Source organism: Vibrio fluvialis, assembly GCF_900460245.1.
Lineage (GTDB): Bacteria > Pseudomonadota > Gammaproteobacteria > Enterobacterales > Vibrionaceae > Vibrio > Vibrio fluvialis.
The window spans coordinates 1151711-1613083 of the sequence record NZ_UHIP01000001.1 but is presented as its reverse complement, the minus strand read 5'-3'; the positions used below and the strand labels follow the sequence as shown (position 1 = coordinate 1613083).

General features: G+C 49.1%; 408 protein-coding genes, 8 pseudogenes, 3 riboswitches and 1 other annotated feature (2 of these 420 only partly in view). Of the genes and pseudogenes, 191 read left to right on the top strand and 225 right to left on the bottom strand.

What is annotated here, in order from left to right; genetic code table 11:
• The 11 genes from DYA43_RS07575 to DYA43_RS07525 all read left to right on the top strand — a co-directional run.
• Positions 1 to 163: the final stretch of a NapC/NirT family cytochrome c gene (locus DYA43_RS07575; protein WP_061056560.1), read on the top strand. It extends 929 nt beyond the left edge of the window; only the last 163 of its 1092 coding nucleotides appear in the window; its start codon lies beyond the left edge, outside the window; it ends in the stop codon at positions 161 to 163.
• Between the two features lie 19 nt (positions 164 to 182).
• Complete coding sequence (locus DYA43_RS07570) at positions 183 to 2630, top strand: molybdopterin guanine dinucleotide-containing S/N-oxide reductase (RefSeq protein ID WP_020327433.1); 2448 nt, start codon at positions 183 to 185, stop codon at positions 2628 to 2630.
• Between the two features lie 130 nt (positions 2631 to 2760).
• Positions 2761 to 3369 (top strand): HAD family hydrolase, encoded by a 609-nt coding sequence (locus DYA43_RS07565; RefSeq protein ID WP_061056559.1) that lies wholly within the window; start codon positions 2761 to 2763, stop codon positions 3367 to 3369.
• Positions 3370 to 3512: 143 nt separating this feature from the next.
• Positions 3513 to 5450, top strand: a complete 1938-nt coding sequence (locus tag DYA43_RS07560) for a sensor domain-containing diguanylate cyclase (protein WP_061056558.1) — start codon at positions 3513 to 3515, stop codon at positions 5448 to 5450.
• Between the two features lie 129 nt (positions 5451 to 5579).
• The gene (locus DYA43_RS07555) at positions 5580 to 6977 is read left to right on the top strand and encodes an esterase-like activity of phytase family protein (protein WP_061056557.1); all 1398 of its coding nucleotides are present in this window, start codon (positions 5580 to 5582) and stop codon (positions 6975 to 6977) included.
• A 164-nt stretch (positions 6978 to 7141) separates the two neighbouring features.
• Complete coding sequence (locus DYA43_RS07550; RefSeq protein ID WP_061056556.1) at positions 7142 to 8083, top strand: alpha/beta hydrolase; 942 nt, start codon at positions 7142 to 7144, stop codon at positions 8081 to 8083.
• A gap of 11 nt (positions 8084 to 8094) precedes the next feature.
• Positions 8095 to 8856 (top strand): GNAT family N-acetyltransferase, encoded by a 762-nt coding sequence (locus tag DYA43_RS07545; RefSeq protein WP_061056555.1) that lies wholly within the window; start codon positions 8095 to 8097, stop codon positions 8854 to 8856.
• 91 nt (positions 8857 to 8947) lie between these two features.
• Positions 8948 to 9598, top strand: coding sequence for a glutaredoxin 2 (gene grxB / locus DYA43_RS07540; RefSeq protein ID WP_061056554.1), 651 nt, complete (start codon positions 8948 to 8950; stop codon positions 9596 to 9598).
• A gap of 170 nt (positions 9599 to 9768) precedes the next feature.
• Positions 9769 to 9993, top strand: coding sequence for a hypothetical protein (locus DYA43_RS07535; RefSeq protein WP_020327425.1), 225 nt, complete (start codon positions 9769 to 9771; stop codon positions 9991 to 9993).
• Positions 9994 to 10179: 186 nt separating this feature from the next.
• Positions 10180 to 11199 carry an ABC transporter substrate-binding protein gene (locus DYA43_RS07530; protein ID WP_061056553.1) on the top strand — a complete coding sequence of 340 codons (1020 nt, stop codon included), beginning with the start codon at positions 10180 to 10182 and terminating at the stop codon, positions 11197 to 11199.
• Positions 11196 to 12533, top strand: coding sequence for a diguanylate cyclase domain-containing protein (locus DYA43_RS07525; RefSeq protein ID WP_061056552.1), 1338 nt, complete (start codon positions 11196 to 11198; stop codon positions 12531 to 12533). The genes DYA43_RS07530 and DYA43_RS07525 overlap by 4 nt, the downstream gene beginning before the upstream one ends.
• Here the strand turns inward: DYA43_RS07525 and DYA43_RS07520 are convergent, their stop codons facing one another.
• Positions 12534 to 13082, bottom strand: coding sequence for an MSHA operon transcriptional regulator (locus DYA43_RS07520; protein WP_020432965.1), 549 nt, complete (start codon positions 13080 to 13082; stop codon positions 12534 to 12536). It lies immediately after the preceding gene.
• A 413-nt stretch (positions 13083 to 13495) separates the two neighbouring features.
• Between DYA43_RS07520 and DYA43_RS07515 the strand changes: the two genes are divergently transcribed.
• Complete coding sequence (locus tag DYA43_RS07515; RefSeq protein WP_061056551.1) at positions 13496 to 14638, top strand: GGDEF domain-containing protein; 1143 nt, start codon at positions 13496 to 13498, stop codon at positions 14636 to 14638.
• A gap of 71 nt (positions 14639 to 14709) precedes the next feature.
• Here the strand turns inward: DYA43_RS07515 and DYA43_RS07510 are convergent, their stop codons facing one another.
• From DYA43_RS07510 to DYA43_RS07500, 3 genes are read right to left on the bottom strand one after another with little or no spacing between them, the layout of a single operon-like run.
• Positions 14710 to 17532, bottom strand: a complete 2823-nt coding sequence (locus DYA43_RS07510; protein ID WP_061056550.1) for an Hsp70 family protein — start codon at positions 17530 to 17532, stop codon at positions 14710 to 14712.
• Between the two features lie 55 nt (positions 17533 to 17587).
• Entirely contained in the window at positions 17588 to 19504 is a 1917-nt protein-coding gene (locus tag DYA43_RS07505; RefSeq protein WP_061056549.1) for an Hsp70 family protein, read from the bottom strand.
• Complete coding sequence (locus DYA43_RS07500) at positions 19504 to 20136, bottom strand: DUF2760 domain-containing protein (RefSeq protein ID WP_020327417.1); 633 nt, start codon at positions 20134 to 20136, stop codon at positions 19504 to 19506. Before DYA43_RS07500 ends, DYA43_RS07505 begins: the two co-directional genes overlap by 1 nt.
• 341 nt (positions 20137 to 20477) lie before the next feature.
• Here DYA43_RS07500 and DYA43_RS07495 point away from each other — a divergent pair, with 341 nt between their 5' ends.
• Both DYA43_RS07495 and DYA43_RS07490 read left to right on the top strand, forming a co-directional pair.
• The gene (locus tag DYA43_RS07495) at positions 20478 to 21995 is read left to right on the top strand and encodes a sensor domain-containing diguanylate cyclase (protein WP_061056548.1); all 1518 of its coding nucleotides are present in this window, start codon (positions 20478 to 20480) and stop codon (positions 21993 to 21995) included.
• An 84-nt stretch (positions 21996 to 22079) separates the two neighbouring features.
• Complete coding sequence (locus DYA43_RS07490) at positions 22080 to 22610, top strand: 3'-5' exonuclease (protein WP_061056547.1); 531 nt, start codon at positions 22080 to 22082, stop codon at positions 22608 to 22610.
• A 169-nt stretch (positions 22611 to 22779) separates the two neighbouring features.
• Here DYA43_RS07490 and DYA43_RS07485 read toward each other — a convergent pair whose 3' ends face one another.
• From DYA43_RS07485 to DYA43_RS07460, 6 genes are all read right to left on the bottom strand, one after another.
• Complete coding sequence (locus DYA43_RS07485) at positions 22780 to 23226, bottom strand: tellurite resistance TerB family protein (RefSeq protein ID WP_024373608.1); 447 nt, start codon at positions 23224 to 23226, stop codon at positions 22780 to 22782.
• A 74-nt stretch (positions 23227 to 23300) separates the two neighbouring features.
• Positions 23301 to 25229 carry an alkaline phosphatase D family protein gene (locus tag DYA43_RS07480; RefSeq protein WP_061056546.1) on the bottom strand — a complete coding sequence of 643 codons (1929 nt, stop codon included), beginning with the start codon at positions 25227 to 25229 and terminating at the stop codon, positions 23301 to 23303.
• 8 nt (positions 25230 to 25237) lie between these two features.
• The gene (locus DYA43_RS07475) at positions 25238 to 25591 is read right to left on the bottom strand and encodes a VC1380 family protein (protein WP_020432981.1); all 354 of its coding nucleotides are present in this window, start codon (positions 25589 to 25591) and stop codon (positions 25238 to 25240) included.
• Between the two features lie 175 nt (positions 25592 to 25766).
• Positions 25767 to 26339 (bottom strand): NapC/NirT family cytochrome c, encoded by a 573-nt coding sequence (locus tag DYA43_RS07470; protein ID WP_020432983.1) that lies wholly within the window; start codon positions 26337 to 26339, stop codon positions 25767 to 25769.
• Positions 26340 to 26392: 53 nt separating this feature from the next.
• On the bottom strand, positions 26393 to 27748 hold the full coding sequence (locus tag DYA43_RS07465; protein ID WP_020327409.1) for a multiheme c-type cytochrome: 1356 nt from the start codon (positions 27746 to 27748) through the stop codon (positions 26393 to 26395).
• Positions 27749 to 28174: 426 nt separating this feature from the next.
• Positions 28175 to 28762, bottom strand: a complete 588-nt coding sequence (locus tag DYA43_RS07460) for an FMN-dependent NADH-azoreductase (protein WP_020327408.1) — start codon at positions 28760 to 28762, stop codon at positions 28175 to 28177.
• A 184-nt stretch (positions 28763 to 28946) separates the two neighbouring features.
• Between DYA43_RS07460 and hrpA the strand changes: the two genes are divergently transcribed.
• Positions 28947 to 32870: an ATP-dependent RNA helicase HrpA gene (hrpA, locus tag DYA43_RS07455; protein ID WP_061056545.1), complete on the top strand. Its 3924-nt coding sequence runs from the start codon at positions 28947 to 28949 to the stop codon at positions 32868 to 32870.
• Between the two features lie 131 nt (positions 32871 to 33001).
• Positions 33002 to 33478, top strand: a complete 477-nt coding sequence (locus DYA43_RS07450) for an outer membrane beta-barrel protein (protein WP_020327406.1) — start codon at positions 33002 to 33004, stop codon at positions 33476 to 33478.
• 106 nt (positions 33479 to 33584) lie between these two features.
• Here the strand turns inward: DYA43_RS07450 and DYA43_RS07445 are convergent, their stop codons facing one another.
• Positions 33585 to 35069: a carboxypeptidase M32 gene (locus DYA43_RS07445; protein WP_061056544.1), complete on the bottom strand. Its 1485-nt coding sequence runs from the start codon at positions 35067 to 35069 to the stop codon at positions 33585 to 33587.
• Positions 35070 to 35382: 313 nt separating this feature from the next.
• On the opposite strand from DYA43_RS07445, the gene hcp-2 reads away from it, so the two are divergent.
• From hcp-2 to DYA43_RS07415, 6 genes are all read left to right on the top strand, one after another.
• On the top strand, positions 35383 to 35901 hold the full coding sequence (hcp-2, locus tag DYA43_RS07440; protein ID WP_020331126.1) for a type VI secretion system effector Hcp-2: 519 nt from the start codon (positions 35383 to 35385) through the stop codon (positions 35899 to 35901).
• A gap of 151 nt (positions 35902 to 36052) precedes the next feature.
• Entirely contained in the window at positions 36053 to 38104 is a 2052-nt protein-coding gene (locus DYA43_RS07435) for a type VI secretion system Vgr family protein (RefSeq protein ID WP_061056543.1), read from the top strand.
• The gene (locus tag DYA43_RS07430) at positions 38101 to 38895 is read left to right on the top strand and encodes a DUF4123 domain-containing protein (protein WP_061056542.1); all 795 of its coding nucleotides are present in this window, start codon (positions 38101 to 38103) and stop codon (positions 38893 to 38895) included. The genes DYA43_RS07435 and DYA43_RS07430 overlap by 4 nt, the downstream gene beginning before the upstream one ends.
• The gene (locus DYA43_RS07425) at positions 38892 to 41009 is read left to right on the top strand and encodes a phospholipase effector Tle1 domain-containing protein (protein WP_020331123.1); all 2118 of its coding nucleotides are present in this window, start codon (positions 38892 to 38894) and stop codon (positions 41007 to 41009) included. Before DYA43_RS07430 ends, DYA43_RS07425 begins: the two co-directional genes overlap by 4 nt.
• A complete protein-coding gene (locus DYA43_RS07420; RefSeq protein ID WP_062789254.1) occupies positions 40987 to 41769 on the top strand; it encodes a DUF2931 family protein in 783 nt (260 codons plus the stop codon). The genes DYA43_RS07425 and DYA43_RS07420 overlap by 23 nt, the downstream gene beginning before the upstream one ends.
• Positions 41770 to 41889: 120 nt before the next feature.
• The gene (locus DYA43_RS07415; protein WP_020331121.1) at positions 41890 to 42528 is read left to right on the top strand and encodes a LysE family translocator; all 639 of its coding nucleotides are present in this window, start codon (positions 41890 to 41892) and stop codon (positions 42526 to 42528) included.
• Between the two features lie 29 nt (positions 42529 to 42557).
• Here the strand turns inward: DYA43_RS07415 and DYA43_RS07410 are convergent, their stop codons facing one another.
• A complete protein-coding gene (locus DYA43_RS07410; protein WP_061056541.1) occupies positions 42558 to 43943 on the bottom strand; it encodes an alanine/glycine:cation symporter family protein in 1386 nt (461 codons plus the stop codon).
• Positions 43944 to 44034: 91 nt separating this feature from the next.
• Positions 44035 to 44139: riboswitch (glycine riboswitch) on the bottom strand.
• 307 nt (positions 44140 to 44446) lie between these two features.
• Between DYA43_RS07410 and DYA43_RS22950 the strand changes: the two genes are divergently transcribed.
• The 3 genes from DYA43_RS22950 (at position 44447) to msrB (ending at position 45925) form a co-directional block, all read left to right on the top strand.
• Positions 44447 to 44605, top strand: coding sequence for a hypothetical protein (locus DYA43_RS22950; RefSeq protein ID WP_020331119.1), 159 nt, complete (start codon positions 44447 to 44449; stop codon positions 44603 to 44605).
• A gap of 20 nt (positions 44606 to 44625) precedes the next feature.
• On the top strand, positions 44626 to 45357 hold the full coding sequence (locus tag DYA43_RS07405) for a hypothetical protein (RefSeq protein WP_061056540.1): 732 nt from the start codon (positions 44626 to 44628) through the stop codon (positions 45355 to 45357).
• Between the two features lie 121 nt (positions 45358 to 45478).
• Positions 45479 to 45925, top strand: coding sequence for a peptide-methionine (R)-S-oxide reductase MsrB (gene msrB, locus DYA43_RS07400; RefSeq protein ID WP_061056539.1), 447 nt, complete (start codon positions 45479 to 45481; stop codon positions 45923 to 45925).
• Between the two features lie 67 nt (positions 45926 to 45992).
• Here the strand turns inward: msrB and DYA43_RS07395 are convergent, their stop codons facing one another.
• The gene (locus tag DYA43_RS07395; RefSeq protein WP_020331114.1) at positions 45993 to 46475 is read right to left on the bottom strand and encodes a YajQ family cyclic di-GMP-binding protein; all 483 of its coding nucleotides are present in this window, start codon (positions 46473 to 46475) and stop codon (positions 45993 to 45995) included.
• Positions 46476 to 46494: 19 nt separating this feature from the next.
• Positions 46495 to 47553 carry a 3-deoxy-7-phosphoheptulonate synthase gene (locus DYA43_RS07390; protein ID WP_020331113.1) on the bottom strand — a complete coding sequence of 353 codons (1059 nt, stop codon included), beginning with the start codon at positions 47551 to 47553 and terminating at the stop codon, positions 46495 to 46497.
• A gap of 205 nt (positions 47554 to 47758) precedes the next feature.
• Between DYA43_RS07390 and DYA43_RS07385 the strand changes: the two genes are divergently transcribed.
• Complete coding sequence (locus tag DYA43_RS07385) at positions 47759 to 48646, top strand: putative PEP-binding protein (RefSeq protein WP_061056538.1); 888 nt, start codon at positions 47759 to 47761, stop codon at positions 48644 to 48646.
• A 122-nt stretch (positions 48647 to 48768) separates the two neighbouring features.
• Complete coding sequence (locus tag DYA43_RS07380; protein WP_020331111.1) at positions 48769 to 49248, top strand: PaaI family thioesterase; 480 nt, start codon at positions 48769 to 48771, stop codon at positions 49246 to 49248.
• On the opposite strand, the gene DYA43_RS07375 is transcribed toward DYA43_RS07380, so the two are convergent.
• Complete coding sequence (locus DYA43_RS07375) at positions 49245 to 50594, bottom strand: hypothetical protein (protein WP_024374830.1); 1350 nt, start codon at positions 50592 to 50594, stop codon at positions 49245 to 49247. The genes DYA43_RS07380 and DYA43_RS07375 overlap by 4 nt on opposite strands.
• A gap of 102 nt (positions 50595 to 50696) precedes the next feature.
• Here DYA43_RS07375 and DYA43_RS07370 point away from each other — a divergent pair, with 102 nt between their 5' ends.
• Complete coding sequence (locus tag DYA43_RS07370; RefSeq protein ID WP_032080168.1) at positions 50697 to 51533, top strand: CvfB family protein; 837 nt, start codon at positions 50697 to 50699, stop codon at positions 51531 to 51533.
• Between the two features lie 165 nt (positions 51534 to 51698).
• Here the strand turns inward: DYA43_RS07370 and rsmF are convergent, their stop codons facing one another.
• The 4 genes from rsmF to DYA43_RS07350 all read right to left on the bottom strand — a co-directional run bounded on the left by rsmF (position 51699) and on the right by DYA43_RS07350 (position 58966).
• Positions 51699 to 53123, bottom strand: a complete 1425-nt coding sequence (gene rsmF, locus DYA43_RS07365; RefSeq protein ID WP_024374267.1) for a 16S rRNA (cytosine(1407)-C(5))-methyltransferase RsmF — start codon at positions 53121 to 53123, stop codon at positions 51699 to 51701.
• A 121-nt stretch (positions 53124 to 53244) separates the two neighbouring features.
• Positions 53245 to 55881 (bottom strand): MlaD family protein, encoded by a 2637-nt coding sequence (locus DYA43_RS07360; protein WP_061056537.1) that lies wholly within the window; start codon positions 55879 to 55881, stop codon positions 53245 to 53247.
• The gene (locus DYA43_RS07355; RefSeq protein ID WP_020432238.1) at positions 55874 to 57130 is read right to left on the bottom strand and encodes a paraquat-inducible protein A; all 1257 of its coding nucleotides are present in this window, start codon (positions 57128 to 57130) and stop codon (positions 55874 to 55876) included. The genes DYA43_RS07360 and DYA43_RS07355 overlap by 8 nt, the downstream gene beginning before the upstream one ends.
• A gap of 39 nt (positions 57131 to 57169) precedes the next feature.
• Complete coding sequence (locus tag DYA43_RS07350) at positions 57170 to 58966, bottom strand: ABC transporter ATP-binding protein (protein WP_061056536.1); 1797 nt, start codon at positions 58964 to 58966, stop codon at positions 57170 to 57172.
• 88 nt (positions 58967 to 59054) lie between these two features.
• Here DYA43_RS07350 and msrC point away from each other — a divergent pair, with 88 nt between their 5' ends.
• The 3 genes from msrC (at position 59055) to prc (ending at position 62276) form a co-directional block, all read left to right on the top strand.
• Positions 59055 to 59528, top strand: a complete 474-nt coding sequence (msrC, locus tag DYA43_RS07345) for a free L-methionine (R)-S-oxide reductase MsrC (RefSeq protein ID WP_020331104.1) — start codon at positions 59055 to 59057, stop codon at positions 59526 to 59528.
• 100 nt (positions 59529 to 59628) lie between these two features.
• Positions 59629 to 60258: an RNA chaperone ProQ gene (gene proQ / locus DYA43_RS07340; protein ID WP_020331103.1), complete on the top strand. Its 630-nt coding sequence runs from the start codon at positions 59629 to 59631 to the stop codon at positions 60256 to 60258.
• Positions 60259 to 60275: 17 nt separating this feature from the next.
• A complete protein-coding gene (prc, locus tag DYA43_RS07335; RefSeq protein WP_020331102.1) occupies positions 60276 to 62276 on the top strand; it encodes a carboxy terminal-processing peptidase in 2001 nt (666 codons plus the stop codon).
• 56 nt (positions 62277 to 62332) lie between these two features.
• Here prc and DYA43_RS07330 read toward each other — a convergent pair whose 3' ends face one another.
• Entirely contained in the window at positions 62333 to 63163 is an 831-nt protein-coding gene (locus DYA43_RS07330; protein WP_020331101.1) for an HDOD domain-containing protein, read from the bottom strand.
• Positions 63164 to 63444: 281 nt separating this feature from the next.
• On the opposite strand from DYA43_RS07330, the gene DYA43_RS07325 reads away from it, so the two are divergent.
• The 11 genes from DYA43_RS07325 to rmf all read left to right on the top strand — a co-directional run bounded on the left by DYA43_RS07325 (position 63445) and on the right by rmf (position 80856).
• The gene (locus DYA43_RS07325; RefSeq protein ID WP_020331100.1) at positions 63445 to 64119 is read left to right on the top strand and encodes a hypothetical protein; all 675 of its coding nucleotides are present in this window, start codon (positions 63445 to 63447) and stop codon (positions 64117 to 64119) included.
• Between the two features lie 216 nt (positions 64120 to 64335).
• The gene (gene pepN, locus DYA43_RS07320; RefSeq protein ID WP_061056535.1) at positions 64336 to 66942 is read left to right on the top strand and encodes an aminopeptidase N; all 2607 of its coding nucleotides are present in this window, start codon (positions 64336 to 64338) and stop codon (positions 66940 to 66942) included.
• 41 nt (positions 66943 to 66983) lie between these two features.
• Positions 66984 to 67202: a DUF2835 domain-containing protein gene (locus tag DYA43_RS07315; RefSeq protein WP_075988588.1), complete on the top strand. Its 219-nt coding sequence runs from the start codon at positions 66984 to 66986 to the stop codon at positions 67200 to 67202.
• A 187-nt stretch (positions 67203 to 67389) separates the two neighbouring features.
• Positions 67390 to 72231, top strand: coding sequence for an NAD-glutamate dehydrogenase (locus DYA43_RS07310; protein WP_061056534.1), 4842 nt, complete (start codon positions 67390 to 67392; stop codon positions 72229 to 72231).
• A 73-nt stretch (positions 72232 to 72304) separates the two neighbouring features.
• Positions 72305 to 73315 (top strand): quinone-dependent dihydroorotate dehydrogenase, encoded by a 1011-nt coding sequence (pyrD, locus tag DYA43_RS07305; protein WP_061056533.1) that lies wholly within the window; start codon positions 72305 to 72307, stop codon positions 73313 to 73315.
• Positions 73316 to 73503: 188 nt separating this feature from the next.
• Positions 73504 to 74046, top strand: a complete 543-nt coding sequence (locus tag DYA43_RS07300) for a cell division protein ZapC (protein ID WP_020432254.1) — start codon at positions 73504 to 73506, stop codon at positions 74044 to 74046.
• 471 nt (positions 74047 to 74517) lie between these two features.
• Positions 74518 to 76641, top strand: coding sequence for a bifunctional 23S rRNA (guanine(2069)-N(7))-methyltransferase RlmK/23S rRNA (guanine(2445)-N(2))-methyltransferase RlmL (gene rlmKL / locus DYA43_RS07295; protein WP_061056532.1), 2124 nt, complete (start codon positions 74518 to 74520; stop codon positions 76639 to 76641).
• Between the two features lie 12 nt (positions 76642 to 76653).
• Positions 76654 to 76896 (top strand): glutaredoxin family protein, encoded by a 243-nt coding sequence (locus DYA43_RS07290; RefSeq protein ID WP_075988585.1) that lies wholly within the window; start codon positions 76654 to 76656, stop codon positions 76894 to 76896.
• A complete protein-coding gene (locus DYA43_RS07285; protein WP_061056531.1) occupies positions 76874 to 78790 on the top strand; it encodes an ABC transporter ATP-binding protein in 1917 nt (638 codons plus the stop codon). The genes DYA43_RS07290 and DYA43_RS07285 overlap by 23 nt, the downstream gene beginning before the upstream one ends.
• Positions 78790 to 80517 carry a DUF3466 family protein gene (locus tag DYA43_RS07280; protein WP_081094766.1) on the top strand — a complete coding sequence of 576 codons (1728 nt, stop codon included), beginning with the start codon at positions 78790 to 78792 and terminating at the stop codon, positions 80515 to 80517. Before DYA43_RS07285 ends, DYA43_RS07280 begins: the two co-directional genes overlap by 1 nt.
• 165 nt (positions 80518 to 80682) lie before the next feature.
• Positions 80683 to 80856 carry a ribosome modulation factor gene (gene rmf / locus DYA43_RS07275; RefSeq protein WP_020331091.1) on the top strand — a complete coding sequence of 58 codons (174 nt, stop codon included), beginning with the start codon at positions 80683 to 80685 and terminating at the stop codon, positions 80854 to 80856.
• Between the two features lie 132 nt (positions 80857 to 80988).
• Here the strand turns inward: rmf and fabA are convergent, their stop codons facing one another.
• Entirely contained in the window at positions 80989 to 81507 is a 519-nt protein-coding gene (gene fabA, locus DYA43_RS07270) for a bifunctional 3-hydroxydecanoyl-ACP dehydratase/trans-2-decenoyl-ACP isomerase (RefSeq protein ID WP_061056530.1), read from the bottom strand.
• 71 nt (positions 81508 to 81578) lie between these two features.
• The gene (locus tag DYA43_RS07265; protein ID WP_061056529.1) at positions 81579 to 83222 is read right to left on the bottom strand and encodes a S16 family serine protease; all 1644 of its coding nucleotides are present in this window, start codon (positions 83220 to 83222) and stop codon (positions 81579 to 81581) included.
• A gap of 166 nt (positions 83223 to 83388) precedes the next feature.
• On the opposite strand from DYA43_RS07265, the gene matP reads away from it, so the two are divergent.
• From matP to DYA43_RS23050, 4 genes are all read left to right on the top strand, one after another.
• Positions 83389 to 83838, top strand: a complete 450-nt coding sequence (gene matP / locus DYA43_RS07260) for a macrodomain Ter protein MatP (RefSeq protein ID WP_020331088.1) — start codon at positions 83389 to 83391, stop codon at positions 83836 to 83838.
• A gap of 11 nt (positions 83839 to 83849) precedes the next feature.
• The gene (locus DYA43_RS07255; protein WP_061056528.1) at positions 83850 to 84167 is read left to right on the top strand and encodes a DUF3634 family protein; all 318 of its coding nucleotides are present in this window, start codon (positions 83850 to 83852) and stop codon (positions 84165 to 84167) included.
• A 122-nt stretch (positions 84168 to 84289) separates the two neighbouring features.
• Complete coding sequence (locus DYA43_RS07250; RefSeq protein ID WP_047456815.1) at positions 84290 to 84619, top strand: hypothetical protein; 330 nt, start codon at positions 84290 to 84292, stop codon at positions 84617 to 84619.
• Between the two features lie 115 nt (positions 84620 to 84734).
• Positions 84735 to 85109, top strand: coding sequence for a phage protein (locus DYA43_RS23050; RefSeq protein ID WP_061057220.1), 375 nt, complete (start codon positions 84735 to 84737; stop codon positions 85107 to 85109).
• Between the two features lie 30 nt (positions 85110 to 85139).
• Here DYA43_RS23050 and DYA43_RS07240 read toward each other — a convergent pair whose 3' ends face one another.
• From DYA43_RS07240 to DYA43_RS07175, 14 genes and pseudogenes are all read right to left on the bottom strand, one after another.
• On the bottom strand, positions 85140 to 85514 hold the full coding sequence (locus DYA43_RS07240) for a type II toxin-antitoxin system YafO family toxin (protein ID WP_061056527.1): 375 nt from the start codon (positions 85512 to 85514) through the stop codon (positions 85140 to 85142).
• Positions 85511 to 86005, bottom strand: coding sequence for a hypothetical protein (locus tag DYA43_RS07235; protein WP_061056526.1), 495 nt, complete (start codon positions 86003 to 86005; stop codon positions 85511 to 85513). Before DYA43_RS07235 ends, DYA43_RS07240 begins: the two co-directional genes overlap by 4 nt.
• A gap of 175 nt (positions 86006 to 86180) precedes the next feature.
• The gene (locus tag DYA43_RS07230; RefSeq protein WP_061056525.1) at positions 86181 to 86735 is read right to left on the bottom strand and encodes a hypothetical protein; all 555 of its coding nucleotides are present in this window, start codon (positions 86733 to 86735) and stop codon (positions 86181 to 86183) included.
• Between the two features lie 711 nt (positions 86736 to 87446).
• Positions 87447 to 87686, bottom strand: a complete 240-nt coding sequence (locus tag DYA43_RS07225) for a hypothetical protein (protein WP_061056524.1) — start codon at positions 87684 to 87686, stop codon at positions 87447 to 87449.
• Positions 87687 to 87821: 135 nt separating this feature from the next.
• Complete coding sequence (locus DYA43_RS07220; RefSeq protein WP_061056523.1) at positions 87822 to 89192, bottom strand: zonular occludens toxin domain-containing protein; 1371 nt, start codon at positions 89190 to 89192, stop codon at positions 87822 to 87824.
• A 5-nt stretch (positions 89193 to 89197) separates the two neighbouring features.
• Complete coding sequence (locus DYA43_RS07215; protein ID WP_061056522.1) at positions 89198 to 89539, bottom strand: DUF2523 family protein; 342 nt, start codon at positions 89537 to 89539, stop codon at positions 89198 to 89200.
• 8 nt (positions 89540 to 89547) lie between these two features.
• On the bottom strand, positions 89548 to 90996 hold the full coding sequence (locus tag DYA43_RS07210) for a hypothetical protein (protein ID WP_061056521.1): 1449 nt from the start codon (positions 90994 to 90996) through the stop codon (positions 89548 to 89550).
• A 131-nt stretch (positions 90997 to 91127) separates the two neighbouring features.
• Positions 91128 to 91343: a hypothetical protein gene (locus DYA43_RS07205; RefSeq protein ID WP_055453529.1), complete on the bottom strand. Its 216-nt coding sequence runs from the start codon at positions 91341 to 91343 to the stop codon at positions 91128 to 91130.
• A 28-nt stretch (positions 91344 to 91371) separates the two neighbouring features.
• A complete protein-coding gene (locus DYA43_RS07200; protein WP_081035198.1) occupies positions 91372 to 91599 on the bottom strand; it encodes a hypothetical protein in 228 nt (75 codons plus the stop codon).
• Positions 91600 to 91608: 9 nt separating this feature from the next.
• Complete coding sequence (locus DYA43_RS07195; RefSeq protein WP_055453530.1) at positions 91609 to 91947, bottom strand: DUF1293 domain-containing protein; 339 nt, start codon at positions 91945 to 91947, stop codon at positions 91609 to 91611.
• Positions 91920 to 93036, bottom strand: a pseudogene (locus tag DYA43_RS07190) (replication initiation factor domain-containing protein). Before DYA43_RS07190 ends, DYA43_RS07195 begins: the two are co-directional and overlap by 28 nt.
• Positions 93026 to 93226 (bottom strand): hypothetical protein, encoded by a 201-nt coding sequence (locus DYA43_RS07185; protein ID WP_055453532.1) that lies wholly within the window; start codon positions 93224 to 93226, stop codon positions 93026 to 93028. The pseudogene DYA43_RS07190 and the gene DYA43_RS07185 overlap by 11 nt, the downstream one beginning before the upstream one ends.
• Positions 93227 to 93228: 2 nt before the next feature.
• Complete coding sequence (locus DYA43_RS07180) at positions 93229 to 93486, bottom strand: hypothetical protein (RefSeq protein ID WP_061056520.1); 258 nt, start codon at positions 93484 to 93486, stop codon at positions 93229 to 93231.
• Positions 93487 to 93489: 3 nt separating this feature from the next.
• Positions 93490 to 94047 carry a 3'-5' exonuclease gene (locus DYA43_RS07175; protein ID WP_411912266.1) on the bottom strand — a complete coding sequence of 186 codons (558 nt, stop codon included), beginning with the start codon at positions 94045 to 94047 and terminating at the stop codon, positions 93490 to 93492.
• Positions 94048 to 94233: 186 nt separating this feature from the next.
• Here DYA43_RS07175 and DYA43_RS07170 point away from each other — a divergent pair, with 186 nt between their 5' ends.
• Positions 94234 to 94602, top strand: a complete 369-nt coding sequence (locus DYA43_RS07170) for a DUF3693 domain-containing protein (RefSeq protein WP_061056518.1) — start codon at positions 94234 to 94236, stop codon at positions 94600 to 94602.
• 169 nt (positions 94603 to 94771) lie between these two features.
• Here DYA43_RS07170 and DYA43_RS07165 read toward each other — a convergent pair.
• The 4 genes and pseudogenes from DYA43_RS07165 to DYA43_RS07150 form a co-directional block, all read right to left on the bottom strand.
• A pseudogene (locus DYA43_RS07165) lies at positions 94772 to 95584 on the bottom strand (Nramp family divalent metal transporter); the annotation flags it as partial.
• 23 nt (positions 95585 to 95607) lie between these two features.
• Positions 95608 to 97338 carry an ATP-binding protein gene (locus DYA43_RS07160; protein ID WP_061057219.1) on the bottom strand — a complete coding sequence of 577 codons (1731 nt, stop codon included), beginning with the start codon at positions 97336 to 97338 and terminating at the stop codon, positions 95608 to 95610.
• 7 nt (positions 97339 to 97345) lie between these two features.
• Positions 97346 to 98533 (bottom strand): FIST signal transduction protein, encoded by a 1188-nt coding sequence (locus tag DYA43_RS07155; protein WP_081094765.1) that lies wholly within the window; start codon positions 98531 to 98533, stop codon positions 97346 to 97348.
• Between the two features lie 108 nt (positions 98534 to 98641).
• Complete coding sequence (locus DYA43_RS07150; RefSeq protein WP_020331079.1) at positions 98642 to 98998, bottom strand: hypothetical protein; 357 nt, start codon at positions 98996 to 98998, stop codon at positions 98642 to 98644.
• Positions 98999 to 99257: 259 nt separating this feature from the next.
• On the opposite strand from DYA43_RS07150, the gene ccoN reads away from it, so the two are divergent.
• From ccoN to ttcA, 11 genes are all read left to right on the top strand, one after another.
• Positions 99258 to 100685 carry a cytochrome-c oxidase, cbb3-type subunit I gene (gene ccoN / locus DYA43_RS07145; protein ID WP_020331078.1) on the top strand — a complete coding sequence of 476 codons (1428 nt, stop codon included), beginning with the start codon at positions 99258 to 99260 and terminating at the stop codon, positions 100683 to 100685.
• A gap of 13 nt (positions 100686 to 100698) precedes the next feature.
• On the top strand, positions 100699 to 101319 hold the full coding sequence (gene ccoO, locus DYA43_RS07140) for a cytochrome-c oxidase, cbb3-type subunit II (protein WP_020331077.1): 621 nt from the start codon (positions 100699 to 100701) through the stop codon (positions 101317 to 101319).
• Positions 101320 to 101330: 11 nt separating this feature from the next.
• Positions 101331 to 101504, top strand: coding sequence for a CcoQ/FixQ family Cbb3-type cytochrome c oxidase assembly chaperone (locus tag DYA43_RS07135; RefSeq protein ID WP_020331076.1), 174 nt, complete (start codon positions 101331 to 101333; stop codon positions 101502 to 101504).
• Positions 101504 to 102481, top strand: a complete 978-nt coding sequence (gene ccoP, locus DYA43_RS07130) for a cytochrome-c oxidase, cbb3-type subunit III (protein WP_020331075.1) — start codon at positions 101504 to 101506, stop codon at positions 102479 to 102481. The genes DYA43_RS07135 and ccoP overlap by 1 nt, the downstream gene beginning before the upstream one ends.
• Positions 102482 to 102565: 84 nt before the next feature.
• The gene (locus tag DYA43_RS07125) at positions 102566 to 103048 is read left to right on the top strand and encodes a FixH family protein (protein WP_024374810.1); all 483 of its coding nucleotides are present in this window, start codon (positions 102566 to 102568) and stop codon (positions 103046 to 103048) included.
• Positions 103049 to 103052: 4 nt separating this feature from the next.
• Positions 103053 to 105425, top strand: coding sequence for a heavy metal translocating P-type ATPase (locus DYA43_RS07120; protein WP_061056517.1), 2373 nt, complete (start codon positions 103053 to 103055; stop codon positions 105423 to 105425).
• Positions 105426 to 105599, top strand: coding sequence for a cbb3-type cytochrome oxidase assembly protein CcoS (gene ccoS / locus DYA43_RS07115; RefSeq protein ID WP_020331072.1), 174 nt, complete (start codon positions 105426 to 105428; stop codon positions 105597 to 105599).
• The gene (locus DYA43_RS07110) at positions 105596 to 106270 is read left to right on the top strand and encodes a sulfite exporter TauE/SafE family protein (RefSeq protein WP_020331071.1); all 675 of its coding nucleotides are present in this window, start codon (positions 105596 to 105598) and stop codon (positions 106268 to 106270) included. Before ccoS ends, DYA43_RS07110 begins: the two co-directional genes overlap by 4 nt.
• Positions 106271 to 106360: 90 nt before the next feature.
• Entirely contained in the window at positions 106361 to 107113 is a 753-nt protein-coding gene (gene fnr, locus DYA43_RS07105; RefSeq protein WP_020331070.1) for a fumarate/nitrate reduction transcriptional regulator Fnr, read from the top strand.
• A 130-nt stretch (positions 107114 to 107243) separates the two neighbouring features.
• The gene (gene uspE, locus DYA43_RS07100) at positions 107244 to 108191 is read left to right on the top strand and encodes a universal stress protein UspE (RefSeq protein ID WP_061056516.1); all 948 of its coding nucleotides are present in this window, start codon (positions 107244 to 107246) and stop codon (positions 108189 to 108191) included.
• 131 nt (positions 108192 to 108322) lie between these two features.
• Positions 108323 to 109255 (top strand): tRNA 2-thiocytidine(32) synthetase TtcA, encoded by a 933-nt coding sequence (ttcA, locus tag DYA43_RS07095; RefSeq protein WP_020331068.1) that lies wholly within the window; start codon positions 108323 to 108325, stop codon positions 109253 to 109255.
• A gap of 51 nt (positions 109256 to 109306) precedes the next feature.
• Here ttcA and DYA43_RS07090 read toward each other — a convergent pair whose 3' ends face one another.
• The 3 genes from DYA43_RS07090 to DYA43_RS07080 are packed head-to-tail and all read right to left on the bottom strand — an operon-like array spanning position 109307 to position 111556.
• The gene (locus DYA43_RS07090) at positions 109307 to 109969 is read right to left on the bottom strand and encodes a DUF2987 domain-containing protein (protein WP_061056515.1); all 663 of its coding nucleotides are present in this window, start codon (positions 109967 to 109969) and stop codon (positions 109307 to 109309) included.
• Between the two features lie 2 nt (positions 109970 to 109971).
• Positions 109972 to 110760, bottom strand: coding sequence for a glucosaminidase domain-containing protein (locus DYA43_RS07085; protein WP_020432323.1), 789 nt, complete (start codon positions 110758 to 110760; stop codon positions 109972 to 109974).
• Entirely contained in the window at positions 110753 to 111556 is an 804-nt protein-coding gene (locus DYA43_RS07080; RefSeq protein ID WP_020331065.1) for a hypothetical protein, read from the bottom strand. The genes DYA43_RS07085 and DYA43_RS07080 overlap by 8 nt, the downstream gene beginning before the upstream one ends.
• 326 nt (positions 111557 to 111882) lie before the next feature.
• Between DYA43_RS07080 and potA the strand changes: the two genes are divergently transcribed.
• From potA to DYA43_RS07055, 5 genes are all read left to right on the top strand, one after another.
• Positions 111883 to 113019 (top strand): spermidine/putrescine ABC transporter ATP-binding protein PotA, encoded by a 1137-nt coding sequence (potA, locus tag DYA43_RS07075; RefSeq protein ID WP_020331064.1) that lies wholly within the window; start codon positions 111883 to 111885, stop codon positions 113017 to 113019.
• Positions 113003 to 113860, top strand: coding sequence for a spermidine/putrescine ABC transporter permease PotB (gene potB / locus DYA43_RS07070; protein WP_024374473.1), 858 nt, complete (start codon positions 113003 to 113005; stop codon positions 113858 to 113860). The genes potA and potB overlap by 17 nt, the downstream gene beginning before the upstream one ends.
• Entirely contained in the window at positions 113860 to 114630 is a 771-nt protein-coding gene (gene potC / locus DYA43_RS07065) for a spermidine/putrescine ABC transporter permease PotC (RefSeq protein WP_020331062.1), read from the top strand. The genes potB and potC overlap by 1 nt, the downstream gene beginning before the upstream one ends.
• A 99-nt stretch (positions 114631 to 114729) precedes the next feature.
• Positions 114730 to 115761 carry an extracellular solute-binding protein gene (locus DYA43_RS07060; RefSeq protein ID WP_024374474.1) on the top strand — a complete coding sequence of 344 codons (1032 nt, stop codon included), beginning with the start codon at positions 114730 to 114732 and terminating at the stop codon, positions 115759 to 115761.
• A 124-nt stretch (positions 115762 to 115885) separates the two neighbouring features.
• Positions 115886 to 116926: an extracellular solute-binding protein gene (locus tag DYA43_RS07055; protein ID WP_020432330.1), complete on the top strand. Its 1041-nt coding sequence runs from the start codon at positions 115886 to 115888 to the stop codon at positions 116924 to 116926.
• 42 nt (positions 116927 to 116968) lie between these two features.
• Here the strand turns inward: DYA43_RS07055 and cobB are convergent, their stop codons facing one another.
• The 11 genes from cobB to DYA43_RS07000 form a co-directional block, all read right to left on the bottom strand.
• A complete protein-coding gene (gene cobB / locus DYA43_RS07050) occupies positions 116969 to 117706 on the bottom strand; it encodes a Sir2 family NAD+-dependent deacetylase (RefSeq protein ID WP_024374475.1) in 738 nt (245 codons plus the stop codon).
• A gap of 169 nt (positions 117707 to 117875) precedes the next feature.
• On the bottom strand, positions 117876 to 119096 hold the full coding sequence (locus DYA43_RS07045; protein WP_020431034.1) for an ammonium transporter: 1221 nt from the start codon (positions 119094 to 119096) through the stop codon (positions 117876 to 117878).
• A gap of 314 nt (positions 119097 to 119410) precedes the next feature.
• Entirely contained in the window at positions 119411 to 119833 is a 423-nt protein-coding gene (locus DYA43_RS07040) for a hypothetical protein (RefSeq protein ID WP_061056514.1), read from the bottom strand.
• Positions 119820 to 120884 carry a formate dehydrogenase subunit gamma gene (locus DYA43_RS07035; RefSeq protein ID WP_061057217.1) on the bottom strand — a complete coding sequence of 355 codons (1065 nt, stop codon included), beginning with the start codon at positions 120882 to 120884 and terminating at the stop codon, positions 119820 to 119822. The genes DYA43_RS07040 and DYA43_RS07035 overlap by 14 nt, the downstream gene beginning before the upstream one ends.
• 6 nt (positions 120885 to 120890) lie before the next feature.
• Positions 120891 to 121499: a formate dehydrogenase FDH3 subunit beta gene (gene fdh3B, locus DYA43_RS07030; protein ID WP_004725926.1), complete on the bottom strand. Its 609-nt coding sequence runs from the start codon at positions 121497 to 121499 to the stop codon at positions 120891 to 120893.
• A gap of 11 nt (positions 121500 to 121510) precedes the next feature.
• Positions 121511 to 124366: a formate dehydrogenase subunit alpha gene (locus DYA43_RS07025; protein ID WP_020331055.1), complete on the bottom strand. Its 2856-nt coding sequence runs from the start codon at positions 124364 to 124366 to the stop codon at positions 121511 to 121513.
• A 10-nt stretch (positions 124367 to 124376) separates the two neighbouring features.
• Positions 124377 to 124574 (bottom strand): twin-arginine translocation signal domain-containing protein, encoded by a 198-nt coding sequence (locus DYA43_RS07020; protein WP_032081416.1) that lies wholly within the window; start codon positions 124572 to 124574, stop codon positions 124377 to 124379.
• Positions 124575 to 124649: 75 nt separating this feature from the next.
• Entirely contained in the window at positions 124650 to 125294 is a 645-nt protein-coding gene (locus DYA43_RS07015) for a TorD/DmsD family molecular chaperone (RefSeq protein WP_020331053.1), read from the bottom strand.
• A 10-nt stretch (positions 125295 to 125304) separates the two neighbouring features.
• Positions 125305 to 126966: a 4Fe-4S binding protein gene (locus DYA43_RS07010; RefSeq protein ID WP_061056513.1), complete on the bottom strand. Its 1662-nt coding sequence runs from the start codon at positions 126964 to 126966 to the stop codon at positions 125305 to 125307.
• Positions 126967 to 127165: 199 nt separating this feature from the next.
• Positions 127166 to 127693, bottom strand: a complete 528-nt coding sequence (locus DYA43_RS07005) for a DUF3306 domain-containing protein (protein ID WP_061056512.1) — start codon at positions 127691 to 127693, stop codon at positions 127166 to 127168.
• Entirely contained in the window at positions 127683 to 128144 is a 462-nt protein-coding gene (locus DYA43_RS07000) for a DUF3305 domain-containing protein (protein WP_061056511.1), read from the bottom strand. Before DYA43_RS07000 ends, DYA43_RS07005 begins: the two co-directional genes overlap by 11 nt.
• A 270-nt stretch (positions 128145 to 128414) precedes the next feature.
• Between DYA43_RS07000 and DYA43_RS06995 the strand changes: the two genes are divergently transcribed.
• The 3 genes from DYA43_RS06995 (at position 128415) to DYA43_RS06985 (ending at position 132645) form a co-directional block, all read left to right on the top strand.
• Positions 128415 to 129254 (top strand): formate dehydrogenase accessory sulfurtransferase FdhD, encoded by an 840-nt coding sequence (locus tag DYA43_RS06995; protein ID WP_020331049.1) that lies wholly within the window; start codon positions 128415 to 128417, stop codon positions 129252 to 129254.
• A 143-nt stretch (positions 129255 to 129397) separates the two neighbouring features.
• The gene (locus DYA43_RS06990; protein WP_061056510.1) at positions 129398 to 131746 is read left to right on the top strand and encodes an AAA family ATPase; all 2349 of its coding nucleotides are present in this window, start codon (positions 129398 to 129400) and stop codon (positions 131744 to 131746) included.
• Positions 131746 to 132645, top strand: a complete 900-nt coding sequence (locus DYA43_RS06985; protein WP_061056509.1) for a mechanosensitive ion channel family protein — start codon at positions 131746 to 131748, stop codon at positions 132643 to 132645. The genes DYA43_RS06990 and DYA43_RS06985 overlap by 1 nt, the downstream gene beginning before the upstream one ends.
• A 40-nt stretch (positions 132646 to 132685) precedes the next feature.
• Here DYA43_RS06985 and DYA43_RS06980 read toward each other — a convergent pair whose 3' ends face one another.
• Entirely contained in the window at positions 132686 to 134728 is a 2043-nt protein-coding gene (locus DYA43_RS06980; RefSeq protein ID WP_104408507.1) for a sensor histidine kinase, read from the bottom strand.
• Positions 134706 to 136157 carry a sigma-54-dependent transcriptional regulator gene (locus tag DYA43_RS06975; protein WP_047456836.1) on the bottom strand — a complete coding sequence of 484 codons (1452 nt, stop codon included), beginning with the start codon at positions 136155 to 136157 and terminating at the stop codon, positions 134706 to 134708. Before DYA43_RS06975 ends, DYA43_RS06980 begins: the two co-directional genes overlap by 23 nt.
• A gap of 259 nt (positions 136158 to 136416) precedes the next feature.
• On the opposite strand from DYA43_RS06975, the gene DYA43_RS06970 reads away from it, so the two are divergent.
• Genes DYA43_RS06970 through DYA43_RS06945 form a run of 6 tightly spaced genes read left to right on the top strand, consistent with a single transcriptional unit; the run spans position 136417 to position 141316 of the window.
• Positions 136417 to 137232 (top strand): ABC transporter substrate-binding protein, encoded by an 816-nt coding sequence (locus tag DYA43_RS06970; RefSeq protein WP_055452508.1) that lies wholly within the window; start codon positions 136417 to 136419, stop codon positions 137230 to 137232.
• Between the two features lie 9 nt (positions 137233 to 137241).
• A complete protein-coding gene (locus DYA43_RS06965) occupies positions 137242 to 137940 on the top strand; it encodes an ABC transporter permease (RefSeq protein WP_020331043.1) in 699 nt (232 codons plus the stop codon).
• Positions 137941 to 137949: 9 nt separating this feature from the next.
• Positions 137950 to 138660, top strand: coding sequence for an energy-coupling factor ABC transporter ATP-binding protein (locus DYA43_RS06960; protein ID WP_061056508.1), 711 nt, complete (start codon positions 137950 to 137952; stop codon positions 138658 to 138660).
• The gene (gene mobA, locus DYA43_RS06955; protein ID WP_061056507.1) at positions 138638 to 139225 is read left to right on the top strand and encodes a molybdenum cofactor guanylyltransferase MobA; all 588 of its coding nucleotides are present in this window, start codon (positions 138638 to 138640) and stop codon (positions 139223 to 139225) included. The genes DYA43_RS06960 and mobA overlap by 23 nt, the downstream gene beginning before the upstream one ends.
• Positions 139222 to 141018, top strand: a complete 1797-nt coding sequence (locus DYA43_RS06950) for a bifunctional molybdopterin-guanine dinucleotide biosynthesis adaptor protein MobB/molybdopterin molybdotransferase MoeA (RefSeq protein ID WP_061056506.1) — start codon at positions 139222 to 139224, stop codon at positions 141016 to 141018. Before mobA ends, DYA43_RS06950 begins: the two co-directional genes overlap by 4 nt.
• Before the next feature lie 28 nt (positions 141019 to 141046).
• Positions 141047 to 141316, top strand: a complete 270-nt coding sequence (locus tag DYA43_RS06945; RefSeq protein ID WP_020331039.1) for a DUF2960 family protein — start codon at positions 141047 to 141049, stop codon at positions 141314 to 141316.
• Positions 141317 to 141354: 38 nt separating this feature from the next.
• On the opposite strand, the gene nagK is transcribed toward DYA43_RS06945, so the two are convergent.
• Together nagK and DYA43_RS06935 are read right to left on the bottom strand one after the other, a co-directional pair.
• Complete coding sequence (gene nagK / locus DYA43_RS06940; protein WP_020331038.1) at positions 141355 to 142266, bottom strand: N-acetylglucosamine kinase; 912 nt, start codon at positions 142264 to 142266, stop codon at positions 141355 to 141357.
• Positions 142267 to 142427: 161 nt separating this feature from the next.
• Positions 142428 to 143165, bottom strand: coding sequence for a tRNA-uridine aminocarboxypropyltransferase (locus DYA43_RS06935; protein ID WP_061056505.1), 738 nt, complete (start codon positions 143163 to 143165; stop codon positions 142428 to 142430).
• A 119-nt stretch (positions 143166 to 143284) separates the two neighbouring features.
• Between DYA43_RS06935 and DYA43_RS06930 the strand changes: the two genes are divergently transcribed.
• Positions 143285 to 144076, top strand: a complete 792-nt coding sequence (locus DYA43_RS06930; RefSeq protein WP_061057215.1) for a sterol desaturase family protein — start codon at positions 143285 to 143287, stop codon at positions 144074 to 144076.
• Here the strand turns inward: DYA43_RS06930 and DYA43_RS06925 are convergent.
• Positions 144073 to 146106 (bottom strand): methyl-accepting chemotaxis protein, encoded by a 2034-nt coding sequence (locus DYA43_RS06925; protein WP_172465281.1) that lies wholly within the window; start codon positions 146104 to 146106, stop codon positions 144073 to 144075. The two genes, DYA43_RS06930 and DYA43_RS06925, sit on opposite strands and share 4 nt — an antisense overlap.
• A gap of 98 nt (positions 146107 to 146204) precedes the next feature.
• Here DYA43_RS06925 and DYA43_RS06920 point away from each other — a divergent pair, with 98 nt between their 5' ends.
• On the top strand, positions 146205 to 146726 hold the full coding sequence (locus DYA43_RS06920) for an NlpC/P60 family protein (protein ID WP_061056503.1): 522 nt from the start codon (positions 146205 to 146207) through the stop codon (positions 146724 to 146726).
• On the opposite strand, the gene DYA43_RS06915 is transcribed toward DYA43_RS06920, so the two are convergent.
• Positions 146723 to 147064, bottom strand: a complete 342-nt coding sequence (locus DYA43_RS06915) for a DUF3802 family protein (protein ID WP_020331033.1) — start codon at positions 147062 to 147064, stop codon at positions 146723 to 146725. The genes DYA43_RS06920 and DYA43_RS06915 overlap by 4 nt on opposite strands.
• A 396-nt stretch (positions 147065 to 147460) precedes the next feature.
• Here DYA43_RS06915 and DYA43_RS06910 point away from each other — a divergent pair, with 396 nt between their 5' ends.
• On the top strand, positions 147461 to 148327 hold the full coding sequence (locus DYA43_RS06910; RefSeq protein WP_020331032.1) for a fructosamine kinase family protein: 867 nt from the start codon (positions 147461 to 147463) through the stop codon (positions 148325 to 148327).
• A 166-nt stretch (positions 148328 to 148493) separates the two neighbouring features.
• A complete protein-coding gene (locus DYA43_RS06905) occupies positions 148494 to 148697 on the top strand; it encodes a CPXCG motif-containing cysteine-rich protein (protein WP_020331031.1) in 204 nt (67 codons plus the stop codon).
• A 28-nt stretch (positions 148698 to 148725) separates the two neighbouring features.
• On the opposite strand, the gene DYA43_RS06900 is transcribed toward DYA43_RS06905, so the two are convergent.
• Positions 148726 to 149337, bottom strand: coding sequence for a riboflavin synthase (locus tag DYA43_RS06900; RefSeq protein WP_061056502.1), 612 nt, complete (start codon positions 149335 to 149337; stop codon positions 148726 to 148728).
• 114 nt (positions 149338 to 149451) lie between these two features.
• Here DYA43_RS06900 and DYA43_RS06895 point away from each other — a divergent pair, with 114 nt between their 5' ends.
• Positions 149452 to 150822 carry an MATE family efflux transporter gene (locus DYA43_RS06895; RefSeq protein WP_024374072.1) on the top strand — a complete coding sequence of 457 codons (1371 nt, stop codon included), beginning with the start codon at positions 149452 to 149454 and terminating at the stop codon, positions 150820 to 150822.
• Positions 150823 to 150893: 71 nt separating this feature from the next.
• Positions 150894 to 151889: a DUF3080 domain-containing protein gene (locus DYA43_RS06890; RefSeq protein ID WP_061056501.1), complete on the top strand. Its 996-nt coding sequence runs from the start codon at positions 150894 to 150896 to the stop codon at positions 151887 to 151889.
• Here the strand turns inward: DYA43_RS06890 and DYA43_RS06885 are convergent.
• The 9 genes from DYA43_RS06885 to DYA43_RS06845 form a co-directional block, all read right to left on the bottom strand.
• Complete coding sequence (locus tag DYA43_RS06885) at positions 151883 to 152731, bottom strand: DNA ligase (protein ID WP_020331027.1); 849 nt, start codon at positions 152729 to 152731, stop codon at positions 151883 to 151885. The genes DYA43_RS06890 and DYA43_RS06885 overlap by 7 nt on opposite strands.
• 243 nt (positions 152732 to 152974) lie before the next feature.
• Complete coding sequence (locus DYA43_RS06880) at positions 152975 to 153811, bottom strand: patatin-like phospholipase family protein (protein WP_020331026.1); 837 nt, start codon at positions 153809 to 153811, stop codon at positions 152975 to 152977.
• A gap of 103 nt (positions 153812 to 153914) precedes the next feature.
• Positions 153915 to 154682, bottom strand: a complete 768-nt coding sequence (locus DYA43_RS06875; protein ID WP_104408483.1) for a siderophore ferric iron reductase — start codon at positions 154680 to 154682, stop codon at positions 153915 to 153917.
• A 195-nt stretch (positions 154683 to 154877) separates the two neighbouring features.
• On the bottom strand, positions 154878 to 156053 hold the full coding sequence (locus DYA43_RS06870; protein ID WP_172465291.1) for a tetratricopeptide repeat protein: 1176 nt from the start codon (positions 156051 to 156053) through the stop codon (positions 154878 to 154880).
• Entirely contained in the window at positions 156053 to 156673 is a 621-nt protein-coding gene (locus tag DYA43_RS06865) for an energy transducer TonB (RefSeq protein ID WP_020331022.1), read from the bottom strand. Before DYA43_RS06865 ends, DYA43_RS06870 begins: the two co-directional genes overlap by 1 nt.
• Complete coding sequence (locus DYA43_RS06860; protein WP_020331021.1) at positions 156673 to 157077, bottom strand: ExbD/TolR family protein; 405 nt, start codon at positions 157075 to 157077, stop codon at positions 156673 to 156675. The genes DYA43_RS06865 and DYA43_RS06860 overlap by 1 nt, the downstream gene beginning before the upstream one ends.
• Positions 157074 to 157619, bottom strand: a complete 546-nt coding sequence (locus DYA43_RS06855; protein WP_020331020.1) for a MotA/TolQ/ExbB proton channel family protein — start codon at positions 157617 to 157619, stop codon at positions 157074 to 157076. Before DYA43_RS06855 ends, DYA43_RS06860 begins: the two co-directional genes overlap by 4 nt.
• 9 nt (positions 157620 to 157628) lie before the next feature.
• Positions 157629 to 158996, bottom strand: a complete 1368-nt coding sequence (locus DYA43_RS06850; protein ID WP_061057213.1) for a MotA/TolQ/ExbB proton channel family protein — start codon at positions 158994 to 158996, stop codon at positions 157629 to 157631.
• Positions 158996 to 159763: a DUF3450 domain-containing protein gene (locus DYA43_RS06845; RefSeq protein WP_172465290.1), complete on the bottom strand. Its 768-nt coding sequence runs from the start codon at positions 159761 to 159763 to the stop codon at positions 158996 to 158998. The genes DYA43_RS06850 and DYA43_RS06845 overlap by 1 nt, the downstream gene beginning before the upstream one ends.
• A gap of 175 nt (positions 159764 to 159938) precedes the next feature.
• Between DYA43_RS06845 and DYA43_RS06840 the strand changes: the two genes are divergently transcribed.
• On the top strand, positions 159939 to 160466 hold the full coding sequence (locus DYA43_RS06840; protein WP_061056499.1) for a lipocalin family protein: 528 nt from the start codon (positions 159939 to 159941) through the stop codon (positions 160464 to 160466).
• Here DYA43_RS06840 and DYA43_RS06835 read toward each other — a convergent pair.
• Positions 160431 to 161216, bottom strand: a complete 786-nt coding sequence (locus DYA43_RS06835) for an MBL fold metallo-hydrolase (RefSeq protein ID WP_061056498.1) — start codon at positions 161214 to 161216, stop codon at positions 160431 to 160433. The genes DYA43_RS06840 and DYA43_RS06835 overlap by 36 nt on opposite strands.
• A gap of 113 nt (positions 161217 to 161329) precedes the next feature.
• Positions 161330 to 162283, bottom strand: a complete 954-nt coding sequence (locus tag DYA43_RS06830) for a lactate/malate family dehydrogenase (protein WP_032081390.1) — start codon at positions 162281 to 162283, stop codon at positions 161330 to 161332.
• Positions 162284 to 162605: 322 nt separating this feature from the next.
• Here DYA43_RS06830 and DYA43_RS06825 point away from each other — a divergent pair, with 322 nt between their 5' ends.
• The 6 genes from DYA43_RS06825 to DYA43_RS06800 all read left to right on the top strand — a co-directional run bounded on the left by DYA43_RS06825 (position 162606) and on the right by DYA43_RS06800 (position 168446).
• Entirely contained in the window at positions 162606 to 163898 is a 1293-nt protein-coding gene (locus DYA43_RS06825; RefSeq protein ID WP_061056497.1) for an extracellular solute-binding protein, read from the top strand.
• Between the two features lie 146 nt (positions 163899 to 164044).
• Entirely contained in the window at positions 164045 to 164926 is an 882-nt protein-coding gene (locus DYA43_RS06820; protein ID WP_061056496.1) for an ABC transporter permease subunit, read from the top strand.
• Between the two features lie 25 nt (positions 164927 to 164951).
• Complete coding sequence (ugpE, locus tag DYA43_RS06815) at positions 164952 to 165794, top strand: sn-glycerol-3-phosphate ABC transporter permease UgpE (protein WP_020331012.1); 843 nt, start codon at positions 164952 to 164954, stop codon at positions 165792 to 165794.
• A gap of 7 nt (positions 165795 to 165801) precedes the next feature.
• Positions 165802 to 166941: a sn-glycerol-3-phosphate ABC transporter ATP-binding protein UgpC gene (ugpC, locus tag DYA43_RS06810; protein WP_061056495.1), complete on the top strand. Its 1140-nt coding sequence runs from the start codon at positions 165802 to 165804 to the stop codon at positions 166939 to 166941.
• Between the two features lie 8 nt (positions 166942 to 166949).
• On the top strand, positions 166950 to 167708 hold the full coding sequence (locus DYA43_RS06805) for a DeoR/GlpR family DNA-binding transcription regulator (RefSeq protein WP_020331010.1): 759 nt from the start codon (positions 166950 to 166952) through the stop codon (positions 167706 to 167708).
• A gap of 30 nt (positions 167709 to 167738) precedes the next feature.
• On the top strand, positions 167739 to 168446 hold the full coding sequence (locus DYA43_RS06800) for a glycerophosphoryl diester phosphodiesterase (RefSeq protein WP_020331008.1): 708 nt from the start codon (positions 167739 to 167741) through the stop codon (positions 168444 to 168446).
• Between the two features lie 72 nt (positions 168447 to 168518).
• Here the strand turns inward: DYA43_RS06800 and DYA43_RS06795 are convergent, their stop codons facing one another.
• Entirely contained in the window at positions 168519 to 169007 is a 489-nt protein-coding gene (locus tag DYA43_RS06795) for a NanQ anomerase/TabA/YiaL family protein (protein WP_061056494.1), read from the bottom strand.
• Between the two features lie 192 nt (positions 169008 to 169199).
• Here DYA43_RS06795 and DYA43_RS06790 point away from each other — a divergent pair, with 192 nt between their 5' ends.
• Positions 169200 to 170030: a CPBP family intramembrane glutamic endopeptidase gene (locus DYA43_RS06790; RefSeq protein ID WP_061056493.1), complete on the top strand. Its 831-nt coding sequence runs from the start codon at positions 169200 to 169202 to the stop codon at positions 170028 to 170030.
• Positions 170031 to 170068: 38 nt separating this feature from the next.
• Here DYA43_RS06790 and DYA43_RS06785 read toward each other — a convergent pair whose 3' ends face one another.
• The 6 genes from DYA43_RS06785 to hppD all read right to left on the bottom strand — a co-directional run bounded on the left by DYA43_RS06785 (position 170069) and on the right by hppD (position 175629).
• Positions 170069 to 170635, bottom strand: coding sequence for a DedA family protein (locus tag DYA43_RS06785; RefSeq protein ID WP_020331005.1), 567 nt, complete (start codon positions 170633 to 170635; stop codon positions 170069 to 170071).
• Positions 170636 to 170683: 48 nt separating this feature from the next.
• The gene (locus DYA43_RS06780) at positions 170684 to 171598 is read right to left on the bottom strand and encodes a glucosamine inositolphosphorylceramide transferase family protein (RefSeq protein WP_061057212.1); all 915 of its coding nucleotides are present in this window, start codon (positions 171596 to 171598) and stop codon (positions 170684 to 170686) included.
• 141 nt (positions 171599 to 171739) lie between these two features.
• A complete protein-coding gene (gene maiA / locus DYA43_RS06775) occupies positions 171740 to 172387 on the bottom strand; it encodes a maleylacetoacetate isomerase (protein ID WP_020331003.1) in 648 nt (215 codons plus the stop codon).
• Complete coding sequence (locus DYA43_RS06770; RefSeq protein WP_061056492.1) at positions 172380 to 173417, bottom strand: fumarylacetoacetate hydrolase family protein; 1038 nt, start codon at positions 173415 to 173417, stop codon at positions 172380 to 172382. Before DYA43_RS06770 ends, maiA begins: the two co-directional genes overlap by 8 nt.
• A 9-nt stretch (positions 173418 to 173426) precedes the next feature.
• Positions 173427 to 174563, bottom strand: coding sequence for a homogentisate 1,2-dioxygenase (locus DYA43_RS06765; RefSeq protein ID WP_061056491.1), 1137 nt, complete (start codon positions 174561 to 174563; stop codon positions 173427 to 173429).
• A complete protein-coding gene (gene hppD / locus DYA43_RS06760; protein WP_061056490.1) occupies positions 174556 to 175629 on the bottom strand; it encodes a 4-hydroxyphenylpyruvate dioxygenase in 1074 nt (357 codons plus the stop codon). Before hppD ends, DYA43_RS06765 begins: the two co-directional genes overlap by 8 nt.
• Before the next feature lie 525 nt (positions 175630 to 176154).
• Here hppD and DYA43_RS06755 point away from each other — a divergent pair.
• Together DYA43_RS06755 and DYA43_RS06750 are read left to right on the top strand one after the other, a co-directional pair.
• Complete coding sequence (locus DYA43_RS06755; RefSeq protein WP_225869444.1) at positions 176155 to 177639, top strand: EAL domain-containing protein; 1485 nt, start codon at positions 176155 to 176157, stop codon at positions 177637 to 177639.
• Positions 177640 to 177760: 121 nt separating this feature from the next.
• Complete coding sequence (locus DYA43_RS06750; protein WP_061056488.1) at positions 177761 to 178867, top strand: M20/M25/M40 family metallo-hydrolase; 1107 nt, start codon at positions 177761 to 177763, stop codon at positions 178865 to 178867.
• Between the two features lie 68 nt (positions 178868 to 178935).
• Here the strand turns inward: DYA43_RS06750 and DYA43_RS06745 are convergent, their stop codons facing one another.
• The 13 genes and pseudogenes from DYA43_RS06745 to DYA43_RS06685 all read right to left on the bottom strand — a co-directional run bounded on the left by DYA43_RS06745 (position 178936) and on the right by DYA43_RS06685 (position 194895).
• Positions 178936 to 180378, bottom strand: a complete 1443-nt coding sequence (locus tag DYA43_RS06745) for a bifunctional NUDIX hydrolase/phosphatase PAP2 family protein (protein WP_020431110.1) — start codon at positions 180376 to 180378, stop codon at positions 178936 to 178938.
• A gap of 34 nt (positions 180379 to 180412) precedes the next feature.
• Complete coding sequence (locus tag DYA43_RS06740; protein WP_020330996.1) at positions 180413 to 180895, bottom strand: GNAT family N-acetyltransferase; 483 nt, start codon at positions 180893 to 180895, stop codon at positions 180413 to 180415.
• Between the two features lie 164 nt (positions 180896 to 181059).
• A complete protein-coding gene (locus DYA43_RS06735) occupies positions 181060 to 182577 on the bottom strand; it encodes a DHA2 family efflux MFS transporter permease subunit (protein WP_020330995.1) in 1518 nt (505 codons plus the stop codon).
• 15 nt (positions 182578 to 182592) lie between these two features.
• Complete coding sequence (locus tag DYA43_RS06730) at positions 182593 to 183654, bottom strand: HlyD family secretion protein (RefSeq protein WP_020330994.1); 1062 nt, start codon at positions 183652 to 183654, stop codon at positions 182593 to 182595.
• A 25-nt stretch (positions 183655 to 183679) separates the two neighbouring features.
• Positions 183680 to 184099: a MarR family winged helix-turn-helix transcriptional regulator gene (locus tag DYA43_RS06725; RefSeq protein ID WP_061056487.1), complete on the bottom strand. Its 420-nt coding sequence runs from the start codon at positions 184097 to 184099 to the stop codon at positions 183680 to 183682.
• 302 nt (positions 184100 to 184401) lie between these two features.
• Positions 184402 to 186291 (bottom strand): annotated as a pseudogene (locus tag DYA43_RS06720) (propionyl-CoA synthetase); the annotation flags it as partial.
• Positions 186292 to 186304: 13 nt separating this feature from the next.
• Positions 186305 to 187501: a 2-methylaconitate cis-trans isomerase PrpF gene (gene prpF / locus DYA43_RS06715; protein ID WP_104408506.1), complete on the bottom strand. Its 1197-nt coding sequence runs from the start codon at positions 187499 to 187501 to the stop codon at positions 186305 to 186307.
• A gap of 56 nt (positions 187502 to 187557) precedes the next feature.
• Positions 187558 to 190155: a Fe/S-dependent 2-methylisocitrate dehydratase AcnD gene (gene acnD / locus DYA43_RS06710; RefSeq protein ID WP_061057211.1), complete on the bottom strand. Its 2598-nt coding sequence runs from the start codon at positions 190153 to 190155 to the stop codon at positions 187558 to 187560.
• 166 nt (positions 190156 to 190321) lie between these two features.
• Complete coding sequence (gene prpC, locus DYA43_RS06705) at positions 190322 to 191467, bottom strand: bifunctional 2-methylcitrate synthase/citrate synthase (protein ID WP_061056485.1); 1146 nt, start codon at positions 191465 to 191467, stop codon at positions 190322 to 190324.
• 212 nt (positions 191468 to 191679) lie between these two features.
• Positions 191680 to 192576, bottom strand: coding sequence for a methylisocitrate lyase (gene prpB, locus DYA43_RS06700; RefSeq protein ID WP_020330984.1), 897 nt, complete (start codon positions 192574 to 192576; stop codon positions 191680 to 191682).
• A 10-nt stretch (positions 192577 to 192586) separates the two neighbouring features.
• The gene (locus tag DYA43_RS06695) at positions 192587 to 193285 is read right to left on the bottom strand and encodes a GntR family transcriptional regulator (RefSeq protein ID WP_024374025.1); all 699 of its coding nucleotides are present in this window, start codon (positions 193283 to 193285) and stop codon (positions 192587 to 192589) included.
• Positions 193286 to 193449: 164 nt separating this feature from the next.
• Entirely contained in the window at positions 193450 to 194286 is an 837-nt protein-coding gene (locus DYA43_RS06690; RefSeq protein ID WP_061056484.1) for a helix-turn-helix transcriptional regulator, read from the bottom strand.
• A gap of 3 nt (positions 194287 to 194289) precedes the next feature.
• Positions 194290 to 194895: a LysE family translocator gene (locus DYA43_RS06685; RefSeq protein ID WP_061056483.1), complete on the bottom strand. Its 606-nt coding sequence runs from the start codon at positions 194893 to 194895 to the stop codon at positions 194290 to 194292.
• Between the two features lie 276 nt (positions 194896 to 195171).
• Between DYA43_RS06685 and DYA43_RS06680 the strand changes: the two genes are divergently transcribed.
• The 4 genes from DYA43_RS06680 to DYA43_RS06665 all read left to right on the top strand — a co-directional run bounded on the left by DYA43_RS06680 (position 195172) and on the right by DYA43_RS06665 (position 198966).
• Positions 195172 to 196143: a tripartite tricarboxylate transporter substrate binding protein gene (locus DYA43_RS06680; protein WP_020330979.1), complete on the top strand. Its 972-nt coding sequence runs from the start codon at positions 195172 to 195174 to the stop codon at positions 196141 to 196143.
• Between the two features lie 208 nt (positions 196144 to 196351).
• Complete coding sequence (locus DYA43_RS06675; RefSeq protein WP_020330978.1) at positions 196352 to 196849, top strand: tripartite tricarboxylate transporter TctB family protein; 498 nt, start codon at positions 196352 to 196354, stop codon at positions 196847 to 196849.
• A gap of 9 nt (positions 196850 to 196858) precedes the next feature.
• The gene (locus tag DYA43_RS06670; RefSeq protein WP_024374020.1) at positions 196859 to 198406 is read left to right on the top strand and encodes a tripartite tricarboxylate transporter permease; all 1548 of its coding nucleotides are present in this window, start codon (positions 196859 to 196861) and stop codon (positions 198404 to 198406) included.
• Between the two features lie 248 nt (positions 198407 to 198654).
• Positions 198655 to 198966: a DOPA 4,5-dioxygenase family protein gene (locus DYA43_RS06665; RefSeq protein ID WP_020330977.1), complete on the top strand. Its 312-nt coding sequence runs from the start codon at positions 198655 to 198657 to the stop codon at positions 198964 to 198966.
• Between the two features lie 314 nt (positions 198967 to 199280).
• On the opposite strand, the gene mglC is transcribed toward DYA43_RS06665, so the two are convergent.
• The 4 genes from mglC to lacZ all read right to left on the bottom strand — a co-directional run bounded on the left by mglC (position 199281) and on the right by lacZ (position 206346).
• Complete coding sequence (gene mglC / locus DYA43_RS06660; RefSeq protein WP_020330976.1) at positions 199281 to 200288, bottom strand: galactose/methyl galactoside ABC transporter permease MglC; 1008 nt, start codon at positions 200286 to 200288, stop codon at positions 199281 to 199283.
• A gap of 10 nt (positions 200289 to 200298) precedes the next feature.
• Positions 200299 to 201807, bottom strand: a complete 1509-nt coding sequence (mglA, locus tag DYA43_RS06655) for a galactose/methyl galactoside ABC transporter ATP-binding protein MglA (protein WP_020330975.1) — start codon at positions 201805 to 201807, stop codon at positions 200299 to 200301.
• A gap of 111 nt (positions 201808 to 201918) precedes the next feature.
• The gene (gene mglB / locus DYA43_RS06650; protein ID WP_020330974.1) at positions 201919 to 202893 is read right to left on the bottom strand and encodes a galactose/glucose ABC transporter substrate-binding protein MglB; all 975 of its coding nucleotides are present in this window, start codon (positions 202891 to 202893) and stop codon (positions 201919 to 201921) included.
• Between the two features lie 360 nt (positions 202894 to 203253).
• Positions 203254 to 206346, bottom strand: a complete 3093-nt coding sequence (lacZ, locus tag DYA43_RS06645) for a beta-galactosidase, LacZ type (protein ID WP_061056482.1) — start codon at positions 206344 to 206346, stop codon at positions 203254 to 203256.
• A 291-nt stretch (positions 206347 to 206637) separates the two neighbouring features.
• Between lacZ and DYA43_RS06640 the strand changes: the two genes are divergently transcribed.
• The 5 genes from DYA43_RS06640 to DYA43_RS06620 all read left to right on the top strand — a co-directional run bounded on the left by DYA43_RS06640 (position 206638) and on the right by DYA43_RS06620 (position 209494).
• Positions 206638 to 207126 carry a NifB/NifX family molybdenum-iron cluster-binding protein gene (locus tag DYA43_RS06640; RefSeq protein ID WP_020330972.1) on the top strand — a complete coding sequence of 163 codons (489 nt, stop codon included), beginning with the start codon at positions 206638 to 206640 and terminating at the stop codon, positions 207124 to 207126.
• Positions 207127 to 207135: 9 nt separating this feature from the next.
• Positions 207136 to 207339: a (Na+)-NQR maturation NqrM gene (nqrM, locus tag DYA43_RS06635; protein WP_020330971.1), complete on the top strand. Its 204-nt coding sequence runs from the start codon at positions 207136 to 207138 to the stop codon at positions 207337 to 207339.
• Positions 207340 to 207488: 149 nt separating this feature from the next.
• Complete coding sequence (nfsB, locus tag DYA43_RS06630) at positions 207489 to 208145, top strand: oxygen-insensitive NAD(P)H nitroreductase (protein ID WP_061056481.1); 657 nt, start codon at positions 207489 to 207491, stop codon at positions 208143 to 208145.
• Positions 208145 to 208441: a putative quinol monooxygenase gene (locus DYA43_RS06625; protein ID WP_020330969.1), complete on the top strand. Its 297-nt coding sequence runs from the start codon at positions 208145 to 208147 to the stop codon at positions 208439 to 208441. The genes nfsB and DYA43_RS06625 overlap by 1 nt, the downstream gene beginning before the upstream one ends.
• 111 nt (positions 208442 to 208552) lie before the next feature.
• Positions 208553 to 209494: a LysR family transcriptional regulator gene (locus DYA43_RS06620; RefSeq protein ID WP_172465280.1), complete on the top strand. Its 942-nt coding sequence runs from the start codon at positions 208553 to 208555 to the stop codon at positions 209492 to 209494.
• A 9-nt stretch (positions 209495 to 209503) separates the two neighbouring features.
• Here the strand turns inward: DYA43_RS06620 and DYA43_RS06615 are convergent, their stop codons facing one another.
• Genes DYA43_RS06615 through DYA43_RS06605 form a run of 3 tightly spaced genes read right to left on the bottom strand, consistent with a single transcriptional unit; the run spans position 209504 to position 212721 of the window.
• On the bottom strand, positions 209504 to 209977 hold the full coding sequence (locus DYA43_RS06615) for a response regulator (protein WP_061056479.1): 474 nt from the start codon (positions 209975 to 209977) through the stop codon (positions 209504 to 209506).
• Positions 209964 to 211298, bottom strand: coding sequence for an ATP-binding protein (locus DYA43_RS06610; RefSeq protein WP_061056478.1), 1335 nt, complete (start codon positions 211296 to 211298; stop codon positions 209964 to 209966). Before DYA43_RS06610 ends, DYA43_RS06615 begins: the two co-directional genes overlap by 14 nt.
• A gap of 4 nt (positions 211299 to 211302) precedes the next feature.
• The gene (locus DYA43_RS06605) at positions 211303 to 212721 is read right to left on the bottom strand and encodes an SLC13 family permease (RefSeq protein WP_061057210.1); all 1419 of its coding nucleotides are present in this window, start codon (positions 212719 to 212721) and stop codon (positions 211303 to 211305) included.
• 278 nt (positions 212722 to 212999) lie between these two features.
• Between DYA43_RS06605 and DYA43_RS06600 the strand changes: the two genes are divergently transcribed.
• Complete coding sequence (locus DYA43_RS06600) at positions 213000 to 213878, top strand: EamA family transporter (protein ID WP_061056477.1); 879 nt, start codon at positions 213000 to 213002, stop codon at positions 213876 to 213878.
• Positions 213879 to 213928: 50 nt separating this feature from the next.
• Here DYA43_RS06600 and DYA43_RS06595 read toward each other — a convergent pair whose 3' ends face one another.
• The 8 genes from DYA43_RS06595 to DYA43_RS06560 all read right to left on the bottom strand — a co-directional run bounded on the left by DYA43_RS06595 (position 213929) and on the right by DYA43_RS06560 (position 221655).
• The gene (locus DYA43_RS06595) at positions 213929 to 214405 is read right to left on the bottom strand and encodes a DUF2947 domain-containing protein (protein WP_020431137.1); all 477 of its coding nucleotides are present in this window, start codon (positions 214403 to 214405) and stop codon (positions 213929 to 213931) included.
• 10 nt (positions 214406 to 214415) lie between these two features.
• The gene (locus DYA43_RS06590; protein ID WP_061056476.1) at positions 214416 to 215006 is read right to left on the bottom strand and encodes an HD domain-containing protein; all 591 of its coding nucleotides are present in this window, start codon (positions 215004 to 215006) and stop codon (positions 214416 to 214418) included.
• 1 nt (position 215007) lies between these two features.
• Positions 215008 to 215583, bottom strand: coding sequence for a ribosomal protein S5-alanine N-acetyltransferase (rimJ, locus tag DYA43_RS06585; protein WP_061056475.1), 576 nt, complete (start codon positions 215581 to 215583; stop codon positions 215008 to 215010).
• The gene (gene tyrR, locus DYA43_RS06580; RefSeq protein WP_020330959.1) at positions 215583 to 217127 is read right to left on the bottom strand and encodes a transcriptional regulator TyrR; all 1545 of its coding nucleotides are present in this window, start codon (positions 217125 to 217127) and stop codon (positions 215583 to 215585) included. Before tyrR ends, rimJ begins: the two co-directional genes overlap by 1 nt.
• Before the next feature lie 102 nt (positions 217128 to 217229).
• Complete coding sequence (locus DYA43_RS06575) at positions 217230 to 218252, bottom strand: YcjF family protein (protein ID WP_061056474.1); 1023 nt, start codon at positions 218250 to 218252, stop codon at positions 217230 to 217232.
• Entirely contained in the window at positions 218249 to 219628 is a 1380-nt protein-coding gene (locus tag DYA43_RS06570) for a YcjX family GTP-binding protein (RefSeq protein ID WP_061056473.1), read from the bottom strand. The genes DYA43_RS06575 and DYA43_RS06570 overlap by 4 nt, the downstream gene beginning before the upstream one ends.
• A 183-nt stretch (positions 219629 to 219811) precedes the next feature.
• Positions 219812 to 219997, bottom strand: coding sequence for a hypothetical protein (locus tag DYA43_RS06565; RefSeq protein WP_020330955.1), 186 nt, complete (start codon positions 219995 to 219997; stop codon positions 219812 to 219814).
• 140 nt (positions 219998 to 220137) lie between these two features.
• Entirely contained in the window at positions 220138 to 221655 is a 1518-nt protein-coding gene (locus DYA43_RS06560; RefSeq protein ID WP_061056472.1) for a fumarate hydratase, read from the bottom strand.
• Between the two features lie 198 nt (positions 221656 to 221853).
• Between DYA43_RS06560 and pabB the strand changes: the two genes are divergently transcribed.
• Complete coding sequence (gene pabB, locus DYA43_RS06555) at positions 221854 to 223221, top strand: aminodeoxychorismate synthase component 1 (protein WP_061056471.1); 1368 nt, start codon at positions 221854 to 221856, stop codon at positions 223219 to 223221.
• On the opposite strand, the pseudogene DYA43_RS06550 reads toward pabB, so the two are convergent.
• Both DYA43_RS06550 and DYA43_RS06545 read right to left on the bottom strand, forming a co-directional pair.
• Positions 223218 to 224924: pseudogene (locus tag DYA43_RS06550) on the bottom strand (ATP-binding protein). The gene pabB and the pseudogene DYA43_RS06550 sit on opposite strands and share 4 nt — an antisense overlap.
• Before the next feature lie 8 nt (positions 224925 to 224932).
• Entirely contained in the window at positions 224933 to 225475 is a 543-nt protein-coding gene (locus DYA43_RS06545; RefSeq protein WP_061056470.1) for a heme NO-binding domain-containing protein, read from the bottom strand.
• A gap of 84 nt (positions 225476 to 225559) precedes the next feature.
• On the opposite strand from DYA43_RS06545, the gene DYA43_RS06540 reads away from it, so the two are divergent.
• The 6 genes from DYA43_RS06540 (at position 225560) to DYA43_RS06515 (ending at position 233861) form a co-directional block, all read left to right on the top strand.
• Positions 225560 to 226165, top strand: a complete 606-nt coding sequence (locus DYA43_RS06540; protein WP_020330950.1) for a CoA pyrophosphatase — start codon at positions 225560 to 225562, stop codon at positions 226163 to 226165.
• Positions 226166 to 226462: 297 nt separating this feature from the next.
• A complete protein-coding gene (locus DYA43_RS06535; protein WP_020330949.1) occupies positions 226463 to 227716 on the top strand; it encodes an aromatic amino acid transport family protein in 1254 nt (417 codons plus the stop codon).
• Between the two features lie 94 nt (positions 227717 to 227810).
• Positions 227811 to 229172, top strand: a complete 1362-nt coding sequence (locus tag DYA43_RS06530; RefSeq protein ID WP_061056469.1) for an L-serine ammonia-lyase — start codon at positions 227811 to 227813, stop codon at positions 229170 to 229172.
• A 166-nt stretch (positions 229173 to 229338) separates the two neighbouring features.
• On the top strand, positions 229339 to 230526 hold the full coding sequence (locus DYA43_RS06525) for an efflux RND transporter periplasmic adaptor subunit (protein ID WP_061056468.1): 1188 nt from the start codon (positions 229339 to 229341) through the stop codon (positions 230524 to 230526).
• Positions 230526 to 232484 (top strand): MacB family efflux pump subunit, encoded by a 1959-nt coding sequence (locus DYA43_RS06520; RefSeq protein WP_020431158.1) that lies wholly within the window; start codon positions 230526 to 230528, stop codon positions 232482 to 232484. The genes DYA43_RS06525 and DYA43_RS06520 overlap by 1 nt, the downstream gene beginning before the upstream one ends.
• A 6-nt stretch (positions 232485 to 232490) precedes the next feature.
• On the top strand, positions 232491 to 233861 hold the full coding sequence (locus DYA43_RS06515; RefSeq protein ID WP_061056467.1) for an efflux transporter outer membrane subunit: 1371 nt from the start codon (positions 232491 to 232493) through the stop codon (positions 233859 to 233861).
• Positions 233862 to 233919: 58 nt separating this feature from the next.
• Here the strand turns inward: DYA43_RS06515 and queD are convergent, their stop codons facing one another.
• On the bottom strand, positions 233920 to 234285 hold the full coding sequence (gene queD / locus DYA43_RS06510; RefSeq protein WP_020330944.1) for a 6-carboxytetrahydropterin synthase QueD: 366 nt from the start codon (positions 234283 to 234285) through the stop codon (positions 233920 to 233922).
• Positions 234286 to 234568: 283 nt separating this feature from the next.
• Here queD and DYA43_RS06505 point away from each other — a divergent pair, with 283 nt between their 5' ends.
• On the top strand, positions 234569 to 236182 hold the full coding sequence (locus tag DYA43_RS06505) for a methyl-accepting chemotaxis protein (RefSeq protein WP_024374376.1): 1614 nt from the start codon (positions 234569 to 234571) through the stop codon (positions 236180 to 236182).
• 164 nt (positions 236183 to 236346) lie between these two features.
• Positions 236347 to 237747 carry an asparagine--tRNA ligase gene (gene asnS / locus DYA43_RS06500; protein WP_061056466.1) on the top strand — a complete coding sequence of 467 codons (1401 nt, stop codon included), beginning with the start codon at positions 236347 to 236349 and terminating at the stop codon, positions 237745 to 237747.
• 57 nt (positions 237748 to 237804) lie between these two features.
• On the opposite strand, the gene DYA43_RS06495 is transcribed toward asnS, so the two are convergent.
• Positions 237805 to 238017: a hypothetical protein gene (locus DYA43_RS06495; RefSeq protein WP_020330941.1), complete on the bottom strand. Its 213-nt coding sequence runs from the start codon at positions 238015 to 238017 to the stop codon at positions 237805 to 237807.
• Between the two features lie 242 nt (positions 238018 to 238259).
• Between DYA43_RS06495 and DYA43_RS06490 the strand changes: the two genes are divergently transcribed.
• Positions 238260 to 238493: a hypothetical protein gene (locus tag DYA43_RS06490; protein ID WP_020330940.1), complete on the top strand. Its 234-nt coding sequence runs from the start codon at positions 238260 to 238262 to the stop codon at positions 238491 to 238493.
• Between the two features lie 503 nt (positions 238494 to 238996).
• The gene (locus DYA43_RS06485) at positions 238997 to 240187 is read left to right on the top strand and encodes an amino acid aminotransferase (protein WP_020431167.1); all 1191 of its coding nucleotides are present in this window, start codon (positions 238997 to 238999) and stop codon (positions 240185 to 240187) included.
• Between the two features lie 42 nt (positions 240188 to 240229).
• Here DYA43_RS06485 and DYA43_RS06480 read toward each other — a convergent pair whose 3' ends face one another.
• Positions 240230 to 240847, bottom strand: coding sequence for an Ail and OmpX (locus tag DYA43_RS06480; protein WP_047457464.1), 618 nt, complete (start codon positions 240845 to 240847; stop codon positions 240230 to 240232).
• Between the two features lie 178 nt (positions 240848 to 241025).
• Here DYA43_RS06480 and DYA43_RS06475 point away from each other — a divergent pair, with 178 nt between their 5' ends.
• Together DYA43_RS06475 and DYA43_RS06470 are read left to right on the top strand one after the other, a co-directional pair.
• On the top strand, positions 241026 to 242915 hold the full coding sequence (locus DYA43_RS06475; RefSeq protein ID WP_020431171.1) for a DUF294 nucleotidyltransferase-like domain-containing protein: 1890 nt from the start codon (positions 241026 to 241028) through the stop codon (positions 242913 to 242915).
• Between the two features lie 8 nt (positions 242916 to 242923).
• A complete protein-coding gene (locus DYA43_RS06470; protein WP_020330400.1) occupies positions 242924 to 243640 on the top strand; it encodes a 3'-5' exonuclease in 717 nt (238 codons plus the stop codon).
• Positions 243641 to 243710: 70 nt separating this feature from the next.
• Here DYA43_RS06470 and DYA43_RS06465 read toward each other — a convergent pair whose 3' ends face one another.
• Together DYA43_RS06465 and DYA43_RS06460 are read right to left on the bottom strand one after the other, a co-directional pair.
• The gene (locus DYA43_RS06465; RefSeq protein WP_061056465.1) at positions 243711 to 245594 is read right to left on the bottom strand and encodes a methyl-accepting chemotaxis protein; all 1884 of its coding nucleotides are present in this window, start codon (positions 245592 to 245594) and stop codon (positions 243711 to 243713) included.
• A gap of 204 nt (positions 245595 to 245798) precedes the next feature.
• Positions 245799 to 247376: a BCCT family transporter gene (locus tag DYA43_RS06460; RefSeq protein ID WP_020330398.1), complete on the bottom strand. Its 1578-nt coding sequence runs from the start codon at positions 247374 to 247376 to the stop codon at positions 245799 to 245801.
• Between the two features lie 380 nt (positions 247377 to 247756).
• Here DYA43_RS06460 and DYA43_RS06455 point away from each other — a divergent pair, with 380 nt between their 5' ends.
• On the top strand, positions 247757 to 248233 hold the full coding sequence (locus tag DYA43_RS06455; protein ID WP_020330397.1) for a MarR family winged helix-turn-helix transcriptional regulator: 477 nt from the start codon (positions 247757 to 247759) through the stop codon (positions 248231 to 248233).
• Between the two features lie 97 nt (positions 248234 to 248330).
• Here the strand turns inward: DYA43_RS06455 and DYA43_RS06450 are convergent, their stop codons facing one another.
• From DYA43_RS06450 to DYA43_RS06425, 6 genes are all read right to left on the bottom strand, one after another.
• A complete protein-coding gene (locus DYA43_RS06450; RefSeq protein WP_020330396.1) occupies positions 248331 to 248969 on the bottom strand; it encodes a response regulator in 639 nt (212 codons plus the stop codon).
• The gene (locus DYA43_RS06445) at positions 248953 to 250320 is read right to left on the bottom strand and encodes a cache domain-containing protein (protein ID WP_020431176.1); all 1368 of its coding nucleotides are present in this window, start codon (positions 250318 to 250320) and stop codon (positions 248953 to 248955) included. The genes DYA43_RS06450 and DYA43_RS06445 overlap by 17 nt, the downstream gene beginning before the upstream one ends.
• A gap of 105 nt (positions 250321 to 250425) precedes the next feature.
• Positions 250426 to 251709: a TRAP transporter large permease gene (locus DYA43_RS06440; protein WP_061056464.1), complete on the bottom strand. Its 1284-nt coding sequence runs from the start codon at positions 251707 to 251709 to the stop codon at positions 250426 to 250428.
• Between the two features lie 12 nt (positions 251710 to 251721).
• A complete protein-coding gene (locus tag DYA43_RS06435; RefSeq protein WP_020330393.1) occupies positions 251722 to 252261 on the bottom strand; it encodes a TRAP transporter small permease subunit in 540 nt (179 codons plus the stop codon).
• 114 nt (positions 252262 to 252375) lie between these two features.
• Positions 252376 to 253464 carry a TRAP transporter substrate-binding protein gene (locus tag DYA43_RS06430; RefSeq protein WP_020330391.1) on the bottom strand — a complete coding sequence of 363 codons (1089 nt, stop codon included), beginning with the start codon at positions 253462 to 253464 and terminating at the stop codon, positions 252376 to 252378.
• 372 nt (positions 253465 to 253836) lie between these two features.
• Positions 253837 to 254226, bottom strand: a complete 390-nt coding sequence (locus tag DYA43_RS06425; protein ID WP_020330390.1) for a hypothetical protein — start codon at positions 254224 to 254226, stop codon at positions 253837 to 253839.
• Positions 254227 to 254447: 221 nt separating this feature from the next.
• Here DYA43_RS06425 and DYA43_RS06420 point away from each other — a divergent pair, with 221 nt between their 5' ends.
• Positions 254448 to 255125 (top strand): DUF2982 domain-containing protein, encoded by a 678-nt coding sequence (locus tag DYA43_RS06420; protein WP_020428550.1) that lies wholly within the window; start codon positions 254448 to 254450, stop codon positions 255123 to 255125.
• On the opposite strand, the gene DYA43_RS06415 is transcribed toward DYA43_RS06420, so the two are convergent.
• From DYA43_RS06415 to gyrA, 10 genes are all read right to left on the bottom strand, one after another.
• Positions 255119 to 255775 (bottom strand): MBL fold metallo-hydrolase, encoded by a 657-nt coding sequence (locus DYA43_RS06415; protein ID WP_020428552.1) that lies wholly within the window; start codon positions 255773 to 255775, stop codon positions 255119 to 255121. The genes DYA43_RS06420 and DYA43_RS06415 overlap by 7 nt on opposite strands.
• Positions 255776 to 255838: 63 nt before the next feature.
• Positions 255839 to 256387, bottom strand: coding sequence for a peptidoglycan L,D-endopeptidase MepK (gene mepK / locus DYA43_RS06410; protein ID WP_020428554.1), 549 nt, complete (start codon positions 256385 to 256387; stop codon positions 255839 to 255841).
• Positions 256388 to 256567: 180 nt separating this feature from the next.
• A complete protein-coding gene (locus tag DYA43_RS06405; protein WP_061056463.1) occupies positions 256568 to 258121 on the bottom strand; it encodes a L,D-transpeptidase family protein in 1554 nt (517 codons plus the stop codon).
• 112 nt (positions 258122 to 258233) lie between these two features.
• Positions 258234 to 259310, bottom strand: coding sequence for a DUF1513 domain-containing protein (locus DYA43_RS06400; protein WP_061056462.1), 1077 nt, complete (start codon positions 259308 to 259310; stop codon positions 258234 to 258236).
• Entirely contained in the window at positions 259300 to 260325 is a 1026-nt protein-coding gene (locus DYA43_RS06395; protein ID WP_020330383.1) for an imelysin family protein, read from the bottom strand. Before DYA43_RS06395 ends, DYA43_RS06400 begins: the two co-directional genes overlap by 11 nt.
• Positions 260326 to 260333: 8 nt before the next feature.
• Positions 260334 to 261716, bottom strand: coding sequence for a di-heme oxidoreductase family protein (locus DYA43_RS06390; protein WP_061056461.1), 1383 nt, complete (start codon positions 261714 to 261716; stop codon positions 260334 to 260336).
• A gap of 123 nt (positions 261717 to 261839) precedes the next feature.
• Positions 261840 to 263099 (bottom strand): imelysin family protein, encoded by a 1260-nt coding sequence (locus tag DYA43_RS06385; protein ID WP_020428561.1) that lies wholly within the window; start codon positions 263097 to 263099, stop codon positions 261840 to 261842.
• A 155-nt stretch (positions 263100 to 263254) separates the two neighbouring features.
• Positions 263255 to 263902, bottom strand: coding sequence for a GTP cyclohydrolase II (locus tag DYA43_RS06380; protein WP_020330380.1), 648 nt, complete (start codon positions 263900 to 263902; stop codon positions 263255 to 263257).
• A gap of 172 nt (positions 263903 to 264074) precedes the next feature.
• The gene (locus DYA43_RS06375) at positions 264075 to 264254 is read right to left on the bottom strand and encodes a hypothetical protein (RefSeq protein WP_020330379.1); all 180 of its coding nucleotides are present in this window, start codon (positions 264252 to 264254) and stop codon (positions 264075 to 264077) included.
• A gap of 509 nt (positions 264255 to 264763) precedes the next feature.
• Positions 264764 to 267478, bottom strand: a complete 2715-nt coding sequence (gene gyrA / locus DYA43_RS06370) for a DNA topoisomerase (ATP-hydrolyzing) subunit A (protein ID WP_061056460.1) — start codon at positions 267476 to 267478, stop codon at positions 264764 to 264766.
• A 353-nt stretch (positions 267479 to 267831) separates the two neighbouring features.
• On the opposite strand from gyrA, the gene ubiG reads away from it, so the two are divergent.
• The 4 genes from ubiG to yfaE all read left to right on the top strand — a co-directional run bounded on the left by ubiG (position 267832) and on the right by yfaE (position 272755).
• Positions 267832 to 268539, top strand: a complete 708-nt coding sequence (gene ubiG / locus DYA43_RS06365) for a bifunctional 2-polyprenyl-6-hydroxyphenol methylase/3-demethylubiquinol 3-O-methyltransferase UbiG (protein WP_061056459.1) — start codon at positions 267832 to 267834, stop codon at positions 268537 to 268539.
• Between the two features lie 449 nt (positions 268540 to 268988).
• Positions 268989 to 271271, top strand: a complete 2283-nt coding sequence (nrdA, locus tag DYA43_RS06360) for a class 1a ribonucleoside-diphosphate reductase subunit alpha (protein WP_020428565.1) — start codon at positions 268989 to 268991, stop codon at positions 271269 to 271271.
• A gap of 72 nt (positions 271272 to 271343) precedes the next feature.
• Complete coding sequence (nrdB, locus tag DYA43_RS06355) at positions 271344 to 272477, top strand: class Ia ribonucleoside-diphosphate reductase subunit beta (protein ID WP_020330373.1); 1134 nt, start codon at positions 271344 to 271346, stop codon at positions 272475 to 272477.
• A complete protein-coding gene (yfaE, locus tag DYA43_RS06350) occupies positions 272477 to 272755 on the top strand; it encodes a class I ribonucleotide reductase maintenance protein YfaE (protein ID WP_020330372.1) in 279 nt (92 codons plus the stop codon). Before nrdB ends, yfaE begins: the two co-directional genes overlap by 1 nt.
• A gap of 68 nt (positions 272756 to 272823) precedes the next feature.
• Here yfaE and DYA43_RS06345 read toward each other — a convergent pair whose 3' ends face one another.
• Both DYA43_RS06345 and DYA43_RS06340 read right to left on the bottom strand, forming a co-directional pair.
• Positions 272824 to 273072: a hypothetical protein gene (locus DYA43_RS06345; RefSeq protein ID WP_020428572.1), complete on the bottom strand. Its 249-nt coding sequence runs from the start codon at positions 273070 to 273072 to the stop codon at positions 272824 to 272826.
• 243 nt (positions 273073 to 273315) lie between these two features.
• The gene (locus DYA43_RS06340; protein WP_020428573.1) at positions 273316 to 274557 is read right to left on the bottom strand and encodes a CinA family nicotinamide mononucleotide deamidase-related protein; all 1242 of its coding nucleotides are present in this window, start codon (positions 274555 to 274557) and stop codon (positions 273316 to 273318) included.
• A 140-nt stretch (positions 274558 to 274697) separates the two neighbouring features.
• Between DYA43_RS06340 and DYA43_RS06335 the strand changes: the two genes are divergently transcribed.
• Positions 274698 to 275633 carry a DUF3943 domain-containing protein gene (locus DYA43_RS06335; RefSeq protein WP_206769356.1) on the top strand — a complete coding sequence of 312 codons (936 nt, stop codon included), beginning with the start codon at positions 274698 to 274700 and terminating at the stop codon, positions 275631 to 275633.
• Between the two features lie 47 nt (positions 275634 to 275680).
• Here the strand turns inward: DYA43_RS06335 and gnd are convergent, their stop codons facing one another.
• The 5 genes from gnd to DYA43_RS06310 all read right to left on the bottom strand — a co-directional run bounded on the left by gnd (position 275681) and on the right by DYA43_RS06310 (position 280685).
• A complete protein-coding gene (gene gnd, locus DYA43_RS06330; protein ID WP_061056457.1) occupies positions 275681 to 277168 on the bottom strand; it encodes an NADP-dependent phosphogluconate dehydrogenase in 1488 nt (495 codons plus the stop codon).
• Positions 277165 to 277671, bottom strand: a complete 507-nt coding sequence (locus DYA43_RS06325) for a gluconokinase (protein ID WP_020428580.1) — start codon at positions 277669 to 277671, stop codon at positions 277165 to 277167. The genes gnd and DYA43_RS06325 overlap by 4 nt, the downstream gene beginning before the upstream one ends.
• Positions 277672 to 277736: 65 nt before the next feature.
• On the bottom strand, positions 277737 to 279053 hold the full coding sequence (locus DYA43_RS06320) for a TRAP transporter large permease (RefSeq protein WP_020428583.1): 1317 nt from the start codon (positions 279051 to 279053) through the stop codon (positions 277737 to 277739).
• On the bottom strand, positions 279046 to 279603 hold the full coding sequence (locus DYA43_RS06315; RefSeq protein ID WP_020330362.1) for a TRAP transporter small permease subunit: 558 nt from the start codon (positions 279601 to 279603) through the stop codon (positions 279046 to 279048). Before DYA43_RS06315 ends, DYA43_RS06320 begins: the two co-directional genes overlap by 8 nt.
• 65 nt (positions 279604 to 279668) lie before the next feature.
• Positions 279669 to 280685, bottom strand: a complete 1017-nt coding sequence (locus DYA43_RS06310) for a TRAP transporter substrate-binding protein (protein WP_020330361.1) — start codon at positions 280683 to 280685, stop codon at positions 279669 to 279671.
• A 332-nt stretch (positions 280686 to 281017) separates the two neighbouring features.
• Between DYA43_RS06310 and DYA43_RS06305 the strand changes: the two genes are divergently transcribed.
• The gene (locus tag DYA43_RS06305; protein ID WP_020330360.1) at positions 281018 to 281530 is read left to right on the top strand and encodes a glycine cleavage system transcriptional repressor; all 513 of its coding nucleotides are present in this window, start codon (positions 281018 to 281020) and stop codon (positions 281528 to 281530) included.
• Positions 281531 to 281762: 232 nt separating this feature from the next.
• Positions 281763 to 283370, top strand: coding sequence for a methyl-accepting chemotaxis protein (locus DYA43_RS06300; protein WP_061056456.1), 1608 nt, complete (start codon positions 281763 to 281765; stop codon positions 283368 to 283370).
• Between the two features lie 59 nt (positions 283371 to 283429).
• On the opposite strand, the gene nspC is transcribed toward DYA43_RS06300, so the two are convergent.
• From nspC to DYA43_RS06275, 4 genes are all read right to left on the bottom strand, one after another.
• Positions 283430 to 284563, bottom strand: a complete 1134-nt coding sequence (gene nspC, locus DYA43_RS06295) for a carboxynorspermidine decarboxylase (protein WP_061056455.1) — start codon at positions 284561 to 284563, stop codon at positions 283430 to 283432.
• Positions 284564 to 284696: 133 nt separating this feature from the next.
• Positions 284697 to 285941: a carboxynorspermidine synthase gene (locus tag DYA43_RS06290; protein WP_020428588.1), complete on the bottom strand. Its 1245-nt coding sequence runs from the start codon at positions 285939 to 285941 to the stop codon at positions 284697 to 284699.
• A gap of 15 nt (positions 285942 to 285956) precedes the next feature.
• Complete coding sequence (locus tag DYA43_RS06285; protein ID WP_020428589.1) at positions 285957 to 288842, bottom strand: pyridoxal phosphate-dependent class III aminotransferase; 2886 nt, start codon at positions 288840 to 288842, stop codon at positions 285957 to 285959.
• 552 nt (positions 288843 to 289394) lie between these two features.
• Complete coding sequence (locus DYA43_RS06275; protein ID WP_061056454.1) at positions 289395 to 293294, bottom strand: cadherin repeat domain-containing protein; 3900 nt, start codon at positions 293292 to 293294, stop codon at positions 289395 to 289397.
• Positions 293295 to 293654: 360 nt separating this feature from the next.
• Here DYA43_RS06275 and DYA43_RS06270 point away from each other — a divergent pair, with 360 nt between their 5' ends.
• Together DYA43_RS06270 and DYA43_RS06265 are read left to right on the top strand one after the other, a co-directional pair.
• Positions 293655 to 294932 (top strand): TolC family outer membrane protein, encoded by a 1278-nt coding sequence (locus tag DYA43_RS06270; protein WP_020330348.1) that lies wholly within the window; start codon positions 293655 to 293657, stop codon positions 294930 to 294932.
• Positions 294933 to 294975: 43 nt separating this feature from the next.
• Positions 294976 to 295545: an OmpA family protein gene (locus DYA43_RS06265; protein ID WP_020428591.1), complete on the top strand. Its 570-nt coding sequence runs from the start codon at positions 294976 to 294978 to the stop codon at positions 295543 to 295545.
• Positions 295546 to 295611: 66 nt separating this feature from the next.
• Here DYA43_RS06265 and nhaA read toward each other — a convergent pair whose 3' ends face one another.
• The 5 genes from nhaA to DYA43_RS06240 form a co-directional block, all read right to left on the bottom strand.
• Entirely contained in the window at positions 295612 to 296760 is a 1149-nt protein-coding gene (nhaA, locus tag DYA43_RS06260) for a Na+/H+ antiporter NhaA (protein WP_061056453.1), read from the bottom strand.
• A gap of 263 nt (positions 296761 to 297023) precedes the next feature.
• Positions 297024 to 298154 (bottom strand): lipocalin-like domain-containing protein, encoded by a 1131-nt coding sequence (locus tag DYA43_RS06255; RefSeq protein WP_055453658.1) that lies wholly within the window; start codon positions 298152 to 298154, stop codon positions 297024 to 297026.
• Complete coding sequence (locus DYA43_RS06250) at positions 298154 to 300607, bottom strand: ABC transporter permease (protein WP_062789260.1); 2454 nt, start codon at positions 300605 to 300607, stop codon at positions 298154 to 298156. Before DYA43_RS06250 ends, DYA43_RS06255 begins: the two co-directional genes overlap by 1 nt.
• On the bottom strand, positions 300588 to 301259 hold the full coding sequence (locus DYA43_RS06245; RefSeq protein ID WP_020330341.1) for an ABC transporter ATP-binding protein: 672 nt from the start codon (positions 301257 to 301259) through the stop codon (positions 300588 to 300590). The genes DYA43_RS06250 and DYA43_RS06245 overlap by 20 nt, the downstream gene beginning before the upstream one ends.
• Before the next feature lie 123 nt (positions 301260 to 301382).
• Positions 301383 to 302759, bottom strand: a complete 1377-nt coding sequence (locus tag DYA43_RS06240; protein ID WP_047457626.1) for an MATE family efflux transporter — start codon at positions 302757 to 302759, stop codon at positions 301383 to 301385.
• A gap of 100 nt (positions 302760 to 302859) precedes the next feature.
• On the opposite strand from DYA43_RS06240, the gene DYA43_RS06235 reads away from it, so the two are divergent.
• Entirely contained in the window at positions 302860 to 304296 is a 1437-nt protein-coding gene (locus DYA43_RS06235; protein ID WP_061056452.1) for a DUF2867 domain-containing protein, read from the top strand.
• Positions 304297 to 304334: 38 nt separating this feature from the next.
• On the opposite strand, the gene DYA43_RS06230 is transcribed toward DYA43_RS06235, so the two are convergent.
• The 3 genes from DYA43_RS06230 to rsuA form a co-directional block, all read right to left on the bottom strand.
• Positions 304335 to 304994 carry a DUF2913 family protein gene (locus DYA43_RS06230; RefSeq protein ID WP_061056451.1) on the bottom strand — a complete coding sequence of 220 codons (660 nt, stop codon included), beginning with the start codon at positions 304992 to 304994 and terminating at the stop codon, positions 304335 to 304337.
• Positions 304994 to 306202, bottom strand: a complete 1209-nt coding sequence (locus tag DYA43_RS06225; protein WP_020330337.1) for a Bcr/CflA family multidrug efflux MFS transporter — start codon at positions 306200 to 306202, stop codon at positions 304994 to 304996. The genes DYA43_RS06230 and DYA43_RS06225 overlap by 1 nt, the downstream gene beginning before the upstream one ends.
• 164 nt (positions 306203 to 306366) lie before the next feature.
• Entirely contained in the window at positions 306367 to 307068 is a 702-nt protein-coding gene (gene rsuA, locus DYA43_RS06220; RefSeq protein WP_061056450.1) for a 16S rRNA pseudouridine(516) synthase RsuA, read from the bottom strand.
• A gap of 86 nt (positions 307069 to 307154) precedes the next feature.
• Here rsuA and radD point away from each other — a divergent pair, with 86 nt between their 5' ends.
• The 5 genes from radD (at position 307155) to rplY (ending at position 311933) form a co-directional block, all read left to right on the top strand.
• Positions 307155 to 308891, top strand: a complete 1737-nt coding sequence (gene radD, locus DYA43_RS06215) for a DNA repair helicase RadD (protein WP_055453661.1) — start codon at positions 307155 to 307157, stop codon at positions 308889 to 308891.
• Between the two features lie 80 nt (positions 308892 to 308971).
• Positions 308972 to 309361 carry a PepSY domain-containing protein gene (locus tag DYA43_RS06210; RefSeq protein WP_020330334.1) on the top strand — a complete coding sequence of 130 codons (390 nt, stop codon included), beginning with the start codon at positions 308972 to 308974 and terminating at the stop codon, positions 309359 to 309361.
• Between the two features lie 9 nt (positions 309362 to 309370).
• Positions 309371 to 310030, top strand: a complete 660-nt coding sequence (locus DYA43_RS06205; RefSeq protein WP_020330333.1) for a response regulator transcription factor — start codon at positions 309371 to 309373, stop codon at positions 310028 to 310030.
• Complete coding sequence (locus DYA43_RS06200; protein ID WP_061056449.1) at positions 310020 to 311366, top strand: ATP-binding protein; 1347 nt, start codon at positions 310020 to 310022, stop codon at positions 311364 to 311366. Before DYA43_RS06205 ends, DYA43_RS06200 begins: the two co-directional genes overlap by 11 nt.
• A 288-nt stretch (positions 311367 to 311654) precedes the next feature.
• Positions 311655 to 311933 carry a 50S ribosomal protein L25 gene (gene rplY / locus DYA43_RS06195; protein WP_004725590.1) on the top strand — a complete coding sequence of 93 codons (279 nt, stop codon included), beginning with the start codon at positions 311655 to 311657 and terminating at the stop codon, positions 311931 to 311933.
• 142 nt (positions 311934 to 312075) lie between these two features.
• On the opposite strand, the gene DYA43_RS06190 is transcribed toward rplY, so the two are convergent.
• From DYA43_RS06190 to DYA43_RS06150, 9 genes are all read right to left on the bottom strand, one after another.
• Positions 312076 to 313062 (bottom strand): HAD family hydrolase, encoded by a 987-nt coding sequence (locus DYA43_RS06190; protein WP_061056448.1) that lies wholly within the window; start codon positions 313060 to 313062, stop codon positions 312076 to 312078.
• A gap of 42 nt (positions 313063 to 313104) precedes the next feature.
• Complete coding sequence (locus tag DYA43_RS06185; protein ID WP_061056447.1) at positions 313105 to 314352, bottom strand: BatD family protein; 1248 nt, start codon at positions 314350 to 314352, stop codon at positions 313105 to 313107.
• Positions 314349 to 316040, bottom strand: a complete 1692-nt coding sequence (locus tag DYA43_RS06180; RefSeq protein ID WP_061056446.1) for a vWA domain-containing protein — start codon at positions 316038 to 316040, stop codon at positions 314349 to 314351. Before DYA43_RS06180 ends, DYA43_RS06185 begins: the two co-directional genes overlap by 4 nt.
• Positions 316033 to 317040 (bottom strand): VWA domain-containing protein, encoded by a 1008-nt coding sequence (locus DYA43_RS06175; RefSeq protein WP_061056445.1) that lies wholly within the window; start codon positions 317038 to 317040, stop codon positions 316033 to 316035. The genes DYA43_RS06180 and DYA43_RS06175 overlap by 8 nt, the downstream gene beginning before the upstream one ends.
• Positions 317037 to 317525, bottom strand: coding sequence for a DUF4381 domain-containing protein (locus tag DYA43_RS06170; RefSeq protein WP_061056444.1), 489 nt, complete (start codon positions 317523 to 317525; stop codon positions 317037 to 317039). The genes DYA43_RS06175 and DYA43_RS06170 overlap by 4 nt, the downstream gene beginning before the upstream one ends.
• Positions 317522 to 318472 carry a DUF58 domain-containing protein gene (locus DYA43_RS06165; RefSeq protein ID WP_061056443.1) on the bottom strand — a complete coding sequence of 317 codons (951 nt, stop codon included), beginning with the start codon at positions 318470 to 318472 and terminating at the stop codon, positions 317522 to 317524. Before DYA43_RS06165 ends, DYA43_RS06170 begins: the two co-directional genes overlap by 4 nt.
• 5 nt (positions 318473 to 318477) lie before the next feature.
• A complete protein-coding gene (locus DYA43_RS06160) occupies positions 318478 to 319479 on the bottom strand; it encodes an AAA family ATPase (protein ID WP_081094763.1) in 1002 nt (333 codons plus the stop codon).
• A complete protein-coding gene (locus DYA43_RS06155; protein WP_061056442.1) occupies positions 319466 to 320770 on the bottom strand; it encodes an anaerobic sulfatase maturase in 1305 nt (434 codons plus the stop codon). Before DYA43_RS06155 ends, DYA43_RS06160 begins: the two co-directional genes overlap by 14 nt.
• A 69-nt stretch (positions 320771 to 320839) precedes the next feature.
• Positions 320840 to 322357 (bottom strand): arylsulfatase, encoded by a 1518-nt coding sequence (locus DYA43_RS06150; RefSeq protein ID WP_061056441.1) that lies wholly within the window; start codon positions 322355 to 322357, stop codon positions 320840 to 320842.
• Positions 322358 to 322534: 177 nt separating this feature from the next.
• Between DYA43_RS06150 and DYA43_RS06145 the strand changes: the two genes are divergently transcribed.
• The 7 genes from DYA43_RS06145 (at position 322535) to DYA43_RS06115 (ending at position 331011) form a co-directional block, all read left to right on the top strand.
• Positions 322535 to 323398, top strand: a complete 864-nt coding sequence (locus DYA43_RS06145) for a LysR family transcriptional regulator (RefSeq protein WP_061056440.1) — start codon at positions 322535 to 322537, stop codon at positions 323396 to 323398.
• 206 nt (positions 323399 to 323604) lie between these two features.
• Positions 323605 to 325254 (top strand): BCCT family transporter, encoded by a 1650-nt coding sequence (locus tag DYA43_RS06140; protein ID WP_061056439.1) that lies wholly within the window; start codon positions 323605 to 323607, stop codon positions 325252 to 325254.
• A 96-nt stretch (positions 325255 to 325350) separates the two neighbouring features.
• On the top strand, positions 325351 to 325683 hold the full coding sequence (locus DYA43_RS06135; protein ID WP_020330330.1) for a hypothetical protein: 333 nt from the start codon (positions 325351 to 325353) through the stop codon (positions 325681 to 325683).
• Between the two features lie 358 nt (positions 325684 to 326041).
• On the top strand, positions 326042 to 326254 hold the full coding sequence (cspE, locus tag DYA43_RS06130) for a transcription antiterminator/RNA stability regulator CspE (RefSeq protein WP_020330329.1): 213 nt from the start codon (positions 326042 to 326044) through the stop codon (positions 326252 to 326254).
• Positions 326255 to 327816: 1562 nt separating this feature from the next.
• A complete protein-coding gene (locus DYA43_RS06125) occupies positions 327817 to 328122 on the top strand; it encodes a hypothetical protein (RefSeq protein ID WP_044362199.1) in 306 nt (101 codons plus the stop codon).
• A gap of 196 nt (positions 328123 to 328318) precedes the next feature.
• A complete protein-coding gene (locus DYA43_RS06120; protein ID WP_061056438.1) occupies positions 328319 to 329449 on the top strand; it encodes a 5-methyltetrahydropteroyltriglutamate--homocysteine S-methyltransferase in 1131 nt (376 codons plus the stop codon).
• A 503-nt stretch (positions 329450 to 329952) separates the two neighbouring features.
• The gene (locus DYA43_RS06115) at positions 329953 to 331011 is read left to right on the top strand and encodes a sensor domain-containing diguanylate cyclase (RefSeq protein ID WP_061056437.1); all 1059 of its coding nucleotides are present in this window, start codon (positions 329953 to 329955) and stop codon (positions 331009 to 331011) included.
• Positions 331012 to 331082: 71 nt separating this feature from the next.
• Here the strand turns inward: DYA43_RS06115 and DYA43_RS06110 are convergent, their stop codons facing one another.
• Positions 331083 to 331385 carry a YdhR family protein gene (locus DYA43_RS06110; RefSeq protein WP_020330322.1) on the bottom strand — a complete coding sequence of 101 codons (303 nt, stop codon included), beginning with the start codon at positions 331383 to 331385 and terminating at the stop codon, positions 331083 to 331085.
• A gap of 189 nt (positions 331386 to 331574) precedes the next feature.
• A complete protein-coding gene (locus DYA43_RS06105; RefSeq protein WP_020330321.1) occupies positions 331575 to 332435 on the bottom strand; it encodes a DMT family transporter in 861 nt (286 codons plus the stop codon).
• 363 nt (positions 332436 to 332798) lie between these two features.
• On the opposite strand from DYA43_RS06105, the gene DYA43_RS06100 reads away from it, so the two are divergent.
• The 5 genes from DYA43_RS06100 to DYA43_RS06080 all read left to right on the top strand — a co-directional run bounded on the left by DYA43_RS06100 (position 332799) and on the right by DYA43_RS06080 (position 337736).
• Positions 332799 to 334055: an SLC5/6 family protein gene (locus tag DYA43_RS06100; protein WP_061057208.1), complete on the top strand. Its 1257-nt coding sequence runs from the start codon at positions 332799 to 332801 to the stop codon at positions 334053 to 334055.
• Between the two features lie 253 nt (positions 334056 to 334308).
• Entirely contained in the window at positions 334309 to 335253 is a 945-nt protein-coding gene (locus tag DYA43_RS06095) for an HlyD family secretion protein (protein ID WP_061056436.1), read from the top strand.
• Positions 335254 to 335261: 8 nt separating this feature from the next.
• Complete coding sequence (locus DYA43_RS06090) at positions 335262 to 336188, top strand: ABC transporter ATP-binding protein (RefSeq protein ID WP_020330318.1); 927 nt, start codon at positions 335262 to 335264, stop codon at positions 336186 to 336188.
• A complete protein-coding gene (locus DYA43_RS06085; protein ID WP_020330317.1) occupies positions 336185 to 337282 on the top strand; it encodes an ABC transporter permease in 1098 nt (365 codons plus the stop codon). The genes DYA43_RS06090 and DYA43_RS06085 overlap by 4 nt, the downstream gene beginning before the upstream one ends.
• A gap of 235 nt (positions 337283 to 337517) precedes the next feature.
• Entirely contained in the window at positions 337518 to 337736 is a 219-nt protein-coding gene (locus DYA43_RS06080; protein ID WP_020428625.1) for a hypothetical protein, read from the top strand.
• A gap of 53 nt (positions 337737 to 337789) precedes the next feature.
• Here the strand turns inward: DYA43_RS06080 and DYA43_RS06075 are convergent, their stop codons facing one another.
• Complete coding sequence (locus DYA43_RS06075; protein ID WP_038156396.1) at positions 337790 to 338038, bottom strand: DUF1289 domain-containing protein; 249 nt, start codon at positions 338036 to 338038, stop codon at positions 337790 to 337792.
• 157 nt (positions 338039 to 338195) lie between these two features.
• Between DYA43_RS06075 and DYA43_RS06070 the strand changes: the two genes are divergently transcribed.
• The 6 genes from DYA43_RS06070 (at position 338196) to DYA43_RS06045 (ending at position 343826) form a co-directional block, all read left to right on the top strand.
• Positions 338196 to 338639, top strand: a complete 444-nt coding sequence (locus DYA43_RS06070) for an META domain-containing protein (RefSeq protein WP_025715407.1) — start codon at positions 338196 to 338198, stop codon at positions 338637 to 338639.
• Positions 338640 to 338817: 178 nt separating this feature from the next.
• Positions 338818 to 339963: an ABC transporter substrate-binding protein gene (locus DYA43_RS06065; protein WP_024374340.1), complete on the top strand. Its 1146-nt coding sequence runs from the start codon at positions 338818 to 338820 to the stop codon at positions 339961 to 339963.
• Between the two features lie 15 nt (positions 339964 to 339978).
• Positions 339979 to 341679: an ABC transporter permease gene (locus tag DYA43_RS06060; protein ID WP_047457574.1), complete on the top strand. Its 1701-nt coding sequence runs from the start codon at positions 339979 to 339981 to the stop codon at positions 341677 to 341679.
• Complete coding sequence (locus tag DYA43_RS06055) at positions 341645 to 342292, top strand: ATP-binding cassette domain-containing protein (protein ID WP_020330307.1); 648 nt, start codon at positions 341645 to 341647, stop codon at positions 342290 to 342292. Before DYA43_RS06060 ends, DYA43_RS06055 begins: the two co-directional genes overlap by 35 nt.
• Entirely contained in the window at positions 342285 to 342902 is a 618-nt protein-coding gene (locus DYA43_RS06050) for a CDP-alcohol phosphatidyltransferase family protein (RefSeq protein WP_020330306.1), read from the top strand. The genes DYA43_RS06055 and DYA43_RS06050 overlap by 8 nt, the downstream gene beginning before the upstream one ends.
• A gap of 30 nt (positions 342903 to 342932) precedes the next feature.
• Positions 342933 to 343826, top strand: a complete 894-nt coding sequence (locus tag DYA43_RS06045) for a dihydrodipicolinate synthase family protein (protein WP_061056435.1) — start codon at positions 342933 to 342935, stop codon at positions 343824 to 343826.
• A gap of 73 nt (positions 343827 to 343899) precedes the next feature.
• Here DYA43_RS06045 and DYA43_RS06040 read toward each other — a convergent pair whose 3' ends face one another.
• A complete protein-coding gene (locus tag DYA43_RS06040) occupies positions 343900 to 344832 on the bottom strand; it encodes a class I SAM-dependent methyltransferase (RefSeq protein ID WP_061056434.1) in 933 nt (310 codons plus the stop codon).
• Between the two features lie 8 nt (positions 344833 to 344840).
• Positions 344841 to 345536: a TIGR01621 family pseudouridine synthase gene (locus DYA43_RS06035; RefSeq protein WP_024374346.1), complete on the bottom strand. Its 696-nt coding sequence runs from the start codon at positions 345534 to 345536 to the stop codon at positions 344841 to 344843.
• Between the two features lie 190 nt (positions 345537 to 345726).
• Here DYA43_RS06035 and DYA43_RS06030 point away from each other — a divergent pair, with 190 nt between their 5' ends.
• Positions 345727 to 347019: an efflux RND transporter periplasmic adaptor subunit gene (locus DYA43_RS06030; RefSeq protein ID WP_024374347.1), complete on the top strand. Its 1293-nt coding sequence runs from the start codon at positions 345727 to 345729 to the stop codon at positions 347017 to 347019.
• Entirely contained in the window at positions 347016 to 350099 is a 3084-nt protein-coding gene (locus tag DYA43_RS06025) for an efflux RND transporter permease subunit (RefSeq protein ID WP_061056433.1), read from the top strand. The genes DYA43_RS06030 and DYA43_RS06025 overlap by 4 nt, the downstream gene beginning before the upstream one ends.
• A 54-nt stretch (positions 350100 to 350153) precedes the next feature.
• On the opposite strand, the gene DYA43_RS06020 is transcribed toward DYA43_RS06025, so the two are convergent.
• Together DYA43_RS06020 and DYA43_RS06015 are read right to left on the bottom strand one after the other, a co-directional pair.
• Complete coding sequence (locus tag DYA43_RS06020; RefSeq protein ID WP_061056432.1) at positions 350154 to 351536, bottom strand: class II fumarate hydratase; 1383 nt, start codon at positions 351534 to 351536, stop codon at positions 350154 to 350156.
• A gap of 166 nt (positions 351537 to 351702) precedes the next feature.
• The gene (locus tag DYA43_RS06015; protein WP_032079951.1) at positions 351703 to 353037 is read right to left on the bottom strand and encodes a sodium-dependent transporter; all 1335 of its coding nucleotides are present in this window, start codon (positions 353035 to 353037) and stop codon (positions 351703 to 351705) included.
• Between the two features lie 341 nt (positions 353038 to 353378).
• On the opposite strand from DYA43_RS06015, the gene cls reads away from it, so the two are divergent.
• Both cls and DYA43_RS06005 read left to right on the top strand, forming a co-directional pair.
• Entirely contained in the window at positions 353379 to 354833 is a 1455-nt protein-coding gene (gene cls, locus DYA43_RS06010) for a cardiolipin synthase (protein ID WP_061056431.1), read from the top strand.
• A gap of 82 nt (positions 354834 to 354915) precedes the next feature.
• A complete protein-coding gene (locus tag DYA43_RS06005; RefSeq protein ID WP_061056430.1) occupies positions 354916 to 356121 on the top strand; it encodes a cystathionine beta-lyase in 1206 nt (401 codons plus the stop codon).
• 71 nt (positions 356122 to 356192) lie between these two features.
• Here DYA43_RS06005 and DYA43_RS06000 read toward each other — a convergent pair whose 3' ends face one another.
• The 4 genes and pseudogenes from DYA43_RS06000 to DYA43_RS22915 form a co-directional block, all read right to left on the bottom strand.
• On the bottom strand, positions 356193 to 356936 hold the full coding sequence (locus tag DYA43_RS06000; protein WP_061056429.1) for a DsbA family protein: 744 nt from the start codon (positions 356934 to 356936) through the stop codon (positions 356193 to 356195).
• A 10-nt stretch (positions 356937 to 356946) separates the two neighbouring features.
• The gene (locus tag DYA43_RS05995; protein ID WP_075988472.1) at positions 356947 to 357432 is read right to left on the bottom strand and encodes a protein disulfide oxidoreductase; all 486 of its coding nucleotides are present in this window, start codon (positions 357430 to 357432) and stop codon (positions 356947 to 356949) included.
• Positions 357429 to 359530: pseudogene (locus DYA43_RS05990) on the bottom strand (protein-disulfide reductase DsbD family protein). Before DYA43_RS05990 ends, DYA43_RS05995 begins: the two are co-directional and overlap by 4 nt.
• A gap of 53 nt (positions 359531 to 359583) precedes the next feature.
• Positions 359584 to 359970: a hypothetical protein gene (locus DYA43_RS22915; RefSeq protein WP_020428648.1), complete on the bottom strand. Its 387-nt coding sequence runs from the start codon at positions 359968 to 359970 to the stop codon at positions 359584 to 359586.
• 174 nt (positions 359971 to 360144) lie between these two features.
• On the opposite strand from DYA43_RS22915, the gene DYA43_RS05980 reads away from it, so the two are divergent.
• Positions 360145 to 360492, top strand: a complete 348-nt coding sequence (locus tag DYA43_RS05980; protein WP_020330290.1) for a carboxymuconolactone decarboxylase family protein — start codon at positions 360145 to 360147, stop codon at positions 360490 to 360492.
• 31 nt (positions 360493 to 360523) lie between these two features.
• Here the strand turns inward: DYA43_RS05980 and DYA43_RS05975 are convergent, their stop codons facing one another.
• From DYA43_RS05975 to pspA, 7 genes are all read right to left on the bottom strand, one after another.
• Positions 360524 to 361084, bottom strand: a complete 561-nt coding sequence (locus DYA43_RS05975; RefSeq protein ID WP_020330289.1) for a DNA-3-methyladenine glycosylase I — start codon at positions 361082 to 361084, stop codon at positions 360524 to 360526.
• A gap of 60 nt (positions 361085 to 361144) precedes the next feature.
• Positions 361145 to 364249: an efflux RND transporter permease subunit gene (locus DYA43_RS05970; RefSeq protein WP_061056426.1), complete on the bottom strand. Its 3105-nt coding sequence runs from the start codon at positions 364247 to 364249 to the stop codon at positions 361145 to 361147.
• The gene (locus DYA43_RS05965; RefSeq protein ID WP_020428654.1) at positions 364242 to 365318 is read right to left on the bottom strand and encodes an efflux RND transporter periplasmic adaptor subunit; all 1077 of its coding nucleotides are present in this window, start codon (positions 365316 to 365318) and stop codon (positions 364242 to 364244) included. The genes DYA43_RS05970 and DYA43_RS05965 overlap by 8 nt, the downstream gene beginning before the upstream one ends.
• Before the next feature lies 1 nt (position 365319).
• Positions 365320 to 366360, bottom strand: coding sequence for an efflux RND transporter periplasmic adaptor subunit (locus tag DYA43_RS05960; RefSeq protein ID WP_061056425.1), 1041 nt, complete (start codon positions 366358 to 366360; stop codon positions 365320 to 365322).
• Between the two features lie 127 nt (positions 366361 to 366487).
• Positions 366488 to 366877, bottom strand: a complete 390-nt coding sequence (gene pspC / locus DYA43_RS05955; protein ID WP_020330282.1) for an envelope stress response membrane protein PspC — start codon at positions 366875 to 366877, stop codon at positions 366488 to 366490.
• Positions 366870 to 367103 (bottom strand): envelope stress response membrane protein PspB, encoded by a 234-nt coding sequence (pspB, locus tag DYA43_RS05950; protein WP_020330281.1) that lies wholly within the window; start codon positions 367101 to 367103, stop codon positions 366870 to 366872. Before pspB ends, pspC begins: the two co-directional genes overlap by 8 nt.
• A 32-nt stretch (positions 367104 to 367135) precedes the next feature.
• Positions 367136 to 367801 (bottom strand): phage shock protein PspA, encoded by a 666-nt coding sequence (gene pspA, locus DYA43_RS05945; RefSeq protein WP_024373996.1) that lies wholly within the window; start codon positions 367799 to 367801, stop codon positions 367136 to 367138.
• A gap of 255 nt (positions 367802 to 368056) precedes the next feature.
• Here pspA and pspF point away from each other — a divergent pair, with 255 nt between their 5' ends.
• From pspF to DYA43_RS05910, 7 genes are all read left to right on the top strand, one after another.
• Positions 368057 to 369055, top strand: a complete 999-nt coding sequence (gene pspF / locus DYA43_RS05940; protein ID WP_061056424.1) for a phage shock protein operon transcriptional activator — start codon at positions 368057 to 368059, stop codon at positions 369053 to 369055.
• A gap of 135 nt (positions 369056 to 369190) precedes the next feature.
• Positions 369191 to 370813 carry an ABC transporter substrate-binding protein SapA gene (gene sapA / locus DYA43_RS05935; protein ID WP_020330277.1) on the top strand — a complete coding sequence of 541 codons (1623 nt, stop codon included), beginning with the start codon at positions 369191 to 369193 and terminating at the stop codon, positions 370811 to 370813.
• On the top strand, positions 370813 to 371775 hold the full coding sequence (locus DYA43_RS05930; RefSeq protein ID WP_020330276.1) for an ABC transporter permease: 963 nt from the start codon (positions 370813 to 370815) through the stop codon (positions 371773 to 371775). Before sapA ends, DYA43_RS05930 begins: the two co-directional genes overlap by 1 nt.
• The gene (locus DYA43_RS05925) at positions 371762 to 372649 is read left to right on the top strand and encodes an ABC transporter permease subunit (protein ID WP_020428661.1); all 888 of its coding nucleotides are present in this window, start codon (positions 371762 to 371764) and stop codon (positions 372647 to 372649) included. Before DYA43_RS05930 ends, DYA43_RS05925 begins: the two co-directional genes overlap by 14 nt.
• Positions 372649 to 373641, top strand: a complete 993-nt coding sequence (locus DYA43_RS05920) for a peptide ABC transporter ATP-binding protein (RefSeq protein ID WP_020330273.1) — start codon at positions 372649 to 372651, stop codon at positions 373639 to 373641. Before DYA43_RS05925 ends, DYA43_RS05920 begins: the two co-directional genes overlap by 1 nt.
• Positions 373641 to 374429, top strand: a complete 789-nt coding sequence (locus tag DYA43_RS05915; protein WP_061056423.1) for a peptide ABC transporter ATP-binding protein — start codon at positions 373641 to 373643, stop codon at positions 374427 to 374429. Before DYA43_RS05920 ends, DYA43_RS05915 begins: the two co-directional genes overlap by 1 nt.
• Positions 374429 to 375196, top strand: coding sequence for a DUF2927 domain-containing protein (locus tag DYA43_RS05910; RefSeq protein ID WP_061056422.1), 768 nt, complete (start codon positions 374429 to 374431; stop codon positions 375194 to 375196). The genes DYA43_RS05915 and DYA43_RS05910 overlap by 1 nt, the downstream gene beginning before the upstream one ends.
• On the opposite strand, the gene DYA43_RS05905 is transcribed toward DYA43_RS05910, so the two are convergent.
• Positions 375197 to 375586 (bottom strand): DUF2750 domain-containing protein, encoded by a 390-nt coding sequence (locus DYA43_RS05905; protein ID WP_020428667.1) that lies wholly within the window; start codon positions 375584 to 375586, stop codon positions 375197 to 375199. It lies immediately after the preceding gene.
• A gap of 88 nt (positions 375587 to 375674) precedes the next feature.
• Positions 375675 to 376580 (bottom strand): manganese-dependent inorganic pyrophosphatase, encoded by a 906-nt coding sequence (locus tag DYA43_RS05900; RefSeq protein WP_061056421.1) that lies wholly within the window; start codon positions 376578 to 376580, stop codon positions 375675 to 375677.
• 183 nt (positions 376581 to 376763) lie between these two features.
• Here DYA43_RS05900 and DYA43_RS05895 point away from each other — a divergent pair, with 183 nt between their 5' ends.
• Positions 376764 to 377963, top strand: a complete 1200-nt coding sequence (locus DYA43_RS05895) for a putative manganese transporter (RefSeq protein ID WP_061057207.1) — start codon at positions 376764 to 376766, stop codon at positions 377961 to 377963.
• A gap of 25 nt (positions 377964 to 377988) precedes the next feature.
• On the opposite strand, the gene DYA43_RS05890 is transcribed toward DYA43_RS05895, so the two are convergent.
• Entirely contained in the window at positions 377989 to 379728 is a 1740-nt protein-coding gene (locus DYA43_RS05890; protein ID WP_061056420.1) for a glycoside hydrolase family 36 protein, read from the bottom strand.
• A gap of 303 nt (positions 379729 to 380031) precedes the next feature.
• On the opposite strand from DYA43_RS05890, the gene DYA43_RS05885 reads away from it, so the two are divergent.
• Entirely contained in the window at positions 380032 to 380706 is a 675-nt protein-coding gene (locus tag DYA43_RS05885; RefSeq protein ID WP_225869433.1) for a substrate-binding periplasmic protein, read from the top strand.
• Between the two features lie 14 nt (positions 380707 to 380720).
• Here the strand turns inward: DYA43_RS05885 and torA are convergent, their stop codons facing one another.
• The 3 genes from torA to torE are packed head-to-tail and all read right to left on the bottom strand — an operon-like array spanning position 380721 to position 384618.
• Positions 380721 to 383183, bottom strand: a complete 2463-nt coding sequence (gene torA, locus DYA43_RS05880; RefSeq protein ID WP_061056419.1) for a trimethylamine-N-oxide reductase TorA — start codon at positions 383181 to 383183, stop codon at positions 380721 to 380723.
• A gap of 24 nt (positions 383184 to 383207) precedes the next feature.
• The gene (gene torC / locus DYA43_RS05875; protein ID WP_020330261.1) at positions 383208 to 384392 is read right to left on the bottom strand and encodes a pentaheme c-type cytochrome TorC; all 1185 of its coding nucleotides are present in this window, start codon (positions 384390 to 384392) and stop codon (positions 383208 to 383210) included.
• A 49-nt stretch (positions 384393 to 384441) separates the two neighbouring features.
• Positions 384442 to 384618: a trimethylamine N-oxide reductase system protein TorE gene (torE, locus tag DYA43_RS05870; protein ID WP_020330260.1), complete on the bottom strand. Its 177-nt coding sequence runs from the start codon at positions 384616 to 384618 to the stop codon at positions 384442 to 384444.
• Between the two features lie 420 nt (positions 384619 to 385038).
• Between torE and DYA43_RS05865 the strand changes: the two genes are divergently transcribed.
• Positions 385039 to 385839: an ABC transporter permease gene (locus tag DYA43_RS05865; RefSeq protein WP_061056418.1), complete on the top strand. Its 801-nt coding sequence runs from the start codon at positions 385039 to 385041 to the stop codon at positions 385837 to 385839.
• Between the two features lie 212 nt (positions 385840 to 386051).
• On the opposite strand, the gene focA is transcribed toward DYA43_RS05865, so the two are convergent.
• The gene (gene focA / locus DYA43_RS05860) at positions 386052 to 386894 is read right to left on the bottom strand and encodes a formate transporter FocA (protein WP_020330258.1); all 843 of its coding nucleotides are present in this window, start codon (positions 386892 to 386894) and stop codon (positions 386052 to 386054) included.
• A gap of 410 nt (positions 386895 to 387304) precedes the next feature.
• On the opposite strand from focA, the gene DYA43_RS05855 reads away from it, so the two are divergent.
• Positions 387305 to 387538 (top strand): TIGR02647 family protein, encoded by a 234-nt coding sequence (locus DYA43_RS05855; protein WP_020330257.1) that lies wholly within the window; start codon positions 387305 to 387307, stop codon positions 387536 to 387538.
• Positions 387539 to 387572: 34 nt separating this feature from the next.
• Here the strand turns inward: DYA43_RS05855 and DYA43_RS05850 are convergent, their stop codons facing one another.
• Complete coding sequence (locus DYA43_RS05850) at positions 387573 to 388001, bottom strand: PACE efflux transporter (RefSeq protein ID WP_020330256.1); 429 nt, start codon at positions 387999 to 388001, stop codon at positions 387573 to 387575.
• 85 nt (positions 388002 to 388086) lie between these two features.
• Here DYA43_RS05850 and DYA43_RS05845 point away from each other — a divergent pair, with 85 nt between their 5' ends.
• From DYA43_RS05845 to DYA43_RS05835, 3 genes and pseudogenes are all read left to right on the top strand, one after another.
• Positions 388087 to 388977, top strand: coding sequence for a LysR family transcriptional regulator (locus DYA43_RS05845; RefSeq protein WP_061056417.1), 891 nt, complete (start codon positions 388087 to 388089; stop codon positions 388975 to 388977).
• On the top strand, positions 388974 to 389804 hold the full coding sequence (locus DYA43_RS05840; RefSeq protein ID WP_061056416.1) for an NAD(P)H-binding protein: 831 nt from the start codon (positions 388974 to 388976) through the stop codon (positions 389802 to 389804). Before DYA43_RS05845 ends, DYA43_RS05840 begins: the two co-directional genes overlap by 4 nt.
• Positions 389797 to 390429, top strand: a pseudogene (locus DYA43_RS05835) (YdcF family protein). The gene DYA43_RS05840 and the pseudogene DYA43_RS05835 overlap by 8 nt, the downstream one beginning before the upstream one ends.
• Positions 390430 to 390488: 59 nt before the next feature.
• Here the strand turns inward: DYA43_RS05835 and DYA43_RS05830 are convergent.
• Both DYA43_RS05830 and aspS read right to left on the bottom strand, forming a co-directional pair.
• Positions 390489 to 391067, bottom strand: a complete 579-nt coding sequence (locus DYA43_RS05830; RefSeq protein WP_020428687.1) for a thymidine kinase — start codon at positions 391065 to 391067, stop codon at positions 390489 to 390491.
• Between the two features lie 130 nt (positions 391068 to 391197).
• Complete coding sequence (aspS, locus tag DYA43_RS05825; protein ID WP_061056415.1) at positions 391198 to 392982, bottom strand: aspartate--tRNA ligase; 1785 nt, start codon at positions 392980 to 392982, stop codon at positions 391198 to 391200.
• Between the two features lie 324 nt (positions 392983 to 393306).
• Between aspS and DYA43_RS05820 the strand changes: the two genes are divergently transcribed.
• From DYA43_RS05820 to DYA43_RS05795, 7 genes and pseudogenes are all read left to right on the top strand, one after another.
• Positions 393307 to 394173: a DUF72 domain-containing protein gene (locus tag DYA43_RS05820; RefSeq protein WP_172465279.1), complete on the top strand. Its 867-nt coding sequence runs from the start codon at positions 393307 to 393309 to the stop codon at positions 394171 to 394173.
• A 151-nt stretch (positions 394174 to 394324) separates the two neighbouring features.
• Positions 394325 to 395053 (top strand): carboxy-S-adenosyl-L-methionine synthase CmoA, encoded by a 729-nt coding sequence (gene cmoA, locus DYA43_RS05815; RefSeq protein WP_020330249.1) that lies wholly within the window; start codon positions 394325 to 394327, stop codon positions 395051 to 395053.
• A gap of 93 nt (positions 395054 to 395146) precedes the next feature.
• Entirely contained in the window at positions 395147 to 396118 is a 972-nt protein-coding gene (gene cmoB / locus DYA43_RS05810; RefSeq protein ID WP_020330248.1) for a tRNA 5-methoxyuridine(34)/uridine 5-oxyacetic acid(34) synthase CmoB, read from the top strand.
• Between the two features lie 113 nt (positions 396119 to 396231).
• Positions 396232 to 396448, top strand: a pseudogene (locus DYA43_RS23315) (ATP-dependent Zn protease); the annotation flags it as partial.
• A gap of 86 nt (positions 396449 to 396534) precedes the next feature.
• A pseudogene (locus DYA43_RS23310) lies at positions 396535 to 396969 on the top strand (ATP-dependent zinc protease family protein); the annotation flags it as partial.
• A 16-nt stretch (positions 396970 to 396985) separates the two neighbouring features.
• Positions 396986 to 398494 carry an inactive transglutaminase family protein gene (locus DYA43_RS05800; RefSeq protein WP_020330245.1) on the top strand — a complete coding sequence of 503 codons (1509 nt, stop codon included), beginning with the start codon at positions 396986 to 396988 and terminating at the stop codon, positions 398492 to 398494.
• Position 398495: 1 nt separating this feature from the next.
• A complete protein-coding gene (locus DYA43_RS05795) occupies positions 398496 to 399461 on the top strand; it encodes an alpha-L-glutamate ligase-like protein (protein WP_061056413.1) in 966 nt (321 codons plus the stop codon).
• A gap of 51 nt (positions 399462 to 399512) precedes the next feature.
• Here the strand turns inward: DYA43_RS05795 and DYA43_RS23045 are convergent, their stop codons facing one another.
• The 5 genes from DYA43_RS23045 to cmoM all read right to left on the bottom strand — a co-directional run bounded on the left by DYA43_RS23045 (position 399513) and on the right by cmoM (position 407146).
• Positions 399513 to 399647 (bottom strand): hypothetical protein, encoded by a 135-nt coding sequence (locus tag DYA43_RS23045; protein ID WP_255283833.1) that lies wholly within the window; start codon positions 399645 to 399647, stop codon positions 399513 to 399515.
• Positions 399648 to 399839: 192 nt separating this feature from the next.
• A complete protein-coding gene (gene mukB / locus DYA43_RS05790) occupies positions 399840 to 404300 on the bottom strand; it encodes a chromosome partition protein MukB (RefSeq protein ID WP_061057205.1) in 4461 nt (1486 codons plus the stop codon).
• Positions 404301 to 404302: 2 nt separating this feature from the next.
• A complete protein-coding gene (gene mukE, locus DYA43_RS05785) occupies positions 404303 to 405034 on the bottom strand; it encodes a chromosome partition protein MukE (protein ID WP_020330241.1) in 732 nt (243 codons plus the stop codon).
• Positions 405015 to 406352, bottom strand: coding sequence for a chromosome partition protein MukF (mukF, locus tag DYA43_RS05780; RefSeq protein ID WP_020330240.1), 1338 nt, complete (start codon positions 406350 to 406352; stop codon positions 405015 to 405017). The genes mukE and mukF overlap by 20 nt, the downstream gene beginning before the upstream one ends.
• Before the next feature lie 11 nt (positions 406353 to 406363).
• Positions 406364 to 407146 (bottom strand): tRNA uridine 5-oxyacetic acid(34) methyltransferase CmoM, encoded by a 783-nt coding sequence (gene cmoM, locus DYA43_RS05775; RefSeq protein WP_061057204.1) that lies wholly within the window; start codon positions 407144 to 407146, stop codon positions 406364 to 406366.
• A 114-nt stretch (positions 407147 to 407260) separates the two neighbouring features.
• Between cmoM and elyC the strand changes: the two genes are divergently transcribed.
• Complete coding sequence (gene elyC / locus DYA43_RS05770; protein WP_024374256.1) at positions 407261 to 408070, top strand: envelope biogenesis factor ElyC; 810 nt, start codon at positions 407261 to 407263, stop codon at positions 408068 to 408070.
• A 65-nt stretch (positions 408071 to 408135) separates the two neighbouring features.
• Here the strand turns inward: elyC and torR are convergent, their stop codons facing one another.
• Positions 408136 to 408843: a two-component system response regulator TorR gene (gene torR / locus DYA43_RS05765; RefSeq protein ID WP_020330237.1), complete on the bottom strand. Its 708-nt coding sequence runs from the start codon at positions 408841 to 408843 to the stop codon at positions 408136 to 408138.
• A 222-nt stretch (positions 408844 to 409065) separates the two neighbouring features.
• Here torR and torD point away from each other — a divergent pair, with 222 nt between their 5' ends.
• From torD to DYA43_RS05740, 5 genes are all read left to right on the top strand, one after another.
• Entirely contained in the window at positions 409066 to 409713 is a 648-nt protein-coding gene (gene torD / locus DYA43_RS05760) for a molecular chaperone TorD (protein ID WP_020428710.1), read from the top strand.
• Positions 409714 to 409988: 275 nt separating this feature from the next.
• Positions 409989 to 410999, top strand: coding sequence for an HTH-type transcriptional repressor PurR (gene purR, locus DYA43_RS05755; protein WP_020330234.1), 1011 nt, complete (start codon positions 409989 to 409991; stop codon positions 410997 to 410999).
• A gap of 159 nt (positions 411000 to 411158) precedes the next feature.
• A riboswitch (cyclic di-GMP riboswitch) is annotated at positions 411159 to 411243 on the top strand.
• Positions 411244 to 411360: 117 nt separating this feature from the next.
• On the top strand, positions 411361 to 411951 hold the full coding sequence (locus tag DYA43_RS05750; protein WP_020330233.1) for a TfoX/Sxy family DNA transformation protein: 591 nt from the start codon (positions 411361 to 411363) through the stop codon (positions 411949 to 411951).
• A 127-nt stretch (positions 411952 to 412078) separates the two neighbouring features.
• Complete coding sequence (locus tag DYA43_RS05745) at positions 412079 to 412768, top strand: TVP38/TMEM64 family protein (RefSeq protein ID WP_020330232.1); 690 nt, start codon at positions 412079 to 412081, stop codon at positions 412766 to 412768.
• On the top strand, positions 412765 to 413088 hold the full coding sequence (locus tag DYA43_RS05740; RefSeq protein ID WP_020330231.1) for a putative signal transducing protein: 324 nt from the start codon (positions 412765 to 412767) through the stop codon (positions 413086 to 413088). The genes DYA43_RS05745 and DYA43_RS05740 overlap by 4 nt, the downstream gene beginning before the upstream one ends.
• Here the strand turns inward: DYA43_RS05740 and DYA43_RS05735 are convergent.
• From DYA43_RS05735 to topA, 5 genes are all read right to left on the bottom strand, one after another.
• The gene (locus DYA43_RS05735) at positions 413085 to 413885 is read right to left on the bottom strand and encodes an alpha/beta fold hydrolase (protein WP_020428713.1); all 801 of its coding nucleotides are present in this window, start codon (positions 413883 to 413885) and stop codon (positions 413085 to 413087) included. The two genes, DYA43_RS05740 and DYA43_RS05735, sit on opposite strands and share 4 nt — an antisense overlap.
• Positions 413886 to 414029: 144 nt before the next feature.
• Positions 414030 to 415484 carry a glycogen synthase GlgA gene (gene glgA, locus DYA43_RS05730; RefSeq protein WP_024374258.1) on the bottom strand — a complete coding sequence of 485 codons (1455 nt, stop codon included), beginning with the start codon at positions 415482 to 415484 and terminating at the stop codon, positions 414030 to 414032.
• Between the two features lies 1 nt (position 415485).
• Complete coding sequence (gene glgC / locus DYA43_RS05725; RefSeq protein ID WP_020428715.1) at positions 415486 to 416703, bottom strand: glucose-1-phosphate adenylyltransferase; 1218 nt, start codon at positions 416701 to 416703, stop codon at positions 415486 to 415488.
• 349 nt (positions 416704 to 417052) lie between these two features.
• On the bottom strand, positions 417053 to 418750 hold the full coding sequence (locus tag DYA43_RS05720) for a GGDEF domain-containing protein (protein WP_081094761.1): 1698 nt from the start codon (positions 418748 to 418750) through the stop codon (positions 417053 to 417055).
• A gap of 174 nt (positions 418751 to 418924) precedes the next feature.
• Positions 418925 to 421558: a type I DNA topoisomerase gene (topA, locus tag DYA43_RS05715; protein ID WP_020330226.1), complete on the bottom strand. Its 2634-nt coding sequence runs from the start codon at positions 421556 to 421558 to the stop codon at positions 418925 to 418927.
• 340 nt (positions 421559 to 421898) lie between these two features.
• On the opposite strand from topA, the gene DYA43_RS05710 reads away from it, so the two are divergent.
• Positions 421899 to 422147 carry a YciN family protein gene (locus DYA43_RS05710; protein WP_020330225.1) on the top strand — a complete coding sequence of 83 codons (249 nt, stop codon included), beginning with the start codon at positions 421899 to 421901 and terminating at the stop codon, positions 422145 to 422147.
• Between the two features lie 36 nt (positions 422148 to 422183).
• On the opposite strand, the gene aroA is transcribed toward DYA43_RS05710, so the two are convergent.
• Both aroA and DYA43_RS05700 read right to left on the bottom strand, forming a co-directional pair.
• Entirely contained in the window at positions 422184 to 423464 is a 1281-nt protein-coding gene (gene aroA, locus DYA43_RS05705) for a 3-phosphoshikimate 1-carboxyvinyltransferase (protein ID WP_020330223.1), read from the bottom strand.
• Positions 423465 to 423634: 170 nt separating this feature from the next.
• The gene (locus tag DYA43_RS05700; RefSeq protein WP_061056411.1) at positions 423635 to 424090 is read right to left on the bottom strand and encodes an outer membrane lipoprotein; all 456 of its coding nucleotides are present in this window, start codon (positions 424088 to 424090) and stop codon (positions 423635 to 423637) included.
• Positions 424091 to 424155: 65 nt separating this feature from the next.
• On the opposite strand from DYA43_RS05700, the gene aat reads away from it, so the two are divergent.
• The 3 genes from aat (at position 424156) to infA (ending at position 425888) form a co-directional block, all read left to right on the top strand.
• The gene (aat, locus tag DYA43_RS05695) at positions 424156 to 424884 is read left to right on the top strand and encodes a leucyl/phenylalanyl-tRNA--protein transferase (protein ID WP_061056410.1); all 729 of its coding nucleotides are present in this window, start codon (positions 424156 to 424158) and stop codon (positions 424882 to 424884) included.
• A gap of 2 nt (positions 424885 to 424886) precedes the next feature.
• A complete protein-coding gene (locus DYA43_RS05690; protein WP_024374702.1) occupies positions 424887 to 425588 on the top strand; it encodes an arginyltransferase in 702 nt (233 codons plus the stop codon).
• A gap of 81 nt (positions 425589 to 425669) precedes the next feature.
• Positions 425670 to 425888, top strand: coding sequence for a translation initiation factor IF-1 (infA, locus tag DYA43_RS05685; protein WP_006075347.1), 219 nt, complete (start codon positions 425670 to 425672; stop codon positions 425886 to 425888).
• A gap of 124 nt (positions 425889 to 426012) precedes the next feature.
• On the opposite strand, the gene clpA is transcribed toward infA, so the two are convergent.
• Complete coding sequence (clpA, locus tag DYA43_RS05680; protein WP_020330219.1) at positions 426013 to 428280, bottom strand: ATP-dependent Clp protease ATP-binding subunit ClpA; 2268 nt, start codon at positions 428278 to 428280, stop codon at positions 426013 to 426015.
• A gap of 40 nt (positions 428281 to 428320) precedes the next feature.
• Entirely contained in the window at positions 428321 to 428641 is a 321-nt protein-coding gene (gene clpS, locus DYA43_RS05675) for an ATP-dependent Clp protease adapter ClpS (protein ID WP_020330218.1), read from the bottom strand.
• A gap of 531 nt (positions 428642 to 429172) precedes the next feature.
• Between clpS and cspD the strand changes: the two genes are divergently transcribed.
• Positions 429173 to 429394, top strand: a complete 222-nt coding sequence (cspD, locus tag DYA43_RS05670; RefSeq protein ID WP_020330217.1) for a cold shock domain-containing protein CspD — start codon at positions 429173 to 429175, stop codon at positions 429392 to 429394.
• Positions 429395 to 429489: 95 nt separating this feature from the next.
• Here cspD and DYA43_RS05665 read toward each other — a convergent pair whose 3' ends face one another.
• Positions 429490 to 431718, bottom strand: a complete 2229-nt coding sequence (locus DYA43_RS05665; protein ID WP_061056409.1) for an NADP-dependent isocitrate dehydrogenase — start codon at positions 431716 to 431718, stop codon at positions 429490 to 429492.
• A gap of 308 nt (positions 431719 to 432026) precedes the next feature.
• Here DYA43_RS05665 and DYA43_RS05660 point away from each other — a divergent pair, with 308 nt between their 5' ends.
• A complete protein-coding gene (locus DYA43_RS05660; protein WP_207958706.1) occupies positions 432027 to 432719 on the top strand; it encodes a pseudouridine synthase in 693 nt (230 codons plus the stop codon).
• Positions 432720 to 432767: 48 nt separating this feature from the next.
• Here DYA43_RS05660 and hisIE read toward each other — a convergent pair whose 3' ends face one another.
• From hisIE to hisG, 8 genes are read right to left on the bottom strand one after another with little or no spacing between them, the layout of a single operon-like run.
• Entirely contained in the window at positions 432768 to 433397 is a 630-nt protein-coding gene (gene hisIE, locus DYA43_RS05655) for a bifunctional phosphoribosyl-AMP cyclohydrolase/phosphoribosyl-ATP diphosphatase HisIE (RefSeq protein ID WP_047458173.1), read from the bottom strand.
• Positions 433394 to 434167, bottom strand: a complete 774-nt coding sequence (hisF, locus tag DYA43_RS05650; protein ID WP_061056408.1) for an imidazole glycerol phosphate synthase subunit HisF — start codon at positions 434165 to 434167, stop codon at positions 433394 to 433396. The genes hisIE and hisF overlap by 4 nt, the downstream gene beginning before the upstream one ends.
• On the bottom strand, positions 434149 to 434886 hold the full coding sequence (gene hisA, locus DYA43_RS05645) for a 1-(5-phosphoribosyl)-5-[(5-phosphoribosylamino)methylideneamino]imidazole-4-carboxamide isomerase (RefSeq protein ID WP_061056407.1): 738 nt from the start codon (positions 434884 to 434886) through the stop codon (positions 434149 to 434151). Before hisA ends, hisF begins: the two co-directional genes overlap by 19 nt.
• Before the next feature lie 48 nt (positions 434887 to 434934).
• A complete protein-coding gene (gene hisH / locus DYA43_RS05640; protein WP_061056406.1) occupies positions 434935 to 435546 on the bottom strand; it encodes an imidazole glycerol phosphate synthase subunit HisH in 612 nt (203 codons plus the stop codon).
• Positions 435546 to 436619 (bottom strand): bifunctional histidinol-phosphatase/imidazoleglycerol-phosphate dehydratase HisB, encoded by a 1074-nt coding sequence (hisB, locus tag DYA43_RS05635; RefSeq protein ID WP_024374599.1) that lies wholly within the window; start codon positions 436617 to 436619, stop codon positions 435546 to 435548. Before hisB ends, hisH begins: the two co-directional genes overlap by 1 nt.
• Before the next feature lie 53 nt (positions 436620 to 436672).
• Positions 436673 to 437713, bottom strand: coding sequence for a histidinol-phosphate transaminase (gene hisC / locus DYA43_RS05630; protein WP_020330208.1), 1041 nt, complete (start codon positions 437711 to 437713; stop codon positions 436673 to 436675).
• Positions 437714 to 437718: 5 nt separating this feature from the next.
• Complete coding sequence (gene hisD / locus DYA43_RS05625; protein ID WP_061056405.1) at positions 437719 to 439011, bottom strand: histidinol dehydrogenase; 1293 nt, start codon at positions 439009 to 439011, stop codon at positions 437719 to 437721.
• 5 nt (positions 439012 to 439016) lie between these two features.
• Complete coding sequence (hisG, locus tag DYA43_RS05620) at positions 439017 to 439913, bottom strand: ATP phosphoribosyltransferase (RefSeq protein ID WP_020330206.1); 897 nt, start codon at positions 439911 to 439913, stop codon at positions 439017 to 439019.
• A gap of 54 nt (positions 439914 to 439967) precedes the next feature.
• Positions 439968 to 440104: a sequence feature (His leader region), on the bottom strand.
• Positions 440105 to 440477: 373 nt separating this feature from the next.
• Between hisG and DYA43_RS05615 the strand changes: the two genes are divergently transcribed.
• Positions 440478 to 441419 carry a sigma-54 interaction domain-containing protein gene (locus tag DYA43_RS05615; protein WP_038128219.1) on the top strand — a complete coding sequence of 314 codons (942 nt, stop codon included), beginning with the start codon at positions 440478 to 440480 and terminating at the stop codon, positions 441417 to 441419.
• A 42-nt stretch (positions 441420 to 441461) separates the two neighbouring features.
• Here DYA43_RS05615 and DYA43_RS05610 read toward each other — a convergent pair whose 3' ends face one another.
• A complete protein-coding gene (locus DYA43_RS05610; protein WP_020330204.1) occupies positions 441462 to 443063 on the bottom strand; it encodes a Na+/H+ antiporter NhaC family protein in 1602 nt (533 codons plus the stop codon).
• Positions 443064 to 443174: 111 nt separating this feature from the next.
• Positions 443175 to 443358: riboswitch (Lysine riboswitch) on the bottom strand.
• Between the two features lie 411 nt (positions 443359 to 443769).
• Here DYA43_RS05610 and DYA43_RS05605 point away from each other — a divergent pair.
• Positions 443770 to 444174 carry an H-NS family histone-like protein gene (locus DYA43_RS05605; protein WP_020330203.1) on the top strand — a complete coding sequence of 135 codons (405 nt, stop codon included), beginning with the start codon at positions 443770 to 443772 and terminating at the stop codon, positions 444172 to 444174.
• A gap of 299 nt (positions 444175 to 444473) precedes the next feature.
• On the opposite strand, the gene DYA43_RS05600 is transcribed toward DYA43_RS05605, so the two are convergent.
• Positions 444474 to 445778 carry an inosine/guanosine kinase gene (locus DYA43_RS05600; protein WP_020330202.1) on the bottom strand — a complete coding sequence of 435 codons (1305 nt, stop codon included), beginning with the start codon at positions 445776 to 445778 and terminating at the stop codon, positions 444474 to 444476.
• 371 nt (positions 445779 to 446149) lie between these two features.
• Between DYA43_RS05600 and mnmA the strand changes: the two genes are divergently transcribed.
• The 3 genes from mnmA (at position 446150) to purB (ending at position 449457) form a co-directional block, all read left to right on the top strand.
• Positions 446150 to 447268 carry a tRNA 2-thiouridine(34) synthase MnmA gene (gene mnmA / locus DYA43_RS05595; protein ID WP_020330200.1) on the top strand — a complete coding sequence of 373 codons (1119 nt, stop codon included), beginning with the start codon at positions 446150 to 446152 and terminating at the stop codon, positions 447266 to 447268.
• Between the two features lie 33 nt (positions 447269 to 447301).
• Positions 447302 to 447919 (top strand): high frequency lysogenization protein HflD, encoded by a 618-nt coding sequence (gene hflD / locus DYA43_RS05590; RefSeq protein WP_020330199.1) that lies wholly within the window; start codon positions 447302 to 447304, stop codon positions 447917 to 447919.
• 167 nt (positions 447920 to 448086) lie between these two features.
• The gene (gene purB / locus DYA43_RS05585) at positions 448087 to 449457 is read left to right on the top strand and encodes an adenylosuccinate lyase (protein WP_020330198.1); all 1371 of its coding nucleotides are present in this window, start codon (positions 448087 to 448089) and stop codon (positions 449455 to 449457) included.
• A gap of 94 nt (positions 449458 to 449551) precedes the next feature.
• On the opposite strand, the gene DYA43_RS05580 is transcribed toward purB, so the two are convergent.
• The 9 genes from DYA43_RS05580 to htpX form a co-directional block, all read right to left on the bottom strand.
• Positions 449552 to 450079: a DUF3833 domain-containing protein gene (locus DYA43_RS05580; protein WP_061056404.1), complete on the bottom strand. Its 528-nt coding sequence runs from the start codon at positions 450077 to 450079 to the stop codon at positions 449552 to 449554.
• Complete coding sequence (locus DYA43_RS05575) at positions 450076 to 450636, bottom strand: chalcone isomerase family protein (protein ID WP_061056403.1); 561 nt, start codon at positions 450634 to 450636, stop codon at positions 450076 to 450078. Before DYA43_RS05575 ends, DYA43_RS05580 begins: the two co-directional genes overlap by 4 nt.
• Entirely contained in the window at positions 450572 to 451111 is a 540-nt protein-coding gene (locus DYA43_RS05570; RefSeq protein WP_020428754.1) for a DUF2878 domain-containing protein, read from the bottom strand. Before DYA43_RS05570 ends, DYA43_RS05575 begins: the two co-directional genes overlap by 65 nt.
• Positions 451111 to 452355 (bottom strand): SAM-dependent methyltransferase, encoded by a 1245-nt coding sequence (locus DYA43_RS05565; protein ID WP_061056402.1) that lies wholly within the window; start codon positions 452353 to 452355, stop codon positions 451111 to 451113. Before DYA43_RS05565 ends, DYA43_RS05570 begins: the two co-directional genes overlap by 1 nt.
• Positions 452349 to 453146, bottom strand: a complete 798-nt coding sequence (locus DYA43_RS05560) for a DUF1365 domain-containing protein (protein ID WP_020330193.1) — start codon at positions 453144 to 453146, stop codon at positions 452349 to 452351. Before DYA43_RS05560 ends, DYA43_RS05565 begins: the two co-directional genes overlap by 7 nt.
• Positions 453143 to 454420, bottom strand: a complete 1278-nt coding sequence (locus DYA43_RS05555) for an NAD(P)/FAD-dependent oxidoreductase (protein ID WP_061056401.1) — start codon at positions 454418 to 454420, stop codon at positions 453143 to 453145. The genes DYA43_RS05560 and DYA43_RS05555 overlap by 4 nt, the downstream gene beginning before the upstream one ends.
• A complete protein-coding gene (locus DYA43_RS05550) occupies positions 454417 to 455157 on the bottom strand; it encodes an SDR family oxidoreductase (RefSeq protein WP_061056400.1) in 741 nt (246 codons plus the stop codon). The genes DYA43_RS05555 and DYA43_RS05550 overlap by 4 nt, the downstream gene beginning before the upstream one ends.
• Positions 455154 to 455573, bottom strand: coding sequence for a nuclear transport factor 2 family protein (locus DYA43_RS05545; protein ID WP_020330190.1), 420 nt, complete (start codon positions 455571 to 455573; stop codon positions 455154 to 455156). The genes DYA43_RS05550 and DYA43_RS05545 overlap by 4 nt, the downstream gene beginning before the upstream one ends.
• Before the next feature lie 236 nt (positions 455574 to 455809).
• Positions 455810 to 456673 carry a protease HtpX gene (htpX, locus tag DYA43_RS05540; protein ID WP_020330189.1) on the bottom strand — a complete coding sequence of 288 codons (864 nt, stop codon included), beginning with the start codon at positions 456671 to 456673 and terminating at the stop codon, positions 455810 to 455812.
• A gap of 270 nt (positions 456674 to 456943) precedes the next feature.
• On the opposite strand from htpX, the gene DYA43_RS22945 reads away from it, so the two are divergent.
• Positions 456944 to 457111: a hypothetical protein gene (locus tag DYA43_RS22945; RefSeq protein WP_020330188.1), complete on the top strand. Its 168-nt coding sequence runs from the start codon at positions 456944 to 456946 to the stop codon at positions 457109 to 457111.
• Positions 457112 to 457167: 56 nt separating this feature from the next.
• On the opposite strand, the gene bioD is transcribed toward DYA43_RS22945, so the two are convergent.
• Genes bioD through bioB form a run of 4 tightly spaced genes read right to left on the bottom strand, consistent with a single transcriptional unit; the run spans position 457168 to position 460849 of the window.
• The gene (gene bioD, locus DYA43_RS05535; protein WP_020330187.1) at positions 457168 to 457863 is read right to left on the bottom strand and encodes a dethiobiotin synthase; all 696 of its coding nucleotides are present in this window, start codon (positions 457861 to 457863) and stop codon (positions 457168 to 457170) included.
• Positions 457860 to 458663 carry a malonyl-ACP O-methyltransferase BioC gene (gene bioC / locus DYA43_RS05530; RefSeq protein WP_061056399.1) on the bottom strand — a complete coding sequence of 268 codons (804 nt, stop codon included), beginning with the start codon at positions 458661 to 458663 and terminating at the stop codon, positions 457860 to 457862. Before bioC ends, bioD begins: the two co-directional genes overlap by 4 nt.
• Positions 458656 to 459810: an 8-amino-7-oxononanoate synthase gene (gene bioF, locus DYA43_RS05525; protein WP_061056398.1), complete on the bottom strand. Its 1155-nt coding sequence runs from the start codon at positions 459808 to 459810 to the stop codon at positions 458656 to 458658. Before bioF ends, bioC begins: the two co-directional genes overlap by 8 nt.
• Positions 459797 to 460849 carry a biotin synthase BioB gene (gene bioB / locus DYA43_RS05520; RefSeq protein ID WP_061056397.1) on the bottom strand — a complete coding sequence of 351 codons (1053 nt, stop codon included), beginning with the start codon at positions 460847 to 460849 and terminating at the stop codon, positions 459797 to 459799. Before bioB ends, bioF begins: the two co-directional genes overlap by 14 nt.
• A gap of 209 nt (positions 460850 to 461058) precedes the next feature.
• Here bioB and bioA point away from each other — a divergent pair, with 209 nt between their 5' ends.
• A protein-coding gene (gene bioA / locus DYA43_RS05515; RefSeq protein WP_061056396.1) for an adenosylmethionine--8-amino-7-oxononanoate transaminase crosses the window boundary here: on the top strand, positions 461059 to 461373 show its start. Its footprint extends 975 nt past the window's final position; the window shows 315 of its 1290 coding nt (coding positions 1-315); it begins with the start codon at positions 461059 to 461061; its stop codon lies off the right edge, out of view.

Sequence of the window (461373 nt, the reverse complement as noted above, 5' to 3'; positions counted from 1 at the left end):
TTACTGTTCAACCTGTCACGCCAAGATTCCAAGCGAGCACTTTACGGTCAACGCATGGCCTGCGGTGGCAAAAAGCATGGGTGATCGTACATCCATCAGCAAAGAAGATTTAGAGATTCTGACTAAGTTCTTCCAATACAACGCAAAAGATGCCGCTCAATAACCAGTATAAGGATTCAGTGATGACCACTCTCACACGTCGAAGTTTTCTGAAAGGTGCAGGTATGACAGCGGGCGCGTTTGCCATTTCATCTGTTGCACCTATGCCTGTATTTGCCAACGAACGCAGTGGCTCAGCAGTGTTGACTGCTGGCCGCTGGGGCGCGATGTTGGTTGAAGTGAAAGATGGCAAAATCGTGTCATCGACCAATGCGCTGCCACAAACCGTGGAAAACAGCCTGCAAAGTTCTGCGCCGGATCAGGCGCATACTCAAGCACGCGTTAAATATCCGATGGTACGCAAAGGCTATCTGGCCAACCCATCTAAACCTCAGGGCACACGCGGAGACGATGAGTTCGTCCGTGTTAGTTGGGACCAAGCGTACAAGCTCATTCATGAACAGCATATGCGTATTCGTAAGCAGTACGGTGCCGAGTCCGTCTTTGCTGGCTCATATGGTTGGCGATCCAGTGGTATCCTGCACAAAGCGCAGACATTGCTGCAACGTTACATGAGCATGGCGGGCGGTTATTCCGGCCACCTTGGCGACTACTCAACCGGTGCAGCGCAAGTGATCATGCCACACGTGGTAGGGTCAATCGAAGTGTATGAACAGCAAACGACATACCCGATGATTATGGAGAATTCGGACGTCGTCGTACTGTGGGGTTTAAACCCACTGAACACGCTGAAAATTGCCTGGTCGAGTACCGATGGCGCGGGTCTGGAGTTCTTCCATCAACTGCAAAAGTCCAACAAAACCATCATTGCTGTCGACCCAATGCGCTCCGAAACCATCGAGTTTTTTGGTGACAAAGCACAGTGGATTGCACCGCATCCGGGAACGGACGTGGCGATGCTGCTGGGGGTCGCGCACTCGCTGGTAACAAAGAAACAGCACGATGTGGAATTTCTGAATAAGTACACATCAGGTTACGACAAATTTGAAGACTACCTGTTAGGTAAGTCGGACGGTGTCGAGAAAACTCCGCAATGGGCGGAAGGCATCTGTGGCGTACCCGCTAAACAGTTGGAACTGCTGGGGGATATTTTCAGTCAGAACCGCACGATGATCATGTCGGGCTGGGGAATTCAGCGTCAGCAGTATGGCGAACAGAAACACTGGATGCTGGTTACACTGGCCGCTATGTTGGGCCAGATTGGTTTACCGGGTGGCGGTTTTGGTTTCTCTTACCACTATTCCAACGGTGGTAACCCAACGCGCAATGCTGGCGTTTTACCGGCAATTTCTGCGGAGATTGCGGGAGCTTCTTCTGCGGGTAACGACTGGGCGGTCTCGGGCGCTGTTAATGCGTTCCCAGTGGCTCGTATTGTCGAAGCACTGGAAAATCCTGGTGGTAAATACCAACACAACGGTCATGAACGAGTCTTCCCTGATGTCAAAATGATCTGGTGGGCGGGCGGTGCAAACTTTACTCACCATCAGGACACCAACCGTCTGATCAAAGCGTGGCAAAAACCAGAACTGATTGTGATCTCTGAACCATACTGGACCGCCGCGGCAAAACACGCGGATGTGGTTCTGCCAATCACGACCTCGTTTGAACGCAACGACATGACCATGACCGGGGACTACAGTAACCAGCACTTGGTGCCGATGAAGCAGGTGATCGAACCACAGTTTGAAGCGCGCAACGACCTGGATGTGTTTGCGGATATGGCTGAGCTACTCAAACCAGGCGGTCGTGACGTCTATATGGATGGCAAAACCGAAATGGAATGGCTGGCGGGTTTCTACAAAGACGCTCAGAAAATTGGCCGAGCTAACCGCATTGCGATGCCAAACTTCAGCTACTTCTGGAAACAGAATCAACTGATTGAGATGAAGTGGAATGAAGAGAACGCGAAATTCGTGCGCTATAAAGATTTCCGTGAAGATCCGATTCTGAATCCATTGGGTACGCCAAGTGGCAAGATCGAAATTTACTCTAAAACCATTGAGAGTTTTGGTTATAAAGATTGTCCTCCGCATCCGACCTGGCTGCCGCCAACGGAGTGGGTGGGCAATGCCAAAGATGGTGAGTTGCAACTGATGACGTCGCACGCGGCCCATCGTCTGCACAGCCAGTTGAACTACGCCAAACTGCGTGAGCTGTATGCGATTGCCAACCGAGAGCCTATCTGGATTCATCCGGAAGATGCAAAAGCGCGTGGTATTGCCGATGGAGACTTGGTGCGAGCGTTTAACGATCGCGGCCAGGTTCTGGTGGGAGCCCTTATTACGGATGGCATCAAACAAGGTTCGGTGTGTATTCATGAAGGAGCGTGGCCAGATTTCGACAAACCACATGGCATCTGTAAAAACGGCGGCTGTAACGTATTGACCGCGGACATTCCGTCATCACGCTTGGCTAACGGTTGCGCGGGTAACTCGTCACTGGTCAAGATTGAAAAATGGCAGGGTGAAGCGCTTCCACTGACGGCGTTTACGCCACCAAAAGGCGCTTAGGCGTAAATATTGACGACTAAACCGCTCTTCGGAGCGGTTTTTTTATCGTTGAATTAGTATCAATGCGAGTCAGCTTTCAACACCTTGTCGTAAACCTGAGCTAGACTCGAACCATAATCAGGAGGCGTTTATGGCGATAAAAAATGTGGTGTTTGATATTGGTAATGTGATCGTTAAGTGGGCACCTGCGGAAATTTCCGCGCTCACTTTTGGGGAAACCGAGCAGGCAAAACAGCGCGCGAAGCTGCTGTTCCAAAGTGAGATTTGGCGTGATCTCAATAAAGGACACTACACAGAACAACAGGCACAGTTGCAGTTTCATACTACGCTGGGTATTGAACCCGCAGAACTGGAGACACTGTTTCACTACATCAAAGCCACTCAGCAACTGATCGACGGTACGCAAACGTTGATGGATGACTTGCTGAACGCGGGTTACACCCTTTATGCATTGACGGACAACGTCAATGAAATCGTCGCCCATCTGAAAGCAACCTATGATTTCTGGCCAAAGTTTTCTGGTGCCGTCGTGTCAAGTGAGTGTGGGTTACTCAAACCGGATCCGCGCATTTATCAACATCTGGCTCACAGCCAAAACATCTTGCCACATGAATCGGTATTTATGGATGACATGCCAGCCAATGTTCAGGGTGCGATCAATCAGGGGTTTCATTCGTTCCAGTTTGTGACGGCTCAGGAAGCACGTAATACCTTGGTTTCATTGGGTTTGAACTTCTGAGCTGGAATTTGTGATCGCTGGCAAAACTGAGCAACGGAGCGCTAATATTTTGTGATAAACATACACATATTGTGTGGTAATTGCCGGTTGCTCAACTACTATGAATAAAAATAACAATAAATTAGTGCGTTAGGGATCTTGTAGTGAAAGGAACGATCACTTTGTTGTTTGCATCGACGGGAGAGCTGTTATCTCATTCGGCGCAAACATTTCAGCACGTTACCCACTTAAATCAGCTGCTCCTGACCTCAACTGATGGAGAGGGGGAGCTGTCTTTCGCCGACATTCAGCACCATTTCCCATCCTCCGATGCTTTGCACATTACTACTGTGGTTAGCGGCACGCTCTACTCCGGGCAAATCTCCAGTATTCAGGATAAAACGGGTCAGCTTCAGTATCTTGTGCAGATTGAAGATGCGTCGCATCCGTCGATTCTGCATATCCAGCGTATGAAACAGATTCTCGATTGCGCTCAAATTGCGACTTGGGAATGGAATGTTCAAACCGGTGAAACCAAATTCAATGAGCGCTGGGCAGGTATTGTTGGTTACAACTTACAGGAGTTGGCGCCAACCGACATTAATACCTGGTTAAATTTGGCTCATCCCGACGATCTGGCGCTGTCTGAAGTGGCTCTTAACGCCCATTTTAATGGTGAGAAGCCGTACTACGAGTGCGAAGCTCGTATGCGACATAAAGATGGCCACTGGGTCTGGGTGCGCGATTACGGTCGCATTGTGTCCTGGGATCAAAGCGGCAATCCTGAATGGATGCTGGGCACGCACATCGACATTTCCGCTTATAAACATATTCAGGCACAGAACGAGTTACTCAGTAAAGATCTCAATATGATCATGGATTTATGCCCGACGGTGATCTACAAGATTTCGACTGACAAAGACCAACGTGTTCAGTTTATTACCCGCGGCGTTGAAGCGTTGCTGATGTACAAAGATGGGGACGTGATCAACCAGGTCAATTGGTGGCGTCGGCATATTCATCCTCAGGATTTGAGTGAATACGATGAGCGGGTGGCCAAATGGCGCGCGCAGGGTGAAAACGCCATTCTGGATTGCGAATACCGTTTTCGCCGCGCAGACGGTCAATATATCTGGCTGGCAGACCGGGCCAGAACGGTCACCTCTGAAGACGGGCGAAGTCAGTACTATGTCGGCTCGATTATCGACATCAGCGAACTGGTCTCGCTCAATAATCATCTTCAGTCATTAGCCAAAGTTTCACCGGCTGTTCTTTATCAGTTCGAGTATCTCGACGATGGTTCGTGCCGTTTCCCTTACGCCAGTCAGAAACTGAAGGATATTTTCGGCGTGTCACCGGAAGATGCGGCTCGGGATGCAGCGCCCGTGTTTGATGCCATTTATCCTGAAGACGTCAGCAAAGTGCGTCAGAGCATTGAACAAGCGGCTCAGACACTCGAAGAGTGGAAGTGTGAGTTTCGGGTCAAAGCTGGGGGGAAATTACGCTGGTTGTATGGTCACTCTATTCCGTCGCTGTCTAATGAAGGAAAGATGATTTGGTCAGGGCAATTGATCGATATCTCTGAGAAGAAAGAGCTGGAGCTGCGGTTGCAAAAAGAATCGACAACCGACCCACTGACGGGAGCCTACAACCGCCGCTATTTCTTACAGGAGTTGCATGAAGAACTGCTGCGCAGCAGCAGAGACAAGCAGGAGCTTTCAATTCTTGCTATCGATTTCGACTTCTTTAAGCAGATCAATGATCGCTTCGGCCATGATGCCGGTGACTACGTGCTGCAACAAATCAGCCAGAGCTTGCAGTCTCACTTGCGGGAATACGACACGCTCGCCCGCATGGGCGGAGAGGAGTTTACGGTGCTGTTGCCTCACACTGACTACCAGACGGCGTTTGCGATCGCGGATAAATTGCGTCGCCTGGTGGAAGTCCACAAAATGCACTATCAGCAACAAGATATCATGTTGACTGTCACAATTGGCGTTGCCTCCACTCAGAAGGGAAGGTGTAATCCGTTTGCACTGCTTAAACAGGCTGACCGCGCTCTCTATCAAGGCAAAGAAAACGGCAGAAACTGCGTTTGCTGAGCGTATTCACTCCATTCTTTTCCGCTTTTGTTTGTCATATCAAATTACCCAAAACGTCATAATCACGGCGTAGATTAGTTTCCCATCTCGGCATTGTTCTATTAAACAACCACTTGTATGGGGAATTTTATGAGTAAGGGAAAATACCTGCCCGCTGCATTACTGTTAAGCGTGTTGGTCGGTTCAGCGCAGGCTGCGCAAACAAGTTCGATAGGTAGCATTGATAAGCAGCAAGGGGCCAGCCTGCCTTATCAAGTGCTGCGTTCGGATCTGAAGGGCACCTCAGGTCACGCTATCGAGATTCGTAATGGCGGATACGGGTCGGATATGTGTGCACATCCGAGCAATCCGAATCAGTTTTATGCCATCACTGACCGTGGTCCGAATGCCGACTATCCTCATGGCAGTCTCGGTAAAGGCAAAATGTTCCCTGTGCCTGATTACACTCCGCGTATCGGCTTGTTTGAAGTGACCTCAAAGGGCACAGTGAAACAGTTGAAAACGATTCTGCTTAAACGTCCGGATGGCACTCCCATTACTGGTCTGCCTAACACCTCGGCGCTAGGCGGTACTGGTGAAACACCTTACGATGCCAGCGGCGATCCGATTGTGGTCAACAGCCAGCAGCCGTTTGAACAATCCAAGAACCCACTTAAACTCGACGATTATGGTCTGGACCCTGAAGGGTTGGTGGCGCTGCGCAATGGTACGTTTTGGGTCAGTGATGAATATGGCCCACACCTAGTGCATTTTGATCAGAATGGTGTCGAAATTGGCCGTATCAATGCCTTTACGCAAGACAGTCGTGATACCTGGCACTTGCCACAAGAATTTGCTCATCGCCGCGCGAACCGCGGTATGGAAGGCTTAGCGATTACGCCAGACGAAACCACGCTGGTGGGGATAATGCAGTCAACCATGATGAACCCGAACAAATCGACTAAAGATGGCGACGTGGTTCGCATCGTGACGGTGGATCTGAACGATGGCAACGTGCATCAGTATCTCTATCGTCAGGAGAAAAAGCAGAACTCAAACTCCGGGATCTCCGCTTTGTCTGCAAATGAGTTTGTGGTGATTGAACGTGACGGCGCATTTTTACGCGACAAACCGAAAGCGATGAAACACCTTTACCGTATTGATTTGCGTGGGGCGACGGACCTGGAAACGCTGCCATCGGCTGGCGATGTGCAGCAGGACGAAAAGCTAGGCCTGATGCTTGGCGGAAAGACCATTGAGCAAGTGGTGGTGGAACAGGGCTGGGATGCGCTTGACGCTTACGGTATTAAGCCCGTGCAGAAAACTCTGCTGGTGGATGTGGCCAAGCAGCTTCACTATCCTCATGACAAACTGGAAGGCTTGTGGGTGGTGAGTCCAACGCAAATCGCCGTGATCAATGACGATGATTTTGCAACCTGGTCCAGCGATGGCAAACTTGAGCAAAAATATCTCGATGCGGATCGCCGCCGTGTGGATGGTAATACCCTGTATGTGATCGATAATCTGGATCTGCGAGCGAAGCCATAAGGCCACGCCACTATTTTTGCGTAATCGACGGGCTATTCTGAATGGGGGCCCGTTTTTTACATCCAGCCTGAATTTCTCTGCAAAAAGTGTGATCTGTATATTTATACAGTTGTTCTCTATCTCATACAATGACCACCAAATTGAGACACAGAACAAGAGTTATCATGCCAACCTCACAACACAGCTCACCGTTTGAACCCACACTTGAAGCCGGCATAGCGGCTTTGGTGGATGAATTTGTTGCTCAGAAAGCGGAAGACTTGCCACTACCTTCGATTGCTCAGCGTCGCGAAGGCTATGAAGCAAGTGTGGCCCTTGCCGGAGAATCTCCTCAATCGGTCACGTTTGAGGAGCGGGCAATCGGTCATATTCGCTTGCGTATTTATCGTCGTGATCAGCGTTCAAACCAACCGATGGCGGTGTATTTTCATGGTGGATGTTTTGTGAGCGGAAGCTTTACAACGCATCATCAACAATTGGCCACGTTAGCCCAACTGAGCAATGCCATGGTGGTGGCGGTCAGTTATCGATTGGCACCGGAATTCCTCTATCCGACAGCTCACAATGATGCGTTCGATGCCACTCAGTGGATTTATGAAAACGCTCACGTATTGGGTGGTGACGCGTCGAACATTACCCTTATCGGTGACAGCGCAGGTGGCCATTTGGCTCTGGCGACCTGCTTGAGACTCAAACAGCAAGCAGAATGGCTTCCGAAACAGCAGATACTGATTTATCCAATGCTGGACCCGTTTGGCTGCTCTGAGAGCTATCAAATCTTTGGTGACGACTATGTAATCACGCGGCAAATGCTGCTCTCTGGTTTTGAACTCTACTCATCAGGAAAATTGCATCTACCCGAACTCAATCTGTTGCAAAGAGGTGATTTAGCAGGCCTACCTGTGACTCATATCCTGACTGCTGAGTGCGATCCTTTGCGCGACGAGGGGGAAAAGCTCTATGCTTTGCTGACCAAGCAGGGCGTTGAAGCGCATTGCCAGCGCTATCTGGGCGTCATCCACGGATTTTTCCAGCTAGCGGGTGTCAGCCAGGCAGCGAGACAATCTTTGCGCCACGTCGCGCTGCTTATCAAATCAACGGAATAAAGGGACTTTTCGTGAAAACACAGGAAGTGATGGCGCTATACAACCAATATGAGCGCAAAGAGTATGAAATCCCGGGGTGGGAGAAGTTTGCCACGACTCAGGTAGTGAAAGTGGTGTCGCCGGATATGGATGGCAGTTTTATTGCGTACTTTGAGCTGAGTGAAGAGCAGGCAAACATAGCTATTGATAAAGAAGTGGCATTTTTCACCCGGCTTGGCAAAAGCTTCGAGTGGAAAACTTACGATAGCGATCAGCCTGAGAATATCGGAGTGATGCTACTGCAGAAAGGGTTTGTTGCTGAAGAACCAGAGTCTTTCATGGCGCTCGATCTGGCAGGTTGTGAATTGCCGGAGCCCCAAATGTTGTGCGAGGAAGTAACCGATGAAGAGGGCATTCGTGATGCGATGCGGGTCAAACAGGAACTGCGCGGAGAAGCGTGCCAGGCTCAGTTGCTGCACCTGATTGAAACCAAACGACAAGATCCGGCTTCCATCAGAATTTATGTTGTGTATCAGGATGGTAAACCGGTCTCTTCTGCGTGGATCACGTTTAATGCTGACAGCCCGTTTGCCGGAATTTGGGGTGGAAGCACGTTGCCGGAGTATCGGGGGCGCGGCTGTTATCAGGCACTGCTCAAACAACGGATTCGGGACGCCAAGCTGGCTGGGAAACAATACTTGATTATTGATGCTTCAGCGATGAGCCGACCGATTGTCGAAAAATATGGATTTGAGCTGATCGCAACAACAACGCCTTATCTATTTCAAGTCTAATTATTGATTCTAATTATAAATCATAAGGTTAATTTGAGTTTTACCATTGACTTGCTAGACTGGAAACCATTCAACTGGCTAAGGATAGGTTATGAAACTGTTTGTTTTTCAACATTGCCCGTACTGCATTAAGGCGATGATGGTTGCCGCATATAAAAAGATCGATGTGGAATGGGTCTACCTGCAAAATCACGATGTCGACGCACGTATTGCAAAGGTGGGAGCCAATATGGTCCCGATTTTACAAAAGCCGGATGGCAGTTACATGGCTGAGAGTCTTGATATCGCTGCATACTTCGATGCGTTGGACGGACAACCAGGCTTAACCGTTGCCGAGTTTGGCGATGAGATCTCGGACTGGCAGCGTCAAATCGCCCCTTTTAACGGACCGTTAGTGCATCCCCGTTGGATGATGATCGACTTACCTGAGTTTCAATTGCCAGAGGCGAAAGCGTGGTACACCAAGAATAAATCGGCCATGATTGGAATGAGTTTTGAACAAGCTTACGCCAATACGACTGATTTTCTCGAACCGATGAATGTTTTGCTGAGCAAGCTAAATTGGTTGCGATTGCCTTCAGAGCGAAGCAACCAGCTCAGCTACGATGACGTGAATCTGTACCCGACGCTACGCAACCTGACGGTGGTGAAAGGTATTCAGTTTCCTGAACGAGTAAGGCAGTATCTGGATGAAATCACTGCGTTAACGACTATTCCACTGTATGACGAAGTCGCGGTATAGTGATCTAAGTAATTGTAGCAGCAGATATTTTATTTCGCCGCTTCTTTTTCCTCTGTCGTTGATCCTTCTCAAGATCCTTTAAAATACTGTTTGAGTATACAGTGTTTTTCTTGACTTCCTTTATCAGACAACTATGCTGTATGCATGAACAGTGGTAAAGGAGGTCTTCTATGTTGTGGGATACACTAGAACGCGTTAACCGCCTGCGCCAAGAGGCGATGTCTAACCCTGAGTTCGTTCAATCAGCAAGAGAGCATGAAGAGACGTTAAAGCATGTCGAACAAGAGTTCGAACCCAAACGCTATCGTAAATCTCATTCATCCAAACCCAAATCGCTGGCCGATATCTATAAACAGGCCGATTTCGGACACAATCCGTCAGATACTCAACACTAAAATTATGGAGCCCCATTCGGTATATGGGGCTTTTTTCGTTTTTAATTCAACAAGATGAATAATTTTCACCGCTTTAAGATCAATGATTTTAAGCACTTAGATGAATAGTTGTTTATTGTTGCATCCAGAGCAAAAATAACCAACTAAACTGCTATTTAGACAGATAACAACAACGGCAGGGTGTGGATGGGAAGCCAACAGAGAGGCTTTACTCGATTGGCAGTGGTGGGCGCAGTATTGATGCTCGCTGTTTTGGCGTCTGCGCTTTTTATCTGGCGCGGAAACGAAGCCCAGCCTGTCATCGGAGCCAAACCGATTCGCATTGCCGTATCACAAACTCCGCTTTCGTCTCCGTTCTTTATTGCATCAAAACTTAAATTCTTCCAGCAACAGGGACTCGATGTGACACTGGTGCCTTGCAGCGGTGGTGTCGCGTGCGCTGATTCATTATTTAATGGTTCAGTGGACTTCGCTACCGCGTCTGAATCTGTTGTGATGTTCAAGAGCTTTGAACGGCATGATTTCGTTCTGTTGGCCAGTTTTGTCAGTTCAGACAACGATCTGAAATTACTGACTTTGGATAATCGCAATATCAAAAGCATTGAAGACTTGGGTGGCAAGCGGGTCGGTGTGGTCAAAGCGAGTTCAAGCGAGTTCTATCTCGATTCCGTTTTGCTGGCGCATAACCTGAAAAATCTGAATCTGGAGAAAGTGTACCTTAGTCCTGATCAGCTTAATCAAGCCCTGTATGGCTTTAGTGTCGATGCTATCTCTGTTTGGGAACCTTGGGGATACCGCACAGAGATGACCTCTGCGTCAAAAGTCAAAAATCTCGGCATTCATGGCATCTACAATTTGTCGTTTAACCTGATGGCAATGAAAGAGCGTATTGATTCGAATGAAGGGGAGTCTATAAGAGTTCTGGAAGCGCTCAAGCAAGCCATTGCGTGGATGAATGCGAATCCGGAACAAGCCCGCCATTGGGTCGCCACTTCTCTGAATATTCGTGAACACCAGTTGGAATGGTCGTGGCAGGATTATGTGTTCAGGCTGTCTCTGGGTAATGCGTTGCTGTCCAATATTCAGCTTCAGGCACGTTGGGCGCTCGAAAATAAACTAGTAAAAGGTGAATTGCCTGACTATCGGCGCTACTTTGCCTCAGAGCCTCTGGAGCAGGTATTGCAAACGGAGGTCTCATTCAAGTGATTCACTCTGTTTCTCGTAAGCTCACATTACTGTTTGTCGCCACTTCAATGTTGGTGATTTTGATTGCCTATTCGTTGTGGAACTTGTCTCAGGAGCAGAAAAGTACCCAACGTGAATTAACGCAGATCATGCAGATTCAGCGTAGTGTAGACATGTTGCGCAGCCAGCTTTGGATTTTCCTCCAGTATGATGACGCAAATAGTCTAGAGCAGGTTTATATCGCGCAGCAAAACTTGTCGGCCAAACTGTCCAGTAAACCAGAATTTAAACCCATTATTCAGAACCTTGCCAGAATGAACGGTAGCCTGGCCGCGTTGCTGCGGCAAGAACGTATGCTGGGGTTGAACGATCACCGCAAGGTGTCCAGCGACTTTGTCGGAGCCAACGAGTTGCTGCACTCACGCTACAACATGTTGGTGCAAAATATGACGGAAGAGCTGCTGTACCTGCAGAAAATGGTGTTGGAAAAAAGTGCTGAGAGTCAGCGTTTGTCCCTGATGACCAGCGCTCTGCATCTGCTGTTTTTCTCGATTATTGTGGCGGCTATTGCGTTTATGATCCTGAAACGGGTGCGCTCAGGGTTCGCAACCATGAAACAAGGAATTGCCGAGTTGGCGCAAGGCGACCTCAATAGCCGCTTGTCCCTCCATCAGCAAGATTCTGAGTTCGTCGCATTGGCTCAATTTTTCAATCAGATGAAAGAGTCATTGCAAAGTTCCATCGTGACGAGAGAACAGCTGCAACAGGAAGTCTCACGACAAACAGCGAAGCTTGAGCAGCAAAAAGAACAATTGCGCTTCTTGTCAGAGAAAGATCCATTAACGGGAATGTTGAATCGACGTGCTTTTAAAGAACATCTGCATGATGCGATTGTTCACGCCAACCGTACAGAGGTGAAACTGGCGGTACTGTTTATCGACTTGGATAAATTCAAAGAGATCAACGATACCAAAGGCCACGATGCCGGGGATGAAGTGTTAATGAACTTTGCTGCTCGGTTGGAGCAGAATATTCGTGAATCCGATTTTTGTGGTCGCCTTGGCGGTGATGAATTCGTCGTCTGTCTTAATCTGATTAAGGATTTTGAAGGTATCGGCGCAAAAGCCGATCGGCTCATCGAGCGATTGAGTCAGCCAATATCCATTAGTGGAGAACCGATAGCGGTTGGCGTGAGTATCGGTATCAGCCTCTATCCTGACCAGAGCCAGGATATGGCGACGTTATTGAGCTTGGCTGACGAAGCGATGTACAAGGCCAAGCTCGAGGGGGGCAATCGTTTTTTTTGTCCACTTCTTCCGGCGAGCTGCAATAACGACAGCTCGCTGCTGGGCTAGTTAAAAGTCCGCTTTGCTGACGAAATAAGGGTTGTTGAACTTTTTCTCAGGCCCCAGCTCTGTCACAACTAAGCGATTCCACAGCACCTTATCAAATTCGCCCTTAGGAATAGACGGGTAGAGCGTTTCTTCTTCTTCGCGAGCCAGACGCAGAAACTCTTTCTTTTTGATCTGATTGTATTTCTTTACAACACGATTGTACTTGCGCATCCATTCTACTTTGAATGCGTGTAGGGCAGGTTCTGCTTTTTCCTGCGCTAAGCGCGAAAGATAGACACGTTTATACGCCACTTTACGATCCAGCATGGTCAATATAGTGGTCTGAATATAACTTCCATGATGGGTAATCGAAATCTCATCTTCCGAGAAGGGCGTTAAACACCATCCACGAGGCAAAAAGTCGGGCGTCTGATACTGTTTATTACGCACTAATAGCGCGTTGTGCAGAACGAGATCCGACGTTCCTCGAAATGTCGCCTGCCATTTGGCAATACGAATCTGAATGGAACCCGGCAAACGATAGATGTGCATGAATTTGTCTTGATTCATTGACTGCAATAACCCAACACGTGAATCTAAAATCTAGTTAAAAAATTAAAACGTTTTTAGCCCAAGTATTTTGAGCTAAGACAAAGCCGTTGTTTATTTTTCCCAGCACAGACGTTGCAGTCGTTATTTATATACTTTCGCTCTGTTGATGTTGCTGTCATCATTGTTATTAATAATTGAGCGAGGGCGCGTATTCTACACTTCCTTTATGGTTCAATGCGAGTCAGAATTGGATGATTTTTAATCCTAATGATTAACGTGTTGATAAGTAAAAGTTACGCACTTTGAGCAAGCCCTGAGTAGGGTGGAACTTAGTTGTCAACTCGCAGATGGATGCGGTATAACAACCAATAAAATGTAACAAAACAGATAAACGGGAGTGCACATCCCGTCATGAGTGGAATTTAAAGACCTTGCTGGATATTGATGTTCTAAAGTTTGCAACCATACTCAACAACATTATTTGTAGTTTGGTTGCCTGTATTTTCCTCTGGCTATTGAGAGGTAAACTGACTCACCACAAGGTTTCTGCAGCTGGTTGGTTTGCCGCTTATTTCTTGTTGTTTTCATTGGCATTTGTGACTACCACCATGCGAGGCTGGGTACCGATCGAAATTGTGGTATTGAGCAATAATTTCCTTTATCAAACCGTCACTTATATGCTGCTGTTTGGCGTCATCAGTTGGTTTCGACGTCCCATCACCAATAAATTAATGGCTTTCGCCGCTACGCATACTATTGCTTACACCTGCATTCAGCTTTGGTTATTACGTCAGTACCCAGAGCACTTTGATTGGCGGATTAATCTGGCGGCAGTCAGCTATTCTGCGGTGCATCTGACCAGTGCCTGGTATGCATTCCGCCATATGAAAAAGTCCAGCAGTGGTGAAAAGCTGCTGACCACCAGTTTATTACTGTCCAGCGTTTGTGTTTTCTTACCGATGTTTTTGTTCCACCAGTTCCAATCAGCGGTTTATTTCCTCAGTGGGGTGGTCGTGGGGCAAAACTTGCTGACGGTTGTGAGCCTGGGTGCGATGTTGTCGTTGTTCTTTTACGATGAAATTGAATGGCATTACCACCGTTCGATACATGACGAACTAACCGGCATTTTCAACCGCCGCCATTTTATGGAGCAGGCCGCGAACCGGCTCAACAATGCTAAAGAAGCCTACACGGTTGCGATCATCGACGTTGACCATTTTAAGCAGGTGAATGACACCTTTGGTCATGACGTAGGGGATCGCGCATTGACGGCGATAGCACAGTTGATGTTTCGTCATTTCAGACGTGATCTCGTTGCCCGTTATGGTGGTGAAGAGTTTGTCGTTCTGCTGGCCGGAAGTGTTGAAGAGACGCGCTTTAAGTTGGAGCGCTTTAATCACGAAGTGGCGAATCACGCTATGGAGATCAGTGGGCAACATGTCGACCTGACGGTCAGTATCGGTATGGCGTCAGTACAATCTGACCAACATCTTCAGCAGGCGCTCAAGCAGGCAGACGTTGCCTTGTATGATGCGAAAGGCAAAGGGCGGAATCGCCTGGTTTCGTTGGTGTGAATGACTCAGCTCGTGGCATATCGTGTCGACAGCAGAAAGAATAAGAGCCAGCATCGCTGGCTCTTTCGCGTTTAGTGCGGCAGAAGAGTCAGGCCGCTTGGCAGTGCGTCCCCAAACACGCGCTTAGATTCACTCTCGGTCAGCTCGGACACTTCGGCCACCAGAGTAATCCAAGATTCCGGCACTTTGCTCTGCTTGAGTTTGTCGAGAACTTGATCGCGCCAATCGTCGGAGATATCCAACGCGCGGTCACCGGTTTTACGGCAGATCATCACTGCGGCAAAAGCGATCATCGGTTCCTTCGCCCAGTTCTCCGCCAGCAGTTTCGGCAGCCACTGTTGAGCTTGTTCACGAGCAATCACATTATGCGCGCTACCGTAGAGTGGTGTGCGAGCCGCAAGACGACCCACGGCCCACCAGTGGGCCTGCTCAAACTGGTTGTGGTTAATGGCTTTACTGATGAACCAGCTGGTCAACAGTATTTTATCTTCCACTTCCAGATGTTCCAGCGAAGCGGCCAAACGCACCATGGCTTCGTAACCTTTGTCTTGGGCCTCTTTCGCGGATTTCGGGTTGCGTGACGCGCCCGGATGCAGATACTTGGCGATGTCCGCCAGAATCGCTTCTTGCTGTTCTTGGTTCAATCCTCCCGCCACACGGCGCCAGAATACCCACCAGTCAGTCCAGCTTTGATGATTCTGAAACTGGATCCCTTGTTGATAGAGGCTCCAGATCTGTTCAATGCGCCAAGAGTCTGTGGCATCACCGAAGCCCGGGCGTAGCGTATAGCCTGCTAAGCGCAACCAGTTTTTCTCGTGTTGTTCAGAGCGGCGGCGGCGTTTACGTCCCTGCGCGAAGCAATCAAACAGGCTACGCAGCGTGAAGAAATCCCACTCATCACGTTTGCCTAACAGTTTGTCGAGATCTTTACTCAGGGTTTTGACAGCGCCAGACTCGGCACTGGCTTTGTTGCCGCTGTAGGTTTTTATGATCAGCTCTTTCGCCTGTTCTAAGCGTGGATCGGCTTTGCTTTCAGTTGAATCAGCGCTACCTTGCGAGGGTGCATCGTGGCGGACTTCAAACTCCATCAACCAGCGTTTGTTTTCCTCTTCCACCGACACGCATTCTATTTTCAGTGTACCGACTTCCGTTAACTGGCAAGCGAGCAGAACTTCAACGCGCTGCTTTTGGTTGGCGTGCAACTGCACCGTGTCATCGCCTTGCAGTGTGGTGATGTATGGCGGCAACGGCTGAAACTTATCGGCATCAATGGCAACCAACACACCATTTTGTACCGCGATATTGTCAGCGAGCGAATCGTGCGTCGAAGTGAGCAGATTGAAGCGAACCGGCTCACCCAATGTGAGGGAGAAACGGCGACTGGTGAGGCGAATTTCCTGGCCTTCTTCTGTTCCTTTCGCCAGCAGACACAGTGCTTTGCCTATGCGATTTTTCTCCTGCAGATGCAGGAAATAGGAGCGGGCAGCGCCACCGCCAATTTTGAGCTGAGCCCCACGGCGTGCTTTGCCAAAGGCAACCGCGCCCAACGCCACCGACCAGTCCGGATGTGGGTTATCCAGTTGAGTGACCGCGTCACCGCGCCAGTGCCCTAACAAAGACAACATACGATCTGTGATGAGATCACTGTTGAATACACCGCCGTTCAACAAAATGCCGACAGGAATCGCAGGCTGGGTTGAATCTTCCGAGTGCAGTGCGGCGTGCGAGACTTGCTGGTGCTGAGTCAAAAACTCGGCCACGTGTTTACTCACGGCAGGGTCGGCCACATAAGGCAGGCCAAATTCAACTACGGCGCTTCGGCGTTTATCGGGCAATTGGCCGAAATCGGAAATCGGGAAAAAGCCATCCAAGGCGATTTGGTGGACTTCTTCTTTGCTGAGGCTAATACTTTTGGTGCCGCCCAGTAGCTTAGAGCCACTGCCTAGCATGGTGATCTTCACCGTCTCCGGGGCCTCGCCGGATAGCAGGCTTTCTTTTGCCTGACGAGTTTGCTGGATCAATTTGGTCAGGCCGGAAGCGGTCAGTTTTTTGCCCTGATTAAAGCGCGATTCCGCCAAGTGAGCCAATGCGAGGTCAAGGTTATCACCACCGAGCATCAAATGTTCGCCAACTCCGATGCGGTTCAGCGCCAGTTGATCGTTTTCGAACTTAGCCTCAATCAAGCTCAGGTCAGTGGTCCCGCCGCCGACATCACACACCAGAATCAACGGCAAGCTGGCCAGTTGTTCAGAAGCGCTCTCTTTGTGGCGGGCGTACCAGTCATAGCAGACTGCCTGTGGTTCTTCGAGTAACACAATCCGGTTCAAACCTGCAAGACGTGCCGCTTCCAGTGTGAGTTTTCGAGCCGTTTCGTCAAACGATGCCGGTACCGTCACGACCACGTCCTGATCTTCCAATCGGTTGCCAGGATGGCGGTGGTTCCATGCCTGACGGATGTGATTGAGATAACTGGCGCTGGCGATGACTGGCGAGACTTTCTCTACGTCGGCCGCACCTGCCCAAGGCAGAATCGGTTGTTCGCGATCGACGCCTTGGTGCGAGAGCCAGCTTTTGGCACTCGATACCTGACGGCCTTCCACTTTCGCGCCCAAATCACGCGCCCACTGTCCGACGATCACCTGTGGCAGGTCGCCTTCGACTGGTTGGTGTTCCCACGGTAAGGTCAGGTCGCTGTCGGCGATCTGTCCCGCCGCAGGATGGTAACGGAAAGAGGGCAGCAGCGGCTTACGAACCACTTCACCAGGACCAATCAGTTGGTCAATAGGAAACAGCTCAACCGGAGCGTTTTCGAGATCATCGTTAAGTTCACAGAATGCGACGACGGTGTTGGTCGTCCCTAAATCGATCCCGACCAGAAAGCGCGGTGTTGTCATAATAAACCTCGACTTCGCGGATAGAGGAACGGCACCCCGAAAGGTGCCGTTTTAATTAGTGATGGTGTTCCTGAGCAAGCTGCTCGTTGCTGCCTTCGCGCACATCAAATTCTACGTGCCATTTCTGACCGTTATCCGAGGCTATCGCTTCAAGATACAACGTGCCTAGTTCAGTAACACGTGACGCCAGAGTGACCGGCACCACTTCGCCTTCACGGCGACCTTCTGAGACTGGTAGCGTAACCTGAATTTCTGGCAGTTCTTCCAGCTCTTCTGGAGCCCAGTAATCAAGGTGTGTTCCGGCAACATCGTCACGACGAACTGTTGAACCAAAGAACTGGAAGTGCACTGGCTGGCCGATGATCAGGCCAAACTCCTGACTTGGGACATTGACGCTTGAGCCTTCTTCCATCCCAAACGGTGCCACACACAGGGCTTCCATTGGAGGAGCCATACCCGGAATCGCTGGCATTGCGCTTTCGATACCCACGTAGTAAGCCGACGCGATACCGCCGCGGATACGCACGCCTTGGCCACGACGAACGGATCCGTAGTAAGCCGCACCGCTGGCCACTGCCAGATCCAAATCCAGACCAGTCAGTCGTTTCGCAACCGGACTGTCTGAGTTGGTCAGCCATTGGTTAATCGTGGTGAACAGGCGATTCGCCAGCAGGTCAGATTTGAGTACGCCACCGTTAAACAAAATCGCGGTAGGCTTGATGAATTCGATGCTTGGTGCTGGCATACCCGGAATGCCAGCCATATTAAATGGTGCGGCTTCCGCTTGGCCTTGTGCATTGGCTTGTTTGGCCAAAAACGCGGCAATGTGACGGGTAATACCCGCATCTTGTGCATAAGGCAGACCCATTTGAGTCAGGGCACCACGCGGTTTTTGGACCGGATGCTCAGAGATGGTCACTTGTGGGAAGAAACCGTCTACCAGTGTTTGCTGAACTTCCTGCTTGGTCAGTTCCGTTTTCAGCGTTGCGCCCAGCAGTTTAGAGCCACGACTTGGCACCACGATCGGCACCGATTGCAGTTCCGAATCGCTCAGCAGCGCTTCTTTGGCGTCACGGCAAGCGTGAGTCATGGCTTGAACTTGCCAAGGTTGCAGCTCTTTGCCTTCCTGTGCCAGTTTCATCTTCAAACGGTACGCCAGCGCCAAATCCATGTTGTCGCCGCCCAGCAGAATGTGCTCGCCCACGGCAATGCGATTGAGCGTCAGGTTGCCGTCGTCTTCGGTGACTTCCACCAGAGACAAGTCAGTGGTACCACCGCCGATATCGACCACCAATACAATATCACCGACATTGACTTCGTTGCGCCATTCGTCGTTGCTGTTATCGATCCAGCTGTAAAGTGCCGCTTGAGGTTCTTCCAGCAGCGTCAGGTGAACAAAGCCCACATTACGTGCCGCTTCTGCCGTCAGATCGCGCGCAGCCGGGTCAAATGAAGCCGGAACCGTGATGGTGACTTCTTGTTCGGCCAGCGGATGCTGCGGGTGTGCGTGATTCCACGCATCTTTTAAATGTTCCAGATACAATTCGGTCGCGCGCAGGGGAGAGACTTTCTCAACATCTTCCGGGCTGCCTTGTGGCAGGAATGCGTCGCGGCGGTTCACGCCAGCATGGCACAGCCATGATTTTGCGCTGGCAATCAGACGAATCGGCGTTTTAGAACCCAGATTACGTGCAATCGCACCCACCAGCGCTTTGGGTTCGTCAGTCCAAGGCAGACGACGAGAACTGGTAGACATTTCATGTTCGTGCGGCTGATACAAGAAAGAGCCCAGTTGCATGCGATCTTCGACCGTGCCCGGCGCCGTCATTTGAGGAATCGCCATCACTTCAACACGTGCGTCTTCGGTTTGTGTATCGACATACGACAACACGCAGTGCGTGGTACCCAAGTCGATACCTACGCTGTATTTCGCTGTGGTTTCAGAAGTTGCTTGAGTGGTGTTGTGTTCCATTACAGCTCTACCTCAGCAGGGGCAATAATCGAAGCATCGTAGTTTTCCGCCAGTTTTGGCAGTGTCATTGATTCAGCTTTCCAGCCTTTGTGGATCAGTGTGCCGGTAAACGGTGCGTTGCCAGTAACGTTACCTGTCAGGCGAACTTCTTGTGGGTTGAAGCCTTCCGCGATAGTAATGCGAGACTCTTCGTCTTCGCTGCGAACCGGAGTCAGCGCCACATACTCTTTCAGTACTTTTTGGCCGCCAGCGTGGATAACGCGTGCCGCTGCGCCCACTTCTTCATCAGAGAAGCTAGTGACGTCTTCTTTCAGGAAGTCGATCAGGCGTGCTTCCTGTTGGAATAGGGAAAGTAGTTGCATCGCAGAGTCAGTAGAAGCCGTGGCCAGTTTGGATTCAACTTCCACCACTTTTTCGATCACTTTTTCGACTTCAACGATTTTTTCGACTTCGACGATCTTCTCGACGGGTTTTTCCACTTCGACGATTTTTTCAACCGGCTTCTCTACGACTTTCTCGATGATTTTCGACTTGCGTGATACCGCAAGGATCAGCAAAAGGACGCTGGATGCAGCTAAACCGGCATGAAGCATATCGAAGGTTGTTGGAATCAAATGTAAATCGAAGTTCATGATGAAATCTCTGTAGATGTAGGTAGGCAATGAACGGTTGTAAAATCCATTGCACAGAATAGTCAGAATTTAGCAAAAAATAAGGGCGGATATTACCATATTCAAGGCTCAAGGCTTGCAGAAAAGGCAGATTCTCACTTTCTAACTGGTTTGATAGCCGATCTTTTAAACAAAATGTCAGTGCTAACATAAATGAGCGCAGTTTATTACGCATCATGTGTCATCTGATAGTTAGAATTTTTATGTAATTTGAGTCATATCAATAGATTGTTAAATGGGTTGTTGACGTGCTAGAGAGTTAAAGGTAAACACAACCTATCTACCGTTAAGTTTCAGGCTTTATGACTAAAAAATTCAAAAATTTCCTGCCATTTAGCATTACTTTGCTCACTTTATTGTTTACCGTTGGTGTTGTCTCTGTGGCTTATCTGGTGCAGCAGCGTTATACCAAAACGATGTTTGAGAACTTGGCGGATCGACAGGTGCAATCACTGCAGCAGTTTGTGAACAGTGATATTCATTTCATCGGTTCAGGTGCCAATTTCTTTCACAGCGTCAGTCCGATGAATTGGAGTCGTTTTCGCATTTACGCCAGTGACGTTCTCTCTGGTTCAAAAAGTTTAATCGGTTTGCAGTGGTTACAGCGAATCGAAGTCCAAGATATACCAGCCTATGAAGCCAAGATGGCAAAACGTTATCCAGGCTTTACGATTTATACGGTGCTTGAAGGCGGTAAAATCGTATATGGTTATCAACTGAAAGGTGAGCCTATCTTTGCGGTGACCGATATTTTTCCCCGGACGCCAGTAAACATCGACCTGCTGGGCTTTTATTCATCACGTAAACGCTTTGAATTCGTGTTGGACTATATTTCAACCACTACCAATCCCAGTGTCTCTGACAAAATTCGGCTCCTTCAGGATGGCCGAGACTCGTCAACCCCCAAAGATGGATTACTGATTTATCATCCGGTGTTTGATCAGTATCGTCATCATTTACTGGGTGTGATGGTGGGTGTAATTCGTCTGTCGGTCTACTTTGATGAATTGGTTCTCAAAACGGCCGCAGAGCACCAGATGGCACTGCGTGTGGTCGATACTGGTTTTGATTCTGAAGATGATCCGGTGCTCTATCAGAGCAACAACTGGATTCACGGTGAAGGCCTTCAGGTGACTCGTAGAGTTGAATTGCCGAATCGCGAATGGTTGGTGGATTTTCGCCTCCCTCAGCCGTTGACTCAGAATGATAAATGGGTACTGATTGGGCTTGGTATTGGTGGCAGCATGATTGCGTTGCTGTTGGGTTTTGTGAGCCATTTGCTGATCCGTGAAAAAGAGACGCTCAATTCCAAATTGGAAGAACGGACCAAAGAGCTGCGTTTTATGGTAGAACACGACAGCTTGACGGGTATTTTCAACCGCCGCGCGTTTAACCGGATTCTCGATGTGTATGTGCGCGACCAGAAGCCATTTACTCTGGTCAGTTTTGACATTGACAACTTCAAATCGATTAACGACCGCTACAGCCATCTGGCCGGGGATCAGGTGCTGGTTGCTGTGACGAAAACCATCGAAACTCTGCTTGATCCGGAGGATATTTTTGTCCGCACTGGTGGTGATGAGTTTTCGATACTCTGTCATGTGACGGAGCCAGAGCAATTGAAGAGCTATCTGGAAACGATTCGGCGCACAGTGGAGTTAAGCCGCTTTGACACCGATTATCACCAGCTTTCGGTTTCGCTGAGTATCGGGGCGGCCATCAATGAAGGGTATTCCGAGCAGGAACTGTTGCAACGCGCCGACACTATGTTGTACGAAAGTAAAGCAAAAGGGCGAAATCAGGTCTCAATTGCTGACTAAATTGCCGATTGGGCGTCGAGTTTTTTCACAGAGTTGGGTAACATAGCGCGCTTTGAATTTTTCGACAGAGGACTGGATTTGGCAATGAACTATAACCGGGTCGTGTGCTTCGATTTGGAAATGTGCTGTTGGAATGAAAACGGAGTGGGCACCACAGGTGAGATCATTGAAGTGGGTCTGGCTGAGATTGATTTAACTGCAGGTGAAATCGTCAAGCGTGCTCAATATTACGTGAAACCAGAACAGGACGAAGTGTCGCTGTTTTGCGCCGAGTTAACGGGTATCACGCCGCGTAAGATTGAAAAGCAGGGCCGACCTTTGGCGGCTGTGATTCAATCGATGGTGAAAAATTTTGGCGGCTCACAGAAGATTTATGCATCTTGGGGACGCGATGATCTGATCCTGATTAACGAGTGTCGTGCTAAAGGTATCGACGTACCGTTTCAAGAGTTTGTTAATCTGGCCACACTTTACCGGATCCAGAATCGGCTGAAGGACAAGCGAATTGGCCATCGTGCCGCTCAGGAAGCGAAAGGCATTGAGTGGGAAGGGCGTCAGCACTCCGGCTATGTGGATGCTTATAATCTGGCCAGGCTCGCGTTGACGATGCTGTAACTGCTTGCTCAAAAAGCGGTAATCTTTCTGTCATGCAAGATCGTTAATCTTCTCCATCAGCAAATCGGGAAAATGATGCTAACAACGTCTTAGGCTAGACGGTATTAGAAATACGACCAATTAAAAAGCGCAGTGTTGACTGCGCTTTTTCTTTTTCCATCCAAAGCCGTTATTTACCGTCTGTAACCATCAGTTTGGCGCGAATAAACTGACTGTGATCGACATAGAGCAGCTCAGCGGCTTTGCGAATCACAGCATCTTCCAGTGGATCGATCTCGCCGTCGGCGTGCGCGACTTCCCACATCGCTTTGATAAGTTCAAAGCGGGTTTCCTGAGTCAGTTCACGCAGCTGTGAAGTAAAATCATACAGTGAAGCCGACTGGCGAATCTGTTCGTCCGCACTGTCGATAAGTACATTAGCTTCACTCTCGTCAAGACCGAGCAGACGCTGAAGCAGCGTGAGTTTCGCTTGCTGCTCTTTGTCATCAATCTGATGGTCGGCACCTGCCACTTCACTCAGTAAGCATGCAATGGCGAGGTTCGGGCTCTGCTTCTGTCGACTCAGATCCTGACCGTCGAGCAATTGTTTAAACAGTGAAGTAATCGCATTGAACATAAGTGATGCCTTTTCAAAAATCGTTGGTTTAAGTATAGATGGCGACGAGCGTTCCATTTCACAACCCAAATGGCCTAATCGTGAGTCTTTGAACGTTGCTGAGTCGGCGCAAAAGTAATACGTTGGCCATCACTGGTGAGGATTGCCACCGAACTCGGTTTGCCACTCTTATCTAGTTTGAGTTCTCCAATCGCTGCACAGTTCACTAATCGTTTGATTTTTTCTGAGCTCGGCGCGCGTTTGCGGATTTTTAACCGCTTGCGTTTGGTGAGCAAGTTCAAAGGAGAACGTGGGCTGTAGAGCAGGCGGTCCATGGTATCGCAGAATGAGAGCAGGGGTTCTGGAAACTGGTTTTTGATACCGCTACAGGTAATCTGGAAAATATTCGGGCTCGATTTTCTTGAGCGCAGTTGAATGTCGTAGGCGAACGAATAGTGCACATCGCCCGACAAAATTACATAGTTGGACGGCGTTTTGGTGTGAGTAAAAATACTCACCAGCGTGTTGGCACTGCCGGGGTGCGCCATCCAGTTTTCGGCGTCTATGATCAGCGGTTTGCCGAGCCATGTCATCATGCGTTGCAGCGCTTCAATGAATTTGACGCCGAACATCGGCGCTGCTGACACAATGATCACTTTATCTTCGTTCATCAACGCTTGCTGAAACTCCATCATCGCTTCCCAGTCCATCAGCCCTGAGGGTTTATTCATGCGTGATTCAGAGCGCCAGCGCCGCGTGCGGGTATCCAGCACCACCATCTTTGGTGAGGTGTCTGTAGTGTAGTGCCACTTTTCGAACGGGTAGAGGTGTGCAATCCACGCATCCTGAGTTGAGGGTTGCGGAGACCGACAATAAGCCTCTGCAAGTTGATGGAACGCGGTGTCGAAGTTGTCCGGCTCATTCCCCCAGCCTTGAAACAACCAGTAGCTGATCAGGGCGTTGCCGATGATGCGCTTGGAAAAAGCATTACTGTAGGCGGCTTGTTCCCAACCAACGGTGAGATTCCAGTCATCGGTGACATCGTGATCATCAAAGATCATATAGGTCGGCAGGTGGGCCATCAGCCGTTGAACCTGGCCCAACCCAGAAGCAAACTCGCGAATGTTCTTCAGCTCATTTTGCCATTCGGTGAGCTTGTCGGCCGGAATACGATGGGTTGCGTTTGCCAGTTGCAAGCTATCGCTGTCATCAAAGTGAATGTCCTGCCACAAGGCTGGCGACCACATCAGCAGATACATGGCAAAGAATTCCGCCAGTGAGATCAGATGGTTGTCATTGTCGGTAGAACTGAATATCGGCGTGGGTTTGCGCGGCAGCAGGCGATCAAAAAAGCGTTGTTCGCCGATGGAGTGCGGCAAAAGTTGGTCTCGGCCGTAAAAACAGTGCGCATGTTGGTACAAGGCCTCACTGTTGGCGACGGGCGATTGCTCAAAGGTTTCGGTATACAGCCCCAAACGTTCAATCACACTGTGAATCGCGTAAAGTGTTGGCCCGGCAACGTGGTCGGCGTAGATCTGATCGCCGCTCATCATCAAAAGGTCCGGACGTTCGTTGGCAGGCAAGCGTTCGATGTGCTCGTCGGCGGTCACCAATGCGTCTTTAGCAAAATGATGTGGATTGCGACACGAACCATGCAGTACATGATCGGCTTTGCCAGAAAGCCACAGCGAAAAACGAGTTTCTCCCTTGTAACGCAGGTCAGGATAAAGCTCACTTACCGCGCCATACTGGGTCACCAGTTCGTACTGATAAAGCGTTTCAAGTGTGAAATGGTGTTTAATCTGAACTTGGCATACCCAAGCGTGTTCGCCAATTTGGTAGCTTTGCGTGTCGGCAAATGGATGACTTACCAGCGGAGCAGTAGAATCGGGAGTGAATAACTCAAGCTGGCCTTGAGGTGCCTCTGAAGTGGCAAACCAGATCACCAGCTCGTTTGCAGAACTCTTTCGAACGATAGGTCCCGCCAGTAAAAAGGGCAGTGATGTGGTTTGATAATGCGTCAAAATGGCTCCTAGTTTTCCTCTTCCATAGAGCCCAGCATTTCGATGAATTCTGAACTGGTTCGCTCATGGGCAACTAACATCAGCGCTAATAATGCCTCAGCTTTGGCTCGGGTTGCGCAATCGTCTTGTAAAATGTGCATTACTTGTTCACGAATAAGCTCCACTTCGTGTTCGACAAAACCGCGACCTTCCTCTTCGCCTTCGCCCTCTTCAGGTGCGTTATCGAACTCGAGAAACAGCAGCTTATCGTCCAACTGGACATTGACCAGTTGTTCGGGAAGCCACACTTCGCCCATCACAACATCAGGGTCGCAATCATCGGGCAGAGAATTTAAAAGTGCTTTGAGTTCGGATGCTTTCACAGTTCAATCAGTCAAATCGGAGTATGTCTGTATTTTAGCGGCCAATTCGATTGAAAACTAAAGGTTATTTTTGTTGATTGCTCAATAAATGAGTGATCGAGCCAACATCGCGTGTTGTCGCAAAGAAAAGCCACCGTTCAGGTGGCTTGATAGAGAAGCTTTGTAATCCAGACAATTATTCAATGGTGATACGTTTGTGCGCGATGCCAGTATGGCAATCGATGCAGGTTTCGCCGCGCTTGGTCATTTGCTCGTGATTGAGCCGAGCGCGTTGCGGTTGTTTGCTCAGATCAAAGTTATCGCCGACATGACAATGACGGCAATTGGCCGAATCGTTGGCGACCATATCGTCCCACACCATTTGTGCCAGCCGTGGCCGGTGTTGCTCGAAGTTTTCCTTGGTAATGGTTCCGACCAACATGTGGTAGATATCGGCAGTGGCGACAATTTTCACTTTCATTTTGTCGATAAACTCGTGCGGCACGTGGCAGTCAGCGCAAGTGGCGTGAATAGTGTTTTCATCCACGTAGTGCGGCGAGGCTTGATACTCCTGCACGATAGTGTCCATGCTCAGGTGACAACTAAAGCAGAACGCGTTCTGATTCGATGCCACCATCACGCCCTGAAAGCTGGCGGCACCCGCCAATAACACGAACACACCAATCGGAATGCCAAGCAATAATGGCTTTTTCAGCCATTGCCAAAGCCGTTTAAGCCTCGACGTTTTAGCGGGGAATGTCTCTCCCATAATTCCTCCAGAGAGGTTCGGGCACGGCTTGTGCCCGAACCGTCGGCGCTGAGTTATTTGCTTTCGTCGAGGTAACGCGCTTTAAAGGCGTCCTGAGCTGCTTTGCGCGCACGTTTCACTTCTTCGGGTTCGTTGCCCGTGAACCAAGCGTGTTCAGGACGCGACAGAATATCGTCCAGCACGCTGCGTGCTCGTTTCGCACCTTCCACATTGCCTTTGTGTTCCGCTTTTTCAACCACCTCGAGATACTGAGGAACCATCTGACTGTAGAACCGTTCCGCGACTTCAAACAGGCCGTGCCACTGCACATAGTCCGGTGCCTGCATTGCGGCGCCGTGACGAGCGCGACGTCCTTCGTGGTGCCACAGATAGAACCAGGTCCATTCGATCTCTTCGTCAAAACCAGTTTCGGTCAGCATGCCTTCCTTCATCAATGTATCCATCAAGGCTTTGCCGGGTTTGGCAAACTTGTCGTTGTACAGATTTACCAGAGAGTCAAACTGCTGATAGAAGTTATCCACCATCGATTTGGTATGGCACGATTCACACACGTTCTGCATATCGGCGCGGCGATCTTGCCAAGACTTGGTCTCTTTACCCAACGCTTTGTCTTTGGCATCGATTTTTTCCGAGACGGCAGGGCGCAAGGTCCAGGAAATACGGTTGCCGACATCGTGTGTGACGGGCAATTCGCGGGTGGCTGACATATGACAAGTGGCGCAGGTTGGAGCGGAATCGTAGTCTTCACCGACAATCCATTTGGAAGAATCGAGATTCATGCGATCCACATGCGCAAAGAAGTTGATGCCGTGTTTGGACTCTTCGTAAATTTCTTTTTGGGGGTGATCCGGACCCAAGTGACATTTGCCGCACGCTTCAGGACGGCGCGCCTGAACCATTTCAAACTCGTGGCGTTGGTGACATGCAGAACAAGCACCGACAGAGCCGTCCGGATTGATTCGGCCGATCCCGGTATTTGGCCAGGTTGCAGGATCCAGATCACCGTTCTCCAGCACTTTGACTTCTGAGCCATGGCACTGCCAACAACCGTTGACCGCAGCCGGAGAGGCGCCGTTCAGCACGTTGGCGCCTTCCACCACCTCCGCGAGGAAGTTATCCAATGAGCCGATGATTTGCCCGGCTTTGGCGTGGTGACTGGCAGAGAATTCCTGTACTTCCTGAGTATGACAGTTGCCACAATCTTTGGGCGAAACAATCACCGCGATGTTGTAGCCTTCGTGTTTGATCGCATCCGGATCGTCCGGTGATGCCTGGTGACACTCATAGCACCCCACGTTGGCGCCGTAATGTTTGGAGCGCCCCCACTGGGCGTAAATTGACGGGTTTTCATCCTTATGACAGGCGGCGCAGGCCTTGCTCTCTTCACTGAGCTGCTCAAAAGGTTTCATCACCAAGGCTTTGGGTTGTGCAGAAAGGGGGAGGGACAGAGTGAGGGTAAACAAAGCCATTAACGCGCAAAGGAGCCACGCAGTTGGCCGTCTAGTCAACCGTTCGTTTTCCATAATGAACCTCGTTCACTGTTAGGAATGCAGGACATTGCTGCATAATTGTTGTGTATGACGACTGCTCTACTTCCGAAGTTAAGTGTATATATGCATGTAGTTCCCACAAAAAAGTTGTGGTTAAAATGTAACCTATATCCGTAAATTACCACTTAAGTAGTAGTCTGGATGGTGGAGGAGTTATTGTGAGGAAGCAAAAAAAAGCAGCTCTTTCAAGGAGCTGCTTTGGCTTAGGACTTTTATTTAGAGATAGTAAGAGAAACGATTCCTTCAGTTTCTCTTAATCAAAAGGATGCATCGCACCCTTGAGAATTACAGAGCGATCGCTTCTAGTTGAGATTTCGCAGACTCGATGCCTTTCGCTGCAGGCTCTTCGCCCATGTTCAGCGCTTCTGCGTACACGAACTCAACTTCAGTGATACCAACGAAACCCAGAATGGTTTTCAGGTAAGGTGTCACGTTATCTGTTGCTGAATCTTTGTGAATGCCACCGCGAGTGGTGATCACAACCGCTTTCTTACCTTCAATCAGGCCTTGTACGCCTGCTTCAGTGTATTTGAACGTTACGCCGGCACGAGCAATCAAATCGAACCAGTTTTTCAGCTGAGTCGGAATCGTGAAGTTGTACATTGGCGCTGCGATAACCAGAGTATCTGCTGCTTTCACTTCAGCGATCAGTTCGTCAGACAGAGCAACGACTTTTTGCTGCTCTTCAGACAGATCTTCCGTTGCGCGCAGTGCAGTGGCAACAGAGAAGTCCAGTACTGGCAGTGGCTCAGCAGCCAGGTCACGCACGTTCAGTTCGTCTTGGTTGAACTTGGTCAGATAAGCATCAAGCAGTTTGCTTGATTGAGAATAGTCACCCAGGATGCTTGATTTAAGAGCGAGTACACGAGACATGTTTTGTTCCTTAACTGTGGTTATCACGTTGATGGTGTCATCTTAGTGAGACCCCGCCCACAAGATAAGTAGGAAGATTTGCTGGACTCATTCAAAAAATTTGAATAAGCGCAAGTTCCTACGCGGCCTAAAGACTGTGATACAATCCGCGCAGTTTTGTTGAATGAAAAGAATAGGAAACGCTTTGACTCAGTCACAGCCCAATACAGAAAAGTCAGCGGTTGCGAAAGCGAACAGCGCGGAATCGCTGAAAAAGGCATTGAAACAGTGCCTGATTAAAGACCGCTTTCGTTTTAACAAGCGAATCACTGGCGCAAGCAAAATCAAAAATGAACAAGCGCGCCACGCTGTGTTTGACGAAATCGCGCTCGAGATTGCGCAGTCGATGATGACTGTTGAGCAGCGTATGGCTCAAAAAATCAAAATCGAATACCCGGAACTGCTGCCAGTCAGCCAAAAACGTGACGACATTGCTAAGGCGATTGAAGAGCATCAGGTGGTGATTGTCGCAGGTGAAACCGGCTCAGGTAAAACTACGCAGCTACCGAAAATCTGTGCCGAGCTTGGGCGCGGAAAATTTGGCCTGATTGGTCATACTCAGCCTCGTCGTCTGGCAGCGCGCTCGGTGGCCAACCGCATTGCGGAAGAGATGGAAACTGAGCTGGGTGGCTTTGTCGGCTATAAGGTACGTTTTAACGACCAGATTTCTGACCAGACTCAAATCAAACTGATGACCGACGGTATTCTGCTGGCGGAGATTCAGCACGACCGTTTTCTTAATCAGTACGACACCATCATTATCGATGAAGCGCACGAGCGCAGCCTTAACATCGACTTCATTCTGGGTTACCTGAAAGAACTGCTGCCGCGTCGTCCGGATCTGAAAATCATCATTACCTCTGCGACCATTGATCCAGAGCGCTTTTCTAACCATTTCAATGGCGCACCGATCATTGAAGTATCCGGTCGTACTTACCCGGTGGAGACTCGCTATCGTCCGCTTGCAGGCGAAGATGAAAGTGATCGCGACCAGCTGGAAGGCATTTTCGAAGCGGTTGATGAACTGTGCGATGAAGGTCTGGGCGATATTCTGATCTTCATGAACGGTGAGCGTGAAATCCGTGATACCGCGGACGCGCTGGCCAAACGAAAACTGCGTGACACGGAAATTGTGCCACTGTACGCCCGTTTGTCGGCGGGTGAGCAGAATAAGATCTTCCAGCCTCACTCGGGCCGACGCATTGTTCTGGCCACCAACGTAGCAGAAACGTCGCTGACCGTACCGGGCATTAAATACGTGATTGACCCGGGTACGGCGCGTATCAGCCGCTACAGCTACCGCACCAAGGTGCAGCGTTTGCCGATCGAACCGATTTCACAAGCAAGTGCCAACCAGCGTAAAGGTCGCTGTGGTCGTGTGGAAGAAGGCATCTGTATCCGCCTTTATTCCGAGGACGATTTTGTTTCTCGTCCGGAGTTTACCGATCCTGAGATTCTGCGGACCAACTTAGCGTCAGTTATCCTGCAAATGACTGCGCTGGGACTGGGCGACATTGAAGCATTCCCGTTTGTGGAAGCGCCGGATAAGCGCAACATTCAGGATGGCGTGCGCCTGCTTGAAGAGCTGGGCGCCATCAATGCTGATGCCAACGATCCGAAGAAACGTCTGACTGAAGTCGGCCGCAAACTGGCTCGCCTGCCAATTGACCCGCGTTTAGCGCGCATGGTTCTCGAAGCACCGCGTTTTGGCTGTCTGAAAGAAGTGATGGTGATTGCTTCGGGTTTGTCGATTCAGGATCCGCGTGAGCGCCCGAGCGACAAACAGCAATCTGCGGATGACAAACATCGCCGCTTCCACCACGAAGAGTCGGATTTCCTTACGCTGGTGAATTTGTGGGATTACCTCAAGCAGCAGCAAAAGGCATTGAGCAGCAACCATTTCCGCCGCCAGTGTAAGCAGGATTACCTAAACTATCTTCGTGTTCGCGAATGGCAGGATGTGTATTTCCAATTGCATCAGTCGATGCGCGAAATGGAATACAAACTGAACGATGAACCTGGTAGCTACGAAGGCGTGCACAGCGCGATTCTGGTTGGCCTGCTGTCGCACATTGGCGCGAAAGATCAAGAGAAAAACGAGTATCACGGTGCTCGCAACGCGCGCTTTAATATCTTCCCGGCATCAGGTCTGTTCAAGAAACAGCCGAAGTGGGTCATGGCGGCTGAACTGGTCGAAACCTCTAAGCTCTGGGCGCGCATGGTTGCTAAGATTCAACCGGAATGGATTGAACCGCTGGCTAAGCACCTTATCAAACGTAGCTACAGCGAACCGCATTGGTCGAAAAAACGTGCGGCAGTCATGGCGTATGAAAAAGTGATGCTGTACGGAGTGCCGATTGTTCCGAAACGTCTGGTGAATTATGGCAATATCGACGCGCCGCTCAGCCGTGAAATCTTTATCCGCAGCGCTCTGGTGGAAGGCGAATGGGAAACCAAACACGCTTTCTTCAAACAAAACCGTGCATTGCTGCAGGAAGTGGAAGAGCTTGAACATAAATCTCGTCGCCGCGATATTCTGGTCGACGATGAAGAGCTGTTCCAGTTTTACGATCAACGTGTCGGGACGGACGTGGTTTCAGGCCGTCATTTTGACAGTTGGTGGAAAGGGGCAAGTAAAGCAAATCCAGAGCTGCTTAACTTTGAAAAAGAGATGCTGTTTAAGGGCGACGCCAGCCACATCACGGATCTGGATTACCCGAACTTCTGGCATCAGAACGGTATTAAACTCAAGCTGAGCTACCAGTTTGAGCCGGGCGATGACAGTGACGGTGTCACCGTTCATATTCCGTTGCCAATCCTGAACCAGATTGAACCGCAAGGCTTTGACTGGCAGATCCCGGGCCTGCGTCATGAATTGGTGGTGAGCCTGATTAAGTCGCTGCCAAAAACGCTGCGCAAAAACTTTGTGCCAGCGCCAAATTACGCCGATGCCTTCCTCGCACGTGTTAAGCCAATGGAAGCGCCGCTATTGGATGCGCTCGAAAAAGAGCTGCGCCGGATGACAGGAGTGGAAGTATTGCGCGACGACTGGAAATGGGAACAAGTGCCTGACCATCTGAAAGTCACGTTCCGCGCCGTTGATCATCGCAATCGCAAGCTGAATGAAAATAAAGATCTGCACGAACTGAAAGAAGGTCTGAAAGAGAAAGTTCAGGAAACACTTTCGCAGGTCGCTGACGATGATATCGAGCAGAAAAACCTGCACACCTGGTCGTTTGGCGAACTGCCACGCGTCTATCAGCAAAAACGTGGTGGCTTTGAAGTCAAAGCGTTCCCTGCGCTGGTGGACAACAAAGATAGTGTAGAAATCAAACTGTTCGAAACCGAGCAGGAGCAGAATAATGCCATGCGTGAAGGCCAGCGCCGCTTAATTCTGCTCAACGTGCCGTCGCCTATTAAATATCTGCACAGTAACTTGCCGAACAAGTCCAAACTGGGTCTGTACTTCAACCCGTATGGCAAAGTGATGGATCTGATTGATGACTGCATTGCGTGTGGCATCGACAAACTGATCGAGCAGCATGGTGGTATGGCGTGGCAACCGGAAGCGTTTGAAGCGTTGAAAGAGTTTGTGCGCGCAGAACTGGGTGACACTGTGGTGGATATCGCCAAGCAAGTGGAAACCATTCTGACCACCGCTTATAACATCAACAAACGCCTGAAAGGGAAAATCGATTTCACCATGGCGTTTGCGCTCTCTGACATCAAAGCGCAAATTGAAGGGCTTATCTTCAAAGGATTCGCGACAGAGTGTGGCTGGAAACGTCTGCCGGACATTCTGCGTTACATGAAGGCCATAGAACGCCGCATGGAAAAACTGCCGATTGACCCGAACAAAGACCGTTTGCACATGTTGAAGATCGAGTCGGTGGCGAAAGACTATCAGGAACTGCTGAACAAGATCCCGAAAGGCATGGTCGTGCCGGAGAACGTGAAGGAGATCCGCTGGATGTTGGAAGAGCTGCGCGTGAGCTTCTTTGCTCAGCAGCTGGGTACGCCGTATCCGGTATCCGATAAGCGTGTGAAAAACGCCATCGATGCCTGTTAACCCTGGCCCGGGTTTCTGACGCTAACCCGGGTACAGTATTTGCATAGCTTATCAATATCACTATAATTTGGCGCAACATGGCAATGAATGGCCGCAGGGAGCATTGCCTCATAACGATGAGAAGGTTAATCATGAAAAAGACTTTACTGGCACTGGCTCTGATCGGTGTATCTTCAACAGCGCTGGCTGACTCTTGGATTTACGGTGGTGCGTCTGTTGGTCAGGCGGATTACAAAGGCGACACTAGCACTTCTTACACCATTCACGCTGGTACTGGTATTCTGCCATTCATCGGTGTTGAAGCAGGTTATACCGATTTTGGTGACTTCAAAGACAACGGTTCAGACATCTCTGCATCAACCGTTTACTTTGCACTGAAGCCAAGCATCGACTTTGGTCCTCTGCACGTCTATGCACGTGGTGGTCTGCACTCATGGAAAACGGAAGTAAACGGTAACAAAGATGACGACATCGATATCATGTACGGTGTTGGCGCTGAATACTTCATCATGGGCCCATTCTCTGTTGGCGCCAGCTACCACAAATACGAGCTGGACAAAGACAGCATCGATACGTTCAGCCTGAACGCAACGTTCCACTTCCTATAAGTCGACGTTAAAACTCAATGAAAAAACCAGCCTTTTGGCTGGTTTTTTATTTTCTATCCCTAAACACCTTCTGTGAAGGTGGTGATCGTTGTGGCCTAAGACAGATTTAAGCAATGTAACGTTGTACGAGGTGAGCTTTGAAATGCTTGGCGTTGAGCGTCTCACCTGTCGCTTGTTTAACGAGCTCGTCTGTTGTTAACAGACTGCCTTTGCTCCAAATGTTGCTTTGTAGCCAAGCGAAGATAGGAGACAGGTCGCCGCTGCGAATTGCCGCGTCCACATCAACACTCTGCTTCATGGTTGCCATAAACTGAGCGGCGTACATCGCACCCAAGGTGTAGCTTGGGAAGTAGCCGAAGCTGCCGTCTGTCCAATGAATGTCCTGCATACATCCGTTCTGATAGTTGCCTTTGGTGCTGAGGCCTAAAGACGCGCGCATTTTCTCGTCCCACAGTTCAGGCACATCGGTATGCTTGATCACGCCGTTCATCAGATCGCGCTCAATTTCATAACGCAGAATAACGTGTGCAGGGTAGGTTAGTTCATCGGCATCGACACGAATAAAGTCTTTCTTCACTCGTGTATACAGCTTTTGAATGTTGTCGATTTGAAACACTTTGTCATTGTGAGCGCCAAAGTGATCAGCAGCAAGACGCGCCAAGTGATCGATAAACGCCGGGCTGCGACCCAACTGCATTTCAAAGAACAGGGATTGTGATTCATGGATACCCATCGAACGCGCTTCACCTGCCGGAGTTCCTGCCAGATGTTTTGGCAATCCTTGCTCGTAACGAGCGTGACCCGTTTCATGCACGATACCCATCAGTGACTGCACAAATTCAGTTTCATTGTAGCGAGTGGTAATACGTACGTCGCTTGGCACGCCACCACAGAATGGATGGACACTTTCATCTAAACGACCATGGTCGAAATCGAATTGAAGCAGCTTCATGACATCAAGGCCGAGCGCTTTCTGATTCTGTGCTGGGTAGTAACCTTTAGGCTCTAACACCGCTTCAGAACGCTGTTTCTCAATCGCTTGATCGATCATCTCTGGTAGCCAGCTTTTTACGTCGCTGAACACGCGGTTCAGAGATTCAGTCGTCGTGCCGGGTTCATAGAGCTCCAGCATCGCATCGTAAGGCGTGGTGCCCGTCGCTTCAGCGCGGATTTGTGCTTCTTCTTGAGATAACTTCACCACTTCAGCCCAGTTCTTTTCAAAACCGGCCCAGTCGTTTGCTTTTCGCTGAGAGCGCCAAGCATGCTCACACTTTGAACCTGCCAATGATTTGGCTTCGACCAACGATTCAGGCAATACATTGGCTTGTTGCCAATGGCGTTTCATCTCGCGCAGGACAGCGGTTTGTTCGCTATTGAGACTTTCCGCTTCTGCTTCGGCAAACCAGTCACTGAGTTGCGGCTGTGTCATCAAACCATGAATATGAACAGAGAGCTCAGCCATCGCTTCTGAACGTGCCTGAGCGCCGCCCGTTGGCATCACCGCTGCTTGATCCCAGCCGCAGATGGCAGACAAATGATTGAAGTGAGAAACCTTTTTAGAGTGTTTAACTAATTTATCGAATACGCTCATGAGAATAGCCTTCCTTGACGAAAAATGAGAGAGAAGTGTACCAACGTGCTACAGATTAACAAGTGGCCTGAACCAGCGACGTGAACCTTGCCCGACAAGCAAGATCTTGCTTGTTCAAAGGCAGTTTGTTGCTCTAATGGCAAGGTTTTAAATATAACTAATTGATTTTAAATGAATGCCAAAGTGGCATCGACTTTGCTCCCTTACTCACTGAATTCGCGCTGAGCGCACTTACATCACGAACGTTTTATCGAATGGCAAAGGTTGTCTTAACCCGTTGCCTGATAAACAACCAGTTAGAAAGGAATGAGCAATGCCAACTCCATGTTATATCTCTATCGAAGGTCAAACTCAGGGTCTAATCACTGCAGGCGCTTGTACTGCGGATTCTATCGGCGATTCATTCGTTGAAGGTCACGAAGACGAGATGCTGGTTCAGCAGTTCGACCACATCGTTACTGTTCCGACTGACCCACAATCGGGCCAGCCTTCAGGTCAGCGTGTGCACAAACCATTCAAATTCACCGTGTCTCTGAACAAAGCTGTTCCTCTGCTGTACAACGCACTGGCATCAGGCGAGAAGATGACGACGGTTGAACTGAAATGGTACCGCACGTCTATCGAAGGCAAACAAGAAAACTTCTTCACCACCAAGCTGGAAAACGCGTCTATCGTGGATATCCAATGTGAAATGCCACACTGCCAAGATCCAGCAAAATCTGATTTCACTCAGAACCTGACCGTTTCGATGTCTTACCGCAAAATAACGTGGGATCACGTGAATGCGGGTACTTCAGGCTCAGACGATTGGCGTAAACCAATCGAAGCGTAATTTACGCTCGAGCTGTGTTGCCCGTCTATAGGCGGGCAACCTTGTGAACCTTAAGCACAAAGCATCCAACCCGCACCCTGGCATCCGCTTGGTTTCGGGTGTTTTGCGCTTAAGGTTTCACCATTTTTACTGAGTATGAAGGAATGGCAGGATGGCGACGTTAAAGTATCAGTTTCATGTGGAAGGTCTGGAGGACGACACGCTGGTGGTGCGTGGGTTCGACGGGCAAGAAACGCTTTCCAGCGAACGCATCAATGGGCAACCGTGCCACGGTTTTCGTTATGAACTGGAGCTCGCCAGTCGGCTTGCCAATTTAACGCCGGAGATGGTGGTGGATAAAGCCGCGGAGCTGACGCTCTATCGCGACGATATGCTGGTTCAGCGCGTGAACGGCATCGTGCGCCGCTTTACGCAGGGCGATACCGGCCATCACCACACCTTCTATTCACTCACGTTGGTGCCTGCTTTAGAGCGTTTGTCTCTGCGCCACAACAGCCGCATCTTCCAACTCAACACCGTGCCGGAAATCCTCTCCATTCTGTTGCAGGAAATGGGCATCAACGACTACGCCTTTGCGCTGACTCGCGACTGCGCGCAGCGTGAATTCTGCGTTCAGTACCGTGAAACCGACTTGGATTTTCTCCATCGTTTAGCTGCCGAAGAAGGGTTGGTGTACAGCTTCATTCATGAAGAAGGTAAACATACGCTGATATTCAGCGACGCCTCAGAGAGCCTGCCGAAACTCGGTGAGCCAATTCCGTACAACACGCTGGCGGGCGGTATGATTGAATCACCGTACATCTCGGCGCTGAGCGTGCACACCCAATCGGAGGTGAGCCAAACGGCGCTGCAAGACTACAGTTTTAAAAAGCCGACATACTCCTTTGCCCAGCAAGCGGTCGGGACAGAAATGGACTATCAGCAGCCAGATTACGAACATTTCGATGCGCCGGGGCGGTATAAAGACGATGTCAGCGGCAAAGCATTCAGCCAGATCCGCCTTGATTATTTGCGCCGCAACGCGCACACCGCAACGGGAAAAAGCAACCAACCGTTGCTGCGTCCGGGGGTGAAGTTTGACCTGCAAGAGCACCTCGACGACACCCTAAACCGAGATTGGTTGGTGGTGAGTGTCACCAGCCAAGGCACGCAGCCTCAGGCGCTAGAAGAAGCCGGAGGTAATGGCGCGACCACCTACGCGAACCAATTTTCGCTCATCCCAGCGCATCGCACTTGGCGCGCCACGCCGCAAACTAAACCTCAGGTCGATGGCCCGATGATCGCCACTGTCGTAGGCCCGCAAGGCGAAGAGATCTTCTGCGATGAACACGGCCGCGTAAAACTGCATTTCCCATGGGATCGCTATTCCAACGGTGATGAGCACAGCTCCTGCTGGGTGCGCGTCTCGCAAGGCTGGGCGGGCAGTCAATATGGCATGATCGCCATTCCGCGCATCGGTCATGAAGTGATTGTGTCGTTTCTCAATGGTGACCCGGACCAACCGATAGTCACCGGTCGTACCTATCATGCCACCAACACTGCGCCGTATACGCTGCCAGACAACAAAACCAAAACCGTGCTGCGCACCGAAACCCATCAGGGGCAGGGTTATAACGAACTCAGTTTTGACGACCAAGCAGGCAGTGAGCAAATTTACCTGCACGCACAGAAAGACTTTGACGGCCTGATTGAAAACGACCACACCAGCGTGATTAAGCACGATAAACACCTTACGGTGGAGAACGACCGCTTCAGTCAAATCAAAAACAATCAGCATCTGACGGTGGGTGGGGAAAGCCGTGAATCAGTGACCGGGAACCGAACTCTGATGGTTGAAGGCTCATTGCATGTGAAAACCGGCAGTGTTTGGGTGAATGAATCGGGTACTGAAGTCCATATTAAAGCGGGCCAAAAGGTCGTCATTGAAGCTGGCTCCGAAATCACCGTGAAAGCGGGCGGCAGCTTTGTGAAAGTCGACCCAGCAGGGGTTCATCTATCTGGTGCAGGCGTGAACCTGAACTCGGGCGGTAGCCCGGGCAGTGGCAGTGGTTTCAGTGGCCAAGCTGCCACACTACCGGGCAATTTGGACGATGCGCCGCCACTGGATGCTCCGAAAACGGTTTCTTACCAAGCTTTGTTGCAGGCAGAGGAAGCCAATGTGCCTGCAGTGAAACCTTGTCCACTAGCGGAGGGTAATTCATGATTTCTGAGTGGCTAGACACACAAAGCTTGCCCGTCTTTTGGCTTGCCAAAGCAGACCCTTTTAAACAGGCCGTAAGCGAAAATGGCGGTTTTTCGTTCGAGCATTCCACCCCACTTTTTCATGGGGATATGTTTGCTAATGCGATGCCATTGTCACCTTGGTTGGTGCCTGCCGATGATTCCTTGGCTGCGGTTTCTCAAGATACGTTGCAGCAGGGGTTGTTCTTCACATCGTCGGCAGATCTACGGGATCTCACTGACCATTTGCGTAGCTTGTTGACCGCAGGGTTGGATGGTGAAGAAGTAGTATTTCGCTTTTACGATCCGAAAGTGTTACTACCAATGCTCACGGTAATGGACGAGAGCGATCTCAACGCGCTATTCGGCAACATCAAGGAATTGACTACTTTTCATACCGAAACAGACCAATTGCAAACCTGGTCGTCAACCCGAGTGACGCCGTTCGAATTGCAACCAGCGCCTTGGTGGCGAATGAAAGAGGCACATCTTAAGCCACTGTACTCCACTCAAACTCATGCCGTTATTTTAGAAAAGCGATTCTGGGAAGTGTTGCCTGAATCGATGGAAGCGCTTGACCAACCCGTGGAGATCATCAAACAGACATTGGTACAGGCTCAATCGCAAGGATTTAACCCAGAACAAGGGGAACTGGCAGTGTTGAACATGCTGGTTCAACGTACTCCGGTGTCGATGGCGGAAGTATGCCTCGCTTTTCACTTATCTAATCCAGAACAAGAACAGTTATTGAATATTCAGGAGAAATTTGTATGAGCAGTACAGGAACCAACGCTTATTGCTTACCATGCCAACAGTTAACTCACTGGATTGAAATTCTTGTTCGAGATGAAAATAATCAACCATTCTCGGGGGTGACTGGTGTAGTGGTTGACTCCAATCAAGTTGAACATCCTGTCGAACTGAGTGATGCGCCCATTTTGATTGAGCAGCTACCGCCCGGCCCGGTACAACTGGTTTTAGACGCAGAGCCATGGATTCTCGAAGCTCAAGCAGAGACTCATCCGCGAAATAACACGGATAAACCGACCAAAGACTTTGCCGATGGTTATAGCGGTCACAATGGTGGCCCTGTGAAATATGCAGAAATCACCACTGGCGATCTCACGCTGTTACCCGAGAAAGTAACGCTGCCGCCTTACCACCAAAAAGGGCAAGGTGACGCAGTCAAATTGGTTGTTGATAAAACGTATGTTCTTCAGGTCAGAGCGTACAAGTTCATCACTTTGCGTGTCGGCATGTTCTTTGATGGCACTGCCAACAATACCTATGGTGCGAAATGGGGTAAGCAGGAACTGGAAAAATACTATTCCACTTGGAAGGCAAAATACGAAGCAGACTGCGACATTCTTTCCAGAAAAACCGGTTACCCCAAAAATGCTATACCAGAAGTACTGCTTTCTGATGACTGTTTTGCGTATCCTAAGAAAGATAACTTCTTTATTTCATTGTTTAAAAACGATGACGGGGAAATCGAAACCGTGGAAGGCAGTGCCACCAATGAGCTCACTAATGTTCAGAAGTTATATGATTTGTATGCATATAATACATATTTTAAAGAAATCAGGACGTTTTCTCATGCGCAATACGTAACAGGAATTGGAACAGGCAACAGCACAAATATATCTCCAGCGGATGAATCTCTGATTGGGCAAGGACTTGGAACAGGCAAGTATGGTGTAACGGCTAAAGTCTCCACAGGTATTGATCAACTTTCAAAAAGTATGGAAGACGTGGCTTCCGACATTCGTAGCCAAGCTGGTCCTGATATAGATGGAATTAGTAAGTTACAATTCGATGTTTTTGGTTTCAGCCGAGGGGCTGCTGCTGCTAGGCATTTCGTAAATGTCGTTTTGGATGGTAAACATGGAGAGTTTGCACCTGCTTTTTCAAAAGCATGTGATAAATCAGGGTTAGCATTGAAGTTTGGATTTGATTGGAACGAAAAAGATGAGCGCAAGGCAAGTTGTGAAATCAGCTTTGCTGGGCTATTTGATACTGTTGCTTCTGTTGTTGATCTTTTGTCGTTTGATTTCTCAACGCATACTGACAATGGTGATGTGCGACTCTGGCTCGATCCTGAGCGCGTAAGACGTGTCGTACACCTAACCGCTGACCCAACTATTGAATGCCGTGACAACTTTAGTTTGAATCATCTCAACTCGAGAGATGAACAACACTTTTATGAATTTGTGTTGCCAGGTGCACACTCAGATATTGGTGGTGGCTATCATTCGCGACAAAGTTTTATTCGAAGAGATTTTTTGCTCCCAATGTTTGAGAATAAGTTGGTAAAGAAAATCAGCAGATCTTTTTCTGGTGACTGGGAGAAAGATAGAGTTAAGAAATATATAAGTTCTAAGTTGATGGAATATAAGGAAAGAGATCTGTTAACCGGATGGAATGAGAGCGACTATTCTGAACCAGAATTTGAGGTAATAAATAGAGGAAATGACAAGGATAGTGGAACGGTAATTGGTCGTCTTTATATCAAACGCTTTGTTTCAGGTGATCTGTCTAGGCTTTATCTTCGCTTAATGTACGGATTGTCAGAATTTCATGGTGTTCCATTTAATGATAGGGATGGAAAGGTTTGGTCTGATTCAGTACGAAATGAGAACCAATATACAGTACAAGATATTGATGTGATTAGTTTCAGGATGTTGAATGACGAAATATTAGAATCTGCTAAATGTGGAGATTATGACTTTTTGTCCAAAAAACTGAGTGACAAAAAACTTAAAGATGCATTCATGAAAATGAACTTGTACCATCATTCATCGGGCGGCGATATTGGTATGGCACCTCTTTGGGATGAAAAACAGAATTGTTACAAACGGGCCAGTTATGAATGTGAAAAAGGGAAATAATTTGAATTATAAAAATATAATTACATCTGTACTATCACTTTTATTGATTGCTTGTGCTTCGGATGCTTCGCCAGTACCTGGAAAACAGTGGCAAGTTGGCGTTGTTATGCCTTCATTCTATCCAGTAAATGTCACTCAGGCTTATGGTGTGAATGAAGAAGAAGATTGGACTGTAATGCTGCATAATTTTACGCAGTTTATGACGAGAAGCGAATTAAGTAATGCGCGTGAAAAACTACCAGACTATGACGGATACGGACTACCGTTGCATTCAATAAGCATAGTACGACGCGACCAAATTGGTGGTACAACCCATTTACCAGACTACATTTATATTTATTGGGCATCTTTGGTAAATACTAAATTTTACGTAACAAAATATGAACTTGACGAGTCAGTTAAACGGCTGATGTCTATCAATCTTAGTTATACGCTTGAAAGTGGCTTTGTTATTCATGATTGTTTTCGTAAGGAATTAGTTTTTGGCTTACTGCCTAATGGAAATGCAAAAATTTGGCTCAAAGGATGTGATGAAATGATTTATGTTAAAGAGCTACCACCAGACAGAGTTCTTGAACATGATAGTAATGGGATGAGAGCTGATGACTATAAAAATAGTTCCTTATTGGCTGAGGTTAAAGAAAGAGCAGAGATCGAAGGCGTTTCTATTGACCCGATTCCATGGGACAAAGTGAACAAAGTTTATACTTTAGAAAAAGTAAAGACTTTAGATGAAGCTCTGAGTGCTAGCCATCAATAAAAAGCTACCGAAAACGCCCAGCCCACAGCTGGGCGTTTTCTTATCTGACGATAATCTGTTAGAGACACAAATCACACTTTACGGTATAAGTTAACCACTTGTGATTTTTCAGGGATTGATATGTACATACAGAACATTGAAGCGTTTCTTATCGCCATTACTATTCTCACTTTAACGCCCGGCCTTGATACTGCGCTGGTAATTCGCAACACCTCCCGAGCGGGGATGGTGGATGGCTGTGTGACTAGCCTTGGTATTTGTGCTGGCTTATTCGTGCACGCAACTTTTTCCGCGATTGGTATTTCTGCGATTCTGACTCAGTCGGCTGAGCTGTTCCACTTTATGAAAATGATTGGTGCGGCGTATCTGATTTGGCTGGGTATCTCTAGTTTACGTACCTTGTTGAAAACTGGGCAGGGTATGAATGTGGCGACTTTGTCTCATTCACAGCTCAGCGTTAAGCGTTCTCTGCGTGAAGGTTTCCTGTCTAATGTTCTTAACCCTAAAACTGCGGTCTTCTACCTCGCGTTTTTGCCACAGTTTATTAATCCTGAGCATTCTCCTTTAATGCAGTCTTTGCTCATGGCAGGAATTCATTTTGTGATCGCGATGGTTTGGCAATGTGGCCTTGCTGGCGCGCTAAGCTCAGCCAAGAATCTTTTGAAGAACGCATCTTTTATGCGTTGGATGGAAGGGACAACGGGCTTTGTTTTAGTCGCGCTGGGTTTAAAGCTGTTGCTCGAAAAAGAAACTGTTTAAGAAAAAAGCGCCCATTGGGCGCTTTTTTCTTATCTTGATTGCTGTGCATGGAACGCGGGTTGAACTTCCTTCACGGTATTAGCAAAGAACTGTTTAGTCTCTTCTACCACGATGTGACGCAGCGCTATCAGACCAATCAGGTTCGGAATTGCCATCAAACCATTCACAATATCCGCAATGACCCAGATCATATCCAGTTTCAGGAATGCACCTGAAGCAACCAGAACAATAAATACCAGTTTGTATGGCAATACGGCTTTAGTGCCGAACAGGAACACGATGCAACGTTCGCCGTAGTAGTTCCAGCCAAGAATGGTGGTAAAAGCAAAGAACATCAGGCCGATAGAGACTAGCATTGGACCAATTGTTTCTGCGTTCAGACCAACGGCAAAAGCATATGTTGTCATGGCCGCGCCGGAGAAATCACTTTGCCATGCGCCGGTCAGAATTAATGCCAGGCCAGTCATCGTGCAGATGATGATGGTATCGAAGAATGTACCTGTCATCGAGATCAGGCCTTGCTTCACACAAGAATCGGTTTTTGCTGCGGCGGCGGCCATTGGGGCGCTGCCGAGGCCAGACTCGTTGGAAAACACACCGCGTGCAATACCAGATTGGATCGCCAACATAATGCTCGCACCTAGGAAACCACCCGTCGCTGCAGAGGAACTAAAGGCGGAAGTCAGAACCAACTCCACTGCATTCATTAGTTGGTCAGCGTTTGTCACGATCACACTTAAACAAGCCACGATGTAGAACAGCGCCATAGCTGGTACCACTTTACCAGCAACTTTTGCAATTGACTGAATTCCGCCGATGGTGACGAAGGCAACCAGCAGTGTCAGTACGACAGCGGAGACTTCGCGAGAGACACCGAATGAAATCTCTGTCGCATCAATGATGGCGTTAACTTGTGGGAAGGTACCGATACCAAAGCAGGCAACACCCAGAGCGAAAACAGCAAACATGATAGCCAGCGCTTTAGATCCGACACCGTATTGCAGGTAGTACATCGGGCCGCCGACCATCTGGCCTTTATCATCGACTTTACGGTATTTCACCGCCAGCAGACATTCGGCGTATTTGGTTGCCATACCAAACAGCGCTGCCAGCCACATCCAGAAGAGCGCACCTGGACCTCCCAGTTTGATGGCGGTTGCCACGCCGACAATGTTGCCGGTACCGATCGTTGCCGATAGTGCGGTACACAGCGCCGCAAAGCTCGATACGTCACCTTGTTTGTCGGCAGATTTATCGCGGCTGAATACCATTTTCAGTGCTGTTGGCAGGTGACGGAATTGCAGCAGACCCAAACGAAAAGTGAAATACACGCCAGTGCCGACGAGCAGAATGAGTAGTGGTGGGCCCCAAACGAAGCTATCAATAGTTTGTAAAAATGAAAGAAGGTTGGTCATGTTTTCCCCTTAATAAACAACATCTAAGGAGAAGAGGGAAAGGGCGGATCAAACAGTAAATAGCCAAAAGCTATTTACAATACGGGTTACCTTTCACTCCTCTGTCCTTTTGCCTGAGAGTTTCACTCCGCTTAGTGGATAAGCAGAACTTGCTCCTTCGGCGACCGATTGAACGGTTCTCTCCAGAGGTTCCTCCAACTACAGTCCTCGCTAATTCTTCTTGGGGAAGAATAAAGCACCTGAAAGATTTACTTCTTCGGCGGGTATGTTTGCCTATTTTGTTAAAAATAGGTTAACAACCTCTCTCCTGCAGTCTTCAACGGAACAATTACCTGTATAATCAGGTAATTTGCTTTGCGATACTAACCAAAACAAAGTGTGATGTCATCTACAAAATCAATCGAAGTCAGAAATCTTCCCTAAGATGTGGAGGAATAAACTTTTCTCTGACCTTTCATACGGTATAAGTGGTATAAAATAGAGCGTTATAAAGGGAGCGAGCCATGATCAGACTGATAACCATTGGATTATTGATTGTGCTGGCATACTTTCTGATCCGTTATCGAACCAGTGAGAAAGTTCAGAAAGGTGTGGTGATGACTCTGGGGGCAGCGTTTGTGATTTACATTGTCTCTGTGGTCGTTGCTGAATTATTTCGCTGATGTTGATTTAGGAGTAAAACTTGAACCAGAAACAGTTAGACGATAACGAAGATGTAGTTGTCATTGAAGAGCGCGATAAGCGCAGTTATCTCTATATTGGTATCGCAGCCGTGTTGGGTTTGGCTCTTGGTGGCTTGATTGGCTCATCGGTCACCGCGTCGAAATGGGAAAAAGCCTATCAGACGTTGGAAACACAATATCAGCAATCGAAGAGTGATGATTCGGCTCAGCAGGCCGACGCTGAGCAGCAAACCATCGCTATGAACAGCGAGTGGGAAAATAAGCTTCAAGCAGCGCTTAATGAACAGACGGAACAACACAAAACCAACCTGAGTAAATTGGAAAAGCAGATCACTGAGCTGGAAAAAGTGAATGCGACGCTGGAGAGCGAGTTATCCGAACAGAAAGATGCGCTGGCAGAGGCTGATGCCAAGAATAGCAAGCTGAATCGTCAGGCTGATATGCAAGCGACCATGTTTGAGCGCTCTCGTGAACTATTCCAGAAAGAGCTGAAAATTAAGCAAGAGATGGAAGCGATGCAGAAGGAGCGTGATGCGCTGGTTCCTCAAGTCAAATCGCTTAAGAAAGAGTGTGATATCTATCTGGAAGGCAAATCTTGGGACGCTAAATCGGATGCTTGTGATAAACAAGATGAAGCGAACTCACGTATCAGTCAGCTGGACCAGATGATTCGGGTCCATCAGATGGATCTGGAACAGATAAAATCGTTGTCCGAAGAAATCGGCCTGTAAAAAGCAAAAATAGCTCATCGTTGATGAGCTATTTTTTTATAAGCGACGTAAGGCGGTGAAAGTTTTTGTCTCGTACTAAGGTCTAAGGCAGACAAGAGGCAATCAGTAAGAGAGGGCAGCTATGCTGAGTTGGAAAGACATTCTTGAATTTGCAAATCATGGGAATTTGCAACCAACGCGTCGCGTTGAAAAAACGGCGCAGGAGTGGCAAAAAGAACTGACCGAAGAGCAATATTACGTCACGCGTGAACACGGAACGGAACGACCATTTTCTTCAGAAATGTGCAGCTTGTTTGAGCCGGGCATTTATCAATGTGTGTGCTGTAAAACCGTGCTGTTTGATTCGAATACCAAGTACGATTCGCATACAGGCTGGCCTTCATTCTCTCAACCCGTGAAAAGCAACGCGATTTCGTATCATATCGACACTAAACTGGCGACGCCTAGAGTCGAGGTGCGCTGCAACAGTTGTGACGCACATCTTGGCCATGTCTTTCCTGATGGTCCACCACCAAGCGGGCTGCGTTATTGTGTTAACTCGATTGCGATAGACAAGCAGCGAGATTAATCGCATTCTTTCAAATGTAAAAAATCCAGCCCAAGGGCTGGATTTTCTTTACTTCGTGGCGATGTAATCAGTCGCGGAAGTTATTGTATTGGAATGGTTGTTCCAAGTCACTGTCACGTAGCAGAGCGATGACTGTTTGTAGATCATCGCGTTTTTTACCAGTTACACGCACTTTGTCGCCTTGAATCGACGCCTGAACTTTCAGCTTGGCATCTTTGATCATTTTCACGACTTTTTTCGCCAGATCGGTTTCGATACCCTGAACGAAAACGACATCTTTGTACCAGTTTTTACCTGAATGAACGGAAGCTTTCACGTCCATAGAACGAGGATCCACACCACGTTTCGCCAGGTTGTTCCGCAGAATGTCCATCAGCTGTTGCAGTTGGAAGTCACCTTCAGCAGCCAATTTTACTGTTTCTTCTTTCAGCTCGAAGCTGGCTTCTACGTTGCGAAAATCGAAACGAGTGGCCAACTCACGGTTGGAGTTATCAACCGCGTTACGGACTTCTACAACGTCGATTTCAGAAACAATATCAAAAGAAGGCATCTTAATGTTTTCCTTATGGTTAACTTGCGCGGCGTACTTTAATCGATTGAGCCAGCATATCAAGCATTGTTGCTGTATCTTCCCAACTCAGGCACGGATCGGTGATCGATTGACCATAAGTCAGGTTGTTCAGATCATGCATCGGCTGATTACCTTCAAGAATGAAGCTTTCTGCCATGACGCCCGCCACTTTGTGACTGCCAGATTCAATCTGCTGACAAATGTCTTTGGCGACATCCAATTGCTTGCGGTGTTGCTTTTCGCAGTTGGCGTGGCTGAAATCCACCACCAAACGCTCTGGAAGATCAAACTCTGCCAGTTTAGCACAGGCCGCATCAACCGACGCGGCATCAAAGTTTGGTCCGGTATCGCCGCCACGCAGAATGACGTGCCCGAATGGGTTTCCGCTGGTGCGGTACACCGTCATACGGCCATTTTTATCTGGTGAATAGAAGTAGTGTGAAGCTTTGGATGCGCGAATTGCATCAATGGCGATTTTAACATTGCCGTTGGTACCGTTTTTGAAACCAACCGGGCAAGAAAGCGCGGAGGCCATTTCGCGGTGAATCTGAGATTCGGTTGTTCGTGCACCAATTGCGCCCCAGGTGATCAGGTCAGCGATGTACTGACCCGTAATCATATCTAAAAATTCTGTCGCGGTAGCCAGACCAAGCTTGTTGATATCAAGCAGCAGTTGACGAGCTTTATTCAGGCCCGTTTCCAGTGCATAAGAACCGTCTAGGTTCGGGTCTGTGATCAGGCCTTTCCAGCCGACAACCGTACGTGGTTTTTCGAAGTAAGTACGCATAACGATAAACAGCTCGTTCGCGTATTGATCCTGAATGGCACTTAAGCGGCGCGCGTAATCCATCGCAGCGATGGTATCGTGTACAGAACATGGGCCGACGATCACCAACAGGCGGTCATCTTCTCCGGTCAGAATGCGCTCGATTTGACGTCGAGAGTTAGCAATACGTTCTGCAACTTCATCCGTGATGGGATGGGCGTGGCTAAGTTCTGCCGGTGTAGGCATTGGGCCCAATGCTTGGGTTCTTAATTCATCTGTTTTTAATGGCATAGGATAGCCTGTCCTTTTATTGCGAGGCCCTAAAGATAACGAATTTACCTACTAGAATAAACTGTTAAGCAAAAAAGGAATTTTTCGTAAAGTGTAAAGTGAAAATTTATGCAAAATAAATTCATAAATATTGATTTTTGGCTTGTTTTTCTGGAGTTCTCTCGGTATTTTCGACATAAACATCATAATGATAATCGGAGCAGTAATGAGTTTAGAACATAACGCCACCATTCATGAACAGTTGGCTCTCGGAAACACCTTGCCAAAGGCGATGGCACAAGCACCGAGTTCTTATTTGTTTGTCTCTCTTTCTGAGCTCATTGCGGAAAGTGTGTTTTATCATCCGGCTTTGGTGAGTGGCACAGACCAACTGTCAGAATTGGAAAAAAGTTCACTGGATGCCATGTTAGGTGGCATTCCGCTGGAGCAGCACTTTGTTGCAACCTTGGTTACGCAAATCGAACAGGCCATTGAACCGCATCATCAATCGGTTCGCGTGTGTTTGAGTTGTGCCGATAGTTACGGCTATCAGACTCTGCTGGGCGGCTCTCTGGAGGCTGATGAAGTCAACCCGGCAATGGGGTTGAGAGGGGTTTCGCGTTATGCTTCTGAGTCTTACGCTGCAGCATTTGCACTTGAGTGTGAAGTGATTAAACAACTTCGGTCGAAAGGGTTGGATATTGAAATTGTGGTGCCGTTTGTCCGCACACTGAGTGATGCAGCCACGATTATTGACCGGTTGGCAGTCCAGGGCTTACCGCGTGGCTTGAACGGCCTGAAGGTACTTTACGTTTGTAATGTGCCGTCCAGCGTTATGGTCGCGGATCGCCTGCTGCACTATTTCGACGGTGTTGTTTTAGATTGGGAATCGTTGGCGCAGTTTACGCTTGGCATCGACAAGCTGAACCCGTCGCTGGAATACCTCTACAACCCGGACAGCGAATCGATAACTCAACTGGCGGATATTGCGATTAAAGCTGCGCAACAAGCTAAGAAGCCGGTATTAGTGGTCACACAATCACTTGAACAGTACCCGAAACTGCAAAACTACTTATTGGAAAACGCTCAGGCGGAAGCCATCTTCAACTTCTGAAGTTAAGCAATGCAAAAGCCAGCCAATAAGAAGGCTGGCTTCTTGTTTTCTGTAACATCTCATTGACAATTCAAATGCGGTCTAGTCAACTGGTCTGACAACTATAAAATAAGGTCTGGCCTATGCTCTCCGCACTCACAAAAGCGAATTTTTACCTTAATTACTTTGGCTTAATGAAAGTTCCACTCATCTGGTATTGCCGGCCAAAACTCATCACGCTCAATGACCAATCGGTGGTGGTCCGTATACCGCTGAAGCGTCGTAACAAGAATCACCTCAATAGCATGTATTTTGGTGTTCTCGCGGTCGGTGCAGACGTTGCCGGTGGTTTTATGGCGATGCAGAAAGCGCAACAGCGTGGCGAGCGAGTCTCACTGGCATTCAAAGCGGTGAAAGGTGAATTTCTAAAACGTCCGGAAGCGGATGTGTATTTTCATTGTGATGAAGGTGAGGCCATCGATGCGATGCTCGATGAAACCATTCAAACCGGGGAGCGGGTAAACAAAGCGGTAAAAATTACCGCCACTTGCCCATCACTGCATGGTGATGAACCGATGGCGGAATTCTGGCTCACGCTGTCGCTGAAATGCTCGAAGCGTTAACTCAGGTCGATGGATTCGATATCCACGATCTTGCTTCGGTTTAGCACGATTTTCCAACGGTAATAGCGTGGTTTACTTTTGTGATTTTTCTCTTTAACGATCAGATTAATCAAGTGACGCTTTTCTACCGATTCGCGGCTGACTTGTCCGTTATTGAGCTGATAAATCCGGTTTGAGCCTTTATCCATCAAGCGGGTTAAAGTCCGAAGATCAATCAACATGCTTTCGCGAGTGGCTTCATAGCCACTCATAAATCGCGATGTGGTCATCTCGGTTTCTGAGCGGTAATGGAGAATCTGCTCTTCGCGCTGCACAACACGCTTCTTTCGAATGTTCTGAATGCTGTCGGGTAAATTGCTCAGGCTTTTATAATCCAACCATTCATCTTTCTGACCGACTTGCTTACCCGTACTGGGATCGAAATAGCGACGGCGCCACTTTGGTTTGCCCTTGCGGATCCAGCGCCACAACATGTCGCGCAGGTCATCTTTAAAAATTTCCCGCAATGCATAAATAAATGACATCGCGATGATGAAAGAAGCGGTGATCTCGCCCCAGTAGTCACGTGCGGAAATTGCCGTGATGGTCACCACCACCATGACCAAACCGGTCGCAATCCCTTTCACGGCCCGTTTCATATTTTTGCCGAGGGAGGTGATTTTCTCGTTGAGAATGATTGGGTGCTCAATCAGACGGCGCAGCAGACGCATTTTGTTGCTGAGTCTGGTGATGTCGTTATCGGCTTTATCTGAGTTATAGTGGTTCAAGGCACGATGTGCCTGTTCTTTTTCCACCAGCGTGATCAAGCGTTCTTTGATGGTTTTATATTCGTTATCGCGTGTGAGGTTCGACACCATCGAAAGGAACTTCTGCTCGGTGTACCACGAAAGGTAGTTGTCGATGTTGGCGTAGTAACGTTTAAGCGTTTCTTCATAAGGGATTGTTCTGCGCAGGCGCTTGAGAATATCCAAAGCCAACTCTATAACCGTATCCACTTCTTCAGAGGTGACGCTGTCACTCGTGTTGTTGAGCTGATTGACGGCCTTGTCGAGTGCAATAACGTATTGATAAGCAAACAAACTTAAGCTGACCCGGTATTGGGTAGAAGAGAGTCGGCCGCGCTGCGCCAGTCGGCTGTGCACCAGTGGCAACAGAATCTGGTCACTGTAATAGGAACGCTTTTGATGGATAGAACTGTAAAAAAACTCAGACTCTGATATCACTTCCGGTGTCAGTCCCAACTCCCCGGGGATAAACAGATACATATCAAGATCGAGCTTTTTACTGTCGGACATCTCCGACGAAATCTTTAGGGTGACGGCATCTTGCTTATCGACAGTGATCAACGAAAACTCCTGAAAAAATTGCTTAATTTTCTCTGTTGAATGGGGGAAAGCATAACAGAGATCACGTATAATCTCTGCAAATTTGATGTGAGACAGTTTTAAATGATTAACGTTGGTCAGATTAACAATCTAGAAGTCGTAAAAATTACCGATTTTGGTGTCTTCCTGGACGCCGGGGAGTTTGGTACGACGTTACTGCCAAAACGATTTGCACCAGAAGGTGTGGAACTGGGACACTTTGTTGATGTGTTCCTGTACTTTGATTCAGAAAACCAACTGGCGGCAACGACAGAAACGCCAATCGCCAAAGTGGGTGAATGGGGCCTGATGAAAATTGAAGGCGTTAACACCACGGGTGCTTTCGTCAACTGGGGAATCAAAGACAAAGATTTGCTTGTGCCTTACAGTGAACAACGTGCGCGTTTTGCTGCGGGTCAGAACATTCTGGTTTACGTGTACACCGATAAAGCGTCGGGCCGTATTGTGGGAACAACGAAGTTCAACAAACTGCTGGATAAAACGCCAGCGAAGTACGCGCAAAATGAACAGGTTGATTTGATCATCGCTGAACGCTCGGACCTTGGCTACAAAGCGATCATCAATGGCCAGCATTGGGGCATGATTTTCCCATCCGATGTATTTGGTAAGCTCTTCATCGGTAAGAAGCTGAAAGGTTACATCAAGAATATTCGTGAAGATGGCAAAATCGATCTGGCGCTGCAGAAAGTGGGCGTAGCGAAGATGGATGATCTGAGCGAGAAAATTCTGGAAACGTTGCAGAAGAAAGGTGGCTTCCTGCCACTGAGTGACAAATCGACTCCGGAAGCAATTTTCGCAACTTTCCGTACCAGTAAAGGCACGTTTAAGAAGACCATTGGCGGTCTGTTCAAACAGGGCAAAATCCTGATTGAAAAAGACGGCATTCGCCTGGCTGAATAATCCACAAAAAAAAAGGCCAGAAACGTAAGGCGTTTCGGGCCTAGGGGAATGGCTCCAAAGAGCCTGCGCTAATAGAACTGAGTCTGAGACTGCTTAACGTTAAGTGTAGTACAGACTCATTTTTTCGCGACAAGCAGCCAGCATTTCATGCTGGCGTTTAGCGGTTCAGAATAAGTTTTTATCTCTGACCAGTTCACGAGGCAGACCGTTTTTGACGCGATTGCCCACCCATTTCCCCAGTCCAATCACATCGTTACCATAACGAACAATTACTTCGCCTTGGCCACTTTGACCTTGTGGACGGACATCTCGTCCCATGTACCATTCGCGTGCATCTTCAACCGAAAGTTCAACGCAACGGGTTTCTTGCCCGGTAGCTAGCGCGGTCGCCACCTGATGCTGCCAGCGGTATCCTTTCTTGTGCGTTTCGGCGATTTTGATCCCCATTCGGGAAAAGCGCAGTTCGCCCAACATCGGTTCCAACGCATTAGGGAACAGCCACACATCGCCGTCTCGAAGCCAGATGCTGCTGTCAGCAGGTAGGGAGATACCCAGAGTGGTTTGCAGCTGTTTCTCCACATCGGCTTGGATCTTGTTGCTCGCTTTCTCGAACGGGAACTTGCCCAAACGTTTTTTGACTGGTGGAGCCGCAACGGCGGCAAGTTTACGCATACGTGCCACAAAGAAGCCTTCACAGTCATAAACCTGAGGGAAAATGTGCAGGAAACCTTCTTCAGTAATGGCTTTGTCGGCATCGGTGAACAGAGAGTCGAGGCGCTCAAAACTCACCGCATCGCCGTAGGTGTTTTTCAAGTGCCAGCACACTTGCTGGTTCTCTTCACAACTCAATGTACAGGTTGAATACACCAAGACACCGCCGACCTTCAGTGCCTGAAAAGCACTTTCAATCAAGTCTTTCTGCGTATCTGCAATCGATAATACAGACTCTTTGCTCCAGTTTTTCATGGCATCCGGATCCTTACGGATCGTGCCTTCGCCAGAGCAGGGCGCGTCAATCAATACGGCATCGAACTGTTCCGGTAACCATCCGCCGAAGACTCGGCCATCAAAATTACTCAGCGCTGCATTGCGAATACCACAGCGTTCGATGTTGGCATGCAGCACTTTTACGCGACTGGCTGAGAATTCGTTCGCGACCAGAACCCCCTGGTTGTGCATTAGCGCAGCCATCTGAGTAGTTTTGGACCCCGGTGCTGCCGCCATATCCAGTACTGAGTGGAAAGCGTCTGCTTCATCCATAAACAGTGCTGAAACTGGCATCATGGAACTGGCTTCCTGAATGTAGAACAGACCAGCCATGTGTTCGGCGGTGTTGCCAAGTGGCACTTCGCTTTCATCGGCTTCGATCCAGAATCCGGTTTCGCACCACGGCACAGGCTCCAATGCCCATCCTTTCTCACTGGCGCGTTGCTGAAACTCTTCCACACTGATTTTTAACGTGTTGACGCGAACACTTTTGCGCAGTGGTCGCTGGCAAGCTGCGATAAAATCTTCCATGTTGAGGGATGCCGGAAGGATATCAGCGATCGTAGTAAGAAATTCTTCTGGGAGAGAGATATTCGAATGCAAAATGGTGTCTCAGTCTTGGATTTTGGGGCGGAATTATATACCTATCATTGCCGTACTTGAAGTTACAGAGACGCTGGATATAAAAAGGCAGCCATCAGGCTGCCTTTTTTAGCTCATATCGTCAGGGCTTAGGAATGGCAGTTCGCCATTTTTTCCACTCTTCCTGAGGGGTCGGATAGAGGTAGAACGATTGACCCGCTTTGGCGGCAGCAGTCAGCTGTTTTTGCTCTGGGGTGGCAAAGGTAATCCCGCCGCGCACAATACTGTCTAGCGTGCCGGCTTTGACATTGGCACCACTCAGGCCGATAGAAACGTCTAAGCCGGAAGTATTCCAGAACAGGCTATTCTCACGCACCAGATAAGCGTACTTCGACTCAATTTCGATAGTGGAGATGACGCGATCCGCAAAGTTGCCCAGGCGAACATCCGTTACGCGGCCGACTTCGATGTCGCGGTAAAGTACAGGCGTACCCACATCAATTGAACCTCGGGTCTCGCTTTGCAGGCTAAAGGTGATGCCTTTTGCCTGATAGGGCATAGCAGACAGCGTAAACTGTTTGGTCGCTTTGCCGCTGCCCGGTTTCACTTCAATCGCCTTTGAAATCAGATTCTGCAAGTTGGAGACGCCTTTGAGTCCTACCTTCGCTTCCGCTAGCCAGAATACGGATCCCGCTTTAGTGATATAGGGCGCGTAGGTCGGTTGAATCCGGGCTTTGAAGCGCACTTGTGGTGAGGAAAAATCCGGCAGCACGTCGGTGATTTCGCCCACCTGAACACCGTTGTATTTGATTGGTGTTCCGATGGTAATGCCAGTATTGCCTTGGGCGACCAGCATGATCTCTTCACCATATTTTTGCGCTTGTTGATAATCCGGGTAGAGCTTCCATAGTTCACCCTGTTTGTTTTCGACGCCGTTGATGTTGTCGAACTCTATGCCGCCCTGAATCAGGGTTTGCAGGGGAGCAGCTTTGATACTGACGCCGGACAAAGATGCGTTCACTTCAACGCCGGATCGGCTCCAAAACACGGTTTGTGATGTAATCAAGTGCTTGTACTGATTCTCAATTTTTGCCTCAATCACAACACCGCTTTGTGTCAGCTTGAAGCTGGATACCGTGCCGACTTTAAGATTGCGGTACAACAACGGGCTGCCAGCGTTCACCGGGGGCAGTTCTGGCGCGAATAATTGCAGGGTTTGTGAACCAGACTGATTGTACTTGGCGATTTCAGCCAAAGATTGATTCTGATACAGGCGGTAAGATTGCTGCGTCTTCTCACTGCCTTCGCTGACAAAACTGATTGAGCCGGTTAACAACTGTTTGGCCGGTGGAATCGAAACGCTCAGGCCAGATTCTGTCAATGCAGCACTGGCGGAACCTGTCACGTAAAAACGGCTTTGCGATCGAACAAGCGAGGCGTACTGCTTGTCAATCAGCACATCAAATTCCACCTTATCAGCGGCAAGCTTCACGGCGGTTACCGAGCCGACGGCGACACCGCGATAGAGGATCTGTGCGTCTTTTTCCAAGCCAAATGAACTTTCAGCAATCAGTTTTAGCGCGACTGAGCGTGACTGCTCCTGGCTAAATTCAGCTTTGCGCACGGCGGTAAAATGACGCGCACGGTCGCCTTCGCCTGGCACCAGAGTAAGAAAATTGCCTTTCACCAAATTAGCGAGGTTTTCTACGCCAGTCAGCGATACTTTAGCTTCTTCGAGGACAAAATGGCTGCCTGAATTCAGCAAATCACTGAACGCAGGCTGAACTGCCGCTGATGCGACAATTTTGTCGTTGTTGAGTTGAAGGTTAGTGATTTGACCGATTTCAATTCCGCGATAAATGATCGGCGCACCTGACGGATTAATGTTGTTGTTATCCGGCAGATCAATTTTGACCGGAATACCGCGGCCTGCAGTTTTTAAATCGCGATAGAGCCGGAACTGGGTATTCTGTTCGACGGGTTCACCACCATCGGGGGAATCGACCGCAATTGAGCCACCAATCAGAGCGCTCAGGCTTTCCAGACGTACATCGATGCCATCAAAACCAACCGTGGTTCCAACGCCACTGACGTTCCAGAAGCGGCTTTCGCTGGTAATGATGTGGCGATATTCGTTCTTGATGGAGGCTTGAATGATGACGGATTTTGCACTTTCATCGAGCTGATAACTGTAGACTTCACCAATCGGGATTTTCTTGTAGACGATTTGAGAGCCGATAGAAATACCGCCGAGATCGCTGGCTTTCAGGGAAATGGTCAGCCCGCTGTTGGCCAGCAGATCCGAGGGTGCAGAGTCTAAAGCATGATATTCATCGGGATGATCACTTTGTCCATCAATGTTGCTGCCAGGTTGAATTGCGATGTAGTTACCTGACACCAGCGCATCAAGACCGGAAACTCCGGACAGACTGGCGGTCGGTTTGACCAGCCAGAATCGCGTATCGGCAGAGAGCAGGCGAGTAGCTTCGGGGTAGACATCGGCTTCCACATAGATGCTGTTAAGATCGGAGGAGAGTTTAATGTCTCTGACCATACCCACTTCCAGACCTTGATAGCGAATGGTGGTACGGCCCGCGACCAGGCCTTGCGCATCGGAGAAGTAGATCTGTATGCGATCGCCTGCGTCGTGAATGGCTTTAACCACCAGCCATCCGGCCAGAATCATGGTCAGAATCGGCAAAATCCATAACGGTGAAATGCCCTTATTACGCCTTACGTCCGGCGAGTAGGCTTTTTGTTTTGTTGGTTCGTTACTCATTATCAGACTCGTTCTTCGAAACGGCACCCGGATAGTTATCCCATATCAGACGAGGGTCGAGGCTTTCTGCGGCGAGCATCGTCAATACGACGACCATACCAAAAGCAACGGCGCCATACCCGGGCGTAAAATCAAGAATCTGGCCGCGATCGACCAAAGTCAGCATGATGGAGATGACAAACAGATCCATGACGGACCATTTGCCAATCCATTTAATCACATAAAAAATGAACATTCTCTGGCGGTGGTAAACCTGCCGCTTAAAGCGTATCGCCAGCAATAAATAGATGAGGCCGAGAATTTTCGCTACCGGGACGACAATACTGGCAACGAAAATAATAATAGCAATGCCGATCATGCCGCTGTTCACCAATGAGGCAACACCGGAAAAAATGGTGTCTTCCAAACGCTGGCCATTGGTGATCAGGATTGAAATCGGGATGATATTGGCGGGGAAAATGGCCACGCTGGCCGCTATCACATACGCCCAAGTACGTTCAATCGACTGTGGCTTGCGATGGTAAAGTTTGTGATGGCAACGAGTGCAACGAGCCCCTTCTTCCTGAGATAAATGGCAGTTATGGCAGTGAACCTGTTTATTGTGCGCGTCGTAATCACGCTCCGGTTTCCAAGCTTCCCAGTAGCGGCGCACGCTGATGCGGCTGATGAGCAGCACCGTAAACAGCTGCAACAGCACCAGGCTATACAGGGCTGGGCCGATAAACACATCGGAATAGTCTTTGAGTTTGAAACAAGAAACAGCCACGCTGACCAGGAACACATCCATCATCGCCCATGATTTGAGTTTCTGTATCAGGGTCAGCGAGTAACGAAGCCCGGTAAACCAACGATGGTGAAGCGATATATGGGCTACCACGACCGAACCACAGACGAGAAACGGCGCCAGCGTACTGCAGAAGAAAACCAATAAGGCGAGGGCGAAGTAACCTTCATTACTTAATGCGATGATGCCGGCAGGCAATGAGGCCGGGATCATAACACCGACCAGGCGAATACTGATGAAATCGAAAAACTGCGACGGAATAAACAGTAACAAACAAGTAATCGCAACGGCTAAGTTGCCGGATAACGAAGGGCTGCCGCCGCGGTACAGCTGAGTGCCGCAACGCGGACAATAAGCACTTTTCCCTCGTTCGACCGAGATGACATCAACGGGCAGCTCGCATCCCTGACACAAGCGAACAGAGCCGCTGTCAGTTAAATGTTGCTTTAACGCTTTGATTTTCATCGCAGCGTTTCCTTATTATACATGGTGACGTTGTCACCGTTATGCGTGCGATTGTATTGAACCATACAATGTTTGATACAAACCTTCTTGTTCAACCAGCTCTCCGTGAGTGCCGGATTGACTGACATGACCATCTTCCAGCACGTAAATCAAATCGGCTTGTTTTACTGCTGACAGACGATGCGCCACGATCAGTGTTGTTCTTCCGTGCAGAAACTCTGTTAACGCTTTATGTAATGCCGCTTCGGTGGCGGTGTCGAGCGCTGAGGTCGCTTCATCCAAAATCACAAATTTCGGATTGCTCAAAATCATACGCGCAATCGCTAAGCGTTGTCGCTGGCCGCCCGATAAACGAATGCCGTTGCGTCCGATCTGGGTGTCGAGGCCCAGATTCAGTTTAGTGATCACGTCCTGCATCTGCGCGATATCTAACGCACGCCACAATGACAGCTCGTCATAATCGCTTCCGAGGGTGAGATTATGCCTTAAAGTGTCATTGAAAAGTACAGGTTGTTGTAATACCACGGCTATCTGGCTTCGAATCACATCAAAGCTGATGTCATCGCAGGTCTCTCCGTTGTAGCGAATCTCTCCGGAATTTGCCCGGTATACGCCAATCAGCAATTGAATCAGGGTGGATTTGCCGCCGCCACTGGCACCCACTAATGCGACCTTTTTACCAGCCGGGATCTCAAGTGACAGATCATCTAACACTTTGTGTTCGCCGTCGTAAGAGAAGTTAACGTGCGAAATTGACACTTCCACTTCGCGATCATCGGTAAACGGATTGACCTTACTGGGCGGACGATGTTCTTCTTCTAGCTGAAGCAACTCGTTGATGCGGGTGAGGGCCGCTTTGGCGCTGTACCAGGAAAACTGAATGCCGAGCAGTTCCTGAACCGGACTGAGCATAAACCATAAGTATCCGAACACTGCGAATATCTGGCCAATAGTTAAGTCGCTGAAAACTACCATCAGCATCGCGACGGCGCGAAAGAGTTCAAAGCCCAGCAGAAATAATAAGAAGGACAGACGGCCAGCGGCCTCCGATTGCCAGGCATATTTGTCAGCGTGGTTGCGAACTTCGTCTGCATGCGAGGTCAGTTGGGCGAGAAATTCCCGCTCTTTGTTCGCCGCGCGCAACTGATAAATGCCATCCAGCGTTTCGACCAGACGATTTTGGAAACGTTCAAAGGCCTGATTCTCTCGTTTCTTGAGGTGTTTGACCTTGCTACCGAGCTTGCGAGAAAAATAAATCACAATCGGGTTGACCAGCAAAATAAACATACCTAACCGCCATTCGAGCCACAGCAAAACGATCGCGGTGCCAATGACGGTGAGGAAACTGATGAGGAACTTACTTAATGTCGTGCCGATGAATTGATCGATCGTCTCGATATCGGTAATTAAATGGGCGTTAATCCCGCCGCTTCCTCGGGTTTCATATTGCTTTATGCTGATGCGCCCCAATTTATCAATCATCTTGCTGCGCATTTGGAAAGTGATGGTTTTGGAAACCAGAGTAAACTGCCGGTTCTGCACGATATTGAGTAGTTGGCTGGCCGCACGCATCAGTACCACCAGCAGCAGGGTAAACATGATGTAACCGGTTGGCGTTTGCCAGTCGGATGGGAGCCACTTGTTCATGACCGCCAGACCTGTGCCTGGCTTATTGAGAAGAACCTCATCAACCATCAGTGGCATAAGTAGCGGGATGGGTACACTGATTAAAGTTGCAGCGATCGCAATCGCATTAGCGTACAACAACTTAGACTTATGTTTTTTAACTTGAGTTATGAGCCAAGAACGGCTAATAGTGTCACTGGTATACGTCATTATAATGAGAATGCATCCTATTTAACTTCTGGGTGCCATTGTACGTAGAACCTTTAGTGAAGTCGTTATTTTTCAATTGGAAGTTAATATGAAAATAGAACATTACCACCGCTTAACCAAGCAAGCTGTTGCGTTATTAGAGTCTGAACCGGATATGATCGCAAACTTGTCGAACTTAAGCGCACTGCTCAACATGGAGTTAGAAGACCTGAACTGGGTAGGTTTCTATCTGATGCGTGATGGTGAGTTGGTACTTGGTCCGTTCCAGGGTAAACCTGCGTGTGTGCGCATTCCTGTCGGACGTGGTGTATGTGGTACTGCGGTTGCCACCAATTCTGTTCAACGTGTTTATGACGTCCATGAGTTCGAAGGTCATATTGCCTGTGATGCGGCAAGTAACTCTGAGATCGTGATTCCGTTTTCTATCAACGGTGAAGTTGCAGGCGTGTTAGATATTGACAGCCCAAGTGTTGGCCGTTTTTCAGAAACTGACGAAGAAGGACTCACGTTTTTGATGACTGAAGTAGAAAAGCTGCTTAATTCACACGCGAACAAGGCATAAATTGGTCTTTGCCTGTGGTTTTTCGTAGTCAGGTCACTATAATACCGAACATATTTATACTTAATGCTTCGCGGACCAGCCGCATCAACCAGGAATCCTCATGGAAAACACTGAAAAGTTAAAAAACAGCAAAGAAGTGATTGCGTACATTGCTGAATGTTTCCCTAACTGCTTTACTTTAGAAGGTGAGGCTAAGCCTCTAAAAATTGGTATCTTTCAAGATCTTGCTGAGCGCCTAAGTGAAGACTCTAAAGTAAGCAAAACTCAACTTCGTGCAGCACTAAGACAGTACACTTCGTCTTGGCGTTACCTGCACGGTGTTAAAGCTGGTGCGGTTCGTGTCGATCTAGATGGTAATGCATGTGGTGTATTGGAAGAGCAACATGTAGAACACGCAAAAGCGGCGTTGGCAGAGAGCAAAGCTCGTGTAGACGCCCGTCGTAAAGAGCAAGGAAAAAAGGTGCGTGAAGACGCAAAAGCGAAGCCGAAGGCAGCGAAAAAGCCTCAAGCTCGCCGTCCTCAGCAAAAAGCGGCACCAAAAGCGGATAAAAAGCCTGTAGAAACACGTGCTCTGACAGCTGATGAACTGAATGTTGGCAAAGAAGTGAACGTGAACATGGGCAAAGGCAACATGGCTGCGACCATCGTTGAAATCAATAAGGAAGATGTGCGTGTTCAACTCGGCAACGGCCTGCAAATGGTTGTGAAAGCGGAGCACTTGCGCGCATAAAGGAGAAATTCCTACGCATGAAATGCCGTTCAAAATTATCTCTGATTGCTGCTAGCCTTTGGCTAGCAGCCTTTTCAGTTCAGGCTCTCGAAGCCAATATCCACAAAGAGGATCTTCCTCTTCTTTCCCCTGAAGTTCAGCATGAAACCGCGAGCAAACGCGTTACGTCTCGTTTTACTCGTTCTCATTACAAACATTTCAATCTCGACGATCAGTTTTCCCAAGCGATTTTTGAACGTTATATCGAAATGCTGGACTACAATCGCAACCTGTTTACTCAGGCTGACATCGATTCTTTCAAAGACTGGTCAGTTCAACTTGATGACCAACTCAAGGTAGGCAATAACCAAATCGCCTTTGATTTGTATAACCTGTCGATGGAAAAGCGTTTTGACCGTTTTCAATATGCGCTGTCTTTATTGGACCACGAAATCACCTTTGATACCGATGAATCGATTGAGCTTGACCGTTCAAAAGCGGCGTGGCCAAAAGATCAGGCTGAAGTCGATGAGTTGTGGCGTAAACGCGTTAAATACGACGCGCTGAACCTCAAGCTGGCGGGTAAAGAGTGGCCGGAAATCAAAGAAACGCTGGCGAAACGTTACAACAATGCGATTAAACGCCTAACTCAAACGCACAGTGAAGATGTATTCCAACTTTACATGAATGCGTTTGCACGTCAGATTGACCCGCACACCAGCTACTTATCACCTCGCAATGCCGAGCAGTTCCAGTCTGAGATGAATCTTTCACTGGAAGGTATTGGTGCTGTGCTGCAGATGACGGACGACTACACCGTAATTCGTTCACTGGTAGCCGGTGGTCCGGCTTCGAACAGCAAACAGTTGGGTGAGGGTGACCGCATTATCGGTGTGGGCCAAGACGGTGAAGATATTGTCGATGTCATTGGCTGGCGTTTGGACGATGTTGTACAGCTGATTAAGGGACCGAAAGGGACCAAAGTGAAGCTGCAGGTTCTGCCTGACGGCAAAGATGCAAAAAGTCACGTTGTCACAATTGTACGTGACAAGATTCGTCTGGAAGACCGCGCAGTTAAGTCAGAGATCATTGAAAAAGATGGCAAGAAAATCGGCGTGCTTGAAGTCCCGAGTTTCTATGTTGGTCTGTCTCAAGATACTGACAAGCTGATCACTGAGCTGAAAGCAAAGAATGTAGATGGCATCATCGTGGATCTGCGTAATAACGGTGGCGGCGCGCTGACAGAAGCAACAGCGTTATCTGGTCTGTTTATTACCAGTGGTCCGGTAGTTCAGGTTCGAGACAGCTACGGCCGAGTGAATGTGAACAGCGATACGGACGGCAAGGTGAGTTACAGCGGCCCGATGACCGTTCTGATCAACCGCTACAGTGCTTCAGCGTCTGAAATTTTTGCCGCAGCAATGCAAGATTATGGCCGTGCGATCATTTTGGGTGAAAACTCATTTGGTAAAGGTACGGTTCAACAACATCGCTCGTTAAATCATATTTACGATCTGTTTGATAAAGAGCTGGGTTACGTACAGTACACCATTCAAAAGTTCTACCGTATTGATGGCGGCAGTACTCAGAACAAAGGTGTCATTCCGGATATTGCTTTCCCGACAGCGGTTGATGCTGCTGAAACGGGTGAAAGTATGGAATCGAATGCGCTGCCTTGGGACAGTATCGATAAAGCGAAGTATGAAAAGCTGCATGATTTTCACAAGATGATCACGGCACTGAGTGCGGAACATCAGACGCGCATCGCTAAGGATATGGAGTTTAGCTTTATCCAGCAGGATATTGCGAAGTACAAAGCAGAGAAAGACGATAACTACCTGTCTTTAAATGAGAAAGTACGTAAAGCTCAGAGTGAGAAATCTGATCAGGAACGCTTAGATCGTATCAATACTCGTCAGAAAGCGATGGGCAAGAAAGAGTTTAAGACGTTGCAAGATGTGCCAAAAGATTACGAAGCACCAGATGCTTATCTGGATGAATCGGTCGCCATCATGGTGGACATGATCAAGCAATCGTAAGATGCAAATGATGAAAAGCGGGCTTTAAGCCCGCTTTTTTTGTCCGTTGAGTTTTATTAGACATGCACCATTTGCATCGCGATATCGCGGCCATTGCCGCGAATACGATCAATCGTTGCCGCGAAACTGGCCGATACTCTGAGTAGTCGTGAATCCGGATGTTCGGCAAGAAAGTTTGCTTTATCCAACTCTTGCTGAAACAAATCCCAACGTTCGTTGATGGATCGCGCAAAGTGCAGAATCGTTGCCAGTTTGGGTGATACCTCGGCCTCTCTCGGTTCGTTGAAATGTTCAATGGCATCGGCCATCTCTTCCGGAAATTTCCAACTGCGTGCAAGCCGTGCACCCAAGGTCGGAGAGGAGACATCCAATAACTCTTCCTGAACAGAGAAAGGCTCTTCTCCTAACTCAATTCTTTGATTAATAACCATGGCCTGTTCCGGAACCAGCGTATGAATCATCAGCTCGCCGATGTTGTGCAGAATGCCAGTGGTGAATACTTCGTTCGTGTCCATACCGACTTCCGCTGCAAGCTTGCTTGAAATCACCGATACTTCAAAGGTGTCTGTCCAATACTTTTCCATATCCAGTGTCGTGATATGCGGGAAAGCGCTCGACAGCACGGACGCTACGACCAGAGTTCTGACTGGCCCCGTTCCCACTCGAATCAAGGCATCATTGACGGTTGCAATGGTTTTGTTGCCGCCAAAATGTGCAGAGTTCGCCATACGTAACAAGCGAGCGCTGAGTACCTGATCCATTTCAATTTTATGGGCGAGTTGGTGAAAATCGACATCGTCCTGATTCACCATTTCAAGTAATTCGTGCAGCAGACTTTGAATGCGGGGAAGTTCGTTTAAACGAGAAATTAGTGCCACCTGACTCATGTTTGTTGTCTCCTTGAGGATTTGGTTTTCTGACTATAGTTCAGCCGTTCTCAATAAGACAAAATTGACGGTTACACTTTTTTAACAATAGTTCGGCCGTTATCTTTTGTTTAAAACGGAGAAGAAAACCAAGTTTTATATCCACTTAGATAGGCCCATTTATCAACAGAACGATCAGTAAAAAGTCGTTGAAAAGAATGGTTATTGTGATTTATATCAAATAATTTAGCGTTATGTGTACGGTCAGCCTAAGCTTAAAGAAAAAAGTGAGGGGAAGCGCGATGAAATGGGTAATGATGATTTTCGCTTGTCTGAGCTTGGTTTCCACCGGCCCAGCGTTTAGCGTAAATGATTCTGATAACAGAGATTTAACACAGTTTGACCAGCCTTTTTTATTGGGTGACTGGTATCTGATTAATCCTAATCCGGAAGAATCGCGGGAGAATTTTCTGGCGATTAAGCTCAACTTAGAGTCTGACTATACCTTTGCTATTGATATACAAAAGAAAGACTACAGTGTGGATCATTGGGAAGGTATGTACGCAGCCAACAATGACACCATTATTCTTGGGCTGAACTCCGACGAACCTCAGGTTTATGCCTATAAAGGCAATCATAATTTGTTGCATCTCAATGGCGTTACGTTCACTAAAGCTTTATCGAATGCGTTGGCAGGAATTTGGTCCAGTACGTCGCTGTCTGGTGATGATCTCTCTTCAGGAAACATTCAGAGTGTTGACCTGATTCTCCAACCCGATTTTGTGTTTCTGTTCCGGGCCAGTGGGAGCAATGGTATCGAAGCCATTCACCGTGGAGTCTATTACACAGAGGGGAATCATCTTGTACTGATGTATGAAGATGGTGAACAGGACACACGCTACACCCTAAATCAGGACCAGCTGACGTTGGAAGTGGAAGATGGCTCGATGTATGCGGTGATGGATCGTATCCGTTAACAGCAACGCCAGAAGTTTTCTGAACCACTGCCTAGTCGTTGATGATTAGAGAAATCTGTTATTCCGTTCTTACTCGCTAGCAAGATAACGAGGTATTTAATGCAAATACCTCGTTTTTTCTTTTCAGGGGTTGTTATTAGCGCCAACAAGCCTAAGATCTGTATCACCAAGTAATTGGGAATAGTCACATATCATTACGTCAAAAGGATTCCGACAATGGCTCAAACTCCACAGGCCAAGTATCGTAAAGATTATAAAGAGCCTTCACATACCATTTCCGACATTGAACTGACCTTCGATCTTCATGACACAGCGACAACAGTGACCGCTGTTTCTCAAGTTAAGCAGCAAGGTGACAGTACAACGTTAGTTTTGGATGGCGAAGGACTGGAATTAAAAGCGCTGCAAGTTAACGGCGCAGACTGGCAAGATTACACACTGTTGGAAGCGGGCATTGAGATTCGCGCATTACCGGCAGTTTTTGAACTCACCATCGTTACTTTAACCAATCCGGAAGCGAACACCGCGCTGGAAGGTTTGTACAAGTCGGGTGGTGCATTCTGTACTCAGTGTGAAGCAGAAGGCTTCCGCCGCATTACTTATTATCTCGACAGACCAGACGTGCTGGCGAAATACACCACCACAGTCATTGCTGATAAAGCACAATACCCATTCCTGCTCAGCAACGGCAACAAAGTTGAACAGGGCGAAGCGGAAAATGGTCGCCACTGGGTAAAATGGCAGGATCCACATCCAAAACCAGCGTATCTGTTTGCCTTAGTGGCTGGCGATTTTGATGTACTGCGCGACAAGTTTGTAACCCAATCCGGCCGCAATGTTGATCTGGAAATTTTTGTCGACAAAGGCAATCTGGATCGTGCGCATCACGCGATGGCGTCGCTGATCAATGCGATGAAGTGGGATGAAGAGCGTTTCGATCTGGAATACGACCTCGATATCTACATGGTTGTGGCGGTCGATTTCTTCAACATGGGCGCAATGGAAAATAAAGGTCTTAACATCTTTAACTCCAAGTATGTGCTGGCCAACGAGAAAACGGCGACCGATACCGATTATCTGGGTATCGAAGCGGTGATCGGACACGAATATTTCCACAACTGGACGGGTAACCGAGTAACCTGTCGTGATTGGTTCCAACTGAGCCTGAAAGAAGGTTTAACCGTATTCCGTGATCAGGAATTCTCATCGGATCTGGGTTCTCGCGCGGTAAACCGAATCAACAATGTACGCATTATTCGCGGTCCGCAGTTTGCGGAAGATGCGAGCCCGATGTCGCATCCGATCCGTCCGGATAAAGTGATCGAGATGAATAACTTCTACACCCTGACCGTTTACGAGAAAGGCAGTGAAGTGATTCGCATGATGCATACTTTGTTGGGTGAAGAGGGCTTCCAGAAGGGCATGAAGCTGTACTTCGAACGTCACGATGGCACGGCGGCGACGTGTGAAGATTTCGTTTCTGCAATGGAAGATGCGTCCGGCGTTTCACTGGAACAATTCCGTCTATGGTACAGTCAATCGGGCACACCAACGGTGAAAGTGAGCAGTGAGTACGATGCGTCAGCGAAAACTTATGCACTGACCATTGAACAACACACAGAGGCGACGCACGAGCAGAAAGAGAAACAGCCGTTGCACATCCCATTCGATGTCGAACTGTATACAAAGAGTGGTGAAATCATTCCGTTACAATGTCACGGTAAGGTGGTGGCGAATGTACTGGACGTGAAGGAAGCGAAACAAACGTTTGTGTTTGAAAATGTTCCTGAGCAACCAATTCCTTCACTGCTGCGTGAGTTCTCTGCGCCAGTTAAACTGGAATACGACTACAGTGATGAAGAGCTGACTTTCCTGATGGTGCATGCGACTAACGAGTTTGCCCGTTGGGATGCAGGACAGATGTTGCTGGCGAAATACATTCGCGCGAACGTCAACAACGTGCAGCAGGGCAAGTCCGTGGAATTGTCTGAAGCGGTAGTGGATGCATTCCGCGGTGTGTTGCTGAGCGATGTTCTGGAACCTGCGTTTGTGGCGGAGATGCTGTCGCTTCCAAGCCACAATGAAGTGTCGGGTTGGTACAAACGTGTCGACGTTGATGCAATTGCTCAAGTGCTGAAAGCGATCAAAGTGATTCTGGCAACGGAGCTGGAAGATGAGTTGAGCGCCACTTACCATACATTAAAGCAAGCAGAGTACACCATTGAACATGCGGCGATTGGACGTCGTGCACTGCGCAACACTTGTCTGGCCTATTTGGCTTACACTGAGCAAGGCAACGAGTTGGTGAAAACTCAGTATGCGCAAGCCAACAACATGACTGATACTATCGCGGCAATGTCTGCAGCGAACTCTGCTGGCCTGGTATGTCGTGAATCACTAATGGCGGATTACAGCGATAAGTGGAAACACGATGGTTTGGTTATGGATAAATGGTTTGTGCTGCAAGGTTCTAACCCAGCGGAAAATGCGTTGGAAGTGATCAAGCAGACAATGAATCATGAAGCGTTCAGCCTGAAAAACCCGAACCGTACGCGCAGCCTGATTGGTTCATTCTTGAGTGCGAACCCGGTTCGATTCCACGCGAAGAGTGGTGAAGGTTACCGTTTTGCCGGTGAGATTCTGCGTGAGATGAACAGCAGCAACCCGCAAGTCGCATCACGCTTGATTGATCCACTGCTAAAATTCCGTCTGTACGATGAAGAGCGTCAAGCTATGATCAAAGCAGAACTGGAAGGGTTGAAAGCGATGGATAATCTGGCTCGTGATCTGTACGAGAAAGTTACCAAAGCGCTCGAAGACTAACAAATGATGAGGTGGCACTTCGGTGCCACCATTTTCAAACGATGAACCGTTATTTCTTTTCTCTCAACATTTCTTATCAGGCATTTTTGTCACACTATTCTGGTGCCGCCAGCACGGTATTAGTGTTAACAGAATGTGGCCTGCGCCTCCAATTGCCGGCAGCAAAATTTCGGCCATTTCTTAGCCAAATTGGAGTAAAAGGTCGATTTCGCCTAACTACTGACCAAAACAATAAGTTCCTAAAGTTAGAAGTTCTGTGAGTTCGGTTTTTTGCAGTAATTTAAATAGGTACATTAGTCACATTCTCAGACATTTCACCTCCTACCAGCCGTAAAATCATTAACTTTTTGTCAATAAAGCTTTTACAATAGTCCTGCATTACCAAGTGTAAGTTCTTTGCTTACGCCATACCCTACAAAGCCATAATTCTAATCTCTGGAGTCGCCTATGACCGCGCGTGAAAGTTTAATGCCGGTTCTGCTTGAAAAAGTGTATCAGCTAATTCAAGACAAACTTGAGCTTGCTCATCAACCCCTAGTCACTCAACTCGCACAACACCTTTTTAGTAATGTTGCACAAGACGATCTGATCGAACGAAATGAATCCGACTTATACGGAGCGGTCGTCAGCCTGTGGCACCATATCAACGAGAAGAAACCGGAAGAGCGCTCAGTTCGAGTGTTTAACCCAACGGTGAGTAAACAAGGTTGGCAATCAACCCATACCATCGTCGAAATCGTTATCCCGGATAGTCCTTTCCTTGTTGACTCCATCAAAATGGCTCTGAGCCGTTTGGATCTGACTTCTCACCTGATGCTCAATGGCCCGACTCAAATCGCGCGAAACGCCGATGGCACAATTAAAAGCATCAACGACGGCGAAGGTCCGCTGCAGTCACTGTTCCATCTGGAAGTTGACCGCCTGAGCAGCAAAGAAGAGATGACCGCACTTAAGGATGAGTTGCTGGATATTTTGAATGATACCTCGCTGGTGGTTCAGGATTGGAAACCAATGGCGAGCAAGTTGGATCAAGTGATCGCGCAACTGGAAAAGCAAAAAGATCGTATTCCGGTAGAAGCGGATCGTTGCGAAGAAACGTTGAAGTTCTTGCGCTGGTTGGGTAACCACAACTTTACGTTCATGGGCTACAAAGAATTTGACCTGGTGAATGTCGAAGGCGATACCGAGCTGCGTCCAACAGAAGAATCGGGCCTTGGCCTGTTTTCCGATGCGAAACGTGTTCGTACGGTTAAGCTATCCCACTTCCCGGATTCTGCACGCCTGGAAGCGAAAAAACCGTTCCTGCTGATCCTGACAAAAGGCAATAAGCAGTCACGTATTCACCGTCCGGCATACACCGATTACATCGGCATTAAGAAGTTTGATGAAACAGGTAAGGTCATTGGTGAGCATCGCTTTACTGGCCTTTACACCTCGGCGGTGTACAACCAGGCAGTGGAAAGCATTCCACTGATCCGCGAGAAAGTTGAGCGTATTCTGGCAGCCAGCGGTTACCGTGTTGGCTCATACGCTTATAAAGCGCTGCATAATATTTTGGAAAACTACCCGCGTGATGAACTGCTTCAAGCGCGTGAAGAAGAGTTGCTGGAAGTCGGTATGGGCGTGGTACAAATGCAGGATCGTGATTTGATCCGTCTGTTTGTGCGCAAAGACCCGTTTGGTCGCTTCTTCAGCTGCATGGTGTATGTCACCAAAGAGCGTTACAACACCGAACTGCGCCGCCATACACAACGAATTCTGAAACACTACTTTGGCTGTCAGCAAGAAGTGGAGTTCACCACTTACTTCTCAGAAAGCCCACTTGCCAGAACGCATTACATTGTTCGTGTTGATAACAACAACATGAACGTCGATGTTAAGAAAATAGAGCAAAACCTAATGGAAGCATCAACAACTTGGGATGATCGCCTATCTGAAGCGATCGTGGCAAACTTTGGCGAGAGCAAAGGTCTACCGCTTTCTAAAGAGTATCTGCACGCATTCCCTCGTTCTTACAAAGAAGATGTGATGCCGGGTTCTGCGGTTTCTGATATCGAAAGCCTGGAAGCGCTGAACGAAAACAACAAGCTTGGCATGTTGTTCTACCGCCCACAGGAAGAGAAGAAAGATTCTAAAGCGGTTCGCTTGAAACTGTATCACCGCGATGAGCCTATCCATTTGTCGGATGTTATGCCGATGCTGGAAAACCTCGGCCTGCGCGTCATTGGTGAATCACCATACGAAGTAGTGAAATCTAACGGCCAGACATACTGGATCCTGGATTTCTCAATGCTGCATAAGAGCGACAAAGAAGTGGATCTTCGCGAAGCGCGCGATCGTTTCCAACAAGCGTTTGCCGCAATCTGGAATGGTGGTCTGGAGAATGACGGATTCAACCGTCTGGTACTGGGCGCATCTCTGACTGGTCGTGAAGTCTCTATTCTGCGTGCATATGCTCGTTACATGCGTCAGGTTGGTTTCCCATTCAGTCAGCAGTACATCGAAGAGACACTGAACCATTATCCTGATCTGGCGAAAGGGCTGGTGGAACTGTTTGTTCGTCGCTTTGATCCTAAATTCAAAGGCGCACAGAAAGGTCAGGCTGATCTAGTCGCGAAACTGACTGAGCAGTTGGATCATGTGGAAAGCCTGGATGACGATCGTATTCTGCGTCGTTACATGGAAATGATCGCAGCAACCCTGCGTACCAACTACTTCCAATTGGACGAAAACAAGCAACCTAAGCCTTGGCTGGCTCTGAAAATGAAGCCGAGCGAGATTCCGGATATTCCAGCACCAGTGCCTGCGTTTGAGATCTTTGTGTACGCACCGGATATCGAAGGTGTGCACCTGCGTGGTGGTAAAGTTGCACGTGGTGGTTTGCGTTGGTCGGATCGTCAGGAAGACTTCCGTACAGAGATTTTAGGTCTGGTTAAAGCGCAACAAGTGAAAAACACCGTTATCGTACCTGTGGGTGCGAAAGGTGGCTTTGTGTGCAAGAAACAGTACATGTTTACAACGCGCGATGAGATCTTTGCCGAAGGCCAACGTTGTTACAAACGCTTTATCCGTGCGCTGCTGGATGTGACTGACAACATCATTGAAGGTGAACTGATCGCACCGAAAAGCGTCGTTCGTCACGATGAAGATGATCCGTACTTGGTTGTTGCAGCGGATAAAGGTACAGCAACGTTCTCGGATCTGGCTAACTCGGTTTCTGCTGAATACAACTTCTGGTTGGGGGATGCGTTTGCATCAGGCGGTTCAAACGGCTACGACCACAAAGCGATGGGTATCACGGCGAAAGGTGGTTGGGAATCAGTGAAGCGTCACTTCCGTGAAATCGGTATTGACTGCCAAACCACAGATTTCACCGCGATTGGTATCGGTGATATGGCTGGTGACGTATTTGGTAACGGTATGCTGCTGTCGAAACACATTCGTCTGCAGGCCGCATTTAACCACCTGCACATCTTTATTGACCCGACACCAGATGCAGCAAGCGGTTGGGAAGAGCGTAACCGTCTGTTCAATCTGCCTCGTTCAAGCTGGGAAGATTACAACGCGAAACTGATTTCTAAAGGCGGCGGCATCTTCTCTCGTAAGTCGAAGTCGATCACTTTGAGCCCTGAGATCCAGAAGATGCTTGGCACGAAGAAGACATCTGCAGCGCCAAACGATCTGATTAAAATGATCCTGAAAATGGAAGTGGATCTGCTTTGGAACGGCGGTATCGGTACTTATGTGAAATCGTCGGCTGAAACCCATACTGACGTTGGTGACCGTGCAAACGATGCGTTACGTATTGATGGCCGTGAGTTGAACGCTAAGATTGTCGGTGAAGGCGGTAACTTAGGTATGACTCAGCTAGGTCGTGTGGAATACGCACTGACTGGTGGCCGAGTCAACACCGACTTCGTCGATAACGTGGGTGGCGTAGACTGTTCGGACAACGAAGTGAACATCAAGATCTTCCTGAATGGCCTGGTTGCAAATGGTGATATGACCATTAAACAACGCAACCTTATCCTGGAATCGATGGAAGACGAAGTCGGCGAAATCGTTATTGAAGACGCTTACACCCAGTCTGAGTCGATTTCTGTAACCGAGCAACAAGGTGTTGATGTGGTGAAAGAGCAGATTCGCTTTATCCACCACATGGAAAAAGCAGGTCACCTGGATCGTGCACTGGAGTATATCCCAGATGACGAAACGCTGCTGGAACGCGAAAAACAAGGCATGGGTCTGACTCGTCCTGAACTGGCTGTTCTGGTTGCCTACGGCAAGATGGTGCTGAAAGAAGAGTTGGCGTGTGATGACATCGCAAATGATGAATTCCATGCGACTCAACTGGTGAAATACTTCCCGTCTGAGTTACGTTGTAACTTCTCAGATCAAATGAAGAATCACCCTCTGCGTAAAGAAATCATCGCAACAGCGCTTGCAAATCAGATGGTTAACGAAATGGGCTGTAACTTCGTGACTCGTCTGCAAGAAGAAACGGGCGCAAACCCAGTGGATATCGTTAATGCCTATGCAGCAGCTCGCGAGATCTACGGTTTGGGCGCAGTTCTGGAACAAGTTCGCACGCACGACAACAAAGCTACCGCGAACGCACAATATGACGTCATGTTCCATGTGCGCCGTACGCTGCGTCGTCTGTCTCGTTGGTTCCTGCGCAACCGTCCGGGTAAACAGTCAGTGCAAACGTTGATCGATTGCTACCAGTCAGATGTGAAAGCGATAGCGAAAGAGCTGGATCAACTGTTGGTTTCTGATGAAGTCGCAGAACACAAAGCCATGGCTCAAGTATGGACCGAGCAGGGTATCGATGCTGAACTGGCCAACTATGTTGCTCGTTTGTCTAGCTTGTACTCAGTACTGGATATTTCTACAGTATCTCGTGAAAAAGGCAAAACCGTTGAACAAACAGCGAAGCTGTACTTCAACTTGGGCGACCGTTTGTCACTGCACTGGTTCCTGAAACAGATCAATGGCCAGGCTGTGGATAACAACTGGCAAGCTCTGGCCCGTGCGGCATTCCGTGAAGATCTGGATTGGCAGCAACGCCAGCTGACTGCGCAAGTGCTTAACTGTGCATGTGAGCCAGAAAAACTGGACGTCATGAAAGCGCTGGAAGAGTGGATCGAAAACAACGAAACCTCTCTGCATCGTTGGGAAAACATTCTGAACGAGTTCAAAGTTGGTACGGTTCATGAGTTCGCGAAGTTCTCAGTTGCCATGCGGGAATTGATGCTCCTCAACTTAAACTGCCAGGCGGCGGAATAAGCATTGAATTGTTAGACAAATACGTCAATAATAACGCCCCGTTTATTCGGGGCTTTTTTCTTTCGGAGGCACAATGCTTTACCGCTTAGCCAGAGCTGGCTTTTTTCAACTGGATGCTGAAAAGGCGCATGAACTCGCCATTCAAAACTTCAAACGTTTCACTGGTACTCCTCTCGATCTCTTCTATCGTCAACACCTTCCAAACCGTCCTGTAGAATGCATGGGACTCACATTCAAAAACCCTGTTGGTTTGGCCGCTGGTCTGGACAAAAATGGTGAATGTATCGATGCGTTTGGCGCAATGGGTTTTGGCTTCGTAGAAGTAGGGACGGTGACTCCTCGTCCACAACCGGGCAATGACAAACCGCGTCTTTTCCGTCTTATCCCAGCAGAAGGTATTATCAACCGCATGGGATTCAACAATGAAGGTGTTGATCACCTGATTGAGAATGTTAAGAAGGCGAACTACGACGGTATCATCGGGATTAACATCGGTAAGAACAAAGATACACCGATTGAAAAAGGTGCGGATGATTACCTGATTTGTATGGATAAGGTATATCCATATGCCGGTTACATTGCGGTGAATATTTCATCACCAAACACCCCAGGGCTGAGAACGCTGCAATACGGTGAGGCACTGGATGAGCTTCTGGCTGCGCTGAAAGAAAGACAAGCGGAACTGACTGAAAAACATAACAAGTATGTACCGTTGGCTCTGAAGATCGCACCGGATCTTAGCGATGATGAGATCAAACAGATCTGCCAGTCACTACTGAAGAATAAGATTGATGGTGTTATCGCAACGAACACCACACTGGATCGCTCTTTGGTGGAAGGTATGAAAAATGCCAACGAAGCGGGTGGGCTGAGTGGTCGTCCGTTACAATCTCGCAGTACTGAAGTGATCAAGTGTCTGTATCAGGAGCTGGGTGATGAGATCCCAATCATTGGTGTCGGTGGTATTGACTCTTATGTTGCGGCGAAAGAGAAACTGATGGCTGGCGCGAAGTTAGTACAGGTATACAGCGGTTTTATCTACCACGGTCCGAAACTGGTCAGTGATATCGTCAAAAATCTATAAATGATCGCAATATATTGAGTTTCATGATCATTTAGAAAAAGTGACAAGGTGACAAACAGAGGGAATGAGATAATCATTTCCTCTTTTTTTTTGATTTTCCGTTCTTAGAATTACAGATATTCGTTGGCAAAGGTAATTTAAGCGTTTTACCTAATCGTTTGATAATAAGTAAATTGAGAGTCGGAACAATGCTTAAACCAAGTGACAAATGGAGTTGGTACTACTCAGATAGCGAAGGCTATTTGATGCTAGACCTGGGCGAGGAGATGGTGTTTCGCACGAATCTCAGCCGCAACCTTTTAGTCGATTGCGCCTTTTCTGACAATCACTTCACTGTTGACGATGCGTCTGACTACCAAACCTACAAAGAACGAATCAGCTGCCTGGATATGAGTGAGCCGCGCAGAGTTGAGCTGGCGCTGTATTGTGTAGCGGCAAAACGCTTTCACAAACCAGTTCAGCCCAAGAGTTGGTTCTTTGATTATCAGGGCGGGGATGTCGCTCCGGAAGAGGGTGACATTGTCAGTCTCGTGAATAGTTTCAACCAAGGATACTTTATTGTGCTTGAAGTGGGCGATAACGCTAGCTTGTGCGCTTTGGTTGATCTCGAGGCATTTGTGCTGAATGGATCTAAGTCACTCGATTTTGGTCAGGTGATTAAGGTGATGCATGATCGCATGGCCAACGCTAATCATATTCTGGTATCAGAGCCAATGGCTTTGGTCGGTTAATCTTTTCCCTAAGTTATTTTCGTTCCTTTTTTCATTTCCCATCGGCGTAAGCCGATTTTTTTTGCCTTCAATCTAGGTCCAAGTTCTCATCTTCGATGGAATAGTGGCGTCTTACGTCTGAGATTTAATCAACAATCGAATATTTTTTAGCGCAAAAGTGACAGGCTTTCTGGTGCTTGTTGCGTATCTTTCCACCTATTTATTCCCGTTTTACGTCATTTGTAACTAATTTACAGTGTAAAAGTTAATCTGGTATAGTCCAGAATTGAGGTGAATAAATACTCACTTCGTCTCTGGGGGCTGTAAATAGGTGAGGTGATTCGGAAACTCTCACTGAGGAAGCTCGTCAGTTACGTCTGTTGGACTAATCGCCATTTGTAGGGATTTTTAGTGAAATGATTCGTTTAGATTTAGGAATGGTCCGCATTGTCAGTTATAATCTGAGGCCATTTTTACCAGTCAAAGAACACTATGAATCAGTATCTAGCGGTTACCTCAAACGGTCTTGAGAACCTATTAGTCGAAGAATTAACAAATTTAGGGATTGTCGATGCCAAGCCTGTACAGGCAGGGGTGAAATTTAAAGCAACCAACGAGCAGATTTACCGTTGTTGCTTGTGGAGCCGCCTTGCTTCTCGATTCGTACGTGTGGTTGCCGAGTTTAACTGTCAGAACGACATGGATTTGTACCTGTCAGCGACAGCCATCAATTGGGTAAATCATTTCCACAGTACTAAAAAGTTTGTGGTCGACTTTAATGGTACCAACCGCGAAATTCGCAATAGCCAATATGGCGCAATGAAAGTTAAAGATGCGGTAGTGGACTGTTTTGAAAAGAAAAATCTACCACGCCCGTCGATCAGTAAAGATCATCCAGATCTTCGTATCCATGTGCGTCTACACAATGACAAAGCACTTCTAGGCATCGATATGGTTGGTGGTGGCCTACACATGCGCGGCTATCGCCCAGAGTCGGGCAAAGCGCCACTGCGTGAAACACTGGCTGCTGCGATTGTTATGCGCAGTGGTTGGAATGAGTCTAAATCTCTGCTCGATCCAATGTGTGGCTCCGGTACGCTATTGATTGAAGCTGCCATGATGGCGGCTAATATTGCCCCTGGTTTGAAGCGCGAGAAGTGGGGCTTCCAAGCGCTGGAAGACTTCGATGAAGAGCTGTGGGCGACCATTAAATCTGAGGCGAATGTACAGGCCAGAAGAGGCGCCAAAAAAGTTGACGCTAAGTTTTATGGCTTTGACAACGATTCTCGAGTGGTTCAGGTTGCTAAAGATAACGCGCGTCGTGCTGGTGTAAGTGATTTGATTGAGTTCACAGTCGGTGATGCAGCAAAACTGGTGCGTCCTACAGGCTTTGAGAACGGCGTGATCATCTGTAACCCGCCATACGGTGAGCGTTTAGGTACGCATCCTGGTCTCATCGCGCTATACACCGCTTTTGGCGCCCAGTTGAAGGCGCAGTTTGGTGGTTGCCAAGCTTCTATCTTCTCCAGCTCTGATGAGCTGCTTGCGTGTTTACGCATGCGTGCTGAAAAGCAGTTCAAATTGAACAACGGTGCGTTACCGTGTCACCAAAAGAACTACAGTATTGCCGTTCGAGCAGAATCGGAGCTAGCAGGAGACCGCCAGGAATCGTTAGTTGCTCCTGATTTCTCTAACCGTCTTAAGAAAAACATGGGCAAGATCGGTAAATGGGCTAAACGCGAAGGATTGGATTGTTACCGCATTTATGATGCCGATTTACCGGAATACAATGTTGCCATCGACATTTATCTCGATCATCTGGTAATTCAGGAATATGCAGCTCCGAAAAGTATTCCTGAAGAGACGGCAAAACGCCGCCTGACTGACATCATTCGTGCTGCAATTCAGGTGACGGGTGTTGATGCTAACAAAGTCGTGCTGAAAGTTCGTGAGAAGAAGAAAGGGGCCTCTCAATATCAGAAGCTTGGCCAACAATCAGAAACCATGTATGCCCAAGAATACGGTGTAAAACTGATTGTTAACCTTTTTGATTATCTTGATACCGGCCTGTTTTTAGATCACAAGTTGACTCGTCGCCGCTTGGGCCAAATGGCGAAAGGCCAGGATTTCCTGAACTTGTTTGCTTACACAGGTTCTGCCACCGTGCACGCAGCTTGTGGCGGTGCAAAATCGACGACTACCGTGGATATGTCTAAAACCTATCTGGATTGGGCAAAAGAGAATATGGCACTCAATGCTCAGGTGGGTCGTCAGCACCAGTACGTGCAAGCAGACTGTCTTCAGTGGCTAGAGAAGGCGACTGGTCAGTATGATTTGATCTTTATTGACCCACCGACGTTCTCGAATTCAAAGCGCATGGAACAGTCTTTTGATGTTCAGCGCGACCATATCCAGTTGATGACGAACCTGAAGCGTATTTTGCGTCCAGAGGGCACGATTGTGTTCTCAAATAACAAACGTCACTTCAAGATGGATATGGATCAGATGGAGGCGCTGGGTCTTCAGGCTCAGAATATTTCATCTCAGACACTGCCTCTCGATTTCGAGCGTAACAAACACATTCACAACTGCTGGATCGTGACGCACAAAAACTAATAGGGCACGGATGTGATAACTCTCTACAGCACGGAAGGCTGTCATTTATGTGAAATGGCCTATGACTTGCTTAAACAAGTTAAATTAGTTCAACAGGTTAACGTCGTCGACATTGCGTTCGACGACCAACTGTTTTCTCGTTACGGGGTCACAATCCCTGTACTTTCCTATCAGAACTCTGAACTGAATTGGCCTTTTGATATCAACGAATTAACTCAATGGTTAGAAAATAATGGCATTAATTACCATCCATAACGGGTTACTGGCATTTGGTGATCACCCATTGCTGGACCATGCAGATTTTGCGCTGCAGGAAAATGAACGCGTCTGTCTTGTTGGCCGCAATGGCGCGGGCAAATCGACATTGATGAAAGTGCTGGCGGGTGAAACCATCATGGACGATGGCAAAATGCAGGTTATGCAGGATGTTGTCGTTTCGCGCCTGGAGCAGGACCCGCCTCGCGATCAGGAAGGTAACGTTTACGACTATGTCGCTGGTGGCCTAAAAGAAGTCGGTCAGCAACTGAAGATCTATCAGGATCTGTTGGATCTGGTGGCGGTAGAGCCGACAGAAGCCAATATAAAGCGTTTATCTGCGATTCAAGAACAACTTGAGCATGCTGGCGCGTGGCGTTTCGAAGACAGAATCAAGAATGTTCTGAGTGCTCTGAAGCTTGATGGCCATACGAAACTGACGGATTTATCAGGTGGCTGGCAGCGTAAAGCGGCTCTGGCGCGCGCCTTGGTCTGTGATCCGGACGTATTGCTGCTGGATGAACCAACCAACCACCTGGACGTTACGACCATTGAGTGGCTGGAAGGTTTTCTGAAAGATTTCCGTGGTTCTATCATCTTTATTTCCCACGACCGTGCCTTTATCAAATCAATGGCGACGCGTATTGTTGATTTGGATCGCGGCAAGCTGAACTCGTTCCCGGGCAACTACGATAAATATCTGGTCGAGAAAGAGGAGCAGCTTCGCGTTGAAGACATGCAGAATGCCGAGTTTGATAAGAAACTGGCTCAGGAAGAGGTTTGGATCCGTCAGGGAATCAAAGCTCGACGTACTCGCAATGAAGGCCGCGTACGAGCGCTTAAAAAGCTGCGTGAAGAGCGTAGCGAGCGTCGTGAAGTGCAAGGTAAAGTGAATCTGCAAATCGATGACGCGGCTCGTTCAGGCAAGATCGTCTTTGAGGCGGAGAATCTGCAGTATTCCATCGATGGTAAATCTATTGTTAAAGATTTCAGCTTTAACATCATGCGTGGCGATCGTATCGCGCTGGTTGGCCCTAACGGCTGTGGTAAGAGTACATTGCTGAAACTGCTGCTTGGTGAGCTTCAACCGGATTCGGGCCGTCTGCATTGCGGAACCAAACTGGAAGTGGCGTACTTTGACCAGTATCGTGAAATGCTGGATCCGGAAAAATCGGTCATTGATAACCTGGCAGATGGTAAGCAAGAGGTTACGATTGGAGGTCGTCAGCGTCATGCGCTGAGTTACCTGCAGGATTTCCTTTTTGCTCCCAAACGTGCTCGTACGCCAGTTAAGGCTCTGTCTGGTGGTGAGAAAAACCGTCTGCTTTTAGCGCGTATTTTCCTGAAATCGAACAACCTATTGGTGCTCGATGAACCAACTAACGATTTAGATATCGAAACCTTGGAACTTTTGGAAGATTTGCTTGCCAATTACCAAGGCACGTTATTGTTGGTAAGCCACGACCGTGAGTTTGTTGATAATACCGTAACATCGAGTTGGATATTTGAAGGCGACGGTGTCATTGAAGAGTTTGTTGGAGGCTATCACGATGCCCAGCAACAGCGTCAGCAGGTTCTGCAGTCCCGTAATGCCGAAAAAGTAGTCAAAGCAGAGAAAGTGGTTGAGGAATCTCCCAAAACCGCGTCTTCTAAGGCTAAGTCTAAGAAGTTATCTTATAAACTTCAGCGCGAGCTGGAAACTCTGCCTGTCAAACTCGAAGAATTAGAAGCTGAGATTGAAGCTCTGCAGGAACAGGTGAATAGCCCGGACTTTTTTGGTCAGCCTGTAGAAGCAACACAACCCATTTTAGACAAGTTAGCTGCAACAGAGCAGGAGCTTGAAATTGCATTCGAGCGCTGGGAAGAGCTTGAAGCAATGCAACAGGAAAGTTAATGAAACCAATGAGTAGTAACACTTTTAAACTGACCTTTATTACCGCCGCGATCTTATCGTCGACTTCCGCGTCAGCAGCTTTATATCAGGTGGTGGAAGTTACCCCAGCAACGACAAGCAGTTATGTAAGCGCATATGGTGTAGCGATTCAACCAGGCACTGCTACTGATGGTAGCAGTGATTTGTCAAAAGGTTGTTTTGATTCTGGTGCGACCAACTGTAGTGAAGATGATTTTACGCTCGCTGGTGAGACCCGGCTAAAAGAAACGAATGCAGGTGAGGCTGTAGATGGTTTGAGTTTTCGTGAAGAAGCGCCTTTCGGAATGGATAACGCCTTCATCTATATTCAGGATTCGGATGATTTCGAAAATTATTGTGATGCTCAGTTACTTTATGCCACATGTGAGACGTGGGCTTCGATACGTTGGAATCTTTGGAGTAATGAGATCTCAGGTGTTTCGACTACCAACTCAATTGCCTTCACTGGCTCTTCGACTACTGGTTCTTCTGTAGACGAAAGTTACAACGTGGTAGTAAACAGTCTCGATGATTCAGGTGATCCGATTGGTATAAAACTGGCTCAAGGTGATGTTTCTAGTTATCGCCGTAATACTGTAGATGCTTTAGCGGATAACATTACAACTAGCAGCTATCTGCAATCTCGTGCTTGGAAAACGGATGGTACTTATACCGTAGGTAGTGTCTCTACTTCTGTATCGAATACGAATGGTACCTATTATTCATCAAAAGCGGCAATGTGGAGCAGTGATGGTTTAGTTCAGGTGGCATGGCCGAGCAATACACAAGTTTACAACAATAGTACTATTGCTCAGGGCAGCTTCCGTGATTTTGTCATCGATGATGATGCCGATGAGACCATTTATGCTGTGGGCTACAATAGTTTTTATAGCAATCGTAACTATATGGAAGCCAGCATATCTAAGGTTGCTAAAGCTGATTTTGCTACGCCGTCTAACTGGAGTACGGTAGGGGTAACCAATGCAAAAGTTTATTCGGATGGCGGAACCAGTGGTGATCACATCTATTCAAACACTCGTTTAACATCGGTTAACAGTAACTTAATTGCAATCGGCGAAGCAAAACGTCAAGGTGGCGCTCCATCAAACGGTGCAGCAGCAAACCGTTTGTTTGTCGTTTCAGATGTTTCGGCTTCTTCACCATCTGCCACATTCCTGTCTGGTGGTATTTTCTTTGATGGCGCTGGTGGTAAAGCCGGTGCGATTAACAACTACAACGAAATCGTCGGTCAGATTGATGCCGAATCGACACGTGAAGCGAGTGGTAAGCCTCGCCGTAAACGTGGTTTCATCTATCCATACAACGGCACTGGGACCGATTCTGATCGCCGAGAGGTGTTTAATAATCAAGGTTGGTGGTTGGATAATCTGACGAACGGTGGCACTTACTCAAGCCACAACAACCAATACCGTATCATTGATGCAACGGACATCAATGACGCTGGTGTGATTTCTGCGACTGCGCTCAAGTGTGATGGTGGATACGATACAACTGCGTACAATGCAACGTGTGGTAATGGCAACCAAGATGAAACGACTGTTGCGGTTAAGTTGGTTCCTATACCAGGGGCGAGTAGTGACGATATTTCATCGCGAGGCACAGATGAAACCGCAGCTGAACGAAAAGGTGCTGGCGTAGGCTTATGGATGCTTGCTGTACTAGGTTTTCTAGGGTTCCGTAGAAAATAGCAAATTTTTGTCAAACGAAGCACAAGTTCACAGATCTGGACTTGTGCTTTTTTTTGCCTTGATGAAGGTGGTTTTTTGAGCAATTCTTAATGGTGTGGTAATAAAAATGCCACGCCATTTTAATAGTTGTAAGTTAGACACAAGCTACTGTATGAGGACTTCACTATGAAGAGACAAAAGCGTGATCGCCTGGAAAGAGCACAATCTCAGGGATACAAAGCTGGCCTGAATGGTCGATCGCAAGAAGAGTGTCCCTATCAGCAAATGGAAGCTCGTTCCTTCTGGCTAGGTGGTTGGCGTGAAGCGAGAGAAGACAAACAGACTGGTCTCTATAAATAACCTCCACATACAACACAGGATCTAAGCCCCGAAAGGGGCTTTTTATATAGACACACACCCTGACGCACTATAACTAAATGTTGCACTAATAAAAAGCCGCTCAACTGAGCGGCTAGATTCAATCGCAGCGTTTTAGAATGCTGAAGTGTCTTGGAAAAGGCCAACTTTCAGATCTTTAGCAACGTAGATTTCTTTTCCATCCACCAGTACGCGGCCATCAGCAAGACCCATAACCAGTTTACGGTTCACAACACGTTTCATATGAATTTCGTAAGTGACTTTTTTGGCTGTTGGCAGAATTTGCCCTGTGAATTTTACTTCACCAACGCCCAGAGCGCGGCCTTTACCTTTACCGCCAACCCAGCCAAGGAAGAAACCAACCAGCTGCCACATGGCATCCAAACCAAGACAACCAGGCATGACTGGGTCACCAGGGAAGTGACAATCGAAGAACCATAGATCCGGAGTGATATCTAGTTCAGCAAGGATAAGTCCTTTACCGAATTCACCCTCAGTTTCAGACATCTTAGTCACTCGGTCCATCATCAGCATGTTTGGTGCTGGTAGTTGAGGGTAACCAGGGCCAAAAAGTTTGCCACGGCTAGAAGCTAAAAGATCTTCACGGTTATAAGAGTCGCGTTTGTTCTGCATTATCAATTACTCCAATTTTTGATAGGGTGCATGTTAGTGAACACGTGTACGCCAAACAACTCCGATCAGTACTAGACAAACCAGTTTTTGACGCGTTCCACAAATCCTTGTGGCTGAACGTGTTTTTCAAAGTTTTCAATTCTTTCTGCGATCCGGCTGATCACGCTATCTTCATCATCACCACGGAACGGCTTGTTCATGAGCACCGGTACAGCTTCATCAACATTGGATACTGGCCAGATGTTGAATTCACCATTTTTAATACTTTCGACGACAGATTTATGAAGCGCAAGGTGTTTAAGGTTACTTTTTGGCAAAATCACACCTTGTTCCCCTGTAAAACCTTGATGTTGGCAAACACGGTAGAAGCCTTCAATTTTTTCATTCAGTCCTCCTACGGCCTGAACACGGCCAAATTGATCAACAGCGCCAGTTACCGCAATTTGCTGATCAATAGGGTACTCGGACAGAGCACTGACTAAAGAACACAGTTCAGCTAACGATGCGCTGTCACCATCGACTTCGCTATACGACTGTTCGAACACAACGGATGCTGAAAAAGGAAGTGGTACGTCAAGGTTCAGGGCGCTGCTTACAAACGCTTGCATAATCATCATACCCTTGGCGTGTAAGTTGCCGCCCAGTTCAACTTTTCGCTCAACATCTGAGATGTCGCCATCACCAAAGTGGATAACACACGAAATACGTGCAGGTTCGCCGTAAGAAACAGGGTGTCCAGCAATATCAATGACTGTCAGGCCGTTTACCTGTCCTATCTGTTCACCTTGAGTTTCAATGATTACTTGACCGTCAAGAATGTCATCGAGCGCTCTTTCAGGCAGATAAGACTCACGATAATAACGTTGGTTAAGCGCTAGCTCGACATGGTCTTCCTCAATGCGCTGTCCACTGCTGATGAGTGATGCTTCTTCGAGTAAAGCGCGTAGCCACATGACACACAACGGAGCGTAGTGCTGATCTTCTGTATAACGTGCTCCGGCAGTCATCACGGCTTCGATGGCATTCTGACTAAGATCCGGCAGCTGGTATCGATTAGCGATCCATCGTAAATAGCCAAGATAGGTTGTAATCGTTTCTGGCTCAATCTTGATATCCATTTCGAGTTCACTGAACAAACAAAGTCCTGCGTGTATATCGGCATCAAGGAAGTCCACATCACCCAATTGATTTCTATCGCCAACCACCACTAACTTAATGTTATAGCGCTTGTTTAATGGTGTTTGGATTGGTGACTTAGGGTCACAGTTGAGTGGCGAAACGGGATCACCAAGAATGGCTGATTTCAGCATTGGCCAAGTGGCAGGGTTGGCCAGTAAAAGGTTCGCTGAAACAATAAGATAACCATTATTTGCTTGGTCCAGTAATCCGCTTGTCTCATTGACGACTTGGCCATTTTCGGCTTTAACCTGGCCAAAAATAGTCACCATATTCAATGTTTCAGTGACGACAACCGGAGCCGTTGTGACGAGGCTATCCATTTGTTCCTTTATCAGAGAGCGATAAATGGAATTGTCTGGAGCATTAATCAACAGAACACGACTAAATCCATTGATGTGTATGAATCTTTCAATCGCTTGTGAAAGCCTAGTTTGAGTACCAAACAGAGAAACAGGAGGCAGGCTAGGGTATTGAGAAAACTCAGCATTGAATTGATCATACTGGGGCGTGACTAAACGCCAGATATCTTGTGTCATTGAATCATCGAAATGGTGAAAAGGACGTAAATTATATAGAAAAACCTAAAGCGCGAATAGCTTTGATATTTGGGATGATCTTAGTCTTGTTTTTAACGGATTGAATTGAAAACAAAGCACGATTTGGGTTACGCTGTCACCCTAATTTTTAACAGGTTTGCCAGACATGAAATATCAACAACTCGAAAACTTGGAATGCGGTTGGAAGTGGCAGTACTTAATCAAAAAATGGAAAGATGGCGAAGCGATCACCAATCATATTGATCGCAGTGAAGCCGATAACGCTGTCCGTGAGCTAAAATCCATTGAACATGAGCCGACATTGGTACTTGAATGGATTGAGCAGCACATGGCACCTGAGCTGGAAAATAAGCTCAAACAGGCAATCCGCGCCAAGCGAAAGCGCCATTTTAATGCTGAACAGCTTCATACACGTAAGAAGTCGATTGATCTTGACTATCGGGTTTGGGAAAAATTGTCTGTGCGAGCCAATGAACTCGGATGTACGCTATCTGATGCCATTGAATATCTCTTGAGTGAGGCATCTCGCAGCGAGAAAGCGAGTCGAACGGTTTCAAGTTTGAAAGAAGATTTGAGTAAATTGCTGTCTGATTAGGAGTTAGCAAGATGCTGTATGTGATTTTGATTGCTGCAATCGTCATTTTCTGGTTGGTTGCGGTCGACAGGCCTGTTCTGAGAGTTAAGTTTAAAGACGGAGCAGTAACCGATGCAAAAGGGCATTTCCCGCCATCGTTTAAGCACAATGTGGCTGAAATTGGTGAACATGCACCGTTTGATGGCGAGCTTAAAGTCTATCATCGAAGAAGTGGCATAAAGTTGGTGTTCTCGAATCAGGTACCGAAAAAAGTACAGCAAAGAATTCGAAATGTCTTCCCACATCAAGGTTTCAAGACGAATGGCGATAAAACCAAAAAGAGTCGCTGAATATAGGTTTCTGTATACATCGAATTTTCAGTAGTGCGTTAAGTGTTACGGAACAAAGAAACTTCAGACTGAAACGGTTGAATGCTCAATGTAGTATTCAGCCGTTTTTTATGGAGCGACAAATGAAAGTAAAGTTACTAACCGCGCTGATCGTATTGAATTCCCAGTTTGCATTTGCTGATGATTCGGAAACTAACGCTGTAGCCAGACAAATAAAATCTCAAATAATCAAAGTGCTTTCCAAGCAGAACATCGATACAAAGGGTTTTTGTGATGTATTTATCGAGATGAAACACAACAACGACAAGCAAACACAGATAGTCAAAGTCTCAACATTAGGCGATGGTCAGTTGTGCATGCGAATCAAGAAAGTGATCAAGACTGGAACAAAGTACAAGTATCAAATACCAGAGCGATTTATAAGAATCCACATCAATGCAGACGATCTTTAGGTCAGATCCCCGATGTTATTTGGAGCTATACCTTAGTGCGCATTATGTCCGATTATGTTGAATCAAGTTTCATATAACCTTCATATAGAGCCTTTGGATTACCAAAGGTTGTATGATTCACTATCGGAAAATGACAAAGAACTACATATTTCGTAAGTTTGAATGCGAGTTGAGCAAGGAAGAAACCGCAAAACTATGTTTTAAATCTGTGAGGACGGTCACGGGGTGGGATTGTGGAAAAGAGATACCACCAGAGTGCAGAAGATTAATGAGAATGGCTAAGTGTAGGGAATTTAGCCACCTCACTAACTGGGAAAATTTCCGCATGGTTAGAGATAAGCTTGAGCTTCCAACAGGGCAATGTGTTACACCTCAAGAAATTCTAACGGGTATAGCACTGTTATCAATCCAGTCCGAACTAGAAATAAAAATAAGTACAAAACTACTTAAAATCGCAAGAGCGCTAAGCAGACTAAAACAAAGAAGTTAAACGGTAGTAAAAAGCAGCCTATCGGCTGCTTTAAAAGGTGTCTCTGAATTTATCAGCTATAGCAATATAAGATTTTACAAGGTCAATATTATTTGATTGCTTATGCGCATCTGGGCTTAATACGTCGATAAGTAGATACATATTAGAATCATATAAACCTTTGGCATATATCAACCAGTCGTCAGAGGTTCTATGATACTGAAAAGTATGTCGATTAAAATCACCTAGATGTAAATGGAACAAGCCAGCAAATAGTGCATCCTTTGGCCTATTTAGCGGTGCGTCCCGCCCAAAAGAGGTCGGCAATTTTTTATCAATAACATATTTTTTAAAGTCATCAACTAACTGTTCGTTACCGGGTGTAGTCCAATCAATACCTTCTGATAGAAAAACTCTAGCTGTCATGCTTCCTTCCAACCCGGTACAGTCATAAAAACCTCTGTTTTGCCTTTCAGCGAATTGATATGAGTTAAGCTAGGAGAGACGGTTTCTTGATCACGCATTTGCCGTTCTAAATCTTTCAGAATTTGAGCTCTTTCTATAACCCGAGCAATGCTTCGTCTAAAGTCTTCCGGAAAGCCTGATTCTCTATCAAGAACCAAAGGTCTCAGCATCTCAACAAGCTGTTCAAATTCTTCAAATTCTTCAAGTTGTGACTCTGTCAAAACAGACAGCTCGGTATCTATCACGCTGTCAATTTTATCGTTCAAGATTTGTTCTGACGCACCAAGAATCAGACTAAGACCGTTAACCATTTGGGTAAAGCCTTGGTTTAGCCGAGTCATGGAATGCTGTTCAGAATCACTATGAAACAAGAAACGAACAGCCGAGACGATACCAGCCAAGGGGCTAATAACATCAGGCATACCTTTGCCTTTCATAGTTTGAGATTGCATACGGCCTCACTGTAAAACTTAAAATGTCAATATGACTTTTTAGACAGTATACATTATAAATATGTGCAGAAGTAAGATATAACGTAAGTCGCTTAGAGTGGAGATGTGGCTTCCAAAACGCACCACAAAAAAAGCAGCTATTTCAGCTGCTTAAAAATCTATTCGGTGAGAAGGGTCAAGAAACGAAGTCATTCAGAAGATCTGAAAAATCAGTGTATTTTCCACTCATCGGAGCAACGGGCTCAAGAATAGTCAAAGTATAATCACCAGTAATGTCTGCTGTACCAACATTTTCTAAAAAAGGAATTAATGTTTGTTCATAGAACTCCATCTTCTTAGCGTCCATAGTTCCACCAATGAAAACACCACCAAAACTAGGAGTACTAGTACGATTGATGTTCATCCCCACTTTGCAAGTTCTAACGGGTTTATTCGAAGCATTTTTAAAATAGCTTAAGTCAAAAACCGAGTCAGCCCCAAAAAAGCTGTCTTCCAGTTTTGGATAGGAGAGCTTGATTTTAATAGTCCCCTGATAATTACCTTCAATAGCTTGTCTATGTTGATCTTCAGAGACTTGGAATCCATGTTCTTTCAAAAAATCATGAAACTTAGTCTTCTGATGTTGTAACACTTCGGCCTTGACCTTCATGAAAAAATCGTTTCTTGGTTGTCTAAGTTTTTCTATTTTTTGCTCTAAATCTGCAAGTTTCTTATCTTCTAATAAACCCATTTTGTTTCATCCTTATGGTTATTTCAAAAGTGACAAACATAAACAATTAGTCACATATTAGAACATGGGGACTTAATATTAGAATTCAATCAAGAAAAGAAAAAACAGTTTCAAATTCCATAGGGTGATTAGCTCCATAGGCAGGAACGAGGTCAGACTTTCACCCCGTATTACCCAATGGGGTGTTATACGAGCACGGCTTTGTAGTTCAGACCTAACTACTAATACTGAGTAATCAGTGAATTTCAGTTATCCGATTGAAATGAATCGCAAAGTGATTTCAGACACGTAGACCAGGAACAGTAAGCCGGATACTGTGTGAGCTCACAATCGAAAAACCTTTGCTTGCTTTAAGCTAACCGCCCGAAAGGGCGGTTTTCTTTTGTCTGAGTCCCGTTAACGCCATGAGGTTGCGTGGAATTTACCCCCGTGATACAGAACGGGGGTTGGCTGCGTCTGCTCCTCCTCCTCAGTCTTCGTCGTCGTCCGCGGCCTTCGCCAACACCAAAACACCAGGTGCTTTAAGAATAGAGATCATTGAAGATCCTTCTTCGCTGGCCATCAGCAATGGCCTGGCAGGGAGGCGGCTGTTTTTGTTCTCCCAGGATACAGCAAAGCCCACCGAAGTGGGCTTGTCTCGCGCCAGTGGCCTGGCGGGTTTCTTGGCGTTCTGAGTAGGGCGCTTATCCCTTCGCAGCAGCTCAGGGCGTGTTATTTGGCTTTGAGCGCATCAAAGGCCGTCACGAACACATCGACCTTACCGCGCAGGCTTCGCAGCTCCGCTTTCAGTCTCTCGTTCTCTCGGCGTTCTTGCTCGTACAGGTTATGGTAGCGCAGCGCGAGGTAGCCGCCCTGGATAAGACTCTTGGACATGGTGGGGATGTTGGTCAGGTCTTTCAGGTCTGACAGCATTTTCTCATGCTGCTCTGTATCTCGTATGGTTATCGCCATCACTTTTCCTTTCTGCAGATTTTGCCTGGTCGAAATATGATAGCAAAATAACTCGATTGTTCCAGGCAAAATCGCTGTTTTGATTGCATTGTTCGCCTGGAAAACACCTCACCGGTTCGAAAAATGATAGCAGTCCTAGAATATCGAGTTCAGCTTGATTTCAGCGCGTTCGGGTTCGCGTTGTTGCTCCTGGCGAGGCTTGCAGAACACGTTCAGATTGACCGCTTCCTTGGTCAGCTGCAACAGGCAATCGTCGTAGTGCACGAAGCTGATGTGATTGGCCTTGAGGAAGGTGTCATCAAAGTAATAGGTGCCTTCCGGTGTCCTGGCTTCCAGCGTGACCATGAACTTAAAGCCCTTGTTGGTTTGCCTGGTTGTGTGGCCAGTGTAGTAGAGGCTCTGTATTTCATAGAGCCCCAACATTTGACGCATCAGTTCAACCCGGCTTGATGCAAGAGCAACTGAATCAGCGGCACCGCTGTTAGCCGGATGGCCAGCCCCACGAGCAGGTAGAACGCCAGCACCTTCAGCATCTTTTTGACCAGCGCCTTGGGTCGATTGAGAAACCTGAGATTGAGTGTGCGCCGTGGGCGCGTCCGATACTTCCTCAGAAGTACCAAGAACCAGACCGGATAAACCATAGAGAAAGTATCCTATGCAGCCGATACCCGCGGCCAAGGCCGTCAGGAATTTCGGGCTTTTATAAAGGACGTTCACGGCGCCGGACTGTTGCGCTTTTCCGGTGGCCGTGGACTTGTACAGCAGGAACGCATCAAGCGGGATTTTGACCGACATGACGTTGGGGTCTTTGCCTTTGGGGATAACAGGCGTTGAGGTGTTCTTCGCGTGTTTGTAGATAAGCGGCTTGCGCTTCGCCCAGAACATACCGTCATTGCCTTTGTGAAAGAAGCACTGCTCCGAACAGGCGCGCATGACGGTATCAATCTGCGCCCAATCCGGTGAGAGCAGCTCTATATCCCAGTTGTATTTGCGATGGCGAGTGAAGCCTTCGTTAAACGTGAGCGGGTAGATGATGCGCCCGTTTTCGTCGAATTCTGCCTGGCCGCGGTCGTCTATCTCCGAGGCGTCGAGCTTGGACATATCGACAGGGACGTGGCGCGAGTTGAAGAAGTTCTCATAGTCTTTCGGCAGATGCGGCAGGAACTCGGCCAAAGGACGGTGAGTGATTTTCTCCATACGAAAGCCGATGTTCTTAGAGAAAATATCCTGGCATTCGTCGATGACAATGAGTGCCCCAAGCGGGCACCAGCAAAAGAAGTGCTGCCACAGGTCGATGCCGTTTTTGTCACGGCTGAAGATGCGGATCAAACGGGTCGTACTGGGGAACTCGATATCGAACCGGCGCGCGATTTCTTCCAGTGGTTGCATGCCTTCAATGTTGGTCACGACCACTCGACCCGCTTTGAGCGCTTCCAGGATAACAAAGTAGGCGACATAGGAAGATTTGTAGGCGCCGTTCGCGCCCGTGCGAATGGTGATGGCCATCGGTGTTACCTCAGCATTTTCATGACGAAGCCCGTGGCGACGAAGTTGAAATAGACACTGATAGCACGAGGCAGGCCAAAGGCGTGCGCGTAGTAGCGCAGTTCATCCGGCAGCGCGTTAAAGGCTGACGCAATCGCCTGAGTGAATCCGATTTCTTCAAGCAGTATCTTGGCGGTGGCGTAGTAGACCTGCATTGTCCAAATCAGACCCACGAGTTTGAGTTTGATGTACCACACGTTGATGTAGGCAACGAGCTGCTGAAAGTAGGTCGGGACGAAGTCCAGGAAGTCGACGATGGTCTGGCCGAAGTCGCCGAGTGAGCTAATGAGATCAACGAAAAATTGCATACGTCCTCCTAATCCGTCAGGGCTTTGATGCCAAGCAGTACCGCCAGGAACAACAACACGGCGGCGATAAAGTTGGCGTTCTGGAGCAGTGCAGGGAACACACCTGAACTGAATGAGTTGGTGCGACCATTGGCAAAGGTGAACGTCCATTCGTGTTTGACGTATTCGCCAGAGTTAAGCTGAGATTCGTCGAACGTGAACAGGGACTTAAACTGTCCCATCTGCTCTTGGTATTGCTCCTGAAGCTGTTCGATTTCGCCCTGGAGCTTGTCAATCGCGTCCGAACCGTAAAGGCCATTGCCTTCAAAATCGACTTGCCCCTCGAAAGCCCGACCGGACAGGCCGACACCGTTGAGCGTGTCCTGAATGCCCTTGAGCCTGGACTCGATGCCAGACAGGTCGACGTCACCAGAGCCAGTACCAGAGCCCGCGCTGATTTGTTCAGACAAGGCTTTTAAACCATCGGCCAGCCCATCAATCTTGGTGTTGGTGGCGTCAAAGTTGCCGGACGTGGTGCTTTCCAGTGAGTCAATCTTGCCATTGGTGGTCGTGAAATTTTCGGCCGTGTCCTTAGAGAGTTTGGCGCTGGACTTGCGCAGGTCGGTCGTGTCGGATTTCAGCGTATTCAGGGAAGGCATCACTTCCATAAACAGCAGTTGTTCGATACCGAGTATCCGGCTATTACTGCTCATGGCCGAGAACGCGTTAAGGTTGGCGAGCCTGGCTTCGACATAAATCTCTTCAAGTTTGGTGTTGGTCTCAGGGATGAGCGACACACCACCGGAAATCATGGTATCGAGCCTAGTCACAATCGTGCTGTTGGCGCTACTCATCGTGTCATCCATACGCTCAATCAGTCGGTTTTCAGACATCTCCATCGCATTGTTGATATCACTTGGCAAGGTATCGACGGTTTTCTTGAGGTGTTCGAGTGCCTGAGCGTTACCAAAGGTTAAGCGCCGAGCGTCTTGCATCACGCCTTTGAGATAGTTCAGAGGTTCGGTGTAGTCCGGCACATGCAAGGAGCCGTCACATTTTCCGCTCCAGCCTTTAGTGTTGCCCTGGTCATAGAAGTAAGAGCCACACGCCACATCGTAAGAGACCAGTTTCGGATCAAGTGGGTCGGATGGGTCTGGGGTCGGTGCTTCACAGTTGTTGTTATCGTCACACGTAGGAAGTGAATTATCGTCGCCACAGTAAAAGCCATCCCCAAACCCGATACCGCTACACAGGACATTGCCGTCGTCACAGGTCGATGTGTTGAAACGATAGCGGCAGTTGTCCAGAGATGAGCAAAACCCTTCCTTGGGATAGACGCCAAACTCGGTGTATTTCCACTGAAAAGTCCGCTGAAATCCTATCGGGCACAGAGTGTCATCCTCGGCATGAGAAGACGCTGACAGAAAGACGGAGAGTAAAAGTAGGAGAGTCAGACAGGTATTGATTGCCGCTTGCATAAGCCACCCCATGAAGTAAAACGCCCCCGTTAGGAGGCGTTGATTCCAGTGTAGAAGCCGTATATAAACGCCCCACCATTAGCCAGGGCTAAGAGTATGGTGATGACGTTAGATATCAGCTCGGTCATGGCTTAACGCATCGCGCCGATGATGGCACGCAGACCAAAACCGATGGCCGCCAAACCAATCAGACCAACCACAACCAGCGTGTAGTTAGCCTGGCCAGTCGACACTGCTGTGGTGATGGATTCAGCAACGTCAGCACGAGCCGCACCAGACAGGACTAGGGCACCAGTACCCGCCGCGATTTTTGCAGAGTGTTGTTTCAGAAGGTTCATGTATTTCATGGGTGTATCTCCGTTGTTAGTGACAGTGTCACCCTCTACCGAGGGCTTTAACGATTCGACCAAGGATGTGGCCACCAATGAGGGACAACAGCAGATAGCCCGACACGGTGGAGTACAAAGCAGGGTCGATATTTAACGAATCAGACGAAGTGTTATTGAGTAGGTTGTTGGCTTCGTCTGACGTTAACACCACGTAATCGCAGGCCGTCGATGACGTCATCACATAGCCGTTGTAGTCGATTACGCACTTGCTCATGACAGCCCCTTATTTCTTGAGCTGTTCAGCAAAGTATTTCTTAATGTCTTCGTCGACCGGAACCAGGTCAGTCACCACGACTTCAAGCGGGTCTTCCGGATTGCTGCCAAACTTGATGTCGTAGTCACGGTTCGGGACAAAGGCGCGGGACTGGATAAGCTTTTGGGCGTACTCCAGGTTCACGCGCAGCGGTTGTTTGTTGTAAGGAATATCGGTGTTAAAGCCGATGCCGTATTGCTCAAACTTCTCAGCGTTCACGGTTTCCACCGGACGTAATACGCACAGTTCAGCGATTTTTGTGCCCGATTTCGGGAACGTCTTTATTGCGATACCTGTAATGGTTGCCATTGCCTTAACTCCGTTATGGTGTGTTTCAGTTGGGTGTAAGAGTCGGGAACGCCGAGTTCGTCGAAGTCGTCCCGTCGATGTTTATGAGGAATGAGCATCCCAAAGGCTTCGCCCAGGTCACCCTCCGTCATTGCAATCACTTCAGCCAGGGCAACGCCACATTGACGACGCACCCAGGCGATACGCGCGAAGAATTCCAGACCTTGCGCTTTCTTGTTCTTGCTGAATTTCACTGGTGCCGCTGGCTCAATTGAGGCGGCAAAAATCACACAGGCCAGCAAAGGCCGAGGCGGGCGTGGCCAGCAAATCAATGTCGCACTTCTTCAGCTCGACTTCGTTGCGATACCAAACCAGCTCAGGGTCAGAGATTTTCTGCTCCAGCTTTTTGTTGTAGATACGCCAGTACACCGACGACGAACGAGAGCCCACAATGGTGGCTTCTTCCATCAGTTCACCGCTTTCGGTAATGCGTTTATGAGGAACCATTGACGGACCACGACCACGATTGGCCGTGCGAAATGCGCCTTCATAAAAACACTTCTCAGCGTACTGAGCGTTGAAAATTCCGGTGTAGTCATCCACCGCCAGGTCAAGACGGGCTAGGCGAGTGACACCCAAAATCGTGGCCAACCACCAATGCAGTTTGGTGTGGGAAATACGTTCAAATAGACGAGTGCAGCCCGTGCCGTTGATTTGCACGAATACGGTGTCGTTATTGCCGCCGATACCTATCAGGCCACATTCTTGGGTGCCCGTTGGGTCAAGAATCACCGCGGAATCGTTGTAACCATGCAGGCCGCGACCACGCATCGGTGACAGACGGAAACCCATGACTTTTTGCATGAATTCCTCCAGGCGATGCGCTAAGACTTTGCGCACCTTGTTCTTGTATTTAGTGATGGCGTGCTCCAACTGCTCTGGTGTAGAGAGTGGCGGCTCTCGATATTCAGGGAACTGGAGGTTCACGAAGTCTTGGTCATTCGAGCGGTCTAAGTGACGCAGGTCGGAATACGCAAAGGTAAACGCCAGGTGATCAACCTTGACCGGACGAATCGAATCGTGGAACGGATGCGTTTTTTTAGATGGCATGGAAAACCCCCTTGAGCAGCAGCTCCTGGTAGTTTTCATCAGTGATTTCGACCAGTTGATATGGGTCGGTGCCGTAATGCGTCGACAGATACAGGTCAAACTCAAACTGAGATTTGAAGAAGCGATGTCCCCAAGGGAAATAGACGTTGAGTCCGATGTTGGGTTCGTTGTCGAAGTAGATGGTATCCATAATCACGCATCCAGACTTTGACGTTTAAGCGCGTGACGTTGCTGTTCAAGCTGAAAAACTTCACGGGCTAACTGGTTACGACGCACAATCAAACGCTTCACTTCAAATGTCACGGTGTAACGTTCTATTGCATCTAGGATAAAACTGACGATGCGTGCGCCCATGAACCCAGCGAAACAGAACATCGAGACATACACGGCCAGAATGAACGCGATGCTTTCAATGTCCTCAGTGGTCAATAGGATGAAATCGCCAGTCATGATTCAGCCCTTAATCTTTGCGTTAACAGCATGAATAAGGCGGCGAGTCATTTCGCAATCGGCCAAAGCGCGGTGAGCGGTTAGATCAGACACATCGATATTTTGTTGTGCACAGGCAGCGGTCAAACGTTGCCATTTGTAGCATTCATGGTAATCATTCCAATCGCCATAAAACTCCGCATACCAGGCCATTGCACACAGACCGCCACCAAAAAAATGAATTAAATTTGCCAATGGGTAATCGAAGTCTGAGAGCGATTGTTTGATGAGTCGGTAGTCGTAATCGAAGTTGTAAACGATGACGTGTTGTTCAAAAAGGAAGTCTTTGATTTCATTCCAAACCACATCAAACGTGGGCTTGTCTGCAACATCTTCATTAGTGATGCCGTGAATAGCCGTAGCCTCAGCGGGAATCTGAATCATGGGATTCACCAGACCGCTGTAGAGAGTTAGACCGGACTCAGCATCAATCAGTGAAATTTCAACAATACGAGCACTCGAATCTAAGCCCGTAGTTTCCGTGTCGAGAATGACAGCATCTGATAGAGGTAAAGCGTGAATAGACATAGCAACCACCTTAACTAGTTGGGAGGCCACCAAGGAGTCGAGTTAAGGTCGAGCATCCAAGGCGGCCAAGTACGATAATTTTCGTAGAGTAAATACGAAATTCTCCGTACTGTAAATACGATAAGTTTCGTACAAATGAGCTAGAATCAGGTGAAAACGACCGAAACGCAGGATTGGAAAATGTATACAAACAAGCTCATTGATGCCTATAAAGAGCAGATGAACTATGTTCAATACAAGCAAATCGCGCCAGATTTAGGGATAAGTCCTCAAATGCTGACTGATGTGCGTAAAGGCAGAACATACTTGAAAGAAAATCAAATACTTATGTTGGCGGAAGCTGTAGGCGAAGACAAAGAAAAGGCTCTAATCGGTTTAGCGATGGATAAAGCGAAAACCTACGAAGCCCAAGCACTATGGCAAAGCATCGGAAAAAAGTTTAACGGGCTAGGAATTTCAAGTATATCAATGGCTTTGGGCGGACTAATGTTGTACGCGGTACAGCTTAAAGAGCTACTACTTCAGTGCGCATTATGTGTATTATGTTAAATAATGTACATAAGAATAAATACATACATTACGTTTGCCCCTATCTTACTTGATAATGCTCTAACTCATTGAACATAATCAATTTACCATAAAGTATATAATTACTATATTGATTAACGTAAAATACGTGTAATCAATACAGTAATTATGATTACACGTAACTAATAACTTAGATCAGTGTTGTTAATAGATACGCGTTTAGTAGTAACACCAATCCGATTATCACACTGCCTGCGGTTGTAACCGTTTTACTGTTGGTATGTCGGCCCATAATGTCTGAGCTTGCGGTAAACAGGACCAATGGGATGATCGCCAATGCGATGCCAAAACTCAATGTAACCTGGCTCATCACCAGAATTTGAGTTGTATTGATACCTAAACCAATCACAAAAAATGATGGCGCCATGGTAATACTTCTTCGCAGCCACATCGGGATTGTCATTCGGACAAAACCTTGCATTACGACCTGACCTGCCATTGTTCCGACGACGGTTGATGACAAGCCTGACGCGATCAGTGACACGCCGAATAATATTGAAGCGGCTTTTCCTACTAGTGGCTCTAATGTCCTATATGCGGTTTCAATTTCGGCTACATGTTGGTTACCGCTGGCGTGAAACGCTGCTGCTGCCATAGCAACAATCGCAATATTGACGAAACCTGCGATGACCATCGCGATTGAAACATCAAACTTGGTTGAACGCAGACGCTTGTCTACAGTTTGATTGTAGGTGTTTTTGAACAACGCAGAATGCAGATAGATCACGTGAGGTATGACAGTCGCGCCTAAGATGCCCGCTGCCAAATAGTTCTGATGACTGTTGTTGAGTGTTGGAACCAAAATGCCAGCCGTAAGTTGTGCTCCTGATGGATGAGCAAATAGCAGTTCCGCGACATAGACAATCGCAACCAACAGAAGCAATCCTCCAATGGTCATATCTAATGGCTTCTGCTCTTTCTTGTTGAGCATCAAAATGGCGACATAACCGGGATGGGTATCTTCTATCAGCGGCGATTGAGGTAGCGATCTGAGATTCGTTGTAGTTCCTTGCTACGAATGGGCTTTAACACAATATCGTTCATACCAGCGGCCAAACAGTTTTGATGGTCACTATTCATTGAGTGTGCGGTCAGCGCAATGATTGGAGTGGTCAGTCTTTGAGAACGCAAGATTCTGGTTGCTTGAATTCCATCCATAATGGGCATCGAAATGTCCATAAAAATAAGATCAAAACTTCTATTTCTTTCAATGAGCTCTATAGCATGTTGTCCGTTGTTAGCAATTGTTACGTTGTAACCCATTCGATTTAACAGTAACTGTATAACCATCTGGTTCGTTTTTGTGTCTTCTACAACCAGAATGTGTTTGCTGTTATCAAGAGCGTCGTATGTTTTGGTATCACTCAGTTGGCCCGCATTCTCATTGGCGGCTGCAGTGCTTCTCGATTCCAACGGAATCGAGATTGTAAACAAACTTCCCTCGCCTAGTTTGCTGTTTACTTTTATGGTGCCACCCATGAGTTCAACCAGATGTTTAGTAATCGCCAGACCCAAGCCTGTTCCCCCATAGTTGCGCGTTATGGACGTATCAGCCTGAATGAACGGTGAAAACAGATGTTCAATACGCTCGTTGTCGATACCAATACCGGAATCACGGACTTCGATTTCAAGACGATCCCGGGCGGTAACCAACGATACATCGACAAACCCCTGATGAGTAAATTTGATGGCATTGCCAATGATATTGAACAAGATCTGTGTGAGGCGAACAGAATCAACCCAATACTCAAACTGCTCGCAAATTGAAGCTTTGACATTGAACTTAATATCTTTGGCCTGGGCCACTTGACTATGGTACTCGAGCGCGTGTTGCAGCTTTTTACTTAAACTTATCCAGTGACGTTGTAACTCAAAATGCCCGGATTCAATGCGACTGAGATCCAGAATGTCATTAATGATGACTAATAGAAGTTCGGCAGAATTTTCCATTTGCTCCAGCATTTCTTGCTGATAGGCATCAGAGTCATCACGCAATAAATCAATCAGACCCAATACCGCATTGAGTGGTGTTCGTAGCTCATGACTCATCATCGCAAGGAACTGGGATTTAGACTGATTTGCTTGCTCTGCTTGTTGCTGCGCGATTTTCAGTTCACGGGTTTTCAAATCGACCAATTTTTGCAGCGCTTCTTTATGTTCGATGTCGTTAATCGCACGCTCCAACAGAGGTCGAAAACGTGAAAGAGTCGATTTGGTTTCAAGACTAAACTGCCCTTTTCTCGTACCAAGCAGCAGCAGTACCGAATCACTGGTCTGCGCTCGTATACCAGTGACCAATGCGGAATTGATTTGGTCTTTAAGAAAGTGGTTCAGATTGCGAAATTCTTCGAGTTTACTTGGCTCAAAAAGAATGATGCATTCACCATCCAATACACGCTGAAACTTGTCACCGTTGAACCAGTCTTTGCCTTGAAATGCGAGGTTAGACGCCAGATAAGTCGAGAAAGTTCGGCTCTCCTTTTGTTTTGAAATCACGATGAAGTCATCAAATCGAATATAACGACTGAGAACTTTTTTCAACTCTTCAAAGATCTGATACTTGTTGTCCGCGTGGCTGAGTGCCGATAAGGCAGCCAGAATAACGCGATTTTCCTCTGCTAATCGCTGCTCGCGTTCTTTGCTGCGCTCAAGCTCCACTAACGCCTCATTAAGCTGTTCTATCTTTTCTTGTTCCATCAGGTGGTTACTCAGACTCATAGAAAAGGACTGACGAGATCATCAGGTTACCGTGTGCATTCTCGCCACCGATGAAACGCCCTTGTTCGCCAAAGGTAAACGGGCAAATAAAAGGCCGGCCGTTCATTTGAGACTTCAATTGACGCTGAACTCCGAGAATATCGTCTCCCAGCCGCAGCATGGAGCCTGCACAATAAATAATGATAGACCCTAGTAATTGAGACTCATGATAGTTTGGCGTATTGGCCTCTTTGACTACCCGGGACGCACGGTTGATCAGCTGTTCTCTGGAACCAGTCATCAATGTTACCGTTTCCCCTTCGACGACGGCGGTGAACATCTCCATAGCGCCGCTTCGCGTCATACGAACGGGATGTGACAACTTGTAATAAGGCTGTTGGTGAATATGGCCAGCGACACGGCCGAGTGGAAAACGAGTGACATGGTGAAAAAGGTAGTGTTCTGAAATCTGAACGCTGGAGTGGTCACTGATCCACTCTTTGTAGATTTGTTTAGCAGGCTCACCATCGATTTCATGGATAAATCGTCCGGAGGCTTTGGTTACGGTGCCAACAAACTCAGTGGGTGAATAGCCTGCGCTAAATCCGGTTGTGAGAGGTTTGGATGGAAAAATCAGCTGGACGGCCAGACCGTTTTTAACCCATCCCTGCTCGGTCATGCTTGACCATTGCTGCTGAATGTAATTGTCTGCAGCGCTGCCCCCGATAATGGGAATTTGAGTACCAAAAGTATCGTCAATCTCATCGATAAAAAGCTCTTCATGGCCTGGCGTGGCATGAAGGATAATTAGGCTGGGTACTTCTCCAATCCGATCAGCTGACCTCAACGCTTGCTGAATCGCCTTACGCGTTGATTTCCTGAGGTCTTTATCGTCTTCCAATCCGATTAGCCCTGTACCATAGGCACTGCTCGCTGCATCATAGATTGCCAACGCCGCGATCACAGGTCCGGAATGGTAACCTTTTTCCGTCATCACGCCTTTGCAGGACGAACACCCAACAAAAGGAATATTAGGAAATGCTTGCTTAAGCGAGCGGAATAATATATCGGCAGGATACTCATCGGTATAATAGAATACCAAACTGGAAAGCCCCTCAAATATAAGGGACTCTTTCAGATTACTAACGGCATTTATAGGATCAGAGATTTGAGTAAAAGTCGTTATCAATCGCATATGCGAATAAAGTTAAAAAATTCTTCAATCTTTATACATTAACTTTAAGCGATATTAAATTCTTTCTCTTAACTTAATGAAGCCTATCTCGCAAATTATGCGTCATTATTAATTAATAATATTAATGTTTACCGAGTCATTAATATTAATCGCGCTATTTGTTTTTGAGTTGTTGCGAATCACCTTTAACTGCACTTCTTCACCATCTCGAACCAATTCATCATTTGATTCCAGGCTCCAGTCCACGGGGATTGGACGAATAATATACACACCTGGGAACTCTTCACTTTTTGTTACAGTTATTTTTTGTCCGTTCACAAATAAAGAACATTTTGGCTCTGGAATGCACTCTTGAGTTGGTACATCACGATATGTGATCGTGCGCCAAAAAAAAGCACCAACGAGTATTGCCAGCGTGATGATAATTTGAGCAAGTCGGTGTTTAGTAAGCTTTTCAGCCGCCATGTCTGTGAGTTCCTCGTGTAACAAACTTCAAAGTTTTGAAATAAAAGGCCAAATCCGGATGGATAGTAAGGTTACTACACTGTCATTGAATTGTTAATTGCAGTATAGTTGTCGGCTGAAAATGCCACTTTTTTATAAAGTCAGCAATAGGTATTAAGGTTCTGAAAAGACATTAATTTTTATTGTGAACTTGGGTGGCATTACGACATGTGTCGTGTTGGAAGTAAAGTGTAGTTAATTAGACATTGGAAGCATGCAAATGAGCCAAGAAAAGCAGCTTGAACAAAACTATAACTATACAGTCGTCCGTCAATTTACCTTAGTAACTATTCTCTGGGGTATTGTCGGTATGGGTGTTGGTGTTTTGATTGCCGCTCAATTAGTATGGCCACAGCTAAACTTTGATACGCCGTGGCTGACGTATAGTCGCTTACGTCCCCTGCATACTAATGCGGTAATTTTCGCGTTTGGTACCAGTGCACTGTTTGCAACATCCTATTATGTTGTGCAGCGTACTTGTCAAACTCGTCTCTTTGGTGGCCCGCTTGTCCCATTCACATTTTGGGGATGGCAAGCGATCATCGTTTCTGCCGCTATTTCTCTGCCTCTGGGTTATACCTCAGGTAAAGAATACGCAGAACTTGAATGGCCGATTGATATCGCGATTGCTCTGGTTTGGGTTTCATACGCCGTGGTGTTCTTCGGAACGCTAGTGAAGCGTAAGACATCACATATCTACGTAGCAAACTGGTTCTTCGGTGCGTTTATTATCACCGTAGCAGTTCTTCATATCGTGAACAGCATGGCAATCCCAGTATCTATGGGTAAATCGTACTCGATTTATTCTGGTGCAGTGGATGCGATGGTTCAGTGGTGGTACGGCCACAACGCAGTAGGTTTCCTACTGACAGCCGGCTTCCTGGGTATGATGTACTACTTCGTTCCTAAGCAAGCTGAACGTCCTGTTTACTCTTACCGTCTGTCAATCGTTCACTTCTGGGCACTTATCTCTCTGTATATTTGGGCGGGTCCTCACCACCTTCACTATACGGCGCTACCTGACTGGACTCAGTCTCTGGGTATGGTGATGTCTCTGGTTCTGTTCGCTCCATCTTGGGGTGGCATGATCAACGGTATCATGACGTTATCAGGTGCGTGGCATAAACTGCGCTACGACCCAATTCTTCGATTCCTGATCGTTTCTCTGTCTTTCTACGGTATGTCTACCTTTGAAGGCCCGATGATGTCGATCAAGACAGTCAACGCACTCTCTCACTACACCGACTGGACGATTGGTCACGTTCACTCTGGTGCTCTGGGTTGGGTTGCTATGGTGTCTATCGGTTCGGTTTACCACCTAATCCCTCGCCTCTTTGGTCAAGAGCGCATGTACTCAATGAGTCTGGTGAATGCCCATTTCTGGTTGGCAACCATCGGTACTGTTCTGTACATCGTTGCGATGTGGATCTCTGGTGTTATGCAAGGTCTGATGTGGCGTGCGGTTAACTCCGACGGTACGTTGACTTACAGCTTTGTTGAGTCGGTTCAGGCATCTTACCCGTTCTATACCGTACGTTTCATCGGTGGTTTCATCTTCCTATCGGGTATGTTCCTGATGGCGTTTAACGCGTATAAGACGATTTCTGCACCAAAGCATAGCTTAAAAGCTATCCAGCAACCGGCTTAAGGAGATTGAAAGAATGAGTTCTAATTCTAATAATCGCCACGAAATCATTGAGCGCAATGTCGGTCTGTTGGCTATTTTTATCGTTTTCGCAATCAGTTGGGGTGCTCTGGTTGAAATCACACCGTTGATTTTCCAAAAGCAAACGACTGAGCCTGTAGAGAATCTGAAACCTTACACTGCTCTGCAATTGGAAGGCCGTGATATCTACATCCGTGAAGGTTGTAACGTCTGTCACAGCCAGATGGTTCGTCCATTCCGTTCTGAAACGGAACGTTACGGCCATTACTCAGTTGCGGGTGAAAGCGTGTGGGAACATCCATTCCTGTGGGGTTCTAAGCGTACTGGTCCTGACTTAGCACGTGTTGGCGGTCGTTATTCTGATGAATGGCACCGTGTTCACCTGACTAACCCTCGCGAACTGGTACCTGAATCAAACATGCCTGGTTTCCCATGGTTAGCTGAAAATGTCCTTGACGGTAAATACACTCAACAGAAACTTGAGTTGTTCCGTGACAAATTTGGCGTGCCATACACAGATGAACAAATCGCGAATGCGGCAAAAGATGTAGAAGGTAAAACCGAGATGGATGCCATCATCGCTTATCTTCAGTCTATTGGTCACGCAATGAAATAACAGGGGTAATTATGGATATCGGTACTATTCACAGTATTTGGACCATAGTGCTTTTCGTCTGCTTTATTGGCGTCGTTTGGTGGGCCTACGGTAAAAAACGTAAAGCTCGCTTTGATGAGGCTGCCAATCTGATTTTTGCAGACGAACCGCAAACGCCCTCAAAAAAACAAGGAGTGACTAAGTAATGACAACATTCTGGAGTCTATGGATTACCGTCATCACACTGGGAACCCTGTTGGGCTGTGCTTTCCTGCTCGTTTGGTGTCTTAAAGACAAAATGGGTGTGGAAGAAGGCGTAGACATGGGGCACGAGTACGATGGTATTCGCGAAATTAACAACCCGCTGCCAAAATGGTGGACTTACCTGTTTGTAAGTACCTTCGTTTTTGCTGCTGTCTACCTGACTCTTTACCCAGGTCTGGGTAACTTTAAAGGTGTGTTAGGTTGGCAAAGTTCAGACCAGCGAGTTCGCTCACTGGAAGAATCAAAAGCCTCAATTGCGGCTGCTCAGGAAAATAAAACTCTGGTGCAGTATGCGAAAGAACTGGACGACGCAGACACCTACTTTGGTGAAGCATTCAAACGTCTGGCATACAAAGATGGTGGCTCAGATCTACGCCCTATTCCTGAAATCGCGGCAGATTCCGATGCACTGAAAGTAGGACAGCGTTTGTTCCTGCAAAACTGTTCTCAGTGTCACGGCTCAGATGCGCGTGGCCAGAAAGGTTTCCCTAACCTGACTGACAATGCGTGGCTGTATGGCGGTGAACCTGATGCTATCGTGACAACAATCCGTCACGGCCGTATCGGCCAAATGCCGGCATGGAAGGATGCACTGGGTGAACAAGGCGTTCAGGAAGTCGTGAGCTACGCTCTAAGCTTATCTGGTCGTTCGGTTAACGCTCGTGAGGCAGAAGCTGGTAAAGCACGCTTTGTCGTGTGTGCAGCATGTCACGGTACAGATGGTAAAGGTAACCCAGCAGTGGGTGCCCCAGACCTGACAGACCAAGACTGGCTGTTTGGCGATTCGCGCGCAGCGGTAACTGAAACCGTATCTAACGGCCGCTCAGGTGTGATGCCTGCTTGGATTGATATTCTAGGTGAAGACAAAGTGCAACTGGTTGCTGCTTATGTCTGGAGCCTGAGCAATTCAGACAAATAAGTAACAGTCCAATAACAGCCCCTTTCAAAGGGGCTGTCTTTCTTTTAAGTTAGAGCCTTCTTTTTTGTTGTAGAGAACTTTTTTATGGTAAAGCCTTGGTATAAACAATTCTGGCCGTGGTTTCTGATTATTCTTCCGCTTACGGTCGTTGTCTGGACAATTGCTACTGTCATCGTGTTTTCCAATAATTCGGTATCCCTGGTGACTGAGGATTACTATAAAAAAGGCAAAGGCATCAATATCGATTTGTCTAAGATTCATGTTGCTAAGGAGCTCGGTTTGAATGCCGCTGTCTACTCTGAAGGCAACGATATTGTGATTGAACTGAACAAAGGGAATCTAGATCATTTTCCAGCGATTCAGGCGATGTTTGCCCACCGAACCCTACCAGATCGTGATTTCTCAATGCTGCTGACGGCTGACGCTAAAGGTCGCTATCGAATTAATCGAGATAGCGAGCTTCAGGGCCCTTGGTTTATTGAACTCACTCCCCACAATAGCGAATGGCTGGTTCAAGGCAGAGTCACTTTCCCTACTGAGTCTCCGACTCAACTGATGAATTATTAATATCATGAGTAAAGCGTGTTATCACTGCGGTGAAGATGTCCCAGCCAACACGGATTTCAAGGTAGAGATTCTCGGTGAAGAACGGGAGATGTGTTGCCCGGGATGTGAGACGGTGGCGCAAACCATCGTCGATAACGGTCTAGTGTCCTATTATCAGTTCCGCACAGCACCAGCCGAAAAAGTGGAATTGGTACCAGAACAGCTTAAGTCACTGATTCATTATGATAATTCCGATGTACAGGCCGAGTTTGTCCGAAATAACGGTGATTGTGGTGAAGTGACGTTGTCACTTGATGGGGTCTCTTGCGCGGCTTGTGCTTGGCTCATTGAAAAGCAACTGGCGAATGAACCGGGTGTGTTGTCGATTCGTGTTAATACCACAACTAACCGGGCGTTGCTGAGTTGGGACAAATCCAAAGCAAAATTGAGTGAGATTCTCAGTCAAATCCATAAACTGGGCTACAAGGCCGCTCCGTTTGAAGCGGATCAGCATGAAGCGTTTTATCACCAGACGATGAAGCAGTACCTCTATCGCCTGGGGATCGCGGGGCTTGCCACCATGCAGGTTATGATGCTGGCGGTGGCACTGTACCTTGAAGCGTTTGGTGATTTGGATGCTGAGTTTAAAAACTACTTTCGCTGGGTTAGCCTGATTTTCGCGACTCCTGTACTGCTCTACTCTGCGCTACCATTTTATTTTAACGCGTGGCGCAGTATTAAAGGTCGAACGCTTGGCATGGATGTCCCTGTGTCGATTGCGTTAATTTTTGCTTATGTGGCCAGTCTTGTCGCAACCGTGACGCAAAAAGGCGAAGTCTTTTTTGAGTCCATCTCCATGTTCACATTCTTTCTGTTAGTCGGACGCTTTCTTGAGATGCGCGCACGCCGCAAAGCGGCGGCGGCGAGTGGTAACCTGCTCAAATTGATTCCTGCGATTGCCACCACGTTGGATGGGCAACAGGTGCCGGTGAAAACGCTGCAACTGGGCGATCAAATTCGAGTTTTGCCGGGTGAACACATTCCCGCTGACGGCAAAATCATACGGGGCCGAGTCCATGTGGATGAATCTATGCTCACTGGTGAGTCACTGCCGGTCGTGAAAAATAAAGGCGATGCGGTCTTTGCCGGAACGCTGAATGGCGAGGAAGCATTCGAGCTTGAGGTCACAGCCTCTAAGGCGGATTCGGTCATCTCCAATATTGTGCGTCTGCAGGATGATGCACAGTCTTCCAAACCGCGCATTGCTGAAATTGCGGATGTTGTGGCGCGTTACTTCGTCGCCGTGATTTTGATCATTGCCGCTGGGACATGGTTCTATTGGCATCAAGCAAAGCCGGATGACGCGTTCTGGATAATGTTGTCTGTATTGGTGGCCACTTGCCCTTGTGCCTTGTCTCTGGCAACGCCTACCGCGCTTACTTGTGCGACCTCTCGCATGGGCGGTTTCGGTATTTTGCTCCGCAAGAGCCACGTTTTCGAAACTCTGTGCAGAGTGAACCATTTGGTGATCGATAAGACGGGCACCCTGACGCACGGCAATATCGAAATCTGTCGGGTTGCGCTTCACTCTTCTTGGACAGAAGAGCAATGTCTGGCGCTGGCCGCATCACTGGAACAACACGCGAACCATCCCATTGCCAAGGCATTCAGAATGTATGCTGACGCTGAGTTTGTTGTTGAACAAGTACAGAACGTGATCGGCTCTGGCGTTGTGGGCCAATATGGCACGCATGATGTGAAAATCGGTAGCGCGGAATTTGTTTTAAGTAACGCCAGCCAAGGTGAAGTGAATGCCATTTATCTCGCGATTGGTGGTGAACACGTTGCGACGTTTTTTTACCAAGATCCAGTGCGCAAAGAAGCGAAGACATTCATCGACAAGTTTCATGATGCCGGTATCCGAATCACTTTGTTGACCGGTGATTCCGAAGCAAACGCGCAAACCGTCGCGCGTCAGATGGGGATTGATCATGTTGTCGCTCAGGCCAAACCGGAAGATAAACTGGCGTATCTGAATAAGATCAATGCACAAGATATCACGATGATGGTTGGTGATGGGATTAACGATGCCCCTACACTTGCTGGGGCGCATATTTCAGTTGCGATGGGTGGTGGGACAGATGTTGCGAAAGCGTCAGCAGACATGGTTTTGCTCGGCGATAAACTGGATAAACTGCTGGAGGCTCGCGCGTTAGCACTCAAAACCCGCCGTATTATTCGTGAAAATCTGGCCTGGTCGTTGGGATACAACGTGCTGATTTTGCCACTTGCAGTGGCTGGCTTAGTTGCGCCATATGTGGCAGTGGTGGGTATGTCTGCCAGCTCAATTATAGTAGTATCCAACTCTCTTCGTTTGTTGAAAGAGCAAGGTAAGTAAATGGAAAGCCTCTATATTCTGATTCCTATCGCTATTGTGCTTGTCTGCGTTGCCGTCGCTATTTTTCTGTGGGCAGTGAAAAGCGAACAGTTTGAGGATCTTGAACGTCAGGGGCACAACATTCTGTTTGAAGATGACGAGCAAGTTGAAAAATCGACCAAGGACAAACAATGACCCCCGATTTTATCGGAGCGTTTGTGATTGGTTTGCTGGGCGCTGGACACTGCATGGGTATGTGCGGCGGTCTTGGCGCCCTCCTCACTCTAAACCATCAATCTAACCCTTCTGCGCCGCTGTTCTTTTACAATTTTGGCCGGATTGGCAGCTACATGCTGTTTGGCGCGATTGTTGGCGGTTTAACGGCTTCTCTTTCAGCTGTGGCTGATATCAATCATTTCTTGGTCTGGTTACGACTGTTGGCCGCTGTGTTGATGATTGGTCTTGGACTTTACGTTGGCCGATGGTGGTTTGGTGTGCTTAAACTCGAGGCTTTGGGCCAACGACTATGGAAACACATTTCGCCCGCAGGGAAAGCGCTTCTGCCGCTAAAAAAAAGCTGGTATGCCCTGCCGTTTGGTTTTATCTGGGGCTGGTTGCCATGTGGATTGGTGTATTCAATTTTGACTTGGGCCGCGGTTTCGGGCGGTTTTTTACAAGGCGCTCTTGTTATGGGCGCGTTTGGTTTAGGGACATTGCCTGCGATGCTTTTGGTTGGTTTTGGTGCAACAAAAATAAAAGAGTTGCAACAATCGAAAATATTTCGTCATATAGCGGCAATGTTTATTATCGTTTATGGCGTATATACCGGTGTCGGAGCCATAAATATGCTGATTACCTTAGTTTAGGTAGTTGATTTTTTGCACAATTATTTTCGCTATCCTTTGGGGTTAAGGGATGCTAAAATATTGATGTATATCAAATAGTGAAAGGTTGTTATGATTTCTGAAAAGCCTGCTGCAAAACGCATTCAATCCGGTGGTTGTGCAATTCATTGTCAAGACTGCAGTATTAGTCAGCTTTGCATCCCGTTTACTCTGAATGAATCGGAGTTGGATCAGCTTGATCAGATTATCGAGCGTAAAAAACCGATTCAAAAAGGTCAGGAACTGTTTAAAGCTGGTGATGATCTGCGTTCTCTGTACGCAATCCGTTCTGGCACAATCAAAAGCTACACCATTACTGAACAAGGTGATGAGCAGATCACTGCTTTCCATCTGGCTGGCGACTTAGTTGGCTTTGATGCGATTACTGGTGATTCTCACCCGAGTTTCGCTCAGGCGCTGGAAACCTCGATGGTGTGTGAAATTCCTTACGAAATTCTGGACGACCTGTCAGGTAAAATGCCTAAACTGCGTCAGCAAATCATGCGTTTGATGAGTAACGAAATCAAAGGCGATCAAGAAATGATTCTGTTGCTGTCGAAGAAGAATGCGGAAGAACGTCTGGCGGCGTTCCTGTACAACCTTTCTACACGTTTCTCTCAACGTGGTTTCAGCCCGCGAGAGTTCCGTCTGACAATGACACGCGGTGACATCGGTAACTATCTGGGGCTCACCGTAGAAACGATCAGTCGCCTACTGGGTCGTTTCCAGAAGTCTGAAATTCTGAGTGTTAAGGGTAAATACATTACTATCCTTGATCATGACTCACTGATGGAACTGGCTGGCGTTTCACAAGAAAGCAAGTAACTTCAATGAAGTAGCTCATTAATGAGCTACTTCATACTTCTCTGATTTTCCTCTCTAAATAGCTAAAACTCTTCCATTAACTGCGCTAAAGTAAATCTAAGAAACCTCCTCCACTAACAAGGAGTTTGTTATGAGCATTTATAGCAAAATCTTAGTTGTTGCTGACATCAACCATGATGAACAACCTGCCCTAGCCCGTGCGATGCAGCTGGCGGCAAAGAGCAAATCAACCAGTCGCATTACCTTTTTTTTGTCTATCTATGATTTTTCTTACGATATGACGTCGATGCTTTCAGTCGATGAACGCGACGCGATGCGCAGAGGTGTGATTCATCAACGTGAGCAGTGGATGAAAAAGGTTGCTGAACCATACGTTGATGAATCGGTGATGTTTGATGTCAAAGTTGTATGGCATAACCGCCCCTACGAAGCGATCATCGGCGAAGTATTTGCGGGTGAGCATGACATCCTAATTAAAGGTACTCGTAAGCACGATGTCCTGGAGTCAGTGATTTTTACTCCGACTGACTGGCATCTTCTGCGTAAATGTCCGACACCTGTGTTATTGGTTAAGAATGCCACCTGGCCCGAGGATGCCAACATCATCGCTTCGGTACACGCTGGCTCGGAAGTAGAAACACATCTGCAGCTCAATGACATCATGGTGGATCAACTGTTGAGTTTGACGTCTCGTCTGGGAGCGACACCCTATTTGGTGAATGCCTACCCTGTGACGCCAGCGAATATCACCATAGAATTGCCCGAATTCGACCCAACGACTTACACGGATGCGGTACGTGGCCATCATCTAACATCGATGAAAGCGCTGCGCCAAAAACATGGTATTGATGAAGCGCAGACGATCGTTCAGCAAGGTTTGCCTGAGGATGTTATCCCAGAAGCCGCCGAAAAATTGAGTGCAGCCATGGTGATTCTCGGTACGACAGGCCGTACGGGTTTGTCAGCGGTGTTTATCGGCAATACCGCTGAGCATGTGATTGATAAGATTAATTGTGATGTACTCGCGCTGAAACCGCCCGGCTACATTAGTCCTCTTGATCCGAAAACGGCGGTATAACGCCATCTGTTACCATCATCAATCCTCGGCTGTTCAGCCGGGGATTTTTTCTTTTCTAGCACTAGCATCTGTTCAATTTATCCGTATCATACGCACTTCATTTTGTTTTGAAGAATAAAGACTGCAGGCTGATGACAGAGCAAACTCAAGAGTTGACCAAAGCTCAACACTACAATTTCAATAAATTGCAAAAGCGCATTCGTCGCAATACTGGTCAGGCTATTGCTGACTTCAACATGATTGAAGATGGCGATCGTATCATGGTGTGTCTGTCCGGCGGTAAAGACAGTTTTACCATGCTGGACATTCTGATGAGCTTGCAGAAAAGCGCACCTATCTCATTTTCTCTAATTGCGGTAAACCTTGATCAGAAGCAGCCTGGTTTCCCTGAACACATTCTGCCTGAGTACTTAAAGAGCCTCGGTGTTGAATACAAGATCGTGGAAGAAGATACATACTCTATCGTTCAGGATAAGATTCCAGAAGGCAAAACAACGTGTTCACTTTGCTCTCGTCTGCGTCGTGGCATTTTGTACCGCACCGCAAAAGAGCTGGGGGCGACCAAGATTGCTTTAGGACACCATCGCGATGACATCATCGAAACGCTGTTCCTGAACATGTTCTACGGCGGCAAGATGAAAGGCATGCCACCTAAACTGGTTTCTGATAACGGAGAGCACGTAGTGATTCGTCCACTGGCCTACTGCCGTGAGAAAGACATCATTAAGTACTCGGATCTGCGTGGTTACCCTATCATTCCGTGTAACCTGTGTGGCTCTCAGCCAAACATGCAGCGTCAGAACATTAAGCAAATGTTGAATGCTTGGGATAAGCAATTCCCAGGACGTATCGAGACAATGTTCCGTGCGATGCAGAACGTGGTACCCAGCCACCTAGCGGACTTCGAACTGTTTGATTTTAAATCCATCAACCGTGATTCCGGTGTAATTAACGGCGGCGATATTGGTTTCGATAAAGAAGAGATGCCGGTGCAACAGCTTGAAGACGAAGATATGGTGATGGAATTTGATCCAAGCCTGAAGCTTGATGTCACGAATATCTGATAGAAAAATAAAAGGCTGCATTCGCAGCCTTTTTTGTGTTTGTTTTGTCGCTTAATTCTTGGCTTTCGGTAGATATGGCAGTACGCGTGTGGTTGCCTGTGGCAATGACATCCAACCGTCTGGCCCGATTTGCGAAAGTTCAACCTGAGCCTTTCCGTTGATCACTGGAATGGTTGAACCGTTGCTAAGCTCGATGGGTGAATTCACATCGTGAGCAAATTCCAGTGTTACGCCAGTGACGGCTGGTGTAAACCAGCTGGCAAACATACCGCCCAGATCCTCCAGCATGCTTTGCATCTGCGGTAGAAGTTTCTCAATTTGAGCGTAACTCACCTTACCTTCCAGTGGTTGTTTGGTCATAACGACCATCGAAAAGTCACAACGTCTGTCGTTTGGTGTGTCTACAAACACCAAAGGATTGGCCTGACGAAGATTGTTGTCGAGCGGCACCACTAGCTCGTTGCCGGAGGACGGTGTGAGCTCCTCGTAATGCTCCTCTTTTTCCATCCAGGCCTTTTCAATGCGGCATAACTGTTTGCTGTCTGCGTCAACAAAGAAGAAGCCGACTTTGACGTCCTCGTGGTTTTCCTTCACGTTGTTTTTCATTTGTGAGTACAGTTTTGAATAGGTAAACATGTACTCTTGCGCCCACGTTGGCGCAGAGATGCCCGCGCAACATGCGGCGAGCATTAAGGTTGAAAATGGTTTTTTCATGCTTAGTTGAGCCAGTATTTTTCGTTATGACGAATCATGGTCTGTAAATCCGACACGTAATCTTCGCCACGCTCTGAATATTTCAGCAGGCCGTTGGTCAGAGCGACCGCCGTTTCAACGCTGAGTAGATCGCTTTGTTCTTTACGCAAATCGTAACGAATTTTGCGCAAATCGTAGTATGCGGCGTTGCGGTTTACATTCATAAAGTAACGATGGATAGATTCCTGCACGGATTTGAACTTCGCTACTTCGTGTGTCATACCTTCTGCTCGGGCCAAAGGCACCAAACCGCAGCCCTGAGTGTAACACCACTGGCCAAAGTAATTGTTGGCTTCACGAGCAAAGCGTGACGTACCCCAAGCGGATTCGTTCGCCGCCTGAGTTAATACCAACGCTTCAGGTAACACATCAACACGATGTTGCATCACGCTCAGCCACTTGGACGTGACTTTACTTTCTGTTAATTCGACTTTGTAGAGCTTAGCCAGACGTTTCGCGTCTTCGAGATCCTTTTCAGAGGTTCTCCCCTGATCAAAGTGTTCCTGAATGCGTTTTAGCGTTTTGCGCTCTTTCATCACTCGTTCGTTCTCGAGTGCAATTCCGGGCTTAAGGTAAGAGAAAAAGGCGTGTTTTTTCTCAGAGACATCGGCAATCGCCGAAAAATCAGGGGCTTCGGAAATGGCCTTACCTTTAAGCTCGACAGAAACCGTTTCTGTATTGTGTTGTTTTACATAGTAAACGCTGCAGCTGGCTATGACAGCAACGGCAGACAGAGCGAGATATTTACGCATCAAACACCTGCGGATCTTGGTTGTGGTTATTGTCATCATCAGACGGTGGCGCGGCGACGATCTTCAAACGGATACCGAACATGTTACGGTAGATAATGCCTTTCACGTGGAAGAAAAACGGAAGGACAAAAATCAGGCCAATGCCATAAAATAATGCTGCGGCGACAAACAGCATCATCATCACCATATAGATGACGGCAAGTTGCAGAAGTTTCTTGTTCACTGCTCGCAGTGACAGCAACAGTGATTGCAGCGGAGAAACGTGCTTTTCACAGATCAATAAAACGGAGTTGCTGAATGCCAACGAGAAGTACATGGACAACAGAGGAAACAGCATGCCACCAATCCCCTGCAGCACTAAACCGCACAACGTTGCGATGATAACCGGAACGGTAAATTGCAGCCCCTTGCTGATATGACGGGTTTTCGTCGTCAGGCCAGCAGCGTGGCTCATCGCCATAAGGCTGACACCCGCATAAATCGGTGCGCTGACGACTTCATAGCTGAAGTTGGCAATAAAAATAGCCTGAACCAGCCCTTCCGGGAAAGCGCCATCCTGATTAATTGCAGTGATGATGACGGAAGGATCACCCAGTTGCAGTTTCAATGCGATGAAGAAAATCGCCAGCTGTACAATAATCAGCATGACAATAGCTGGAGAAAAAGAAAGAAAATGCTTGATGGTCGAGTCCCAGGCTTCTTTAAAAACCTCGCCTATTTTCAGTTGATACTGGCCCGACAGCGCTTGCTCAACCGTCCCACCTAAATTGAAATCTCTTTCCATATCGTTGTTCATAATGTGCCCTAATTTGGCTTGTCAAAAACGCGATCTAAATATGACAGATAAAAATATTCGGTCATTATACTGAAATGCTACCGAGTCTAAAATCTGCGTGCCAAACTCATCTTGCTTTCTGAAAAGTATGGTTGATAATTAACCACTTGAAACCATTGAGAGTTAGGCGAAGCGCCTATGGTAAGTAATCTTTCCTTTTAGGTGCAAAATTTTTTCTGTTTCAGAATAAGAAAAAACTTTGAATTCGTACTTTTGATGATTATGATTCGCGCCTTACTTGGTGTATTGCAACAGGTCTAATCAGTAGAGTTACTCTACGGACCAAGGTGGGAGAAAAACAGACGTTGAACGAACAAAATTCAGTAGGAAAGCCAGTTATTCGTCTTTCTGGCATTAGCAAAAGTTTTGATGGTAAGGAAATCATCAGTCGCTTAGATCTTGATGTAAACCACGGTGAATTCTTAACCATATTAGGTCCCTCTGGTTGTGGTAAAACAACCGTACTGAGAATGATTGCTGGTTTTGAGACGGCAGATGAAGGTCAGATTCTGCTGGATAGTCAAGATGTAACTTCAGTTCCTGCTGAACAAAGACACGTCAACACTGTCTTCCAAAGCTATGCGCTATTCCCACATATGACGGTGTTCGAAAACGTTGCGTTTGGTCTGCGTATGCAGAAAGTACCTACCGAAGAAATCGAACCTCGTGTTCTGGAAGCACTGAAGATGGTGCGACTGGAACAAATGGCCCAGCGTAAACCTCACCAGCTTTCTGGCGGTCAGCAACAACGTATCGCGATTGCGCGTGCTGTGGTCAACAAACCTAAAGTACTGCTACTGGATGAGTCTCTGTCTGCTCTGGATTACAAACTGCGTAAGCAGATGCAAATCGAGCTGAAACAGCTGCAACGCCAACTAGGCATTACCTTTATCTTCGTAACACACGATCAGGAAGAAGCCCTGTCGATGTCTGATCGCATCATTGTTATGCGCGACGGTGTGATCGAGCAAGATGGCTCTCCGCGTGAAATTTACGAAGATCCTAAAAACCTGTTTGTGGCTCGCTTTATCGGCGAAATCAACGTGTTCAACGCCGTCGCTCAAGAGCGTCTGGATGAGAAGCGCGTACGTGTCGATATTGATGGTGTAGACGCGATTGTTTACTACGACAACGCTGTTAACGCCGGTGAAAAGCTGCAAGTCCTCCTTCGTCCTGAAGACTTACGCATTGAAGAAATCAAAGAGTCTGAAACCAACGGTATCGTGGGTCACGTGACCGACCGTACTTACAAAGGTATGACTCTGGAATCGATTATCGAGCTGGAAGATTCTGGTATGCGCGTATTGGTCAGCGAATTCTTTAACGAAGATGATCCGGATGTGGATCACTCTATCGGCCAGAAAGTCGCTATCACTTGGGTTGAAAGCTGGGAGGTAGTCCTCAATGATGAGCAAAAAGCTTAGTCTTCAGAACGCGATTATTACCCTTATCGTCGGTTGGTTGGTGCTGTTCGTACTGCTTCCTAACCTGATGATTATCGGTACCAGTTTTCTGACTCGTGACGAAGCGAATCTGATTGATTTGACGTTCACGTTTGAAAACTACGCTCGCTTGCTGGATCCGCTGTACGCCAAAGTGATGATGCACTCGTTCTACATGGCCATTGTCGCGACGATTCTGTGTCTGATCATCGGTTACCCGTTTGCATATATCGTGGCGAAAATGCCGGTGAAATGGCGCCCTATCATGCTGTTTCTGGTGATTGTGCCGTTCTGGACTAACTCTCTGATCCGTACTTACGGTTTGAAGATTGTTCTGGGTACGCAAGGCATTCTTAACCAAGCTCTGATGGGCATGGGTCTGATCGATTCACCGCTGCGACTGATGTACACCGAAACGGCGGTTATGATCGGTCTGGTGTACATTCTGCTGCCGTTTATGATTCTGCCCCTCTACTCGGCAATCGAGAAGCTCGATGGCACTTACATCGAAGCCGCTCGTGACCTGGGTGCAAACAAGCTGCAAACGCTGACGAAAGTGATTCTGCCTCTGACGATGCCTGGCATCATCGGCGGTTGTCTGTTGGTTCTGCTTCCTGCTCTGGGGATGTTCTATATCGCTGACCTTCTGGGCGGTGCGAAGAACCTGCTGATTGGTAACGTGATTAAGAGCCAGGTTCTCAACGCTCGTGATTGGCCGTTTGGCGCAGCAACCAGTATTGCGCTGACGATTGCGATGGCAATCATGCTGTATGCGTACTACCGCGCAGGTAAACTATTGAACAAGAAAGTGGAGCTGGACTAATGGGAAAAGCAGTTAGATTTAGCTTTATGAGCTTGGTGTACTTGTTTTTGTACCTACCAATCATCGTGCTGATTGCCAACTCGTTCAACGACAACAAATTCGGCATTAAATGGGGTGGTTTCACGACCAAGTGGTATCACGCTCTGGTGGCGAACGACAGCCTGATGCAAGCGGCTTGGCACTCACTGAACGTTGCGGTCTTTTCGGCCACAGCAGCGACAATTATCGGCAGCCTGACGGCAGTTGCCCTGTTCCGTTACCAATTCAAAGGTAAGAACATGGTCAACGGCATGCTGTTTGTTGTGATGATGTCCCCAGATATTGTGATGGCAATTTCTCTGCTTGCGCTATTCTTAGTGTTGGGCGCAAAACTGGGCTTCTTTACCCTGCTGATTGCGCACATTACATTCTGTTTGCCATTCGTCGTGGTGTCGGTATACAGCCGCCTGAATGGTTTTGACGTGAAAATGTTAGAAGCTGCAAAAGACTTAGGCGCCAGTGAGTGGGTGATCTTGAAGAAAATCATTCTGCCATTGGCAAAACCGGCCGTCGCTGCGGGTTGGCTATTGAGTTTCACCTTGTCTCTGGATGACGTGATTATCAGCTCTTTTGTCACCGGCCCGACGTATGAAATCCTGCCGTTGAAGATTTATTCCATGGTTAAAGTGGGTATTTCACCTGAAGTCAACGCACTTGCTACAGTAATGTTAGTGGTTTCGTTAATACTTGTTATCACTTCACAGTTGTTAGCAAGGGAAAAAGTGAAGTAGAATCCACTTTCTAAAAAGGCACGAAACAGAATGACTTACGTCATTCTGTTTTTCTATCTAACGCCCCGTTGGGCAACGTTTGGTTTGGAGCTAACGTCAATGAAAAAATGGGCTACTCTATTAGCTGGTAGTGCATGTGCGCTTTCCCTGTTCTCTGGTACAGCAGCAGCGGAAGATAAAGAGCTGGTATTCATGAACTGGGGACCGTACATCAACAGCGGCATTCTGGAACAGTTTACGAAAGAAACAGGCATCAAAGTCATCTACTCGACTTACGAGTCGAATGAGACACTGTATGCCAAGCTAAAAACGCATAACGAAGGTTACGATCTGGTTGTTCCTTCAACCTACTTCGTCTCTAAGATGCGTGATGAAGGTATGCTTCAGAAAATTGATAAGTCTAAACTATCAAACTTCAAAAACTTGGATCCAAACTATCTGAACAAACCTTATGATCCAAACAACGACTACTCTATTCCTCACGTTGTGGCGATTACTGGTCTGGCGGTAAACACAGACATGTATGATCCAAACGATTTCCAAAGCTGGGGCGACCTGTGGAAACCGGAACTGGCTGGTCAACTGATGCTGATGGATGACACTCGCGAAGTGTTCCACATTGCGCTGCGCAAGCTGGGCTACTCAGGTAACACCACTGACGACAAACAGATCGACGAAGCATACGCCGAGCTACAAAAACTGATGCCAAACGTATTGGTATTCAACTCAGACAACCCAGCAGCACCTTACCTGTCAGGTGAAGTTGGTCTGGGTATGCTGTGGAACGGTTCTGCGGCAGCGGCCCAGAAAGAAGGTCTGCCACTGAAACTTGTTTTCCCTAAAGAAGGCGGTATCGGTTGGGTTGATAACTTTGCTATCGCATCAGGCGCGAAAAACATTGAAGCGGCACATAAGATGATCGACTTCCTGCTACGTCCTGAAATCGCAGAGCAAATCTCACGTGACACAGGCTACCTGACGGGTGTTAAAGCATCGAACGACAAGTTCAAAGATGTGGCACCACTGTTCCCATCTCAGGAAGATCTTGATCGCGTAGAATGGCAAGCAGCTGTTGGCGACAAAACAGTGAAATATGAAGACTACTTCATGAAGCTGAAAGCGGGTCAATAATTCCCTTAAAATGAATGAAATAGGCGGCATTAGCTGCCTATTTTTTTTTGAGCTGTTATACTCGTCCCCTTCTATAAACTCGCTCTTGCCTGATTAGGCTCTTGCACTAAATCATGGAAAAGTAATGAAAAGTAAACTGTATGCTGGCGCATTATGTGCTGCGACTCTATTCACTACCAATGCAATGGCTGAGGACCAAGAACTCTATTTCTACAACTGGTCTGAATATATTCCTAATGAAGTTTTGGAAGACTTCACCAAGGAAACCGGAATCAAAGTCATCTACTCCACCTACGAATCCAACGAGAGCATGTACGCGAAGTTGAAGACTCAAGGTTCGGGGTACGATCTGGTTGTACCGTCAACCTACTTCGTTTCAAAAATGCGCAAAGAAGGTATGTTGCGCGAAATCGACAAGTCAAAGTTGAGTCACTTTGCGGACCTGGATCCTAACTATTTAAATAAGCCTTTCGATCCGGATAACAAATACTCAATCCCTTATATCTGGGGCGCTACGGGTATCGGTATCAATACTGACATGCTCGACAAATCATCAGTGAAAAACTGGGGCGACCTGTGGGATGCCAAATGGGAAGGCCAACTGATGATGATGGATGACGCTCGTGAAGTGTTCCACATCGCACTGACTAAGCTGGGTTACTCCCCTAACACCACAGATCCGAAAGAGATTGAAGCTGCTTATCATGAGCTGAAGAAGCTGATGCCAAACGTGCTGGTGTTCAACTCAGATTTCCCTGCAAACCCATATCTGGCCGGTGAAGTGTCTCTGGGTATGCTGTGGAATGGTTCGGCTTACATGGCTCGTGAAGAAGGCGCGCCAATTGAAATCATCTGGCCTGAAAAAGGCACCATCTTCTGGATGGACAGCCTGGCGATTCCTGCTGGTGCGAAGAACGTTGAAGCTGCGCATAAGATGATCGACTTCCTGCTGCGTCCTGAGAATGCGGCGAAAATTGCACTAGAGATTGGCTACCCGACTCCGGTTAAAACCGCTTATAAGCTGCTGCCAGCTGAGTTTGCCAACGATCCTAACGTCTTCCCTCCCCAGTCGGTGATGGACAGTGGCGTTTGGCAAGACGAAGTGGGTGAAGCGGCGGCGCTTTACGAAGAATACTTCCAGAAACTCAAAGTGAACAACAACTAAAAAAAGCGGCCATTGGCCGCTTTTTTCTTATTTAGCTCAAGCTTATGCGTGCTTGAACGACGGCTTTTGCAACGCCAGTATCTCTTCCACTAATTGCGGAACCTCGACACTCGCTTTACCGTAGCGTTTCTCGGCAAACTCGCTCTCAACCGCACTGGGTTCGAGGTTGATTTCAATCGTATGCGCGCCATGCATTTTGGCATCGTGCACAAAACCTGCCGCCGGATAGACGACCCCGGAGGTGCCGATTGAAATAAACAGGTCGGCTTCTTCCAGCGCAGCATAGATATCGCCCATACGCAGCGGCATTTCACCAAACCAGACAATATGTGGGCGCAGCTGAGAGGGAATCTGACAGCAATGACACAGTTCCCCCGTCAGCAGATCCTCTTTGTGCTCAATAACCTGATTAGAAACGCTACAGCGTGCTTTAAGCAGTTCTCCATGCATATGAATAACATTGTGGCTTCCGCCTCGCTCATGCAGGTTATCGATGTTCTGAGTAATGATGGTGACGTTGCCGTCGAGTTCTTGTTCCAGCTTACCGAGTGCGATGTGCGCAGCATTTGGTCGAATGCTCTCGGATTGCAGTTTACGACGACGCTGATTGTAGAAGTCTTGCACCAGATCAGGGTCTCTTTCAAACCCTTCCGGAGTGGCGACATCTTCGATTCGGTGATTTTCCCAAAGTCCGTCCTGGGCACGGAAAGTCTGAATACCGGATTCTGCTGAGATGCCCGCGCCAGTCAGGATGACAACATTGCGATACGGAAAATTCATACAACATCCTTTTGTTTTGCTTTTCGGCTAGCTTAGCACCGATGCCCGGACATCCCTAGTTTTGGGGGTTAGACCATAGTATAAATTTAAACAGTGAAACTAACTTCTGTGACCTCAAAAACAAAAGAGCAGGCACATGGCCCGCTCTTTCATTGCAGAATGTGGCCGATTACTCTTCGTTAACCGATGAAATTTTATGAATGGCCAAATCCGCTCCGTTGAATTCGTCTTCTTCGGACAGGCGTAAACCAGACACTTTATCCAGTGTGCCGTAAACGATAAATGCACCGACGACTGCAACTGCAATCCCCATTAGCGTGCCTATTACCTGAACGGTGAAGCTGACGCCTCCCAGACCACCCAAAGCCGATTGGCCGAAGATGCCAGCGGCGATGCCGCCCCAGGCTCCGCACACGCCATGTAGCGGCCATACACCCAATACGTCATCAATTTTGGTTTTATTCTGTAACTGAGTAAACAGCCAGACAAACAATGCGCCAGCGACAACGCCAGTGACCAGCGCGCCCAGTGGGTGCATCAGATCGGAGCCAGCACACACAGCGACTAAACCAGCAAGCGGACCGTTGTGGATAAAGCCCGGGTCGTTTTTACCCACGACCAGTGCGGCCAGAATACCACCAACCATCGCCATCAATGAGTTCATTGCCACCAAGCCACTGATACCATTCAGTGTTTGCGCAGACATGACGTTAAAGCCGAACCAACCCACACACAGGATCCAAGCACCTAACGCCAGAAACGGAATGTTGGACGGCGCAAAGTTGGTGTGTTTGCCCGCACGAATACGGCCTTTACGCATGCCGAGAAAGATAACCGCGATCAGCGCAATCCAGCCGCCAACGCCATGAACCACCACAGAGCCGGCAAAATCATGGAAACCCATACCAAATGTGGTTTCAAACCAGGCTTGAATACCAAAGTTACCGTTCCAGATGATGCCTTCGAAGAATGGGTAGACCAAACCAACGGTAAAAAATGTGGCCATCAAGATTGGGTAAAAACGGGCGCGCTCAGCAATACCGCCCGATACGATGGCGGGAATGGCTGCGGCAAACGTCAGCAAAAAGAAGAATTTAACCAGCTCGTAGCCGTTGCCTTGCGACAACGTGGCGGCATCAGAAAAGAAGTTGGCGCCATACGCTATCCAGTAACCAATAAAGAAGTACGCGATGGTAGAGACGCCGAAGTCGGCGAGAATTTTAACCAACGCGTTGACTTGGTTCTTCTTTCGTACGGTTCCCACTTCCAGAAATGCAAATCCCGCGTGCATCAAAAACACCATAATGGCGCCAAGCAGCAAAAATAAGGTATCTGAACTTTGGGTCAGGGTTTGAACGGCACCTTGTACCTGACTTACGGTTTCACTCATTCTCGTTATACTCCATTGCAAAGTGGTGCACTAATCCTGTGCCACTTGTTTAAAAGTTCACCAAATTGGTGAGAAAGTTATAATTTTTCTCTCATGGAGCAAGATGTGTTCCAATTATTAATAAGAGTATGAACAAGACACTATTTTTATTTAAATTAATGATAAATAAGACTTTAGTTGAGGTTGGTAATCGAGAATGATTCGTTGTTGAGTCAAGTGAGGGCGCTTTGTTGCACTAGTATGGAGCAAAAGCACAATATTGATGCGCACAGAGATGTGGCAAAAAAACACCCGGTATTAAACCGGGTGCGTAATCAGAGATTGGGACCTTTGGATGGTTTGTGAGGAATGTCGTTTTTTAACTGACTCATCCCCTGCAGCATTCGTCCTATCCAGATTGCGATGGCAAACAATGCGATGAACGCACCGATATACGGAATAGCATAACCCACGGTACTTAACCAGGAATGAGCATACCAGTAACGGTTCACCCCGATGATCAACCCATTTGAGGTCGCGACCGTGACGAGCAACACCACGAAAAACGTCAGAAACAGAAAGAAGCTGCGAATCAGTCCGTAATAGTGAGAATTCGCCACCTCCCCATCTTCGTTCTTGTCCAGACGATAGCCTGCGTAAATAATCCCGATAACTCCGGACAGCAAACAGGTGAACGGGGTCAGCAGGCTCGCAATATACACAAACCACAACGCACTATTTTGACTAGCGGGTTTCATGCTTTGGCTCTCCTGTAGCGACTTTCGGTACCTTGGTTTCTGCGGTTTCAGCCGCTTCAATCTGGCCTTGCTGCTTCATCTCTTCGTACCAAAGATCGTGATGCTCTTTGGCCCAGGTTTCATCAACTTTACCCGTCACCATGCCTTCCAGCGCGCCTTCCATACCGAACAAACCGATGTAGATGTGGAAGATAAAGCCACAGATCAGGATCAACGCTGACACCATGTGCGTCAGATTCGACAGCTCCATATCTCGGCGAGTCTGGCCGAAAATTGGGAAATCGAGCACCAAACCGCTGAAAGCGGCAAAGGTTCCAAAGAAGATCAGAAGCCAGTAGATGGCCTTTTCACCGCCATTGGAGAATCCGGCCGAAGGATGACTGCCTTTATGTTTGCCCGCCATGCCGCCCAGCTTCATAAACCACTGGAGATCCACTTTATTGAACAGCGATTTACGCCACCACTTGAGCAGAATAAACAGCAGCAGAACGAAGAAAATCGGGCCCATATAGTTGTGATACTGCTTGGCGGCATACACGATAAAGCCCCACAGTTCTGTCGGTACATACGGCTTAAGGAAATGTTTGCCATAAACCAGCATCAAACCACTAAACGCCAGGGTCAAAAAGGTAAACGCCATGCTCCAGTGCAGCGCACGATCCAGGCGCGACCAGCGTTTGAGCTTGCGGCCGGTTCGTGGCTTGCTCAGCATTAAGGGGCCAAGCAGCACGTACGCCAGAATCACCATGGCAATGCTGCCAAAAATGGCGACTGCACCGGCTGGAGACATCCATTTCTCTTTCAGGATGAACCAGGTTTCACCGGGTTTACTGATCAAAACACCGTGTTCAGGAGATTGAGAAGTCGTATACCCCTCTTCTCCTTGGCGAACCTGACGCCAGTAATCAGCCCCGGCCAGTTGGGTTATTTCTCTTTGCACCACGTCCGGTTTGCTTTTCTCTTCGGCAAACGAAGGTTGAACAGCAAAGCACATCAGTGCTGCCAATAGCGGCAGCACATAACGAGTGGCGCGCATCAATCTGTGTCGCATCACCACTTAGCTCCTTGTTGCGTCGTAAGAGAGATCTTCACCGTCTGTCCAACCTGCACCTTTCGCACCGCGCTCCACGACGCGTTGACGGAAGATGTCAGACACTTTTTCGGCATCACCTGCCATCAGTGCTTTGGTTGAGCACAAAGAGGCACACATGGGCAACTTGCCTTCAGCAATACGGTTGGCGCCATATTTCTTACGCTCTTCCTCAGAACCGGGCTCAGTTTCGGGACCGCCAGCGCAGAAGGTACATTTGTCCATCTTGCCGCGTTCACCGAATGCCGATTGTTTCGGAAACTGTGGCGCGCCAAACGGACACGCAAACAGGCAGTAACCACAACCGATACACAGATCTTTGTTGTGCAGCACGATCCCGTCTTCGGTATGCACAAAACAGTCCGCTGGACACACCGCCATACATGGCGCATCCGTACAGTGCATACACGCCACGGAAATCGAGTTTTCGCCCGGCTCGCCATCGTTCAGGGTGACAACGCGGCGGCGCTGAATGCCCCACTCTAATGCATCGTCGTTTTCGTTCTTACATGCGGTGACACAACCGTTACACTCGATACAGCGTTTGGTGTCACATAGGAATTTCATTCTGGCCATAATTGCGCTCCTTACGCCTTACGAATGTTACACAGGGTGACTTTGGTTTCCTGCATTTGAGTGGTTGGATCGTAACCGTAGGTGGTCGCAATGTTCGCTGAATCACCGACAACGTAAGGTTGAGTACCTTCTGGGTATTTGCTGCGTAAATCTTCGCCCTGATAAATACCGCCGAAGTGGAATGGAATGAACGCCATGCCCGGTTTCACGCGGCGTGTGACCATGGCTTTCACATGGATGCGGCCTTTTTCTGCGCCTTCCACCCACACGTACTCGCCATCTTTAAAGCCGAGATCGTTGGCATCTTTCGGGTTCACTTCCACAAACATCTCTTGTTGAAGCTCGGCCAGCCAAGGGTTTGAACGGGTTTCTTCACCGCCACCTTCGTATTCCACTAAACGGCCGGACGTCAGAATGATGGGGTACTCTTTCGAGACGTCTTTATCCTGAATCGATTTGTACAGGGTTGGTAAACGATAAATCGACTCGGCATCATCCCACGTTGGGTAATCAGCAATCAGGTCGCGACGCGGCGTATAGAGCGGTTCGCGGTGCAGAGGCACGCGGTCAGGGAACGTCCAGACAATCGCACGGGCTTTGGCGTTACCAAACGGAATACAGCCGTGTTTGATCGCCACACGTTGAATACCGCCGGAAAGGTCGGTTTTCCAGTTCTTACCTTCGGCTTCCGCTTTCTCTTCTGGTGTCAGATCGTCCCACCATCCCAAATGTTTCAGCATCTTATCGCTGAATTCCGGATAGCCGTCTTCAATCTCACTGCCTTTCGAGAAACTGTCTTCCGCCAGCAGGCTCTTACCTTCGAACTCCACCCCGTAGCGCGCACGGAAAGTACCACCGCCATCGGCAACGGTTTTGGACGTGTCGTACAGAATGTGTGTGCCCGGGTGTTTCATTTCTGGCGTGCCCCAACATGGCCAAGGTAAGCCGTAGGTTTCACCGTGCACCGGTCCGCCTTCCGCAGCTAACGTGGTTTTATGGAATGTGTGCCAGTTTTGTTGGTGCGCTTTGAGACGCTCAGGGCTCTGACCGGTATAACCGACTGTCCACATGCCGCGGTTGAATTCGCGAGTGACGTCTTCAATTACCGGTTGATTGTTCTCAACCTGAATGTGTTTGAATACTTGATCGGCGATACCGAGTTTTTTCGACATCAGGTACATGATTTCGTGGTCTGGCTTAGAGTCGAACAGCGGTTGAATGACCTGATCACGCCACTGAATCGAGCGGTTGGACGCCGTCACACTGCCGTAGGTTTCGAATTGTGTGGTAGCCGGCAGCAGATACACGCCGTCGGTACGATCGTTCATGACCGCAGCGACGGTGGGATACGGGTCCACGATGACCATCATATCCAGCTTTTCCATCGCCTTTTTCATTTCAACACCGCGGGTCTGCGAGTTCACCGCATGGCCCCAATAGAACATCGCGCGAATGTTGTCGCGTTGCTCGATGTTCTCTTTGTTTTCCAGCACGCCATCAATCCAGCGAGAAACCGGAATGCCCATATTATTCATTGGTTTCTGACCGCGATATTCGTTTTGATCAAAACGATCTTTCAGCCAGGCAAAGTCAATATCCCAAACGCGGCACCAGTGTTTCCACGCACCATCTGCCAGTCCGTAGTAGCCAGGCAGCGTATGCGATAGCACGCCAAGGTCTGTTGCGCCCTGCACGTTATCGTGGCCACGGAAAATGTTTGCGCCGCCACCCGACTTACCCAAGTTACCCAGTGCCAGCTCCAGCACACAGTACGCACGGGTATTGTTGTTACCCGTGGTGTGCTGGGTTCCGCCCATACACCACACTACGCAACCCGGACGGTTTTCAGACAGAATTTTCGCGGTCTGGTAGACCTCTTCTTCTGAAATGCCCGTGACGCGCTCAACTTCTTTAGGGTTCCATTTCTCGACTTCAGCACGAATCTCATCCATGCCAAATACGCGCTGACGGATGAACTCTTTGTCTTCCCATTTATTGTTGAAAACGTGCCACAGAATGCCCCAGATAAAGGCCACATCCGTACCTGGACGCAGAGCGACAAAATAGTCCGCTTTTGCTGCAGTGCGAGTGCGACGAGGATCCGCAACCACGATCTTACAACTGTTCTTCTCTTTCGCGATCAGGATGTGCTGCATCGCTACCGGGTGCGCTTCAGCGGGGTTGGAACCGATAAACAGAATCGACTTACAATTGTGCATGTCGTTAAACGAGTTGGTCATTGCGCCATAACCCCAGGTGTTAGCAACACCTGCTACCGTGGTGGAGTGACAGATACGCGCCTGGTGGTCGACGTTGTTGGTGCCCCAAATCGACGCCATTTTGCGGAACAGATACGCTTGCTCGTTGCTGTGTTTGGCACTGCCCAGCCAGTAGACCGAATCCGGGCCGGACTCTTCGCGAATCCGCATCACTTCATCACCGATTTCATTGATGGCTTGATCCCAAGAGATCTTTTTCCATTTGCCACCTTCCAATTTCATCGGATATTTGAGGCGGCGTTCACCGTGGCCGTGTTCGCGCAGCGCAGCGCCTTTTGCACAGTGGCCGCCGGCATTAAACGGATGATCGAAAGCAGGCTCCTGGCCGGTCCATACGCCATTTTGAACCTCGGCGTAAATGCCACAGCCCACAGAACAGTGTGAACAAATGGTACGTTTGACTTCGGTTTTTGCGCTGCGATCGACTTCATTCGCTTGCGCTTTCTTAATCATGCCTGGCGCAAATAGTGCAGCGCCAACCGCAGCACCGCCAGCGGCCAAAGAGGTATTTTTCATGAATGCACGGCGGCTGATGCCCAGCTGATTCTGTTCCTTGCTCGTGCTGTCTGAACGTTTGGTTAATCTCATCGCTGCGCTCCTATAGCGTTTCGTAGTAATCACGAATGTGCTGAGTTTCGTGATACCCTTTTTTCAGAGTGTTTTTAGTTTCGACAGGACTCTCGCTCGCGACAGCTTGCTGAGAAACACCAGCGACAACGGCACCTGCAACAGCAGCGGTTCCCAGACCTTTGAGCAGTTCACGTCTGCTTTCGTTAATCGGTTTTTCTTTTTTCATCATTGCTTCCTTTTCCCGTTCCCGCTTTCCAATACGGAGTGGTCAACATGGATTGGTTCGTCTGCTTTGTTGTATTCATTGTTGAGCTTTGTCGGTGAGGTTTTTCACCTCAATCCGGTGTGTATTTCGGCGGCTCGGTGGTGCTTGCGTCAGGGCGATATTCTCCAGTGAGAGAAAGGCCTGAAGCAGCTGAGCCACAGACAGATAAAACCGGGCGTGCTGAGCGTGTTGAATCTGATCCACCAGCTTTTCAAACCACGGTGAAATGTGGCGATTAAAGAACGCCTGTTGCGCGTTGTCGTCGCCCTCGCACAGATACGCCATGGTTTCACACAATGCCGCCATGTGATCTTCGGGTTCTTTCACCGACTCATCGCGCTCGAGCCCGAGTTCATTTAAATGGAAGCGGATTTCTGCCAGCGGCTTTTCCATCAGCGAACCGGTCAGGTGCCACGACGCAAAAGGTACAACCTCGCCACGGCCGATGCCGATAAACAGCTCTTGGTACTCCTGTTCCAGTTCATCACGCTCAACGGTTTGAGCAGCAGCACTCAGTGCGCGCCATGCATCTGCCATCGGTGTGCCATTGTTCTCGTTCTCTAACTGGCTGAGGAAGTCCACCAGCGAAGGCGATGGAGCATCGCGCAGCAGCGTAGCCAGCAACAGATAGATATCGGATCGCATCGATGCGGTAGTTTCATTCAACGAATCGTGTTCCATCTCGTGCTCCTCAGTAGCGCAGTTGTTTTTCTGGATCGCTCGCCATCGACTCAAACACATCGACAACACGGCAGTCCTCGCACATCGCAATGCGATCGAGTGACGCCTGATCAGAGAAATGTGAGTGACCGCGTAACTTATTTTGTAGCATGGTGATCATTGATTGCGGCGCAAAAGGTTTATGGCAACGCAGGCATTTTGCTGGTTCTTCCTGATGCAAAGTCACCACCGATTGGCGCTGAGCGGCGTTCCAATTGAGTTGTTGAACCGCCGTTAACGCTTTCTCTGGGCATGCTTTCACGCACAAACCGCATTGCACGCAGTCTTGTTCAATGAACTTGAGTGAGGGGGAATCGCCTTCGTGATGCAGTGCTCGGGTTGGACACACCGCGACACAGCTCATGCACAAGGTGCAATCGGTAGTCGAACACTCAATCGCACCATAAGGTGCAGTGGCCGCCAGTGGTTGCGCGCCAGGTTCTGTGCCACGCGCCGTCGCCAGCGCATCAAGCGCGACATATAAACGGTCGCGTTTTTTGCCTTCCAGCTCTCCCAAATTCAGGCCAAGTGGCTCATCGCACAGTGTCGGCGCCGCTTCGCGTAGTGATTCGAGATAAAGAATGTCGATGGTTTCTTTACGGATACCGAGATGGGCCAGAAAACTCTGCGCCATACTCACTTCCTGATTGAGAATGCGCAGAATGGTTGGCGGCATGTGTCGACTGGCGGCAAACAGTACCTGAGTTGCGCCATTCACCAGTGCAGCAAACCAGGTATCGATACCGACCGAAGGCAGCTCTTCGACCGTCACTGGAATGACTTTTTCAGGCAGTACTCGCAGCGCCATCAGGTTGTATTGTTCGTGACGTGAGCTACAGATCAGCACTATCGGCTTTTCGCCGCCAGCCTGATGATAGTTATTCAGCAAACGCTCAATGAATTTCTGCGTATCAGTCGGGTTTGGCAGCGCGTAGCGAATTGCTTCTGTCGGACAGGAGGTCGCACAGGTACCGACGCCCTGACATAGATAGGGGTTGATTTGAATGCGATGACCGGTCTTTTCTGACCCTTCACTGGACAAAGCGCCCGCCGGACACGCATCGACACAACGTTCACAGCCTTTTACGCCGCGCGATGAGTGCGCGCACAAATCGGTATCAAGACGGAAATATTTTGGTTTATCAAATGTCCCCATCAGTTCCGGTATTTCTTCCAGCGCATCGGAGAGTTTTGGAAAGCCGCGACCGACTGGGAAATAGCCCGGAACAGGCACTTCTTCGCTCATCACGCCGTTGAGCGACATATCCAGCACGATATCAAAGCAGTCGTGATCAATAGCCGCGTTGGCGAGATTGATATTCAGGCCATGATTCTCAACGATGACTTTAAACGCACCTAAAAAGCCGCTGATTTCAACGGTATCCGCGAAGTAAAGTTTGTCATGAGTACCCTGCTCGCCATCAATTGACAGCAGAGTGACTGAGGCCATTTGGGACAATTGCAGCGCCGTGCGCTCGATAAGACTGGTAGGACCGAGAATCAAAGTATGCCCGCCGCTTTCATAGCTGACGGTTGGCGGAATCAAATTAGTCAGTTCGACGGTGTTCTCAATAGCAAACCACCGCGCACTTCCATTCGGTGAAGTCGCTTGTTGCAGAAATTGTTTTAACATTGCTCGTTTCCATTATCTGAGCGAATCTCGAGTGTTCGCTCTTTTTTGATGAAAATAGCAATTAGCGTTCCAACCTGAATTAACCATGAAATACAGTTGGTTAGCATAAATAATCGTCACCAGATTGGGACAAAAAAGAAAGGTGAGACAATTTGTCTCACCTTGTTGGCGTTTCGTTAGGTCAAAATGTACCTATTTTTCATGTGGTAATTTTTGTCTCAGGGATATCCGTATCGGAATCTGGGTTCTGGGCAAGTTCTGCCTCAGCGGTTTGTTCAGATTCATTTGACGTTGCGTCGATGTGGACACTTTCACCTTCGTGTTTCTCGTCCGCGTCGGCAGTTTGCATACGATCATCGGCTTTGTTCATCCAATCTCGTAACCCTTGAGCCACTTCAGCGCTGAGCGATTTCACTGCGGTGTAGTCATGGTCGTAATCGTTGAGTCGATCGACTTCACTGAACTCGCCACTCAAAAACAGTTTACGCAGCGCCGCTTTTTTTACCTGCTGAGTCGCTTCTGAAGCCAGTAGCACGGCAATCGAAGGCTCTTTGGCGTTTTGGGCAGTTTCGTCAGTGCTACTGGTATAGGCTTCTGTGAGTTCAACGTCTTCGGTATGCTCCGAATCGGTTTCGACGCTCGTAGTGGGCTCTTCAACTAACGCTGATTCCTCTTGCGGTTCCAGCTTACGCTTAGACCAACGAGATAAAAACGAATCACTGGCCACTGGCTCTCCCCGCGCCTTTGCGCTTTTTACGTTTTACTTCGAGTAATTCCCCATTGCGGCCGATAAAGGCTTCCATCCAGGCTTGCACTGGCAGAGGCATCTCATTAGACAGCACCAAATAGTCACCATCCATATACTGACCGGCCACACTCTGCGACGCGGTCAGGCAGATGATCTTTGGCTGGGTGTCCTCTTCCGGGTTTTCTAACACCAGAAACAGTTTGGGTTGCTGAGAGCTCAAGTTAAAGCGGTAGTCGGTGCGCTCATCGCGAAACAATTCCAACACGGCGGGAAATTGCGCATCCTTCGCTTGCAATTGAAATCCTTTCAGCTGCCATTGTGTGGTGACCCACATTCCCGTCGTGATTTCATGTGCCACCAGATCGCAGCCCATGGGCCAGGTAGTTTCGGTTTTTTCCGTGTCCAGTAAGGAAGTTTGTGTTTCTGACATGGGGATACCTAATTCGTTCTTTTCTTATGCTGACTGACGAAAAGCCGTTCACGATCATCATCAGACATGTTAGTGCGGTTTGTATCTGATTTAGCAATTATTGAGCCATCAGACAGTTATCGTGATGCAGGCAATAAATTTTGTGTATTAACGATTAGATCGTTTTTGCTTTTTTCGCTAGTGTTGAAGACAGATTTGGAACAATCCTTGCTGCTTGCGTTTCCCTAGCAATAAGCAATGACATCATGTGAAAAACGACAGGAAATGGCTGTGACCAAACTTTCGATTATTAAAACCAGCGAAAACCCACTGCAGACAATGGACGTAGAGGTTTATGACGAATACGGCGAAAAACTGGTGAAGTCTATCGCCTGTGAACGCCCTCTTACGGTGTTATTGAATTGGAAAGAGATTGTCACGCTCATGACGCTGGGCTCCAGGCCTGAAGCGCTGGTGCTGGGGTATCTGAAGAACCAGAGCTTTATCTCCGACCCGCAAGCGCTTGACTCGGTGATCATCGACTGGGAAACGAATTCAGCGGCTGTGGTGACCAAAGAAAACATTGATCATCTCGAACCTGCACTGAAGAAAAAGACAGTGACGTCTGGTTGCGGTCAGGGAACCATGTACGGCAACGTGATGAAACAGCTGGAAAACTACCAGGTTCCTCAGCGACCGATTAAACAATCACAGATTTATACGGCGCTGGAAGCGCTGACTCATTACAACGATACCTATAAAAAAGCAGGTGCTGTACATGGGTGTGCAGTGTGTCAGGGCGATCAGGTACTTTCGTTTGTTGAGGACGTTGGCCGCCACAACGCGGTGGATACCTTAGCGGGTGAAATGTGGCTGAACGGCATGAGCGGCGAAGATAAGATTTTCTACACCACCGGACGCTTAACGTCTGAAATGGTGATTAAAGTCGCGCAGATGGGCATTCCGGTATTGTTGTCTCGTTCGGGAGTGACACAAATGGGGCTCGAATTGGCGCACCGCTTTGGCATTATTACGATTGCCAGAGCTAAGGGATTGCGTTTTCAGGTGTACAGCGGCGCAGACAAGGTCGAATTTGATGTCAAAGGCCATCTTGCTGAACCTGATGCGTGACATTGTCACCTAGCGCTTAGTCCCGCCTAGTGTAAATACTGCCTGCCTATGGAGTCGCGATCCCAATCTTGAGTCGCGACTTTTTTTGTCTTTCAGCTACACTAAATTCTGATAATCAATAAGTTAACTAAGTGAAAACGTCTATGCGGGCAGTGTCGAAATTCTTACTTTTGTTGTGTTGGTGCGTGGCTTTTCCAGCGCTGGCCGAATGGGAATATGATCAGGTTGATTTGATTCCAAAAGCGTCTGAACGCGTATTGCAGCTGGAAAACGAAGTCAGCGCCCTACCTGAACCTCTATTTATGTCTCGTTCGGATCAGCAGAAAGTGAATACCCTGCTGCATCAAGCTATTAGCGCGCAGCAAGATACTGTGGACCAATTTCAAACCTATCTGGCCAATTATCGTCACCAGAGCGATGAACTGAACTGGTTCAATCTTCAGCAAACTTACCTCTCTCTGGCCAGCCTCTCCCGCTCCAAGCAACACCTGCTCAGCCTGACCGATGGTTTTACGCGCGACCAATACACTGGCTTTGGTCCGGACGGCGTAAAGCAGTTTCAGGTTGAGTGGAAACAGATGCAGCTCAATCTGGAATATCTGATGCTGTTTCAGATTCGCAGTTTCGAATCGATGCTCGGCGATTTACTGATTTCACCCGTGCCGTTTATTTGGTCGGTCTGCAAGGTGCTGCTGATTTACTTCTTGTTGATTGGCTGGCTCAGGAACAGCAAACATCTCATCGATCTGTTTTGGCAGAGTTATCTGAAGGACAAACAGTCGCCGTCGCTGTTGGCGCGTGTAATTTGGTATATCAGCAGTGCGAACAAAGCGATTGCGTGGTTGATTGCGATTACGCTGTCCCTGCAGGTACTCAGTGCCATCAAGAGTTTGCAGCATTTGGTGTATCTGGAGATCTTTATTTGGTGGATTTGGGGTGGCGCCATTGCGGTAAGCCTTATCCTTGAATTTACCTACCGCTCCAGCCACACCTCCAACAAGGCATTGATAGCACTGCGTTTGAGCACGATTCGGCGTATTGTCTGGACGGTGATCATCACGGGTGTGGTGTTGCAGCTTTCCATGCGCACCTTGGGTAAAGGCACCATCTATACGTGGATTCTGACGACCATGTACCTGTGGTTCCTGCTGATGATCATTTCGGTGCTCAGTTTGTGGCGTGAACGGATTTTTGCCGTGGTAGAGAAAACGCCGGACAAGCCTTTGTGGGTTATGTGGGCCATGGGTAAAAAGAATACCCTTCTGCTGCGTATTCCTGCGACGCTGGTTGCCATGGTGTGGCTGACCCTCAACGGTATTGAACGCCGCTTGATCGCAGCGCTGTCCAATTACACGTTCTTCAGTCAGGCGCTTGCTTACCTGTTTCGTATAGAAGCCGCCAAACAAACCACCAACATTGCGGCCGATCAGAACTATGTGCGTGTGCGGGGTGATGAGACATTTGAGTATATTCTGCCTGGGTCGTTCGACAGTGTGTTGGTCGACTACGCGAGTGAAGAGATGAAGCAGCTCTCCCGTTATCTGCTGACGGACAGTCCGGCGATTTGCGTGGTGACAGGCGAACGCGGGGTTGGTACGACGACACTGCTGTATAAGATTCTCAACAAAGTGAAGAACGCAGAGCCGCTTTATCTCAGCTGTCCTTATTCTGGTTATAACGAACTGCTTTCGCTGTTGGCGCTCAGCCTGGGGATGGATGAAGATGCCACTGAGGTGCAGATCCTCGCTTACTTACGCAAAAGTGAACAGACCTATCTGATTGCTGTCGATAACGCCCAGCGTTTAGTCAAACCTATGGTTGGCGGGCTGAGTAGCCTGATGCGTTTGACCAACTTGTTACGGCGTTCGAAAAAGAATCACCGCGTGGTCATGGCGCTTGAAAAGTCGAGCTGGCGTTTTGTGGATCGCGCGCGTGGCGAACGGCTGCTGTTTGACTGGGTGACTGTTCTTCCGCGCTGGAGCGAAAAACAGCTTGCCGAATTGCTTGATAGCCGCATTAACCCTGATGTCGAGCATCCCGTCTCATTTGACGGACTGGTGGTGCCCAAACAATGGGGTCAGGAAGAAAGTAGTGACGAAGAACGCGCGAAGCAAGGTTTCTATCGCATATTGTGGCACTACTCGGATGGCAACCCGACGGTGGCGCTGCGTTTTTTCCGTCGTTCACTCAATCGCAACAAAGAAACTCAGCAAGTGGTCGTGCGCCTGTTCCATACGCCGGAATCGCAGGAGCTGGAAAAAATGCCCAAACCGATGCTGGCCGTCCTGCGCTCGATTGTTCAGCTTGAGATAGCTTCTCCGGAAGAGTTGTCGGAGTGTACTCAGCTGACGGTCCCCGAAGTGATTGGCATCATGCGCTATTTTGAAAGCCGCGGTTACATTGAATGGGCGGAAGACAAAACTCGTGTCTCTGACCACTGGTATCGCACCATAACCAACGTTCTTGATCGTCAACATCTGCTGGTGAAGTAATGAAAAGACTCAATCACATCGTACCTATCCACGGGTTGTTAGCGCTTCTGGCGTTTACGGCTTTTCCTGTTTTCGCGGCGGAGGATCTGGCGAATCTGGAAGACTTTCAACAGTTCGCCAGCCTCATCCGCTGGAGCGGCGTGTTTTTTTCGGTTCTGATCATCGCGGCGACCTGGTTGCTGTTGAAATTCATGAGTTCACTGGTAAAGACCATCGGCGGCCAGTTTGTGCAGTACCGAATGGTGTTGCAGAAGTTTCATTCGTTCCTGCAGTTCTTCATCTACATGAGTGCCGGGATTGTGGTGTTCATGTTGAGCTTTCGCATGAATGACCACATTCTCGCGCTGATTGGCGGTACGCTGGCCGTCTCTGTCGGTTTTGCACTGAAAGACCTGGCGGCCTCCTTCATCGCTGGGATGACGGTGATGATTGACCGCCCGTTTCAGGTCGGTGACCGCGTCACGTTTGAAGGAAATTATGGCGATATTATCGCGATTGGTCTGCGCTCCGTGCGTATGCGCACTCTCACCGACGACATCATTACCATTCCGAACAACAAATTTCTCAATGAAGTGACCATCAGTGGCAACTACGGTGCGCTCGATATGCAGGTGGTGATCCCGTTTTATGTCGGTATGGACGAAGACATTGTGCTAGCGCGCGACCTGATTCAGGAAGCCGCCTCTTCAAGCCGTTATATCCACCTGCCCAAACCAGTGACGGTATTGGTGAAACAGACCATTACCGATAACTATCTTGCGGTACAGCTCACGTGTAAGGCGTATGTGGTGGATACCGCCTACGAGAAACTGTTTGAAACGGACATTACTCTGCGCGTCATGAAAGAGTTTAAAAAGCACGGCATTAAGCCGCCAAAGATTGCTGTACAAACACACTAAGTGAAAAAACGCCTCCAGTCGGAGGCGTTTTTCTTGCAGGTTAAGAGGCTTTGGTAATCAATAAATGGGCATCGGCCTTGCTTGGCAGATACACGCTGAAGGTACTGCCTTTGCCCACTTCCGACTGAACACGAATCTCTCCGCCCGTCTGACTGAGTAAACTTTGTGAGACGGACAAACCGAGCCCGGTGCCTTCGCGCTTGGTGGTATAAAACGGGTCAAACACTCGCTTGAGGTGTTCCGGCTTAATGCCACACCCTTCATCTTCTATGTGGACGATGGCACCCAGCACTTCGCCATGTTCGCACCAATCTTCGCTGCGAATGGTCAGTTTGCCTTTGCCGTTCATGGCGTGGATAGCGTTCATCTGTAAATTGACCAGAATCTGCAATAACTGATGGCGGTTCACTTCCACCGAGCTTTGCGCATGCAGGTCGGTGACAAATTCCACATCACGCTTTTTCGAACCGGTTTTGACCAGCGTGATGCTTTCATCGATGATCGGATTGACGTGCTGCCAAGTAATTTCATCCTGTACGCCACCGTGGCGGCTGTATTGCAGCAGACTGCGGGTAATATTGCGAATCCGGTCTATCTGCAACATGATGGCGTCGATTTCCTCTTCGACCCGTTTGGCGTCATCACCCAGCTCAAAGCGGATCAATTCCGTATTACCCAGAATCACCGCGGTCGGGTTGTTGATCTCGTGTGCGATACCTGCGGTCAGTTCGCCCAATGCGGCGAGCTTTTCATGCACAATCAGTTTGTCGCGAGTTTGGTTCAGTAACTGAATGTGGTGTTCCAACTGTTCGGTTTTCTCTTGCAGGCTTGCCGTGCGATCGAGAATTTTTTCCTCCAGATCGTGGGCGGCACGCTGAATTTCTTCATTCCGCTGCTGCAGAAGATCGAGCATGTTGTCGAACTGTTTGGCAAGCTGTGCCAGCTCATGACGCTCATCCAAGCCAATGGCGCCGATGCGCTGATTTTTACCCAGTTGAACCAGCTTTACCACGCGATGGATACGCTCTATGGGCCGGAACAGATCGCGTGAGCCACGATAGACAAACACGCCCGAAGCGAGCAGCAATAGCAGCGTCGCTACGCCGATTTCGACAATATTGGTCAAATAGGTTTTCACAAATGGCCACAGCAGGTAGCCGGTATACAGCATGCCGACAACGTTATCGTACTGGTCACGAATCGGCTGGTACGCGGTGATATACCAGGCATCATACACATACGCTTTATCGACCCACTCTTTGCCCTGATTCAGCACGGCGTCGCGCACTTCGTTCGATACGCGCGTACCAATCGCCCGGCCTGCGCGCTCATCACTATTTAACGGCACATTGGTACTGACGCGCAGATTATCGAGAAAGATCGTCAAAGTGCCGATAGGACGCAAATTATCTTGTTTGGTGGGATAAATCAGATCGCGGATCTGATCCACCAGTGTGCTGCTGTTGTTAAGCAACAAGCCGCCATCAAGAAAACCGATGATGTCGTTATATTGGTTCAGTACCGGAATGACTGTGCGGCTGACCAAGCCGCGCGTCTCGGTGCGATCGGCGTTAACCCGTTCGATTTCCGCGCGCTTAGCCAGTTGAGGATCGAGTTGTGCCAGCTCGCTTTGCGATAGCACATCAAAAAACGATTCACGTTTGGTTAAATCCAGATAACGAAACTTCTGCTCCAGCGTATCGACTCGCTCAAAGGTGAGAAAATCGAGATCGTAGCGCTGCTTCTGCTGATTCACCCATTGGTTGAGATCCGGCTCCTCACCAGCGTGCATTATGCGGGTACGAAACTCGTAAGAGTCGCCGAACGCTTTGACGTAACTGGCTTGCTTTTGTTGCAGTAACGTCATGCTGTTGTGCGCCACACCTAAGCGTTCAGACACATCGACCAGTGCACTTTGCCATGTGTAGTGAATCGACCAGTAGATAGAAATGGCGATCAACGCAATCAGCGTAAAGCCAATTGGCACTGAAGTGAGGATCAGCAGACGATAGCGCACCATGGTTTTGACCCGATGTCGCCACTTCTGCCACAGTGGAATCTTAGCCAAGATTGTCTTGCTCATCGCCATCCCACTCTTTGAATTTGCGCTCTAAAGTTTTGCGTGCAACACCTAAGTCACGTGCAGCCGCCGATTTGTTGCCTTCGTAGAAGTCCACAATCTGCATGATATGTGCTTTCTCTACCTCTTTGAGTGTCCAGTGGTTGGGATAACCCGTACCTGAAGTTTCCACCACAATATCGCTGTGGGTCATCTTATCATTTAATTTTGGTGACGTTGTCACCTCAATCGCGACAGGATAGCCGTGTAACTCACGCCAGTAGTGGGCTGGTGGTTTGCCGAGCAGAATGCAGCGTTCTATGAGGTTCTTCAGCTCACGAATATTGCCCGGCCAGTCGTAATCGTGCATGGCGGACACATCTTCATGTGCCCATTTTGGTACTGGCATACTCAGCTCGGCGCACAGCTTCTTGGTAAAAAACGGCACCAAATCTTTGAGATCGGCTTTGCGTTCGCGTAGTGGACTGACATCGATTTTGAGGACATTAAGACGGTAGAACAGATCGCCGCGAAAACGCCCCTGCTCGACTTCTTGCTGTAGGTTGCGGTTGGTCGCCGCTACCACACGTACATCAATATTGATCTCTTTTTCGGACCCGACCGGACGAATGGCGCGCTGTTCCAGCACACGCAACAATGCGGACTGCATGGCCAGCGGCATTTCACCGATTTCATCAAGAAACAGCGTGCCGCCATTGGCGACGCGAAACAGACCTTCTCGACTTTTCTTGGCACCGGTAAATGCGCCTGACGTGTGGCCAAACAGCTCACTTTCCAGGAGTTCCGGAGCAATGGCACCGCAGTTAACGGGCACAAAAGGCCCCTGACGGTCGCTGGCTTCGTGAATCGCGCGAGCCACCAGTTCCTTACCCGTCCCCGACTCCCCTTCAACTAAAACGGAGGCTCTTGACGGCGCGAACTGCAGGATCAACTGCTTGAGCTGCTCAGTTTTGTGCGAATGGCCCATGATCTGGGTGGCGCAGTGGCGTTGATAGTCTCGTTGCAATGCGTACTGCATACGCTCGTTAAGACGCTTGTCCATACAGCGTTTTACCGCTTGCAGCATCTGCTCAAGATTAAACGGCTTGAGAATGAAATCCGAAGCGCCGAGTTTCAGCGCGCTGATGGCGGTTTCCAAATCGGCGTAACCGGTCATGAAAATAACGTCTGCGCGGCGGTCTTCGTCACTGAAGGCCTCTTCCCATTCGATGCCGGAGCGCCCCGGCAGGTTGATATCAAGAATGATCAAGTCGTAATGATGTTCAATACGCAGCGCTTCAGCTTCTTCAATGCTGCCGCTGCAGTCGACTTTGGAAAACCATTTACCCAGCGCTTTTTTTAGAATGGCTTGCATGCCGGGTTCGTCATCGACCACGAGCACAGAAAAAGCCTGGTATTGGAGAGATGATTGCGAGTCAAATGATTGAGACATAATGGATTCAAATTTCCTGTTGGGACATAACGACGCAATTAACCTTACTCTCGATAAGAGTAAATTGGGACATTTTGTCCTAGCTTATGTGCACTGACACTTATTTTAGTCAGGATCTGTGGAATATCCTTTGTTTTTCGGCGGGAAATTGCGCTATTAGTTTTGGCATTCAGATTGCAATAAGCCTCGCTTTGTTCGTGACTTTTTGGTCACGAATCAATGCATTCGTAATCAATCTCATCAAAAAATGGAAATTAGAATGAATAAAGTGACTTTCAGCCTCGCTGCTACTTCTTTGCTTCTCGTCAGTTATTCCGCTACCAGTGCCGATGATGTTCATCGCATTCGTCTGGCCACCACAACCAGCACTTATCACTCTGGCCTTCTTGATTACCTACTGCCTAAGTTTGAACAAGATTCCGGTTACAAAGTCGACGTCATTGCTGCTGGTACGGGCAAAGCGCTGAAGATGGGCGAAAACGGCGATGTGGATTTAGTGATGACACACGCGCCGAAAGCGGAAGCGACTTTTGTTGACCAGGGCTTTGGTGTCATGCCGCGTAAACTGATGTACAACGACTTCGTGGTTGTTGGGCCGGAGAGCGATCCTGCGCACGTCGCTGAGCAGAAAGACGTCGCGGGCGTGTTTAAACAGATCGCAACCAGTGGCGTAACTTTCATCTCTCGTGGCGATGATTCCGGTACGCACAAAAAAGAGCTGGGTATCTGGGCACAAAACAAAATTGAACCGAACTTCGGTGGCTACCGCTCTGTCGGTCAAGGCATGGGACCAACGCTGAACATGGCGTCTGAGATGCAAGCATATACGCTGACCGATCGTGGCACTTGGCTGGCGTACACCAACAAGCTGGATCTGAAGATTCTGTTCCAGGGCGACAAAGCATTGTTTAACCCATACCAAGTGATTCTGGTGAACCCTGAACGTTACCCAACCATCAACTATCAAGGCGCGAAAGTCTTCAGTGACTGGTTGGTAGCCGATAAAGGCCAGAAGCTGATTAACGATTTCAAACTCAATGGACAGCAGCTGTTTGTTGCCAACGCGCACGAGTAACCGCGGTTCATGAGCTTATGGCAAACCACATTGGAGGCACTCACCTTACTGGTGAGCTTTGACTCTGAGCTATGGGAGATCGTTGCGGTCTCCTTTAGTGTTTCTCTGGCGGCGATCGGTTTAGTGATCGTCCCGTCTGTATTGCTGGCTTTTGTGTTCGCGTATACCAATTTTCGGGGCAAATGGTTCCTGCTTTCCCTGATCAACACTCTGCAAGCTGTTCCAACGGTGGTGATTGGCTTGTTGCTCTATATGCTGCTGTCTCGGGCGGGTCCGCTTGGCGATTGGCAAATGCTGTTCACTCAAAAAGCGATGATCTTCGGTCAGATGCTGATCTGTTTTCCTATTTTGGTGTCAATGATGCACGGCGCGTTGCAATCGAGCGATCGCCGCTCGGTCGAAACGGCCATGACGCTGGGGGTGTCGGTTCCGCGGATTGCTGCAACCATGGTGTGGGAAACCCGCTTTCCACTCTGTGCCGCGACCATTGCAGGCTTTTCTCGTATTGTGACTGAAGTCGGCTGTTCAATGATGGTGGGCGGCAACATTATGGGCCTGACCCGCAACATCCCAACCGCGATTGCGATGGAAAGTCACAAAGGCGCTTTTGCGCAAGGTGTTGCACTGGGAATGGTGCTACTCTCATTAGCACTGGCTCTCAACTTTTTGCTTACCAGTATGCGTGGCAAAGGCTATCTACGTACATAAGGATGTCGAATGTCGATTAAGCTGACCGCACAGCAGTTATCTATGCGTTTTAAAGATCGCGTTCTGTTTCACATTCCACAATTGTCGATTGGCCCGAATGATGCGATTTATCTCAAGGGTGACAACGGTGTGGGTAAAACCACGCTGCTTAAAATTCTGTCCGGGCTTCTGGTTCCGACCACGGGCAGAGTGTCTAACAGCCAGATGTGGTGGCGCAGAATCTGGCGTAGCAAAGCGCGCCGCAACGTTATCTACCTGCATCAAAGTCCCTATCTGTTCGACGACACCGTGTATCAAAACGTGGTGTATGGCATTCGTTTCTCTTCTCTGTCTGCCAAAGACAAGCGTGCTGAAGTGATCACTGCGCTGCGCATGGTGGGACTAGAAACATTGGCCGATGAGCATGTCTCGGTGTTATCCGGTGGTGAAAAGCAGCGTGTTGCGATGGCTCGCGCGTGGATTTTAAAGCCGTCTATTTTGCTGATGGATGAGCCGAGTGCGTCATTAGATCAGGAATCTATCGACAGATTAGTTATAATGGCCAAGGATTTACTGGACCGAGGCTCCAGTTTGGTGATCACCAGTCACCAGACCAACGCGCTCACTACATTGTGTAAAAAACAGTGGTGGATTAAAGACCGTACCTTGGTTGAATCACCGCTGCTTCATGTCGTCAAAGAAGAACAAGAGAATACCTATGTTACTTCCCTCTCAAACTAGTTGGGTGATTTTAGCGGGTGGGCAAGCCAGCCGCATGGGTGGAAACGACAAGGGACTGATCAAACTCAACGATAAACCTTTGGTTCAGCACGTACTGGAACGTCTGCAACCTCAAACAGACCACATCCTCATCAATGCCAACCGCAATCAGGAGTGGTATCAACAGTTCGCGCCTGTGGTTTCGGATCAGTTTGCCGGTTACCCGGGCCCACTTGGTGGTATTCACGCCGGACTCAACGCAGCGCAGACTGATTGGGTCGGCTTTGTACCTTGTGACAGCCCGATGATTGCGAGAGACCTGGTGGCGCGTTTTTGCGCCGCAGTGACGCCGCAAACCGATATTCTGGTCGCGACCGATGGTGAACATCAACAACCCGTGTTCACACTGTTTCACAAACGCGTGCTGCCAAAACTGGCGACGTTTTTGGAGCGTGGTGACCGCAAAATTATTCTGCTGTATAACGAATGTCACACCGCCGAAGTTGATTTCAGCGATTCACCAGACTGCTTTTTCAATTTAAATACGCCACAAGAGCTGGCTCAATTCGGAGCATTACAGCCATGAATTCATCGCATTCTTCACGCCCATCCCTGCCTTTGCTCGGTTTTGCGGCGTACTCCGGAACTGGCAAAACCACCTTGTTGGAAGCCTTGGTTCCCAAACTTACAGCGGCTGGCCTTCGCTTAGGCATTCTGAAACATGCTCATCACAATTTTGATGTCGATAAGCCGGGCAAAGATAGCTACCGTCTGCGCAAAGCCGGTGCATCCCAGATGCTGATCGCCTCACGGAATCGCTTTGCGTTGATGACGGAAACGCCGGATGCAGAAGCCGAGTTTGACTATCTGTTGCAACGCTTTGATGCTCAGCAGTTGGATGTAATTTTAGTGGAAGGTTGTAAGAACATTGCGTTTCCGAAAATCGAACTGCACCGTGCCGAGGTTGGCAAACCGTGGCTTCACCCGAACGATGACAACATCATTGCGATTGCTGCTGATGAAACGGTGGAGTCGTCCCTGCCACAGATGAACATTAATGATTTGGATGCGATTGCCAAGTTTGTGCTCGATTACGTTGGCAAAGCAGGCAAACCTCTCGAATCAAAAACCGGCAAAGCTGAAACCGGAAGCTGCGATACGCTTTCCCCTGCCTTCTTATCCGTAGAACAAGGTCGCCAAAACATCCTTGATGCAGTAAAGGTGCTGACAGAATCTGAATCCGTTGCGGTCAATGAAGGCTACCAGCGGGTATTGAGTGCGGTGGTAACGTCCCCTATCAACGTACCGGCATACCGTAATTCCGCCATGGATGGTTACGCTATTCGCAGCGAAGACATTGGTTTGGCGCAATTTGAACTGGTCGCGGAAGTAATGGCGGGCCACGGCTACAACAAAGTGCTGCAAGCCGGGCAAACGGTGAAGATCATGACTGGTGCGCCCGTTCCTGAGGGCGCAGACACGGTGGTGATGCGCGAACAGGCACAAACCAATGGAAATCGCGTGTCTTTCGGCGATGCGTACATCAAGCCAGGTCAGAACGTGCGTCAGGCGGGCGAAGATCTGGCGCTTGGTCTACATGTCTTCGAGGTTGGCCAACGAGTACTTTCTGCTGAGATGGGCATGATAGCATCGCTGGGTTTTGCCACTTTGCCTGTTTATCGCAAACTCAAAGTCGCCCTGTTTTCCACCGGTGATGAAGTGCAGGCGCCTGGCAGTGAACAGAATGATCACTGCATTTTCGATTCGAATCGCTACACCCTGATGGGGTTACTGACGAACTTGGGGTGTGAGATCATCGATCTTGGCATTATCGAAGACGACGAAGCGCGAATGATGGAAACATTGCAACACGCCGCAGAGAATGCGGATGTGGTGATGACCTCTGGCGGTGTTTCTGTCGGTGATGCCGATTTCATTAAGTCCGCACTGGAAAAACTGGGACAAATTGATTTCTGGCGCATCAACATGCGCCCGGGACGTCCACTTGCGTTTGGCCATATCCAAAACAAACCTTTCTTTGGTTTACCAGGCAATCCTGTCGCGGTGATGGTGTCATTCATCAATTTTGTCGAGCCTGCCCTGCGCAAGATGCAAGGTGAAACCAATTGGACTCCGTTGAAAATCAATGCGATTGCGATGGAAGAGCTACGCTCCCGTCAAGGGCGCACTGAATTTAGCCGTGGTGTCTACACCCTTAATGAGCTCGGTCAGCTCACGGTCAAAACCACGGGTAAGCAGGGTTCCGGCATTCTGCGTTCTATGAGCGAAGCGAATTGCCTGATTGAAATCAATCCTGCGATTGATACGGTAAAAGTCGGTGAAAGCGTGACAATCATCCCACTACAAGGCAGAATCTAGCCCATTCATAAGGTATGAGAGAGAAAACATGGCTCGCACCATTATTTACACCTACAAAAACGAAGAGAAAACGCTGACATTCTCATACGAGAAACATCGCAATATTCATGAAGCGGTCGCCGAAGCAGAAGGCATCGATTTGAAAGACTATCTGAAGATGGAACAACAAATTGAAGCGATTTCGGATACCAAAGCGGTACGTAACTACCGTGATAACCACTTCAAGAAGTTGGGATTTGGCACCATCACCCTGCAAGCCAAAGAGAACTTTGGTGTCGGTAAAAAGCCGAAACAGTGATGATGAAAAAAGGGCTTGCGACTGCAAGCCCTTTTTCTTTATTTGATGTTCAGGAATGCCGCGCCGCGCACACCACCTGAATCGCCATGTTTGGCTTTGATGATCTTCGGACATTTCGCTACCGACAGCAGATGCTTAGGTACGCGCTTTGGCATCTCTTCATAGATCAGTTCGAAGTTCGACAGGCCACCACCCAACACGACAACGTGCGGATCGTTCGCGGTAAAGATATTACCGAAACAGATCGCCAGCAGTTCCATAAAGCGCTCAACGTGCTCAACCGCTTTCGCCTCACCTTCTTTGTGCGCGTTGATGATCTCGATCGCTTTCTTCTTTTCGCCAAAGTAGTGTTCGTAAATCAGCTCAAAACCGCGGCCAGACAGGTAGTTATCCATACAGCCTTTATTGCCGCAACCACAGCTCAGCAGCGGCGCTTTATCAGAGCCTAAATGGAACCAGGCATCAATTGGCAAGCGCATGTGACCGATTTCACCCGCAACGTGGTTGCGGCCAGAAAATACTTTGCCTTCGTAAACCAGACCACCGCCAAAACCTGTACCCAGGATCAAACCCATGACGGATGGCGCGTCTTTCAGTTCATCATCCCACGCTTCAGACAGCGCGAAACAGTTCGCATCGTTTTCAATTTTTACGCTGCGGCCAATTTTGGCTTCCAGATCTGCGCGTAACGGTTTGCCTTTTGCAGACGGTACGTTTACGGTCAGAACGGTACCATCATCAGCATCTTCCATTCCTGGCAAGCCAAGACCAATTGTGCCTTGGACGCCAAATTCTTCATCGTATTTCGCAACCAGACCAGCGATCGTGTCCACCAGTAGCTGGTAATCTTCTGTTGGTGTCGGCACGCGCTCAGTGGCTACGCGTTCAAGCTTCTCGTTGAATGCACCAAACTCAATTTTTGTCCCGCCGACATCAAAGCCGTAGTACATGCGATTCTCTCCTAATAAAGCACCCCAACCTTGGGATCAAAATAACAAAAGTTAAACAGCGGTATTATCCATAGACCACCTGACACAGTCCGTGACCAAGGACGGGTTTATTTTGTCACTTGAACTGATTGCGCAGTTAGCAACCAGCAAATTGCCAGAGTTTAGAGTGACTTCTCGCTTTCGCGATGCTCAATGAATCGTTTCAGGGCAATTTTTTCACCATCCACTTTGAGGCGAGACTTACACATCAGGTAGCTCTCTTTAAAGGCGTCGAACCACAGTCGCAGTGTGTCTGCGGCTTGATATTCCCCGAACTTATCCAAAACTAAACTTGCCACTTCAGCGGTCGCCAGATGTTGTTCGTTATCTGACTTACGCATGACGTAACGCGACAAAGTCTCCGGCTCGATCGATACTAAAGGCAGATTGGCGAGGTAATCCGATTTACGGAAAATGCGCTTCGCTTCGCGCCAACTGCCATCGAGGAAAATTAAAAGTGGTTTGCGACGGTCTGTTCTCTCAGGCAGCGCGGTCATGACGCGTTGTTTGTCTTCTTCAAGTTCGGCCGGGAAAACGAGAATCGGGAAATAGGCAGGATCGTTCAGGATCGCCAGCATCTCTTCTGCGGGTTCTGTCCGGCTCCACTGAAACACGTAGGTTTCTTTTATGATGTCGGCAATTAAACGCCCGGTGTTGCTGGGTTTAAACACTTCGTTTTCAGAGACGATCAACATCACCGCAACGTCGGTGTCGACATCAGGCTGGTGGGCACACAAGCAGTGCGCTTCACTGACATGGCAATACGGGCAGCGAATGATACGTGACCCGCGAGCCAAAAAAGGTTTAGTTGATCGTTCAAGGCGATACTGATACAAACGATGGAAGGCGTGAATTCTCATAGACGCAGTGACAGAGGAAAAATAGGCTGCGATTTTACTGACAGCTTGTGCCCTGCGCCAGTGTTGTCTTGAGGGAAACGTAAAGTTTTTAGCGAAAAGGAAATTTGCTGGAGGCGATGATGTTACAACACACAGAAACCGTTCGACTGATGATTTTCATGCTGGTGCTGATCGCATGTGCACTGTGGGAATCGAATCGTCCGCGAAAAATACTGACACAGAGAAAGTGGCTGCGCTGGGTAAATAACCTCGGCTTAGTTGGCCTCAACAGCCTGCTTTTGACGTTGATGATGCCGATCGTCGCGGTATCCGCGGCGCACTGGACCGAAGTGACTCACTTTGGCCTGCTTTACTGGCTGGAAATTCCGCCAGCTCTTGCCTTTGTCCTGTCCATTATCTTGTTAGACGGCGTGATTTACGCGCAGCATGTGATGTTTCATCGCCTGCCCGTTTTGTGGCGTTTGCACCGTATGCATCACGCGGATCAGGACATTGACGTCACCACCGGTACACGTTTCCATCCGGTCGAAATCATTATCTCGATGTGGATTAAAGTGGGTGCGGTGACGTTGATCGGTGTTTCACCACTTGCCGTGGTTGTGTTTGAAATTGTGCTCAATGCCAGCGCAATGTTTAACCACAGCAACGCTCGTCTGCCGCTTGCGGTCGATAAATGGCTGCGCATCCTGCTGGTGACGCCCGACATGCATCGTGTCCACCATTCTGTTATTGAACGTGAGACACACTCCAATTTTGGTTTCTTTTTATCGGTGTGGGATCGGCTGTTTGCGACTTATATTGCCCAGCCAGAATTGGGACATGAAGGGATGAAAATCGGTCTGCCGCAGTTTCAGCAATCCCGAGAACAATGGCTGGATAAAATGCTTACCCAGCCATTTCGGGAAAGTTAACTCAGAGTGTACTTGTGCAGCATCGCTTGCTGATGGCCAGCGATTTCGGCCACTTGCTCTGAGCTTTCGACCATGGCTTCGAGTTGTAGCTTAGTTTGCTCACCTTGCTCTGAAATTTGTGTAATGGACTGGCTGACATCCGCTGTAGCGCGTTCTTGTTCTTCCGTGGCCACAGATATTTGCTCAACACGAGCGCGAATGTGGGTCACTGCCTGCTCAATATCAGAGAAGGTGGTTTTAACCTCTTCGCTGGATGCGAGAGCATGCGCCATTTCGGTACGTGAATCTTCCACTGCCTGACGAGAACGGCCAGCCGCTTGCACCAGCTCGTTCATCATTTCGCGAATATTGGCTGTCTGTGTTGTGGTGTCGCTGGCAAGCTTGCGCACTTCATCCGCGACCACCGCAAACCCTCTGCCCTGTTCACCAGCACGTGCCGCTTCAATCGCGGCGTTCAATGCCAGCAAGTTGGTGCTGTCGGCAATACCGCTGATCAAATCGACCATTTCACGAATTTTGGTCACGCGTGTGTCGAGCTCCAGCATCGCCGATTCGTTGATATTGAGCGTTGAATCGAGAGACTCCAGACGTTGACGGTTCAGTTCGACCACCTTCACGCCATTGGCCGAGTGCTCCGCGGCAGACAGTGAATCCGTGTAAGAATCATTGGTCACGCCCGCAATTTCACGAATTGATGCTTCGAGCTGGTTGATGGTGGTCACCATATTCATCAGTGCCTGGTTTTGCAGGGCCAGACTCTTATTCGATTGATCGGCGGCGTCGTAACTCAGTTCAGCCGTTTGATACAGCGTTTCGCAGTTGCGTGTAACGGTCGAAATGGAATCGTGTGTACTGTCGATCACCTGATTGAGTTGGTTTGCGATGTGATGAAACTCTTGCGGTCCCGTCATCGAAGCTTGATGCGCCAGATCGTGTTCGGTCATCAACGTCAGATGTTTGCTGATATTTCGCATGCCGCTGTTGACCCATTTACGCAGTCCAAACCAGGCAAGTACAATCATCACCACCAGAGCCGCGCCACTCACCAATTGAATCCAAGTGACGTTTTTCATCGTGCTTTGCACTTCTTGCTCTTTGGATGCGATCAATGATTTGGCATCATCCGACAACGCATTCAGAATGCTGACCGTCTGTTTAGCGACGACGGCCGCTTGCTCAAATTGCTGGTTTTGTTGTTGTGACGTTTCTAACTTCGTGAGGATCTGATCCAGGATGCCGCCGGATTTGAACCCGGTTTTCACCATGTCATAAGGCGCGGTCAGGCTGGCAAAGTCAGTAACATCCGGGTGCCACTCTTTGAAATCGTCATAGGCCAGTTCAAGGCCCGCAATGCGGCTTTTCAACTCTTTGTATTGGGTGTGTGCCTTGTCTAAATCCTCCTGCATCATCAGCATCAGGAAAGTACTTTCCATTGAGCTTGCCGAAGCGGTAAAGCGATTGGCTGCATCCATCGATTCCGGGTTGTCGACAGAAAGAAATGAGGCAATACGGCTCATTTCAGGCCCAATCGAACTCAAACCATAACGAAAGCCTGTTGCCTGCTGGGCAATTTCTTGTTGTTGAGCAAGCTGTTGCTGCTGAGCGTTGAGAATATCATTCGATAAGTTGCTCAGTTGCGCAATGCTGTCAACCAGTACCTGTTGTTTGCTGGCATCGATCAAATTGTTGAATTGAGCCGCGATGGTCTTCATCTGCTCAAGAGAATGCTGGGCTTGCGTATCGAGCTCAGAAATGTTGGACTGAATAGCCGTGAGCTCGTCAGTGGTTTTGGCACGCGTGCCGTAACCCAGGTATTTGACCTGTTCGAGAATGTTTTGGGTTAGTGTGGCGTTATTTAACGCGAGCGGCAATGCCTGCTCCGATAAGTGATTGAATTGATACCCCACCCGTTCGATGCCTTTGATACTGGTGACAGACAACACGATAACGAGTAGTGTGATCGACATAAAGATGGCAGTGAGTGTTTGGATTAAAGAAAACACTTTGCCCTGCTGAGTAAGCTGAGTCATAGGAAGTTGAGAGTCCGATTCCACTTTTAAAGATCCGTCGACATGGTAGGAATCGAATGTGTCAGAAATATTTCATTCAAATTTCAGTTAAGTGACAGATGATGATAAATCGCATTCCCTATCTGATTTTATTGCTGGTTTTGGCTGGTTGTTCGTCAGCGCCGCAAGAGCAGGCAGAACCCGATACCGCCGTGTCGGTACCGGAGAGTTTGACGCCATTTGAGCAAACCGAAGAGCGTAAAGAGATTGCGCTTTTTGATATTTATAACCAGTGGCAAGGTGTGCCTTACCAATTGGGCGGTAATACAAAACGTGGCGTGGACTGTTCGGCGTTTGTGCAAATTGCTTACCGCGAAGCCTGGCAGCAGCCTTTGCCGCGTACAACATCGTCACAGAGCCAGGTTGGCAATGCGATTAAGTACAAACAGGCAAAATATGGAGACTTGGTGTTCTTCAAGACATCACGAACGACGCAACATGTCGGGGTCTATCTGGGCAATAAACTTTTTATGCATGCATCGACATCTAAAGGCGTGATAATTTCGAGATTGGATAACCCGTACTGGGCATCTAAGTTCTGGCAATTCAGGCGGATTGAAGATCCGCCCGTTGTCAATTAATCGTACTTGCTGACTGCTGAATCAAACAGGTTTTTTACCAGCGCAATATACTCATCCAGAAAAACGATTTGATCGTTTGTCGCTGGTTTACCCCATACACCTGCCAACACTTCACCGAGATCTTCTACAACAGAATCGGCTTCTTTCAATAACTGAAAACGTACGCTGGAGTGAAGCTCTGGGTTTTGCTCAAAGATAGCCATGATGTTGCTGGCGACCATATCCGTTACGACGTCTTCGACACTCTCTTTGCCAGTGTCGCCTTCGCGCGTAAAGATATCCATGTTCATTGCCAGATGTTCAATCAGAGCCAAATAACCATCGGTTTCTACAACCACTTTTCTTCTCCGCTATACCGCTTTGTGCCAGACACGACGTTACCTTGTGTAATACTAAGCCATGTGTCCGTTTTTTCACAGTTTCTTACCGAGGATAATTACCTCAGAACCTTGCCTAATATCAAGAGACGGACACATTTTGGCGAATCGATAACAGGACGTTGAGTCTTAGAAAGGCTCAATATTGCATTACAAGGCGACATTATTGCACCGGATCGTTATTGTGCGGAGATAACTTGCTGAAATGAGTTCTCGTATTTTTGATAAAAGTCACATTTATATGCATTTGTAGGAATGAGTCAGTAAGTGAATGAAATTCTGTGCATTCGTGGTCTGAAATATTGGCAATGATCGCCTAAACTTGCATACAACGACGTACGGGGATGGAGCAACACTATGTGGCAAGCGATCGCTCAACAGCTCTCAGATACTCTGATGTTTCAATACGACATCACAGAAAAGACGAAGATCAACGGCGGAGACATTCATGAGTGTTACATGATCTCCGATGGTAGCGAACGGTATTTCATCAAGCTCAACCAGCGTGAGTTTCTGCCTCAGTATGAGTTAGAGGCGGAAAATCTGCGCATGATGCGTGAAAGCTCCACAGTATTTGTCCCGGAGCTTATTCTGGTGGGTACCAGTAAAAGCCACGCGTTTATCATCCTCAATTACCTCCCCACTAAGCCATTGGACGATGCAGCCAACAGCTTTAAATTTGGTGTTCAACTGGCGCAACTTCATCAGTGGGGGGATCAAAAAGAGTACGGGTTCGATGTCGATAACTACATCGGTAACATTGTTCAGCCCAATCAGTGGACCAAAAAATGGAACCACTTTTTTGCTGAACAGCGTATCGGCTGGCAGTTGCAGTTGCTGAAAGAGAAAGGCATTGAGATGGTCAACATCGATGAATTTGTCGAGTTGGTCAAACAGCGCCTTGCCAACCACACGCCTCGCCCATCCCTGCTGCACGGCGATTTGTGGCATGGCAATGTGGCTAACTCAGCGTTCGGTCCGATTTGTTATGATCCGGCTTGCTACTGGGGTGATCGCGAGTGTGATATCGCCATGACGGAGCTGTTTGGTGGATTCCAACCCGATTTTTACCAGGGTTATGAGAGTGTCATGCCACTGGATTTCAACTACGGTGAACGCAAGGACATTTACAACCTGTATCACATCCTTAATCACTACAATCACTTTGGTGGTCACTATTTGGCTGAGGCGGATAGTTTAATTAAAAAAATTCTTTCTTTCTAACAGGTTAGACTGAGTTTTTTGACACATTTTGTGACGTTAAAGGGTTCCGGATTAAGGACCCTTTATTCGTTTTATGCCTTGCCTCAAGTTTTGTACTTAATTTATCTCTTTAACTAACTTCACGGCTTACTATTAATTCATCTCCCACAGATGTAAGGAAAGCGAGATGAAAGAATTCACTGAAAAAACGGTTCTATGCCCGCATTGTGGCCATTCCATCCGTATTACTCTGGACTCTTCCAACGGTAGCCAGGAGTTTTATGACGATTGCCCTGCATGTTGCCATGCGATTCATCTCAATATGATGGTCGATGAGCAGCAGGACACCATCGAACTTTATGTCGATGCGGATGATGAACAGATCTTCTGATAAAAAAAGAGCGCCTAAGCGCTCTTTTTTATGCTTCTCGCACGGCGAGAACACGTTCTACGGTGTCGACTATCGCCTGAGTTTGCGGGTCGAACTCGACGTTCACGTGGTCACCCATCTGTTTGTAGCCAAACAGCGTACGCTGCATCGTTTCTGGAATGAGATGGACGTTAAAGCGGTTGGCTTTGACTTCGCCGATAGTCAGCGAGCAGCCATCTAAACCGATAAAGCCTTTGGTCAGCACGTATTTCATATGTTGCGGTGGCAGTTCAAACCAGATAGTACGGTTGTTCGGGGTGTCAATCACATCCACAATGGTTGCCATCTGGCTGATATGGCCAGACATACTGTGCCCGCCAATTTCATCACCAAATTTTGCTGCACGCTCGATGTTGACCAAATCTCCGGCTGCGAGTTCACCAAGATTGGTCAGGCGCAACGTTTCCTGCATTAAATCGAACGAAACCTGAGTGCCGTCGATTTTCGTTACCGTCAGACAACAGCCGTTGTGCGCGACAGATGCGCCAATGGACAAACCCTGCCCCAACGCTTCAGGCAGTTCAAGTACGTGAGTCTGGAATTTTTCTTTCTTTTCGATGGTCACAACTTTTGCTGTGCCTTGCACAATACCTGTAAACATTTTGTGATTCCGGCAGTTTTTCGTGGAGCTTAGTGTGACATTTCTTTATCATTCACTCCAGCATCAAAATTTGCTTTTGGTGCTCTCTTGCAGTTATTCCTTCCGGAGAAATTCGTGCACCGTTATAAAAAAGAAGCGTCTAATTTAATTAAGTTAGCCACGCCAGTCCTGATTGCATCTGTTGCTCAGACGGGTATGGGTTTTGTCGACACCATTATGGCTGGTGGCGTGAGCGCTATCGACATGGCAGCGGTGTCTATCGCGGCCAGCATTTGGCTGCCTTCTATCCTGTTCGGTATCGGATTATTGATGGCGCTGGTACCTGTGGTTGCTCAGCTTAATGGCTCTGGCAGGCAGCATAAAATTCCGTTTGAAATTCATCAAGGTGGTGCATTAGCGCTGTTGGTGTCGGTGCCCATTATCGTGGTGCTGTTGCAGACTGAATCAATCCTTGGATTGATGAAAGTCGAGCCGCTGATGCAGGAAAAATCGATTGGCTACATGCACGCGATGGTGTTTGCGGTACCTGCATTTTTACTGTTCCAGACACTGCGCAGCTTTACCGACGGCATGTCGCTGACTAAACCTGCAATGGTAATTGGTTTCCTGGGCTTGCTGTGCAACATTCCGCTCAACTGGATCTTTGTTTACGGTAAATTTGGCGCGCCAGCACTAGGCGGCGTCGGGTGTGGTGTCGCGACCATGATCGTCTACTGGATGATGTTTTTGATGCTGCTGTTCTATGTGGTGACATCAAACCGTTTGGCGCACATCAAATTGTTTGAAACGTTCCACAAACCACAATTAAAAGCCCAGGTGCGCTTGTTCCGTCTTGGTTTCCCGGTTGCTGCTGCCCTTTTCTTTGAAGTTACCTTGTTTGCAGTAGTTGCGCTGATGGTAGCGCCGCTCGGTTCACTGGTTGTCGCTGCGCATCAGGTTGCACTTAACTTTTCGTCTCTGGTGTTCATGTTGCCCATGAGTATCGGTGCGGCCGTGTCGATTCGTGTCGGACATACTCTGGGTGAGAAAGATTTCCGCGGCGCGGCTATTTCCTCGAACGTTGGTCTGATGTTGGGTGTCGGCACCGCCGTGGTGACGGCGGCCCTGACCGTTTTGTTCCGCGAGCACGTATCAATGCTGTACACCGAAAACATGGCAGTGGTGAGCATGGCAATGAGCCTCCTGATGCTTGCTGCGATTTATCAGGTGGTGGATGCGGTTCAGGTCATCGCTGCAGGCGCTCTGCGCGGTTACAAAGACATGGCCGCAATTTTTAACCGAACCTTTATCGCGTACTGGATTCTGGGTCTGCCTTCGGGGTACATCCTGGGTATGACCGACTTAATTGTTGAACCGATGGGCGCCAAAGGATTCTGGATCGGCTTTATTATCGGTTTGAGTTCGGCGGCCTTGATGTTGGGGCTGCGCCTGCGCTGGGTACACAAGCAAGATGACGAAATGCAGATGCACTTTGCCTCTCGCTAAGCGAATGATTTAAAAAGGCCAGCATTGAGCTGGCCTTTTTTCTATGCTGAATAGAAGAAGACGGAGGTGATGTGCGCTATTGGCTAATCGGCTTGATGACACTGTTTATCGCAGGCTGCGATCTCTCGCGGGCGCCTGTTGAGCGTGATTTTGCCGATTACATTCAGCGTATCGCCAATGTTCAAGATGCTGAACTTGTTGCTCTACCCACTACGCAAAACCAAATCCTGCCTGATAAGCGGGAACTGGCCATCACATTGGAACCTTTGACTATCGGCCTGCTTGATAGTTACGAACTGCGTAAATGTGCGTTATTTTCTCTCATCGCAGAACGCAACTCGGTACTGGGAAAGGTGCAAGATGAGTTTCGCCGTTTTGATTATGAAGTAACGCTGCTGCAGGGGCTGACCCGCTGTATTGCTGACCAGGATATTTCACCCAAGCTGCGCCAGCAGCTCACAGAGATTGAAGCGGTTAAGCAGCAGGAACTGCCCGCATATTGGTATAACCTGCTTTACACCAGCGAAGCGATGCGCAAGCAATTGACAGGCCACGAATGGCTTCAAGGTAGCTGGGATGTGACTCAATTCGAAGAAGCACTCGCAGCCTTTACCACGCTTGACAACGCCATCAGTCAGCAGCAACTGGCGCTCACGTTACCAGCCATTACGCCGTATCAGGAGGTACTGGAAAAACAGCCGTTACTGGGGCAGTTGAAATTTTCGCTCGATAACTCGGCACAATGGCTTTCGGCGGTTACCGCTCAGCTCACCACTTACGATGCGGCCATCATCTGTGGGGCTAACCGAAATCAGACCAAACTCAATTACCTGCGTAATGTCTTTCAGTCGATATACGTCGAAACTCTGCAACCTTACCTTGCCAGAATTGACAGTATTTACCTGCAACTAGAACCCAACTTGGTGCCTTTCTCAAAGCACGATCAGGGAACATACTCATTTACGATTGTGCAAAGCCACCAAGCATTTCGTCACGCAACTAAACAGCACATGCAATATTGGCAAGCGCTGTTTCAACGCTGTTCTGTGGCGGTCGGCAATCAATAAATTTCTCTCACTCGTACAAAGCGGGCAAATCTTGGTTTGCCTTCGGCGGTGAGCCCGTTATAGCGGTACGTGATGAGGCTGCCAATTTCAGGTGGGTTCAGGCGCTGCTCGTCGGAAAAACCAGTGCCGACATAAAACTCTGTCCCTTCATCGGTTCGAACCAACACAGACCCCATCAGGCCTTTGTATTTACCGTTGCCGATTTTGTACCCCACGACTCTGGCTTCCGCATCCTGATGTTTTTTGAGTTTGAGCAAATCATTGCTGCGCCCTGCCTGGTATCGCGCGGTAACTTTGCGCAGCATAATACCTTCACCATTCTCATTAACCAGCGTATCCAGATAGCGCAGCAATTCCTGCTCTGATAACACAGGCGTGTGTTCAATGTATTTGATGTGTTTGGAAGAAGCGGAATCAACCACATGGATCAAATTGTAATAGCGTTTGGTGTAATCACCGGCGGCATCGGGCATATCAAACAGCATGAAATCGATCTTGCGCCACGCCTCATCCGACGGCGTATGATCGAGAACCGTCTGCTGAACCAGTGCAAAGTGTCCGCGTCCCGCCCAAAGTTCTCCTTCCAGTGCATAATCCGGCAGCGGATCGGTGAACCACCGCGGAGCATAGATGGGATTGCCATTACGAGTCAGGAGTTGTTTGCCATTCCAGATGGCTCGAATACCATCGAGTTTTTCACTCTGCCAGTATTCATAGATGTTGATGCCGTCGTGGTATTCGTTCGCCTGAGCGACAGGTACAAAAGCAAGGGGATTGGCCAACGCGGCCGAATGCTGCGTTGTGAGTAGAGCCGCAGCAATGAGAGTCAGTTTAAGTTGCATGAGCACGTCCTGGTGATCGGTTACGTGCTCTATTGTGAAAAGGTTATTCCGAGATACCAAAAGCGTGAGTAAGACATTGCGAGAACATTCAAGTTTTCTCTTCTCGAATGAAATTGGGCAGTGTCACAACCCGCGATCGGTATCAAACTTCTTCATCGTAAGTGTTAGCTAAACCAGCCAAAACATCTTGGTAAGTATCGATTTCACACACAAAAACGATCATTTTTTCTATAAAATTCATCGCTATTCTCCTAGTGTTTGCACATGATCACGACCAGCTTTGATGCCCATTTGATAGCCCAAATCCAGCAGTGGTTTTTTCATCGTTAAGCGTTTAACGGCAAAGTTTTCCGGTGGCGCTATGACGCGAATGGTTGCGTCTTTTGGCGGATGACGAATAAATTCCAGTGAGCCATTGTATTTTTCAGCGCGGTGAATGATGGAGTTTGCCACGTGAGGATGACGTGCAAACAGTCGTTTCATCATCCATTCACTTTTGGGCTTTGCCATTTGATAACTCAGTGGATGTGACAAAATCACCGTAATATCACGCGCTCCGCGTCGGTAAGCTTCTTTGACCGGAATCGAATCCGCAATACCGCCATCGGTGTAGCAACCACCGGAAAAACACGGCATCTGTTTATAAACCAACGGCAATGCAGAACTCGCTTCTATTGCGGTCACAAAGTTATCTTTGGTCACCCGGTAGTAATCGGCTTTACCCGTTTCCACGTTGGTCGCTGCCGCGTAAAACGGTACTGAAGAAAACAGGCGCTCTTCATCGACAGGATAGATACGGTTGGCTTCATCAAGCAGCCAGCGTACATCCACCAGACTGCCGCCGCGCAAGAAGCGTCCTGGATTGTAAAAATCTTTACTGGTCGCCAGATTGGTAATGACCTGATAACTGCGCAGAGGTTGATGAGATAAATAACCGACAAGATTGGATGCCCCGGCAGACACACCCATGACGAAATCATAAGGGCGGTAGTTAAAGTCCATGAAGGAATCCAACACTCCGCTGGCAAAAATGCCGCGCATCGCTCCACCTTCGACGACCAGTGCTGTTTTCTCTGCCATCTGCGTTCTCCTCTTATCGTTTGAATGAGATCAGAATAGGCCTAAGAACGCCATACGCCAAATGGGTTTTGGTTATTAATCAGATAGGTATCTTATATGTAACTTAATGAACAAGGGTTAACTCAATGGCCAGTTCTTGTTTATTTGCTGCGGCTCGTGGGCAATCGGCACACACTGAACGGCCATGACATTTATAAACCAGACAACAACTGCTGCGTATCAGTTTGAGCTGTTGAGTTTCGGGATCGAGCTTGAGACTTGCCAGATGTTTTTCCGGCAGTTCAAAGGCATCCAGCCACAAGCGGGCCTGAGTCAGGATTTGAGCGTTGGAATAATGCGGACGCAATTGTTGAAGTCGCACCAAGCAACTAAGCAGCATGTCGGCGAGCAAATGTTGGGTAAAACCAGGGCGAATGCGGACAAATTGGTTCATTGCCTCGCGGTACTGCTCAAACAGCGTATTGAGTTGATGCGCAGCGTGATAAATGAGCTGAGTCCGTTTTCCTGTTTGCCATTCATGCGGCTCGAAACTGAACCCAGCAACAAACATCGGGCGGCGATACTGAGCAAGGCGGGTAAAATCCGGAAGCGCTTTTTGTGTGTATACCGACAAAAACGACAGATAAACCGGCTGCCAGCATAGTAGACCCCAGGTGCGTGTTAACCAATACGCCTGCCCGGCTTCCGGCGTCGCGGCTTTAAGTTCTTCATAAAGCGACGCGAATACTTCCCCATTATTGCGAGTCAGCGCGATAACGTCTTCGTTGCCCTGTGCTGTGCCGACACGACCATCAAGGTATGGCGTAATTTGCTGAGCATAATGAAAAAGAGATTCAAAAGCTGCCTGACTCTGCATGCTGACCTGATGCATGGGTGCGGTTTATCCTGTAATGCGGCTAAGACCTAAAGAATACAAATAACCATTATCATTTGCAAATTAATGCTATTTGCAAATCAATATTATTTACCTTTATTACAATGCCACCTTATCGAATATTTCCGTACTCGTACCGCCATAAAAAAAGACCTCACTAAGAGGTCTTTTTAATGCAATATCGCGCGGTGTTCAGGATGTTTGACGCGTCTGGATCTCACGCAGTTGTGTGAGGTATTTGATCCAGCCTTTGGCTTCATCCGATGGCTCAAGATTATTTGATTTCTTCGCCTGAATCAGCGCCTCTTCCAGTTGGTTGAGCTTGTAAAGCGCACGAGTGCGTGCAAGTGCAACCTGAGGTTGACGATCCTTCTCCTGCACTTTATCCAGTTCAGCCAGTGCCGAGCGGTAGTCACCTTGTTGGTTGAGAAGCTGCGCGACGTTCCAATGGTATTTACGATCGAATTTCGCGGCCAGCGTCCAGGTTTCAATCGCGCGATCCCACTCTTTGGCACGCTGCCAGTAAAACGCACGCTCGGTGATGAGTTGAATGTCTGAGTCAGCCTCATCCAGCAGTTCAATCACTCGCGCTGCCCGCTCTGGAACGCCGTTTTGCGCATAAAGCTGTGCCAGGAGACGCAAATCGTGCTGGCTTAGCTCAATCCCCTGAAGTTTGGCTAGCCCAAGGCTGCTAAGCGCATCTTTTTTCTGTCCGGTGCGCAGTTCCAGACTCACCAACTGTAACCACCAGTTGCCCTTTTCTGGCTCCAGAGCTATCAAGCGCTTAAGTGTCGGGATAGCCGCTTTCCACTGTTCCAGTTGTAACTGCGCTCCGAGCTTCACTGACAACGGTGACACTTCATCCGGTCGTTTAAAGCTTTCATAACGAGCGATCGCATCAAGAGATTTTTGCCACTGCTGCGCCTGATAATGAATTTGTCCGATACGCAGCCACAGCTCATACACTTTCTGATCTTTCGGCGCTGATTTCACCAGCTCATAGTAGTGTGGCAGGGCTTGCTTGTACTGGTGGTCCATTAAAAGCAGGTCTGCCAGCATACGACGCGTCGTCCAACCCTGATCGTCCGCCAGTTCACCACTAGTGACAGCGTCACTCAACGATTGAATGGCGGGTTTAAGCTGCTCGTTCTGCCAATAAAACACGCCGAGCATGCGCGCAAAGTACGCTTTGTCGTAAGCGCGAGAGACATCGGAGTTTTTCAGCGTACTGATGGCGTCGTTTAGCTTGCCGTCTTGTGCCAATTGGTTCGCTTTCATGGCTTTATTAGCCGCGTACTGGCTAAGCTCCACGGCCATGGCGAACGATGTTGAGCTCATCAGCAGTAGACAGACGATTAATCGTTTCATCATTTGGCTAGTTTAAACTCCAATTTTACGGTTTGACCCGGCTGAGATACCGCATTGCCATCCAACAATTTCGGTTGGTATTTCCAGTTCCTCAGCGCATGCATCGCTTCACGTTCAAACATGCGGCGCGGATTCGCGTCGACGACTTCAATATCGGTCGGACGACCAGTTTCATCAATGGTAAATTTTAGGACCACGTAACCTTCCACACCACGTTTCAGGGCACGAGGCGGATAGCTGGGTTCAACGCGATAGAGCGGCAGCGCCTGCTGGTTTACGCCAAAGTCACCAAATGTCGGCGCACTGATCTCAATGCCGTTGATTGCGGTATCCAGCCCCAAAGACGGTACGCTGGTTGGCGACACGGTATTGCTGGCAGCAGTTTGTTGCTGCGACACTGGTGTTTCCGGTGGCTGTTCCGGCGCTTTCGGTTGCTCCGGAACACTACGCTGGCGGCGTTGAACATCTTGTTCCTGCTCCACCATCACCATGTTGAAGCTCAACGACTGCCCTTGTTTGGGGGCGCGCATACCGTCGTTGTTGACCATCCATGCCATAAAGGCAAACAACCCAATCGAGATGCTTGCGGCAAATGGCATGGCTAACAATAGACGCCCCATCAGCGTTTCTCCGCAGCCAGCGCGATGTTCTTCACACCTGCCCCTTTCGCAGCATCCATCACTTTTACGACGGTGCCGTTATAAGCATGCTCATCAGCCTGAATCACCAGTGATGCGTCAGGTTGTTCCAGTAACAGGTGCTCCAGCGTCGCTTGAACGCGTTCTACGTCAACCTGACGTTTATCGATATAGATGTCGTTGGCTGAGGTGATGGCCACAAAAATGCCCGCATCTTTCTGCGCCACCACATTGGCGGCTGACGGACGATTCACTTCCACACCGGACTCACGCACAAACGAGCTGGTCACGATGAAGAAGATCAACATGATGAATACGATATCCAGCATTGAGGTGAGGTCGATTTGCGCCTCTTCTTGTTTCGACTGACGTCGACCGAGTCTCATCGCTGACTCCTTAACGATTTTTCTAATTTCAGTTCAAACAGGCGACAGGTTTTGGCCAGACGCGCGTGCACGAACATACCGGCCAGCGCAGCGACCATGCCCGCCATGGTGGGCAGAGTCGCAAGAGAGATGCCTGACGCCATTAATTTAGGATTGCTGCTGCCTTGGGTTGCCATTACGTCAAACACCGAGATCATCCCGGTGACCGTGCCAAGTAGTCCGAGCATCGGACAAATGGCGACCAGTACTTTGATGACATTGAGGTTTTGGGTCAGCGCGATATGCGCCTGACCAATCCAGCCCTCGCGAATGGCGTGCGCGTGCCACGATTGGTGATCGTTACGGGCATGCCACTGTTCAACCCACTGCTTACGTTGTTTCGGAAAAGTGAACGCGAGATAAATCACGCGCTCAACCACCAACAGCCAACATAGAGCGACGACCGCAGCCAGCCACCAAAGCACTGTTCCACCCTGAGCCATAAACTCAGACAGTGGCAAAAACAGATTTTTCAGTGAAAACAACCAGTCTGCTTGGTTCATCTTAATTCCTTACGCTGCGTTACCAACAACACGAGAAGCGGGTGTGATACCACATTCGCGTTCAGCTTCTTCCGCAACCAGACCAATCCCCTGCTTCTCGAGAATATTGCGAATGTTCTCGGCTTGCGTGCTGAGGATGTTGTGCGCCAGCAGCAGTGGCATGGCCGCCACAAGGCCAAGCACAGTAGTCACCAGTGCCATCGAGATACCGTCCGCCATCACTTTTGGATCGCCGTTACCAAACTGAGTGATCACCTGGAAGGTCTCAATCATCCCGGTCACCGTACCGAGCAGACCCAGCATCGGTGCCAGTGCAGCCAGCAGCTTCAGCATCGACAAGCCTTTTTCCAGACCCGTTTGTTCATCCACGACCGCTTCAAGCAAGCGCAGTTCCAGTGCTTCAACGCTACGATTCTGCTCTTTGTTGTACACAGAGAGAATACGACCCAGCGGGTTGTTACCCGGTTGATTTGGTGCTTTCAGCTGCGATTGAATTTTCTGACGTGCAATCGCCAGCACGATGCCGCGGTAAACGCCGATAATCAGGCCAACGGCCAGCAGCACCAGAATGATCTTACCAATCACGCCACCTGCTTCCAGACGCTGTTGCAGTGTCGGAGCTTGAGCCAATTGCTCTAGCAGCGTGCCACGTGATGGATCCAGTACCACAGCAGCCGTGTCACCCTGTTCGATAGACGCTAGAGAAGACGATGTCGGACCATTGTCTGGTTGCTTCTGATACGCGATGGCGTCTTTACGCGCGTTGTTCCAGTTGACGTAACCTTGCTCAGTCACCAGGCCCAGCGCACCAATGCGGGTCGCGGAAGTTGTTTGTGTGCGACCTTCACCGTCAATAAACGCAATATCGTGCGTGCTGATTTCGCCGCTGGCGTGGATTTGCTCATCCATCGCATGCCACAGACCAATCAACTGTTTCATCGAAGGTAAAGATTTTGCCGCGACGATGTCATCGATGACCGATGCGTATTGCTGACGGTCAACACCCGTGACGGAGTTTTCCAGCTCCGCACGAATCTCTTTCGCATTTTGACGTACTACGCCAAAAATTTCGCCCAAACTGCCAGTTTCTAAACGCAGTTTTTCTTCCAGACGCGCCAGACTGTTTTCGTTTTTGCTGAACTGAGCAGAGAGCTTGTCCGCTTCGGCTTGCAAAGCGTTACGTTTGGCAACCAGCGCGGCTTTTTCTGCTTTCAGTTCTTGTTCTGTTTTTTTGAAATCCGCTTCGCGCTTCACGTTGTGCGTCTGCTCTGTGCGGTTTTCAGTTTTTGCTTGTTGAACGAGATTCGTTGTTGCAAAGGTTGGCGCAGTCAGAATCAAGCTCAGCCCCATCACAGAGACAAGTTTATTCAATGTCATCATTTTGCCTCCGCTTTAGTCAGGGATACAGGAAGAGTCAGGAGTGTTGGCGCAATCTGTTGGTTTGCCAGATTAAAGGCAGTATCCAGATCTGCCTTGTTGCCACTCTCTACAGACAGCCATTGCTGCTGCTTTTGATCCCAAGACCAGTACTTGGTCGCATTCAGGTTACGAGCAATCAATGCTACTCGGCCTAAATACAGGATATCCGCCTCTACAGCGTCATTATCCGCCAGTTGGATTTTGTCCTGATAGATGCCCAGTTTCGAACCGTAGTCCATTTCAATTTGATACGCTTCAAGGATACGACGGTATTTCTCGGCATCGCTGACATCAGCGCGTGGCATCAGCGCTTTAAGTTTCTCAATACGATCTTCACGAGCGGTCAGACGAATCGGTTTATCCTGACTCAGATTGGTTTGCAGTCCGTCAATCATCTGGTACATCAGCGGCACAATGCCTTGACGAGTCTGGTTGATTTCGACGATTTGCTGTTGAAGACTGGAGATCTCGCTTTCCTGACTGACCACCAGTGACGCTAGGTGATCTCGGTACACGGCAAGGTTTTTGACCTCTTCGCTCAGTTGTTCAATCTCAGATTGCAGCTCCATCGCGGCGGCCGAGCTTTTATCGATCGTGCGCTGACTAGAAGCAGAGGCTGCATTAGTTTGGGTCTGAATGGCTTTCGCATCGTCCAGTGTATTGGCATAAGCTGGAAGCATGGTCGCTGCTGAAAGCAGTACAAGGCTAGGTTTTAAAAGGTTCATCATCGTAATCATTTACCGCGTGAGAATGCGAATATGTTATTGATAAAAGCTCTCATTATCAACTAAGTTTGCCATTCTAGCCGCTTTTCTTGCTGGCGACAATCGTGGGGTGAAGAATGATCGCATAAGCTCGGTGTTACGTATGCCCTTTCGTCTTGATAAAAAGGATAGTGTTATGAAATTGTGGAAGTTTAATGTGTTTGTCTTGTTGGCAATGTTGCTGGGCGGCTGTACCGGAACACCGGAGAAAGTGACGCCCGTAGGCAGTTTTGAGCTCAATCGTTATTTAGGGACCTGGTACGAAATCGCTCGGCTTGACCACAGTTTCGAACGCGGTTTGAACCAAATCAGCGCCACCTATTCACTCAATGACGACGGCAGCGTCAAGGTCATCAATCGGGGCTGGAATGAAGAGGCACAGCAATGGCAGGAAGCGGAAGGCAAAGCCAAATTTGTCGAATCACCGGATATCGCTCACTTAAAAGTGTCGTTCTTTGGCCCGTTTTATGGCAGCTACGTGGTGTTTGATTTGAAAGATGATTACTCACTGGCGCTAGTCAGCGGCTACAACACCGACTATCTATGGCTGCTGTCACGCACACCGACCATTGCCGATAGTGAGTTGCAAGCCGTCATCAAAAAAGCGCAGGCGGCGGGCTTTGATACCTCAAAGCTGATTTTTCCGCTCCAGAAAGCCAAATAGCCATATTGATTTCATCACACTTTTGGCTTTCAGTTTGGTCACCCGCCAGTGTGTGGCCGGGCGAACGGGTGTGGTGTCAATCAGATGTTGATACGCCGCTTCATCAAAGGGAATGTCTTTACCATGAGCGAGCAATAATGTGTTAGGTGCAAGGTCCAGTACGCGCTTGACGGAGAGGCGATACTGATTCGGATAGAAGATGGGAAAAGGAGAAATCAGCCGTTTCTTCACTTCCACAATCAAATCTGCCACATACAAGATACCCTGCTGGGGATGGTAAACCGATAAATCGCGATCGGTATGTCCCGGTGTTTCCAGCACCTGCCAATCTTCAAACCCCGGAATCACGTCGCCGTCACACAAACGAATGTCTGCTCGCAGCTTACGGGCGAACCACAAACGGCGCTTCGGACAGCGCAAGCGGTTTGCCATCCAGTGCGCTAACGCTAAATCGGTCAGGTACATTAACACGCCATCCCAGCCCTGATACCAATGGTTCGTTTTGTTAGCAGAAACGATTTTGCACCCGGTCAGTTCGCGCAGCTTATGCGCACCACCGGCATGATCCGGATGCATGTGGGTAACGACCACCGCTTTTAAGTCGCGGAATGGGCGCTCAAGTGTCTTTTCAATGAATGCCTGAATCACGGGCACATCGGCACGGCTGGCACCATCAAGCAACAGCAGTTTATCCGGGTATTCGGCGAGATAGATGTTTTGGATATAACCTTTAAGAGTATGTAATTTCACGCGTTTCCTTCGCTGGTCTGTCCACTCCTTGGATTAAAGTAAGCATAGCACTACCGGCGGCTCTGGCACGTAAAAAACGAAAACGGGCGAGTAAAAACACTCGCCCGATCAAATTAGTAGCTAAATCCTGTCGATTTGGCGACGTTTATCATGTTTTCCCGCAAGTTATCTGCGATTGATTTCAGGGTCTGCATTTCATCATCGGTAAACGGATGAATCAGGATTTTTTCCACCCCGTTGCGTCCAACCACGGCTGGCAAACTCAGCACCACATCTTTCAGACCATACTCTCCGCGTAGCAGAGTACCGACTGGCAGCACCGAATGTTCGTTGATGGTCACCGCCTGAATAATACGAAATACACTGGCCGCGATACCGTGCGTGGTGTTGTTTTTACGTTTGAAAATTTCATAGCCCGCCTGTTTGACGGACTCAAGCAGCTCATCGGCGTCAATCCGGTCAAGATGGTTCGCATCGCAGTAATAGTCTGCGGCTTGTCCAGCGATACTGATTAAACTTTTGGGCGTAAAACAGTGGCTACCGTGTTCGCCCAGCACATAGCCAAACACATTTTTCGGATCGAGATTGACGCGTTGGGCAACGATGGTCATTAAACGCGCGGTATCCACCACGCAACCTGCCGAGATCACCCGGCCCGGACTGTAACCGGTGTTGGCGACAATGCTGTGCGTGACAATGTCACAGGGGTTGGTCACCACAATCAGTACCGCTTTAGGTGCCACGCGTTCGATTTTCTTGGCGATATCAACGCCAATTTTGCTATTGATTTCAGCCAGATCCATCCTTGACTGGCCTTGCTGAATTTGCGCGCCAGCGGTGATTACCACAATATCTGCGCCGATCAGCTCCAGATAATCGTCCGTGGGTACGATGCGGGTATTTTTAGAAAACGTCAGCGCCGCCGTATGGCGAAAATCGAATACTTCGCCTTCTGCGCGAGCAACATCCCGGTCCAACAAAATCAGTTCACTGACGCTGCCTAAGGTCAACAGGTAGTTACAGATCCCTACCCCAACAGCGCCTGCACCTATCACACCTATTTTCATTTTCTTTCCCTGATAAAAACGACAATAACTTCAACTGATGTTACTAATGTTAGCAATCTTTGTTCCAATTTTATTTTGTATTTTTCTCATAACCTGGCGTTTTGGACTGAGATATTGCGCTTTGTTAGGTCATTTGAATGATTACTTGCGCCATAACTGTGCAATCGTCCGATGAACCACAGAATGTGATTTTGCTCAATCGATCCATAAATCTTTCATAAGAATGAAATTTAACGTCCACGGATGTGAAACATTTTTTCGCCACCATAGCGTCAAACGAAACAAGAACAGTCTCGTTCGAAACTCAACAAGGGAAAACACAATGAACAAGCTATGGTTAGCGGGTCTGCTGTCAGCAACCTTTTCAGGATCAAGTTTAGCGGCAACAGAAATTACCTGGTGGCACGCCATGGGTGGTCAGCTAGGCGAAACCGTGAACAAGATTGCGTCAGATTTCAACGCGTCACAGAACGACTACAAAATCACTCCCGTTTATAAAGGTGAGTACACCGAAACATTGACGGCCGGTATCGCGGCATTTCGTGCGGGTCAGTCGCCAAACATTCTTCAGGTGTTTGATGCCGGTGCAGCAACCATCATGAACGCACCGGGTGTAGCAAAACCCGTACAAGACATCATGATCGATGCGGGCTATTCGTTTAACTCCAAAGATTACCTGGCAGGTGTGCGTAACTTTTATGCCGACAACAACGGCAAAATGGTGGGCATGCCATTCAACTCTTCAACGCCCGTGTTGTACTACAACAAAGACATTCTGAACAAAGTGGATGGCGAAGCGCCAAAAACGTATGAGCAGCTTGAAGCACTGGCGGCAAAGCTGAAATCCAAAGGTTACGTGGCATTTTCTCAGTCACACACACCTTGGATCATGTTTGAGAACTTCAAATCTCGCCATGACTTGCCCCTCTCTGACCATGAGAACGGCTACGAGTCACTCTCTTCTAAGTTGATGTTCAACACCAAAGACATGGTGATGCATTTCAAGAAACTCAAAGAGTGGTCGGACAAAGGTTACTTCAAGTACTACGGCAGTAACTGGGATGCAAACCAGACGCCATTTGAACGTCAGGAAGTGGCGATGTGGATGGGCTCTTCGGGTTCATTCGGCGGCCTGCGTAACCGCGTGAAGTTTAACTTGGGCACGACGTACCTGCCTTACTGGCAATCTCTGAACGCCAAAGGCACACACACGTTCATCGGCGGTGCGGCGCTGTTTGCACTTAATGGTCATCCTAAAGCGGAAGACAAAGCGGTCGCGGCCTTCTTTGCTTACCTGACTCGCCCGGAAGTACAAATGTACTGGCACGAAACCACAGGTTACGTTCCCGTCACTAACGCAGCCTATGACATGACCAAAGCGTCAGGTTACTACACCAAGCAACCGGATGCGGAAGTGGGCGTGAAACAGCTGAGCCTGGCATCGGGTGAATGGACCAAAGGTTACCGCCTGGGTTACTACCCGCAGATTCGTGAAGTGATGCACCGTGAATTCGACAACATTTTCGCAGGCCGCTCTTCGGTTGAAGAGAGCCTGAACAAAGTCGAAGACGAAAGTGAAAAACTGCTGAATCGCTTTGCACGCACCGTGCAATAACGCGCTCGCCTGCTTACCTGAGTAAGCAGGCTTTCTTTTTGATGCTGTTTTCGCTTGTACGAAAAGTAGCTAACCCAACCCCAAGATTAAGTGAAGATTCTCGCTTCACAGAATGTTGCCGGGGTTAAGAATTACTGGAAAGAGTCGTGGAACGTCGACAACAATTTTTTCACTCACCACTGCCTTATTTTTTGCTGGCGCCTCAAATCGTGATCATCGCGATCTTCTTCGTTTATCCAGCCGCTAAGGCAATTTATCTCTCATTCATGCTGGAAGATCCGTGGGGCATGTCCTCCACGTTCGTCTGGTTTGAAAACTACCAGATGCTGTTTCAGTCGAGCGACTACCTGGAATCACTCGGTTTCACCGTGCTGTTTTCGGCACTGGTATCGTTTCTGTCGCTGGCCATTGCGCTGTTGCTGGCCGTCAAAGCCGACAATGTGATTCATGGCCAAGGCCCGTACAAAGTGACGCTAACCTGGGTTTACGCCGTTGCCCCCGCCATAGCGGGCATCATTGGCGGGTTTCTGTTTAACCCACACATCGGTGTGCTGACCGATTTCTTCGCCAAAGTAGGCTGGAAGTTCAGCGTTCAGACCGACCCGTTCGATGCCACTTTTGCATTGATTTTGGTTTCAGTATGGAAACAGGTCGCGGTCAACTTCGTTTATTTTCTCGCCGGATTGCAGTCTATCTCTTACGCGGTCAAAGAAGCGGCCACGCTCGATTGCGTCAGTGACAGCAAACGCTTCTGGACGATTACGTTTCCGCTGCTGGCACCAACGGGCTTTTTCCTGTTGGTGATCAACCTGACGTACGCCTTCTTCGATACGTTTGGCGTGATTGACACCATGACCAACGGCGGCCCGGGCGGCACCACCACCTCGCTGGTGTACAAAGTATATCGCGACGGTTTTGTCGGTGCTGATTTGGGCGGCAGTTCGGCGCAATCAGTCGTGCTTCTGCTGCTGGTGCTCGGCCTGACATTTATTCAGTTCCGCTTCGTTGAAAAGCGCGTGCACTACTGATTGACGCGATGTTTAAGGAATGACTATGAAAAGCAATAAACTGTCGGATCACGTGATCCTGATTGCCGGCGCACTGTTTATGCTGGCGCCGATTTGGCTGATTTTCGCCAGTTCGACCCACAATCCGAACACCATCATCAGTGAAGGTCTGCAATGGAGCATCGGTGACAACCTGTCTGCCGTGTACGACGAAGCGTGGAATAAGAGCCTCGGCTTTGCCGGTAACGTCACCGCCAGCACCATGATTTTTAACTCGATGGTGATGGGGCTTGGCTTTGCGATTGGCAAAATCATCATCTCCATGATGGCGGCGTTCGCGCTGGTTTACTTCCGTTTGCCGTATGCCAGCGCGTGGTTCTGGCTGATTTTCGTCACGCTGCTGCTGCCGCTGGAAGTACGCATCATCCCCTCTTATGAAGTGGTGTCCGGCCTTGGCATGCTCAACAGTTACACCGGATTAATTCTGCCGCTGATTGCGTCGGCAACCGCGACCTTCTTCTTTCGCCAGTTTTTTAAAACCATTCCTGACGAATTGCTGGAGGCAGCGCAACTCGATAACGCCGGACCGATTCGATTCTTCATCGATATTCTGTTTCCGCTCTCTAAAACCATGATGGCCGCGATTTTTATCATCATGTTTGTCGTCGGCTGGAACCAATATTTATGGCCCATCATGATGACCACCGATGAACACTACAACACCATCGTGATGGGCATTAAACAGATTCTGAACAATATTAATGAGACCAACCTTCCCCGCTATGACTACGCCTTCGCCATGGTCATTCTTGCGATGCTGCCGCCGGTATTGGTGGTGGTGGTGTTCCAGCGTTGGTTTGTGAAAGGACTTGTCGAAAGTGAAAAATAATTCCGTTATGCATTTAGTACACAGCGCAGCGCGCAAGGAGCAGGACAACGTGATGCTCGATATCAAACAACTGGTAAAAACTTACGAAAACGGCCACCGCGCAGTCAAAGGGGTCGACTTGTCGATTCAACAAGGTGAATTCATTGTGCTGGTTGGTCCTTCAGGCTGTGGCAAGTCGTCTATTCTGCGATCCATTGCGGGGCTGGAGTCGATCAGCAGCGGCGAAATTCATTTGGGCGGCCGTCGTGTCGATAATGAGAAACCCGCCAAGCGCGACATCGCCATGGTGTTTCAGAACTACGCACTCTACCCGCACATGAGCGTGTACGATAACCTGGCGTACGGGCTGAAAAACCGCGGCGTGGATAAGAAAACCATCGACGAGAAAATTCGCAAAGTCGCCAAAACCCTCAAAATTGATGAATACCTAGATCGCAAACCGTCAAAACTTTCGGGCGGTCAGCGCCAGCGTGTAGCAATGGGCCGTGCGATTGTGCGCGATCCGCAGCTGTTTCTGTTCGATGAACCGCTCTCTAACCTCGATGCGGCGTTACGTGCGCACATGCGTCTGGAGATTAAAAAGCTGCAACGCGAACTGGGTGTGACCAGCGTGTATGTGACCCACGATCAGGTTGAAGCGATGACGCTGGCCGATCGCATCGTGGTGCTTAAACTGGGTGAAATTGAACAGGTCGGCACGCCCGCAGAAGTGTATCACCAGCCAGCCAGTACGTTTGTTGCCAGCTTTATCGGCAGCCCGGCGATGAACTTTCTGCCTGCGTCGCTGAAAAACGGTCGCCTGCATGTCGCCGGACAACAGTTTTACCTGCCCGAGTATGATGGTTTGAGCGCCGAATCGGTCACGTTGGGCATTCGTCCTGAGCACGCACAGCTGAATTGCAGCGAAGAAACACTGTGCTTCGAACTCGATATTAACGTCGTCGAACCGCTGGGCCCAAACCAACTGGTGCATGGCCGCGTCATTGGTCTGGACAGCGACAGTGATTTCATCGCAGTGACACCGGAAATGGCGCTGCAGGTCCACGATCCGCTCACACTGTCAGTGACACCAGAAAACCTGCATCTGTTTGACGAACATGGCAAGCGCCTCTACCCTGTTTCTCTGGCTCAACGCGCGATTGCGTAAGGATACGTGTGAGTTTATCTACCCGACAAAAACAGATTCTGGAGTATTTGCAACAGGCGCACGGCGTGCTGTCCAGCGCGCTGTTGTCTGAACGCTTTGATGTTTCGGTGCAAACCATTCGCAAAGACATGAACGACTTGAGCGACAAAGGTATGGTGCGCCGTGTGCACGGTGGTATTTCGCTACCCAGTGCCAACGACAACCTCTCCTTCACCAACCGGGAACTGATCAATCTCTCCGCGAAGCAGAAAATCGCACAACGTGTGGTGGAACAGTTACCGGAAGGCAGCAGCGTTTTCCTTGGCATCGGCACCACGCCAAAACACGTGGCGCAAGCGCTGCTGGATCACCCGGGGCTGACCGTGGTGACCAACAACATCAACGCCGCATTGACCTTAAGCCGCAACCCCAACATTGCCATTCATCTTGCGGGTGGCGCGGTTCGCCCGTCGGATGAAGATACGGTGGGCGAATCCACCACCAACTTCTATCGCCAGTTCAACATCAAGATCGGTATTTTCGGTGTAGGTGGTTTGAACGATAAAGGGCAACTGTTGGATTTCACTCCGGAAGAAGCCAATCTGACCCGTGCCATTATCGAACAGAGCGAACAATGCTGGTTAGTTGCAGACAAAACCAAATTGGGGCGCTATGCTCCGGTGGTCAGCGGTAAACTGTCTGAAATGCAACGACTCTTTGTCGATTTCGCCACTCCCGAGATGACACAATTGTGTCAGAATCATCAAGTCGACATGGTAGTGGCGTAGTTCGCCATTCTCAAAGCTTAAGGAAGCGTTATGTCTCCGATTATTGTGGGTCACCGAGGCGTGGCCGGAACTTTCCCGGAAAATACCCGAGTCAGCGTACAGGCTGCGATCGATATGGGTCTCAAGTGGGTCGAAATCGATGTTCAGCCAACCAAAGATAATGTGCTGATCGTTTGTCACGATCACACCATCAACCGTTGCAGTAATGGCAAAGGTCGCGTCGATGCCTACACGTTGGAAGAACTGCGCGAATTTGACTTCGGCGGCTGGTTTAACGCCAAGTTCAGCAGCGAACCCATCATGACGCTGCAAGAACTGCTCGAACTGGCGGCAGCAAGCGATCTGGGTTTGAACATTGAAGTGAAAGTTGACAAGCACGATGTGGCGCAAGTGGCGTCGCAACTTAAAGCGCAACTGGATCAAAGCCCGTTGGCGCAAGAGAAGATTCTGCTGTCGAGTTTCAGTCATGACATCATTCGCGAACTGCACCAGCACTGCCCGGGTTATAAACTCGGCGTGCTCAGCGAGCGATTGTCTGCCAAAGACAAAGCGGTGCTGAAAGAAGTGAATGCATTCAGTGCCAACTTAAATTACCGCTGGTTGACGGAAAAACACGTGCAAACCTTGCGTCAAGACGGCTATCAAATCTGGTGTTACACAGTCAATGATGGCGACAAGTTTCCCTTGCTCAACCAAGTGGATGCCATTTTCTCCGACTGGCCAAGCCGCTTTATCTAATCCACACAAAAACGCCCGCGATATGCGGGCGTTTTTCTATCCAACGGTCATCAATGATTGGTATCTTATGACTTACGCAAACAGTGCTTTGTCGACCTTAATCACCATTTTGCGCACGGGCATCGGCTCATCTTCGGTCGCAATCAGCGGGCGGTGTGGTTGCCCTGGGTAAAACACGATGAATTCGCCGGCTTGAATTGAGACGAACAACTCGTCGTTTAGCTGTTCACTGAACGCCAAATCACGCTCATCTAACATGTCTTCGTCCAGCCCGTTGAATGGCGTCAGACTGTAGCCGAATGTCTCGCGCCCCTCTAGCAGGATCTGCACATCCAGATAGCGGCGGTGACACTCGGATTTACGCTCAGCCAGCAATTGTGTGTGATCGTTCATGATGAAGAAGAACGCATTGTCACCGTCGAGATCGTGTCGGCCTGTCGCCATTGGCGCTCCGTGCTTTTCCGCTTCGTTGAGCTGAGCCAACGCTTGGCGAATCAGAGGAAGCAGTTTAGGAGATAAACATTGCGCAAATTCAAGTTGTGAAGTCTTACCAATAAACACAAGTGTGATCCTTTATTTGTCTTTTCTGCTGCCTATATTACTCTCATATTGAGCTCGAGAAAGTGATATTTGAAACATTGTTTCAAATAAAAGAGTTCAAACAAGGACTGGTAGAATCTGTTTGTCGGAATGAGTTGCATAGAATCGCCGCCTTTCTCGCGATGCGCCTCTATAAATACATGGAAAATCAATATGATTACTAATAGCTCGCTATGGATTTGGATCCCTTTGATGCTCGCTGTTCTTCCTGCGCTTTTCAAACAACGCAATGCAACGTTAACCTTATTGGCTGTGGCGCTTGGCGGAGCCTGGATGGTCGATAAACTGACGACGCTCGCGTTGGCCATCAGTGTTGCCGGACTCGGATTGGGTTACGCTATCCCTAAGTTATCAGGTTATGTGAAAAACCTGGCTTGGACACTGTTGCTGCTATGGTGCGTGGCGTTGATGGTTCACGCCCTGCCCGGCTTTGGTAATACCAAAGTACTCAATACTGTACTGACCGGGCCGATGAGCACGCCATTTTCGCTCTATCTCAATATTGACAAACCCTTGGTATTTTTTGCCCTGTGGCTGGCTTTTCCGTCTTTGCTGGGTACGCAGGCGCCGCCTCATTGGCGTAATACGCTGTTTGTTCTGCCACCGCTGCTCGGGTTGTTGTTGGTCGCTTGGTTTTTAGGCGCTCTGAAACCCGAGTTTTCGCTACCGGACTGGTTGTGGCTGTTTGCGCTCAACAACCTGCTGCTCACTTGCATGGTGGAAGAAGCCCTGTTTCGAGGCTTAATTCAACAAACGCTGACGCATGTCGGCGGCGCAATCTTTGGTATCGTCGCCGCTAGCGTGCTATTTGGCTTAGCTCATTTATCCGGCGGCATTTTGTTGGTGGTATTTGCTGCGCTGGCAGGCCTGGGTTATGGTTTGGCGTTTCATTTCAGTGGCCGGTTATGGGTAGCGGTGGCTTTCCACTTTCTGTTTAATCTCACTCATCTTGTTTTCTTTACTTATCCGGTTTTGGCGCGCTAACGAAAACGCCCTTGGTAACAAACCAAGGGCGTTTATGTTTACTCTGAATCGCGCGATCGTTTTCTGCGATGGCGCAACAACCAAGCCACCACCCCACCGAATGCGATCAAGGCAAACGCCTGTATCTCATAATGTTTGATATCGCCGATGATGATTTCCAACGTATTGCCAAACAAATAACCGAGCACCCCAACGGTTATCGCCCAAAACGCGGCGCCGATGACATTAAAAATCAGAAAACGCAGCGGTGGTACTTTACTCGCCCCAATTAAAAATGGCGTGACGGTGCGCAGACCGTAGAGAAAGCGAAACCCGAGGATCAATAAGATCTGGTGCTTATCCAGCAATTCGAACACGCGCCGGGATTTTTCCTCCCAATGCGGCCGCTTGGCTAACGCCTGTTTGCCCTTGATACGACCAATATAGTAATAGAGTTGGTCGCCAAATAAGGTGCCAGCAAACGCGCATGCAATAACCCACGGCAATTCGAGATAACTGCGATGCGCCGCAAAGCCGCCCAAAACCAGAATGGTTTCCCCTTCAAAAAAGGTACCGACAGCAATGGCCAAATAGCCGTAATCCGCAATCAATTGTTCTAAAGACATACTCCGCTTGCCGCTCCCTTGTTTTGCTCAGCGTTAGCTTAATAGCACTTAATCATAGTGGCGTTCAATATCAAAACGTTCCATTAATTTAAATACCATTTTCTTTACCAGATTGGGCAAGTAATAGGTGTGAACTTTTGCGTCGATAACGGTTACACCTTCGCAATACGATAAGGTGTGTATGCCATCGACGTAAGGTTCAACGGCATGAATTTCATTGAAGACAGATTCTGCGTATTGAGTCGGCGTGAGCGTGTTAATCTGCATCACCAGCAAGCTCTTGCCATACGCACCATCGCAGTTCTGACCAAGTCGATAGTACTGATTGTCAAGTGACACGATCGCACCGCCATTACGTCCACCGCAAATGTTGCGGCATATCGGTGATTGTGGGTGTTCGTGATAGGGGCCGGCAAACTCATCGGCGACAAACAATCTCTGTGTGAACGGATCGCGGGCGCCGGAAGTGAACAGATACCAATGCCCTTCATATTCGACTAATGATGTGTCGACATAGTCACCATCACTTAATAACGCCTGATGCCAAAGGAATTGTTCGCTTTCCCGGTCAAACCGATAAAGCGCGACTTCGTGGCGATCACTGGTTTCGGGAATGGCGTAGTATTCACCGCCATGTTCTACGATCAACGGATACGATTTGTGGCCGCCCAATGCATTGATGGCCTCAAAAAATGGGTATTCTCTCCCCGCTAAATCGAAACATTTGAGTTTGCCTTTACCGCGCAGGTAATCAAAGACTTCACACGCGAGGTAGAGTTGATCATCGAGAGTAAATAAGAATGGATCAGCAACAAAGTCGTAACGATGGCAGTTAAACCACTCGATATTGGTTGGCTGAACGCCCGAGTTCAGTATCTCACTGAGGCTCTGATGCACTATCCCTATGCGCCATTTTTCCAGTTCAAACAGTTTGCTGTGCAGCGTTTTAATGGCAGTAAGCACATCTAAATCCCCATAATGATGGTCAGATGACGCATGGCCACCTGACACATAGTGCGTTCATTATGGGATTCGTATCATCCTAATGCAACTAAACCCTTATTCATGAATGGTTATTTCTGAGCCAAGCTTAGAGTTAAGACATCATTGCGCGTCAGGCTGATTCTCCGGTTCCGCTTTGATGAATCCGGGTATCGCACGTAAGGATTGGGTGATGCGTTGAATTTGTGGATACGGCGTCATATCCACGCTGAAACGTTCGGCGTTGTATACCTGCGGCACCAAACACACATCCGCCAACGACAGTTCATCGCCGACACAAAACGCCCCGGCGCGCGTGTTGAGTTTCTCTTCAAAGGCAGCAAACCCGACCTGAACCCAGTGACGATACCATTCGGCTTTTTGCTCATCATTCACAGCAAGTTCGTTGCTCAGATACTGCAAGACACGCAGGTTGTTGATGGGATGGATGTCCATCGCAATATCATGCGCCAGCGACAACACCTGATATTTCTTGTGGCCACTTCTCGGGATCAACGGCATTTGTGGATACACATCATCCAAGTATTCGATGATGGCCAGAGATTGTGACAATGTCACACCATCATCAACCAAGGTCGGCACTAACTCACTGGGGTTTAACTGATGGTAGGCGGCGCTGTGCTGCTCGCCGCCCTCTTTAACCAGATGCACCGGACAGTGTGTATATTCGAGTCCTTTGAGATTGAGTGCAATACGAACCCGATACGCCGCTGATGATCGCCAGTAGCCGTAGAGTTTACGTTCACCCATGAATCACCTGCTTGGGCGGCAAATATTGCACCACGCGCTGCTCAATGCTGCCAAAGATACTTTGACCGTCGCTATCAAGCATGTCGAGTTTGATGGTGTCGCCAAACTTCATAAACTGCGTTGCCGGCTGACCATCGCGTATGGTCTCGATCATGCGCACTTCCGCAATGCAGGAATAACCAACGCCCCCTTCAGTAATCGAGGTGCCAAAATCGGTGCCTTGCTTATTCGACACCGTGCCCGAACCAATGATCGCGCCAGCGCCTAACGGGCGGGTTTTCGCCGCGTGTGCGACTAACTGTGGAAATTCAAACGTCATGTCCACCCCCGCATTCGGGCAGCCAAACGGCTCGCCGTTATAGGTAGACAGCAGCGGCAGCGTCACCTTGCCACCATCCCAGTGTTCGCCCAGCTCATCGGGCGTGACAGCCACTGGCGAAAACGCCGAAGACGGTTTGGATTGGAAAAAGCCGAACCCTTTGGCCAGTTCGCCGGGAATCAGGCCGCGCAATGACACGTCATTGACCAACATAATCAGACGAATGGCGTGCGCCGCTTGTTCCGCATCTGCGCCCATCGGCACATCGTCGGTGATCACCGCCACCTCACCTTCAAAATCGATGCCCCACGCTTCACTTTCCATCAAGATATCGTCTTTAGGGCCGAGGAAGGTATCCGAGCCACCCTGATACATCAGCGGATCAGTCCAGAAGCTTGGCGGCATTTCTGCGCCGCGCGCTTTACGCACCAACTCCACGTGATTAACGTATGCAGAACCGTCGGCCCATTGATACGCGCGTGGTAAGGGTGATTCGCACAGCGTCGGGTCAAAATCCATTTCGTTATACAGTTCACCATCATTCAGCGCCTGGTACACTTCATCGAGCATCGGCTCCGTTATGCTCCAGTTATCCAGCGCTTGCTGCAGGTTTTCAGCAACATCCGGTACTGCGATGCATTTGGTTAAATCGCGGCTGACGACCACAAGCAGCCCGTCACGGGTATGATTTTTCAGCGTCGCTAACTTCATTGTCTGTCCTTATTCTTTGACTTCTTTCCAACTGTAGACGTACTCGCGGTTTTCCACCTTCTGCGCCGCTTCACCAAACTGTAGCGCATGACGAGTATCGATCATCACAGCCACTTCATCGGTGAATTTTTTCTTATATTCCATTCCGGCTTTAAACGCTTTCGGATGCGGGCCGTGGGTAAAGCCGGCTGGGTGGAAAGTCACCATACCCGCTTCGATATTGTCACGGCTGAAGAAATCACCAGCGTGGTAGAACAGCACTTCATCGTAATCATCGTTGTTGTGGTAGAACGGCACTTTGAGCGCGCCCGGGTCACTTTCAATCGGGCGTGGCACAAACGTACACACCACAAAACCAGCACCGACAAACGTCGTGTGCGCAGACGGCGGCAAATGGTAGCGATGCGACATCAACGGGCGAATGTCGCGCCAGTTGAGTTTGACCACCGCCAAATCACCGTGCCAGCCAATCGCATCCAAGGGGTTAAACGGATAGGTAATCACACTCACCTGTTCATGGCGTTTGACCTGAACCTGTGTTTGCTGCTCGGAATACTGCGCTTTGAACTCGTCATTGATGCTTGGCACTTCCAACACGGCAGGATCAAACACCGCGTGATTGCCGACAATGCCTTTTTCCGGCAGCGTATACGCCGCATCGGTGTTTTCAATCATCAGCAGAAATAGCGGCTCTTGCGGTTCTAAACGCCAGTTGGTCGAACGCGGGATCAACACGTAATCCCCTTCACTGATGCTCATGTGGCCGTAATCGCAGTACAAATCCGCTTTGCCCTGATGAACAAAAAGCAAGTCGTCACCATCGGCGTTGCGTACCAGGCACTCCATCGGCTGCGCCAGCTTCCATACTCGAACTTTTACATCCTGGTTGTGCAGCAAGTGCGGCACAAACCAAGGCGAAAGCTGAGAGGCTTCGGCAACATGGTTGAAGTTAAACGCGCGTGGACGCAGTTCGCCCTCCCACTCGATCCAACCCGTTGGGGCATGTTGATGATGGAAGTGTGCCGCCGGGCCGAAGAAACCGCTGCGGCCCGCTTCACGTTCATAAATTGCGTCACTCGGGAAATCGGCATGCGCCTGTTTAGAGCATACCCCTTCCCGGTGCGGGAAGGTCATCCACTTATGCATCGCTCAGTACTCCTCGACGAATCTGATCTTCTTCAATCGATTCAAACAGCGCTTTGAAGTTGCCTTCTCCAAAGCCTTCATTGCCTTTACGTTGAATGATTTCAAAGAACACCGGGCCAATCACGGTTTGGGTAAAGATTTGCAGCAGAATGCCGTCTTTCATCGGCGCGCCGTCAATCAGAATACGCAACGCTTTGAGCTCATCGACATTCTCGCTATGCCCTTCAACGCGCGCATCGACTTTCTCATAGTAAGTATCCGGTGTCGGCATAAAGTCCATGCCACGTTCGCGTAGCGTGCGCACGGTTTGGTAGATGTCGTCGGTGCTCAGTGCAATGTGCTGAATGCCTTCCCCGTTGTATTCACGAATGAACTCTTCAATCTGTGATTTGTCGTCCGAGGATTCATTGATCGGAATACGGATTTTGCCACACGGCGCAGTCATTGCACGGCTTACCAGCCCGGTGAGTTTCCCTTCGATATCGAAGTAACGAATCTCACGGAAGTTACCGATGCGCTCATAAAAGCCAGACCAAGTATCCATGTGGCCCTGTTTGACGTTGTGCGTCAGGTGGTCAATTTCCATCAGGCCAGCTTGCGCTTGTTGCATGCGCGCGGCGGCATCGTCATAGAAATGGAAATCGACATCGTAAATGCTGCGATCGCCGTAGCGGTCGACAAAGTACAACAAGCTTTCGCCAATGCCGTAAATCGCCGGAATACTGAGTTCCATCGGGCCGATTTCGGTTTTGTACTCTTCTGCGCCGTTGTTTAACGCATGTTTAAGCGCAGACGCGGCATCTTTGACACGAAAAGCCATGCCGCATACGGATGGGCCATGGACTTTGGCAAAGGCTTCAGCCTGGCTGCGCGGCTGGGCATTGACGATAAAGTTGATGTCACCCTGACGATACAACCACGCTTCTTTAGAGCGATGTTTGGCAATCTCGGCAAACCCTAGCGAGGAAAACAGCTGTTTTAAGTCTTCAATACCTTTGGTACTTGCTGCCGTATATTCGACAAATTCAAAGCCATCTGTGCCCAGTGGGTTGATGTTGGCGCTCATGCTCTACTCCTTCAGTTCGATCATCACGTTCGTTGTTAAGTGTTTGTTATAAAACTGGATGATCGCGTCCCAAATTGGAATAGCCGTGTTAATAATTGCCTCTGATCTGTCGACCGGAATAGGTGTAACAAATTAATTACATTTCAGAATCATCGATGGTTTTTGCTTCATTCGACTCGCTGTAACAACACAGAACACATCATTATTCATTGAAAAATAGAAAAAATTTAATTGCATTCGGCAAGCATCAATAATCAGAAGAAGAGGAGAAAACAGTATATAAATTCGTACAGGGTAATAATTGTGTTACACGATTGTTATTAACAGTTTTATCCCTACACAACGCTGACAGTGCAAATTTTGTGCAATTACTTTGCGATATCCCTTCTTAATCTGAGGATGTTCACTTATACTGTGCAACTATTTGATTATTTGTATTACATTTGAGACAGAAACATTACTCACATTATGCTAAGACGACTTTCCAAACAGCAATTTCAGTGGATGAAGCGTGCTTTGGCAATTGTGTTATTGCCCTTACCCATCGTGATTTCTGCCGCGTACCGCGCAGGAATGGAAAATGTTGATAGTAATTTAACCAACATCGCCAATTCCTACGTGTCACGGATTGAAGTCATCATTAATGAACTCCGTAGCGAGAACGAAAAAGCGCTCTATAACCCACGCACATGTGACAAACTGCAGAGCGATTTGCTGTTTGAAAGTATCTTGCGTGAGATGTTGGTAGTGGAGAACAGCTCCATCATCTGCTCGTCCAAGCGCGGCGAGATCAGTAGCGACATCAGTCGCTACTATCCGGATGGCAACATCAAGCCCAATGTGGTGTTGTTCGATTTAGAAGGCGATCCCGAAAAGCGCACCTTGTTGGTGATTGATAACGATCATCGCAACTCCAAGCGTGGCGTGATCTCTGTAGTCGATAAGAACTACATCGCAGCTCGTCTCGGTTATCGAACCGATGATCGAATAGAAAAGCTGGCGTTTGAAATCAACCGCAGCGTTTATCCGTACGATGGCAGCCTTGAAAGCTCGAACCGCAGTGTTATTGAGCATTCAAAGCAATACGGCTTCACCCTGATGGTGGAAGCCAGTGATCATTATGTGTCTGATCGTCTGACGTTTTTTATTCTCGGCGCACTGCCCGTATCAATCGCCGTGTCGATTTTGATTTCGATACTGCTGTTCTTTTTTAGCGGCCGCACCACGCTCGTGGATGATCTGCGCAGAGGTATGGAGCGACGCGAGTTGTTTATGACGTATCAGCCAGTTGTAAGAAGTCATCCATGTGAAATAAAAGGGTTTGAAGCGTTAGTGCGATGGGTAAACCCAAAGTTGGGCTTTGTGCGTCCGGATAACTTTATTCCAATCGCGGAAGAGTTTGGCTTGATCAACAAACTTACGAACTATGTGTTGGACTGCATTCTTCATGATTGGTCTAAAGCGAAGTTAACCGAACGTTATCAAATTGGCGTGAATATTCCCCCATCCTATTTGCTTGACCCGGCATGCGTAAACAAGCTCAAACAGTATGCTAAAGCGTTTGATGACATTAACTTGCAACTGATTGCGGAAATCACTGAACGTCAGTTGTTGGACAAACAAGGTCAAGAAGTCCTGCGCGAGCTGAGAGCAAATGGCATTATGGTGGCGATCGATGATTTTGGTACAGGCCGAACCGCACTGTCGGTACTACAAAACATCTCCTTTGATTTCCTTAAAATCGATAAGTGTTTTGTAGATACTATCGGTGTTGAATCGGTCAATGCTCCGGTTCTCAACGCTATCATCGACTTAGCTCATCAAATGAATGTTGAAATCGTCGCAGAGGGTGTCGAGACTCAAGCCCAATCTTGCTACTTGATGGAAAAAGGTGTCCAGTACCAACAGGGGTACTACTACGCTAAGCCACTTTCTTTTCGGGATGCGTTGGCAGAAATGAACGGTTGTTGCGACAATCATAACCCTGACGAATGCGAATGCTTTCAATAAATTGTTACAAAGGCCAGCAACGATAGCTGGCCTTTTTTTTGAGTGCTTTATTGATTTAACTCAGCACACACAGCAACGAATCGTTGCATGGTAACGCCACTGTTCCCTACGAGGTATTATCATGACTCAAATTCACCCTCAGCGTCTGGTCGATAACTTCCTGAATCTGATTCAAATCGACAGCGAATCTGGCAACGAGAAAGCCATTGGCGAGCATCTGTGTGAGCAGCTCGGCGAGCTTGGTTTTATGGTCCAAAAACTGCCTGTTCCTGCAGAGGTTTCAAACGGTTTCAACATCTACGCCCGCCTGGAAGGCGAACTACCGGACAGCGTGGTGTTAAGCTGCCATATGGACACCGTGAAACCGGGTATCGGCATTGAACCTGTGATTGAAGATGGCATCATCCGCTCAAAAGGCAATACGATTCTAGGGGGCGACGATAAATCCGGTATTGCGGCCATTCTTGAAGCGGTGCGTGCCCTGCGCGAACATAACCGGGCACACAAAACCATCGAAATCGCCTTCACCGTGCATGAAGAAGGTGGCCTGATGGGTTCCAAAAATTTTGACATGAGCTACATCCGCTCAAACAAAGCCATTGTGCTGGATACTGGCGGCCCGATTGGCACCATCGTCAAAGCGGCGCCGGGCCAGCAGAAACTGCGTGTCACCATAAAAGGCAAACCAGCGCACGCAGGCCTTGTGCCAGAAGATGGTATCAGTGCCATCAGCGTAGCGGCCGACGCGATTACCCAAATGAAACTGCTGCGTATCGATGAAGAAACCACTGCCAACATCGGCATGGTGAATGGCGGTCAGGCGACCAACATCGTTATGCCAGAGCTGACGATTGTTGCCGAAGCGCGCTCGTTGAATGACGATAAGCTGGCGGCGCAAGTGGAACACATGATTTCAACGTTTGAGACTGTGGCGAAAAAACACGGCGCAGAAGCCGTGATCCAATCGACCCGAGTTTATAACGCGTTTGTGCTGGACGAAGAACATCCGCTGATCTGCGAATTAAAATCCGCCTTTAACGCCATGGGTATTGAAGCGAAAACCAAGCGTACGGGCGGCGGCAGCGATGCCAATAACTTCAATGAGAAAGGTTTAACCACGGTAAACATCTCAACCGGTATGGCCAAAGTGCACACCACCGAAGAGCACATTGCAGTCGACGATTTAGTCAAGGTTTGCCAATTCGTCGAGACTTACTTAAGCCGTTAAGTGCAGGTAAGAATGAATGAAAAAAGCCCGGCATATCACCGGGCTTTTTCATGTTAAATGACCCAGCGTTATGCTGGTTCGGCGGCGGGATAGCGTTCGGCGAAACGCACCATCAGCACGAACAACAGAATCAGCAACGGTTCGCGAAGGGTTCCCACCAATAATGACCAGGTACCGCTGGAAGAGACAAATGTCGCTGCGTAATTGACCAGCTCGTTGGCGAGCAGCAACGTCATAATCATGAACAGCATTTGACGAAAAGTGATTCCCTGCTGCTCTGAATGCAGTGTCATCACCACTAACGTCATGACTGCCAGCACCGCCAACCACGCAGTAAACACGGGCATGGGCCAGATGTATGCGATGACAACTGTCACCGCGGTCAGCGCTAACCACGGACCTTTCGAACACAGTATGCGTTCCACATGAATTTGCGGTTTATCGTTAAGACGAATGATGTGCCAGGCGACCAGAGCACCCAAGACTGCACCGACCAACATATCAACAATAAACGCACTGCCAGAATAGAACTTGGAGAGCGACAACCACACTACGGTAACCACAAATGCCGCTGTGCTTTTATTCAGGCCCAGCTTTTCGTTCTTCAGTAGCCATAAAATACCCAGGCTGACCCAGACAGCCAACGGTAAACTCGGAAATCCGTAGCCGAAACTTTTGACCAGTTGGATAGAAGGAATGTACGCATGCGGGCGTGGCAGAGCAAAACCTTGCTGCGCGACTAAACACAGTAGCGACGTCACCGTCACCGAGAAAAAGGCTTTATAGCAAAAGGCTTTGCCGCTTTGCCAATAGAGAAACGGAAACAGCAGCAGCCCCAATACAGGCGATGCCACAGCATCGGCAAGCAAAATGACTCGGCTCAGCACAGTTTTGACGACTTCCGGAAAGCTACCAATTGCGTATTGCAGGGCGACAATCCAACCGAGCTCTGTTTGATGTAACGCAGGTGCCGCTTTGATGAGCTCTGGCACTACTTTGGTGGATTGGTCGGTAGCGTCATTAAACATCGTTTTGATGTTGGCCCACTGTTTAGGAAAACGGTATTGGTTTGCCTTGATGCGGCTTGGATGCACCAGCATGGCCTGCGACACTTCCACACCGTAATGCGGCGCGAACCACACTGGTAGTTCGTACCCGCCCCAACGGTTAATGTATTGGTAAGCGATGATGTCTGAATCACTGACGCAGTCATACACAACGGCGCTTTCGGTGTAGCCCAGCAGTTTACCGACAGTGACAACCAAACCGGTTTCTTCCCAGGTTTCGCGCTGCGCAGTCAGCTCTGGTGATTCACCACCTTCAATGGTGCCACCGGGAAGCGAGAGTTGTTTTGTGATGATCTCATTGACCAGAACGACTTTATCGTCGGCGCGGATAAGACAAAGCGCTCCGCGAAGTTTATCGGGAGCTTGTGGAGCAGCTTGAGCAAAAAAAGACGCTGCTAAAGAAATTATTAAACTGAAGCCAAGTACTGACAATCGCTTGTACACGCTAATTAACCTGTTATCGCATGGAGCCAGACATCTACGAGCGACGCACTGACTTTCTCAACCAATGAATATGATGGGCAAAACCAACATCCTGATAAAATAATTGCGCTTCCCTGTTAAAATCCCAGACTTCTACAAATATCTCAGCCGCGCCGTACTCAACAAACGTTTGCTCCAGACGAGAAAAGAGTTTTCGAGCCACACCTTGTTGGCGGTATGCCGGAACGACATACAGCTCATCAATGCTGCCCATTTGAATCGGCTTACTGACGGAAGAGACTAACTCACTAAAATAGCCGGTGATGAATCCCACTACTGCATTACCGTCGCGAGCGACATAAACAAGGCAGTCGGGATTGTCGATGTAGCGAGCGATGCTCTTTTCCTGCTCCACCTCTTCCGCCGTTTTAAAATATTCCGGGCAGGCGCGATGGTGTTCGTCGTGCAAGTCGAACATCAACTGATTTAATATTTCCAAATCTGCTATTTTTGCCGCTGACAGCGAAATCGATGACATTTTTGTGACGTTAATCAAGAAGTCTTGACGCGATTTTATAAGATCGTCTAAGAAAATAACATCGTGGTGTGGTGTGTTTTTTTATTAAACAGCTGAAGAATGAGAATTTAACGCCGTTTAAATAAACAAAAACGCCGCAATGCGGCGTTTTATTCAATCGTAGCTTAACGTTTACCCGGTTTTCGCAACAACACCAAAAGTGGAATCATCACGACGCAGACATACATCATAAAGCGGAAGTCTTGCAGGTATCCAAAGATATACGCTTGGCTGGTGACCATACTGTTCAACTCGACCAGACCAGCAGTACTCGATAAGTCATACACTCCTTTCTGCACCGCATCCTGCAACGCCGGATTAAACATGTTGATGTGCTCGGAATACACGGCATGGTTGATCTGCGCGCGATGCGCAAGATACGTCACCACCACCGAGATGCCGATGCTACTGCCGATGTTGCGAATCAGGCTGAATAGCGCGGTGCCTTCATTACGATAACGTGGCTCAAGCGTGGAGAACGTCAGGGTCGACAGCGGCACAAACACCAGACCTAATCCCAACCCCTGTACAATACCGGTATGAATGATTTCCCAGCGCGTGACGAACACTGAAAAGTGCGTCATTTCCCACAGCGAAAAAATCATCAACAGCAAGCCAATCGTGATCAGATAACGCAGGTCCACTTTGCCCGACAGACGCCCGACGATCATCATTCCCACCATAGTGCCAAAGCCCCGAGGCGTCAGCAGCAGGCCGACGTCCAGCACCGGATAGTCCATAAAGTTTTGCAGGAACGGAGGCAACAGCGCCATGGTCGCCAGCAAAATCACGCCCATCATAAAACCAAACAGCAGTCCGACCACAAAGTTGCGGTCTTTGAACATCTGCGGCTCCAGGAATGGCGCTCGGGCGGTAAACATGTGCACGGTAAACATGTAAAACGCCAGCGCAGAAATGCCCGCTTCAATGACAATTTCCATGCTGGAGAACCAGTTCTGGGATTCGCCGCGATCAAGAAACATCTGCAAACAGCCGATGGCAAGTCCGAGCAGCGCAAAGCCGAACACGTCAAAACGCCGGCTGGGATCTAGCTTGGTCTCTTTAACGAAACCTGCAATCCCCATCCAGGCCAGAATGCCGAACGGTACGTTGATGTAAAACACCCAGCGCCAGTTGTAGTACTCGGTTAACCAGCCACCTAATGACGGGCCCAGAATCGGCCCGACCATCACACCCACGCCCCACATCGCCATGGCCGAACCGTGTTGTTCTGTCGGATAAGTATCGAGCAGCACAGATTGGGACAACGGCACCAAACTGGCGCCGAAGATCCCTTGCAACAAACGAAACAGAATGATCTGTTCGAGCGATTGCGCCGCGCCACACAGCACAGACGCAAAAGTAAACCCGACTACCGAATAAAGAAACAAACGCTTGCGGCCGATGCGCGCCGCAATAAAGCCCGTCAATGGCATCGCAATCGCGGCTGCCACAATGTAAGACGTCAGTACCCAGGAAATCTGATCCTGCGTCGCACTCATGGCGCCCTGCATATGTGGCAGCGCAACGTTTGCAATCGTGGTGTCGAGTGCCTGCATGATGGTCGCAAGCATGACCGACAGAGTGATAAACCCGCGTTTGCCGCTGTCATCACTCTCTACAGGTGTCGCATGACTTTCCATCTTAACGCCTCACCCTTACAGCGACAGATGACGTTGATATTCAGTATCGACCGTCACCACCGCGCTCAAACCCGCGCGAAGCTGCGGCGCATTCGGATTGGCATCAATGCGGATGCGAATCGGCAGACGCTGCGCAATCTTTACCCAGTTACCCGTCGCGTTTTGCGCCGGAATGACCGAAAACTCAGAACCGGTTGCCGGGCTCAAGCTTTCCACCACGCCATGCCATTTGAAATCCGGCGCGTAGTCGACATTGATGTCCACTTTCTGGCCGACCTGAACGTGTGTCAGTTCGGTCTCGGTAAAGTTAGCTTCAATCCAGATATCTGATGCCGAAATCAGCATCATCGCCAGCGTACCCGGTGAGGTGTATTGCCCTTTCTCCACCACTTTGGTCACGATGCCATCAGCAGGCGCGTACACATTCACGTGTTGTAGATCGTTCTCGGCCTTTTCCAGCGACGCCAGCGCAGCGCGATATTTCGGATGCTGTTCAATCGGCGCCGTCACATCGCCGCCCAAGCTCTCTTCAATTTGTTTCAGCTCTTTTTTCAGCGCGTTCACTTCGAGTTCCACGACCAGGGTTTTCTGGCGTGCAGAATCAAACTGAGATTCAGAAATGTATTTTTTCTTCAAAAGGTTAAGTTGACGCGCTTCTTCTTTCTTCAGGTATTCATGCTGACTTTTTGAAACGTCAATATTCGCCAGTTTACTTTGGTATTCGGCTTTCAGCGTGGTCAGCGAGGTACTGACATCATTGAGATTGGCGCGAGCCTGAGAGACCGCAATTTCATATGACGTCGGATCGATTTGCAGCAACAAATCGCCCGCTTTCACCTGTTGGTTCTCCTCGACTGGCACATTGATAATGCGGCCAGAGACTTCGGCGGTAATTGACGTCTTGTCTGCTTTTACATACGCGTTGTCGGTTTCAACATAACGGCCACCGTGCAGGTAGACCGCCACGCTTCCGGCCACGGCCAGCACCGGCACCAGAAAAAGCAGTACAGCACGTTTGGTTTTGCGGCGTGGTTTGGATACAGGTTGTGAAGGCGTCTGTGATTGTTCGTTAGACATACAAGATATTCCTGATACGTATTGTTTATTTGGAGAGATTGCTGTGAATGTGTTCCAGCGTACTGATGAACTGCTCGCGATGCTGGGCGGTCAGCCCCTGTAATGCTTCGTCCCAGATTTGGTTGCTGACACTTTTGATTTTGACTAATTGAGCATCCGCGGCTGGCAGCAGGTAAATTTGATGAGCGCGGCGATCTTTGGGATCCGGACGACGTTCAACCAACCCTTCTTCCACCAGAGAATCAATCACACGCACTAAACTCATCGGTTTGATTTCCAGCAGTTCAGCCAGTTCTACCTGTTTGACCCCCTGACAACGAGCGATGTGCGACAGTGCTTTGGCTTGCGCGATGGTCAGGCAGTTGGCGCCAGCTTCGCTTTGATATTGTTTGCGTACCAGACGCATCACATCCCAAAGTAAGTAACCTATAGACGGAGCTGTCATTGCATACCCTTCTGATTTATCTCGAATTATTCTAAATGCCTTGGTTACATTTAGAAACATAGTTAAACATATAGTAAGCTTTGCTTACTATATGTAAAGCCTATTAATTGAAATAACGGATGAGTATTTGCATAAACTGATAAATTTCATAGTGTTATGAAATGTTTCTGCTGAATAGAAAATGCAGACAAAAAAAGTGCCCCGCAAGCGGAGCACAAAGGGTCAAAATGAACCAAGTTTTACCCTATCGTACCTAAACGTCGAACGACATAACGTAGTCCCGTTTGAGTACAAGCCACATCCTAATGATGCAGCACCTTTTCCAATTCGTTGAGGCTGGTTGGATCGTCAATGGTCGACGGGACAGTGTAACTTTCTCCATCCGCAATCTGGCGGATAATACGGCGCAGGATTTTGCCAGAACGAGTTTTCGGCAACCGCTCGACCACCAGTGCGTGTTTAAAGCACGCCACCGCACCGATTTGGCTGCGTACGCTGCTGACCAGTTCCGTTTCCAGCGCCAGCGCATCGATCTTCACGCCATCTTTGAGCACCACGAGTCCGAGTGGCAATTGTCCTTTCAGTTCATCGTGCACACCGACCACCGCGCATTCCGCCACCGCTGGGTGCGCGCCGACGATCTCTTCCATTTCACCCGTCGAGAGGCGGTGACCAGCAACGTTAATCACATCGTCAATGCGGCCCATGATGAACAGGTAACCATCTTCATCCAGATAACCGCCATCACCTGAGACGTAGTAACCTGGGAATTGTGACAAATAACCGGACTCAAAACGGTCGTGATTGCGCCACACAGTCGGCAAACAGCTTGGCGGCAACGGACGTTTCAACGCCACAAAGCCTTGCTGATTCGGCGGCAGCACCTCGCCGAGTTCATTGAGGATTTCCACTTGATAACCCGGAATCGGCTTAGTCGCTGAACCCGCTTTAATCGGCATCAGTTCAATGCCCGTTGGGTTGCCGGCAATCGCCCAGCCCGTTTCGGTTTGCCACCAGTGGTCAATGACCGGTTTGTCGGTTTGCGATTCGACCCATTCTAAAGTTGGCGGATCCAAACGTTCACCCGCCATGAAGATGGTTTTCACGCTCGACAGGTCATAGTGCTTAAGATACTCGCCATTCGGATCTTCTTTCTTGATGGCTCGGAAAGCCGTTGGCGCCGAGAACAGTGCAGTGACTTTGTATTCCTGACACACGCGCCAGAAGGCACCCGGATCCGGCGTACGCACTGGTTTACCTTCGTACAAAATGGTTGTGCAGCCGTGAATCAGCGGCGCATACACAATGTAAGAATGCCCCACCACCCAGCCCACATCTGATGCGGCCCAGAACACGCCATTTTGCGGCATGTTGTAAATACAGCTCATCGAGTATTTCATCGCGACGGCATGACCGCCGTTGTCACGCACCACCCCTTTGGGTTTGCCTGTCGTTCCCGAGGTGTACAGAATGTAAAGCGGGTCCGTTGCCAGTACAGGCACACACGCATGCGGCAGCGCGCTTTGAATCAGCGTGTTCCATTCCAAATCGCGTTCACTGGTTAAATCGGCAAGGCACTCCGGGCGTTGATACACCAACACTTTTTCCGGTTTCCAACGACTGTCCATGATCGCTTTATCGACCATTGGCTTATAGGGAATCACTTTGTTGACTTCCACACCGCAAGAGGCCGTCATAATGACTTTGGGTTCGGCGTCTTCAATACGCACCGCCAGCTCGTTTGGCGCAAAGCCGCCAAACACCACCGAGTGAATGGCGCCCAAACGCGCACACGCCAGCATCGCCATCGCCGCTTCCGGGATCATCGGCATATAGATGATTACGCGATCGCCTTTGGTGACGCCCTGCTCGGCCAACATGCCCGCCACGCGAGCGACACAATCCCGCAGGGCGGTGTAGCTGTACCGCTGTTTTTTGCCCGTCACCGGCGAATCATAAATCAGCGCCGTTTGGTCGCCGCGACCCTGTTCACAGTGGTAATCCAGTGCCAACCACGAGGTGTTGAGCAAACCATCCGGGAACCAGCGTTCAATGCCGTGTTCGTCTTTTTGCAAAATGGTTTGAGGGAATTCAAACCAGTCGATGTTTTGGGCTTGAGCTTTCCAGAACGCTTGCGGCTCATCCTTTGCCCATTGATATTCCTTTAAATATGCAGACATGGTGCTTCTCCTTGATTGTTCTGGCTTAGCCGTGGTTGATGGTTTCTGCGGGCACGCGCACCCAGCCTTCCATCAAAATACGTGCGCTGCGACCCATCACGGCTTTTTCTACCACCCAACCTTGCGTCGTTTCGCTTGCACTGGCGCCAACTTTTAATGTTCCCGAAGGGTGACCAAAGGTCACCGACGTTTTCTCTCCGCCACCGGCGGCCAAATTCACCAGCGTTCCTGGCACACACGCCGCGGCAGCGATGGCAACGGCAGCGGTCCCCATCATGGCGTGATGCAATTTGCCCATCGACAACGCGCGCACCAGGACATCGACATCACTGGCTGCAACGGTTTTGCCGCTGGATGCGGTGTAGGTTTGCGGTTTGGAGACAAACGCAATTTTTGGAGTGTGCTGACGGGTTTGCGCTTCACTGAGGTCTTGAATCAGCCCCATTTTCAGCGCGCCGTAGGCACGAATGGTTTCAAACATCGCCAGCGCTTTGCTGTCGTTGTTGATGTCATCCTGAAGCTCCGTGCCCTGATAGCCAATCGACGCGGCATCGACAAAAATCGTCGGAATGCCCGCATTGATTAACGTGGCGTTAAATGTGCCTACGCCCGGAACATCAAGATCATCGACCAAATTTCCGGTCGGGAACATAGAGCCTTCACCGTCAGCCGGGTCCATGAAATCGACCTGAATTTCCGCCGCTGGGAAAGTCACGCCATCGAGTTCAAACTCGCCCGTTTCCTGCACCAAGCCATCTTTGATCGGCACATGTACGACGATGGTTTTGCTGATGTTGACCTGCCACACGCGCACCTCAACCACACCGTTGTGAGGAATGCGCTCTGGTGCAATGAATCCGGCGTAAATTGCAAACGGACCAATCGCCGCCGACAGATTGCCGCAGTTACCGCTCCAGTCGACAAACGCTTTATCAATCGACACTTGTCCAAACAGATAATCGACGTCATGACCCGCTTGAGCACTTTGCGACACAATCACGGTTTTACTGGTGCTTGAAGTGGCGCCGCCCATGCCGTCAATCTGTTTGCCGTACGGATCCGGGCTGCCAATCACGCGCATGAGTAAGCGATCGCGCGCCGCGCCCGCAACCTGCGCCGCTGGCGGCAGATCGCCCAGACGGAAAAATACCCCTTTGCTGGTGCCGCCACGCATGTACGTCGCGGGCACTCGGGTTTGAGAAAACACTGATTGAGACAGCATCTCAGCGGTGGTCCATGGAGAAGTTGTGCTGACATTGCTCATTGCATCACTCCTTCTCAGTTCGCCAAAAAGTCTTGCGCAAAACGCTGCAGCACACCGCCTGCGTTATACACATGCACTTCATCGGCGGTATCCAAACGACATGTCACCGCGACATCCAGCTTCTCGCCATTTTGACGAGTGATCACCAGCGCCAAATCGCAGCCCGGCTTGATGTCACCCACCACGTCGTACAGTTCGGTGCCATCGAGTCCCAGCGTGAGGCGATTCACGCCCTCTTTGAATTGCAGTGGCAACACGCCCATGCCGACCAGGTTGGTACGGTGGATGCGCTCAAAACCTTCGGCGACAATCGCTTCCACACCGGCTAAACGCACACCTTTGGCTGCCCAGTCGCGCGAAGACCCTTGGCCGTAGTCGGCGCCCGCCACAATGATCAGCGGCTGTTTGCGCTGCATGTAGGTTTCAATCGCTTCCCACATGCGCGTCACTTTGCCGTCCGGTTCGATACGCGCAAGCGAACCTTGCACCACGTCGCCGTTCTCTTTAACCATTTCGTTGAACAGTTTCGGGTTGGCAAACGTTGCGCGTTGCGCCGTCAGATGATCGCCGCGATGCGTCGCGTAGGAGTTAAAATCCTCTTCCGGCACGCCCATTTTAGTCAGGTATTCACCCGCGGCGCTGCTGGCCAGAATCGCGTTTGATGGTGACAGGTGGTCGGTGGTGATGTTGTCACCCACCACCGCCAATGGGCGCATGCCTTTAAGCGTGCGTTCACCCGCCAGTGCGCCTTCCCAATACGGCGGACGGCGAATGTAGGTACTCATTGGGCGCCAGTCGTACAGTGGATTGCTGTTTTGCTCGGCGTCATCGAGTTTAAACATTTGAATGTAGACTTGATTGAACTGCTCAGGTTTAACGTGCTGATTCACAATCGCATCAATCTCTTCATCGCTTGGCCAGATATCGTTGAGGTAAATCGGCTTACCGTTGGCATCATGCCCCAGCGCATCGCGCTCGATATCAAAGCGAATCGTACCCGCCAGCGCATAAGCCACCACCAACGGTGGCGAGGCCAGAAACGCTTGTTTGGCGTAGGGGTGAATCCGACCATCAAAGTTACGGTTGCCCGACAACACGGCGGTCGCGTACAGATCGCGATCGATGATCTCTTGTTGGATCTTCGGATCCAGCGCGCCACTCATGCCGTTACAGGTGGTACACGCATACGCCACGATGCCAAAGCCCAACTTTTCCAATTCAGGCAGCAGCTTGGCTTCTTCAAGATACAATTTGGCGACTTTCGATCCCGGCGCAAATGAAGTTTTCACCCACGGTTTACGCACCAAACCCAGTTCATTGGCTTTTTTCGCCACCAAGCCAGCCGCGACCACGTTGCGTGGGTTACTGGTGTTGGTACACGACGTAATAGCGGCGATGATCACAGCACCATCGGGCATTTCGCCCGCTTTTTCTTCCCACTTTCCGGCGATGCCACGTTGCACCAGTTGCGAGGTGGGCAGACGACGATGCGGGTTGGAAGGCCCGGCCAAGTTACGTTCTACCTGCGAGAGATCAAACTCCAATACGCGTTCGTATTGCGCCGTCTCCAGCGCATCCGCCCACAAGCCAGTTTGTTTGGCATACTGTTCAACCAGCGCCACTTGTTCGGCATCGCGGCCAGTCAGTTTCAGGTAGTTGATGGTCTGCTCATCAATGTAGAACATGCCCGCGCTGGCACCATATTCCGGAGTCATGTTGGAAATCGTCGCGCGGTCGCCGATGGTAAGCTCTTTCGCCCCTTCACCGAAAAATTCGAGATAAGACGACACCACGCGTTCGCCGCGCAGAAATTCGGTGATCGCCAAGACGATGTCGGTGGCGGTAATGCCCGGTTTGCGTTTGCCGGTCAGTTTCACGCCGACGATGTCCGGCAGGCGCATCATGGATGGGCGACCGAGCATCACGGTTTCAGCTTCCAAACCGCCAACACCAATCGCGATGACGCCAAGAGAATCGACGTGCGGCGTGTGACTGTCAGTGCCGACACACGTATCAGGAAACGCCACGCCGTTTTTCAGTTGCACCACAGGCGACATTTTTTCCAGGTTGATCTGGTGCATGATGCCGTTCCCGGCAGGAATCACGCTGACGTTTTTAAACGCGGTTTTGCACCATTCGATGAAGTGAAAACGGTCTTCGTTGCGGCGATCTTCAATCGCGCGGTTTTTCTCAAACGCATCCGGTTCAAACCCTGCGTGTTCGACCGCAAGCGAGTGGTCAACAATCAGCTGCGTTTCCACCACCGGGTTCACTTTGGCCGGATCGCCGCCCTGCTCTGCTATCGCATCGCGCAGGCCAGCCAAATCAACCAACGCGGTTTGGCCAAGAATATCGTGACACACCACGCGCGCCGGATACCAGGGGAAATCAAGGTCGCGTTTGCGTTCAATCAGTTGTTTCAGGGAGTCTGTCAGTGCTTCGGGTTCGCAGCGGCGAACCAAGTTTTCAGCCAGAACGCGCGAGGTATAAGGCAGCGTCGCGTAGGCACCGGGCGCAATTGCGTTGACCGCTTCTTCGGCATCAAAATAACTGATATTTGTGCCGGGCAGCAGTTTCCGGTATTGGCTGTTGATATCGTTTTGAGTGGTCATAGTATCCATCCGATTCATTACTATTCCCTTGCCACTTAAAGCAGAAAGCGTGTCGCCAGTGCTTTAAGTTGTTTGGGCTTCACAACCGTGGCAGGCCAATTCGCCCTTCGGCGAACCGCATTAAATTGATGACCGCGCCTATTTGGCACGGTCATTCCTGAGCGAGCTAGCCGCGTTTTTCAATCGGCAACCATTGCTGATGATCCGGGCCAACATAGTCAGCACTTGGACGAATAATGCGGTTGTTCGCACGCTGCTCGTACACGTGGGCAGCCCAGCCAGTCAAACGGCTCATCACGAAGATTGGCGTGAAGAGTTTGGTTGGAATACCCATGAAGTGATAAGCGGATGCGTGGAAGAAATCGGCGTTACAGAACAAGCCCTTCTCGCGTTTCATTACCGCTTCAACGCGCTCAGAAACAGCATAGAGTTGGGTGTCACCGACTTTTTCGGACAATTCTTTCGACCAGCGTTTTATCAGGGCGTTACGCGGATCGCTCTCACGGTAAATCGCGTGACCAAAGCCCATGATTTTCTCTTTGTTTTCCAGCATGCTCAGAATGTTTTGTTCCGCTTCATCCGGCGTTTTCCAGTTCTCGATCATCTCCATCGCCGCTTCGTTCGCGCCGCCATGCAGCGGACCGCGCAGCGTACCGATCGCGCCCGTCACGCACGAGTGAATATCAGACAACGTGGAAGCACAGACGCGCGCCGTGAACGTGGATGCGTTGAACTCGTGCTCTGCGTACAGAATCAACGAGCAGTGCATCACTTGTTTAAACAGATCGCTTGGTGCCTGATCAGTCAGCATTTTCAGGAAGTAACCACCGATACAAGCTTCGCTGGTGTCTTCGGTATCAATGCGCACACCATCGTGGCTAAAGCGATACCAGTAACAGATGATGGCCGGAAACAGTGCCAGCATGCGTTCTGTCGCTGCAAGCTGCTGTGAAAAATCTTGTTCAGTTTCCAGGTTACCCAGCATTGAACAACCCGTCCGCATCACGTCCATCGGGTGTGCATCGGCTGGAATGCGCTCCAGCACTTCTTTCAGTGGCTGAGGCAGGCCGCGCAGGCCAATCAGACGTGTTTTGTATTGATCAAGTTCGGCTTGAGTTGGCAGATGACCCACAAGCAGCAGGTGTGCTACTTCTTCAAATTGAGCGTTATTAGCCAGATCCGTGATGTCATAACCACGATAGGTCAGACCGGTTCCGGTTTTACCTACCGTACATAAGGCCGTGCTTCCAGCGCTTTGGCCACGCAGACCTGCTCCGCCTAATTCAGCTTTCTTTGTCAAAGACTGAGGCATGTTGAACTCCTTTTCTTGCTGCGCTTCGGATCCTGTTGAATCGACCTCATTGGGCCAGCTTAAGCTCGATGGCGCAGCGGTTTCACGTTATTGGTTGTTCCCCTGACTGACTGTCGGGCCGGGGAGTTTTTCTTTCCGATTCTATTTTTCTTGGGCTTCGTTTTTCTTTGGGCTTCCGTCGTTGAACCTCATGAAATCAAGGTCCAAACCGACTATTTTCCTTCCGAAAACAGCTGATCAAGCTTGTCTTCGTAATCATGGTAATTGAGGTATTCATACAGCTCTTTGCGCGTCTGCATCTGACCCAGTAACGCTTCCTGATTCCCCACCTCCAGCAGATGGCGATACACCATCTCAGCCGCTTTATTCATCGCGCGGAACGCGCTCAGCGGGTACAGCACCATATCCACATTTGATTTGGCCAGGTCTTCACAGCTGTAGAGCGGCGTTTGGCCAAACTCGGTAATGTTGGCCAGAATCGGCACATGCTTACCGGTTGCCGCGTGCAGCGCCGTCGAGAACTGCTCATACTGTTTCAGTTCCGTCATCGCTTCCGGGAAAATCATGTCGGCGCCCGCTTCCACACACGCAATCGCACGCTCAATCGCACTGTCCATGCCTTCCACCGCCAGCGCATCGGTACGCGCCATGATGACGAACTCCGGATTGTCTCGCGCATCCACCGCTGCTTTAACGCGGTCAACCATTTCTTGTTGGCTGACAATGGCTTTGTTTGGACGGTGACCACAACGTTTCTGCGCCACCTGATCTTCCATGTGCACCGCCGCTGCGCCGGCTTTTTCCATTGCTTTGATGGTGCGGGCAATGTTAAACGCACCGCCAAAACCGGTGTCGATGTCGACCAGCAATGGTAAGTCACACGCATTGGTGATGCGTTCCACGTCCACCAGCACATCGTTGAGTGTCGTGATCCCGAGATCCGGCAAGCCATAAGACGCGTTAGCGATACCACCACCAGAGAGATAGATCGCCTGATGCCCCAATTTCTTCGCCATCATGGCGCAGTATGGGTTGATCGTGCCGACAATCTGCAAAGGCTGATTGGTTTGAATAGCGAGCCTGAACTTCGCACCCGGACTTAAGCTCATGGGATTCTCCTTAATCTTGGGCTTCGTTTTGTATCTGTTTTTCTATTAAGCGGCGACTACCTGAAATGTGTCGGCGCATCAGCATCTCTGCCAGCTCTTCGTCACGATTGCGAATCGCCTGCAGAATGAATTTGTGTTCTTCCAGCGCTTCAATCGGACGCGAATGAGAGCGTGGTGACTGATAACGGTACATGCGCAGCAAGTGGTAAAGCTCATCACACAACAACGCAACCAGTTGCGAGTTGCGGCTGGCTTTAATAATGCGGTAATGGAAATCGAAATCCCCTTGCTGATGGAAATAAGACGCGCCGTCGACTTGATCAATGTGCGCCGAATGTGTCGACAATAACGTTTCCAGCCCGGCCAGTTCGATTTCAGTAATGTTGCGAGCGGCTAAGCGCGCCGCCATGCCTTCCAGCGCTTCACGAACCGCGTACAGCTCCAGCAACTTTTCCGTAGAGAACTGAATTACGCGCGCCCCGACATGAGGTATACGTTCGATCAACCCCAGCCCTTCTACACGCATTAACGCTTCACGCAATGGTCCTCGGCTGACCTGAAAACGCTTGGCCAGTTCAGGCTCCGAGATTTTACTGCCCGGTGCCATGCCCCCTTCTACGATCGCTTCGATCAAAAACTCGGTCAGGCTTTCTGATTTGGTGTGTTCTTTCTCGCCTGCTGCGCGCTTTTTTAATTCAGTATTCATCATCTCATCTTCTACAACGTGGGTGAGCAGAGAAAAGTCCACAAACATGGGGTTGCTCACCAAAGGGTTGAACTTAAGATAGACGATAAAATTGTCGACAATCAAGAAAATTGTCGACAATTTAGACTAAGGTCGTAATGACGGTAGGAATGGATAATTGGTGGGTATCAAAGTGTAAAGAAGGATTGATATTTCTTAGGTGTCAATGCAATACGGCTTTTAAAGCTGCGTTGAAAGTGAGCTTGATCAGCAAAGCCTAAAGCCAGTGAGGTGTCGACAATTGTTTCACCCTGCTTAAGTAACTGTTTGGCGCGTTTAATGCGTTCATCCATCAGATAGGCATGTGGCGACAAGCCGAAATATTGCTTGAATGTGCGGATCAGATGATACGGGCTGACGCCCACCTCATTAGCAAGCGCGTCGAGACCAACTGACTGATCGATTTCATCAAACAGGCGTTCACGAGCGCGCAGCAGGTAGTCGGGGGCACGTTTGCGCTGGGTGGCAAGCGGGCTGCCTTCTGTCACCAGCGCCGATGGCGTATACAGTCGTTCGATAAACTCATACATCAGGGTGTGGGCAGATAATGCGTCCTGCTCTTGCATGAGTGCCACAAACAGCTGTTCAAACTGAACGCTGAAATCAGTGCGACGTTCAAAGTCGGCGATAAAGGCGTAGTAATCCATCTGGCGACGCCCTAATACCTCTTGCTGCATCTGCCCCATCCACAATGTGTCGACAAATAGCATTCGATACGACCATTCACCCTCGTGCGGATTGCAAGAGTGCATATCGGCGGGATTAATGGTGACCACATCGCCCCGGCCAATTTGGTGCTGACGCACATGATTGTCATAGCGCGCCATGCCGCTATCGATGATGCCAAACGAGAATTCGTCGTGAGAATGCCTTTGATAACAGACGTGTGACCACTTAGCGATGCGCGCTTCGATCTGCGGCAGCGCGGTTGGGCGCATAATATTGCTGCTTATTGGTTGTGACATTCCCTATCCTTCCATCCAGATGATGACCACCGATATACTCAACATCGCAGCCAAGACCATTTGAAACAGGCGCTGACGCTGCGGTGAATTGAGCCATTGCGCGACCGATTGCCCGAGCACCGCCCAAACACCCACACCGATAAAGCAGACTACAAGCGAAACCGAGCAGAACCAACTCAGCGCGTACTGAATATTCACCTGATTCAATACGTACAAACTAACCCCGGAACTGGCAAAGATCCACGCTTTTGGGTTGAGCAGTTGGATCAATCCCCCTTGTACAAACAGCGCTTTCATCGCAATTTGGGGATTGGACTTGAGCTCCAAATCCTTGGCCAGCAAAATACGCGCCGCCAAATACAGCAGGTACAAACTGCCCACCCAACGCATGACGGGTACCAACAGTGGAATGCCTTGGCTCATTTCACCGAGTGCCAAGCCACACACCAACACGACCAGAACATAGGCGACGGAAGCCCCAAGCACATGCACTGACGCTTTGCGCCAGCCAAACTGCGCGCCCGCGTAAGTCGCCATCACATTCACCGGCCCGGGAGAAACCGCCCCCACAAAGGCAAACAGCGACATCGCGCTCAACAGAGAAACCATAACCTCGTCCTTTTATTCCAATTCACGTGGCTATAGTAACGAACCAAGAATTGCGATTATTGAACAAAATTGCGCTCTGCTGCGCCGCGGCACCCCGTGAACTTTATGAACAAAACCGTTTTTATGCCCAATATTGTTTTTATCTTCGCTTTAGAGACAAAACCTTAACACATTCTTAACCTGAGATAACACGGTAGCAAACTTCTGCCTTGTTACCGGGAAAATAACGATAAGTGTCATTCCTTCGAATGGCACGCCTACATAAGGAACGTGAACATGTTGAAGCATTTCAAACCGACCCTCGCAGCGTCGCTACTGGCGGCTACCTTCTCTTTCTCTGCTCTGGCAGCGGATCTGGAAAAAATCCACTTTCTGATCCCTGGCGGCGCTGGTGGCGGCTGGGATATGACCGCACGCGGCACCGGTGATGTGCTGATGAAAACACACCTGATCGAGAACGTCTCATACCAAAACCTTTCTGGCGGTGGCGGCGGTAAAGCCATTGCACACCTTATCGAGACGGCTGATCGTCAAGAAGACACACTGATGGTGAACTCAACACCAATCGTTGTGCGCTCACTTTCGGGTGTATTCCCACAGTCTTTCCGCGATTTAACGCCTGTTGCTGCAACGGTGTCAGATTACGGCGCACTGGTTGTTGCTGGTGATTCGAAATACAACAGCTGGGAAGAAGTGGTTGCAGACTTTAAAGACAACCCACGCAAAGTAAAAATCGCGGGCGGCTCTGCACGCGGCAGTATGGACCACTTAGTTGCCGCCGCAGCCTTCAAAGGCCAAGGGCTTGATCCGAAAGAAGTGCGTTACATTGCCTACGATGCAGGCGGTAAAGCGATGGCAGCACTGCTGTCTGGCGAAACTCAGCTTCTGTCGACCGGTCTGGGCGAAGTTCTAGAGATGTCAAAAAGCGGTCAGGTGAAAATCCTGGCGATCACCGCACCGAAACGTCTGGACGTTGCGCCAAACATTCCGACCCTGACTGAATACAACAACCCGACTGTTTTTGCTAACTGGCGTGGTTTCTTTGCCGCTCCGGGTGTCAGCCAGGAGAAAATCGACGAGTGGAACGTTGCGCTGAAGAAAATGTACGACACCGATGAATGGAAAGTGGTTCGTGACCGCAACGGCTGGATCGACAGCTACAAAGCCGACAAAGAGTTCTTCGCTTTCCTCGAAGATCAGGAAAAGCAGATGGGCGACCTGATGCGTGAACTGGGCTTCCTGAAGTAAGTCAGCTTTTTATCCAGAAACACCGGAAGGGGTAATCGTGTGTTGCCCCGTTCCAGCACCTTTGCCGCAGACGAGCGAAAAAATTACTCCTTTGTTTTGGTAGATGTTTTGACTAGCAGCAATCCGTTTACCCTTTAGTTAATTCCTTCGTTAACTCCGCTTGTCTGCGGCCTTTTCTTCCCTACAACCTCATGCCATGGAGTTGGATATGTCGGATCTGCCAACCAAATTATTCAGCAAGGAATATCTGCTGTGCCGCGATCGCGTCGGCGCGATGATCTTTCTTGTCCTTAGCCTGTGTTACGGCTATCAAACTACACAAATTCCTATGTTTCCCGGCGATGAGTACGAACCGTTTACGGCACGTACGCTCCCAACCCTTCTCACCTACGCCGGTGTAGCAATGTCTCTGCTTTTGCTGGTTGTTGGACAACCGGACAAGAAAAGTGGCGCGGTGATGACATTCAACTGGAAACTGCTGATCGGTTTCCTAGTGCTGATGGCGCTCTACGGTGCAGGCTTAACTTACCTGGGCTTCGTGCTGGCGACCGGCTTCTTCCTGATGGCGGGCTTCTACATTCTTGGCGAACGTCGTAAATCGATCCTATTCGGTGCGTCATTCCCGTTTGTGATTGCCTTTTATTTACTGCTGACCAAAGGTCTGGACGTGTATCTGGAACCGGGTCTGATTTTCACTCTTTGGTAGGAAAGGATTATGTTAGACGGAATTTTGCAAGGACTGTCGACTGCAGTCATGCCTTTTAACCTGCTGATGGTGATCGTCGGCTGTTTCGTGGGTACCTTCATCGGTATGCTGCCGGGCCTTGGCCCTATCTCAGCTATCGCACTAATGATCCCGATTACGTACGGTCTGGAACCTTCGTCCGGTCTGATCCTGATGGCGGGTGTGTATTATGGCGCCATTTTTGGTGGCTCAACCTCTTCCATCCTGATTAATGCGCCGGGTTGTTCGTCAACCGTGGTGACCGCGTTTGACGGCTACCCGATGGCGCAAAAAGGTCAGGCGGGTAAAGCACTGGCACTGGCGGCTTACGCGTCTTTCACCGGTGGTACATTGTCTGCAATCATGTTGCTGGTTGCCGCGCCAGCGCTGGCTCAGGTTTCTCTGAGCTTCCAGTCAGCCGACTACTTTTCATTAATGCTACTGGGCTTGTCTGCCGTCGCGGCGTTTGCGGGTAAAGGTCAGGTAATCAAAGCATGGATGATGACCATTCTGGGTTTGATGCTGTCAACCGTGGGTATCGACAAAGGTGTAGGTGTAGAACGTTTCACCTTCGGCCTGACCGACCTGATGGATGGCTTTAGCTTCCTGCTGCTGGCAATGGCAACATTCGCACTCGGCGAAACACTGATGGGCATTCTGAAACCAGAATCCGACACTCGTGATGAAGAAAACAGCAAACTGAGCAATATCGGCAGCATGAAAATCACCAGAGAAGAAGTGCGTGAAGCGGCTCCGGTTTCGATTCGTTCTTCTATTCTTGGCTTCTTTACTGGCGTACTGCCGGGCGCAGGCGCAACCATTGCGGCCTTCCTGAGCTACGGTATGGAGCGCAATCTCGCGCCGAAAGAGAAGCGTGAAGAGTTTGGTCACGGCTCTCTGCGCGGCCTGGTTGCACCAGAATCAGCGAACAACGCTGCATCAAGTGGCTCGTTCGTACCGCTACTGACACTGGGTATTCCGGGTTCCGGTACCACCGCTATCATGCTGGGTGCCCTGCTCGCTTACGGTATTCAGCCTGGCCCACGTCTGTTTGTCGATCACCCGGATGTGTTCTGGTCAGTCATCATCTCGATGTATGTCGGTAACATTGTTCTGCTCATTCTGAACCTACCGCTTATCCCATACATTTCGAAACTGCTGGCGGTACCACGTACTGTACTTCTGCCGATGATTCTGTTCTTCTCCATCACCGGCGTGTACCTGGTGTCGTTCAACACCATGGATGTCTTCATCATGCTATTGGTGGCGATGGGCGCAATTGCACTGCGTCTGGCGAACTTCCCGCTGGCACCACTGCTACTTGGGTTCATCCTTGGTGGTCTGATGGAAGAGAACCTGCGCCGTGCACTGATGATTACCGACGGCGAGCTGAGCTTCTTGTGGGAACGTCCAATCACTCTGGCATTTACAACCCTGTCGGTGGTGATTCTGGCCAGCCCAATTGTGGTGATGATCGTCAACAAATTGCGTGGCAACCAAACTGCGGCGAAAAGCTGCGGTACCAATAAAGCGCATTAATCGCTGACACTTAGATTCAGCCCGGCCAAATGGTCGGGCTTTTTGTTTTTCAAAGGCATAAAAGCGCGCCCACCACACGCCTTGGTCAATTTGTCCCTGACATTATTGTCGAGTGTGTTACCCTTCCCCGCACAAAATAATGCTGCGCGGCATGAGAAATAGACTCAGCCAGCGGCAGTGAGTTAACAATCCTCAATCCTGAGTGCAATGCAGTGAAAACCAATAAAAGACCCGTTAACAGCCATGCCATGTACCATGCGCATGTTTACTTTGATGCACACTCATTGGCGTTTGCGACGCGCCTGTACGAACTCATCGGGCAAACATTCCCTCTCAAACTCGGCAGACTGCATCAACGTCTCGTTGGCCCGCACACCATGTGGAGTTATCAGATTTTGTTCGGCAGTAAGGATTTCGATCAGTTCATTCCGTGGCTGGATCAGCAACGCGGCGAGTTGAGCGTGTTAGTTCACGCTGATACTGGTGATGATTTGGCGGATCACACGACCCACGCATACTGGCTGGGTGAAGCGGTTGATTTGGATTTGAGTCGGTTTTAAACATCATTCAATGAGGTTGAACGCTCATGTCGCGCTTTAGACTTAGCGTACAGAAAACATTTCTTTAGCGCGCCAGTGACTCTTTGCAGGCACAAAGAGTCACCAGAAAGTGCCTTTCGCGGCTCGCTGGCCGGGACGGTTATAGGCGTTCCCTACGCCAATAACCTAAAAATTCGTCCTGAATTTTTCCCTCTAAACTATCAACAATGCCTCCGATTAGCGCTGCCCCGCATTAGTCATTCATTTGTCGCGGACAAAGAAAAAACCGCTCCCTGAGGAGCGGTTTTAGACCAGCAGCAACTGTGTCGTTAGTTTTACTTTTTATTTGCGTATTTCATGGAGTCCAGGGCCACCGCGAACACGATGATGGAACCCTTGATGATGTATTGCCAGTAAGGGCTTACGCCAATGTAAGTCATACCGTAGTTGATAACGGTGAAGATAAGAACCCCCGTTACCACGCCCGCGATACTACCTACACCACCAGCAAAGGACACGCCACCAACCACACACGCTGCGATCGCGTCGAGCTCATACAGGAAGCCCAAGTTGTTGGTTGCGCTACCGATACGTCCCGCTTCCAGCATCCCCCCGAATGCGTAGAAGACACCTGACAATGCGTACACTTTCAGCAGAGTCAGAGGCACGTTAACACCGGATACTTTCGCTGCTTCTGGGTTACCACCCACAGCAAAGATATTTTTGCCGAATACCGTTTTGTTCCACAGAATCCACATGAACACCGTCGCGATAATGGCGTAGAAAGTGATGTAGGAGAACCGGAACCCGCCTATTCGGATAAAGCCTTGGGTGAACGCCGTGAAGCGGTCATCAAACCCAGCGATTGGTGATGCACCTACCGCGTCGTAGTACAGAGAGTTGATACCGTAAACGATGATCATCGTACCCAGAGTCGCGATAAATGGCGTTACTTTCAGGTAGGCAACAATCACACCGTTAACCAGACCGATGATGGCACCGATCAGACACACACAGATGATCACTGCGATAATTGGCACTTCACCAATGCTTGGGAATACCTTGTTCACGTTGTCGATAGATTGAAGCAAGGTCGCGGAAATTACCGCAGCCAAACCAACCTGACGACCGGCTGAAAGGTCCGTACCCTGTGTGACGATCAAACCTGCCACACCCAGTGCAATAATAACGCGCACTGAAGATTGAGTAAGAATATTACTTAAGTTACGAAGACTTAAGAATGAAGGCTCCTGAATAACGATAACGGCCAGTAGAATAAATAGTACTGCGTAGATCGCGCCTTCTTTTAAATGCTTTAGTGCAAAAGATTTAACTGCATCCATAATACATTCCCTAGAGGTAACGAGAGGCTAGCTCTAATATTTCGTTTTGTGTGGTTTCTTTGGTATTAACAATACCCGCGGCGCGACCGTTACTCATCACTAAAATACGGTCTGTGATACCCAGTAATTCCGGCATTTCAGAAGAAATAATAATGATGCCTTTACTTTTCTTCGCCAGCTCCAGAATCAACTGATAAATTTCAAATTTTGCGCCAACGTCAATACCACGGGTCGGTTCGTCCAGCATTAAGATTTCTGGTTGGGTTAACAGCCAGCGACCGATGATCACTTTTTGCTGGTTACCACCAGAGAGCGAACCAATGGAAGTTTGGTGTGAAGGCGTTTTTACGCGCATGGAGTCGATAACCCACTGCGTATCGCTCTTCATTTTCTTATCGCTGAGCAGACCATAAGGGGTTTTGTACTCATCTACGTTGGCCACCAGTGAGTTGAACGTAATGTCCAAGTTACTGTAGATACCTGTAGAGCGACGTTCTTCCGTTACCAGTGCAAAACCGTTGCGAATCGCTTCATGCGCATCGCGGTTTTTCATCTCGCGGCCGTGAAGTTGAATGTGGCCTTCACTACGTTCACGCACACCAAAAATGGTTTCAACGATGTCGGTACGGCGTGAGCCAACCAGACCCGCAACGCCCAGAATTTCACCTGCACGCAAATCAAAAGAGATGTCAGTGATGGATGGCTGGTTCAGCGCAGTCAGGTTTTTCACCTCAAGAATGACGTCTTTTGGTGTGTTGGTTTTTTCCGGGAAGCGGTGCGTCAGTTCACGGCCAACCATCATTGATATGATCTTGTCCATGTCGAGGCCTTTCAGCGGGCATGTATCCACCCACTGGCCATCACGCAGAATCGTAATCTCATCACAGATGGCAAAGATTTCTTCCATCTTGTGCGAGATGTACACCACACCACAGCCTTTCTCTTTCAGCTTGTTGATGATGGTGAACAGGTGATTCACTTCTTTTTCCGTCAGAGAGGACGTCGGTTCGTCCATGATCACCACTTTCGCGTCGTAAGAGAATGCTTTGGCAATTTCCAACATTTGCATTTGCGAAACAGATAAGGTGGCGACTTTAACTCGCGGATCAATATTAATATCTAACTCTTCGAAAATAGCTTTGGTATCACGATACATTTTATCGTGGTCAACAAATAAGCCTTTTTTCGGATAACGGCCAAGCCAAATATTGTCCATAACGGAACATTGCTTAACCTGGTTTAATTCCTGATGCACCATGGAAACGCCAGATTCCAGGGCCTCTTTAGATGAAGAAAAGTTAATATGTTTTCCGAGGAAAATAATATCGCCTTCATCTTTTTCGTATATTCCAAACAAACATTTCAGTAACGTAGATTTACCCGCGCCATTTTCACCCATCAGAGCGTGAACAGAGTGCGGACGAACTTTTAAATTTACGTTATCTAAAGCTTTTACACCTGGAAATGATTTGCTCACTCCTGTCATTTCTAACAGGAATTCATGTGTTTGATTTACCATGGCATCACTTTACTGTGTTTAAAACGAGAACCGATAAATATCGCTTAGATACATAGGTGATTCGAAAATGTGGTAACTGGGGAGAGATTACTCTCTCCCCCGAGCAGGTCATTACTCAAGTGTAGATTTATCAACACCTACGTAAGGAACGCGTACCACTTTGTTTTCGATGTGCCATTGAGTACCTTCAGTTGGCGCTTTGCCTTCTGCAAGGTTACGAGCAAGCTCGAACGTTGCTTTCGCTTGAGAATCAGCATCGTTCAGTACAGTACCTGCCATGTCACCAGATTTAACCAGTGCCAGTGCTTCAGCCAGTGCGTCAACACCGTAAACAGGTAGTTTCACGCCAGCACCGCGTAGCGCTTCGATTGCGCCCATTGCCATACCGTCGTTGTTTGCGATAACCACTTCAATTTTGCTGCCGTTAGGGCCAGACAGCCATGCATCCATCTTGTCTTTTGCCATAGCGGTATCCCACATACCGGTATCCATGTGCAGTTGTTCAGTCTTGATGCCGTTGTCATTGATAGTTTTAACTGAATAAGTGGTACGAGCTTCAGCATCTGGGTGGCCTGGTTCGCCTTTCAGCATTACGTACTGAAGTACGCCGTCGCCGTTTTTATCCCATGCTGGGTTTGCTTTCCACTGTTGAGAAATCAGATCGCCCTGGATGATGCCAGACTCTTTAGAGTCAGTACCTACGTAAAACGCTTTGTCGTAGCTTGCCATCGCGTCTGCGCTTGGTTCTTTGTTGTAGAACACAACCGGAACATCATCAATTTTCGCTTTTTGGATGATGGTTTTCGCTGCTGCCGGGTCAACCAGGTTGATTGCCAGAGCTTGAACACCACGAGCCAACATCACGTCAACTTGGTCGTTCTGCATTGATTGGCTGTTTTGAGAGTCGTTCATCAGGATGCGAGTATTGCTATCTCCTGCTGCTTGTTTCTCGATCGCTTGGCGTACTACAGACATGAAGTTGTCATCGTATTTGTAGATAGTGAAACCGATAGTGGTTTCAGCCATTGCTTGAGAACCGAAGCCCATGCCGGCAGTCAGCATCGCTAGTACAGTTAACTTTCTCATTGAACAAGTCCTATTTGTTGTTTTGTTATACAGATGTAGGGGACAAACGTTATCGAAATGCAGTACGCATGAAAACGTTTACTCAGCCAAGTATAGTGAGCAAAAGAACAATTAATGTGAAGTATGTAAGATTTTGGTTGGATTGCAGATTAATTGTAAGAGTTTGTTTAAATAGTTTGATGCCAATTGCAAATTACGCTCGCGAACGTAACACAATGTAACAGCGAGATCTGGTTCTCTTTTTTGGAGGGGGTAAAGCTGAGTTTTTGTGATGTTGAAATCGAGAATTGAGTAAACGTTTACAGCGTAACTTGTTAAGGCAGGGTCAACAAGTCGCTGACCCTGAATTTGAGACATTGCTTAATGAAATGCGAGTGTCAGTTGGTAGTGATAATGACGTTTGAGCAACTGGTATTGTTCATGCACACTTGGTGTCCAAGAGTCATCGCCACCGACGCCCATATGCTCCGCATCCAGCCTCACCCACAACTGCCCGCTCGGTTGCAGCTCGTTAGTGTGACGCGCTTTCGCAACATCCTCAGCGCGATAGCGACTTACCGATAGATGATAGTGCCCTTTGATGTGAAGCTGGCCGATATCACTCTCTTTCACATCGCAGCGCAAACCACTTTCACTCGGGAAGATATACGGCGTATGCAGATCGGCGACCGGAGCACGGTACGCTCCGACATGCGCCGACGTTTTACGATCCGGATAGTTCTCATGCGGACCTCTGCCGAACCAGCTCACTTCATCGATATCATCTGCCAGTGCCAGTTCAATCCCCACTCTTGGCAAGGAAGGCAATCCGGACGCGGTTTGGACATCCACAGTGAGTCGCACTTCACCATCTGCATAGATGTGGTATTGCCATTGAGTGCTCAGCACGGCCAACCCTTCAAAGCTGTGCACATAACGCACGTCGATCCAGCAGGCATCGCTCAGCTGGTGATGGCGGAACTGGACACACTCACGTTTCAGATATGGCAAGCCCATCGCTTCCCAGCGTGCAATCCAAGAGTTGGGGTCCACTTTGTTTGCTTCACTGGTGCCAATATCGTTATCCAGCGGCGCGCGATAGAAGTTATCACGCAGTCCGCTCGTGAGTTTTTGCTCATTGCCAACCCACCACGCATCGAGTTCTCCTGTTGAGGTATTGAACTCAATTTGTTGGTTTTTGGCACGGATCTTCAGGCGGTTCAGTGCGTTCTCTATTTTCGGCGCGCCCGACAGATTGCCTTGCTCAAGTGGTAAACCAAACGCGCCCGGCAGCTCAAACTGCGCACACGAAATTTCATGCCCGTTGTCGGCCCACGCAGTCTCTTTCGCCAGTTCGACACACACCGTGAGATGGTAGTCGTAGCCAATCTTGGCGGCTGGCAGCGCATCCGCCAACACCAGTGTTTCACTGGATTGCGGCGCCAGAGTGATCAGCCGTTCACCGCGCGCGATAATATTGCCCTGTTCGGTGATCTTCCATACCAATCGCTCCTGTGGCGCCGTGAACAGGTTTTCACTTGTTACGCGAATGGTCAGTGGCTCAGTGCTCAACAGTTCAATCTGATGAAATTGCTGGGCATGTTTGGCTTCGTACAAAGTGGGATGCACCGTACGATCCGGGAAAATTAAGCCGTTAATACAGAACTGGCGATCGTTGATTTCATCGCCGAAGTCGCCTCCGTAAGCCCAGTATTGCTCACCTTTCTCATCAGTGCGGGTCAAGCCCTGATCCACCCAGTCCCAGATAAAACCGCCCTGCAGGCGCGGATACTCGCGGAAGGTGTCCCAGTACTGATGAAAATTACCCAGACTGTTGCCCATGGCGTGGGCATATTCACACAGAATCAGCGGGCGCTGCTCGCCCGGCATGCCAATCCATTTTTTCAACGCCAGCTTAGGGGTAACCGCTGGGTCAGATGCTAAACGTTGATCAGTCTCAACCCGTGCGTACATCGGGGCGATAATGTCAGTCGCGGCGGTATCCGAACCACCGCCTTCATATTGCACCGGGCGTGAAGGATCGCGCTGCTTAGTCCACTGATACAGCGCATGATGGTTCGCGCCAATCCCCGATTCATTGCCGAGCGACCAAATGATGATCGACGGGTGGTTTTTATCACGTTCGACCATGCGCGTCATGCGGCGAGAAAAGGCATTCAGCCAAGTCAGATCATCGGCTAAACGACACATCGGGAACTGGCCATGGGTTTCAATGTTGGCCTCATCCACCACATACAAGCCGTATTCATCACACAATTCATACCACATCGGATGATTTGGATAATGCGCGGTGCGCACCGCATTAAAGTTGTGCTGCTTCATCAGCTTGATGTCTTGAATCATGCTGTCGCGGGTCATGACATGACCCAGCTCCGGATGATGTTCATGTCGGTTCACCCCACGAATCAGCAGGCGCTGACCGTTCACGCGCAGTACGCCTTGGGTGATATCCACCTGACGAAAACCGACGTCGTAAGCTTCGCAATCAACGGTTTTCCCATCGCTGTTGAGCAGTGTCACTACCAAACGGTAGAGATAGGGATCTTCGGCGCTCCACTTACGCGGATTGTCGATATGGATGCGGTGGTGAGCTCTTTCATTCCAGGCGCCCTTTTCATCCACAATCTGTTGTCCGGTCGGCGCATGACGTTTAGCAAACACGCTGTTACCTTCGGCGTCAAAAAGCTCAATCGCCACCTGATGCTCAGAGTTGCGTTCGCTCAGCGATGTCGTGACATTCAATGTCGCATCTCGGAAACAGGCATCCAACTCGGTTTTGATTTCGACATCCGCAATCGACACCAGCGGTTTGGTGGTCAAAGTGACATCGCGGAAGATGCCACTCAGCCACCACATATCCTGATCTTCAAGGTAAGAACCATCGGACCAACGCATCACCATGACCGTCAGCAGGTTTTCACCATCGGTAAGATGCGCTGAAAGATCAAACTCCGCAGGCAAACGACTGTCTTGTGAGTAACCTACCCACCCACCGTTACACCACAGGTGAAAAGCCGAGTTCACCCCATCGAAGGAAATGAGGTAACGCGAATGCTCAAGGCGTTCATCCAGCGTAAAACGAGTGCGATATACCCCGGTCGGGTTCTCTTGCGGCACATACGGTGGATTATCAGCAAAAGGATATTTGATGTTGGTATAAATCGGTTTGTCGAATCCCTGGCATTGCCAGTTTCCCGGGACAGCAATTGAACCCCAATGCGAATCGTTGAAATCTTGTTCAATAACATCAGGGATAACGATTTCAGGCTTTGCGTATAACTCAAAATTCCACTCTCCGTTAAGAGATCGCTGGTTGGCAGATGGCTGTTTTGTTTTGGCCGCTTCTTCACTGTGATAGGCATGTAGCGGAGCGTGAGCAGCGAGTACGTTATGATGTGTAACGTGTTGATTTTCCCACTCTCTTGCTAAAATAACCTGAGCAAAAGTTCTCATTCTTCAAATTCCTGTTGTTTCAGATTGCCGGTCCGAGTTGCTATTATTTGTTGGTGCCGACTAGTTTGGTAACGTTTACAATTATCACTCTAGCGCCAGCATAAAAACAAATACAGTGCCCTGCTCTGTATCTTTGCTCTCCATCACCAACTTTGCATTTCCCGCCTATTTTTTGCGTCGTCTGTTTTACGCCCTTTCATGCTTCTCTGAGTAAGTTGGCAAAAATAATAATTGGCATATGCTAATAATGAGAGCAAAATGGCAGGCAATTGATCATCAAGGAGCATAAAAATGAAGTATGCGCTGCCCATTCAAAACCAACGCCTGAGTAATCATTTTTCTAAGGCCCCCCAATTTTTGTTGTTCGATAGCCAAACCGGAAAACAACAGTGGCTGGATATCGAGGCCACTGAAGAAGCTCGTTCTGAACACCACTGTGGCAAAAAGAAAACGCTGCTGGCACTGCTAAAACAGCACCAAGTCGATGCCGTGGTTGTGCGCAACATTGGACAATCGATGCTTGCCAGCCTGTTTTTATCGGGTGTTAAAGTGTTCTCCAGCCCAGCGATTCACGACATAGGCAACCTGAGCACAACCCAGCTCACACCCGTTACGGATATGAATTACGCCCGGCCGTCTGCCCACAAATCCGCTAAACCCTGTGCTGGTCACTCCGCTTGCGGTCATCAGGACGCCTGCTGTCATAAACCCGTGGACAACACTAAACTTAAACCAAGAACACTTGAGAAACTGCAGCGCGTGCTAAAGATTCACCGCTAAGGAGTAAGCATGACTTACCTATTCGCCTTCGGGTTGTTTCTGATCTTGGTCGTATTGATGAGTATCGGCGTGTTGATGCGGCGTAAGCCGATTCAAGGCAGTTGTGGCGGGTTGTCCAGCGTCGGCGTCGACAAAGTGTGTGACTGCGAAACCACCTGCGAAGAACACCAATCCAAGCTTTATCAAATACAAGAACCCACCGAGAAAAAATAATTGGCTCTGGTGCGATACGAAGCAATCGCACCAGTCAATCGGTCTATTTTCAAAATATTTTTGAAAGTCCTTCAAGCTAAAGACTCTTTTTCCCTATTCATCAGGACGTTATCTTTCACAACAACCACTGTCCATTTGGAAAAAGACCCATGAACATTACTGCACACGCAAAATCCCGTTACTCAACGAAAGCTTTTGATGCCGACAAGCGCATTACCGATGAGCACGTTCAGGCGATTAAAGATCTGATCCGTTTCAGCCCTTCCAGTACTAACTCACAACCTTGGCATTTCATTCTTGCCAGCACAGAAGAAGGCAAACAGCGCATCGCAAAGGCGGCACAAGATCGTTACGCCTTCAACGAGGCGAAAATCCTTAACGCTTCACACGTACTGGTGTTCTGCGCCAAAACCAGCATTGATGAAGAGTACCTGCTGAACCTTCTGGAAGTGGAAGACAAAGACGGCCGCTTTGCCAATGCTGATGCCAAACAAGGCATGCACAATGGCCGCTCTTTCTTCGTGAACATGCACCGTTTTGATCTGAAAGATGCGCAGCACTGGATGGAAAAACAAGTGTATCTGAACGTGGGTACGGTACTGCTCGGCGTTTCAACACTGGGGATTGACGCAGTGCCAATCGAAGGCTTTGATGCCAAAGTACTGGATGAAGAATTCGGCCTGCGAGCCAAAGGCCTCACCAGCGTAGTAGTAGTAGTGCCACTGGGCTACCGCGCAGAAGAGGACTTTAATGCGAAGCTGCCAAAATCGCGCTGGCCTGAAACTAACATCATTACGGAGTGCTAATGGCGACGATTCACCTGTTGGCTGAAATCAAAGCCAACCACGGACAAGAAGCAAATCTGGAGCAGGCATTACGCGCACTGCTTGAACCTTCACGCAATGAAGATGGTTGCTGTCAGTATGAACTGTTTCAGGATGAATCGATTCCTGGTCTGTTCGTCATGCAGGAAATCTGGTGCTCCGAAGCGGCTCTGGCTCAGCATCAACAAACTGAGCATTTTCAACACTTCGTTGCACTGACGGAAGAAAATGGTTGGATTGAATACCTTCAACCACGCCAGCTTAAGTTCCTTGCTTAAGTTTCGATAAGCGATACCAGCGCCATTTCTATCCCCTCAACGGAGATGGCGCTTCTCATCTCAAACCAATTATGGTGTGATACGCCCAGTTATCGCCACTTGCGACACGATATGAAAGCGTTAAACGATCTCAATATATTCGTCGAAACCGCTCGTCAGGGCAGTTTTTCCCAAGCCGCACACAGTCTGGATGTCACTCCTGCCGCAGTCAGTGCCGCCATCAAACGCCTTGAAGCTCAATTGGGGTTTGCGCTGTTTGTTCGCTCAACACGTAGCCTGCGGTTAACCAACGAAGGCGACATCCTGCTGCAGAAAACTCAAGCTGCACTGAACACCATTCAGGAAGGATTGGATCAAATCGCACAAACCCAAGGGGAAATCTCCGGCACGCTCAATCTCTCTGCTCCGTCCGACTTTGGCCGCAATCAGTTACTGACTTGGCTGGATGAATTTGCCGAGCTGTACCCTAATATTTCCATCAACTTGGATTTGTCGGACGGCATTACCAACCTGTATCACCGCCCGATTGATCTGGCGATTCGTTACGGTACACCGCCCGATTCCAACTTTGTTGCCCTGCCTATCTGTACCTGCAATACCCGTATTGTATGTGCCAGCCCAGAGTATGTGTTGAACAAACCAGCGATTGTTAAGCCGAGCGATTTGCTACTGCATCATTGTCTCTGCTTTATGTTGTCCGACACTTATCACAACCGTTGGACATTCTGGAAAGACGGCGAAACTGAAACCGTGGTGGTAAACAGCAAACGCAGTGCGAATGATGGCGACGTGGTGCGCCGCTGGGCCATCAATGGCCGTGGAGTGGCGTATAAGTCATTGTTGGATGTCAGTCAGGACATCATTGACGGCCATTTAATTCCGCTCATGCCTGACTGGCAATCGGAGCCTTGTCCGGTCTATCTGGTGTGCGCTGACAAGCGTTTGCTCAATCACGCGACGCGCGCGCTGCATCAATTCCTTCAGGCGAAATGTGAGCAGCGCATGCGCCAGGTGAAAGATCTCATTTCCCAACGTTATAGTCAGGTCATGTAATGACTTACGCTAACGCAACCGGGCCAGAATAATTTTCTGGTCCAGGTGGTCATGCCATTCGGTGTAATCCATACCGCGTTCGAAAACATACTCTGTTACCAGACTGCGTACACACTCGACCAGCGTTTTGGCATTCCATGGTTTTTCGAAATAGCGGTCAATACCCGCGGCATTAATCGCGTTAATGGTGTCGGTATGAGTCGCCTGACCAGTGAGCAGCACTTTCTTGGTGCCTTTGAAACGTGAGTCTTCCGCCACCTCTGTGAGCAAATCAACACCGGTTTTGCCCGGCATGACGTGGTCTGAAATAATCAGGGCGATATGCTCGCCCTGCGCATCGAGATCGTCCATCAAATCCAGCACTTCATAAGCCGATTCGCAATCCTCAATATTGAGCCAGGTCGCCAAAGGTTCGAGATCCTGCAGCACCGCACTGAGCACTTCGCGCTGGTCATCAACGCAAATGATATTAAGCTTCTCCATAGTCATCCTCGACAGGTAATTTGATCCTGAAAATGGTTGTGTCGTGATTGCTTTTAACGGCAATCGTGCCGCCGTTACTGGAGACAATCCGTTTCACGATGGCGAGTCCAAGCCCCAAACCAAACGACAAGCCGTCTTTTTTGGTGGTAAAACTGGGTTGAAATATTTTTCTGCGGGTTGCCTCGTCAATCTCCGGGCCGTTGTTGGCGACCGTAATTAAGATTCGCTGTTTGCTGTAACGGGTGTGAATATCGATGGCCGGTTCAGCGCTGGTTTGCATTGCATCGCAGGCATTTTTAATGATGTTGACCCAAACTTGCACCCATTCTGTGGTCGATCCTTTAATGATGGGCAGAATGCCCGGCCGCATGCGTACTGACACGCGCCGCAAATCACTCTGCAACAACGCTAGTGCGCGGTTTAACGTGTCGTTAAGATCCAAGTCTTCATTCAAATTGATTTCTGTGCGCCCTAATTGCTTCACAGACTTCACAATGCCTACCGTATGTTTAGAAGCCAAACGCAAGTCATGCAAGTCCCGCCCCATCTGCCAGTAACGAATGGCAAGATGAGGATTCTTCAGCCAGTGGGCAGAGAGCTCGCGTTCAGGTACCGCTCGTGCCAGTTCGCGAGCGATATTGCGCGGCAGGTGATACTGCTGCTCAAAGCGTGCACCACGTTCGCGCGCCTCGCTGGATGACACTTTCTGACCATGCAGCAGACCAAAATCAAAAAACAGGCTGGCTTCGGGATGCACCTCTTCCAGCAACTCGAGAAACAGAGTCTCCAACCGCTCGGTTTTGCTGCTCACCACGCCAATCGCGTTGTTGAGTTCGTGGGCAATCCCCGCCGCGAGCTGGCCAAGCGTCGTCATCTGCTCTGCGGTATACAGGCGCTCCAGCGCTTTCTCCTTCGCGACGGATTCCTGCATAGCACGACGCTGACGGCGACTCAATTCCGCTACCATTACCGGCATAAACTGAGTGCTCAGTGGGCCGAAAGCGGCCTCATCGACTACTTTGGTATAACGATCAATCCAACCCAGTTCGACATCAGTTTGCGCCTCAACGGTCGATGACGCTGTCCAATTTCCCGAAAAGAAACTGTGCACACCAATAAATGCGCCTTGTGAGGCGGAAAAGACGCGAATTGATTTGCCTTCTTTTTCCTGGAAATGGCCGGTCAGCTCTCCTTCCCGCACATAGTAAAGGCGGTCGTTATAGCCATTTTGTTCCAGCACTCGTTCGCCCTTGACCAAGCGCAAAGTTCGCTGCGGGCAACTGAAATAACGTTCAACGAGCGCCGACTCCTGATTGTTCATACGCTTAACCAATATGACCTAACACATGCAGCAACCAAACCATCACAAAGCTCAGCAGCACCCCTACCACACCAAGGATGACCCCGACACGCGCCATTTGATTACTCTGCACATGGCCAGTGGCATGTGCCAACGCGTTGGGTGGCGTACTGATGGGCAGCGACATGCCCAGCGACGCCGCAAAAGTGACCACCAGAATCAGGGTGACTTCTCCGCCCAGTGGCACCAGCGAGGCCATAGATGCGCCCAGTGCCGCCATGATTGGCATCAACAAGTTGGCGGTCGCGGTATGGGACATAAAGTTTGCCATCATTAAACACAGGAAGGCGGCGCCAAACAGCACCACATAAGGCGAGAACTGATCAAACGGAATGCTGTTGACCATCAATTGCGCAAGACCGGTTTTGTCGAGCGCCAGACCGAGCGCGATACCACCGGAAACCAGCCACAGAACGTCCCAGGAAATTTTCTTCAGGTCTTCTTTGTTGATGATGCCAGTTACGGAGAACACCGCGACCGGAATCAACGCCACTGTGTACGAGTTCATGCCATGCAGCGACCCCATCAACCACAAGATGATGGTGAGCGCGAAGGTCACGTACACCGCCATGGCTTTGGGTGTTTTAAGGAATTTACCTTTGATGCTGAGCTCAATTTGGGTTTGCTCAGCTTTGTACATAAAGCCAATCAGAAACCACGCCAGCGTCATCAGAATGATGACAAACGGCACGCCAAAGGCCATCCACTGACCAAAGGTAATGAGGTTCTCACCAACCAGATATTTAAGCGCAATGGCATTCGGCGGTGTGCCGATTGGCGTACCAATGCCACCAATGTTAGCCGCAACCGGAATACACAAGGCGAACGCAATACGCCCCGGATCTTTCGGACCAAATACCGCAATGACCGGAGTCAGAATAGACAGCATCATCGCTGTGGTGGCGGTATTCGACATGAACATCGAGAATATGCCGGTGATCATCATCAGTCCCAGCATGACGTATTTCGGATTCTGGCCGAATGGCTTGAGCAGCACACGGGCTAAGTTCACATCAAGACGATATTTCGTCGCTGCCATCGCCAAAAAGAATCCACCCAGAAACAGCATGATGATCGGGCTGGCAAAGGTCGCCATAATGTCGCTGTAGTGCAGCAAACCGCCAAATTCGGGTGACGACTCATTGAGTCTGAACAACACCAACCCCTTGTCCGACAACATCATCAGCTCAAGCACAATGATCACCACCGATGTCGCGTAAATCGGAATCGGTTCAAATACCCAAAGCAAGGCGGCCAACAGGAATATTGCAATGACACGTTGCTGAATGATGGTCAGCCCATCAAACGGAAATGCACTAAGCGGCATCAGCAACACCAATAAAGGAATCACAATCGGGATGATAAATTTGAGGTACGGACGAATCATAAGCTCTCTTCCTGAGGGTTCTGCCCGGTCTGAAAGCGACCTGCGCTGATTAGGATTTTCCAAACGAATAGGCTCATTATCAGCCACGTAGAAACAAAAGTTTGGCTTTAGATCAATGATTAACGGAGCTTCGCTGAGCAGATGTGAAAAGTGCGTCCCTGCTAGCAAATATTGGCGGTATGTCGCGGGCAGATAAATGATACGGCGTCTCCTATTCACCGCACGTTATTTGCGGCATAATCGCTGCGCCTCCTGTTTCATACTTTTTGGTGTTTATGTTACTGAACAAATCTCCGGTACTGCTCGCCGTTGGCTGCCTGTTGTGCGCCATGGTGACGATTCAATCCGGTGCTTCGATTGCTAAACAGTTCTTCCCTGTTGTCGGTGTTGGCGGCACGGTTGCGCTGCGTATTGCATTGTCTGCGATTATTCTCACACTGATTTTTCGTCCGTGGCGCCTTCGCCTCAGCGTACCTCAGTGGCGCGCCATGTTGGTGTATGGTCTGAGTCTGGGCGGCATGCAACTCTCCTTTTACTTTGCACTGGAACGCATTCCGCTTGGTATCGGTGTGGCGTTGGAATTCACTGGACCATTAATGCTGGCGCTGCTCTCATCACGCCGCAAACGTGACTTTATCTGGATTGCACTGGCTGTGGCCGGCCTCGCGTTGCTGCTGCCTGACATGTCGGGCGTGGACGCCCTTGATCCGATTGGCGTGGCGCTTGCGCTTGGGGCCGGTGGTTGCTGGGCGGGTTATATTTGGTTTGGTCAACGTGCGGGATCAGTGGGTTCCGGCGGTGCGACGGTTGCGATCGGCCTGTGTATTGCCAGCGTGATATATTTTCCGATTGGTGCCAGTTTGGCGACCGGGCCACTGTTTACCTGGTCGATTGTACCTATGGCGCTGACCATCGCAGTTTTGTCGAGCGCTTTGCCTTACAGCCTGGAGATGATGGCGCTGAGCCGTCTGTCGACTCAGCATTTCAGCGTGATGATGAGCCTGGAACCGGCCATTGCCGCCATGGCAGGCTTGGTGATTCTGGGTGAAACGCTCGGCTGGTCGCAGTGGGCCGCTATCTTGCTGATCATCAGCGCCTCAATGGGCAGTACTATGTCGGCGGCGAAAAATAAAGTAGTGGTGATTCAGGAATAACCCCGTCAGATAGAAAACATAAAAAAACCGGCAAGAAGCCGGTTTTTTTATTATTCATCGTGTTGGCCGATTTTGACCGTGCCGTTAGTGCTGAACCACAACGCCTGTTTGCGTCGGCGGCCAAGCAGGATCGGACCATCATCGTAAAACAGGAAGTTCTTCCAATGGCGTTTGAAAACCGACCACTTGGTTTCAATCACGTTGTACTTTTCATAACAGAAATAGACGGTCACATCATCCTGCCAATCAATATGATCGAGAATAGCTTGTGGCATCGCAGCATCGTCGCTCTCCCACTCACTCATCCAATCCACTTCATTGCTCCAGTTGCTGGCTTTGCTTGGCCAGTCCTGTGAGCTAAAGCGCTCTGCATCCGGGCTTTGTGGGCTTAAGTTCTCTTTCCAGAACTGCGCGGCACGCATCGGCGACATCGGTTTAATTTGTTCCAGATCCTGCTCAGGTACGGGCATGGACTGGTGGGTAAAAATCCATTTTCTTTGGTACTGTTCCAAAGGCAAATACGACATGAAATGTCCTTCAGGCTTTTAGCCAACCTTGTTCGGTGGCGTGTTCAATCATTTGCTGTGCGTATTCCCACAGCGCATGTGAACCCTCGTCAATACGACGGTTCACGGTCAGTGCTTGTTGGCGGGAAACACCGTTTTCCATCCAGCTTTGTCCCTGATTATGATAGTTCAACATCATCGGAATCAGGCGGTCCAACGCTTTGGCAAACTTAGCGTCCGCCGATTGTGCCGCTTCAAATTCACGCCACAAACAAAATAGTTCTTCGCCCTGCTCTGTTGGTAGCAGCCCAAACAGTCGCTCGGCCGCGGCGAGTTCTTTTTGCGCTTGCTCAGCGGATGCGGCGGTATCGTAAACAAAGGTATCCCCTGCATCAATCTCAACCATGTCGTGCATCAGCAACATTTTGATGACTCGATTGATATCGACAGGTTCGTTCGCATGTTCCTGCATTAACAACGCCATCATAGCAACATGCCAGCTGTGTTCAGCACTGTTTTCCAGTCGTCCCTCTGCACATTTGACTCGGGTACGACGCAATACGCTTTTCAGGCGATCCAGTTCCAGAACTAAACTCAGTTGCTGCTGCATTCTTGATTGCATGTTATTCCTTCCAGTTGGGATTCACCAATGATGTCAGGTTGTGATCCTGCCATTGACCATCAATCAACAAATAGTCCTTTGCTTGGCCTTCGTGCACAAATCCGAGTCGTTGCAATACGGCTTCACTGCGTTTGTTGTGAGGCATATAAGAAGCCATCACGCGATGCAGATTTTGTTCATTAAACATGTAGTCGCACGCCATTTTCAGCGCGCGAGTCATGATCTGTTTGCCCTGCGCTTGCTCCGCCAGCGAGTAGCCGACATTACAGGCATAAAACGGGAAACGGGAAATATTACTGAACGAAATCGTACCCAGCATTTCGTCGCTGTCAGCATCGATGATCAGCAGGTAAAAACCGAGCGACATCTTGTGCAGTTCGCTGAGTTTAATCAGGCGTTGCTGCCAGCCAAGCTCAGAGAAAAAAGCCTCTTCACGCTTAGGTTCCCAAGGCTTGAGATAATCACGATTGACCGTAAAGTAATTCGAAATGCGCGCGGCGTCGTCAAATTCCGCCGTGCGTAAAATAATCTCGCCATCGGTTTTAAATACGTGGCCAGAGGTGTTGTATCCTTCCATCAGCGCTTCTTAATCCCGTAATCACGCAGTTTATTGGCCACCGAGGTATGTGACACATTGAGGCGTTTCGCCAACTTTCGGCTCGACGGGAAAGATTGATACAGGCGATCAAGCACCTGCGCTTCGTAATCTTTCATAATGTCGTCAAGCGAACCATCCAAGTTGATGTTGGTCATACCCGTCGCCACCGTTTCCAGTTGTGGCAGATGGAAATAATCCACCGTCAGCACATCATCCGGCATTTCGGTCAGGGCGCGCAGTACCATGTTATCCAACTGACGCATGTTGCCCGGCCATTGATATTGCGCGAGCTGATCAAGTAGATCGTCGGCCAGTTTCGGCTTCATCATGCCAAGTTTATTGCTGTGTTTCGCGATGAACAGATCCAGTAGCGGCTGAACATCACTAGGACGTTCACGCAGTGGCGGAATACGCAGCGTCAACACGTTGAGACGATAGAACAGATCTTCGCGGAACTTGCCCGATTCGGCTAACTCAGCCAGATTGTGACGCGTTGAGGCAATCACTCGAACGTCGACGTGCACTTCATGTTCTTCACCAACACGGCGGAACGTACCATCTTGCAGGAAACGCAGCAGTTTGATTTGCAAATGCGGGCTCATTTCACCGATTTCATCGAGGAATACCGTACCGCCATTCGCTTGTTCAAAAATGCCTTTGTGACCTTGCTGATGGTTAAACGACCCCGGAGCATGGCCAAACAGTTCGGTTTCAGCCACATCATCGGGCATCGACGCGCAACTCAACACCAAAAACGGCGCGCCGGAACGGTTAGAGCGATTGTGGCACGCACGCGCCAACATCTCTTTACCCGTGCCCGTTTCCCCTTCCAGCAACAGCGGTTGATCGAGCATAGCCAGCTTTTTCGCATGGCTGATCAACGCCTTGTGGCGATTGGAAACACCGACAAAATGTTCAAATCCGAGATTGTTGTGCAGTGGCAGATTATCATCCGCCATCACATGCGAGGCCATTGAGCGAATGATCATCATCGAACTGGCAAGTGTCGACTCTTTGGATTCACCAGTGATGTAAACTGGCATCAGTTCCATCACATAGTCGAGACCATCCAATACAATCTCTTCGCGCACACGTGCTTTACTGCCTTCTACCCAACGGGCAAAGTTAAATGCTGGCAGTAAGCCCGAAATGTGATGACCAATCATCTCCTGTGATTCTTTGTTGAACAGCGATAACGCAGAGTGGTTCGCCATATCTACCGAGCCTTTGAGATCGATAGCAAGGACCGCATCGGGAAGATTGTTTAATAGAGAGATCAGTTCGGTGTTGTGACGCTCAATCGGCATGAACTGGATTTTACGGACATCTTTGACTCCCGGAATGCGGCGAATTTCCGCCATCAGTTCACTGAAGGTTTCAAAATCGATGTCCGGACAGTTGAGGTAGATAATGCCGATTACATCGATTTCAATTCCACGTAAATCGATGTTTTTTGAGGCAAGAATATCGAGCAGTTCCCGGGTTAGCCCGAGTCTGTCTTCACAAGAGACTTCAAGACGCACTGAATCTTATCCTAATCAGAAAGTGTCACGAAAAGTTGACAGTAGTTTCTATCAAGGTCAGAAGTGCGTCAAGTAATCTCTTGTTTCAGCGCACACTTTCGTTTATTTGACGGTGAGCGCCGTGACTTTCGCCACGATTTGTTTACGAATTGCGCTTAACTTCACCGCGCGGTCTTTGTGCCACGGTAGTGGACGCAGCAGAGACATGGCTTTGAGACCCAATCGAGCAGTAAGAATGCCGACTCCCAGCCCCTGCCCGGCTCGAGCGGACACCTTGCCCGCCAAGTCCATCGACAGCAGATCCATGCTGGCGTCAATCGCGAGTTCACTTGCGCCCGCAGCGGCCATATTCACCAGTACCGCTTTGAACAATTTCAGACGTGACCAGTAACCCAACTCAACGCCATACAAGTCTGCCAGTTGATCGATCATCTTAAAATTGCGCCACGCCACCAGCAGCATGTCGGCGACCGCCAGAGGACTGATAGCCACCAGCGCGGCGGCTTCTGTTGAGTACTGCGACACCAGTTTGGTCGCCTGTTTATCCTGCTCACTCACCACCATTGCATCGTACATTTCCAACACTTCAGCATCGCTGTGGCTGCTGTCGAGGCTACTCTGCCAACGTTGATAAGCCGGGCTTTTGGTTTGAATGCCACTCTCTTTGGCAATCAGTTCACAGAACGCCTGGCCGTGTCCCACCGCATCGGTGTTGATCAGAGCTTCAGCCTGCTCTTGAACGGAGAAATGGTTGCGCAGTTTGCGCAGTTTCCACAACTCTTTACCCAAAGCGCTCAAACCCAATCCGGCCAGTGCTGAAATGAAACCTGCCCAACCAAGGCTGAGCCAATCTGCACTTTGAATCGACGTGACGACGTTATCAACGGCTTGCCAGACCACCAAACCAGAAAAGGAAGCCAGCAGTGTGGCCGCAAACCATTTGCGTCCACGTTTAGGGCGAATCACTTGTTCAAGTTGCGACTCAACGGCAGTTTCAACCTCTTCGGCGACGCTTGGCACAAATGTCTGCGCGGAAGAAAACTGCTGCTGCGCATTGAGTTCTACGTTGGGTTCTTCCGTTTTTAGCGGCTGGCTGAACACTTGTTTGGTTTTCAATTCGCTCATTTCAATTTGTCTCCAATCAGTGTTTCTAACGCTTTATCCAGACGGATGTGTTTGCAAGGTTCATCACCACTATTTTCCATCGGACGAAATGCCGTAAAGTCGAACTGGTGCTCTTGCCAATAGTTTGGATTAGGCAGCTTTTTCGGCACATCGCCCGGGTAAACTGTGATAGCGTCCCCTGCTGCCGTCACTCCTTGAATGGCTGAAACTTTGCCTTGCGGCGCGTCGATATAACCTGACTGAGTTGCCCGCACCGAGGCCATACTGATGCAACTCATATCGATATTTTCATACGCCGCATGCTGCCATGCCGGATGAATCATCTGTTGCAGCAGAGACACCATGTTGGGATGTTGATCCGGCGTGACATGATCCGCTTTCGTTGCAGCGAAGAGTACTTTGTCAATTTTGGGCGCAAACAGCCGGCTCAGGATGCCGCTGCGGCCATAACGAAAGCTCTGCATGATCTGCTCAATCGCGCTGCGCATATCCATAAAGGACTCGTGTCCTTCATTCAAAGGCGACAGGCAATCCACCAACACAATCTGGCGGTCGAAGGTGGCAAAGTGGTGTTTATAGAAAGCTTTCACCACTTTGTTCTGATACTCCTCGTACCGTTGCTTCAGCAGCGCCAGCATCGAGTGTTTAACCGCTTTGCGTTCACTGGTGACGTCGCGACAAGGGAAAAATTGCAGCACTGGCGCGCCTTCCAGTTCACCCGGCAACACAAATCGGCCCGGCTGAACCCAATGCAAACCATGCTCTTTGCACTGATGCAGATATTCGGTATACAGCGCCGCAATCTGTGCCAGAGTTTTCTCATTCGCTTCTTGTTCGAGGTCGAGTGCATCCAGTGCGGTCAGCCAGGGTTTGGCTAACTCAGCACGTGTGCCATGCAGCGCGTTAAATTGCTGCGCGGACCATGTCGCAAAGTCGAGTTCCAGCAGCGGCAAATCCAAAAGCCATTCGCCCGGATAATCGATGATGTCCAGATACAGCGTTGAAGTGCTGCTGATTAACTTACGCGTGCGACGTTTGCTTTGGTATTTGATGGCCAGCCGAATCTCACTCACGTCGCGTGTTGGCACTGGCCATTGCGGAGGAATGCTGTGCAACTGCTCCATCGCCTCATCGTAAGCAAAACGAGGCACCATCAAATTGGTTTGCGGTACTCGCTTGGCACCAATGATGCGCTTGTCTCGCGCGGCAGCCAACAGGGGCAAATTATTGTGGGTAGACGTATGCAATAACTGATTAACCAGAGAGCTGATAAACGCCGTTTTACCGGCGCGTGACAGCCCCGTTACTGCTAAACGTACGTGAGAATCTAAACCGCGATGGATCAGATCCGTCATTTCTTGGCCAATTCGCTTCATTCATGGTCTCCACTAGAAAAAACAAATATGAGTACAACAGGGACTCACAATGTTAAGTAGGTTAGCTGGAGTAATCTTAATACGAGATGAATAAAAAAGCCCCTGAATAAAATCAGAGGCTTAGATAAGCGAAATATCGATTCCGTCAGCAGGCTTTTTCTTAGCCCTCGGATATCTAACGATTTAGTCTTCTTCTATGAGCTTGTAAATCACCAGCAGAGCAATTTGCAGCAACACAAACAACACACAAGTAATGGTGACGTATTTATCATCAAAGATACTGATACCGTGCAAAATCAGGTCGTAACCTAAAAATGCGCCCACAACCACCGCGATCGCGATCTGCAGGATTCGAATAAAGCGAGGCATGTTGCTCTCCTGACGTTTTTAATAAGTGACTTAAGTATATAGGGAATTAGTATATAGAAAAAAGGTGCCGCGGACGCAGCACCTTTGTCATTTATTTGCTAAGAGTGTGCAATCGGGATCACAGACCCGACCATTCACTTTTACTTAGCCGCTTCAGCGATTTTCACTTTCCACGTATCCGGCCCCACTTGGTGTGCGTTGACACCTTGAGAGTCAACCGCAACGGTGACTGGCATATCTTCGACTTCAAATTCGTAAATCGCTTCCATACCCAGATCTTCAAACGCCACCACGCGCGCTTTCTTGATCGCTTTAGACACCAGATAGGCTGCGCCGCCCACGGCCATTAGATAAACGGCTTTGTGGTTTTTGATCGATTCCACCGTCGCAGGGCCGCGTTCTGCTTTACCAATCATGCCCATGATGCCGGTTTTATCGAGCATCATGTCGGTAAATTTATCCATACGAGTCGACGTTGTTGGGCCAGCTGGACCCACTGCTTCGTCGCCCACGGCGTCAACCGGGCCTACGTAGTAAATGAATTTACCCTTGAAGTCGACACCTTCTGGCAGGCCTTCACCATTGTCCAGCATGGTTTGAATACGTTTGTGCGCCGCATCGCGGCCAGTCAGCAACTTCCCAGACAGCAGCAGAGTTTCGCCGGTCTTCCACTGTTGAGCTTCTTCAGCGGTAACGGTATCCAGATTTACGCGGCGAGTGTTCGCGCCCGCTTCCCAAGTGATTTGAGGCCACTCTTCCAGTTTTGGTGGCTGCAGATCAGCAGGACCTGAGCCATCCAGAGTGAAGTGTACGTGACGAGTCGCCGCACAGTTCGGGATCAGACACACAGGCTTAGAGGCTGCATGCGTAGGTGCGGTTTTGATTTTCACGTCAACCACAGTCGTCAGACCGCCCAGGCCTTGTGCACCGATACCCAGCTTGTTAACACGGTTGAAGATATCGAGACGCAGCTCTTCTTCTGCGTTTTGCGGACCACGTTCAATCAGCTCTTGAATGTCGATGTGTTCCATCAACGATTCTTTTGCCAGTACCGCTGCTTTCTCAGCCGTACCGCCGATACCAATACCCAGCATGCCAGGAGGACACCAGCCTGCACCCATGGCTGGCAAGATTTTCTCAACCCACTCTGCGATATCGTCAGACGGGTTCAACATCACCATCTTGGTTTTGTTTTCACTACCGCCGCCTTTCGCCGCGATCTGAATTTCTACTTTATCGCCAGGTACCATGTTGATGTGTACCACAGCTGGCGTGTTATCTTTGGTGTTGATACGTTTGCCAGCAGGATCCATCAGTACCGATGCTCGCAGCGGGTTATCCGGATTGGTGTAAGCCTGACGTACACCTTCATCAACCATTTGTTGCACGGTCATATCCGTGGAATCCCACTGAACACCCATACCAATATTGACGAAACAGGTCACGATACCGGTATCCTGACAGATAGGACGGTGGCCTTCTGCAGACATACGAGAGTTAATCAGAATCTGGGCAATCGCGTCTTTCGCGGCCTGGCTTTCTTCACGGTGGTAGGCTTTTTCTAGGGCTTGGACAAAATCCAGAGGGTGGTAGTAAGAAATGTACTGAAGTGCATCAGCAACACTGCTGATCACATCCTGCTTGCGTATAACCGTCATTGCATGCCTCGTTATCATTATGCTTCCGTGGGCTGACGCTTGAGAGAAATGCAAAACGAGTCAGTGGAGCCAGAAGGCGAAAATCGACTGAACAAGAGCACGTCTATCAAGTAGCAGCTTTTCGTTGGAGTTTTATGATACTCTTGCTTTCCTCTACACGCTATGCAGTGAACTGTCTCTCTGTCACAATTTACACAAATGAATAACAACGAAAAAACTCAGATTCAAGCTAAGCCGCTTACTTATCAACCGGATCTCGCTAATCAGCTGTTTTCAAAGGTTGAAAGCCAGCCTTGGGCGATGTTGCTCCGCTCTGCATCCGACACGCATATCGACAGTCGATTCGACATTCTGGTTGCTCATCCTATCGTCACTCTCACCACTTTTGGCGACGAAACCGAAGTGCGCGAACCCAGTGGTGTGACATTGTCACAAGATGACCCTTTTGAATTGCTGACCAAGTTGCAGCAACACTATCTCCCAGCGTTGCTATACAGTGATGATCTGCCTTTTATCGGCGGCACACTGGGCTATTTCGCTTATGATTTGGGGCGCCGTGTTGAGCGTCTGCCTAGCCTTGCCGAACACGATTTAACAGCGCCGGACATGGCCGTTGGCCTGTATGAATGGGCAATTGTCGTTGATCATCAACTGAAAACCGCGCGTGTGATTGGTCAGAACATTGAAAATGCAGAATCACTGCTCGCAGACGGCAATCAAAAACCGCTGATGCCTTTTGCCCTCTCCTCGCCTTGGCAGTCAAACATGACACCCAACAGCTACCGTGAGAAGTTTACGCAAGTGCAGGAATATCTGCTCTCTGGGGACTGCTATCAAATCAACTTGGCACAGCGTTTTCAGGCGCATTACCAAGGCAGCGAATGGCTGGCTTATCTGAAACTCGAACAGTTCAATCTGGCGCCGTTTTCTGCCTTCATTCGCACTGAACAAGGGGCCATTTTAAGTGTTTCCCCGGAGCGTTTCCTACAAGTCAAAGACCGCATTATCGAAACTAAGCCGATCAAAGGCACTCGTCCGCGAAGTGACGATCCGGTCGTCGATGCCGCCAATGCCGCCGAACTCGCCCAAGCGGAAAAAGATCAGGCAGAAAACCTGATGATTGTCGATTTACTACGTAACGACATTGGCCGTGTTGCCAAGCCGGGTTCAGTACACGTTCCTAAACTGTTCGACATTGAGAGTTTTCCGGCGGTGCACCACCTGGTGAGCACTATTCGCGCAGAACTGGACAGCCAATACGATTGCGCAGATCTGCTTCGCGCCTGCTTCCCGGGCGGTTCAATTACTGGCGCGCCCAAAGTTCGGGCGATGGAAATCATTGAAGAGCTCGAGCCTCATCGTCGCAGTGCGTACTGTGGGTCGATTGGTTACATCAGCCGTCACGGCCGAATGGATACCAGCATTACCATCCGTACTCTGGTCGCGCAGAATCAACAGTTGTATGCGTGGGCAGGCGGTGGTGTGGTCGCCGACAGCCAATGTGAAGCGGAATATCAGGAAACGTTAGATAAGCTGAGCCGTATTCTGCCGGTGTTGGAAAATTAACTCAGCCATTTGTTGAGGATGGCATCCAGATCCAGCGCAGTGTAAGGCTTGGTCAGGATGTCATTCATTCCACACTGAAGGCAGCGCTCCCGCTCCTCCAGCGTCGTCGCCGCGGTAAGTGCGATGATAGGCATGTTGAAGCCACTTTTGCGCAGTCTTTCAGTGGCATCAAAGCCGTCCATTTCCGGCATACGGCAATCCATAAAAATCAGGTCATACGGTTTGTTCTCAACCGCCTCAATCGCCTGTACTCCGTTTTCACAATTATCCGGAGTAAGATTCACCTTTTTCAGCATTTGGTTGATCACCAACTGATTCATACGAATATCGTCCACCACCAGAATAGAATGCTGGCGCAGAGCATCAGGGCTGACGCGCAGCGGCCGGCTTTCGTACATTGGCACTTTCAACTCACGCGAGCCAATCTCCAGCGGTATTGACACAAAAAACTCTGTTCCCTCGCCTTCCACACTGGAAAAGTCGATGTCGCCTTGCATGAGCTCGACCAGATTCTTGCAGATGGCCAGACCAAGTCCGGTTCCCTCATACTGACGGCTTGATGAACGATCAACCTGAGTAAATGGGTCAAACAAGGTGGCATGAGACTCAAAGGGGATACCAATTCCGGTATCCGTAATACGCAGTAGCAGACGGTCATTGATCCAGCGCGCCAACACTTTCACTTCGCCGGTATGGGTGAACTTGATTGCGTTCCCAACCAGATTGACCAGAATCTGGTTAATGCGTTCAACATCGCCAATCCAGTAGGCAGGAAAGTCGCCCCGAGATTCAATCACAAACCCGATGCCACCTTCTCGCGCTTTGTTGGTGAAAATGCCGTACAGAGTATTTTGCAGATCCTGCCAGCGAAATTGCGTCATGATGAGTTGCATCATCCCCGCATTCATTTTGCTGAAATCCAGCAGGTCGTTGATGATGACGCGCAGCATGTCCCCGGAGTGTTGCAAGTTGGTCAGATAACTTTGCTGCTCTGCATCCAACAGGGTGTCGGCAAGCAGTTCGGCACTACCGAGCAAGCCATTCAGCGGCGTACGCAATTCATGATTAATCATAGCGACAAATTCTTTGGTCGCTTTTTCTGACTCTTCTGCCCGCTTTCGCGACTCGACCTGACGTTTCATGATCATCTGACGACTGAGCGCGCTGCACAGCAACTCACCGACTAAGGACAACTGCTTAACCATGAACTCTCGTTCAATGTTCTCTGAATGAATCTCAAACACCATATGGCCAGCCGACAAACGCTCAACCATCAGCGGCAGGCAAAGGTAATCCTGCTGCCAGTGCGGCACTTACATATAGGGTTGGATCAGCGACAGCTCAATGTTCCCGAGTTGGTTCTCAACCAACCCATCCACTTGATCCGGCGACAATTGCAGAAATACACTCGTGATGACTGGTGTCTGGATCAGGCGCTCAATAAACGTGGCGAGTAAGGTGCTGTCCAGTGCACGCGAAAGAAACGCGCGCCCGAAATATATCAGCGTGGAGTCGATGTGCTCTTCAAACTCAAACTTTTGCAAATCCTGCAACGTTTGCTTTTGCAACTGTTTCAGGGCCAAATTTAACTGCTGATTGGCCTGATACAGCTCATAGCTTTTTTGCTCAAGCAGCTTTTCAGCTTCTTTACGTGCAGCCATTTCTCGTTTGAGCTTCCGTTCCATGGGAGACTCAGAACTCATGCTTTCACCTATTCAATCAGCGTTACGGTAAACCGGACCCGGCTGAGGTCTTCCGATTGGGGTTCCATAACAACATCAATTTTTTCACCGAAGTAGTCTGCGCATCCTTGCAGCAGCCCCAAACAAACATGAGACATACAGCGAGCACTCTGATAATCAAAACTGACCTCTGCGGCGGATTCATCGATAAACAGGAACCGGGGTGGTTTGGCGTCTGGATACAGCTTCTTAACTTCCACGTGTATGTAGTCCTCTACGTGACGAATAAACGCAAAACAGCTGTTCACCTGAGACAAATTAGCAGACGCAGGCACTGTCCGATACAGCGACTGAAAAACGCTGACTCCATAAACCCGTTGTAACTGATTACTATCAATCCCAGTCACGCGGCTGAGCTCAATAATCAGTTTCACCAAGGCTTTATGATCATAACTGCCGACTGACGTATATACTCCGGAATCTGCCGCCTGCTCAAGAACCTGGTCCAATACGTCTAAGCCAAACTTATCTTCAACCAGCTCGAGAAACTCGGTAAAAATAATGCCTTTCATATTATTGAGCTATCCTTAAACTAGGCTCATAAAAGCATGATTCATAAAGTTTAGATTTTCAAATCGCCGATGGAGAGAATAATTTTGCGTCCAATCAGCAAAGCCGAATTGATTCGGGGTTTCCAACTGATTACTCCGGTGGGCTACCACGCAGAATCCCTTCATCGCGTCGCACACCTGAAATCCCTTTCGTTAAGAAAAGCTTCTGTTTTGATTGGTTTTGTTGAACGCCCGACGGGTTTGAATGTGGTGCTCACTAAACGCGCCGCACATCTGAAACATCACCCGGGCCAGATCAGTTTTCCGGGTGGGAAATATGAAGAGAGCGATGGCACGTTGTACCAAACCGCCATGCGTGAAACGCGTGAAGAGATCGGCATTCAGGAAGATCAGATTGAAATTCTTGGTCAGCTCCCCGAGCTTGTTACCGTGAGTAAATTTGCGGTAACACCCGTGTTGGCATTTATTTCACCAGATTATAAAACCCTCATCGATGCGAACGAGGTAGAAGAAGTTTTTGAGGTCCCTGCCGACTTCCTGTTGGATCGTCGTCAACTGTTCAGCAACACTTTTCAAATCAAAAACTCCCCTCACCGAGTGTTCGCCATTCCATATAAACATCATTTTATATGGGGTATGACGGCACAAATCATCCAATCCCTACAAAAACACATAAATAGTGGTCGATGAACCCGCCACTCCTTAGTTTTATTAGCTTTTCACCAACACTCTGCTAACAACCTCACCTTTGACGCAAACGTTTGCGATAAGTTATTCTCATGATTGCACATATTCGGATAACTTTTACTAATCCAACTCATTAACAATTTTTACATGTAGCACAGGTTTTTCGTGATCCGAGATGGGTTTTTGACATATCATTCAATAAGCGCAGACAATTCATGATTTAGATCTAGTTTTCATAGAAGAAAATTCTGCAAAATTGCGCTCGACTTATTTCCTGTTCCCAAAAATGAGTAAAACAACATGAATACAACCACTACGGTTTCATCTACCACACAATCTGCTGGTAAATGGACCTATAAAGATTTCGTATGGTCTCTGTCGCTGTTCGGTACCGCCGTAGGCGCAGGCGTTCTGTTTCTGCCTATCAAGGCTGGTGCGGGCGGTTTTTGGCCATTAGTTATTTTAGCCCTACTCGCTGCTCCAATGACGTGGTTCGCTCATAAGAGCTTGGCACGTTTCGTTTTATCAGCGAAAAACCCTGAATCGGACATCACAGACACTGTAGAAGAACACTTTGGTAAAGCTGGCGCTAACCTTATTACCTTTGCTTACTTTTTCGCGATTTACCCTATCGTTCTGATCTACGGTGTTGGTATTACAAACACAGTGGATTCTTTCCTGGTAAACCAGATCGGCATGGAATCGATTCCTCGCTGGTTACTGTCAGGTGCGCTGATTTCAGCCATGACTGCTGGTGTCGTATTCGGTAAAGAATTGATGCTGAAAGCAACCTCTGCGATGGTTTACCCACTGGTATTCATCCTGCTGGCGTTGTCTGTATTCCTGATCCCTGAATGGAACACTTCGATGATGGAAGTGGCACCTGACTGGTCTGGCATGCCTGCTATCATTTGGCTTGCGATCCCTATCATTGTGTTCTCGTTCAACCACAGCCCAATCATCAGCCAGTTCACTAAAGAACAGCGCATGCAACACGGTGACAATGCGGTTGCTAAAACCGACATGATCACTGGCGGCGCAGCCATGATGCTGATGGGCTTTGTTATGTTCTTCGTCTTCTCTGTGGTTCTGTCTCTGTCTCCAGAGCAACTGGCTATGGCGAAAGAACAAAACATCAGCGTTCTGTCTTACCTGGCAAACATCCATGAATCACCAATGATCTCTTACTTGGGTCCAATCGTGGCATTTGCAGCGATCACTTCAAGCTACTTCGGCCACTTCCTAGGTGCGCACGAAGGTCTGGTCGGTCTGGTAAAATCTCGCAGCGAGATGCCTATCAGCAAGATTGAAAAAATCTCTCTGATCTTCATCGTAGTGACCACTTGGATGGTAGCAATTGTTAACCCAAGCATCCTGGGCATGATTGAGACCATGGGCGCTCCAATGATTGCCGCAATCCTCTTCCTGCTGCCGGTTTTCGCGATGCAGAAAGTACCTGCAATGGCGAAGTACAAGACTTCAGCACCAGTGCAAATTTTCACAGTTATTTGTGGTCTTGCAGCCATTAGTTCTGTAATCTACGGCGCTCTTTAATCTCTACGTAAAGTATGAGCTTAGAACACAGAATATAACGATAATAAAGAGCCTCCCTTATCGATAAGGGGGGCTTACTTTTGAGGTAATCAATATGATTAGTGTATTTGATATCTATAAAATCGGTGTCGGTCCTTCGAGCTCACACACAGTCGGACCGATGAAAGCGGGTAAGCAGTTTATTGATGACCTGCGTGCAATGGGAAAATTGCGCGACATCACTAAAATCACCGTGGACGTTTATGGATCATTGTCACTGACAGGGAAAGGTCACCACACGGATATCGCGATCATCATGGGTCTGGCAGGCAACACGCCAGAAAAAGTGGATATCGATGCCATTCCGGGCTTCATTGCCCGCGTTGAAGAAACTGAACGCCTACCTGTCGGCATGCACTGTCATACGGTTGCCTTCCCTCGTGAAGGTGGCATGAACTTCCACAGAACAAACCTGTCTCTGCACGAAAACGGTATGCAGATTCACGCGTGGATTGATGAAGACGTTGCATATTCAAAGACTTACTACTCTATCGGCGGTGGTTTCATCGTGGATGAAGAGAACTTTGGTAAAGCCATTGAGTCTCCTGTTCAAGTGCCTTACCCGTTCAGCACAGCTGAAGAGCTGGTAAACCAGTGTAAAGACAGCGGTCTGTCGATGAGTACACTGGTGATGGCGAACGAAAAAGCGCTGCACTCTGATGAAGAAGTGCGTACTTATTTCGCCAACATTTGGCGCACCATGCGTGAATGTATGGAACGTGGTATGAGCACCGAAGGCATTCTGCCTGGGCCTCTGCGTGTTCCTCGTCGTGCGGCTGCTCTGCGTCAACAACTGCTGACTTCAGAGAAAATCACCAACGATCCAATGGCGGTGGTTGACTGGGTTAACATGTACGCATTTGCTGTGAACGAAGAAAACGCAGCCGGTGGCCGCGTGGTGACAGCACCAACCAACGGTGCATGTGGCATCATTCCTGCGGTTCTGGCGTACTACGACAAGTTCATCCAAACCGTAACCGAAAAAGATTACATCCGTTACTTTGCCGCTTCTGGCGCAATCGGTGGTCTGTACAAGCAAAATGCCTCCATCTCTGGCGCTGAAGTCGGCTGTCAGGGTGAAGTGGGCGTAGCCTGTTCAATGGCAGCCGCTGGTCTGGCTGAGCTGCTTGGCGGTAGCCCTGAGCAAGTGTGTATGGCCGCTGAAATCGCGATGGAACACAACTTAGGTCTGACGTGTGACCCGGTTGCCGGCCAAGTGCAGGTGCCATGTATTGAACGTAACGGTATTGCAGCGGTGAAAGCGATCAACTCTACCCGTATGGCTCTGCGTCGCTCTTCTGCGCCACGCGTGTCTCTGGATAAGGTTATCGAAACCATGCTGGAAACCGGTAAAGACATGAACGCGAAATACCGCGAAACGTCGACAGGCGGTCTGGCAGTAAAAGTTATCTGCTAATTCCAACCTGAAAAAAGATTCAGCCCGATGTTCCCCCATCGGGCTTTTTTGTGCCTGCTTTACTAATCTTTACTTAGTTTTACTCACTAACGGCTTGTTTCAAATCGTGTTCGGCTTATAAATAGTAATAATTCTCGTCGTCTCAATTTGGTTCATTTTTAATCTCATGTCTAAACGTACAACTAAGAAAAAAATTCTCGCCATCGTGTTAGTTGGCCTTTTCGCCGCTGGTGCCGGCTATTACTTTTATCCTAAAGAAGCCCCGCCAAGCTTTGCGACGGAGCCTGTCCAGCTCGGCAACATCGAAAATACCGTTCTCGCAACTGGTATGCTTCAAGCCTCCAAGCTGGTTGCCGTGGGTGCTCAAGTTTCGGGGCAGATCGAAAAACTGGCGGTGTCACTGGGAGATGAAGTCAAACAAGGCGATCTGGTTGCCCAGATAGACAGCCTGACCCAGCAGAACACGCTTAAAGAGGCGAACGCTTCGCTGAATAGTACCAATGCTCAAATCCGTGCCAAGCAAGCACAGATTCGTCAGGCGCAAGCCGAGTTCAACCGTCAGAAAGGCATGCTGGCCGATAACGCCAGTTCCAAAGCCGATTATGAATCGGCAGAAGCGTCACTCGCGGTTTACAAGGCGGAACTGGAACAGCTCAAAGCCGAATTGGAGCAAGCCAAAATTACCGTCGACAGTGCAAAAGTGGATTTGGGCTACACCACCATTCAAGCACCTTTTGATGGCACCGTGGTTTACAGCGCCGTTGAAGAGGGGCAAACCGTCAACGCCAATCAAACCACTCCCACCATCATCGAGCTGGCACAGTTGGATAAGATGACCATCAAGGCGCAAATTTCAGAAGCGGACGTGGTCAACGTCAAGCCTGGCCTGCCCGTCTACTTCACGATTCTAGGCAAGCCGAATAAGCGTTATCACGGCACTTTGCGCGCCATTGAACCGGGGCCGACACTCATGGACGGTGATGATAAAGACCTGTCCGTCAGCAACGACGAAGCGATCTACTATCACGGCCTGTTTGAAGTTGATAACCCGGATCGCACGCTGCGTATCGGCATGACCGCACAAGTGTCTATTGTGCTCGATAAGGCGGAAAGCGCCCTGTTGGTTCCGGCGCAAGTGTTGATTCGCAAACCGGGGCCGAAACCGGGCTATCAGGTGCCTGTGCTGGTGAATGGTCAGGAAGAAATGCGTGATGTGACTGTCGGTATCAACAACAAAGTGAATGCCGAAATCACTTCCGGCCTGAATGAAGGCGATCAAATCATTCTGGGTATGCCGGGACAAAGCACCACGATGTCGAGCCGTCGCATGGGCCCACCGGGGATGCGTTTCTGATGTCTCAAGCATTACTTCAAATCAATCACGTTTACCGCCACTTCGCCGCCGGCGATGAAACACTCACGGTACTCAAAGACGTCAACCTGACGATTGAGCGCGGTGAGATGGTTGCCATCGTGGGCGCGTCAGGTTCAGGTAAATCGACGCTGATGAATATTCTCGGCTGTCTTGATCAGCCGAGCGCCGGTGAGTACTGGATCAACGGTCAGGACACCTCAACGCTTGATTCCGATGAGCTGGCGCGTTTGCGTCGTGAATACTTTGGCTTTATCTTCCAACGTTATCACCTGCTGGGCGATTTGACGGCTCTCGGCAACGTGGAAATCCCCGCGATTTACGCCGGTTACGACAAAAAATCCCGCCAGGAGCGGGCCACATCGCTTCTTGGCCGCCTCGGGCTTTCTGATCGTTTGGATCACAAGCCAAACCAGCTCAGTGGTGGCCAACAGCAACGCGTTTCGGTCGCCCGAGCTCTGGTCAACGGCGGTGATGTCATTCTGGCCGACGAACCAACGGGAGCACTCGACAGTAAGAGCGGCTCAGAAATGATGACGCTGCTGCAGGAGCTGCATCAGTTGGGTCACACCATCATTATCGTGACTCACGATATGAAAGTGGCCGAATACGCAGATCGCATCATCGAAATTAAAGATGGTGAAATTCTTAGCGACACGGTGAACAAACACACGCAAGCTGACGCCAATCTGGACTCCGTCAGTGAACCCAAAGCCGACAATGCATTTTCGCGTAGCCGTAAGCTACTGGATGATTTTTGGGAGGCACTCAAAATGGCGCTGCTCGCCATGTCGAACCACAGATTGCGTACCTTCCTGACGATGTTGGGGATCATCATCGGCATCGCGTCGGTTGTCTCGGTGGTTGCGCTCGGTAACGGTTCGCAGAAATCGATTCTCGACAGTATTTCGTCAATGGGAACAAACACCATTGATGTTATGCCGGGCACGGGATTTGGTGACCGACGCTCAGGGCGAGTCCGCACCTTAACGGCGGCGGATGCTAATGCTCTATCCAATCTGTCGTTTGTCGACAGCGTGACACCGACGCTCAGCACTTCCGTCACCATCAAATACGGTAACCAGGCTGTGACAGCGTCAGTTCAGGGTGTCGGGCCTGACTACTTCCGCGTGCGTGGTTATGAACTGGCCGACGGTCAGTACTGGGATCAATCCAGCGTCGAGACACTGGCGCAAGAAGCCGTGATAGACAACAACACGCTCAAATCTCTGTTCCCGAATCAGGATCCGATTGGCGAAGTCATTTTTGCCGGCAATCTGCCCGTGCGCATCATTGGGGTCACTAAAGCCAAAGAAAGTGCGTTCGGAAATAGCGACTCGCTCAACATCTGGGTGCCCTACACCACCGTCAGCGCCCGCATGATGGGCCAGAACTATCTGGATCGTATTTCGGTTCGTGTCAATGACAGCACACCCAGTGATGCCGCAGAACAGGCGATCATTTCGCTGCTGAAAATGCGCCATGGCACGCAGGATTTCTTTACCATTAATACGGACACCATTCAGCAGAATATTCAGAAAACCACCGCAACCATGACATTGCTGATTTCAGCCATCGCAGTCATCTCACTGATTGTCGGCGGCATCGGAGTGATGAACATCATGCTGGTATCCGTCACTGAGCGGACACGGGAAATTGGTGTGCGTATGGCTGTCGGTGCAAGGCAAAATGACATTTTGCGTCAGTTCCTGATTGAGGCCGTATTAGTTTGTTTATGTGGCGGTACGATTGGTATCGGTGTCGCCTATTTAATTGGTGCGCTGTTTGCCACCTTTGGTAGTAGTTTCTCTATGATTTATTCCACCACTTCGATTGTGTCGGCGTTCTTGTGTTCCACTCTGATCGGTGTTCTGTTTGGTTACCTGCCTGCGAAAAACGCAGCGCAGCTTAACCCGATTGATGCCCTGGCTCGGGAGTAAATCACGATGAAACGCTATCAATATTCAACCATCGCATTGTGTGTGCTGCTCGCCACCGGCTGTGTTGCGCGTTCAGAGTTACCGGAACAGAACGTAACCGTTCCCGAACAATGGCAAACCGGCCAGACCCAAAGCGAGACACAGGCAATCAGTCAGTGGTGGACCAGTTTTGGCGACCCACAACTCAATCAATGGGTTGAGAAAGTACTGGCCACAAACAGCGACCTGGCGATTGCCACGCTGACGCTCAAACAAGCGCGTTTAGAAGCAGGATTGGCAACCAGTGATACCTATCCGGATGTCTCAGCCAGCGTTTCGGGTGAACGCTCTAAACCGCTGGATGGTGGCGACAGTTCGAAAAGTTATCAGACCAGTCTGAGTGTCAGCTATGAGCTGGATCTATGGGGCAAATTATCTGCGGCCAAAGATGCAGCGATGTGGACCGCCTTAGCAACGCAACAAGAGCGTGAAGCGACTGCGCAGAGCCTGGTCGCCACCACCGCGCAGCTATATTGGCAAATTGGCTATCTGAATCAGCGTGTCGAACTGAGCAACAACGACATCAAAGATGCCAAGGAAACTTTAGCGCTGACACAGAGCCAGTATCGTCATGGCTCGGTCACCAGAGTCAATGTGCTGGAAGCAGAACGCACTCTGGCGGGTCTGGAAGCGACGCATCGTGATTACCTGCAACAGCGGACCGAAGCGGTCAATGCCTTCGCCATTTTATTTGATCAGCCACCGCAAGATCTCGCGACCAGTATTCCGGCGCTGCCCGATTATGCTGTCCCAACCATCGAAGCGGGTGTGCCGGCCGATGTGCTGAATCGTCGCCCGGACGTTAAACAGTCACTGTTTGAACTGAAATCGGTACTGGCCACAAAAGATAATACCGACACCAATTACTTCCCGTCACTGACACTGACCGGTGCGCTGGGCGGATCGTCTACTGAACTGCGTAAATTGCTCAGCGATCCGATTGGCACATTGGGTGCCGATTTGACGCTGCCATTCCTTAACTGGAATGAGATGCAGCTCAATCGCGATATCGCGCAAGTGAAGTATGAATCGGCCATTATCAGCTACCGTAAAACACTGTATGCCGCGTTGCAGGACGTTGATAACGCGCTTTCTTCGAAAGAGAACTATGAATTTCAGGCAGAGAAGTTACAGAAGCAGTACGACAGCGCCGCAGAAGTTGCCCGCATCTATAAAAGCCAATATGAGTACGGTGCGATTGATATCACCACCCTGCTTGATGCTCAGGAAAATGAGCGCAGTGCCAAAGCGTCATTACTGGAAAACCGCTATAACCAGCTGGTGAACATCGCTACGGTGTATCAAAGCCTCGGCGGCGAAGATATCGTAAGAGATTGATCCTGACGTCGCCGCCAATTCCGGACAGAAAAAAGGTCACCCTCAGGTGACCTTTCTTTTATGCTTCGCCGCTGTAAATGCAACCTGCGGTACAGGTTTCTTTAATTTCCACTTTGCTTAGCATCGGCAGGCTAGGTTTCAACTCTTGCCAGATCCATTTTGCCAGCACTTCGCTGGTTGGGTTTTCCAAACCTTCAATGTCATTCAGGTAGTAATGGTCAAGACGATCGTAAATCGGCTTAAAGGCAGCCTTGATTTCAGCGAAGTCGACCAACCAACCCGTATGAGGATCCACATCACCTGCTACGTACAGGCGAACCAGAAAAGAGTGTCCGTGCAAGCGGCCGCATTTGTGACCTTCTGGCACGTGTGGCAAATGGTGCGCTGCTTCAAACATGAACTCTTTGTAAATCTCGGTTTTCATCTTGGTTCTCGGGCTTTCAAAAGAGACGCAATACTACGGAATCTCGCTCTGTGAGACAAGTCACTCAAACAGTAATTCCACTCTTTCCTCATTTTCCGCCAACCGTTATTTGCGTCGTAAATATGGCAGCGATGTCAAATTTTTGAGCACAAGTTCCCTGTGTCACAATTCTAAAAACCATATTTTGTTTGTGGTCACAGTAACTTAAGTTTCATTTTTGCACTACTTTACTTTAACGATATATTCACACCGTCAACCCTACATTAAAAACGATAAGCAAATCATGAGCTCAACTATTACAACCAAGCTTCTGTTGACCCTAATTTCCGTTTTCGCCATGGTGCTGGCCGGCTCGACGGCTTATCAATACTGGCAGCAACGCGATTTAATCAACTCCGTCCTGAGTGAACAGTTGCACGATAAAGCCAGCAACTATTTTGACAGCCTGAATATGATGATGCTCACCGGCACCATGGCGCAAAAAGAGACGTTGCGCCAGAAGGCACTTGCTCAAGAAGGTATTGAACAAGTCCGTGTGTTACGCGGTGACGCGGTAAGCAAGCTGTACGGCCCTGGCCAGGAAAATCAAAAGCCCGTGGATGATATTGATCGCCGAGCGTTGAAAGGCGAGTTCATTCTTGAGCCTTATGAAGCCGATTGGGGCAAAGGGATTGTGGTTGCCCTACCAATGAAATCGAGTGAAAGCTATCGCGGCACCAACTGCGTGGCCTGCCATATGGCGCCAGAAGGTCAAGTGCTGGGGGTTATTCGTCTGGAATACAATCTCAGCCATCTGAATCAGCTTATCAGCCACCGTACCTGGATTGGGGTTGGCATCATGTCTGCGATTGCCTTGATCGGTTTTCTGGTCACCATGATGCTGATTCGCCGTATTATCGTGCGACCACTGCAACATACCTCCAGCTTTATGAGCCGTGTCAGCGACAGTAAAAACCTGTCCCAGCGTCTCGACCACAGTAAAAATGATGAACTGGGCCAGCTCGCCTCTTCAATCAATTCACTGATGGATACCGTTTCCAACAGCCTTGAACAGGTACAGGATACTTCTCACTCTTTGGCAAGTTCGGCCAATCAGTTAACCGATGTTGCGCAGGTGACCGATCAAGCCGCGAACAACCAGCAGCGCGAAACGTCTGAAGTGCAAAGCAACATTGCGGAAATGCAAGCCAAACAGAGTGAAGTTGAACAAGCGACGGTTGATGCTTCCGCGCTGATCAATCACACCACTTCGGTCGCACAACAAAGTGCCAAACAAGCCCATCTGGCAAGTGAAGACATCAAACATCTGGTCGGTGACATTGAGTCGGTCAAAGACAAGATTTCTCAGCTCAACGATCAGACTGGCGAAGTGTCGACCATTCTGGAAGTGATCAAAGGCATTGCAGAGCAAACCAACCTGTTGGCACTCAACGCGGCGATTGAGGCAGCGCGTGCTGGCGAACAGGGTCGCGGATTTGCCGTCGTAGCCGATGAAGTGCGCCACCTCGCCTCTCGCACCGCGGAAGCAACCGGAAATATCGAGAAAATCATCGCTCAGTTCCAACGCGACAGCGAACAATCGCTATCTTCCGTCGACACCGTGTGCGCTCAGGCTCATCAGCGCTCCGGAGAGATCGAAGAACTGTCGGCGGCGATGACAAATGTGGTGTCGGAAATGCAACAGGTGCTGGCGCATGCCAATAGCATTCAGGAACAGACGCGCCTCACTACGCGCGTCAGCCAGGATGTTCAAGGCAAGATTGAAGTCATCACCCGCCATGCGGATGACACCTCACAATCGGCCACGCAAACGCGGGAAATCAGCTTGGATCTCGAGCAGTTGTCGCAACGTCTGGAATCTTTGCTCAATCAATTTACGCTTTCGCATAAGAAATGAGCGTTCTGAGCACATTAATAGTTGATGCTGGTGAATTGACAGGTAATATGTCCCCTTGAATCTGTAAAATTCAATCCAACCCAATGTTTCGCTTATTTTTTAAACATTAAGCACATTTTTGAACCTTGGGTGGAATTTTTACCTCAATGGAGACTATATCAAACATGACTTACGCGCCTGTAAAAGACGTACTTAGCGGTAAGCTGGCAGTAGACAGTGAAGTCACTGTTCGCGGCTGGATCCGTACGCGTCGTGATTCCAAAGCTGGAATCTCTTTCCTTGCCATTTATGACGGCTCTTGTTTCGACCCGATTCAGGCCGTGGTCCCAAATAATCTGAATAATTACGACAACGAAGTATTAAAGCTAACGACTGGCTGCTCTGTTGAAGTAACAGGTAAGATTGTTGAGTCTCCAGCGAGCGGTCAGGCATTTGAATTGGCAGCGACGGACGTTAAAGTTGTCGGCTGGGTTGAAGATGCTGAAACATACCCAATGGCAAAAACTCGTCACTCTATCGAGTACCTTCGTGAAGTGGCTCACCTGCGTCCACGCACTAACGTTATCGGTGCTGTGGCTCGTGTTCGTCACACCCTGTCACAAGCGATTCACCGTTTCTACCACGAACAAGGTTACTACTGGCTGTCTGCACCGCTGATCACTGCGTCAGATGCAGAAGGTGCTGGTGAGATGTTCCGTGTATCAACACTGGATCTGGCTAACCTGCCACGTAAAGAAAACGGCGACGTCGACTTTAACGAAGATTTCTTCGGTAAAGAGACGTTCCTGACGGTATCTGGTCAGCTAAACGGCGAAGCGTACGCTTGTGCACTAAGCAAAATTTACACTTTCGGCCCGACTTTCCGTGCTGAAAACTCAAACACCAGCCGTCACTTGGCGGAATTCTGGATGGTGGAACCTGAAGTGGCATTCGCGGATCTGGACGATATCGCGAAACTGGCTGAAGACATGCTGAAATACGTGTTCGCAGCAGTGCTTGAAGAGCGTCGTGACGACCTTGAGTTCTTTGCTTCTCGTATCGACAAAGATGCGATTACTCGTCTAGAGAGTTTTGTAAATTCTGACTTTGCACAAGTGGATTACACTGATGCAATTCAGATCCTTCTAGACTCTGGTCGTGAATTTGAGTTCCCAGTTGAATGGGGTATCGACATGTCTTCTGAGCATGAGCGTTACCTAGCTGAAGAACACTTCAAAGCGCCAGTTATCGTGAAGAACTACCCGAAAGACATCAAAGCTTTCTACATGCGCCTGAATGATGATGGTAAAACTGTAGCAGCGATGGACGTTCTGGCACCAGGCATCGGCGAAATCATCGGTGGTTCTCAGCGTGAAGAGCGTCTGGATGTTCTGGATGCACGCATGGTAGAAATGGGCATAGACCCAGAGCACATGAGCTGGTACCGCGACCTACGTCGTTACGGCACAGTGCCGCACGCTGGTTTCGGTCTGGGCTTCGAGCGTCTGGTTTCTTACGTGACTGGTATGGGTAACGTTCGTGACGTAATTCCATTCCCACGTACTCCACGCAGCGCGAACTTCTAAGCCTGTATGAATTAAAAAAGCCTCCAGTTCGGAGGCTTTTTTGCTTCTGGCGCTTGGTTAAGGCTGGTCCATATTCATTTTCACTGCATAACGCACACTCGCGACACAGATAGCCAACATCACAAATGGTATTGCCGCAGCGGTGTATTCTGTCCAAAATAATTCAGCAAACGATTTCGCCAGAATCAGATGCGCAAAAATTAAAATCAACGCACTAAGAATAGCCACACCAATCAACTTTACTTCCGGTGGAAACGATCTGATTTTCATACTAGCTCCTGAGCGATTAACTCCCTAACCCATTGAAGCACATTCGTTTACTGGCTACCTAGAACAGTTATCCAGTATAAAAGTGGTACAGTTTTCTCGCCGGGTTTGAACTGATCTGTATTTTGATTGGCCTCGACGTGCTCTTCGGTTCAATTCGGTTGATACTTTTCTCAATGTCATTAGAGAAATGACTCAGCCTTGTTCATACTTAAGGAGAACGGGAATAAAAACGGGAGCCGATCATGAAAGTGTTTAAAATCGAAGATCTCTATTACAACGGCGTCAAAGATGGTGTGCATAGCTGGGATCACCCCTATGCTTCCAATCCCTATTATTGGCATCCGGACTGGTTACACATCGCCGAAGACGCAACAGGTCTTCATCCCAAACAACCATTGGAGGTTGCAGAGGGTGAAGAAGCCACAGAAGAAGATGCGAAAAAAGCCATTGTTAAACATCTCAACGAGAATCAGTAACGCTAAGGCTTTCATTGTTCGCGGTGAAAGCCTTTATTATTGTGGTTTAACTCTCCCCACCATTGCTGTTTACTCGTTCTGTTAAGCAAGTTTTTCGTTGGTACAAAATTTCACCAATTCAATAAATTTGTTGTCCAGCAGTGGCTTAATTTTCTGATTTGAATGTATAAAAATCGAGAATAGGACCGACGGTGTAAAAACGATAACGATTACATAACATTTTTGATTCTTCTTTCATCATCTGACGCCTTATAGACCAAGCAGTGAAAGCCCATCGAAGGATGAGTAACTTTTACGCACTTTGTCAGTAAAGCGATAAAACTCGCGCTCGGTTCCCCCCTCTTTCCCTGCCAAAATCGTCGCTTTTTTTAGACTTCAGAGCCAAATGAAAATTTTTTGAATTTTTCTGTTAAGTGCTGTTGTCACAGGTATTTCAGAAAGGTATAAATACGATAAATTTTGATGAAATTTTCCACCCACCTTAACTAACATGGATGAGCATTATGTTTGAAAAAGTTGTCGCGGCCCCGGCTGACCCTATTCTTGGTCTCACTGAAGAATTTAAAAAAGATCCTCGTGCAGACAAAATCAACCTGGGTGTTGGTATTTACAAGAATGAAGCTGGTGAAACTCCAGTTCTTGCGACAGTGAAAAAAGCAGAAGCAGCGCTGCTAGAGTCAGAAAAAACCAAATCTTACCTGACTATCGAAGGTACTGCGGAATATGGTCTGGCGGTTCAAAAACTGCTGTTCGGTGCTGATTCAGACATCGTAACCAACAAACTGGCAAAAACGGCTCAAGCTCCTGGTGGTACTGGTGCTCTGCGCGTAGCGGGCGAGTTCATCAAACGCCAAATCGGCGATGTTAAGGTGTGGATCAGCAACCCAACATGGGCAAACCACCATGGTGTGTTTAACGCTGCGGGTCTGGAAACCGTTCAATACTCATACTACAACGCAGCAGCGAAAGACAAAGATTTCGCAGCGATGGTTGCTGACCTAGAGCAAGCATCTGCGGGTGATGTGGTTCTGCTGCACGGCTGCTGCCACAACCCAACAGGTATCGATCCAACAGCTGAAGAGTGGGAAGTACTGGCCAAGCTCGTTGCAGAAAAAGGCCTGCTGCCTCTGTTTGACTTTGCTTACCAAGGTTTCGCAAAAGGTGTGGAAGAAGATGCGGCGGGTCTGCGTACCTTCGCGAAATACAATAAAGAGATCCTGGTTGCGAGCTCATTCTCGAAAAACTTCGGTCTGTACAATGAGCGTGTCGGTGCCTTCACTATCGTTGCCGCTTCAGAAGAAGTAGCGACAACCGCTTTCTCACAAGTGAAAGCGATCATTCGTTCGATCTACTCTAACCCGCCAGCACACGGTGCTGCTGTCGTGACTTACATCCTGAACGATGAAGCTCTGCGTGCGGAATGGGAAGCAGAAGTCGCAGAAATGCGTGAACGTATTCAAGAGATGCGTGAACTGTTCGTCGCAACACTAAAAGAAATCGGTGTAACGGCAGACTTCAGCTTCATCGAACGTCAAAACGGTATGTTCTCATTCTCTGGCCTGAGCAAAGAACAGGTAGCACGTCTGAAAGACGAACTCGCTATCTACATCGTTGGCTCTGGCCGTATCAGTGTTGCTGGTATGACTAAGTCAAACATGTCTCCACTGTGTGAAGGCATCAAAGCAGTTCTGTAATTGCGAGAGTAAAAAGAAGCCGGCGAAAGCCGGTTTTTTTTCTTAGTAATTCAATCGGAGCGTTAAACCCATTTCATTGATATGACTGCCTTCTCCATCACGATAAGACACCAAGGCGCCTAACGCCACGCGCTTGAAGAAGTAATAATCGGCGCGCAGAGTTGCAACGTTCTCATCCTGCCACTTGTTACGGATGGCTTCACCAATCAAGCTCATTTCAAACGTTGAGGTAAAGGCATAGCGCACACCCACATCTGCGCTGTAGATAAAGTCATTTTCACTGTAATCACTTTCAACACGAATGCGCATGCCCCCCGCTTTGACATGGGTGAACAAATCCAAATTCTCAGCCAACAACCAACGATACCCGCCTCCGAGTCTCAGTTGATAACGCTCTATCGTATCGTCGTCAGGGTGGTAAAAGCGTGCGCTGTAGTCGGCGACGAGCAGCCAATCACTCTCATCCCACTTGTGGCTGACACCAAACAGTAAGCCGGTAACATTATCGCTGTCTCCCGCCGCGTAGAGATCGCTGACCGTTCCGGAACTCACCTCCATATTCAGGTAATCGTATTGCAGCGGCTGCTGATCATTGAGGCTGTGTGCAGAGACCATAGGTGCAATGGCAAGTAGCGGTATGATTCCCCAACGTTTTCTCATCACTCTCTCCCAGTGTTGAACGTCTTTTAAACAAGCTTAGACTAAACCTTAGTATGAGGATGCGATATCTTTTGCATTTCTGCCTTCAGCGAAAAATTCGTGTAGTATGAATGGTTTCCAACACCGCCAAGCTGTGTATGCTAATTTTGTATGCACGACGTAACGACAGGAGCCCCAGATGGAAGCCGAACTTTTAGAAATAAAAAACTTCCTCAGCCAATATCCGCCTTTTCGCGATTTGCCCGAAGCAACGCTGGAAGACGTCGCCCATAACGTAGAAATCGCCTACTTCCGTCAGGACACCCCAATCATCCGCTTCGGCGACCATATCGAAGACCTCTATCTGGTGCGCAGCGGCGTGGTTGAAGTCTATCGACGTAAGGGCGAGCTCTATAACCGCTTAACCGAAGGCGGACTGTTTGGTCAGATGGGGCTGCTCACCAACAATAAAGTCCGATTTCCGGTAACAGCGATTGAAGACACCTTGGTCTACTGCATTCCCGAGGCTACGTTTCAATCCCTCTATGAAGACCACGACGCTTTCGCCGACTATGTGGAAGTGCAGGATAACGCCCGCTTGCGTCAGACAGTATCGAATACGGCGGAGCAAAACGATCTCACCACCGTCAAAGTGAAGCGTCTGATTACCAGAGAAGCGCCCTTCGTCTACAAAACCGCAACCATTCAGGAAGTGGCGGTCAAAATGGCGGAAGAGAACGTCTCATCAGTGCTCATCATCGACCCGGATATTCTGCAAAACGATGACGACGACAATCGGCCACTAATAGGTATTCTGACCGATCGCGATTTATGTCGCCGCGTGATTGCTACAGGTATCGATCATAGCGAACCTGTCACCAATGTGATGACCACTGAGGTAATTTCGCTCGACCACAATGCGTATGTTTATGAAGCCATGCTGACAATGCTGCGCTACAACGTACACCATCTTCCCGTCCTCAAAGAACGTAACCCTATCGGCATCATCGATCTGACGGATATCGTTCGTTACGAATCGCAGAACTCCTTACTGTTGGTCAGCAGCATCTTCCAACAGAAATCCATTCCCGATTTGGCACTGATATCGAAACAAGTCAAAGACAGTTTCGTGCGTATGGTCAACGAGGATGCTAACTCACATATGGTCGGTACAGCGATGTCGGTGATTGGACGTAGCTTTAAACAGCGCATTATTGAACTGGCTGAAGAACACCTCGGCCCGGCTCCCATTCCGTATTGTTTCCTCGCGCTGGGATCAATGGGGCGTGACGAACAACTGATTGTCACCGATCAGGACAACGCCATTATTCTGGACGACAGTTACGATGAGGCTATTCACGGCCAGTATTTCGCAGACTTAGCCAAATTCGTCTGCGATGCACTGGATCAATGCGGTTACAGCTATTGCACCGGCGATATTATGGCAACCAACCCAATCTGGCGTATGACGCGTCAAGAGTGGGAAGCATGCTTCGCCGACTGGATTGATAACCCGAATCCGAAAGCCCTGCTCAATGCGTCAATCTTCTTTGATTTGGATGGCGTCTATGGCCGTCTGAAATGGGCGGAACAGCTCAATGGTTTCATTGTCCGCCGAGCGCGCCGCAATAACCGTTTCCTCGCTTGTCTGGCGCGTAATGCGTTAAATCGGACGCCGCCGTTAGGCTTCTTCAAGAGTTTCGTGATGGAGAAAGATGGCCGCCATAATAACTCCATTAACCTCAAGCGTCGCGGCACGGCACCGCTTGCCGATTTGATTCGAGTCCATGCGCTCGCGGTAGGCTCACGCGCGCAGAACTCATTCGAACGCTTGGATGACATCATTGATGCCGGCATTCTGCCCAAAGGTCGCGGACAGGATCTGCGTGATGCGCTGGAGTTCATTTCCATGGTGCGTATCCGCCATCAAGCGTTTGATGTTGAAAATAATATTGAGCCAGACAACAACATCGAACCAGAAAATCTGTCGGAATTTGAGCGCCGTAATCTTAAAGATGCGTTTCAAATTCTCAGTAACGCGCAGAATTTTCTGAAATATCGTTATCAGGCCAGCAACAACTTTAAATAGGCGACACCATGAAGAAACTGTTTCAGGCGCCAAGTATCAACTGGCCCTATAAATATCGTGCAAAACAAAACGTGGTCAGCCACCCTAGCCTGCAGCGCTTTTATTCTTCTGCTCTGCCGGATGGCAATACCCCGCTCGGCGAGGTGGAATTTGTCGCGATGGACTTTGAAACCACCGGCCTTAGCGTAGATAAGGATGAAATCATCACCATCGGCCTGGTGCCGTTTACCCTAAACCGCATTTACCTGAAACGTGGCGAGCACTGGACGGTTCGCCCACGTCAAAAACTCGATGAACATTCCATTGTCATTCATGGCATTACTCATAACGACATCATGGATGCGCCAGATCTGAGCGAGATTTTTGAACAGGTTCTTGACCAGCTGGCAGGCCGAATTCTGGTGGTGCACTATCACAAAATCGAGCGTGAATTTCTTGACCGTGCACTTAGACGACGGATTGGTGAAGGCATCGAGTTTCCTGTCATTGATACAATGGAAATCGAAGCCATGATTCAAAAACGCCACACTGCCGGACTCTGGAATCGACTGCGTGGCAAAAAGCCAGAATCCGTTCGGCTCGGCCAGTCACGTATGCGTTATGGCTTGCCTGCCTATACACCGCACCACGCACTAACCGACGCGATTGCGACAGCTGAACTGCTGCAGGCGCAAATTGCACATCATTTCTCTGCAGATCAACCGGTTCGTCAATTCTGGTTGTAAGGCAAGTTCATTTTAAGCCGCGCATGAAAAAAGGAGCCCTAGGGCTCCTTTTTGTCTATCCGACTATGCTTTACAGCTTAAAGCGGCGGATTTCTTGTTCCAGTTCAAACGACAGCTGAGAAAGTTCGGCCGCCTGAGAAGCCGCTTCATGGGCTTCCTGAGCCAGATCATTTGATACATCGCGAATGCCTTCAGTATTGCGCGTGATCTCGGACGTCACTGACGCCTGCTCTTCTGCTGCTGATGCAATCTGAGTCGCCATATCGCTGATGATTTCCACCGCGTTATGGATTTGAGTCAGGCTTGCCGCCGCAGAGTTTGAGTCATCCACACTGGTGTCAGCCAACATGCGGCTGTCGTTCATGATACCCACCGCTTTCGACGTTGTGCCTTGCAGCGTTTCGATCATGGTCTGAATCTCTTTCGTCGACGCATGAGTACGCTGGCTCAGTACGCGAACTTCATCAGCAACCACCGCAAAACCACGACCTTGCTCACCCGCACGAGCCGCTTCAATCGCTGCGTTCAGTGCCAGCAGGTTGGTTTGTTCCGCGATATCCTGAATGGTCGACAGGATGGTGCTGATCTGATTACCGTGAACTTCCAGCTCTTGAATAACACCCGTTGCCACCTGAACTTCTTGTGCCAGAGAGTGAATAGAGTTCTGCGTTTGGGAAACCTGTTTCGCGCCATGCACACATGCGCTTACCGCTTCAGAAGAGTTCTGCGCCGTATTTTCAGAGTTGTTGGCGATCTCTTGAGTTGCCGCCGCCATCTCGTTGATTGCCGTTGCAACCATGTTGATCTCGTCTTGCTGCATGCGAATACGCGCACTGCGTTCTTCAGCGTGCGCCGCCGTCATCTGAGACTGAGAAGAAAGCGACTTAGAAACGTGGCTCAGCTTCATCACCATGGTGTGCATGTTGCCCACGAAGGTATTGAAGTTACTCGCCAGTTGGCCGACTTCGTCGTCACTGCGTGGTTCCAGACGCTGCGTCAGGTCACCTTCACCCGAGGCAATTTCTGCCAGCGCTTTTGACACGCGGCCCAGATCGCGGAACAGGAAGCTCACCAACCAGGAAACAATCACAACCACGATGATTGTGATGATCACAGCGATAACCAGCAGGCTGGTCAGTAGTTGCGTGTGTGATGCAAACTCAGTGTGTTTGTCCATCTGCACGGCAAACACCCAAGGCGTGTTTGGCACTTTAGTGAAATAGAAAAATTCATCGTTGCCGTTGCGACTGACCGTCAGCAACTGATGCGCAGCCGCAGACTGCTCAATCGTTGACATAGTCAGAGATTTAGACAGGCTGTTTACCGGTTTCAGCAGCAGATCTTTGTTTGGATGCGCCAGGAACGTACCATCCTGTGTATCAATCAGCATCGCATAGGCGTTTTCACCCGCATCGATACTCAATACATCGTTGATCAACTGATCAATCAATACGTCCGCACCTACGACACCCGCAAATTGTCCGTTTTGACGAACAGGTTCTGCGATGGTCACCAGCAGTGCATTGGTGATGGCATCTTTGTAAGCCGTTGTGATGATCTGCTTGCCTGCTGCAGAAGCATCTTTGTACCAAGGACGAGTACGAGGATCGTAGTCAGCACGGTTGCGCTCTGGATGGGAGCGGTACATGTCGCCTTTTGGAGTACCAAAGAAGATGTCGTCAAATCCGCCCGCTTTACGCGCTTGCTGCAGGAATGGGACCACATCCGATTGTGCGGTGTAATCATTGAACGCCGAAGAGATGTCTTTCCGGATACTGATCCAGTCGGAAATGCCTTTCGATGCGGTTGCGGAGATTGCTTCAGCGCGGTCAAGCACACCACGCGAGGTTTGCTCTTTCAGTTGATCGGCAGACAACCAAGTCAGTGCACCAGCCATTACGACCACTGCAGACAAACTTGCGCCGATGAGTTTTTGTTTTAATGTCAGTTTCATCGCAATTTTTTGTTAGAAGTTGGAACAATTCGCGGCAGATAGTATCTACATTTTGTTGCAGTTGCACGAAATATGTCTAAAACAATGCAAAGTATATAAGTCATTGCTTTTACAGGCAATTATTCCGTCAAACCAATGGCGCATGTCAATTTATAATCCATAAAAAAAGCCGGCGATACGCCGGCCTTTCAAACATCTTAATGGTTAACGCTCGAAGCGTTCGGTACGCATGCCCATCACCAGACTGACACACATCAGCAGTAGTACCAGTGTGAACGGCAGCGCAGTTGAGATCGCGCCCGCCTGTAATGCCTGAACGGCTTCAGTACCGCCAATCCACAGCAGCGCAATCGCAATCGCTCCTTCCATTAGCGCCCAGAAAATACGTTGCAGAACAGGAGCATCCAACTTACCACCCGCCGTAATGCTGTCGATAACCAAAGAACCTGAATCGGACGACGTAATAAAGAACACCAGAACCAGAACCACAGCAATCACAGAGAGAATGGTGCCGTATGGCAGTACATCAAACATCTGGAACATCGCCAGCGATACATCGGTCAGCCCGTTGGCACCCAGTTCGCCCACATGGTTCACAACCTGATCGACCGCCAAACCGCCAAATACCGACATCCAGATCAGTGTCACAGCCGTTGGAACCAGTAGCACTGCGGTGATGAACTCACGAATCGTACGACCTTTAGAAACACGCGCAATGAACATACCGACAAATGGCGACCATGAAATCCACCATGCCCAGTAGAATACTGTCCAGCCTTGGAACCAAGCTTCATCTGTACGGCCGTGTGGGTTGCTCAGCGGAATAATATTTTCGATGTAAGACATCAGTGTGGTCGGAATCGAACCAAACGTAACCGCATAGCCAATTAACGCCACCAGAATCAGCAACAGGAATGCCACCACCATGTTGATGTTGGAAATTACTTTCACACCACCATCGATACCGCGGATGACCGAGAAAGTCGCCAGCAGCGTGACACCAATAATAACGACAATCTGAAGGCCAATACCCGCATCAATACCAAACACATGATGAATACCACTTGCCGCCTGTTGGGCACCTAAACCCAGTGACGTTGCCAAGCCGAACAGTGTGGCCAATACGGCCAGAATATCCACAACGTGCCCCGCCCAGCCCCAGGCGCGATCGCCCAGAATCGGATAGAAAATCGATCGAATCGACAGCGGAAGCCCCTTGTTGTAACAGAAAAACGCCAGTGACAAAGCCACAACACCATAAATTGCCCAAGGGTGAAGGCCCCAGTGGAACATGGTTGCCCCCAGCGCCAGCTTAGCTGCTTCCGGAGAATTGGCTTCTACGCCTAGCGGCGTTTCATACCAACCGGTAAAATACGCCACCGGCTCTGCCACACTCCAGAACATCAGACCAATACCCATCCCCGCTGCAAACAGCATTGACAGCCATGAGATGAATGAGTGATCGGCAACGGCTTCCTGACCTCCCAGACGGATCTTGCCATAAGGTGAAACCACCAGCGCCAGACAGAAAATCACGAAAATGTTACCGGACCAGATAAACAGCCAGTCAAACGAGCCAATGATTTTCCACTTAATACCATCGAGTGCACTTTTCGCCGTATCGGCATCCACAACTAATGTCGCTAACAGAAACAGCAGAATTAAACCTGCACTGATACCAAAAACCGGGTTATGGACGTCAAAACCCCACTTCTGGACATTGTCCTGCCCGACGGTGTAATCGGTACTGTCGATACTGTACTTATCAATACCTTTCGTCATTTGTCCTCTCTTTTATTCATTCAAGATTGAACTCTACAGCCATGACAACGAAATAAATTCAGGTTGAAAACAGTAAATATATTTCGTACTCATAACTATTGTTCTAATGTAAAGTTGACCTATATTTTACACATCAAGTGCAAGAGATCTACCCAAAGGTTGATTTTTGTACTAATTTTCTTGAAAATTGCTAACGGTTGTTTATCTATTAAACAAAAACAATAAAAATATTGTTCGTACACAAAACATTTTACATCACTAGACATTGATTAAAATAGGTCAAAAGCGGAGATAGAAAAGTATGAAGTCAATACTTTTCATCCGGCTTTAAGTGATGTATCGTCGCGCCTAAATTCTTCGATACGTTGTGGATGTAAATTTTGGAAAAACATGAAGAAGTACTGGTCGCGATTCGCCAGATCATCCGAGCCATTGATCTACACTCAAAAAAATTGAGCAAGAGTGCCGGATTAACCGGACCTCAGTTGATTCTGATGCGATCAATTCAGCAATTGGGCGAAGTCACTATTCGTGAGCTCTCTAAACACACCAACATGAGCCAAGCGACGGCGACGACGATTCTCGATCGTCTCGAGCGCAACGGCTATGTACAACGTATTCGCAGCAACACCGACAAGCGCAAAGTGCACGCCCATCTTACTGAGGAAGGCCTCAAGCTGCTGGCGGAAGCACCACAGCCACTACAAGAAGATTTTGTTGAGCGTTTTTGCCAACTGGAAGATTGGGAACAGTCTCTGCTGCTTTCTTCTGTGCAGCGTCTGTCTGCAATGATGAACGCCGAGAACATCGACGTGGCGCCGATGCTGGAAATTGGCAGCATCACGAAGCCAGAATAATGCTGATATCGTGGTAGAAATGACTACAGAGTAAAAACGGGAAAAGGTTGGGTATAAGCCCAACCTTTTTTGTTGCCGCTGAACGTTACGACTGATGTCATTCCAGCATGCCATGCTGGATAGCGTATTGCGCCAGCTCCGCCGTCGAATGTATATCCAGTTTATGTTTGATGTTCTGACGATGCGTCTCTACCGTGCGATAGCTGATGTTGAGTAACGACGCAATTTTCTTACTGCTATGGCCTTGAGCCACCATCTTAAGCACCGCCTCTTCACGTCGGCTGAGCGGATTGGGCTTTTGAGCCGATGGTATGATGTCCTGCGTGAACAACGTCTGCGTGACGGATTCACAAAAATAGGTTGAGCCAAGATTGACAGTTTTGATGGCCTGCACCATCTTCTCGGCGGAAATCTCTTTAAGCATGTAACCAACCGCTCCGGCCTGCATCACTTTCATGATGTACTCACGGTTGTCATGCATGGTCAGCATCAGGACTTTGGCGTCCGGTACTTCTTCTTTAATTAAACGCGTCGCATCGATGCCGTTCATAATCGGCATACTGACATCCATCAGAATCACATCCGGGCGATGTTGCTTCACCACCTCAAGTGCTTCCAATCCGTTGCTTGCGGTCGCAATCACTTCGATTTCCGGCTCCATTTCCAGGCGAGCCATAAACCCTTCAAGTACTACCCGGTGATCATCGACGATCACCACTCTAATTGGTTTTCCCATACACTAATCCATCCAGATTCAACAGCACGGTGATTTCAGTCCCAAACCCTGGCTCACTCATCAGCTCCAGTTCACCGCCTAAAAATTCTACCCGCTCACGCATATTGCGCAGCCCAATCCCTCGCTTCACTCGCGCATCTTTGATTGAAAATCCGACGCCATCATCGCGAATCATCAACTGAAGCATAGTGCCCATCTGCTGCACCATCACGCTGACTCGCTTGGCACGGGCATGTTTTTCAATGTTATTTAACGATTCTTGCACCACTCTATAGAGCGTCGTCGCCACTTCAGATTTGAGCTTCGTGCCCGGTAAGGTATCGAAATGGCTGTCGGTTTGAATTCCCGAGTGCGACTGAAAATCTTCCAGTAACGTAACAATGGCAGCCTGCAGACCAATATCATCCAACGCACTTGGCCGCAGATTGTGAGAAATGCGCCGCACCTCGTTGATGGCCGTCATCAGCGATTGCTGAGCTTTGTCGACGTGCCCGGCCAACGTGTCATCCTTAAGCTTATGTCCAAGAAGCTCCAAATGGCACTTGCTCGACACCAGCAATTGATTGATACCATCATGCAGTTCACGCGCCAGATGCTTTTTCTCATCTTCCTGAAACATCACGGTTTTATGAGCCAGTTCTTTGAGGTTTTTGTCTGCCAGACGATGCTCATGCAAGTTGATGGCCAGCGTGAGCACAATGATCACCGCGACAGTGACGGCCAGAATCACCATCACCGAGAAAAATGTCGTATCAATGTTTTTATTGATGGTAGCCTGCATAGTTGCCACTTCCTGGCTGACATCTTCAATGTACAGTCCGGTGCCGACCATCCAGCCCCATTTGTCCAACCATTCAACGTAACTGAGTTTCGGCACTACTTCACCGGAAGACGGCTTTTGCCACAAGTATTGATGGAACCCGCCGCCGGACTGGGCCTGAAACAAAAGCGCTTCAATAAGGTAATCGCCTTCGCTGTCTTGCAGTTTGAGCAGATCCTGCCCGATGAGTTCTGGCTGAGTGGGATGAACCAGATTGATGCCATTGGCATCGTAGGCAAAGAAGTAACCATCCGAGCCATAACGCAGCTTGGTCAAAACCTTTTTGACTTTAGCTTTGGCATCATCGTCCGAAAGACTGGGATCGTTGTATACCAGCGCGATGGCGTCCAGTGCCAGATCAACGCTGTCTTTGAGAGCGGTTTCGCGGGCTTTGATTAAATTCGCCCTAAAGATTTCCACTTCGCGTTCACCCAGACTTTTGGCCTGATGAATGGAAATCCAGCTGATACTCGCGGTGACCAACAGCAGTGGCAACAGCGTCAGCAGTATCAATTTGAATTTAAGAGGCATTCCCTTCCCCAAAATAAAAACTGCTCACCGAACGTCGGTAAGCAGTTTCACTTTAGCAAGATGTTGTGTTTCTAAGAAACCCGAAGTCGACAACCTCGAATTTGATCACATTCCATAGAAGCCGGGGAATACCAGCAGCGTCGCTAGCACCAGAATCTGGATAGTAATAAACGGAACAACACCGCGATAGATGTCCATCGTCGTCACCGATTTTGGTGCAACCCCTTTCAGGTAGAACAGACTAAAGCCAAACGGTGGTGTCAAGAAGGAGGTCTGCAAGTTCATCGCAATAAGAATCGCAAACCAGGTCATATCGATATCAAGCAGATTCGCTACTGGCGCAATAATAGGCACGATAATAAAACAGATTTCGACGAAGTCGATAAAGAAGCCAAGGATCAGAATCACAATCATAGTGACGATCAGGAAGCCCCATTTATCACCCGGGATACTCAGCATCCACTCCTCCACCAGCAAGTCGCCGCCAGTGTAGGTGAACGCCATCGAGAACGCCGTCGCACCAAGTAAGATGGCAAATACCATCGCCGTCACTTTCACCGTCTCTTTCGATGCGTCATACACCATTTTCCAGCTGAATTGGCGATACGCTACAGCCAACAGCAGGGCACCCGCACCGCCGAGTGCCGCCGATTCAGTTGGCGTTGCCACGCCCGCGAAAATCGATCCCAGTACGACGATAATCAGTGCTAATGGCGGAATAACCGCTTTCAGCGCTCGAACGACTTCTTGCGAGCGGCTCACGCTGTCGTCACGTTCAATCGGCTGAGCCGCCATTGGGTTGAGCTTGGCATAAATCAGAATATAGAGAACGTACGCGCCAACCAGCACCAAACCTGGCCATAGTGCCGCCTGGAATAGGTCACCAACCGGCACACCCAGTACGTCACCCAGCAGAATCAAAACAATAGACGGTGGAATGATTTGCCCTAACGTCCCCGACGCACAAATGGTGCCGCACGCCAGCCCTTTGTCGTAGTTGTACTTGAGCATGACAGGCAGAGAAATCAGGCCCATCGCCACCACAGAAGCGCCCACCACACCCGTAGACGCCGCCAGCAGCGCGCCCACTAAGACGGTAGAAATCGCGATCCCGCCACGAACGCCACCGAACAGACGCCCCATCGACTCCAGCAACTGCTCTGCTAATTTGGTTTTTTGTAGAACCAGCCCCATGAATACGAAGAGTGGTACGGCCATCATGACCGTGTTTTCCATAATGGACTGTATGCGATACGGCATGAAAGCGAACATGTCGATACCTTCTGCCCACCCCCCGAAAATCAATGCAATGCCGCCAAAGGTAAAGGCGACAGGAAAGCCTAACAGCAACGCAAAAAGCGCCACAAAAAACATCACGATACCGATCATAGCGTCGTCCTTTTACTTCGAGTCATTGAGGCTAGAATGCATCAGACGCGGGTTGACAATTTTGTTGACCGAGTGAAGCAACAACCCCAACCCACTGATAGCCATAAAGAAGAATGAGAGTGAAATAATCGACTTGATCAGCCAGCGGTATGGCAAGCCACCCGGATCGCCAGAGGTTTCATGCAGTTCGAAGCTCTCTTTGGCAAAATCGATACCGAAGTACATGACCAGCAGACAAAACGGCAAGAGGAATATCAACGTGCCTGCGATATCCACCACCGCTTGCGCTTTATGGGAAAGGCGTTCGTAGATGATGTCGACCCGAACATGGCCACCCGCTTTGATGGTATACGGGATACCTAACAGAAATACTGCGGCAAACAGGTGCCACTCCAACTCCTGAAACGCAATCGACACATCATTAAAGACATAACGCATGATGACGTCATAAACCACGTTGGTCACCAGCAAGATGAAGAGTATGCTGGATACCCAACCCCAGAAATCGCTGATTCGATTAATCAACCTTTCGATATAAATGAGACTTCTCATTCCTGACTCCCTGGAAACTGGAAAGATGCTCCGCGTAACCCGGAAGTTCGCGGAGCTTGTCGTTATAATTTTTCTTGGGCTTTGCGGCGAGAGCCTAAGCCCTCGCCGTTGAGATTACTGTTCGCTGTTGAGGTAAGCGCGCGTTGAGATATCGGTCCACGCACGAACTTGTTTCATGTAGTTCGCCTGTGACTCCTGAATCTCTTTTGCCTGAGGATCGGCTGCGGCATGTTCCGCAAGCAGACGATCATTCGCGGCACGCAGGGCTTCGATAACCGCAGGTGGGAATGTCTTCACTTTTACGTTCGGATATTCAGTGGTGATCGATGCCCAGTTCTTACCGCTCTCATGGACAGATTGAGTGTACATGTCGTAAGCCGCAGTACGCATTGCCACACGAAGAATCTCACGCAGATCTTCTGGCAGACGTTCCCAGGTACGTTTGTTCACCAGGAATTGCAGCTCAGTCGCTGGTTCATGCCAACCGGTGTAGTAGTAAGGTGCAATTTTGTGGAAGCCCATACGCAGGTCAAGAGACGGCCCTACCCACTCCAACGCGTCGATCGTGCGGCGCTCAAGTGAAGTGTAGAGTTCACCCGGTGCGATGTTGGTTGGTTTGGCACCCACTTCCGCCAGAACTTCACCCGCGAAACCAGGAATGCGCATTTTCAGACCTTTCAGATCGTCGACCGTGTTGATCTCCTTCTGGAACCAACCACCCATCTGCACATCCGTGTTACCGCCTGGGAAAGAGAGCATATTGTGCGGCTCATACACTTTCTCCATCAGTTCCATACCACCACCGTAGTAGAACCATGCGTACTGTTCTGGAGGCGTCATACCGAAAGGCATAGAAGTAAAGTAAAGAGTGTTAGGAACTTTGCCTTTCCAGTAATAAGAAGCCGAATGGCCCATGTCGTACTGACCCGACTTGACCATATCAAATACGCCCAGTGGTGCTTTGTGTTTGTTGGCAGAGTCAATACGAATTTGCAGACGACCGTTCGACATTTTTTCAGCCATTGCCGCCATGTTTTTGGTGGCATCACCGAAAATCGGGAAGTTTGGTCCCCAGGTTTCCGCCAGCTTCAAACGGTAGACTTTCTCTGCAGCGCTAGCAGAGGCAGAAAACAGAGCGAAGCATGTCGCTACTGCCGCCAGGCCAGTAACCACACGTTTTACAGATTGATGAATCAGACTCATTATTCACGTCCTTTTGTTATTGTTCCTCAGCTCAATAGAGCCATGGGTTCGATGTCACTTTGGTAGAAGTTTGAACAAGAGGAAATGAGCGTGATTACGCAAACTGATAACACTAGAAATAGAAAACAGGACTAAAGTCGTAAGTAGTACCACGTAAGAGATATACAGATTATTATTTTATTTATCTGTTTTATAAGAATATATTAATTCTTACTCGAACAATTAAATGAATTAGTACGTAGTTGTTTTTCACCAGTTGGTTATTGCAGAAAGTTATCAGAAGTGTGATGAATGACGAATGTGAGACAACAAAAAGCCTCGGAGAACCCGAGGCTTTTTGTGAATGAACTGTCGCTATCTGAAAAGGTGAAATTAGATCGCTTTGTAGATAACTTTGTTGCCTGCCAGTTGCTCTTTCACCACCAGGTTTTCATCCAGCAGTTTCTTCAGAGCACCCGTAGCCCAAGAAGCGGCTTTTGCATCTTCCTGACCTGCGGCCAGACCAATCGACTTAGGATTGATGCCTTCTGCATTCCCAGCAACGATATCCAGTACCTGTTGCTGTTTTGGAGTTAACGCTACGTCTACTTTTGTCGCTGCTGCAACTTTTTCTGCGACTGGTTTGATTGCCGCTTTCTTTTCAACAACAGGTTTCGCAGTCACAGGCTTTGCTGTTTTCGGCGCTTGAGCCAAGTTCGCTACAATCGCTTTAATGCGTTTTTGCAGTTTAGCCTGCACGTTACGCTTATGAGCAAGTCTCATCGAGTATGTCTCCATTTCACTGCATAAGGCGCAGTGGTGAAAATTTGAAGCGCGTTTTATAACAAAATTCGGCTGCCATTTGTAGGGTATTGGTCAAGATCGAGGGTAAAAACACGCTTTTATGTCATGGATGACTACAATTTAATCATGAGGTAAAGTGATCACTTGTTGCACTACTGGGTATAAATACAGAGAAATTTCAGACGATTGTAGCGAGCTGTATGCAAACTGTTCATTTATCAAATCACCATTTTGACCTGCACTCCCCTTACGCCAAAGTGGTCGGCTTCGTGGCCATCGTCGCCACGCTGTTTCTGGTCATTTTGTCGCCGAGCTGGCCTCAGGCGCTGATCTCCCTTTTCGCCATGGGCAGTCTGTGTGGTTTAGGTTATTGGCTCATTCGCAAGAGTTGGGTTGGCTATACTTTGACACCAACCCACTTTCAACAACACCTGTTTCATGGCGGCTGGGTGGTGAAATGGAGCAACATCAGTCATATCGGTATTTGTAGCTACGAGCAGGAGGGTTGGTATCAACCCCTGCCGTGGATAGGCATCAAACTCAAACAGTACGAACCTTACCTCGACGGTATTTGTCCGCGCATTGCCACGGAAATTCTGCTCAGTCAGCGTGCGCTGTTGTATCTCGGGGCGCGGCAGAAAAATCAGGAATCATCGTTCGAAGATATGGTGTTGGACTCACAGCCATTCTGCGAACAACGCAAAGGTAAAGTGTATAAAGGCTTGATGGCAATGCTGGCAAACCGTATGCGCTATCAGCGCCAGTATTACGATTACGATGTGTTTATTTCGGCCAATGATCTTGACCGCAGTGCGGAAGAGTTTGTGGGATTGGCCCGGCGTTATCTTGCCGCCGCCGAGCCGGAATCGGATCAGTAAAGCGGCATTTCGTCGGCAACAAACGGGTTGCTGGCACGTTCGTGACCAAAGGTAGACGTTGGACCATGACCTGGTACAAACGTGACATCGTTGCCCAACGGCCAAAGTTTGGTTTTGATGGAAGTGATCAGCGTATTGAAATCGCCTTTCGGGAAATCAGTGCGACCGATACTGCCATTGAACAACACGTCGCCGACAAAGGCCAGACGGGCTTCTTCGCTGAATAACACCACATGACCCGGAGTGTGGCCCGGGGTATGCAGCACGTTCAGAGTTTGATTTCCGAATGTCACCGTGTCGCCTTCATCCAACCATTCCGTCGGTACAAATGCCTCTGTCAGAGGAAAGCCGAACATCTTGCTCTGCCCTTCCAGACCTTGCAGCCAGAAGTTATCGTCTTTGTGTGGGCCGATGATATCGATACCGCCAAGCAAATCCGCCAACGGCTCCGTGCCACCCACGTGATCTAAATGGCCGTGAGTCAGCACCAACTTGACGATATTCACACCCAGCTCGTCAATCATCATTTTCAGTTGTTTCACGTCACCGCCCGGATCAACCACGACGCCTTGCATGGTTTCATCACACCAGACAATTGAGCAGTTTTGAGCAAACGGCGTAACGGGAACAATTTGATATTTTAAAGACATGCTAAACCTTGTTCGAACAACGAAATTGCCCGAACTATGACACTCTCATCTCATTTTGACAAGCTAGGCACCTTGCCACTGGCGAACCGGGCCGGTATCAATGTGAACGAATTGACTCTTGGGATAGTACCCTACGCCGCCAGCCTTGAGGCTGAGCGCCGCTTCGTGAACCTGCTTGAGCGAGACACCTTCCAAACGAAAATCGATGGCTTGACCCAGCATATGGAAACTCTTCTTGGCAACACCCGAAGATTTGTTGCGTAGCATGGCATTCGTCGTCGGTGAACGATAACCGGAAATGATCTGCACTTCTGCGTCGGTGCCTAACGCAGCTTGAATACGGGTGATTTGATCGAACAATTTTTTGTCCATCGGGTGCACTTCATTCTGGCGGAAATCACGGCAGATGTGATTCAGACGCTGCAACTCAGAACGAACATAACGCTGACCATTAAAATAACAAGTTTCTAACGTTTCACCGGTATGTAGGTTATTCATTGCCAAAACACGACGTTTATCGGGATATGATGCATGCGCAATACCTGGTGCACAGGCTGCGACCACCAAGCCGGAACCGGCAAACTTAAGAAAATCTCGACGTGACAGACTCAAAACAACACCTTTTTATTTACGGAATTTGATCTCTACAATCCGGCAAACTACCGGACTCCTTGTCCAAGATCAAATGCATAATTTGTGCTGAATCGGTCACATTTTGTCAGATAAATAGCTTACTAATTGAGCAGAAAAGAAATTTTTCTTGTGTCATTTTTTAGCAAATTTAGAGATGCATCACCCATTGTTCTCTTTTATCCGGTCTAGGCGGTAAATGTCGTCCCGATAGTGTAATTCGCCCTCTTCATACCATACGGTTTGATAAATGATGTGCACCGGAATGCGCTTTTTCAAAGGAATTGAACGGTTTGAGCGTTCGTTGGCAGGGATAAGATCTACGTTGTTAATACCTTGCGTTTCCAGCAAAGTCGTTGCGAATTGATCGGCATGTTCAACCCGGATGCAACCTGAGCTAAAGGCTCGGGTTGGGTTGTCGAACAGATGTTTACTCGGAGTGTCATGCAGATAGATGGCCCGCTTGTTCGGCGTGTTGAATTTGTAAAGCCCCAACGCATTCTGATTGCCGGACTGTTGCCGCATTCGGTAAGGGAATGTTTTCGGGTTGACACTCTTCCAGTCGATTTTTTCCGGATCCAGCGTTTGCTCAGACTGCCAGCTTTCAAGAATATCGATATGGTGGCGAGTCAGGTAGGTGTGGTCACGCTTGGTGATCGGTAATATGTCTTCCACCATGATTTTGTGTGGCACGTTCCAGGTTGGGTTCAGAATCAATGAGTCGAGACGCGTGGTCATAACGGGCGTCGGGCGCGATATCCGGCCCACCACGACCTTGGACTGAAAAACAGGTTTACCGGAATACCAATATTTGAGGTTAAACCCAGGTACGTTAACGACGATAACCGTGTCATCATTAGTACTCCACAAACGCATACGTTCAGCGTTCAGAGCAAGCAACGCCAGACGGTCGGGAACCTTCATATTCAGCCATTTCAGCGTATTGGGACCAATAATGCCATCGGACTTTAAGCCATGCATCTTCTGAAACTGCTTAATCGGGGCCACCAGCGATTTGTCATACCACGTGACATTGTCACTTATTCCTGTCACGTCGATATTGACCAGAGCTAAGCGCTGAACCAGCGTCGAACGGTCATCCAGCTTATCACCTTGTTTTTTCAGACCAGCCTGAACATAGACCGGCAAATGGTGCAGTTCCAACTGGTTGAGATATCGATAGGCATTCACCAACTGATGGTACGCAGGATCGCTCGGTGTATATTGATCAATCAGGTCGATAATACCTTGCAAGCCGATTGCAATGTGCAAAGCCAGCTGCGCCTTTTCACTCGGCGCCGGTAATGTATGATTCAGACTGCCATCAAAAAACCACTCCATCCCTTCGCTCGGCGCCCGCTCAGCATAGCTGAGATAGAGCAGCAGAGTGTCGGTGGCCAGTAAGTCATATTCGAACCACTCACCCGCTTCACGATACTGCGCAAGCGCATGATACTGGCGTTCAAACAGCGGGCTGATGTTGGCGCGCCGAATCAAGTCCAGCTGTTGCTCAAAATGTTGCTGAGTGGCCAAATCACTCCAGATGAGCTGATCGTTGTTTTCGTGATAGATGCGTTCGATCTGCTCTGGATATTGAAGCAGAGGAGTCACCGAGGAGCGGCTATCCAGCCAGCCAAGATTGGCGAAGTAAGGAGAAGCTGCTAAAGGAAAACTGAGAAGAATCAAAAAGAAAACAACAATACGACTACGGTTCATATAACAATGCCCAAATCACTCGCCAGTACACTAAGTATGGCAAAAGAAATGGGCATATGTTAGTTCATCAATGTGTCAGAACTGTGCTTTGGACAAATACAGCGACGTGATGTCAGATGATTGCCGACCAGTGGTTATCCCACTGCACATTGGTGACGTTTTGCTGCGCAGGCTGCGGGTACTCACTGGTTACCACCAGTGCCGACCCAGAACTGACCTGAAAACGGTCGCCATGGACGACGACACCTGACGCATCCGGCAATGCCGACAATTCAACCAATTCGCGCGTTTGTTTCGACCAGATACCGTAACAGTTGCCGACGGGAGACGTCGCCAGAATCCATTTATCCGTTGCGGCAATACTCGCAATGTAGTGGTTAAAACGCGCCCACTGTTCTGGCTCGGCCAGTAGTGGAATCATTTCGCCACCACGCGTATGCATTGCGACCAGCGATGGGTAATCTTCCGGTTTGCCGCGATATTGCTGACCGCAAAGCACCGTTTCGCTGCCATCATGTGCTAAATGGCGAATACTGAGGTGATGATCCGGCAGTGACACCTGTTCAAGAATCACGCCTTCCGCTGAGAGGTACGTCAGGCTCGGTTTCATTGTTGCAATGTTGAGCGGCTCACGGCCATTGGTATGAACGCCGCCTACGCCGATCACCAACGTGTCATCCGGCATCACGATGACTTCATGCGGACCAATACCGAAACCGGTCAGTTCTGCCACTTTCTGGTATTGATGAGCTACGTCATACACGCCGATAATACCGCGACTGGTACCGCGTTCACCTTCCGTCGCATACAACCACTGGCCATCATTGGAATACACACCATGGCCGTAGTAGTGACGATTATCGTCAGCCGGACGCAATAGAATCATCTCGCTGGTGTGATAATCAAACACCATCAGAAACTCACCCGGACGACGACCAAAGGCCACCGCCTGAGTCAGCTTCGGATGAATGGCCACGCCATGACCACGTCCCGGCAGGGGCAACTGGCTGATGGCTTCACCCTGACTGTTGGCAATGACCGCACTGAACTGATTGCGATTTTTAATCGCACAACCAATCAGAGCGGGTTGTTGGCTAGGCTGGCTCGCACAGCCAAAAGGCAGCATTGGCGCACACGCGCCAAACAAAGCTGCTTTGAGTAGCGAGCGACGAGTTTGATCAGTCACCATCGCTAGAGTTAAATCCTAATACTACGCCCAGAGCCACTGCTACTTCTTCATGCAGCAGGTATTTCAGTTGATCCAGTTTGTTGTACTGAGACAGGGCATCACGGTAACCCTCTTTAGTCTGCAGCATGTCAAACAGGCTTGGTTCCGCTGGCCAGGTGTCAACCAGATTCGCGTATTGAGTTTTAACTCGATCAGCCAGTTCAACCAGATTGCGCTCACGAAGTTGCCCATCCAGGCTTGCCAGATAAAGCGCCTGCATCGCTTCCACGTTTGCTTTCAGGTTCAGCATGGACGTTTTAGAACGCCAGGATTCAGAGAAGTAAGGACGTGGCTGACCAACATTAGCCAGCGGGCGTGTCATTTTTGACATCGCGTGCTCTAGCTGATTCGACAGCAATGCAACGTACTCCGATTCCCAGGTCGCGTCATCCATTGTTTTCCAAGGATTTTGTTGCCAAGCGGATTCAATCAACGCCGCTTTATCGGCCAGGTTCTGGCTGATACCCAGAGCTGACTGACAGGCAGATTTCGGCGCTGACGTCAGCGGTGATTTAGGATCGTACAACATCCATTCCAGTGCGCCTAGGCCTTGCACTGTTACACTTTGCTGCGCAATCTGCTCTGCCGTCCACTCTCGGTCCTGATGCACTAAAGAAGCCATCTTACGACCCGTGGTGTTCTTTTTATCTGGCCAGAATTGTACATTCCAGCTTTGTTCGAGCGCTGCCGCCGGGCCACGCTCCTGACCTTGCAATGCCATCCATGCAGTCATGGTTTGATGCCACTGCGTTTTCAACTTATCCGTATCCAGATCAGCCTGCTCGCAATAACGGCTGAACGCGAGAGCCAGATTGTCTGATTCGGCCTTAAAACGTGCAGCCGACTGGTATTCCAAAACATAAACTGGCTGGCTGACATGGTTGGTCTGCTCCGCCTTTGAGTCAGACATTCCGGTACTCTGACACGCCGACAAAACCAGCGCTAAAGCGACTGGCGTCAATGATTTAAACGTCATTCTCACACCTACAAAGAATTCAAAAATGCGATCAGCGCTTCACGCTGTTGTTGATCAAATTGCAGCACACGGTCACGCGATTTTTTCGCTTCACCACCATGCCACAATACCGCTTCCATTACATTTCGCGCTCGTCCGTCATGCAGATAATAGGTATGTCCGTTGACTTCCTGCGTATACCCGATACCCCACAGCGGTGGAGTCCGCCACTCCTCAGCGCTCGCCAATGCCTCTGGCCGACCATCACTCAGCCCTTCGCCCATATCATGCAACAGCAGATCCGTATAAGGATGAATCGTCTGCTCTGAAAGCGCGGGAAGATGCTCTCGCTTGGCCGTAATTACATTGGTTTTATGGCAAGCAACGCAACCACTCTCAGTAAACAACTGCTCGCCCTGCATCACTTGCGGATCATCGACATTACGTCTTACAGGAACCGCCAAGTGTTGTGAATAGAACTCAACAAAATCGAGAATGTTATCGCTTACTTCCGGTGAGCCGCCATTGGGCAGACTGTCGCACAATGTCTGGCTCGCTGTACAGTTTTCCTGTGGAAACAGACGACTGGTTAAACCAATGTCACCGTTAAATGCGGCTGCATTTTGTTGCATCAGAGAAGGCTGACCAGCTTTCCAACCGAATCGGCCGATGACGGTTTTCTCAGCTTCAACATCCCAAACCCGGTTGAGTTTACCGGAAATGCCGTCGTGGTTCTTATCCTGTTCGTCAGCCCAGCCCATCAGCGTAGATTCAGGAATGCTTTCCAACAAACCCAATCCAATCATAGGAGGAGCCACGCGTGCCGACAGCTGAGTGTTCGGGTGCAGCGGACCATACGCCAAGCCTACGATGGAAAGGTTAGGTTTTCTCAGCATCACGGGCGTACCATCGGCAAAGTGCACCGCGACTTCATCATAAGTAATGTGAATCTGACCTTCCGGCTTTTTGCCTAGCAAAGCGAAATCTTGCAACTGAGCCCCATACGTTGGTTCTGGCACTACACCTTCTTTTTCGTAAATGGCGCGATCTGCTTGAGTCGTTGCCGGAATACTCATACGCACCAGCATTGAAACGGCTTGAGTGTCGTTCTCTTCGGGCGGATGGCCGCGACCATCTTTGATGTGGCAGTTCTGACAACCGTTGGTGTTGAAAAGCGGCCCTAAACCGTCACGGGCTTCTGTTGACGAAGGTGCCGCCACCCAAGGGTTACGGAAAAAACTGTTACCGACACTGAAATCCAGACGCTTGGACATGGGTAAGTTAGAGGCTGGCATTGAATACGCGTTCTGACCATTTTTGGTCGTACTGGTTGCTCCGCCAGATTTGACCTCACCAGCGAGTCCTTGTGTGGAAATCAAGCCAAGAAGGAGCGCGGAGTAATACAACTTCATTCCATTCTTCTCGTGTAATAAAAAGCAAGAAACCCAATCGCCGTACATGACAAAAATTCTCTTTTTGACACGCTGATGATTGGGTAAAAAGAGCCCTGTAAACAGGGCTCATAAGATCTATTTTTAGAATTCGTGATCAGCAGTATCTGGGTTCAGGTTATCAATACCGATAACGTTCGCCGCACGTTCAATCGATGCAGTTTGAGCAACCAGAGACATGATCGCTTTGTTTACCAGAGCATTGCCTTCTTTGTTGTCTGCCGCAATCAGTTGGTCGAAATGCTGATTGTTTTTCTCTGCGGAGTTCACCAGTTCACCCACTTGTGCGCGTGCTGCATCGAATTGTTTCATGATTTCTTTTGCTGCAACGTCATCTTTCTGTGCAACGAGATCATAGATAGAAGCTCCGGTCAGAGTTGAACCGTCTGCGCGAGTGTACGTACCAGTGTAGATATTGTAGATACCTTGCTCATCATAGAAATGTGAGTTGTGTGTGTTGTCAGAGAAACAATCGTGCTCATCTTCTGTTGAGTTGGCTTCCAGGGCCACTTTCATGCGCTCACCAGCCAGTTCACCCAATGACAGTGAACCCATACCAAACATCATCTTACGCAGACCGTTTTGCGCAGAATCAGCAAGCAGTTGTTCGCGGTAGTTGCCTTTCTCTTTGTCAGACCACTGTTTTTCCATCCATTCCAGATCTTGAACCAGCAGTTGTACCGATGCTTTCAGGTATTGAGCGCGACGGTCACAGTTACCGTGCGTACATGCCTCGCCCTGAACGTAGTCGGTGTATGGACGCTCACCCGCACCAGGTTGAGTACCGTGCAGATCTTGGCCCCAAAGCAGGAATTCGATCGCGTGGTAGCCCGACGCAACGTTCGCTTCTGAACCGCCCACTTCATTCAGGCTCGCAATAAGCTCAGGCGTAATAGTTGAAGCATCAATCGTGGTTGCACCAATGGTCAGAGACTTGTTTGCCACGATGTTTGCGCTTGCGCCTTCGTTCCCCAGTTCGTATTGGTAATCGTCAGAAACGTAGTCAATCAAACCTTCATCCAGAGGCCATGCATTCAGCTGTCCTTCCCAATCGTCGACAACGGCGTTACCAAAACGGAAAACTTCAGATTGTTGGTAAGGGACGCGAGCCGCCAACCATGCTTGTTTGACTTGCTGTAGTTTGGCATCGGAAGGTGCAGCCAAAAATGCGTCGACAGACTTTTCTAGGTTTTTCGCTGTGGTCAGAGAGTCAGAGAACACCGCATGACCGATGTCAGCATAATGAGCGACAACCTGATCCTGAGTGACTGCTGCAAAGCTTGCACCGCTGGCAACTGCCAGTGAAGCGGCAATAGATTGGACTAAAAGTGACTTAACTTTCATTTAAGCATCCTTGTTGAGCGTTTATTCATTGCTAGTGCTAATTATTATCATTTGCACTTTTAGCCGCGATAATACAAATTTACATTTTTTTTGCAAGATGTAACGAAAAAAACCTCACCGAAGTGAGGCTTTTATCAACGATTTAAGGAAATAGCTTAAAGTTTAAGCTGATGTTTACCGTGAGAGACTTTTGCTTTCAGGTAGTTCTCGTTGCCAGATTTGATGTGCGCAGCGGTGTGCACTACCTCAACAATTTCGATGCCGTGCTCTTTAAGTTCGCGGATCTTTTTCGGGTTGTTAGTCACCAAACGAATCTTAGTCACGTTGAGCGCTTTGAGCATTTGAGCCGCTTCAGTGAAATCACGCAGATCATCACCAAAGCCTAAATGGTTATTGGCTTCGTAAGTATTCATGCCCTGACTTTGTAGTCGGTATGCATCAATCTTATTGTACAGGCCAATGCCGCGGCCTTCTTGGCGAAGATACAGAATGATCCCACCATGTTCGCCCATTTTCGTAATGGTTTCTTCCAGTTGCTCGCCACAGTCACAACGCGATGAGTGGAACACATCACCGGTCAGACATTCAGAGTGCATACGCACTAATGGGATTTCCTGGGTTTTATCTGCTGACTTGAAAATGACGGCGACGTGCTCTTTATCGGTCTTCAATCCTTTAAAGGAAAGGATTTCTGCATCAATGTTGCTTTTCGCACCTACTTTTAAATCAACTCTGGCTCTTACTTCCGCCATATCTGCACTCACCTGATTCATTACTGGATGCATGCTGGTTATTGTATGCATTCTTATACCTTACTTGTGACTTTACTATGGGGACTGATACCCCACTTTTCAACGAAAAGATCACAAAATCACTCGAATTGTTATACTATAACAATTTAGAAAATGCGCAATAAAAAACCCAGCCTAATGTTGAGCAAGCTGGGTTTACAGAATTTCTCAGAGAATCAGTAGATTAATGGCTTTGCGTTTTCTTCCACACCGTGAGTTCTACCCACACTTGTTCAAGCTCTTTAAGCTCTTCCGCTGTCAAAATAGATAATGTGGGTTTGGTTTGTGGCAGAGAGCACGACTGAAGCGCACTGATTTGTGCGTAAAAGTCCTTCTTAAGTTGTGTAATCACTGAATAGTCCACTGCCTTTTCCTACTGATTATTATTTGTTCTAACGGAATAATATCATTTAAATCAAATTGGTGTCAGTTAAATTTAATTATTGGAATAATTGTCACACTAATTTTTCTAAAGTTTAAATTGAGGCAGGATTATATAAGTGATCATACACTCTTTATTTGATCTTATTTATTTGGATCCTTTCTTTCTATTTCTCTCACTATTCTGTTAATTCGTTATTTAATTAAACATGCCCAAAAACAGTAATATCTCAACATAACCATCTGAAAGTCTTGAGTCACTTGTCGGTTTCATAACGCCGTCCGCTTATACAATCGCGCTTATAGATAGCTAGCTTATTTATTCGATCGAGTTTCAAAATTGACGATCATCAATTTTTATTTACGGATTCATCCGCATTTAATCGATCATCTGTAATAACAAAGTTTATTAACCCAGTTGAGTACTCAACTATTAAAAGAGTTAAGATACAAAAAAGCCGGGTATTAACCCGGCTTTTCTTTTAAGAAGAATTATTCTTCTGTGTCACTTTCAGATGATGTCTCTGGTGTTTCAGAGGATGCTTCTGGTACTTCACTGCCTTCGTTTACGATTTCCGAACCTTCCTCTTCTAAGAATTCAGATTCTTCAATCTCTTCGATACGCTGCAAACCAACTACTTGCTCATCTTCTGCAGTACGGATTAGCGTTACACCTTGGGTGTTACGACCAACGTGGCTAACTTCAGCCACACGAGTACGTACCAGTGTGCCTGCATTGGTGATCATCATGAACTCATCACCTTCGTCAACCTGAACCGCACCCACTACGCTGCCGTTACGCTCAGAGACTTTGATCGAAACCACGCCCTGAGTACCACGGCCCTTCGTTGGGTATTCAGACAAGCTGGTGCGCTTACCATAACCATTTTCTGTTACGGTGAGTACATCACCATCGGTCTTCGGTACGATTAGCGATACCACTTGGTCGCCATCAGCCAGTTTCATACCTCGAACACCAGCTGCAGTACGACCCATAGGTCTTACGCCTTTGAACTTGATCTCTGGCTGGCCATTTTCATCCAGTACAGGTTGACCATTTTCATCCACAACTGTAGTTTCTTCTGATTCTTTGAAGCGAACTACTTTGCCGAATTTAGAGAACAGCATAATTTCGCTTTCGCCATCAGTGATATCTACACCGATCAGCGAGTCTTCGTCACGCAGGTTCAACGCAATCAGACCGTTAGAACGAACGTTTGCGAACTGATCCAGAGACGTTTTCTTCACAGTACCGTCGCCGGTTGCCATAAATATGAACTTGTCGTCACTGAACTCGGTCACTGGCAGAATCGCCGTGATGCGCTCGTTTTCTTCCAACGGAAGCAGGTTCACAATCGGCTTACCACGAGCGGTACGGCTTGCTAATGGCAATTGGTAAACTTTCATACGGTAGGTCTTACCACGAGTCGAGAAGCACAGGATATTATCGTGCGTGTTCGCAACCAGAAGACGTTCAATATAGTCTTCATCTTTCATGCGAGTCGCACTCTTACCTTTACCACCACGACGCTGAGCTTCGTAATCGCTCAGTAACTGGTATTTCACGTAACCTTCGTGAGACAGTGTTACCACAACATCTTCACGTGCGATCAGCTCTTCCAGATCGATATCATGGCTTGCCGCAGTAATTTCAGTGCGACGAGCGTCACCGTAACTATCACGTACAGTAACCAGCTCTTCACGAATCACTTCCATCAGACGTTCTGTGCTTGCCAGAATGTGCATCAGTTCAGCGATCTCTTCCAGAAGCTGTTTGTATTCGTCAAGAATCTTCTCGTGTTCCAGACCGGTCAGCTTGTGCAGACGCAGATCCAGAATAGCTTGCGCTTGTTGCTCAGTCAGGAAGTACTGACCGTCGCGAATACCGTATTGAGGCTCAAGCCACTCTGGACGAGCAGCATCGGTGCCAGCACGCTCAAGCATCGCTGCCACATTACCCAAATCCCAACCACGCGCAATCAGGCCAGCTTTCGCTTCAGCCGGAGTTGGCGCTTTACGGATCAGATCGATGATGTCATCGATGTTGGCCAGTGCCAGTGCCAAACCTTCAAGGATATGAGCACGTTCACGAGCTTTACGCAGTTCGAAAATTGTACGACGAGTCACCACTTCACGGCGGTGATCGACGAAGCACTTCAGCATTTCTTTCAGGTTAAACAGTTTAGGCTGACCATTGTCCAGCGCTACCATGTTGATACCGAAAGTCGTCTGAAGCTGAGTGTTTGCGTAGAGGTTGTTCAGAACCACTTCGCCTACTGCATCGCGCTTACATTCGATAACAATGCGCATACCGTCTTTATCTGACTCGTCGCGCAGTGCACTGATGCCTTCAACTTTCTTGTCTTTAACCAGTTCCGCAATCTTCTCGATCAGGCGGGCTTTGTTCACCTGATAAGGAATTTCGGTCACGATGATGGTTTCTTTACCGTTCTTATCCGCCTCAATTTCAGCTTTTGAACGCATGTAAATCTTGCCGCGGCCGGTTTTGTAAGCATCGATGATGCCTTTACGGCCACTGATCATGGCAGCCGTTGGGAAATCCGGGCCCGGAATGTAATCCATCAACTCATCAATCGTGATGTTTTCGTTGTCGATGTACGCCAAGCAACCGTCAACCACTTCCGTCAAGTTATGCGGTGGAATGTTGGTTGCCATACCGACTGCGATACCAGAGGCACCGTTAACCAGCAGGTTAGGAATTTTGGTAGGAAGAACCGCAGGGATCTGTTCAGTACCGTCATAGTTCGGTACGTAATCCACGGTTTCTTTTTCAAGGTCCGCCAGTAACTCATGGGCAATTTTTGCCATACGTACTTCGGTGTAACGCATTGCCGCCGCGGAGTCACCGTCGATCGAGCCAAAGTTACCTTGACCATCGACCAGCATGTAGCGAAGCGAGAACGGCTGCGCCATACGTACAATCGTATCGTATACCGCACTATCACCGTGCGGGTGATATTTACCGATTACGTCACCTACCACACGGGCAGATTTTTTATATGGTTTATTCCAATCGTTACCCAGTACGTTCATCGCGAACAGCACGCGACGGTGAACTGGTTTTAGGCCATCACGCACATCTGGAAGAGCACGACCCACGATAACTGACATCGCGTAGTCTAGGTATGAACCTCGTAGCTCATCTTCAATGTTTACGGGCGTGATCTCTTTAGCTAGATCGCTCATAGAGCCATTATCCCTCTATAGTTTGATCGGTATATCCAGACAACATAAAGCCCATGCTAATCTCCGCATGAATCACTTTATGCTGTAACACCTGAATATTATTGATACTTATAAGGTGAAAAAATATAACACAAGTTTCCAAGCTTCGGCATCACTTTCCCTCCCCTTTTATCAGGTTGTGACCTTTGTTGTGTATCAAGTGCTGAGAATTTACACATTCCTCCCATATCCAACTGATAAAAGGTTATTTTTTGCTCATCCATTTGGGATTCAAAGATAACAACTGGTGCGAAATGACAACGGCGTTATAATGCCACCTTATTCATGGATGCGTAACACAGGCAACGAATAGCATGACCAAACCGCAAAACGTCGACCCAAATGAAATCAAGAAGTTTGAAGAGATGGCCTCACGTTGGTGGGATCTCGAAGGTGAGTTCAAACCTCTACATCAGATTAACCCGCTGCGTCTGAACTATGTGCTGGAACGCGCTGACGGACTGTTTGGTAAAAAAGTGCTGGATGTTGGCTGTGGCGGAGGCATCCTTGCCGAGAGCATGGCTCGTGAAGGTGCGCAAGTGACTGGCTTGGATATGGGTAAAGAGCCGCTGGAAGTGGCGCGTCTGCATGCACTGGAAACAGGAACCAAGCTGACTTACATTCAGAGCACCATCGAAGATCACGCACAAGACAACGCTCAGGCATACGACGTGGTGACCTGCATGGAAATGCTCGAACACGTACCAGACCCACTTTCCGTTATTCAATCGTGCGCGGCGCTGGTAAAGCCAGGCGGTCATGTTTTCTTTTCCACGCTTAACCGCAACTTTAAGTCTTATCTGTTTGCCATTGTCGGTGCGGAAAGGCTGCTGAAGATTGTTCCGGAAGGCACGCACGACCACGAAAAATTCATTCGTCCTTCTGAACTACTCAAGATGATTGATGCCACTCCTCTACAGGAACAGGCGATCACCGGGTTACTCTACAACCCACTGACTGACACATACCGCCTGGGCGCAAACGTTGACGTCAATTACATCATCCATACGCGTCTATTTTAAGGGGCATTATTCGCTAAAAATCGGTGCTTAAATATCACACTAGGCCACGGATTTTTAGCGTATTTTTTGTGCTCTAGCTTCCACTTTAATCAATTGAAATCAAGGTTGCATTTTTGCCTAAAGATCAAGAATTTTTTTTTCGATCATGGTTATGAAAAAAGCAATATTGAAATGTCGATTTTATACAATCAACTCTGTCCTTTGATCATCAGTGAGTGGCTACTAACTGTTTTTTTTAAATTCGCAAGTTATCCACAAACTGTCCCCGATCTGTAACTTGCAATACCCCCTCGATAGCACTATCTTGTAATGCGAACACTGATGCACCCCTACATATAGTGTTTGGGACACTATATGTAGGGCGAGCTTGATCACAAAGCCGGGATTCACTTTACAAGAATTACACTAAAACACGGCTTTTATCAGTTTTGTTAGGGAAATAAAGCAGAATGAACCAACAACTTACTGTCACCAAGCGTGATGGCCGCAAAGAAAACATCGATCTGGACAAGATCCATCGCGTGATCGCGTGGGCCGCTGAAGGCCTAGATAACGTCTCAGTATCACAAGTAGAACTTCGAGCTCACATCCAGTTCTACGATGGCATTACAACGTCAGATATTCACGAAACCATTATCAAGTCTGCGGCAGATCTGATCTCCGAAGAGACCCCTGATTACCAATACCTGGCTGCGCGCCTTGCTGTATTCCACCTGCGCAAAAAGGCTTATGGTCAATATGAACCGCCAACGCTGCTCGATCACGTGTCAGCGATGGTGGAAAAAGGCAAGTACGATAAGCACCTGCTAGAAGATTACACCCGCGAAGAATTTGAGTTGCTGAACAGTTTCATCGACCATCGCCGTGATCTGGATTTCTCTTACGCAGCTGTTAAACAGCTGGAAGGTAAATACTTCGTACAAAACCGTGTAACCGGTCAGATCTATGAGAGTGCACAGTTCCTGTACATTCTGGTTGCGGCTTGCCTGTTTGCTAAGTACCCGAAAGCGACTCGTCTGGATTACGTGAAGCGTTTCTATGATGCGACGTCAACATTCAAGATTTCGCTGCCAACGCCAATCATGTCTGGTGTACGTACACCTACCCGTCAGTTCAGTTCATGTGTACTGATTGAATGTGGTGACAGCCTGGATTCTATCAACGCGACTGCCAGCTCTATCGTACGCTACGTTTCTCAACGTGCTGGTATCGGCATCAACGCGGGTCGTATTCGTGCGCTGGGTTCTGAAATCCGTGGTGGTGAAGCATTCCACACCGGTTGTATCCCATTCTACAAGTACTTCCAGACTGCCGTTAAATGTTGCTCACAAGGCGGCGTTCGTGGCGGTGCAGCAACGGTATTCTACCCATTGTGGCACGGCGAAGCAGAATCTCTGCTGGTTCTGAAAAACAACCGCGGCGTTGAAGAGAACCGTGTTCGTCACATGGACTACGGTGTTCAACTGAACAAACTGATGTACAAACGTCTGGTTGAAGGTGGCAACATCACGCTGTTCTCTCCTTCTGACGTTCCGGGATTGTACGACGCTTTCTTCCAGGATCAGGACGAATTTGAACGTCTGTACGTGAAATATGAAAACGATCCGTCAATCAAGAAACGTACTGTTAAAGCAGTTGAGATCTTCTCGCTTCTAATGCAAGAACGCGCGTCGACTGGTCGTATCTACATTCAGAACGTTGACCACTGTAATACGCACAGCCCGTTTGATGCGAGTGTAGCGCCAGTGCGTCAGTCTAACCTGTGTCTGGAAATCGCTCTGCCAACCAAACCTCTGGTTAACGTAGAAGACGACAGCGGCGAAATCGCGCTGTGTACTCTGTCTGCTTTCAACCTGGGTGCGATTGAAAAACTGGATGATTTCGAAGAGCTGGCTGAGCTGGTTGTTCGCGCTCTGGATGCGCTATTGGATTACCAAGACTACCCGCTGCCAGCAGCACGTAAGTCAACCATGAACCGTCGTACTCTGGGTGTGGGCGTGATCAACTACGCATACTACCTGGCGCGCCATGGCGTGAAATACTCAGATGGCAGCGCGAATGGTCTGACTCATCGTACTTTTGAAGCGATGCAGTACTACCTATTGAAAGCGTCTGTGAATCTGGCGAAAGAACAAGGTAAGTGCCCGGCGTTCAACGAAACGAACTACGCGAAAGGCCTATTACCAATTGATACGTACAAGAAAGACCTGGATCTGATCTGCGAAGAGCCGCTGCACTACGACTGGGATGCACTGCGTCAGGAAATCATGGAACACGGTCTGCGTAACTCAACACTGACGGCGCTGATGCCTTCTGAGACATCTTCTCAGATCTCTAACGCGACCAACGGTATTGAGCCACCTCGCGGCTACGTATCAGTAAAAGCGTCTAAAGACGGTATCCTGAAGCAGGTTGTGCCTGAGTTCACTCGTCTGAAAGAGAATTACGAACTACTGTGGAACATCGGTTCAAACGATGGTTATCTGCATCTGGTTGGTATCATGCAAAAATTCGTTGACCAAGCGATTTCTGCCAACACCAACTATGACCCAAGCCAATACGAGTCTGGCAAAGTGCCGATGAAGAAACTACTTCAAGACCTGCTCACTGCGTATAAGTTTGGTGTGAAAACGCTGTACTACCATAACACTCGTGATGGTGCGAAAGACGATCAGAAAGATGCGGTTCAACCAGCAGATGACGATTGTGCAGGCGGCGCTTGTAAGATCTAATCAGATTCGAACTTTCACTTAATGATTTGCATGCCCTTCGCTCACGCGAAGGGCCAAACGGATGAAGGCACAATGGCTTACAGTACTTTTACTCAAAAAAAGAATAACCAACTTAAAGAACCTATGTTCCTTGGTCAGCCAGTTAACGTGGCACGTTATGACCAACAGAAATACGAAATTTTCGAAAAGCTGATTGAAAAACAGCTTTCTTTCTTCTGGCGTCCGGAAGAAGTTGACGTATCCAGCGACCGCATCGATTACGCGAAGCTTCCAGACCACGAGAAGCATATTTTCATCTCGAACCTGAAATATCAGACTCTGCTGGATTCGATTCAGGGTCGCAGCCCGAACGTGGCTCTGCTGCCGCTGGTTTCTTTGCCAGAGGTCGAAACCTGGATTGAAACTTGGTCGTTCTCAGAAACCATTCACTCTCGTTCATATACTCACATCATCCGTAACATCGTTAACGATCCGGCGATTGTGTTTGATGACATCGTAGAGAACGAGCACATCATCAAGCGCGCAAAAGATATTGCACACTTCTATGACGATCTGATTCAGGCTACGAACGACTACCACCGTTTTGGTGAAGGTACGCACGAGCTGAACGGCGAAACAGTCACTGTTAACCTGAATGACCTGAAGAAGAAACTTTACCTGTGTCTGATGTCTGTCAACGCGCTGGAAGCCATCCGTTTCTACGTCAGCTTTGCATGTTCATTCGCGTTCGCTGAGCGTGAACTGATGGAAGGTAACGCGAAAATCATCAAACTGATTGCGCGTGATGAAGCACTACACCTGACCGGTACTCAGCACATGGTCAACCTGCTACGCAACGGTATGGATGATTTTGCATTCTTGCAAATTGCTGAAGAGTGTAAACAAGAATCTTTCGATCTGTTCAAGCAAGCTGCTGAGCAGGAAAAAGAGTGGGCATCTTACCTGTTCAAAGACGGTTCAATGATCGGTCTGAACAAAGATATCCTGTGCCAGTACGTTGAATACATCACTAACATCCGTATGCAGGCGGTTGGCCTTGAGCCAGCATACCCAGGTGCAACCAGCAACCCAATTCCATGGATCAATGCTTGGTTGTCTTCTGACAACGTACAGGTAGCACCACAAGAAGCGGAAATCAGTTCATACCTTGTCGGCCAGATCGATAACGAAGTTAGCTCAGACGACTTCGAAGGTTTTGAACTGTAATGGCGAACATCAAAATCAACAAAATCGTCAACATTGAATCTAACCCGTCTAATACGCTGCTGGAAACCATGGAGCAAGCTGGGTTAGATCCAGAGTACAACTGTCGTGACGGCCACTGTGGCGCATGTCGTTGTACCCTACTTTCAGGTGAAGTCGAATATGTTGGTTTTGCGATGGCTTATACCGAGAGCAACGAAATATTGCCGTGTATTTGTAAAGCTAAAACGGCTCTGGAGCTGACCGACGTCAACTACCGAATCAAAGCCAAACGCGCGTAAATCATAAAGACAAAAGCCAGAGCAGTGCTCTGGCTTTTTCATTTCTGTTCCGTTGTAACGGTATCGTTCTATTCCATCAGCCCACCAAACAGAATTTCATCTGCGGTTCCCATGGATACGGACTTATTGGCGATCTCACGACCGTCGTCATCAAATAGAGACAAGCGATATCCCTGATAACTCAGGTTATTGTTATCTACCGGTGCATGAAGCCATAACGACACAACGTCACGATGGACGCTACCAAGTGCTTCTCCCAAAATCACTTTTTGACTTGCCACCTCATACCAAACCAAAATTCTTGATTGATGGAACATACCAGCCTCCTGCCGAAATGGTTCAAACGAGATTTCAGTGTACAAATAAAAAAGTGCTAAAGACGGCTCATTTTTAAGACAAAATCGGGAGGGCCACGGAAATCAGGCGCTTAACAATTAGACGAATTTTGAATAGAAGGAAATGGTCAAAAGAGGTTTGGTAATAAGCAAACAAATCATCTGCTTATTACCATTTAACGAACAACGTTTTATTTTATATGCAATTACGCGATATGAACTTAACTATCCATTCAGCACATTGGCAGGCAGATACAACTCTTTTACCGTCAACACTGAACCATATTTAGCCAGCACGGGTTTACCGGAGAGATAGCGGCGCAACATGTCTGCCGCAACGGTGCCTATCAGCTCTTTTTGCTCTTGCTGGCTGTATGTGCGGCTGAACTTCAACAATTGCCCCCATTCACCTTGTGGAGCCGACAGCGCCACACTGAACGTGCCTTCACTCAACGCGCCCGTCACAATCGCCAGATCAGTGCTGCATTTGTCTTTGGTTGCTCCTGCAAGTGCAAATACGGCTGCCAGCGGGTCTTTCTCACCAAGACCAGCATCGGTACGATGGCTCAGAATCCAGCTATGACCGCTCAAGCGCTCAACCTGTTCGTTGCTCAATAACCAATTTGACAGCCAGCCTTTGGTTGCCTGCTCGGCGATCGACAGTGACAGACCTTTTTCTTCAATCAAATGACCGATGTGCGCCAACATAGGTTCATCAACGCTGACAACATGCTGTTCAAGATGTGAATAAATCAGTTGCAGCAGTTTAACGCGTGTCTCCAAATCGTTGCGCGGCCCAAACAGCTTCACCTCAATGAAGGGCAAGTAAGAGCGGTAGCCCAACACGTAGTCTTTTGGTAGCTGAAGTTTATCCAGTTTATCGGAGATACCGGATTCAGACGTCCCGAAGGTATAAAGGCGACTGCATTCAAGCCCAGCCTGATTTGGAAAAAGTGCATGCAGGTCAGGCAGAATCTGTTCACTGACCATACGTTTGAATTCTTTTGGTACACCCGGTGTGAAATAGAACCAGCAATCATTAATCTGCATTTTGAAGCCGCAGGCAGTGCCGATCGGATTATCAATGATCGTTGCTTTTTCAGGTAACATCGCTTGTTTAATGTTGCTCTCTGGCATTTTCACCTGGCGCTGCGCGAAAAAGGCCTCCAGCACTTTCAACCATTCAGGGAAAAGAACCAGTTGTTGTTCGGCGGCCTGTGCAGCGGCGGCGGCGCTTAAGTCGTCGGAAGTCGGTCCTAAACCACCATTCACGATAACGACATCACTGTTGAAGCTGAGCATCATCAGCTCTTCAACCAAAGCCGATTTTTCATCCCCTACCGTCGAGCGTTTAGAGAGCGAGAAACCACTTTCAAAAAATTCTCGTGCCAGCCAAGCGGCATTGGTATCGGTGATGTCACCGTGCAGTACTTCCTCACCAGTACTTAACATCGCTATTTTCAGCATATCTATGACCTTATTTGGGTTCTTTGTGACACCATTCTTTGGCCACTATATCGTTGAATGGCCCAGTATCTCTATCAGTTTTGTGTCAATAAGCGATTTGATTATTTTCATCCCCGCTACTTTAATAGATAATTGTGATACTGATCATTATTATAAAACAACGTCTTGGAGCTACCGTGTCAATAAAACGCATCACTGCATTGATGTTATCGTTACCCGCTTGTGCCCACGCAGCACAATACGATATCAGCCCACACATCGAATTATCCTACTCGGTAGAGTGCCAAACCGTCAGTTGCAACAACGAATCTCCATACCGCTATAAAGCGGTTTCACCTCTGGCAATGAACTTGGATGGTGAGCAAGAGCTGAAAGTGGATGAACCTGCACTCCCCCGCTACCTGACGCCATCTGATACTAAAGATTGGGATTACCTGAAAGATCAAACGTATACCATTCTGGGTTTGAGTGTCGTGACCGTTGGTCTGATGACACTGCTGCCAGAGTCCATCACCAAGTGGGATGAAGATGACCGTAACCTGAGCGGTTTGGGGCAGAAATGGTGGGACAACGTTTCTCAGGGACCGACCTGGGACCGAGACGAGCACTACCTCAACTACGTCATGCACCCCTATTTTGGTGGTGTATACTACACTGCGGCGCGTCATGCCGGTTTCAATGAGTTTGAGTCATTTCTTTATTCAGCGGCAATGTCCGGGCTATTTTGGGAATACGGGGTTGAAGCTTTTGCAGAAGTACCGTCGTGGCAGGACCTTTTTATCACTCCATTTTTTGGTGCCGTGGTTGGTGAAATGATGTTTGAGGCAGAACAGGACATCGTGGATAACGGCGGTGAAGTTTTGGGCTCTGAAAGCGTCGGTAGCGTCACCCTATTCTTCTTAAACCCGGTCGGTCACATTCACGGATGGGTGAGTAACGCCTGGGGCGGTTCAGCCGAATTCCAGTTTGAAAGTAATCCATGGTTTGGCAATCAGGATGCGGCCAAGTTTGCCCTCGACTCAGGTGCGACTTACGACACCCAGTTCATTGGCGCCAGTTTTAAAGTGACGTTCTAATTTATCCGAGTTGTAAAAAAAGCGCCTGTAGGCGCTTTTTTATTGGCTTAACGTTCTACCTGCTGGCGATGTTGTGTTTCCCACAGCAAATGAAACTTCTTGCCTGCCGGCTGATCAACTCGAGCGTACGTATGCGCCCCGAAATAATCGCGTTGCGCTTGAAGCAGATTGGCAGGCAGCACTTCGCAGCGAAGCGCATCGTAATAACTCAGCGCAGACGTCAGACTCGGCATCGGAACTCCACTGAACATCGATTGAGCTGCAATTTGACGCCATCCCGGCAGTCTATCTGACAATGCAGAGGCAAACTCAGGGGCAAGCAACAGATGCTCTAACTCTGGCTGAGACTGATAAGCCATCGCAATCTGATGTAGGAAACCCGCTCGAATAATGCAGCCTGAGCGCCAAATGCGCGCGATATCAGCAAAATTCAGTTTCCACCCTTCTTTGTCTGACGTAGTTTTCATCAGGTCAAAGCCTTGCGCGTAAACCGCGAGCTTAGCGCAATAGAGCGCTGATTCCAGATCACGCAGAACGGTATCCAGACAGTAGTCAGCGATCATTGTCTGCGCAGGCAGTTGTTTACTGGCTAACGAACGGCGCGCCTTGTTTGCGCTCAAGGCACGAGCAAATACAGCCTGAGCCAGGCTTGGCGCCGGGCAACCGGTTTGCAAGCTGTTCACCGCCGTCCACAATCCGGTACCTTTTTGTTCGGCGGTATCAAGGATCATATCAACCAGCATCGCACCTGTTTGCGGATCTTGTTGTTGCAGAATATCCGCACTGATTTCCATCAGGTAGCTATTCAGAACGCCCTGATTCCAGCCTTCGAACACCTGACCAATCTCTTGTGCCGACAGCGTCATCACGTCACGCAGGTATTGGTACGCTTCACAAATCAGCTGCATGTCCGCGTATTCAATCCCGTTGTGCACCATTTTAACGTAATGGCCAGCACCTGCAGGCCCCAGATATGCGGCGCAAGAGTCACCTTGTTGATGGGAATCAATCGGTTTACCAGCAGCATCGACTTTTGCAGCAATGGCTTGCCACATTGGCTCGATGAATGCCCACGCTTCTTGATCGCCGCTTGCCATAAGAGACGGGCCGTGACGCGCACCTTGTTCTCCCCCAGAGACGGCGGTGCTGAAGAAACGTAAACGGCCCGTATAAACGTGTTCGCGACGTTCAGAATCCGTCCACAAGCTGTTACCCGTATCGATAACAATATCCTGAGGTTCTAAACCCGCATCCAGTAACTGTGTGATCACTTGATCGACGATATCGCCGGCCGGAACTGAAAGTGCAATCACCCGCGGTTTATCCAGCAAACTCAACAGATGAGCTAAATCATCCGCCGCGGCAAACTGTCCTTTGCCTGCGATCGTACTCAGAGACGCCGCTTCTTGCAGGGTGCGTATTCGATTCGCCTGATTTAAGTCGTATCCGGCAACCTTGATCCCGTGATCAACCAAATTCAGTGCCAGGCTTTTGCCCATCACACCCAGCCCGATCATGGCGATTTGGAAACTCATAACTTGGCTCCCAGTTGGCTAATCGCGGTGAGTGCCTGAGCCACCACGTCGTCCAGTGATTGAGAAATATCGACAAAGATGGCCTCTCCAGCCTGCGGCTCAACCAAGGTCGCGAACTGGCTTTTCAGCATCTTTTCACCCTGAAAGTAGTGGTCGGAGCGCTGTTTAAGGCGTGACCAGATGGTGTCGTAATCACCCTCTAGGTAAACAATCACCAGCTCTTCGTTGTTGGTGCGCAAAATATCACGATACTCTGGCTTAAGAGCCGAACAGGCAATCACTGCCGATTCTTGCTCGATAAAGAGGCGATTTAAAGTTTGCAGCCAGCCGTAGCGGTCTTCATCCGTCAGAGGAATCCCCTGACGCATTTTTTCTACATTTTGTTGTGGATGGTAATCGTCACCATCAAAGAATTTCAGGCCCAGCGCTTCGGCAATTTTGCTACCAATCGAGCTTTTTCCGCAGCCAGAAACCCCCATCACTAATATTTTTCTTGGTTTCATAGGACAATACTTCCCTAAGGCCCCACAGAATGGGGCCGCTCTACAAAAAAGTTATATCGCTTGGTTTATTGCCACCACATTGCCAACTGAGGGAATGCGATAACCAGAGCCAGCACGAAAATCTGCATGAAAATGAACGGGATCAGCGAGGTAAAAATCAAACCCAGACTGATGTCTTTCGGCGCCACGGACTTGAGATAAAACGCGGCCGGGCCAAAAGGTGGCGACAGGAATGACACTTGCATGTTCAGACAGAACACCACGCCGAACCAAATCGGGTCAAAGCCCAGATTACTGATGATTGGTACGAAAATAGGCATTGTCAGGAGTGCAACACCAACCCAGTCGAGGAACATCCCCAACACCAGCAGAATCACCATCATGATGAGCAGTGTGGCCATGGCGCTACCGCCAGACAGAGCCAGAATGGTTTCTTCAACGAAATCAATACCGCCCATCAGGTTGTAAACCCCAACTAACGCGCTCGCACCGATACCAATCCAGATGATCATCCCGCAGGTACGCATCGTCGCGACGGCGCTATCTTTGAGCATATTCCAGCTCATTTCACGGCGGATGATGGCACTGATCATAATGCCCACAACACCCAAAGCTGACGCTTCAGTGACGGATGCAATACCGGTGTAGATACTGCCCAGTACAACCGCCACAGACAGCAGCGGGAAAAACAGTGCTTTAAAGTAATTCGGATGTTCTGTTTCTTCTTCCAGCTCTTCTTCAAAGCTTGGAGCCAGAGAAGGATTCAGGTAACAACGCACCAATACGTAAGCGATGTAACACGCAGCCAGAATAAACGCGGGCAGGAAAGCAGCTTTAAACAGGTCGCCAATCGACACGCTCGCGGTCATACCGTAAATAATCAGAACGATACTCGGTGGCAGCATGGTGCCCAATGCGCCGCCTGCACACGTGGTACCGATCGCCAGTTTGCGGTCATAACCCAAGCGCAGCATTTGTGGCAGCGCGAGAATACCCAGCAGTACCGTTTCACCGCCGATAACGCCAGACATGGATGCCAAAAGAACCGCAACCAACAGCGTCTGAACCGCAACACCACCGCGCACTTTACGACCGACAGACTTCATGGCATCAAACAAGTCGCGAGCGATCCCTGAGTGATCCAACATCGCCGCCATCAGAACGAACATAGGAATGGCTAGGAAGATGTAGTCAGAAGCAAAGCTGTACATACGGCTGGTTACCAGTGGAATTGCATCCACACCAAACCAACCCAGAGTGAAAAAGATAGCGACAAAACCAGTGACGAACGCCAGCTGCATACCCGTGAGCAGCAGGCCGATCATCATCGCCAGCATCAGGAGGCTGCCCCACTCAATACCAATTGAAGAAAGATCAAACATCGTGTTTATTCCTCAGGGCTTGAATCTCTTGAATCAAATGCAGCACAAACTGCACGACCAGAATCACTAACGTGATGAAGATAACGGCTTTCAGAAGTGCCGGATACGGAGGGTTAAACGCCGAACCTGAGGTTTCCAGACGCATCTCACCCCATGGAGCAAACCAGGACGCTTCTACCGTAACGTAAGAGGCGTACGCCATCATGCCCGCAAACGCGAGACCGACAATGTGATGCACCAGATTCAGATAATGTTTAGTGCGACGCGAAACGTGATCGTAAATCAGCACTACACGCACATGTTTGTCGGCTGCCATCGCATACACACCGCCAAACACAAACAGTGTTCCGCCAACAAAGGCAGCAGTTTCATGTACCCACGTTGTTGGGGCGTTGAACGCGTAGCGCATCACTACTTCATAAAAGGAAATCGCAACCGTGAACAGAAACAGCAAGCTCAGCGCGTTGCCCAGACGCAGAATCCAGCGATCCAGCGCGTTTTTCGGCTGCTCATCATGGATAGACGCAGCAGGTAGCTTATTCTCGCTCATAACGAACTCTTGTTTAAAACGAGAGGGCAAAACTGCCCTCTCTCAAATGAAGGAAATAGCGGTAATTAAAGTAGGTCGTTGTTTTCCAGGAACTGGGTTACAGAGTCATACACTTTCTGTGCATTTGGAGAACGCTCTGCAAACACTTTCCATTGGCTACGTGCGATTTCGCGGAATTTCTTGCGCTCTTCGTCTGACCAGTTGTGAATCGTAATTTTCGGATTTGCGCTCGCTTCTTTCACTGCCGCCTGGTCAGCAATTTTCAGCTGAGTGGTGATGTCATAAGAGAAGTCGCGTACTGATGTTTCCAGAATCTGTTGCAGATCCGCTGGCATTTTGTCCCATTTCTTCTGGCTGATTGAAATATCGATCAGTGGCAGAGAGTGGAAACCAGGCTGAACTGGATGCACCGCGATGTCGTTCATGCCCGCTTTTTGGTTGGTCGAGAACACGGTATAGTCCGCCGCATCGATAACACCTTTGCTCAGGCCAGTAAATACTTCAGAACCTGGTAGGTTAACAGGCGTTGCACCGGCTGCAGCAAATACCTGTTGAACCAGACCTTCCGGCGCACGCAGCTTCAGACCTTTCAGATCCGCCACACCATCAAGAGGTTTTTTCGATACCAGAGATTCAACGCCCGTTGTCGAGGCACCGATGAAATGCACGCCGTATGGTTTGTAAAGTTCCGTTAAAAGTTCGTTACCACCGCCGTAGTTCATGTACTGAAGCAACTGGGTTGTGTCAGACCAAGCACCGACCATGTTACCCAGCAGACCAAACGCAGGATCCTGACCTGAGAAAAACTCCGTCGCGGTGACGTGACCATCAAGAATACCCATCTTGATAGCGCTCAACGTTTCCGTGTGTTTGACCACCGCACCCACTGGCAGTAAATCGATATCGATACGACCACCCGACATTTTTTCGACACGGTCAGCCCAGTTTTGTTGGATTTGGAAGTTGCGGTCACCTGATGGGTCAGAAGACTGAATCTTGAGTTTGAAATCCGCAGCCATTGCAGACATGGATACTAAACCTGTCACCGCGGCAGCGATAAGCGTTCTCGTCATAGCTTTCATTGAATCGTCCTTAAGAGTTTCACGTAAAAACCGGTTTATGTTTTTATGTTACCGGTAACTTGCAGGGTGAATGTTACTGGTAACTCCTATATTGTGTCCATGAGATCGATCACAGCTTTTAAACAATTATTAACATCCCTCTCAACAACAGATGCTTTCTGATAACCTCACCTATAAATCACTGTTTCAATGAGCCAAAATTGTGCTGAGGTTTGAAATATTGAAACTTGCCCCATTCCGTCCTCCAAAAAATTGACTTTCATCAATCCCCGACGCCTCACAACACCTAAACTCATAGAAAAGGATGACCAAGGTGAAGTTTGGAGGCCGTTATGACTTGTACTTTTATTGTAAATTTTGTGGGCACAGCAACGCCGTCCACCATTAAACAACTGGCCGCTATCACTCATGAAAATGATGGTAAGTGGCTAATCAGCAAAGTAAATTTCATTGAAGATCAAGTAGCTGCGGTGATTAAGGTTGAAATGCCGCTCGCTAAAGCACAAGTCGTCAAAGAAGCATTCCAGTCCTACCCGGATCTACTGGTACAAATAGTAGACTGCGATACGAAACCGCACAAAGAAGACACCATTTACCAGTTGCGGTTAGATGCCAATGATCGCTACGGCATCGTCAACGAGATTACCCACGTGCTTGATAGCCAAGGCATCAGTATTCTCGATATGGACTGCCAACGCGTATTCATTGCCGGTGGCGGCGGTGTGAGTTCCAGTTTGTTCACGGCCAATATGGCAATTCGCCTGCCACCAGAAATAGACATTGATGATGTCGCCAAAGAGCTCGAAGCCCTGAGTGAAGACACTCGGGTCATTCTGGAAGCATAACAACACACAAGAATGTATCGATGTTCGGGAGGCCTGTGGCCTCCCTTTTTATTTAGTGTTTTATTTAACCCGTGAATATTTTTCTTGAAGCAGCTAACAATCTTGCTTGATGCGGTTGAATTCTCGTACTTTTCTACCACGCTTAAAGCGGGATCTCGGTCCCAACATAATTCCAATAAATAACAGTCCGAAACAAGAACAGCGTACATCAATTGGTTGGGTAGGAAACGTCATGTTGAAGCTTAAGAACATTAGGGTCAGCTATAAGCTGGCTATTATTCTATTGGTTGGCATCATAGGGTTTGTCAGTCTGTTATTCATTGCCGCCACAGCATTGAAAAACAATTTAGTTGCCGAGCGTGAGGCACGCCTCAATGCCGTCATTAACACCACACTTTCCCAGATAGCCTATCTGGAAAAATCACAGCCTAAACAACAAGCTCAGGAAGCGGCGAAAGCCCTGATCAATTCAGTCCGTTTTGATAGCGATAACTATCTGTTTGTTATTGATGAGTCTCGTCAGGTGGTTGTTCATCCTTTGCGCCCAGATCTGGTGGGCCAGCAAATGGGCAATGATCGAAGCGGCGAGGACAGCTTCTGGTACACCATGGTTGATTTAGCCAGAGGCGGTCAACATGGCGTACTCACCTACTCTTGGAAAACCGCATCTGGCAAAGAAGCAGACAAACTTTCCGCCGTTCATGGTTTTGCCCCATGGGGATGGATTATTGGTTCAGGGATGCTGCTGGATGATATCGAACGAGCGGTCGAAAAACAGTTCTGGAACATGGCCGTCGCCACTCTGATTGCCATTATCGTTATGGCTGTTTTTGGCATTGTCATTAGTCGCGCGATTGTGAATCCTCTCGAACAAATCAAAGATTCGATGAAGAAGGTGGCCCAAGGGGATCTGACAGCCACCATACCAGTTGAGGGTAACGATGAAATCGGCATTGTGGCACTTCGTATCAACGAAAGTGTCGCGTCGATGCGTGAGGCGTTAGTGGAATCGGTCAAATCTGCCAGTGAAGTCGCTGAGGCAGCGATTCGTATTGCCTCTTCCGCCGAGGAAACCAGTCAGGCTGTTGTGAGCCAGCGCGATCAGCTCAGTCAGTTGGCAACCGCGATGAATGAAATGAGTGCGACCGTCGCTGACGTTGCAGGTCACGCAGAGGAAACGGCTCGAGACACCATGGATGCGAGTACAGAAGCTGGACTGGGTGACAAAGATGTGCACTCCAGTGTCGACAGCATTAAGGCGTTATCTCACGAACTTGAGTTGGCAACGGAGCAAGTGAATAAGCTCAAGGAAGGTGTCATGCAGATCAGCGAGGTCACAGCGGTTATCAGTGGCATTTCAGAGCAGACTAACCTGCTGGCACTGAACGCAGCGATTGAAGCCGCCCGGGCAGGTGAACAAGGACGAGGCTTTGCCGTAGTCGCAGATGAAGTGCGCAATCTCGCGAGCCGCACTCACCACTCGACCGATGAGATTCAAACCACCATTAATCGTCTGCAACAATTGGCCGTCACAACGGCGACTGCGATGCAGAAGAGTCAAGAGCTTGCCTACAACAGCGTAGAACGCGCTGAAAATGCGGGAAGCGATTTGTCACTGATCGTCAATCATATTCAACATGTGAGCGACAAAGCGACACAAATCGCCACTGCGGCGGAAGAGCAAAGCGCAGTCGCTGAAGAGATGAACCGCAATGTCAGTGGTATTAATGATGCCGCGCTTGAAATGTCGCAGGCGGCGAACTATCTGGCCGAAGAGAGTGAAAAACTGGCTGACCTGTCACGCCAACTGGATGACAAACTTCTCCACTTCAAGCTTTGAATCCGCACAAACAAAAAATCCACCGCTAGCGGTGGATTTTTCTATTCATCAGCAATCGATTATTTTACCGACCACAGAGACAGTGAGCGTTTAAAATCGTCGTAACCAAATTCGTTCAGCTTCTGAATTTCGCCCGAGGTGCGTTCACAGTACACCGATGGCATTTTCAGGCCGTTGAACCAGTTCAGTTTCACCATGGTGTAACCCGCACTGTCGAGGATATGCAGTTTCTGACCGACTTTTAGCGGCTCATCGAATTTCGCAACACAGAACTGGTCGCCAGCCAAACAAGAACATGAGCCGATCACGTACTCATGTTCACCGTTCTCGCTGGCTTCCAATACTGATGCTGGCTCTTTGTAGATCAGCGTATCCAGACGGTGCGCTTCCGTTGCCGAGTCAACGATGGCAGTTTTCATGCCGTTTTCAACGATGTCTACCACCGTGACCACAAGGTCGGTCGTTTTGGTGATCACAGCTTCGCCCGGTTCCAGATAAAGCTGAACGCCGTGCTTTTCCGCAAAGGCTTTCAAAGCCAGCCCCAGCTTCTCAACATCGTAGCCCGGCCAGGTGAAGAATACACCGCCGCCCAGACTCACCCAGTCCAGCTTGTTCAGGTATGAACCAAAACGCTCTGAAATGGAGTCCAGCAGGTGGATAAACGCATCCACATCTTTGTTTTCACAGTTCATGTGGAACATGACACCGTTAATGGTATCGAATACCGCCGGATCGATATGATCAGCCTGTACACCCAGACGAGAGAACTGGCGTGCTGGGTTCGCCAAATCCTGGCCCGCATAGCTGACGCCCGGGTTCAGACGCAGGCCCAAAGACGCTTTACCTTCCACCAGGTGACGGTACGCACTCAGTTGAGACTGAGAGTTGAAAATCATTTTGTCGCAGATGTCTGCCACTTCTTTAACGTCATCTTCGCTGTAACCCACACTGTAAGCGTGCGTTTCACCACCGAAAGTATCGTAACCCAGCTTCACTTCAAATGGACCAGAGCTGGTTGTACCGTCCAGATACGGTTTGATGATGTCAAAAACACCCCAGGTTGAGAAACACTTCAGTGCCAGTACCAGCTTTACGCCGGAAATGTCTTTCAGACGTTTAGCGATTTCGAGGTTCGCAATCAGCTTACCTTCGTCAATCATGAAGTATGGGGTTTTCAATTCGCTTTTTTGCATCTTTTAGGTTCCTGAATGCTGCCAAACAGTGGCAACAGTTTCTGAATCTTTAAATGGAAAAAACAGCCATCACGAATGACGGCTGTTTGTCTCATCTTGAACCAAAAGGTGGCATACCTTTTAGTCGCTTTGATTAATTAAGAATGTTGATAACCGGTTTGCCAGGCTGCAATTCCTGAACTTCCCAGTCCAGACCGATGGACGGCATGGTTTCCAGGAATGGGTCCGGGTTCAGCTGCTCCATGTTAAACACGCCAGCCTCTGCCCATTCGCCGCGGAAGAACTGAAGCGCAGCAGTGATTGCCGGCACACCCGTGGTGTAAGCAATCGCCTGATGCTCAACATCTTTATAAGCGACTTCGTGATCAGCGTTGTTGTAAATAAATACACTACGCTGTTCGCCGTTTTTCTTGCCCTGAACCCAGGTACCGATACAAGTCAGACCAGTATACCCTGGAGCCAGAGATGTTGGATCCGGCAGTAGCGCCTTCAGAACGTGCAGTGGGTGTACCACTGTACCATCCTGAAGCGCAATCGGATCCGGACTTAACAGACCGATGTCACGCATGCAGTTGAAGTAGTTCAGGTAACGGTCACCGAAGCCCATCCAGAACTCAATACGCTTTGCAGGAATAAATTCCTTCAGTGAACGCACTTCATCGTGTGCCATTGAGTACACTTTGAAAGGACCACATTTAGGAAAATCAAATTCCATCATACGAGTGTGGCATGGTACACGCTTCCATTCGCCCTCTTCCCAGAAGAAAGAGTCGCCCTGAATTTCCAACATGTTGGTTTCAGGATCGAAGTTAGTGGCGAATTTCTTGCCATGGTCGCCCGCGTTGATATCCATCACATCGATAGACTCAATCTCATCAAACAGGTGTTTTGCAGCATACGCTGCAAACACGCTCACCACACCCGGATCAAAACCTGCACCCAGAATACCGGTGATACCAGCTTGTTTGAACTTTTCGCGGAACGCCCACTGTGGGTCGTATGCTTCAGGAACCAGTTGACCTTCAGAACACAGGTCCACCGCAACAGAAGTGTCCAGATAGGACACTTTTGCACGGTAACAGGCTTCCATAATTGGCACGTTGACCCAAGGTGGTCCAGCGTTGATCACAAGATCAGGCTGAACCTCTTCGATTAACGCTACTAGTGCGTCTACATCGTCAGCATTTACTGCACGAGCTTCTAGCTTCTTAGTAGAATCTTTCAGGTTTTGTTTGCCCTTGATTGATTCAATGATCTTCTCACACTTCCCAATTGAACGGGAAGCAATGGTAATATCACCCAGCGCGTCGTTGTTCTGTGCCGCTTTATGTGCGACCACCCAGCCAACGCCGCCCGCCCCAATCTGTAGAATTGACATAGTATCCGTTTACCTTTATTTCGCTAGCTCTTCCGCTAGAGTTTCAATTTTAGCCAGTAGAGATTCGAAGTCCGAAATCTTCAAGCATGGGTTCAAGATTGTGAATTTCAAGGCAGTTTTGCCATCCACAATGGTTTCGCCAAGTACTGCGACACCACGTACCAGAGCTTGCATACGAACGACTTTATTCAGTTCATCCATATCAGACGCCTGGTTGTTTACCGCGCGGAATAACACGGTAGACAGAGATGGTTCAGCCAAAAGCTCGAAGGCTTTATGCTGACGAACCAATTCGGCCACTTGTTGAGTTTGCTCCAGCAAGTGATCGTACATTGCGCCCATTTGTTTAGGACCCACGTTTTGCATGGTCATAAACACTTTCAGAGCGTCAAAGCGTTTTGTTGTTGAGATAGACTTATCAACCAGGTTTGGCAGAGTGTCATGCTCACGGTTCAAGTAATCTGCATGGTGCAGCAGGAACTTGAAGTTGCTCTTATCTTTCAGCAGCAGTGCGCCACAACTGATGGTTTGGAAGAACAGCTTATGGAAGTCAACGCTGACTGACTGAGCACGTTCGATACCGCTCAGACGATCTTTATGGCTGCTCAGAATCAGTGCGCCACCGTAAGCACTATCAACGTGCATCCACATCTCGTGCTTATCAGCAACATCCGCGATGGTCACCAAGTCGTCGATTGCACCGTGGTCCGTTGTACCTGCAGTACCGACGATAGCAAATGGGATCAGACCTTCCGCTTTCGCTTGTTCAACGACAGCTTCCAGCTTAGTCACATCCATTGTACCGTTAGGCAGAGCGTCAACCGCCAGGATCGCTTTCTCACCCAGCCCCATCCAAGAAGCAGACTTCTGAACAGTGAAGTGAGATTTCTTCGAGCACACAATACGCAGTTTGTCCGCGTACTCTGGCAGACCCAATTTCTGAATCGAGTGACCGCTCAGCTTGTCTGCAATCCAGTCACGTGCCAGCATCAGACCCATTTGGTTGCTCTGAGTACCACCACTGGTGAAGATACCGTCCGCTTGCGCGCCCAGTTCGTATTTCTCACACATCCAGTCAATCACTTTCTGCTCAACAAACGTTGCTGCAGAAGACTGATCCCATGAATCCATTGATTGGTTCAGAGATGCGATGATCGCTTCCGCTACAACGGAAGGCATCAGCGGTGGCGTGTGCAGGTGCGCGATACAGTCTGGGTGCTGAACGATGATTGAGTTCTTCGCAACCAGTTCCGCAGTTTCAGAAATCACGTCTTTCAGAGATGCGTTCTTGTTATCCAGATCAACAGCATAAATCGCTTCTTCCAGCGCTTTAGGGTCGATACCTGAATATGGCGCATTCACTTCTTCAAACACGGCTTTCATCGCAGCAGTGGTGTGGTTCATCACTTGTGAGAACTCTTGGCTGCCCATGTGACCGGTGTGAATGAAGTGTTTTTTCCACTCTTGGTTTGCTTGCTCCGGATCTTTCTGACCGCCACCAGCGGCAAGAATCGCTTCTTCCAGTGTGCGCAGGGCAAAGTCGATCTGCTCAAATGAGATGATCAGCGGTGGAAGGAAACGAATCACAGAACCTTCACGGCCACCTTTCTCAACCATCAGACCGCGCTCCAGCGCTGCACGCTGAATGCCCAGAGTCAGTTGAGGTGCCGCTTTTGGCTCACCAAATTTGTTCAACTCGCCGCTTGGATCTTTAATTTCCAGACCCAGCATCAAGCCTTTACCACGTACTTCTGCAACACAGTTTACGCGGCTTTGAATTTTTTCCAGACCCATACGTAGGTATTGGCCTTTAATATTTGCCTGTTCAACCAGGTTATCACGCTCAATGATTTCCAGTGCTTTAGCACCCGATACCATTGCCAGCTGGTTACCACGGAATGTACCTGTGTGCTCACCTGGACGCCATGTGTCGTGCTGCTTGTTGATCACCAGCAGTGACATTGGCAGACCGCCACCGATTGCTTTTGACAGACACAGTACATCAGGAACGATACCCGCTTCTTCAAATGCAAAGTTGTAGCCAGATTTACCCACACCACACTGGATTTCATCGAAAATCAGCAGGATGCCGTGCTCGTCACAGATGCGGCGAAGTTCACGCAAGAAGAATGCTGGAGCAGGAATTACACCGCCCTCGCCTTGTACTGGCTCGACGATGATCGCAGCTGGCTTCATGATGCCCGCTTCGTCGTCGTTCAGCAGACGCTCGATGTAACGGATGCTCGCTTTCGCGCCTTCATCGCCACCCAGACCAAACGGACAACGCAGGTTGTACGGGAATGGCATGAAGTGAACGTCAGACATCAGACCGGTACGACGTGCTTTAGTATTCAGGTTACCCATCATACCCATAGTACCGTTGGTCATGCCGTGGTATGCACCGCGGAACGCAAACATGGTGTTGCGGCCAGTGGTTTGTTTAGCCAGTTTGATTGCCGCTTCAACGGCGTCTGCACCAGATGGACCACAGAACTGAATCACACAGTTATTACCCAGCTCTTCAGGCAGGAATGCTTTAACGGCTTTGATAAAGTTGGTTTTTGCTTTAGTCGCAATATCCAGCGTTTGGTAAGGCAGACCTGAATCCAGTTGCTCTTTCAGAGCCTGGTTGATTTCTGGGTGGTTATAACCAAGCGCCAGGGTACCTGCACCCGCAAGACAGTCCAGAAAGATCTGGCCACGAGTATCTTCTACCAAACAGCCAAAAGCTTGTTTGATGGCGATAGGTAAACGGCGTGGGTATGAACGTACTTCAGATTCATGCTCAGCTTGTTCAAGGAGAATTTCATCTGGAGTAAGGTCATAAGTACCTTCTAAAACTGGTACTTGGTTGGAAAACATAGTTGCGATAGTGTTATCGACTTCAAAGGCTGTACTCATCTTCGTCCCCTTGAATGGTTAAAACTCTGTTCATTTCCCGGCAGTAAGTTGTTTTGAGAAATGACAAATAGCAAAACGTTCCGACTGAGTCCGCAGACAAATTCGGAAATACTGTAGGCCATCAGCTTGATGACAAATCACTAAAAACAGGAATCAAGGTTCGGTTATGCTGCTGTCCTGTCGAACAGGGCATAGAGGAAGTACAAAGCTGATTAATGTGTGTAAGTTAAGTGAGTTCAATGTTGGGTATCCCATTCACATGCTGTTCCCACAGCAAGAGTATCCCGTCTATCAGTAAAAGGACTTACTGATACCTACCCTACGTAATGTCCCAATCAGCCTGAATGGTCACTACGCGTATCCCCCGGAAGCACTGTCCGAGATTGGTGCGGAACTTAACACAAAATTGGCCTTATCCGCAATCATTTTTCATCGATAAATAACAACTAAATCAACAGAAAATATCACAATTATCTATTATTCAGAAAGTTATAAAATAGAGACCAGAAAAAGCCCTCATCACTAGGATAAGGGCTTGGTTTTATAACACATTTAGACAGTTTCTGTTTTAACAATCTGACTGAGTAATGTCTGTGCGACGTCGTCCGTCATTAAACCACTTGAACTGGTAAGTCCAAAGATGTCTACCCCATTGTCAATCACGATAGATTGCGTTTCGCCGCTGTCGTGCGAAACCTGCAATGTGACATCTTCAGCACCCACTACCACATCAATTTTGCTCAGCAACGTATTGAAGTCTTCACCAGAATCCAGCACCGCAGACAAATCAAGTTTGTCGGTATTAAACTCGAAGTTTTTCACCACATCGGTACTGTTATCGAGTGCGCTATCGAGCCAGGTAAAGACATTTGCTTGAGAGTCGCCTATCAACACGTCATTACCGACTGTCGCATTCACCACAGGGTCACCAGCTTCAGCCGAGAAAACGTGGTAAGACGGAGTGCTGTCGTCCGCATCCAGCGTAACTGTTGCAACATTACTGAACTCACCATCCGAGTCCACAGCCTGATAAGTAAAGGTAGAATCATCAACCACCGTTTCGGTACCAGACAGATGAGTCACCACATAGTTGGCACCCGATGAACCGTCATTGTTGGAGGCGGTAAAATCAAGGCCAATCACCGGATCATCTGACGACGCAGTGTACGAGTAGTCGCCATTTCCTTGATAAGAGATCGTGACTGGGTCGCTGTTTTCGAAATAGTAAGTCACGGTTGCAGCATGATTGGTATTCAGTCCATCCACCCCAAAACTGATGGTGTAGAGTGGATTTTCACTTAAGTCGACGTGCAACGTTTCTTGGCTGTTAATACCATTACCCGTTGCGACCGATAAACCAGTCCCTTGTTGAACCGTTTCAATCAAGGTCACCTGTTGTGATACTTCACTACCATTGCCCAATGTTTTGAACGCTGAGATGTAAATGGTGTTTCCGTTATCAAGAACGAACTGGTAATCATCATCGACAGGGATCAAAGAGCCATCATCTGTCGAACCAATCACCACTTCGTTACCTTCAGGTACATAAGTGATGTTGTTAGGATTGAGTAGAACCGGGTCTTCTAGTTGCCCTGAAACATACACATCCGCTGAAGTCAGCTCTCGGGTCACTCCATTTTCATCGGTGTAAAGAAGTGTTCCATTGTCAGGTAGAGACGTCAGTACAATGTTCAACTGCGTGCCAGTGAAATCATCGTCGACGTCAGAGATGTGGTCATTCGCTTCTACGTCTGAGTCAAATACAATGGTAACTTCTGAGCTGTTGCCTAAAAGCACTGTGAAATCTTCTGCGACAGGAGGCTCGTTAACGTTCAACTCTTTGAGTACCACATCCACATCTGTTGATTTCATTGCACCCAAACCATCCACTTCCGTCGCTGTAACGACCAGATTATGAATATTGGATTCCTGTTCAAAATCATTGGTAAAGGCCAGTACACCAAACGAGGTCAGATAGATAGCCCCGGTCGTAGCGTTGATCCAAAACAGTGGGTTATTGTTACTGTCATACACATTAGTTTTAATGCTGTAGGTAACGTTTTCACCGTCAGCATCGGTTGCTGACACTGTGCCGATCAAATCAGACTCTTCACTATCTTCTTCGTAAGTAAAAATATACTCGTCGTCAAAAATTGGGGCATTATCATCAAGATTAAGCTCACTTAGCTGAACATCGATCACTGTAGATTTCTGCTCGCCCAATCCTTCCACTTCCGTTGCCATAACCTGAATGGTATGCACATTAGGTGTATCTTCAAAATCGTTCGAGAACGCGGTGACGCCTGCCGCCGTCAAGCTGATGGCACCGCTGACTGCATCGATCTCAAACAAGGCTTCATTGGCATCGTTGTACACGTTGGTGGTGATGGAATACGTCACCGCCTCGCCGTCACCATCGGTGGCCGACACCGTACCAATCACATACTCATCGCTGCTGTTTTCATCATACGAGAACACATAACGTGGGCCGTCTTCGTTGTCCGGGTCATTCGGGTCGAACACCGGACCAAACTCATCCAGATTCAGCTCACTCAGCTCAACGGTGATATCCGTGGATTTCTGCTCGCCCAGACCCGCTACTTCTGTCGCGGTCACCACAATATCGTGCACATTGGGCGCGGTTTCGTAATCGTTCGAGAACGCGGTGACACCCGCCGCCGTCAGACTGATGGCACCGCTGACTGCATCGATCTCAAACAAGGCTTCATTGGCATCGTTGTACACGTTGGTGGTGATGGAATACGTCACCGCCTCGCCGTCACCATCGGTGGCCGACACCGTACCAATCACATACTCATCGCTGCTGTTTTCATCATACGAGAACACATAACGTGGGCCGTCTTCGTTGTCCGGGTCATTCGGGTCGAACACCGGACCAAACTCATCCAGATTCAGCTCACTCAGTTCAACGGTGATGTCCGTGGATTTCTGCTCGCCCAGACCCGCTACTTCTGTCGCCGTCACCACAATATCGTGCACATTGGGGGCGGTTTCGTAATCGTTCGAGAACGCGGTGACACCCGCCGCCGTCAAGCTGATTGCACCGCTGACTGCATCGATCTCAAACAAGGCTTCATTGGCATCGTTGTACACGTTGGTGGTGATGGAATACGTCACCGCCTCGCCGTCACCATCGGTGGCCGACACCGTACCAATCACATACTCATCGCTGCTGTTCTCATCATACGAGAACACATAACGTGGGCCGTCTTGATTGTCCGGGTCATTCGGATCGAATACCGGACCAAACTCATCCAGATTCAGCTCACTCAGTTCAACGGTGATGTCCGTTGATTTCTGCTCGCCCAGACCCGCTACTTCTGTCGCCGTCACCACAATATCGTGTACATTGGGGGCGGTTTCGTAATCGTTCGAGAACGCGGTGACACCCGCCGCCGTCAGACTGATGGCACCGCTGACTGCATCGATCTCAAACAAGGCTTCATTAGCATCGTTGTACACGTTGGTGGTGATGGAATACGTCACCGCCTCGCCGTCACCATCGGTGGCCGACACCGTACCAATCACATACTCATCGCTGCTGTTCTCATCATACGAGAACACATAACGTGGGCCGTCTTCATTGTCCGGGTCATTCGGATCGAATACCGGACCAAACTCATCCAGGTTCAGCTCACTCAGCTCAACTAAAATGCTGGTAGAATTCTGAACTCCAAGACCATCAACCTCAGTTGCCGTAACAATGATGTCGTGTACATTTGGGGCTTGCTCAAAATCATTCGAAAACGCAACGACCCCAGCGGGGGTCAAACTAATTTCACCAGTGACTTCATCAATTTCGAACAGTGTGTTGCCATTTGAATCAAATACATTAGTCGTGATGGCGTAAGTAACACTCTCCCCCTCTGCATCAGTTGCCTGCACGACGCCGATGACATCGCCATCACTACGATTTTCATCATAGGAGAAGCTGTAGCGTGGACCATTTACGTTTTCTGGGTCATTCGGATTAAATGCAGGTGGCGTATCTACCACCGCGATTTCTGCAACAAAATCAGTCAACGCTAAACTTTGAGTTGACGACAGACCCAAGCCTTGTAGACCTTGAGTTTCGAAATTGGTGGCTGCCAAAACTTCGTCACCCGTACGATCAATGCTTCCTGTCGCTGTAGGACTTGAACCATTTTGTCCTCCGGCAGCAGTGGCGAGTTCAGGGTTTTGTGTCGGGTCAGCACCTTGTTGAATTTGTTGCAAAATTTGTGCGATTTCACCATCGAGATTAGTTGGTGCAGCGTTACCGGGATTGACCAGTTCCGCTGTCACCTGAGGTGATGCATCATCACTAACCTGTACAACCACTTCTCCCGGTCTCAAAGGGGTGCCTGCGGCTTGCTCTCTGAATTGGCCATTGCGGTCAATGACAAGCGTGACGTTAGCTAACATAAAGGGGGTCAGAGTGCGAGTGTCCATGAGCGTATGTCCTTATATACATACGAAGAGGCGTTGGACTCCCACTGAACCCAACACCCATTTCGCCTATTCTCATGCTTTAAAACTAGTGATCCTGATATTGACAAGCAACTCAATATCTAGAGTAACGGCTCAAAAATTCACTAAGGTATCAATAATTAAGGAAATTAATCATTAGCACTTTTTTGAACTAATCTCTCACATTGATGATTTATCAACTAAGCTGTCAATAAACTTATGTTTGCCTGTGAATGCTCCAACCATCCTCTTTTCGGAGGACGCGCCTGAAGCAACAGATCATAAAAAAACCATAGGAGCCACCCTGTGAAACGGAACATTCCACTTCTAGCAGGATATTTGTTGTTATTACCTTTTCAAGCGTCAGCTCAAACTCTGGAACAGGCTGTCGCACTTGCTTTAGCAAACAATCCTCAAATCAAAGCGAGCTACAACCAATTCGTTAGTAATGTCAAAGACAGTGATGCCGCAGGCGGTGCGTATCTGCCAACGATCGATTTAGATGCCGGCATCGGTTATGAGGGTATTCGTCCGGCTGATTCAACGGGTAATGACGACACCGATCTGACCAGAAAAGAAGCCAGCATCATTCTTAATCAACTTTTATGGGACGGTAACGCCACGCTGAACGATATGGATCGCACAGCGGCCGATGCAGAATCCGTTCGCTTACAACTTCTGGACGATGCTTCCAACCTTGCCTTGGAAGTCACCAAAGTGTATCTGAATGCCGTCAAAGCCAAGGAAGTTCTGGCGCTGTCAGAGAGCAACCTCGCCGTACATAAAAAAATCTACCGCGACATCAAAAAGCGCGTAGATTCCGGCGTGGGGTCAACCGCAGACTTAACGCAAGTTGAGGCGCGGATCGCCAAAGCTCAGGGCAACTTACTTGCAGCGCAAAACAATTTGTTTGATACCCACACTCAGTTCCGTCGTCTGGTAGGTCAGGAACCGTTGGGACTGCTCTACCCGCGTGCGGATGTATCTAAAATTCCGCTCTCTCTGACCGATGCTTTAGTGGACGCATTCGATAATCACCCCGTGATTAAGATTGCTTCAGCGGATGTCGACTCAGCCCGTTTTCAATACAAACAATCCAAAGGCCCGAACTACCCGACGCTATCTTTAGAAGCACGACAAACCTGGCGGGATGATGCCGGTGGTGACGAAGGCAGTGCCAGCGAAACCGTGGCAATGCTGCGCCTGAAATACAATCTGTACAATGGTGGCAGCGATAGCGATCGCACTGAAAGTGCCGCTTATCAGCTAAACAAAGCCAAAGATCTCCGTGACAACGCGTATCGCGAAATCGAAGAAAGTCTGCGTTTATCGTGGAGTGCTTTGGATTTGACCTTGCAACAGAAAAACTTCCTTGCTGACCACGTAGACTCTGCATCACAAACCGTTATTGCCTACGAAAAGCAATACCGCATTGGTCAACGTACCCTGCTTGATTTGCTCAACACCGAAAATGAGCTATTCGAAGCGCGTAAAGATTATCTGGATGCCAACTACGCCGAACAGTATGCCAAGTACCGAGTCATGAACGCGATTGGGGTACTGATTGATGCGCTATTGGTTGATGTTCCTGAAGAATGGACGAAGAAAGTGGAGTACTGATATGAAAATGAAACTATATTCACTCTCCCTTTTGATGAGTTTGATGTCCTACTCTGCGGTGGCGAGTGACCAATATGATTACATCGAAACGCCTAAAGCTGATCAGATTGCCGACTTGCAGGACGACGACAATGACGGAGTGGTCAATGCCCGAGACATCTGCCCGGGTACGCCTGAGGGCGCTGAAATTGACAATGATGGTTGTGGCGAAGTGGTGCGCAATTCTGCGAAGCGCCAGTTGCACATCTTGTTCGCAAACGACTCCTATGAAATTAACCCGGTTTTCGCAGACCAGATTCAGTCGATGGCTGAATTTTTGAAAACCTATCAGAGTGCTTCAATTGAGATTCAGGGCTACACCAGTAAAGTGGGTACCAATGAATACAATCAGGAGCTGTCACAAAAGCGGGCTGAAGCCGTAGAGAAGAAACTGCTATCTTATGGCATTTCACCCAAACGTGTTCGCATTGTGGGTTATGGCGAAACTCGTCTGATCGATAATGGCGATAGCAACTCTGCGCACGCCGTGAACCGACGTGTGACGGCCACAGTGGTTGGCCTTAAAGAGAAAGTCGTCGAAGAATGGACCATCTTCTCGACACTGAAAAAGTAAACTTCCTGATGGCTCTAAAGAAAAAGGCCCCATTCTGGGGCCTTTGTTTATTTCAAATGCAGCAGGTTACTTGGCGACTTTCGGCAGCGACAGCCTTAACAACACATAACCCAATATCGCCGCGGTAGTAGAACCCATCAGGATACCCAATCGTGCATAGGTATCGTAATCAACATTCGCACTGCCAAACGCCAGTGAAGAGATGAAGATAGACATGGTAAAACCGATACCACACAGGACAGACACCGCGAAGATATGCTTGAAGTTAATACCTTCTGGTAGCTTTGCTACCCCGGCTTTCACCGCTATCACACTGAAGCTGAAAATACCCAGTGGCTTACCAATTAACAGACCCAACGCGACACCCAATGGTAAGGTTGACGCCAAGCTAGAGAACGATACACCTTCCAGTGAGATACCCGCGTTAGCGAAGGCAAACAATGGCAGAATACCGAACGCAACATATGGATGAAGTGCATGTTCCAGGTGCTTCAGCGGCGAGTGTTCGCCTTTGTTACCTTTTAGTGGGATCGCAAAGCCAATCACCACACCCGCCAGTGTTGCGTGTACGCCCGATTTCAATACCGCCACCCACAGAATCAAACCCACAATCAGATACGCACTGAGTTTGGTGACATGTTTGGCGTTGAGCATGAACAGGACAGCGGTCATGATGAAGCCAACGGTCAGCGCAATCGTCGATAAATCACTGGTGTAGAACAGGGCGATGATCACCACTACACCCAGGTCATCGATAATCGCCAGTGCCAGCAAGAACACTTTCAGGCTCAACGGAACACGCTTACCCAATAGCGCCATGATACCCAAGGCAAACGCAATATCGGTTGCCGCCGGAATCGCCCACCCCTGAATGGCTTCCGCATCACCAGAGTTGAACAGTACATAAATCAGTGCCGGAGCCAACATACCGCCCACTGCCGCGATCGCCGGGAAGATCGCCGTTTCACGCGACTTAAGTGCGCCTTCTAATAGCTCACGCTTTACTTCCAAGCCAATCAACAGGAAGAACACCGCCATCAAACCATCGTTGATCCAGTGAGATACAGACATACCAAACACATAGCTGTGCAGTGAGCCCTGATAAATTTCGTTTAATGGTGAGTTAGCAATAGCCATAGCAATCGCGGCTGCGATCACCAGAAGAATCCCCCCAGCCGACTCCAGCTTGAAGAAGTCGCGAATCATGTCAGTCATTCAATCGCCCTTATAATTATGTTAGTTAACGATAAACAGAAGAATACGAAAGAGTGTAGCCACTCGCAGAATGGTTGAAAAATCGCTTGTAATGAACCTTTAACTCGGAATATCCGAAGTATTCAGCAATTCACCACGTAATTTCTTTCACCATTAACCAAACCATAAGTATAGGAAATAAAACACAATATTTGGTAAAACATGCATAACAAAAACGGGAACCGCTAAGCGATTCCCGTTTAATATCGGTTAGTTAGTAAAAACTAATAGCCGGTCAACTGCATAAAACCTTCCGCATTATGCGAACCAACGGTATAGATAGGCCCCTCCCAGTACGGCAGGGCAAAAGGCAACCAGAGATGTTGATTTAAAACACTGGTCGTGAGGTTAATGTTTTTACTCGGAATGGAAATATGCCACTGCAACGGAACCATCTTACCGTTGGCTAAGGACGTCAGATGAACAGGTGTAATGTTGATATCCGATTCGCGCAGTGACATCACTTTGCCGTCATTGGTTGCCAGAGTGCCAAACACATAAGGCAACTGCTGCGCATGACGATAACGGCTAACCGTCAGCGTAGTCTGCTTGTCAAGCTTGAGAACAAACCAGTCCCAGCCCTGCTGACCTTCCGCCAACAGGCCACTGCCCCACTCTTTACTGACCCAGGCAGAGCCTTCAACTTTCACTGGCGCTGAGTTTTTACTGAGCTGCAGCTCGCCACGCACCTGAATAAACGGTGCCTGCACATTGTATGAAGCAACCGGTAACAGATCGTGTTTGGTTTGATAACCCTTGTCGCCGGGCAGCACATAAGGCCCGGACGCCGTCATTTGCAACGACACACCAAATGAGTCAGTGACCACACTTAACAATCCGGGTAACGGTCCGTTACCTAAGGAGCGCCAGTCCCAGTTATCAATCCAAAGACGAAACGGTTGATTACTCATGCCAGCCTGACCGATGCCACCGCGTGCCATTCGTTGCTCTCGCCAAACGTGGTCGCGAGTGGAAATGACGGTATGCGACAGATACAGTTGCGGGCTTTGCCAGCCAATGGTGTTTCGATCATCATTGGCAATACGGAAATAGCTCCACTGAACACCATATTGCTGACCGCTGGCATCCTTAACATTGGCAAAGAAGTGCCACCATTCATGCTGAAATTGTGGGTGGAAAGCAAAATCGTCCGGCAGAATCACCGCTTTATTGGGCAGAACTGGTTCATAAACCTGATGTTGCTGTGAAGACAACGCCGCATGAATTTCATCGCTGCTCGATTGTAACTGCGTCGACAGATAAATCTCACGCATCAAGTAGCCAACGAGAGAAAAGACTAACGCAAAAAACAGCGTCGCCAGAATTAACCTCATGCCTTTTTTCATCGTCATCATTACAGCGCATCCCTTAACGACTTCATTGCTGGCTGCCTAACCAAACGAATAACGGGCAGTGCTCCTGCGATGATCAGCGCAAACATCGACCATAAAGCCGTATGGGCATATGCAGCAGGGATCAATTGCAGTTCAATTGTCCAACCAAATGATTGCCGAATCACTACGTCCACCACCAGTTTTGCCAATGCAATTCCGAGCGGCATCGCGATCATGAGCGTGATGGCACCAAACACAAACAGCTGCAACGCACCAATCACTACCAACTCTTTACCAGACACCCCCAAGCAACGCAGCAAAGAGATATGTCGTTGGCGAGAAACTTCACCAGCCAGCGTGGCGAAGAAAATGCCGCACACTGCAATCAAGAGAGTGATATTGCCCAGCGTACCGGCAATCGCAAAGGTACGGTCAAAAACGCGCATCGCCTGATTGTGAATACCCGTGTTGTCGAACACACGTTCAGAATCCAAACGGAAAACGGTATCCAGACGTTTTTTCAACCCTTCACCATGAATACCTTCTTTCAGTTTGACGGCCAGTGCAACGTTGCCCGTTCCGGCAAAGGCATACAGCCAGTTGCGATGAGACATCAGCACCTGATTGTAAGGGTTTCCGTAGTCGTAGTAGACGCCAACCACCAGCCAGCCCTGCCCCAGAGGCATCGAGAGATCAATATAATCACCGGGGCGAATTCCCAATTTAATGGCCATTGACTCGCTGATCATCACCCCACGTGAATGATGTAAATGGTACCAATAGTTCGGCACGCCCAGCTTGACGGTCAGTGAATCAAGTTCACCATCCGAAGCTCCAGTACTGACGACTTGCAGTACACCTTTGTCGGTAGAGAAATCTTTTTCCCAACGCCACCAAACATCTTTGACTTCCGGTTGTTTGACCAGCCAATCACTCATTCTTGATGCCGAGCTGTTGGTTGGATAGAGATACACGTCAGCAGCCAGTCGCTGCGTCAACCATTTCTCTGTGGTGTCACGGAAGCTGCCAACCATGGTTTCGACGCCGATATTGGCCGCCATAGCCAGCATAAAGGCCATGGTCGCCACGCCGCGATAACTCATGCTCGCGGCCGCATCCGCGAAAAACCAGCGAACTTTGACCCAGCGCAGCGTGTACGAAAAACTGTTAAACACTTTCCAGATAAGGAACGGCGTAATCAGTGCCACACTCAACAGCATCAAGGCAATAATTGCAAAACCGGAAGACTGGGATTTTGGCGCCTGATAAACCGCCAGTGCCGCGATAAACAGGCCGCATGCTACCAGCGCTTGCAGAGTAAATTCCGATCCGGCAAAGCGTACCAGTGACAGACGTGTCGTCAGGCGGATCGGCTGAGATTTAAGCAAACGAATGAGTGGCCAGGCACATGAGGCAAAAGCCCCAAACGTGGCCAGAAACAGACTGTAGCTGCTCCATGACCAATCCCAACTAATTGAAAGGCCAACATTCGCGTCATAGAGATTGGCTAAACTGGCCGATACCGATGGGATCAACTTATTCGCCAGAATCAGACCAAACGCATTGCCGCACAACCAGCTTAAAATCACCAGACCTAACAGCTCAAGAGACAGCGCTTTAGCCAGTTGCCAGCCAGAAACACCGGTCTGACGCAGTATGCCGACCAGTGGCTGGCGCTGAATCAGTGACAACGACATCGCCTGATAAAAGATGAATAACCCAACCAAAAACGACAGCATCGCCATCGCCGTCAGGTTCATGTGGAAGGCATTGGTTAACGATTCCAGTTCAGAACGGCTGCTGCGAACCAGCGTCATGCCGTTTGGTAATGCATTCTTTAGGGCTTCAAGCTTCTCAGCGGGCATATCGCTGCACGCAATCACCGATAAACCCGAGCTCTTTTTCAGCATGCGAACCAACGACAAATCGGCAATCACTCGCGTGCCGTTGATCAGGTTGTCATTGTCAATCAGTACCGGGCCCAGCTTGGCGCCATCGTCCAATTCAATAAAGTCGCCATCAGACCAGCCCTGAATCGACGCAAAATCCTGACTGACCATGATCGGATACGGCGGCGACATCAAGGTTAGCGTATGCATTTCGCTGAGGGTTTTGCCATTGCCCAGAGGCAGCATCGCCACGGGGTCGATGCCAAGCAAGGTCATGTCAGTGCCGGATTTTGTTGTCAGACGGTAGCTATCGAAAGGAGCACACTGGTTAAAGCCATCACGGCGCAACTGGACATAAAAGCCCTGTGGGATTTTGTTGGCGATATGTTTGGTTCGAATGCGATACGGAAGAGGATTTGAGAATAGTTTTTCACCATGCTCATAGCTTTGACGAGCATGCTGGTTAATCGCGGTTACACCAACTAATAAGGAGACACTGAGCGTAAGGCCCAGCCAAACTAAGAAAATTTGCAGTGGGTAGCGACGGTAATGCCCAAGTAGTGCTTTAACTACGGGCCATAACATGAAGTTGTCCTCCCTGGAGACGAATGCAACCTTCCATGTGTTGCGCCACTTTTTCACTGTGCGTCACTAGCAACAGAGTGCAATCCAGTTGCCTTGCCAACGTCGTCAGCAAACGCATCACTGCTTCTGCATTACGCTCATCCAAGCTACCTGTCGGTTCATCGGCGAGCAGCAACGTCGGCTCCATATACAGAGCGCGGGCGATCGCTGCGCGTTGCTGCTGACCACCGGAGACTTCTTCCGGATAACGTCCAAGCAGCGGCATTAAATCCAGCGCTGACAAAATCTGACGCCACAAGCCCGGATCTTCCGGTAAGCCTTTCAGTTGGCGGCAAAAACGAATGTTGTCTGCGATATTCAGCGTTGGCAACAGGTTAAACTGTTGAAAGATATGACCAATATTATTACGACGAAACGCGGTACGTTTGTGTTCAGCGTTATTGTGCATCGCGAAATCGGGGAACCAGATTTCACCAGAATCGACAGTATCCAGCCCCGCAATCAAATTGAGCAGTGTACTCTTACCCGAGCCACTTTCTCCCATCAATGCTAACTGATCGCCACGATTTAACGTCAACTGCGCCCCCTGTAAAACAGGGTGGAATTCATCACCATCCACATAGCCTTTGGACAGGTCTTTCAGTTGTAACATCAAATCGCTCACTGTCGTTTCAAATTGGACTGAGAATCTACACTAATTCCCTTTCAGTAGGAAGTATTTTGGATATTAGATCACAAAATATGCACCAAAATGCATTATTAAACCGCCTTACGTCTAGTTTTCGATCAAATTCCGCATCCACTTCTTGCTCTTCATACGCCAGGAAGAGCCAAACCATTTGACGACTTCTTCGGTCAAAAACAGCAGATAAATCCACTCTGGTTTCACATTCAGGTAAATTGCTGCGAAAGCCGCCAGTGGAATACCGATTAGCCACTGGGCAATCATGTCCTGCCCAAGGCAGAATTTCACATCCCCGCCCGCACGCAGTACCCCGACGATCACCGTCATTGGGATCGAACGCAACACGATACCCAGACTCAGAATCATGATGAATTTCTCTGCCAGTTCGCGGGTTTCAACCGTTAGAGCACTAAACGAGTTCAGGATCGGAATCTGTATCACAAACAGCAGCATCGCCACAACAATGCCGACCACAAAGCTCAATATCGTAATGCCAATGGCCTGATAATAGACCGCATCGTAATTTTTCGCGCCCAGCTGGTTCCCGACCAGCACAGCGGCCGCATTAGACATACCGATCAACAGGCTGAGTGAGATGGACTCTACCGGCGTCATCACCGATAGTGCCGCGAGCCCCTGCACACCGGTTTGCCCCATGATCGCGTGGTAAGCAAACAGCCCTCCGGCCCAACTCAGGAAGTTAAATGTGGTCGGCAGAGACAACTTCAGAAAACGTGCGATAGTGTGCCAAACCAGAACCGCGCGCATATCACCCAGATGGAATGCCAGCAGATGATGCTTGCCGTACAGATAGCCATAAAGTGTCACAACTTCAATAAAACCACTGAGCAGAGTCGCAATCGCTGCCCCTTGAATTCCCATCGCCGGAAAGCCGAACTTACCGAAGATCAGAATCCAGTTGAGAAATACGTTCGATAAAATGCCGATGCCACTGAAGAAAGTGCTGATACCTGGTTTGTGCATCGCACGCAGTCCAACAGCCATACTGCTCACACAGGCAACCGCGAACATACTGAATGAAGTAATCACCAGATACTCTGTACCCAACTCGTTGACCCGTGCTGAATCAGTTGTCAGCCCCATGATCTGCGTTGGGAAGAACAGAAACAGCGCCACCGTGAACATGGCAAAGAACATCGATACCAGCCAGGTGAGCGCGGTGCTTTCCCGAACCCCTTGTTTATTGGCGGCTCCCCAGTACTGCGCGGTAAGTAGCGCACCGCCCGTCGTGACCCCGACTAACATAATAGTGGTCACAAAGGTGGCGCGAGCTGCAACACCCACCGCCGCAATTTCGGCTTCCCCAAGTTGGCCTAACATCAGCACATCCACCAGACCACGGCTGGAAAACATGATACTTTGCAGACTGATCGGCAGCGCAATCGCGACTAAGCGGCGGAGAAAATCACCCTTTGTGTAATGTAAAACTTGAGAGACAACAGACAACAGACCACCTCAAAGGCAAGAGTTTGATAGCAAGGGGAAAAGTGAGCAGCTATTATACGCGTATGCGCATAATCACACCACTCCATTCAAGGGACGACGAATGAAGAAAGTTCTAGTGCTGGGAGCCTCTGGCTACGTAGGTTCTCAATTGCTTCCACAACTCCTTGATGAAGGTTACGAGGTCACGGCAGCATCGCGCCATACTGACTACCTCACTATGCGCACCGCGCCTCACCCGAACCTGACCATCACTCCCCTCGACTTGGCGGATGAAGCCGCTACACTGACGCTGGTACCACAGTTTGATCTGGTATTTTTTCTGGTCCATGGCATGGCTCAGGGGCACGACTTTGTTGATTACGAACTCTCCCTCGCCCACCACTTTAAAAACGCGCTCGATCAAAGTCAGGTTCAGCACGTTATTTATCTAAGTGCGCTTCAACCACAAACCGGTAACTCCGAGCACCTCAAAGCCCGACGTGAAACCGGTGATATTCTGCGTCAATCCAAGGTTCCGGTCACTGAACTGCGTGCGGGTGTGATCATCGGTCCTGGCTCAGCTGCTTTTGAAATCATGCGCGATTTCGTCTACAACCTTCCCGTATTGATCGCGCCGAAATGGGTTGATTCCAAAGCCAATCCGATTGCGCTGGCGAACCTCAATCACTATTTGCTTAAACTGGCACAGGAATCTCCCACGGGCCATCAACTGTTTGAAGCGGGAGGACCCGATACCCTTACCTATCGTGATCAGTTTCGCGTGATCTGTGAACTGGCTGGTAAACCCTTTCGTTTGTGGTCTACTTCCCTGCTGACTCCGCGTATGGCTTCGTATTGGCTTGGTTTAGTCACGTCGGTGCCTTCGAGCATTGGCCGCGCCCTTCTGGCGGGGTTGGAGCATGACTATGTAGCTAACTCGAGTGAGATTCAGCAACGCTATCCGCAACCGTTAATCCGCTACTTTGACGCGGCGAAACGCACTATTGAGCAAGAAGGCACCTTTGTACGCAGTGAAGTCTGGGGCTTTGATCCGGGCGCACTGAATCGTTGGCAGCCGGGGTTTGGCTATTATCCTAAACAGGCGGGCGCAACCATCACCACCGAGGTTAGCGCGCACCAGTTGTGGGCCGTCATCCGCACCATCGGCAGCCGTGAAGAAGGTTACTTCTTTGCCAATGTACTATGGCGCACCCGTGAATGGCTCGATCTATTCTTTGGCGGCGGCAAACCCGTTCGTCGCAGCCCGCCGGGTCCAGAGCTGCAAGTGGGTGATTTCATTGACTCGTGGAAAGTCATCCGTAGCGAACCCAATCGTTTTTTGTCACTGTTCTTTGGTATGAAAGGCCCGGGGCTTGGCCGCCTAGAATTTACGATTAAGGAAATTGAAGGCAGACGCGAGCTCAATGTAACCGCATGGTGGCACCCGCAGGGATTCCTTGGCTTGTTGTATTGGTTCGCCATGATGCCCGCCCATCTGTTCATCTTTAACGGTATGGTGAAAGCCATCGTGAAAAAGGCGCAACAAAAAAGGCTCTGAACATCAGAGCCTTATCAATACGATTTCACTGCCAGCGATCAGTCCGCTTTGAACGACAGCGGAATTTCTGCCACCTGCTGTCCCATGTTGCCTGGGTAAATCAGGTACTCACCATGATATTTGACGTTCGATTTGTAATCGGTACGCTTGTGAAGCATAAATCCGGCTGCCGCAGCTTTCTCGACAAATCCGGCATGGAAACCGCGCACAAACCAGCTCATCGGTTTAACCAGCAACACACCGTCAAAGCACGATTCACATTGCACGGAACACAGTGCCAGTGAGTTCTGACCGTCAGTAAAGATCTGCACTTTACCGCAATCGACTAACGGCTCAGACGTCGAGATTTCCCATCCGTCCTGCTCCATGCTATCGAGAAACTGCTCAACTTTTTTATCAGTGATGGTGTTGTCACGTTCACCGCTAAAAAACGACGCGTAATAGCCAGAGATGCGTTTAAAGGTAAACAGCAATTCCGACTGATTGCCTTTTGAACGGCCCGCTTTCTGCCAGCGCGTTAAGTCGTCGACCACACAGCGATGAAAACGTTGGCTCTTCAATGCCTTGGTAACCCAATGCACTAAAAAGTGATTGTTGGCCACTGGTGCGTTCACCAGTTTGCCTGAACGATGTTCAGCGTCTAACTCTGCCAATGCCGAGTTCACGACATTCTGAATTTCCAAGTAATAGTCTGACACTACGCTTTTCTTCCTAAGGTCCAATAAAAACCGACCGATAATACCGAACATCCGGCCATAACGAAAATCATTGGCCACGCAACGCCGCTTGGCATTGCAGCAACCACAGCGCCAATCACAGAGCCGGTACCAAAACGCAGTGTACCCGCCAGTGACGATGCTGTCCCCGCCATACGAGGGTAGCCACTCAACAGCAAACCCATCGAGTTACTACCAATGGTTGAGATTGTGCCGACAAACAGCACGACAAAAGGCACCGTGCCCCACAGACCAGCATCCAGCATCCAGCCGACAAACAGGCCAATACCGGCCAATAACTGAATGAACAGGCCGAAACGCAGCATCGCATGCGAACCGACTTTCTTCACGAAGCGGCCATTTAAGCTCGTCATGGCGATCATCGCGACAATGTTCAGGCCAAACAAGTAACCAAACTCATTCGGTGTCACACCATACAGATCGATATAGACAAACGAACCTGCGGTTAGGAATGCAAACATACCAGCAAATGAAAAAGCACCCGAGAAGATCAGCCCCATCGCCTCACCGTTGCGACACAGCTGAAGGTAGTTTTTAATCGTACTTCTGAAATGCAGAGGTTGACGGTTGTCTGCCGACAATGTTTCCGGAATTTTCCAGAACACCATGGCAATCACGAGCGCAGAGAAAATCGCCAACGCCCAGAAAATGGAACGCCAACCGAACCACACCGCCAAATGCCCACCAATCATCGGGGCAACCAGTGGAGCCAACGTCACCACCAGAGTCACAAACGACATCGCTCGCGCAAAATCCTCTCGATCGAACATATCACGCACCACGGCCTGAATGACAACCGCCGCCGCCGCACCGGCAAAACCTTGCGCCGCACGAACGGTGGTTAAAGCATCAATACCATTGGTCGTCGCGCTGACCATTGAAGCCACCGCAAACAGGAAGACACCGCACAGCATAACAGGACGACGTCCGTAGCTATCAGCTAAAGGACCATGCAAAAGTTGGCCGATAGCAAAACCGGCGGTATAAGCCGTCAGCGTAATTTGAACCGCACCAGCACTGGCACCGAGATCTCGGGCGATCGCTGGCATCGCTGGCAGATACATGTCGATCGCTAAAGGGGTTAACGCACCTATCGCGCCAAGAACCACAAACAACAGAAAACCGATCTTCGAAGCATCGTGTTGGGGGGATGCAGTATTAGAGGTCATAAATCTCCGCTCTGATATAAATACGAAGTGCGACAACAAGGTGCCGCACTTAGGATAGTTTAGTAAACGCGCCACAGATTAGGGAAATACGCGCAAACTTCTAGTTCTTATTAGGAAACAAACTATTTCCTAAATTACATTTTATTTCCTGACAGAGTCGTCAATTACTTCCAGATAGACGCCACTTCTTCTTCGGTCAGATAGCGGTATTCACCCGGTTCCAAGGCCTCATCCAATACGATGTCACCGACACGCTCACGGTGCAGACCCACGACTTTATTGCCCAGCGCGGCAAACATACGTTTCACCTGATGGTATTTACCTTCGTGAATGGTCAGCAGTACTTCATTTTCGTCTGCATTAACCAGTTCCATTTGCGCTGGCAGAGTCATTTCACGTTCGTTACGCAGCTCAATTCCATTCGCCAGTTTCTCGGCGTAATCAGCCTGCACAGGATCAGCCAGCCAAACGCGATAGGTTTTGTCGCACTTGTGTTTTGGTGACGTAATTCGATGTGACCACTGTCCATCATCGGTGATCAGCACCAGCCCCGTGGTATCCACGTCCAGACGCCCGGCAAAATGCAGGCCTCGCATATTCACTCCATCGAGCAAAACAAACGCCGTGTGATTAAAACCGTCTTCATGTGAGCAGACAAATCCTTCCGGCTTATACAACATAATGTAGCGCGGCCCTGTCAGCGAAAGCTCACGATCCTGCCATACCACCACGGAGTCGTCCGTCACTTGTACTGAACCGCTTTTCTGAACCTTACCATCGACGGTAACATCACCACTTTTCAGAATCTGAGTGGCTTCTTTTCGCGTGCTGCCCAGCGCATCACACAAGAATTTATCTAAACGCATGAATACCTCATCTGCTTCAAGTCGGGTATTATAGCGAGCTGACACTAAATAGTTGAGCTATTTCACAGAAATTATCGCCGGCCAGCATGTACACACTTCGTCCTTATCAAGCAGATTCCGTCAAAGCGGTCATCCACTACTTCCGCCAACACTCCACTCCTGCCGTCATCGTGCTTCCCACAGGCGCGGGAAAAAGTTTGGTGATCGCCGAATTAGCGCGCCTGGCAAAAGGTCGAGTTCTTGTGCTGGCACACGTTAAAGAACTGGTCGAGCAAAACCACGCGAAATACGAAGGTTATGGCCTCAAAGGTGCCATCTTCTCGGCAGGCCTTGGCCGCAAAGAAACCGATCAGCAAGTGGTGTTTGCTTCGGTGCAGTCGGTCGTTCGCAACCTCGACGCATTCAAAAACCAGTTTTCATTGCTGGTCATCGACGAATGTCACCGCGTGCCGGATGACAAAAGCAGCAGCTATCAAAAAGTCATCACTCACCTGCTGGAACTCAATCCGGGAATGAAAGTATTAGGTCTGACTGCTACGCCATATCGATTGGGAATGGGTTGGATTTATCAGTATCACACCCGCGGTCTGGTGCGCAGCGAAGAGCCACGTTTTTTCCGCGATTGTATCTTTGAACTACCGATCCGCTACCTGTTGGATGAAGGATTCCTTACTCCAGCGCGCCTTATCGACGCCCCCGTGCTGAGTTACGACTTTTCGCAGCTCAAGCCTGCCAACACCGGCCGCTACAAAGAATCTGAAATGGATTTGGTGATTGAACAATCGAAACGCGCGACACCGCAGATTGTTCAGCAGATCATTCAGCTCGCCGCCGATAAACAGGGCGTGATGGTGTTTGCCGCTACCGTGCGCCATGCACAGGAAATATTGGGCTTACTGCCACAAGGCGAATCCGACATCGTGATTGGTGATACGCCGTCACCGGAACGTGACGCCATTATTCAGCGCTTTAAGCAGCGTGATTTGAAGTTTCTGGTTAACGTATCCGTACTGACCACTGGTTTTGACGCACCGCACGTCGATCTGATTGCTATTTTGCGCCCGACGGAATCGGTCAGCTTGTATCAACAAATTGTTGGTCGTGGCCTGCGCCTTTCTCCGGGGAAAACCGAATGTTTGGTGCTCGACTATGCGGGGAACACCTACGATCTGTATCAGCCGGAGGTAGGCGACCCCAAGCCGGATTCCGACAGCGAAATCATCACCATCCCCTGCCCGGCCTGCGGCTTTAACAATAACTTTTGGGGCAAGCTCGACAACAACGGTTTTTTGATAGAACACTACGGCCGCCGCTGTCAGGGCTACTTTACTGATGAAGAGACTGGCGAGCGCGAACACTGTGGTTACCGCTTTCGCGCCAAATACTGCGGCGAGTGCGGCGCAGACAACGACATCGCCGCGCGAATTTGTCATGAATGCGATGCGACGCTGGTCGACCCGGACAAAAAGCTCAAAGAAGCACTAAATCTGAAAGACGCGCTGGTGTTTGAGTGCCTCGACATGGATCTGTCCGTACTGAAAGATGACAAAGGCAAATCCCAGCTCAAAGTGACCTATCGCGGTGACAACAACGCACAGGTGCACGAGTTCTGGTCGTTGACGACAGCGAAACAAAAAGCCACGTTCAAAGAGCGCTTTGTGCGCCCTCATCTGGCCGACAAACATCGTCCATTTGATGAAGCATCGCCAAGCAAAGTGGTGAATAATCAACATCGCTTCCGCCCGCCCCAGTTCGTAATAGCCCGTAAAGTCGGTCGCTTCTGGAAAATGCGCGACAAAATCTTTGAGGATGAACTGAGTTAATCAGCGTAAAGTAGTTGATTCACTTTCTATTCATTTTCATTTTTATATACTGACGGCATGTGACTTAACAGGTAGCTAATATGTTGAATCAACACATGAAAGCATTCGCATGTCTTGCTCTTTTCAGTAGCCTCTCTCTGCCAGCACTCGCTGACCACGATGCCTCGCACGAACTGATTCAAGACGCCTATAAAGAAGGCGCCCACGTTAAAATCGATGAAGATCAGGACGAAGTGTATGAAGCGGTTCGTCAGGGTAAAATTCGTCCTTTTTCCGAACTCTACGCCACCATTGATAAGCAGTTAAATGGCCGCGTGATTAAAGTCGAACTGGATGAGGATGACGATGAATGGATCTACGAACTCAAACTGGTTTATGACAATAAAGTGATTCGTGTGGAATACAACGCCACCACCCTTGAGCTAATGTCTATTCGTGGACGTAACGTCCTCGATGTCATCAAAAAATAGAGAAACATCATGAAAATACTGGTAGTGGAAGACGACGCGCGTTTGGGTGAACAGATCATTGAGTCACTAGAGCAAACTGGCTGGGTACCCGAATTATCGCAGGATGGGATTGATGCTCTTTACCGCGCAACGTCTGAAGAGTGGGATGTGATCGTGCTCGACCTTGGTTTACCTAAGTTAGACGGGTTAACCGTTCTCAAAGGTATTCGAGATGAAAACATCAACACGCCAGTGGTGATTCTCAGTGCGCGCGATACCTTAACTCAGCGCGTTGAAGGTCTAAACGCAGGCGCCGACGATTACCTCACCAAACCGTTTGAAATGGTGGAACTCATCGCCCGCATTCGTGCACAACTGCGCCGCGCTTCAGGGAACGCTTCACCCGTGATGCAAATTGGCGATTTAAGTCTGGATACTCGCACATCGAAAGTGATGTGGCGCGGACAAGCCGTCAACCTCACCGCGTTGGAATATAAAGTGGTCGCCTATTTTATGCATAACCCAGAGAAAGTCATTTCCCGCACTGAGCTGGTTGAGCACATTTACAAGCAAGATTTTGATCGCGACTCAAATACCATTGAGGTTTTCATCGGCCGAATCCGCAAGAAAATCGCACCGAACATCATTAAAACCGTCCGTGGTTTAGGGTATCAGTTGTATGCCGAATAGAGAGTCGCCGTTCAAACGCCTCAGTCTGAAAAGTCGTCTGTTATTGGCGGCGACCTTATGGCTCGGCGCGATGATTCTCGCAGCAGGCTATATCATTCCAAGTCTGGTAAAAGAGTATTTGGTGTCTGACGTTCAGAACCAGCTTCGACTTTCCATGGATGAAATCACCGCCAACCTTGAGGCCAACGACCGCGGCGGCCTGAGCCTTGCCATCCGCTTATCCGATCCACGCTTTTACCAACCCTATAGCGGGCTTTACTGGACAGCCAGCGTCGGCGATCAGGAATTGCGTTCTCGTTCGTTGTGGGACAAATCGCTGACCAAACATGAACATGGTCTCAAGACGACCTACCTGGGTGCAAAAGATGAACCCTTAGTGATCCTCACCCGCACCGTCTATCTGCCGGAGTTCTCAAACCCAATTACGATTTTTGTCGGTGTCGATGAAGCCCCAATCATGGATACCCTCAAACAGGTGGTCAGCCAACTTTGGGTCATACTCGGTTTGTTGTTTGTCGGTGTACTGGTGCTGATTGCCGCGCAAATTTCCTGGTCGCTGTGGCCACTGGGCAAAATGCAAAAAGAGTTGGTCGCCCTACGAAAAGGCGAACAATCGGGATTGGACGAAGCTTATCCAAAAGAGATTTCACCGTTGGTGAACGACCTCAATGCGTTGTTGTTTCACTATCAGGAGCTTTTAGAGCGAGCTCGCAACCATGCCGGTAACCTGTCGCATGCGTTGAAAACGCCACTTTCCGTCCTGAAAAACGAGATAGAAACGCTGCCGTCTGATCAGCGTGAAAAGCTGCAACTGCCCATTGATCAAATTCAAAAGCAAATTGACTACCACCTCGGGCGCGCGCGAATGGCAGGTTCTGCAAACATTCTGGCGGTAAAAGCAAACCCCAGCGAACGTGTCGACGCCATTTCAATGGCTTTTGATAAAGTGTATGCCGAGCGTGAAATTGTCTTGGTAAACGAACTTGATTCTGAGCTGGAAGTCGCCGTCGACACCACCGACTTTGATGAAATGATCGGTAACCTGTTGGAAAACAGTTATAAGTGGGCCTGTTCCTTGATTCGGGTCCACAGCCGCGTAGTTGACAAGAAGTGGGTCGAAATCTGTGTTGAAGACGATGGTCCAGGAATCAAAGATGAAGACTTAGACAACGCAGTCAAACGCGGAGTTCGGTTGGATGAAACTCAACCGGGTACCGGGCTTGGCCTCAATATCGTCAGTGAGATGTCACACAGCTATCAGGGGAAACTCTCGCTTTCGCGCAGCCAGCTGGGCGGTTTAAAAGCGGTGCTCAAGTTAAAACAACCCGCTCTTTAGCTTTTTGAACAGTCGAATAGCAACGTCTGATGCCGGGCAGCATCCTCGTTTAGAATCACGTATTTTGACGTCTTTGCGCAGGATTGATGGTTAATCCGCCAAACAGTGGTGAAATTCAGGCCCAACAGCCGTTAGAACCCTGTTTTTCTATTGCTCGAATCGTATTTGAATGATAGTATCCGCGCTCGTTTTGATGCTAACTCATCGTTGACATCGAAACTTTACCACGGCGACAAGGTCGCATTGTTGCTGTGACGTTACTAATTTACTAATTTGAGAGTAAATACCATGAAATTTGAAGCAGTAGTACGTACTGAGCTAGGTAAAGGTGCGAGCCGCCGCCTACGTAACACTGGCAACTTCCCTGCTATCGTTTACGGTGGTGAAGCTGCGCCAGTATCAATCACTCTGAACCACGATGACATCGTGAACCAGATGGACAAACCTGAATTCTACGAAGCAATCGTTCTTGTGATCGATGGCGCTGAAGTTAAGGTTAAGCCACAAGACGTTCAACGTCACGCGTTCAAGCCAAAAGTTGAGCACATGGACTTCATCCGTATCTAATTCCCTACCAAGGAATTAGTTGGATTAAATCCAACCTTTTGCATACATAAGACAATCGGCCTTACCATCCGAGAATCTAGAAATTCGAAAGCCCGATGCTACCAACATCGGGCTTTCACCGTTTTAGGGGTTCTCTAAAACCTTAGTTAGGATAAATCACCTTCCAGTCAGTTTTCATATCAACAACTGGCCAGCCTTTCGCTTTCGCTTCATCCAAGCCTTTATCAAGTTTGCCGACATGGGATTCTCGGTCATAGCTCCACTCACGTTTGTCGTCGGTGTGATGAATGTAAACCGGTAAACGAAGACCATCACCCGCTGCGGTCCATTGTAGCATCGCCAAATCGCCATCAGAGTTACCAAATGCAGCAATCGGACGATGGCCGATACGTTCGTAAATCTGCTGGGCTTTCACTTCTTTATCATCGTTAACCAGCAAGTTTGGCAGACGTTTCAGCACAGGTTTGCCGTCAAGCATCATAAACTCGGTTTCAAACGTACTGCCAACAATTTGTTCTGGCGGAATGTGATACACCGCTGGTGCCCACGCACGCATAAAGCCTGTGCCGCCACCAGAGACGATAAAGGTTTTGAAGCCGTTGGCTCGAAGGTAATCAAGCACCTCTAACATCGGCTGGAAAACCATCTCGGTGTATTGTTTTCCTGTGGTGGGATGCTTGGCACTGGCTATCCACTGTTTCACAATGGCATCAAATTCATCGGTCGTCATACCTGAGTGGGTGACATAGAGCACTTTGACCAAATCTTCCGTATGCAGATTCTTCAGGTTCCCTTTGAGAACACTGGCGAAGGGTTCTTCCGTCGTCCATTCTGGGTGCTGTGGCGCAAGAGTTTTGACGCGGTCTAACGCGAACTGAACCTGAAAATACATTGGCTGCTCAGACCAAAGTGTGCCGTCATTGTCGAACGTCGCGATGCGCTCTTCTTTGGGAACAAAGTGCTCCGAATTTTTATCTGTCACTTGCTGAACAAATTCGATGATGGATGTTTTTGCTTCGCTGTCGTTCCAGGATGGCAGCGGATCTTTGCTTGCTGCACTCGCCTGAGCAATCAGTACCAACCCCAGAAAAAGTGCTGCCGTATAACGCTGTAGAGGTAAGATTTTCACAAGATGTCTCCTTCTTTAGCCAACTGTAAAAATAGATTTGTGCTAGGAATCCGAAGATTCCGATTGATGTAGTTCTGGTAGTGCTTTGGGTAAGCTAAACCGTTGGCGTTGCTTTTTGATGCGCCGCCACAGATAAATGAAATCAGGGCGAGTGGCATTTTCGCCCTGTGCCTGAACGGCATGGTTCTTCCAGCGCATATTCGGCGAATGTTTTACCAACGCGACACTATGCGTCTCTGTGCGAAGCTTGCGGTACAACATGGTGCGGCTGCGCGAATGTTCTCCACGGCGCAGCGCTTGGCGGAACTCAAACCACATCGGCGTAGGACGTGTCTGGTAATAACGTTTGAGCCATATCGCCAAGCCCACAAGAACAACGACAACGAATAACGCAATTGCCAGCTCCCAAGCGTAATATCTGACCCAGGATGCCAACGTATGCTTGATGTGAATGGTTCGCCCTTCCAGCGTTACTTTTTCCAAGCGGCCTTTTTCAGTGTTCCACCACCAGAACTCGTACGCTGGCCATTCGATCTCTCCGCCAGCGAGCAGTACATAGGTCTGGCTTTCTGTTCGATGCGAAACGTAACCTGACCGACTTTGCTGATCATCGAGTTCAGGCACCGCGGGATAAACGCTCCACAACGGAGAGCGCTGTTCTGGCATCAAGGTCGGCAGCAGCACCGACAGCGAGTCATTTGCTTCCAAAGTGACGGTACGAGTAATACTGTCGCCGGCTTTGAGCGATTGGTCTTCTTGGTCACTCCACTGCTGCTGCACCTTAACTGCAGAGGCTGCAAACCCATTTTTCGCTGCCAACTCTGCGCTGGGCAACACCACCCGAAATGAGATTGGCGCCGTTTGCAATGTGACGGCTTTTTTCTGATTATTGAAATCCGACACCTGAGTGAACACCTGTGCTGCAGGCACCACAAACTCTCCGCTTTGTTGCGGATAGAGCGTGATTTCCCAACGTTGTATGGACCAGGTTTGGCCATTTTCTCGTTCGGTATAGTTCACAGCAGACGTGTTGCGCTGTTTGACTAACACATTGGGAATTTCGATTCCTTTGATTTGCGTCCCAGAGGTGAACCAACTTTTGGTCGAGACTTCAATATGCAGCAATATTTGTTGTGTCGGTACCCACGCCTCAACAATCTTATTCGGATCATCGCCCAACCACGCTTTAATTTTGACGTCGACAGGCGCAACAGCTTCATCCGCCTGCGCAACACTCAATGGCAGCGATGACAACAAGAGACACAGAGCACTGAACAGCAATCGCTTCATCGATTCGCTCCTTCTTTGGTTTCGCTTCGCTGCAAATTTTGCAGTTGGAATTTCGCTTGAAGAAAACGTTGAGGGCTGGCTTCCACCCGCTTGAGCCACACCTGCGCCAACTGAGGGTCGCCAAGGATCTGATCGGCACTCAATTTGTCACGAATCATCTTGTCCTGTGTCGTCTGTTCATCTGCTCCTTCAGCGGTTTGCGGCTGATCGTCAGGCAATTCAATGGATGTCTCCTGATCGCCGACACTGTTTGCCTGAGATGCACTGGCCTGGTTGATTTCCTCAATCAAGCCTTCAATCACTGCGAGGTTATGTGCGGCATCAGCTTTGAGTGACGTGGCAATATCCTCTTTAGTCGAGAGCGACCTTAAAAGCTGACGAGCCGCGATATATTCGCGCTGTCTGGCGAGAGCACTGGCCGCATAATAGAGCCCAAGATTTGAGTCGCTTTGCATAAAAACTGCCTGAGCTAATGCGAATTCTCCCGCATAGTAGTAGGCAATGCCTTTGTTAATTGGTGATTGATACGCGACAGCCGCTTTAACGAACTCTCCTCGGTTGAACCACCATTCACCTTGTTGATTTGGCGTTAACCATAAATTGAGCCACCATTGATAACTTTTGTCCCAAAGTGTCACTTCCTCATTCTGCTGCTCAGTGTTGGCCACCGTTGCTGTCATGGCTGCGTAGGCATTGGTGGGGGCCATGTTTGGTGTAAGCAACGCAAACATCAGCCCCCATTTCACTAACCAACCACGGCGGAACCAAAGCAAAGTGATTGCAGCCAAAGGTAAAATTAACCAATACCCTTCATCCTGCCATGGCATTGTCGATTCATTACTCAGCATTCTGAAACGCTCTATCTTGCTCTCCAACGTTTGTATATCGCTATCATCAATAGTGAGCGTAATCACGTCGCCGCCCGTACTTTGCGCCAGACGCTGCAAAGAGTTCATATCCAACGGTGCTTTCGATTCCACTTGCGGATTACCCGTCGCAAGGATCAGAAGTTGATAAGGGTTATCCGAGAAATAACGGGTAAACACCTCAATGTCGGCATCAGAAACACCATCACTTACCAGTAAAAGAGTGTTGCCCACATAGGGAGGAATCTGTTGCTTCAGCAAGCTCAATGCACGCTGCGTAGCTTTACCTTCCACGGGCATAACCTCAGGATTGATCGCCGCCAAATAGGGTTTCAAGACCTGATTATCGCTGGTCAACGGCATGGCAACATGAGCACTGCCGGCAAACACAATAAGTCCCGTTTTGCCACCATGCCGAGCTTGAGTCAGATCTGAGATTTTCTGTTTGCCTCGAGTCAGCCTGTCTGGCGCGACGTCTTTCTGCAGCATCGATTCGCTGCTATCTAACAGCACCATTAGCGACGCACTGTCTTCACCAAATGGCGAAGCCTCTCTTTGCCACGTTGGCCCGGCACAGATAATGACGGCGATACTCACAACCACCACCAGCATTTTGAGCGGAAGCTGACGGCTCCAGCCCCCCTGCCTCAGCGTTAATGCCTGGCGTAAATGCTCCGGGAAAAAGCTGAGTTGTTGAGCGCTCTCTTCTCGTTTCCAGCGCAAGTACAGAATCACCAGCAGCGGAACAAGCGCCAACAACCATAACGGGCGCAGGAAATGAAACTGTGACAGTTGTTGCCATGCCATTGACCAGTTACTCATTCGCCGCCTCCTGATTTCTCAGATGTTGTTGCAATGTCATCCAACTAAAGACGATAAGATGCAACACCAGCACAACCGCAATCAGGTAATGGTGCAGGCTGATTTTCGGGCGGTAAGATTCATTGCTGTATTTTTGCGGCTCAAGCTTATCGATCACCTGATACGCCTCATTCAATTGCTGTTGATCGATAGCAACAAACGATCTTGCCTGAGTCAGTTCTGCTACCCGATTCACCACATCCATGTCCAACGGTTGTTCGCCGATATTTTCCGGATCGCCCATAGCAATTACATAAATGCGAATGCCTTTGGATGCGGCAATTTTGGCCGCATCAACTGGTGCCACAAAACTACCGGTATCATTACCATCGGTTAATACCACCATGATGCGCTCTTGCGTCGTAGTGGGCGTTCGTTCAAACACTTTAATTCCAAGCCCGATAGCATCACCTAAATTGGTACTTTGCCCAGCCATTCCGGTTTGCGCTTCGTCTAACAAACTGAGCCACACTGTTTGATCGGCGGTAAATGGCGTTTGAATAAAGGCGGCATCGCCAAAGAGAATGAGCCCGAACCGGTCGCCTTTGCGTTGCGTCACGAATTCACGCAACACTTGCTTAGCCGCATCCAAACGCGTTAAGTTTTCGCCGCCTCGGGTCGGAAAATCTTTCTCTTCCATAGAGCCAGAGAGGTCGACCAGCATCATTACATCACGACCGAATGCTTCTCTGGTCGTGACTTCTCCCAGCACATTCGGCTTCGCCAATGCCGTCACAATCAATAACCATGACAGTATCAGGGTCACTTGCTGCCAGTGGCTTGCCCGAAGCAAGCCTGCGGCCACTTTGGGCGTTTCATTTAAGGCTTCCAAAATTTGCGTAAAGAAAGGGACTTTAATGGCATTTTCCCGGCTGCGATAAGCCGGAACCAACCAGTAGACCAACAGTGGTAAAGGCAACAACGCGAAAGCCCAGGGATACGCGAACTCCAATTGCGTCATTGTGTTTTCTCCGGCACCCGATGATTTAAAAGCCACGCCCTCAATGCAGCGCGCATCGCAGTGAAATCCGGAGTGGTCGCCTTAGGGTCTTCCAAATAAATCATCCACCGAACGAAGTCAGCATTCTGTGCCATGTTCACATTACCTTGATGATAGTTGTCCATCTGGCGAAGCAAGCTCTGGCCATAAACTGCGGCGTTTTTTGAATCAAGATAAACCATCACTACTTTGACAATCTTATGCATTTTCTGCGGCCACAGCGCATCATCGGACGACAAGCGAGCCAGCGCCTCAATTGCCTCTCGGCGATAACGGTTACACCACCAATGCTCAACCCGTTGGTAGATGACATAAACCGTCAGAATAGCGAGCAGAATCAACAGTAACTGCCATCCAAGTGCTTGTGGCCACCATCCGACGGGATCGGGAATCGGCACTTCTTTTAGCTCTCGTAACATATAGCTGCTTGGAGGCGATGGGGTCATTGAATGCCCCTTAACGTCTGAGCAAGCTGGACCAGATGATCGCCATGAGTGGTGATTTCGATAAACGGCATATGCTGTGCCGCCATCAAACTCTTTAGATGCGTTTGTTTCTCAGCATAACGAGCGTGAAGCCGCTTGTTGACTTCAGAAGTCTGTTTGCCTTTTTGCAGCGCCAACTGGTAGCGGCCATCACCGACGACCCAGGCGGAGCGGATCTGCTGTTCTGGCAGGTTCACTTCCAGTGGGTCAGAGATAAAAATCGACAACACATCATTGTGCTGTTGAAGATATTTAAGCTGTTTCAACGACTGCGCATCCGCATCCGAGAAATCACTGATGATGATCAATGTGGCCGCTTTCAGGCGACGCTGACTGAGTTGGTCCATCCATTTACGAAAACCGACACGGTCGTGATCGTAACTTGCAGAGCTGAGCATCTGGTTGGCAGCCACTAGCTGATTTAATCCCATAAGAAAATGGGCGTTTCCGCGTTTCGCTGACGACCAGTTAAGTTCCTGACACGCTGAGATAAAAAAACCAACCCGATCGTTGTTTGCCAGCGCAAGCCAACTCACAAGCGCGGCTATTTCAGCAGCCACTACCGACTTCATGTAGCTGACTGAACCAAAATACATCCCGCTCCTCTGGTCAACACACACGATCACCTGATGGTCTTTCTCTTCGGTATAGCTGCGCACATGCGGTTTTCCCGTCCGCTGCGTGACTTTCCAGTCCATTTGGCGAATGTCATCCCCCAATTGGTAATGGCGAAGCTCTTCAAAGTTGAGGCCTCGTCCACGCTGATGAGATTGATAACGACCAGACAGATGCGCTCGTGAATAACGCGCGCTGAGCAGCTTTATTTGCGTCACCTGATTTTGCAGCCACACCAATTGCGGCAAAGTGACATGAATGCGGCTATCCGTTGTGAGGCGAGGTTGATTCATAATCACTACCCAATAGTGACCACATCAAGCAGTTCCGTCACCACATCCTGCTGGCTGATACCATCAGCTAGTGCTTCATAAGAGAGGCTCAGTCTATGCCCTAACACCAGCGAGGCAACTTCGCGCACATCGTCAATTAACACATGATCGCGCCCTTCCAACCACGCTAAAGCGCGAGAACATTTATCCAGCGCAATCGAGGCGCGTGGGCTGGCACCAATGGTCAGCCAACTGGCGAGTTTAGAGTGTTCATACTGTTCTGGGTTACGAGTCGCCATCACCAAATCGATGATGTAACTTTCAACCATCTCGGACAACGGCAACGCCGCTATTTGCTGACGCGCCTGCAATATACTGACGGGGTTAATCGTGACGCTTTGCTGAGGCTTTGTATCAAACACACCGTTCTCTTCCTGACGCACCAAACGAATGATGTCGCGTTCCGCTTTTGGGTCTGGATACTCCACCGATGCTTTAATCAAGAAACGGTCCATTTGCGCTTCAGGTAACGGATACGTACCTTCCTGCTCTATCGGGTTTTGTGTCGCCAGCACCATAAACAACTCCGGCAGAAAGTGCGTTTGCCCCGCAACGGTAATAGTGCCTTCCCCCATGGCTTCCAGCAGCGCAGCCTGAACTTTAGCTGGCGCTCGGTTAATCTCATCGGCGAGGACAATCTGATTAAACACTGGCCCGGGGCGGAAATGGAGTGATGATTTTCCGTCCGTTTCCTGCAGAACTTCTGTGCCCGTCACGTCAGACGGCAATAGGTCCGGCGTGAACTGAATGCGGCCAAAAGAGATAGACAGACCATTTGCTAATGCTTTAACCGAACGCGTTTTCGCGGTCCCCGGCAAACCTTCAAGCAGCACATGTCCACTGCACAGCAAACCCAGTACCAAGCTGCGGATGACTGAGCGCTGGCCAACCACCTGAGATTCAATGGCGCTTTGCAGCGCGACAACATCATCGTGTGCACAACCCGATAGATTATTAATGTGTTCCATTCTGCTGTCCTAGTAATACGGCCAAGCCGGTGAGCATTGGCAATGAATAGTCAAAAAATGCTTTGATTCCTGGACACAGATAGCTCAGCCCTTCTTCACCATCCGGTGTTTTCAACAAGCGGTTTTTGGGGCATTCACCCCAGCAGAGCTTCAGATAAGGACATTCTTTACAGTACTTAGGCAGTGAATCGCGCTTAGCCATGCCAAAAGCCTGCTGTCTTACCGAGAACGCCATTTCATTGAGTGGACGTTGTTTGACATTGGCCAGTTTGTATTCCGGATACACGTAATGATCGCAACTGAATACATCACCGTTGTGTTCGATGGCGAGGCCTTTCCCGCAGAACTCTGCCGTAATGCACAGCTGCGCAGGTTTACCCATCACCTGAGCGACCGCGGTTTCAAACAGATTCACCAGCACCCGGCCCAGGTCGTTATTCACCCACTCCTCAAAAATGGCGATAAGAAATTGCCCCCAGTCATCCGCATCCACCGACCAATCCGTGACGATCGACATCGGGTGCCCCGGTTTGGAGAGTTCGCTGCCGACCACAGGTATCATGCTGTCATTCCAGAACTGCGGTGCCGTGGTTTTGAAATCACTCGGCTCCACGACCGGGTTGAACTGCACATAGGTAGCGCCCAGTTCGCGGGTCACAAAACGGTAAACTTCCAGTGGGTGTTTGACGTTGTATCGGTTCACGGTGACTAACGCATTAAAGCGAACACCATGTGCTTTGATTTTCTCAACTGCACTCATCACCAAATGAAAGGTAGGTTTTCCGCTGCGAGTGACACGATATTTGTTGTGGATCTCTTCCGGACCATCGATGGATAGTCCAACCAGAAAATGGTTTTCGGCCAAGAAATGACACCATTCGTCGTTGAGCAGAATTCCATTAGTCTGCAAGTCGTTTTCAATCCTAACGCCCTGAGGCTGATATTTTTTCTGCAGTTCGACGATTTTTTTAAAGTAATCCAGCCCTAATAGGGTTGGCTCTCCGCCCTGCCAGGAGAAGACGATTTCGTCGCCATCTTGACTCTCAATATAACTCTTCACGAACGCTTCCAGCGTCTCATCGTCCATTTTGGGCTGCTTAGGTTGATGCAGCAGATTCTCTTTGTGCAAGTAAAAGCAATATTGGCAGTCAATGTTACATTTCGCTCCACCGGGCTTGGCCATCACGTGGAAGCGGCGCTGGTAAGTCGGGTTTTCGCTGAGATCTTTGTAAGCCGTTTTTAGCGGAACCAAGTCGAGTAATGTTGAAGCCTGCGTTGAGGGTTTAGTCATTCATACTTCCTTTGTTTTTGAAAACATGGCGCTCCGAAGAGCGCCAAACTACTTCACTACACTGAATGGTTATTTCGGTACAAAGCTACCTGCTTCCATACGTGGTGGGAAATCGTCGAACGTCGACATAATCTGGTTCACTTTCTCAATCGCCGGACCAAGCAAGTAGGAACGCTCGTACATCCAACGGTCGTAGCCCATACCAGTATCGCCGCGTTCAAACGGATCGATACTCAGGTCAAAGATCAGAGGGACGCGAAGTTTGGTGAATGGGTATTTCCACACATCGAGCCCGGATTCGTGCTCTTGAATCGCAAAGTGCATTTTGAACTGGTTGTAACGCACCGCGAGCAAGTCACCGTCATCACTCCAATAAACAAACTCTTTACGCGCGGATTCTTGAGTTTGCCCCGTGAAGTATGGCAACTGGTTGTAGCCATCGAGATGAACTTTGTACGACTTACCGTTAGCTTTCTTGCCTTTCAGCAGTTCATCTTTGACTTTGTCGTCCCCCGCTGCCGCGAGCAGCGTCGGGAAAAAGTCTTCCAGAGACACAATGCCGTTCAGCGTTGTACCGGGTTGGATGTGGCCTGGCCATTTGATCATCGCCGGTACACGGAAAGCGCCTTCCCAACCGGTGTTTTTCTCACTGCGGAACGGAGTCATCCCCGCATCCGGCCACAGGTTGATCATCGGACCGTTATCGGTGGTGTAGATGATGATGGTGTTGTCGTCTACGCCAAGATCTTTGATTTTCTTCAGAAGCTGACCAATCTGGTCATCGTGCTGTTTCACGCCATCAGCGTAGAAGCCGGCCCCTGTCTTGCCGTCGTACTCTTTCGGAACGTGGGTGAAATTGTGCATACGAGTGGTGTTAAACCAGGTAAAGAATGGCTTATCTGCTTTCACCTGCTTCTCAATGAAGGTTTCTGCCGCATCGAGGAACTCGCCATCAACGGTTTCCATACGTTTACGATTGAGAGGACCAGTGTCCTCAATTTTGCCATCCGCGTAAGAATGGATAACGCCGCGAGGGCCGAATTTCTTACGGAACTCCGGATTTTTCGGGTAATCGACGTTTTCCGGTTCTTCTTCAGCATTGAGGTGGTAAAGGTTACCAAAGAACTCATCAAAGCCGTGGTTGGTTGGCAGATGCTCGTCACGGTCGCCTAAATGGTTTTTACCAAACTGGCCAGTGGCATAGCCCAGCTGCTTTAACATGGTCGCAATGGTAGGATCTTTTTCGCTAATCCCTTCCGGTGCCCCCGGCATGCCCACTTTACTCAAGCCAGTGCGTTTAGGCATCTGACCCGTAATGAATGCGCTACGGCCTGCGGTCGAGCTCTGCTGCGCGTAAAAGTTGGTGAATTTCGCCCCCTCCGACGCAATACTGTCTATGTTTGGCGTGGTGTACGCCAGCATGCCTTGGTTGTATGTGCTCAGGTTCCAATAGCCAACATCATCGCCAAATATCACCAGAATATTGGGCTTGTCTGCTGCATAAGCCGTTGCTGACGCCGCCCCCATAGCGAGTGTGCATGCATTGAGCAGCAGCTTGCCTGAGCGCTTTTTATTGCGTGTACTCATATTAACTCCATTTTTCACTGGGTTTGCACGGTCGCTGAACCAAAATCACATAGTCAGACAACCCGAAATGTTTATACAAACATATACATATCAAACCTAGACTAGACCTGAACTAATTGAGAAACAATCGCTCAAATGTTTTATTATCCATTAATGAAATTTATGAGTAGTGGTGTTATGGACCTAAATTTAGTACGTACATTTCTGGTAGTGGCTGAGTACCAATCATTCACAAAAGCCGCTGAAAAACTGGATATCACGCAACCTGCCGTGAGCTCGGCAATCAAACGACTTGAGAAACAATATGGTCAGGCGCTCTTTACTAAGCAAGGGCGAGGCATTGAACTGACCACGAAAGGACATCAACTTGTGCCCTCTTTCCGTCAAGCGCTCGATATCATTGAAAACGCGATGGAAATGCGTGAACACTTCAATGTGTATTGCAATGAATCGATACTGCACTGCCTGCAACCTTTCGAGAATGTGACGTTGAGTGAATCACCAGTAGAAAAACACCAGTTGTTTGAGCATTTGCGCCAACAACGGGTGGATTTGATCCTCGACACCATGCTGACTAAAGAGAACGCTTTCGTGATCGAGGAAGTTCACCGAGAACCTTTGGCGTTGATTTGCCGCATCGGACACCCGAGAGTTCAGGATTCACTGACCAAAGAAGCGTTCTACCGCGAAAAGCATGTGCTCTACAGCGGGCTCTGGGACAATCTGCGGGGTTTTGAACAGATTTGTCGCGAACCGATTGAAGAGCGGGAGATCGACATCGTCAGTGGTTCGATAGCAGGCATGGCCCTTTATGTTTCGCAGTCTGATTCACTCGGCGTCATTTCACACTCTTTTGCGAAAAAATGGGCTAAAACGCTCAATCTTCAAGTGTTGGAATGCCCAATCAACACCGCGTACATCCCCTATCATCTGGTTTACCATCGACGCGAATTAAAAAATCCAGCCCACAAGGCTCTGAGGGATAAAATCAAACGCCGTTTAGTTCAATTTCAACATAACTTGGGAACACTGACCGCTTGAGAACGGCATGTTCGATGGCCATATAACAAAGCGAAGCGACAAGCACTTTTCTTTTTCACAACGCCTATCTGGTTCAGAAAAAAGACAATTTGTGCAAATTCAGTACAAAGATTGAAGGAAGAGACAAAAATCACGGCTATAGTGTAACTAACCGCGAATCATCACTCACGGCGAACTTTGTTGACTCACAATGGACGGAATGAAAGATGGACAATGATGATAATGGCGGTGTTCCACGCCCAAGCGGAAAAGCAAATCCTATCGATACGGATTACACGGTAGGACAAGACAATGTGGTGTTATCCATCGGACCTTTCGGTCTGGACATTCATAACCGCGTGTTTGCGGTCTCTGGTCTGGCTGTTGTGACTTTCGTTTTCGCCACACTGATATTCCGGGATCAAGTCGAGCCTCTGTTTGTCCATTTACGTGCCTGGTTGACATCCCATCTCGATTGGTTTTTCCTGCTCTCAGGCGACTTCTTCGTCATTGTCTGCATAGGCTTAGCCATTTCACCGCTCGGCAGAGTGCGCATTGGCGGCACGCATGCGACCCCGGATTATTCCTATGCGAGCTGGCTCGCGATGCTGTTCGCAGCAGGTATGGGGATTGGTTTGGTCTTCTTTGGTGTGTCCGAGCCTATGTCGCATTTCAGCTCGTCATTGTCCGGACCGATTGTCGACAATGGCGTACGTACCGACTGGGCGCCGCTAGGCGGAGCCATCGGTGATACTGAAGCGGCCCGCTCGCTCGGCATGGCTGCAACCATCTATCACTGGGCTTTACATCCTTGGGCAATTTACGCACTACTGGCACTAGGCTTAGCGATTTTCTCGTTTAACAAAGGCCTGCCGCTGACGATGCGTTCGGTGTTCTATCCCATTTTTGGCGAACGAATCTGGGGCTGGACAGGCAATGTCATTGATATTCTTGCCGTGGTTGCCACCGTATTCGGCCTCGCCACTTCTCTCGGTTACGGTGCGTCTCAAGCAGCAACCGGATTGAATTTCCTTTTTGGTATTCCGCTGACCGACACAACGCAAATTGTGCTTATCATTGTCATCACCGCCTGCGCACTATTTTCGGTCGTCGCCGGGTTAGACGGCGGCGTAAAACTGCTGTCTGAAGTCAACATGGTTTTGGCGGCTATACTGCTGCTATTTATTGTCATAGCCGGACCAACGGTCGGCATTCTGAGTGGCTTCTTTGAAAACATCGCTTCTTACGTAGAACATATTCCGGCGCTGTCGATGCCATTTGAACGCGAAGACATCAACTATTCACAAGGCTGGACGGCGTTTTACTGGGCGTGGTGGATTTCCTGGTCACCATTTGTCGGCATGTTTATCGCGCGAGTGTCTCGTGGCAGAACCGTTCGCGAGTTTATTGTTTGCGTCTTACTCATTCCTTCCACCGTGTGCATTTTTTGGATGACTGCTTTTGGTGGAACGGCGATCAGTCAATTTATTAATGATGGCTATGAAGCGGTCAAAAACGCTGATCTGCCGCTCAAACTGTTTGAAATGCTGGCGGTCATGCCGCTGACGTCCATTACGTCGTTCGTGGGTATTGTGCTGGTAATTGTGTTTTTTATTACGTCGTCAGACTCCGGTTCTTTGGTCATCGACACGATTTCTGCAGGTGGTAAAGTGGATGCTCCGACACCGCAGCGCGTATTCTGGTGTACATTCGAAGGATTAGTCGCGATTGCACTACTACTCGGGGGAGGATTAGCCGCGGCGCAAGCCATGGCTGTAACCACAGGGTTTCCATTCACTATTGTATTACTGGTGGCGACCATATCGTTGATACTTGGCCTGATGAGTGAACCAAGGCCAACGAAAACCAAACGGTAAGGCGCTGTGTTTTTGATGAGATATGTATCGTAGGTGCCCTTGGGGGCTGAAAACTTTAACCAACTGTGTAACCACCACATTGCTTGGAGAAACGCTATGGCTGATATCATTGATGACTCACTCAACGAAATTCGTCGAGAACTTAAAGAGCGCTTAACCACCTTGTTGGCAAAGTCTGAACTCGCCCAAAAGGCCTGTTTGCCCCGCCTGACTACTCTGCTCACCTACTATCTGGTCTATGAAGAAGGCGAATTGAGTTACGAACACTTTCTCTCGCAGCTCAGCAAGCCAGAAAACCAGTGGCGTTGCTTTCTGATTTTCGGTTCGTCTTTGCCTCAGAATGAGCTGGATGAAATTGTGCGAACCTCACACCAGTATCAAAATGAACTGGACGACATTCTACTTTCCATGGGTATACACCTTCAGTAAGTCACTAAACCATGAGTCTTAAAGAAAAGAGCTCAATATTCGGGCTCTTTCTCTTACACTCCACCACTACCGCGTCTGCATCATTCGGTACGCGGTTTGGTTTATAAACTAGCGTGGCGAGAGTGAAATAAATATTTACGCTTCTGGATAAAATAAAGCTGTTCATTGTTTGTTTAACCTGTATACTGCCCCTCAGCTCTTACCATTGAGCTATTAATGATACGTCTATAAAGTTCTCTCAGTTATCTTTCGATATTCTTCGTATAGCTCCTGCGACAGCTCCTCTCGATAGTCCATGTAATAGCTTTTGTTATCAGCACACTTATAACTCGTAAATATTGAAAATCTAGAGGTCTCTATGTCTAACAAATCGACTGGTTCTGTAAAATGGTTCAACGAAACTAAAGGTTTTGGTTTCATCACTCAAGACAACGGCGGCAAAGATGTATTCGTACACTTCGCTTCAATCGTTTCTGAAGGTTTCAAAACTCTGGCTGAAGGCCAGCGTGTAAGCTTCGACGTTGAGCAGGGCAAAAAAGGCCCACAAGCTGCAAACGTAGTAGCACTATAATTCCGTTAGCGCGGCACCCGTTGCCGCGCTATTCAATCCCTTTGAATTGCTTAATCTTCTGGTTTTCCCTCGATTTACATCTGTCTGATCTACAAATTAAATCTGGTCACTCCTAGAAATTCTCGATTTTAAACACCTTCAACTTAACATTGCACACACCATTGTGGTATCGCGGTGAAAGTTAGCTTTAAGTGTAAATTAGGATCTTCCAATCTTTTAAATGGAATAACGGCGTTAGAGTTTGTGCGTCACGTTTAAAGCGTGTGTACATTAACGTTTTGTTACCTGGAACTTTGAAAACAGCTATTTTTAAACAACCTATTATTCTGGTTTGATAAAAATCGCAGACTATTCTAGAACAAGCATCACAAATTAGGCGAGATTTCTGTCCTTTAGAATTTATCCGTCTAGAATCATTTTATTCAACTCGACAGAAATAATCTTATGCCGAAAAAAGTTAAAGAGAAAACGGAAGAGAAAGCGAATCTTCCAGAAGAAAAGAAAGTATTAACAGAACACCAAACCAGAAAGCGAATTGAAGATATTCTGGAAAAGCGTAGGTTCGACGATTTGTTCGAATTGTAATTTTTACGCTTCACTTAACCTTTCTATTTCGAAGAGTTTCTGATATCTCATCAGCGTTGCCGTTCGTGCACAATTCCAGTGCTTTGAATGCGGCAAAATCGTGCCTTACCCTGCGTTCAACAGCCAACCGTCATAGCTCGTATCCATGTTGAGAGCAAAAATTGGTTTTGCATTGCCTGTGTTTTGTTTACGTAAACAAATAATGCAAAACGAATTGTTGCTTTTTATGGGCATTCAGGTGTAAGAATATGAACATTCGGTGACAAATAGGCACGGAACTTGATTGACATGTTAGTGTCATATGAAGTGGGTAATGTAATCCCGAATGAAGACGTAAGTCACCGACATGAAATTTGGTGAGTATATTTAAAACTCACTCAAGACGTTATGGGAAAACCCATAATTTGTAATACGCTCCCAACGAAAGGGAGCCATTAAGTAAACCTTAAACAATAAGCTCACTAAGAGCGTTACTTATAAAGGAGATTACTATGAAAAAAATGAGAAGAGCTCAGCTGCATCGTGTTCGCATCCAATATTGGAAAGACACAAAAGCAGAAAAGAAATCATAGTTAAACGCCGCTAGGCACCCGAGAACTGGCAATACTCCAAACCTCACATCATTGCCAGTTCAATATATCCCCTTCATTTCGAACTCCCCTGACTCTGGCACCTCACACAATACTCTGAACCGTCTAAATTCAGATACACTGCCCCTTGTCGGACGAGAGATCGAAATGAAGGAAATAACCCTCATGATCAAACACCTATTTCCACGCACCTTCGCGATGCGCACATCCTGTTTCTAAGCATTCCATTCAGTTACAACCACTCAAATAAATACAAACAATTGTTCTAAAAAAGATGCCCAATGCATCACTTAGCCAAGCGATGTCTACCTATACTTTGGGGGAAGTGGGCGCATCCACGCTGTTGACGGTTGCATAGACAGAAACACGTTTGAAATCGAGCATATTATGTACACTAAACATCGGTCATACACATTGGCAGGAAAGGGACATCATCATGCAAATGTAATGGTGAACCCGACTGGTTATTTGCATATTCATATTATGGAGGAAAAACGTAAGTTTAACGGTGAGTTTGAGGCACTCTGTTTTGAAACTCACGGTAAATGTACAGAACTAACTTGTAAGGATACTGGGCGAACCAACCAGATGCGTTGGCATTTAGATCTCTCAGGAGAAGATGCCACAGAGCTGGTAGGTTTGATAGAAGAGGCCAAAGAGGAATACGAGACGCTAATGCGCGATCTTTGCTAGTAAATGCTCCACACTCTTACCCAGTTTTATAGTAGCGACCAGCCTCTCCTTTCTTACGGTTGGTCGTTTTCATTTTTCTGCGATCCATCTAGTTGAATTTGTTTCATATTGATTATGAACAAAAACAGATTAACAAGACGTCTAGCCATCCATTACTCTGACCTCACAAACCCGACTCACAATAGAGGTAACTATCATGGCTTTACGTCCTCCTTTTCGCACTGACACCGTAGGCAGCTATCTGCGCCCGGCTTTTCTCCATCAGGCACGCCGTGATTACGCTCAAGGGAAAATAGACCGTTCTCAGCTCACTCAGGTTGAAGACGCAGCCATTCTCGAATTGGTAGCGCAACAAAAGGCAACAGGCATCCAGGCCATCACTGACGGTGAATTTCGCCGCGGTTTCTGGCACATCGACTTTTTGGAAAATCTGCACGGAATCGAAGGTTATACACCTGATGCCGGCTACAATCAGAAATTTCATGGCAAAGCCGCACCGGCTTACAATATTCGTGCGATCGGTCGTATCGCTTTTAACCCTGAGCATCCATTTCTGGAACACTTTGATTTCCTGCTCAATGCAGTAGGTGAAGATGAACACTACGTCGCCAAAGCAACCATTCCCAGTCCGACAATGATTCTCCGTCAGGAAATTCTCGCTAACGATGGTTCATCACGTATTCACAATATCTACCCGGATCTAGAGCTGTTCTACCAAGACTTAGCGCAAACGTATCGTGATGCCATTCAAGCGTTCTACGCCCGAGGTTGCCGCTATTTGCAATTCGATGATACGAACTGGGCGTTTTTGGTCGATGCAGAGAAACGCAGCGGCCTTGAAGCGAAAGGAATCAATCCAGATGAAATCGCTCAAATTTGTACACGAATCATCAATGAAGCTTTGCGCGATAAACCTGATGACTTGGTGGTTACTACACACATCTGCCGCGGCAACCACGCGTCGTCCTGGTTGTTTTCCGGTGGTTATGAACCTGTAGCTAAAGCTCTGTTTGCCACTCACTACGATGGCTTTTTCCTGGAATACGATTCCGAACGTTCTGGTGACTTTGCTCCCCTGCGTCATTGGTCCAATACACAAAGCCAAATTGTGCTCGGCTTGATTACCTCAAAATTCCCTGAACTGGAAGATGCCGCTCAAGTCAAAGCGCGTATTGACGAAGCATCGCAATACGTTCCACTTGAAAACCTGTGTATCAGCCCACAATGCGGCTTCGCCTCCACTGAAGAAGGCAATAAGCTTACCGTTGAGGAGCAATGGGCCAAGGTCCAATTTCTCAAACAGATTGAGCGGCAAGTCTGGTCGTAAGCACTAATCTATAGATTTAAAGCCGGAGTCTTGCCCGGCTTTAAATCTCTTTCAATCCACACCAACTGGCATTCTCTGCATCGCGTCCTACTTAAATGAAAATAATTGTCATTATTTGACTGCTATGCAAAATACTAACTTTACCGAACGGTGAACATGTAACCGGTCGTATATTTACCCATCCTGTTATTTGTATCAACAGTGAGAATTGCTCAACTTTTGATTCATATCTTCCTCATATTCTCATCATTAACAACTAATTCAAAAGTAGTATTTTTGCAGGAATAACATGAATCAAAATGTATATAGATAACTGATATCTATGAATTAAATGGGATCCTTCCCAACACTTGTTTGACACTGGGACAGTTGATTTCACCGAGCTTGCATCTGATAAAAATACCAGTAATGTTTAAAGGGAAATCTATCCATATTTCATAACGAATAAGTTAATAAATATCGGTATCAAAAAATAAAAATATAATAATTAAAGGGGTGTAGTTATGCCTGCAGAAAGAAAGTTTGACCCTTTAACGCTGTCCGAATTTGAAAAAGGATACCACATCAATTTGCCTGCCGAATTTATTCACGCATTATCGGCGGCACCTTCACTTCAGGAAGTTCTCGATACCGTTTCGCAGTGGATACACAGATTATTTGACGCCGAGCGCGCCAGCATCACTTTGCAAGATGGCAGTGAATATTTAAAGCTCTACTCTATCAGTGGCAATAAAGCGATTCCGCTCGATTTTCCGGTGCCTATCGCGCAAACCTTCGTCGGTCGTGCGTTTTCTGAGAGAACACTGATCATCTGTGACGATTTGGCGCAATCCGATGAGTTAGATTGCATCATGCTCAGCCAGTTCGGGATGAAAACTTGTATGGATGCGCCATTACTGTGTGGAAATCAATGTTTAGGCACGTTGAATGTAGCACACAATCAAACCAGCTATTATTCCGAAACCGAGGCACTTGAACTGCAATGCTTGGCAAACTGGATTGCACTGAACATTAACCTGCGTCTGCAGGTCATGGAGCTTAACCAGTTAGCCTCTACGGACCATCTGACTAGTGCTCCTAACCGCCGCGTATTTACCAAAGAAATTCAGCACGCGTTAGCACAGTTCCACTCGGATGGTGCGTCCTTCTTTTTAGGATTGATGGATATTGATCATTTTAAGATACTCAACGATCAATATGGTCATAACGCCGGCGATTACGTACTCAAACAAGTGGTCGGAATATCATCTGCCTTACTGGGTTCAGACGGGCATCTATCACGCATTGGAGGCGAAGAATTCGCCCTGATACTGCACGATCAGAACAAACAAAGCGCATTGGCTATCTACAATGCCGTTCGTCATGCCATAGAACAGACCATTATGGAGTATGACAACATGACGATGTCTATCACTGTCAGTATTGGTATCACGCAAGTTCAAACCAGCGATCTCTATCCTGAGCAACTACTGAAAAGAGCGGACAAGGCGTTGTATGCGGCGAAATCAAATGGCCGTAACCTCATCAACTGCGACAGCGCAGGACAGAAGCTGGTCGGATAGAAAAGAACAACCGAAACGCTGCTGATTATTCACATTCAGCAGCGTTTCGGGTTCAGAGTCATCATGAGTGACTAAAAAGGCCCGCGCTCTTCATAAAGCGGGAACATAAGCTCATACACCTCCCTTCTCACGTCTAGCGCTTCATAAGCTGATGGGATGGTTTTTGCCAGTTCAGTCTCTTTGAAGGCTTGCATGGATGGCAGATCTTTGAAGAAATAGATACCACACACCTCGCCAGTTTGCGGGTCGCGACCATAAACCTTTTGTATCAATCCAGGGATTTCTTTAAACCGAGGTTTACGCTCAAGAGCCCTTCTTTCCAGCTCATCGGGATCCAATCCAGACTTAATCCGCACATATAAAATCACAGCCATGTTCTTCTCCTTATTCCTTTATTGCTAAGCAAGTATAAGAACACAAACGGAATGTCACTTAGTCACAGTCGTTCATATCAAGGCAGAATTTCGCGAGAAGGTGCCATCTAACCCAATGAAAGTAATTGAAATACATCGAAGAGTAGAAAAAAGAAAAGGCGCCTTAGCGCCCTTTCTACTCAAACCGGATTAGCGTCGAATGTTGCTCATACGGTATAGCAGCAATGAACCGAGCAACAACACACAACCGATAATTTTGTTCAGTGGCATTGATTCACTGTAAATCCAAACACTGAGCAATAGGGTCCAAACGGGTTCAAGCAGCATCAGAATGGCGGCGTTGGTTGGGTTAGCATGTTTTTGCCCGACCGTCTGCATCAGGTAGCGAAGACTGGTTGCCAGCAGAACACTGAGTACAAACCATTTCCAAGTTTCACCACTCACCTCTTGTGGCCAGGCTTCAACAAAATAGGACAGGAGCAACCCAAGACAACCTGTCGCGAAAAGCTGTAACGTGGTCAACAACATTGGTGGCAATTTAGCGGAGTATTGGCTATTGAAGTTGAAATGCAGCGCGAGTCCAACCGCAGCAAGTAGAAACCATAACTGGCTGGCGGCAACATTCCACTCACCGTTCCAAGCAAGTAAAAACAAACCGACCACAGCAATTGGCAATGACATCCAAAACGCCCGGCTGGGTTTGTTCCCGAACAACGGCCAAGCTACCAGCGGCACAAACAACATCGACAGGCTCATAATAAAGGCCCCTTCGCCAAGAGTGTCACTGATGGAAATCGCGTAGATCCAGCAAAAGATAGATCCACCCAGAAATACACCTACCCCCATAGAACGGAGCATATCGCCTAGCGAGGCTTTGCGTAGTGCAGGCAAGCAAAAAGGCAATAGAATAAGTGACGCTGTCACGAATCGAAGACCGATAAAACCAAAAGGAGGCAGCCCTTGAATGGCTTGTTTAGAGAATACCCATCCCGCTGCGGCAAGCAGTGTAGTCAGGACGAGAATGATTTCGGCACGCAGGTTAGCAAACATGATGGATTGTTATAATTTTTAAACAGGCAGGTATCGATTGTGCGGCAAATTGCACAACAACTCCATAGGCAAAACTGCTTTTATTTCTGCACGTTAGAAATGAATGATGGAATAATCCACAACTCGAATTCAAACACTCTGTTAACATCTTAATCAAACCAAAAAATAGTTATTTTTTAGCTTTTAGTTTCAGAATACAAACAAATAATCAGAATAAAATTCTGTTAATTCGTTTTTTTCATAGTTTCATACATCAACGCTTCTTGTGTATGCCAGTGAATATGACCAGAGTCACAGTGTGATCACATCAACTAAAGGGAGTAGGATTCGCAACATTATTATTCTTATATGGACTTCAATTCAGTGAAAGAATCTCAAGAAGTTTTAGATTTTAGCGTTTCTAAAACCACAACATCCTGGAATAAACACGATACTCACTGGCTACTCAGCCTGTTTGGCACCGCGGTCGGGGCTGGTATTCTGTTCCTTCCAATCAATATCGGCTTAGGTGGATTCTGGCCATTGGTTTTGATGGCGGTGTTGGCTTTCCCTATGACTTACCTCGCGCATCGAGGGCTGGCGCGCTTTGTTCTTTCTTCTGAGCGTTCAAACGCAGACTTTACCGATGTGGTCGAAGAACACTTCGGCGCCAAAGCTGGTCGCTTGATCTCCCTGCTCTATTTCTTGTCTATTTTCCCAATTCTGCTGATTTACGGTGTTGGTCTCACTAACACGGTCGACAGTTTTCTCGTCAATCAGGCTCAAATGAGCAGTCCACCAAGAGAATTGCTGTCAGGTGCACTGGTATTCAGCCTGATCGCCATTATGCTTGGCGGAGAGAAGATCATGCTGCGCGCCTTTGCCGCCATGGTTTACCCGCTTGCCGCCATACTTGCAGCACTCTCTTTTTACCTCATTCCGTTTTGGACGATGCCATCTCTGGCAATGCCTGCGCTCAGCGATTTCACCCAAACGGTTTGGCTCGCAGTGCCAGTGGTCGTATTTTCATTCAGTCATGCGGCGGCGATTTCAAGCTTTGCCAACATTCAGCGCCGCCACTATAAAGACAACGCGGTTGTCAAATCTGAGCAAATCCTTAAACGCACCAGCATCATGTTGATCGCATTCGTATTGCTGTTTGTGTTTTCTTGCGTCCTGGCGTTGTCACCCGAGCAGTTGATTGAAGCTAAATCGCAGAATGTTTCGGTGTTGTCTTATCTGGCAAACGCAACCCACAATCCTTTTATTGCAGCGCTCGGTCCTTTGGTCGCATTTGTTGCCATCACCTCGTCCTTTCTGGGACATTTCCTTGGCGCGCGTGAAAGCTTAAACGGGCTAATCACCAAACACAGTCGTCTCTCTGCACGCAGCGCTGACAAAATTGGCATTGCATTCATGTTTGTGGCGATTTGGTTTGCGGCGGTAATGAACCCAAGCATTCTCGGGATGATGGAAGCGCTATCCGGGCCCGTCATCGCGATGATTCTGTTTATCATGCCGATGATTGCTGTCTATCGAGTGAAAGCGCTACACGCCTACAAGCAGCGTTTAAGTACCTACTTTGTGCTGTTTGTCGGGGTACTGGCGGTATCCGCTTTACTGTTTAGCCTGACGCGCTAAGCCCATCACCGTAACGGCCCACACTGTGGGCCGTTTTGTTATCCCTTCTCCTTTCGCTGTCACATCACCGTTTCCCCATTTTCCCCGCTATTCCACAACAACGCGTTTTTGATGAATAAATCTGGTTTGGTAATTCACAGAGTTCACCAATAATGAGTGCGACAAATGGCTTATCTAACATAAACTTGTTGTAACGATGAAACGAATTCCTTCGCACTTTGTGCCTCACGCTTATTTTATTAAGGAGCAGTTCATGAAACGGGGTTTAACACTGTCGCTTCTCATTCTGCTGCTCTCCGGCTGCAGTCAGGACTCAGAGAATCAAGCCCTTGGCACGCTAGAACGCGATCGGGTGACCTTCTCTGCCACCAGCAACGAAATCATTCGCCAACTACCTATTACAGAGGGCAGCGAAGTGCATGTTGGTGATGTGCTGGTAAAACTCGATGATGCCAGTCAGCAGGCCATGGTGGCGCAAGCCATCGCACAGCGAGCCAAAGCGGCCGCGTATCTGGCCAAACTCACCAATGGTGAACGTCCGGAAGATATCGCAGTAGCGCAAGCTCGCGTATCCCGTGCCACGGCGCAGCTTACGGAAGCAGAAAAAAGCTTTCGCCGCGTCTCGGAACTGGTATCAAAACGTTTAATCAGTCAGTCCGAAAAAGACAGTGCTGTGTCGGTACGAGATTCTGCCCGCGCTGAGCTCGATTCGGCCAAAGAAGAATTTGCCAAGCTTACCGCTGGAGCACGTATTGAAGATATTGAGCAAGCGAAAGCCGAACTGGCCGCCGCAGAGGCGAACGTGACACTACAGCAACAGAAACTCAGTGAGCTGACGATTGTGGCTACCCGTAACGGCATTCTCGACAACCTGCCCTACAACCTTGGTGAACGCGTCTCGGTAGGCAGCATCGTGGCCGTGGTGCAAGCCGACAGCGTGCCGTACGCCCGAGTGTATGTCCCCGAGCGTTTTCGCGCTCAGTTTACCGCTGGTAAAACAGTGACGGTGCATGTCGATGGCGTTGCCGACAGCTATCAGGGTGCGGTTCGCTGGGTAGCTAACGAACCCTCGTTTACTCCGTATTACGCGCTGACTGAAAACGAGCGTGCGCGCCTGATGTATCTTGCTGAAGTGGACCTGCCTAACTCGGCGAAGTCTCTGCCTTCCGGGATTCCGGCACAAGTTGATTTGCCGTAGGAGTTGGTATGAGCGATCTCGCCATTCACGCGCAGAACGTGATGAAAAAATTCGGTGACTTCACCGCCATCGAAGGCATTAATCTCAGTGTGCCGAAAGGCAGTATCTACGGCTTTCTGGGACCTAACGGCTGTGGTAAATCGACCACCATTCGAGTGCTGACCGGGCTATTGAGCCCAACGGAAGGTCAGGTAAACGTATTAGGGCTGGATATTCCCCGTCAATCTGAAGCTTTGCGGCTGAAGATTGGTTACATGACCCAGAAGTTTTCACTGTACGACGATCTTAGCGTGCAAGAAAACCTGCAATTCATTGGCCAGATTTTTGGCATGAACCGCAAGGAACTCAACGCCAGAGCTGACGAACAATTGAAAACGTATGGATTGGATGAACGCCGTAAACAACGCGTCGGCGGAATGAGCGGTGGTCAGAAACAGCGTTTGGCGCTGGCGGCGGCGACCATGCATCGCCCTGAACTGCTGTTCCTTGATGAACCGACGTCAGCGGTCGATCCGGAAAACCGCCGTGAATTCTGGGAACAGTTGTTTGACCTCTCCTCACAAGGCACCACCATTCTGGTGACAACACACTACATGGATGAAGCCGAACGCTGTCATCGGCTCGCGATTATGGAAGCCGGTGAAATTCGTGCCGATGATGAACCAGAAAAACTGATGCAGCAAATGGGCGTAACGGTCGTGGAAGTGAAAGCGCCACATTTGCGTAAGCTCAAAGAAGTTTTGCTCACCAAGCCAGAAGTGCGCTCCGCCGCGCAACTGGGCATTCGTCTGCGTGTATTAATCCATCGTCAAGTTCAGGACCCGATTGCCTGGCTACGCCAAACCAATCCAGACTTAGCGCACGCCGAAATGACGATTGCGCGCCCGAGCCTGGAAGATGTTTTTGTTACCGTGACAGGGAAAGGCCGCCAATGAACTCGCTCTATCGCATTAAAGCCGTCATGGTGAAAGAGTTTCGCCAGTTATCACGCGATCGCATCACTTTCGGTATGGTGGTGATGATTCCGCTCATCCAGCTGATTTTGTTTGGCTTTGCCATCAACACCGATGTTCGAAACATTCCGGTGGCAGTGGTTGATCAAAGCCAATCCACATTTGGCCGCCTGCTGACAGAATCGATTAAAGTGAGCCAAGTGGTCAATGTGACTCAGGCTTACACGACCGCAGATCAAGCGCAGCAAGCGATTGCCAGTGGCGAAGTCCGCGCCGCGCTGGTTCTGCCGAAAGATTTAACTCAGCGGGTGCAAGAAGGTCGTGAGCTTGGTCAATGGATTGTGGACGGTTCAGATACCATGATTGCGGGCGCTATTTCAGGTCTTAAAAACATGCCGTTGCAGGATTTCGATTTTAAAATCAAACCCGCAGCCACACCGACCTTTGAGATTACTCTGTTCTACAACCCCAGTCGGCGCGCGGCAGTTAATATCGTGCCTGGGCTGCTCGGCGTAATCCTGACCATGACTATGATTCTGTTTACCAGTGCAGCCATCGTACGTGAACGTGAACGTGGCAATCTGGAACTACTGATTACAACGCCAGTGCATTCTATAGAACTGATGATAGCTAAAATCGTTCCGTATATTTTTGTCGGTCTGATTCAGGTGTTCATCATTCTGGGGTTGGGGCATGCAATTTTCGATGTACCGATTAATGGTTCGCTGAGTCAGATTCTGTTTGGCACTTTACTGTTTATTTCCGCCAGTCTGACGCTGGGCCTGATGATTTCGACAGTCGCCAGTACACAGTTGCAAGCGATGCAGATGACGGTGTTTATTCTGCTGCCATCCATTTTGCTGTCTGGCTTCATGTTCCCTTACGAAGGCATGCCAGTCGCGGCGCAGTGGATATCTGAAGTTCTGCCTGCTACGCACTTTATGCGCCTGATTCGCGGGATTGTGCTGCGCGGCGCTGATCTCGCCGACTTATGGAAAGATACAGTGTGGCTGGCGGGATTCACCGTATTGGGACTGTTTGTCGCCTCAATGCGCTTTAAAAAGTCACTCGACTAGCAATGCAACTCAATGTTATTCAACTATTTGAGCTGTCAAACTTCCCTTACATTTTCCAATCATCGTGATAGGAAAATCAGTGCTCTCTAATATATAAACCCAGTCGATGACTGGGTTTGTTGTTTAATAATCAACCAAAATACATTAGAAAATATAGGGCATCGCTTGTGTTGACGATGAAGTGACCAAGATCTAACTTTTAAAATTAGTCGTCATCACAAATGGAGGTCCCCCAATGAAACGTGCCACTAAAAGTTTTCGTCTTCAAATGATCAAAGAAGTCGCATTACGAAAGCAATCTTCATGTACCGATCCGATGGCGAACTACATACGAACGATGCTCTCCGACAGCAAAAAAGCAAAACCACAACAAGAAGCGAAACGTAAATTCACCGGCGCTCACTTTGACGAGCATGCGGGTGGTTGGGTCAGTGACCTTTGGGCTTTAAAATAACAAGCCGCGAGAATGATGTTTAGGCTAGCGCATCCAGAGCCCTAGCCTAAGCGTTAAAACAATTCCTGTTGCGGATTATTGGGTTCAATCTCTGTTTCCGCCGCCTTCCTCGCCGCAAGTACTTTTCTTCGATACCGCTGGCGACACAACTGAATCACGTGCAACTGCTCAGCCGGCGTCATCTCCAGCCAGCGAAACCGCTCTTCCCTTTTGCGCATGCAGCCACGGCAATATCCCCTGTCGTCAACCGTACAAACGCCGACACACGGGCTCGGGACTTGGAAAAACTCAAGTTGCTCCATGAATATTCTGATGTCCTTATTACGCTAACTATCTGTTACAAAAGCAGATTCACACTACCCACCGACAAAGTTGCATATTAAACTATGACCGTATGCTGACAAAAACAGTGTTTTATTGACTATACTGACCGCGTTTTCCACATTTGGAGTGAATATTATGAAGCTTAGTTCAAAATCATTACTTGCCGCAATGGCGATGCCAGTTCTGTTAGCTGCCTGCGCAAGCAATGGTGACGATGTGCAAATTACCGCGACGGATCTGCAACATCATAACTGGCAGTTGACTCAAATTGATGGCCAAGACATCGTGAAAAATGAGCACTACGATGCGCCTCGCCTAGAAATTGGTGAGAAGATGATGGCAAGCGGCAACGCAGGCTGTAACAACTTCTTTGGTCAGGCTGAGCTGAAAGACAGCCGTCTACGCATTGAAAAAATGGGTATGACCATGAAAATGTGTATCGGCGATGTAATGGACACCGAACAAGCGGTATCTCAATCACTGATGGATTGGAATGACGTCACTTTAACCAAAGATACATTAACGCTGAAGAACGACGTTCATACACTGACCTTTACTCTGCGTGAGTGGGTAAACTAATCTCAACGCACGCTTCAGATCAGGAAGGCAGCCATAAGGCTGCCTTTTGTTTTATTTGTCCCGCCATTTTCCTTATGAATCAGATCTTTTGCTTTTTTTAAGACATAATGAATGAAACCGCGAAGCTTTCCGGTCTCTAGCCTTACTGAACCCATATCAGCGATCTCAAAGGACAATTATGAAAAAGCTGCTTACCCTTCTTAGCGCCTGTGTACTCTCTGTCTCTGCCTACGCTCAGTCTTGGCAAGAGATTACCGACAAAGCGCGCGGCCAGACTGTTTACTTTCACGCATGGGGCGGAAGCCAGGAAATCAATAACTACATTCGCTGGGCTGGCGATCAGCTGAAAGCGGAATATGGTGTTGAACTCAAGCAGGTGAAAGTCACCGATATCGCAGAGACCGCCACGCGTCTCATTGCCGAAAAAGCCGCAGGCAAAAACCAAGATGGCAGCGTCGATATGGTGTGGATTAACGGCGAAAACTTTAAGTCGATGAAAAATAACGGCCTGCTCTATGGCCCGTTCGTCGACACATTGCCAAGCTGGCAATACGTAAATCAATCGCTGCCTGTTGATAGCGACTTTTCTGAGCCGACGGAAGGACTTGAAGCCCCATGGGGTGTGGGTCAACTGGTGTTTATTTATGATCATCACAAACTGAACAATCCACCAGAGTCGTTTGCAGAGCTGCTGAGCTACGCCAAAGCGTACCCTAATCGTATTACTTACCCTCGCCCGCCGGAATTTCACGGCACCAGTTTTTTGAAAGCATTGCTGATCGAATTGACCAATAACGATGCTGCGCTTTCTAAACCGGTGGACTCAACATCGTTTCAAGCCATCACTGCGCCGCTGTGGCAATATCTGGATGAACTACACGCCGTGGCTTGGCGCTCTGGTAAACAATTCCCTTCCGGTTCTTCGGAAATGATTCAACTACTGGATGACGACCAAATCGATTTGGCATTAACGTTTAACCCTAATGCGGTCTATTCAGCTCAGGCATCAGGCAAACTGGCTGACACGACTCGTAGCTATGCGATGAAAGCGGGCGCGCTGTCCAACATTCACTTCCTCGCCATTCCGTGGAATGCCAAAGCCAAAGAAGGCGCATTGGTGGCGATTAACTTCCTGATGAGTCCTGATGCGCAATCGCGTAAAGGAGACATGAATATCTGGGGCGACCCATCTGTACTAAAGAACGACGTGCTGAGTGGCACCGCAGCCAAAACCAAACTGTTTAAGTCGATTGCCGAACCGCACCCAAGTTGGCAAACCGCATTAGAAGCGGAATGGCAAAAGCGTTACGGCGCGGCAAAGTAACGCCTTGAGCTCACTATGATTCGTATCGGTTATAGCCTTCTGATCATCATCGGTATTGCGCCCATTCTGCCAGGCATGGTGGGCGCACTCCTCTCCTCACTCGGTTACATTCCGGCGGTAGGCTTATATCAGTTTTCATTCGATGCTTTTGCTCAGGTCTGGCATTGGGCTGGCATCACTCAATCGCTGTGGCTCTCTGCATTTTCCGCTTTAACCAGCACTTACCTCGCCCTATTACTCTGTTTTGCCGTCTTGATGACGCTTTGGACCAGCAACCGCTGGAATTGGGTTGAAAATAGTCTTTCCGGTTTGCTGGCTTTGCCGCACGTGGCTTTTGCCATTGGCTTTGCGTTTTTATTCGCGCCGACTGGTATGCTGGCCCGCACGTTAGCTGCGCTATTTGATTATCAAGTGTCTACGCAGGACTCCGCTTGGTTAATCCACGATCCTCATGCGCTCGGTCTTACGCTCGCGTTGGCACTGAAAGAGATCCCTTTTCTGCTGCTAATGAGCATTCCGGTTTTGCAGCAGCTGAATGTTGAAAAACTGCACACTGCAGGCGCTTCGATGGGTTACTCGCCAACGCAAATCTGGTGGAAAATCATCCTGCCGCAATGGCTACGCAAAATGCGCTTTGCACTGTTTGCGGTGATCGCTTATTCCGTTTCCGTGGTCGACGTCAGTCTGATTCTTGGCCCGACGACACCGCCAACTTTTGCCGTGTTGATTTGGCAATGGTTCAGCGACCCGGATTTACAACAGATACCGCGCGCCGCAGCTGGCGCAGTGACATTGCTCTGTCTGGCGGGACTCATGCTGCTGTGTGTGCTCGCGATTGAAACGCTCTTGCTACGCACCTTTCGCGGTTGGTTATCCAGCGGACGATATGGCATCACGCTGCCGGGTCGTTCCGCGATGATCGTGGTTATCGGCTGTGCTGCGGTGATATTTCCACTGATGCTCATTTGGAGTCTGGCGCAGCGCTGGCGTTTTCCCGATTTGCTCCCCAGCCAATTGAGTGCTCGATTCTGGCTCAATGAATGGCCGAACATGTTACCCACGCTTTATCAGAGCTTGTGGATTGCTCTGCTCAGCGGAACGCTGGCACTGATCCTTGGCATTATTGCTCAAGAATACCGCACCCGTTTTCGTCATGCATTGCCCGCCTGGGTTATCGTGTTACCCATGTTGCTGCCACAGCTTTCTCTGCTGTTTGGTTTGCAAATCGCCACCCTGTATATCGCCGCGGAACATTTCACTTTATGGGTCATTTGGTCGCATGTATTTTTTGCCTTCCCTTTGGTGTATCTGGCATTAGATGGCCCATGGAAAAGCTACAACCCTAACTTCACCCGCATCGCACTCAGCTTAGGTAAAAGTCCTTGGCAACTGTTCTGGCAAATCAAAGTTCCGTTGTTACTACCGGGTTTATTGTATGCCTGGGCGGTCGGAATCAGCGTCAGTCTGGCGCAGTATCTGCCTACTCTGATGCTTGGCGGCGGACGCATTGCAACCATCACCACCGAAGCAGTGGCACTTTCCAGCGGCTACGATCGTCGTGTGATGGCCATTTACGCCCTTTGGCAGGCGTTGTTGCCGTTTGTTTTCTTTTCTCTTGCGGTCATCATCAGTCGGGTGCAGATTCGACGTCACCGCAGCATTCAACCACAAGTGAATTTGCATGACCTTTTGTCTCAAAAACCTCACCATCCGTAAATCCGGCGGCGAGTCGTTACTGACCCACTTTGACCTGGCGATCACACCGGGGGAAATCGTGACACTAATGGGCCCCAGTGGCTGTGGAAAGTCGACTCTGCTGAGCGCAATTGCCGGCCACCTGACTCCGGACTTTGCATGCAGCGGCGACATCATGCTTGACGATCAGTCACTAAACCATGTCGCGCCGCACCTGCGTCAGGTCGGTATTCTATTTCAGGACGATTTGTTGTTTCCGCACTTAACCGTGTGGGAAAACCTAGCGTTTGCCCTACCCAACTCACTCAAGGGCGCGGAACGCAAAGCGGCGGCGCTAACAGCGCTTAAGCATATCTCGCTGACTGAACTGGCCGATTCGTTTCCTGATCAAATTTCCGGTGGGCAACGGGCGCGCGTCAGTTTGATCCGTATGCTTCTTGCACGCCCCAAACTGGCGTTATTGGATGAACCGTTCAGTAAGCTCGATAAGTCACTGCGCAGCCAGTTTCGCGATTGGGTATTCAATCAACTGACACAAGCGGCGGTGCCCACATTAATGGTCACGCACGATGAAGAAGACGCCCCCTTGGGCAGTCGTATCATTCGCTGGCCAACGGAGTTTTCCCATGCTTGATCGTTATGTGATTCCCGTCATTCGCTGGCCACTTTCGAAATCGGCCGACGTGCTCGATGCCATTGGCGTCAGCGCCAACCAAGTAACGCTGTTTGGTTTTGCAATGGGCTGTTTGGCGTTTCCTGCCCTGGCGCTGGAGCAATATCTGCTCGCCTTATTGCTTATTGCCATTAACCGGCTTTGCGACGGGCTCGATGGTGCACTGGCGCGCATTCAAGGCTTAACCGATGCTGGCGGCTTTCTCGATATCAGTCTCGATTTTCTGTTTTATTCGCTGATACCGTTCGGCTTTGTGGTCGCCAACCCGGAAATGAACGCCGTAGCAGGCGCTTTTCTTATCTTCTCTTTCATCGGCACAGGCAGTAGTTTTCTCGCCTTTGCGGTCATGGCGGGCAAACGCGGTATTCAGAATCCGGTGTATCAGAATAAATCGTTGTATTACATGAGCGGACTGACGGAAGGCACTGAGACCATTGGTTGCTTCGTGCTGATTTGTCTGCTGCCTCAGCACTTTGCTCTGATTGCCTATTTGTTTGGCGCCGCCTGTTGGTTTACCACGCTGACTCGCATATATTCGGGGTATCACACCCTGCGTCAGGCAGAAAGTTAGTCGTTATAAACTATTACAAGGAGTCACTTTATGTTCTCAGGATTGAGCGCGTTTCCGTTAACCCCGATGAATGAAGATCGCATCGATGAGGCCGCGTTTGTGGGCCTGCTTGAGCGTCTGAACGCAGCGGGCGTCGATTCGATTGGCGCCCTGGGTTCGACCGGTAGTTATGCCTATCTGACTCGTGAAGAACGCGCGCGCGTGGCCAAGATTGCTGTTGAGCATGCGGGAAACACGCCAGTCATCGTCGGTATTGGCGCGCTGAGAACCAGAGACGTACTGAACTTGGCTGACGACGCGCAAAAAGCAGGAGCCAGCGGGCTGCTGCTGGCACCGATGTCTTATCAGAAACTGAACGATGAGGAAGTGTTCCAGCATTTCAAAGCCGTCTCAGCCGCGATTTCGGTCCCCCTATGTGTTTATGACAATCCGGGAACCACTCATTTTCACTTCAGCGACGAGCTGCATGGCCGCATTGCCGAGCTGCCTAATGTCGCCTCGATTAAAATTCCCGGCGTACCCAACGACCCACAAGAAGCCAAAGCACGCGTCGAACGCCTACGCGCGCAGATTCCAAGTCATGTCTCGATTGGCGTCAGTGGCGATGCATTCGCCGCGACTGGTCTTAGTACGGGCTGCGACGTGTGGTATTCCGTGATAGCAGGACTGTTTCCTAACACCGCGCTGGAACTGACCCGAGCAGCACAATCCGGTAATCATGCACTGGCGCAGCAGTTCTCCAGCCGCTTGCAGGATTTGTGGGATATGTTTGGCCGTCACAATGGCAGCCTGCGCTGTATCGCGGCGGGTGCCGAGATTTTGAACCTGGTCGACAGCCCTTGCCTGCCTCTGCCGCTCGTGTCAGTTCAAGGTGAGGATCGTACGCGACTGGCGAGGCTGATTGAGCAGCTTGAACTTTCCTAAACAGACAAAAAAAGCCACTTTAAGTGGCTTTTTACTTACTCAATCATATCGATTAGTTGAACGAATCGAGTGGTTAACTGAAAACCAGCGCTTTCAACGCCGATTCATTGTCGATATCGGCAAATTCCGGTGGATTATCCAAACGGTATTGGAAATTCAGCGCTGGCGCTTCCACTTTCATGCCTTCAATCAGGAATTCACTCGTCACCATCGGTGAGTTAACGCACGCCAGTACTTCACCTTGTGGCGCCAACAGATCCGGCAGGCGACGCAGAATTTTGGCGTAATCTTTGGTCAGCGCAAAGCTACTCTTTTGAAATGACGGCGGGTCGATGATGATCAAATCGTATGGGCCTGCTTTCTTAATTTTGCCCCACGATTTAAAGATGTCGTGCCCCAGGAAACTCACTTGGTTGACGTTGTGCTCGTTCAGGATGTGGTTCTCACGCCCTTTCGACAGCGACGCTTTGGCCATGTCCACGTTCACCACATGATCAGCACCACCGGCAATCGCAGCCACTGAAAAACCACAAGTGTAAGCAAACAAGTTCAGCACATTTTTGTGCTCCGCGTGTTCACGCACCCAGTCGCGGCCCAGACGCATATCCAGAAACAGACCGAAGTTCTGGTTTCTGCCGATATCCAGTTGGAACTTCAAACCGTTCTCTTCCACCACAGGGCGTGCGTTGAGTTCCCCCACCAGCACTTCTGATGGTGCGCCATCGGCGTAACGGTGTTGCAGCACAATGCACTGACCGTTTTTCTCTGTCCACAACGGGGAATCCGCCAATTGCTGCAAACCGTCGATCAGTTGCGCCAAAAAGGCCTCGTCGACGTCTTTGAACACGCTGACGATCAGTTGCCCTTGCAGCCAGTCACACGTCAGGTGCTCTAAACCTTCCCAGCGTTGGCCACGACCATGAAACAGGCGACGCACTTCATTCGGCGCTTGCGCCAGTTGTACCGTCATTTCAGAAAAGAATTGAGATAAAGCAGATGCTTGCATAGCTATGTTTACTTTTTCACTGAGGGCCAGCTAAGTGACCAGGGTTCTAGCCAGGATTCAATGCCCTGACTGACAATATCGCTGTTCCATTTTTCGCCCAGCGCCCCTTGATAGCGCGGATCGCACACCCATTGGTACGTTTCCCCGGCATACGAAAAGCGCAGCGCAAACGCGTGCAAATAGCCACGGTCGGCCTGATTCCCCGCATTGTAAATCGGGTCGCCGACAATGCCGGAACCAATAGATTTCAGCGCCACACGAATCTGATGGGTTTTTCCGGTATATGGCTTACACAGAAACAGGCGCTCTCCCGGCTCGGCGGCCAAAGAAAAAAACTGCGTGACTGCCGGATTGGTTTGTGAGGCCAGAAGCTTCCACGACGCGCGACGTGAACGTTCCATATCGCCGCTAATCAGGCCCTGCTTCTTTTTCGGCTTTTTGCTACCCAACGCTAAATAGAACTTTTCGACCTGACGCTCGGCAAAGGCTTTCGACAGTTCACTGGCGGCTTGGGCATTACGCGCGAGCAGCAAAATGCCCGAGGTCATTTTGTCTAATCGGTGCACCAAATACAGCTGCGCATCACCGCTTTGCTTCGCCACCTCCTGCAACAACATAGTGTCACCATCATCTTTATGCACGGAGACATTCGGGTGCTTGTTGATCAGCAGAAAATCGGTGTGGGTTAAGAGAATATCGAACATACGACCTCGCAAAAATGGACCGCTATTATACTCAATTAATGACAAACGTCAGCCTAACTTGCCGGTTACGTGGTCGCAGGCAGGAAAGTCGCACAAAACGGAGTCGTGATGACCGATTTGGGGGGCAATTCAATAAAAATTAAACAAAACTAATTTAGTATTTCCTTATTCAAAAAGGATGATGGTGACTATGGCTCGATACACTTGGAAACAACGCTCACTGTTTGTCCCACCTTTACTCTTGGGCGGCATATTACTTTTTCTCGCGCCGACGATGAAAGCTGTCCCACCCGCTACAGATGAAGCAACCGGAGCCAAAGTGGTTAGGGTGATCACGGCAAAGCCGATGGACATAAGCCCAACAGCAGTGGGGTATGGCTTTACCCGCCCGACCAGTGAATGGGTTGCACAAACAGAGGTCGAAGGACGAGTCGTCTGGGTAGCGAAAGAGTTTGAAGCCGGGATGCTGATCGCCAAAGGCACCCCACTCATACGCCTCGATAGCAGCCAGTACCAGCTCACCATCACGAAACTGGAGGCTGAACAGGATGTTGCTCAGCTCAAAAATCAAACATTGGGCGAAACGATTAAGATCGCCGAACAGAATTATCGTCTACAACAACAGGAGTTTGCTCGCACCGAACGCCTGATGAAAACCGGTCATATTTCACAAACCGAAAAAGACCGAGCACAACGCGAACTACTGAGCAATCAGCAACAGCTTCAAGGCCTAAAAAATGAATTGGCCATCACCCAGGCAGAGCAACAAGTCCTGAATGCTGAACTGGCCATGGCACGCCGGGATCTGGCGTTAACGGAAGTCTCGGCACCTTTCGATCTGCGTGTCACCGAGAAACTGGTTGACTTCGCCGACTACGTAACCAAAGGAAAAACGCTGCTCACCGCAGATGCCACCAACGCAGTGGAAATTCAGGCTCAGTTCCCACTTGGCAAAATGCGTCCTTTACGCCGCAACACCCCCTACGCCGCAACAGACAAACAATCACACAGCGATCTCACCGCTCAGGTCGAGCTCAACATTGATGATAAGGCGATAGTCTGGCAAGGCGAGGTGCAGCGCAGCGGCGGCAAAATCGATGCGCAGTCACAAAGCCAGAGCATCATCGTTCAGGTGAACAACCCGTATCAGCAAGCCAAACCCGGTCAGCGCCCTCCCTTGGTCAGGGATACCTTTGTCAAAGTGACGCTGATTGGCCCCCCCCTGAAAGAGCAGTTGGCCGTCCCGGTTACTGCCTTGCATGATGAGACTCTCTATCTGCTAAAAGACGGGAAACTGGCAATTCAACCAGTGAACGTCGACTTCATTCACAATCAGTTGGCAGTGATCAAAAGTGGTTTGAACAGTGGTGATGTGGTGGTGGTCAGTCAACTGCAACCGGCGGTCAAAGGCATGCCTCTGAAACCTCAACCAGACAAAGCGCTAGTGCAGTGGATCAAGCAACAAGCCGGAGGTCACCTATGATCGCCTACTTTACCCGGCATAAAACGGCCGCCAATGTCTTAATGTTGGTGATCCTGCTGCTGGGGGGCTTTGCGCTGCCCCAGTTGCAAAGAGACACCTTTCCGCTGACACCAACCCGTAATATTGAAGTTCGGGTCACTTATCCCGGAGCATCGCCATCAGAAGTCGCACAGGAGTTGTGTGTTCCGCTACAGGATGCCATCGATCAGCTGATCGGCGTGGAAGAGTTTGTGTGTGACGCCAGAGAAAACGTTGCAATAGGCAACGTCCGCATCCAGTCCGGGCAGAACATTGATATCCTCACTGCGGACGTTCAACAACAAGTAAACGCGATTGATGATCTTCCCGACCGGGCAGAGCGGCCGAAAGTCACCAAACTCGATCGCGTCGCATCCGTGGTCAGCGTGGCAATCACCGGCCCAATGCCTGAGCGGGATTTGTACCGCTATGCTCAACAACTCAAGCAACGTCTGAAAGCCCACTCCGGTATCGCTCAGGTCACACTCAGTGGTTTTTCCGATCAAGAAATTGAAGTATCTGTGTCGGATGCCAAGCTCAGACAACACGGGTTGAGTATCTCCGATCTGGTGAATCGCATTGCTCAGGAAAACGTGCGTGTACCCGCCGGTATCGTGACCAGTGATCTTACTCAATGGAATATCCGTTTTGATCAGCAAGCCAATCTGGTCAGTCAGTTGCAGCAGCTAATCATCGACAGCAGCAGCCAGTTACGCTTAGGGGATATCGCCCAGATCCAGCAACTATTTGCCGTGGAAGAAGAAAAACGCCTGTTCAACGGCCAGCGGGCAGCATTCCTTCAGATATCCAAAAATCAGGAGCAGGACACTTTGCGCGTGCGAAATATCGTACAACAAGTCATTGATCACGAGCGATCACTCTTGCCACCCGGTGTCGAACTTACACTGACTCAGGATATCAGTGTTAACATTCGTGAGCGGCTGCGGTTGCTGCTGAGTAACGGCCTGCAGGGGTTACTGCTTGCGTTTGCCGTCTTGTGGGCTTTTTTCAATCTCAGATTCAGTTTCTGGGTCACCCTCGGCCTGCCGGTGTCGTTCCTGGGCGCGGTGTTTGCCATGCATACGCTGGGCTACACGATCAATATGATGACTATGGTCGGGCTGATTGTCGCCACCGGTTTGCTGATGGATGATTCGCTGATTATCGCCGAAAATATTGCGGCAAAACGGGAAGCGGGTCTGGGGCCGGTTGATGCAGCCATACAAGGCACCCGGCAGGTTTTCCCCGGGGTGATCGCATCCTACATCACCACCATTATGGTCGTCGGACCGCTGATGTTTCTAAACGGTAACCTTGGTGATGTGTTACGCTATATTCCCATCGTGCTGATCCTGACCCTCACCGTCAGCCTGCTGGAGGCCATGCTGATCCTGCCGGCCCACCTGTCGCACAGCCATTTCGCCCAGCAAGATAAACCCATTCGTCAAGTGATTACCCGCAACTTTGAGTACGTCCGTGACAGGCTCTTTGTTCCGTTAACCGAGAAAGCCATACACTCACCCTACCTGAGTTTAAGTATCCTGATCATGCTGGTGATGATCTCCACAGCAACTTTCCCTGCTGGCTGGTTAAAATTCCGCGCCATGCCAACGCTGGAAAGCGATACTTTGCAAGCACGCATCCTGTTGCCGCAGGGGAGCCTGCTGTCTCAGACCGATGCCGTGGTGACCAGAGTAACCGATGCCCTGAAAACCATCGACGCTGCGTATCAGGAAAAGTATGCTGAGCCGCTGATCATCAGCACTACGGTTATGTACAACACCAATGTTGATGCCTTTGAATCCGGCCCGCACGTAGCCACCGTGAGCGCCGACTTACTGCCCGCGCAGTTCCGGCAGGAAAGCATTAAGTCACTGATTCAGCAGTGGAAAAAAAATGTCGGACCGTTCGCCGACGTCTTGTCACTCAAATTTACCGACAAAGAGCGTGGTGTTGCCGGCAACGGCATCGACATCCGTATTCAGGGCCCCAACCCAGAAACACTCTATGCAGTGAGCCTAAACTTAGGTAAATGGCTCAAACAATTTGACGGCGTGTTTAACCTTTCCTCCGATTTACGCTATGGCCGGGAAGAAATTGTCGTTTCTCTCAAAGATCAGGCTGGGGTACTCGGTGTCACCGCCAGTACAGTGGCTCAAACACTGCGCAATGCATTTAAAGGCAACAATGAGTTGAATGTCTATCAGAACGGTGAAATTCTCGACATCCGCGTTCGTCAGCGCGATTTTCAACACCACGCGACGCTGGAAGAGATGAAGGATCTGATGATCACCGCCAGCAACGGCCGGCTGATACCGCTGGTCAGTGTGGCCAATTTTACCCAGCACCGCACATTTTCCCGCCTGAACCTGGTGAATGGCCTGCCGACTGTAACCGTACAAGGCAATATCAACACCCAAGTTGCGAATGCCTTTGACATCATGCAGCAGTTCTACAAAGTCTACGTTCCAGAGCTGAACAAGAAGTACCCGGATGTGACGTTTGTTTCCCAAGGCCAGGATAAAGAAAGCGCAGATACCGGTGCATCGCTGCTGCACTATTTTCTGATGGGCGTTATCGGCGTGTATCTGGTACTGGTATTGTTGTTTCGTAGTTTCACTCAGCCGCTGGCCGTATTGATTGCGATCCCGATGGCGTGGATTGGCGTGGTATGGGGACATTTGGCACTCAACCTAGATCTGACCATTCCAAGCCTGGTCGGCTTTGCCACACTGGCCGGGATCGTGGTCAACGATAACATCCTATTGGTCACATTCATCAAAGAGAAAGTGGCTGGCGGAGCGGATCTGAAACAGGCCTGTACGTTGGCAGTTCGCGACCGTTTCCGCGCGATAATGATTACCTCACTCACCACGTTCGCCGGCCTGCTACCGCTGCTGACTGAAACCAGCACGCAGGCACAGTTTCTGATCCCGCTAATCGCCAGCATCGCGTTTGGATTAATCAGTGCCACTTTGCTCGCCGCTGTGGTCGTCGCCTGCGTATTGCTGATCCTGAATGATATCAATCCGGCACTGTGCGGAGAAAAGTTAAACGCTTGATGTCGTGCTTTTCACCCCTGTAAAAGTCGCCGCACGGCGACTTTTTATTGCCCTTTAGCCTATCCCGCCCTTGACGAGGGTTGCAGGGTTAAGAATACGTTCCAGCTCAGCGCGGCTGAGTGCGGTGTTCTCCAGCGCAACATCAATTATCGGTCGCCCCTGTTGATAAGCCAGTTTGGCAATTTCCGCCGCTTTGAGATAGCCAATCACCGGATTGAGCGCAGTGACCAGAATCGGATTCTTGCCCAGCGCAATATTGATATGATCTTCACGTACGATGAATCCCGCGATCGCTTTGTCCGCCAATGCTCTTGCGCTGTTGGCGAGCAACTCAATGCTCTCCAGAATGTTATGCGCAATCACGGGCAACATCACGTTAAGCTGGAAATTCCCCGCCTGCCCGGCCACGGTGATGGTGGTGTCATTGCCGATGACCTGCGCGCACGCCATCGCAGCCGCTTCCGGGATCACCGGATTCACTTTCCCCGGCATGATGGAGCTGCCTGGTTGCAATGCTGGCAATTCAATGTCTCCAATACCCGCCAGCGGGCCAGAGTTCATCCAGCGCAGATCGTTGGCGATTTTCATCATCGCCACCGCCGTGGTTTTCAATTGGCCAGACAACGCCACAATCGCATCCTGACTGCTGAGGTTAAAAAAGAAGTTCTCACTTGGCACAAACGATAAACGCGTGGCCTGAGATAAATTGTCTGCAAACGCTGCGGCGAAACGCGGATCAGCATTGATGCCAGTCCCCACCGCCGTACCGCCCTGTGCGAGCGCTTTCACCGCTTTCATTGCGTAAACAATACTGTTTCTCGCGTGGTCAATCTGCGCCTGCCATCCCCCCAATTCTTGCTCAAAGGTAATCGGCATCGCATCCATCAAGTGCGTGCGCCCGGTTTTCACCACGTTCGCTAAACTCTGTTTTTTTGCGGCCAGTTGCGTGCTGAGATGTTCCAGCGCGGGCAATAAGCGCTGCTCCACTTCCAGAGTGCAGCTCACCTGAATGGCGGTGGGCACCACATCGTTGCTGCTTTGCCCCATATTGACGTGATCATTTGGACTTACCGTGCTGTGCAAATGCTGGGAAGCCAATGTCGCAATCACTTCGTTAGCGTTCATATTGGAACTGGTGCCAGAACCAGTCTGGAATACATCGATGGGAAACTGGTCTAGATGCTGCCCATCAATGATGCTTTGTGCGGCCTCATCGATCGCCGATGCGATATCCCCTTCGAGTAAACCCAACTGGGCATTGGTCACCGCCGCGGCTTGCTTAATGTACGCCAGTGCCTGAACAAATGACTGCGGCATGCTGTAACGGCTGATGGCGAAATTATCCACCGCCCGCTGCGTTTGCGCCTGATACAAGGCATCTTTAGGAACCAGCACCTCGCCCATGCTGTCTTTTTCGGTCCGAAATTCTCGTGTCATGTCAGATTCCTTAACTTCTCGTGAAGGCGATTTATCGCATTTAATGATAATAGCTATCATTTAAATAAAATAAGAGCAAGCACTTAGAATCTGTATCCATTCGGTTTGTAAAGCAAAAAAGCCACTGAGTTTCCCCAAGTGGCTTTTCATTGAAATCTCGTCGTGTTTACGCGAAGAACACCAGGAGCATCAGCACCGGACATACCAGGCGCACGTACACTGGCCAGATTTTCCAGAACCAGCTGTTTTCGATTTCCGGACAGCCTTGTTTCAGCTCATTCAGAATCTGGTTGCGGTTCCAAATCCAACCAACGATCAGAGTAATCAGCAGTGCAATGATCGGTTGCGAGTAAACGGTTGTGAACTGAATCACCAGGCCAAACAGGCTTGAGAAGTTCATCACGATAACAGCGGATACAATCGTAACCAGGCCACCGATCCACAACACGGCTGTCGTGCGACTCTGTTTTAGCTCTTCTGTTGCACACGCAACAGGCACTTCAAGCATTGAGATGGACGACGTCAGCGCCGCAATAATCATCAGCAGGAAGAACACCAGGCCAATCACCGCCCCCATGGCACCCATGGTATCAAACATCGCCGGCAATACCGTAAACACCAGCGTGTCAGAGTTCAGCAGTTCACCGCTGTCAGAGAAGATCTGAACGCCATTGTGTTTAGCAACAAACATAGCTGGCAGAATCATCAGACCTGCGATGAACGCAACACCCGTGTCGATCAGTGCGACCTGAGCGGCAGTTTTAGGCAGGTTGGTATCTTTCTTCAGGTAAGAACCGTACGTCGTCATTACGCACACACCCAGAGACAGAGAGAAGAACGCTTGCCCCATTGCACTGACGATAAGTTTTGGTGTCAGGTGAGAAATATCCGGGATCAGATACATCTTCAGGCCTTCCCATGCACCTTCTTGAGTGAAGATGTACACCGTCAGCAGGCCAAACAGCACGAACAGTAACGGCATCAAACGGGTTGACCACTTCTCGATGCCGTTCGCTACGCCATTGCGCACCACGAACATTGTCAGTGCCATGAAAGCAATCATCAGCACGAGATTACGTTCAGTACCGAATGTTGTCAGCCAGTGGCCTGCACTATTTAAGCCAAGCAGATCCAGACCGCTACTAAAGAAGGAGCCGACCAACCAGCCAGCAACAATCGCGTAGAAGCTCAGGATCAGTGACACCACGATCATACCGACCACGCCAAGCAGAATCGCACCCGCTTTACCTTTTGGCCATGCAGCGTGGAATGAGCGGATTGGGTTTGACTGCCCATAACGGCCGATCGTCAGTTCCGCCACCAGCATTGGAAATGCCAGCAGGAACACCATCAGCAGATAAACGATCAAAAAGACTGCACCACCGTTACTAGCAGCCTGAGTTGGGAAACCCCAAACGTTACCAAGACCTACAGCGGAACCCGCTGCTGCCATAATAAAGCCAAATCGGGACGTGAATTGACTTCGTGAACTACTCGCCATGTTACTTATACCAATATGTTGTGTTTACCTGAATGGCGTCCAAAAGTGAGTGTAAATTAATTTGTACACACATTAAAAATTAGAGTGACACCAAGAGTGTGGCAAGTAGACCAGTTTGAGAATAAAATTGGAAGCCCGAACAGTCCATTTTGCGGCTATAAATCTATTTTTGTAGATTATCTGATGCTTTTTTAAGCTTACCATCACCATAAACCCCCACATTTACACTTAATTAACAACTATTCTGCGGTTTTTGTTTCATATTATTTTCCGCCGTTCCCTTTCTTCCCTTATGCTTTCGATTTACTATCCCAAAAGATGTTTTCTACTGTAGTTGGCGCATGGATAAGGTTTATCACTTCTTAACGCTCGCGAGCATCGCGATCTATTGGTTCTTGGTAGCAGGTGTGACACTTCGCGTCGTATTGAAGCGACGTGCAGTCAGTGTTTCTCTCGCCTGGCTGATGGTTATCTATATTCTTCCCATTGTTGGCGTCATTTGTTACTTCCTGTTTGGCGAGCTCAACTTAGGTCGCAAACGCGCCGAACGTGCCAAAGAGATGTTTAAACCCTTCGGGACTTGGTTCCGTTCACTCAATGATTGCCAGGCACACATGCCAGAAGGTATGGGCGCGCACATCTACAAAATTGACGAACTGTGCAACCATCGCATGGGCATTCCCGCATTAAGCGGCAATACCCTGTCGCTGCAAAACTCACCGAATGAAATCCTGCACTCGATCATCGAAGACATCGAACAGGCGCAGGAAAGCATTCGCATGGTGTTCTACATCTGGCATCCGGGTGGACTGGCCGATTCCGTCGCGTCCTCACTAATTCAGGCGGCAAAGCGTGGCGTTGATGTGAAGCTGCTGCTCGATTCAGCGGGCAGCCCGAGATTCTTTCGCAGCCACTGGCTGAAGATGATGCAAGATGCAGGCATTCATGTGGTTCAGGCACTGGAAGTGAGTCCGTGGCGTATTTTCCTACGTCGCCTCGATCTGCGTCAGCATCGAAAGATTATCGTGATTGATGATGCGATTGCGTATACCGGTTCGATGAACATGGTCGATCCCGCCTACTTCAAGCAAGATTCCGGGGTCGGTCAGTGGATTGATATTATGGTGCGTATTACCGGTCCGTCGGTCAACGTGCTGTCGGCAATTCATTGCTGGGACTGGGAGTTTGAAACCGGAGAGCGTCAGATGCCGACCGTGCCGGAATGCCGTTTGGATGCAAACGCGCCGCAGCATCCGATTCAGGTGGTCCCATCTGGCCCTGGCATGCCGGAAAACTTAATCTCACAGGTACTGACGCTGGCTATCAACCAAGCCAATGAGTCGGTTCGCATAACCACGCCGTATTTTGTGCCAAGTGCCGATCTGCTGGCGACGCTTAAAATGACCGCGCAACGGGGTATCAACGTTGAGCTGATCATCCCGCAGAAGAACGATTCTTTTATGGTGCAATGGGCATCTAGGGCGTTCTATGGTGAACTGCTTGAGGCGGGAGTGAAGATTCACGAATTTTATGGCGGCCTTTTGCATACTAAATCGGTCGTGATTGACCGTCAGTTCTGTCTGGTGGGTACCGTCAACCTCGACATGCGCAGCCTGTGGCTCAACTTCGAAGTGACGCTCGCGGTTGACGATCAGGAGTTCACCCAACAGCTTTACTGGCAGCAACAGAACTACATTGAACAGTCACGCTCTGTTGATTATGACATCTGGGAAATGCGCTCGCTCGGTCATCGTTTTATGGAACGCTTGTTCTACCTTTTCAATCCGCTTCTGTAATCTTTTTGTGACCATGGGGTTGCATTTAAATGCAGCTCCATGTTTTAAATAGGGCATTCGTATTTCCAGACAAGGATCGCAAATGTCAGAAGGCAAAAAGACCAAACTCATTACCGCCGGCCGCAACAAAAAATGGACGAACGGCGTGGTCAACCCGCCCGTGCAACGGGCTTCAACCGTCGTATTTGATACGGTAGCGCAAAAAAATCACGCTGCTGTTAACCGCGCAAACAAGACGCTGTTCTACGGACGTCGCGGCACAACGACTCACTTTGCCTTTCAGGAAGCCATGGTTGAGATTGAAGGCGGTGCTGGTTGCGCGCTCTACCCATGTGGTACCGCTGCCATCAGTAACGCGATTCTTTCATTCGTTAAATCAGGCGATCACCTGTTAATGGTCGATACCTGTTATGAACCTACCCGCGACTTCTGTGACAAAATTCTGAAGAAATTTGGCGTCGAGACGACGTATTACGACCCGATGATCGGTGAAGATATCCGCTCGTTAATCAAACCCAATACCAAGATACTGTTTACCGAATCTCCCGGCTCGATCACAATGGAAGTGCAGGATGTGCCGACGCTGGCACGCATCGCCCATGAACACGACATCATTGTGATGCTGGATAACACCTGGGGTGCGGGGGTGAACTTCTCTCCATTTGAGCACGGTGTGGATATTTCGATTCAGGCCGCGACCAAATATATCGTCGGCCACTCTGATGTCATGCTGGGTACTGCTGTCGCCAGTGAGAAGTACTGGGATCAACTGCGTGAGCAAAGCTATCTGATGGGTCAGTGTGTGTCGCCGGATGATGCTTATCTGGGTCTGCGTGGTATTCGTACACTCGACGTGCGCCTGCGTCAGCACGCTGAAAACAGCCTCAAAGTGGCCCAGTGGCTGGCAACACGTCCTGAAGTGGATCATGTTCGCCACCCTGCTCTGCCAACCTGCCCGGGCCACGAAATCTTCAAACGTGATTTCACCGGCGGTAACGGCCTGTTCTCATTCGTGTTAAAAAGCAGCTATCCGAAAGCAACCACGGCACTGCTCGATGGCATGCAGCATTTCAGTATGGGTTACTCTTGGGGAGGGTTTGAAAGCCTGATCCTAGCCAATGAACCAAAGAGTTTTAACAGCCTGCGTACCATCGCTAATCCAAATTTTGAAGGTACACTGATTCGCCTCCACATTGGTCTTGAAGACGTCAACGACCTGATTGCCGATCTGGAAGCAGGCCTTGCGCGCTACAACGCGGTCATTCTGGAACACGAAGCAACGGCGTAATACGGCGCTGAAACATTGCTTTAGCATACGAAAAAGCCCTGAATAATCAGGGCTTCTTTATTACTTCTCAGCTAGGAACCCAATTTGGCTTTGATCAGCTCTTCGAGCTGTTCGAGTGGCAGATAACCGGGAATGACATCATCACCAATCAGCATCGCGGGTGTTCCACGCATCCCCAATTCACTAAACAGCAGATAGTTTTTCTCTATCTGTGCCGCGCTTTTCGGCTGGGCGTTCACCGCATTTAAGGTGTTCGTTTTCTTCGCTACCTGCACCAGAGACATCGGATTATGCGCCCCCGGTTTGGCAACCAACAGTGACTCGACTTGGGTAAATTTATCCGGTGCAGAATGCCACACATTGAGGGCAAAACTGGCCGAGTTACTCTCCGCAGCTAACTCTTTGAGTGGAACCAAAACAGAAACCACTTTGATTTGTGGATACTTCTCACTCAGTTGGCGCAGTACCGGATCCAATTTCTTACACCACGGACAGCTGTAGTCAGTGAAAAATACGATCGTCAGTGCAGGTTTATCGGCCCCAAAACTCGGATGATCAGGGTTGAAATACAAATATTGTTGGTTCTCACTCAGAACACGGTCAAAACGCGTCTGCTGCTGCTCATAGCGCAGCAAAGTGGCATAGAGATTCTCAATCAACTGCGGGTTGTTCTTCAGCATCGTATTGATTTCATCGAGCTGTTGGACCTGCCCGGCATTCAGTTGTGCTTGTGCACTCCCCGCCACGATAAGTAGTACCAGGATAAACCTGTGTACAGTGCGTTTGATACGTTGTGGTACATTCTTCATAGTCATCGAAATTTCCTTATGCCAGCCACAGGCGGGCCAGCAGTCCCCACGGCGTAGTAAAGCCACTGGTCACTGATTGAATTTGCCCGTTGCGGACAATCATGAAAGTCGGGGTGTAGCGAATCTGCCAATCTCGCCCCAGTTGATTACGTTCGTCGTTCACGGTACGAAACGTGATGTCGTGTGCTGTCATATAGCGCTGCACTCGATCATTGTTGCCAGAAGTGAGCGCGATGCTAAGCACGGTATGGTCGCCACTCACCCATTCAACGATCGGTGTCGTCACCCGGCAGACGCCGCACCAAGTGGCCCAGACATACACCAGAACGGGCTTATCCTGACTCATCTCAACCAAATCGACCGTCTGCCCCTGCAGGTCATACAGCGTCGGTGTAAAAACTTGGCTCTTCAGCGCTTCGGGTTGGCGCCACCAATCAAGAGCGGTAGCAATTACAAGCATCATCAATGCGAATACCACACCTTCTTTCAACCCTCTTGTCATCCTTGCTCTCCCCTTGCCTGTTGTATGGCTTCCATGACCGCGCGATCGCTTAAAATTACCGGTAATGCAATGCCATCAGGCGCTCCCGGTCCGTAAACGATATTAAACGGAACACCAAATCGACCATTCTGTTGCAGATATTGCGTCACACTGGCATTAGGTAGGCTCCAGTCTCCTCGTACACGTACCACATCGTCATCCTGCAACGCTTGATAGACGGGTGGCTGTAGCAACACACCAATTTTGTTGGCTTTACAGGTAATGCACCACTCAGCAGTGACATCGACAAACACCACTTTTCCCTGCGCAGCGCTCTCATCGATGATTGTTGCGTTCAGTGGCTGCCAGCTCAGCTCCTGCGGCAACGGTGTCGACCATTTCTCCGCCGTCAGACTACCCACAACTAACACAGCCGAAAGCCCCAAGAGACTGACACAGGCCACTATCCCTATCTGACGTCCTCCATAAACACGGGCGCCACGCCACAACAGCAGGAGTGCTGCCATCAGCAGATAAGCGAAAATACCCCACGTCGGCCAGTGCGCGGTCAACAATGTTGCGAGCCAAACCGTGGTTGCCAACATCATTGCACCAAACAACAACTTAGTCCGATTCATCCATTGCCCGGGAGCCGGCAGTTTGGTCGCTAAACTCGGAAACAGAGCGATGATTAGCCAAGGCAGCGCAAATCCGACACCCAACCCGCTGAAAATCACCCACAACGTAACGTTATCGGCGGCCAGTGCAAAGGCCACTGCGGTACCAAGAAACGGGGCCGAACATGGGGTGGCCAGCAGAGTGGCAAACAGCCCTTGTACATAATGCCCGACGTAACCATTACCGCCGCGCGCAGCTAACCAAGTATTGAGAGTTGAGGGCAAACGCAACTCAAACAGCCCGAGCATGTTGGCGCCAAAAAGCGTCGTTACCAACACCATTAGCGCTAGAAATCCGTCGCTTTGAAACTGAATGCCCCATCCCACCGCTTCGCCACTCGCTTTGAGGATCATCAACCCCAGCGCGATCATCCAAAACGCACTGATAATCCCAGCGCTCGATGCGAGAAACTGCGCTCGGACTTTGCGCCGCTCTCGATGTGGTGTGTTCACGATTGAGGCGAGCTTCATCCCCAGCACAGGCAACACGCACGGCATCAGATTCAGTATCAATCCGCCAATAAGCGCCATCAGCAACATCGTCACCAACGGCCACTGGGCTTGGGGCGAAATGGTACCGTCGGTAACGTTCAGCGAAATTTCACTCAGATAGTTCTGATCGGAGATAGTGACGTCTACACGTTCTCCACTCAGATCGGCTTGCCCCAACCAATGAGTGACGTCATAAGTCACACGCAGCATTTGACCATCGACCTGAGTTTTAGGGTGAATAAAACTGCTGTCGGCGACGGCCGCGGATTGTCCGTCCACCAGAACCACGGGCAATGACCATCCTGTAGAACGGTTTAACGTCAGCTCAAGTTGCTGCGCCGAACTATCCCACACCGCAGACACGTCCGTCATCGACGCATCCGCTTGCGGCACTCGACTCATGGCTTCGGCAAAGCGACGCATTGCGTCAGGCTCAGGAGAAAGCTCCGTTGGGGTAAACGCCAACATAAACGGATAGTCGTTAATGACACACACAGTTGAACAACTCGACAGGCTGAGATTGGCGTTCAGTTCAACGGGAGCCGTTAGGTCATGTACGCGCAAGGTTATCGGAAAGATGGTATCCCCGCGGTAACCCAGCGTTTCGATTCCCAGAACAGAGAAACGTTGCGGAAATGGCCAATGCCAATCGACAGTGTCCAGATTTGTCGAACCTTGCCAGTTGATCTCCGGTGCTCCCCCCCTTCTCCGGGAGAGCGCCAATAGGTTTTCCATGGCTGTTCAAGTTTGACGTCTAAATAGCCGGCAAGTTGCTGAGTGTCAGAGTCTATTTGTCCCGTCAGCACAAAACGCACAGACACGGGAGGATGGTTCGGATCAGTCATCCAAGAGGTTGAGATTGGCTGGGCTGCTGTGGTGAATGAGAGCATCGCCAAAAGCGCCCATGGCCTGAATAGCCATTGAGCCAATGGTTGTAATAATCGGTACATATTTTTCCTTTCAATAAGTTAAAAACGGTCACAAACGGATGTGAACGTTCAACTCATTCTCGGAAAACGCACAATTGCAAATGAGGGCGCCGTTTCGGCACCTTGGGATCTCTGAATCTGGGGATCAATGACCAAGACAATGGCTTTGCTGCGAGTACGAGCAGAACCAGCGTGATCAGGGGGATAAACAGGTCAATCAGGTGATTGAGATGATGTTGCAGCAACTTACCGGAGAGATGGCAGGCAGAACTGGTTTGCTTGAGTTGTTCGGTATCGGTTGGCGCAGGCTGGGCAGCCTGCCACTCAACAGAGTGTTCGCTTACTTGGGCATAAGGACAGGCAAAAGTCAGCCCCATATTTTTCGTCGCACACAGCACCACGACCCAGACGATCAACATCAGGGCAAACGGCGCAAGTTGTCGGCGACGTAAACAATGCAACAGAACGAACCTCATGAGTAGCGTTTAATGAAACGGATAGGTTTGCTGAAAACAAGCCATGTTCATAGTGCGCAACAGCTTAACCGTCTAAAAAATAAAAGGAAACAATTCGGCTTGATATTTTAATTTGAATCATTATATTAGCAATAACTACTTTAGTTTATGGTTGATAACATGAAATCCTACAGCGACATTCTCAAAGATCAGAACACTCTTGGCCGCAGCTTTAAACAACAAAGCCCGGATACCCTCTCCGCCTTCATGCAGCTGCATAAAGCCGCGATGTCTCCGGGCGAACTGGATGTAAAAACCAAAGAGATGATTGCGTTGGCAATTGGCATTGCTGCTCGCTGCGATGGTTGTATCGCCGCTCACGTCGCCGCTTCACTCAAAGCTGGCGCCACCAAAGCTCAATTGGTTGAAGTCATCAACGTCGCCGTTCTGATGGGGGGCGGCCCTTCTTTTACCTATGGCACACTTGCATTAGGCGCCATTGAAGAGATTGAAGCGCAAAACCGCTAACCACATAAGAGAATGAGGGAGCAAAACTCCCTCATTTTTTTGGACATCCTTGCAGATGGTCGTTCACCAGCCCCATCGCCTGCATGAATGAATAACAGATAGTTTCACCCACAAACTTAAAGCCGCGCTTTTTCAAAAACTTGCTCATTGCTTTGGATTCTTCTGTCGACACCGGTACCTGGCTCATTTCTGCCCAGTGATTAACTTGGGGTTTACCATCAACAAACTGCCACAACGCGGCATCCAAAGAACCAAACTCCTCTTGCAGTGCTAACGTTGCCCGAGCGTTAGAAAACACCGATGCAATTTTGCCGCGATGTTTAACCACATCATAACCAGCGATGATAGCTTCCACTCGCGCTTCGTCGTACTGCGCCAGTTTGGCAATATCATAATCTTCAAACGCCTGACGGTAGCCTTCGCGCTTACGCAAAATGGTAATCCAACTGAGCCCGGCTTGCGCCCCTTCCAAAGTGAGAAATTCAAACAGCGTTTTATCATCGTGCACTGGCTTGCCCCATTCTGCATCGTGATATTCACGTTCGAGTGGATGGTTCATCGCCCACGCGCAGGTAGTATCTTGTGTTGTCATTGTTATCCTTCTGCCACTGACAAAAACGGCTTCCGAAGAGGCCGTTTGGATTACCTTTCATCAAGCAGGTACTTTGACATGGTGGAACAATCTGTACAACACCGGAACCACGATCAGTGTCAATACGGTCGCAAAACCAAGACCAAACATGATGGTGACGGCCATCGGGCGGAAGAAGATATCCGGCAACAACGGAATCATACCCAGAATCGTAGTGATGGCCGCCATGCATACCGGACGCACACGACTGAGCGACGCATCAACCACCGCCAGATACGGGTCTTTGCCCGAGTGCATTTCAATCTCGATCTGATCCAGCAGCACGATGCCGTTTTTCAGCAGCATTCCTGACAAGCTGAGAAAGCCCAGCAGTGCCATAAAGCCAAACGGCGTATTGAGGGCCAGCAACCCTGTGGTTACCCCGATCACCGCCAGCGGTACCGTCAGCCACACAATCAGCGGCTCTTTGACAGAATTGAACAGGAAAACGGTGATTAAGAACATGAACAGATAACCCATCGGCATGGTCTGAAACAGCGATTCCTGTGCATCGTGAGACGATTCATATTCCCCGCCCCATTCCAGCGAATAGCCCGGTGGCAGTGCAATCGCCTCAATCTGTGGTTGCAGACGTTTTTGCAAAGTAGCGGCGGTCTCTTCACCCAGCAGATCCGGATCCGCCATCACGGTCAAAATGCGCTTACGATTTTTACGTACCACCAGCGGATCTTCCCACAACATTTCATAGCCCAAGGTGACTTGTTGCAGCGGAATGTACTCACTCAGCGCCGGGCTCCAGATCTTCATCCCTTCGATATTACGAATATCGATACGCTCGGCTTCCGGCAGGCGCGCGACAATCGGCATAAGCGTCGTACCATCGCGATAAACACCAATGGTTTTGCCCGAAAACGACATCGCCAGAAACTCATCCACATCCGATTTGGTAATGCCGTAACGTCTGGCCTGACTTTCGTTAAACTGCGGCTCCAGCACTTTGGTGCGTTCACGCCAGTCGTGACGAACGTTGTACGCACCAGGATCGGCGTACATGATGTCCATGACTTGCGCCGCGATACCTCGTAGCACCGTCGGATCAGAGCCGACCAAACGCGCTTCAATCTTAGCGCCACCGCCAGGGCCCAATTCAATCTGTTTCAGCTTGTAGTTAATTTCTGGATAACTGGCATCCAGATGCTCGCGAAAACGCTCCATCAACGGCGCTAAACTGTCGTAGCTTTTCGCCCGCGTGGTGATCTCACCGTAGGCGGCATAACTTTTTTCCGGAGAATAAGTCAGCATGAAACGCTGCAACCCTTTACCGGCAGTTGTGGTAACCGTGTCCGCTTCCTCCTGTTTCGCCAGCCAATGCTCCAATTCCTGTAACTTATCGTTGGTCGCGCGAATGTCCGTCCCTTCCGGCATCCACACATCCACCATAAACATAGGTGTGGTTGATGACGGGAAAAACGCCTGTTTTACCTTGGTAAAGCCGTAGAGACTCACCACCAGACCAATCACCAGCACAATCATGGTCATCCAGGCGCGTTTCATACAAAACTCAAGAAATGATTTGTAGACGACAAACAGCATACCTTTATAGGGATCCGTTTCTTCGCCGCTATCACTTTGCGCGACTTTCTGACCACGGAAAAAAATGTCAGCAAAGAATGGGGTCAGTGAGATCGCAGTAAACCAGCTGAGCATGAGTGAGATAAGCAGTACAGTAAACAGCGTGCCACAATACTCACCGGTCGAATCTTGTGACAAACCAATCGGAGCAAAGGCGGTAACGGCAATCACCGTCGCACCAAGCAGCGGCCACTTGGTCTGCGTTACAATGTCGGTGGCAGCCTGCAATCGCGTTCGGCCTTTTTGGGTGCCAATCAATATGCCTTCCACCACCACTATCGCATTGTCCACCAGCATCCCGAGAGCAATAACCAACGCCCCCAACGAGATTCGTTGCAGGTCGATTTTGAAATACTGCATAAAGATAAAGGTACCCAGCACCGTCAGCAGCAATATCAAGCCGATCAGGAGTCCGGAACGCAGTCCCATAAAGAACAACAGCACAATGATAACGATAGCCACCGCCTGACCAAGGCTGACCACAAACCCGCTGACGGATTTATCTACTTCTTGCGGCTGGCTGTAGATGGCAGAAATATCAATGCCGACGGGTTGCTGATACTTGAGTTCCGCCAAGCGGCGATCAAAGCGCTCCCCCACTTCAACAACGTTGACCCCCTGGGCAAACGACACCCCGACGTTGAGCGCCAGTTTGCCGTTGAAGTTGATGATATTGCTCGGCACTTCCACATAACCGCGTTTCACTTCGGCGACATCACGCAGGTAAATCAGCCCCTTCGAACCACCTTCATTGAGGATCAGATCGCCCAGTTTATCCACATCGTCAAACTCGCCTGTCGGATGAATACGAATGTACTCGCTGCCGATGCGGATTGCCCCGGCATCCGACACTACATTTTGCGTCGACAGCAGATTGAATACCGTCTGCGGTGAAATCCCCAGCGCGCTGATGCGTTTCATGGAAATTTCAATGAATACCTGTTGTTGCTGCTGCCCGGAGACCGAGACTTTGCTGACACCATCAATCAGTTCCAGCTCTCGGCGCAGATAATCGACGTAATCCAGCAGCTCCTTATAGCTGTATCCATCCCCAGTCACGGCGAGCAAGATGCCGTACACATCGCCAAAATCATCAATGACCTGAGGCATATTTACGCCGGGGGGAAACGAGCCATTCAGATCGTTGACCTTGCGGCGCAGTTCGTCCCAGATTTGAGGCAGGTCGTCCGGGCCATATTTGTTTTTCATCGTCACGGTGATTTGTGACAGGCCACGGCTGGATATCGAGTTCACCTCATCAACATACGTTAATTGTTGAATCGCTTTTTCCAGCGGATAGGTTACCTCTTCTTCGACCTGCTGCGGTGTTGCCCCCGGATAGGACGTCACCACCATCGCATCTTTGATGGTGAATGCCGGGTCTTCGAGTCTGCCAAGATTGAAGAATGCAGCGGTGCCGCCAATCAGAAAAATCAGCGACACCATCCAACTGATCACCCGATTTCTGATGAAGTAAGCGGCCACGCCTTGAATTTCATCATCGGTTTGCGGCTTGCTATTTTGCTCACTCATGGGCCATCTCCTTCACCACACTCACAGTCATTCCGTCACGCAATCGGGAAAGCCCCGCCACCACTACCGAATCCTCAGCCGTAATCCCTTCAACAATTTGTACCTGAGTTTTAGAAGCGTTACCCAGGCGTACTAAATGCTTCGACACGCTGTTGTCTGCATTCAGAACCCAGACAAATTTTTGCGTGCGATTCAGCTCATCTCCGTCGCCATTAAAAACGGCTTCCACCGGAACCACTGCGGTGCCGGTCGGATTTAAATGTTCAACCCCTTGTTTTGCCGTGACTTCTACCGCCATTCCATCCAGAATCAATTCATTTTCTGGCATCGGCAGTGTCAACGTGACAGTGAACGTGCCCGTTGAAGGATCCGGCTCGGTAGTAAACTCTTTGACCTGAGCTTCATATTCATTACCGCTTGGCACTCTGACCAGCGCCCGAATCTTTGACAGTTCTTTGGTAGTCGGTTGAGTCGCATGGTAACGATCAGGCAGTTGAATCAGCACTTCGATATTGTCGAGGCTGTGGATATTGACCACTTGCTGCCCCACCTGAACGTTTTCAAACTGATCGACATTAACGCGAGAAATGATCCCTTCTACTGGTGCTTTGAGTTGAGTAAACGACAAACGCAGTTTGGCCAGTTCGAGCTCTGCCATCGCGATTTGGCGCTGAGCCGCAATTTCATCAAACTGCGACTTGGCTAGTAAGCCTTTCTCCACCAACGGACTGGAGCGGCGATACTGACTGTCAATCACCGAATAGCGCGCTTGGGCATTATCCACATTTAGCTGGTAATCGGTCGGGTCCAACTCGGCAATCACATCGCCCGCCTTCACTCGATCCCCTTCCTTCACATTGATTTTACGAATTTCGCCATTCACCCGAAAACTAAGATGCGAACGCTCTGCCGCATTCGCCACCGCAGGGAAATAAAGGCTGTCCTTGCTGCTATTTCCGAGATTGGTGACTTTGACTTTGGGAGTCATGTCGCGCGGCGAAGAGTCAGGATGCCCACAGCCAGCGAGTAACACCAGCGAAGTCATAAGATAGGTTTGCCACTGTTTCATGTTATAGCCCCCGCTCTTTGACCCATTCACGAACTTTGATGCCCGCCTGAATGCTGCTCACGCCTGAAATGACAATACGATCGCCATCGTTGAGCCCGCTTAATACCTGACGTTTATCGTTCAGCTCCACTGGCACCTGACTGACAATGCCCTCGTTATCCACGCGCCAGACAAACTGTTTTCCGTCTTGTTCAAACAGCGCAGTCAGCGGCACGGTTGAAGCACTGCCTTTTGCGACCGACGCTCTGACCGTGCCCGCCATCCCCGGCAAAATGCCAACATCGGCGGGACGTTCCATTGCCATGGTCACTTTGTAGGACCCCGTTTGAGGGTCAGCTTCGGTATCAATTTCCTGAAACTGGAGGGGAAAAGTCATATCGGGGAAGGAATCGAAGACCATGGTTGCCTGCACATCATTGCCATCACCTCGCGCAAAACGGTTGAGCAAGTGGTCTGGCAACAAGAAAATCACTTTCAGAATCTGATTGGTCTGAATGTTCATCACACCCTGTTTTGCCGCAACGTACTCGAAGTTTTCCGCAGGAATGATGGAGATAGTGCCGTCATAGGGTGCCTGCAACTGGGTGTAACTGAGATTAGCTTTAGCTTGTTCCCAGGTTGCTTTGGCAGAATTGTGGTTGGCTTGCGCCTGATCGAAATCCTGCTCTGATACCACCTTATCCTCACGCAGCTTCTGATATCGCTTGTACTGCACATCCGCCAACAAAAAGTTGGCTTTGGCTTGCTTTTCTAGCAATGCATATTCGTCAGGATTGATTTGCGCCAGCACATCACCCTTTTTAACCGCTTGCCCGGCATTGACGTCGATTGACTGCAGCTGTCCGGGGACACGAAACGCAAGTACAGCGCGATCGCCAGCTTCACTGGTAGCAGGAAATTGACGGGAAAATTCATTGTTGCCGACTGACACGGTGGTCAATTTAGCAGGCCGGGAATCCGGCTCAGGCACAGGGGGGAGCTCTCTGCTGCATCCATGAAGAAAGGCAGAAGAAACCAATAAAAAAGTTATCGTTTTACGCATATTCATCACCTATGATGATTAATAGATCAAACATAGGCGAATCAGCGAGTTATCGCTACGTAAAAGACACAGAAAATTCAGGGAAATGAGAGCGGCATCCAATACCGCTCAGAAGTGAGAATATCGCTTACAGTTTGCTGAATTCCCGATTGACCTTAAACGCCTCGGAGGTCACGTACGCCTCCATTTTACGGACGCGGGATTCCACGTTGGTCAGGTCTTGGTCCAGCGTTTGTAGCAACGCCTGAGCCGTCTGCCCCTGCTCCCAAGGCTTGCTTTTAAGCGTATGAGATTGCTGGCTGCGTAACGAATCGCGATATTGTTCGGGCTGTTTTTCCAACATCAGTGACAGCGCAAGGTAGGCAATGATGACCAGAGCGAAGCCACCAAGCAGGGCCACTGTAATCACCAGAATGCGTACCAGCCACACTTCCAGTCCAAAGTAATTCGCCAGACCCGCACACACACCCGTCAACTTACCGTTGACCGGATCGCGATATAATTCTCGGCTACTCATAGTTGCGTCTCCAGTTTGGTGATTCCGCATCCAGAATACGCTCTAGTGTGTCAATTCGTGCTTCGAGGCCTTTGGCTTTTTGTGACAGCGACTGCAGCGCATCGAAATCCTCCTGCGACAGACCGTTTTCCATTTTGCGTTTGTTGCGGTAATGCAGCAGCAGCCAGAGTGGCGCCACAAATATCAAAAAGACAACCAAAGGTCCTGCAATGAAAAATGAGGCCATAGCTCGCTCCTAAATTCTTGAACTGGTGTTTATTAGTCTTGTTTCATCTGTTCTTTGAGCTTTGCCAACTCTTGTTCAATTTCGTCCTGCGCTTGCAGTTCGGCAAACTCTTGCTCTAATGACTTCCCTTTGCCGGATTGCGCATACAAATCCGCTTCCGCTTCAAGCTCATCCACCTTGCGTGAATATTGCTCAAACTTAGCCATCGCTTCATCCGTGCGGCTGGTGTGCAGATGACGTTGCACGTCACGGCGATTGCTGGCAGCTTGACTGCGAATCGCCAGCGCTTGTTGTTTAGCGCGCGTTTCTGTGATTTTGCTTTCCAGCTTGGCAATTTCGCCAGTGAGTTTATCAATGGTCTCTTCCACCAAAGTCTGCTCAGTATGCAAACCTTTGAGTAGGTTTTGCAATTTTTGTTTCTCAATCAAGGCTGCACGTGCCAGATCTTCACGTTGTTTGTTCAGCGCTAATGTGGCCTTGACCTGCCAATCTTCGATTTGTTGGTCAATGGCATCCACCTTGCGCGCCAGCTCTTTCTTATCAGCAATGGCTTTCGCGGAATTGGTGCGAACTTCCACCAATGTGTCTTCCATTTCCTGAATGATCAGACGAATCATTTTTTCCGGGTCTTCTGCCTTATCGAGCAGAGCACTGATGTTGGAATTCACAATATCGGCAAAACGAGAAAAAATACCCATGGTGATGCTCCTTCTAATGACTGTAGATTCGCGACGCGGCAAAGTGGTTTACACACAAGGCTAACTTTCCGAATTGCCTGTCGCGGTTCATCGTGGTTATCTGTCAATAGTTTTCCAATAATCGTGCCAATTCTTCGTTCTTTATTTTTCAGTCACTTAGATTGCTAATGGATTGAAGCTTCACTATGCTAATAACGATTTCGCTAACTGTTGGCAAATTTCGCCAAGTCGATAACTGAACGCGAGGAGCGCATCATGCAGCATAATTTAATCGGTGAATCTCCGGCTTTTCTCGCCGTACTGGATAAGGTGTCGCGCCTGGCGCCGATAGAAAGGCCTGTGCTGGTGATTGGTGAACGCGGAACCGGTAAAGAGCTGATCGCCCAACGATTGCACTATTTATCCAAACGTTGGGATCAGCCGTTGGTGGCGTTGAACTGCTCGACCCTCAGCGAGGGACTGATTGACTCTGAGCTGTTTGGTCATGAATCAGGATCCTTTACCGGCTCAAAAGGTCGCCATCAGGGACGTTTTGAGCGTGCAGAAGGCGGCACACTGTTTCTCGATGAACTGGCGACCGCTCCGCTTGCGGTGCAGGAGAAGCTGTTACGGGTCATTGAATATGGTCAGTACGAACGTGTTGGCGGAAGCCAGGTTTTAAATGCCAACGTGCGTTTGGTGTGCGCCACTAATGCAAATTTGCCTCAACTGGCAGAACAAGGCGAGTTTCGTGCTGACCTGCTCGACCGTTTAGCGTTTGATGTCATTCATCTGCCACCGCTGCGTGAACGCCGCGAAGATATTTTGCTGCTGGCCGAATATTTTGCGATTCGCATGTGCCGAGAACTCTCGTTGCCGATGTTTGTCGGGTTTACCGAGCACGCGGTGAGTGCATTACTCGGCTACGCCTGGCCGGGTAACGTGCGTGAACTGAAAAACGTCATTGAGCGGGCGGTCTATCAACACGGCAATGAAGAGTTCCCCATCGATCAACTGGTGTTTAACCCGTTTGGCCGCTCAAGCTCAATCGCTCAGACAGTTGAACCTGATTCAACCGATATCAGAGCGACGGAGTTTTCTCTACCGATGGATTACAAGCAGTGGCAGGAAGACCAGGACAAGGCATTGTTGAATCATGCGCTTAATAGTGCAAAGTTTAACCAACGCCAGGCCGCACAGCTGTTGGGTTTGAGCTATCATCAATTTCGAGGCATGGTAAGAAAATACCAGTTGCTGAACGATCAACAGGAATGAGCGCAACTTCCTTGGCTATTTAGCTAGTTAGATCAACCTTTTCACTTGGTTTCAAACCTCAAAGAATGGTAAATTAGCGGGATTTTGAGGCACAAATGCGCTGAATTTGCCTCGTTTCTCACACTCATTTTCAATATGAAAACTTTATTACGACTCACGCTGGGATTATGCGGCCTCAGCCTGCTTGCAGGTTGTGGAGAGAAAATCGATCATAGCAAAATTCGCCAGAGCGGATTCGTTTACTGTGGTCAGGGAAGCCCGAGCACGTTTAACCCTCAGCTCGTCGATAGCGGCATCACCTCTGAGGCTCTCAGCCCACAGATTTACGACACGCTGCTCAAACTCGATCCTGAAACTCATCTTCCGATTGCCAATCTGGCCACCGAATGGACGGTAAACAGCAGCGGAACGGAATACATATTCAAGCTGCGTAAAGGGGTTCAGTTCCAGACAACCCAATGGTTTACGCCGACTCGTGCAATGAATGCGCAGGATGTGGTGTTCAGTTTCCGCCGCATTATCGACACCACCAACCCTTACCACTACGTGAGCAACGGCAGCTACCCTTGGTTTGCTGGCATTGATTTCTCCAACCTTCTGGTTGATGTGCAGGCATTGGACGATGACACCGTCAAATTCACTCTGAGCCGTGCTGACAACAGTTTCCTCTCCAACATCTCCACCACCCACGCAGTTATTTTATCCGACGAGTATGCCCAGAAGCTCGCTTCACGTGACGAAAAGTCACTGATTGATACTCACCCGGTCGGGACGGGGCCGTTTTATCTCGATGAATTCCAGATTCGCGACTTAATCCGCCTGCGCCGTCACCCGGCCTATTGGAATGGTCCAGCGAAGATGCAGCAGGTGGTGTTTGATATTTCCCAACGCGGGACAGGCACGCTGGCGAAATTGCTGCGTAACGAATGTGACGTGCTCAGCTCACCTATTTCGAGTCAAATTCCAATCATCGAAAAACAGCCAAATATTATCCTCAACGCGAAGCCAGCAATGAACGTAGCGTTTATTGCAGTGAACACCTCGCACCCGGCACTGAACGATGTACGCGTGCGCAAAGCGCTTAACTTTGCCATCAACCGACAGAACATTCTTGATTCGGTTTACTACGGCACGGGGAGTATTGCTTACAACATTCTGCCACCAACATCCTGGGCGTATCAGAAAGACAGCATTCAGGTTCGTTACGATCGTAACTACGCGATGGCGTTGCTGCGCGATGCGGGTTTTGAATCAGGGCTGGAACTGAGTATGTCCGTACCACTGGAGCCACGCGCTTATAACCCGAGTCCGCGTAAAACGGCCGAGCTGATTCAATCCAATCTGGCTGATATTGGCGTGACTCTGCATTTGATTCCGGAAGACCGACTGGATCGCACCGAGCTGTCCGAACGTTCGCACATCGATCTCTTCCTGACGGGCTGGACAGGCGATACCGGGGATCCGGATAACTTCCTGCGCCCGTTATTGTCGTGTGATTCCAACCGCGCCGGACTGAACGTGGCGATGTGGTGTAACAGTGATTTTGACTTCCTGCTTGATCTGGCGCTGGAAGTGGAACGTCCGCGCTATCGTCTCAACCTGTATAAACAGGCACAGAACATTTTGAATCAGGAGTTTCCTGTGATTCCTTTGGCTCACGGTATGCAGTTTAAAGCGTACAACAAAACGCTGACTGGTTTTCGTCTCAGCCCGTTTAATGTTGAACCATTCAATACCGTTGAGAGGGTGACGGAATAATGCTGAATTACACCATCCGCCGCTTTAACCTGTTCGTGATCACCCTGCTGATCCTGACCATGGTTGGCTACAGTCTGCTGCGCCTTGATCCCCAGTCTCCCTGGGCAATTCAGGACTTCTGGCAGGGCTGGCTGGAATACATTACCGAGCTGATGCAATTCAACTTCGGCGTGAACAAAAACGGGGTACCGATTGCCCATGAACTGGTTCTCGTCTTCCCGGCCACACTTGAGCTGTGTTTGATTGCGTTCATTTTGTCATTGTTGGTGGGTATTCCGATCGGCACCGTCGCAGGCATGAAGCAGGGTAAATGGCTGGATACCATCATTTCGTTCACTTCGATGTCCGGCTATTCGGCTCCGCTGTTCTGGGTAGCAATGATGATGATTATGGTCTTCTCGCTGCACTACGAAATGCTGCCGGTTTCCGGCCGTTACGATCTGCTTTACCAAGTGGAACACGTGACAGGTTTTGCTCTGATTGACGCGTTTCTGGCAGAAGGCGCTTACCGTAGTTACGCGCTGCAGAGCGTGATTGAGCACATGATTCTGCCGTGTCTGGTTCTCGCTCTCGCACCTACCACACAAGTTATTCGCCTAATGCGCGCTTCGGTCGCTGACATCATGGGCCAGAACTACATACGCGCCGCGCGGATCAAAGGTCTCTCCTACTACGAGATCGTGATTCAACACGTGCTGCGTAATGCCATTCCCCCCATCATTCCTAAATTCGGGGTGCAGTTATCCAGCATGCTGACGCTCGCCATCATTACCGAGTCGATTTTTAACTGGCCGGGGATTGGTCGCTGGCTGTTGGACGCATTGTCCAATCAGGATTACGTTTCGATTCAAGCGGGTGTGATCGCGGTCGGCGCACTGGTGCTTACCGCCAATATTCTCTCAGATCTGATCGGCGCAATGATCAACCCGCTGGTAAGGAAGGAATGGTATGCTAACAAATAACGTTTATCAGGAAGAGCATATCCCGACTCAGTTCGAGCGCTTCTGGCGCAGTTACAAAGCGAACAATCTGGCGATGTTTGGCTTATGGTGCCTGATTCTGATTCTGGTGGTCACCCTCACCTCGTACTGGATTACTCCACACGATCCGCACATGCAATCGGGCGAATTGCTGATTCCACCATCATGGGATCCATCCGGCACCGTTGAATACTTTCTTGGTACGGACGATTTGGGACGCGACATTCTGTCACGTCTGATTGATGGTTCGCGCCTCACTTTCGGCGCGGCAATCATCATTACCGTGATTGCGACGGTGATTGGTTGCGGCATCGGCATTCTGGCAGGCATGACCCGAGGTTTGCTGTCGAGTACTTTGAACCACCTGCTGGATACCGTGATGTCTATTCCGTCACTGCTGCTAGCGATTATATTCGTCGCTTTCCTCGGCTTTGGTGAATTCAACGTTTTATTGGCTATTTGCCTGGCATTAATTCCAAGATTCATCCGTTCGCTCTACATTGCCGTACATAATGAAGTAGAGAAAGATTACGTGATGGCCGCACGTCTCGACGGTGCAAATGACTCGTATCTGTTGTGGCATTCCATTTTACCTAACGTGCTGCCGGTCATTGCATCTGAAGTGACCATGGCACTGTCCATCGCGATTCTGGATATCACGGCTCTGGGCTTTCTCGGTCTGGGTGCCCAAGCACCGAGCACCGAATGGGGCGCCATTTTGGGTGACTCAGTCGAACTGATTTATCTGGCGCCGTGGACAGTAACACTGCCGGGTATCGCAATTATGTATACCGTGGTAATGATTAACCTGGTGGGCGAAGGTGTCCGTCAGGCGTTAAATGCAGGAGTCGAATAATGCCGTTACTCGATATTCGTCACCTCACGATTGAGATTGATACGCCTCAGGGTCTGGTGAAAGCGGTTGACCGCATGAGCATGACCATGAACGAAGGCGAAATCCGTGGTCTGGTGGGTGAATCAGGCTCGGGTAAGAGTTTGGTCGCCAAGGCCATTGTTGGCGTGGGCAAAGAGAACTGGCGTATTACCGCTGACCGTATGCGTCTTGGTAATATAGACCTGCTGCAACTCACACCACGTGAACGTCGCCGGGTCATTGCCCGCGATGTTGCGATGATTTTCCAGGAACCGTCAACCTGTCTTGACCCGTCGGAAGAGGTGGGCAAACAGCTGATTGAGTCAATCCCGTTCCGGACGTTTGAAGGCCGCTGGTGGGAGCGCTTTACCTGGCGTAAACGCCAAGCCATTGCCCTACTTCACAAAGTCGGCATCAAAGATCACCGCCGCGTGATGGGCAGCTATCCGTATGAACTGACCGACGGCGAGTGTCAGAAAATCATGATTGCCATGGCGATTGCCGCTAAGCCAAAACTATTGATTGCCGATGAACCGACCAACGACCTTGACCCTATTACTCAGTCACAAATTCTGCGTCTGTTGAGTCGCATGAATCAGGTCAACAACACGTCGATTCTGCTGATCGGACACGACCTGACCACCATCACTCAGTGGGCTAACCGCATCACGGTGATGTACTGTGGTCAGTCGGTTGAATCGGCCGATACACAGAAAATCATGACCGAGCCGAAACACCCATATACCGTGGCGCTGCTGCGTGCTATGCCGGATTTCAGTGACTGGATTCCACACAAAGAGAAATTGCAGTCTCTGCCGGGTTCGATTCCTCCGCTGCAGCACTTGCCGATCGGATGTCGCTTAGGCCCTCGTTGCCCTTACGCACAACGTCAATGTGTTGAAGTTCCCCAAACCCGCTGGGTGAAAACTCATAAGTTTGCCTGCCACTTCCCGCTGAACATGGAGCAGCAGTAATGAGTGATTCACTGTTAGACGTCAGAGACTTATCCAAAGACTTCATTACCCGCTCCGGTCTGTTCCGTAGAAAGGTCCAGCATGCCGTTAAACCGGTCAGCTTCACGCTGGAACCAGGCCAAACCATTGGTTTTATCGGTCAGAACGGATCGGGTAAATCAACACTGGCACGCATGCTGGCAGGCATGGTTGAGCCCACCAGCGGCGAGATTCGCGTCAACGGTGAACGCCTTGCACATGAAGATTACGCGACTCGTTGTAAGCTGATTCGAATGATTTTTCAGGATCCGAATACGTCGCTGAACCCGCGAATTCAGATTGGCCGCATTCTGGAAGGCCCACTGAAACGAAACACCAACATGACGCCGGAAGCGCGCATGAAGCGGGTCAAAGATACTCTGCTGCGTGTCGGCCTGTTGCCAGAGCATGCCTATTTCTATCCGCAAATGCTGGCAACTGGTCAAAAGCAACGTGTCTGTCTGGCGCGCGCGCTGATTCTTCAGCCGTCGATTATTATTGCAGACGAAGCGTTGAATGGTCTTGATATGGCGATGCGCTCGCAGATCATTAACTTGTTTCTGGAATTGCAGGAAGAGATGGGCGTTTCGTTCATCTACGTGTCGCAGCATATCGGCGTGATCAAGCATATTACCGATAAAGTGATGGTGATGCACGAAGGTGAAGTCGTGGAATTTGGTGATACGCTGGAAGTCCTTTCTGAGCCGCAACATCCCATCACGCAACGTATGGTAGAAAGTCACTTCAACAAAGCGCCGTGCTTTAAATAATGCGCATCTGGCCTGTTCTTACTGCCCTGCTGTTTTCCCCGCTGGCACAAAGCGCCAATAACTGGGAAAACCCGGCATTTGTAGAGCAGGCTTTTGTGCAGGTTGCCCTGCGCAACGAATATTCAGCAGGTTCAAAACCGCTGGTTAAATGGAACAAGCCCGTCAAAGTCTGGATCGAGCACAAAGTCTCCGATAGTGATCTTCATGAAGCGCTCGCGTTAGCGCAGCTTAATCATCTGGCCGCAATGACGGGCCACACCGTCACGCGTGTTGCCAAGCGTGAAGAGGCCAATCTGATTTGGGTCTTCACTCAGCAATCCGATTGGAAAAACGATGTGCGACGTGAAATGGGCGCAGCAGCAGCAAAACACATCTATGGTGCGGTGTGTCTCGGCAACTATCGAATCAGTAACAGCACTCATGAGATCGTGTCTGCGTCTGTCGTTATTCCGGTGGATCAGGCGCGCAGTCACGGCAAATTACTCGCGTGTGTGGTCGAAGAAGTGACGCAAGTGATGGGGTTACCCAACGATTCTGAAAAGGCTTACCCATCGATATTCAATGACAAAACACCGGACGATCTGCTGTCACCGCTGGATGTCATTCTGCTCAAACTGCTTTATGAGCCTGAACTCAAAACGGGTATGAGTGAGCAGCAGGTACGGCCTATCGTGAAAACGATATTAAAACGGTACAAAAAAGACGGCGTGCTTGCGCAGGCCGTCCGAATGTCACATTCATCAGAATTGTATGACTGGATGCCGTAATCAGCGGCGAGCGTTTTGCTTGTCCAGTTCCATATCAAACTCGTCAGGAAACAGTACTACGCCTTCCTCATTGTCGTTTGGAAACACCACAACAGAAAGATCGTCTTGCTCCAGACCGCTGGTCCAGCGGCTACGCCATTTATTCAGTGAAATCGCTTCCGCTTCGCATTCAGCCCAGTCGCCTGTTGCCCATGCTTCAGCAAACTCGCGGTTTGGCCATACAGGCACGCAGTCGTCATCTTCGGTATTGAGCATCACACAGCCGTGTTCATCTTTGAGAATCCACACCTGTTGATTAGCTACGATTTCTTTGATGCAGTAAGTAAAACGCTGCTCTTGATCGTACTGATTAATGGTCGCGATTTGTTCCGCGCTCAATGCATTGGCCATGTTGGTCTCCAAATAAAAACGCTCCCAGCAACAGGCTGCGAGCGTTCAAACCGTCAATTTACCCGGGCATGATACCCGAATTGAACAATTAAGCCAGTTCGCCTTGCAGCCAAGGCCAACCCTGTTTCTTGCGGCTAAGGGTGTTTTCCATCATCAGCTCGCCGTCAACCAAGTGTTTTTCCAGCTTCTCAGCCCATTCGCCTTTAAACAGTAGACGAGTTTGCGCTGTGGTGATGTCAGTCAGCATCAGCGCTGCCAACGCCAGATGCTCTTCATCACAGCGACGCTGCAAATCCGCTTCCAGCGCATCAATCATGCCATTAACCTGATCCAGGGTTGCCAGTTCAACCTGACCGACCACCAGATCGCGGCCATTAAAAGGATAGGCTTTCAGATCTTTTTCGACCAGTTCAGCAGCGCTCAGGCCGTCAATATCCGTCTTGGCAATCAGCAGCGCACGAATAAAGCCATCGAGATCATCAACACCCGCCAGCGGAGCCAGTTCAGCGACGGCGTCTTTGTCTTTCTGGGTGCAGGTTGGCGATGCAAAGCCGACAGTGTCTGACAAAATCGCTGACATCATCAGTACCGCCATTGGCTGGCTGATCGTCGCGTCTTCCATCTTAAACAGGTTAAACAAAATTGTACTGGTGCAACCAACCGGCCAAATCCATGCTTCCAGTGGATTAACGGTCATCACATCACCCAGACGATGGTGATCGACGATACCCAGAATTTCAGCTTCGTTTAAGTCGTCGGGAGCCTGCGCAAGATCGGTGTAATCCACCAGCCAGACTTTTTCACCCGCAACACGGGTGCGCAGTTCCGGTTGTTCCACCCCCGCAGAGGCAAGTATGTGCTGGGTTTCGCGGTTAATGTCACCCTGGCGAATCGCTTTCGCGTCCAGACCACGAGCTTTCAACAACTCAGCGGCAACCAAGGCACTACAAATACTGTCACTGTCCGGGTTCTTATGACCTACTACTAAAATCATTGTCTTTCCTATTATTTTTCCCGTATTGAGGGCATCACTCACAAAGGCAGTCACTCTACTCAACTCAATGATTTGTGCATGGAGCTAAATCAAAAAAGATGGAGTTTCATCGCAATCCACCCTATTGCGAATCATTCCTATTTACATATAATGAGAATTGTTCGCATTTTCATGGTGGCTATGATGTTTTCAATTAAACTGCCCGACTTCTCTTCCGCTTCCCAGCAATGGATTCCACTGCGCTTGGGTTATAAACGCCTGTTGCTACCCGTCGCCTTAATGATGTTGCTGCTGAGTAATAACACCCGTGAACTGACCGTCCAGACGCTGTCAGACTCCTTCTGGGCCGTCTCCACCTATGTCGCACTGACGCTGGCGATTTACCACTATCTTTCCCGATGGGTGAACGGCACGAACCGCTTCGTCGTGGCATTTCATCAGTCACGTAACCTTCAGGTAGTGATTGCGTCATTACTCGGCGCATTGCCCGGGTGCGGTGGCGCGATTGTCGTCACCACCCAGTTCGTCAGCGGTAAAGTCGGTTTTGGTTCACTGGTCGCGGTGCTGACGGCAACCATGGGGGATGCCGCGTTTCTGCTATTGGCGAGTAAACCTCTGACCGGGCTTGGTGTGATTGGCATAGGTATCGTCACTGGCTGTATCACTGGCCTGATTGTCAATGCGCTGCACAATGATGATTTCATGCGCCCAGCGGCAAACCAAGATCAGGTAGAGAGAACCAGAACACCAGACGCCCCCCTGTCACAAACTGCACTGAACTTACAAGGTACATTCTGGAAATGGTTGTTGCTGCCCGCTTCTGTGGTGGCATTCGCTCAGTCGTTTCAGATAGATATTAACGCGCAGCTTGGCCTGCCAGCGCTGACGATCGAATGGCTCGGGGCGTTGTTGGCGGTGGTGAGCATGTTGTTGTGGGCACTAACCCGCGAGTTGGATACGTATCAGGATGCGGTGAGTGAGGATTGCAAAACCCGTCAGGCACACCCGCTACAAAAAGCCGCGCAGGACACCAATTTTGTCAGTACTTGGGTGATCCTGGCTTTTCTGGCGTTTGAACTGGCCCACCATTTTACCGGCTGGGAAGTAAGCCAGGAGTGGCAGCACTGGGGCATCTGGATGCCGGCAATCGGCATTGTTGTTGGCATGTTGCCCGGCTGTGGTCCACAGATTTTGATCACCAGTTTATATCTGGCTGGCAGCGTGCCGCTGTCGACTCAGCTTGCGAATGCGATATCCAACGACGGCGACGCATTATTCCCTGCCATCGCACTGGCTCCCAAAGCGGCGCTGTTCGCCACGCTCTACACCTCAGTGCCAGCCATCGTGGTTGGCTACGGCTATTACTGGCTGTTCGAGCTGTAAAAAGGGAGCCGAGCTCCCCTTTTCTTCAGCATGCGGTCACAATTGCCCGGCTGCATAATCCACCGGGCAGAGTCACCATCAACACTTGAGAAGGCTCTTCACTCAGCGGCTCGCCGCTCCAGAAGTCATACCAATGCACTGGTGTGTCGGCAATCAATGTAAATTCACATTCATCCCCGCCATAGTTAAACAGGCAGTGCAGGTCATTGACTTCGTTGAGTTTTAAAAAAGCACGATTCAGCGATAACGACGTCATTTTCGCCGCTTCCTGTGTCTGCCTGTGACGAGCCAGCAGTTTGTGCAGACTGTTCTTAGTGAAAGCCGTCAGTTCAGGCAGCGGGTCGCCGGATAACAGCAAGCCACCGCTGGCAAGAATCACATTGCGATGAAACTCATACGCACTGCGGTCAGTCGCTTGATTCGGCAGTGAGGTGAGGGTCAGACAATCGGGATCAATCTGCCACAGCTGGCGATGCTGCCAACTGCGATAAAAGGTCTCACGTGCGATCTGATTAAAGCGATGGGGATGACGTTCCACGTCATCAGACACGCGCATGGCATCCACCAATCCGAGCGATGGCCACATCGGCGCGTTGCACCCCAAGAGCCAAGCGTCCTGAGCGCCTTCAGCGATTGCCTGCATGCCCATGCGATACGCTTCCACACCCGTTACGCCTTGTTGATAGCGTCTGCCCTTGAGCGTTCCCCAGTAGTTCGCATCGAGCTTAAACAGCTCAATTCCCCACTCTTCACGCATGGTGCGAACCACACGCGTCAGATGTTCCTGCACATGCGGATTAGAACAGTCGAGAACGTACCAAGGGGTGCAACGCCAGCCACCATAAGTGACATCTTCCGCTTTGAGCAGAGTGCCGTTCGTGTGACGGACAAACCATTCCGGATGTTCACGAAACAGCTGAGATCCCGGCTCGGCGATGAATGGCGCCATCCAGATTGCCGGCTTCTTGCCACGGCGACGTATTTCGGTCACCAAGGACTGCACTCCGGCACTGAACTTGGCCGACGGGGTCAGCCAATCTCCCATAAACGCCTGATAACCATCATCGAGCAGTACCCATTCAAGGTGTTCCAGCTCATCCTGCATCACATCGACATTATCGAGAATATTCTGTTCACTCACGTCAGCATAGTAGGCATACCAAGAACACCAGCCCACGGGTGCCTCTGACTGACAATGTGGACGGTTTTCGTAATGCCGATGGATGTATTCGACGTAATCGTGATACAGCTTCGACAGCGATTCACCTTCCAGCATCACCAACGATTCAAGGCGGTTGGACGACCAGGATAGAGGCTCGCTCAGTTCACCATCCACAAACGCGGTGACAATGTAACTTCCATCAAACTCGCTTAGCTCAAAATACCCGGCAAAACGGTGACAAGAAGAAAAGCCAAACAGCAGATAGCCATTCGAGCTTTCCACCACCAGATAGTTATAAAAGCGCTTTGGCGCATTCGCATCGTAAATTCGATAGCTGAGATTATTGTCCGGGCAGCGGCCTACGTCACTCGGTTGACTGAGCGTACCCGCCGTTTGCGCCAACATTTGAAAACCATCGCCAAGAATTCGGGCATCCGGTTCTACATCAAGTTGAGTGCGACACAGCGGAAAGTGTTCACTGAGCGGCGTATTGTGCAGACCAATGTAATCGAACCGGAGCTCATCGTGGTGCACGGACACACCGACATCCAGTGGTTGCAGGAGCTCGACATCTCTCAGATTACGGAGTGTTAACCGGGTCATGTCATCCTCAAATATTTATCTGTTTAACGTATTGAGTATCTTATTATCAGCTTACGCCATAAGTTAGCTAAGTCACGAATTGCAGACCGCTCTGACTCGTTTGCTTAAAAAGCAGGCGGTGATTGCAATCACAATCCGATACGGGAAATCCGCCGCCGTCAGAGCAAATGGACTACACTCTGCTTCATATATTTCGATTGGGAATATGTCTTGTCACTCTTTACTCGTTTCTTATTCTCCGGTGTCTGGATTTTCGCAACTTGCAACGCGCTCGCCTCCCCCGTTATTCATGCGGTTCAGGACGTGTGGCCACCATACATTATCGACACCTCAGACTATCCCGGCATCTCGGTTGAAATTGCGCAGCGCGCATACGCCAGCCAAGGTTATCAGTTGGAAATGGACATTCGCCCGTGGTCGCGCGCTTTTAAAGAGATTCAGCACGGACGGGATCAAATAGTGATCGCGGCCTGGTATTCCGCCAGCCGGGAACCCCAATTGCGCTTTTCCACCCCTTATCTGGACACCGAGATCAGTCTGATTTCGCGTAAAGACCATCCGGTACCGTTCGGCAATTTTGAAGATCTGAAGGGCAAAACAGTCGGCATCGTGGAGCACTATGCCTACGACGACGACTTTATGACCAGTAAATGGTTTCAGCGCGTTCCGGCCAGCGATCTCATCACCAACATCCGCAAGGTTCTTGTCGGTCGCGTCGATCTGTTTATTGAGGATGCGCGAGTGGCACGATGGACGATGGTGGAAAACAGCATTTCTCCCGAGGAGTTTACCTACATCCACCCACCAGTTTCGATAAGTCCGCTTTACGTGATGGTGGCGAGAGACAATCCTAAAGCGCAGGTGTATCTGGAGGCGTTCAATCGTGGGTTGGAAGCGATCAAAGCCAATGGTGAATATGACGCCATCTTGCACAAATACGATAGCGGTTTACCATTGGTAAAAAAGCCAGCTCAATGAGCTGGCTTTCATCTTTAGGCGACTTCGATTGGCCCACCGAATGACGTCACAGGCGGTACCTTGCCAGTGAACTTCTCAAAGTCCACGATACAGGTGTTGGCTGAAGTTGCCTGCGCCAACTCTGACGTACCGAGGTCAAGCGTTAACGTATTTGGGTCACCGTAAGTACAGATCGCACCTTCTTTCTCAGATAACGGGCCGTACCACGCCCCCTCTTCAATGCGAATCACACCGCGTGGGTAACTGTCCGACAACACCGCGCCCGCCAGTAGCTGACCGCGACCATTGAACACGCGCACTAAGTCGCCCTCTTTGATGCCTTTGGCTTTGGCATCCATCGGGTTGATGTAAACCGGCTCACGACCTTGCACCGCGTAGGTGGCACGGAACGCTTCCGATTCACACATCTGCGAGTGCAGGCGTTTATCCGGGTGGCAAGATTGCAGCCAGAACGGATATTTGTCTGATCCCGGACCACCGTGTGAACGTTCGGTTTTCTCAAACCACATCGGGTGTTCCTGACAATGTTCGTAGCCGTAGCGACCAATCTTGCGAGAGGTGATTTCGATAAAGCCAGACGGCGTACCCAAGGCGTTGATCTCTGGGTCTTTACGGAAATCGGCATGACGAACCCACGGTTTGCCTTCGCCAAATTCCAGCACGCTCTGTTCCCAGAACTCATCGAATTCGGGCATATCAAACTTGCCTTCGTTGGCTTTTTTACAGTCGTTGTAGAGCGAGCGTACCCACTCCATTTCGTCCATACCGCGTGTAAATTCTTCATGGCGGCCGAAACGACGTGTCAGCTCGGTCATGATTTCAAAGTCGGTTCGCGACTGGAACATCGGATCCACCAAGCGGTGCATCGCAATCAAACCTTTGCCGGAATACGAACCATACGAGTCAATGTCGTTTCGCTCCCACTGCGTACAGGCTGGCAGCACGATGTCGGAGAAGCGACAAGTCGCCGTCCAGTTGAAATCAATCGTGACCACGGTTTCCAGTTTCTGGAACGCGCGTTTCATCTTGTTGCGATCTTGATGGTGATGCCACGGGTTATTGCCCGAAATCACCATCATTTTGAAACCAGGCAGCGTCACGGTGTTGCCGTTGTGATTGATTTTCTTACCCGGTTCGAGAATCGCATCAATCCAGCGCGCGACCGGAATCGTGCGGCTGTAACCGTTGAAATCGTTGTTGTCCCATTTCGGTTTTGCGCCTTGATCCAAGTTGCGCGGGAACCCGCCCGGGCCAGCAAAACCGGTCGAAGGTACGCCGATGCCCGAATAGTGGTGACCGTACGAAATACCGCCGCCCGGCAGGCCGATCTGACCAATCATCGCCGCCAGCACCGCACCCATCCAGTATGGCTGTTCACCGTGTTCCTGACGCTGAATACACCAGCCAAACAGCAACTGCGTGCGACCTTTCACCAACATACGGGCAAAATCGCGAATGGATTCCGGCGTCACGCCACAAATCTTCGCTGCCCAATCCGGCGTGCGTTCAATCTTATCTTTGGTGTTCCCCAACACGTATTGAATGAAGTCATCAAAACCCAAACAGTAAGTGCTGATGAACTTCTTGTCGTAGAGATCTTCGGTGTACAGCACATGCGCGACCGCCAACATAAACGCCACATCGGTCTGTGGGTTGATGTACAGGTGATCGTTCTGCAGGAAACGCTGAGTTTTGTTCTTCACCGGATCGACAGAAACCACATTCACTTCGCCCTTGGCGATTTTTTCTTTCAGTTGATCGAGATAGCCAAAGGATTGGTGCGTCTCACAGTTCCAACCCACTTGCAGGTTTTTCACCGGATCGTTTGCCCACAGAATGATGTTGTCGGAATGCTTAAGAATCTCCGTCCATGAGGTACCCTGCGCATACACTTCAGTCGAACCCAGCACGTAAGGCATGATGGTTTGGCCGGCACCGGTCGAGTAGTCGCCCACTTTGGTGATGTAGTTGCCGTGCATGCCTACCGCGCGCTGCATCATCGCCGTACAGTTGTGGAACGCGCCGGTTTGGTTCCAACCGGTTTGACCCGCGTGCAGTGCCCAAGGCCCATATTGCTTCTGTACGCGTTCCAACTCGCGGTAGAACAAGTCAATCGCTTCATCCCAAGTGACACGGATGAAACGGTTATTGCCGCGCGTTTCAGCGCTGTATTTATGTTTTTTCAGCCAATCAAGACGCACCATGGGGTAACGTACACGAGACGGGCTGTAAATAATGCCTTTAATGCCGTTGAGCATATCGGTCGGATGTTTGTCGGTCTCCAGCGGTTTAATTGCCTGAACCTTGCCACCGTAGATCTGGGCGCGAAACGCGCCCCAGTGTGAACCCGACACTTTCCAGGTACCGGTGGTTTCGGCTGCCTGAGCCGTGATTGGTGTCAGCAAGCTTGGGCCAATAATCGACGCCGCACTGGTGGTTGCCACACCTTTTAGAAAACTTCTTCGTGTAATCGCCATCGTGTTTACTCCGTAAAACGCAGATTAATGGTGGCCTTCAGCAAAATCTGAAGAGTGTTTTTGCAGATACTTCAGTACCAGGGCTTCACTGTCGGTATCGAAGTTAACGAATGCCAGCATACCGTCGAACATGCCCGGCCAAGTGTTGGCATCGAAGTGCGCTTCATCCGGTTGGGTGTGACATACCGAACAGTTGGTTTTGTAAGCTTCACGCGCTTTTTCCCACACCGGCTGCACATCGTTGAGCATGGCTTCTTTCTTCATCCACACTTTGGCCGTCACTTGTTCCCAAGGCAGACCTGTCAGGTCGTCGACTTTCTTCTCGCCTACCGTCACAATTTGATCCGACAGCGCGGCGTCTTTCAGCAGTGAACCGACAGCGATGTTCATACCGAAATCTTCCTGAATCACGCGGCCAAAGCCTTTCGCTTTACGCCAGCCAGAGATTTCGACCTGCATCATGTCGCCTTGCTCAGCCAACACCTTCACTTCCGATGCCGGGTTGAGCAGACCCGCTTCAACTTGGGCTTGCACATCTTCATACAGTGGCAGATGACGCACGCTGACCAGCGTTTCGCCGTTGGCATAATCGGTATTCGATGCCATGCCTTCCAGTTCACCAATCAGGCCTCCGGAGCTGTCCATATTTTTCGGCAGGTTGTGCGCAATGCCTTTGTGACAATCGATACAGCTTTGATCCCGCTCCGCCGCTTGCTTCATCTGAATGCGCGCGGTTGGCGACATTTGCTCAAAGTCCATCGAGTCGTAGTTGTGACAGTTTTTACATTCAAGGGATTTGTTGGCCGAGAAGCGATCCCATTCATGCTTGGCTAACTCAATGCGACGCTCTTCGAATTTCTCGGGCGTGCCCAGATCGCCAAAGACTTGCGCGAACACCTCTTTAGAAGCCTGCATCTTACGAGCAATTTTTGAGGTCCAGTCGTGTGGTACATGACAATCCGGACAAGTGGCGCGTACGCCGGAATGGTTCTTCCAGTGCACGGTCTCTTGCAGCTCAACATACACGTTGTCACGCATGGTATGGCAGCTAATACAAAACTCTTCGGTGTTGGTGGCTTCCAGCGCGGTATTGAAACCACCCCAGAAAATCACCCCGGCAATAAAACCACCCATGGTCAGTACACCCAAACTGATGTGTACTGCTGGTCGCGTCATGGTACGCCACATTTTCACTATCAAAGATTTCATGTTTCGTTCTCTTAAAATGTCGTTGAGCAGAGGAGAGGGTGAACGACCATTAGCCGTGCGCACCTGGTGGTCCAAAGACGAACATCTGAAGCATCCAAACGATGAATCCATATCCGCCGACAAACGCGACACTTAAAATCGGAAACAGAACTACAGTGATGAAGAGGAATGACTTCCACTCCAGAGAGCGTTTTTCGACGCCCTCAATTTTATTAACATCACTCATACATTTGCCTATTTAAATTGAAGGTATTTTGACCAAGTGAAATTATTTTTTTCCACTCGTTCGTTATTAATTAGGCAAAATGCTAAACCATAAAATTAGTAAGGTTCAATCGAATTACTGCTTTCAACCCTTGTTATTCAATACTTTTTTGAGTTAGAACGGAGATGTGTTCAATTAAAAAATCGTGTTAAAGAATATGAACAGTTATGAAAAAATAATATTATTTCCAATATGTGAAAACCGATCATAAAAATTAACTTCCCACATATTTAAATGGCTAAAAATAATTAAAATAATTCTCTTCTCACTCGAAATATCGAGCCATTTGTTAGCAACTCTTTGCCGTTATGTTTCAAGAACATCACTGATAAACCGGACCATTTCCTGCTAAATTAAACAGAAAAAATTGAGGAGAAAAATATGAGCAGTGTCGTCGATATTTCGTGGTGGCAATTAGGGCTATTCAGCATGTTGCTGGCCATCCCGCTGGCTGTGAACACCTACCACCAACTGGATATCGGTAAAGAGATGTTGTGGTCAGTTGCCAGAATGGCGCTACAACTGCTTCTGGTCGGAATCTATCTGGAATATCTGTTTGCCCATAACAATCTGTGGGTCAACTTAGCGTGGCTGATGGTAATGATTGGCGTCGGCGCAAGCTCGATTGTGTCGAAAGCCAAGCTGCCCGTTAAACTGCTCATCGGGCCGATTATTGCGGGTTTAGCCGTCGGGTTGTTTCCTCTCATTATCCTGCTGTGTGTGGCTGTAGTGCAGCCCACGCCATGGTACAGCGCGCAATATATGATTCCCCTTGCGGGGATGCTACTGGGCAACAGTCTGAGTGGCAACATCGTCGCCTTGCAGAACCTGTTTACGGCGTATAAAGAGCGGCGTAGCGAATATGAAGGAGCCCTGTCACTGGGCGCATCGCCTATTTATGCTTCGCGCGGTTTTGTGCGCAGTGCTCTGCGTAAAGCCAGTGCGCCACTGCTGGCGTCGATGGCGGCAACGGGCTTGGTCACCCTCCCCGGAATGATGACTGGTCAAATTTTAGGCGGCACTTCACCTCTCATTGCCATTAAGTATCAATTGCTGATCATGATCGCCATTTTCGTGATGATGAATATTTCTCTGACTTTATCGGTTCATCTCACGCTACGCGTGGCCTTGAGCAAAGAAGGACGGGTAAAAGTCCGTTTTACTGACGAAAACAGTGAATAAAGTCTTGTTGGCATGGAGGCCACGGCACGCGCCAATCCAGTGCAGTTGTCGCACGATGTTTGTGCGCCTTTTGCAACAAAAATCATTCATTTAAGGTTACTCACTCCCTTTGAAACAAGTTATCCACAGAAAATGTGGATAACCGTGAAAAACAAAAAACGCCACAAAGTGGCGTTTTCAGTGAAAATTGCAGTTAACACGCGATTATCGCATCAGTCTTTCAGGTAAATCAGCCAGTACCACATACCGACAAATACCCCGCCGCCAACGATGTTGCCCAGCGTCACCGGAATCAGGTTGTTCACGAAGAAGGTCATAAAGTTCAGATCCGCGTAATGCGCGATATCAGCACCTGTCATTTGCCAGAACGATTCCGGAGCGAAGTATTTGATACCAATCGCCATCGGCACCTGGAACATGTTGGCAATGCAGTGCTCAAAACCTGAAGAAACAAACATCGCTACAGGCAGAATCATTACCATGACTTTGTCTGTCAGAGAGCGGGCACTGAACGTCATCCACACCGCCAGACACACCAGAATGTTACACATCAAGCCAAGAGAAAACGCCTGAATAAAGGTGTGATGCAACTTATGCTGAGAAATCGCCATCGCATTCAGACCAAGCTGACCACCGTCTTCCATATACTGCTTGGTCGACAGCATGATGATCACCAACAGAATGGATCCCGCCATATTACCGAAATAGACTACTATCCAGTTTTTGACCAACTGCATCCAGGAGATCTTACCACTGGCTTTAGCCACCAGCGTCAGCACCGTGCTGGTAAACAGTTCACCACCTGTGATAACCACCAGAATTAGGCCCAGACTGAAGGCAAGACCGCCAAGCAGTTTGGTCACACCGTAAGGCATATCGTGTGCACCGGTCGTGACGACGGTGTAAAAGACAAAGGCGATACCGATATGAATGCCAGCCGAGATAGCAAGAAGAAAAGATTTGTAAGCCGGCTTAGTGGCTTTGCTGACACCAGTGTCTGCGGCGCGTTCTGCCATTTGCGGCGGCAGCAGTGAGTCGAATTGGTTGAGGTCCATAGTCGTTGTTACATTTCGATACAAATACAAAGAGTGGCGGATAATCGCTCTATTTCCCCGTTAATTCAAGGGCTATTTCTTATGTTTACCAAATTTGTTTTTATCGTGACATGAAACGGTCAAATTGATAAACATCTGATTTCGTATTATTTACAAATCAGCAAAAGAGCGACACGGTTTATAGCATTGATATTAAAGATAATTCATTACAGCCCGAAAACAATGTAGTCGTTTGGATTTTGTTATGAATAATATTCATAAGTTTGAATATTTTTATTTCGAAATCCTCTATTAACCTGCTGAAAAAATCATCATAACAGTTCGATATAACACTTCTGTTTTTATGGGATTGCATGATTGGATTTGCCCGCCTATTGTGAACCTAAATCAACCATTAATAAGGGCTTACGATGAAATTTTCTCAACAGCATCTCGACGAACTGAATCTGCTTCTCCAGTTCGATATCGGCAGTGCCGCGACGGGAATCAAAGTTCACACCGATGCCTCTGAAGCGGCACAAGGTGCCGTTCAGCGTTTATATGATAAAGGACTGTGCACCCTGCCCGATGGTGGTTATCTGACCAATGAAGGGATTGAGATGGCCGAGCAGGCCGACCGACTGTTACGCGTGCTGAGCGCATAACTGACAAGAGCGCCAATCGGCGCTCTTTTTGTTTCTACTGCATTTTGGTGGCAACCACCCAGCGCTGATAAGGCTGAAGTTTGTCGTAACACCAGTTGAACACAATCGTATAGAAGAAGAAAAAAGTCAGAAATCCGGCTTCCAGCAGCAGCGCGGTAGCCCACGAGACTTGTAAGAACCATGCGATCACAGGCACGGTGACAAACACCAAGCTCCCTTCAAAACCCACCGCATGTAACACTCGGATTTTTGCCCCACGCTGACTGCGATCGGCCCCAAACAGGCGATCAAACCCTACGTTGTAGACATAATTCCACAGCACAGTGAATAAGCTCAAGCCAACACCAATTAATGCCAAGCTACCGCTGCTTTTACCTGACAGTAACGCGCCAAGCGGCACCACAAATAGCAAGGCAATCAGCTCAAAACTTACCGCATGAAATAAACGTTCTTTGTTCGACATTATCCGTTGCTCCACATCTGGACATGGAACTATTTTCATCTAGTATTACGATAGATATAAGTTAGATACCATCAGTAAAAACGATATGTTTAGTATTGAACAACTCGAAGCCTTTATCGCTACCGTGGAATGCGGATCATTTTCCAGTGCCGCACGCAAATTAGGCAAGGTGCAGTCGGCGATAAGCCAACATGTGATGAATCTGGAAATTGACTGTAACAGCCAGTTGTTTGAACGCCAGGGACGTTACCCCGTGCTTACTCCCGCAGGTCATAAGTTACTGCCTTACGCGCAAGCCACCGTTCAGCAGCATAAGCGCCTCATCCAACAAGCGACAGGCCTCTCGAACGAAGGCAATCAGCAACTGACACTGGCTCTCGATGAAGGTATTTTGCTCTCCGGACTGACATCCTTGCTGGCCAAACTCGAAGTGGAATTTCCACTCATTGAGCTGGAGTGTCTGAGCGCCTCCAGTAAAGATGTGATAGAGATGATTGAAAGTGGCCGTGCGACATGTGGGCTGATCTTCAGTGAACTGGTGCTGCCGGACACGTTGGATTTTGAGTCCATCGGCTCAATTAAATTTGATGTGTACGTCTCCAGTCAACATGCCCTCGCCCAGTCCGTCGCCCCACACATTGATGCGCTGCGGCTGCACAGGCAACTTGCGATTCGTTCCCGCAACCACACCGCCAGCAGCTTTCATCAGCCACACAGCCCGGATGTATGGTACGCTGACAATTATTATTTATTGCTGGATTTAGCTATCCATGGTTTTGGCTGGTGTTTGCTGCCCACCCATCTTGCTCACGCAGAAGTGCACAGCGGCAGACTCGTGCGGGTTCCGGTCGCTTTCGAACAACTGGCCTGGTACACCAATGTCGATGTCATTCAACATCATCAATACGCTCAGGATTCGATTCATCGGCGCACTCGTGAACTGCTGCGCCAACTGTTTAAAGGACAATCACAATGAAGCATATCGCCATCATCGGCGCTGGTTGGCTTGGTCTGCCACTGGCAAAGCATCTTCAGTCGCTTGGTTATCAGGTCAGTGCCAGCCGGACTTCGCAGCAAGGTGTCGACGAACTCAAACAGCACGACATAGACAGTTTCATCTGCGATCTCAGCCAATCGGATCATTTCGCAGACACATTAGCGTCGTTGCATTGCGATACTGTAGTCGGTAGCTTTCCACCCGGCTTTCGACGCGGACAAGGTGCAGAATACGCCACACAATGGCAACAACTGGTGAATGCAGCCAAAGCGGCGCACTGCAAGAAAGTGGTGATGGTCAGTTCGACCACCGTATACCCGGACAGAGCAGAAACCATGGACGAAACAAAAGCGACACTTGCGTTGGCCCTCTCTCAGCCCGATTTCTCAGCCAACGCAAAAGTGATGTTGCAAGCCGAGCAAAGCGTCATAGACTCAGGGCTTGAGTATGCGATCGTCCGTTGCAGCGGCCTGATTGGCCCAAGCCGTCACCCGGCCCGTTTTGCCGCAAGGTTGAAACAAGTCAGCACTCTGGCGCCAGCCAACATGCTGCATCAGGCAGACGCCGTTGGTGCCGTCGCTTTTGCGGTTGAACATCTTGATCATGATGTGGTCAACGCGACGACACCGCATACTGTCAGCAAAGCCGAATTCTATCAAGCCGCGTTGCAAGCTGTTTCTTCCGACGAGGCTCTGCCGCCAGTCGTCGAGATTGCCGACAAGTTGATTGTCAGCGATAAATTGGCGAAGGCGGGATATCAGTTTCACTATTCACACACTCTGGAGGCCTTAAATGGCGATGAGTAAACATCTATACCAGCATCTCGAAACGCTTTGGCAATACATGCAAATGGGACATCAGCTCAACGCCGCGGATGTCATTTTCGTCCCGGGCAGTAATGATACCCGAGTCGCTGAAGTTGCGGCCACGCTGTATCACAAAGGTCTGGCCCCGCTGATTGTGTTCTCTGGTGGCCATGGTCGTTTTACCGACGGTATTTTCGAACACAGTGAAGCGGTCACCTTCGCTCAGGTCGCCAAAGATTGCGGCGTGCCTTCGGACGCATTGTTGCTGGAGCCACGTTCAACCAACAGTGGTGAGAACGTGCAGTTCACATATGAACTGCTGAAGAAAAAAGGCATTTAGGTACGCAAAGTCATTCTGGTGCAAAAGCCATATATGGAGCGCCGAGCTTACGCCACATTTATGAAACAGTGGCCGGGTGAAATTGAATCGCTTCAGGTTACCTCAACCGGTGACAACTTCTTCGATTACCTGACCGAAGATCTCACACTGGATTTCGTGCTGGGCGCTCTGATTGGCGATTTCGAGCGTATCCAACACTACCCGGAAAAAGGTTACCAAATCGAGCAACCGATCCCGCCAGAAGTGGAAGCCGCATATCAGGCGCTGAAACCACTCGCCGCTTAAACTTCAAGAAAAAAGGATGGGTTGCCCCATCCTTTTATGTTTCATTTTTAAACGCAGTCTTAACGCCCCAGCGCTTCTTTATAATGCTGGCGGCACACCGACACATATTTGTCATTGCCACCAATAGCAACCTGATCGCCCTCTGAAATCGCATTGCCGTGCTCGTCAGTGCGAATCACCATATTTGCTTTGCGGCCACAATGACAGATAGTTTTCAGCTCAATCAGCTTATCGGCCCACGACAACAGGTACTTACTGCCTTCAAACAGCTCGCCCAGAAAGTCGGTGCGCAAACCGTAACACAGAACCGGAATATCCAATTTATCCACGACTTCCGTCAGTTGGTAAACTTGCTCTTTAGAGAGAAACTGGCACTCATCCACCAGCACACAGTGGCGTTTTTCATTCTGATGCAGCTGTTTAATGCTATCAAACAGATTGGTATCCGAGGTGAACAGGTGTGCGTCCGCTTCAAGGCCAATTCGCGAGCTGACTTTGCCCACGCCAAAACGATCGTCGATCGCGGCCGTGAAGATCACAGGCGTCATGCCTCGTTCCTGATAGTTAAACGATGATTGAAGCAGTGTGGTCGACTTACCCGCATTCATTGCCGAGTAATAAAAATACATCTGAGCCAAAAGTGCTGTTTCCTGTCTAAAACTAAAATTCGCGCAATTATAAGCGGCTTGGCGTAGTGATTGCCTTAACTCGCTTCGCAATTGCGCGATAAGAAATAAAAAAGGGTGGCTAAGCCACCCTGTATAACGCTTATTCTGCTTTCTCTGCTTTTTCTTTTGCCACAGTAACCGCAATCGCCAGCTCTTCCAGAGCCGCTGGGTTTGCCAGGCTCGGCGCGTCGGTGAGCAGACACGCAGCCGCTGTGGTTTTCGGGAACGCGATAACATCACGGATGTTTTCGGTGCCACACAACAGCATCACCAGACGGTCTAGGCCGAACGCCAGACCCGCATGCGGAGGCGTACCGAACTTCAGCGCATCCAGCAGGAAGCCAAACTTAAGTTGTTGTTCTTCAGCTTCAATGCCCAGCAGGTCAAAGACTGCTGCCTGCATTTTCGCATCGTGAATACGTACAGAACCACCGCCCACTTCGTAGCCGTTCAACACCATGTCGTAAGCATTCGATAGCGCGCCTTCTGGATTCGCTTTCAGCTCTTCCGGAGTCATGTTCAGAGGAGAAGTGAATGGGTGGTGCATCGCTGCTACATTACCTTCGTCATCCGATTCAAACATTGGGAAATCAACCACCCATAGTGGTGCCCATGTTGAGTCGTTGGTGATGCCCAGATCTTTACCCACTTTCAGACGCAGTGCGCCAATAGCTTCCGCCACTACGTTGGCTTTGTCTGCGCCAAACAGAATGATGTCGCCAGATTGTGCACCAGTGCGTTCGATAATCGCAGTAACGATCTCTTCAGTTAGGAACTTCGCCACTGGAGACTGAATGCCTTCCATACCGGCAGCCAGGTCGTTAACTTTCAGCCATGCCAGACCTTTCGCGCCGTAAATTGCAACAAAAGACGTGTATTCATCGATTTGTTTACGAGTCAGAGCCGCACCACCAGGAACGCGCAGCGCCGCAACGCGACCTTTTTCATCGTTCGCCGGGCCAGAGAAGACTTTGAAATCCACCTCTTTCAGCAGGTCAGCCACATCAACCAGTTCCATTGGGTTACGAAGATCTGGTTTGTCGCTACCGAAACGACGCATCGCTTCGCTGTATGGCATCACAGGGAAATCACCCAGATCCACGTCCAGCAGCTCCAGCCACATTTCGCGAATCATTTTTTCGGTGATGGCACGTACTTCATCAGACGTCATGAATGACGTTTCAATATCGATCTGAGTGAATTCAGGCTGACGGTCAGCACGCAGGTCTTCGTCGCGGAAACATTTTACGATTTGGTAGTAACGGTCAAAGCCAGACATCATCAGCAGCTGTTTAAACAACTGAGGTGACTGTGGCAGTGCGTAGAAGCTGCCTTTGTGAACACGGCTTGGTACCAGGTAGTCACGCGCGCCTTCTGGCGTTGCTTTGGTCAGTACTGGTGTTTCGATATCCAGGAAGCCGTTAGTATCTAAGAAACGACGAACGAAGCTTGATGCTTTTGCGCGCAGTTTAATGCGGTCGCTCATTTCCGGACGACGCAGGTCCAGGTAACGGTATTTCAGACGTTGCTCTTCTGAGTTCTTCTGGTTGAAGTCCAGTGGCAATACGTCAGAACGGTTAATGATCTGCAGGCCTTTTGCCAGTACTTCTACTTCACCGGTTGCCATATCTTTGTTGATTTGGCTCTCTGGACGAGTGCGTACTTCGCCAGTCAGTTTGATACAGAATTCATTGCGAAGCTGGTTTGCCACTTCAAAAACGTCTGCCATATCGGGATCAACAACCACCTGAACGACGCCTTCACGATCTCGCATATCAATGAAGATCAGTCCGCCTAAATCACGACGGCGGTTTACCCAGCCGCAAAGCTCTACAGTTTGTCCTGCGAGGGACTTGTTCAGGTGACCACAATAATGGCTACGCATAATGAAATTCCCAATCTCTAATTAGTCATCAAATTCTAAGCTGCAGATTCGTGCTCCGACCTGCAGCGCAAAGTTCCATTTATACGCTGAAAGGCGCTTAAGATCGACCTTCCAGAATACAATTTGTTGTGTTTTATCAAGCGCCGCTGTTTTTTAGTACAATAATCCGCCAAATCAGCGATTAAAGCGCCTTCAGCCCGCAAAATTGGCGCTGATTATATACCCAAGTGTTCGCAAAATGCGAGGTCACTTGGGTCAAGAGATAATCTGTCGTATCCTGCCTTTTGCAAATCACCGAAAAATGGAAAAGTTGAGTACTTCGCAATGACCCACCTTCCTCTTCGATTGGGGCTGACCATGTGGTCTCATCCGGCATGGCAAAGCAGCTTTTATGGCAGTGGCACACAAGCCGCGGAACGTTTAGCCAAATACGCTCAAGTCTTTCATACCGTGGAAGGCAACACCACTTTTTACGCTTCCCCTTCTCCGTCCACCGTGCAGAACTGGAAGTCAGCCACGCACGATGCGTTTCGCTTCACGTTTAAATTGCCCAAAAGCATTACCCATCAAAACCTGCTGGTGGGCTGTCAGGATGAGTTAAAGGCGTTTATGACACTGATGGAGCCGCTGCACGACCGGGTCGGGATGTGGACAATTCAACTGCCAGCCGCTTTTGGGCCGGAACATCTCGAACAGCTGAAAAAATTTCGTGCTTATTTCCCTTCAGAGTTCCCACTTGGGGTCGAAGTGCGCCACCTGGCCTACTTTGCCAAAGGCGAAGCCGAACGTGCACTCAATCAGTGGTTAATCGAGGAACGCATCGATCGCATCATCATGGATAGCCGTCCCGTGTTTGCGGCCGAACCGTGCAATGAAGTGATCATCGATGCGCAGATGAAAAAACCCAAAGTGCCGGTGCACGCGATTGCGACAGCAGAGAAGCCGATGATTCGCTTTATCGGCCATCCGGATATGGATGCCAACCTGCCCTTTTTTACGCCCTGGTTGCATAAGCTGACACAGTGGATAAATGAAGAAAAGCAACCTTACGTGATGATTCATACCCCCGACAATAACTTCGCACCAGAACTGGCGGTCAAGCTCTATCAATCTTTGCAGGCATCCCTGACCCTGCCTGACCTGGCGCCGTTTCCGGCTCAGGATGGTAACAATCAACTGGCCATGTTTTAGGCATTGATTCCAGCGTTCACCGCGGCTTAAGAATTTACCGGGAGGAAAGGCCGCCTGTTTAATGACAGAAGGCGAAATTTTTCATAAAATACGCGCCTTTTCTTGAGCCTGATGCATTGTTCAGGCTGACGCTAACCGCCGTGAGGTTACCATGAGCAACAAAGACACTATCTTCTCAGCCCCTATCGACAAGATCGGAGACTTTACGTTTGATGAACGTGTGGTCGAAGTCTTTCCGGATATGATTCAGCGATCGGTACCCGGTTACGCCAATATCATTTCCGCCATTGGCATGCTGGCTGAGCGCTTTGCCAAGCCTCACAGTAACTTGTACGACCTGGGCTGTTCGTTGGGAGCGGCAACCCTTTCGATGCGTCGCAACATCAAGCAGGAAGGCTGTAAAATTATCGGCGTCGATAACTCTGCGGCCATGGTTGAACGTTGCAAGCTGCACGTCAACGCTTACCGTTCAGATACGCCAGTTGAGATTATCGAAGCGGACATTCGAAACATCGACATCAAAAATGCTTCCGTGGTGGTGCTGAACTTCACGCTGCAATTTCTGTCACCGGAAGATCGCTATACGCTGCTGGAAAAAATCTATGCCGGGCTGCGTCCGGGTGGCATTTTGATCCTGTCTGAAAAGTTTGTCTTTGAAAATCAGGTAGCCAACGAGTTGCTGATTGATCTGCACCACGACTTTAAACGTGCCAACGGCTACAGCGAGCTGGAAATCAGCCAGAAACGCAGTGCGATTGAAAACGTGATGCGTCCGGATTCTGTCGAAACACACAAAGCTCGCTTTGAGCAACTGGGCTTTTCCAGCTATGAAGTCTGGTTCCAGTGCTTTAACTTCGGCTCGATGTTCGCCATTAAATAATTGGTTTTAGCAACGCGTTCCCTGCCCTGACGGAACTCATGTTGCCTTTTTGATGACGTCAGGGCGCAGATGTCGCTATTTAGGAAACCCGCCATGTTTGACTTTGGTAACGTTTATTCACTGCTGGCCCAGGACACCCGTCTTCAGCCTTGGCTCAAAATTCTGCCGCAGCAACTGTCTGACTGGCAAGAACAAAGCCACGGAGATATGGACCGCTGGTTACGTGCCTTAAAGAAAATCCCCGATTTCAAACCAGACAATATTGACCTGAAAGATTCGGTGAGCGTGAGCAACAGCGAACCGCTGCCATTGGGCGAGCAGAAGAAGCTGGAAAGCCTGCTGAAAATGTTCCACCCGTGGCGTAAAGGCCCTTATCACCTGCATGGCATTCATATTGACACGGAATGGCGTTCAGACTGGAAATGGGACCGATTGTTGCCACACATCTCACCTCTGAAAGGCCGTAGTGTGCTGGATGTCGGCTGCGGCAACGGTTACCACATGTGGCGTATGCTGGGTGAAGGCGCGCATCAGGTCATTGGTATCGACCCTTCTGAACTGTTTTTGATCCAGTTCGAAGCGGTGCGCAAATTAATGGGCAACAATCAGAACATTCACCTGCTCCCACTGGGCATTGAACAGCTTCCGGAACTGGAAGCCTTTGACACCGTATTCAGCATGGGCGTACTGTATCACCGTCGCTCGCCACTCGACCATCTTATCCAGTTGAAAAATCAACTGATTTCTGGCGGCGAACTGATTCTGGAAACGCTCGTCATCGAAGGGGATGAAAACGCTGTGCTGGTGCCGTTCGACCGATACGCACAAATGCGCAATGTGTACTTCTTCCCTTCGGCTCTCGCTCTGAAAGTGTGGTTGGAAAAAGTCGGGTTTGAAGACGTTCGTATTGTCGATGAAAACGTGACATCACTGGGTGAACAACGTACGACGGAATGGATGACTCATAATTCACTGCCAGACTACATTGACCCGAATGATCCAACGAAGACAGTGGAAGGCTACCCGGCACCGCGCCGCGCGATTTTGGTCGCTAAAAAGCCATAATTGACACAGTTTTAACTCGCCTTTAGGCCGATAAGACTACCCTAGCACGGGATGCTTGCTGCATCCTTTGCTAAATTTGATAAATCAACTGATAACCAAGAATAAGGTCGCAAATGTTTAAGCGAATCGCACCCGTTGTTGCACTTAGCATGCTTTCCGGTTGCACATTATTGAAGGGTGATGAATACCATCAAGCTACGCTGGACGCGATTCAACAGTCCGAATCCAACCTTGCCAACAAATTCACCAATCTTGAACTTCAAATCAGTAATCAGCTCGATTACATCGATAGCCTGGAAAGTCAGGTCGTTTCCCTCAAATCTGAAGTAAAAGAACTCAAAGTTATTGCAGCAAAACCCCAGCCTGCGACTCAAGCACAACCTAAAGCCGCTCCGCCGATCATCGTAGAAGCCACGCCTCGTCACGAAGTGGTGCTCGGTGAGATTGAAAAAGTCACCATTGATGCCATTAAGAAAGGTTTTGATGCCCGTATTGATACTGGCGCGGCAACCTCTTCGTTGAATGCGGTCGACATCGAAGAGTTCGAGCGCAACGGCAAGAACTGGGTGCGTTTCCATCTTACTGATGAAACCGGTGCCAAGGACGAGAACAGTTGGATTGAAGCTCCGATCCTACGCTACGTGCGTATTCGCCAATCCACCAGTGAGCAAACCGAACGCCGGGCCGTGGTGGAATTGTGGGTAAAATTGGGCTCTATCCACGAAAAAACACAGTTCACGCTAGCAGACCGCTCACAGATGAGCCATCCTATTCTTCTTGGCCGCGAGTTTATCCGCGACATCGCGGTTGTTGATGTAAGTCGCAAGTATATTCAGACAGAAACCAAATAAAATAATAAGGCCACTTATGACGTCACGAGTTCCGTTTTATCTATCTATATTTTTGTTGGTAGCGGCTGGCATTACTTTGAGTGTCATGCGCCACCAAAGCTATGGAGTACCTTGGACGCCGGGTGAAACGCGTCAGGTTTGGGATGTAGAGGCTCGCATTGAGTTCATCGCCCAGGGTAAAGAAGCCAAAGTCTCTCTCGCCGCTCCTCATACCCAAGATGGTTACACGCTGGTCGGTGAAAACGCCTCTTCTCCGGGTTACGGCATCTCTTACGTCACCACCGAATCCGGCCGCCGCGCCGAATGGTCAATCCGTCACGCCAGTGGTCCTCAGACAATCTATTACAAAGCGCAATTTTTGGTAGACCCACAGGCTAAGAGCACACCGATTCCACCGAATGGTGAAATTGTTAAGCCAACGTTTGATGGGCCGGAAGAAGCCGCTGCCGTCGCTGTCATTGAACGCGCCAATCGCCTGTCTGCCGATCACGTAACCTTTGCCCGCGAACTGATCAAAACGTTGAACGATTCTGAAAGCCAGAATGCGTCACTGCTGCTGAACAACAAATCCAAAGTGGATACCGCTCAGAAACTGCTGTCTTACGCGCAGGTTCCGAACAAAGTTGTCGGTGTTATTCAGTTGGAAGACGGCCGTCGTCGTCAGACGATTCAACACATGAACGAAGTGTGGAACGGCAAGAAATGGGTACTGTTTAACCCGGAAACTGGCACTCAGCCGACGCATCCAAACCTGCTGGTGTGGGATGAATCAAATGTGTCTCTGTTGGATGTCGTGGGCGGTCAGAACAGCCAGGTGCACTTCAGCATGATTGCTCAGGATGTCACACCACAGCAGGCAACCAACAGTAAAGTAGAATCGGATGGACTGTTGAACCTGTCCATTCACAGCCTGCCTCTTGAAGAACAGGCGATGTTCAAAACTATCATGTTGATCCCAATTGGCGCGCTCATCGTCGTATTCCTGCGCGTGATTATCGGTTTGAAAACATCCGGTACCTTTATGCCAGTGCTGATTGCGGTCGCGTTTGTACAGACTCAGTTAACCACGGGTATTGTCGGCTTCCTGCTGATTGTCGGTACTGGTTTGATCATTCGCAGCTACCTGTCGAAGCTCAATTTATTGCTGGTCGCCCGGATTTCGGCGGTCATCATCTCGGTTATCCTGATCATCTCTATTTTCACCGTTGTCGCGTTTAAAGTCGGTCTGACGGAAGGCCTGACCATCACATTCTTCCCGATGATCATTCTGTCTTGGACCATCGAACGCATGTCGATTCTGTGGGAAGAAGAAGGCGCGAAAGAAGTCATTCTTCAGGGTGGTGGTTCGCTGTTCACCGCAATACTGATTTATCTGGCGATGACAAACTCTTACGTTCAGCATCTGACCTTTAACTTTATCGGCCTGCAACTGATCGTTCTGGCAGCTATTCTGCTTCTGGGTACTTACACCGGATACCGCATTACAGAGCTGCGTCGCTTCAAACCACTAGCAGACGGAGATTAATATGTTTTTCTCTCTTTCTGAGTACACCTCCCCTTTTAAGCTACGCCATAAGGGGATCATGGGCATGAACAAGCGTAACCATAGCTACATTGGCCGCTACAATGATCGTTCCAAATTTCCGCTGGTGGATGACAAGCTCAAAACCAAATTGATCGCCCAGCGGGCCGGATGTACCGTCCCTCAACTGATCGGCGTGATCGGCAACCAGGGTGACGTGAAGCGCATCCACGATATGGTCAAAGAGTGGCCGGGCTTCGTCATCAAGCCGGCTCGTGGCAGTGGTGGTAAAGGTATTCTGGTGGTGGTTTCACACAAAGATGGTGTCTACACCAAACCTTCCGGTTCGACAATCGGCAAAGAGGATGTCGAACGCCACATCAGTAATGCGCTGGCCGGGCTTTTCTCTCTTGGCGGCAAAAACGATGTGGCCGTGGTGGAAAACCTGATTAAGTTTGATGACTGCTTTGATGGCTTCAGCTACGAAGGTGTGCCTGACGTACGTATCATTGTGTTTAAAGGCTATCCGGTCATGGCGATGATGCGCTTATCAACGTCGGCATCAGACGGTAAAGCAAACCTTCACCAAGGCGCTGTCGGTGTCGGGATTGATATCGCGACCGGTAAAGCTGTGCGCGCTGTACAGTTCAACCGTCCGGTCACGCATCACCCAGATACCGGTAAAGAGCTCAACACGCTGCAGGTTCCTCATTGGGAACGCTTACTGACTCTGGCGGCCAGTGCTTGGGAAATGACAGGTCTTGGCTACATTGGCACTGATATGGTGCTGGATAAAGAAGAAGGTCCTATGGTGCTGGAACTCAATGCGCGTCCGGGCTTGGCGATTCAAATTGCCAACGGTGCGGGCTTGCTGCCACGTTTGCATCATATTGAAAGTTTGGGCACACCATTGATCGCGCCAACGCCAGCGGAGCGCGTGGCCTATGCCGCTAAGCAGTTCGGACTGTGAGACAACGAATCGGGGCGCGTAAAGCGCCCTTTTTTATCTCGTCATCAAAATTCAGCGCTTCAGGTATCCCAGATTCAACAGCGTCAATCCAACAACAAAACAGACAAGTTGGAAAGTCGGTAGCACACCCGCCACTGCGCCTGACATCAATCCTGAACCTGAACTCACTGCGACAAGTTTGTACATCCTGGCCTCCTCAATTCAATCGCTGCATTTGAAATCTCAAACGCTTGAAGAGCAAACACCGTGACATTGATTGCGAGTCAATTCTCAGCACATGACGAAACCGGCATCTGTCGTTGACCGATGGCAGGCATAAAAAAACGCCTTCACAAGGAAGGCGCTTTATCACAGGTTCAGGGTCAACCGGTTCGAATGTTAGCTTAGCTCTTCAGCCAATAATTGCTCATCCGTTTTAGGCTTATCAGTCTGACCAAAGCCACGCAGACCCACGACGTGTACGTGCTCGTGATCTTTGAACACTTTACGCACCAGTTTGTAAGTGGTGCCTTTTTCCGGGCTGATGTTCTCTGGTGCCGCAATCAAAAGCTGCATATCCAGACGTTCACACAGCTCGAACAACGTGGCGATGGATTTGGCATCCAGACGCGCAGCTTCATCGAGGAACAACAGACGACATGGCATGATGTCTTTACTACGCAGACGGCGGGATTCTTCTTCCCAGCTCTGCACCACCATCAGCAGAATCGACTGACCCGTACCGATCGCTTCACCTGTCGACAGTGCGCCTGATTCCGCTTGCAGCCAACCGTCTGAGCCACGGTTCACTTCCACACTCAGTTCCAGGTAGTTGCGGTAATCCAGCAGCTCTTCACCGAGTACTTGCGGCGAACGCTGCCCCATGTCGATGTGTGGGTTCACGCGTTGGAACAGTTTTGCCATCGCTTCTGAGAAGGTGTAGCGCGCAGTTTCGAACAAGTCTTTATGCTGAGCTTGATGCTCAGACAGGCTAGCCAGCAGAATCTCATGGCTTTCACGCACTTTGACATTCAAGCGCACGCCTTTCACCTGACCAAAAGCGATGTTCGACAAGCCTTGGTTCAACATGCGAATGCGGTTCTGCTCGCGCTGAATGGTTTTACGAATGATGCTCGCCACTGAATCAGAACTGATCGCCAAGCGGTTTTCACGTTGTGTCAGCTCTTCCGTCAGACGCGCCAGTTCCACTTCCATCTCTTCAATCGCTTCAACCGGATCGTCGGTACGAATGATGTCTTGGCGGATACGTTCACGCAGGTGCTGATACACTGCGATATAGAACAGTACTTTGCGCTCTGGGCGCGAGTTATCTTCAGACTGGCGCAGCGAATCACGCAGATCTTCGTTGTTTGCCACTGCAAGACGCAGCGCACCCAAGGATTTGTCCGACATGGAACGCAGTTCATCGGCCGACAAATACGCCAGTTCACGTTTGTGCAGGCGACGTTCGACATCGTTTTCACGCGCCAGACGCAGTACCGAGCACCAACCCGCTTTCGCATTGACGACAAACGTGCGCAGATCTTTATAGTCTTTCTCGACTTTCTTCATGCGCTTCGCCAGCGCTTTCATTTCCAGCTCTGTCGAAGTGATGGTGCGCTCGTATTCGCTCTTACGACCGCGAGACGCATGCAAACGCTCTTGCAATTCATCACGGCGACGTTGAGCACGCTCCAGCGCGCCTTCGTCCGCATGAACACCAAAATCTTGCAGCTCTTGTTTGAACTCTTGAACCGTTTCCAGTTTCGCTTGGTGAGAACTCTTCAACGATGCCAATACCTGATTGTACTGGTTCATCTGCGCCTGAGCTTGTTTGAGCTCTTCACGGCTGCGGTTACGCAGGTTTTCTGCCTGCACCAGCTTCGCTTTGAGCTGTTCGCTCAGTTCACTGCTCTGGCTCAACAGATCGACAGAATCGGAATACGCGAAGTGGTGACGACGCTCAACCAGATCCGACAAGGCAAAGATCTGTTTCTTAAGTTGCTGCAGCGCGATATCCGCTTGCTGGTATTGCGCTTCCAGCGCATCAAACTGCTCTGGATCGGCTTCCAATGCGGACGCAATTTTTTCCAGCTGTTCAATCGCTTTACCGTGCGCTGCCAAGAACGATTTGGCTTCTGACAGTTGTGCAATCTTGGCTTCAATCTCGTCAAAGCGAGCCTGAAGCGAATCGTCTTCAAGCAGCAGCATGTTTGGCGCGATCTTATCCAGCGAAGAAATCGCCTGCTTACTCAGTTGCAGTTGGCTGCGCTGTTGCTGCTCCTGACCGTCCAGTTCGGCCAGCGTGCGGCTGAGCTGGTTGCGTTTATCGCGGACTTGTTGCAGTGCTTGTTCTGGATCGGCGTCAAACGCGACTTGCAGATGCTGCGCCACAAACTGGTTAAAGTTGCTGTACAAGCGTTGCAGTTTTTGTGAATCGAATGCCGCTTTCGCGTGCTCTTCAACCACTTCTTCGCGTTCATTGCGCAGCAGTTCCAGACGCTGTTCACGCGCTGCGCGGCCAAACAGTGGGATTTTCGGAAAACGCGAATAGCGCATCTGGCGATCATTAAGCTGAACGCACACCGCCCCTTCCAACTCTTCGGCATTGATGGAGCTGTCATCGAACGCGTCGATGTCGCCTTCGATCAGGTACAAGTCTTCCGGACAGTCGTCCAGTTCAACCAACTTCTCTTTGATGCCAGACAGATCCGATACCACAATCGCATGACGTGCCGGACCGTACATCGCACTGAAGTAAGGCGCATCGTCGATGGTAATGTCATCGTAGATTTCCGACAGCAAAACGCCGCCCAGTGTATCCGCCAGACCTTTCAGACGCGGGTCGTTTGAACCACCCGGAGAAGCCAGACGCTCAATCTCACCTTCCAATTTTGCTCGGCGTTCAGCCAGCTTATCTTTGGCGATTGACTGCGCTTTCTCTTCTTCCAGCACCTGCTGCATTTGCGACATCACGGACTGGCTGTCGGCCAGCTCTGCGCCACTTTGCTCACGCAGCACTTCCAGTGCGTCGTTGGCTTTGATCCACGCGGGCGCAATGGCTTCCAGACGCGCGATTTCCGCCTGATAATCCTGCTCACTACGGCGTTGCTGACTGCGTTTTTCACGCAGCTCTTCCTGGCTCATTTCCAGACTTTCAATCAACGCTTCGTGGCGCTCACGCTCTTGCTCCAGCGTGATGTCATCTGCCAGCGTAACCTGATGCTGTTTCTGGTAGCTGTCAGCCAGCTGGCGCACGTTGCGTTGCTGCTCGATGCGACGTTCCAGATCGCGCTGCTGCGCGTACCATTGGTGTTCGTTTTGCGTAATTTGCTCTGCATCGCGCGCCTGACGAATCAGTTGCTGTGCTTTGTTGGCGGCATCGCTGCGCTCAACATCACCCAGCACACTTTTCACCAACGCAAACGCGTTATCGAACTGCTCGGCAGCCGCGGAGGACATGTCCAGTTTGTGTTTCAGTGCCAGCAGTTCAGAAGTGCGTTCGTCCTGCTGATCTTTAAGCTGCGCGACCAAAGCTTGCGCACTGTCAGCGCTGATGGTGTCATCGCCCAACAGTTGCTGCGCTTTTGTAAGCGCGTTCAGAGCCTGTTGGTATTGCAGTGCGCGAGTTTGCTGCACGTCGAGTGCTTGCTGATAATCGGCCAACTGCGTTTTCAGGCTGTCGACTTCTTCTTCCGCTATCGTCGCCTGCTCTTCAGTCATTATCACGCGCTCTTGCGCTTCTTCGACGACCATCATCTGCTCTTCGAGACGAACACTCAGCTCTTCCAAATCATCTTGGTAGCGTTCAATCTTCTCCTGCTGACGCAGTGCATTCTGCACCAGTTGCAGGTGGTCAGACGCGCCTTGGTAATCCTGCTCCAGCGCCGCTTCTGTCTCAACCAGCATTTCCAGCTCTTCGTGAACACGGTTCAGTAAGCTGTTTTGCTCAATCAAGGTTTCACGCGCGCTGAACAGCTCACTGCGCAGCGCCAGCGTTTGACCCATTTTATTGCGACGATCGTTGGCGTGACGCATGTAGTCCGCCGCCACGTAGTTGGTCGATTCGGTGATCAAATGTTTGAACAGATCACGGTCAGCCTGAGTGGTTTTGATCGCTTCCAGCGTCATGCGGTTTTCACGCAGCGCCGATTCCATATCCTGGAACGCTTTCTTCACGCCGCCATTTTGTGGCAGCAGGTAGTCACGCAATGAACGGGTGATGGCACTAGAGATACCGCCGTACAACGACGCTTCGATCAGGCGGTAGAATTTTGAGCGGTCGCTGCTGTTGCGCAGTTTCTTCGGAATGACACCGAATTCAAACATTTGGTTGTGGTAATCCACGATGGACGGAAACGCTTTAAAGTGCGCCCCTTCGATGGCTGCCACAGAATCTTTAACTTCGTTGATTTGACGTACGCGCGCATGTTTATCCGAGACGCTTTCAATCAACACATCGGTTGGTTTGATGTGGCTTGGCAAGCCCTGAATCACAAACGGTTTGATGTCGACTTTTTTGTCACGGCCAGCCACTTGCTGCAGCTTCACCACAAACAGCAAACGCTGCTTACGCGAGTTGACCACATCCAGCGCGGCATAACATGCGCCCGGCTGTAGCTTACCGTACAGGCCTTTATCGCGTGATGCCTGCGAGCTGCCCGCTTCCGTCGTGTTACGGAAATGCAGTAACGTTTGGTCCGGGATCAGCGCGGTAATAAACGCAGCCATCGTGGTCGATTTACCAGCGCCGTTACCACCAGAAAGCGTAGTCACCAAATTATCGATATCAAAAGTACGCGCAAAGAAGCCGTTCCAATTGATCATGGTCAGCGATTGATATTTACCTCTTTCAATCATGCTCATGCTTCACCTTCCAGCTCTGTTTGCTCGTCATAATCGTGTTGTTCTGTGTCTTCATCGTTGTCGAGCAGGCTTTGCTGACTTGGCTCCTGAGTATGCACCACGGCTTCACCATCGCGGATCAAACGCAGTTGCGCTTCACGCATATCGTCACCCACACGCACATCGGCACCAAAACGGAAAACCGCTTCAGTAATGCGGAATTTTGCGGTTTCACCAATGTTGATGATCATGCCAAGGCGGCGCAGACGGCGCAGCGAAGTCCGCACTTTTTCAAACAGCTTCTCTTTGTCGAGGTCTGAACCATTGGCACGGTTCGTCACCAGCTTCATCAGTTTTTTCTCGTCCGACAGGGTCAGCAGCTCGTCGTACAGTTCCTGATTAGTAAAAATACCTTCATGCGCCAGACGTTCCGGGCTCAGGTAAAGGAAACACAGCACTTTGCCCACCAGCATGTCGAGTTCCGACAGTACACTGCGGTTTATGAGGGACGTCGAGCGCGGACGCAGATAGAAGAAACCTTCCGGTGCACGCACCAGTTCCGTGTTGTAACGCTGATAAAACAGAGCCAGTTCTGGCTCAAAATCAGACAAAAATGCATGGTTGTCCATGTCGTCGCTCGAGATATGACGACCTGCGCGCAGCAGGCTATCGAGCGCCGGGAAAAGCGGGTTTACAATCGCTTTGGCCAGATTCTCTGGCATGTATTCATTAATATCGGTCGATGACATTTGCTTGTACCTTTGCGCCAAAATCGTTAATCGCTTGCCAGTCTGGCTGAATGGCTCGGTAATCCGAGTCTGAGTAACCCAGACGCACGGCCTGGTCGACAACGATTCGGGCTAAATCGAAATGATGAGTTCGCGGATGGGTCGCGAGGTAATCACGCAGCACGCTGCCAAGGTCTATCGGTTGACCTTGGTCTTTATGCACTTTCAGCATGTTACCGATGCGCTCTGCCAACTCATCATTGACCTGTTTAAATTCCTCGTACTCGACTTCGGCCGGAACATGACCGGTAACTTCATCATCACGCAGCACCAATGCTTCATCACGCAAATCGCTCAGACGTTCTGCATCGGCGTACGTCAGATACCAGGGTTGGTCGAAGTAATCGTTCACCGATTGACGCAGACGCTGGCTGAAAGCGCGGTTCTGGTCCATATCGATGGCGGTACGAATGAATTTGTGTACGTGACGGTCGTAGCCAATCCACAGGTCAATAGCCTGTTGGCCCCAACTGGTAATGCGGTCAAGCTTCATCTGCAACGCAAACAGCGTCTCTTCAATGAATTCCAGTTCCGCATCACCGTACACAATTTCCTGAATATCGAGAATTTGAGTCTGCAACTCATCACCCGCTGCCTGCAAGGTATCCTGCAGTTCACGCAGCGTCGAAGAGGTCTCAGAAAGCAGAGCTTCACAGTTGTTGATCGCATCGCGCCAGTCTTTGTTCAGCAGCTCTGCAATTTGCTGCTTCACCGACTGTTGCTGTTCGTCCATCACACGTTGGTTGAGGTCGATGCGGTCAAAAATTTCGCTCACAGAGTATTTCAGCACGCCATAAACGTTCTTTTTCCAGTGGCCTGGGGTTCCGCCCTGCTGAGCAGATTCCACGGCTTTGGCCATTTCATCCGCCACCATGGATAGCTGAATAGAAAGTTTAAGCTTGGAAAACTCACGGTGGCGCACGTAGTAGTCGGTAATGCCGACTGCCAGTGGCGATAATCGGTAAATACTAGCACCGTCCGTGACTTCGCTGGTGAAGCGGCTAATCAAGCGTTGCTTCACCAGTTCGTTAATCGCGTTATTAGCACGGAATGCAGACGCTTCACCCGTGTCTTCAAACATTCGAGTCACGATGATAAATGCATCGTGCAACTCTCCTTCACCTAGCTCTTCGTCGAACCGTTCGTTGCTCAGCACCGCGATAGCGATAAGAAACGCGAGTCGCTCAGTCGTCAGGTTCAATGAGAAATCATGCTGCTTGACCCAGCTGACCAATTCATCGATTGGCTGCTCTGCAGCGTTCTGAGTTAACTCACTCATTGTTATTCCTGTTATTGTTTCTTCTTGGCCCATACGTGAATGTATCGGCCTAATGAGAGGTACGGCTCTTGGCGACAGAATTTTTGTTCTAAAGCCAGTACATCTTCATATTGGTATTCGCCCATATTTTTCATGTTACCAATGTAATCACTGAAACAACGAATACCTGACTTACCACAAATTTCAAACCCGGCGTCTTCTATCCATTGATAAACATCCGTCGGAATTAAGCCTTTCTGCGGTTGAAGTTTAAAACGTTTACGGTGAGGCATGCCTTCCAGAACGTGAGGAATGTTACCGCAAACCGCATTCTTATAAACCAGACCGTGATAGTTATAGAACATCACCGACACCATACCGCCCGGGCGAACTTGCGCCAGCAAGTTATCCAGCGCGGATCTCGGATCCGCCAACCATTCCATTACGGCGTGGAACATGACAATATCCACCGGGTCTGACAGGTGGTCCTGAATGGACTGGACCGGTGAATGAACCAAGCGATACTGCTCAAGCAGACCGTGATTTGCAATATCCTTTTCTGCCAGCTGCAACATTTCAGAAGACAGATCACACAGGGTGACACGGTGCCCTAGCTTGGCCAGTTTTTGTGACATTTGGGCCAGACCGCCGCCTGCATCTAAAACGTGCAAAGGCTTGCTTGCTTCGCCAAAATGCGATAGCAATTGCAGTAAATCTTCCCAAACAATGACTTGGCGGATTTCGCCTTTGTCAGAACCGTATATATTTTTTGCAAATTTGTGGGCAATATCGTCGAAATTGCGATCTTCTGTCACAGTGGCTTGAGTTATGATAATCAATCGTGCTGCTATTCTGTCATAGGAATGGCAGGAATAAAGAGGCTTTAGCCCTTTTTATTGTCAAGTGCTGTTTTTTCGGACTATTTGTTTATGTTTGAGCTGAAAAAAATTGTTTCCTCTTTACTGATGCCACTTCCGGCGTTGTTGATTATTGGATTTGTGGGCCTGATGCTGATCATGTTCACCGCCAAACGCAAAACCGGATGTCTTGTTGTTTTATTTTCTCTGTTTGGCATTTTCTTAATTTCATTCCAGCCTGTGTCCAGTCGTCTCTTGATGCCTTTAGAGCGTCAGTATACAGCCTTCCTGCCGGTTGACGGCACGATTGATTACGTGATGGTGCTGGGTAACGGGCATGTCGTCGACGACCAAATTCCACCGACATCGGAACTGAGTCGCGCGGCATTAATGCGTCTGACCGAGGGTATCCGCATTATGCGTTTGTATCCGGGTTCGAAACTGATCCTGTCAGGTTACGCAGGTGGTAGTGAGTTCAGTCATGCCCGCATGCTGGCTCGAGTCGCGCTGGCGCTGGGCGTTGCGAAATCCGATATCATTTTGCTGGAAACAGCAAAAGATACCTGGGAAGAAGCACGTCAGGCCGCGGCATTCGTGCAGCAACGTAAACTGGTGCTGGTGACGTCAGCCAGTCACATGCAACGCGCGTTAAATGAGTTCCACTCTGCGGGCTTACAGCCTATTCCAGCCCCGACCAACTTTCTGGCTCAAACCAATATCAGTCAGCCTTGGGATAAATACACCCCCAAAGCGCTGTATTTGGAGCAGACAGAACGTTACTGGTACGAAAGTATGGGCTTGATTTGGCAGTCACTGCGTGACTGGGTAGCCGGCCATGAACAGACCGCGCCAATCAATAACGCCGAAACTACGTTGCAGTAAACACTGCATGGGAAGAAACAAAAAAAGACCCGCTGAAGCGGGTCTTTTTCTTTCTGCGTCAACGCTTAATCACCTGCAAACATGTAACCTTCACCATGCACAGTCACAAAGATCTGCGGGTTCTTTGGATCAAACTCCATCTTGGCACGCATACGACGAATCAACACATCGATGGTGCGATCATTCGGCGCATCGACCCGATGACTGATCATATTGAGAATACGCTCGCGGCTGAGCACCTGATTAGGGTACGCCGACAAAGCAACCAACAGCTCATACTCCGCCTTCGTTAAACGCACAGGTTCGCCATTACGAGTTAATGAACGGCGCTGGATATCAAACGTCCATTCGCCAAAACGCACGAGCTTGTCGTCGTCCGGCTCGAGTTCGTGATTGCAGTGGCAAGCAGTGGAAATACGCCACAATAAATTTTTCACGCGAACCAACAGCTCACGTAGTTCAAGCGGTTTGGTGACATAATCGTCAGCACCCATTTCGAGGCCAATAATTCTGTCGATGCTATCCGTGCGTCCAGTAACCAGAATGATTCCAATATCTGATTGCCCGCGAAGTTCTCGCGTCAGTAACAAACCATCTTCACCTGGCAAGTTGATGTCCAGCATCACCAGGTCAATGTCATGTTCACTGAGCGCCTGACGCATCTCTACCCCATTTTCAGCCTCTGTTACCTGATAACCCTCTTTCTGAAAGTAACCAGCCAGCTTACTGCGGGTAACGATGTCGTCTTCAACAACTAGTATGTGATAGCTCATTGACACCACTTTATGCTCATTCGAAATACTCCGTAATTCTATTCATAAACAGTCATAATTCTAGTCTCCAATCCAAAAACCTCAGGGTTTATTGATTCAAAGCAATCTCTGAGCAAGCTATTAATTTGCTGACGTATTTGTTCATATTTTTTCATGGTTTGCGTTATTGCTATTCATGTTTATTGTTTAGACTTATAGGGAGAAAGTATCCGGAGTCTAACCATGCAAGAAGTAAAAGCATTTAACGAAAAGCGCGCCGAAATTTATTGGTGGTTGTCGAGTTTGTTCAGTAAAGAGCTCAGTGATAAAGAGATCGAGCAATATCATTCACCCGAAATTCGTGCCTTTCTGACTGGCTTGAGTGAAAACGCCGGACTGAAAGCGGCGGTGACGCATCTGGTGGAAGCACTGAACCGCTTGCTCGACCGTGACGATGCCCGCCTTGAATTGGCGGCCGACTTTTGCGACCTGTTTTTAAAGTCAGACAAGGATTCAGCCCTGCCCTACGCCTCCGTTTACCTTGGTAAAACAGGCCTGTTGAACGATACTCCGGCACAAGAAATGGCTGACTTGATGAAACAGCACGGCGTTGCGATTCACGACTCACTGAACGAACCAGCTGATCATTTGGCTGTCGAGTTGGATTTCTTGGGACATATGATTATTCGGTCCAACGAACTGGAAAAACAGTCACATATGGAACAAGCCTTTTCTGAACAGGCCGAATTTATCCAATCTCATCTCTTGAGTTGGGTACCAACTTTCGCGACCCGTTGCCAGTCGCTTGATCAATTTGGTTTTTACGCCGCAGTCAGCGAGCTTCTGGTCGCCTTCCTGCAACTTGATCAGGCTTATTTGACTGACGAATAGTTCGCTATCATGCTCACAAATTGAAGAATATCGCGCGAACTTTGTGACGATCATTTGATCTCATCCGATGAATTTCGTTGCGAGTTCACGCGTTGCGGACTACTATATTGCCCGCAAACGATAAAATATGAATTTAAGATGCAAACCGCTGTTTTCGAGCGGTTTTTGTGTTTTTACTACTTTTAGGCTTCACTTGCAGTACAAGCCTAACCGCTGCTGAATCTGATAGCACGACGCATTTTGTTGCGCTCAGCAGTCATCGACAGGACAAACCTATGGCTACGATTAAAGACGTTGCACGCCTGGCTGGCGTTTCAACAACAACCGTATCTCACGTAATTAATAAAACTCGATTTGTTGCAGAAGCCACACAAGAAAAAGTGATGGATGCTGTTAAAGAGCTGAACTATGCACCGAGCGCTGTAGCTCGAAGCCTAAAGTGCAACACCACACGAACAATTGGTATGTTGGTCACTCAGTCCACCAACCTCTTCTTCTCCGAAGTGATCGATGGTGTGGAAAGCTACTGTTACCGTCAGGGTTACACGCTGATCCTGTGTAACACCGGTGGTATTTACGAAAAGCAACGCGACTACATCCGCATGCTGGCGGAAAAGCGCGTAGACGGTATTTTGGTTATGTGTTCTGACCTGACCGAAGAACTGCTGGAAATGTTGGAAAGCCATTCTGACATTCCTAAGGTGATCATGGATTGGGGTCCAGAGACCTCTCAGGCTGATAAGATCATCGATAACTCCGAAGAAGGGGGTTATCTGGCTACTAAATACCTGACTGACCGCGGTCATACTGATATCGCTTGCCTGAGTGGCCATTTCGTTAAAGCCGCCTGTCAGGAACGTATTGCTGGTTTCCGCCGTGCGATGGCAGAAGCAAACCTGCCTGTCCGCGAAGACTGGATTCTGGAAGGTAACTTCGAGTGTGACACCGCCGTACTGGCCGCAGATAAAATCATCGCCATGGACAAACGTCCAACCGCTGTATTCTGTTTTAACGATACAATGGCGCTTGGCTTAATGAGCCGCCTGCAACAACGTGGGATTCGTGTTCCGGAAGATATGTCGGTTATCGGTTATGACAACATTGAGCTGGCAGAGTATTTCTCTCCACCGCTAACCACTATCCACCAACCTAAACGTCGTGTGGGTAAAAACGCATTCGAAATATTACTCGAACGAATCAAAGATAAAGAGCACGATCGCCGTATCTTCGAGATGCATCCGGAGATTGTAGAGCGCGACACAGTAAAAGACTTGACAAAACAATAACTTTGCAGAAAATCAACATGTCTGAATTGTCTATTTAGATTCAAAATCAATGAATCAAGTTGCAATGGTTGGACATATATATTTGAATAACATCACATTTGCACAAGGTAAATGTGATGTTTATCCAAATTTTTGATTATCCTTTTTTTGAAGGAAATGTCACGCACAGGGCAAACCATCTGAAAAGGTGGGACGCAAAGCCTCCGGCCTAAACCCAATTCGGGTAGGTAGCGGGGTTACCGATGGCAAAAATGCATACACTAAGAAGTTGACTCCTAACTGACATACTCTCTGCATTCTTTTGCTATTTTCTCGGACCTGACTTTGGTGGCGTATTAATTAATACACCGAGACTTACAGCATGGATAAACCAATACTAAAAGATTCAATGCGGCTCTTTGAGCAATTTGGACGCGTTAAATCTCGTTCAATGTTTGGTGGCTTTGGGATTTTTGTTGATGACACAATGTTCGCATTGGTGGTTAACGACAGACTTCACATTCGCGCCGACGATGCTTCAACAGCCAAGTTCAAACAACAAGGCTACGAGCCTTATGTTTATAAAAAGCGCGGATTTCCCGTTGTAACCAAGTATTTCGCTTTGCCGGAAGACTGTTGGTTAGACACCGCAAAAATTCTGGAAGACGCGAAAGCGGCATTAGCAGTGGCCAAAGATGAGCGTGAGACTCAAGCCCAAGCGAAGCCGGATCGTCTTAAAGATCTCCCTAACCTGCGCCTTGCAACCGAACGAATGCTGAAAAAAGCCGGCATCGAAACGGTGGAAGATCTGCAGGAGAAAGGTGCCGTAGAAGCTTACAAAGCCGTTAGACAATCACATTCTTCAGATGTCGGCTTGGAGCTTCTGTGGGCACTTGAAGGCGCCATTGAGGGCAAGCACTGGTCAGTTATCCCTCAAACGCGTCGCGACGAGTTGTTACAGCGTTTGTCGTAAACCTTTTTGAGAGCAACTTCATTAAAAGCATCCGTTCACGGATGCTTTTTTCTTTGGGTGAAAGAAAATATCGCTTTTCCCTGTCTGGTTACGTATACCTTAGATAACCGTATAACGAGAAACATCGATGAGTAAGAAGTTAGTTCTAGGCTTAATTTTGCTGGCCGTGATCATTGGATTAGGGCTCACGTTCAGTCAATACCTCACTCTGGACAATGCCAAAGCTCAGCAAGCGCTGTTGTCGGACTATATCGCCGAACATTTGCTTGCTGCTGCCCTGATTTACTTTGTCAGCTACGTCTTGATTACGGCGTTCTCGATACCCGGCGCAGCCGTTGTCACATTGCTTGGAGCAGCATTGTTCGGCTTTTGGCTCAGTCTTTTGCTTGTCTCTTTCGCCAGTACCATCGGTGCAACACTAGCCTTTCTGAGCAGCCGTTATCTGCTTCGAGACTGGGTTCAACAACGATTTGGTGACAAATTGAACGCAATCAACCAAGGCGTTGAGCGTGATGGCGCGTTTTATTTGCTGTCATTACGGCTGATCCCTGTATTCCCGTTCTTTCTGATAAACCTCTTGATGGGCCTAAGTCCCATTAACGTTGCCCGCTACTATTGGGTCAGCCAGTTGGGTATGCTGCCTGGCACTGCGGTGTATCTAAACGCCGGCACACAACTGGCACAAATTGATTCATTATCCGGCATTGTCTCGCCATCGGTGTTGCTGTCATTCGCCTTACTTGGGGTGTTTCCACTGCTCATGAAATGGGTGATGAACCGGCTGGTCAGACGCTCTGCCAACACGGTACAACGATGAAAATATTCATAGCCGCCAATCCGACGGAAGCACACTTGCTGTGCGAACTGCTAAAACAAGCCAATATTGCCTGTGAGGTGCGTGGAGAAGGTTTGTTTGGTCTGCGCGGTGAGTTGCCGATGAATGATGAAACTGCGCCTTACATCTGGTTGTATGACGTGACTCAGCATGAGCGGGCGCAAGCTATCATTGAAGATTATCAAAGCCCGTCCAGCAGTTCCCGTTCAACACCATGGCAGTGTGCACATTGTGGTGAGCTTAATGAACGTCAGTTTGCCGTATGCTGGAATTGCGGAAAAGCCGATGACTTGGCAGATTAAGAGCGAATCTGCTGCTGAATAAACTCAATAGACACCTGATTAAAGACATCGGGCTGCTCTACGTTGCAGACGTGGCCACAATCAGGAATTTCATGCAGTTCACTCTGCTGGTGAGCAGCGACCATTTCTTTGACCGGTTGGATAAACATGTAGTCCCGCTCGCCCATCAGATACAGCGTCGGGATTGCCAGCTCACGCTCCTTGAAGTAACGCATCAACGGATTCACTTCCGCTGTCAGGGTATACCAGCGTTTGAATTCTTTCTGGCACAATTTACGCGCTTCATGGATAAAAAGATGGCGGGACTCTTTCTGACTGCGTTGTGGCATCACAATATAGGCAAATAGGCGATACAGCCACATGTAAGGGATAAAGTGCTGACTGAAATGGCCAAGTTTCACTAATACCTGTGAGCGGATGTTAAGCCGAGTAATCGCTCCACCAAGCACCATCGAGCGTACGCGCCCGGCAGATATCTCAGCCACATTCCGCACAATAATGGTACCCAGCGACATACCCACAAAATGAGCCGAGTGAATTTTCAGGTGATCGAGAACCCGCAACACATCCTGAGTAACCGACTGAAACGTATAACGTTTGGACATCAAGCCTTTAATCAGCTCACCGGATTTACCGTGCCCGCGCAGGTCAATAAGTAATAAGTTGAAATGCTGTTTATAGGCTTTGATTTGTTTGAACCAAATCGACGAACTGCCACCTGCACCATGCACAAAGACCACCCACTCCTGACTGGTAGGATGTACGAAGGTTTTGTGAAACAGCAGACTGTCAGACATGAATACCACTGAGCTAGGAGTTGATAACGTGGCAAAGACTACCACAAAGCCAGACGCGAATAGCACTCTAGTTGTAAAAATCTGTTTGGTGGATCGTTTACGTCGCTAAAAAAACGGAGCGCTTATGCGCCCCGTTGTATCGAATCAATCAAATATCGCCAGTCGGTACATTTTGATGTAATCCAGCGCCGATTCTCGCCAACTGAAATCTCTCTGCATCGCTCTCTGCTGCACTTTTAGCATTTCATCCGGGTGTTGCAGATAAAACAGCAACGCACGTTGCATGGTGATAAGCAGCGCTTCTGGAGACGGTTCCTGGAAGCCAAAACCAGTGGCTTCGTTCGGGTACTTATCGTAATCCAGCACCGTATCTTTTAACCCACCGACTTCACGCACAATCGGCAAGGTGCCATAGGCCATGCTGTAGATTTGGTTCAGACCACATGCTTCGAACTCGGATGGCATCAGGAAAAAATCGGAGCCTGCTTCAACTAAGTGCGCAAAGCGATTGCTATAGGCCTCAACAAAGGCAAATTTGTCCGAGTGCGCTGCAGCAATCTTATGCAGTTTCGCGGCAACTTCGGGTTCACCTGTTCCTACAATGACCAGTTGCACGTCGTTGCGTAGGAAATGTTCCAAGATAGGTAAAATGTAGTGGAAGCCTTTCTGGTGAGTCAGGCGGCACACCATGCCAAACAGAGGAATGTCGCGTTTCGGCAGTTGCAATTCTTCCTGCAGCAGCGCTTTACTCGCCGCCTTGCCCTGTTTTAGCGAAACCGCTTCATCACTGTATGTTTTGGGTAGGTAACTGTCTGTTTTCGGGTTCCACTCGGTATAGTCACAACCGTTAATAATGCCATGCAGATCTCTGGCGCGTCGGACAAAATCATCCACCAAACCGTGAGAACCCAGTGGCGTTAACAGCTCCGATGCATAGTTCGGGCTGACCGCATTAATTTTGTCGGCGAAAGCAATCCCCGCACGAAGCATGCTGATGTGGTCATGCCCGTATTGCAAAAACTCCATACCAGACAGATTCAGTTCCGGAATCACTTCCAGTTGATGGTAGGAGAATATGCCTTTAAACATCGCGTTATGAATCGTAATAACGCTCTTTACACCGTCAAAGTAGTGGTCTTCACGGTAGCGGGTTTTGAGCAAAAATGGCACCAATCCCGTGTGCCAATCGTTGGCGTGAATAATATCGGGTTTGATATTGAGTTTTGGTAACACATCCAGACAGGCGGCGGAAAAGAAACCAAAACGTTCGCCATTATCGGGATAAGCCTGATTGCTTTCCGCATACAGCTCAGGACGGTCAAAATACGGGTCGCAGTCGATGAGATAGACAGGCACTCCATCCAGTTCGCGCTGACGAACCTGGTAACGAATATGAGGCCAGTGAGTCAGTTCCGTTTCCAGAATCACAGGAGCAGAATTTTTATCTGCGATGGAGCGATAACCAGGCAGCACAAGCGCTACCTGATGACCAAGTTCTACCAGAGCTTTTGGCAGTGCCTTGGCTACATCCGCCAAGCCACCACTTTTAACCAGTCCTTCAGCTTCTGAAACGACAAACCAAACATTAAGATGATCAATGTTAGAATCCAACTTTTGTTCCTTTTGCTATGACAACAATTCCCTCGTCGGATACATGGAAGCGTTGTCTATCTAGTTCTAAATCTTCGCCAATAATCGTACCCGGAGCGATTTCAACATTTTTGTCGATAATTGCGCGCTTTATTGTGCATCCTGCACCAATTTTCACATCACCCAAGATAACAGATTCGCTTATCAAAGAGCCAGCAGCAATATTGCTGCGAAATCCCAGAATTGATTTATAAATTTTAGCACCTTGAATGTAGCTACCACCGGAAACCAAGCTGTCGGTTATCGTCACTTTTTTATCGCCGACATCAATAAATGTTGCTGGCGGCAATGGCGGATAGTAAGTGTGCAAAGGCCAACTGCGGTTGTACAACGAGAATGGCGGCTCTTTTTCCAGCAAGTCCATGTGGGCAGCCCAGTAAGACTCGATCGTACCGACATCGCGCCAATAGGTAGACTCCTTCTCGCCTTTGATTTTATTGGTTGAGAAGTCATACACATACACGCCACCTTGCGGGAACATCTTCGGAATGATGTCTTTACCAAAGTCGTGGCTGGAGTTTTCTAAAGCGGCATCCTCACGCAATTCTTCACACAGCGTTTCCGTTTCGAAAATGTAGTTGCCCATCGACACCAGCGCCCACTCAGGATCGCCCGGAATCGCTTTAGGATTTTTCGGCTTTTCTTCAAAACCGACCATACGACCTTCATCGTCCACTTCGATCACGCCGAATTGAGATGCTTGCGACAAGGGCATACGCAACGCGGATACCGTCAGGCGTGCTTCCTTGCGACGGTGATAATCCAGCATCTGGCGAATATCCATTTTGTAAATATGGTCAGAACCAAAGATACAGACTTGATCTGCTTCTGAAATTTCGACAAATCTCAGGTTTTGATAGATGGCATCCGCAGTGCCTTCATACCAACGCTTACCATCACGCATCTGCGCTGGAATACAGTCGATAAAACGGTCACGGATACTGGAGACATTCCACCCTTTCTTCATATGAAGATAGAGCGACTGGGATTTAAATTGGGTTAATACGTAAATGCGCATCAAATCAGCATTCACAAAGTTGTTCAGTGCAAAGTCTATCAACCGATAGCTACCACCAAACGGGACCGCAGGTTTGGTTCTGGACTCCGTCAACGGCATCAGCCTAGAACCTTCACCGCCAGCCAAGATCATTCCTAATACACCAGTCATTGTTATTCTCCATTATTGTCATATATCCGTTCGCCACATTGAGGGATGGGGGGATGGCGACACGTTCCTTTCTCACTGACCGCAACTGCTAGCAGCAAGCACAATGTCATACTCAAAATGCAATCAGTTGGTTATTACTTTATCCAAACACACAGGGAATACAATTTCAGAATAAGTATTCTCTAATAGAAATGCCTGTTACGTTGCTAACTCCTAATCCCGCTCACAGATTAGGGGCTTCTTAATACATAAAACCTAACAATTCCTTCACCCTTTTGGCTTAAAGTGACGAAAATTCCATCAGCATTGTAGTAACGAAATGTGACAGAAGGAGGCAGAGTGAGAAAATTTATGCGACATCCGTATCACACGCTTGCCAGATGTGAATATTCTGCTTTGGGTCTTGCTTAGCAAAGTAGAGTGCGCCGTCCGCCCGCGCCAGCGCTTCTTTAATATCAGTATCTTCTGCCACTAAAGTGGCGCCGATTGAAAGGGAAATTAACAGCACTTGGTTCTGACCAGTCAGTTGAAGTGGTTGCTCACACTGCTGAGATAATCGCTCAGCCAGCGCGCGCAGGCTCTGTTCACTATCGTTACGAACCAGAATAAGGAATTCGTTTTCTCCCCAACGACATGCGGCGTCATATTCGCGAATGCTGAGTTGGATGGAATGCGCGACGTGGCGTAACACTTCCTCAACGCCTTTGCTGCCTAACGATGCCTGTAACGTCTGGTAATGACTAACATCAACCCACACTAAGCCAAACGCGCCCTGCTCTCGACGAGCCCGGGCTGATTCAGCGCGCAGCTCCGCTTCCATCCCTCGCTTATTGAGCAGCAAAGTCAACGGATCAGAAGTAGAAAGCTGATCCAATACCGAAGTACGCTCTGCAACCTGATATTCCACTTGTCTGCCCGCCTCGAGTATCGCTTGGGAGTACTGCTCAGCTGACGTCATCAATTGGCCTATTTCCGTATTGGGTTTATCAACGAAGTGAAGCGCTTGTGACGACCGACGTTGCCAGAATCGCTGCATAGCGCTATTTAGCTCGGCAAGCGGGCGATTAACCAAACGCTCGTTGCTAAGACAGACCAGGAAGCAAAAGCTCCAGACGACGCCAATAAAGAGCCAATAGAACGGATAAAGCCGCTGCAACGCCGGAAATTGGCTCGAGTTTATAACGTTGATTTGATGCCAGTCCAAATCGGCAATGTAATTAAGAGCCACTAACGCAGCAGGTTGTTGGTAATGCAGCAACAGCGATGAAGGCTCCTGGCCATCGCGTTGCTTCTCCATCACCTGCCTCATCTGCGCTATCGACTCGCGGTTCATGCCAGTCGCCAACAACACTCTCTGGAAGTTATTGAACCGATTACTTATTTGAGTACGCTCTTGGTTGTGGCGAATCGAATTTTGATTATCCACCCACAACGTGGTTACTCCGTTGACGTTTTTCTCAGGGCTCATGCCTGTTAACGTAGCCAGATTAGTTTGCGTTTCAACAAATCCCACGGGCTGCTTGCCTGCTTGTATCACGCTTCGCACACGAAGCAACGTGGTATCAGACTCGATATTTGTTATCAAATGAGCGGATGCAGGTTCATTCTGTCCGGCAAGCAGATACGGGCGATCCTGAGCTTCCAGCGGCGCAAGTGAGGCGTGGTGAAAAGAGACGTTTTGCACCAATGGGAAGGTAGTAGAGGTCACCATGCTGGCGTCGAGTACCAGATGCAGACGAGTTTCCGTCATTGTGGAGCGATACCGAGTCAACAGTTGAGAAACATGCTGCTGGAGTGCCTGATTCGCGCTGTCCTTTGCCCACATCATCAATGCAGGTTCCTGAGACAACTGACGCACGGAACGTACTTGTTCGAGAACTGGAGCCAGTTCCTTTTGGCTGTCATAGCGAGCAAGCAGAGTCGCAGTTTGCGCCAGAATATCGGCTTCAACCTGCTTAAGAATATAATGCGCAGCCCAAACACCCGCCGCACTCACTAACAGTGCAAGCAGCATGTTCATCGAACAAATGCGCATCCTTAGTTTCATACCCAGCCATTCATGCTAATTGATGATTCATACAGACAGCTGCTGGCACTTTCTCAAAAAATTAAAATGAAAAATATCACTTAAAAGTTGTGATTTTTTGATACGGAGAACTAGATCAAAGTTTTTGGGATATAAAAAAGGCAGCCCTGAGGCTGCCTTTAACAATTGAATTATCTATTTCGCGTTTTTGCGCTTGTCAGTGATATCCCACTTACCATCGTTGTAAAGCGCGGTCCAGCCTGATGGTTTGCCATCCGTTTCGGTACGCACGTAATGCTCTTTACTCTTACGGCTAAAACGAACCACCGCCTTCAGGCCATCTGGGTCCTGAGATGGGGCTTCGGCCAGATATTGATACTTCTCTGGCAGGCGATCACGGTACTTGGCTAGCTCTTCCACGAGTGGCGCACGAGTCTCGCGCGATTTAGGAAAATTGCTGGCCGCGAAGAACAGACCTGATGCACCATCACGCAGAACAAAGTACGCATCCGAGTTTTCACATGGCAGTTCAGGGAAGTGGACCGGATCTTCTTTAGGAGGTGCAACTTCACCGTTTTTCAGGATCTTACGCGTGTTCTTACAAGATTCACTGGTACAGTCCATGTATTTACCAAAGCGACCGTTTTTCAGCACCATGTCTGAACCACACTTGTCACACTCGACAACCGGGCCATCATAGCCTTTCACTTTGAATTCGCCTTGTTCAACGATATAGCCGTCACAGTTAGGGTTGTTACCACACACGTGTAGCTTACGCTTATCGTCAATCAGGTACGCATCCATCGCGGTCTCACAGATAGGACAACGCTTCTTAGCACGCAGAGCCGCTGTTTCAACATCCTCTTCCAGAACGTTGATGATGCCTTCTTCATCACCCAGGTTGATAGTAGTTTTACAACGCTCTTTTGGCGGCAAAGCGTAACCGGAACAGCCCAGGAAAACACCCGTTGACGCAGTACGAATGCCCATTGGTCGTGAACAAGTCGGACACAGAATGTTGGTCATCACGATGTGGTTTGGTTTCATACCACCGTGCTCTTCATCTTGTTCTGCCTGCTCCAGGTTCTGACTGAAATCTTCAAAGAAGTTATCCAGTACACCTTTCCAGCTGGTTTCACCTTCCGCAATCTGGTCCAGTTTCTGCTCCATGCGTGCGGTAAAATCGTAGTTCATCAGATCTTCAAAGCTGTCATCAAGACGGTCGGTTACGATCTCGCCCATTTTTTCAGCATAGAAACGGCGCTGATCCACTTTCACGTAGCCACGGTCTTGAATGGTCGAGATGATCGACGCGTAAGTCGAAGGGCGCCCAATACCACGCTTCTCCAACTCTTTAACCAGTGCCGCTTCAGTAAAACGAGCTGGCGGCTTGGTGAAGTGTTGTTTTGGATCGAGTTTTTCGAGTGACAGCGTCTCGCCAACTTTAACGGCTGGAAGAATCTGATCTTCATTTTTACCCAGAGGGCGTTGAACTCGCGTCCAGCCATCAAACTTCAGAATACGGCCTTTCGCTTTCAGCGTGTATTCTGCAGCTTTCACGCTCACTGTGGTTGAATCGTATTGAGCTGGTGTCATCTGACAGGCAACAAACTGGTTCCAAATCAGAGCGTACAGTTTGTGGGCATCCGCTTCCATACCTTCCAGATCATCAGCCTTAATCGCGACATCTGAAGGACGGATCGCTTCGTGCGCTTCCTGAGCCCCTTCTTTGCTACCGTACACGTTTGGTTTACCTGGCAGATAAGCTTCGCCAAATTCGCTGGTGATGTACTGACGAACCGCATCAACCGCTTCCGAACTCAGGTTGGTTGAGTCGGTACGCATATAGGTGATGTAACCCGCTTCATACAAACGTTGCGCGAGCATCATAGTCTTTTTCACGCCGTAACCAAGGCGGGTACTCGCCGCTTGTTGCAGTGTAGAAGTAATAAATGGTGCCGATGGTTTGCTGCTGGTTGGCTTGTCTTCGCGTTTGCACACTTCATAAGCCGCTTTTTGCAGCACCGACATCGCCGCATTCGCTTCCGTTTCGTTGGAAGGTTTGAATGCGACGCCATCTTTTTGTGCCACCAGCAGGCGGAAATCGTCTTTACCCGGCGTTTTGGTGTCTGCGTGGATGTCCCAGAACTCTTCTGGCACAAACGCTTTGATTTCGCGCTCGCGCTCAACCAGCAATTTCACGGCCACAGACTGAACACGCCCTGCCGAAAGGCCACGTGCTACTTTTTTCCACAGCAGCGGAGACACCATGAAGCCCACAACGCGGTCCATAAAACGACGCGCCTGCTGAGCGTTCACACCATCCATATTCAGCTCACCAGGATGCTGGAAAGCCTGTTGGATAGCGTTTTTGGTAATTTCGTTAAACACAACACGTTTATATCGCTCTTCATCGCCACCGATGATCTCACGAAGGTGCCAAGCGATAGCCTCTCCCTCGCGGTCCAAATCGGTTGCGAGATAAACGCTGTCTGCGTCTTTCGCTAATTTCTGTAGTTCGGCAACAACCTTCTCTTTACCCGGTAGGATTTGATAATTCGCTTCCCAGCCATGATAAGGGTCGACACCCATTTTCTTGATCAGTGCGGCTTGGTCTTTCTCTTTCTTTAAGCGCGCTTTCTCTTCTGCGCTCAAATTTTTAGTCGACGTAGCGGCCGCTTTCTTGGTTGGTGTAGTACTGCTCTGACCAGCAGTAGGCAGATCGCGGACATGACCGACACTAGACTTCACAATAAAGTCTTTGCCAAGATATTTATTGATTGTTTTGGCCTTGGCTGGCGACTCCACTATAACGAGTGATTTACCCATAATTTGATTCAAATGTCCTTAATCACTATGCGAACAGTCGATCGCATTGACGTTCTAAAATATTGCTTCTTTTTTTACTATCGAGCCGAACAAAGAGAAGATCAACTTGTTTTTTTAAAAAACCATTTATTTGCTCGACAATTCGACGAAAGCGTATTCTCTGTTCTAAAACCCGCACATACTAAAGTGACTGTGCGTCCCGTGCGACCGCAAACGAGTGAAATATGGAACAAATCACAAATTGCTTAACAACGAGAATGCGACTTTAGCTGCTTTTGATCATGGTATTTACGTGTCACAGCTCTAAACTGGAGCCAGTTCCAACCTGAGGAGAAGTACAATGAATGAGAAAAAAGCCATCAGTGAATTTGATCTGTTGCTGATCGCCAACCAACTGATTCAGGAGCACGAAAGCTATATAGAGGGCATGCGGGCCGAGAGCGTGGAAGAGAAAGAAGGTGTTCTGGTATTCAAAGGCAACTACTTTTTGGACGACAAAGGTTTGCCTACGGCGAAAACAACGGCGGTATTTAATATGTTCAAATATCTCGCCCACCAGCTGTCCAAAGAATTTACTGTACAAAAATAATAAAAGCCTCGTTAAGAGGCTTTTATTTCAATCACTTTAGTGACTCAGCTGTGCAAACTTATCAAAATAATCCGGGAAGGTTTTTGACGTACACTTAGGGTCATTAATGGTCACTGGCGTATCGCTCAGAGCAACCAAAGAGAAGCACATCGCCATACGATGGTCGTCGTACGTATCAATCGCGGCATGAATCAACTGCTCCGGTGGCGTAATGATGATGTAATCTTCACCCTCTTCCACCGTTGCACCGACTTTACGCAACTCAGTCGCCATTGCGGCCAGTCGGTCTGTCTCTTTCACTCGCCAGTTATATACATTGCGAATCGCCGTAGTGCCGCAGGCAAACAGGGCCGTAGTAGCAATGGTCATTGCAGCATCAGGAATATGGTTGAAATCCAAATCCACCGCATTCAGTTCGCCGCGACGAGCGATAACATAATCATCACCCCATTCGATTTGTGCGCCCATTTTTTCCAACGCTTCAGCGAATTGAATATCACCCTGAATACTGTTCTTACCGATACCGGTCACTTTTACCTGGCCACCTTTAATCGCGGCCGCGGCCAAGAAATAAGACGCCGATGATGCATCCCCTTCTACCAGGAAGTTACCTGGAGCAACATAAGACTGGCCAGCTGGAATGACAAATTCCTGATAATCGTTGTTGATCACCTGAACGCCAAACTGTTCCATGATGTGCAGAGTAATGTCGATATAGGGTTTCGATACCAGCTCACCCTCAATCTTGATGGTTACTTTACCTTTTGCCAAAGGGGCAGACATCAGAAAAGCAGTTAAGAACTGACTGGAGATCGAGCCGTCAATTGAGACGGTTCCCGACTCTAAACCTGTACCCGTGATACGCAATGGTGGGTAGTTTTCGTTTTCCAGATACTCGATCTGCGCACCAGCTTGACGCAAAGCATCAACCAGATGGCCGATTGGGCGCTCCTTCATGCGCGGCTCACCCGTCAGGATGAACTCGCCCTCTCCCAGACACAACGCAGCGGCCAGAGGGCGCATAGCAGTACCTGCGTTACCTAAGAACAGTTCCTGAAGCTCAGAGACGGTAAACGGCTTACCGAGCCCTTCCACTTCACATTCGGTTTTGTCTTCTGACAAACGATACACCACGCCCAGCTTGCTCAGGGCATTCAACATGTGGCGAATATCATCACTGTCGAGTAGGTTGGTCAGACGCGTCGTACCTTTGGCTAACGCAGCTAGCAGCAGAGCGCGGTTTGATACACTTTTGGAACCCGGAAGGTTCACTTCTCCGTCAATTTTGGCAATGGGTTGTAACGTGAGGCTTTCCATTAAAGTTGTGTTCCTTGCACCGCCACTATTCCTGTTTTTATTTAGGGCAGTGAAAATTCTTCGTACCCGCAGACTAACCAAATTCTATGGGGATAGCCAGTGCTAATCTGCGGTTTAAAATGAAATTCTGCCGACACCATAGCCGCCAGCGGAAAGCCGTACAGACCAGGCTACATCTCCTTATCCACTCTTACTCCATCGTCAAAATACAGAATACGTACCCGGTCACCGGAACTGAACAACATCTGACTATCGACATCCTGAATCACGTCAATCAACTTCCCTTCTGAAGTTTTGATCAGAATTTCCACCAGACGATACTCTACATGATAGGTTTGGTTGGCATTGGAACGAGCAATGCCCGCGCCCGCCACCGCACCAATCGCCGTCGCGACTTCTCGACCATGCCCATCCCCAAACTGGTTGCCAATCAACCCACCAACTACGGCGCCAAGCAGAGTCTCCCAACCATTCGCCTTTGAATGCACGATATCTTGTTGAGAGATGTAGCGTACCGTTTCAACCTGGCCGAACACCACCTCATTCACTGGGCGAGCCTGATTTCGCAGGTAGGCAGCATTGGCAAACAAAGGAAAAATCAATAAGATCAAAAACCACCGTTTCATTTTTATCTCCTTGAAGATGAATGTTGTTGGGAAACTGCTTGGGTTACTAGGACACTAACGAAGCTATGGCGATATATCTCACCGAACTGGCACCGGGAAACTTTGATTTTCCCTCTCCCTACTCTGCGCTGAAAGAACCTAATGGCCTGCTGGCGTTTGGGGGCGATCTCAATCCCGAGCGGATTTACCAAGGTTACCAAAGCGGCATTTTTCCTTGGTATGGTCCTGATGAGCCTATTCTATGGTGGAGCCCTTCGCCACGCGCTGTGTTTGATCCTAAGACCTTCATTCCGGCAAAAAGTGTGAAAAAGTTTCAACGCAAACACCAATACACTGTCAGTATTAATCACGCGACCGCTGATGTCATTGATATGTGCGCGGCGGTACGTTCTCCGGAAGAGACCTGGCTGAATGAAGAAATGCGTCAGGCCTACACTCAGCTTGCCCGTGCAGGAAAGTGTCATTCGGTGGAAGTGTGGCACCAGGACGCCTTAATTGGTGGATTGTATGGTATTGAAGTAGGCCGATTATTTTGTGGCGAGTCGATGTTCAGCCTTGCAACCAACGCATCAAAAATTGCATTGTGGTATTTCTGCCATCATTTCAAAACCAATCAAGGTCAGTTGATTGATTGCCAGGTGATGAACCCGCACCTTAAATCATTGGGTGCAAAGGAATTATCCCGCGACAAATTCATGCAATCATTGCTATCTTTAAAAGAACAGCGTGTAACAGAAAATTGTTTTCAACCTCAATGGCTGACTTGCCCGGTTGAAGCATCTGCTGAGGAGTAAGTATGAGTTCCGATCTGCAACATATTCGTATTGGTCTCACCAACAACCATCCGTGCAGCTACCTCAAAGACCGTATGGAGCGCGTCGCGGTCGCTATCGACACTCAGATGCAATCGCCAGAAAATTATGAAACTCTGCTGGCCAACGGTTTTCGCCGCAGCGGAGATACGATTTACAAGCCCCATTGTGATACCTGCAGTGCCTGCGAAGCTCTGCGGGTTTCTGTGGCAGATTTTGTACCATCCAAAAGTCAGAAGCGATTGCTCGCTAAAACGCACCGCGAGTGTCGTTGGGAACTCAAGGACGATATGGACAAAAACTGGTTCGCGCTCTATTCACGTTATATTAAAGCGCGCCATCGCAACGGCACCATGTACCCGCCGCGCAAAGACGAGTTTGATAAGTTCGCACATTCTGAGTGGCTCGATACACGCTATTTGCATATTTATCATCATGATACCTTGGTTGCGATCGCGATTACCGATTTGCTTCCCCACAGCGCCAGTGCATTTTACACCTTCTTTGACCCGGACCACCCACTCTCGCTGGGCACACTCGGTGTGCTGACCCAACTGGAGCTTTGTCGACAAATGGGTAAACAATGGCTTTATTTGGGATATCAAATCGATGAATGTCCTGCCATGAACTACAAAGTGCGCTTCCAGCCTCATCAAAGGCTAGTAAATCAGCGTTGGCAAGGGTAGAATACGCCCCAACTTTACATATTGATTGATTAACGGCAGAATGCGGCCGTTAATTTTTGCCTAATTTCTAAAGAGGATTAAATGGCTAAAGAAGACGTAATTGAGATGCAAGGTACGGTCCTTGATACTCTTCCAAACACAATGTTCCGTGTTGAGCTAGAAAACGGTCACGTAGTAACAGCTCACATCTCTGGTAAAATGCGTAAGAACTACATTCGTATTCTTACTGGTGACAAAGTTACTGTAGAGATGACTCCATACGACCTGACTAAAGGCCGCATCGTCTTCCGTGCTCGTTAATCACTGATTTTCGAATGCAACAAAAACGGAGCTTTGAGCTCCGTTTTTGTTGCCTGAGAGACAGGATGAACAGCAAAGAAAAAGCGCACTACTCTGAGTGCGCTTTTTTGTTTGTGCCGTGAGATCAATGAACCACTTCTTCTCGTGTACCCATGTACTTGAAGGTGAGTTGATCTTCGTTCAGGTCCACTTTAACCGTACCACCATCCACCAGAGAACCGAACAGCAGCTCGTTGGCCAGTGGTTTCTTCAGCTGTTCCTGAATCACTCTGCCCATCGGACGCGCGCCCATTTCACGGTCATAGCCTTTCACTGCCAACCAGTGGCGAGCGTCTTCCGACACTTCCAGTGAGACACCACGCGCATCAAGTTGTACTTGCAACTCGACGATGAACTTGTCGACAACCTGATGAATCACACGCTCGTCCAGCGCGTTGAACCAAATGATGTGGTCCAGACGGTTACGAAACTCTGGCGTGAACACCTTCTTGATTTCCGCCATCGCATCATGACTATGATCCTGCTGAATCATACCGATCGATTTTTTCACCGTCTCCGCGACACCAGCGTTGGTGGTCATCACCAAAATCACATTGCGGAAGTCAGCTTTGCGGCCGTTATTATCCGTCAGTGTGCCATTGTCCATCACCTGTAGCAGCAGGTTAAAGATATCCGGGTGCGCTTTTTCAATCTCATCCAGCAGTACGACTGAGTGTGGATGTTTGATAACGGCATCTGTCAACAAACCACCCTGATCGAATCCCACATAACCCGGAGGTGCGCCGATCAAACGGCTGACCGAATGACGCTCGCCGTATTCCGACATGTCAAAGCGCAGCAGTTCGATGCCCAGCAGCTTAGATAGCTGGACGGTCACTTCTGTTTTACCGACCCCAGTTGGGCCAGCAAACAGGAACGAACCGACCGGACGATTGTCCGACCCCAGACCTGCACGAGTTAGTTTGATGGACTCGGTCAGAACATCAATAGCGTTGTCTTGTCCGAACACTAACATCTTCATCTTTTTATCCAGATTTTTCAGGATATCTTTGTCAGATGAAGAGACTGATTTTTCCGGAATACGCGCCATTTTGGCAACCATGGCTTCGATTTCTGCAACACCAACCGTTTTTTTACGGCGGCTGGCTGGCATCAAGCGAACACGTGCACCGGCTTCGTCAATCACGTCAATCGCTTTGTCTGGCAGATGACGTTCGTTGATGTATTTCGCCGACAACTCTACCGCGGCACGCAGCGCTTCTTTGGTGTAACGTACATCGTGGTGCGCTTCGTATTTCGGCTTCAGACCCATCAGAATTTTGGTGGTGTCGTCTAATGAAGGCTCGACGATATCAATTTTCTGGAACCGACGAGAAAGCGCGCGTTCTTTTTCGAAAATATTACTGTATTCCTGATAAGTCGTTGAACCGATACAACGTAGCTTTCCGCTGCTCAGTAGAGGCTTGATCAGGTTTGCCGCATCTACCTGTCCACCAGACGCAGCACCTGCACCGATAATGGTGTGGATTTCGTCAATGAACAGAATGGCGTCTTTCTCTTTCTCCAACTGTTTCAGAATGGATTTGAAACGTTTTTCGAAATCACCACGGTATTTTGTTCCAGCCAGCAGTGAACCGATGTCTAACGAGTAGATCACGCTGTTCTGAATCACTTCAGGCACCTGGCCTTCTACAATTCTCCACGCCAAGCCTTCTGCAATGGCAGTTTTACCAACGCCAGCTTCACCCACTAACAGCGGGTTGTTTTTACGACGGCGGCACAACACCTGAATCGTACGTTCCAGTTCTTTGTCACGACCGATCAGAGGATCGATTTGACCTTGTTTCGCCAGATGATTCAGGTTAGTGGCAAAACTTTCCAGACGTTCATCAGAGCTGACGTCTTCACCACTCTCTGTGCCAAACGAATCGGACGATGGCTCATCGCCAGAACTGGATGCTTTGGTAATGCCGTGGGAAATGTAGTTCACGATATCCAGACGGCTGATATCATTTTTCTTCAGCAAATATGCAGCGTGAGACTCTTGCTCGCTAAAGATCGCCACCAGCACGTTTGCGCCAGTCACTTCACTGCGGCCAGATGACTGCACATGGAATACCGCGCGTTGAAGCACGCGCTGAAAACTCAGTGTTGGCTGTGTTTCGCGAGTTTCATCATTTTCAGGAATGAGAGGGGTTGTTTGGTCGATAAAAGTGTCAAGTTCACGACGTAATGTGTCGATATCTGCCTGACAGGCCAGTAATGCTTCCTTCGCTGCATCGTTTTCCAACAATGCAAGTAGGAGGTGCTCGACGGTCATAAATTCATGTCTTTTGTCTCGCGCCCGAGCGAACGCGCCATTTAGACTCGACTCTAGTTCTTTGTTAAGCATAAGGCCTCCTTAAGGAACAACCACATTGTCGTCGCAAGTGCTAAGCTCGCTCCATGGTACACAGCAGTGGATGCTCATTTTCCCTTGAGTACATTGTCACCTGTGCGACTTTCGTCTCTGCAACCTCTGCAGTAAATGTGCCACAAATTGCTTTCCCTTCGTAATGCACTTTCAGCATCACTTGAGTTGCTCTTTCAATATCCATCGAAAAGAAACGTTCCAGGATTTCGATTACAAAGTCCATCGGTGTGTAGTCATCGTTGTTTAACACCACGTTATACATAGCCGGCGGCTTAATTGCTGTTTCTTCTCGCTCCAGTAAATCTGAGCCTGGAGTTACCCATTCAAAATTTTTACTCATGACGGCCGTATTTCAGACTGTTTCTCAAACAAATTAGACATTCCAGTCCCTTCTATCAGCACGGTTTCATAACGTAACATGCTGTCAGTTCAGGTGAAAAACAACCCTTACTTAGAGACTAATGCAGCAATTGTATCGCTGCAAATAAAACATTGCTATTCAGCTTCATCACACAAGCAAACGTTCAAAAAGACGCCACCATTATGCAAACGCACTCACAATATGCTTCGCTATTTGCAAATAGCATTTTTATCAAAATGCCACGGATAGATAGGAAAGTTAACGAAGTTGCAATCAAACAAGTGCCAACTTGACGCAAGATGGCAACAAAAGTGATTTACTTATAAAACTCTATATCTTTATACGTTTTTACTATTGACTGTGTTCAATCATTGACTACATTGGTCAATTAGTGACTAAAAATTTGGCAGCGGCTGAATTGCTATTCACTATTTGGAGAGCTCTTCGATGGAGAAAAGAGAGTGTTCTCTTCAACAACATCAGTAACAAAATGCATGAGGGATGTATAGCATGGCTACAGGTACAGTGAAATGGTTCAACAACGCCAAAGGATTTGGGTTTATTTGTCCTGAGGGTGAAGATGGAGACATTTTTGCACACTACTCAACGATTCAAATGGATGGCTACCGCACACTGAAGGCGGGCCAACAGGTATCGTATGAGGTTGAACAAGGACCTAAAGGTTACCACGCGAGCAGCGTCGTACCGATTGAAGGTCAATTAGCAAAATAATCGCTGCCAAAACATTTGTAATACACAGCCAGTAAACTCTACCGGACTGAAAAAAGAAAACCCGCCAGCTGGCGGGTTTTTTATTGTCTGTGTATTTATGCACGGTCAACAATGTGATTCAGAGTTGCACTCGGGCGCATCAGTGGTGCCGCTTTCTCAAATTCAGGCAGGTAGTAACCGCCCAAATCGCCCGCCACACCTTGCGCGCCATTCAGTTCAGCAACGATCTTCTCTTCGTTGTCTTTCAGCTGTTGCGCGATTGGAGCAAATTCCGCTGCCAGATCCGCATCTGCGGTCTGCTCAGCCAGAGCTTCTGCCCAGTACATCGCTAGATAGAAGTGGCTGCCACGGTTGTCCAGTTCACCCACTTTACGTGATGGTGACTTGTTGGTATCAAGGAATTTGCCCGTTGCTTTGTCCAGTGCGTCCGCCAGAACCTGCGCTTTCGCATTGCCAGTCACCACGCTCAGGTGCTCCAGAGAAGCGGCCAGAGCCAGGAATTCACCCAGTGAATCCCAACGTAGATGGTTTTCTTTCTGAACTTGTTGAACGTGTTTTGGAGCCGAGCCACCTGCGCCAGTCTCAAACAGACCACCACCATTCATCAGTGGCACGATAGACAGCATTTTCGCTGACGTACCCAGTTCCAGAATTGGGAACAAGTCAGTCAGGTAGTCACGCAATACGTTACCCGTTACGGAGATAGTGTCCAGACCTTGCTTGATACGAATCAGTGAGAACTTAGTCGCTTCAACCGGAGACAGGATCTTGATTTCCAGACCGGCTGTGTCGTGCTCAGGCAGGTACTGGTTCACTTTCTTGATCAGCTCTGCGTCATGCGCACGTGCTTCATCCAGCCAGAATACCGCTGGCGCGCCTGATGCGCGAGCGCGAGTTACCGCCAGTTTCACCCAATCTTGGATTGGCGCATCTTTTACCTGACACATACGGAAGATGTCGCCTGCTTCCACAGCTTGCTCAAGCAGTACATTGCCTTCAGCATCGACAACGCGCACGGCGCCGTCTGCATCAAGGATGAACGTTTTATCGTGTGAGCCGTACTCTTCCGCTTTCTGAGCCATCAGACCCACGTTCGGTACGCTGCCCATGGTGGTTGGGTCAAACGCGCCGTTCTCTTTACAGAATTCGATCACCGCTTGGTAAACGCCCGAGTAACAACGATCCGGGATCATCGCTTTCGTATCTTTCTGTTTACCGTCTGGGCCCCACATTTGACCAGAAGAACGAATCATCGCTGGCATTGATGCGTCAACGATAATGTCACTTGGTACGTGCAGGTTGGTGATACCACGGTCAGAATCAACCATCGCCAGTGGTGGCTGAGTTTCGTAAACCGCTTGAATCGCTGCTTCAATTTCAGTGCGCTGCGCTTCTGGCAGAGTCTGAATTTTCGCGTACACATCACCCAAACCGTTGTTCACGTCAACGCCCAGCTCTTCAAACACTTTACCGTATTTCGCGAAGACGTCTTTGTAGTACACCTTCACCGCGTGACCGAAAATCACGGGGTCAGACACTTTCATCATGGTCGCTTTCATGTGCAGCGACAGCAGAACGTTCTGCGCTTTCGCATCCGCGATTTCTTTTTCAAAGAATTCAATCAGCGCCTTTTTACTCAGTACGCTGGTATCAATGATTTCTTTATCTTGCAGTGCGAATGGTTTCTTCAGCACTTTGGTTGAGCCATCGTTGCCAACAAATTCAATCGAAACTTGAGTTGCACCGCTCAGCGTCACCGATTTCTCGCTGCCAAAGAAGTCTTTATCTTCCATGCTTGAAACGTGTGATTGAGAATCTTTGGACCATGCGCCCATTGAGTGCGGGTTTTTCTTCGCATAGTTCTTCACTGATGCTGGCGCGCGGCGGTCTGAGTTACCTTCACGCAGCACTGGGTTCACCGCACTGCCTTTGATTTTGTCGTACGTAGCTTTGATCGCTTCTTCTTCGTACGTACTTGGCTCTTCAGGGTAGTTTGGTAGCGCGTAGCCTTTGTCTTGCAGCTCTTTGATCGCGGCTTTCAGCTGAGGAATAGAGGCAGAGATGTTCGGCAGTTTGATGATGTTCGCTTCTGGCGTCTGAGCCAACTCGCCCAGTTCAGCCAGTGCGTCGCCAATGCGTTGTTCTTCTTTCAAATGCTCAGGGAAGTTGGCCAGAATACGGCCTGCTAGCGAAATATCACGCGTGTCAACATTGATGCCTGACGATGCCGTGAATGACTGAATGATTGGCAGTAATGAATACGTGGCAAGCGCCGGTGCTTCGTCAGTAATGGTATAAATAATTGTAGGTTTTTCTGTAGGCATGAACTTTCCCTATTTGTTCTAACAGCACCATTGGATGAAACAGCACTGTGTGAATGTCCGTACTCAAGTAAGTATTACATCCTCAAACTTGTGCACGATAATCCCACTCTTTCAAGTCTCAGGTCGAACGACATTCATTGTGTTCGGTTTAGTCCGTGAGTGAAGGCAGTTATAATTAAACAAAAGCAAGATAATAGTCTATCATCTTGTTCGTCAATCCTGTTTTCGGGCGCGCAAATGATAGCCTAAAATCGACAGCCAGAAAACTTTCAAACACAACTCATTCACATTTTTGCAAGGTACTTAACATGTCATCCCGCTCACCGCGAGCTTCTTCTCCCTCTTCTCGTCCCACAGGCAAATCTCATTTTAAACAGGCAAAACGCCCGGGTTCTGCACGTCCAAATAAGCCTGCGTCATCGGTGCGTTCACGTACCGACAAACCAAGAGTTTCACCTCAAGAACGTAAGGTTGTGATTTTTAACAAGCCCTTCGATACGCTGAGTCAGTTTACCGATGGCGATGGGCGTAAAACGCTGGCCGACTTTATTCCAGTCAAAGATGTGTACGCCGCTGGCCGCCTGGACCGCGACAGTGAAGGTTTGATGGTGTTGACCAACGATGGCATTCTGCAAGCCAAGCTGACTCAGCCGCAGTCCAAATCGCCTAAAACCTATTGGGTGCAAGTGGAAGGTGCCCCCCAGGAAGCGGATCTGGATAAACTGAGAAACGGTGTCGAATTGAAAGATGGCCCGACATTACCTGCTATCGTTGAAATCATGCCTGAACCTGAAGTGTGGGAGCGTAATCCGCCAGTGCGCTTTCGAGCCGCTATTCCGACAACCTGGCTCGCTATTACCATTATCGAAGGACGTAACCGTCAGGTGCGTCGCATGACGGCCAATATCGGTTTTCCGACTCTGCGTCTGATCCGTTATTCGATGGGCGATATTGTTCTGGGCGACCTCCAGCCCGGCGAATGGAAACACATTGAGATTTAATTTGCCGACTTCCCATAAAAAACGCCCCAATCAGGGGCGTTTTCTTTATTACTTGTGACGCTCTTTGAGCTTGTTAATCACATCGTTCATGGCAAGCCCTTGGTCTTGTAGCAATACCAGCAGGTGATAAATCAAGTCTGCCGATTCACAAATCAGCTCCGCCTTATCGCCCGACGTCGCCGCAAGCGCGACTTCAACGCCTTCTTCACCCACTTTCTGCGAAATGCGTTTGGTGCCACGCGCATAAAGGCTAGCGGTGTAAGAGGATTCTGGGTCGGCACTCTTGCGGGCAGCCAGTAGCTGCTCAAGTTGATGAAGCCAAACCATTTGCGACTCCTCTTGCGCGTCACCATCCCAACACGTCGTTGTGCCGGTATGGCACGTCGGGCCAATCGGATTCACTTTGACCAGCAGAGTATCTTGGTCGCAATCAAGTGCAATGTTCTTGAGTTCAAGCACATTACCCGACGTCTCACCTTTGGTCCAAAGGCGCTGCTTGGTACGGGAGAAAAATGTCACCTGATTGGTTTCTAATGTTTTCGCCAGCGCCTCTTGGTTCATGTAGCCCATCATCAGCACCTGGCTGGATGCAAAATCTTGAACGATCGCCGGCACCAGACCATCGACCTTGTCCCAGTTAATACGGTCTGAGAGCGCTGTCGTTACTGCTTGGCTCATAGTCTTACCTCGATCTGTTGTTGTTTTAGATAGTGTTTGAGTTCACCGATATTAATGATTTGCTTGTGAAATACCGATGCCGCTAGAGCGCCGTCGACATTCGCCAACTTGAACGCGTCCGCAAAGTGTTCCATCGCGCCCGCGCCGCCCGAAGCAATCAGCGGCACTTTACAGACTGCACGTACCATATTGAGCTGCTCTAAATCGTAGCCATTTCGCACGCCATCTTGGTTCATCATATTCAGCACGATTTCACCTGCACCACGCTTTTGTACTTCTTGCACCCAATCTTTGGTTTCCCATTGGGTGGCTTTAGTGCGCGCTTCATCACCGGTAAACTGGTAAACCTGATACTTGCCCGTCTCTTTGTCGTAATAGGAATCGATGCCGACGACGATACATTGAACGCCAAATTTATCCGCTAAATCGGTGATCAGCAGCGGATTGGCCAGCGCGGGTGAGTTGATGGAAACTTTGTCGGCACCAAACTCCAGAATGCGCGCCGCGTCATCTGCGGATTTAATGCCACCCGCAACACAGAACGGAATATCAATCACTTCTGCAACGCGTGCCACCCAGCTTTTATCCACCACTCGGCCATCACTTGATGCGGTGATATCGTAAAACACCAGTTCATCGGCGCCTTCTTCTGCGTAGCGTTTTGCCAGCGGTACGATGTCACCTATGATTTCGTGGTTGCGAAACTGAACGCCTTTCACCACCTGTCCATCACGGACATCAAGACATGGAATTATGCGTTTTGCCAACATGCGAATGCCTCCTCAGCGGTGAATTTGCCATCCAGCAGCGCGCGGCCAACGATCACGCCTGCGACACCAGTGTCTTTCAGCGCTTCGATATCCGCTAAGCTGCCAATGCCACCGGATGACTGGAATTGCACTTGTGGGTACTGCTTGCACAAGTCGACATACAAGCCCACATTTGAACCAGCCAACGTGCCGTCGCGTGAAATATCGGTGCACAGGACGTGTTTGAGCCCAACGGTCAGGTAGTTCTCGATCAGCGCTTCAATTGTTACGCCTGAATCTTCCTGCCAACCGGAGATGGCAACTTTGCGCACGCCCTTGTCGTCGATGTTGATGTCGAGCGCCAGCACGATTTTCTCCGCGCCGTATTTGCTCATCCAACCTTTCACCAGTTCCGGCTGTTTGACCGCGGTGGAACCCACGACCACCCGTTGCGCGCCCGCTTCCAGCAGGTCAATCACATCTTGTTCGCTGCGCACACCGCCGCCGATTTGAATATTGGCTGGCGTACTCGCCAAGAGTTTGGCAATTAAGTCCAGTTGGCGCGCTGAGGTGTCTTTCGCGCCGGTTAAATCAACCAAATGCAGCCAGTTTGCACCCGCTTGGTGATAAAGGTTGAACTGCTCTGCCGGGTCTACTTTGTATTCGGTCACTTGGCCGTAATCGCCTTGATAAAGGCGAACGACCTGACCTTCAATTAAATCTAATGCGGGAATGATCATTCTAAATCCTTATTCCTGCCTGACGACATTGTCGCCAGACGTCAATCCTTACAGTTCCAGAAAGTTTTGAATCAGCTTAGAGCCTGCTCTTGAAGAGCGCTCTGGGTGAAACTGCACACCGTAGTAGTTGCCGTTTTGAATCGCGGCGCTGAAGGGCTGACCGTACTCACATTGCGCAATGGTGTAATCGCCGACGGGCATGGCAAAGCTGTGAACGAAGTAAAAGTACTCACCCTCTTCGATCCCTTTAAACAGCGGATTGCCAGCGTTGGCCGACACGGTATTCCAACCCATGTGCGGCAGTGGCAAATCACCCGTTTGCATCAGGCGGACCTCGCCACGGACAAGACCAAGACAATCGACAATCTCATCGGCTTTCTGGCCTTTTTCTTCTGACAGTTTACCCATCAGTTGCATGCCTAAACAGATACCAAGCATCGGCTTTTCAACTTTCTTGACCAGCTCGATCAGATTGCGCTGCTCTAGGTTTTTCATCGCTTCGCTGGCCGTACCGACGCCAGGAAGGAATAATTTGTCTGCCGCGAGCACGACCTCTGGGTCTTTCGAAATCGACACGTCGTAGCCCAAACGTTCAATGGCAAACTTCACCGAAGAGACGTTGGCACAACCGGTATCAATAATGACAACTTTCTGGCTCATCACAGCACCCCTTTACTGCTCGGCAGTTCATTGCCCTGCACCTGAATCGCTTGGCGCAGCGTGCGGCCAAAGGCTTTAAACAAGCTTTCGATGATGTGGTGATCGTTCTCGCCCGCCGATGACAGATGTAGCGTACACGCTAAGGTGTCGGTTAAAGAGCGGAAAAAGTGATACACCATCTCAGTCGACAAATCGCCAACCTGTGGGCGGCTGAAATCTGCGTCGAATTTAAGATACGGGCGACCCGATAAGTCCAGTGCGCATTGCGCCAAACATTCATCCATTGGCAGGGTGAAACCAAAGCGACCAATGCCACGTTTGTCACCCAGAGCCTCTTTCAGTGCCTGCCCCAAAGCCAATGCGGTGTCTTCTACCGTATGGTGATCGTCGATGTGTAAGTCACCCACGACTTTCAGTTTGAGTTGGAAGCCGCCGTGGGTCGCAATTTGATCCAGCATGTGGTCGAAGAAACCCAAGCCTGTCTCGATTTGATTGCCACCGGTTTCATCCAAATTCACCGCAACCAGAATGTCGGTCTCTTTGGTTTTACGTACCACTTCTGCTGTGCGCGCTTTGACGGTCAGGTCTTTCACAATCTCGCGCCAGCCCATGGTTTGCGGATTATATTGAATACCGCGAATCGCCATGTTCTCTGCCAATTGCAGATCGGTCATGCGATCGCCAATCACCACGGAGTGTTTGAAATCAACTTTGCCGCCTTGCAGGTACTCTTTCACCATGCCCAATTTTGGTTTACGGCATGAACAGTTGTCTTTTTCAAAGTGTGGGCAGATCAGCACGTCATCAAATTTAACGCCCTGAGATTCGAAAATCTCCATCATCATATTGTGTGGCGCATCGAAATCTTCTTGTGGGTAGCTGTCAGTCCCCAATCCGTCCTGATTGGTCACCATGACCAGACGGTAGCCCGCGTCCTGAAGAGTCAGCAGACTCGGAATCACATACGGTTCGAGTTTGAGTTTGTCTAAACGGTCGACCTGAAAATCGACAGGTGGCTCAACAATTAAGGTGCCATCACGGTCGATAAAAAGAATTTTCTGTTGATTGCTCACGGGAATGTCCTTTTCTTACAGCAGCGATACCCGCTGCATGTCATAACTTTTAATTACTGGTAGTAGTTGCGAATAAACGCGACCGTTTTCTCACACTCTTCACGGTTACCCACCGAAATGCGCACACAATTTTCAATCGGTGAATTGCGCAAGATGATGCCGTGTTCCCATGCTGCTTTAAACAGCGCGTCGCCATCCGGGAATTTCACCAGCAAATAGTTGCCCCAGCCTTCAAATACCTGGACACCGTCAATCATCTGCAAGCCAACTTGCAGGTAAGCACGGTTGGCATTCAAATCCAGCACCTGGAATTTGGCACGTGCCAGCCCGGCTTCAGACAGCGCCTGCACCGCGATATCCGCCACAGGCACCGGCACTGGGTAAGGGGCAATCACTTTCAGCAAAACGTTGATAAGTTCTGCGTTTGCCAGCGTGAAACCACAACGTAGCCCGGCCAGCGCAAATGCTTTCGACAATGTGCGCAGAATCGCCAGATTCGAGTACTCAGCCAGTAAGTCAACGGTGGACGCTTCCGGGCAGAAGTCGATATACGCTTCATCCATCACCACAATCGCCCGGCCTTTGGTCATCTCTAATAATGAGATGATGTCTTCGCGCTTCACCAGATTTCCGGTTGGGTTGTTCGGGCTGCACACAAACACCAATTTCACGTTGTCCAGATTGGCTTCGATAGTTGGCAGATCAAGTTGCCAGTCTTGGGTAAGCGGTACTTTCTTGCGTTCTACACCAAAGGTTTCGGCACTGATGGCGTACATACCGTATGTCGGCGGACAGAATAAAATCGCATCTTCATTCGGTTCACAAAAGGCACGAATCAGCAATTCGATGCCTTCATCAGCACCACGCGAAGTCAGAACCTGTTCTGGTTTTACACCAGCGTAATTGGCATAAGCCTGAATCAAGGCTTTAGGTTGGCAATCGCTGTAACGGTTGAGGCGGGCAAAATCCGTTTTGTACTCGTTATCAAATGGTGATTCATTGGCATTCAGCCATACATCACCACTACCACCAATGCGGCGTGCAGACAGATACGGGGTCAATGCCTGAACTTGTTTACGTGCGAGTTTTTCCATGATGATTAAGCCTTCTGTAACTTTTCTACTCGAATGGTCACGGCACGTTTGTGTGCATCCAGACCTTCCGCATTTGCCATTGCTACAACGGTCGGAGCCAGAGTTTGCAGACCCTCTGCACTCAGCTCTTGCACTGTCATTCGTTTACTGAAGTCTGCCAAGCCCAAACTTGAGTAGGTACGGGTATAACCGTAGGTCGGCAGTACGTGGTTAGTACCTGATGCGTAATCGCCAACCGACTCTGGCGACCAGTCACCCAGGAAAATAGAACCAGCATTGTCGAGCAGTGGCACCAACTCACGTGGATTTTTGGTCTGAACAATCAGGTGCTCCGGACCATAGAAGTTTGAAATCGATACTGCTTGAGTCAGCGACTCAGCGATGATGATTAAGCTAGATGCCAGCGCTTTTTCAGCGATACCGGAACGTGATAGTTCTTTCAGTTGCTTTTGCACTGCGTCGGTCACTTTGTCGGCAACGACTGGTGATGGCGTCACTAACACAACTTGAGAATCTGGGCCGTGTTCTGCCTGGCTGAGCAAATCAGCGGCGATAAAATCTGGGTCAGCGGTATCGTCAGCAATAACCAATACTTCTGATGGGCCTGCTGGCATATCAATCGCCGCACCGCGGAAATCGTTGCTCACCTGACGCTTAGCTTCGGTGACATACGCGTTACCCGGGCCAAAAATCTTATCGACTTTAGCCACGGTTTCGGTGCCGTAAGCCATGGCCGCAATCGCCTGGCCGCCGCCAACGTTATAGACTTCATCAATCTTACACAGCTTGGCTACATACAGAATTTCGTCGGCAATCGGCGGCGGTGAACACAGCACCACTTTACGGCAACCCGCAATTTGCGCCGGAACACCCAACATCAATACTGTTGACGGCAGTGGTGCGCTACCACCCGGAATATAAAGGCCCACTTTATTGATGGCGTGTGTCACTTGCTCACACACCACACCCGGCATGGTTTCGACCTTAATTGGTTGCGGTTTCTGTGCTTTATGGAACTTTGCGATATTGGTGTAAGCCTGCTCCAGTGCCTGTTTCATCTCGTCGCTAAGACGTTCAGACGCTGCGTCAATTTCGTCTTGAGTGACACGAATCGATTCTGGTGTCACACGGTCAAACTTTGCAGTCAGCTCCAGCAGCGCAGCATCGCCTTCTGCACGCACCTTCGCGATCACTTCCGAAACGGCAGCAGTAATATTGGCACCTTCTGCAATGGCAGGACGCTCCAGAATGGAATCTTGCTGAGTTTCACTCAACGATTGCCAAACAACAGTTCTCATCGCGATTACTCCATAATCTTTTCGATTGGTAGAACAAGAATAGAACTTGCGCCTAATGCTTTCAGCTGTTCCATCGTTTCCCAGAACAGATTCTCTGAGCTCACCATGTGTACGGCCACCTTGGTTTTATCAGCAGAAAGAGGCAGAACGGTTGGATCTTCAGCACCCGGCAACAGGGATTTCACTTGCGCCAGTTTATCCACCGGAGCATGCAGCATGATGTACTTCGATTCTTTTGCTTGTTGAACGCCCTGCATACGAGCCAGCAGCTTTTCAATCAGTTCAACTTTATCAGCCGCGAAATCACCGCTGCGCTGAATCAGAACCGCTTTAGACTGGTAAATGACTTCCACTTCTTTCAGGCCGTTCGCTTCCAGAGTTGCGCCGGTAGAAACCAGGTCAGCAATAGCGTCAGCCAGGCCAGCACGTGGTGCCACTTCCACCGAACCGGTTAGCATACAAGTAGTGAAGTCAATGCCCTGCTCATCCATGTAGGCTTTTAGCAGTTGCGGATAGGTGGTTGCGATGCGTTTGCCACGCAGATCTTGTGGACTGTTGTATGGCAGTTCTTTATCGATGGCGATAGACAGGCGACAGCCTCCGAAATCCATACGACGCAAAGAAACAAATTCACTCGGCTGGTTGAGAGCCTTACGATCAAGACGGGTTTCTTCCAGTACGTTTTCACCCACGAAACCTAAATCCACAACACCGTCCATGATCAGGCCAGGAATATCGTCATCACGAACCAGCAACAGGTCAATCGGCATATTTAGTGAGTGCACGACCAGGCGCTCACCCATGATATTGAATTTCACACCACATTTTTTCAGCAGTTCCTGACACTCTTTGCTCAGGCGACCTTTCTTTTGAATTGCGATTCTTAGGCGTTGTGTTTGCATTACATTCTTCCTTAATAACTTGTTGAATTTATTTAAGATTTATAAAAGCCAAATAGTAAAAAACCCTCGAGAGATTGGTCTCCCGAGGGTCTGAAATCTGTAAATATTTTCATGTAACCACCGGGAGCGTCCTGCCTCCCGGGTATGCGTACATCTCCCGAAAGACAACTTAGGGATGATGGTGATGATGAATGTTCATTACAAAATTACGCATACTTAACAACTTTGGGTTGGTTAACTGGATTGCTTTCAACACTAACCAAGCTGGAGATAATTTGCAACCGCTAATTTATATTTTTTTCACCTGATGAATCCACACCGAAGCGGTCTCCATCACCAACCCGAAGAAACGAATAAAGTATTAGTACGGAACTCATCCGATTTTCTTAGCGGCCACTTCCTCAATTTCATCAAAAAGTGATATTTGAGCGCAAGTCACTGACAAAGATATGCACCACATCACATAAAGATGAGCAAGCCTTTGTGGTTTCTTAAATGTAAGACACGGTCTAGACCTTAAGTTACGCTAAGTTTAAAGAGGTCATTTTACCTTGGTATCGTGAAGTGAGTGCTCATGTAGATTCATTGTGTGCCGCAGCTTACAACACGCTGGAACTGATCGGCGAGAGCTCCAGCATGGCAGATGTGCGCAACAAGATTTTGAAATACGCCAACAGTGACGCTGAAGTCCTTATCCAAGGTGAAACCGGTGTGGGCAAAGGTCTGTGTGCCAAACTGATACATAAACTCTCTGCGCGGCGTGATCACCCATTCATTGAAGTGAACTGCGGTTCCATCGCCAGTGGTCTGATTGCGTCTGAACTGTTTGGCCACCAAAAAGGCGCATTTACCGGCGCTATTTCTGACCATATTGGTTACATCCAACGCTCGCACAACGGCACACTATTTCTCGATGAGATTGGTGATATGCCACCGGACTTGCAAATTCATCTGCTGCACTTTCTTGAGTCCAAAAAGATGCAGCGTTTGGGCTCAGACAGCAGCGTAGTGGTCAATTGCCGCATTATTGCGGCCAGCCATGTAGATTTGAAGCAAGACATTATTCAAGGTGGATTCCGGGAAGATTTATATTATCGCCTCAATATTTTGCCGCTCTTTATTCCCCCATTGCGCGAGCGCAAAGTCGATATCACCGGCTACGCTCAGTATTTCCTCAATGTGTTAAGCGATGGTAAGAAAAAACATCTGACCAAACCGGTACTGGATTATCTCAGCCGCCACTCTTGGCCGGGCAATGTGCGGGAACTGCGCAACGTGATCCAAAGAGCGATCATTATGTGTGGTGATAAGAACATCACTATTGCGGATTTGGGATTAGAAATTATCGACCGTCAAATGCTGCCCGCTTCCGATACGATTGATTCCGACTATTTATTGCAGGTCATCAGCGATCATAAACACAATATGAGTGCCGCAGCCCGCTATATGGGAATATCTCGCACCACTCTTTACCGACTTTTGAAAAAGTACAATCTGCAGAAATAAAAAACTCCGCCTGGGCGGAGTTTTTTATTTGGAATTCGACGATTAAGCCGTTTCGCAACTGGTCATTTTCGCTTTTGACAGACTGACAAAAACAAAACATACCGCGATGAAGGCTGCGCTCGCTGCGGCAAACGACAACATCACTGACGCCGTCATACCCAGCACCACGAAACCTACCGCAGAAACACCAGCTACCGCCAAAGAGTAAGGAAGCTGCGTTGATACGTGATCGATGTGATTACAACGTGCACCAGTTGAAGACAGAATCGTGGTATCTGAAATTGGTGAACAGTGGTCACCAAATACCGAACCTGCCAGCACAGCACTCAGCATTGGCAGCATCAGAGCTACATCGGTAGCACCAGCCATATCCCCTGCAATCGGCAGCATGATGCCGAATGTGCCCCAAGAAGTACCGGTCGAGAACGCCATGATCCCCGACAGAGCAAATAGAATCACTGGCAACCAGTGTGGGTTGATGTTGCCTTGCACCATGGATGAAAGGTAAGCACCGGTTTTCATGTCGCCGATAACAGAACCGATTGTCCAGGCGAAAATCAGAATCAGAATCGCACCGAACATCGATTTCGCACCGATCCACAGTGTTTTCGCGATTTCACCCAAACCAATACGCTGCTTCAGAACGGTATACAAAGCCACAGCCAAACCAACCAGGCCACCGTAAATCAGTGAAGTACCCACATCGGTATTTTCAAATGCGCCCAACACGTTGAACGCAATACCATCGCTGGCTAGTGATTGACCACCCGTGAAGAGCATCGCGCCAATAGTAGCGATGATCAGTAGAACGATAGGCAGGATCAGATCAGACACTTTACCGTGCTCGCTTTCGCGGATATCCAGCTCTTCATTGAGATCGTGAGCCGCTTGAGAGTCACTATCATCGTCACTGTCGAAACCTCGGCCCTGAGACGCATTAATTTCATGTTGACGCATTGGGCCGATGTCCATCTTGAACCAGACCACCGCGAATACCATCAACAGAGCGAAGATCGCGTAGAAGTTCATCGGTACCAGACGCATGTACGCACCCAGTGGTGAATAGTCAGTGATACCGTGTGACACCAGAATGCCACCGATGATGGTCATAATGTAGGCACCCCAGCTTGATGCTGGCATCACTACACACATTGGCGCTGCGGTCGAATCCAGAATATACGCCAGTTTAGCGCGAGACACGTAAAAGCGGTCAGTAACCGGACGAGCAATAGAACCTACGGCCAGGCTGTTAAAGTAGTCATCAACAAAAATGAACACGCCCAGGAAAGCGGCCAGAAGTTTAGAGCCTCGTTTACTTTTCACTCGAACCTGAGCCCACTCAGCGAACGCACGAGTGCCGCCAGAGAGTGTCAGCAACGCCGTCATCATACCCAGCAGAAGCAGGAAGCCAACAATACTCATGTTCCAAGTATTTAGACCGCCGTCTTCAACAAAGACACTCGATACTTTAGAACCAACATAGCTCAATGCCCCACCGACAGAGTAGTCAGCAAGAAGTAACGCACCTAATAAAATACCTACACCGAGAGATACCAATACTTTGCGGGTAACAATAGCGAGGCTAAGAGCCACCAGCGGCGGAAGTAAAGATAGTGGAGAGGAAGCAAAATCAATTACATTCATGATCTTCAAAAACCAGTAATAAATGGCTAGAGATCTACTGCAGACAAACCACGCAACGCTGCACGCAATTTATGTTGAACTAAGCGAAAGGGAAGCGAACACTTCACCCAACCCTACAGTAGCGCTCCATAGTTTAACAACAATATAGACTATGGCAGTGTTGCCCCTATTCGCTGACAACCCCAGCCAGCCGCTTTGATGTGCGAACTGACTTCGGCGATAAAACCTTTCATCATGGTTCATTGGCATCACCCCAACCATGAGTACTATTCGATACCGCGCCTCTACATCGAAAGTAGGACAATAAGTGGCAGTTAATACAAATTAACCGAATCTCACGTCGTACTTCCCATTAGGTGGGCGCTATTGTACTTATCAAGATTGTCAATGCAACATATCCTGTTATTTTAATTCGCCCACACAATGTCACATTGAACTTACATCCATTGATACTCATTTCATATCGCTATGCAATGGATATCACTTTGCATATATATAATGAAAGAAAAAACACCCATCTATTTAACTGAAATTGGCGCTAAAACCTTAATTAACTTATGGATGAATGGATTGCACAATAATAGTGAATGTCGCGCATTTAAGTTTTGACAGATATTTTGCTTAATATTCTGTATTCAATGTTGCCAGAATAAATTCCTAGGTTTAGTATTGAACTGTTAATTATTTTATTTCATAGGAAACGGTAATGTCGGAAGTTACGAAAACTCTATTGAATATTCGCAGCCTGCGCGCTTATGCACGCGAATTGACTCTGGAGCAGCTAGAAGAAGCTTTGGATAAATTAACTATCGTTGTTCAAGAGCGTAAAGAATCTGAAGAAGAAGAACGCGCAGAACGCGAAGCTCAGGAAGCGAAACTGGCAGCAATTGCAGAACAAATTGCAAAAGACGGCATTGATGTTGACGCGTTAATTACTGCTCTTGCTGGTGAAACAAAAACTAAAGCAAAAGGCAAACGCGCTCCTCGTCCAGCGAAATACAAATACATGGACAACGGCGTAGAAAAGACCTGGACAGGTCAAGGCCGTACACCTTCTGTTATCCAGAAAGCTCTGGACGAAGGTAAATCACTGGAAGAGTTCGCTCTCTAAGCCTTTGTGCTCTTAGATCCAAGTAAAAAAGCTCCTTCACGGAGCTTTTTTTATTTTTGATATAATACGATTATCTCAGCAGACCAAACGTTATATTAAACTTACTGACTATAATTGGTTGCATATAATCAGAAAGGTCTTATCGCCTTTTCAGATTTTTCTGACATTATAAGTCATTGTTGTCTAAAAAATTCAGCGCTTTTACTTTTAGATTGAGAACGTCGTTCTCTAATTACCCATCAACAAACTGCAGATAAAAAAATGCCACCGTTAACGGTGGCATTTTCTTAAACAAAGAATTAGCGTTCCCAGTACGCTTCTTCCAAACTATCTTCACGCTCTGGCAGTCCACGGGATAACCGTGGCGAATGTTGAACCAACACCTCATAACTCACGCGATTTGAATATTTACAAACCTGAGAAAATGAAGAATAGGTTAAGAATTCATGCTGGTGTTTGCTTGAATTCGGAACATTTTCTTTATGGTATTTATTTGCTGCCATATCGTGCAGTAGAGCAGACAAAGCAGCATCACCGGCACCATTGGTGTTTTTAATTTTCTCAGGACCACCCATATAAGGGGAAATATGAGAATAAATACGAACAGGATTAATGCAGCTGATTTTGCTGGCAGGACGGCTGAACTCATAGCGGTTGAATTCTGGAATCGAGCCAGGTAATAAAGGCAGAGAGGTTTCACGTTTCGCTGAATCCTCAGTGTAACCCGCCATAAACAGGCCAACCGGACCTGCGGTACACAGAACCAGGTCAACCCAATCCAGCGCTTTATCTGACGCCGCCAGAGGATCACGCTCGCCCGTCAGAGCCTCCGCTTCATCTTCGTTCATCGCGACAACCGTCACGTGGTCACGTAGGAAATCCTGCCAGAATTTAGGATCGTCCTGAATCACGAACTTAGTACCCAGCGTCAGTACGACAGGAACGTCGTATTTTTTCGCGTACTCAATGGCGCGCATGGTGGCTTCCGGCATCGGATCGCCTTCTTTACAACGCACCAAATAGGCGGTAATTACTAACGCTGAAGCACTTTTGAAAATCTTCTCAGGAATATTTTCCGGGCTCAGTTGGTTCATCTGACCTTCACTGATCGCAAACGTGCGCTCACCGTCTTCAGTAATCAGAGCGAAACAGCGACCAATAGCGCCATCGACACCCTGCAGGTAATTCAAATCCATGCGGCTGGAGGTATTACACAGATAACGGTAACCATAACTGCCGATTTTAATATCCTGACTCATTACGCCTAATAAGGTCGAACGATCATCAGCCAGTACAGAATAGTTATGAAGTGTGTTACCGATGGTGCCACCCGCATATTCATTGGTAATCAGCTGTTCAGACTTCAACTCATTGTACAGTGCTTCGGCCGCTTCATCGCTGATGACCAGCGAGTGCCCTTTACTCAGACCATAACGCTCAATCAAGTCAGTATCGACTTTCGCTTCAATATCCACCAGAGTTTGGTCGATACCAATAATATGAGTGCGCGACATTTTTTTGCTTTCTTGTGCTTGAATCACAAGAGGATCGCGCGCGTGAACAGGGAAATAATGCTTGGATTTGCGTTGGCCAGGAAATTTCATAACGTCAGTTTGGGCTTGGGAATGAAAGGATGCGCGATTCTACCTCGCACCCTATAAGGCGGCAACTCACACAATTATAGCAAACGATTGCAACGTGGATATTTTTATCAACGCCATAAATAAGAACGATTACATTCTGCAGCTATGTTTATATTGGCGAATTGCTCAGCGATATTTGTCGCAGGAAAGCAGTCAATATATATCCCCTTCCCTTCGGTCATTTTTCATTGGGCCTTTTGTACAGCGCTTCGCCACTGGCGGAAAGAGCATCAAATAGCATCGCAAGGAAGTGTGATTGCGGTCGCGGATCTGTCCTCAAAAAAATCTTTCTGTTAGAATCTGCCTCCTAGTTAATCAAGTGGTGTTTAGTCATGTCAGAGAACCGCAACGCAAACAGCCAAAAGAAAGTCATAGTCGGTATGTCAGGTGGCGTTGATTCATCCGTTTCAGCTTATCTTCTTCAACAGCAGGGTTATCAGGTTGAAGGCCTGTTCATGAAGAACTGGGAAGAAGATGACAACGAAGAATACTGTACAGCGGCGGAAGATTTGGCGGATGCTCAGGCAGTCTGTGACAAACTGGGTATTCATCTGCATACCATCAACTTTGCAGCGGAATACTGGGACAACGTGTTCGAGTATTTCCTGGCTGAGTACAAAGCAGGTCGTACGCCAAACCCAGACATCCTTTGTAACAAAGAAATTAAGTTCAAAGCCTTCCTTGAATTTGCTGATGAAGTGCTCGATGCAGACTACATTGCGATGGGTCATTATGTGCGTCGCACCTTCCCGCAAAACGGTGAAAAACCGCAAATGTTGCGAGGCCTCGACAGCAACAAAGATCAGAGCTACTTCCTTTATACACTAAGCCACGAGCAAGTTGATCGCAGCCTGTTCCCAGTGGGAGAATTGGAAAAGCCTGAAGTTCGCCGCATCGCGGAAGAACAAGGACTTATCACCGCGAAGAAGAAAGATTCGACCGGTATCTGTTTCATCGGTGAGCGAAAATTTACCGATTTCTTGTCTCGCTATTTGCCAGCGCAACCGGGTAAAATCGAAACGCCTGAAGGTAAAGTGATTGGTGAGCATCAGGGGCTGATGTATCACACGCTGGGTCAGCGTAAAGGTTTGCACATCGGTGGCACCAAAGACGGCTCTGAAGAGCCTTGGTACGTAGCCGATAAAGATCTGAAACGTAACGTGCTGATTGCTGTTCAGGGCGCGGATCATCCATTGTTGAAATCAAATGGTCTTATCGCCTCTCAATTGCATTGGGTAGACCGCACCCCAATCACAGAGCCAACTCGTTGCACCGTGAAAACACGTTATCGTCAAACGGACATCCCGTGTACAGTCATCCCAGTCGATGACAACACCATCAAAGTGATGTTTGACGAGCCACAAGTGGCGGTTACCCCAGGTCAGTCTGCCGTATTCTATCAAGGCGAAGTGTGTCTTGGCGGCGGCATTATTGAAGAACGACTGTCTTAGTTCATTCAGCTAGTCAACCTTAGGAGTATATACGTGGCTAACACAAATTATGACCGTACCATCGCTTTCGCCGGGATCTGCCAGGCTGTCGCTCTGGTTCAGCAAGTGGCGAAAAACGGTTACTGTGATTCAGACGCGTTTGAAACTTCACTTAAAGCTATTCTGTCGACGAACCCATCGAATACGCTGAATGTATTCGGTAGCGAGGCCAACCTGAAAGTCGGCCTCGAATGTCTGGTCAATGGCATCGACAGTACACCTGCTGGCAGCGAAGTGACTCGCTACATCATCAGCCTGATGGCTTTAGAACGTAAACTGACGAGCCGCCGTGACGCGATGTCGCAGCTCGGCGATCGTATTCAGATGATTGAACGTCAGGTCGAACATTTCGACTTGCTGGATGATCAAATGATCAGCAACCTAGCCAGCGTTTATCTGGATGTGATTAGCCCTATTGGCCCACGTATTCAGGTAACGGGTACCCCGGCGGTACTGCAACAAACGGCGAATCAGCAAAAAGTGCGTGCTCTGCTGCTATCCGGTATTCGCTGCGCCGTATTGTGGCGACAAGTGGGTGGTAAACGACGTCATTTGATTTTCGGGCGCAAGAAGATGATTGAACAGGCGAAAATCCTGTTAGCCAGACTGTAATTAAGTCCTAGTAAGCTCGCGATCTATCGCGAGCTACTTTTTTGCGCCTCAGACACATTTTTGACCACAACAACTTTAGCGCAAACGTTTGCGCAATATTCGTGACAATTGCCACTGTTATTGGTATAAAGCACACGAAATTTAGAAACTCAATTCAGGAGAACACCATGGAACTGTCAGCATTGACTGCTGTTTCACCAGTAGACGGCCGTTACGGAAGTAAGACAATTGCACTACGCAGCATCTTTAGCGAGTTTGGCCTACTAAAGTACCGCTCTATCGTTGAAATCCGTTGGCTGCAAAAATTAGCTGCCACCGACGCGATCAAGGAAGTACCAGCATTCAGTGCAGAAGCAAACCAGTTCCTGGACGATATCGCCGCCAACTTCAGTGAAGAAGACGCGCTGCGCATCAAAGAAATCGAACGTACCACTAACCACGACGTAAAAGCGGTTGAGTACTTCCTGAAAGAGAAAGTTGCTGGCATGCCAGAACTGCACGCGGTAAACGAATTCATTCACTTTGCTTGTACATCTGAAGACATCAACAACACCTCTCACGCTCTGATGCTGAAAGAAGCGCGTGAAACGGTGATTCTGCCAGAAATCCGCAACCTGATTGATGCGATCAAAGCACTGGCAGTGGAATACCGCGATATTCCACTGCTGTCTCGTACACACGGTCAACCTGCGTCGCCATCAACCATGGGTAAAGAAATGGCAAACGTTGCCTACCGCATGGAACGTCAATACAAGCAAATCGAAAACGTTGAGATCCTGGCGAAAATCAACGGCGCCGTAGGTAACTACAACGCACACCTGTCTGCCTACCCAACGGTTGATTGGCATAAATTCAGCGAAGAGTTTGTCACTGAATCTCTGGGCGTAACTTGGAACCCATACACCACTCAGATCGAACCTCACGATTACATCGCAGAGCTGTTTGATGCCGTGGCGCGTTTCAACACCATTCTGATCGACTTCGACCGTGACGTTTGGGGCTACATCGCACTGGGCCACTTCAAGCAAAAAACCATTGCAGGCGAAATCGGTTCTTCAACCATGCCGCACAAAGTTAACCCGATTGACTTCGAAAACTCTGAAGGCAACCTTGGTCTGGCGAACGCAGTCTTTGGCCACCTGGCGCAGAAACTCCCTATCTCTCGCTGGCAGCGTGACCTGACGGATTCAACCGTACTCCGTAACCTGGGTGTGGGTGTGGGCTACGCGATCATCGCTTACACTTCAACGCTCAAAGGCATCAGCAAGCTGGAAGTGAACCGTGACGCTCTGCTGGCTGAACTGGACAAAAACTGGGAAGTTCTGGCTGAGCCAGTACAAACTGTGATGCGTCGTTACGGCATTGAAAAGCCTTATGAGAAGCTAAAAGAGCTGACTCGTGGTAAACGTGTCGACGGCGAAGCGATGCGTAACTTCATCGACGGTCTGGAACTGCCTGAAGACGAAAAAGTACGTCTGAAAGAGATGACGCCAGCGAGCTACATCGGTTACGCCATTGAGCTGACTGATCAGCTGTAATGCGTTAGCGGCGAAAACGACAAAAATTGAAAAGGGAGCCTGGGCTCCCTTTTTGTTTGCGGCAAATGTTAAACGTGAAACTGATATCTCGCGTCTAATCCTTTTCAAAAAACAGCGTCACTTTACCCACTTCCAAACCAAATTTGCGAATGGTGGTGACATTAAATAGACGCTTTTCGTCCTGACGGAACAGCCAATCATCAAAACTGACCGTCACTTCGCTGTCATCCGTTTTGAGCAGGAAATCGTATTGCCATTGCAGCGCGTTGCCAATCTCCTGCCCTGTTGCAACACCAATCACATCATCCGCTGTGCCTTGATAATGCCCATCACCAGTGCGAGTAATGGTCCACACTCGCTGGCTCTCTTCGCCATCATCAAATACGAAATCTTCTATTAAGGTGAGCGTATCGCCGGAGACGTTGCCCTGAATCACCACCTGAAAGCGTCGAGTCTGTTTATCACTGTAATCCTGCACCATGCCCCAGGCGCGGGTTTCACCGCGAAAATAGCCAAACAGATCAAACGCAGGCTGACTGGCCTGGTAATCTTTTAGCTCTGCCGAACAGCCGACAAGGAACATCAGAAGAGCCATCGACCACGCTTTCAGAGAGTATCTCATCGATTCATTCCTATTAACTGATTACGTAATTTCGGGTATTCGGTTTTGGGTGACAACCAGATGGACAAGAATGCATCGTTCATCTGCTCATTCGCCACCGAGCCGAGCAGACGTTGCTGTCCCTGCTGAGTGAAGTAATACATTTGTCCGCTGAGTCCGTCCGATACGTAGACTAAGCGTTCTCCCGCTTTCACATCAGGAATCATGCTGGTCAGTGCGTCTAACCATTGGTCACTGCTGGATTCGTTATACCCCAGCTTGTGCCATTGATCTTGCGTCGCTTCCAGCAGTTGATCACGACTGATATCGCGCAAATATCTGATCTCCAGAGCCACGGGATGCGGGGTCACATCGCTGTCTTGTTGATAGTGCCCATCAGGTGTACGCAATTGTGACGAGTAGATATCGAGCCAGAACCAAGACAAGGTAGCCTGACCGACAACAGGCCAATCCGTCCATTGCGCCGAAGGCTTCCCATTGATTTCAGCACTGTTAGCGGTGGCGGTCCATAGGACGGCCATCAGGTAGAGTTGAGCGGTTACGAGTGGCGTTTTCATTCCTAAATACCTTCATCAGTAATAAAGACAACACAAACCATTCCAAGAACAGTGCCAACACTGACCAAAAAACAGACAGCTCAAATTGCACTGCACCAAAACGATAACCGGCCCAATAACTTAACGCTCCGCCGGATGCAGTACCGATTGATACGAAAAATTTGGGCAAATGGCTCACTGCCGGAACGGCAAAACTGGCAAACCAGGCAAAGGCAAACCACAATCCCATCAACCAAATCGGAAGGTGCAGAAAAGTAAAAGAAAACAGCCCGACATACAGATTTGCGTAGTCCAATGCTATGCCCAAGGTGGCAATCAATATCACCCTTTCAAGGGCAACAGTCAGCCGCAATGCAGTAAAGGCCATCGTGGCCGTGACAACGCCGATCGTTATCCATTGCAACCGCTCCTGCCCCAATACTGCCAATAGCCAGATAAATTCAAACCACAGCGAAATCAGCAGGAAGCGACGCATTATTGACCTCGTTGCAACGTCATATGGATGGTGCTGATGGTGCGTGCATTAAAGCCGCCTTCGCAATAACACAAGTAGAAACGCCACATTCGGACAAAACGCTCATCGTAGCCCAGCGCTTGCACGGTGTTTAACGCGGCTTCGAAACGCAAACGCCAGTCGGCCAATGTTTTGGCGTAATCCATACCAATGTCAAACACATCGCGAACGATGAAATCTGTGTGTCGCGTCGCCATTTGCGTCAGCACAGTAATCGACGGCAAAAAGCCGCCGGGGAAAATGTATTTCTGAATGAAGTCGACGTTGTTGCTGTAGTAATCGTAACGTTGGTCAGCAATGGTGATCGCCTGAATGGCCATTAAGCCACCCGGTTTCAATAGCGACTGACATTTCTCGATGTAAGACGGGAGATACGCTTTGCCGACCGCTTCAATCATCTCAATGGAAACCAGTTTATCGAACTGCCCCTCAAGCAAACGATAATCCTGTTTCAGTAGCGTAATTTGCGCGTCCAGACCCAGGCGGGTGATTTCCGCTTCTGCATAGGCGAACTGCTCTTCAGAGATGGTCGTTGTGGTCACTTTGCACCCATAGTGTTGCGCCATGTAAATCGCCATCGCACCCCAGCCAGTGCCAATTTCAATCACGTGATCATTCGCAGTGAGCTGCAATTGCTGACACAAACGATCCATCTTCTGAATCTGCGCCTGCTCCAGAGAATCACTGGTACTGAGATACAAAGCGCTGGAATAGAGCATGCGTTCGTCGAGAAACGTCTGATACAGGTCGTTTCCTAAGTCATAGTGGGCTTCGATGTTTTGCTTGGCACGCACAATGGAGTTGCGTTTTAGCCAATGACCCACTTTGTTCATCGCACGAGTTACAAAACTGCTTTGCGCTTCCAACTGATCCAACGCGCTCAGGTTGCGGGCCATAAGCTCTGTCACTGCGGTTAAATTCGGGCTGTCCCACCAACCATCCATGTACGCCTCGGCAGCGGCGATACTGCCGCCTTTCAGTACACGGCCGTAGAATCCCGGATGAGTAACCCGAATATGAGCCTGAGGCTGACCTTCATGAGCGAAACCAAAATGTTCTACCGTCACATCATGGCCTTCATACGCCTCTTCTAACGTCAAACTGCCAATCTTAATCAACTGTAGCGACTTCAGTGCCACGGAGCGCGCACCTTTCTGCAACGCCGTCATTGATTTGGGCATTTCTAGTGAAGACGAATTTAGCATTGAGAATTCTCCTTGTTATTCTTATCTGCCTCATGCTGGCGATACTTGGGATGCGAATAGAATGGCGCGCCTTTTATCCACAATTTCAGAGCGTGCCAATAAATCCCGGTCAACACTTTTACCGTCATCATCGGCGTTCGGATCAGCAATGTGATCAGAGCTTTTGTGGTAAAAGGCTGCGCTTTTAAAGCCAGCGTGGCATCAAATTCCTTTTGATCCCGATGGCACTCAAGGTGCACCATCAACGCATCAGACAGCGGTTTAAGCTTCCATTGATAAATCTGCTCAACCGGGTTAAACGGCGACACATGAAAGGCTTTGTCGTGCGTCCAGTTTTCCCCCTGATCACCGCGTTCTGCCGGAACGGCGTAATAATGTCGCTCATTCCAGGGCGTATTGCTGACCTCTGCAAGCAGATAACGCCAAACGCCTTGCTGATCATAAAGATAGTAGAAATTTACCGGACTGAAATAGAGGCCGAGATAGCGCAGGTGCACCACAGCTTGCACTCTGCCCCCTATCTGCTCACCGGTCAGCTCAAACACTTTGTCCTGAACCGCAGTTTTCAAATCACCAGTACCAAGATAATCCTCGCGGCGAAAGCGTGCCCAATGCCACCAGCGTTCGCCCAAACCCCACACGCGTTTTTGCAACACTGGCCATTCGTCCAAATCAATATTCGGCATAAAGAGCGGGTAGTTCAGCGCATGTTCAACTGGCGTAAAGCGGCGATGACGAACATGGCCAACCATTAACGCGCTGTTTGCCAAGTCGGCATTTCTGGTGCTCATGCTGCGCCCTTATCGACCCGCGCAGCCTTGGACTGCAATTGCGTAACCACATCCAACGCACTTTTCACACCGTCTTCATGAAAACCGTTATGCCAGTAAGCACCACAAAACCAGGTGTGATTAACACCACTGACTTCTGCTTTGCGTTGCTGGGCACGAATCGACTGCTCAGTAAACACGGGATGGTGATAGATAAAGCGGCGCAGAATTTTGTCAGGATCGATGATTTCGCTACTGTTGAGCGTGACACAGAACGTCTCTTCGCTTTCAATGTGCTGCAAAATATTCATATTGTAGGTTAGCGACGGCAATTTGATTTCTTCACCACTCTGCCCGCTCAGCCAATAGTTCCACGATGCCCACGCCGCTTTACGTTTTGGCAGCAAGCGGCTGTCTGTGTGTAGCACCACCTCGTTAGCCTGATAAGCCATCGACGACAGAACCGCTGTTTCGCTCTGACTTGGGTCATCAAGCATGGCCAGCGCCTGATCACTGTGACAGGCGAAAATCACTTCATCGAACGTTTCAATACCATGTGAAGTTTCAACATCCACACCAAACAGTGAGCGTGTAACCCGCTTAACCGGAGTGTTGAGGCGAATGCGTTCCGCAAATCCCTTCGTCAGTGGTTCGATATAAGCGCGTGAACCTCCTTCAATCACGTACCACTGTGGCCGGTCGGTGACTTCCAGAAGACCGTGGTTGACGAAGAAGCGCAGGAAGAACATAAGCGGGAAAGCGCGCATATCGGCGAGTGATGAAGACCAAATCGCTGCGCCCATCGGCAGAATATAATTGTGGCAAAAATAGTCCGTAAACTGGTGATGGGCGAGGAATTGCCCTAAGGTTTGTAGGTTCTGCTGCGCATTATCCGCTTCGGCTTTGGCCAGATTATTGAAGCGAAGAATCTCGCCGATAAAGCGATAGAAGCTCGGTTTCAGCAGGTTGCGTTTCTGCGCAAACAGCGTTGCGAGTGTATGGCCGTTGTATTCCAATCCATTCGAATCGTTGCGTACGCTAAAACTCATCTGCGTCGGTAAGCCTTTCACACCGATTTCGTTCATCATGCGGATGAAATTCGGATAGGTTCGATCGTTGTACACAATGAATCCGGTATCAACAGAATAGCGCTGCCCTTTGACATCCACATCGACCGTTGCGGTGTGGCCGCCGATGTAGCCGTTGGCCTCAAACAGAGTAATGTCGTGCTGCTGATGCAGATAGTAGCCGCAAGTCAGCCCTGAAATTCCCGTTCCGATAATCGCAATTTTCATGAGTTATCCTTCTGTGTGCGAAAAAGCCGGCTAACAATTTGGTACTGCCAGGTATAGGGCAACATGCCCAACATACGAACGACCCAGGTAAAACGAGCCGGAAAATAGAGATTCGCCACGCCTTTCTCTAAGCCGTGACGAATCGCGTGAGATGCACGTTCCACCGAGATGATCATCGGCATCTCAAAGGTATTTTTCTGTGTCAGCGGCGTAGCGACAAAACCAGGGAACACGCACGTGACATTAATGCCTTTGCTGGCCCAATCGAGTCGCAGGGTGCGCGCCAAATATGCCACCGCGGCTTTCGAGGCGCCGTAAGCTTCTGCGCGCGGCAATGCCAGTTCACTGGCGATCGACCCGACCAAAGCGACGCGATGGCTTTTAGACAAGTGAGGCTGAATGGCCTCAATGGCGTTGGCCATACCCAGCACATTAATCTGCATCACTCGCGCCATGAGTCTGGCATCCATTTCACCGTCATCGATATATTCGCAATCGCCGGCATTCAAAATCCACAGCGTCGGAATAAAGGGTAATGAGTTGAGTGCGGTGAGCGTTGCATCGAGGTCGGTTAAATCAAATTGCAGTGGTGTAATAGAAGCGTACAACGCGCTCAATTCACTCAATATCTGTTCGTTACGCCCACAGGCAATGACCTGCCAGCCCAGTCGCGCATAGTCTTGTGCCAACTGTCGGCCAATGCCGGACGTTGCTCCGGTGATAAGTACGCCACTCATTGGCCAAGCCTCCGCTTGATTGAACGAATCACGCTGCCAAGGAGCGGCAATTGCTCGTACAACATTTCGCCCAAATCAAAATAGTCACGGTGATAAATCACTTTGCCGTCCTGAAAACGAAGGTGGCTGACGCCCTGCACATTCACCAGTTTCCCGTTGCCGAGCTTTGGATGTTGCAAATGCATAGTCCAGGTCAGGAAGGCGTTGCTTTGGCTTTGATGCTGTTCATGAATAGTGAAGTCGCACCGATCCACGTTTTGATAGAGGTTAGCGAAATAGTCAGACAGGGAGATAAAACCCTCTATTCGATGAGCGGCATCTTCAAACACAATGTCTTGATGGTAAATATCCTGCAGCGTGTGCAGATTATGTTTGTTGAGCTGAGAATAGAACCGCGCAACGGTTTGTACATCCATGAGCTGACCTCGCATTGGTTATACAAAAATTATTTCCGTACAACTTAACTGTAAGATAGTGCAAATTGAAAAGTTGTACAAAATTTTTTTTGTATAACTTTTGTAAAAAAGGTTTACGCATGAAAGTACAAAATGGATCAGAAACGGCAGCAACAAAAAGCGCGCGCTTTGAAAGAGATAGAGAAATCGCAGAGACAAAAAAGCCAGCTCGAAAGCTGGCTTTAATCAAAATCACATTACGAATTACGCAGTGCAGCAATTCGCTTATCGAGCGGTGGGTGGCTCATCAGCAGCTCAGTCATGGTGCGTTTACCATTGATACCGAACGCCATCATCGAACCTTCCAGTTGTGGTTCGTAGCTCATTTTCAAACGTTCCAGCGCCGCAATCATCTTGTGTTTACCGACCAGTTGCGCCGCGCCAGCATCGGCATGAAACTCACGCTTGCGGCTATACCACATGGTGATGAAGCTTGCCAGGAAGCCGAATACCAGTTCCAGCACCATCGACACACCAAAGTACACCATCATGTTGCTGCCTTCGCCGTCTTCAGAATCACGCGAAGCAACCAGATTCGCGATAAAACGCGATAGGAAAATAACGAAGGTGTTCACCACGCCTTGCATCAGCGTCATCGTGACCATATCACCGTTTGCGATGTGGCTGACTTCGTGCGCCAGCACCGCTTCCGCTTCATCACGCGTCATGTTGTGAAGCAGACCCGTCGATACCGCGACCAGAGAATCATCACGCTTCGCACCCGTCGCAAACGCGTTCATATCCGGTGACTCATAAATTGCCACCGTTGGCATGCCAATGCCCGCCTGTTGCGCCTGACGGCTCACGGTTTGCATCAACCAATGTTCCATTTCATTGCGCGGGTTTTCAATCACAACGCCGCCCACTGAACGCAGCGCCATTCCTTTCGACATCAGAAGCGAAATGAATGCACCGCCGAAACCAAACACCGCAGCCATCACCAGCAAACCAGACAAACTGCCTGGCTGCATACCTGTGACGGCATACACAATATTCAAAACAACGCTCAACACCAGCACAACGGCCAGGTTGGTTGCTAGGAATAACAATACTCGCTTCATTACCTTTCTCCGAACGGAATCTTTTTTGTTATCTCAAAACCTTTAAGCACAGTAGCTGAGAGGCTTCGAGGGTTTTCTAATACATAGTGTCTAAGATTTAATATTCAAGGTTAAGCGGTAAATTGAAACATTTAATGTCTGGAAAAATGGAGAATAGGACAAGAGATCCGATGAGTCGCGTTTTAGACTTTGGTCTTATTGAGGCTAATACTTAAAGCATCTACATTCCATGGGTCGAAGGATTTCAACTTGAAAACAAAGGAAACCATCATGGCTGAAGCGCATAGCTACCAAATGGCGATTGATTTACTTTGCTGTCACTTAGGCTTAACTGAAGAAGAAGCTAAGAAGCAACTGGGTATCAGTTCAGAGCAAATGATTCAAAAACAGATCGCGGACACTCAGCAATCTCTGATGGGTATTGGCCAAGAGAAATAATCGCGAGAATGAAAAAAGGGCTGCACACGTGCAGCCCTTTTGCTTTTTAACTTCTGTTAAGCCGTAACGACTTCACCAACGAGTGGTGTCACATCAATATACTTACCGAGTTCGCGGCGCTTAGCGCTCGGAACGTATGGTATTTCACCCAGCTTCGGCGCACCGATGCGAGCTTCCAGAATCTCAATGATGTCCGCGTAATGCTCGGTCCCCGGATTTACGCGGTTTGCGACCCACCCCACCACATTCAAGCCATCGGCGCGAATGCTTTCGACGGTCAACTGTGCGTGGCTCAAGCATCCCAGTTTAATGCCGACTACCAGAATAACAGGCAACTTTTCTTGTTTAACCCAAGTCGACAGGCAATCCGTGTCGGAAACTGGCACACGCCAGCCACCAGCACCTTCAACCAGAACGATGTCGGCATTGGCTTTCAGCTTAGCGAGTTTTTCACTCAGCACGCTGTATTCAATGGTGACATTTTCATGCTTGGCTGCAATGTGCGGTGACGCTGGCAGTTCCAATGCATATGGATTGATGTCGTCATAATCCATTTTCTTCGATGCCGCTTGCAACAAGTGCAGTGCATCCGAGTTACGAAAACCGTGCTCGGTTTTGTCACATCCCGCGGCAACTGGTTTGTAACCAATTGTCGACAAATCCTTGGCAGCTAATGCTTGTAGGATCGCTTTAGAAGCGACCGTTTTGCCCACATCGGTGTCCGTACCCGCAATAAAAAAAGCATCTATCATCGATGTATAACCCCTAAACAAACCTGATACGTTGCAGGTAGAAGACCTTGATGGTTGCGATATAGCTGATATTCCTGCTCAACCTGTGCGAGCATTCGGCGGCTGGTAAGCCCTTGCGAGCGACCATTCACATGATTCGCGCCAATCCCTTTGAGATCGCGCATTAAAGCGAACGCCGTGTCATACCAGACCGTTATCGTGGGTAAGTCTATGTGATGTTTCTCGCACTGAGCTTGCGCTAACGCAATTTTTACCTGATTGAGCGTGATGAAATGATTGACGTGTTGATGTGCATCAATTTTCATCCATGAACGCTGCAATTCAAGCAAAGAACCATCAAGAAGTGTTGAAAAATAAGCGCTTGCGCCGACTTTTAAAACGCGACGAATCTCTTTAAGTGGTCGTGATAAGTCATCACACCACTGCAGTGCCAAGCTGGAAAATACGCAGTCAAATGTTGCATCAGAAAACGGCAGTGCTTCGGCATCCGCTTCGACATAGCGCATGTTGTCGATTCCGCAGCGCTGTTTAGCCTGCGCTAACATCGCCGGAGACAAGTCAGCGCACGTCACCCGCGCGCCTCGCTGCTGCAATGCTTGCGAGCAATATCCAGTGCCGCAACCCAAATCGAGAATGTGCCAGCCGCTTAAATTGTCCGGCAATTTCGCCAGCAGACGCTGGGCAACATCGCGTTGAAATGCCGCGTGACGATCATAACTCTGCGCCGCTTTGCCAAAGGCTTGGGCGATCGCGGCTTTGTCACTGACGACTGCGCCCAACGCTTGCGCCATTTCACTCATGAGACGCCTCCACACATTGCTTTAAGGTGTCGGCCATCTGCTGAACTTGTTGCGGTGTGTGATGAGCCGTGAGCGTAATTCGCAGCCGCGCGCTGCCACTTGGCACCGTGGGCGGGCGAATCGCCGTCATCCATAACCCCGTTTCACGCATCGCGCTGGCGACATGCAATGCACGCTGCGCAGAACCGAGCACGAACGGTTTGATTGGCGTTTGCGTCGCGACAAATCCCGGCACATCGCGCAGCAATTCGTGATAAAGCGCAGACAGTTCGGTCAGTTTGTCCCGCCGCCATGCCTCGCCTTGAATCATGCCGGCAGCGTGCGTTAACGCATGCGCCTGCGCCGGTGGCATCGCCGTGGAATAGACATGATGACGAGCAAACTGAGTGAGGTAATCCCCCAGCGCGGCGTCGCACAAAATCGCTGCGCCTGACAAACCAAACGCTTTGCCAAACGTCACCACTAGCACTTGCGGCTTGATTCCGGCTGCCTGACAACTGCCCGCGCCGCGCTCACCTAACACGCCCACGCCGTGCGCATCATCCACCGCGAGCCAGGCATTGCTACCCAATGCGGCTTGAATCTCGGCCAGCGGTGCTTGGTCGCCATCCATGCTGAACACGCCTTCGGTGACCACCAGCGTGGCAACCTGCTCATCCAGCAAACGGGTTAAATGAGCGACATCGTTGTGCTGAAAACGCTTCATCTGCGCCGAAGACAACAGGCCCGCTTCCATCAGCGACGCGTGATTGAGCTTATCTTGCAGCAGCAAATCGCCTTTTCGCAGCAGGGTAAACAGCAGCGCTTGATTGGCACTGAATCCAGAGCCAAACAGCACCGCGCGTTCAAACCCGAGCCACTCACACAAGGTGCGCTCTAAGGTTTGGTGCGCCTCGCTAAAGCCGGTCACCAAAGGTGACGCGCCACTGCCGCAACCATACAGGCTGAGCCCCTGCTGCCAGGCATGAACCAAGGCCGCATCGCTCGCCAGCCCCAGATAGTCGTTGCTGGAAAAATTGACATAACGCTGCCCTCGTTGCGCCAGCAGCGTTTGATTGCTGCGATCCAGCACTTGTAGCGAGCGACGCAGCCCCTGCTGCTCGCGGTCAGCAAGGGCTTGATGAATGCGCGAATTAAAGGCTGGCATCGTAGAACATGTCATCCGCTGTTGGACGCGCGGCCACTCGTTCTACCACGCGATCCAGCAGTTCGTTTTCAGTAATCTCATCGGGCTTTTGCGCCACTTGTTGGCTGTTGATGCCCAGCTTTTTGAACAGCAGCATGTCGCTGTCTTCCGCCGGGTTGGGAGTCGTCAGCAGTTTGCAGCCATAGAAAATTGAGTTTGCACCCGCCATAAAGCACAGCGCTTGCATCTGTTCATTCATCTTTTCACGGCCCGCAGACAGGCGCACCGCCGACTGCGGCATCATGATGCGCGCAACGGCAATCAGGCGCACAAAATCAAACGGTTCGACATCGTCCACTTGTTCCAGCGGCGTGCCTTTGACTTTCACCAGCATGTTGATCGGCACGCTTTCCGGATGCACAGACAGGTTCGCCAGTTCCACCAATAAGCCAGCGCGGTCATTGGTGCTCTCGCCCATGCCGATGATACCGCCCGAACAGATCTTCATGCCCGCATCACGCACATGGGACAGCGTATCGAGACGATCCTGGTAAGTACGCGTGGTGATGATGTTGCCGTAGAACTCCGGCGAGGTATCCAGGTTATGGTTGTAGTAATCGAGGCCCGCATCCGCCAGCTCTTGAGCCTGATCAGAGGTCAACATGCCCAGCGTCATACAGGTTTCCAGTCCCATGTCTTTCACGCCGGAAATCATCTCTTTGAGCAGCGGCATGTCGCGCGCTTTCGGGTTTTTCCACGCCGCGCCCATACAGAAACGGGTTGAGCCTGAGCTTTTGGCTTTTTGCGCAGCATCCAGCACGCGTTCTACTTCCATCAGACGCTCTTTATCGACATCGGTGCGGTAGTGCGCGCTCTGCGGGCAGTATTTGCAATCTTCCGGACACGCGCCGGTTTTGATGGAGAGTAATGTGCTCACCTGAACATGGTTGTGCAGATGATGCTGGCGGTGGACGAGTTGAGCGTCGAACAGCAGATCCATAAACGGTTTTTCAAGCAGTGCTTTGACTTCAGCCACTGTCCAGTTATGACGAATTTCCACGTGTAATCCTTGTTGGTGTTATTAGTTTTATGCCCAAGTGACCGGGTGTTTCAGGCTGGCGAACCAAAGTCGTCAATGCTCCGCAACGCCCTGTGGCATGGGGATTATGCTTGGCTAGTCTACTGACACACGTTAGACTGTCAACAACAAGAAAGATCAACAGTTTACATTTGATTATTTTTTAATCTTATTTTTATTGCGGAATTGTCATGGATTTAGCCTTCGATCGCCAGCACATCTGGCATCCCTACACCTCAACCCTAACACCTCTGACCTGCTATCCGGTCACGCATGCTGACGGTGTTTTCATCTATCTCGAAGATGGAAAAGCGCTGGTCGACGGCATGTCCTCCTGGTGGTCAGCCATTCACGGATACAATCATCCCCGTCTGAATGCCGCGGCTCATCAGCAGATCGATAAGATGTCTCACGTCATGTTTGGCGGCATCACCCACCAGCCGGCCATTGAGGTATGCCAGCGCTTGCTCTCTCTGGTGCCGAATAATCTTAAACATGTATTTCTC

Coding starts and splice junctions, on each gene's coding strand:
- DYA43_RS07570 (WP_020327433.1), top strand. CDS start 183: ATGACCACTCTCACACGTCGAAGTTTTCTGAAAGGTGCAGGTATGACA.
- DYA43_RS07565 (WP_061056559.1), top strand. CDS start 2,761: ATGGCGATAAAAAATGTGGTGTTTGATATTGGTAATGTGATCGTTAAG.
- DYA43_RS07555 (WP_061056557.1), top strand. CDS start 5,580: ATGAGTAAGGGAAAATACCTGCCCGCTGCATTACTGTTAAGCGTGTTG.
- DYA43_RS07550 (WP_061056556.1), top strand. CDS start 7,142: ATGCCAACCTCACAACACAGCTCACCGTTTGAACCCACACTTGAAGCC.
- grxB (WP_061056554.1), top strand. CDS start 8,948: ATGAAACTGTTTGTTTTTCAACATTGCCCGTACTGCATTAAGGCGATG.
- DYA43_RS07535 (WP_020327425.1), top strand. CDS start 9,769: ATGTTGTGGGATACACTAGAACGCGTTAACCGCCTGCGCCAAGAGGCG.
- DYA43_RS07530 (WP_061056553.1), top strand. CDS start 10,180: ATGGGAAGCCAACAGAGAGGCTTTACTCGATTGGCAGTGGTGGGCGCA.
- DYA43_RS07520 (WP_020432965.1), bottom strand. CDS start 13,082: ATGAATCAAGACAAATTCATGCACATCTATCGTTTGCCGGGTTCCATT.
- DYA43_RS07510 (WP_061056550.1), bottom strand. CDS start 17,532: ATGACAACACCGCGCTTTCTGGTCGGGATCGATTTAGGGACGACCAAC.
- DYA43_RS07505 (WP_061056549.1), bottom strand. CDS start 19,504: ATGGAACACAACACCACTCAAGCAACTTCTGAAACCACAGCGAAATAC.
- DYA43_RS07500 (WP_020327417.1), bottom strand. CDS start 20,136: ATGAACTTCGATTTACATTTGATTCCAACAACCTTCGATATGCTTCAT.
- DYA43_RS07495 (WP_061056548.1), top strand. CDS start 20,478: ATGACTAAAAAATTCAAAAATTTCCTGCCATTTAGCATTACTTTGCTC.
- DYA43_RS07490 (WP_061056547.1), top strand. CDS start 22,080: ATGAACTATAACCGGGTCGTGTGCTTCGATTTGGAAATGTGCTGTTGG.
- DYA43_RS07485 (WP_024373608.1), bottom strand. CDS start 23,226: ATGTTCAATGCGATTACTTCACTGTTTAAACAATTGCTCGACGGTCAG.
- DYA43_RS07470 (WP_020432983.1), bottom strand. CDS start 26,339: ATGGGAGAGACATTCCCCGCTAAAACGTCGAGGCTTAAACGGCTTTGG.
- DYA43_RS07465 (WP_020327409.1), bottom strand. CDS start 27,748: ATGAAACCTTTTGAGCAGCTCAGTGAAGAGAGCAAGGCCTGCGCCGCC.
- DYA43_RS07460 (WP_020327408.1), bottom strand. CDS start 28,762: ATGTCTCGTGTACTCGCTCTTAAATCAAGCATCCTGGGTGACTATTCT.
- DYA43_RS07450 (WP_020327406.1), top strand. CDS start 33,002: ATGAAAAAGACTTTACTGGCACTGGCTCTGATCGGTGTATCTTCAACA.
- DYA43_RS07445 (WP_061056544.1), bottom strand. CDS start 35,069: ATGAGCGTATTCGATAAATTAGTTAAACACTCTAAAAAGGTTTCTCAC.
- hcp-2 (WP_020331126.1), top strand. CDS start 35,383: ATGCCAACTCCATGTTATATCTCTATCGAAGGTCAAACTCAGGGTCTA.
- DYA43_RS07435 (WP_061056543.1), top strand. CDS start 36,053: ATGGCGACGTTAAAGTATCAGTTTCATGTGGAAGGTCTGGAGGACGAC.
- DYA43_RS07430 (WP_061056542.1), top strand. CDS start 38,101: ATGATTTCTGAGTGGCTAGACACACAAAGCTTGCCCGTCTTTTGGCTT.
- DYA43_RS07425 (WP_020331123.1), top strand. CDS start 38,892: ATGAGCAGTACAGGAACCAACGCTTATTGCTTACCATGCCAACAGTTA.
- DYA43_RS07420 (WP_062789254.1), top strand. CDS start 40,987: ATGAATGTGAAAAAGGGAAATAATTTGAATTATAAAAATATAATTACA.
- DYA43_RS07415 (WP_020331121.1), top strand. CDS start 41,890: ATGTACATACAGAACATTGAAGCGTTTCTTATCGCCATTACTATTCTC.
- DYA43_RS07410 (WP_061056541.1), bottom strand. CDS start 43,943: ATGACCAACCTTCTTTCATTTTTACAAACTATTGATAGCTTCGTTTGG.
- DYA43_RS22950 (WP_020331119.1), top strand. CDS start 44,447: ATGATCAGACTGATAACCATTGGATTATTGATTGTGCTGGCATACTTT.
- msrB (WP_061056539.1), top strand. CDS start 45,479: ATGCTGAGTTGGAAAGACATTCTTGAATTTGCAAATCATGGGAATTTG.
- DYA43_RS07395 (WP_020331114.1), bottom strand. CDS start 46,475: ATGCCTTCTTTTGATATTGTTTCTGAAATCGACGTTGTAGAAGTCCGT.
- DYA43_RS07390 (WP_020331113.1), bottom strand. CDS start 47,553: ATGCCATTAAAAACAGATGAATTAAGAACCCAAGCATTGGGCCCAATG.
- DYA43_RS07385 (WP_061056538.1), top strand. CDS start 47,759: ATGAGTTTAGAACATAACGCCACCATTCATGAACAGTTGGCTCTCGGA.
- DYA43_RS07380 (WP_020331111.1), top strand. CDS start 48,769: ATGCTCTCCGCACTCACAAAAGCGAATTTTTACCTTAATTACTTTGGC.
- DYA43_RS07370 (WP_032080168.1), top strand. CDS start 50,697: ATGATTAACGTTGGTCAGATTAACAATCTAGAAGTCGTAAAAATTACC.
- DYA43_RS07360 (WP_061056537.1), bottom strand. CDS start 55,881: ATGAGTAACGAACCAACAAAACAAAAAGCCTACTCGCCGGACGTAAGG.
- DYA43_RS07355 (WP_020432238.1), bottom strand. CDS start 57,130: ATGAAAATCAAAGCGTTAAAGCAACATTTAACTGACAGCGGCTCTGTT.
- DYA43_RS07350 (WP_061056536.1), bottom strand. CDS start 58,966: ATGACGTATACCAGTGACACTATTAGCCGTTCTTGGCTCATAACTCAA.
- msrC (WP_020331104.1), top strand. CDS start 59,055: ATGAAAATAGAACATTACCACCGCTTAACCAAGCAAGCTGTTGCGTTA.
- proQ (WP_020331103.1), top strand. CDS start 59,629: ATGGAAAACACTGAAAAGTTAAAAAACAGCAAAGAAGTGATTGCGTAC.
- prc (WP_020331102.1), top strand. CDS start 60,276: ATGAAATGCCGTTCAAAATTATCTCTGATTGCTGCTAGCCTTTGGCTA.
- DYA43_RS07330 (WP_020331101.1), bottom strand. CDS start 63,163: ATGAGTCAGGTGGCACTAATTTCTCGTTTAAACGAACTTCCCCGCATT.
- DYA43_RS07325 (WP_020331100.1), top strand. CDS start 63,445: ATGAAATGGGTAATGATGATTTTCGCTTGTCTGAGCTTGGTTTCCACC.
- pepN (WP_061056535.1), top strand. CDS start 64,336: ATGGCTCAAACTCCACAGGCCAAGTATCGTAAAGATTATAAAGAGCCT.
- DYA43_RS07315 (WP_075988588.1), top strand. CDS start 66,984: ATGAACCGTTATTTCTTTTCTCTCAACATTTCTTATCAGGCATTTTTG.
- DYA43_RS07310 (WP_061056534.1), top strand. CDS start 67,390: ATGACCGCGCGTGAAAGTTTAATGCCGGTTCTGCTTGAAAAAGTGTAT.
- pyrD (WP_061056533.1), top strand. CDS start 72,305: ATGCTTTACCGCTTAGCCAGAGCTGGCTTTTTTCAACTGGATGCTGAA.
- DYA43_RS07300 (WP_020432254.1), top strand. CDS start 73,504: ATGCTTAAACCAAGTGACAAATGGAGTTGGTACTACTCAGATAGCGAA.
- rlmKL (WP_061056532.1), top strand. CDS start 74,518: ATGAATCAGTATCTAGCGGTTACCTCAAACGGTCTTGAGAACCTATTA.
- DYA43_RS07285 (WP_061056531.1), top strand. CDS start 76,874: ATGGCATTAATTACCATCCATAACGGGTTACTGGCATTTGGTGATCAC.
- DYA43_RS07280 (WP_081094766.1), top strand. CDS start 78,790: ATGAAACCAATGAGTAGTAACACTTTTAAACTGACCTTTATTACCGCC.
- rmf (WP_020331091.1), top strand. CDS start 80,683: ATGAAGAGACAAAAGCGTGATCGCCTGGAAAGAGCACAATCTCAGGGA.
- fabA (WP_061056530.1), bottom strand. CDS start 81,507: ATGCAGAACAAACGCGACTCTTATAACCGTGAAGATCTTTTAGCTTCT.
- DYA43_RS07265 (WP_061056529.1), bottom strand. CDS start 83,222: ATGACACAAGATATCTGGCGTTTAGTCACGCCCCAGTATGATCAATTC.
- matP (WP_020331088.1), top strand. CDS start 83,389: ATGAAATATCAACAACTCGAAAACTTGGAATGCGGTTGGAAGTGGCAG.
- DYA43_RS07255 (WP_061056528.1), top strand. CDS start 83,850: ATGCTGTATGTGATTTTGATTGCTGCAATCGTCATTTTCTGGTTGGTT.
- DYA43_RS07250 (WP_047456815.1), top strand. CDS start 84,290: ATGAAAGTAAAGTTACTAACCGCGCTGATCGTATTGAATTCCCAGTTT.
- DYA43_RS07240 (WP_061056527.1), bottom strand. CDS start 85,514: ATGACAGCTAGAGTTTTTCTATCAGAAGGTATTGATTGGACTACACCC.
- DYA43_RS07235 (WP_061056526.1), bottom strand. CDS start 86,005: ATGCAATCTCAAACTATGAAAGGCAAAGGTATGCCTGATGTTATTAGC.
- DYA43_RS07230 (WP_061056525.1), bottom strand. CDS start 86,735: ATGGGTTTATTAGAAGATAAGAAACTTGCAGATTTAGAGCAAAAAATA.
- DYA43_RS07225 (WP_061056524.1), bottom strand. CDS start 87,686: ATGGCGATAACCATACGAGATACAGAGCAGCATGAGAAAATGCTGTCA.
- DYA43_RS07220 (WP_061056523.1), bottom strand. CDS start 89,192: ATGGCCATCACCATTCGCACGGGCGCGAACGGCGCCTACAAATCTTCC.
- DYA43_RS07215 (WP_061056522.1), bottom strand. CDS start 89,539: ATGCAATTTTTCGTTGATCTCATTAGCTCACTCGGCGACTTCGGCCAG.
- DYA43_RS07210 (WP_061056521.1), bottom strand. CDS start 90,996: ATGCAAGCGGCAATCAATACCTGTCTGACTCTCCTACTTTTACTCTCC.
- DYA43_RS07205 (WP_055453529.1), bottom strand. CDS start 91,343: ATGAAATACATGAACCTTCTGAAACAACACTCTGCAAAAATCGCGGCG.
- DYA43_RS07200 (WP_081035198.1), bottom strand. CDS start 91,599: ATGAGCAAGTGCGTAATCGACTACAACGGCTATGTGATGACGTCATCG.
- DYA43_RS07195 (WP_055453530.1), bottom strand. CDS start 91,947: ATGGCAACCATTACAGGTATCGCAATAAAGACGTTCCCGAAATCGGGC.
- DYA43_RS07185 (WP_055453532.1), bottom strand. CDS start 93,226: ATGGATACCATCTACTTCGACAACGAACCCAACATCGGACTCAACGTC.
- DYA43_RS07180 (WP_061056520.1), bottom strand. CDS start 93,486: ATGACTGGCGATTTCATCCTATTGACCACTGAGGACATTGAAAGCATC.
- DYA43_RS07170 (WP_061056518.1), top strand. CDS start 94,234: ATGTATACAAACAAGCTCATTGATGCCTATAAAGAGCAGATGAACTAT.
- DYA43_RS07160 (WP_061057219.1), bottom strand. CDS start 97,338: ATGGAACAAGAAAAGATAGAACAGCTTAATGAGGCGTTAGTGGAGCTT.
- DYA43_RS07155 (WP_081094765.1), bottom strand. CDS start 98,533: ATGCGATTGATAACGACTTTTACTCAAATCTCTGATCCTATAAATGCC.
- DYA43_RS07150 (WP_020331079.1), bottom strand. CDS start 98,998: ATGGCGGCTGAAAAGCTTACTAAACACCGACTTGCTCAAATTATCATC.
- ccoN (WP_020331078.1), top strand. CDS start 99,258: ATGAGCCAAGAAAAGCAGCTTGAACAAAACTATAACTATACAGTCGTC.
- ccoO (WP_020331077.1), top strand. CDS start 100,699: ATGAGTTCTAATTCTAATAATCGCCACGAAATCATTGAGCGCAATGTC.
- DYA43_RS07135 (WP_020331076.1), top strand. CDS start 101,331: ATGGATATCGGTACTATTCACAGTATTTGGACCATAGTGCTTTTCGTC.
- ccoP (WP_020331075.1), top strand. CDS start 101,504: ATGACAACATTCTGGAGTCTATGGATTACCGTCATCACACTGGGAACC.
- DYA43_RS07125 (WP_024374810.1), top strand. CDS start 102,566: ATGGTAAAGCCTTGGTATAAACAATTCTGGCCGTGGTTTCTGATTATT.
- DYA43_RS07120 (WP_061056517.1), top strand. CDS start 103,053: ATGAGTAAAGCGTGTTATCACTGCGGTGAAGATGTCCCAGCCAACACG.
- ccoS (WP_020331072.1), top strand. CDS start 105,426: ATGGAAAGCCTCTATATTCTGATTCCTATCGCTATTGTGCTTGTCTGC.
- DYA43_RS07110 (WP_020331071.1), top strand. CDS start 105,596: ATGACCCCCGATTTTATCGGAGCGTTTGTGATTGGTTTGCTGGGCGCT.
- fnr (WP_020331070.1), top strand. CDS start 106,361: ATGATTTCTGAAAAGCCTGCTGCAAAACGCATTCAATCCGGTGGTTGT.
- uspE (WP_061056516.1), top strand. CDS start 107,244: ATGAGCATTTATAGCAAAATCTTAGTTGTTGCTGACATCAACCATGAT.
- ttcA (WP_020331068.1), top strand. CDS start 108,323: ATGACAGAGCAAACTCAAGAGTTGACCAAAGCTCAACACTACAATTTC.
- DYA43_RS07090 (WP_061056515.1), bottom strand. CDS start 109,969: ATGAAAAAACCATTTTCAACCTTAATGCTCGCCGCATGTTGCGCGGGC.
- DYA43_RS07085 (WP_020432323.1), bottom strand. CDS start 110,760: ATGCGTAAATATCTCGCTCTGTCTGCCGTTGCTGTCATAGCCAGCTGC.
- DYA43_RS07080 (WP_020331065.1), bottom strand. CDS start 111,556: ATGAACAACGATATGGAAAGAGATTTCAATTTAGGTGGGACGGTTGAG.
- potB (WP_024374473.1), top strand. CDS start 113,003: ATGAGCAAAAAGCTTAGTCTTCAGAACGCGATTATTACCCTTATCGTC.
- potC (WP_020331062.1), top strand. CDS start 113,860: ATGGGAAAAGCAGTTAGATTTAGCTTTATGAGCTTGGTGTACTTGTTT.
- DYA43_RS07060 (WP_024374474.1), top strand. CDS start 114,730: ATGAAAAAATGGGCTACTCTATTAGCTGGTAGTGCATGTGCGCTTTCC.
- DYA43_RS07055 (WP_020432330.1), top strand. CDS start 115,886: ATGAAAAGTAAACTGTATGCTGGCGCATTATGTGCTGCGACTCTATTC.
- cobB (WP_024374475.1), bottom strand. CDS start 117,706: ATGAATTTTCCGTATCGCAATGTTGTCATCCTGACTGGCGCGGGCATC.
- DYA43_RS07045 (WP_020431034.1), bottom strand. CDS start 119,096: ATGAGTGAAACCGTAAGTCAGGTACAAGGTGCCGTTCAAACCCTGACC.
- DYA43_RS07040 (WP_061056514.1), bottom strand. CDS start 119,833: ATGAAACCCGCTAGTCAAAATAGTGCGTTGTGGTTTGTGTATATTGCG.
- DYA43_RS07035 (WP_061057217.1), bottom strand. CDS start 120,884: ATGCGACACAGATTGATGCGCGCCACTCGTTATGTGCTGCCGCTATTG.
- fdh3B (WP_004725926.1), bottom strand. CDS start 121,499: ATGGCCAGAATGAAATTCCTATGTGACACCAAACGCTGTATCGAGTGT.
- DYA43_RS07025 (WP_020331055.1), bottom strand. CDS start 124,366: ATGAGATTAACCAAACGTTCAGACAGCACGAGCAAGGAACAGAATCAG.
- DYA43_RS07020 (WP_032081416.1), bottom strand. CDS start 124,574: ATGAAAAAAGAAAAACCGATTAACGAAAGCAGACGTGAACTGCTCAAA.
- DYA43_RS07015 (WP_020331053.1), bottom strand. CDS start 125,294: ATGGAACACGATTCGTTGAATGAAACTACCGCATCGATGCGATCCGAT.
- DYA43_RS07010 (WP_061056513.1), bottom strand. CDS start 126,966: ATGTTAAAACAATTTCTGCAACAAGCGACTTCACCGAATGGAAGTGCG.
- DYA43_RS07000 (WP_061056511.1), bottom strand. CDS start 128,144: ATGTCAGAAACACAAACTTCCTTACTGGACACGGAAAAAACCGAAACT.
- DYA43_RS06990 (WP_061056510.1), top strand. CDS start 129,398: ATGCGGGCAGTGTCGAAATTCTTACTTTTGTTGTGTTGGTGCGTGGCT.
- DYA43_RS06985 (WP_061056509.1), top strand. CDS start 131,746: ATGAAAAGACTCAATCACATCGTACCTATCCACGGGTTGTTAGCGCTT.
- DYA43_RS06980 (WP_104408507.1), bottom strand. CDS start 134,728: ATGAGCAAGACAATCTTGGCTAAGATTCCACTGTGGCAGAAGTGGCGA.
- DYA43_RS06975 (WP_047456836.1), bottom strand. CDS start 136,157: ATGTCTCAATCATTTGACTCGCAATCATCTCTCCAATACCAGGCTTTT.
- DYA43_RS06970 (WP_055452508.1), top strand. CDS start 136,417: ATGAATAAAGTGACTTTCAGCCTCGCTGCTACTTCTTTGCTTCTCGTC.
- DYA43_RS06965 (WP_020331043.1), top strand. CDS start 137,242: ATGAGCTTATGGCAAACCACATTGGAGGCACTCACCTTACTGGTGAGC.
- DYA43_RS06960 (WP_061056508.1), top strand. CDS start 137,950: ATGTCGATTAAGCTGACCGCACAGCAGTTATCTATGCGTTTTAAAGAT.
- mobA (WP_061056507.1), top strand. CDS start 138,638: ATGTTACTTCCCTCTCAAACTAGTTGGGTGATTTTAGCGGGTGGGCAA.
- DYA43_RS06950 (WP_061056506.1), top strand. CDS start 139,222: ATGAATTCATCGCATTCTTCACGCCCATCCCTGCCTTTGCTCGGTTTT.
- DYA43_RS06945 (WP_020331039.1), top strand. CDS start 141,047: ATGGCTCGCACCATTATTTACACCTACAAAAACGAAGAGAAAACGCTG.
- nagK (WP_020331038.1), bottom strand. CDS start 142,266: ATGTACTACGGCTTTGATGTCGGCGGGACAAAAATTGAGTTTGGTGCA.
- DYA43_RS06935 (WP_061056505.1), bottom strand. CDS start 143,165: ATGAGAATTCACGCCTTCCATCGTTTGTATCAGTATCGCCTTGAACGA.
- DYA43_RS06930 (WP_061057215.1), top strand. CDS start 143,285: ATGTTACAACACACAGAAACCGTTCGACTGATGATTTTCATGCTGGTG.
- DYA43_RS06925 (WP_172465281.1), bottom strand. CDS start 146,106: ATGACTCAGCTTACTCAGCAGGGCAAAGTGTTTTCTTTAATCCAAACA.
- DYA43_RS06920 (WP_061056503.1), top strand. CDS start 146,205: ATGATGATAAATCGCATTCCCTATCTGATTTTATTGCTGGTTTTGGCT.
- DYA43_RS06910 (WP_020331032.1), top strand. CDS start 147,461: ATGTGGCAAGCGATCGCTCAACAGCTCTCAGATACTCTGATGTTTCAA.
- DYA43_RS06905 (WP_020331031.1), top strand. CDS start 148,494: ATGAAAGAATTCACTGAAAAAACGGTTCTATGCCCGCATTGTGGCCAT.
- DYA43_RS06900 (WP_061056502.1), bottom strand. CDS start 149,337: ATGTTTACAGGTATTGTGCAAGGCACAGCAAAAGTTGTGACCATCGAA.
- DYA43_RS06885 (WP_020331027.1), bottom strand. CDS start 152,731: ATGCAACTTAAACTGACTCTCATTGCTGCGGCTCTACTCACAACGCAG.
- DYA43_RS06880 (WP_020331026.1), bottom strand. CDS start 153,811: ATGGCAGAGAAAACAGCACTGGTCGTCGAAGGTGGAGCGATGCGCGGC.
- DYA43_RS06875 (WP_104408483.1), bottom strand. CDS start 154,682: ATGCATCAGGTCAGCATGCAGAGTCAGGCAGCTTTTGAATCTCTTTTT.
- DYA43_RS06870 (WP_172465291.1), bottom strand. CDS start 156,053: ATGAAACGATTAATCGTCTGTCTACTGCTGATGAGCTCAACATCGTTC.
- DYA43_RS06865 (WP_020331022.1), bottom strand. CDS start 156,673: ATGGGGCGTCTATTGTTAGCCATGCCATTTGCCGCAAGCATCTCGATT.
- DYA43_RS06860 (WP_020331021.1), bottom strand. CDS start 157,077: ATGAGACTCGGTCGACGTCAGTCGAAACAAGAAGAGGCGCAAATCGAC.
- DYA43_RS06855 (WP_020331020.1), bottom strand. CDS start 157,619: ATGAACCAAGCAGACTGGTTGTTTTCACTGAAAAATCTGTTTTTGCCA.
- DYA43_RS06850 (WP_061057213.1), bottom strand. CDS start 158,996: ATGACATTGAATAAACTTGTCTCTGTGATGGGGCTGAGCTTGATTCTG.
- DYA43_RS06845 (WP_172465290.1), bottom strand. CDS start 159,763: ATGAACCTTTTAAAACCTAGCCTTGTACTGCTTTCAGCAGCGACCATG.
- DYA43_RS06840 (WP_061056499.1), top strand. CDS start 159,939: ATGAAATTGTGGAAGTTTAATGTGTTTGTCTTGTTGGCAATGTTGCTG.
- DYA43_RS06830 (WP_032081390.1), bottom strand. CDS start 162,283: ATGAAAATAGGTGTGATAGGTGCAGGCGCTGTTGGGGTAGGGATCTGT.
- DYA43_RS06825 (WP_061056497.1), top strand. CDS start 162,606: ATGAACAAGCTATGGTTAGCGGGTCTGCTGTCAGCAACCTTTTCAGGA.
- ugpE (WP_020331012.1), top strand. CDS start 164,952: ATGAAAAGCAATAAACTGTCGGATCACGTGATCCTGATTGCCGGCGCA.
- ugpC (WP_061056495.1), top strand. CDS start 165,802: ATGCATTTAGTACACAGCGCAGCGCGCAAGGAGCAGGACAACGTGATG.
- DYA43_RS06800 (WP_020331008.1), top strand. CDS start 167,739: ATGTCTCCGATTATTGTGGGTCACCGAGGCGTGGCCGGAACTTTCCCG.
- DYA43_RS06790 (WP_061056493.1), top strand. CDS start 169,200: ATGATTACTAATAGCTCGCTATGGATTTGGATCCCTTTGATGCTCGCT.
- DYA43_RS06785 (WP_020331005.1), bottom strand. CDS start 170,635: ATGTCTTTAGAACAATTGATTGCGGATTACGGCTATTTGGCCATTGCT.
- maiA (WP_020331003.1), bottom strand. CDS start 172,387: ATGGGTGAACGTAAACTCTACGGCTACTGGCGATCATCAGCGGCGTAT.
- DYA43_RS06770 (WP_061056492.1), bottom strand. CDS start 173,417: ATGAAGTTAGCGACGCTGAAAAATCATACCCGTGACGGGCTGCTTGTG.
- DYA43_RS06765 (WP_061056491.1), bottom strand. CDS start 174,563: ATGCATAAGTGGATGACCTTCCCGCACCGGGAAGGGGTATGCTCTAAA.
- hppD (WP_061056490.1), bottom strand. CDS start 175,629: ATGAGCGCCAACATCAACCCACTGGGCACAGATGGCTTTGAATTTGTC.
- DYA43_RS06750 (WP_061056488.1), top strand. CDS start 177,761: ATGACTCAAATTCACCCTCAGCGTCTGGTCGATAACTTCCTGAATCTG.
- DYA43_RS06740 (WP_020330996.1), bottom strand. CDS start 180,895: ATGTCATCGATTTCGCTGTCAGCGGCAAAAATAGCAGATTTGGAAATA.
- DYA43_RS06735 (WP_020330995.1), bottom strand. CDS start 182,577: ATGGAAAGTCATGCGACACCTGTAGAGAGTGATGACAGCGGCAAACGC.
- DYA43_RS06730 (WP_020330994.1), bottom strand. CDS start 183,654: ATGTCTAACGAACAATCACAGACGCCTTCACAACCTGTATCCAAACCA.
- DYA43_RS06725 (WP_061056487.1), bottom strand. CDS start 184,099: ATGACAGCTCCGTCTATAGGTTACTTACTTTGGGATGTGATGCGTCTG.
- prpF (WP_104408506.1), bottom strand. CDS start 187,501: ATGCTGTCTCAATCAGTGTTTTCTCAAACCCGAGTGCCCGCGACGTAC.
- acnD (WP_061057211.1), bottom strand. CDS start 190,155: ATGACCACTCAAAACGATATCAACAGCCAATACCGGAAACTGCTGCCC.
- prpC (WP_061056485.1), bottom strand. CDS start 191,467: ATGCCTCAGTCTTTGACAAAGAAAGCTGAATTAGGCGGAGCAGGTCTG.
- prpB (WP_020330984.1), bottom strand. CDS start 192,576: ATGAGCTTAAGTCCGGGTGCGAAGTTCAGGCTCGCTATTCAAACCAAT.
- DYA43_RS06695 (WP_024374025.1), bottom strand. CDS start 193,285: ATGATGAATACTGAATTAAAAAAGCGCGCAGCAGGCGAGAAAGAACAC.
- DYA43_RS06690 (WP_061056484.1), bottom strand. CDS start 194,286: ATGTCACAACCAATAAGCAGCAATATTATGCGCCCAACCGCGCTGCCG.
- DYA43_RS06685 (WP_061056483.1), bottom strand. CDS start 194,895: ATGGTTTCTCTGTTGAGCGCGATGTCGCTGTTTGCCTTTGTGGGGGCG.
- DYA43_RS06680 (WP_020330979.1), top strand. CDS start 195,172: ATGTTGAAGCATTTCAAACCGACCCTCGCAGCGTCGCTACTGGCGGCT.
- DYA43_RS06675 (WP_020330978.1), top strand. CDS start 196,352: ATGTCGGATCTGCCAACCAAATTATTCAGCAAGGAATATCTGCTGTGC.
- DYA43_RS06670 (WP_024374020.1), top strand. CDS start 196,859: ATGTTAGACGGAATTTTGCAAGGACTGTCGACTGCAGTCATGCCTTTT.
- DYA43_RS06665 (WP_020330977.1), top strand. CDS start 198,655: ATGTACCATGCGCATGTTTACTTTGATGCACACTCATTGGCGTTTGCG.
- mglC (WP_020330976.1), bottom strand. CDS start 200,288: ATGGATGCAGTTAAATCTTTTGCACTAAAGCATTTAAAAGAAGGCGCG.
- mglA (WP_020330975.1), bottom strand. CDS start 201,807: ATGGTAAATCAAACACATGAATTCCTGTTAGAAATGACAGGAGTGAGC.
- mglB (WP_020330974.1), bottom strand. CDS start 202,893: ATGAGAAAGTTAACTGTACTAGCGATGCTGACTGCCGGCATGGGCTTC.
- lacZ (WP_061056482.1), bottom strand. CDS start 206,346: ATGAGAACTTTTGCTCAGGTTATTTTAGCAAGAGAGTGGGAAAATCAA.
- DYA43_RS06640 (WP_020330972.1), top strand. CDS start 206,638: ATGAAGTATGCGCTGCCCATTCAAAACCAACGCCTGAGTAATCATTTT.
- nqrM (WP_020330971.1), top strand. CDS start 207,136: ATGACTTACCTATTCGCCTTCGGGTTGTTTCTGATCTTGGTCGTATTG.
- nfsB (WP_061056481.1), top strand. CDS start 207,489: ATGAACATTACTGCACACGCAAAATCCCGTTACTCAACGAAAGCTTTT.
- DYA43_RS06625 (WP_020330969.1), top strand. CDS start 208,145: ATGGCGACGATTCACCTGTTGGCTGAAATCAAAGCCAACCACGGACAA.
- DYA43_RS06620 (WP_172465280.1), top strand. CDS start 208,553: ATGAAAGCGTTAAACGATCTCAATATATTCGTCGAAACCGCTCGTCAG.
- DYA43_RS06615 (WP_061056479.1), bottom strand. CDS start 209,977: ATGGAGAAGCTTAATATCATTTGCGTTGATGACCAGCGCGAAGTGCTC.
- DYA43_RS06610 (WP_061056478.1), bottom strand. CDS start 211,298: ATGAACAATCAGGAGTCGGCGCTCGTTGAACGTTATTTCAGTTGCCCG.
- DYA43_RS06600 (WP_061056477.1), top strand. CDS start 213,000: ATGTTACTGAACAAATCTCCGGTACTGCTCGCCGTTGGCTGCCTGTTG.
- DYA43_RS06595 (WP_020431137.1), bottom strand. CDS start 214,405: ATGTCGTATTTGCCTTTGGAACAGTACCAAAGAAAATGGATTTTTACC.
- DYA43_RS06590 (WP_061056476.1), bottom strand. CDS start 215,006: ATGCAATCAAGAATGCAGCAGCAACTGAGTTTAGTTCTGGAACTGGAT.
- rimJ (WP_061056475.1), bottom strand. CDS start 215,583: ATGGAAGGATACAACACCTCTGGCCACGTATTTAAAACCGATGGCGAG.
- DYA43_RS06575 (WP_061056474.1), bottom strand. CDS start 218,252: ATGAGCGAATTGAAAACCAAACAAGTGTTCAGCCAGCCGCTAAAAACG.
- DYA43_RS06570 (WP_061056473.1), bottom strand. CDS start 219,628: ATGAAGCGAATTGGCCAAGAAATGACGGATCTGATCCATCGCGGTTTA.
- DYA43_RS06565 (WP_020330955.1), bottom strand. CDS start 219,997: ATGCCTCGCTTTATTCGAATCCTGCAGATCGCGATCGCGGTGGTTGTG.
- DYA43_RS06560 (WP_061056472.1), bottom strand. CDS start 221,655: ATGACGGTTATACGCAAGCAGGATGTGATCAGCAGTGTTGCTGATGCA.
- pabB (WP_061056471.1), top strand. CDS start 221,854: ATGAATAACAACGAAAAAACTCAGATTCAAGCTAAGCCGCTTACTTAT.
- DYA43_RS06545 (WP_061056470.1), bottom strand. CDS start 225,475: ATGAAAGGCATTATTTTTACCGAGTTTCTCGAGCTGGTTGAAGATAAG.
- DYA43_RS06535 (WP_020330949.1), top strand. CDS start 226,463: ATGAATACAACCACTACGGTTTCATCTACCACACAATCTGCTGGTAAA.
- DYA43_RS06530 (WP_061056469.1), top strand. CDS start 227,811: ATGATTAGTGTATTTGATATCTATAAAATCGGTGTCGGTCCTTCGAGC.
- DYA43_RS06525 (WP_061056468.1), top strand. CDS start 229,339: ATGTCTAAACGTACAACTAAGAAAAAAATTCTCGCCATCGTGTTAGTT.
- DYA43_RS06520 (WP_020431158.1), top strand. CDS start 230,526: ATGTCTCAAGCATTACTTCAAATCAATCACGTTTACCGCCACTTCGCC.
- DYA43_RS06515 (WP_061056467.1), top strand. CDS start 232,491: ATGAAACGCTATCAATATTCAACCATCGCATTGTGTGTGCTGCTCGCC.
- queD (WP_020330944.1), bottom strand. CDS start 234,285: ATGAAAACCGAGATTTACAAAGAGTTCATGTTTGAAGCAGCGCACCAT.
- DYA43_RS06505 (WP_024374376.1), top strand. CDS start 234,569: ATGAGCTCAACTATTACAACCAAGCTTCTGTTGACCCTAATTTCCGTT.
- asnS (WP_061056466.1), top strand. CDS start 236,347: ATGACTTACGCGCCTGTAAAAGACGTACTTAGCGGTAAGCTGGCAGTA.
- DYA43_RS06495 (WP_020330941.1), bottom strand. CDS start 238,017: ATGAAAATCAGATCGTTTCCACCGGAAGTAAAGTTGATTGGTGTGGCT.
- DYA43_RS06490 (WP_020330940.1), top strand. CDS start 238,260: ATGAAAGTGTTTAAAATCGAAGATCTCTATTACAACGGCGTCAAAGAT.
- DYA43_RS06485 (WP_020431167.1), top strand. CDS start 238,997: ATGTTTGAAAAAGTTGTCGCGGCCCCGGCTGACCCTATTCTTGGTCTC.
- DYA43_RS06480 (WP_047457464.1), bottom strand. CDS start 240,847: ATGAGAAAACGTTGGGGAATCATACCGCTACTTGCCATTGCACCTATG.
- DYA43_RS06475 (WP_020431171.1), top strand. CDS start 241,026: ATGGAAGCCGAACTTTTAGAAATAAAAAACTTCCTCAGCCAATATCCG.
- DYA43_RS06470 (WP_020330400.1), top strand. CDS start 242,924: ATGAAGAAACTGTTTCAGGCGCCAAGTATCAACTGGCCCTATAAATAT.
- DYA43_RS06465 (WP_061056465.1), bottom strand. CDS start 245,594: ATGAAACTGACATTAAAACAAAAACTCATCGGCGCAAGTTTGTCTGCA.
- DYA43_RS06460 (WP_020330398.1), bottom strand. CDS start 247,376: ATGACGAAAGGTATTGATAAGTACAGTATCGACAGTACCGATTACACC.
- DYA43_RS06450 (WP_020330396.1), bottom strand. CDS start 248,969: ATGGGAAAACCAATTAGAGTGGTGATCGTCGATGATCACCGGGTAGTA.
- DYA43_RS06445 (WP_020431176.1), bottom strand. CDS start 250,320: ATGCCTCTTAAATTCAAATTGATACTGCTGACGCTGTTGCCACTGCTG.
- DYA43_RS06440 (WP_061056464.1), bottom strand. CDS start 251,709: ATGATCGGTATCGTGATGTTTTTTGTGGCGCTTTTTGCGTTGCTGTTA.
- DYA43_RS06435 (WP_020330393.1), bottom strand. CDS start 252,261: ATGAGAAGTCTCATTTATATCGAAAGGTTGATTAATCGAATCAGCGAT.
- DYA43_RS06430 (WP_020330391.1), bottom strand. CDS start 253,464: ATGAGTCTGATTCATCAATCTGTAAAACGTGTGGTTACTGGCCTGGCG.
- DYA43_RS06425 (WP_020330390.1), bottom strand. CDS start 254,226: ATGAGACTTGCTCATAAGCGTAACGTGCAGGCTAAACTGCAAAAACGC.
- DYA43_RS06420 (WP_020428550.1), top strand. CDS start 254,448: ATGCAAACTGTTCATTTATCAAATCACCATTTTGACCTGCACTCCCCT.
- DYA43_RS06415 (WP_020428552.1), bottom strand. CDS start 255,775: ATGTCTTTAAAATATCAAATTGTTCCCGTTACGCCGTTTGCTCAAAAC.
- DYA43_RS06405 (WP_061056463.1), bottom strand. CDS start 258,121: ATGAACCGTAGTCGTATTGTTGTTTTCTTTTTGATTCTTCTCAGTTTT.
- DYA43_RS06400 (WP_061056462.1), bottom strand. CDS start 259,310: ATGGTGACTGATCAAACTCGTCGCTCGCTACTCAAAGCAGCTTTGTTT.
- DYA43_RS06395 (WP_020330383.1), bottom strand. CDS start 260,325: ATGACGTTTAAATCATTGACGCCAGTCGCTTTAGCGCTGGTTTTGTCG.
- DYA43_RS06390 (WP_061056461.1), bottom strand. CDS start 261,716: ATGAAGTTGTATTACTCCGCGCTCCTTCTTGGCTTGATTTCCACACAA.
- DYA43_RS06385 (WP_020428561.1), bottom strand. CDS start 263,099: ATGAAAGTTAAGTCACTTTTAGTCCAATCTATTGCCGCTTCACTGGCA.
- DYA43_RS06380 (WP_020330380.1), bottom strand. CDS start 263,902: ATGCATACAATAACCAGCATGCATCCAGTAATGAATCAGGTGAGTGCA.
- gyrA (WP_061056460.1), bottom strand. CDS start 267,478: ATGAGCGATCTAGCTAAAGAGATCACGCCCGTAAACATTGAAGATGAG.
- ubiG (WP_061056459.1), top strand. CDS start 267,832: ATGACCAAACCGCAAAACGTCGACCCAAATGAAATCAAGAAGTTTGAA.
- nrdA (WP_020428565.1), top strand. CDS start 268,989: ATGAACCAACAACTTACTGTCACCAAGCGTGATGGCCGCAAAGAAAAC.
- nrdB (WP_020330373.1), top strand. CDS start 271,344: ATGGCTTACAGTACTTTTACTCAAAAAAAGAATAACCAACTTAAAGAA.
- yfaE (WP_020330372.1), top strand. CDS start 272,477: ATGGCGAACATCAAAATCAACAAAATCGTCAACATTGAATCTAACCCG.
- DYA43_RS06345 (WP_020428572.1), bottom strand. CDS start 273,072: ATGTTCCATCAATCAAGAATTTTGGTTTGGTATGAGGTGGCAAGTCAA.
- DYA43_RS06340 (WP_020428573.1), bottom strand. CDS start 274,557: ATGCTGAAAATAGCGATGTTAAGTACTGGTGAGGAAGTACTGCACGGT.
- gnd (WP_061056457.1), bottom strand. CDS start 277,168: ATGAGTTTCCAAATCGCCATGATCGGGCTGGGTGTGATGGGCAAAAGC.
- DYA43_RS06325 (WP_020428580.1), bottom strand. CDS start 277,671: ATGAAACCAAGAAAAATATTAGTGATGGGGGTTTCTGGCTGCGGAAAA.
- DYA43_RS06320 (WP_020428583.1), bottom strand. CDS start 279,053: ATGTTTGATCTTTCTTCAATTGGTATTGAGTGGGGCAGCCTCCTGATG.
- DYA43_RS06315 (WP_020330362.1), bottom strand. CDS start 279,603: ATGAGCGAGAATAAGCTACCTGCTGCGTCTATCCATGATGAGCAGCCG.
- DYA43_RS06310 (WP_020330361.1), bottom strand. CDS start 280,685: ATGAAAGCTATGACGAGAACGCTTATCGCTGCCGCGGTGACAGGTTTA.
- DYA43_RS06305 (WP_020330360.1), top strand. CDS start 281,018: ATGACTTGTACTTTTATTGTAAATTTTGTGGGCACAGCAACGCCGTCC.
- DYA43_RS06300 (WP_061056456.1), top strand. CDS start 281,763: ATGTTGAAGCTTAAGAACATTAGGGTCAGCTATAAGCTGGCTATTATT.
- nspC (WP_061056455.1), bottom strand. CDS start 284,563: ATGCAAAAAAGCGAATTGAAAACCCCATACTTCATGATTGACGAAGGT.
- DYA43_RS06290 (WP_020428588.1), bottom strand. CDS start 285,941: ATGTCAATTCTACAGATTGGGGCGGGCGGCGTTGGCTGGGTGGTCGCA.
- DYA43_RS06285 (WP_020428589.1), bottom strand. CDS start 288,842: ATGAGTACAGCCTTTGAAGTCGATAACACTATCGCAACTATGTTTTCC.
- DYA43_RS06275 (WP_061056454.1), bottom strand. CDS start 293,294: ATGGACACTCGCACTCTGACCCCCTTTATGTTAGCTAACGTCACGCTT.
- DYA43_RS06265 (WP_020428591.1), top strand. CDS start 294,976: ATGTCCTACTCTGCGGTGGCGAGTGACCAATATGATTACATCGAAACG.
- nhaA (WP_061056453.1), bottom strand. CDS start 296,760: ATGACTGACATGATTCGCGACTTCTTCAAGCTGGAGTCGGCTGGGGGG.
- DYA43_RS06255 (WP_055453658.1), bottom strand. CDS start 298,154: ATGATGACGATGAAAAAAGGCATGAGGTTAATTCTGGCGACGCTGTTT.
- DYA43_RS06250 (WP_062789260.1), bottom strand. CDS start 300,607: ATGTTATGGCCCGTAGTTAAAGCACTACTTGGGCATTACCGTCGCTAC.
- DYA43_RS06245 (WP_020330341.1), bottom strand. CDS start 301,259: ATGTTACAACTGAAAGACCTGTCCAAAGGCTATGTGGATGGTGATGAA.
- DYA43_RS06235 (WP_061056452.1), top strand. CDS start 302,860: ATGAAGAAAGTTCTAGTGCTGGGAGCCTCTGGCTACGTAGGTTCTCAA.
- DYA43_RS06225 (WP_020330337.1), bottom strand. CDS start 306,202: ATGACCTCTAATACTGCATCCCCCCAACACGATGCTTCGAAGATCGGT.
- rsuA (WP_061056450.1), bottom strand. CDS start 307,068: ATGCGTTTAGATAAATTCTTGTGTGATGCGCTGGGCAGCACGCGAAAA.
- radD (WP_055453661.1), top strand. CDS start 307,155: ATGTACACACTTCGTCCTTATCAAGCAGATTCCGTCAAAGCGGTCATC.
- DYA43_RS06210 (WP_020330334.1), top strand. CDS start 308,972: ATGTTGAATCAACACATGAAAGCATTCGCATGTCTTGCTCTTTTCAGT.
- DYA43_RS06205 (WP_020330333.1), top strand. CDS start 309,371: ATGAAAATACTGGTAGTGGAAGACGACGCGCGTTTGGGTGAACAGATC.
- DYA43_RS06200 (WP_061056449.1), top strand. CDS start 310,020: ATGCCGAATAGAGAGTCGCCGTTCAAACGCCTCAGTCTGAAAAGTCGT.
- rplY (WP_004725590.1), top strand. CDS start 311,655: ATGAAATTTGAAGCAGTAGTACGTACTGAGCTAGGTAAAGGTGCGAGC.
- DYA43_RS06185 (WP_061056447.1), bottom strand. CDS start 314,352: ATGAAGCGATTGCTGTTCAGTGCTCTGTGTCTCTTGTTGTCATCGCTG.
- DYA43_RS06180 (WP_061056446.1), bottom strand. CDS start 316,040: ATGAGTAACTGGTCAATGGCATGGCAACAACTGTCACAGTTTCATTTC.
- DYA43_RS06175 (WP_061056445.1), bottom strand. CDS start 317,040: ATGACGCAATTGGAGTTCGCGTATCCCTGGGCTTTCGCGTTGTTGCCT.
- DYA43_RS06170 (WP_061056444.1), bottom strand. CDS start 317,525: ATGACCCCATCGCCTCCAAGCAGCTATATGTTACGAGAGCTAAAAGAA.
- DYA43_RS06165 (WP_061056443.1), bottom strand. CDS start 318,472: ATGAATCAACCTCGCCTCACAACGGATAGCCGCATTCATGTCACTTTG.
- DYA43_RS06160 (WP_081094763.1), bottom strand. CDS start 319,479: ATGGAACACATTAATAATCTATCGGGTTGTGCACACGATGATGTTGTC.
- DYA43_RS06155 (WP_061056442.1), bottom strand. CDS start 320,770: ATGACTAAACCCTCAACGCAGGCTTCAACATTACTCGACTTGGTTCCG.
- DYA43_RS06150 (WP_061056441.1), bottom strand. CDS start 322,357: ATGAGTACACGCAATAAAAAGCGCTCAGGCAAGCTGCTGCTCAATGCA.
- DYA43_RS06145 (WP_061056440.1), top strand. CDS start 322,535: ATGGACCTAAATTTAGTACGTACATTTCTGGTAGTGGCTGAGTACCAA.
- DYA43_RS06140 (WP_061056439.1), top strand. CDS start 323,605: ATGGACAATGATGATAATGGCGGTGTTCCACGCCCAAGCGGAAAAGCA.
- DYA43_RS06135 (WP_020330330.1), top strand. CDS start 325,351: ATGGCTGATATCATTGATGACTCACTCAACGAAATTCGTCGAGAACTT.
- cspE (WP_020330329.1), top strand. CDS start 326,042: ATGTCTAACAAATCGACTGGTTCTGTAAAATGGTTCAACGAAACTAAA.
- DYA43_RS06125 (WP_044362199.1), top strand. CDS start 327,817: ATGTACACTAAACATCGGTCATACACATTGGCAGGAAAGGGACATCAT.
- DYA43_RS06120 (WP_061056438.1), top strand. CDS start 328,319: ATGGCTTTACGTCCTCCTTTTCGCACTGACACCGTAGGCAGCTATCTG.
- DYA43_RS06115 (WP_061056437.1), top strand. CDS start 329,953: ATGCCTGCAGAAAGAAAGTTTGACCCTTTAACGCTGTCCGAATTTGAA.
- DYA43_RS06110 (WP_020330322.1), bottom strand. CDS start 331,385: ATGGCTGTGATTTTATATGTGCGGATTAAGTCTGGATTGGATCCCGAT.
- DYA43_RS06105 (WP_020330321.1), bottom strand. CDS start 332,435: ATGTTTGCTAACCTGCGTGCCGAAATCATTCTCGTCCTGACTACACTG.
- DYA43_RS06095 (WP_061056436.1), top strand. CDS start 334,309: ATGAAACGGGGTTTAACACTGTCGCTTCTCATTCTGCTGCTCTCCGGC.
- DYA43_RS06090 (WP_020330318.1), top strand. CDS start 335,262: ATGAGCGATCTCGCCATTCACGCGCAGAACGTGATGAAAAAATTCGGT.
- DYA43_RS06085 (WP_020330317.1), top strand. CDS start 336,185: ATGAACTCGCTCTATCGCATTAAAGCCGTCATGGTGAAAGAGTTTCGC.
- DYA43_RS06080 (WP_020428625.1), top strand. CDS start 337,518: ATGAAACGTGCCACTAAAAGTTTTCGTCTTCAAATGATCAAAGAAGTC.
- DYA43_RS06075 (WP_038156396.1), bottom strand. CDS start 338,038: ATGGAGCAACTTGAGTTTTTCCAAGTCCCGAGCCCGTGTGTCGGCGTT.
- DYA43_RS06070 (WP_025715407.1), top strand. CDS start 338,196: ATGAAGCTTAGTTCAAAATCATTACTTGCCGCAATGGCGATGCCAGTT.
- DYA43_RS06065 (WP_024374340.1), top strand. CDS start 338,818: ATGAAAAAGCTGCTTACCCTTCTTAGCGCCTGTGTACTCTCTGTCTCT.
- DYA43_RS06060 (WP_047457574.1), top strand. CDS start 339,979: ATGATTCGTATCGGTTATAGCCTTCTGATCATCATCGGTATTGCGCCC.
- DYA43_RS06055 (WP_020330307.1), top strand. CDS start 341,645: ATGACCTTTTGTCTCAAAAACCTCACCATCCGTAAATCCGGCGGCGAG.
- DYA43_RS06050 (WP_020330306.1), top strand. CDS start 342,285: ATGCTTGATCGTTATGTGATTCCCGTCATTCGCTGGCCACTTTCGAAA.
- DYA43_RS06045 (WP_061056435.1), top strand. CDS start 342,933: ATGTTCTCAGGATTGAGCGCGTTTCCGTTAACCCCGATGAATGAAGAT.
- DYA43_RS06040 (WP_061056434.1), bottom strand. CDS start 344,832: ATGCAAGCATCTGCTTTATCTCAATTCTTTTCTGAAATGACGGTACAA.
- DYA43_RS06035 (WP_024374346.1), bottom strand. CDS start 345,536: ATGTTCGATATTCTCTTAACCCACACCGATTTTCTGCTGATCAACAAG.
- DYA43_RS06030 (WP_024374347.1), top strand. CDS start 345,727: ATGGCTCGATACACTTGGAAACAACGCTCACTGTTTGTCCCACCTTTA.
- DYA43_RS06025 (WP_061056433.1), top strand. CDS start 347,016: ATGATCGCCTACTTTACCCGGCATAAAACGGCCGCCAATGTCTTAATG.
- DYA43_RS06020 (WP_061056432.1), bottom strand. CDS start 351,536: ATGACACGAGAATTTCGGACCGAAAAAGACAGCATGGGCGAGGTGCTG.
- DYA43_RS06015 (WP_032079951.1), bottom strand. CDS start 353,037: ATGGCGAGTAGTTCACGAAGTCAATTCACGTCCCGATTTGGCTTTATT.
- cls (WP_061056431.1), top strand. CDS start 353,379: ATGGATAAGGTTTATCACTTCTTAACGCTCGCGAGCATCGCGATCTAT.
- DYA43_RS06005 (WP_061056430.1), top strand. CDS start 354,916: ATGTCAGAAGGCAAAAAGACCAAACTCATTACCGCCGGCCGCAACAAA.
- DYA43_RS06000 (WP_061056429.1), bottom strand. CDS start 356,936: ATGACTATGAAGAATGTACCACAACGTATCAAACGCACTGTACACAGG.
- DYA43_RS05995 (WP_075988472.1), bottom strand. CDS start 357,432: ATGACAAGAGGGTTGAAAGAAGGTGTGGTATTCGCATTGATGATGCTT.
- DYA43_RS05980 (WP_020330290.1), top strand. CDS start 360,145: ATGAAATCCTACAGCGACATTCTCAAAGATCAGAACACTCTTGGCCGC.
- DYA43_RS05975 (WP_020330289.1), bottom strand. CDS start 361,084: ATGACAACACAAGATACTACCTGCGCGTGGGCGATGAACCATCCACTC.
- DYA43_RS05970 (WP_061056426.1), bottom strand. CDS start 364,249: ATGAGTGAGCAAAATAGCAAGCCGCAAACCGATGATGAAATTCAAGGC.
- DYA43_RS05965 (WP_020428654.1), bottom strand. CDS start 365,318: ATGAAACAGTGGCAAACCTATCTTATGACTTCGCTGGTGTTACTCGCT.
- DYA43_RS05960 (WP_061056425.1), bottom strand. CDS start 366,360: ATGCGTAAAACGATAACTTTTTTATTGGTTTCTTCTGCCTTTCTTCAT.
- pspC (WP_020330282.1), bottom strand. CDS start 366,877: ATGAGTAGCCGAGAATTATATCGCGATCCGGTCAACGGTAAGTTGACG.
- pspB (WP_020330281.1), bottom strand. CDS start 367,103: ATGGCCTCATTTTTCATTGCAGGACCTTTGGTTGTCTTTTTGATATTT.
- pspA (WP_024373996.1), bottom strand. CDS start 367,801: ATGGGTATTTTTTCTCGTTTTGCCGATATTGTGAATTCCAACATCAGT.
- pspF (WP_061056424.1), top strand. CDS start 368,057: ATGCAGCATAATTTAATCGGTGAATCTCCGGCTTTTCTCGCCGTACTG.
- sapA (WP_020330277.1), top strand. CDS start 369,191: ATGAAAACTTTATTACGACTCACGCTGGGATTATGCGGCCTCAGCCTG.
- DYA43_RS05930 (WP_020330276.1), top strand. CDS start 370,813: ATGCTGAATTACACCATCCGCCGCTTTAACCTGTTCGTGATCACCCTG.
- DYA43_RS05925 (WP_020428661.1), top strand. CDS start 371,762: ATGCTAACAAATAACGTTTATCAGGAAGAGCATATCCCGACTCAGTTC.
- DYA43_RS05920 (WP_020330273.1), top strand. CDS start 372,649: ATGCCGTTACTCGATATTCGTCACCTCACGATTGAGATTGATACGCCT.
- DYA43_RS05915 (WP_061056423.1), top strand. CDS start 373,641: ATGAGTGATTCACTGTTAGACGTCAGAGACTTATCCAAAGACTTCATT.
- DYA43_RS05910 (WP_061056422.1), top strand. CDS start 374,429: ATGCGCATCTGGCCTGTTCTTACTGCCCTGCTGTTTTCCCCGCTGGCA.
- DYA43_RS05905 (WP_020428667.1), bottom strand. CDS start 375,586: ATGGCCAATGCATTGAGCGCGGAACAAATCGCGACCATTAATCAGTAC.
- DYA43_RS05900 (WP_061056421.1), bottom strand. CDS start 376,580: ATGATTTTAGTAGTAGGTCATAAGAACCCGGACAGTGACAGTATTTGT.
- DYA43_RS05895 (WP_061057207.1), top strand. CDS start 376,764: ATGTTTTCAATTAAACTGCCCGACTTCTCTTCCGCTTCCCAGCAATGG.
- DYA43_RS05890 (WP_061056420.1), bottom strand. CDS start 379,728: ATGACCCGGTTAACACTCCGTAATCTGAGAGATGTCGAGCTCCTGCAA.
- torA (WP_061056419.1), bottom strand. CDS start 383,183: ATGGCGATTACACGAAGAAGTTTTCTAAAAGGTGTGGCAACCACCAGT.
- torC (WP_020330261.1), bottom strand. CDS start 384,392: ATGAAATCTTTGATAGTGAAAATGTGGCGTACCATGACGCGACCAGCA.
- torE (WP_020330260.1), bottom strand. CDS start 384,618: ATGAGTGATGTTAATAAAATTGAGGGCGTCGAAAAACGCTCTCTGGAG.
- DYA43_RS05865 (WP_061056418.1), top strand. CDS start 385,039: ATGAGCAGTGTCGTCGATATTTCGTGGTGGCAATTAGGGCTATTCAGC.
- focA (WP_020330258.1), bottom strand. CDS start 386,894: ATGGACCTCAACCAATTCGACTCACTGCTGCCGCCGCAAATGGCAGAA.
- DYA43_RS05855 (WP_020330257.1), top strand. CDS start 387,305: ATGAAATTTTCTCAACAGCATCTCGACGAACTGAATCTGCTTCTCCAG.
- DYA43_RS05850 (WP_020330256.1), bottom strand. CDS start 388,001: ATGTCGAACAAAGAACGTTTATTTCATGCGGTAAGTTTTGAGCTGATT.
- DYA43_RS05845 (WP_061056417.1), top strand. CDS start 388,087: ATGTTTAGTATTGAACAACTCGAAGCCTTTATCGCTACCGTGGAATGC.
- DYA43_RS05840 (WP_061056416.1), top strand. CDS start 388,974: ATGAAGCATATCGCCATCATCGGCGCTGGTTGGCTTGGTCTGCCACTG.
- aspS (WP_061056415.1), bottom strand. CDS start 392,982: ATGCGTAGCCATTATTGTGGTCACCTGAACAAGTCCCTCGCAGGACAA.
- DYA43_RS05820 (WP_172465279.1), top strand. CDS start 393,307: ATGACCCACCTTCCTCTTCGATTGGGGCTGACCATGTGGTCTCATCCG.
- cmoA (WP_020330249.1), top strand. CDS start 394,325: ATGAGCAACAAAGACACTATCTTCTCAGCCCCTATCGACAAGATCGGA.
- cmoB (WP_020330248.1), top strand. CDS start 395,147: ATGTTTGACTTTGGTAACGTTTATTCACTGCTGGCCCAGGACACCCGT.
- DYA43_RS05800 (WP_020330245.1), top strand. CDS start 396,986: ATGACGTCACGAGTTCCGTTTTATCTATCTATATTTTTGTTGGTAGCG.
- DYA43_RS05795 (WP_061056413.1), top strand. CDS start 398,496: ATGTTTTTCTCTCTTTCTGAGTACACCTCCCCTTTTAAGCTACGCCAT.
- DYA43_RS23045 (WP_255283833.1), bottom strand. CDS start 399,647: ATGTACAAACTTGTCGCAGTGAGTTCAGGTTCAGGATTGATGTCAGGC.
- mukB (WP_061057205.1), bottom strand. CDS start 404,300: ATGATTGAAAGAGGTAAATATCAATCGCTGACCATGATCAATTGGAAC.
- mukE (WP_020330241.1), bottom strand. CDS start 405,034: ATGTCATCGACCGATATTAATGAATACATGCCAGAGAATCTGGCCAAA.
- mukF (WP_020330240.1), bottom strand. CDS start 406,352: ATGAGTGAGTTAACTCAGAACGCTGCAGAGCAGCCAATCGATGAATTG.
- elyC (WP_024374256.1), top strand. CDS start 407,261: ATGTTTGAGCTGAAAAAAATTGTTTCCTCTTTACTGATGCCACTTCCG.
- torR (WP_020330237.1), bottom strand. CDS start 408,843: ATGAGCTATCACATACTAGTTGTTGAAGACGACATCGTTACCCGCAGT.
- torD (WP_020428710.1), top strand. CDS start 409,066: ATGCAAGAAGTAAAAGCATTTAACGAAAAGCGCGCCGAAATTTATTGG.
- purR (WP_020330234.1), top strand. CDS start 409,989: ATGGCTACGATTAAAGACGTTGCACGCCTGGCTGGCGTTTCAACAACA.
- DYA43_RS05750 (WP_020330233.1), top strand. CDS start 411,361: ATGGATAAACCAATACTAAAAGATTCAATGCGGCTCTTTGAGCAATTT.
- DYA43_RS05745 (WP_020330232.1), top strand. CDS start 412,079: ATGAGTAAGAAGTTAGTTCTAGGCTTAATTTTGCTGGCCGTGATCATT.
- DYA43_RS05740 (WP_020330231.1), top strand. CDS start 412,765: ATGAAAATATTCATAGCCGCCAATCCGACGGAAGCACACTTGCTGTGC.
- DYA43_RS05735 (WP_020428713.1), bottom strand. CDS start 413,885: ATGTCTGACAGTCTGCTGTTTCACAAAACCTTCGTACATCCTACCAGT.
- glgC (WP_020428715.1), bottom strand. CDS start 416,703: ATGACTGGTGTATTAGGAATGATCTTGGCTGGCGGTGAAGGTTCTAGG.
- DYA43_RS05720 (WP_081094761.1), bottom strand. CDS start 418,750: ATGAAACTAAGGATGCGCATTTGTTCGATGAACATGCTGCTTGCACTG.
- topA (WP_020330226.1), bottom strand. CDS start 421,558: ATGGGTAAATCACTCGTTATAGTGGAGTCGCCAGCCAAGGCCAAAACA.
- DYA43_RS05710 (WP_020330225.1), top strand. CDS start 421,899: ATGAATGAGAAAAAAGCCATCAGTGAATTTGATCTGTTGCTGATCGCC.
- aroA (WP_020330223.1), bottom strand. CDS start 423,464: ATGGAAAGCCTCACGTTACAACCCATTGCCAAAATTGACGGAGAAGTG.
- DYA43_RS05700 (WP_061056411.1), bottom strand. CDS start 424,090: ATGAAACGGTGGTTTTTGATCTTATTGATTTTTCCTTTGTTTGCCAAT.
- aat (WP_061056410.1), top strand. CDS start 424,156: ATGGCGATATATCTCACCGAACTGGCACCGGGAAACTTTGATTTTCCC.
- DYA43_RS05690 (WP_024374702.1), top strand. CDS start 424,887: ATGAGTTCCGATCTGCAACATATTCGTATTGGTCTCACCAACAACCAT.
- infA (WP_006075347.1), top strand. CDS start 425,670: ATGGCTAAAGAAGACGTAATTGAGATGCAAGGTACGGTCCTTGATACT.
- clpA (WP_020330219.1), bottom strand. CDS start 428,280: ATGCTTAACAAAGAACTAGAGTCGAGTCTAAATGGCGCGTTCGCTCGG.
- clpS (WP_020330218.1), bottom strand. CDS start 428,641: ATGAGTAAAAATTTTGAATGGGTAACTCCAGGCTCAGATTTACTGGAG.
- cspD (WP_020330217.1), top strand. CDS start 429,173: ATGGCTACAGGTACAGTGAAATGGTTCAACAACGCCAAAGGATTTGGG.
- DYA43_RS05665 (WP_061056409.1), bottom strand. CDS start 431,718: ATGCCTACAGAAAAACCTACAATTATTTATACCATTACTGACGAAGCA.
- DYA43_RS05660 (WP_207958706.1), top strand. CDS start 432,027: ATGTCATCCCGCTCACCGCGAGCTTCTTCTCCCTCTTCTCGTCCCACA.
- hisIE (WP_047458173.1), bottom strand. CDS start 433,397: ATGAGCCAAGCAGTAACGACAGCGCTCTCAGACCGTATTAACTGGGAC.
- hisF (WP_061056408.1), bottom strand. CDS start 434,167: ATGTTGGCAAAACGCATAATTCCATGTCTTGATGTCCGTGATGGACAG.
- hisA (WP_061056407.1), bottom strand. CDS start 434,886: ATGATCATTCCCGCATTAGATTTAATTGAAGGTCAGGTCGTTCGCCTT.
- hisH (WP_061056406.1), bottom strand. CDS start 435,546: ATGAGCCAGAAAGTTGTCATTATTGATACCGGTTGTGCCAACGTCTCT.
- hisC (WP_020330208.1), bottom strand. CDS start 437,713: ATGGAAAAACTCGCACGTAAACAAGTTCAGGCATTGACCCCGTATCTG.
- hisD (WP_061056405.1), bottom strand. CDS start 439,011: ATGAGAACTGTTGTTTGGCAATCGTTGAGTGAAACTCAGCAAGATTCC.
- hisG (WP_020330206.1), bottom strand. CDS start 439,913: ATGCAAACACAACGCCTAAGAATCGCAATTCAAAAGAAAGGTCGCCTG.
- DYA43_RS05610 (WP_020330204.1), bottom strand. CDS start 443,063: ATGAATGTAATTGATTTTGCTTCCTCTCCACTATCTTTACTTCCGCCG.
- DYA43_RS05605 (WP_020330203.1), top strand. CDS start 443,770: ATGTCGGAAGTTACGAAAACTCTATTGAATATTCGCAGCCTGCGCGCT.
- DYA43_RS05600 (WP_020330202.1), bottom strand. CDS start 445,778: ATGAAATTTCCTGGCCAACGCAAATCCAAGCATTATTTCCCTGTTCAC.
- mnmA (WP_020330200.1), top strand. CDS start 446,150: ATGTCAGAGAACCGCAACGCAAACAGCCAAAAGAAAGTCATAGTCGGT.
- purB (WP_020330198.1), top strand. CDS start 448,087: ATGGAACTGTCAGCATTGACTGCTGTTTCACCAGTAGACGGCCGTTAC.
- DYA43_RS05580 (WP_061056404.1), bottom strand. CDS start 450,079: ATGAGATACTCTCTGAAAGCGTGGTCGATGGCTCTTCTGATGTTCCTT.
- DYA43_RS05575 (WP_061056403.1), bottom strand. CDS start 450,636: ATGAAAACGCCACTCGTAACCGCTCAACTCTACCTGATGGCCGTCCTA.
- DYA43_RS05570 (WP_020428754.1), bottom strand. CDS start 451,111: ATGCGTCGCTTCCTGCTGATTTCGCTGTGGTTTGAATTTATCTGGCTA.
- DYA43_RS05565 (WP_061056402.1), bottom strand. CDS start 452,355: ATGCTAAATTCGTCTTCACTAGAAATGCCCAAATCAATGACGGCGTTG.
- DYA43_RS05560 (WP_020330193.1), bottom strand. CDS start 453,146: ATGAGCACCAGAAATGCCGACTTGGCAAACAGCGCGTTAATGGTTGGC.
- DYA43_RS05555 (WP_061056401.1), bottom strand. CDS start 454,420: ATGAAAATTGCGATTATCGGAACGGGAATTTCAGGGCTGACTTGCGGC.
- DYA43_RS05550 (WP_061056400.1), bottom strand. CDS start 455,157: ATGAGTGGCGTACTTATCACCGGAGCAACGTCCGGCATTGGCCGACAG.
- DYA43_RS05545 (WP_020330190.1), bottom strand. CDS start 455,573: ATGGATGTACAAACCGTTGCGCGGTTCTATTCTCAGCTCAACAAACAT.
- htpX (WP_020330189.1), bottom strand. CDS start 456,673: ATGAAGCGAGTATTGTTATTCCTAGCAACCAACCTGGCCGTTGTGCTG.
- DYA43_RS22945 (WP_020330188.1), top strand. CDS start 456,944: ATGGCTGAAGCGCATAGCTACCAAATGGCGATTGATTTACTTTGCTGT.
- bioD (WP_020330187.1), bottom strand. CDS start 457,863: ATGATAGATGCTTTTTTTATTGCGGGTACGGACACCGATGTGGGCAAA.
- bioC (WP_061056399.1), bottom strand. CDS start 458,663: ATGAGTGAAATGGCGCAAGCGTTGGGCGCAGTCGTCAGTGACAAAGCC.
- bioF (WP_061056398.1), bottom strand. CDS start 459,810: ATGCCAGCCTTTAATTCGCGCATTCATCAAGCCCTTGCTGACCGCGAG.